This window comes from Nocardia spumae, assembly GCF_020733635.1.
GTDB classification, from domain to species: domain Bacteria; phylum Actinomycetota; class Actinomycetes; order Mycobacteriales; family Mycobacteriaceae; genus Nocardia; species Nocardia spumae.
Genome location: NZ_JAJFZL010000001.1, coordinates 5,514,832 through 5,976,204, shown reverse-complemented (window position 1 = coordinate 5,976,204; position 461,373 = coordinate 5,514,832). Strand labels below are relative to the sequence as shown.

Below are 461,373 nucleotides of genomic sequence, written 5' to 3'. Positions count from 1 at the left end.
TGGCTGCCCCAGCTGGTCTCCATCGCGGTGACGATGCTGTGGCTGTGGGTGTGGTTCTGGCGGCGCGGGCGCCGGGGTGTGGACCGCTACCTGCCGCCGGAGCCGGTCCGGATCGCCGATCGGCGCGAGCGCGCGCTGCTCTGGCTCACCGGCGCGGCCTGCCTGCTGTTCATCGCCGCGATCCCGATCGTCGGTGATCTGATCGGGTTCGCCGCCCTTGCCGCCGCGCTGCTCGCGATCGCCGCGTTCGCGGTTGTCGACCGGTCTGCGCTACGGCTGTCGTTGATTCCGTGGCGGCTGTTGATATTCGTGGTCGGCCTGTTCCTGGTCGTCCCGACGCTCGGGCGGCTGGGACTGTCGCCGCTGATGCACTCACTGATCGGCGCCGATTCCGGTGCGGCCGGGGCGTTTCGGGCCGCCGCGGCCGGAGCGGGGCTGTCGAATGTGGCCAATAATCTCCCGGCCTACACCGCCGGCGAGGCGGTGATTCCGGAGGGGAATCACCTGCAGCTGCTCGCCCTGCTGATCGGCACCAACCTGGGATCGGTCGTGACGCCCTGGGCATCGCTGGCGACGCTGTTGTGCCTGGAGTTCTGCCGCGGCCACGGCGTACGGGTCCCGATCGGCCGCTTCGTCGCCGCCGGTTGCGTGCTCGCCGCCACCGCGACCGCCGGCGCCGTCGCGGCTCTGCTCATCACGGCGTGACGGCCCGCGCCCCCCAGCACTGGGGTTGACACCCAACTAACGAGCCGCTGTTTGACGGTACATTGGATGGGTTACTTCCCCGATTCGAAGGACGTGCGCTCGTGAGTGCTGTCGCTCTTGGGCTGGTCTTCCTGTTCATCCTGGCCGCGGGCGGATTGCGATCCGTCGAGGTCGGTTGCCAGAACACGCAGAAGATCCATGTGAAGAACATCTGGTTGTGCGCGGTGGTGTCCTATGCCGTCGCGTTAGTGGGGTTTTCGATCTTTTTAGCGATCTCGTCGGTGGTCTCGGAGTCGCCGTGGCCGACGTTCGCGGACGTGCGCCAGATGCCGTGGTGGGCGCCGTTCGGCGGGCTGATCGGCGGTGTCGCGGTGGTCGGCATGATCACCGTGGCCCGGCACGTCGGTGTCGCCACCTTCAACGCCGTGGTGATCGTGAGCGAAATGCTGGTCGCGCTGGTCATGGACGATCTGGGCCTGATGGGCTTCGCGGTCCGGGAGGTGACGCCGCCGCGGCTGCTGGCCGCTGTGCTGATCACCGTCGCGGTCTACCTCATGGCCAGCGACTCGGGTGAGTCGCGGCCCGCGCCACAGCCCGTGGTCCTCACCGGAGAGGGAGTCCGATGAACGCGCCGGCCACCGCCGACGCGGCCGCCGTCCGTCCGTCCCCGCGGGGCCGGGTCATGGTTCTCATCTTCGTCTTCATGCTCATCGGCGGGGCGCTGCGGTCGGTGGAGGCCGGCTGCCAGAACTCGCTGAAACTGGCTCTGCACAACGTTTTTCTGTGCGGCGTCATCTCCTATGCGGTGGCGCTCACGGGTGTCGGGCTGATCTTCGCCGTCACGATGGCGCTGTCGAAACATCGGCAGTGGCCGTCGCGGGCCGACCTGAAGGCCATGCCGCGGTGGGCCCCGTTCGGCGGATTGACCGGTGGCGCCGCGATTTTCGCGATGATCACGGTCGCCTCCAGCGTGGGGGTCAGCACCTTCAACGCGCTGATCATCGCCGGGCAGATGCTGCTGGCGACGGTGATGGATCACTACGGGGTGATGGGTTTCCCGCGCCGCCGGATCACCGTGCAGCGCCTGGCCGGATGCGCGCTGATCATCGTCGGGTCCTATCTGATGGCGAAATACTGAGGCTCGCCGGGCGCCGCCACTCGGCGACGCCCGGGCGACAGTCGGGCAACAACTGTCCGGCGATTCGATGCACACCTCGGAAGTTTCCTGCGCGAAGCCGCGAATGCCGATAGCGTCGTTACATGACTGGACCGATGCCTTTGACTCTCGCCTCGATCCGCCAGGCCCCCAAGGCCGTGTTGCACGACCACCTCGACGGTGGCCTGCGCCCCGCGACCGTGCTCGAACTGGCCGAGGAATGCGGATACGACCAGCTACCGGCCACCGATGCCGCATCGCTGGCGCGCTGGTTCCGCGAGGCCGCCGACAGCGGATCGCTCGAGCGCTATCTCGAAACGTTCGCCCACACCGTCGCCGTGATGCAGACCCCGGAGGGGCTGCGCCGGGTGGCGCGCGAATGCGCTCTCGATCTGGCCACCGACGGTGTGGTGTATGCCGAGATCCGCTTCGCACCCGAACAGCATCTGGAGCGCGCGCTCACCCTCGACGAGGTCGTCGAGCACACGCTGGCGGGTTTCCGCGAAGGGGAACAGCTGGCCGCCGCGGCCGGTACGCCGATCCGGGTGACCTGCCTGCTCACCGCCATGCGCCATGCCGCGCGCTCGCGTGAGATCGCCGAGCTGACCGTCCGTTTCCGTGATCGCGGTGTGGGCGGATTCGATATCGCCGGGGCCGAGGCGGGCTATCCGCCGTCGCGGCATCTGGACGCGTTCGAGTACATGCGCAGCAACTGCGCGCAGTTCACCATCCACGCCGGTGAGGCCTTCGGGCTGCCCTCGATCCACGAGGCGGTGGCCTTCTGCGGATGCGATCGCCTCGGGCACGGAGTCCGGATCACCGACGACATCTTCGACAACGGCGGATCCGAGCCCACTCTCGGGTTGGTGGCGAATTATGTTCGCGACAAACGGATTCCGCTGGAGCTGTGCCCGTCGTCGAATGTGCAGACCGGTGCGGTGCCGGCACTGGACAAGCATCCGTTCGACCTGCTGGCCCGGCTGCGGTTCCGGGTTACCGTCAACACCGACAACCGGCTGATGAGCGATACCGACATGAGCCGCGAGATGCTCAAACTCGTCGAGACCTTCGGCTACGGCTGGAGCGATCTGGAGCGGTTCACCATCAACGCCATGAAATCGGCGTTCATCCCGTTCCCGGACCGGCTCCGGATCATCGACGAGGTGATCAAACCGGGCTATGCCGTGCTGATCGGATGAGCCCGGCAGCCCGGCAGGCTGATCGGATGAGCACGGCAGCCCGGCAGGCCTAGCCCTTCTGCAGGCGGCTCTCGAACGCCTGCTCCAGGGCCCGCCAGCCGTCGGCCTCCGCGGCGAACGGCGGGCTCGGGGCCATCCGGCTCGGGTCCGGTTCGAGCAGATAGGAGACGTACCAGCCCAGCGGCGTCGATTTGGCGAGCGCCTGCTCGACTCCGTCGTCGCCCACGTAATCGGCTGCGTCGGTGAACAATTCGACGGCCAGGTCGAGCTGATCGACATCGACGGACTTGGGGCCCTGCCCCAGATCGTCGGCCAGGCCCGGCAGGACGTAGATGTTCTCCTCGGTGACCTCGACCTCGAGCGAGCCGTCCACCGCGGCGGTCCGGACCTCGTCGTAGGTGCTGACCCGGGCCAGATCGTGGTCGTGATCGTCGGCCAGATAGCGGGCCAGCGCACGCTCGGAGCCGAAGACGGTGATGGTGCCCTCGCTACCGAGGAACACCGGCTCGTCGTCGAGATAGCAACGCAGCGTGAAGAATTCGCCCTCGGAGGTGACGATCTTGACCGGGTCGATGCCGACCTCGTGCCAGAACGTCTCCTCTTCGTCCTCGTCTTCCTCGTCGGCGTCTTCCTCGTCGGCGTCTTCGTCGTCGAGGTCGACCGGTTCGATATCGTCGTCGTCGGTATCGGCCACATCCTCGGCGTCGACGACGTTCTCCTCGGCCGCGAGCATTTCGGCCTCGGCGACGGCCAGCGCCTCGGCGTCGACCTCGGGCGAGACGACCACCGAATCGATGGCGTCGATGACCTGATCCCAGTCCTTGGCGATCGCGTTGCCGACCTGATCCCACAGCTGCTCGCCGTCGCGGCCGACGAAGGCCGTCACACCCGCGGGCAATGCGCCCAGCACCGGGTGGGAACCGAAGAACTTCGTCACCACCTCGAGTTCGCACACCTCGCCGATGGTGCGGACCATCTCGAGGGTCTCCTCGAGTTCGGCGATGGTCTCCGGGTCGGGTTCGCTTGCCGCGAGCTCGGGCACCCCGACCAGATCGAAGACGTGCTCCTCCAGGGGCTCCAGCTCGGCCGCGGACAACCCGACCACGACCTTCCAGGACGGATGGTCGACCAGATCGTTGTCGTCGTTGGTCCGGATGAAGGCGGCGAGCTCCGCCGGCGAGTCGAATCCGTAGAGCTCGTCCTCGTGACCGAGGAATGCCTCCCACTCGTCGTCACCGTCTCGCCAGCGCGGTGCCCACAGGGTGACAAGATCGCCGTCGGTGAGACCGAGCTCGATCGGGACGATGTCTCCAGAAGCCATGACCGGAAGCCTATCGAGCCGTAGCGTGCGACACTATTCGGCCCGCCCCGCAACGTTTCCCGATTCGGGTGCGGTGAAGGCGGAATTGAGCGTGGAGACCACCTCGGAGCGCTGTTCGCCCGCGTTCTGGGCCGCCTGCTGGCACGCCCAGATGATCAGTTGTCCCACGTCGGCGGGCGATTGGGAGGCCACGGCCTCCGACAAGGTCAGCCCCACCAGGGCGCCGTCGCTGTCGACCTCGACGCTGACCGAACCGTCCTCGGAGGTGAACCGGCCGCGCACATTCTTGAGGTTGTAGAGCGCGGCCTCGAGGGCTTCGAGTTTGTCGGTCGCCGCGGCGACGAGGGCATCCATTTCCGCGCTCACAGTGCGTCCTTTCCGGACATCGGGCTCAGTCCCCTGTTCATACCGGCCGCATCCAGCTGGTGGGGCCGGTGTCCTCGTCGTCCATGCGATCGAGTTCGTCGACGGCCGCCTGCCGGGTCGGCAGGCCGAGCTTGTCCAGGATTTCGGGTGGCATGCCGGATTCGGCGAGCAATTCGCGCCGGCGGGCCTTGGCCACGATGGCCGACCGCTTGGTCAGGCGGAGGATCTCCGCGGCCAAAGCCTGTGCGCCGTAACGGTATTCGCTGCGTTCGAATTTGATTTCCACCGGCATGCCCTGATCGGTGGCCCGGACACTGATGGTACCGGCGCGATTGGTGCTGGCGGCGACCGTGACGCTCGGGATCTGCTGTTGCTGCGGCCCGCTCATGAAGTCGGCCTGTAGAACCCGTGGAACGCCATTCCCATGTTCTCCGTTCGAATCGGGTCGATCTGGACCGGATCCCCGGCCTCGACCATCTGTCCGTTTCCGACGACCATCGCGACGTGACCGTCCCAGATGGCCAGGTCCCCCGGCATGACATCGCCGGGGCTGACCGGGGTCGCCCCGGAGCTCTGGTCACAGGCCAGGCGCGGCAGATCCACCCCGGCCTCGCCGTAGGCCCATTTGGTCAGTCCGCTGCAGTCGAGCCCGGAGCCCGGAGTGTTACCGCCCCACACATAGGGGGTGCCGCATGCGCTGACCGCGGCCTTGACCGCCGTCGCGGCCTTCTGATTGGGTGCCTCGACCTGGCTGCCGTCGGGCAGGGTGATCATGACGCCGCCGTGTTTGCCCGGTTTCTCGGCGCCGGACCGATCCGCGCCCGGGGCGGTCTTGCCCGTACCGGAACTCGACCGTGAGGTGGTCGTCGCACTCGCCGGGCTGACCATGCCGCTCATCATCGAACCGCCGGAGGAGACCAGCCCGCCCAGCAGCGAGGTGGCCTGCTGGGCGCCGGTGCTGAGCGCAGGCGCCGCGGCCGCGGCCACCGGAACACCCGCGGTGGACGGGGTGGACGGCGGCGGGGTGAGCTCGGACATCGAGGAGGTGTGGGTGTCGAGTTCGTTGCGCACCCGCCCGACCACGCCCAACGCCTGCCCGAAATGATCGATCGCGGAGTTGACCACGGTGATCAGGCCCGGGGGAGTGGTCACCGCGGGACCGAGGACCGTGACCGACTTGACGAAGGACTGCACGATCCCGTCGAGTTCCCGCTGACCGGTCTGCACCGACGCCGCGGCCTGGCTGACCACATCGGCCATATCGTTGCCGCGATCCGACATGGACGCGGCCGAGGTCTGCACCTTCAGCGCCTTGTCCATCGCGGAATCGCCACCCTGGCCGTTCCAGGCATTGGTCATCTGGTTGATGCTGGAACTGCCCGCCTGGTGGATGCCGTCGAGATGAGTGGAGACCTGGCGCAGCGCGTCGGCCGGGCCGTCGGTGGGCATGACGCCGGAGCCGAAGCTGGTGAGCAGATCGATGAGCGGTTGAGCGAGCGCGTCCAGGTCGACGACCCCCGTCATGCGAATTCGCCTTCCGTGGCGCGCAGTCCGGCCGCGTGCGTGGCGTCGGTGTCGGAGTAGGTGGCCGCGGCGCCGGTGGCGGCGGCGCTCATACTCCCCATCACAGCGGACAATTCGCCGATCCCCGCCACGTGTCCGGCATGGGCCGCGGCGTAGGCGGCGACGAAATCGCCCCCGATCAGTCCCATGATCGGCCCGAGCAGGAGTGGGTCGGCGCCGGCGGCGCCCGCCGCGGCAACCCCCATTTCACCGGCCAGGCCCGCTGCTGTGGCACCGTAGGCGGCGACGCCCTCGGTATCGACCGAGATCTTGTGCATCAACATCCCCCATCGTGCTGGTCTGGTGGCAGATTACGTCATCCGACCGGTTCGACGCATGCCCCTGCGCATCGGTTCCCACTCCGGTTGCGGAAATCTGCCGCGGGGTTCCGATGTCGAACCCCGACAGACCTTATCGTTCCTTCATGCGCACGCATATCGTGGATCACCCCCTGACGGCCACCCTGCTGACGACCATGCGCGACGCTCGCACGTCGAACGCGGGCTTCCGCGCCGCCCTGGCGGATTTGACCGGATTCCTCATCTACGAGGCGTTGCGGGACGTTCCGACCACGACTTTCGATATCGAGACCCCGGTCGCCACCACCCGCGGTGCCCGGCTGGCGCAACCACCGCTACTGGTACCGGTGCTGCGCGCCGGACTCGGCATGGTCGACGCCGCCAGTGCGCTGATCCCGGAATCCCGGGTGGGTTTCGTCGGGATGGCGCGCGACGAGCGGACCCATCGGCCGGTGCCGTACATGGAGTCGCTGCCCGCCGACCTGTCCGGGCTCCCGGTCTTCGTCCTCGACCCGATGCTGGCCACCGGCGGTTCCATGTGCCACACCCTGGAACTGCTGGTCGACCGCAACGCCACCGATATCACCGCGGTCTGCGTGGTCACCGCTCCGGAAGGTATTGCCGCACTGGAGAATTCCGGGTTCCCGGTGCGGTTGGTGGCGGCGGCGGTCGACGACCACCTCAATGCCGACGCCTTCATCGTGCCCGGGCTCGGCGACGCGGGCGATCGTCAGTTCGGGCCCCGGTAGAACCGATCGAGGCCGCCGGGCCCTTCGCTCACAGTTTCTCGCAGAATCGGCGTAGCTCCGAAAGCCGCTGCGCGGCACGATCTTTCGCGTCGGGGAGCCGATCGGGCGCCGATGCCGGTTCGACGACCTCCAGATAGCACTTGAGCTTGGGTTCGGTGCCGGACGGGCGGATCACCAGACGCTGGGACGCGCCCTCGAAGATCAGCGCGTCGGTACGCATCGGGCCGCGCACCGTCGACAGGTCGGTGCACGTCACCGCCTCACCCGCGATGTGATTCGGCGGCGTCTCGCGCAGGCGGGCAACGACGTCGGCGGCCGCCTGCGAGTCGGCCAGGCGCAGCGACACCTGATCGCCGGCGTGCAGGCCGAAGGTCACCGCGTACTCGTCGAGCCGCTCGAGCAGGCCACTGCCACCGGACCGCAACCGGGCGGTGAGGTCGGCGGCGGCCACGGCGGCGGTGATGCCGTCCTTGTCGCGCACGGTGGCCGGATCGACGCAGTGGCCGATGGCCTCCTCGTAGGCGTAGACCAGTCCCCGCCCGGCCCGGGCCAGCCATTTGAACCCGGTGAGCGTCTCGGCGTAGCGCGCGCCCCGCGCGGCCGCGAGCTTGCCGAGCAGCCGCGAGGACACCACGGTGGTCGCGACCAGAGCATCCGGAGCCGCGTGTCCGAGCACGTAATCGGCGAGCAGCACACCGGTCTCGTCCCCGCGCAGCATCCGCCATCCGCGTGGCCCGCGCACGCCGAGCGCGCAGCGGTCGGCATCGGGATCGAGCGCGATGGCGAGATCGGCGTCGACCTGTTCCGCCAGTGCCAGCAGCCGATCCGACGCCCCCGGCTCCTCGGGATTGGGAAAGGCGACCGTCGGGAAGTCGGGATCCGGCGCGAACTGCTCGGCCACCACGTGCACATCGGAGAAGCCCGCCGCCGCCAGTGCCGCCACCGCGGTCTCGCCGCCGACGCCGTGCATCGGCGTCAGGGCGATCCGCGGCCGCTCGCGACGCGACGCGATCGGATCGGCGGCCGGGCCGCCGATCACCTCGGGGATCGCGCCCGCGCGGGCCAGATAGCGGCGCACGATCTCCGCTCCGAGATCGGCGACGGCCGCGTCGGCGGGCAGCGACAGGATCGAGGGTTCCGGAGCGGTGGGCCCGGGGTCGGCACGCGGGACGGGGCCGGCGACCGCCTCGATGCACCGTTCGATCTCGTTGTCCGCGGGCGGGATCAACTGGGAGCCGCCGTCGAGGTAGAGCTTGTAGCCGTTGTCGGTGGCCGGATTGTGTGAGGCCGTGATCTGCACGCCCGCCACCGCGCCCAGCTCGCGGACCGCGAAGGCCACCACCGGTGTGGGCAGCGGCCGCGGCAGCGGCAGGACCGCGAACCCGGCGGCCGCGAAGACCTCGGCGGTGACCGTGGCGAACTCCGCCGAACCGTGCCGCGCGTCGCGGCCGACGATCACCAGCCCGCCGCCGAGGCAGCGTCCCCGGAGCCATTCGGCCACACCGGCACTCGCCCGGGCCACCGTGGTCACGTTCATACCGTCGGGTCCGTCCCGCAGCGGTCCGCGCAGGCCGGCCGTCCCGAATCGCAACATCGTCGCCGCCTAGATCCGTTCCAGGACGCCGCGCAGCAGTTTACCCAAACGCGGTGCGGCAGCACGGCCTTCGGCCAGCACCTCCTGATGTGACAGCGGTGCGCCGGTCACACCGGCCGCCAGGTTGGTGACCAGCGAGATGCCCAGCAGCCGCAGCCCCAGCGACCGGGCCGCGATGGCCTCGAGCACGGTCGACATCCCGACCAGGTCCGCGCCCATTCCGCCGAGCATGCGGATCTCGGCGGGGGTCTCGTATTGCGGGCCGTGCAGCCCGGCGTAGACACCCTCGCTCAGGGAGGGGTCGACTTCTCGTGCCAGCGAACGCAGTTCGGGATCCCAGGCGTCGACGAGATCGACGAACGTGGCGCCGGTCAGCGGCGTGCGCCCGGTCAGGTTGAGGTGATCGCTGATCAGTACCGGCTCACCGACTCGCAGACCGGCCCGGATGCCGCCGGCGGCGTTGGTCAGAACGATCGTCTCCGCCCCCGCGGCGGCCGCGGTGTGCACGGCCTGCACGACCCGTTGCGGTTCGTACCCCTCGTAGAGGTGCTGACGGCCCATCATCAGCAGCACCGGCGTCTCGCCCACCGGCACCGACACCACGATGCCCCGATGTCCCTCGGCGGTCGGCGGTTCGAATCCCGGGATCTCACCCATGGGGAGGGAGGCGTGCGGCGTTCCGATCTCGGTGGCGGCGGACTGCCAGCCCGATCCGAGGATCACCGCGACTCGGTGCTGCGGTACTCCCGTACGTGTGGCGATCGCCTCGGCGGCCTGTTCGGCAAGCATGCGCCCACGATAGTGCGCGGCGGCCCGCACGGGTGGGCCGCGCGCCGGATCCGGGCGAGGCCACCGCGCGCGGGGCCGGACCGCGGTGCAGGATGGTGCCGTGCGTGAACTCGTGGTCCTCGGCACGGCCAGTCAGGTGCCGACCCGCCGCCGCAATCACAACGGGTATCTCCTGCGCTGGGACGGCGACGGGCTGCTGTTCGATCCCGGTGAGGGTACGCAACGGCAGATGCTCTACGCGGGCGTGTCGGCGAGCGGCATCACCCGGATCTGCCTGACCCACTTCCACGGTGACCACTGTCTCGGCCTGCCGGGCGTCCTGGCCCGCCTCAATCTGGATCAGGTCACCCATCCGGTGGACATCTGCTTCCCGGGGTCGGGCGCCGAAATGCTCGCGCATCTGCGCGGGGTGGTACCCGAATTCTCCGGTCTGCGTGAGCATCCCGTCGAGGTGAGCGGTCCGGTTCCGCTACCGGACGCGCCGTTCGCCTTCGAGGCCGTGCGGCTGTCGCATCGCGTCGACACCTTCGGCTATCGGCTCACCGAGCCCGACGGCTACCGGCTGGTGCCCGAGCGGCTGGCCGAATTCGGTCTGGCGGGACCGGCGATCGGGCGATTGCAGCGCGAGGGCTCGGTCCGGGTGGCCGACGGCCGCACCGTCACCGTGGATCAGGTGTCGGTCGAGCGGCCCGGCCAGCGCTTCGCCTTCGTCATGGACACTCGAATGTGTTCGGGCGTCGAGGAATTGGCGGAGGGGGCCGACATGCTGGTCATCGAATCCACCTTCCTGGAATCCGAGGCGCAGCTGGCACACGATTTCGGACACCTCACCGCCGGACAGGCCGCGAAGGTCGCCGCCGCGGCCGGAGTGCGGACGCTGGTACTCACGCACTTCTCGCAGCGTTACGGCGATCTGACCGGACATCGCGACGAGGCGCAGCGCTATTTCGACGGCGATCTGGTCGTCGCCGAGGATCTGATGCGGGTGCCGGTGCCAACTCGCCGGTAACTTAGGTGGGGGGTGTGCTGCGGCGGTCATTCGGAGCTGCATATTCTCTGCCTATGCCGTACTTGGACCGTGACGGGGACGTATTCGTGCTCTACCTCGGCAACGAGGGACAGACCGACAGCGAGAACCGCTTCCACCCCGACTGGATCGACGAAATCCACGCCCAGCTGGATCGGGTCGAGGCCGCCGAAGGACCGGCGGCGCTGGTCACGGTGGCGACAGGCAAGTTCTTCAGCAACGGACTGGACACCGACTGGCTGTTCGGGAACATGGACCGGATGCACTGGTATCTGGACCGGGTGCATTCGATCTTCAGCCGGTTGCTGACCTTCGGTATGCCGACGGTCGCCGCGCTGAACGGCCATGCCTTCGGCGCGGGCGCGATGCTGGCCACCTCGCACGACTTCCGCGTGATGCGTGGCGATCGCGGCTACTGGTGCCTGCCGGAGGTCCATCTGGGGATGCCGTTCACAGTCGCGATGAACGCGCTGGTCACCGAGCGGCTGACCAATCAGGTCGCCCTCGAGGCCATGACCACCGGCCGGCGCTACGGTTCCGCCGACGCGATCGCCGCGGGCATCGTCGATCAGCAGGCCGACGCGGATCGGGTGCTGGCCGACGCGGTCGCGCGGGCCGCCGCGCTGGCCGGCAACCGCAAACCGAACCTGCCGGTCATCAAGCGTGCCCTGCACGGCCGCGCGCTGGCCGGGCTGCAGACCGCGACCACTCCGGAGAATCTGGCCTTCGGCGCCTGATAACCCGATGATCATCGCGCGGCGCGCAGTGCGAGACTGTGTGCCATGCCACGCAGCGCGGACGATCGCAGCGGGAAGCCGGCGGTCCGGTCGGGGGACCGGACCGCGGGCAGCGGCTGCGTGCACACCGACGGCACCGCCGTCGGGAAAGCCGGATCGGCGGTCGCCCCCGCCGATCCGGACCTGCTCGCGGCGGCCGATGCCGTGGTATCGGCCGCCGAACCGGAACTGATCGCACTCTCACACGCCATCCACGCCGAACCGGAGCTGGCCTTCGCCGAGTTCCGCAGCGTGCACGAGACACTGATCCCCCTGCGGGCGCGCGGTTTCCAGATCGAAGCCCCGGTGGCGGACCTGGACACCGCCTTCGTCGCCACCTACGGCAGCGGGGAACTGGTGGTCGGCATCTGCGCCGAATACGACGCGCTGCCCGAGATCGGGCACGCCTGCGGGCACAACATCATCGCCGCGTCGGCCGTCGGCGCCGCCCTCGCGCTGGCCGAGGTGGCCGACCGCTGCGGCATCACGGTCAAGGTGTTCGGCACGCCGGCCGAGGAGAGCGGTGGCGGCAAGGTCCTGATGCTCGAACGCGGAGTGTTCGACGGGCTCGCGATGGCCATGATGGTGCATCCGGGCCCGCTGGACATCGTCGGTGCGCGTTCGCTGGCACTGGCGGATCTCTCGGTGCGGTTCCACGGTCGCGAGGCCCATGCCAGCGCGGCGCCCGAATACGGGCGCAACGCCGGAGACGCCGCCACGGTCGCGCAGGTCGCGCTGGGGCTGCTCCGTCAGCATCTGCGGCCCGGCCAGCAACTGCACGGTATAGTCGAATCGGGCGGTGTTGCCCCGAATATCGTGCCCGGCTTTGCGGAACTGTTGTATTACCTGCGGGCAGACGATTCCGCATCCCTCGACGATCTGCTACAGCGCGCCTCGGCCTGTTTCGAGGCGGGAGCGCTGGCGACCGGATGCACTCATGAAATCCGGGCGTTGGCGCCCACATATACCGAGCTCACGCCGGATGCCGCACTACTGTGTGCTTACCGCGAGCAGATCATCGGTATGGGTCGCTTGCCGCTCGCGCCGGAACTCGAGGCAGCACGGCCGCTGGGTAGTACCGATATGGGCAATGTCACCAACGTCATTCCCGGGATTCACCCGGTGATCGGCATCGACGCGAACGGCGCGGTGACGCACCAGCGGGAGTTCGCCGCGGCGGCCGTGACGCCGTCGGCCGATCTCGCGGTGATCGACGGGGCGCGCGCACTGGCGCGTACCGCGATCCAGATCGCCGGCGACGAACTACACAGGGACAGGTTGTTGGAGCGCAGTATTCCGCGACAGGAGGATATTCGGTGAGCACGATCGGCCGGTCACCGGCGGGCCGCGAGGACGATGCCTCGGAGGGCGACTCCGGGGCCGGATCTCGCTCTCCCGCATCGGCGAGCCGCCAGGTGAGGACCACGGGCCTGCAGGGACGGCAGCCCGGTACCGCGGCGGGCCCGGAGGCGGGCACCTGTCGTCACACCGGCCTGGCGGCCGGGCGGCAGGCCGAGGTCGCGGCCGGTCAGGCGGCGATCGAGGCGTGGCTGAGTCAGCACGGTGCCGAGCTGATCGGCTGGCGCCGCCACATCCACGCCAACCCGGAACTCTCCCGGGCCGAGCACGCGACCACAGAATTCGTGGAATCGTGGCTGGTCAAGGCGGGACTCGAACCGCGCAAACTGCCCACGGGAACCGGTCTGGTCTGTGATATCGGCCCCAGCGGGCCGCGTATCGCACTGCGCGCCGATATGGACGCCCTGCCGTTGCAGGAGTACACGGGCCGCCCGTTCGCCTCGACTGTGCCCGGCGTCTCGCACGCCTGCGGCCACGACGCGCACACCTCGATCCTGCTCGGCACCGCGCTGGCGCTGTCCGAACTGGACGAGTTACCGGTCGGTGTGCGGCTGGTCTTCCAGCACGCGGAGGAGGTCATGCCCGGTGGTGCGATCGATATGGTCGCCGCCGGTGCGATGGACGATGTGTCGCGGGTCTTCGCGCTGCACTGCGATCCCCGGCTCGAGGTCGGCAAGGTAGGGGTCCGGGTCGGGGCCATCACCTCGGCGGCCGACACCGTCGAGCTGGTCCTGGATTCCCCGGGCGGTCACACCTCGCGTCCGCATCTGACCAGCGATCTGGTCTACGCCATCGGCACCGTCATCACCGGCCTGCCCGGCCTGCTCAGCCGCCGGATCGACCCGCGGACCAGCACGGTCATGGTGTGGGGCGCGGTGTCGGCCGGTAAGGCGCCCAACGCGATTCCGCAGACGGGCATGCTCACCGGCACCGTGCGCACCGGCGACCACGCCACGTGGTCGTTGCTCGAGCCGATGGTCCGCGAGATCGTCGACGGTCTGCTCGCCCCCACCGGGGTCCGGTATCAGCTGAACTACAAGCGCGGTGTGCCGCCGGTGGTCAACGACGAGTTCTCCACCCGCATGTTCGAGGACGCGATTCTCGGACTGGGCCCGGACGCGCTGTCGGACACCCCGCAGTCCGGCGGCGGCGAGGACTTCTCCTGGTACCTCGAGGAGGTGCCGGGGGCGATGGCGCGGCTGGGTGTGTGGCCGGGCGAGGGCCCGCAGCTGGACATCCACCAGCCGACCTTCGATATCGACGAACGGGCGCTGGCCGCCGGGGTGCGGGTGATGACCAACCTGGTCCTGCAGGCACGCTGACCATCCGGCCCGTCGGGTGCGATCACTCGGCGGGCCGCCTTCGGGGAACCACCTCGTCGCGGAACTACATCGAGCCGAAGGTGCCCGGCCCCACGTTGCGGCTGTTGCGGGTGCGCAGCGCGTGCACATAATCGGCTGGCGCACCGGCCTTTTCCGCGGCATCCGCGATCACGCCGATATACCGGGCCGAGGGCAGGCCACCCTCGTAGGCGTCCAGGACGTAGAGCCAGGCCAGCACCGGCTGGGTGCCGGTGCCCGAATTGGGAGACACCCGCAGGCGGATCTTCTTGTGGATACCGAAATCCGAACCCTCCCACCGATCGAGGCTCTGCTCGTCCTCGGCGGAAACGTCGTACAGCACGACGAACACCCGGGAGCCGGGATCCTCGACCACTGTCGCCAGCGGTCCCTCCCAGCCGATGTCGTCGCCCGCGAAGGTCAGCCGCCACCCTTCCAGCCAGCCCGTTCCGTAGACGGGGGAGTGCGGACAGCGCTTGAGCATCTGCTCCGGATCCATATTGGATCCGTAGGCGGCGTATATCGGCACCTGGCAAGAGTATCGAATGTACGGACCGCTTGTTTCGATCCGGCCGGGTTCGGGGTCCGGCCGTCTCCGGACCGGGCGACAGATGTCGGGCGAATTACAGGAAGGTGACACGCGCAACGTCACACCTGACGCGGTCAAAACTGGGGAGAGCAGGACCGATAACGTTGACGGCAGTGCCGGAGATCCCGGCCGCACAGCTCGATAGCGGAGGTACACATGGCCCGCATAGCAATCATCGGGGGCGGCCCCGCCGGCTACGAGGCGGCGCTGGTGGCGGCTCAGCACGGAGCCACGGTCACCGTGATCGACTCCGACGGTATCGGTGGGGCGTGCGTGCTGTGGGATTGTGTTCCGTCCAAGACATTCATCGCCTCGACCGGTGTGCGCACCGATCTGCGCCGCGCGCGTGATCTGGGTATCACCGTGCACGTGGCCCAGGCCCAGGTGCGGCTGTCGGAGGTCAATTCCCGTGTGAAGGCGCTGGCCCAGGCGCAGTCCTCCGACATCCGCTCCAAACTGCAGGCCGCCGGGGTCACCATCCTCAACGGCCGCGGTCAGCTGATCGACCAGATCGCCGGTCTGGCCACGCATTTGGTGCGCGCGACCCTGGCGGACGGCACCGAGCGGGTGATGGAGGCCGAGGTGGTGCTGATCGCCACCGGCGCCAGCCCACGGGTGCTGCAGGGCGCCGAGCCCGACGGTGAACGGATCCTCACCTGGCGCCAGCTCTACGACCTCGAGGCACTGCCGGAAACGCTGGTCGTGGTCGGTTCCGGTGTCACCGGCGCCGAATTCGTCTCCGCGTACACCGAAATGGGCGTCAAGGTGAAGCTGGTCTCCAGCCGCGACCGCATGATGCCCGGCGAGGACGCCGACGCCGCCCTGGTGCTCGAGGACGCGCTCGCCGAACGCGGGGTGGAGCTGGTCAAACAGGCCCGTGCGGACGCCGTGGAACGCACCGCGGACGGGGTTGTGGTCAAACTCTCCGACGGGCGCACCGTCACCGGATCGCATGCCCTGATGACCGTGGGTTCCACACCGAACACCGATGATCTGGGGCTCGAGCGCATCGGTATAGAACTCGATCGCGGTGGCTATCTGCGCGTCGACCGGGTGTCGCGGACCTCGGTACCCGGCATCTACGCCGCGGGCGACTGCACCGGCCTGCTGCCATTGGCCTCGGTCGCGGCCATGCAGGGCCGGATCGCGATGTATCACGCACTCGGCGAGGGGGTGCAGCCGATCCGGTTGAAGACCGTCGCCTCGGCGGTGTTCACCCGCCCCGAGATCGCGACCGTCGGCGTCAGCCAGACCTCCATCGACAACGGGGAGGTCCCGGCCCGCACGGTGATGCTGCCGCTGAACACCAACCCCCGGGCCAAGATGTCGGGTCTGCGGCGCGGTTTCGTGAAGATCTTCTGCCGTCCCGCCACCGGTGTGGTCATCGGCGGCGTGGTGGTCGCGCCGATCGCCTCCGAACTGATCCTGCCGATCGCGATCGCGGTGCAGAACAATCTGACGGTGAACGATCTCGCGCAGACGTTCTCGGTGTATCCCTCGCTGTCGGGATCGGTCACCGAGGCCGCGCGTCAGCTGATGCGCCACGACGACCTGGACTGAGAGCGCCGGAGCTGCGGCGAACGAGCCGGAGCCGTGGGAACGACGGGCGAGGACGCCGGTGTCGCGGACATCGTCGAAACGGTGCGCCCGAGTGGTTCTCCGCGCAGGGGCCGGGAACCCGCCGGAGTGAGGCGAAGGCCCACCAACCCGCCTTCCCAGGGGTGCGAAACATCCCTGTTGCCTGAAACTTGTTCGTGTGGTTCACTTCCCGCAGAGATGTCACTGGTGGGCGGCTGGTAGGTTCACGCGCGGGGGGAATCACCTTTCCCGGGCCGGGAATCCGCGGGCGGCTCCACGCCGCAGCGGGGCGCGGCCGGGGCATCGATGAGGGACGAATGGAGACGGCCTCATCGAACGGCATTCGTCGGTCGAGGACAAGGCCGGGCTTCGGGAAAGGGATTGCGGGACAGTGAAACATCGTAAGCCGAGTCGGGCGCAGCGAGCGATGGCCACCACATCGTTGCCTCTGGCCACTGCGGCCGCGGTGGCGACCATCCTGTCGTCGGGAACGGCGAGTGCCGCACCGGTGGATCAGCCGAATGTGCCGACCACTCCCGCGCAGCCGGGGGCCACCAACGAGGCGCCGGCGCAGACCGACAACAACAACGGTGCACCGACGACTCCGGGCCAGGACGCGCCGGGCGGACAGCAGAACGGCCCGTCGCAGCCGGGCGTCACCTCTCCGAACCAGCCGGGCACCACCAGTCCGAGCCAGCCGGGCGTGACGACTCCCCAGCCGGGTGTCACCACTCCGAATCAGCCGAAGCCGGACCAGAATCTGGCCTCGCCCACGCAGCCGGGTGTCACCACCCCACGCGTCGCGCCGCTGCCGGTGCCGGGTCAGGGCGGTCAGGTGCAGCCGGCCATCGTGCCGGATCAGCACAACCCGGGCGGCCAGGCCGATCAGCTCAAGCCGGGGCAGCAGGCGCCCGGCCAGGCGGTGACGCCGGAGAAGCCGCGTACGCCGGACAGCCAGATGGACACCCTGCGCGGACAGGGCGGTGACAACAGCGCCCCGCAGTCGCAGTGGACCTCGCCGAGCCTGCAGGCCGCGCCGGCCGCGCCGGTCGTGCAGATGACCGGTCCGCACACCGAGGTCGGCGCCAACGTCGACGGTGGCGGGCTGGCGCCGGGCTACATCGCCAACACCCATCACTTCAGCAACCTGGACGGGTATGTCGGCACCGTCGGTTACCGCACTCCGAACGCGGTCGGTGACGCGGGTATTTCGGTGGAGTTCGTCGAGGCCAACAAGGTCAAGATCACCTCGTACACCCATGCCACGGGTTTCGACGATCTGAAGTCCGAGAACTACGTCGACACCACCCAGCCCAATGCGGCGAAGGCGGCCGTCGAGGGCTGGATCAAGCAGCAGCCCGGTGGTGCGGCCGCGCTGGATGCCGCCGCTCAGGTTGGTAGACTCCCGCAGGGTGATTTCGCTCCGCAAACAGTGAATGTCGCTGGTGCGACCACTCAGTGGGGTGGCACGGTCCAGTACTGATTCAGACTGAATCGACGCGTGGGGCGGTCGTTCGCGACCGCCCCACGCGTGTGTCTCGGGGAAGGAACGGGTGATGGCTTCCGGCGACGAACAGGGCCGGGACGAGGGCGAGTCGGAATTCGGCCCGCCGGTCTCCGGATTCGGACCACCACTGAACGACTTCGGACCGCCGACCGGTGACTCGGGCGCTTTCGGGCCGCCCACCGGGGAATCGGGTGCTTTCGGGCCGCCCACCGGGGAATCGCGTTCTGTGGGCTGGTCGCCGGTCGGCGAGCCCGAGCGGCCGAATCTCGGCTGGCAGCCGGCCGACGCTCCCGCGCAGCCGTCGGTGCCGCCGCCGCCCGCTCAGTATCGCGCGCCGGATTCGACCCCGGCACCCGAGACCGTCCGGCATTCGGCCCCGGAGGCCTCGCGCGCTCCCGAGGCACGCCGCAACGCTGTTCCCGAACCGAAGCAGGGTGCGAATCCCGCCCGGAGCCCGGAGACGGTGCGCTATCTCGACTCCGCCGGCTCCTCGGGTTCCGACGGCGATCGTGGTTCCTGGTGGAAGGACGATTCCGGATTTCCACCGGCGCCGCCGCGGGAGAAGCCGGGGTCGCTGTGGGACGACGACGAACTGGCCAAGAAACTGGCTGTCCCGCGCGCTGGCACCGATGCCAAGGCGGGCTCGGGCTCACTGTGGGACGACGACGATCTCGCCAAGAAGCTGGCGCCGTCGCGCCCGGCCGCCGGTCCGGACCTCGACGAGACCCATCGCAATCGCGGTGTGCTGTACGGCGGTATCGGCGCCGCGGCCGTTCTGGTCGTCGCGCTGATCGTGGTGATCGTCTTCGCGACCCGCGGCGGCGACGACACCTCGAACAACGCGCAGCCGGGCGGGGCGACCGGTGCGAGCGGTAACTGTGCCGCGCGGACCGAGGGCAACATCGTCTACGGCAACGGACCGGGCGACACCTCCAGCGGGTCGAATGCCATCTTCGGCTACCAGCACGCGTACTACACCGAGCGCAATGCGGAGAAGGCGCACACCTTCATCGCGCCCGGCGCCAATGTGCAGCCGCCGCCGGACCTGCAGAAGACCATCGACGACCACATCCCGCAGGGCACGACCTATTGCCTGCGGATCGCCTCGACCGCGCCCAGCCAGTTCAACGTCGAGGTGACCGAGCACCACCCGGACGGCACCCAGTCGCTGTATCTGGAGGTGATCACCACGGTGAACCAGGGCGGCCGGAACCTCATCCAGCTGATCCAATCGTTCTAAATCTCACACTATGAGAATATAAGTTCATATCCTGGATGCCTCTGTGCGAAAGTGGAGTGACCACCCTTTCGTCCGGAGGTATCCGCATGTCGCCGCACACTCCACCCTTGTCCCATCGGCTGGACGGGCTGCAGAGTTCGGCGATTCGCGACCTGCTCAAGCTGACCGCCCGCGCGGATATCGTCAGCCTGGCCGGCGGGCTGCCCGACGAACAGTTGATGCCGCGCGATGCGATCGCCCGGTCCGCGGAATCGGCACTCGCCGACCGGGCCCGGCTGCAGTACACCGAATCGGCGGGATGGGGGCCGCTGCGCGAGGTCGTCGCCGCCCGGGAGTCGGTGCGGCTGGGTCGCCCGGTCCCGCTCGGGGACGTGTTCATCACCCACGGTTCGCAGCAGGCGCTGTCCCTGCTCGGTGAGGTGCTGATCGATCCGGGTGCGCTGGTGGTGGTGGAGGATCCCGCCTACGTCGGGGCGCTGCAGGTGTTCCGGGCGGCGGGTGCGCGCATCGTCGCGGTGCCGCTGGACGAACACGGTATGCGGGTCGACGCGCTCGAGGAGTTGCTGGCGCGCGGCGAGCGCCCCGCGCTCGTGCACACCGTCAGCAATTTCCACAATCCGCGCGGGGTGACCCTGAGCGCCGAGCGACGGCGGGCACTGGCCGCGCTCGCCGAGCGGTATGACTTCTGGGTGGTCGAGGACGATCCCTACGGTGAACTCTGGTTCGATCGCCCCGCTCCGGAACCGGTCGCGTCCTACTCGCCCAACGTGATTCGGCTGTCGAGCGCCTCGAAGATCCTCGCCCCGACGCTGCGGGTCGGCTGGATGGTCGCTCCGAACACCGTCTGCCGCGGTGTGGAGCTGCTGAAACAGGGTGCGGACCTGTGCGGTTCGGCGCTGACCCAGCAGATCGCGGCGGATCTGCTCGCCGACGAGGCCTGGCTGGGCGCACACCTGGACAAGGTGCGCGGCATCTACGGTGAGCGGGCCGGCGCGCTCGTGGGTGCGCTGCGCGATCGCTTCGGCGACCGTGTGGTGAGTACCGACGCCGCGGGCGGCATGTTCGTCTGGGTCGATTTCACCGACGGCACCGACACCGTGGACCTGCTGCCGCGGGCCCTCGACCACGGCGTGGCCTATGTTCCGGGCTCCGCCTTCGCGGTCTCGCAGAGCTACCGCGCGTCGATGCGGATGTGCTTCACCACCTCCGATGCGGCCGTTCTGACCGATGCGGTCGATCGGCTGGCACGAGCGGTCGAGGCGGGCGATCCCGCCGCGCGGTGACCTCCGGCCCTACTGCGCCCATCCGTAGGTGCGTTCCACGGCCTTGTTCCACTCGGCGTAGCGCCGATCGCGTTCCGTCGCCGGCATCACCGGCCGCCACACCTTGTCCTCGGCCCAGTTGGCACGGATATCGTCGGTGCCGGGCCAGTAGCCGACGGCCAGTCCGGCCGCGTAGGCGGCACCGAGTGCGGTGGTTTCGGTGATCACCGGCCGGACCACCGGAACGTCGAGAATATCGGCCTGGAACTGCATGAGCAGCTCGTTCGTCACCATGCCGCCGTCGACCTTCAGGGTCGTCAGTTCCACCCCGAGGTTCTCCGCTTCGGCATCCGCGCGCATGGCGTCCAGCACCTCGCGAGTCTGGAACGCGGTGGCCTCCAGCACCGCTCGGGCCAGATGTGCCTTGGTGACGAAACGGGTCAGTCCGGTGATCACACCGCGGGCATCCGGGCGCCAGCGCGGTGCGAACAGGCCCGAGAACGCCGGGACGATGTAGGTGCCGCCGTTGTCGTCGACGGTGCGGGCCAGCGGTTCGATATCCGCGGCCGATTCGACGAGGCCGAGGTTGTCGCGCAGCCACTGCACCAGCGATCCGGTGACCGCGATCGATCCCTCGAGCGCGTATACCGCGGGCTGGTCACCGAGCCGGTAGCAGACGGTGGTGAGTAGCCCGTGCTTGCTGAACACCGGGGTGGTGCCGGTGTTGAGGAGCATGAAATTGCCGGTGCCGTAGGTGTTCTTGGCCTCGCCGGGCACCAGGCAGGCCTGGCCGAACGTCGCCGCCTGCTGATCGCCGAGGATGCCGGCGACCGGAACCCCCGCCAGCGGCCCCGAGGTGATCTCGGCGTAGACCTCCGAGGAGCTGCGGATCTGCGGCAGCATCGAGACGGGGATGTCGAATTCGGCGCAGATCTGCGAATCCCATTGCAGGGTTTGCAGATTCATCAGCATCGTGCGCGACGCGTTGGTCACGTCGGTGAGGTGGCGGCCGGTCAGCTTCCATACGATCCAGCTGTCCATCGTGCCGAAGCACAACTCTCCGGCCTCCGCGCGAGTGCGGGCACCCTCGACGTTGTCGAGGATCCAGCGCAGCTTCGGACCGGAGAAGTACGTGCTGAGCGGCAGGCCGGTCCGGTCGGCGTAGCGCCCGGCGCCGACCTCGCCGCCGAGCTGTTCGCACAGGGCCGCGGTGCGGGTGTCCTGCCAGACGATGGCGTCGGCGACCGGTTCGCCGGTGGCCCGGTCCCAGACCACCGTCGTCTCCCGCTGATTGGTGACGCCGACCGCGGCGATCTCGGCCGGACTCGCGCCGGCGTTCTCCAGGGCCGCGCCGATCACGAATTCGGTATTGCGCCAGATTGTTTCGGGGTCGTGTTCGACCCAGCCCGGCTGCGGGAACAGCTGTTCGTGCTCGCGCTGGGCGAGGCCGGCGATGCGGCCGGAGTGGTCGAAGACGATGCATCGGCTCGAGGTAGTCCCCTGATCGATGGCGGCCACGAAGCGTCGCATCCGTGCAGGCTACTAAACCTCTCACGCGCCGCGCATCACATCGCCGCAGGACCGCAGGTGGACTAGGGTAGAAGCCGATTACCGACGAGTAGCGCAGGACGATCCCACCGAACAGTGCGGAGGAAGTCGAGGCGATGAACGAGAAATCACACGGTCAGCACACCGGCGAGCTGGGTCCCGAACAACGGGAGGCGAGCTGGGAGAGTCTGGGTGCCAAGCATTTCGACGTCGTCGTGATCGGTGGCGGCGTGGTCGGCGCGGGCATCGCCCTCGATGCCGCCACACGTGGTCTCGAGGTGGCCCTGGTGGAGGCGCGTGACCTGGCCTCCGGGACCTCGAGCCGATCGTCGAAGATGTTCCACGGCGGCCTGCGCTACCTGGAACAACTGGAGTTCGGGCTGGTCCGGGAGGCGTTGCGGGAACGTGAGCTGAGCCTGAAGACGCTGGCTCCGCATCTGGTGAAGCCGCTGCGCTTTCTCTACCCGCTGACCCACCGGGTCTGGGAGCGGCCCTACGTCGCCTCGGGGCTGGTGCTCTACGACTCCATGGGCGGCGCGAAATCCGTTCCGGGACAACATCATGTGACCCGTTCGGGTGCGTTGCGACTGGCGCCGGGCGTGCGCCGGGACGCGCTGATCGGCGGTGTCACCTATTACGACACCGTGGTCGACGACGCCCGCCACACCATGACCGTCGCCCGTACCGCTGCCCACTACGGCGCGGTGATCCGGACCTCCACCCAGGTCGTGGACTTCCTGCGGGAGGCCGACCGGGTGGTCGGGGTCAAGGTGCGCGACAGCGAGGACGGGCGCACGACCGAGGTTCGCGGCCACGTGGTGATCAACGCGACCGGTGTGTGGACCGATGAATTGCAGGCGTTGTCGCACGTCCGCGGCCGTTTCCATGTGCGTGCCTCCAAGGGTGTGCACATCGTGGTGCCGCGCGATCGGATCACCAGCGACGCGGCCCTGATCCTGCGCACGCAGACCTCGGTGCTGTTCGTGATCCCGTGGGGGAGCAACCACTGGATCATCGGCACTACCGATACGGACTGGAATCTGGATCTGGCGCATCCGGCCGCCACCAAGGCCGATATCGACTATCTGCTCGACCGGATCAACGAGGTCCTGGTCACCCCGCTGACTCAGGACGATATCCAGGGTGTGTACGCCGGACTGCGACCGCTACTGGCCGGGGAGAGCGACGAGACCTCGAAGTTGTCGCGTGAACACGCGGTGGCGCGGATCGCACCCGGACTGGTCGCCATCGCGGGCGGTAAGTACACCACCTACCGCGTGATGGCCTACGACGCGGTCGATGCCGCCGCCCGCGATATCCCGCAGCGGGTCTCGCCCTCGATCACCGACAAGGTGCCGCTGCTGGGCGCCGACGGCTACTTCGCGCTGCTCAACCAGACGCCGCAATTGGCCCAGACCTACGGTGTGCACCCGTATCGCATCGAGCACCTGCTCAACCGCTACGGTGCGCTGATCACCGATGTACTCGATATGGCCGAGGGCAAACCCGAACTGCTGCAACCGATTACCGACGCACCCAGTTATCTGCGGGTGGAGGCGGTCTACGCCGCGGCGGCGGAGGGGGCATTGCATCTGGACGATATCCTGGCCCGTCGCACCCGTATCTCCATCGAGTACTCCCATCGCGGGACCGAATGCGCCGACGAGGTGGCCCGGGTGGTCGCGCCGGTGCTGGGCTGGGACGCCGAACAGATCCGGCGCGAGGTGAGTACGTACGCGGCGCGGGTGGAGGCCGAGGTGCGGTCGCAGACCCAGCCCGATGACATCTCCGCCGACGCGTTGCGGGCCGCCGCGCCGGAGCCGCGACCGGAGATCCTGGAACCGGTTCCGCTCCCGCAGGGTTAGACCGAGTCTGTCGTCGTCGCGGCGGCCGCCCCGGACTCGTGGTGGCCGTCAGTGCGGCGTCGAGGTCGAGATGCGGCCGGAACTGGGCTTCTCCGTTGCCGTCGAATAGTGCAGTGCGTAGCTGAACAGCACGATGGCGGCGACGGCGATGGCGGCGATCAGCAACTGTGTGATCAGGCGCGTGCCCCGACGCACCACGGTGCTCACGTCCGTCATCTGCCCCGCTTCCCGACCTGTGGCGATGTGGTATCGCCCCTATGTCGCACGCGGGCACCGAAACGTTAGCCGCCGTAAGAATGATGGCTATCGATCGGCAAATCTGGGGAATCGGGCGGTGGCTGGCAGTGCGGGCAGAAGTAGATGCCGCGCTCGGAGGCGGAGCCGGAGGCCGTGGGTGCGCCCAGCGGCTGGACGACGACGGTGGTTCCGCAGCGCCGGCAGGGCTGCCGCTGCCGCCCGTAGACGGCGGCCCGCCAGGGCGGGTGGTGTGCGGCCCGGGTGAGGATGCGGTGCGCGGTATCGACCAGCCCGGCGAGGTCGGGCACGGTCGCGACCGGGGTGGCCGGATGGATGCGCCGCGCGAAGCAGATCTCGCTGCGGTAGATATTGCCGATGCCGGCCAGATTGGCCTGATCCAGTAACGCCAGTCCGATCGGTTCGCCGCCGTGGGCGGCCAGCCGCCCGACCGCCTCGCCGGCATCCCAGTCCGGACCCAGGAGATCCGGGCCGAGATGGTCGATCGCGGTGTGCTCGTCGGCCCGCGGCAGCACCTCGACGGTGCCGAGCGAGAATCCGACGGCCTCGGCGTCGGCGGTGGCGAGAATCAGCCGGGCGGTGAAGCCGGGTTTGGTCCAGCGTTGCCCGGGCCGGTAGATCCGCCAGCTGCCCTCCATCTTCAGATGGGTGTGGATGCTGAGCGACTCGGTGCGGACGAACAGGTGCTTCCCATAGCTGCCGACGCTGTCGACCGTCCGGTCACGCAGGTCGAGGGTGGCATATCGCGGCACCCGGAAGTCGCTGCGGATCAGTGTCTTTCCCTGCAGGGCGGTGCGCAGCCGGGCGGCAGTCAGGTAGACGGTGTCACCTTCGGGCACGGCGTCACCGCCCGCTCACGGCCGGCCCCGCAACCGGAATCCCCGCGGCGTGACGGCGAATCCGGCGTCGGTGAGAAAGGCCGCGAAGGTGTTGCCGTGCACCGATTCTCCGTCCACCCGCTCGATCACCAGCGAGTCGACCCGGCGGTCGTGGACCAGCGCCGCCAGGGCCGTCGCCGCTCGGGTGCGGACCGCCGGATCCTCGGTGAACGTGAGCAGGGTCTTGCCGCCGCGCTCCAGATACAAAGCCAGTTCCCCGTCGGCGAGCACCACCAGCGCGCCGGCCTTGCGGCCGGGCCGATGCCCGGCGCCTTCGCTCGCCGACTTGGGCCAGGGCAGGGCGGCGCCGTAGGGGTTGGCCGGATCGCAGGAGGCGAGCGCCAGGGTGTCGGCGCCGCGTTCGGAATCGAAGCCACGCAACCGATCCACCACATCGGTGGTGGAGAACTGCGCACCGCCCAGGGTGTCGACGAAGTACCCGCGGCGGCAGCGGCCGCGATCCTCGAATTCGGTGAGTACCCGGTACATCAGCGCGAATCCGCCCGGAATCTCCTCGCTCTGCACCGAGCCGCGAGTCAGCACCCCGTAGCGTTCCAGCAGGAGATCGGCGGTGGCATGTGCGCGAATCGTGTTGTCGGGCAGTCGTTGTGGCAGCAGGGACCAGCGGCCGGCGACGGCGGGGGGACCGGTCCGGGTCGGCGCCGCCGGCCGCGGCAGATACATGCGGCCACGGGGTGTGCGCCTCGGTGTGCGATGCGCGGTGGTGCTGCGGGTGGTGCCCGACAGCCGAGCGCGCACCGGAGCGAAGGTATCGCCGGAGACATAGCCCGCCCACACCAGCTCCCAGAGTGCCGCGGCCACCGCGGCGTCGTCGAGAAGTCCGGTGCCATCGGACAATTGGCGGAAAAAGTAGGCCCCGCCCGCCACCGCGAACGGCGGCGCGCCCGCCTCGCCGCTGGTGTCCGGCCGCGGCGCGGTCAGTGCCGCCGGATCGGCGCCCCAGGCGGTGAGCAGCCGGAGTTGGACGTCGGTGAAATCGATGGGCGCCGCGGGCGCCAGTGTCATCGGGGCCTGATCTGCCGGATGCAGGGCGATCCAGCCGTCCTTGGCGGTGATCGCGCCGTGGCCGGACCAGAGCACCTCACCGATGGCGGTCAACTCGTCCAGCATCGCCGGCGAGTAGTCCCGCACGCGGGCGGGCAGCACCAGCGATTCCCAGGCCGAGGCCGGAATCGGCACGCCCGCAAGCTGTTCGACCACCGTGGCCACTCCGTCGACGCCGCGCAGGGTCGAGGTCCCGAGGTGCTGCCAGGCGGGCAGGAACCGGCCGAACGCGGCTGTGGACACCGGTTCGACCTCTTTGCGCGCCGCGGCCAGCGAGCGCCGTCGCAACCGTCGCAGCACCTGGGCGTCACACCACTCCGCACCCGCCGAGCCGGGGGTGAATTCGCCTTCCACGACGCGCTTCTCGGTGCCGAGCCGATGAAGGGCGGTGGCGGCCACGGCCGGGCCGATACCGAACCGTCGTGCCAGCGCGTCCAGCGTGAACGGAGCGTGCGTGCGGGCATAGCGGCCGACGAGATCGCCGAGCGGATCGGGCACCGGCTCGATGAACGCCGCCGGTGTGCCGATCGGCAGGGGCACCCCGAGCGCGTCTCGGAGCCGTGCGGCATCCTCGACGGCCGTCCACCACCGCGCCCCGGCGAACGACACCTCCAGAACTCGTTTGGCCCGGGCGAGTTCGGCGAACCACGGCGCCGGATCCTCGGTGCAGCGGGCGGCGGCCTCGGCCGCGGTGAGCGGTCCCAGCAGCCGCAGCAGATCCGCCAGACCTTCGGCATCCCGGGCATGCCGCTCGGGGGTGAGCCGCTGGAGCTCGCGTTCGGTGTGCTCGATGACCTCGGCGTCGAGTAGTTCCCGCAGCTCCACCCGGCCCAGCAGTTCCGCGAGCAGGCTCGAGTCCAACGACAGGGCGGCCGCGCGACGTTCGGCCAGGGGGCTGTCGCCCTCGTACATGAACTGGCCGATGTAGTCGAACAGCAAGGCGTTGGCGAACGGTGAGGGCGCGGCGGTCTCCACTTCGATCAGCCGCAGTTTGCGCCGGGCGATACTCGTCAGCAGATCGCGCAGTGCGGGCAGATCGTAGACATCGCGCAGACATTCCCGCACGGTCTCCAGCAAGATCGGGAAATCCGGGAACTTCCGTGCCACATCGAGCAATTGGGCCGCACGCTGCCGCTGTTGCCACAGTGGCGCACGCCGGCCCGGATCCCGGCGCGGCAGCAGTAGCGCCCGCGCGGCGCATTCGCGGAACCGGGAGGCGAACAGCGCCGAGCCGCCGACCTGTTCGGTGACCACGTCGTCGATCTCGTCCGGCTCGAAGGCGAACAGTTCGGCGCCGGGCGGATCGTCGGTGGTGTCGGGCAGCCGTACCACGATGCCGTCATCGGACGCGGTGGGCGCGGCATCGACCCCGAACCGCTCGCGCAGCCGCGCGCCGACGGCCAGCGCCCACGGCGCGTGGACGGGCAGACCATAGGGGGAGTGCAGGATCAGTCGCCAATCCCCGAGCTCGTCGCGGAAGCGTTCGACCAGCAGGGTGCGGTCGGTGGGCAGATGGCCGGTGGCCTCCCGCTGTTCGGCCAGCAGCGACACCAGATTCGCGGTGGCGAAATCGTCGAGCCCGGCGGCGTGCACGATGTGTTCGAGTTCGACCAGCTCCCCGCCCGGTGTGGCCTGACGACCGCGTCCTCGGCGCGCGGCGGCCGGGGTGCGGCTCGCGTCGCGGGTGTCGGGATCTCGTCCGTCGCCGGCCGCGGGACCTGCCGCCTCGCGGACCAGGGTGTCGATTCGCCCGGCCGGTGCGCGCTCGACCGCCTGCCCGGCCGTGCGGACGAATTCACCCAGGGCCGCACCCAATTCGGCCGGACGCCCCAGCGAATCGCCGTGCCAGAACGGAAGCCGGCCGGGCAGTCCGAAGGCAGGCGACACCAGAACTCGATCGTGGGTGATGTCCTCGATCCGCCAGCTGGTCGCGCCGAGGGCGAACACATCGCCGACGCGCGATTCGTAGACCATCTCCTCATCGAGTTCGCCCACGCGCGAAGCCTTCTCGCCCACCATGAAGACCGGGAACAGACCGCGGTCGGGAATCGCCCCACCGGAGGTGACCGCCAGGCGCTGGGCGCCTGGCCGACCGGTGAGCGTGCCCGCGTCGCGGTCCCACACCACTCGTGGGCGCAGCTCGGCGAATTCGTCGGACGGGTAGCGCCCCGACAGCAGATCCAATACCGAATCGTAGGCCGAACGCGGCAGGCTCGCGAAACTACCTGTCCCCCTGACGGTTTCGAACCATTCGTCGACATCGATCGGCTCCAGCGCACAGGCCGCCACCGTCTGCTGAGCCAGGATGTCGAGCGGGTGGGCGGGGATCTTCAACTCCTCGATCTGCCCCGCGCTCATCCGCATCGAGGTCACCGCGCAGTGGATGACGTCGGTGCGATGTTTGGGGAAGATCACGCCGCGCGAGATCTCGCCGACCTGGTGCCCGGCCCGGCCGACCCGCTGCAGGCCGCCCGCGACCGACGGCGGCGCCTCCACCTGCACCACCAGATCCACCGCACCCATATCGATGCCCAGTTCGAGGCTGCTGGTCGCGACCACACAGCGCAACCGGCCGCTCTTGAGATCGTCCTCGATGATCGCGCGCTGTTCCTTGCTCACCGATCCGTGGTGCGCGCGGGCCAGCAGCGGCGCCGCACCGTGGTTGACCTCGGTCGGCGAACCGAGTTGGGCGGGCGGACCGTGTTCCTTGCGTCCCGGGCCGGCGTCGCGGTCGGCGGATTCGGGTTCCGCGATCCGCTCGGCGTACTCCTCGTTCAGGCGCGCGGTGAGCCGTTCGGCCAGCCGGCGTGAATTCGCGAACACGATCGAGGACCGATGTGCCAGCACCAGGTCGACGATCGCGGCGTCGACATGCGGCCAGATCGACCCGGGCTGATCGGATTCGTCCGGCTCGGTCATGTCGGCGACCGGAACCCGGACCGACAGGTCGAAGGTCTTCGGCGCCGGCGGCGCGACGATCGTGATCGGCGCCGGGCCGACCAGGAACCGGCCCACCTCCTCCGGCGGGCGCACGGTGGCCGACAGGCCGATGCGCTGGGCCCGGCGCGGGGTGAGCTGGTCCAGCCTGGCCAGCGACAGCGCCAGATGCGCACCACGCTTGGAACCGGCGATGGCGTGCACCTCGTCCACGATCACCGTGCCGACCTCCGACAGGGTCTCCCGCGCCGCCGAGGTGAGCACCAGATACAGCGATTCCGGGGTGGTGATCAGGATGTCCGGGGGCTTGCGCTGCATCGTGCGGCGATCGGCCGCGCTGGTGTCACCCGAGCGCACACCCACGGTGATCTCCGGCGCGGCCGTGCCCAGCCGCGCCGCGGTCTGGGTGATGCCGACCAGCGGCGCACGCAGATTCCGCTCCACATCGACCGCGAGTGCCTTGAGCGGCGAGATGTAGAGCACCGAGGTGCGCGGCGGCCCCTGCGGCGGTTCCCGGGTCGCGAGCCGATCGATGGCCCACAGGAACGCCGACAGCGTCTTACCGGACCCGGTGGGCGCGATGACCAGTGTGTGCTCGCCCGCGGAGATCGCCTGCCACGCCCCCAGCTGTGCGGCCGTGGGCGCGGGGAACGCGCCGTCGAACCACTCCTGGGTCGGGCGGGCGAACTGCTGCATGGGTTCAGTGTGCACCCGGGCACCGACACCGCCGGCCCATCGGCCGGTCGGACGGATCGGAGTTCGCCGAGTATCCGACCGGCGGAGGTGAACGTGGTTAGGCTGAGCGACGCCCCGGCGATCCGCCATCCGGAGATCCGACGACAGGACCGACGATGAGTGACCGTTCCGAAACGTCCACCGAGATTCCCGCCGACCCCATGCAGGCGAAGGATCCGAACAACCCACCCGTCCTGCCCGGGGCGCTGCTACTGGAGCTGGTGCCGGTTCCGGTCACCGATGTCGAACGCTCGCTCGCGTTCTACCGCGACAGGGCCGGATTCCACCTGGATGTGGACGTCGCACCGGCGCCGGGCGTGCGGATCGTGCAGCTGACCCCGCCCGGTTCCGCATGTTCGATTCTGCTGTCCGAGGGCCTGCCCGCCATGCACGCCGCACCGGGCGGACTGCACGGGCTGCATCTCGTGGTGGCCGATATCGAGGCGGCGCGGGGAAAACTGCTCGACCGGGGGATCGCGGTCGGCGAGGTCGAGGATGTGGGCGGCGGTGTCCTGATGGCCACCTTCGCCGACCCCGACGGCAACACCTGGTGCCTGCAGCACATGCCCTGGCGGTGAGGCCGGCACCGTCGCGATAACCCCCTCCGCGCGCGGGGGATCCATGTGCGACGGCTCCGGCCGATCCTCGCGAATCCGAGCGCTGAGCGCCCTCAGCCGAAGCGGATGCCCTGGGCCAGTGGGAGTTCGGCGGAGTAGTTGACGGTATTGGTGGCGCGGCGCATATAGGCCTTCCAGGAATCGGACCCCGATTCGCGTCCGCCGCCGGTCTGTTTCTCCCCGCCGAACGCGCCGCCGATCTCCGCACCCGAGGTGCCGATGTTGACGTTGGCGATACCGCAGTCGGAGCCGTCGGCGGCGAGGAAGCGTTCGGCCTCGCGCTGATCGCCGGTGAAGATCGCCGACGAGAGTCCCTGCGGCACATCGTTGTGCAGCGCGATCGCGGAGTCGAGCTCGTGGTAGGTGAGGACGTAGAGGATCGGCGCGAAGGTCTCCTCGCGCACCACCGCGGTCTGGGCGGGCATGCGGACAATCGCGGGGCGGACGTAGTAGGAATCGGGGCCGCCGACGTCGACGCGCTCACCACCGCAGATCAATTCGCCGCCATCGGCGATCGCCCGCTCGATCGCGGAGCGCATCGCGGTATGGGCCCGCCCGTCGATCAGCGGCCCCACCAGAACCGAGTCGTCGAGTGGATTGCCCACGGGCAGCTGGCGGTACGCGGCGCTCATCCGATCGAGCAGCGGACCGACGATATCCACGTGCGCGATCACCCGCCGCAAGGTGGTGCAGCGCTGTCCGGCGGTGCCCGCGGCCGCGAAAACGACAGCGCGCGTGGTGAGTTCGAGATCCGCGGACGGGGTCACGACCGCGGCGTTGTTACCGCCCAGCTCGAGCAGGCAGCGGCCGAAACGCGCCGCGACCCGCGGCGCCACGGCCTGTCCCATCCGGACCGATCCGGTGGCACTGACCAGTGCGACCCGCTCGTCGTCCACCAGTTGCTCGCCCACCTCCGCGGCGCCCTGGACGAGCTGGTGGATCTCGGGATCCGCGTCGACGTCCACGGCCGCGCGGCGCAGCAGCGCATGGCAGGCCAGAGCGGTCGCCGGTGTCGTCTGTGAGGGCTTCCACACCACGGTGTCTCCGCAGACCAGCGCGATCGCGGTATTCCACGACCACACCGCCACCGGGAAGTTGAACGCCGAGATCACCCCGACCACGCCGAGCGGATGCCAGGTCTCCATCAACCGGTGGCCCGGCCGCTCGGAGGGCATGGTGCGCCCGTAGAGCTGCCGCGACAGACCCACGGCGAATTCGCAGACGTCGATCATCTCCTGCACCTCGCCGCGCGCCTCGGCGCCGATCTTGCCCGCCTCCAGGGTGACGAGTTCGGCCAGAGCGTCGAGGTTTTCGGTGAGCAACTGCCCCAGTCGCCGCACCACCGCCGCGCGCCGGGGTGCGGGAACGGTACGCCACGACTCGAAGGCGCTGTGCGCCTTGTCGATTGCGTAGACCACCTCGAGGGCGGTACTGCTGCGCGCGTGCAGCAGTACCCCGCCGGTGATCGGCGTGCGGACGGGGAGATCGCCGGATTCGATCGGATCGACGCCCAATTCGAGCAACAACTGCGCGGTGCGGTCGCGAAGTTCGTCGGTACTGGGCAGGACGGGGGCGGACGTCATGTACGGCTCCTTTTCCGAGATCGGGTCGAGGGATACTTCGCACCGGTGGGAGATCGGTTTCGACCACGGCCGCCGCGCGCTGGGTTAGCCTTCGCTGATGGCGGATGCACCTGCGAAACCTGTTCTGGACGATATCGATCGGCTTCTGATCCGCGAGTTGATGGCCGATGGCCGCGCCACCCTGTCCAATCTCGCGGAGAAGGCCAGTCTGTCGGTGTCGGCGGTGCAGTCGCGCGTGCGCCGGCTCGAGGCGCGCGGGGTGATCCGGGGCTATACGGCGAAGGTCGATCCGGAGGCGCTGGGGCAGCTGCTGTCGGCATTTGTCGCCATCACTCCTCTCGATCCCTCGCAGCCCGATGACGCTCCGGCCCTGCTGCAGCACATCCCCGGAATCGAGGAATGCCATTCGGTGGCGGGGGAGGAGAGCTACATGCTGCTCGTCCGGGTGGCCTCCCCGCGACATCTGGAGCAGCTGCTGCAGGAGATCCGTGCCACCGCCAACGTCAGAACCCGAAGTACCATCATTCTGCAGACATTTTATGACAGATGAGACCTGATCGTAATTTATCCGATTGTTCGTAGTGAAACCGTAAATATTTACGTATCCTGCTGATGTGACCCTCGAACTGGAACGTCCCGGGACGACCGACGCAGAGGTTGCGAATACGGCGTCGGTCACTGCTTCGCGCGTACGTGACATCCTGTCGGCGCATATGCTCGCCGACGGTTTCGATCTGGTACTCGACCTGCGGAATTCGCGGGGTTGCCGGCTCGTCGACGCTCGTGACGGCACCGAGTACCTGGACATGTTCGGCTTCTTCGCCTCCTCCGCGCTGGGGATGAACCACCCCGCGCTGGCCGACGACGAGCGGTTCCGTGCCGAACTGACGACGGCCGCGCTGAACAAGCCCAGTAATTCCGATATCTATACCGTTGCGATGGCGCGCTTCGTCGATACCTTCGCCCGCGTACTCGGCGATCCGGCCCTGCCGCACCTGTTCTTCATCGACGGGGGCGCCCTCGCGGTCGAGAACGCCCTCAAGGTGGCCTTCGACTGGAAGAGCCGGCACAACGCGCGCCACGGTCGCTCGCCCGAACTCGGTACCCGGGTGCTGCATCTGTCGGGCGCGTTCCACGGCCGCACCGGTTACACCATGTCGCTGACCAACACCGATCCGATCAAGACCGCTCGGTTCCCGAAATTCGACTGGCCCCGGATCGAGACGCCGTATCTGGGTCCCGATATCGATATCGAGGCCGCCGAGGCGCACGCCCTCGGGCAGGCGCGTGCCGCCTTCGCCGAGAACCCGTACGACATCGCGTGTTTCATCGCGGAGCCGATCCAGGGCGAGGGTGGCGACCGGCATATGCGCCCGGAATTCCTGCTGCGGATGCAGCGGCTGTGCCACGACCACGACGCCCTGTTCATCCTCGACGAGGTGCAGACCGGCGTGGCGATGACCGGTACGACCTGGGCGTATCAGCAGCTCGGACTGCAGCCCGACGTGGTCGCCTTCGGTAAGAAGACGCAGGTGTGCGGGATCATGGCCGGCGGGCGCGTCGACGAGGTGCCCGGCAATGTCTTCGAGGTGAGCTCCCGGCTCAATTCCACCTGGGGCGGCAATCTCACGGATATGGTCCGGGCCCGGCGCATTCTCGAGGTGATCGAGTCGGATCGGCTGGCGGACCGGGCGGCCGAGCTCGGTGCGCGGCTGCTCGACCGGCTGCGCGATCTCGCCGAACGTCATGACGACGTCACGGATCCACGCGGGCGCGGGCTGATGTGCGCGGTGACCCTCTCCTCGGCGCCGCTGCGCGATGCCGTGCTGGCCGAGTTGCGCGAGACCGAGCGGGTCCTGCTGCTGGGCACCGGCGAACGGGGAATTCGCTTCCGGCCGGCGCTGACGGTCGATGCCGCCGAACTCGACGGCGCGGTGGCGGCCGTGGATCGGGTGCTCGCCCGGCTGCGGAATCGATGATGTTTCCGGGGGTGGATTCCGGCGCTGACAGCGCGGCTATTATGGCATTTCACCAGGGGTTTTCTGCTGGCGGGCAGTCAATAAGGGTACTCATCGGTAGCCCCCACTGGAATTCCGCGCGAGCTTGTCACTGGTTACACTCCGGGGCATGACGAGTGTCCAGCAGCAGCCTTCGCCGGATTCGGCGGAGGCCCCCGATATCCACACCACCGCCGGGAAGCTGGCTGATCTGCGCAATCGGCTGGAAGAGGCCAAGCACCCGATGGGTGAGGCCGCGGTCGACAAGGTCCACGCCAAGGGCAAGATGACTGCGCGCGAGCGCATCCTGGCCTTGCTGGACGAGGGTTCGTTCGTCGAGATGGACGCACTGGCCCGGCATCGCAGCGTCAACTTCGGCCAGGAGAACAACCGTCCGCTCGGCGACGGTGTGGTCACCGGCTACGGCACCATCGACGGTCGCGACGTCTGCATCTTCAGCCAGGACTCCACCGTCTTCGGTGGCAGCCTCGGCGAGGTCTACGGCGAGAAGATCGTCAAGGTCATGGATCTGGCCGTGAAGACCGGCAGGCCGCTGATCGGCATCAACGACGGCGCGGGCGCCCGCATCCAGGAGGGGGTGGTCTCGCTCGGCCTCTACGGTGAGATCTTCCACCGCAATGTGCAGGCCTCCGGCGTGATCCCGCAGATCTCGCTGATCATGGGCGCTGCCGCGGGTGGTCACGTCTACTCTCCGGCGCTGACCGACTTCGTCGTGATGGTCGACGAGACCAGTCAGATGTTCATCACCGGCCCGGACGTCATCAAGACCGTCACCGGTGAAGAGGTCACCATGGAGGAGCTGGGCGGCGCCCACACCCACATGGTGAAGTCCGGTACCGCGCACTACGTCGCCTCCGGCGAGCAGGACGCGCTGGACTGGGTGAAGGAGCTGCTGAGCTACCTGCCCAGCAACAACCGTGCCGAGGCTCCCCGCCTCCCGGCCAGCGACCCGATCACCGGCGCGATCGAGGATTCGCTGACCGACGAGGACATCGAGCTCGACAGCATCATCCCGGATTCGCCGAACCAGCCCTACGACATGCACGAGGTCATCCGGCGGCTGGTCGACGACGACGAGTTCTTCGAGGTGCAGGCCGAGCGGGCGATGAACGTCATCGTCGGTTTCGCCCGCATCGACGGCCGCAGCGTGGGTTTCGTGGCCAACCAGCCCACCCAGTTCGCGGGCTGCCTGGACATCGACGCCTCCGAGAAGGCCGCGCGCTTCGTGCGCACCTGCGATGCCTTCAACATTCCGATCATCACCCTGGTCGACGTGCCGGGCTTCCTGCCGGGTACGGGCCAGGAGTACAACGGCATCATCCGGCGCGGCGCCAAGCTGCTCTACGCCTACGGTGAGGCCACTGTGGGCAAAATCACGGTCATCACCCGCAAGGCCTACGGCGGCGCCTACGACGTCATGGGTTCCAAGCACATGGGCGCCGATGTGAATCTGGCGTGGCCCACCGCGCAGATCGCCGTGATGGGCGCCTCGGGCGCGGTCGGCTTCGTCTACCGCAAGAAGCTGCAGCAAGCGGCCGCCGACGGCGCCGATGTCGACGCGCTGCGCCTCGAGCTGCAGAACGAGTACGAGGACACGTTGGTCAACCCGTACGTCGCGGCGGAGCGTGGCTACGTCGACGCGGTGATCCCGCCCTCGCACACTCGCGGCCAGATCGTGTCGGCGCTGCGGCTGCTCGAGCGCAAGCTGGTCACCCTGCCGCCGAAGAAGCACGGCAACATTCCGCTCTGATCCGACGATATGTGCGGTAGCGGAGGCACACTTTTTCCGATGGATAGTGCATCCGTACCGCGCACGATTGCCTCATCCGGGTGAAGATGGTAGTAACAGGCCCTCATTCGATGAGAGCCGCAATGAGTACCGTTCGCGGCGCATGGTTCACCCCGCGCCGCGAACGCCGGGCCCCGAGGCCCGGCGCATGGACAGGAGGAGTTGGCGCTGTGACGGCTGTGGCTGACGAAGAGATATTGCGCGCCGCTGAATTGGATTTGGCGGTCGACGGTTTCGGTGACGACGAGGCGAGGCCCGCGTCCGAATCCGGTACCGCCGAGGCGGAGCCGAGTCGGGGTCCGGTGATCCAGATCCTGAAGGGTTCGCCCACCGACGCGGAACTCGCCGCGCTGATCACCGTATTCGCCGCTGCCGCGAATTCCGGTGTCGCGCCGCGGGAGCAGGGCCCGGTGGACAACTGGGGCCGGCCCACCATGATGCACCGCGGTACCTCGCCGTTCTCCCCGTACTCGTACCCCTACGTGTCGCACATCCGCGGCTGACGTGACGGGATTCGTTCTCGGTTCCGCCTCGCCGGCGCGTCTACAGGTGTTGCGTTCGGCGGGCCTGGATCCGGTGGTGCGGATCTCCGATGTCGACGAGGACGCGGTCGCCGGGGCACTGCCGCCGGACACCTCGCCCGCCGGGGTGGTGACTGCCCTCGCCGAGGCGAAGGCCAGGGTCGTGGCCGCCGGGCTGATCGCCGATGCCGCGGCCGCCGAACTCGATCCCGCCGCACCCGATGCGCACGGCATCGTTACCGCGCGCGCACCCCGGCTCATCGACGACTGTGTCGTCGTCGGTTGTGATTCCATGCTGCTGGTCGACGGTGTCCTGCAGGGCAAACCGCATACCCCCGATGTCGCCCGGGCTCGCTGGGCGGGGATGGCCGGGCGCAGCGCCGACCTGCTGACCGGCCACTGTGTCGTGCGCCTGCGCGACGGCGCGATCGTCGCGCAGGCCCGCGATTGCAGCACCACCACCGTGCATTTCGCCGAACCGGACCCGGTCGAACTGGATGCCTATATCGCCACCGGTGAGCCGCTGCGGGTCGCCGGTGCCTTCACCCTCGACGGAATGGGCGGCTGGTTCGTCGATCGGATCGACGGCGACCCGTCCAGCGTGATCGGTATCGGACTACCGCTGTTGCGTCGCCTGCTGGGCGATATCGGTGTCGGAATTGCGCAGTTGTGGGTCGGTGCGCAGTTGCGGGCCGACGCGATTGGCTGAGGGCGTCCGGATCTGCAGGCCGGGGTCCGCCGGATCGGGAATCCGCGCCGGATCCGGTACGAACGAGTTCGCGAGCGCCTCCAGCCGGATCACGCACAGATCCGGGCCGACGAACGGGTGCAGCCGCACATTCACCACATCGCGGCCGCCGTTGCGATCGAGTACCTCGCGCATCAGGCCCTGATGGACACCGCACACCACCTCGGAGTGGGTGCGGGCCAGTTCCCGTAGCGGGCAGGCCGTGAGCCGGATGTTCGCTTGCTGCTCGGTCTCCGACGCGGTATCGCGCTCGGGGGCGAAGCCGAGTTCCGAACTCACCGTGATCGCGACGTCACGCGCATCGTCGAGTGAGGCGATGGGCTGTTCGCACTGTTCGACCTTGGCGCCCCACACTCGGCCGGCGGCCACCGCCAGGTCGGAGCGGCGACGCGGATCGCTGCCGAGCTGATCGGCCAGTACCTGGGCCAGGTCCTGATAACCGACCGATCGCTGCACCGCGGAGTATCCGATGCGCGGGCGGCCGCGGCCCCGGGGCGGTTGCTGAAACTGCCGCACCAGCGATTCGCGTGTGAGAACATCCAGATGGAAACGAACGGTGGTGACGTGCTGTCCGGTGACCCGAGCCAGTTCCTGGGCATCGAGAGGCTCGCTGGCGCCGCGTAGGATCGCTAGCAGGCGCCGTCGTGGCCAAGAATCGGACATAGCTCACCCCTCCTCCCGGGTGACTTTATCGGACGAAGCTGCGACTTAATCGCTCTTGATCCGATTCGTGATGTGAAACCGCCAGTGCACATTCTTCGCGCCTACGATCGGTACCGCACAGCCGACCATCGTCTACCACGCATGAAGGATCTTCCACCGTGCCCGTCGCCCCGGACCCTCATCCATCCTTCGGCTCCCATGCATATCCACAACGATTAGTAACCACGGAGTGGCTGTCGGCAAACATCGGAACGCCCGGCCTCGTGATCGTGGAGTCCAACGAGGACATCCTGCTCTACGACATCGGACATGTTCCGGGTGCGGTCAAGATCGACTGGCGGGCCGAGCTTACCGATCCGCTGACCAGGGATGTGATCGACGGGGCCCGATTCGCGGAACTGATGCGCGCCAAGGGGATCGCCCGCGACGACACCGTCGTGGTGTACGGCGACAAGGCCAACGGAACCGCCGCCGCGACGGCGTGGGTGTTCGGCTTGTTCGGCCATCCCGATGTGCGCCTGCTCGACGGCGGCCGCGACGCCTGGATCTCCGAGGCGCGCGATACGACTTTCGAGGTCCCCGATATGGGACTGGGCGACTATCCGGTCGTCGAGCGCGACGACCGGGACGCGCGGGCTTTCCTCGAGGACATCCGGGCGCATCTGGGTCGTGCCGAGCCGGCGACCGGACTGCTCGATGTGCGCGAGGCCGTGGAATACACCGGTGAGCGCGAGCGCATCCTCGACCGCCCGGAGGAACAGTCGCTGCGCGCCGGGCACATTCCGACCGCCGTCAACATCCCGTGGACCGCGGCGGTGCACGGTGACGGCCGCTTCCGCTCCCGCGCCGAGCTGGAGCAGATCTACGCGCCGCTGCTGAACGTCGAGGACACCCTCGTCTACTGCCGCATCGGTGAGCATTCCGCGCATACCTGGTTCGTGCTGACCTCGCTGCTGGGGGTCGCGAACGTGCGCAATTACGACGGGTCCTGGACCGAGTGGAGCAATGCGGTGCGCAGCCCTATCGTCAAGGGTCGTGAACCGGGTTCGGCACCGGCCGACGTGTCGGCGGCGACACAGTCCGTCTAGGGTGTTGTTCACCTCACCGGTCGGACCTACCGTCCAGTAGCCCGGTCCACGTTCGGCGCCTGTTGGCACACTGCCTACACTCACCGAGACGTTAGTTTGTCGAAAGCACAGGAGGCTCAGTGGCCAGCCATGCCAGCGCGCAGATCACAAAGGTCCTGATCGCGAATCGGGGCGAGATCGCGGTGCGTGTGATCCGGGCCGCGAAGGATGCCGGTATCGCCAGTGTTGCCGTGTACGCGGAACCTGACGCGGAAGCGCCGTTCGTCAAGTTGGCGGACGAGGCGTTCGCCCTCGGCGGTCAGACGTCGGCGGAGTCGTACCTGGTGTTCGACAAGATTCTCGACGCGGCGCGCAAGTCCGGCGCCGACGCGATCCACCCCGGTTACGGATTCCTCTCCGAGAACGCCGACTTCGCTCAGGCCGTGCTGGACGCGGGCCTGATCTGGATCGGCCCCTCGCCGCAGTCGATCCGGGATCTGGGTGACAAGGTCACTGCCCGCCACATCGCCGAGCGCGCGCAGGCGCCGATGGCCGCGGGGACGAAGGATCCGGTCAAGGACGCCAACGAGGTCGTCGAGTTCGCGAAGCAGTACGGCGTGCCGGTGGCCATCAAGGCCGCCTTCGGTGGTGGTGGCCGCGGCATGAAGGTCGCCCACACCATCGAGGAGATTCCCGAGCTGTTCGAGTCGGCCACCCGGGAGGCGACCGCCGCGTTCGGCCGTGGCGAATGCTTCGTCGAGCAGTATCTGGACAAGGCCCGCCACGTCGAGGCGCAGGTGCTCGCCGACCAGCACGGCAACGTGATCGTCGCCGGTACCCGCGACTGCTCGCTGCAGCGCCGCTTCCAGAAGCTCGTCGAGGAGGCGCCCGCGCCGTTCCTGTCCGACGAGGTCCGGGGCAAGATCCACGAATCCGCCAAGCGGATCTGCAAGGAGGCCGGTTACTACGGCGCCGGCACCGTGGAGTACCTGGTGCAGGGCGAGACCGTGTCCTTCCTCGAGGTCAACACCCGCCTGCAGGTCGAGCACCCCGTCACCGAGGAGACCTCGGGTCTGGACCTGGTGCGCTGGCAGTTCCGCATCGCCAACGGCGAGGAACTGACCATCACCGAGGACCCGACCCCGCGCGGTCACTCGATCGAATTCCGTATCAACGGCGAGGACGCCGGCCGTGGGTTCCTGCCCGCGCCGGGCCCGGTCACCGTCTACAAGGAGCCGTCCGGCCCCGGTGTGCGCGTGGACTCCGGTGTGGTCGCGGGCAGCGTGATCGGCGGTCAGTTCGACTCGATGCTGGCCAAGCTGATCGTCACCGGTGAGAACCGCACCCAGGCACTGGAGCGCGCGGCGCGCGCGCTGGCCGAGTACGAGATCGAGGGCCTGGCGACGGTGCTGCCGTTCGATCGCCACATCGTCACCAACCCCGCGTTCGTCGGTCGTGTCACAGCAGACGGCTCCGAAACTTTCGACGTCTACACCAAGTGGATCGAGAACGAGTGGGACAACACCATCGAGCCCTACACCGGTGCTCAGCCGATCGAGGATGAGGACGAGGCGCCGCGCCAGACCGTGGTCGTCGAGGTCGGCGGCCGCCGTCTCGAGGTATCGCTGCCGGGGCAGTTCACCGTCGGTGCGGGTGCCGCCGGTGCGGCCGGCAACGGTGCGGGTGTGATCCGCAAGAAGCCGAAGCCGCGCAAGCGTGGCGGTGCCGGCGGTGCGGGCGCTTCCGGCGATGCCGTGACCGCGCCCATGCAGGGCACCGTGGTCAAGGTCGCCGTCGAGGAGGGCCAGTCCGTCGAGGCCGGCGACCTGATCGCGGTGCTCGAGGCCATGAAGATGGAGAACCCGGTCAACGCGCACAAGGCCGGTGTCGTGACCGGTCTCGCGGTCGAGGCCGGCGCCGCCATCACCCAGGGCACCGTGCTCGCCGAGATCAAGTAAGCCCCAACGGGTTTCGAGGGCCCCGCGTCGGAAACGGCGCGGGGCCCTCGTGTGTCCCGGGATGAGCGGACACCGATGCGTGCGACGGCCCGCGCGCGTGTGCTGGATCGGCCGGTGAACGCGTTGCACCGACGGAATGTGTTGTGGCGAAGAGGGTCTCAGCGCGGAGACTGCGGGAACTGGAACGGCGGCGGGATATTCGTCGGCCACGGGATGGTCCAGGCCGGCGGGATGACCGCGGTGGTGTACTGCGGTGCCGGTGTGTCCGGTGCGGTGGTGTCCGGAGCCGGCGTCGCCGAGGGGCGCGCGGTGGTGTTCGGCGCGGTCGGCGCGTAATACGTGCCGTTGCTCAGTAACACGGTACAGCCGGCGACGACCGCGAAGACGATGAGCGCCACGCCGATCAGGGCCGCCAGGCCCAGGCCCAGCGGTCGGCGGCGGGGTGCCGGCGGTGGCGCCACCGGCACTCTCCGGCTGGGCGCTGTGGGCGCGATGAGGGTGGGTCGAGGATTACCGGGCGGCGCCGGGATCGGTGGCTGCGGTCCGGCGACGATCGGGTATCCGGTGGCGGCGGGCAGCCGCGTGGCGGGCAGTTCCCGGGTGGCTCGCCCGGCGTCGCGCGGCGGCGCCGGTGGCGGGCCGGGGAAGGCCGCGGTGGAATCGGCGTCCGCCGGTTCCGACGGCAGCAGCGGGGGAGTGCGCACGGGTGCGGCCGGCATCGACACCGCTGCCCGGGCGGCGGCGGCCAGCTCACCCGCGGTGCGGTAGCGGTCGCCGGCCTGCTTGGCCATTCCGCGGGCGATGACCGCGTCCAGTGCCTCGGGAATGCGGCTGTCCGCGGCCGAGGGTCGTGGCGGCGCCTGATGCAGGTGGGCGTGCAACTGCTGGACCGCGTCGGTATCGCCGAAAGGCCGCTGCGCGGTGAGACATTCGTAGAGGACGCAGGCCAGGGAGTAGACGTCCGAGCGTGCGTCGCCGTGGCCGGTGAAACGTTCGGGCGCCATATAGGCGAGGGTGCCCACCGTGAAACCCGTTGCGGTGATGGTGGTTTGGCCGGCCGCCCGCGCGATGCCGAAATCGATGAGGTAGGCGAATCCCGTGGTGTGCACGATGATGTTCGCGGGCTTCACATCCCGATGGATCAGCCCGGCGGCGTGAGCGGCGTCGAGCGCCTCGGCGATCTGGGAGATCAGCTCGACCGCCTCGGTCGCTCCCATCACACCGGACCGGACCAGCTTCGCCAGATCGACGCCTGGGATATAGGCCATATCCAGATAGAGCCGGCCGTCGAATTCACCGAAGCGGTGGATCGGGGCGATATGCGGATTGTCCAGCCGGGCGCCGATGCGAGCCTCGCGTTCGAAGCGGCGCCGATAGTCGGCATCCTCGGCCGCGCTGCCCGACAGGATCTTCAACGCGACGGTCCGCGCCTCGGCCGGATCGTAGGCCAGCCACACCTCCCCGGCCGAACCCCGGCCGAGCCGGCGGTCCAGGCGGTACCGGCCGAATCGCCGTGAGCTCATCGGATCCACCCGAGGTGACCGGACGCTGCCGGTCGCGACGGCCACGCGGAGCAGCCGGTGCGAGCGGTGGGGAGTACCGGCGCGATATCGAGTAGGGCGACGGCGATGCCGATGCCGCGCTGGCGGAGCATATCCCGACCATAGTGCGGATTCGGGCAGTGCGGTACCCGGGCCGCTCCCGGTCCTGGCGGTGCGGAGCTCGGGTCGCCAGGACCGGCCGGCCGGGGTGGTGCGCGGTAATCTCGTGCTATGGCTGATTCTCCCGACGTCCGCATCGGTACCGCGGAGCGTGAGCAGGCGATGCAGCGATTGTCGGAGCATTTCGCGGCCGGGCGATTGTCGGTCGCGGAGTTCGACGAACGCAGCGGCGCCATCGCCGCGGCGGTGACCCGGGGGGATCTGGCTCCGGTCTTCGCCGATCTGCCGGTGGCGGTGCCCCAGGCGCCGGAACCGCCCGAGCCGTCGGCCGAGCAGCGCGGCGGTCGCCCCGAACTGACCGGGGCGATCATGGGCCTGGTGGTCATCATCGCGCTGGTGCTGTTCTTCACCACCCACACCTGGGTGTGGTTCCTGATGATTCCCGCGGCGGGCATCATCACCGGCGGAGCTCGCCGGCGCGACCGCGAGCACCGGATCCTCGGCGGCGACGCGTTCGGGGACCGGATACTCGAACGCCGGCATCGGCGGCGGAGGTACTGATGGAACCGATCGAGATCAACGCCGGGAGCTGGTACCTGCGCGCGATGCGGGCGGATGACCGCATCGACGATCGCCCGGCCTTGGCCGCGGGCGGTATCACCGATCCCGGCTACGTCGAGCGCCGCTCGCGGGAATGGGCCGAGCAGACGGGGTATTCGTGGGCGGTCTGCGAACCGACCACCGCCGAAATGGTGGCCGAGATCGTGGTCACGCCGAAAGCCGATGGCACCGCCGAGCTTTCGGGATGGTCCCGGGAGGGCTACGAGGCCGCACTGGACTCCGGCCTGACCGCGGTGAGCCGTTTCGTGGCCGGTGCGCTCGGGCTGCAACCGCTCTAGTCCACTCGAACACGCTGTGCGGCAGCACTTTCCGGCTCGCGCGAGCCGGCCGCCGCGTTAATTCGGTGGCTTCGGCACGGCTTCGCTCGCTACCGTGGAGACTCCGATCCCGGCACTGGGGAGGAGGTGCGCGATGTGGGAATGGAGTAGAACGGTGGCCCAGCGGGCCGCCGCCACGGCCTGGACGCGGCCGGTCGGTGAGCCGGTCCCGACGATCGTGGATCCGGAGGTGTGGACCGAATCGGCGCCACCGGGCATCGAGCGGACCGGCGGGGCGGAATCGGCCGATACCGGGCCGGCCGGTGCGGAGGTATCGATGGGCGATCGGGTCGGTGAGTACGCGGACTCCGGCTCGATCGTCCGACTCCGGGAGTACGGCCTGGCCGGATGATCACGCGCGGCGACGGAGCGGCGAATCGGGCGCGATGATCGGGCAGGAGTAGCGTGCTCTGCGTGCAGAGGCCACCGTTGGATGCCGAGACCCTGCGACGAACCGTCGCCGAGCAGCCCGACCTGTCGTTCTTCTCCCGTATCGATGTGGTGGAGTCGACGGGGTCGACCAATGCGGACCTGATCGCGCAGGCGGTCGATCCGGAATCCGATCATCGGGTGCTGGTCGCCGAATATCAGGACCGCGGCCGCGGCCGCCACGAGCGGTCGTGGGTGAGTCCGCCGCGCGCGCAGGTCGCGATGTCGATCCTGGTCCGGCTCGGCGGCATCGACCCGGCCCGGCTGGGCTGGTTGCCGCTGCTGACCGGTGTCGCCGTCGTGGACGCGATCCGCGCGACCGCCGGACTGGACGCGAATCTCAAGTGGCCCAACGACGTTCTCATCGGTGGACGCAAGGTGGCCGGCATCCTGGCCGAGGTGGCCTCCGGTGCCGGCGCACCGGCGGTGGTGGTCGGAGTCGGGCTCAATGTGAGCCTGACCGAGGACGAGTTGCCGGTGCCCCATGCCATTTCGCTGGATCTGGCCGGCGCCGAGAAGGTCGATCGCACCGAACTGGTGCTGTCACTGCTGCGTTCGTTCGCCGGATACTTCACCCGGTGGCGCACGGAGAACTGGGATGTCACCGAATTGGCCGCGGCCTACCGCGCACGGTGCGTCACGCTGGGCGCCGAGGTCCGTGCCGAATTGCCCGGTGGCGACGTCATCACCGGTGTGGCCACCGATGTCGACGGCTACGGCCGGTTGATCATCGGCGATCGGACCGTTTCGGCGGGAGACGTCACCCACCTGCGCCCGGCGTAGCGGCCGGGCCGGGCGCAGGTGACGCGCTCGGTACTCCCGCGGTTACACGGTGGTCAGGGCCCGGGCCCGCTCGCGGGCCAGCATCCGATCGCGCTGTTCCTCGAAGCGCACCACATCCTGTTCGAGCTTGGCGACGAAGGCGCCCAGCTCGTCGCGGGCCTGTTCACCGCGCGAACCGAAGTCGTTGCGCTCGAAGATGTTCCACTTCTTCAGCACCGGCGCGACGACCTCCTCCAGGTGCTGGCGCAGGTCGTAGATGCCGTGCTTGGCCATCAGCACGCCGTTGCGGCGGAAGTTGGGCATTCCGGCGCCGGGCATGACGAAGTTGGTGAGCACCTTGGTGATCGCCGTCATCGCCTGATCCGGCGCCAGATCCAGACCCGCTCCGCACAAACTCCGATAGAAGACCATGTGGAGGTTCTCGTCGGCGGCGATGCGCTGCAGCATGCGGTCGGCGATCGGGTCGTCGCACACCTTGCCGGTGTTGCGGTGGCTGACCCGGGTGGCCAGCTCTTGAAAGGTCACGTACGCAACGTTTTCCAGGAATCCGCCCCAATTGTCCGGGGACTGCACACCGTTGGTCATGTGGATCATGCGGGCCTGTTCGAGGGCCACCGGGTCGACCCCGCGGGTGACCACCAGGTAGTCGCGCATGACGATGCCGTGCCGGTTCTCCTCGGCCGTCCAGCGCCCCACCCAGGTGCCCCACGCGCCGTCCTGGGAGAAGTTCTCGGCGATCTCACGGTGGTAGGACGGCAGATTGTCCTCGGTGAGCAGGTTGGTGATCATCGCGACCTTGGCGACCTCGCTCAGTGACGACTGCTCCGGATCCCAGTCCACGCCTCCCATCGCCGCGAAGTTGCGGCCCCGATCCCACGGCACGTAGTCGTGCGGATGCCACTCCTTGGCCAGCGCCAGATGACGCTCGAGGTTCTGCTCGGCCACCGGCTCGAGTTCGGTGAGGATTTCCAGCTGGGTCAGATCCTTGGTCACACACGCCTCCGCTGTCGCACATCGAACATTCACAATGGGGGTCCGGATTTCCGGGGGTAACGCGATTCCGGCTGAGCACATCCGGGGAAGATCACCGGAGCCGGGGCATATCTGCCGCGGACGCCGTCCGGCCGGATACCGCGAGTCCGGTACCGTCGACCGAGGCAGCTGCTGATCGTGCAGCACAACGGCGTTCGCTGTCAGGCATTCTCGCATCATCAGGGGGTAGGGTTCGCGTATGGGTTATCCGGAGGAGCTGCTCGCGCCGGACGAGCAGCTGCTACTGCACCGTCATCCGCACTGGAAGATGTTGTTCTTGCCGGCGCTCACCTTCATCCTCGCCACGGCGCTGGCGGGATTCGCGAGCGGCCTGGCCTGGCGCAACACCGAGGGCACCGCCCGTAACGTGGTGCTCATCGCGGTGGTCGTGATCTGGGCGCTGCTGTTGCTGTGGCGCTGCCTGTCACCGGTGATTCGTTGGAAATCAACGCATTTCATCATCACCGACCGGCGGGTGCTGGTCCGGGAGGGTGTGCTCACCCACACCGGTATCGACATTCCGATGAACCGCATCTCCAGTGTGCAGTTCCGCCACGGGCTGTCGGACCGGCTCCTGGGTACCGGGACCCTCGTCATCGATGCCGCGTCCGGCGATCCACTGGAATACGACGACATTCCGAATGTGCAGAAGGTGCATTCGCTGCTGTACCACCAGGTTTTCGACAACCCACACGGTGAGCCGCGCTACGACCAATACCAGGACCCCCGCAACGGTTACCGCCAGTAGGTGCCCGGTCGGCCCGGTCGGCCCGGTTCGCCAGTAATCTTGTGCTGTGACCGCCGTACTGCTGGCCGAGGACGATGAGGCCATCGCCGCTCCGCTCTCGCGAGCGCTCGGGCGCGAAGGCTATTCGGTAACCGTCGAGAGTTTCGGGCCCGCCGTACTGCGCCGCGCTCTGGAGGGTGAGCACGATCTGCTCATTCTCGATCTGGGCCTGCCGGGAATGGACGGCCTGGAGGTGTGCCGCCAGGTGCGCGCCCGGGGCGCGGATCTGGCGGTGCTGATGTTGACGGCCCGCACCGACGAGGTCGACTTCGTGGTCGGACTCGACGCCGGCGCCGACGACTATGTCGGCAAACCGTTCCGGCTCGCCGAACTGCTCGCCCGGGTGCGAGCGTTGTTGCGGCGCAGCGGAATCGGTGACGAGGCGGTGGAGATCGGCGGCGTGCGGCTCGAGCCCGCCGCCCGCCGGGTGCTGGTCAACGGGCACGAGGTCAATCTGGCCAACAAGGAGTACGAACTGCTCAAGGTCCTCATCGACCGGGCCGGGCAGGTGGTGCCGCGCGAGACGATTCTGCGCGAGGTCTGGGGCGATGCGGATCTGCGCGGATCCAAAACTCTCGATATGCACATGTCGTGGTTGCGCCGCAAGATCGGTGACGAGGGGCCGGTCGCCGAGCGGCGCATCGTCACCGTGCGCGGTGTCGGATTCCGCTTCAACACCGATTGATCGCCGATGCGCCGCCGAATTCTGCTGTCCATGCTGGCCGCCCTGACCCTCACCACCGTGGTGCTGGGGATCCCGCTGGCGTTCACCGCCTGGCAATGGGTGGCCGATATCACCCGCAGCGATCTCCGGGCGCGCCTGGATCGCATGTCGGTGGAGATCGTGGGCCAGGAACGTGACGACGGACTGGTCCACGGCGTGCTGGATCTGCGCTCGGTACGCCCGCTGATCCCGTCCGGCGGCCGGTTGACCATCATCTATCCGACCCCCGAGGATGCCGCGCTGCGGGTGGACGCGGGTGCGCCCGAGGTGGAGAACCCGGTGGTGGAATCGCTGTCGATGGGGACATCGGGGTCGTTGCGGCTGGAGGTTCCGGCCGCGCCCATGCATTCGATGCAGCGCCAGGCCGTCGGTGCGGTGGCGCTGGTGGCGCTGGCTTCACTGGCCGCGGGTGCGGCCGTGGCGGTGGTGACCGCGCGCCGGGTCGCCGATCCGCTGCGGGATGTGGCCGCGCGTGCGGCGCGGCTCGCGAAGGGCGATTTCCGGCCCGACCCGCGCCGGCACGGCATCACCGAACTCGACCGGGTCTCCGATGTGCTCGATTCGGCGACCGTGGAGATCGCGGGCCGCCTGCAACGTGAACACGCGCTCGTCGCCGATGTCTCACATCAGCTGCGCAGCAGGCTGACCGCGGTGCGGTTGCGGCTGGACGAGTTGTCGGCGCATCCGGACCCCGCGGTGGTGCAGGAGTCGGAGGAGGCGATGGCGCAGGTCGATCGCCTCACCGAGGCGATCGACGAGCTGGTCCGGGATTCGCGGGACCAGGATGCCGCCGATCACGAGCCGGTTCCGGTGGTCGCGGAACTGCGCGGGGTGGTCGCGGAATGGCGGCACCCCTTCGCCGAGGCCGGGCGCAGACTCGTCCTGGCCGGTGATTCGGGGCTCCGCGCGCCCATCACCGGATCACGGCTGCGGGAGGCGGTGGCGGTGCTGGTCGACAACGCGCTGGTGCACGGTGGCGGCGACTGCACGGTATCGGTGCGCACCGTCTACGGCGGCCCGGATCGGGAGCCGCTGGTGGCCGTGGAGGTCGCCGACGAGGGTGAGGGCGTCAGCGATGAGCTCGCCCCGCACATCTTCGACCGGGGCTTCTCCGGTGCCGGATCCACCGGTGTGGGGTTGGCGCTGGCGCGTGCCCTGATCGAGGCCGACGGCGGCCGACTGGAGTTGCAGCGACGTCGCCCGGCACTGTTCGCGGTCTTTCTCGGAAAGCCCACCACGGGGCGTTCGGGTAACGGCGTCGTCGGCGAACCGCGCTGAGCGCGAGTGGTCGATCCGGGCGCGGCGCGGGTGGGAAATGCCTTGCCGGGCGCCGGAATTGTCGTGTTGGAAAGTCGGTGCGAAACGCCGCGATCAGCTGCTGCCGAGCGGCCTTTCCTCCTCGTACAAATCTTCGAATTCCTCGACCAGGGCATCGATTTCGTCGGGGAACACCCAGCGCTTCATCATCCAGAATCGGAACACCATCTGCAGGATGTTGCCGATGATGAAGGCGCTGACGAAGTCGGCGATGTTCTCCGCCATCAAGCTCACATCGGGGACGTGCAGGTGGAACGCGTAGCGCGAAATCCAGAGCGGCAGATTGGACAGCAGCACGCCGATGGCGCTGACCACGAAGAACAGCAGCGCCTCGTGGTGTCTCTCACGTCCGCCCCGGCCCTTGAACGACCATTCCCGATTCAGGATGTAGGACGCGATGACCGCGATTACTCCGGAAATGATCTTGGCGGTGATCGGTTTCGGCGACAAAACCGTCAATTTGAGAATGTAGAAGATGCCACTGTCGATGACGAAAGTGGTCGCTCCGACAATGGCGAACTTGATCAGCTCGTGATGACGGATTGCCAGGTCCCGGAGTGTTTTGGGCAGGATGTTGACCGCATCGTCGACAAATGACACCCGATGAGTCTACGTCCGCCCTCCGCCGGGCAATCAACCCGCACTCGTTGTGGTACCGGCGGCCATGACAACATGGTGGGCTGTGAGCGAGCGTAGTGGTCCTTCGATCGACCCCTCGAGCGGGGTGTCCGTGGTTGCCGAGGGTGAACCGGTGCCGGCGTCGCGTGGATTGGCCGGCGGTGCCATGCCGACCGTGGCGATGATCGGCGGCGGTCAGCTGGCGCGGATGACGCACCAGGCCGCGGTGGCGCTGGGACAGTGCCTGCGAGTGCTGGCCGAGCGTCCCGACGAACCGGCGGCGCAGGTCAGCCCCGAGGTGGTCCTCGGATCGCATACCGATCTGGCGGCGCTGCGCAAGGTGGCCGTGGGGACGCACGCGCTGACCTTCGACCACGAGCACGTGCCGACCGAACATCTGCGGGCACTGGTGTCGGAGGGGGTGAACGTGCAGCCGCCGCCGGCCGCGCTGATCTACGCGCAGGACAAACTGGCGATGCGCCGCAAACTCGCCGAGATGGGTGTGCCGGTACCGGCGTTCACCGCGGTCGAGTCCGTGGCCGATGCCACCGGTTTCGCGGCCGAGCACGGACCGTTCGTACTCAAGGCGGTGCGCGGCGGCTACGACGGGCGCGGGGTCTGGATGATCGAGGATGCCGCCGAGGCCGAACGCGTCGTCACCGACCAGTTGGCGCACGGTGTGACCCTGCTCGCCGAACAGCGTGTCGAGCTGAAGCGTGAGCTCTCGGCGATGGTGGCGCGGTCGCCGTTCGGGCAGGCGGCGGCCTGGCCGGTGGTGGAGACCGTGCAGCGGGAAGGGCAGTGCGCGGTGGTGATCGCGCCCGCGCCGGAGTTGTCGGACGCGGCCGCGACCGAGGCCGAATCGCTGGCGCTGCGGCTGGCCGCGGAACTGGGCGTCACCGGTGCGATGGCGGTGGAGCTCTTCGAGACCCGCGACGGCGCGCTGCTGGTCAACGAGCTGGCGATGCGGCCGCACAATTCCGGGCACTGGGGGATGGACGGCGCCGTCACCGGTCAGTTCGAACAGCATCTGCGCGCGGTGCTGGACTATCCGCTCGGTGCGACCACGGCGCTGGCGCCGGTGACGGTGATGGCCAATATCCTCGGTGCCGCCGAGGCGCCCGCAATGTCGATGGACGAGCGCCTGCATCACCTGTTCGCCCGGATTCCCGAGGCGAAGGTGCATCTCTACGGCAAGGGTGAACGCCCGAAACGCAAGATCGGGCACGTGAACATCCTCGGCGACGATGTGGCCGAGGTACGAGAGAAGGCCGAACGGGCGGCGCACTGGATGTCGCACGCGGTGTGGACCGACGGATGGGACCCCCATGAGTGATGTAGCGCAGGTCGGCCTGATCATGGGCAGCGATTCCGACTGGCCCACCATGGAGGCCGCGGCGGAGGCCCTGGCGGAGTTCGGGATTCGCTTCGAGGTGGGTGTGGTCTCGGCGCATCGCACCCCGCAGCGGATGCTCGACTACGCCCGCGACGCCGCCGGCCGGGGTGTCAAGGTCATCATCGCCGGTGCCGGCGGCGCCGCCCACCTGCCCGGAATGGTCGCCTCCGCCACCGCGCTCCCGGTGATCGGCGTCCCGGTCCCGCTGAAGTACCTCGACGGCATGGACTCACTGCTGTCGATCGTGCAGATGCCCGCGGGTGTCCCGGTCGCCACCGTCTCCATCGGCGGCGCCCGCAACGCGGGACTGCTCGCGGTCCGCATCCTCGCCGCCGCCGACCCGCGACTGCGCGCTCGCATGGAACAGTTCCAGGCCGACCTGGAAAAGCTGGTCCTGGACAAGGACGAAGCCCTGCGCACCCGCCTGCTGGGATGATGGCGGTATGCCGACCGGCCCACTGATCTCGCGAGCGCATGGGTAACTCATCGGGCGCGCCCGAACGGCGCCCCGACCCGCGGCCGCCTGCTCGAAGCGCGATTCCGCCCGCACCGCACGGCGTGAAGAAGTCCCGAGGAGGCGGTACCGCGGTCGATCACGCGTTGCGGTTGTTCGCCGAGCAGGGGTACGAGGCGACGACGGTGGACGAGATCGCGGAGGCGGCGGGGATCTCGCGGCGGACCTTCTTCCGGCAGTTCCGGTCGAAGGAGGATGTGGTGTTCGCCGATCACGAGGAGCAGCTCGCCCGGGCGCAGGCGTATCTGGCCGCGGCACAGGGCGATCCGTGGGATGCCGTGCGCGAGGCCGTGGTGGGGATCTTCGAGCGGTTCACCGAGACCAGAGAGCTGGCCGCGCGCCGCTACCGGGTCGTGCGTCAGGCCCCGGCGCTGCGGGACCGCGAGATCGTGACCGTGTTCCGCTACGAGCGGTTGTTCACCGACTATCTGCGGTCCCGGCTGCCGGAGGTGGCCGATCTGGCGTTGATCCAGTTCAGCGCCGCCGTCACCGCCACCCACAACTATCTGCTGCGCCGGATGGTGCGCGGGGAGTCGGAGGCGACCGCGGCGGATCTGCGTGCCGCGGTGCGGGCGATCGCGCCCGGTGGTCCGGCCGGGACGCCGGCGGAGATGGTGGTGGCGGTGTTCCCGCGGGACATGCCCGCGCGGCAGGCCGCCGAGCTGCTGGCCGACCGTCTCGGTAATCTGTGAGCGCGGCCACACCGCACCCCTAGTGGCACTGAGTGCCAGTCGAAATGAGGGACATCCGCTCACGTCGCCGAGCTTTCGAGGCGTATACTAGGGTGCAAATGGCACTGAGTGCCGAGGTGCTGGCAGTGCCGGAGTGCGCGGACCAGGCGAACCCGAAACCCCACGACCAGGAGTGAACCCATGGCGGGCAACCCCGATTTCGATCTCTTCAAGCTGGACGACATCCACAACGAGCTGCGCGAGGCGATTCGCGGCCTGGCCGAGAAGGAGATCGCCCCGCACGCGAAGGATGTCGACGGCAACGCCCGGTTCCCGCAGGAGGCCCTGAGCGCGCTGAACGCCGCGGGCTTCAACGCCGTGCACGTGCCCGAGACCTACGGCGGCCAGGGTGCCGACTCGGTCGCCACCTGCATCGTCATCGAGGAGGTCGCGCGGGTCTGTGGTTCGTCCTCGCTGATCCCGGCGGTGAACAAGCTCGGCACCATGGGGCTGATCCTGCAGGGCTCCGAGGAGCTCAAGCAGAAGGTGCTGCCCGACCTCGTCGACGGCAAGATGGCCTCCTACTGCCTGTCCGAGCGCGAGGCGGGTTCGGATGCCGCCTCCATGCGTACCCGCGCCAAGCGCGACGGCGACGACTGGGTGATCAACGGCTCCAAGTGCTGGATCACCAACGGCGGCCAGTCCACCTGGTACACCGTGATGGCCGTGACCGATCCGGACAAGGGTGCCAACGGCATCTCCGCGTTCATGGTCCACAAGGACGACGAGGGCTTCGTGGTCGGCCCGCTCGAGCACAAGCTGGGTATCAAGGGTTCGCCGACCGCCGAGCTGTACTTCGAGAACTGCCGCATCCCGGGTGACCGGATCATCGGCGCCGAGGGCACCGGTTTCAAGACCGCGCTGCAGACCCTCGACCACACCCGTCCCACCATCGGCGCGCAGGCCGTGGGTCTGGCCCAGGGTGCGCTGGACGCCGCGATCGCCTACACGAAGGATCGCAAGCAGTTCGGCAAGGCCATCGCCGATTTCCAGAACACTCAGTTCATGCTCGCCGATATGGCGATGAAGGTGGAGGCCGCGCGCTTGATGGTCTACACCTCGGCCGCCCGCGCCGAGCGTGGTGAGAAGAACCTGGGCTTCATCTCCGCGGCGTCCAAGTGCTTCGCCTCCGATGTCGCCATGGAGGTGACCACCAACGCGGTGCAGCTGTTCGGTGGCGCCGGCTACACCACCGACTTCCCGGTGGAGCGGATGATGCGCGATGCCAAGATCACCCAGATCTACGAGGGCACCAACCAGATTCAGCGTCTGGTGATGTCGCGGCAGCTGCTGCGGTGATCGGGGCTCGTCGGTAGTACCCGCCGGACGGCGGCCCGAGTCTCGTGCTCGGGCCGCCGTCCGCTTTCGGTTCGGCCGGTGGTCGCGGGGGCGCGATCGGCGCCCTGGTGACTGTCAGGGCTCTTACGGTATCGAATCGGTGAATTCAGTGAACTACCGGCAATTTTCGCTGGTAGAACGGTGGTGCCACGAAAAACTCTGAGAAGGTTTTTCATCTGCAAGCTCAAATGATCGCTCAGTCGCAATCGGGCGAATTCGGAATTGTCCCAACGGCTTTCGCAGCGCAATATTGATGCATGGCAGGCGTGGAGATCACCGACAGGTTCGTGCGCCGTACCCTGGACAACGGGCGAATCGAAGAGGTTACGTGGCAGGAGCTGACCGAGGTGCGCATCATCACCACCGCGGACGGCCCGTTTGCCGACGATGTGTTCTTCGTGCTGATCGGTGCGCGCGGTAACGGTTGCGTGGTTCCGCATTCCGCCGCCGACAACGAGTTCCTGATCCGCCTGCAACAGCTTGCCGGTTTCGACAACGCCAAGGTGATCCAGGCGATGGGGACGGTCGGCGACCGGCAATTCTTGGTGTGGCGCCGCAGGCCCTAGGCGACCAGATCGGCGTACTCGCGGTGGTCGCCGATGTATTGCTCGACGTACCAGCAGGTCGGCACGACGGCGAATCCGGCTGCGCGGCAATCGGTGAGCGCGTACTCGACCAGCTGTCCCGCCACCCCGCGACCGCGGAACTCCGGGAAAGTGAGCGTGTGGTTGAGATCCCGGATCCGCTTCCCGCCCTCGGCGGTCTCGGTGTAGTCCGCGTAGCCGGCGAGGGTGTCATCGATGTAGATCTCGTACCGGGTGGCGGCCGTATTGTGCTCGAGCCTGGTCGTCATACCCGATAGAACGGACGCATCCGCCCGATTTGTTCCGCGCCGCGGCGGGAACGCGACAGCCGTGCGCGTCCCGCCGCCGGCGTATGCGGGTGTTGTCAGCCGCCGCAGACTCGATTGAGTTCATCGGTGAACGGACGCAGATCGGTGACGTTGTCGTCGACCAGGGCGTTGGCGTATCCGACGATCACCGCCCTCTCCTCGCCGACGGCGATGTCGCCGACAGCGGACAACCTGTCGTGCAGGGCCTGCGCCGTTTCGGCGTCGAAGGTGCCGCCGCTCATCCCGACTCCGGCATTGACGAGATCGATGGCTCGGTCGCAGGCGGGGGATTTCGCCTGCGCTTCGGCCGCGGGAAGGGTCAGGACCAGGAGTGAGGCGGTGGTTGCGGTGCTGAGCAGGGCCGCGGAGAAAGTTCTGATCATCGTCGTCGACAAGACTTTCCGGAGGGGTCCGCTCATCGAGCGAGCGGACCGGAGAATCCGCAGCCTAATGGTTGATTGTCCGATTTGAGAATTTCTTTCGGGGAACTCGCATCGCCGATGCGTTCACAGCACCGCGCCCGGGTTGAGAATGCCGTGCGGGTCGAGCGCGTCCTTGATGCGGCGGGTCAGCTCCATCACCTCCGGGCCGACCTGATCGGGCAACCAGGCCTTCTTCAGCCGCCCGACGCCGTGTTCGCCGGTGATCGTGCCGCCCAGTGCGATTGCCAGGTCCATGATCTCGCCGAAGGCCTGATGCGCCCGCGCGGTCTCGTCCGGATCGGCGGGGTCGTGCACGATCAGCGGGTGGGTGTTGCCGTCGCCCGCGTGGGCGATCACCGAGATCAGCACCCGGCGCCGCTCGGCGATCTCGGCGATCCCGGTGACCAGATCGCCGAGCCGGGGCAGCGGCACGCCGACGTCCTCGAGCAGCAGCGGGCCCTTGCGCTCCACCGCCGGAATCGCGAATCGGCGTGCGGCGCAGAACGCTTCGCCCTCCTCGGGATCCTCGGTGCGGAATACCTCGGTGGCGCCGGCGCCCGCACACGCCTCGGCGATGAGTTCGGCTTCCCGGCTGCGGAATTCGCCGGGGGCGTCGGAGCGGGCCACCAGCATGGCGGCGGCCGCGCGATCCAGGCCCATCCGCATCTCGTCCTCGACGGCGTTGATCGCTACCGCGTCCATGAACTCCAGCATCGACGGGCGCAGGGACGCCGTGATGGTCTCGATCGCCGCGGTGGCGGCGGTGAGCGTGGAAAACGTTGCGACAACGGTGCTCTGCTGGGGCTGGGCGGGCAGCAGTCGCAGCGTGAGTTCGGTGATGATGCCGAGGGTGCCCTCGCTGCCGACGAACAGTTTGGTCAGCGACAGACCGGCGGAATCCTTCAGCCGCGGCCCGCCGAGACGCACGACAGACCCGTCCGCGAGGACCACTTCCATTCCGAGGATGTAGTCGGTGGTGACCCCGTACTTCACACAGCACAGTCCGCCGGCGTTGGTGGCCGCGTTGCCGCCGATCGAACAGATCTCGAACGATGACGGATCCGGCGGGTACCAGAGCCCGTGTTCGGCGGCGGCCCGCTTCACCTCGGCGTTCAGTAGGCCCGGTTGGGTGATGGCGGTGCGGGTCACGGGATCGACGGTGATCTCGCGCATCCGCTCGGTGCCGAGCAGTAGTGCGCCGTCCTGGGCCGTCGCCCCGCCGGACAGACCGGTTCCGGCGCCGCGCGGAACGAGCGGGACGCGATGCTCGTGCGCCCAGCCGACCACGGTGGCCACCTGGGCGGTGGTCAGCGGCCGGACCAGAGCGGCCGGGATGCCGGCCTGTGGATCCAGTGCGCGGTCGTGGCGGTACCCGGCGAGGATGTCGGGATCGGTGACGACCATGCCCTCGGGCAGCTGGGCGGCGAGCGTTGCGATATCCACAGTCCGAACCTACGTGCCCGAGCCCGGCCCGGCAGCCGATACCGCTGCCGGGCGCGGGTTCCGTCCGCAGTACACTGCCGCGGTGTCCGATGCCCAGCTCGAGATCCAGATGCTCCACGACCGGATCATGGTTCGCGTGTCCGCCGAAGAAGGCGAACGGCGCAGCAGCGGCGGCATTCTCATACCCGCCACCGCGCAGGTCGCCAAGCGGTTGAGCTGGGGTGAGGTCAGCGGTGTGGGATCGCATGTGCGCAGCGTGACCGTCGGTGACCGGGTCCTGTTCAGCGCCGAGGACCAGTTCGAGGTCGAGGTACAGGGGCAGGCGTACCTGGTGTTGCGTGAGCGCGATCTGCACGCGGTGGCCAACGAACGACCCGAACACGGCACCGGCCTCTATCTCTGACCGTCATCGGTCCTGCCGGGGCAGTGCCAGCGCGGCGCCCAGCACCACGGCCAGCACGACCAATCCGGCGATACCGGCCATCTCCATCGCGGTGACATAGTCACCGGTGCTGTGCGCCGAACCCAGCGCCGAGAAGAAGATCACGCCGAGAACCGTTGCGCCGATGGCATTTCCGAACTGCTGCGCGGTGGTCAGCACACCCGCGGCCATCCCGGCCCGGGGTGCGGGGATGCCCGACGACAGCACCGCCGAGATCACCGACGGGATGGTCAGGCCGTTGCCGGTGCCGACGACCATCATGCCCGGGATGAGCGCCCATGGCGGCACCTGCGAACCGAACCCGTAGAGCACCGCGAGGGTGATCGTCAGGCCGGCCAGGCCGGTGCAGGTCCCGGCGACCATGACACGATTGCCGAGGCGGTTCGCGACCCGCGGCGCCAGGAACAGCGAGCTGCTCGCGAAGCAGAGGCCCAGCGGTGCGAACGTGATTCCGGCCGCCAGCGGTGACAATCCGAGCCCGTCCTGCAGCATCAGCGTCAGGCACAGCATGAATCCGGCGAAGAAGGTCAGGTAGCCGCCGGCGATGACCAGGCCCAGGCGGAACCCGCGGGCGCGCACCATCGCGATGTCGACGACCGGTTCGCCGCCGCGCCGGACGAGCCGATTCTCGTAACCCACCGTCAGCGCCAGCACCGGAATCGCGGCGGCCATCGAGAGCCAGGTCCACAGCGGCCAGCCCGCCGGCCGGCCCAGTGTCAGCGGCACCAGGAACAAGGCGAGCGCGGCCGAGATACCCAGGGCGCCAACGGGGTCCAGACGTGGCCGCCGGCTGTCGGGTTCGTGGTGCGGCAACCAGCGGGCCGCCAGGAATGCCGCGGCCAGCCCGATCGGGACATTGATGTAGAAGATCGTGCGCCAGCCCCAGCCGAAGAGGTCGACATCGAGCAGGATGCCGCCGAGGACCTGTCCGGCGACCGCGCCCAGCCCGATGGTCGCCCCGAATCCGGCCATTGCCCGGGGCCGTTCGGCGAGCGGGAACATGGTGTTGATCAAGGCCAGGAGCTGCGGGACCATCAGCGCCGCGGTCGCGCCCTGCAGAATGCGGAAGGCGACCAGCGACCAGGCGTTCGGCGCGAGTCCGCACAGCAGCGAAGCGCCCGCGAAGGCGAGCATGCCGAGGACGAACAGGCGTCGATGGCCGTGGATGTCGCCGAGACGGCCGCCGGTGATCAGCGCCGAGGCGAAGGCGAATCCGTAGCCCCCGACGATCAGTTCCAGCGCCGATTCCCCGGCGTGCAGATCGGTGTGCAGCGACGACGCGGCGACATTGACCACGAACCAGTCGAACATCGCCATGAACATCGCACTCAATACCACCGGTAGCACGCGCCAGCGTGCCGGATAGGGCGTGTGCTCGAGGGGGGTCGCGGTGAGAGTTGTCGGTGCGGTGCGGGTTTCGAGAGTTGACACGTGTGTCTCCCGGAAACTGGTAGGAGTCGGGAGCGGCGCGCCGCTGCGCCGCCGGAGCGGATCGCGATCCGCGGGATGTGTAACTAACCGGTTGGTTAGAACTATTCCAGCGACCGCGGCGCCGTGTCAACCGGATAGTTGGTTAGCATCGATGCCATGCCCCCACGTGATCCCGAGGCCACCAAGGCCCGCATCTTCGAGGCGGCGACCGAGGAATTCGCGGCCTACGGGATCGCCGGCGCCCGCGTCGACCGGATCGCCCGCAACGCCAAGGCCAACAAACAGCTGATCTACGCCTACTTCGGCGATAAGCGGCAGCTGTTCGAGCAGGTGCTCGAGCAGGCGATGCTGGATGTGGCCGCGGCGGTGTCGACCGATATCGACGATATCGATGCGTGGGTGGACGCCCATATCGCCTATCACCGCGAGCATCCGGAATTCCTGCGATTGCAGATGTGGGAGGCGCTCGAGATCGCGCCCGAGCAGGTCACCGCCGGTGCGGCGCGCGCCCGGCGCTACCGGGACAAGATCGAGAAGGTCGATGCCGCCCAGGAGCGGGGTGTGCTGCGCCGCGATATGCCGGCCGGATATCTGCTGACGATGCTGACCGGGTTGATCAACTATCAGCAGGCGCTGCCGCAGTCGCGCCGGTTCGTCGTGGGCGCACCGGACGATCCCGAAGAACTGCGGCGCTGGCTGCGCGATGCCGCGCGGCGCATCGTCGCCCCCGCGCCGGGCGACGATCGCTGATCCGCATTACCCGCGCGCGGCGATCTCCGCGGCGAGCGTGTCGATATCGGTGGTGAGTGATCCGCCGGAGAAAGCCATTGCGGCATAGGATCTTTCGGCCGCCTCCGGATGTCCGGCCCCGCAGGCGTCGGTGACCGTGATCGGCAGGTATCCGAGGTCGATGGCGTGTCGTACCGTCGGCTCGATGCCGACCTCGAGGGCGATACCCGCGATCAGCACGGAATCGATACCCAGATCGCGCAGAGCGATATCCAGTGGAGTCGCCGCGAACGCCGACATCGTGATCTTGTCGAAGACCACCTCGTCCGGTCCGGGCGTCAACTCCGGGACCAACTCGTATTGCGGTGATCCCTGCGGGAACGCCGAACGGACCGCCGCCGGGTCGTCGACGCGCTGCCAGGCCATCGCGGTCCGCAGCTGCGATACCCCCGACACGGCCGGTGGCAGCGACATGTGCCGGGTGTAGAACACGCGGAAACCGCCTGCCCGCGCGATATCCCGTAGCCGCACACAGGCGTCGACGACCCGCGGTCCGTCCGCCAGCTGGCCGACGATACCGGCCTGCATGTCGTAGATCAGGACCGCGGTGCGGGCCGGATCACAGGCATCGGCCACGGTCACCGGGATGTCGAGTCCGAATCCGTATCGCATCTGTCCTTCTCACCTGGTCCGGTCGTACGGTTCGGCGGTGTCGACCGAGGGGTCCATCAGTGCCTCGAGCGGAAGCGGGGCGGTCACGGGGAGGTAGGTCCATTCCAGAAAGCCCTTCTTGGACAACGGGAAATCCTCCACGTATTGCCGCGCCTCGGCGACGCTGCCGACCTCGAACACGATCACGACGCCCGACTCGTCGGCCCGGGCGTAGTTCTCCCGCACGATCCCGGCCTTCCACAGGCGCCAGACATTGGCGACCTCTTCGGGAAGATGCGGTGTGACGGTCTCGAGGGTGACCCCCGGTTTGAACCGATCGAATGCGATGACTTTCATGCTGCCAATGGAAGCCGGATGCTTACAGTGTCACAAGAACGCACTTTTCGGTAAGTAGGTGAGCGCGGTGTCGGACAGGCGGTACTTCTGCCCGGTGGAGGTCACCGTCGATCTGATCGGCGGGAAGTGGAAGCCGGTGATTCTGGCGCACCTGAAGGAAGGGGTGCGCCGGTACGGGCAACTGCGCCGGGCGATGCCCTCGACCAGTGAGAAGATGCTGATTCAGCAGCTGCGCGAACTGGAATCCGACGGTCTGATCCGGCGCACCGAATTCGATACCGTGCCGGCCCGGGTGGAATACGACCTGACGCCGGAGGGAATGAGTTTGACCCCGGTGCTCACCGCGCTGTACGAGTGGGGCGAGCAGCGGTGCGAGCGGATGGGGATCACCACGGGCTGAGTGGGCGCGGCGGCTTTCCTCATTTCGGGCGAATGGGATCTCGGTACTGTGACCCCATGTCGGACGTCAACGGTCCCAGCCGGGTGGGTCGCCCCCGCGATCGCGGGCTGGATGTGGCCCTGCTGTCCGCTGCCGCGGAACTGATCATCGACCGCGGATACGGCGCACTCACTCTGCAGGCGGTGGCCGATGCGGCCGCGACCAGTCGTCCGGCGCTGTATCGGCGCTTCGCCGATCGCGCCGAACTGGTGCTGGCCCTGCTGGTCGATCGCTTCGGGTTGCGGCCCGGCGCCGAGGATCTGGGCGGGATCGAGGCGGAGATGTTCGCCATTCAACGCCACCAGGTGGAGTTGTTCACCGATCCCGTCCTGCGCAACGCGTTGCCCGGGCTCCTGGAGGAACTGTCGGGCAGTCCGGATCTGGCGGCTCGATTTCACGCCCAGTTCCTCGAACCTCGGCGGGTCTCGACGGCGTCGATTCTCGACCGAGCGGTGGCTCGGGGGGAGATCGAGGCGGGTACCGATCCGGAGTGGATCTGCGATCTGATCACCGGACCGATGCTGATCCGGGCGGTCGTCCCGACCCTCGGGCCGATCGATGAACAGCTGGTGCGTTGGACGGTTCGTTCGGCACTCGACGCGGTCGGCTATCGCGGCGATCGACAAATGTGTGGTTGACGTCACATCGGTGTGGCCCGTACCTTCTATTGCGTTACACGACGTAATGAAAGTGGGGCGCGAGATGCGTACCGATGTCGAATTCACCAGTCGCGGAGCGACCTTGCGTGGCTGGCTCTACCGGCCCGAGGCCTCCGGTTCCGATACCGCCCTGGTGGTCATGACGCACGGCTTCGCGGGGGTCAAGGAATGGGTACACCCCTTCGCCGAGGTGTTCACCGCCGCCGGTCTGGCATGTCTGGTCTACGACCATCGCGGTTTCGGCACGTCCGACGGTGAACCGCGTTACGAGGTCGACGCGGGCGCGCAGATCGAAGGCTATCGCGATGCCGTCACCTTCGCCCAGGGCCTGGAAGGGATCGATCCGAACCGAATCGCGGTGTGGGGCACCAGCTATGCCGGCGCGCACGTCCTGGTCGTCGCCGCCACCGATCGCCGGGTCAAGGCCGTGGTGTCCCAGGTGCCGCTGACCCATGGCTGGGAAACCTTCAGCAGGCTGGTGCCTCCGACCATGATGCCCGCCGTGCAGGAAGCGATTGCCGCCGATCGGCGGGCGCGCGCCGCGGGCACACCGCACCAGACGATCAAGGCGGCCTCCGACGATCCGGCCGAACTCGTCGCCATGCCGGGTCTCGAGGTCTACGAGTGGCTGATGGCCAACGGCCCGCAGATTCCGAGCTGGCGTAACGAGGTCACGTTGTCGAGTGTGGACAACTTCCAGTCCTATGCGCCGGAGGCCTTCCTGCGCCGGGTGTCGCCGACGCCACTGCTGATGGTGGTCGCCGAACAGGACACGCTCACACCGACGGATCTGGCGTTGACCGGATACGAGCGGGCATTGGAGCCGAAGCGCCTCGAGCTGGTGCCCGGCGGGCACTTCGCGGTGTACGGCGATCAATTCTCCCGGGCCGCCGAAGCCGCCCGAGACTTCTTGACCGAACGCCTCGCGACCGGATGAATCGACCTACTTTCGTTGCGAGGCAGGAAATCTGTGTTTGGCGGCACGCCATCCGGGTGAACCTGTCCATCGGCCCCGAAGTCACCGACACTGTTTCGGTGACCCGGCCGGAGGTGACGGGTGAATCGGCGTGGACTGGCCGTGCGAGGGAGGTGATCTCATGACCGTGCTGGCGATGGCCATCGGGAACTCGACGTTCGCGGTCGCCCCGGTGACCGTCGACCTGGGTGCGGATCAGGTTCGGCGGCTACCGGTGCCGGTACTGACCGATTGGTACAGCTGCCGCGATCTGCTGCTCGACGTCGCCGGCGACGACGAGATCACCGCGATCGGGATCGCCTGCCCGGACACCGTCTACGGGACGATGACGGCGGCCACCATGCAGCGCTGGCGACGCGGATTCACCGTGGTGGCCGCGGTGCGCCGGCTGTTTCCGGTCGCCGTCGTGGAGATGGCGACCGACCGGCTCTGTGAGACGTTGGCGTACCGCACCTTCGGCGCCGGCGACCGGGTGGATCCGGCGCTGGCCGGTGCCGGCGTGCTCGCTCTGCTCGCGGAGGACCGGGCCGACGGGCGGACCGCGCCCGACGACGGCGCCGACGCCTCCGCGCGATTTCTCGGGTCCCGGGCCGGGCGGATCGTGTCCGATCGGAATTGGTGCCGACGCCGTCCGTCGCGATAGCTAATCCGATCGGCTCAGGACCCGAGTCCGCTCACCGTCGACGACAACGGCGTCGTCGTCGGTGAGTGCCCAATGCGCGATGCCGGTCGCCCGCAGCCGGGCCGCCAGTCGATTGCCGTGACCGTCCGGATCGGTACCCGGTGAATCGATGTGGGGGACGATCGCGCGATCGACCACGCCGAGACCGTCCCAACGGGCCGCGATACCGCACGCGGCCGGTACCTCGGCGGGGTCGTCGGCCTCCTCGAGGCCGTGCAGATCCGGGGTGAGTAGGCAGGCGCCGGCGCTGTAGCCGGCATAGGCCACCGCGTCGTCGGCCAGGATCGTGCGCAGCACCCCGTCCGCACCGCTGCGGGCGCATTGGGCACGCAGCACGAAGGTGTTACCGCCGCGCACCCACAGCGCGTCGAACGCGCGGATCGCGCGTTCGAGCTCGGCCGGGCGGCCGAGATAGTCGCGCAGATCGAGGACCTCGGGGCGAAATCCCGCGCGGCGCAACGGAGTCAGGTCGCTGGTCACGGCGCCGGACCAGGCGCGGGGCCAGGCATCGCAGGCATTCGGTACCACCGCGATGCGGCCGGGGCCGCCGACCAGCTCGGCGAACCGGTCGTAGTGGGCGCCGAATCGGTAGCTGGACAAGAACAGCCGCACGAGCAGATCAGATCGTGAAGGCGAGGTTGGCGGCGATACGCGTGCCCAGTTCGCGGTCGCCGTCGATCTCGATCTCGCCGGGATGGGCATCGGCCCGGGTGCGGCCGCCGCAGAGGCGGGCGAACAGGCTCGAGCTCGTCCGGATCACCACATCGGCCGGACGATCCAGGGCCGCAACGACTTCCGCGCGACCGTCCACACGGATGTGCAGGTTGCGCGCGACCGGCCCGGTCAGCTCGACCGTGATCCGGGCGCCGTCCGGCGCGCCGCCGCGCTTGACCACCACACGCCCGAGGAAAGGTTCGATCTCGTCCACCGCGAGCTCCGCGCGCCGCCCGCCCTCGTCGGTGCCCAGCGCCTTCGGATCGCCACCGAGCGCATCGGTGATGTCGAGTTGATGCATCCAGCAGTCGAACAGCCGCACCCGCATGAACCGGCCGTAGGGGACGCGGCCGATGGGGGACTGGATCTCGGTCGCCCAGGCGGCGTCGTCGGTCGCCGCCAAGGCCGCACGGCGGCGGTCGGTCACCTCGGTGAACCGTCGCAATAGTTCCTCGCCGCGCCACGGGCGCAGCGATTCCAGCCAGACCTCGTTCATGGCGCCGGTGTCGTTGCGGACGTGGTCGAAGGCGCGAACCTCGGCATCCACCTGCGGCAGGGGCTCACCGAGCAGCATCGATTCGGTGCCGATGACGTGGGCGAGCACATCGAAGATCGACCAGCCCGGCAGCGGCGAGGGCAGTCGCCAGCGATCCTCGTCCAGCCCGCGGGTCAGTTCCGCGAGCGCATCCCACTGGTCGGAGAGGGCACTGGTCAATTCGGGGCGGTCGAGTGACGCTGTGCTCATGAACGGGTCTCCCTGTCGGTCTGGTCGAGTCGATCCGGCGCCGCGCCGAGGCGGTCGAGTCCGATGCGGATCGCGGCCGCGGTGGCCACCGGTTCGTGCAGGCGCCGCACAACGAATCCGCGCGCGAAGGTGAACAGGTCGCCGCCCCGGCGCGGCACCACGTGCAGATGGACGTGGTGCACCGTCTGAAATGCCGCCTTACCGTCGTTGAGTACGAGATTCGCGCCGTCGGCGCCGAGATCGCTGCGCCGCAACGCCTTTGCGATGCGGTGGCCCACCCGGAACAGATCCGCGCCGAGATCGGCGTCCAGGTCGTCGAGGTGGGCGGCGTGGCTTTTCGGGATCACGAGGGTGTGGCCCCGCGTGATCGGCCGGATGTCGAGGAACGCGTACACCCGCTCGTCTTCGTAGACCCGCGTCGCAGGCGCGTCGCCCGCCACGATCCGGCAGAAGATACAGCCACTCACCAATCAGACATTACGGCGTACAAGGCATGCCGCATAGCCCTCGCCTCGGCCGTGGCGAGGGGCATTCGGGAGAAGAGCCGGTGGCGTGATGTGATGTTGATCTCAGCTAATCTCACCGACCTGCCGGGTACAGTTGCGAGAATTATTTCAGAACTTACTGGAGAGTAAGTTCCGCTCGGCTAGACCGATAACAGGCGGTCCACCTGGATGACAGGGGGCCAGCCTGCCGTCACAAGTAAGGAAGTTGACCAGTGGAGACAACGCAGAGCGCCGACGCGGACGCGCAGCGCGGGACGCGTGTCGGCGTGGTTCGCGAGAGCAACGCCGATGAGCGACGTGTCGCGTTGGTGCCGAAGATCATCCCTGCCCTGTTGAAGCAGGGCGTGCAGGTTGTCGTGGAGGCCGGTGCCGGGGCGGGGGCTTTGATTCCCGATGGCGCCTATGTGGAAGCCGGTGCGGTGATCGGTGATCCGTGGCAGGCCGAGGTGGTGGTGAAGGTGGCCCCGCCCGATGATGCCGAGATCGCGAAGTTGTCGCCCGGGCAGACGCTGATCGGTTTTCTGGCGCCGCGTAACGCCGACAACAAGATCGGTGCGCTCGAGCAGGCGGGGGTGCGGGCGTTCGCGGTAGAGGCGATTCCGCGTATTTCGCGGGCGCAGGTGATGGATGCGTTGTCCTCGCAGGCGAATGTGGCCGGTTACAAGGCGGTGTTGCTGGCGGCGTCGGAGTCGACGCGGTTCTTCCCGATGTTGACCACCGCGGCCGGGACGGTGAAGCCCGCGACCGTGCTGGTACTCGGTGTGGGTGTGGCCGGTTTGCAGGCGCTGGCGACGGCGAAGCGACTGGGTGGGCGCACGACCGGTTACGACGTGCGGCCGGAGGTTGCCGATCAGGTGCGGTCGGTGGGTGCGCAGTGGCTGGATCTGGGCATCGACGCCGCCGGTGAGGGCGGGTACGCCCGCGAGCTGACCGAGGATGAGAAGGTCCAGCAGCAGCAGGCTTTGGAGGATGCGATCAAGGGTTTCGATGTGGTGGTGACCACCGCGTTGGTGCCGGGTCGTCCCGCGCCGCGGTTGGTGACCGCCGCGGCGGTGGAGGGGATGAAGCCGGGCAGTGTGATCGTGGATCTGGCCGGTGAGACCGGCGGTAACTGCGAGCTGACCGAGCCGGGTAAGACCGTGGTGAAACATGACGTGACGATTTGTTCGCCGTTGAACCTGCCGGCGACGATGCCCGAGCACGCGTCGGAGCTGTATTCGAAGAATATCGCGGCGTTGCTGGAGTTGATGCTGGTCGACGGGAAGCTCGAGCCCGATTTCGGTGACCAGGTGCTGGCTGATTCTTGTGTGGCCGGTGCGCCGGCCCGGGCCGCCGACCCCGAGGGGGAGAGCTGATGTATACCGAACTGCTGGCGAATATCGCGATTCTGGTGCTGTCCGGTTTCGTGGGTTTCGCGGTGATTTCCAAGGTGCCCAACACGTTGCATACGCCGTTGATGTCGGGCACGAACGCCATTCACGGGATCGTGGTGCTGGGCGCGCTGGTGACGTTGGGCAAGATCGAGCACCCCTCGGTGGTCACACAGATCATCTTGTTCGTGGCGGTGGTGTTCGGAACGTTGAACGTGATCGGTGGTTTCGTGGTGACGGACCGGATGCTCGGCATGTTCAAGGGTAAGAAGCCCGCCGCCGGTGCGCCGTCGGGCGAGAAGGCGGGTAAGTAACCGATGGACTATCTGGTCAATATTCTCTATATCGTCGCGTTCTCGCTGTTCATCTACGGCCTGATGGGCTTGACCGGCCCGAAGACCGCGGTGCGGGGTAACTGGATCGCCGCGGTCGGTATGGGCATCGCGGTCATCGCGACGTTCATCTCGATCCGTGACACCACGAACTGGATCATCATCATCGCGGGTCTGGTTGTGGGTGTGGCCCTGGGTGTTCCACCGGCGAAGTTCACGAAGATGACCGCGATGCCGCAGTTGGTGGCCGCGTTCAACGGTGTCGGCGGTGGCACCGTCGCGTTGATCGCGTGGTCGGAATTCTTGAACAGTCATGGCTTTTCGCAGCTGCGCGAGCAGCCGAACGTGCATATCGTGATCGGCTCGCTGTTCGCGGCGATCATCGGTTCGATCTCGTTCTGGGGTTCGCTGATCGCGTTCGGCAAGCTGCAGGAGATCCTGCCCGGCCGCCCGATCGGCCTGGGCAAACTGCAGCAGCCGCTGAACCTGCTGCTGGTGCTGGGTGCGATCGCCTCGGCCGTGGTGATCGGCATCGGCGCCACTTCCGACGGCGCGCCGTGGTGGTGGATGATCCTGCTGCTGGTGCTGGCCGCGGTCCTCGGGCTGATGGTCGTGCTGCCGATCGGTGGCGCGGATATGCCGGTCGTGATCTCGCTGCTCAACGCACTGACCGGTCTGTCCGCGGCGGCGGCCGGTCTGGCGTTGAACAACACCGCGATGATCGTGGCGGGCATGATCGTCGGCGCGTCGGGCACCATCCTCACCAATCTGATGGCCAAGGCGATGAACCGGTCGATTCCGGCGATCGTGGCCGGTGGTTTCGGTGGTGGTGGCGGTGCCGCCGCGGCCGGTGGCGGTGAGCAGAAGCAGGCTAAGGCCACCTCGGCCGCGGATGCCGCCATTCAGATGGCGTACGCGAATCAGGTGATCGTGGTGCCCGGTTACGGTATGGCCGTGGCCCAGGCCCAGCATGCGGTGAAGGAGATGGCGTCGCTGCTCGAGGCCAAGGGCGTCGAGGTCAAGTACGCGATTCATCCGGTGGCCGGTCGTATGCCCGGGCATATGAACGTGCTCTTGGCCGAGGCCGAGGTGTCCTACGACGCGCTCAAGGAGATGGACGACATCAACGGCGAGTTCTCGCGCACCGATGTGGCGTTGGTGATCGGCGCCAACGATGTCACCAACCCCGCCGCCCGCGAGGACTCCTCCAGCCCGATCTACGGGATGCCGGTGCTCAATGTCGATCAGGCCCACAGCGTGATCGTGTTGAAGCGGTCGATGAATTCCGGTTTCGCCGGTATCGACAATCCGCTGTTCTACGCCGACCACACCTCCATGTTGTTCGGCGATGCGAAGAAATCCGTCGGTGCCGTCACCGAGGAACTCAAAGCGCTCTGAGCGATCGACAACGGCCCGCGGCATCACTCGCCGCGGGCCGTTGTCGTCGGCGGGAACCTCTCGCGAGGACAATCGGGTTACGCTGGCGACAACGCCGAGCGGTTCCGAGATCGACGGCAGTACGGGGAAGGGGCGCGATGACAATTCGTGAACAGTTCGATCTACCCGCGGTCGCCGGTGACGCGGCGGTCTACGGCACGCCGTATCAGACCTCCGACGGCGTCACGGTCATCCCGGTGACGCGTCCGGCCGGCCGATTCCGGCAGTCACGACCGCTCGGGGTGTTCGTGGTCGAAGGGGGTACCGCGAGCTGGCACGCTGTCACCGACGACACCGCCATCGCCCTGCTGGGCATCTTCGTCGGCCTGGTGGCGACGACGCTCTCGCTGATCGCGGTCATCCGTAACCCGCCGTGGCCGGAGGTCACCGTGCGGGTACATCGCCTGCGCCGCGACTGACCGGCGTTCAGCGCCGCTCGAACATGTCCCCGTGTTCGGCGCCGGCGAGGAAGTCGTCGACCATGCGGTGATTCAAGGCGGCGAGCCGGCTCAGATCCTCACTCGTCCAGTCCGCCAGCGCCTCTCGCATGTAGCGGCGGCTGACGGCCCGTATCGCGTCCACTGTCGCCCGGCCCTCGCCGGTGATGCGGACCCGCTGTGCGCGGCGATCGTCGGGATCGGCGATGCGGTCGACGTACCCTGCCCGTTCCAGTCGCTGAATCTGACGGGTGACGTGCGGCGCCTCCACATCGAGGCAGGCGGCCAGCTCACCCATGCGCATCGGCCCGTCGGCATCGGCGAGCATTCGCAACAGCGGCACATTCGCCCGGTCGAGATTGACACCCGCGGCGGCCACGGTGCGGTCGTGGCGTCTGACCCGGGTGAGCAGATGGGCGATCCGAGTCAGGGCACGCTCCAGTTCCACGATGTAATCGGCGTCGACCAGTGATTCGGGACTTCCTTCGGAACGCGGCACAGCGCTATTCTACTCCTCAACTTACTTAAGTTAGGTAAGTAGGATAGGGATAACAGATGACGTCGACCGTCACCGGCCGAGCTACCGCCACCGAATCCGGTGCACCCTCCCACCTGGGCCTGACCCTGCTCGCGCTGTGCGCGGCCGGGCTGGTGGTCTCACTGCAGCAGACCGTGGTGATTCCGTTGCTGCCCAGGCTGATCGGCCAGCTGCACACCGACGTCGCGGGCGTCACCTGGTTGTTCACCGCCGCATTGCTCACCGGAGCCGTCGCCACGCCACTGCTGTCGCGCTTCGGCGATATGTACGGCAAGAAGCGGATGGTGATGTTCTGCATGGGGCTGCTCGTCATCGGATCGGTGATCTGCGCGCTGGCCGGTTCGCTGGGCGTCTACATCCTCGGACGCGCGCTGCAGGGCACCTCGTCGGCGCTGATTCCGCTGGGCATCGGCATTATTCGCGACAGTTTCCCGCGGGAGCGGCTCACCACCGCCATCGGCGTCATCAGCGGGACCATGGGTGTCGGCGGCACCATCGGCATGCTGGTGACCGGTGTCATCGCCGACAAGACCACCGATCCGCATCCGGTGTTCTGGATGACCGCGGCGCTGGCCGTCGTCGCTACCGTGCTGGTCGGGGTGAGCGCCAAGGATATGGGGCAGCGCCACGGCGGGCAGCCGGACTATCTGGGCGCGGCGCTGCTGGCCGCGCTGCTTGTCTGTCTGCTGCTGGCGATCAGCGAGGGCCCGCGCTGGGGCTGGGGTGCGGGCAGTGTGATCGGACTGTTCGTCGCGGCCGCGGTGCTGTGCGTGAGCTGGATTCTGGTCGAGTCGACGGTGGCGCAGCCGCTGGTGCGGTTACCGCTGCTGGTCGGGCCGCGCTCGCTGTCGGCGAATCTGGCCTCGGCGCTGCTGGGCTTCGCGATGTTCGGATCCTTCACGCTCATTTCGAATTTCGTGCAGACTCCCGCCGACAAGGTGGGATACGGCCTGTCCGGTTCGGTGCTGGCGGTCGGCCTCTACGGCATCCCCAGTTCGGTGCTGATGACCTTCTTCTCGTTCCGTACCGGCCGGATCGTCGCCCGCATCGGGCCCGCCTACACCCTGGCCATCGGTGCGGCTTTCGCGGGTGCCGCCACCGGATGGCTGGCGCTGTCCAATGCGCACGGCTACGACATGGTCATCTCCAACACCTTGCAGGGTATCGGCTTCGGTATCGGCTATGCCGCGCTGGGAACCCTTGCCGTCCAGCATGTTCCGATGAGCGAGAGCGGGATCGCCAGCGGGATCAACTCGCTGGTGCGCACCGCCGGCGGCAGTATCGCCGGCGCGATCACCGCATCGATCCTGAGCGCCCTCACCATCGGTCACACCGGGGTCCCGTCGCTGCACGCCTATGTGATCAGCTTCGCGGTCCTCAGTGTCGGCGCGTGGCTGGCCGCGGCCGTCGCGTTCGGTAACGGCCTGCGGCACAAGCACGAGCGCTGAGGCTCACACGGTCTTCACGGTGCCGCCGTCGATGACATGGTCGGCGCCGACGATATTGGCGGCGCGCTCGGAGACGAGGAAGGTGACCAGGGCCGCCACCTCCTCGGGTTCCGAGATCCGCCCCGACGCGATGCCGAAGCTCTCGCTGATCCCGGCCAGCAGGTCGTCGTGGGAGATCCCCTGGGCGGCGGCGAGTCTTCCGCCGAAGCGGTTCGGATCGCGCCACAGCGGGGTACCGACCACGCCGGGGGAGACGGTGTTGACGCGCACGCCGCGCGGGGCCAGTTCCTCACTGAGGCGCTTGCTCAATGCGGTGAGTGCCGCCTTGGCTTCGCTGTAGCCGATCGGGCCGGCCGCGGGCAGCTGCGAGTTGATCGAGGAGATATTCACGATCGAGCCCCGGCGCTCCAGCAGGCTGGGCAGCGCCGCGCGGGTGGCCCAGATGGGGCTGAACAGGTTGAGGTCGAACAGGGTTCGCCACTGCGCGTCGGTGACATCGAGGAATCCGCCCAGGCCGAGGCGGTCCGCATCACCGCCGCCGACATTGTTGACCAGGATGTCGATGCCACCGAGTTCGCGCAGCGCCGCGTCGATCACGGTGGACACCCCCTCGGGTCGGCTGAGATCGGCCGAAATGGCGGCGACACTTGCTTTTTCGAGTTCCGGGGTGACGGTGCGGGCCGCCCCGACGACCGCGACGCCCTCGGCGGTCAGGGCTTCGGCGACGGCCAGTCCGATGCCGCGGCTCGCGCCGGTGACGACGGCGGTCTTGCCGGTGAGTCCGAGTTCCATGAGTGATGTCCCTTCTTGAACTGCAGGTCAAAAATTAGGGTGTGAAAAAGGACCGCGGGGCGGTCCGTCGGATTCAGAGGGTGGTGAGCGCGGTATCGATGATGCGGTGCAGGATCGCCACCTCGTTGGTCTTCGCCATGATCCGCAGGCCGGCGATGGTGTTCATCAGGAACTCCGCGGCGGCCTGCGGATCGGTCTCCGCCGCGACATCGCCGTCACGCCGGCCCTGATCGATCCGCGCGGCCAGGGCGGCCGTGGTGTGTCCCTGCATGATGCGTACGGCACGGGTGATCCCGGGGTCGGTCCCGGAGAATTCCGTAGCGGTGTTGACCGCCAGGCAGCCGCGCCGAATCGGTTGTGCGACATCGGAATCCACGAGAAACCGCATGAAGTCGCCGATGCGTTCGCGGGTCGTGCCGGGGCGCGACATGAAGTCGCCGGCGAGCTCCGCGCCCATTCGGTCGTATCGGTCCAGGGCTCGTTCGAACAGCTCCCGTTTGCTGCCGAACGTGTTGTACAGACTGCCCTTTCCGATTCCCGTGGCCTCGGCCAGCTGCGCCGGGGAGGTGTTGGCGTAGCCGTGGGACCAGAACGCGTCCATCGCCCGATCCACGACGGTGTCGGTGTCGAAGTTGCGCGGTCTGCCCATATGTCGAACTCTAGGAGTTTTTGTCTTGTAGGTCAAGAATCGGTTCTCCCGCGCCGACCGTGGGAGCGAACCAGGCGCACAGGAGTACCGCGAGGAAGGGGAAGGTGAAGGCGACAGTGAGCGAGGTGAGCTGGGCCAGCCAGCCGATGACCGAGGGGCCCGCGAGAAAGCCCAGGTAGCCGAGGCCGAAGACCTTGGACATATCGGTCGCGGCGGTGCTGGTGCCGAGATTGCCCGCGGCGGTGAAAATCTGGGGAACACCACCGGCCAGGCCGAGGCCGGCGAGAATCCAGCCGGCCAGGCTCAGGGGCAGCCATGGCGAGATCATGACGACGGCGAGGCCGGCGGCGCCGAGTACCGAACCCCACCGGACGAGGGCTACCCGTCCGAACCGTCCGCTGACCCGATCCGCGCCGAAGCGTCCGATGGTCATCGCGGTGGAGAACGCGCCGAACGACAGGGCGGCCGTCGCATCGGCGACCCCGAGATGCTCGTGAGTCTGCAACGCGCTCCAGTCGTTGGCCACGCCCTCCGCCATCAGCAGCGCGAAGGCGATCGCCGCCAGCGCCAGAACGTTGCGCGGCAACCACATCCGGATCCGGTGCGCTATCGGCGCCGCGGGCACGAGGGCCGCCGCCTGGTCGGCGGCGGCCGGATCCGGCGGTGCCTCGACGCGGGAGACCGCCGGAAGGCGCGGGAGCAGATTCGGCACACTCGCCGCCATCACCACCAGGCCCAGCAGTGCGGCGATCGCGAATCCGGCCCGGATATCCACGTTCGCGTGCATGGCCGCGGCGCCGGCGAGAGAACCGGCCAGACCGCCGCAGGAGAACAGGCCGTGGAACGCCGCCATGATCGGGCGGCCGTATACCTGCTCGACCTGCACGGCCTGGGCATTCATGGAGACATCCAACGCGCCGTTGGCGCAACCGAAGAGGGCCAGGGCGACGGCCAGTTGCACCGGGCCGGTGGCGAATGCGGGCCCCAGCACGGCCAGCGACAGCCAGGTGACGGCCGCTGCCACCAACATCCGGCTGCCGAACCGATCGGCGAGCGGACCCGCCGCCTGCATCCCGATGATGCCGCTACCGGCCATCACCAGGATCAGCAACCCGAGCGTGGCGTGTGAGACCCCGGTGCGATCGGTGACGGCCGGAATGTGCGCCACCCACATCGCGGCCAGGAACCCGTTCACCGCGAACACCGCGAAGACCGCCCCGCGCGCGCGACGGGCGACCTGCCCGCGGCACGTCACCTCCACCGCCGACTCCATCGGTTCGACGGTACCGGCGGCCACCGTTCGTGGTGCGCACCCCGCGCCCGGCGGCTCGGATACCGTTGGCGGCCAAACTCTCGCCGGTGCCCGTCCGGCCGGTTCGAATCCGGAGTGGAGAGGTCGTCGAAGCGTCGTCGGTCCGACGGTGCCGGCCCCGGCCGGCGGCTCCCCGTTGTCCCGAGCGGCCACGGCATCGTCGACGTGACCGCACGAGCCCCGGATTCAACCGGTTCGAATCCGAGTGTATGACCTTCCACCGACACGTTTCGGCGGCCTTCCGGGTTCACCGCTGTGCTCGATGGCCGGCCTCGTGGGTACCCGGGCTGCCGCCGCGCGCGGCCCGCCGCGGCCGCTAGTGTCGTGCCGGTGACCACACAGCAGGACTATCCGGTGCTCTGGCCGGTGCCGACCCGATGGGCCGACAACGACCACTACGGCCACGTCAACAACGTGACCTACTACTCGTACTTCGATACCGCGGTCAATGCCTGGTTGATGGCGGCCACCGGGACCGATATCCGGGAACTGCCGGCGATCGGCGTGGTGGCGCAGACGTCCTGTCGGTACCTGGGGTCGCTGAGCTTTCCGGATCAGCTGCGGGTGGGCCTGCGCGTCAGTCGCCTCGGTCGCTCCAGCATCACCTACGAGCTGGCCATCTTCCGGGTGCTCGACGAGGACGGTGAATCGCTCGAACTGGCCGCCACCGGATCCTTCGTGCACGTCTACGTCGACAACGAGACCCGCACATCCGTCGAGATCCCGGCGGTCATCCGGACCGCCGCCGCCGCGCTGGTGACCACCGCCGAATAACGCGGTCGCGTGGCGCCCGGATCAGACCCGGCCCAGCAGGGTCAGCGGATCCTCGAGCAGTGAGGCGACCGTCGACAGGAACCGGGCGCCCAGTTCGCCGTCGATCATGCGGTGATCGAAGCTCACACCCAGGGTGGTGATCCAGCGGATGGCCGGTTCGTCGCGATATACCCACGGGCGCTTACGGATCGAGCCCAGGCACAGAATCGCGCCCTCGCCCGGATTGACCAGCGGCACTCCGGTGTCGACACCGAATACGCCGACATTGCTGATGGTGAAGGTGCCGCCGCGCAGATCGGCCGGCGTCGCCGAACCGGCCCGGGCCACATCCGCCAGCCAGCCGATCTCCCGGCACAGATCGCGCAGGCTCAGCGACTGCGCCTCCTTGATGTTGGGCACCAGTAGCCCGCGTTCGGTCGCCACCGCGATCCCGAGATTGACGTAGTGCTTGGTGACGATCTGTTTGGCGTCCTCGTCCCAGTAGGAGTTGATTCCCGGGAACTCGGCGACGGCCGCCAGCATCGCCTTCGCGACCAGTGCCAGCGGGGTCAGCGACAGTCCGGAGAAGGAATCGGTGCTGCGCAGATGGTCGAGTAGTTCCATCGACGCGGTGAAATCCGTGGTGACGAATGCGCTGGCCTGCGGAATGGTGCGCGCACTGGCGGTCATGGCCGCGGCGATGCGCTTACGGACCCCGCTGACGGGAGTGCGTGTCTCCCGTTCGCTCGGTGTGGGCCGGATGATGCCGCCGTCGGGGCGCATGGTCGGCACCGGTGGGGCCGTGGGGCGCGGTATGTCGGCGGACTCCTCCTCGCCCTTCGCGCGCCGCGGCGGCTGGGAGACCGGCACGGCATGGCGCACATCCTCGACCGTGACCGCGCCGCCCGGACCGGAGCCGGCCACGAAGGCGATGTTGATGCCGAGTTCGCGGGCCAGCTGCCGGGCGGCCGGAGTGGCGGGCGGGCGGCCGGGAAATTCCGGTGGGATCGATTCGGTCGCCCCCTCGGAATATGGCGCGCTCGTACCGTTTTTCGACGCCGGACGACGCCGTCGAGTGGGCGCCTCACCCTCGGGGCCGTATCCGACCAGAACCGATTGCCGAGTCTGCGGGGCCGACGGGGCATCGTCGACCACCGCGTCGCTACGCACCCGGATCAGCGGCGCGCCGACCGCGACCGTATCGCCCGGTTGCGCCAGGAGTTCGGCGACCTGGCCGGAGAACGGACACGGCAGTTCCACCTGGGCCTTGGCGGTCTCCACCTCGGCGATGGTCTGGTTGAGTTCGACGGAATCGCCGACGGCCACCGACCACGAGATGAGTTCGGCCTCGGTCAAACCCTCCCCCAGATCGGGGAGGCGGAACTCGAGAATGTGGTTGTTGTCGTCCACTGCGGGGTCTTCCAACGGGCACCTCTGTCTGCAATGCGGTCAGGCCGTGTACCTTCGCCTCCGGGCCACGGCTCCGTCAGGCGGCGAGCGTTCGATCGACCGCGTCGAGAATGCGGTCGGGGTCGGGCATGTGGTGCCGTTCGAGCTTAGCCGGGGGATAGGGGATGTCGAAGCCACCGACGCGCAGGACCGGCGCCTCGAGATAGTAGAAACACCGTTCCGCGATGCGGGCCGCGATCTCGGCCCCGAGTCCGGCGAAGACCGGCGCCTCGTGGGTGACGATCAGCCGCCCGGTGCGGCGCACCGACTCCTCGATGGTGTCGAAATCGATCGGGGACAGGCTGCGCAGGTCGATGACCTCGAGCGAATGTCCTTCGTCGGCGGCGATTTCCGCCGCGGTCAGGGCGGTGGCGACCATACCGCCGTAGGCGACGATCGTCGCATCGCGGCCGGTACGGCGGATACGGGCCCGATCGAGTGGGAGCGGATCGGCGTCCACAGCGGCGAAATCGAGGTCGGCCTTGTCCCAGTAGCGCCGCTTGGGCTCGAAGAAGATCACCGGATCGTCGCACGAGATCGACTGGCGCAGCAGGTGATAGGCATCCGCGGGCGTGCTGGGGGAGACCACCCGCAACCCGGCGGTATGCGCGAAATACGCCTCCGGTGATTCCGAATGATGCTCGACCGAACCGATTCCGCCGCCGAACGGGATGCGAATCGTGATGGGGGCGCGCACCCTGCCCTGGGTGCGGTAGTGGATCTTGGCGACCTGGGAGACGATCTGGTCGAACGCCGGATAGACGAAGCCGTCGAACTGGATCTCACAGACCGGCCGGAACCCACGCAGGGCCATGCCGAAAGCCGTTCCGATGATGCCCGATTCGGCCAGCGGCGTATCGATGACCCGGTTGTTGCCGAAATCCTTCTGCAGCGTGTCGGTGACGCGGAACACGCCGCCGAGCCGGCCGATGTCCTCGCCCATCAGCACGACCTTGGGATCGTCCTCGAGCGCTCGGCGCATTCCGGTGTTCAGGGCAGCCGCGAACGTGGTGATCATGGCCGGACTCCTTCCTCGAAACCCGCCAGATATCCGGCGTATTCGTCGCGCTCGGTGGCGATCAGGGGATGATCGGTGGCGTAGACGTGGTCGAACAGCTGCATCGGATCGGGATCCGGCATATCGATGGTGGCGGTGCGGACGGTGGCGCCCACGGCATCGGCGCGCTCGGCGACCCGGCGCTCGAACTCGCCGTCCCACAGCTGTTCCCGCTCCAGCAGCCGGCGCATCCGGTCGATCGGATCGCGCCGCTTCCACAATTCGGTCTCCGCGGCCGAACGGTAGCGGGTGGGATCGTCGGCGGTGGTGTGCGGACCCATGCGGTAGGTGATGGCTTCGATGAACGACGGTCCGCCCCCGGCCCGCGCGCGGGCGATCGCCTGCCGGGTCACGGCCAGCACCGCCAGCACATCGTTGCCGTCCACCTGGACGCCGGGCATGCCGTAGCCGTAGGCGCGCCGCACGATCGGGGTCTGGCTCTGCAACTGGACCGGTTCGCTGATGGCCCACTGGTTGTTCTGGCAGAAGAACACCACCGGCGCGCTCCAGGACGCCGCGAAGCCGAGTGCCTCGGCGATATCGCCCTGACTGCTCGCGCCGTCGCCGAAGTAGGTGAGCACCGCGATCTCGGCGCCCTCGAGATGCGCGGCGTAGGCGTATCCGGTGGCGTGCAGCCCCTGGGCCCCGACCACGATGGCCGGATTGGTCATGTTGATCTCGTCGGGGTCCCAGCAGGAATGCGACACCCCGCGCCACAGACGGGTGATCAGGCCGGGATCCACACCGCGGCTGTAGGCGACGCCCGCCTCGCGGTAGCTGCAGAAGACGTAATCGTCGGAGTGCAGGGCGCGGGCCGAGCCGATCTGTGCGGCTTCCTGCCCGAGCAACGGCGCCCAGAGGCCGAGTTGGCCTTGCCGCTGCAGTGCCGTCGCCTCGACGTCGATCCGCCGGACGATCACCAGATCCTCGTACAGTTCGCGTAGTTCGGCCGGGCCGATATCGGCCACCAGTGCGGCGTGGTCGCGATCGAGAACCCGACGCCCGTCGGGCTGGACCAATTGCACGGGATAGGGGGTCTTCCCGGTGTCGTGCCTGGTTGTGGTGTCTTCCACAGCCATCACCTCCTCGGTCGTCGCGCAGGACGGGGTCTCCGTGCATCGCGATCCGGTGGACTGGTGTTGCGCCAGCAGTGTGCTGTATCACACAGCATCCACGATAGAGCGAATTGCGCAAGTAGGGACACCCCAACTGTGCAGAATGCTCGATCGGGTGGGGGTCCGGGCTGTCATACTGCGTTACATGTCCAGTGCCGAATCGCCCGCGGTGATCCTCGACGCCACCGATGCCCGGCTCCTGCTGGAACTGGTTGCCAACCCTCGGGCCACCGGCGTGGAACTGGCCACCCGGCTGGGATTATCGCGCAATACCGTGCAGGCCAGACTGGCGCGCTGGGAGGCGGGCGGGGTGTTGACGGGATTCGAGCGGCGGGTGGATCCGCGCGCGCTCGGCTATCGGCTCGCGGCCTTCGTCGCCGTGGTGGTCGATCAGCACCGGCTCGCCGACGTGGTGGCCGAACTCGCCGAAATACCCGAGGTCACCGAGGTGTGCGGCACGACCGGGCCGATCGATCTCACGGTGCGCGTGGTGGCCCGCGATGCCGACGATCTGTACCGGATCACCGGCGCGATCCTGAAGATCGCGGGGGTGGAGCGCACCAATATGGCCCTGGTGATGCAACAGCTGGTCGGCCCCCGCACCGCGCCGCTGCTGAATCGGCTGGCGGGTACGAACGGTGCCGCGCCGGAGGAGCCGGACATCGACGACTGATCCGGCGTGGCCGGCCCTCTCGCCAATTCGGTCCAGTTTCGAGCGATTGGCTGCTGACCGGAAGGCCGGTGTCTCGCCAAGATGACTCGGTGACTGCTACCGCCGGATCCCGATCCTCCACACCGCCCCCCGAGACGGCCGGCGACGAGCGGCTCGGGTCGTCCGGCAGTGGCCGGGGACAGGCGGTGGGGGCGGGGATCATCGCGGCGCTCGTCGGCTTCACCAGCTCGTTCGCGGTGGTGCTCGCCGGTCTGACCGCGGTCGGGGCCACCCCGGCCCAGGCGGCCTCGGGACTGCTGGCCGTCTGCGTCACCCAGGCGCTCGGGATGTGGGTGCTGAGCCTGCGGTATCGCCTGCCCATCACCTTGGCCTGGTCCACTCCCGGCGCGGCGCTGCTCGCCGGAACCGGCGCGGTCGCCGGTGGCTGGTCCGCCGCGGTCGGCGCCTTCGTCGCGACCGGGCTGCTGATCGTGCTGACCGGGTGCTGGACCCGGCTGGGGCGGTTGATCACCGCGATCCCGGTCGAGGTCGCGCAGGCGATGCTGGCGGGGGTGCTGCTGCCGCTGTGTCTGGCACCGCTGCGCGCCCTGACCACCCCGAGCGCGGCAGTGGTGGCGCCGGTACTGGTGGTGTGGTTGATTCTGCAGCGCTGTGCGAATCGCTGGGCCGTTCCGGGTGCCTTCGTCACCGCCGTGGTCGCGGCCGCGATCGCCATGGTCGCCGGACACCGCGGCGTGCGGGCGGCGGAGCTGGTGCCGAAACTCGAATGGACTGTGCCGCACTGGAGTTGGCAAGCGATCATCGGTATCGCGGTGCCGCTGTACGTGGTCACCATGGCCGCGCAGAATCTGCCGGGCGTCGCGGTGATGAAGTCGTTCGGATACCGGGTGCCGTGGCGGGCGTCGATGACGATCACCGGACTCGGCACCATCGCCGGTGCGCCGGCCGGTGGACATGCGATCAATCTGGCCGCGATCAGCGCGGCGCTGGCGGCCGCGCCGTCGGCTCATCCCGATCCGCGCCGGCGGTGGTGGTCGACGATGGCCGCGGGTGGTTGCTACCTGGTGCTGGCGCCGGTGTCGGCCGCGCTGGTCGCGATCACCGCGGTCGCACCCGCGGGCGTGTTGGAAACCGTTGCCGGACTTGCCCTGCTCGGCACCTTCGCGGCCGCGCTGTCGGCCGCGCTCGGAGCGGCGGAGCATCGCATCGCGGCCACCGTGACCTTTCTGGTGTCGGCCTCCGGCATCGCCGTTCTCGGCATCGGTGCCGCGTTCTGGGCGGTGATCGCCGGTCTGGTGGTGCGATGGGTACTCGCGCCGAGGCCCCCGGCGACGGCCGAAGCGGGTCCGGAGGTGGCGCGGGACCAGGTGCGGGAGAGCGCCCGGGAGAATTCGGACTGATGTCGCGATGATATTCCGGTCTCGCGGTGTCCCGGCCTCGACGCGGTGGTTGTCGTAGGCTGACATCGTTCGCGTCAGGATGGGTCTCTGGTAGAGGAGCCGGGATTGGCCGCCGTATTGATTTCGCCCGAAGAACTACGGAAGGCGCTGTCCGACAGCGACTCCCGGGTGCATCTGCTGGACGTGCGCTGGGCGCTGGGCGATCCCGACGGACCGCAACACTACCTGGAAGGGCATATCCCCGGCGCCGTCTTCGTCGATCTGGAAACCGAATTGGCCGCACCGCCCTCACCGGCGCACGGCCGGCACCCGCTGCCCTCGCCCGAACATCTGCAGCGCTGTGCTCGCAGCTGGGGTCTGCGCGCCGATGAGCCGACCGTGGTCTACGACGCGACCGGGGGCATGTCGGCCGCGCGCGCCTGGTGGCTGTTGCGCTGGGCCGGAATGCGCGATGTGCGGATCCTCGACGGCGGCCTGCCGGCCTGGCAACGCGTCGGCGGCGCGCTGGCCACCGGCAGCGAACCCGATCCGGTGCCCGGCGATGTGGTCGTCACACCCGGGAACATGCCGGTGGTCCAGGCCGACGAGGTCGCCGAGTGGTCCGGTGCGCTGCTGGACGCGCGGGCCGGCGAGCGGTATCGCGGACAGGTCGAGCCGATCGATCCGCGGGCCGGCCACATCCCCGGCGCGGTGAGCGTCCCGACATCGGAGAACCTCACCGCGGAGGGCATGTTCAAATCGGCGGAGCAGCTGCGCGAGCGCTTCTCCGGACTGAGTGCGCGCCCGGTCGCGGTGTACTGCGGTTCCGGTGTGACCGCTGCCCATCAGATCGCGGCCTTATCGGTGGCCGGTGTGCCGGCGGCGCTGTACCCGGGCTCGTGGTCGCAGTGGTCCAGCGACCCGGAGCGGCCGGTCGCGACCGCGCTGGACTGACGTCAACCCACCGCGCCGGCGGCCAACGCGGCTCGCCAGCCGCCGTATTCGCTGAGATCCTTACCCGCGGCCGCCGCTTCGCCGTCGCAGCCGAAAGCGGTACACAGGCTGCCGTCGGCGAGTTCGACCGAGCCGAGCTGCATGGGCGCGGGCAGCTCCGCGAGGAAACGGCCGAGTGCGGCGGGGGAGAGCAGCCATCGCTCGCCCTCGATCGGCACCCCGCCCGCGCAGCGGGTCACCGCGGGTTTCGGCGGTGTGGTGTCCAGTGCCGCCAGCCGATAGGCCGGCGCCGTGGTGACCGGTCCAGACCAGCGCGCACCGAGAGTGTGCAGCTGATGTTCCAGCGGCTGACCGCGCAGATGTGCTCCGAAGACCACGAGCTCGCACGACGGTGCGGCGGCCAGTGGCCACGGCCGGGCGATCTCCGCATCCGCGGTCAGCAGCGCGGCGATGTCGAGGGCCACGGCATCCTCGAAGGGACGAGCGAAAACCGTGACGCCGAAAAAGGATTCGCCCGCCGTTCCGGCCGGGACGGCCACCGCGCACAGATCGAACAGATTGCAGAAATTGGTGTAGGTGCCCATCCGTGAATTGACGCCGATCGGATCCGCCGCGACCTGGGCGATCGTCGGATGCGTCGGCGCGGTCGGGGCGAGCAGCACATCGGCGTCGCCCAGCGCGGCCATCGCGCGGGCGCGCAGCCGCTCGAGTTCGGCGCGATCGGTGACCAGCCGATGGGCCGGAATCGCCGCGGCCGCCCGGATGATTCCGGCCACCGTCGGATCGGCCGCATCCGGATGCGCGTCGATGAATTCGCCAACCGCCGCGTACCGTTCGGCGACCAGCGCACCGTCGTAGAGCAGGCGGGCCGCGGCCAGGAACGGCGCCGGGTCGATCTCCACGATGGTGGCGCCGCGGGCCCGCAGCGTATCCACGCTGCGGTCGAAGGCCTCTCGCCACACCGGATCCAGTTCTGGCAGATCGGTGAAGACCGCGACGGTGGGCCGCGGTGGGGCGGCGAGCCGGATATCACCGGGCCAGGGGCGATCCGGCGCTCCCGCGGCCATCACCGCCATGGCGCGATCGGCCAGTGCGAGGTCGGCGGCGAAGATGGTCACACAGTCGTAGGAACGGCACGCCGGGACGACGCCCTCGGTGGAGATCACGCCGACCGTCGGTTTGATACCCACGATGCCCTGGAGGGCCGCCGGAATCCGGCCGGAGCCGGCGGTATCGGTGCCGATGGCGATATCGGCCGCACCGGTGGCGACGGCGACCGCGGATCCGGAACTCGAACCGCCGGAGATGAATGCGGGACGCCGGGAATCGGGAACGGCCCCATAGGGGGAGCGGGTGCCCACCAGGCCCGTCGCGAACTGATCGAGATTGGTCTTGCCCACCACCACCGCACCCGCGGCGCGCAGCGCGGCGACGGCGGGCGCATCGTGGTCCGGTACATAGGCGTAGTCGGGGCAGCCCGCGGTCGTCGGGATCCCGGCGACATCGACATTGTCCTTGACGGCCAAGCGCAGTCCGGCGAGTGTTCCCGTGGTCGCGCCGGTGTCCTCGGCGCAGCGATGAATCCAGATGCTCAACTGTTGTCCGCCCTCATACTCGTTCGGTCAGTTCGCCCGCGGCCTGCCAGGAATTCCGCTCGGCCGCGAAGGCGTCCGCCTGCCGCGCGCGGAAGTCCGCGATCGATTCGGCGTTGGCGGCCAGGAAGTCGCGGTAGCCGGCGAGCCGGAACTCACCGTCCTCGGCCCGCAATTCGCCACGGCCGTGAGCGAAGTCGTCGCGCAGGTCGAGCAGTTCCTCCGACGACACCGGATACCACCGGATGCGGTCGAAATACCGCAGCAGCCATGGATCTTCGCCACGGCCGGAGCTGCGGTGATTCCAGACCTGGGTGGTGCGGCCGACGAATTGGTATCCGCCCGGCCCTTCCATACCGTAGATGCACAGGTAGGCCCCGCCGATGCCGACCGCGTTCTCGGGCGTCCAGGTGCGGGCCGGATTGTATTTGGTGGTGACCAGCCGGTGTCGCGGATCGGTCGGGGTGGCCACCGGCGCGCCCAGGTAGACGTCGCCGAGTCCGAGCACGAGGTACTCGGCGGCGAAGACGGTGTCGAAAACATCCGCGACCGAATCCAAACCGTTCATTCTGCGGATGAACTCGATATTCCACGGACACCAGGGCGCATCGGCGCGCACCCCGTGCATATAGCGGGTGATCGCCTCGCGGGTGGCCGGATCGTCCCAGGACAGGGGCAGGTGCACGGTCCGGCTGGGCACCACCAGTTCGGTGACCGCGGGCAGCGCCGACTCCGCGTCGGCCAGCAGCCGCAGCAGTTTCGGCGTGGACAGCCGGTCCGGATCGAAACGAACCTGCAGCGAACGGATTCCGGGTGTCAGTTCGGTGACCGCCGGTTCGGCGTGTTCGAGCAGATGGCGGTGCAGGGCGTGGACTCGGGCGCGCAGGCCGAGATCCAATGTCATATCGCCGTATTCGACGAGTACCCCGTCGTCGCCGGCACGCCGATAGGTGATCGAGGTGCTGTCGTCGGCCTCGGCGCGGGCCAGGATGCCGTCGTCGCCGTCGCCACCGGCGGACAGGACGATCGGCCAGTCCGCCCGCCGGGCCGGGCCCAGGGCGCGGATCGAGGCGGCGCGGTCGGCGCGTACCGGCACGAATCGCACGGTATCGCCCGGGCACAGTTGTCCCAGCTTCCAGCGGTCCGCGGCGACAACCGTGACGGGACAGACGAATCCGCCCAGGCTGGGTCCATCGGGCCCGAGCAGGATCGGGGTATCACCGGTGAAGTCGAGGGCGCCGACGGAATAGGCGGTGTCGTGAATATTGGACGGATGCAGTCCGGCCTCGCCACCATCGCCGCGCGCCCACCGTGGCTTCGGCCCGATCAGCCGCACACCGGTGCGATCGGAGTTGAAATGCACTTCGTAGTCGGTGCCGACGATGGTGTCGATATCGTCGCGGGTGAAGAACTCCGGTGCGCCGTGCGGGCCCTCGGTAACCGCGAGCTCCCACCGATGCGACAGGACCGGCTGCTCGGCCATCGGCACCCCGGAACCGATCCGGCCCCGCTGCTCACCGAGTGGCAGGCGGTCGCCGGGGCGCAGCGCCGCGCCGGTGCCGCCGCCGAATCGTCCCAGCGTGAAGGTCGCTGTGCTGCCGAGGTATTCGGGTAGCTCGAGTCCACCCGCGACCAGGATGTAGGTACGCATACCCGGGCCGTGGATCGCGCCGACCTCCAGCACGCCGCCGGCCGGCACCTCCACGGTCCGCCATTGCCGCACCGGTGCGCCGTCGACCGTGACCGAGGCGGGCGCGCCGGTGACGCAGACCGGCGTCGCGACGGCGAATCGCAATGCGGGCCCGGCCAGCGTGCATTCGAGCCCGGCCGCGCCTTCGTCGTTGCCCAGGGCCCGGTTCCCGAGCCGGAACGACAGATCGTCCATCGGTCCCGACGGTGGGACACCGACGTGCCAGTAACCGATGCGGCCGGGCCAATCCTGCACGGTGGTCAGCATTCCGGGGCGCACGACCTCGATACCGGCGGCGGCCGGCTCGGCGGCCGGTCCGGGCGCCGGCGCCAGCTGTGCCGCGCTCATCGTGACACCACCATGCGCACCGGCGTCGGCTCGAAGCCGTTGCACGGGTTGTTGATCTGCGGGCAATTCGAAACCAGGACCAGCGTATCGATCTCGGCCCGCAGGGTCACCGACTTCCCCGGTGCGGACAGGCCGTCGACGATCCCGAGGGTGCCGTCCGACTCGACCGGAACGTTCATGAACCAGTTGATGTTCGAAACCAGATCCCGCTTCCCCAGCCCCCATTCCAGGGCGGCGGTGAGAAAGTTCTCCACGCACGCGTGCTGATGGCGGGTGTGGTGGCCGTAGCGCAGAGTATTGGACTCCTGCGAGCACGCGCCGGCGAGGGTGTCGTGATTGCCGACATCGTCGGCGACCACCGTCATCAGCGGCGTACCGGATTCGGCACGCAGGACGCTGCCCGTGGTGAGGAAGATATTGCGCTGGGCCGCGACCGTGACCTGGGCGCTGTAACGGTCGCTGTGGTCGGCGGCGGAGTAGAGCAGACAGTCGACCGCCTGATTACCGTGCAGGTCGATGATTTCCAGCTGATGGCCGGCGGGGACGACCGCCGACCACGGCGCGCAGGCGGCGACGATCTCGTCCAGGACCACGGTGCGTTCGGCGATGGTGTTCATGCGATGGCCTCCAGATCGTGTGCGGCCAGCCAGGCCGCTTCGGTGTTCTCCACGGCCCGGAGATATTCCGGATCGGTGTTGCCGGCCGGATGCGCTGACGCCGCTCGCCACGCGACGACGTCGAGCGGGGTGGTGGGATGTTCGTCGAGAGGATGGGCGCCGTTCGCGATCAGCACCGTCAGCGGCAGGTGGACCAGCAGTTCGACCACCCGTCCCGCGCCGGCGTTACCGATGGCGCCGAGGCCGCCGTCGGGGCCGACCCGGACGCCGCGGAACAGCGAGATCGTCGGACCGATATCACGCGGTGTGAGACCGTGTTTGGCACCGGCGACCCGCAATGCGGTCCGTACCTGCGGCGTCGGCCCGCACAGCGTGTCGTGGTGGCCCGAGGTATCGGTGACGATCGTCGCCAGTACCCGTCCCTGGTCCGACAACAGCGGATGTCCCGGACCCGGATACGCCTGCCAGGGCACCTTGACGGTATCGGCCACATTCAGTCGCTCCCACGGCGCTTCGGCACGCAGCAGCAGCAGATGGGCACAGGCCGCGCCTTCCGGATCGGCGAGCCGGATCCGGGTGCCGCGGCCCACCACCGCGGTGGTGTAGCCGTTGCCCGGAACCCGCTGTGCGACGGTGATATCCGCCGGATCGACGGTTTCCGGCAGGTCGGGTCCGGAGATGGTCGCCGTCGCGGCTTGCGACCTCGCGTGGGCGCGGGCTGCGGTGGTGGAGGCGGTATCGGACATGTGAACTCCTCGCGGACGGATGTGATCGCCGACGGCGGTCAGGCGGGTTGCGGGGCGGGCCGGGATTCGGCCGCGGTGGCACGCGGGGTGATCGCGCGGTGCACCGCGGCGCCTACGACGATGGTCAGGATCAGGAAAAGCGGTGCGGCCCAGAGCATCCACCAGCCGCCGCCCGCGGGGGTGTACACCTGCGCGCGCGGCCAGGCCAGATTCACCGCCATGGCGATTCCCCACAGCACGGCCAGCAGATTCACCGGAATGCCGAAGCGGCCCAGGGTGAACAGACCGGGTTCGGCGGCGGGCAGACCGCGCAGCCGCCGGATCAGCAGCGGTACGGTGACCAGCAGATAGGCGACATACAGCGTCACGATGCAGACGCTGGCCAGGGTGGCGAACAGGGCGGCGTTGCCGAGGTTGACCACCAGGAGCGCGACCGCGAGCACTCCGATGACCACCGCCGGCAGCACCGGTGTGCCGAACCGCGGGTGCACCGTGGCCAGCCGCCGGGCGAACGGGAGCCGTCCGTCACGGGCCATGGAGAAGATCAGCCGTGAACCGGCGGTCTGAATGGCCAAGGTGCACACCGTGATCGCGACCGCGACACAGCCGAGCAGGACGGTTCCGGCGGGACTGTCGAGCTTCGCGGTGATCACGTAGGCCAGACCCTCGGTGGCCAGCCGGCCGTCGCTGACGCTCGGGGCGGCCATCAGGGCACCGAGCAGTAGCAGTCCGCCACCGAGCGCCGAGGCCGACAGCGCCAGCAGAATGGTGCGCGGCGCGACCCGGCGCGGATTCTTCGTCTCCTCGGAAAGCTCACCGGCGGAGTCGAATCCGACCATCACATAGGCGGCCATGAGGCCGGATACCAGGAATGCCGCCCAGTACGGCCCGGGTGCCGCCTGATCGGTCTGCAGTACGACGCCGGCACCGCGTTCGGTGTGGGTGAAGAACAGCGCGATGACGGCGAGGACGCCCACGATCTCGACGGTGACGCCGATCGAGTTGATGCGCGCCATCAGATCGATGCCGATCACATTGATCACGGTCGTGACCACCAACAGGATGCTGCCCAGCAGAACCGCGTTGGTCGCGCCGTCGGTGGAGGTCAATGCGGTCTCGGTGCCGATCAGCTGGAATCCGCTCCAGATCGAGGGCAGGACCACCTGGAGCGCGATCGCGGCCGCGGCGGCGGTGACGATCTGCGCGATGATCATCAGCCAGCCCGCGAACCAGCCGACCAGCTCCCCGGCCAGCCGCCGTGACCACTGGTAGATGCAGCCCGAAATCGGGTAGCGCGCGGCGAGTTCGGCGAAGTTGAGGGCGACGAGGAACTGTCCGGCGAACACGATGGGCCAGGTCCAGAAGAAGGCGCCGCCGCCGAATCCGTAACCGAATCCGAAGAATTGGAAGATCGTGGTCAGAATCGAGACGAAGGAGAAGCCCGCGGCGAACGAGGCGTAACGGCCGAGCTTGCGGTGCAGTACCGGCTGATATCCGAATCGCTCGAGGTCGGCGCTGTCACCGGTATCGGGGGTGGAGTGCGGGGGTGGATCGAGGGCGATGGCCATGAGCTGTCCTCCGGCGTGGCGGCCAATATCTATCGCTTGACAGTTTTGCGGCCGAGATCGCGCTTTCGGTGACCGCTGTGTATCGCTTGCGGTAACGCGCGTAACGTCTGCGTTGCCGGTATTTCTATCGAGTGACAGATATTTCACAACCGCAGGTGGGTGTCGGTGCGGTGCGGCGGAGCCGATCGGATGCGGTGGTGCGGTGGCACGATGAGGCGGTGACACATCTCGGGCCGGGCCGCCCCCGCGCCGATCAGCGCAGCCGCCGCGGCGGCACCCCGCGTGCCGAAATCCTCGATGCGGCAGCCGAATTGTTCACCGCCCACGGGTACGGCAGCACCTCCACCCGGGGGATCGCCGATGCCGTCGGCATCCGGCAGGCTTCGCTGTATCACCACTTCGCGGCCAAGGACGACATCCTGGACGCGTTGCTCGCCGAGACCATCACCGCACCGCTGGAACTGGCCGCGCGACTGCACGGAGAACCCGAACCGGCCGCCGTGCGGCTGTATGCGCTGGCCTGGGCCGATGTGCGGCAGCTGTGCTCGGCCAAATGGAATCTCGGGGCGCTGTATCTGCTCCCGGAGCTGCGCGGTGAGCGGTTCGCCGAGTTCCGCCACCGGCGCGCCCGCCTGCGCGGCCACTACGAGGACCTGGCCGCGGCGGCCATCGAGGCGGCGGGCCCGACCGGCGTGCCCGGCGCCCAGGTGCTGCCCTTCCGAGTGGTGGAGACGGCGATCAACATCCGTTCCGATGAGGGCACGGCGCCGGACTATGTGGAGAACGCGATTCCCGACGCCGCCCTGCGGCTGCTCGGTGTGCGCACCGATCCCACGGACCTGCGTGCGGCGGCGCGGCACCTGCTGACGCGACTGACCGATACGGAATGAGCCGATCCGCCGGTGCGGCGCGACCGGAGTGCCGATGCGGTGCGCGTTCACGGGCAGCCCGCGGCGACCCGGGCCAGGACCGTTCGGTCGCCGGCGCTGATCGGCAGTCCGTACCGGATCGCCGTGGTGAGGTATTTACCCGCGTAGAAGCAGTGATAGGCACGGGCGGGCGGTAACCAATCGGCCGGGGTGCGGTCGCCCTTGTTCATATTGCTCGAGCCGTCGACGGCCAGCAGGTTGAACGCGATGTCATTGGCGAAGCGAATCCGTTGTGCCGGCGCCCACCCGGCCGCACCCATATCCCAGGCCGCGGCCAGCGGGTAGACGTGATCGATCTGTACCTCGCGCGCACGCGCGCGATCGAATCCGATGCGATGGCCGGTGTAGGGATCCGCGAGTACGCCCGCGACCACCACGCAGTCGTGCGTGCCCGGCCGGAACCGGACCTCGCGCAGCTGCCCGGCCAGCACGCTGTTGCGCGAATCGCAGCCGTCGTGCCCGCCCGGCCCGTCGTGATCATCGGACCAGGCCGGGCCGAATACACACCCGCGCCCCGAACCACAGTCCCGGTCGTACCCGCCCGGATGTGGCCTGCCGGGTACGACCCGCACCACGGCGAGCAGCTGTTCCAGCCGCAGACGAGTCGGACTGCCGGGTGCCGGCGGTGGCCCGGACAGCACCCCGCACCCGGCCGCCACCAGCACCACCCCGGCCATCCCGCCGATCACCCGGATCGCCCGCTCCCATCCCCGTCGCATGCGACCAGATCTATCCCGCAGCGCCGACAAGGGGGGATGCGAAGGCGCGGTACGGGGTGCGGCTGGTTCGAATCCCCCGGCCACGGTGTCGGTGGTGACTGATTGGATGGGGGGCATGCTGCACGGTCTGTGGTCGCCCGGGTCGGGACTGGTGCTGTGGCGCCGGCCCGGCTCGGACGACCGCCCGGCGGCCGAACTGTTCGCCGGATTGCCCGATCCGCTGGGCGAGATCGCGCGCACCGCACGCTTCCGGCACCGGGCGCGGGTGCTGCTGCCCGGCCCGGACGGCCCGGAGGTCACCGAGGTGCGCGGCCATGCGACGGCCCCGGCCGTGGCGGCGCGCGTGCTCACCCAGCCGCTGCCGGACGGGGCGGTCGCGGCGGATCTACGCTATCTCGCGCAGGTGGCGCGCGGACTGCGGCGCTGGGTACGGGCGGGCCGGATCGTGCCCGATCTCCGGCGTGCCGACGGGGAGTGGTGGGTGCGCTGGCGGCTGGTCGGGGGGCAGCGTCAGCGTGCCTGGCTGGCCGAACTCGCCGCCGCCATGCCGCCGGCGTTGCGCGTGCCCGATGCCCGCTCCGCGACCGCGGTGCTCGAGGATCTGGTCGCCGAGCTGGCCGATCCGCTGGCCCGGCTGGAGCTGGGCACCGGCGATCCCACGCATCCGCTGCTGGCCGCACTCGTCGCCGATGTGCCCCTGGACTCCGGTTCGCATCGGGTCGCGTCGGTGCTCGAACAGTGGCGTACCAGCCTCACCGTCGGCGAACCCGAACTGGTGCTGCGGCTGCTCGAACCCGCCGATGATCCCGACGACGACCCGCAGGCGATGGCCGCGCTGTGGCGGCTCGAGGTCTGTTTGCGCTCGGAAGGTGAAGCGCCGCAACCTGTTCCGATCCAGGGTGATCCCGCGCTGATCCGGCTGGCGGGGGACAAGGTGGCCGCGGCCGTACAGGCCTATCCGCGGCTGCAGCAGGTGCCGCGTGATCCCTACGGCATGGATTTCCTGCTGCCGACCCCGGTGGTGCAGGAACTGGTGGCGCACGGCGCGCACGCCCTGCGCGAGGCCGGGGTCCAGCTCATGCTGCCCCGGGCCTGGCGCATCGTCTCGCCGAGTATGCGGCTGCGGGTGCAGTCCCCGGCCGCTACCGAGACCGCGGTCGGACTGAGCGGGCTGGTGTCCTACCGCTGGGAGCTGGCACTCGGCGATACCGTGCTCACTCCCGCCGAGATGGGCCGGTTGATCCAGGCCAAATCGGATCTGGTGCGGCTGCGCGGTCAGTGGGTCCAGGCCGATCAGCGCAGTCTGTCCGCGGCCGCGGCCTATCTGGAGGGCCGCACCGACGATCGCGCCGCGACGCTGACGCAGTTGCTCGGCGAACTCGCGGCCACCCAGGTCCGCCGGGTTCCGATCGAGGAGGTGAGCGCGACCGGATGGGTCCGCGAACTGTTCGACGGTGTCCACAGCGGTGACGCGGTCGACCCTCCGGCGGGGTTGAAGGCGCAGCTGCGCCCCTATCAGCTGCGCGGGCTGTCCTGGCTGGCGACGATGAACCGCTTGGGCTGCGGTGCGATCCTCGCCGACGATATGGGGCTCGGCAAGACGGTGCAGGTGCTGGCGCTGCTGGTGCACGAAAGAGAAACCGCCACCACCGTTTCCGGGCCGGGCCCGACGCTGCTGATCTGCCCGATGTCGGTGGTCGGTAACTGGCAGCGCGAGACCGAACGTTTCGCCCCGGGGCTGCGGGTGCTGGTCCACCACGGCCCGGCGCGGCGATCCGGTCCCGAATTGGATGCGGCCGTGGCCGATTCGGATCTGGTATTGACCACCTACGCGCTGCTGGCCCGCGACGCGGAGCAGTTGAAGCGGCAGCCCTGGGAACGGGTGGTGGTCGACGAGGCACAGCACATCAAGAACGCCGCCACCCGCCAGGCCCGCGCGGCGCGGGCGATCGGCGCTCGTCATCGGCTGGCGCTGACCGGAACTCCGGTGGAGAACCGGCTCGAGGAACTGCGCTCGATCCTCGATTTCGCCGCACCGGACGTGCTGGGCAAGCCGTCGGAGTTCCACTCCCGCTTCGCGGTACCGATCGAGCGTGAGCACGACGAGAACGCCGTGAGCCGATTGCGCGCGATCACCGCGCCGTTCGTCCTGCGCCGGGTGAAAACCGATCCGTCGGTGATCTCCGACCTGCCGGAGAAGTTCGAGATGACGGTGCGCGCCAATCTGACCGTCGAGCAGGCCGCGCTGTATCAGGCGGTGGTCGACGATATGCTCGCGCAGCTGAAGGCCTCGCGGGCAACGGGTTCGACTGCGGTCAACATGGCTCGCCGCGGTGCCGTGCTGGCGGCGCTGACCAGGCTCAAGCAGGTCTGCAACCATCCCGCGCACTATCTCGGTGACGGGTCGGCGCTGATGCGGCGCGGCCGCCACCGGTCGGGCAAACTCGCCTTGGTCGAGGATGTGCTGGAATCCGTGCTGGCCGAGGGGGAGCGGGCCCTGCTGTTCACCCAGTTCCGCGAATTCGGCGACCTGATCACCCCGTATCTGGCCGAGCGGTTCGGCACCGCGGTCCCGTTCCTGCACGGTGGTGTGCCCAAGAAGCGCCGCGACGGGATGGTCGAGCGCTTCGCCGAATCAGACGGCCCGCCGATCATGGTGCTGTCGCTGAAGGCCGGTGGTACCGGCCTCAACCTGACCGCCGCCAATCATGTTGTCCACCTGGATCGCTGGTGGAACCCGGCGGTGGAGAACCAGGCGACCGATCGTGCGTTCCGCATCGGTCAGCGGCGCGACGTGCAGGTCCGGAAGCTGGTGTGCGTGGATACGATCGAGGAGCGCATCGACGATATGCTCACCGGCAAACAGGAATTGGCGAATCTGACCGTCGGCGCCGGCGAGAACTGGATCACCGAACTGTCCACCGACGAACTGCGCGATCTGTTCGCGCTCGGCGCGGAGGCGGTGGGCGAATGAGTTTCCCGCGAGATTTCAGCGAATACGGCAAACGCCGCCCGGTGCGCGGCGGCGTCGAACCCCGCAATCGTCGCGGCTCGTTCGCGCGCACCTGGTGGGGCCGGGCCTTTCTGGACTCGGTCGAGCAGGTCGCCGACGCCGGCCGGCTCGCACGCGGGCGCACCTACGCGCGGTCGGGACAGGTGGTCAGCTATCACCTGGAGCCGGGTGCGGTGGCGGCCGAGGTGCAGGGCAGTCAGCCCCGGCCGTTCACCTCGGTGCTGACCCTGCGGGTGCTACGCGACGAGCGGCTCGACGAACTGGTCGATCTGGTGCGCGGTACGCCGGGCATGCTCGCTCAGCTCGCCTCGGGGGCGCTGCCGCAGGAACTCGGCCCCCTGCTGCTCCCGAATACCGCCGCCGAACTGGACTTCTCCTGTACCTGCCCGGATGACGGGTGGCCGTGTAAACATGTGGCCGCGCTGTGCTACATCGTCGCCGAACGCCTCGACGAGTCACCGGCGATCATGCTGACCCTGCGCGGACTGGATCTCGAGACCCTGATTCGCGGCGTGCAGCAGGACCACGGCCCGACGGTCTCCGACGACCTCTACGGCGAGAACGTCGTCCTCCCGGATCTCCCGGCGCCGCGGTTCCGCGCGGCGATCGAGGACCTCGATCCGGTACCGCTGCGGCAGGCCCTGCGTATGACCAGCGAGGACGAATCGATGGCGGAGACCGGTCTGCGCGAACTCCGCGCGCTGTACCGGGCCCTGGAGAGTTCGGGGTAGTAGCGCCTCCGGCGACGTCGCGGTCCGGGACCGCCGGGGTCCGGCGCGGCACTATTCTGGCGACTATGACCGCGAACCGGATCGCCGACGATCTGGGCGCACCCGTCGTGCTGCCGACCCCGGTGCGCCGGGTGGTTTCGCTGGTCCCGTCCCTGACCGAGGCGATCGCGGTGAGCCGCCCCGAACTGCTGGTCGCCGCCACCGAATGGTGTACTCATCCACCCGGCCTGCCGGTCGAGCGGGTGCGCGGGACCAAGAATCCGAAGGTGCGCCGCATCGTGGAACTGGCGCCGGATCTGGTGGTCTGCAATCAGGAGGAGAATCGCCGCCTGGACGTCGACCGGTTGCGGGATGCCGGAATACCGGTGTGGGTGACCAGGATTCGCACGGTCGACGAGGCCTTCGATTCGATGTCGCGGCTGTTCGGGTCCGCTCTCGGCGGCGGTGTCCCCGATTGGCTCACGCGGGCACGCGAGATCTGGTCCGCACCGGCGCCGCCACCGGTCGACGCGGTGATTCCGGTATGGCGCGACCCGTGGATGGTGGTCGGTCGCGACACCTTCACCGCCGACGTCGCGCACCGGCTCGGTCTGCGGCTGGTGCACGCCGACCGGCCCGACCGCTATCCGACGATCTCGGCGTCCGAACTGATCCGCGGCGTCCGGCTGGCGGTTCTGCCCGACGAACCCTATGTCTTCACCCAATCCGATGGACCGGAGGCGTTTCCGGGCATTCCGGTGGCGCTGGTGAGCGGGCGCGACCTCACCTGGTACGGGCCCTCGCTCGTCGAGGCCCACGCCCGCCTCACCGCTCAGCTGGCCGGGGTCCGCGACAGCTGAGCGCCGGCCTTCTCGAAGGTGTAGTCGTTCAGGTCGAAATGTGTTGCCCGCCAGGCGGCCTCGATCGTACTCATCGGCTTCAACGGCACATCACCGTGTTTGTCGAAGTAGTAGCTGTGCGACACCGCGCAGCTGTCCTGCCAGAACACCTGCCCTTCGCGCCGGTCGAGCATCTGCCGGAAGTAGCGTTCGTTGGCCGCCTCGGTGACTTCGACGCGGTCGGCGTGCCGACCCCGCGCGTGCCGCAGCAGTCGCAGGATGTGCTGGGTCTGCATCTCGATCAGCGTGAAATACGATGCGCCGTTGTAGCCGTACGGGCCGATGATGGAGAAGAAGTTGGGGAACCCGGGCACGCTCACGCCCTCGTAGGCCTGCAGCCGATTCTCGTCCCACCATTTCTCCAGATCGCGCCCCCCGGCGCCGGTCATATCGAAGGTCGGCATATTGCCCGACTCCATCACCTTGAATCCGGTAGCGAGGATCAGGACATCCGCCGGATGTTCGGTGCCGGCGGTGCGCACGCCGGTCGGGGTGATCTCGGCGATCGGATCGGTCTCCAGCGTCACATTGTCGCGGTTGAATGTCGGCAGATAGTCGTTGGAGAATCCGGGCCGCTTACAGCCCAGCGCATAGCGCGGGGTGAGTTTGTCGCGGACCTCGGGGTCGCGCACCTGGCGCCGCAAATGTGCCAGGCCGCTGCGTTCGCCCAGTTTCGCCAACGGAAGCGTCGAGTAGTAGTGCGCCGACAACGGGAAGGTCAGCTCCACGAAGGCCTGGCTCGCCAGCCGCGAGATCGCCTGTCCGCCGGGCAGATACCGCAGCGCCCAGCGCGCCGGGGACGGCAGTGCGCTGTCCGGCCGCGGCAGGCACCAGATCGGGGTGCGCTGGAAGACCGTGAGATGCTCGACCTCCGGGGCGATCGACGGCACGATCTGCACCGCCGAGGCGCCCGTTCCGATGATCGCCACCCGCTTACCGCGCAGCGACTGCTCGTGATCCCAGCGCGAGGTGTGCATGGTGAGGCCCGAAAACGATTCCACACCGGGAATATCGGGGAGTTTGGGCCGGGTCAGCACCCCGGTCGCACCGACCACGTACCGCGCGGTGAGCCGGTCACCGTCGTCGGTGTGCAGGGTCCACACCGCCGCGTTCTCGTCGAATTCGGCGGCGGTGACGGTGGTGCTGAACCTGATTCGGGGGCGCAGCCCGTACTTGTCCACGCAGTGTTCGGCGTATTCCTTGAGTTCGCGGCCCGGCGCGTAGACCCGCGACCACCGCGAACTCTGCTCGAACGAAAACTGATAGCTGAACGACGGAATATCCACGGCGATACCGGGATAGGTGTTCCAATGCCAGGTGCCACCCACCCCGTCGGCATCGTCGACGATGAGAAAGTCCCGGAAACCGGCCTCCCGCAATGTGATCGCCACCCCGATGCCGGAGAATCCGGCGCCGACGATGATCACCTCGTGGTCGATGGTCATTGCTGCTCCCGTTCTCGTGGGGTGGTGGTGTGCGCGAAGATGACGCAGTCGACCCGGTGCTCGATACCGTCGACGGTGCGGATGCCCAGCGGTGCCATGGTGGCGATGGGCCAGGTCACCAGCCGGCAGTTGGGCTGCTGTAGTGCCCGGTAGTAGTGGCTGTGCCAGCGGATGCCGGACCTGTCCTCGGGAGTCAGCTGGCGGCGCACCCATCCGTCGCGAACCTGTAGCCGCAGATTGGCTCGTGCGGCGCAGCGGGCCAGCCGCGCCGGTATCCAGGCGGACAGCCCCGCCACCGGCAGTCGCGGCAACATCCATACCGAATCGTGCTGGAATACGGTGACTGTGGCGGCCTGTGCCACCACCGGTGGCAGCACCCGCGCGACCGCCGTGGCCGTTCCGACGACGGCAATCCGCCGGCCGCGCAGATCGCGCCGTCCGTCCCAGCGTGCACAGTGGATCCGCTCACCGGTGAAGGTCTGCCCGCCTCGCGGTTCGGGCACAGCGGCGGCGCCGGTCATTTCGCCACCGGCTCGTAGGTCAGTTCGCGCGACCAGGACGGTGGCGCGCCGAACAGCCGGCTGGGAATGTGCTCGATACCGGCGTTGAGCGCGTCGACGGCCAGTTGCATGGGCTGGATCCGGTGGATCGTCATGCGCGCGTGGTAACGCACCACGTGGTACAGCGGCACTCGCCGGATGGCGGGTTTGCGATCACCGGCGGATTCATAGCGCCGCACCGCATTCCACAGCTTCTGCTCGTCCAATCCCAGCGCGACGATATTGGCGGCCATCCGCGACAGCAGCGGTGCGTAGAGCAGGGCCCCGAGCGCGAAGGACGGCCGCAGCGCGAAGCCGGCGGTCTCGATCGCGAGCCGTCGCGCCGGTCCGGCGCCGAGTTGTTCCAGGACCTGGAACCCCACGGCGAGATGCCGCGATTCGTCGCTGTTGATATGCCGGAACACCTCGTGGCAGAGCGGATCTCGCACCTCGTCGAGCAGGAATTTGACCAGTGCGCCGTCCAGTGCCGTCTCGAGCGAGGGGATCACCGTGCCCAGTACCGGCAGGGACAGGTCGTCGGCGTAGCGGTCGAGCCATTCGATGACCAGGCGAATATTGTTGTTGGGCACCGGCATCCCGTCTTCGGGCAGCATGCCCCAGCGCCGCATGAGCGCGAGTTCGGCATTGGCGTGCTTCTGCTCCTCGGCGTGGAAATAGCGGTATATCTCACGCAGCGCGCCGGGCGGCGCCTTGCGGGTCAGCGCCGCGAATCCGCGCGCGCCCACGTGCTCGATCCACACCAGATCGGCCATGAAGGCCGCGAGCCGGGGCCGCTGCTGCGCGGTGATCAGTTCGGCCCCCGGTGCCTCCCAATCGATATCGGCCAGGGACCATTGCCGGTCCTGGATCGTTGCCAGCATGTCCGGATATGCGAACGCCATTGTCCGACCTCCTCGGGGCGAGCTACCGCATCAGTCGTTCCAGTAGCCCGGCGACCTGCGTATAGGGGGTGGGGAGCAGTCGCTTGGACTGCCAGATGAGCTTGGCCTCGACCTGCGGGACGACGTAGAGGCGACCGTGGTCGACGGCGTCGAGGGTGGTGCGGGCGATGGTATCGGGGGAGCGGCCGGTCCAGCGCAGCATCGCATCGCCCAGCCGGGCGGTCGTCGGGTCGGCGATCGAGGCGTCGCGCAGGATATCGGTGCGCACCGCGGTGGGGCACAGCGCGGTGACGGTCACCCCGGTGCCGGCCAGTTCCGCCGACAACGTTTCCGACAGCGCGAGCACCCCGGCCTTGCTGACGTTGTAGGCGCCCATTCTGGGCGCGGTGCCGAATGCGGCCGCCGAGGCGGTGTTGACGATCGCGCCGCGCCCGACCGCGCGCAACCGGGGGGCGAAGACGTGGCAGCCGTGGACGACGCCCCACAGGTTGACATCGAGCACCTGGTGCCACTGCTCGAGCGGGGCCTCGCCGATCACCTCGCCGCCACGTCCGATGCCGGCGTTGTTGATCACCACGGCCGGTGGTTCGCCGAACCAGTCCTCGGCGGTATCGGCGAGATCCTCGACCTGCTCCACGGCCCGGACATCGCATTCGACCTCCAGGGCGGTGCCGCCGGAGACCGTGATCTGGTGAGCGGTCTCGATGGCCCGGTCCAGGTCGATATCCGCGCAGACCACCCGGCCGCCGCGACGGGCGAGTTCGGTCGCGAACGCCCGGCCGATTCCACTGCCCGCACCGGTGACCACGGCATTCGCCCGCTCTGTCCGGCGGGGACCGCCGAAGGGATTGAGCCGCATGAGAACTCCCGGGTGCCGTCGTTGGCTGTGTGCGCTAATTGGCCGCGCCTGCCACCAATTAGGCGCGCGATAAGGCAGAATGTCAACCATGAATGCGCGACAACCGGCGCATACGTCCCGGCGATCACAATCCGGCGGCAGCGCCGCGCGCAGCGACCCGAACGACGCCACCGCGCGCACGGAGGCCGATCGTGGCGCTCCGCGCACGGAGTCCGACCGTGGCGCTCCGCGCACGGAGTCCAACCGTGGCGCTCCGCGCACGGAGTCCAACCGTGGCGCTCCGCGCACATGGGGTGGCCGCACCACTGATCAGCGCCGGGCCGAGCGGCGCTCTCGTTTACTGGGGGCCGCCCTCGAGATCTGGCTCGAGCACGGCTGGGCCGCGGTCACCATGCGCGGTGTATGTGCCCGCGCGGGTCTCAACGACCGGTACTTCTACGAGCATTTCGCCGACCGTGACGAACTGCTCGCCACCGTCTGGGACGAGGAGTGTATCGAGGTCTTCGGTGAGCTGACCGCGGTGATCGCGGAGAATATCGGCCGTCCGCCGCTGGAGATCCTGCGCATCACCATCGCCCGCGCGGTCGAATTGCAGTCCGGCCACGCCCGTATCCTGTCCGCCGATCACGCCGGCAGCGCGATACTCGAGGCCCGCCGCTCGAAGATGCTCACCGACGCCACCGACTGGCTCATGGCCGCGGCCGAACCCTATCTGCGGCCCGGGGTGGATCCGCTGTCGCTGCGGATGAGCACGCTGATGGGGATCGGCGGATTCGTGGAACTACTCGCCGCCTGGCGAGCCGGCACCCTGGACGTCGACGCCGATCGGGTGGTCGAGCACACCGGCGCGCACGCGACCCTGCTGTCGGCCCAATATCTGGAGATCACCACCTCGTGAGGTGAAATCGCCTTCGTGCTATTGCTTTTCGCCGGCCCGATAGGCCCGCAGGAACGTGTCGGTGGCGGCGTCGGCGATCGCGTCGAGTTCCGCCGCGCCGACCTCGCGGGTGCCCAGTCGAGAGCGGGCCTCCAGCGGCCCGGTCAGCAGCGCGAGGAACTGTTCGGCCGCGCGTTCGGGATCCTCGGCACGTAACCGGCCGCTCAGGCCGAGGCGGGCGAATCGGTCGGACAGCGCCTCGGCGAGCCGGATCGAGGTGCGTTCCTGCACGGTGAGGACCACGTCGGGGAAGCTGCTCGATTCGGCGTAGGCCAGCGAGCGCAAGGCGTGTGCCCGTGCTCCGGCGCAGATCCCGAGCAGCTCCCGGGCGACGGTGAGCAGCACCGGGCCCGGATCGTCCCCGCCGCGCAGCGGTTCGATCGCGTGCAGGCACTGTGTCCCGATCTCGTCCGCTGCGGCCTCGACAGTGCTGCGGAACAACGTCTCCTTGTCCTGGAGATGGTTGTAGACAGTGGGTTTCGCGACCCCGGCCTCGTCCGCGATCTCCTGGACGCAGGTCCGCTCGTAACCACGGCGGGCGAACACGGTGAAGGCCACATCCAGGATCGCCTGCCGCTTGTCGATGCGGCCGCGGGTGGTCGTCGCCTTGCTCACCGTCGCATCGTAACGCGGGAACCCCGCTCGATGAACTGAGGAGAATAGTCTTGTGGACTAACCATTACGTTCATTAGATTGAACCAGTCAGTTCAAACAGGAGGATATGATGATCGTTCACACACTGCGTTTCGCATTCCGGGACGAGGCCACCGAGGCGGACCGGGAACAGGTGCTGGCATTGATGCGCCGCACGGCCGCGGTCGAATCGGTGTCGTTCTCGACCGTCGGGCGCACTGTCGTCAGCGATCCGGAGAGTGGCTACACGCACGCCTACTGTGTCGCCATCGCCGATCTGGACGCGCTGGAGCGGTATATGTACGACCCGACCCACGTGGCCGGCGATCCCGAGATCATCCCGCACCTGGCCAAACTGCATATCGGGCCGGATGTCTCCGACGATCCGGATCCGGAACTGAGCGCCAAGATCCTCGCGATCAACGAGGGCAAGCTCGCCGCGTACCCGGAATGGGCGGAACTGATGTCCACCATTCCCGAGGTGCGCTTCGGCTGACGGGCCGCCCGGCCGCCGCGCGCAAGGTGGCGCGGGTGAATTCGTCGAGGGGATAGAACAATTCGATCGCCAGCTCGGACAGGGTCACATCGGCCGGTGCGCCGAAGGTGGCCATCGTGCTGAACATCGACAGCTCACCCGCGGGAGTGCGGATGCGCAGCGGAACCTCGAACGGGCCCGGTGCGATCTCGGCATCCGGATCCGGTTCGGGCACCGGATACGCCGCGACCTCGTCGTAGAGGGCACGCAGGCGATCGTCCCCGGTGGCTTCGGCCTGGCGAATCAGGCGTTGCAGGAACAACTCCCGGATCTGGTGGCCGTTGCGCAGCTGTGCCGACAGGCCCCGGGGGTGCAACACCAGTCGGTAGACGTTCGGATGCGGCGTGCGCAGTTCCTCGGGAATTCCGGCCATCAGCACCGCCATGGCGCGGTTGCCCAGGACCACATTCCAGAGCCGGTCGACGACCACCGCCGGATACGGCTCATGGGTGGTGAGCACCACTTCCAGGGCCGACCGGACCGCGGCCAGGGCGGTGTCGTCGAGTGCGCTCTCGCCGTACTCGGGTGCGTACCCGCCGGCGAGCAGGAGCGTATTGCGTTCGCGCAGCGGCACTTCCAACGCCTCGCACAAGCGCAGCACCATGGCTCGGCTGGGCCGGGACCGGCCGGTCTCGACATAGGAGATGTGCCGTGCGGAGATGTCGGCGTGCAGGCCGAGCTCCAGCTGACTCAACCGCCGCAGCCGCCGCCATCGGCGCAACAGGGTGCCGACCGCGGGTTTCGTCGCGAGCGTGGTCATCGCGGCAGCATATCGGCGGCCGGTGCGGCCGTTCCATAACCTCCGACGTCATTGCGACCGGTTTCCGGCGTGGGCATCGTCGACGGCGAACCTCGTGGTTCCCGACGACAGGAGTTTCAATGACCACCGAGACCGCATTCGCCCCGGGCATCGATCTGCGCACCGCTCTGCGGATCGATGGCTGGAGCACCGGTGTATTCGGCGTCGTGCTGCTCGCCGCGGCGTACCCGCTGCGCGGTCCGCTCGGCCTGCCGGCCACCTGGTCGGTCCCCTTCGGAGTGGGCATGCTGGGTGGCGCCGCGGCGCTGTTGCTGATCGCGGGATATCCGCACATCTCGCACCGCATGGCCGCCGCGGTGGTGGCTGTCAATCTGGTCTCGGCACTGGCGCTGATCGCCCTGGCCTGCGCGGACCTCCTCGCGCTGACCGGACTCGGCATCGCCTTCCTGCTGATCGGCGCGCTGGTGGTGGCGTTGTTCGCCGAGCTGGAATATCTGACCCTGCGCCGGGAGCGGGCGGCTCAGGTCAGCAGTTCGGCATCGATGCCGTAGGTGCGCTGGGCGTTGGTGCGGAAGACCTGCTCGAGTTCCTCGGCGCTCCCGCCGCGATCGGCGAGCACGTCCACCACGGCCTGGGCGCTATTGGCGATGGTCGTAATCGGTTTGTCCACCGGGTAGTTCGAGCCCCAGATCAGCCGCTGCGCGCCGAAGACGTCGAAAGCGTGGTGCAGCAGCGGGGCGGTGCGATCGAGCAGTTCGGCCACCGAGGTCGTACTGCCGCGCACCGGCACCGGATGACCCAGGATCGGCATGGCCAGGCCGCTGACCTTCGCCACGACATTGGGATGGGTTGCGAGCGTGGCGATATCGTCGCGCCACCGCACGAACAATTCCCGCCGCCGGCCCGGATTGGTGCCGGTGTCCTTGCCGACCGACCCGAAAATCCCGGCGGGCGTGCCGAGATGGTTGAGCACGATGGTCACCTCGGGATAGCGTCGCGCGAGCGCCGTGACCTCCGGGATCTGATGCGAGTACACCCACGCCTCGAACGACAGCCCGCGTTCGGCGAGCACCGCGAAACCGTCGAGGAAGGCCGGTGCCGACAGCGCCCCCTCGGCGGCGCAGAACGAGCGCACCCCCGTATCGGGATGGTGGGCGACCATGGTGCGGATACCGCGGAACAGCGGTGACGCGGATTGGTGCTTATCGATGAGTTCGGCGAAGCCGGGCAGGGCCGGATCGCCGCTGCCGATGATCGCGCCCAGCGCCGGGGTGTCGACACCGAACGGCAGGCTGGCCACCCACCGCGTCTCGTCGGCCTTGGCATCCGGCGCGCGCCCGGCCCATTCGACCTCGATGTGCACCAGCGCCTCCACCGGCACGGTGTCCACATCCGCGCGGTAGTCCGCGGGCAGATACGGCCGCAGATAGGCGTCCGGAGTGCCCACGAAATCGCGATCGCGCTTGGGCGCCAGCCGCGCGGCCTTGTCGACCGGTACCGGGACGAACCGGAACAGCTTGGCGAGCATGCTGAAATCCCGCGGGGTATTCAGCGGATCCCACTGATGGATATGTGCGTCCACAACGCTGATACCGGCGAGGTCCATAGCGCCCTTTCGTCGCGATCGATGGTCCGCTAAGCGCATTATCGCGTTCTGCCCGGGCGAATGGCCGGGATTGCTCGAGAGCGGCAGTCTATGACGTGGCCGGTGGTTCGGATGTTCACGGTGACGGTGGTTGGTCGAGCAGACGGGCGGCGCGGCGGTGGACTTTGTCGAGCGCGGTGAGCAGATCTCGGCGTTCGGCTTCGGTGAGGTCGGCGGTGACGAGGCTCTCCAGCGCGTTGCGGTCGGCCTCGATCGTCGCGCGTAGACCCCGGCCCCTGTCGGTGAGCCACAACCGGACCAGGCGGTTGTCGGCGGTGTCGCGACCTCGCGTCAGTAGTCCGGTCTCGGTCATCCGATTGGCCATTTTGACGATCGTGGGAGTCGTGACGTGCAGGGCGGCGGCTACCTCGCCCGGTGTCCGGCCGTCGCGGTCCCACAGCACGCCGAGGACCAGATCCTGGCCCGGATACAGCCCGTGCGGGCGCACGCTGCGTTCCACCAGTGCCCGGAGCAGTTTCGAGGTGCGGCTGTGCAGATCGAGGAACTCCGGCATCGAAACCTCCAGGAAGATAGGGCTTGCCGACAGGTCATTAGCCGTCTAGCGTCTTTGTTAGACGGCTAATGAATTGGAGTGATCATGCTACTTGTCACCGGAGCGACCGGGAACATCGGCCGCGAGCTCGTGCGTGAGCTGGCGAGCGCGGAGGCCGAGTTCCGCATCCTGGTCCGGGATCCGCGCCGCGCCGCCGCACTGCCGGAGCGAGCTCAGCGGGTGGTCGGCGATCTCGACGACGCGAGGACCTACATCCCGGCACTCGAGGGCGTCGACCGGCTGTTCCTGCTCGTTCCCGGCATCGGCCTCGACCACACCCGTGACATGGTCGCCGCGGCGAAAGTGGCCGGGGTCGGGCGGATCGTGTTGCTGTCGTCGTACAACGTGATGGGTGATCCGATCCCCGCGATGGGCCGCTGGCATCACCAGCGCGAGACCATCGTCCGGAACTCGGGAATTCCCGCGACGATCCTGCGGCCCGGCGGGTTGATGACCAACGCTCTCGAGTGGGCGCCGGCGATCCGGGCCGGCCGCGCGGTCGACGACCCGACCGGTCCCGGGCGCTACGCGCCGGTCGACCCCGCCGATATCGCGGCCGTGGCCGCTGCCGTCCTCACCGGTGAGGGCCACGAGGGGATGGAGTACTACCTCACCGGTGCGCAGCTGTTCACGATCGCCGAACAGGTGTCGGTCATCGCGGCCGCGATCGGCCGCGATATCGAGATCCGCGAGGCCGCCACGCCCGAGCAGGCCGTCGCGTCGCGGTATCCGAACGGCGCCCCGGCCGCGCTCGCCGCCGCCATCGTCGAAGGATTCACGCTGATGCGCCGAGACACCACCGGGTTCCGCACCGCGACGGTGGAACGCATCCTCGGACGCCGCCCGCACACCTTCGCGCAGTGGTGTGCACGCAACCTCGCGGCCTTCCGTCCCGAGGACGGGTCGTGACCGCGATATCCGGTCCGGTCACACATTGCGGCGGTATTGCCCGCCGACGGTGAAGAAGCAGTCGGTGATCTGCTGGAGGGTGCAGACGCGGGCGGCGTCCATCAGGACCTCGAAGACGTTGTCGTCACCGCGCGCGGCGGCTTCGAGCCGGGTCAGCGCCTCCTGTGCGCTGTCGCGATGTGTGGTGACGAAGTCCTCGGTGCGTCGCAGCTGGGATTGCTTCTCGGCCTCGGTACCGCGCGCCAGTTCCAGCACCTGGTGAGTCTGCCCGTGCGGATTGCGGAAGGTGTTGACCCCGATGATCGGCAGCGAGCCATCGTGTTTGCGGTGCTCGTAGCGCATCGATTCGTCCTGGATTCGGCCGCGCTGATATCCGGTCTCCATCGCCCCGAGCACCCCGCCCCGCTCACTGATGCGCTCGAATTCGACGAGCACCGCCTCCTCGACCAGGTCGGTCAGCTCGTCGATGATGAAACTGCCCTGCAGCGGGTTCTCGTTCATCGCCAGGCCCCACTCCTTGTTGATGATCAACTGGATGGCCAGAGCGCGGCGCACCGATTCCTCGGTGGGCGTCGTCACCGCCTCGTCGTAGGCATTGGTGTGCAGGCTGTTGCAGTTGTCGTAGATGGCGATCAGGGCCTGCAGGGTGGTGCGGATGTCGTTGAAGTTCATCTCCTGGGCGTGCAGCGATCGCCCGGAGGTCTGAATGTGGTACTTCAGCTTCTGTGAACGGTCGCCCGCGCCGTACTTGTCGCGCATGGTGATCGCCCAGATCCGCCGCGCCACCCGGCCGATCACCGAATACTCCGGATCCATACCGTTGGAGAAGAAGAACGACAGATTCGGCGCGAAGTCGTCGATATCCATCCCGCGCGCCAGATAGGCCTCCACATAGGTGAAGCCGTTGGCGAGTGTGAACGCCAGCTGACTGATCGGATTGGCCCCGGCCTCGGCGATGTGATAGCCGGAGATCGACACCGAGTAGAAGTTGCGAACCCGATTGCGCACGAACCATTCCTGGATATCGGCCATCATGCGCAGGCTGAACTCGGTGGAGAAGATGCAGGTGTTCTGCCCCTGATCCTCCTTGAGGATGTCGGCCTGTACCGTGCCGCGCACCGTCGACAGGGTCCGGGCGCGGATATCGGCGGCCTCGTCGGCGGCGGGCTCGCGCCCGTTGGCCTCGCGGAACCGTTGCAGCGCCTGGTCGATCGCGGTGTTGAGGAAGAACGCCAGAATCGTCGGCGCCGGTCCGTTGATCGTCATCGACACCGAGGTGGTCGGGGCGGCGAGGTCGAAGCCGTCGTAGAGCGCCTTCATATCGTCGACGGTGGCGATGGAAACCCCCGAGGTGCCGACCTTTCCGTAGATATCGGGCCGCGGCGCCGGATCGTGGCCGTAGAGGGTCACCGAGTCGAAGGCGGTCGACAGCCGCTTGGCCTCGGCGTGCTCCGAGAGCACCTTGAATCGACGGTTGGTCCGGAACGGATCGCCCTCACCGGCGAACATCCGCGCCGGATCCTCGTTGTCGCGCTTGAAGGGGAAGACGCCGCCGGTGAAGGGGAAATATCCCGGCAGATTCTCCGCGCGCAGGAATCGCAACAGCTCACCGTGATCGGTGAAGCGCGGCAGTGCCACGCGTGGAATCGAGCTGTCGGACAGCGAGATCCGGCGCAGTGTCGTGCGGATCTCCCGGTCGCGGACCCGCACGATCTGCTCGTCGCCGCGGTAGGACTCCGCCAGTTCCGGCCAATTCTTCAGGAGTGCGGCCGATTCCGCGCTCACCGCCCCGGTCGCGTCGTCGCGCAGCCGGGTCAGTTCGGCGCGTGCGGTGGAGCCCTCCGGCAGTTCGGTCAGTACCTGGTCGAAGCGCTGCACCCGCTGTGCCGCGGCCACCTGCCGGCGGGTCTCGTCGTGGTAATCGCGCACGGTCTCGGCGATCTCGGCCAGATACCGCACCCGGCTCGGCGGAATGATCTGCGCGAACCGGGTGGAGGCGCGAGTGTCGACCCGGGGCAGCACGCCCGCCGGCAGCGTCGGTCCGTGCTCGCTCAATCGCGCGGCCAGATGCTGGTAGAGCGCGGTCACCCCGTCGTCGTTGAAAGTCGCCGCGCTGGTTCCGAATACCGGCATGTCCTCGGGTGCGGAACCGAACGCCTCCCGGTTGCGCACGAGCTGGCGCGAGACATCGCGCAGCGCGTCCTCGGCGCCGCGGCGTTCGAATTTGTTGATCGCCACCATATCCGCGAAATCGAGCATGTCGATCTTCTCGAGCTGGGACGCGGCGCCGAATTCCGGTGTCATCACATACATCGAGAGGTCGACATGGTCGATGATCGCCGCATCGCCCTGACCGATACCGGGCGTTTCGAGAATCACCAGGTCGTATCCGGCCGCCTTGCACGCGAGGATCATCGCGTCGATATTGGTCGGCAGTTCGTGGGCGCCGCGGGTGGCGAGGGAGCGGAAGTAGATGTGCTCGCTGTCGAGCGAATTCATCCGGATGCGGTCACCGAGCAGTGCGCCACCGCCGCGCCGCCGGGTCGGATCGACCGCGAGGATGGCCACCCGCAGCTTGTCCTGCTGATCGCTGCGCAGCCGGCGCACGAGTTCGTCGGTGAGCGAGGACTTTCCGGAGCCGCCGGTGCCCGTGATACCCAGTACCGGGACCGTGCGACTCGCGGCGGCGGCACGCAGTTGTTCGAGCTCGGATGCCGGGAGGGCATCGGCCTGCAGACAGGTCATGGTGCGCGCCAACGCGAATCGCTCACCCGCCAGCACCGCGTCGATCGGTGCGGGATCGGTCGACAGATCCACATCGCAGGCCCGTACGAGTTGGTTGATCATCCCGGGCAGTCCGAGCTGCTGACCGTCCTCGGGGGAGAAGATGCGCACCCCGGCCGCCGCGAGCCGCTCGATCTCCTCGGCCACGATGACACCACCGCCACCGCCGAAGATCCGCACATGCCCCGCGCCCGCCTCGCGCAACGCCGACGCCAGATATTCGAAGTACTCGACATGACCGCCCTGATAGGAGCTGACCGCCACGCCCTGCACATCCTCGGTCAGCACCGCGTCGACCACCTCGTGGACCGCGCGGTTGTGCCCGAGGTGGATCACCTCCGCACCCTGTGACTGCAGAATTCGCCGCATGATGTTGATCGCCGCGTCGTGGCCGTCGAACAGCGCAGCCGAGGTGACGAAGCGTACGGGGTGGACCGGAACGTGCAGCTCGGCCATGGGAGCCTCCGACTGATCAGTTGGACGACAAAAACTAGGACGTCAAAGCACAAGTTTAGGGTGAGCCCCGTCACTGCGCCACCGATGCGTCTATCGCCGGACCGCCGGTTCGATTCCGTGATTCCGGGTGCCACCGCCACGGCGAGGGTGGTTCGAATCACATCGAGCCACCGCGTCTAGATTTACTTGGACATCCAACTATAGGATGACCGTAAACCTGGCGTGGACGCCGCAACCGTCGAATCGAGGACACTGGCATGGTTCGTGAACTGACCCACTTTGTCGCAGGCAAGAACGTGCCCGGCACCTCCGGCAAGTTCGCCGACGTCTACGACCCCAGCACCGGTCGGGTCCAGGCGCGGGTGCCGCTGGCGAGCGTCGCGGAGGTCGAGGCCGTGATCGCGAACGCCGCCGAGGCGCAGCGGACATGGGCCGCGTTCAACCCGCAGAAGCGGGCCCGGGTGCTGATGAAGTTCGTCGCGCTGGTGCAGGAGGAGATGGATTCGCTGGCCGCGCTGCTGTCCAGTGAGCACGGCAAGACCATCCCCGACGCCAAGGGCGATATTCAGCGCGGTCTCGAGGTGATCGAATTCGCGATCGGCATTCCGCATCTGCTCAAGGGGGAGTACACCGAGAGCGCGGGTGCCGGGATCGATGTGTACTCGATGCGGCAGCCGCTGGGTGTGGTCGCCGGGATCACGCCGTTCAACTTTCCGGCCATGATCCCGCTGTGGAAGGCCGGTCCGGCCCTGGCCTGTGGAAATGCCTTCGTGCTCAAGCCCTCCGAGCGCGACCCCTCGGTACCGCTGCGGCTGGCCGAGCTCTTCCTGGAGGCCGGACTGCCGGCCGGTGTGTTCAACGTGGTCAACGGCGACAAGCTGGCCGTCGACACGCTGCTGGGCGATGACCGGATCAAGGCCGTCGGCTTCGTCGGCTCCACCCCGATCGCGCAGTACATCTACGAGACCGCCACCGCGAACGGCAAGCGCGCGCAGTGCTTCGGCGGCGCCAAGAACCACGCGATCGTGATGCCGGACGCCGATCTCGACGATGTGGCCGATCAGCTGATCGGCGCGGGATACGGTTCGGCGGGCGAACGCTGCATGGCGATCTCGGTCGCGGTGCCGGTGGGTGAGCCGACCGCGGATCGGTTGCGCGCCAAGCTGATCGAGCGCATCGGCAAACTCAATGTCGGCCGCTCCGACGATCCGGGCGCGGATTTCGGCCCGCTGGTCGGGCGCGACGGGGTGGACCGGGTGAACAACTACGTGCAGATCGGTGTGGACGAGGGCGCGGAGCTCGTCGTCGACGGCCGCGGACTTCGGGTCCCCGGCGCCGAGGACGGATTCTTCGTCGGCGCGACCCTCTTCGACCGGGTGACTCCCGATATGCGGATCTACCAGGAGGAGATCTTCGGCCCGGTGGTCGCGATCGTGCGCGCCGCCGACTACGAGGAGGCGCTGCGGCTGCCGAGCGAGCACGAATTCGGTAACGGCGTAGCCATTTTCACCCGTGACGGTGATACCGCCCGGGATTTCGCCGCGCGGGTCCAGGTCGGCATGGTCGGTGTCAACGTGCCCATTCCGGTGCCGATCGCCTATCACACCTTCGGTGGCTGGAAGGCCTCCGGATTCGGCGACCTGAACCAGCACGGTCCCGATTCGATTCGCTTCTACACCAAGACCAAGACGGTGACCCAGCGCTGGCCGCAGGGACTGCGGACCGCTCCGTCCGCTGAGGCCGCCGCCGACCACTTCGTCATTCCGACGATGGACTGACCGATGTTCGTACTCGACGACGACGAGAAGGCGATCGCCGATACCGCGCGAAGTTTCGCCGACGAGTTGCTCGCCCCGAACGCGCTGGAATGGGACGAGCACAAGCACTTTCCCATCGATGTCCTGCGCAAGGCCGGATCGCTCGGCCTGGGCGGTATCTACGTCGGTGAGGATGTCGGCGGTTCCGGGCTGCGCCGTCTGGACGCGGTGCGGATCTTCGAGCAGCTGGCCACCGGCTGCCCCGCGATCGCCGCCTACATCTCGATCCACAACATGGCCTGCTGGATGATCGACAGCTACGGCACCGAGGCGCAGCGCAATCGGTGGCTGCCGGGCCTGACCTCGATGGATCTGCTGGCCAGCTACGCGCTCACCGAACCCGGTGTCGGATCGGACGCGGCGGCGCTGAACACCAGGGCCGTGCGCGACGGTGACGACTATCTGCTCACCGGCGTCAAGCAGTTCATCTCCGGCGCCGGCAGCACCGATGTGTATGTGCTGATGGCACGGACCGACGACGCCGGCGCCCGCGGCATCTCGGCATTCATCGTGCCCGCCGATACGCCCGGAATCTCCTTCGGCGCCAACGAGAAGAAGATGGGCTGGAACGCGCAGCCGACCCGCCAGGTCGTCCTCGACGAGGCCCGGGTGCCGGCGGCGAACCTGCTCGGCGGTGAGGGCAACGGTTTCCGGATCGCGATGAACGGGCTCAACGGCGGGCGGCTCAACATCGCGGCCTGCTCCCTCGGCGGCGGTCAGACCGCACTGGACCGGACCGTGGCGTATATGGCGCAGCGCACGGCATTCGGCGCCCGGCTGCTCGACAACGCGGCACTGCAGTTCGACCTCGCCGATATGCGCACCTCGCTGGAGGCGGCGCGGACCCTGCTGTGGCGGTCGGCGGCGGCACTCGACGCCGATGCCGCCGACAAGGTGGAACTGTGCGCGATGGCCAAGCGCTTCGCCACCGATGCGGGATTCGACGTGGCCAACAAGGCCCTGCAATTGCACGGCGGCTACGGCTATCTGGCCGAATACGGAATCGAGAAGATCGTGCGCGATCTGCGCGTCCACCAGATTCTCGAGGGCACCAACGAGATCATGCGGGTCGTCGTGGCCCGTTCGGTAGTCGGCGCGGCATGAGCGGCGTGAAAGGAACCACCATGACCGAAGCGGAAGTTCTGTTCGACAAGCGTGACGGCGTCGGCACGATCACGCTCAACCGGCCCAAGGCGATCAACGCGCTCAATCATCCGATGGCGCAGGCGATTCTGGCCACCCTGCGGGAGTGGGCCGTCGACGACGAGGTGCGCACGGTGGTGCTCACCGGCGCGGGTGAGCGCGGACTGTGCGCAGGCGGCGATATCGTCGCCATTCACACCGATGCGAAGAATACCGTCGCAGCCGGTGATTCGGCCTATGCGGCCGCGGCGTCGCCGAGCGGGCGGTTCTGGCGTGACGAGTACATTCTCAACGCGCTCATCGGCCGGTACCCGAAGCCGTACGTGGCGATCATGGACGGCATCGTGATGGGTGGCGGGGTCGGCCTGTCCGCGCACGGCAACCGTCGCATCGTGACCGAGCGGTCGATGGTCGGCATGCCCGAGACAGGTATCGGATTCGTCCCCGATGTCGGTGGCACCTATCTGCTGTCGCACGCGCCGGGTGAGCTCGGTACCCACGTGGCGCTGACGACCGCGCGGATGGGTGCCGGCGATGCGATCGCCGCCGGATTCGCCGACCATTTCGTTCCGGCCGAACGCATTCCGGATCTACTGGCCGAACTGCGCCGCACCGATGCCGATGCGGCGATCGCGGTTTTCGCGCAGCCCGCGCCGGTGTCCGATCTCGCGGCGCAGCGGTCCTGGATCGACACCTGCTACAGCGCCGGCACGGTCGAGGAGATCGTCGCCCGCCTGCAGGGCTACGACGCTCCGGAGGCGGCCAAGGCGGCCGGTGACGTGCTGTCGAAATCGCCGGTGGCGCTGAAGGTGACGTTGCGCTCGCTGCGCAACGCCCGTGGCGCCGCGCATCTCGAGCAGGCGCTCGACGAGGAATATCGGGTCTCGGCAGCCGCTCTGACCAGCCATGATCTGGTCGAGGGCATCCGCGCCCAGGTGATCGACAAGGACCGCAATCCGCAGTGGTCGCCCGCGACCCTCGCCGAGGTGTCCGACGCGCTGGTGGACAGCTATTTCGCCGAGCTCGGTGACCGGGAACTCGGCCTTCGTGAACCCCAGGAACAACGGTGACCGGCAATCGCGCACCGGGTCGCCGGTGCGACCGGGTGCGGGTGTCCCGCAGATGTCAGGAGCAACAGTGAGTGTGACGACCAAGGTGGCCTTCCTCGGGCTCGGCCACATGGGCGGCCCGATGGCCGCCAATCTGGTGCGGGCCGGCTACGAGGTGCTGGCCTTCGACCCCGTCCCTGCCGCCCAGGAGCAGGCCCGGGCCGACGGCGCGACCGTGGTGGACACCGCGGCCGGGGCCACGGCCGAGGCCGAGGTCGTGATCACGATGCTGCCCAACGGGCGGATCGTGCTCGACGTCTACGCCGATGTGCTCGCCGCGGCGAAGCCCGGCACCCTGTTCATCGACTGCTCCACCATCGATGTCGCCGATGCCAAGCGGGCCGCGGAACTGGCTGTGGCAGCGGGACATCGGGCGCTGGACGCTCCGGTCTCCGGCGGTGTGGGCGGCGCGACCGCGGGCACGCTGACCTTCATGGTCGGCGGCGTGGCCGAGGATTTCGCCGCGGCGCGGCCGGTGCTGGACGTCATGGGCGGCAAGGTGGTGCACTGCGGCGGCGCGGGCGTGGGCCAGGCCGCCAAGATCTGCAACAACATGATGCTCGGCATTTCCATGATCGGGCTGTCCGAGGCGATCGTGCTGGGCGAGAAGCTGGGACTGACCCACGACAAGTTCTATGACGTGGTCTCCACCGCCTCGGGCCAGTGCTGGTCGCTGACCAGTTATTGCCCGGTGCCCGGCCCGGTGCCGGCGAGCCCCGCCAACAACGACTATCAGCCCGGATTCGCCACGGCGCTGATGAACAAGGACCTCGGTCTGGCCGCCAACGCGTTGCGCGCGGGCGGTGTCGATGGCCGCTTCGGCCTGCTCGCCGCCGAGATCTACGAGCAGTTCAACCGGTCGGCGGGGGACAAGGACTTCTCCGCTATCGTCACCGATATTCGTCGCCGTTCCGGCGCGGAGCCGGGTAAGGATTCCGGCGAGGAGCCGAGAAAGGACACAGTGTGACCGACTTCGAGACCATTCTGCTGGAGCGCACCGGACGCGTCGCGGTGATCACCTTGAATCGGCCGAAGGCCCTCAATGCGTTGAATTCGCAGGTGCTCACGGATATTTCCGCCGCCCTCGACGAACTCGAAGCCGATGCGGGAATCGGGGCGGTCGTGCTGACCGGATCGGAGAAGGCGTTCGCCGCCGGTGCCGACATCAAGGAAATGCAGTCCAAGTCCTATATGGACATGTTCCTGACCGACCATTTCCAGGGCTGGGACCGGCTCGGCGCCTTCCGTAAGCCGATCGTGGCTGCGGTGGCCGGATACGCCCTGGGCGGCGGCTGCGAACTGGCGATGATGTGCGACATCCTGATCGCCGCCGATACCGCGAAATTCGGCCAGCCGGAGATCAAGCTGGGTGTGATTCCCGGTATGGGCGGATCGCAGCGGCTGACTCGCGCGGTCGGCAAGGCCAAAGCGATGGATCTGATTCTCACCGGCCGCACTATGGACGCCGAGGAGGCCGAGCGCTCCGGTCTGGTGGCGCGTGTGGTTCCGGCGGCGGAATTGCTCGCCACCGCGGTACAGGTCGCCGAGACCATCGCCGGGATGTCGCTGCCGTCGGTGATGATCGCCAAGGAGGCCGTGAACCGCTCCTACGAGACCACTCTCGCCGAGGGGTTGCGTTTCGAGCGCCGCGTATTCCACTCACTGTTCGCCACCGAGGATCAGAAAGAGGGAATGGCAGCGTTCGTGGAGAAGCGCGCTGCCGATTTCGGACACCGCTGAGGCGGGGCCGGGAGTTCACCTGCCCGGCACGCGGTCCGAGGTCGTTCCCGCTACCTCCATCGGTCCGGACGGAACGCCGTACCGTCCGGAGTTCGCCGAATCGTGGCCGGTCACCAGCAGTCCGGTGACAGTCGCGCCGAGGGTCGCGGTCACCACCAGCGCGGCCACCAGCTTGCGCCGGGATACCCGCGGCGCGCGGGGCGGTGGGGTGAAGCGGATGCTGCGCACCCACCGGGTGGCCGGTTGTTCGGTGGCCATCAGTACCGCACCGCGCACCGAGACGAAATCCGGTTCCGGATCGTAGATCAGCGGCAGATCCAGCAGCTGTTCGAGCGATTCGCGGATACTCGGACTGCGGGTGCAGCCGCCGAGCAGCGCGACCGCCCGCGGCGGCACCCCGGTCTCCTCGATCAGCTGTCGCACGTACGACACGGAATGATGTACCCCGGCGAGGACCAGTTCGTGGAAATCGCTGCGGGTCAACACGATTCGTTCACCGGTGGCGGGGTCGCCGGCGGTCAGCACCGGGGTGTGGCTCAAGCGTTCCTTGTATGCGCGGCTGGTGACGTTGTCGATGCTCACCCCGCTGTGGGCCAGCCTCCACCGCAGCAGCGCATCGTGTCCGTCACCACCGAGCAGGGTGCTGTGGGTCCCGGCCAGGATGGCCTCGGTGCGGCAGTCGGCCTCGGTGAGGGTGAGCCCCGCGCTGCCCAGGTCGTAGAGCAGGACCGCACCCTGCTCGGGGAGCTGCCCGGTGAATCGCAGATAGCGCAACTGGGCCAGGGGTTCGTCGACGACGGTCAGCCGGCTGCGACCGGCCGCGGCCCGGATCGTCTCGGCGTGCAGGGCGCATCGGGAGGTCACGGCGACACCGGTGACGAATTCGTCGCGCTCGGCGGCGCAGCGGCGCATCGTCTCGATCGCGGTGAACACCGGTTCCTCGACGCCGGCACCCGCGCGGCGCGGCACCACGCAGCGGTCGATCGGCGGCAGGTGCGGTTGATCGGAATGGGTGAGTATCGCGCGCGCGCCACCGGCACCCGCCGACACGCCCAGGACCAGCACCATGGGCTCCATGGTGAACCTTTCGGCCGCCGATGGGAAGGTAGCGTGCCGGGATGTCGCTACCGGAATGCCGGCGGCCGGGTCGTCAGGCCCACCTGGTGGGCGTGTCGCCCGTGTCGAAGTCACCGGCTTCGCGCCGGAATTCCGCCAGCAATTGCAGCAGCAGTTGTAAGCGCTGCGGTGGTAGGCCCGGTCGGGCGAAGACTTTCTCGTTCAGTTCGCGGGTCGCCGCGGCGGCGAGTTCACGGCCCGCGTCCGTGATCTCGATCAGGGTTGCCCGGCGATCGCTCGGATGTGGTACTCGTTTGACCAGTTCGGCCGCCTCGAGCCGGTCGACAGTATTGGTGACACTGGTCGGATGGACCTGCAACCGGGCACTGGCCGTCGCCATGGGCAGGGCGCCGGACTTGCTGAAACCCAGCAGCGCCAGCAGTTCATACCGGGAGAAGGTCAAACCGGATGGGCGCAGTGCCTCGTCCACGCGGGCCATCACGATCTGCTGGGCGCGCACCAGTGAGGTCACCGCCGCCATACCGTCGGCGACATCGCCCCAGCCGTGCGAGGTCCACTGGCGGTGGGCCTCCTCGATGGGGTCCAGCGGGAGCGGGCGAGGTGCTGCCATACGCCGAGTGTATTGGCCCGTCTGTCCGGATGCTGCGGTCCGCACCAGCCACCGCTGGAATCAGGCCAACCCCGAAAGGTCACCGTCGACAACATGGTTGCGATCGGCGGTGGTGCCGAGGGTGTATTCCGGCATCAGGCCGACGTATTCGGCGCGGCTGCGAGCACTCCATCTCAAGGCGTCCGCGGTGCGGGTTTTGTGGAAATTCACCATGTAGCCGCCCTCGTACAGCCGCAGCAGGGTGTAGCCGCCCGGGTACTCCTTCACCGCGCCCACTTCGAGGAATTCCACCCCGAGCGGGATATCGGGGCGGGTGCGGCGATTGCGGTGGGTGTGACCCGCATGGTGGAAGAACACCCCCGGGGTCGATTGATACAGCCGCTGCAACGTGAGCGCGTCGGAACGGTTCAGTACGAAATCGGGGCCCGCGATATTGGTCGCGCCCGATTCGGCTGTCACCGGGTGATGGCCGAAGACGACAGTGGGGCGATCCGGATCGCGCCGCAACGACTCGCGCAGCCGATCGAACTGGTCGGCGCCGATACTGCCGCCGGAGCCGTCGAGTTCGGTGGTGTCGAGTCCGATCAGCCGCAGACCGCCCAGCCGGGATTCGGTGAATTGCCCCGGGGCGAGGAAGGATTCGCCCCAGCAGTCGTGGTGATCGGCGGCCACCTCCGGACACGACGCGTAGTCGGCGCCGGTGTGCGGCCGGTCGTGATTGCCGCGCGCGGCGAACCAGTCCCGCCCCGCGGTTCCCCAGGCGTTCAGGTGTTTTCGGACCGCGCGGGATTGATCCGGGGTGGCCTCCGAGGTGAGATCACCGGCCAGGACCAGATGATCCGCGCCGCGATCGGACCGGCGCAGATCGTCGATCAGTGCGGTCAGCATCACCTCGGGATAGGGCGGCAGTCCGGGCTCCTGGCGTACTCCCGGTGGCAGTCCCGCGGCGATCAGCCCGCTGATCTCCTCGCCGAAGTGCACATCGTTGCAGAGTGCGAGGGTGCGCAGCAGGCGGCCCGGCGGCGGGGTCAGCGTGGTGAATTCGCCCGTGCACTCCGGCGCGCCCGGCAGATGGGTCACCAGATTCGCGGCCGGGGTCGCCGCGACTCCGTCCGACCATGCCTCGAAGCGGTAGCGCCGTCCGGGCTCGAGCCCGTCGACCTGCGCGTAGTGATACGGCGTCCGATCCGTGCCGCTGGTCGGCACCGGCCGGGCGGGTGCGGCGGAATCGGCGGGCGCCAGCCGGATTTCGGTGCCCGCATCCGCCGGTACCCGGGCGCCGGCGGGGTCCGGCGCGAGCGTGGTCCAGGTGACGACGGCCGAGGTGTCGGTGATCGTGACCAGCTCGAGGTCGGTCGCGACCAGCGAATTCGCCTGGGCCCGAGCCGAACCGGTGACCGGCACGATGGGGGCGGCCGCCGCGGCGGCCAGGGCGGCCAGCATCCGGCGGCGGTTCGGCCCGCAGCAGCTCATCGTCGCTCCCTCGTGCGGTGATGGTTCCGGTCCCCCGCAGACCCTACCGAGGCGATCGCCGCACCGTGTTTCGCGCCGGGAGGCCACCGGGTAGGTTGGCTAGCCGGTCGCAGCGGCGCAATCTCGATCGGAAGGACGGCCCATGGCAACGGCTCGGTGGAAGCTCGTGCTCGGCGTGGTGGTGGTGACCGCAGCGGCGATGGTCACCGCCTGTTCGGCATCGTCGGACGAGCACGAGATCGTGGTGTACAACTCCCATGATCAGCGGCTGACCCGGCAGTGGGCCGATATCTTCACCGAACAGACCGGCATCCGGGTGACGGTGCGCAACGCCACCGATACCGAACTCACCGATCAGGTTGTCGCGGAGGGAGATCGATCACCCGCCGATGTGGTACTCACCCAGAACGCGCCGGCCATGGCGAAGATCGAGCGGGCCGGTCTGCTCGCCGATCTCGATCCCGCCACCCTGGCGCAGGTAACCGCCGATTTTCGCCCCGCTTCCGGCCGATGGACCGGAATCGCCGCGCGCGCCACCGCATTCGCCTACGACCCGGTCCGGATACCGCCCGCAGAACTGCCCGCCTCCCTGCTCGATCTGCAGCAACCGCGATGGCACGACCGCTGGACCGCGGATCCGCACGGCGCCGATTTCCAGGCGATCGTCGCGGCGCTGCTGGTACTCGACGGTGAGGATGCCACCCGGGCCTGGCTGCACGGGGTGCACGACAACGCGCCCGCCGCACCGAACGCGGTCGCCGCGTTGAAGTCGGTGGGTACGGGCCGGACCGGCGGGGCGCTGCTGTTCGCCACTGATTGGTACCGCGACCGGATCGCACCGGAACCGGCCGGCGGACCGTCGTTGCCGCACTACTTCCGGGGCCGGGATCCGGGCGCCTACATTTCCCCGGCGGGCGCCGGGGTGCTGACGGCGAGCCGGCATGCCGACGACGCCCAGCGTTTCCTGCGCTTCGTCACCGGTGCCGCCGGTCAGCACCTGCTCAGTGGCGGTGCGGCTCTGGAATATCCGGTGGCTACCGGTGTTCCGGCCGATCCGGCCCTGCCCCCGCTGGACTCGCTGGACCCACCCCGGGTGGATCCGAGCGCGCCGGACCCGGACAAGGTCGTGGCGCTGATGCGGGCGGCCGGACTCCTCTAGTCCCGCGGCGAATACGCGGTCAGGTCGTAGCGATAGCGGCTGGTCGGGATGACATCGAGATCACGGTCGGCGCCGAAGGTGGCGACACTGGTCATCATGCGCCCGGCCCGCCGCTGCAGTTCCGCGTCGTCGCCGCCGCTGCCCCAGAACGAGTGCTGGTCGGTCATGGCGTCCATCGGGAACAATTCCTCGACCAGCCCGTCCACCCGCGGACCCGGGGTCACGGCGGCGACCACCGTGTTCTGGACGTAGCCGAAGGTGGCCTGGGTTTCGATCGCCACCGTGGTGTGCAGGTCCTGCCAGTTGTGCAGCCATTGCGCGCGGCTCAGCTCCGCCGGGATCCGCAGCAGCGCGATATTGGCCAGCGCGTCGTAGCGGGTCCCGTCGGGTGGGCGGGGCGTGGCGAGCGGTTCGCGCTCGTCCACGATCCAGCCGTTGACGCGCTCGGCGACGGTGCCCAGGACATCGGTGATCGGCCCGTTGTCCGCATCGCTCCACACACCGACGACCGCGGCCACCGGCTCGTCGTAGGTGCTGATGCGCAACTGCGCGGCCGCGACCTCGGCATCGCACACGTTGACCTGTAGGGCGGTGGCACCCGCGGCGGCGAGCCGCTCGTGGAATGCCGGTGAGTGCAGCGCGCCGTCCGGCGCCGGTCCCCACAGGAGGTACATCAGTTTCATTCGGAATCCTTTCGCGGGACAGCGCTGCGCCGACGGTAGTGTCGTCTACCCCCGCCCGCGGGAGATTCGGCGCGCGGTCCCGCTCATCGGGACCGTCGTGAGCGCCCACTGCGCCTACAGTTGGGGCGACCCGTTTCAGTGAGAGGAGATCAGGTGCGCCGCATACTGTTCGCGATATCGCTGTGTGCAGTCGTAGTACCGACGTTCGCCTGCGCCGCCGAGGCCGACAACGGCAAGGCCGACGGCAACGGCAACGGAGCCGGTAACGGCAATGGGACGATCGAAGTGGTGGCGACTCACGGCCCGGAGAAGTACGCCGCCGCCGGACTGGCCGCCGGAGTGACCACCTGTCAGGCCGGCTCGGTGCTGGCGACGCTGACCACGGGCCGGGACGGTCGCGCGCACCAGGACTTCGCCACCGATTGCTATCAGGTCCAGGTGACCTCGGTGCCGATGGGCTGCCGCCTGGCCTCCGACACCGCTCGAAAGGTCGATGTGGTGGCGGGGAAGACCGCGACCGCGGAGTTCGGATTGACCTGCGCCTGAGCGCATTTCACCGGTTGGCCAGTTCGGCCAGCCGGTAGGCCAGGGCGGTGCGGACGGCGGGAATACGGGCTCCGATCCCGATGACGGTATTGCGCATCGCCCGTGCCGGCCGCCGGCGCAGAGTCGCCATCCGGGTCATACGATCGGTGAACTCCACGACTCCCAGCGCCACCGGCCGCCGGGTCCGCTCGTAGTCGTCGAGCAGTGTGTCGGATTCGCCGCCCAGCACCCGGACCAGCAGGCTGCCCAGCAGCGCCGCGTCCTGGATTCCGGTGTTCATCCCTTGCCCGCCGGCCGGGCTGTGCACGTGGGCGGCATCGCCGGCCAGCAGGATGCGCCCCGCGCGGTAGTGCTCGGCCAGCCGGTGGTGGACGCGAAAGCGCGAGCTCCACAGAACTTCTCGCACCAGCGCACCGGGGCAGCGGGCGTCGAGGACCGCCTGTACCTGTGCCAGGGTGGGCTGTTCGGGTGCCTCGGGGACGGTGGCGACGATGCGGAACCGATCGCCTGCGGGGTCCGGCAGTGGCGCGACCACCGTGACGCCCTCGGGGGCGACGTGCAGCGACACCTCCTCACGCGAGGCCGGCCACCGCATCCGCACATCGGCGAGTACGAACGATTCCGGATAGGTAGCGCCGCTGAATTCGATACCGGCCGCCTCGCGCACCCGGCTGTGCATACCGTCCGCGCCGATGACGTACTGCGCCCGGATCGATCCGGAAACCCCTGCCGCATCGGTGAATTCGACGAGCACACCTTCCGCTTCCGTGGTGACCGCCGAAACCTCGTAGGGGCGCAGGACCGTGCCACCGGCTCGCTGCAACCGCTCGAGCAGGACCGCCTCGGTGACCTCCTGGCCCAGCATGAGCGTGTAGGGGTACGCGGTCGGCAGCCCGGAGAATCCGACCGTAGCCAGGCGCCGTGGGCCGTCGTACAGAACGAAGCGGGGGACCTCGAGACCCAGTTCGTGCAGTGTCGACGCGACCCCTAGTTCGTCGAGCACCTCCAGGGTCCGGGCGTGTACGACCGCCGCCCGGGAGGTGTTGGCCCCGGCGGCGAGCCGGTCGAGGACGACCACATCGGCACCGGCATCGGCGAGGGTGATGGCCGCGGTCAGCCCGGCAGGTCCGGCTCCGACGATGACGACCGCCGCGGTGGCGGGAACAGTGCTGGTCATGGCGACTCCTCATGTTTGCCAACAGACGTTGGCCAACGGATGTTGACACGAGCATAAATCGGGCCGCCGTGGCAAGTCAACAGTTGTTGGCCTACGATTGTTGGCATGACAGAGGAGACTGTGGCGCGGCGGTCTGACGCCACCCGGGCGGCGATCCTGGAAGCCGCCCGCCGTCGTTTCGCGCGCGAGGGTTTCGGCAAGGCGACCATTCGCGCGATCGCCGCCGACGCCGGAATCGATCCGTCGATGGTGATGCGCTACTACGGCAGCAAGGACGGTTTGTTCGATGCGGCGCTGACCGTGGATCTGGCGCTGCCGGATCTGACCACGGTCGAGGAGAACGCGCTCGGCGAGACGATCGTCCGGCGGTTCCTGGAGATCTGGGAGACCCCGCCCGGGAGCGAGCTGATGCTGGCGCTGCTGCGCTCCTCGGTCTCCGACGACACTGTGGCGCAACGCTTTCAACGCGTCTTCGCCGAGCAGTTGATGCCGATGGTGACGGCCGTCGGCGATCCCGCGGACGCGCCGCGCCGAGCCGGGCTGGTGGTCACGCAGATGCTGGGTCTGGCGCTGTGCCGCTACGTGCTGCGGCTGGCGCCGGTGGTGGCTATGCCGCGGGCGCAGATCGTCACGACGATCGGTGCGACGATACAGCGGTACCTGACCTCGGTGCCGGAGTGAAAAGTATCGGCTGACACCATGTTCGGGAAATAAGAATGCCCCGAGTCCGGCGGCGCGGTCTCGGGGCGGTCAGGGACGCGGTGCGGTTGTCGAGTGTCGGCGCACGGCATCTACCTCCGATCGGTCGGGATGGGCGGTTCGCGCGAGGTCAGCTGTAGAGCCGGTCGATGAACGCGCTCAGATTGGCGCGCACCCGTTCGGCCTTCTGCTCGTCGGTCAGATCCTCGCGATAGCGGTTACCCAGTGCGGGGCGGCGCTTGTTGCGCGCGTACAGCGAGCAGGCGAGATCGGTGCACATATAGATGCCGACCGAATTGCCGCGCCGCCCGGAATCACCCGCCTTGTTCGCGGTGAGCAGTGAGACGCCGCTACCGGTGTGGGTGGTCAGGCAGATCGAGCAGAGCTGGGCCCGTCCCGATCCGCCGGTCTCGTAGCGCAGCGCCACGCCGACCAGCCGATCCTCGTGCGGGGTCACCAGATAGGCGCGCCCCGGCATGGAGCGGTCGTTCCAGCCGAAGAAATCCAGATCCTCCCACGGTTGATCGTCGAGATCGCGTGGTACCGGCATGCGTTTGGCATCGCCCTTGGAACAGTTCACGAACGACGAGCGGATCTCGCGTTCGGTCAGTGACTGCATGTGTTCACTCCCTTCCGGATGGATGAATGGAAACGGAGCGAGGCTACGGCCACGGGTGGGCGCGGGCAATCGAATATCGGCCGCGCGCCGTCTACTCGCCGGTGCGAAGTCCGGCGAGTGTCACCGTGATCAGCCGATCGGCGGCCTCGGGTGAGTTGTCGCACGCGACCCCGATGCCGTGGCCCAATCGCAGCAGATCTCGCGGTTCGAGTTCGGGACGGACCAGCCCGGCCTCCTGTGCCGGCCGCATCACCGCCGTCGCGGCGTCGGTGATGAGCTTCGAGCACAGGGTGAAGGCCTCCGAGCCGCGGTCGATGGCCGCCTTCAGCGTCACCGCCAGACTCCGTTTGTCCATCACGTAATCCACCTGCGCGCGGAACCACAATTCCAGGGCCTCGAGTGGTGGGTGGGTTCGGGTCAGTTCATAGGCGAGCTCGGCCAGACCTTCGATGCTGGACCGATAGACGGCCTCGATCAGCGCATCGCGATTCGGGAAGTGGCGGTAGAGGGTGCCCGGTCCCACCCCGGCCCGGCGTGCGACGTCGTCCAGTGGGGCCTCGGGGCCGTGTTCAGCGAACGCTTCCCGCGCGCAGTCGACGATGCGCTGGTAGTTGCGCCGCGCATCCGCGCGCATGGGCCGTGGCCCATCGGCACACGCGGGTCCCGGTGTGGACGGTGCGTTCACGATTCCTCCAGTGGAAACGGACGAACTCTCCGCTTAGTCTTGCGCAAACGGAGAACTTCTCCATATGCTATCTCCATCAGAAACGGAGACTATCTCCGTTTAGTTCCGCACTCGATGGAGCGCACTTGTCCACTTCCACCATTTCCCGGTCCGCGCAGCCGCGCGCGGGGTCCGAACGCCTGCGATCCGGTGTGGTGACAGCCACACTGCTGACCTGTCAGCTGATGATCGTTCTCGATGTCACCGTGATGAATGTGGCGTTGCCACGCATCCAATCCGATCTGCATTTCAGTGCCACCGGGCTGTCCTGGGTGATGAACGCCTACACGCTGGTCTTCGGCGGGCTGCTCCTCCTGGGCGGACGGGCCGGTGATCTGTTCGGCCGGCGGCGCATGTTCATCCTCGGGGCGGTCGTGTTCACCCTCGCCTCACTCGGCGGCGGTCTGGCCCCCTCGGCCGCGTGGCTGATCGTCGCGCGCATCGCGCAGGGATTCGGTGGTGCGCTGGCCGGCCCCAATACGCTCGCACTGCTGACCACGACGTTCACCGATCCGAAAACGCGGGTGCGGGTGCTGGCACTGTTCTCGGGCATGTCCAGCGCCGGGTTCGCGATCGGGCTCATTCTGGGCGGACTGCTCACCCAATGGCTGAGCTGGCGGTCGGTGCTGTTCATCAATGTGCCGTTCGGGGTGATCGTGGCACTGCTGGCCGCGCGGTATCTGCCCGACGCGCCCCGGCGCCGTGCTCAGCTGGATCTGCCCGGTGCGGTGACCGCGACCGCCGCGGTGGCCGCGCTGGTCTACGGATTCATCAGCGCCGCCGCCGACGGCTGGGACGATTGGGGCACCGATCTGTCGCTGGCGGCGGGTGTCGTCGCGCTCGCTGCGTTCCTGGTGATCGAGACCCGGGCCGTGCAACCGCTGTTGCCGCTGCGTCTGTTCGCCGATCGCAACCGCGCGGCCGCCTACGCGAACATGTTCCTCGGCCCGATGGCCGGCACCTCCATGTTCTTCTTCCTCACCCAGTACCTGCAGGACGTGCGTGGAATGAGCGCGTTGGCAACGGGTTTCGCCTTCCTGCCGACAGCCGTGCTGATGTTCGCGATGATCCGGCTGATTCCGCGGCTGCTGCCGCGCCTGGGTCCCAAGCCGGTCACCCTGGCCGGCACCGCGGCGATGGTCGGGGGACTGGTACTGCTGACCCTGCTCGATGTCGATACCGCGTACTTCCCGCTGCTGTTCGTGGCGACGTCGTTGATGGGATGCGGTATCGGGCTGGCGTTTTCGCCGCTGAACGTGATCATCATGTCGAATATCGCGCCCGAAGAGGCCGGCGCGGCGGGTGGTGCGTTGCAGACCTTGCAGCAGACCGGTTCCGCGCTGGGGCTGGCGGTCCTGGTCACGATCTTCGGCACCGCGGCCCGCGCCGCCGCGGGCCCGGCCACACACGCTCTGGTCAGCGGGGTCACCACGGCCTTCGCCGTCGCGGCGGGAATCGGGGTGCTGACTTTCGTTGTGGCATGGACCTTCCGGAGCATTCGCACCGCGCCCTGAGCGGGCTCCTGACAGCGATGACGGCCGCCCCGTTCCGCGGGGCGGCCGCCGCGTATCGGGCAAGATCAACTTCCGGCAAATCGGACTAATCGAGAAGTGTTGCGCCCCAGGAATTTCAGGGCTCTTCCGCTCACAGCAACCTTTAAACGAAGCGTGCGAGACTCCTCGCGATGCTCACTTATTTCGAAGCGATGGTCATCGGCGCGGTGCAGGGGTTCACCGAGCTGTTCCCGGTCTCGAGTCTCGGACATTCGGTCCTGGTCGCGGCGTGGCTGGGTGGCCGCTGGGCGCGCCTGCCCGGAGACGGTGGAACCGACGCCGCCGCAACCTATCTGGCCTTCGTCGTCGCGTTGCATGTGGCCACGGCGGTGGCGCTGCTGGTCTACTACCGGCGCGACTGGTGCGCGATCATCGCCGGCTTCGTCGCGATGCTGCGCACCCGGCGGCTGGAAACGGTGCCGCAACGCCTGGCCTGGCTGATCGTCATCGCCACCGTGCCGGTCGCGGTGCTCGGACCGGCACTGGAGCATCCGCTGCACGAACTGTTCGCGGCGCCGTTGTGCGCCGCCGCATTCCTCACGCTCAACGGAGTGGTGCTGGTCATCGGGGAGGGACTGCGCCGCCGCAACGAACCATCACTGGCCGAATACGGCCGCCGCTTCGCTCTGAGCCGGGCCCATCGCGAAAGCCACACCGCCGCAACGGGGGTGCCACGCCAAACCGACCGCCGGCTGGCCGCACTGGACCTGCGCGATGCGGTCGGTATCGGATTCGCGCAGGCCGGCGCCCTGCTGACCGGATTCAGCCGGGCGGGGCTGACCATGGTCGGCGGCCTCTGGCGCGGACTCGAACACGAACATGCCGCCAAATTCGCCTTCCTGCTCGCCACCCCGGCGATCTTCGGCGCGGGCATCGTCGACCTCCCGGACCTGATCTCCCCGAAGGCCGAGGTCATCTGGGGTCCGATCCTGGTCGGCGCCGTGGTCTCGGGTGTCACTTCGTGGCTCGCGGTCCGCTACCTGGAGCACTACTTCCGCACCCGCACCCTGCTGCCCTTCGCCGCGTACTGTGTGATCGCGGGGGTGGTATCGATCGTCCACTTCGGCTGAGCCGTGTTCGAGTCCGGTTCCGACGCCACGCTCGGCGTCATCGGGGTCGTAGCGGGGGAGGGACCGGCCGGGTCGGGGAGTGGCCACAGCCGGGGCCGCGCGGCCGATGCTCCGAATTGGTCTTCTGACCAGCAGAAATGTCGAATTCATGCGCCGCTTGCTGGTAACAATGCCCGGTGCGGACTCCGATTATCCAGGTAGGGGCGAAAAGGAATCCATTTCGAAGGAGATGAGGACAATGGGTTCATTCGGAGTCGACCTCGGCGTCGGATTCACCGCCGCCGTGAAGTGGATCGAGCTGATGTTCGGTATCGACCTCGGTGTCCACTGACGACGGCCAGGTTGCCGACCGCCGGTAGAGCGTTGCCGGCGGTCAGTCTTTCGGCGGGGCTGTGACAACTCGTGACACTCAGGCCGGCCGAAGTGACAGACGAGAAAGCCCCCGACCATACGGTCAGGGGCCTTCGTGGTGCCCTCGGCAGGATTCGAACCTGCGGCCTTCTGCTCCGGAGGCAGACGCTCTATCCCCTGAGCTACGAGGGCGGGGATTGGACCCGGTCGACACCAGTGTGTACGTCGTCCGATCGGGCGGAGAAAGCGTATCGCATCACACGGCGTGCACCAAAAGACCGCCCCGAGCAGGGATTGCGCGCGGGCTACCGGACGGGTTGGCCCGGCGGCACGGGTACGCCGGGAATGCCCTCGGGAACGCCGGGCATACCGGGGAGTGCCGGGATGGCGGGGATACCCGCTGGCAGTTCGCCGTCCATCTGGCCGGTGGGGGACTGATCCGGGGCGTCCTTGTCGGCGTGGTGCCGCGATTTCGGGACGAAATAGACGATCAGCAACACGACAAGGGCGACGATCACCACCGTCGCGCCGATGAGCCACCAGGGGATGCGCCGACGGGCCGGTGGCGTGGAGGTGCCGTTGAACGCCCCGCCGGGGGCGGATTTGGCGGCGGCACGAATCGCCTTCGCTGATTTGGCGCTGGTGTTCGGCATCGGCGTTGCGCTCTCTTCGTCGTGGGCTGATGGGTTTCGCGGGGGTTCGCGGGGGTTCGGCCCGGAGCCGGGGTGCCGTAGCAGGTCCCGCTGGTAGCGCATACCCGCTCGGACCATAGGATAGAGAGTCGTGACTCCAGCTGACCTTGCAGATCTCCTTCGTGCGACCGCGGCGAAGGTGCTCGTCGAACGTGGATCCGACCCTGCGGTCCTGCCCGACGAGGTCAAAGTGGAGCGCCCCCGTAATCCGGAACACGGAGACTATGCCACGAATGTTGCTATGCAGGTGGGCAAGAAAGCGGGAATGAACCCGCGCGAACTGGCCGGTCTGCTGGCCGACGCCCTGGCGGCCACCGACGGCATCGAATCCGCGGATGTGGCGGGCCCCGGCTTCCTGAACATCCGGCTCGCGGCGGCCGCGCAGGGCGCGATCGTCGAGCAGATCCGGGCCGCGGGTGAGGCCTACGGCACCGCGCGGACGCTCGCCGGAACCACGATCAACCTGGAATTCGTCTCGGCCAACCCGACCGGCCCGGTCCACCTGGGCGGCACCCGCTGGGCATCGGTGGGTGACGCGCTCGGGCGCATCCTGGCCGCCCAGGGCGCCGATGTCACCCGCGAGTACTACTTCAACGATCACGGCGCCCAGATCGACCGGTTCGCCGAATCGCTGGTCGCCGCGGCGACGGGTGCGCCCACTCCGGAAAACGGTTACGCCGGTGCGTATATCGGCGAGATCGCCGAGAAGATCACGAGCGCGCACCCCGACGCGGTGAGCCTGCCGGCCGACCAGCGGCACGAACTGTTCCGCCACGAGGGCGTCGAGCTGATGTTCGCCCATATCAAGCAGACTCTGCACGATTTCGGCACCGACTTCGACGTGTACTTCAACGAGAGTTCGCTGTTCGCCTCCGGCGCTGTGGAGAAGGCCCTGGATCAGCTCAAGGCATCGGGCAATCTCTACTCCAAGGACGGCGCCTGGTGGATCGCCAGCACCGAATACGGTGACGACAAGGACCGTGTCGTCATCAAGAGCGACGGCAAGTCCGCCTATATCGGTGGCGATATCGCCTATTTCCAGAACAAGCGCGCCCGCGGTTTCGATCTGTGCATCTACATGCTCGGTGCCGACCACCACGGCTACATCGGCCGCCTGAAGGCCGCCGCGGCTGCCTTCGGCGACGATCCGAACACGGTCGAGGTGCTGATCGGCCAGATGGTCAATCTGGTGCGTGACGGGATCGCGGTGCGGATGAGCAAGCGGGCCGGCACCGTGGTGACCCTCGACGATCTGGTCGAGGCGATCGGCGTCGACGCGTCCCGGTACGTACTGGTGCGCAGTTCGGTGAACTCCAGTATCGATATCGACCTGGATCTGTGGACCAAGCAGAGCAGTGAGAACCCGGTCTACTACGTGCAGTACGCGCACGCTCGCACCTGCGCGGTCGCCCGCAATGCCACGGAGTTCGAATTCGCCGGTGTCACACCGGATCTGGGCCTGCTGACCGCCGACGAAGAGGGTGAGCTGATCCGCACCCTCGGTGAGTTCCCGGCCGTCGTCGCCAGTGCCGCGACGCTGCGTGAACCGCACCGCGTCGCCCGCTACCTGGAGGAACTGGCCGGCGCCTACCACCGCTTCCAAACCAACAAGACACTGCGGATCCTGCCGCAGAACGACGACCCCGTGCAGCCGGTCAACGCCGCTCGCCTGCAACTGGTCGACGCGACCCGTCAGGTGCTGTCCAACGGCCTGGCCCTGCTGGGCGTATCCGCACCGGAGCGCATGTGAACGCCGGGAACGGCAGTCGTCGATCCGGCGACCGTGTGAGGAAGGAATTATTGTGAGTGCGCATCCGGCCGGGCCTCGGCATGCCGAGATCCCCCATGCTCCGAACCTGCCGGAGCGGCCCGCCGACCCCCGCGAGATGATCGACCTGCCCGAGAAGGTGTGGCCGCGCAACGCGTCCCGCGACGCCGAGGGCGTGGTCCGCCTGGCCGGGGTGCCCGTCACCGACCTCGCCGCCGAATTCGGCACCCCGCTGTTCGTCGTGGACGAGGACGACTTCCGTTCGCGGTGCCGGGATATGATCCGCGCCTTCGGTCCCGGCGCGCGGGTTCACTACGCCTCCAAGGCATTCCTGTGCGGCGAGATCGCGCGCTGGGTGCGTGACGAGGGCCTGCACCTGGACGTGTGTTCCGGCGGCGAACTGGCCGTCGCACTGCACGGTGGTTTCCCCGCCGAGCGAATCGCGTTGCACGGCAACAACAAATCGGTGGGCGAGCTGGAGTTCGCGGTCACCGCGGGTGTCGGTCACATCGTCGTCGACTCGCTGATCGAGATCGAGCGCCTGGAAGAGGTCGCCGCGCTGGCCGGTGTGGTCCAGGACGTCCTGGTCCGGGTCACCGTCGGCGTGGAAGCCCATACCCACGAATACATTTCGACCGCCCACGAGGATCAGAAATTCGGCTTCTCGATCGCCGGCGGCGATGCGATGGAGGCGCTGGCGCGGGTGTTCGAGGCGCGCAATCTGCGCCTGGTCGGCCTGCACAGTCACATCGGCTCGCAGATCTTCGACATAGACGGTTTCGAGATCTCCGCGCGGCGCATGCTGCGGTTGCTGCACGACGCGATCGAGAAGTTCGGCGTCGAGCGCACCGAGCAGATCGCGATTCTGGATCTCGGTGGCGGACTGGGTATTTCGTACCTGCCGAGCGACGATCCGCCGCCGCTGGACGAGTTCGCGGGCAAGGTGCGCCAACTGGTCGAGGCCGAGGCCGCGCAGATCGGACTGCCCACCCCGACCATCGCGGTCGAACCGGGCCGCGCGATCGCCGGTCCCGGCACCGTGACGCTGTACGAGGTCGGCACCACCAAGGACGTCTCCCTGGATGCCGGTGCCCAGCGCCGCTACGTCAGCGTCGACGGGGGCATGAGCGACAACATCCGGCCCGCGCTGTATCAGGCCGAGTACGACTGCCGGTTGGTCTCACGATCCAGCGAGAGCGCGCCGGTGGTGGCGCGTGTAGTCGGAAAGCATTGCGAGAGTGGCGATATCGTCATCCGCGACACCTGGATGCCGGCCGATGTCGGCCCCGGTGACCTGATCGCGGTCGCGGCCACGGGCGCGTACTGCTATTCGATGGCCAGCCGCTACAACATGCTCACCCGCCCGGCCGTGGTCGCGGTGCGGGACGGGGCGGCGCGGCTGGTGCTGCGCCGGGAGACGGTGGCGGATCTGATGAGCCTGGAAGCGACGGAGGTGGGTTCATGACCGAGGCGGCCAACCAGGCCCGAGGTGGTTTCGGGGCCGAACATCCCCTCGGTGTGGCGGTGCTCGGCATGGGCAACGTCGGTACCGAGGTGGTGCGCATTCTGCGCGAGCACGCCGACGATCTGCGCTCGCGCGTGGGCGCGCCGGTGGTGCTGCGCGGTGTGGCGGTGCGCCGCATCGATGTCGACCGCGGCATCCCCGCCGATCTGCTGACCACCGATGCCGAGGCGCTGGTCGGCCGCGACGATGTCGATCTGGTCGTCGAGGTGATGGGCGGAATCGATCCGGCCCGCAAGCTGATCCTGGCCGCCCTCAACGCCGGCAAGTCGGTGGTGACGGCGAACAAGGCGCTGCTGGCCGACTACACCGGTGAGCTGGCGGCCGCGGCCGAGGGCAGCCGCGCGGACCTCTATTTCGAGGCCGCCGTCGCCGGGGCCATCCCGGTGGTGCGCCCGCTGATCCAGTCGATGTCCGGTGATCGGGTGAATCGGGTCGTCGGAATCGTCAACGGCACAACGAATTTCATTCTCTCGGCGATGGACGAGACCGGCGCCGACTATGCCGACACGCTGGCCGAGGCGACCCGGCTCGGATACGCCGAGGCGGATCCGACCGCCGATGTCGAGGGCTACGACGCCGCCGCGAAGGCCGCGATCCTGGCGTCGCTGGCCTTTCACACCCGCGTCACCGCCGCCGACGTCTACCGCGAAGGCATCTCGAAGATCACCTCTGAGGATCTCGAGACCGCCGATGCGGTCGGCTGCACGGTGAAGCTGCTCGCCCTCTGCGAGCGCATGCCAGGAAGTGAACGGCTGTCGATGGACGGCTCCGCGGTCTGCAATCCCGGCGAGGACGAGACGAGCACCGTTCGTCCCGGCGGTAAGGAGCGGGTGTCGGTGCGCGTCTACCCGGCGCTGATCCCGCGCAAGCATCCGCTGTCGTCGGTCACCGGCGCCTTCAACGCGGTGGTGGTCGAGGCCGAGAACGCGGGCCGGCTGATGTTCTACGGTCAGGGCGCCGGCGGTGCGCCGACCGCCTCGGCCGTCATGGGTGACCTGGTGATGGCGGCCCGCAACAAGTTCTACGGTGGCCGCGCACCGGGTGAATCGGTTTATGCTGAGCTGCCGATCGCGCCGATCGGCGACATCCCGACCCGCTATCACGTGAACCTGCAGGTCGCCGACCGCACCGGGGTTCTGCAGGCGGTGTCCGGCAAATTCGCCGAGCACGGTGTCAGCATCTCGACGGTCCGCCAGGAGGGACACGACGAGGGCGCACGACTGGTCGTGGTCACCCACCACGCACCGGAGTCGGCGCTGGCCGATACGGTGGCAGCACTTGCCGAGTTGGATTCCGTCACGTCCGTGACCAGCGTCTTGAGATTGGAAGGCACCGAGGAATGAGTCAGACAGGAGCGCCGCCGTCGGCCGGGGCCGTGCACACTCCGTGGCCGGGGCTGATCGCCGCGTACCGGGATCGGCTGGCGGTCGGCGCCGATTGGGAGCCGGTCACGCTGTACGAGGGCGGAACCCCGCTGGTGCCCGCGCACCACCTGTCGGAGCTCACCGGCTGTGAGGTGTATCTCAAGGTCGAGGGCCTGAATCCGACCGGATCCTTCAAGGATCGCGGGATGACGATGGCGATGACCGACGCCAAGGCCCGCGGCCAGAAGGCCGTGCTGTGCGCCTCCACCGGCAACACCTCCGCCTCCGCGGCGGCCTACGCCACCCGCGCCGGAATGCACTGCGCGGTGCTGATCCCGCAGGGCAAGATCGCGATGGGCAAGCTCGCCCAGGCGGTCATGCTCGGCGCCAAGATCATTCAGGTCGAGGGCAATTTCGACGACTGCCTCGAACTGGCACGCAAGGTCACCTCCGACTTCCCCGAGGTCGGCCTGGTGAACTCGGTGAATCCGGCCCGCATCGAGGGGCAGAAGACCGCTGCCTTCGAGATCTGCGACGCGCTGGGCAAGGCCCCCGATGTCCACGCGCTGCCGGTGGGCAACGCGGGCAACATCACCGCGTACTGGAAGGGCTACAGCGAATATCACGCCGACGGTCTGACCACGGGCCGTCCGCGGATGCTCGGTGTCCAGGCCGCCGGCGCCGCCCCGCTGGTGAACGGTGCGCCGGTGAAGGATCCCGAGACCATCGCCACCGCCATCCGGATCGGCGCCCCCGCGTCGTGGAACAGCGCGGTGGCCGCCAAGGAGCAGTCCGGCGGCGCCTTCCGGGCGGCCACCGACGACGAGATCCTGGCCGCGTATCGCCTGGTCGCGAGCACCGAGGGCGTTTTCGTGGAACCCGCCTCGGCCGCCAGCGTGGCTGGTCTGCTGGCCGCCCGCGCGGAGGGCTGGCTCGAGCCCGGTCTCACCGTGGTGTGCACCGTGACCGGTAACGGTCTCAAGGATCCCGACACCGCGCTGCTGGGTATGCCGCAGGTCCAGGCGATCTCGGTGGATCCGGTAGCGGTGGCGCGCGAGCTCGAGTTGGCCTGAGTTGAGTTCGCGCGAAGGTCAGTTGATGACGCGGACGCTCCCACCCGGTATCACCGTCACCGCGCGGGTGCCGGCCTCCAGCGCCAATCTCGGCCCCGGTTTCGACTCGCTCGGTATCGCTTTGGGGTTGTACGACGAGATCGTCGTGCGCACCACCGATTCCGGGCTTACCATCCGAGTGGAGGGCGAGGGCGCCGATGACGTCCCCTGGGGCCCTTCGCATCTGGTGGTTCGCGCGATCGAACGGGGGTTGGAAGCCGCGGGCGTCTGGGCCGATGGGCTGGATGTGGTGTGCCGCAACGTCATTCCGCATTCGAGAGGTTTGGGATCGTCCGCCTCGGCGGTGGTCGGCGGGCTGGCCGCCGCGCGCGGGCTGGCCGCCAAATTCGATCCGGCGCTGCCGGGTTCGGATGCCGAATTGGTGCAGTTGGCTTCGGAATTCGAGGGTCATCCCGACAACGCGGCCGCCAGCGTCCTCGGCGGCATCGTGGTGTCGTGGACCGAGACCGACCGCGCCGGTGAACTCGACGCGGGCGGTACCGTCGAGCACCACCAGCGCGTTTACCGCGCGGTACGGCTTGATCCGCACCCGAACCTGCGCGCCACGGTGCTGATCCCGCAGGAGCGGTCCTCGACCGCGCACACCCGCGGCCTGCTGCCGGATATGGTTCCGCACGGCGACGCCGCGTTCAACGTCAGCCGCGCGGCGCTGGCGGTGGTCGCGCTGACCGACCGTCCCGACCTGCTCCTGCCGGCGACCCAGGACCGCTTGCATCAGGGCTACCGGTCCTCGGCGCTGCCGCTGACGACCGCGTGGATCGCGCGTTTGCGGATGGCCGGGCTCGCCGCGATGGTGTCGGGCGCCGGTCCGACGATCTTGGCGCTGGGAACCGAAGAATTTCCGGACGACCTGCGTAAACTCGCAGACAGCGAGGGTCTGCGCGTGGTCGAACCGGATATTTCCGCGGGTGTACGCGTGGATTGATGGCGTGGCTGCCTTGCTGACCTGATCAGACAGAGCTATCCTGAGCACGTCCGTACATCGTGCGCGTCAGACGCCGGTGCTTCATCAGGGCAATCGCTCCAGCAGGCTCCTTGCTTCAAGCTAAGTGGCTCGGGGGCTCGAATCACTCGGGACTTCGACCTCGACGTGGGGGACAGCGACTGGAATGATCACTCCCATTCAATGAACCGGTGGCCGTGACCAGGTGGTAATTCCATCGGTCCGGCGGGGCAGGCGATACGGCATCCGAGCTCGGCACAGTGATCGGGCTTCGGGACGAACCCTCGAATATGCACACGGCAATCGAGGGAAGGAAAGGATCTCCGTGACAGATACGGACCTGCTCGCGACACCCGGGGTGGACACCACTGCTGGTCCCTCGGACGGCCGCGAAAGTGACTCCGGACAGATTTCGAAGATGAGCGAACACACCGACGTCGCACGATCGGGGCTGACTGGAATGTTGTTGCCGCAGTTGCGTGCGCTTGCCGGAGAGCTCGGTATCCGAGGCACATCCGGTATGCGCAAGGGCGATCTCATCGCCGCCATCAAGGAAAACCAGGCCTCCGCCGGCAAGCCCGCGCGCGGTGGCCGGGGCGATGCGAAATCCGCCGATGCCGACGCGACGCCCGCGTCGAATGCCGACGTAGCGACCGAATCCGGTGCGCCGTCGAAGAACGAGACTTCCAAGTCCGCCGAAACGAGCGGTAAGGATCGCGCCAAGAACGAGTCGAAGGGCGGCGGCCGCAACGGCGTCGCGCGCGGCCGGCAGCAGACGCTCGACGGCGTCGCCGACTCCGCACCGGCCGACGGCGCCCCCGCGAAGGCCGCCGCCAAGACGGATCAGTCCGCGAAGCCGGAGAAGGCGGAATCCGCTGCGCGCCCGGCGGATTCGGGTGACGAGTCCGGTCGTGAGGGTGGTCAGCGCGGTCGGGGCCGGCAGCGTCGTGGCCGCGACCAGCGCGGTGACGGTGACAACCGCGCCGAGGCCAAGACCGAATCGAAGGCCGAGACCTCGGGCGACGCCAAGCCGGACCAGGACTCGGGCGAGCGTCGTCGCGACCGCAACCAGTCCGGTGGCGGTCAGAACCAGGCCGGTCAGAACGGCCCGGCCCGCGGCAACGACGACGAGGAAGGCGGTCGCGGTCGCCGCGGTCGCCGGTTCCGGGAGCGCCGCCGTGGCGGTCGTGATCGTGAGGGCGGCGAGGGCCGCGACGTCGAGCTGCGCGACGACGATGTCCTGCAGCCGGTGGCCGGCATCCTCGATGTGCTCGACAACTACGCGTTCGTCCGGACCTCCGGCTATCTGGCCGGTCCGAACGATGTGTATGTCTCGATGAACCTGGTGCGCAAGAACGGTCTGCGCCGCGGTGACGCGATCACCGGTGCGGTCCGCGCTCCGCGCGAGGGTGAACAGGGCAATCAGCGCCAGAAGTTCGACCCGCTGGTGCGGCTGGACACGGTCAACGGCTCGGATGTCGATGCTTCCAAGCGCCGTCCGGAGTTCAACAAGCTGACTCCGCTGTACCCGAACCAGCGACTGCGCCTGGAAACCCAGCAGAACAAGCTCACCACGCGCGTGATCGACCTGATCATGCCGATCGGCAAGGGGCAGCGCGCCCTGATCGTGTCGCCGCCGAAGGCCGGTAAGACCACGATTCTGCAGGACATCGCGAATGCGATCGCCATCAACAACCCCGAGTGCTACCTCATGGTCGTGCTGGTGGACGAGCGTCCCGAAGAGGTCACCGATATGCAGCGCTCGGTGCGCGGCGAGGTGATCGCCTCGACATTCGACCGGCCGCCGAGCGATCACACCTCGGTCGCCGAGCTGGCGATCGAGCGGGCCAAGCGCCTGGTGGAGATGGGGCAGGACGTCGTCGTGCTGCTCGACTCGATCACCCGTCTGGGCCGCGCCTACAACAACTCCTCGCCGGCGTCGGGTCGCATCCTGTCCGGTGGTGTGGACTCCACCGCGCTGTACCCGCCCAAGCGATTCCTCGGCGCGGCGCGCAACATCGAGAACGGCGGCTCGCTGACCATCATCGCCACCGCGATGGTGGAGACCGGTTCCACCGGTGACACGGTCATCTTCGAGGAGTTCAAGGGCACCGGTAACGCCGAGCTCAAACTCGATCGCAAGATCGCCGAGCGTCGCGTGTTCCCGGCCGTCGACATCAACCCCTCCAGCACCCGCCACGACGAGCTGCTCATGTCGCCCGACGAGATGGCGGTCGTGCACAAGCTGCGCCGGGTGCTGTCGGGCCTGGATTCGCAGCAGGCGATCGACCTGCTCATCGACCGGTTGAAGAAGTCGAAGAACAACGTCGAATTCTTGATGACGGTCTCGAAGACCGCGCCGGGAGCCTTGGACGAGTAAGAGGTCGTGCGCACACACTGCGGCGGTTCGCGCTTTCGGGCGCGGCCGCCGCGGTGCGTTGGACGGGTCTTTCCTTCGTATCGTCGCGCCGCGGCGGCCGCGGCGCGTAGAACAGCAGGCCGACCACCGCGGCGCCGGCGATCAGCCCGATCAGGATCAGGGCGGTGGCCCCGGTGATCGTGCCGGTGTAGACCGAGTTCGCGGCGAACTGATAGGCCTTCGGCGGTGCTGCGGCGGGAGCGGCGGGTTCGGGGTCGGGCCGGCCCGGGGCGGTGATCCACCCGGCCGTCGCCATCAGCGCCAATGCGGCCAGAACCGCACCGGCGGAGATCTCTCTCGCATACGTACCCCCCGGCAGCACGCGGATTCGACGAGTATCCCGAGGACGGGCATCGAGTGCGGGGGCTCGGGATCTGCGCGCCCCCGGCACGGCGTGGAAAATCACTGGTGTCCCTCGCGTCGTCGGTTCGTCGGGCATAGGCCCCTACTCCTGCAACGAATCTACGAACAAAGGTGTTCACATTCCCGAGTAGGCGACTACTCGTTTTCACCCTCGCTCGAGCGCGCCGAAAGCGCGTGCCACCAGTTCCTGGGGCTCCGGCCCCGTTCACGCCGGACGGTGACGGGAACAAACCGGTCGTGGGGTGCGTTGTGGGTGCGTATCGGCGGTTCTGGCATACTGGATCGTCGGTGCGTCTGCGATCGGCAGACCATCCCGCCTAGTCGGTTCCGGTTCACGTCCAGTAAGGCCGCGCAGCGCTGCTGTGGGCTCGGGCGACCCGGGGCCAGATCGAGAGGACACCCATGAAGGCAGGAATCCACCCGGCATACGTGCCGACCACCGTTGTCTGCGGTTGCGGCAACACCTTCCAGACTCACAGCACCAAGGAGTCGGGCCACATCACCGTCGAGGTCTGCTCGCAGTGCCACCCGTTCTACACGGGCAAGCAGAAGATCCTCGACACCGGCGGCCGCGTCGCCCGCTTCGAGGCCCGCTACGGCAAGCGTGCCAAGAAGTCCGAGTCCTCGGAAGCCAAGTAGCTACCCCGCCAACGCCCGTCCTGCCAGCGCAGGCCGGGCGTTGGTGCGTTTCTGGTGTCCGATACTCCGAGCAGGAGGCATAACCGCCATGGCCGACAAGATCACGGCCCCATCCGCCATCGACGACATCCTCGCCGAACACGCCGGCCTGGAGACGCAGCTGTCCGATCCCGCGCTGCACAACGACCCGGCCGAGGCCCGGCGCGTCGGTAAGCGGTTCGCCGAACTGGCGCCGATCATGTCGACCTACACCAAACTCGGCACCGCCCGTGACGACCTCGCCGCGGCCCGGGAGCTGGCCGCCGACGATTCGTCGTTCGCGGCCGAGGTTCCCGGCCTCGAACAGCAGGTGGCCGAGCTCGAGAAGACGCTCACCGATCTGCTCGCCCCGCGTGATCCGCACGATGCCGACGATGTCGTGCTCGAGGTGAAATCGGGTGAAGGGGGCGAGGAGTCGGCACTGTTCGCCTCCGATCTGGCCCGGATGTATATCCGCTATGCCGAACGGCACGGCTGGAAGGTCGAGGTTCTCGACGCCAACGTCTCCGATCTGGGCGGATACAAGGAGGCCACGCTGTCGATCAAGAGCCGCGAGCCCAGCCGTGACGGCGTCTGGTCGCGGCTGAAGTTCGAGGGCGGCGTGCATCGCGTCCAGCGAGTGCCGGTGACCGAATCCCAAGGCCGCATCCATACCTCCGCGGCCGGCGTGCTGATCTATCCGGAGCCGGATGAGGTCGAACAGGTGCAGATCGACGAATCCGATCTGCGCATCGACGTCTACCGTTCCTCCGGTAAGGGCGGCCAGGGTGTCAACACCACCGACTCGGCGGTTCGCATCACCCACCTGCCCACCGGCATCGTGGTGACCTGTCAGAACGAGCGCTCCCAGCTGCAGAACAAGTTGCGTGCCATGCAGGTGCTCTCGGCGCGGTTGCAGGCGTTGGCCGAGGAACAGGCCGAGGCCGACGCTGCCGCGGGCCGCGCGTCGCAGATTCGGACGGTCGACCGTTCCGAGCGCATCCGCACCTACAACTTCCCCGAGAACCGCATCACCGATCACCGCATCGGCTTCAAGGCACACAACCTGGACTCGGTGCTCGACGGTGAGCTGGACGCTCTGCTGAACGCGCTCGGTGAGGCCGACCGCACCGCGCGGCTCGCGGCAGAGTAGGAATCGAGGGCCCACCGATGGGCGAAACTCCCGTGGCGAGCGGTCACCATCGCGTGCCGCTGCGTCCCGCGATCAACGAGGCGGTCGGGGTACTGGCCGCGGCGGGCGTACCCAGTCCGCAGATCGACGCCGAACACCTCGCAGCCCATATCCTCGAGGTCGAGCGGCCGCGGCTGGCGTTGATCCCGATGGTCACCCCCGAACAACTCGAGCGGTTCCGCAAGCTCGTGGCCCGGCGCGCCGAGCGGGTGCCGTTGCAGCATCTGACCGGAATCGCGTCGATGGGTGAGGTGGACCTCGAGGTCGGTCCGGGAGTTTTCGTTCCGCGCCCGGAAACCGAGTTGATCTTCGCCTGGGCGCTGGCGCAACTGGAGGCCGCCGGACACGACCACCCGCCGATCGTGGTCGACCTGTGCACCGGATCCGGTGCGCTGGCCCTGGCGATCGCGAACGCTCGCCCCGACGTCGAGGTGCACGCCGTCGAAATCGACCCCACCGCACGGCAATGGGCGCAGCGCAACGCCGATCGGCAAGCGGCACTGGGGGATACGCCGATCACCGTGCACGCCGGCGATGTCACCGACCCCGCGGTGCTCGCCGAACTCGACGGCCGGGTCGACGTGGTGGTCGCCAATCCGCCCTATATCCCCGCCGGTGCCCGGCTGGATCCCGAAGTGGCCGAACACGATCCGCATTCGGCGCTGTTCGCCGGCCGGGACGGTCTGGCGGTGATCGGACCGATGATCGCCACCATCGCCCGGTTGCTGCGCCCCGAGGGCGTCACCGCGGTCGAACACGACGATTCGCACGGTCCGCGGGTCGCGGCTCTGTTCGAGGCGCAGGGCGGTTTCGTCGGGATCGCCGAACATCCCGACCTGGCCGGGAAGCCACGCTTCGTCGCGGCCCGATCGCGAAACCGATGAGGGTGCCGGGCCGGTGACGTGATCTTCACACCGGCGCCCGGCATCCACGCGGGAATACCGATCGGCCGCGCGCCGGAATCAGCGCGGTGAGGCCCGGCCGAACCGGATCGACGTGACCGTGTGCCCGCTGATTGCTGTCGGCGGTCTGACGGTCACGGTCCGATCCCGGATGCGATCGACGGGACGCCGGTACGCGATATCGAGCCCGCTGTGGCCGCGTTCGCACCGCGCGGAATCGTTCGTCAACCGTCGTGGTCACACGAGTTGACGGCCGGCTACCGGAGCTGAGTTCGCCGGCCGCGTGCCAATTGCTTCCGGCGCCGTGCCGGATGCGCCGGTCGAATGTGCCCGGCGGTTTCTGGGGCGCCCTGATCGACCCCGCCGTCGGGACCGGAGTACAGGCCGCCGGGCTCAGGTCCGACGCCGGACAACGTGCCGTGAGACACATTCAATAGACTCACCGCCGTGAGTACCGTCTACGACTGCTCCGATCCCGATTCTCGTGCTGCCGGTGTGACTGCCGCGCGGACGACCCTGAAATCCGGACGGCTGGCCGTCATACCCACCGACACGGTCTATGGAATCGCCGCGGACGCGTTCGATTCCGCGGCCGTCGCCGCCCTGCTGGCGGCCAAGCGTCGCGGGCGCGATATGCCGGTGCCGGTGCTGGTGGGTTCGTGGAACACCATCGACGGACTCGTCTTCTCCGTGCAGCCGCAGGCCCGGGACCTGATCCGGGCCTTCTGGCCCGGTGGCCTGAGCCTGGTCGTGCAGCAAGCGCCCTCGCTGGCCTGGGATCTCGGTGATGCCCGCGGGACGGTGATGTTGCGCATGCCGTTGCACCCCATCGCGCTGGAACTGCTGCGGGAGGTGGGCCCGATGGCGGTGTCGAGCGCGAACGTCTCCGGGCAGCCGCCCGCGACGACGGTGGCGGAGGCCCGCGCGCAGCTGGGCGAGCAGGTCGGTGTCTATCTCGACGGCGGCCAGGCCGAGCACGGCGTGCCCTCCACGATCGTGGACCTGACCGGTGACCGGCCGCGGGTGTTGCGGGCCGGCGCGGTGACCATCGATCGGGTCGCCGAGGTCCTGGGCATGTCGCCGGACGAACTCGCCCCCGAGCCCACCCGCTGACGGCCTGGTAGATGGTTTTCAGTCAGGGCGCGGTCGTCCCGCTCCGCGAACTCCTCCTGGTCCTGCTGGTATCCGCGGTGGTGACCATGTTGTCCACCGGCGGCATCCGGGTGCTGGCCATCGGCTTCGGCGCCATCGCGGTGCCGCGAGATCGCGATGTGCACCTGGAGCCGATTCCGCGGATGGGCGGGGTCGGCATCTACATGGGCGTGCTCGCCGCCGCGCTGTTCGCCCACCAACTGCCCGCGCTGCGCCGGGGCTTCGACTATCCCCGGGATATTCCGGCGGTCCTGATCGCCGGCACCCTGATCGTGCTGGTGGGCATAGTCGACGACCGCTGGGGCCTGGACGCGCTCACCAAATTCGTCGGGCAGATCACCGCGGCCGGCGTGATGGCCGTGATGGGACTGAGCTGGGTGGCCATCTACAACCCCTTCAGCAACACCACCGTGGTGCTGGACCAGTTGCAGGGCGGGGTGGTGACAGTGGCGATCACCGTCACCATGATCAACGCGATGAATTTCGTCGACGGTCTCGACGGCCTCGCCGCCGGACTGGGATTGATCGCCGCGCTCGCGGTCTTCGTATTCACCGTCGGTTTGCTCTACGAGCAGGGCGGCGCCACCGACACCTATCCGCCGGCCCTGCTGGCCGCGGCCCTGGCGGGTGGTTGCCTGGGATTTCTGCCACATAATTTCCATCCCGCGCGAATATTCATGGGCGATTCCGGCTCTATGTTGATCGGCTTGCTGCTCGCCGCGGTTTCCACCGGCGCCTCCGGTCGAATTCCGCTCACCGGATACGGGCCGCGCGACATCGTGGGTCTGTTGTCACCGCTGTTGCTGGTGGGGGCGGTGATGTTCATTCCGGTACTCGATCTGGTACTCGCAATCGTCCGGCGCGTACGCGCGGGCGTGAGTTTCTCCACACCCGACAAAATGCATCTGCACCATCGGTTGTTGCAGATCGGCCATTCTCATCGCCGCGTCGTGTTGTTGATCTATCTGTGGGTCGGCGTCCTGGCTTTTGCGGCGGTCGGCACATCTTTGATGGATCGGACGGTAGTGGTCCTGCTGTTCGCGGCCGGTTTGGTTTTCGCTCTGGTTGTGACGGCCGTCCCATCTTTGCGCGAGCTGCCCGGGCTACGCGGTCGCCGCAAGTAAGGACCGAGTAAAGTGGCTCAACGTGAGCACGGCACCCGAATTCCATCCCGATGCCCCGCTACGAGCTGCGTTGCGCTACGGCATCGCCGGATTGTGCGTATTGGTCCTGGTTTCGGTGGTTGCCGGCTCGATCGCCGCGGGCTGGGCCGGTTTCTGGGGGGCGTTGATCGGATCCGCGATCGGTGGATTCTTCATTCTCATGACCGCGGCCCTCGTGCTGTTCAGTGCGAAATTGGATTCCGGCATTCAGGGCATGGTCATGCTGGCGAGCTGGATCGGCAAACTCCTGGTCGTGATGATCGTCGTCGCGATCTTGCACCAGTTCGATTTCTACAGCCCGGGCACGCTGTTCCTGACCGTCGTCGGGGCGTTGCTGATTGTTCTCGGAGCGGAGACGTACGGACTTCTGCGCCAACGTGTTCCGGTGATCGATCCGCCGGCCGGGTCCGCGGACCAAGATCATTCCAGCGTGTGAGCCGACCCCCTACACGTTGTCGTAGATAGCTTGGTAAACTCTTTACCGTAAGCACCGAACCCCGGGGGCGATCACATCGTTACCGGTGGCAGAGGCTATGCTTGCTGCCGTGCCGGACCTTCTGTGAGAAGTACCGGCCCTGCACCGTCGACGATGTCGCCGACGTACAGACGCCACGGCGGGACTTCCCGCGCAGCTGCTGACGAACTTCGAGCCGACCTGAGTCGACCACCTGATCGTCAATGTCCGATCGAACCGCGGGATGAAACATGTCCCGCGGCCCGAACACGGGAGAGAATGCTGAGCGTCACCACTCTGGCGGGCGAGTTCCACGCGCCTTCGCTACAAGACTTCTTCCCCGATGCACTGCTGTTCGGGGGGACACCTTTCGAGATCGACCGGTTGATGATGGTTCGCCTCATCATGGCGGCGGTGCTGATTGCGGTTATGTTGCTCGCATTCCGCAGTCCTCGTCTCGTTCCCCGTGGTCTGCAGAACATCGCGGAGATCGGCCTGTTGTTCGTTCGTGAGCAGATCTGCGATGAAGTGCTGGGCAAGAAGACCGGCCGCAGGTTTTTCCCGCTGATCGCCACGATCTTCTTCACGGTGCTGTTCCTGAACTTCTCCAGCGTCATACCGCTGTTGAACATTTCCTCGAACGCGCGCGTCGGAATGCCGATTGTGCTGGCCGCCATCGCCTACATCACGTTCAACTACGTGGGTATTCGCAAGTACGGCTTCTGGCGGTACATGCGCTCGTCGATCGTCGTGCCGAATGTTCCGATCGCGTTGCACGGGCTGCTGATTCCGATCGAGTTCGTCTCGACCTTCATCCTGCGTCCGTTCACGCTGACCGTCCGACTCATGGCCAACATGCTGTCCGGTCACATCATGCTGGTGCTGTTCTTCAGCGCCACCCAGTTCTTCCTCTTCGACGCCGCTTCGTGGATGAAGGTCTTCTCGCCGTTCTCCTTGCTCGCGGGACTCGGATTCACACTGTTCGAACTTCTGGTGATCTTCCTGCAGGCCTATGTGTTCGCGCTGTTGACGGCTGTGTACATCAGCCTCGCCGAACACGCCGACTCGCACTGACCGCTCGACCGCACAAGAACTGCCCCACACGCCGCCGGGTGGGTGGGCAACAGAAAGGGAAAGAAATCTCATGAGCCTCTCCTACGTGGCCGCCGAACTCGCCCAGACCTCGGATCGGGTCAAGGGCTACGGCGCTATCGGTTACGGTCTGGCCGCCATCGGCCCGGGTGTCGGCGTCGGCATCGTCGTCGGTAAGGCGATCGAGGGCATCGCCCGTCAGCCCGAGCTGCAGGGCACCATCCGGACCAACATGTTCCTGGGTATCGCGTTCACCGAGGCCCTGGCTCTGATCGGTCTCGTCGCCGGCTTCATTTTCTGATTCCGATGAACAGCATGTACTTGCTCGCCGAGAATGCAGAGGACAAGAACCCTCTGATTCCGGAGCCATACGACATCGTCTGGTCGGTGGTGTGCGTTGTCGTCATCGGGGTCCTGTTCTACAAGTACGTCGTTCCCCGGTTGACGAAGGTGCTCGACGAGCGCTCGGAGAAGATCGAAGGCGGCATGGCCAAGGCCGAGGTCGCGCAGGCCGAGGCTCAGGAAACCCTGCAGCAGTACCAGCAGCAGCTGGCGGAGGCCCGGCTCGAGGCGGCACGCATCCGTGAGGAAGCGCGCACCCAGGGCCAGCAGATCCTCGCCCAGCTGCGGTCGGAGGCGCAGGCCGAGGCCGATCGCATCGTCACCGCAGGCCACGCTCAGCTGGACGCGCAGCGTCAGCAGATCGTGACCGAGCTTCGGTCCGAGCTCGGCCGCACCGCGGTCGACCTGGCCGAGAAGATCATCGGGCAGTCCGTGGCGGACGAAGCCAAGCAGGCTGCGTCCATCGACCGGTTCCTGACCGAGCTGGATGAGAAGGCCAGCATCGGGGTCGGAAGGTAACCTGCGCCTGAGAGGTCTTGTTCGGTGACGCAAGTCACCGGCACGATCACACCGGGCCCCGGAATTCGAACCAGTGAAAGTGGGAAGCATGTACGCAGCGAGCCGCGAGGCGAGTTCCCGTGCGAGGGAAGCTCTTTCGGCCGCACTCACCGGGAGTGACTCCGTCGCCGCCACGACGGGCTCCGAACTGTTCGCCGTAGTCGCCGTGCTCGACGACCAGCGTTCGCTGCGTGTGGCGCTCGCGGATAAGTCGGTGTCGAGTTCGGTGCGCGCCGAACTGGCCGAGCGTGTGTTCGGCGGCAAGATCAGCGCGGCCACTCAGGCCGTGCTGACCACTGCCGTCGCGCAGGACTGGTCCCGTACCCGGGATCTGGTCGACACCCTCGTGCTGCTCGGGCAGGAGGCGTTGTTGCGCTCCGCGGCCGATCGCGGACGTATCGACGCCGTCGAGGACGAACTGTTCCGGTTGGGTCGCACCGTCGAGGACAATCCGAATCTGGAGCAGGCGCTCACCGATCACGGCAAGCCGGCAGCGGCGAAGCGGGATCTACTGGTGCGGTTGCTCACCGGCAAGGTCGAAGACGTCACCATGCAGTTGGCCGAGCAGGCGGTCGGCCGCTCGCACGGTGATGTCGGCGTCGCCTTCGACCAGTTGTCCGATCTGGCGGCGTCGCTGCGCAAGCAGATCGTCGCGCACGTTCGTTCGGCGACGGCCCTCACGCAGCAGCAGCGAGACCATCTCGCCGCATCGCTGCAGCGCATCTACGACAAGCCGGTCACGATCCACGTGCAGGTCGACCCGACCCTGCTGGCCGGCGTCGTCGTGCGCATCGGTGACGACGTCATCGACGGCAGCGCTGTCGGTCGACTGCAGCGCCTGCGCCAAGCCCTGGCCTAGGCCGGACCCCAGCCGATCGACCCGGCACCCACCCGACATTCCAGACCACAGCGAGAGCAGGAAGAACCATGGCGGAGCTGACGATCTCCCCCGATGAGATCCGTAGCGCGATCGAAAGCTACACCCAGAGCTACACCCCCGAGACCTCCATCGAGGAGATCGGTACGGTCACCGACACCAGTGACGGCATCGCGCACGTCAGTGGACTGCCGTCGGCGATGACCAACGAGATCCTCGAATTCCCCGGCGGTGTGCTGGGTGTCGCGTTGAACCTCGACCCCGACGAGATCGGTGCGGTCATCCTCGGTGAGTTCGACGGCATCGAAGAGGGCCAGCAGGTCCGCCGCACCGGTGACGTGCTCTCGGTGCCGGTCGGCGACAAGTTCCTGGGCCGCGTCATCAACCCCCTCGGCCAGCCGATCGACGGCCTGGGCGAGATCGAGGCCGACGAGCGCCGCGTGCTGGAGTTGCAGGCCGCGACCGTGCTGGAGCGCCAGCCGGTCGAGGAGCCGATGGCCACCGGCATCACCGCCATCGACGCGCTGACCGCCATCGGTCGTGGCCAGCGTCAGCTGGTCATCGGCGACCGCAAGACCGGTAAGACCGCGGTCTGCATCGACGCCATCCTGAACCAGAAGGCCAACTGGGAGTCCGGCGATCCGACGAAGCAGATGCGCTGCATCTACGTCGCGATCGGCCAGAAGGGCTCCACCATCGCCGGCGTGAAGTCCGCGCTCGAGGCGCACGGTGCGATGGAGTACACCACCATCGTCGCCGCCCCCGCGTCCGACTCCGCCGGTTTCAAGTGGCTCGCGCCCTACACCGGTTCCGCGCTCGGCCAGCACTGGATGTACCAGGGCAAGCACGTCCTGATCGTGTTCGACGACCTGTCCAAGCAGGCCGAGGCCTACCGCGCCATCTCGCTGCTGCTGCGCCGCCCGCCGGGCCGTGAGGCGTACCCCGGCGATGTCTTCTACCTGCACTCCCGTCTGCTGGAGCGTTGCGCGAAGCTGTCCGACGCGATGGGCGCGGGTTCGATGACCGGTCTGCCGATCATCGAGACCAAGGCCAACGACATCTCGGCCTTCATTCCGACCAACGTCATCTCCATCACCGACGGCCAGGTCTTCCTCGAGTCCGACCTGTTCAACAAGGGTGTGCGACCGGCTATCAACGTCGGTACCTCCGTCTCCCGTGTCGGTGGCGCCGCTCAGACCAAGGCGATGAAGACCGTCGCCGGTTCGCTGCGTCTGGAGCTGGCCTCCTATCGTGAGCTCGAGGCCTTCTCGGCCTTCGCCTCCGACCTCGACGCCGCGTCGCTGGCTCAGCTCGAGCGCGGCGCCCGCTGGGTCGAGCTGCTCAAGCAGGATCAGTACTCGCCGGTCCGGGTCGAGGACCAGATCGTGTCGATCTATCTGGTCGATGCCGGGTACTACGACTCGGTTCCGGTCGGGGACGTTCGTCGCTTCAACGCCGAGCTGCTCGAGCACCTGCACAACAAGGCGCAGAGCTCCTTCGACGCACTCGACGGTGGCGCCAAGAGGCTCGAAGGTGAGGCCGCCGACGCGCTGAAGACCGAGACCGAGCGCTTCAAGCAGGGCTTCCTGGCTTCCGACGGCAGTCGCGTGGTCAACGAGGCCGAGGCGGGCGAGCTGGATCACGAAGAGGTCGAGTCGCTGTCGGTCACCCGCAAGCACGTCGAGAAGTAAGCCGGGTCCGACGATGCCTACCGATCCGACGCGCGGCATGCGCGACCGGCGCGAAGGAGGCAGCTTGCGTAACCACGCAGCGCCCCGCGCCATGCCGCAATCAGATACAGAAGGGAGTGTGAACCGCTGATGGCGAACTTGCGTGAATTGCGCTCCCGTATTCGTGGCGTGAGCTCGATCAAGAAGATCACCAAGGCCCAGGAACTGATCGCGACCTCGCGAATCAGCAAGGCCCAGGCTCGGGTTGCGGCCGCGAAGCCGTATGCGGAAGAGATCACGAAGGTGCTCGGCGAACTGGCCGCTGCCTCGTCCAATCTCAACCATCCGCTGCTCACCGAGCGGGCGAATCCGCGCCGCGCCGCCATCCTGGTCATCTCCAGCGACAGCGGTATGTGCGGCGGTTACAACTCCAACGTGCTCAAGCGCGCCGAAGAGCTGATGACGACGCTGCGCTCCGAGGGCAAGGAGCCGGTGCTGTATGTGATGGGCAACAAGGGCCTGACGTACTACACGTTCCGTCGCCGCTCGGTGTCGGGATCGTGGACGGGCTTCTCGCAGCAGCCGCACTACACCGACGCCTCGGCCGCGTGCCGGCACCTGGTCGACATGTTCATGGCGGGTTCCGACAGCGAGGTCACCGCACCGGACGGTGCGGGCACGATCGAGGGTGTGGACGAGATCCACATCGTCTACACGCGCTTCGTGTCGATGCTGTCGCAGGTTCCCGAGGTACGCCGGCTGGCCCCCATCCAGGTCAGCTTCGTGGACGAGAACTACGAACTCGGTGAGGACATGCTGACGGACTCTCCGGACGCGCAGATCTCCTCGCTGTACGAGTTCGAGCCCGATGCGGACAAGTTGCTCGGTGCCCTGCTGCCGAAGTACATCAACACCCGCATCTACTCGTCGTTGCTCGAGGCCGCGGCCTCGGAGTCGGCCGCGCGCCGCACCGCAATGAAGGCTGCCACCGACAACGCCACCGAGCTGGTCAATACCCTGACCCGCCAGGCGAACTCGATCCGGCAGGCCAACATCACGCAGGAAATCAGTGAAATCGTCGGCGGCGCGAACGCGCTGGCGAGCTCGGACCGCGACTAAGCCCCCCGCGGTATGAGCGACGAGCCCGAAGGAGGGAGCTTGCGTAACCACGTAGGGCTCCGCAAATACCGCAATCTACTCGGAGAGAAAAGATGACCGCAGCTGTCACCCAAGAAAACACAAGCCGGGCGGGCGCTGGCACAGGCCGCGTCGTCCGGGTAGCCGGCCCCGTCGTTGACGTCGAGTTCCCGCGCGGCGCCATTCCGGAGCTGTTCAACGCTCTGCACGCCGACATCACCCTGCCGTCGGTGGCCAAGACCCTGACCCTCGAGGTCGCGCAGCATCTGGGCGACAACATCGTCCGCACCATCTCGATGCAGCCGACCGACGGCCTGGTCCGCGGCGTTCCGGTGTCCGACACCGGTAAGCCGATCTCGGTGCCGGTCGGTGACGTCACCAAGGGCCACGTCTTCAACGCCCTCGGCGACTGCCTCGACACCCCCGGTCTGGGCCGCGACGGCGAGCAGTGGGGCATCCACCGCCAGCCGCCCGCCTTCGACCAGCTCGAGGGCAAGACCGAGATCCTGGAAACGGGTATCAAGGTCATCGACCTGCTGACCCCGTACGTGAAGGGCGGCAAGATCGGTCTGTTCGGTGGTGCCGGTGTCGGCAAGACCGTTCTGATCCAGGAGATGATCACCCGTATCGCGCGTGAGTTCTCCGGTACGTCGGTGTTCGCCGGCGTCGGTGAGCGCACCCGTGAGGGCACCGACCTCCACCTGGAAATGGAAGAGATGGGCGTCCTCCAGGACACCGCCCTCGTCTTCGGCCAGATGGACGAGCCGCCGGGCACCCGTATGCGTGTCGCCCTGTCCGCGCTGACCATGGCGGAGTACTTCCGCGATGTGCAGGGTCAGGACGTGCTGCTGTTCATCGACAACATCTTCCGTTTCACCCAGGCCGGTTCCGAGGTCTCGACCCTGCTGGGTCGTATGCCCTCGGCCGTCGGTTACCAGCCGACCCTGGCGGACGAGATGGGTCAGCTGCAGGAGCGCATCACCTCGACCCGTGGTCGTTCGATCACCTCGATGCAGGCGATCTACGTCCCCGCCGACGACTACACCGACCCGGCGCCGGCGACCACCTTCGCCCACCTGGATGCGACCACCGAGCTTTCCCGCCCGATTTCGCAGAAGGGTATCTACCCGGCCGTCGACCCGCTGACCTCGACCTCTCGTATCCTCGAGGCGTCGATCGTCGGTGAGCGGCACTTCGCGGTGGCCAACGAGGTCAAGCGCATCCTGCAGAAGTACAAGGAACTGCAGGACATCATCGCGATTCTGGGTATGGACGAGCTCTCCGAAGAGGACAAGGTTCTCGTCGGCCGCGCCCGTCGTCTGGAGAAGTTCCTCGGCCAGAACTTCATCGTGGCCGAGAAGTTCACCGGTCAGCCGGGTTCGGTCGTGCCGCTGGAGCAGACCATCGACGACTTCGAGCGGGTCTGCAAGGGCGAGTTCGACCACCTGCCGGAGCAGGCGTTCAACTCCTGCGGTGGCCTGGACGACGTCGAGGCGGCCGCGAAGAAGATCGCCGGGAAGTAGTCACCATGGCGGATATGTCAGTTGATCTGGTCGCCATCGAGCGGCGGCTGTGGTCGGGCCAGGCGAGTTTCGTCAGCGCCCAGACCACGGAAGGTCAGATCGGTATTCTGCACGGTCACGAGCCCGTCCTCGGCCAGCTGGTCGAGGGTGGCATCGTGACCATCGAGAGCGCCGAGGGCGAGCGGATCGTCGCGGCCGTGCACGGTGGTTTCTTCTCCTGCACGGGTGAGGCCGTCCGGATTCTCGCCGAGTCGGCGGAATTCGCGGCCGATGTCGATATCGACGCCGCGCGTGCGGTACTGGCCGATCCGAATTCCTCGGAGCAGGAGCAGAATGCGGCGACCGCGCGCGTGCGTGCGGTCGAAGCGGCCGGAGCCTGATCCCGGACTGCCGCGCCGAGGAGATACCCACGGCGACAATCGAATAGCGTCAGACGTATGGCGGCCCGGATATCCCGGGCCGCCATACGTCGTCTCGGTGGCCCTGTGAGGTGTGTGCTTCAACGTACGGGCCTCGCGCCGCGTAACCTGATCGAGCGTGTGCCCGCCGGATTTCCGGCCCGTCCGGACGGGTCTCGAATGCCGTTGTGCGACTGTGCTTCTGATCACCTTCCTCCGTATCGGCCGATGTGCCGATATTCTCGTTTGTGGAACGGATGTACCGGCTGTGTGCCACCTCGCTCCGGTTTGTAGACTCGCTGCCGGAGCGGCCTTGTACGGGGATGGCACGGCGCTGGCGACGGCACAGGGGCGAAGCGAAGGGACGGGCCTGGATTGCGGACCGGGATGATACTTCTGATCATTCTGGTGCTGCTGCTGGTCGGCGTGGCGCTGGTTTCGCTGTATCGCCTGATCATGTTGCGCCGGGGCGGCACCGCGGCGATTCTGCGTGTACTGCCCGCACAGGGTGGTCAGGGCTGGCGGCACGGCTTGATCCGGTACGGCGAGTCCAGGCTCGTCTTCTACAAACTCACCAGCCTCAAGGTGGGGCCGGATTCGACGATCCGGCGGCTCGGTATCGAAGTGGTCGACCGGCGTTCCCCCGTAGGGGACGAGTACGACATCATGACCGACGACATCGTGGTGATCGCGGTCTCCGACGGTGACGGCAGCTATGAGCTGGCCCTGGACCGCGCCGCGCTGACGGCGTTTTTGTCCTGGGTCGAATCGCGGCCCTCCGAACGTATCCGGCGACGTCCCGGACGTTGACCGAGAAATAGGTGGTCACCAGCAATGAGTGTGCATCTGACGAAGATCTATACCCGCACCGGCGACGACGGTACGACCGGTCTGAGCGATTTCTCCCGGGTGCCCAAGACCGATCCGCGGCTGGTGGCCTACGCCGACTGCGATGAGACCAACGCCGCGCTGGGCGCCGCGCTGGCGCTGGGACACCCCGGGCCGCGCATCGCCGAGGTACTGCGCCAGGTACAGAACGACCTCTTCGATGCCGGCGCCGATCTGTCCACGCCGGTCGTGGCGGAGCCGAAATATCCGCCGCTGCGCATCACCCAGGCCTACATCGACCGTCTGGAGCGGTGGTGTGACGAGTTCAATTCCGAACTGGCGCCGCTGAATTCGTTCATTCTGCCCGGGGGTACGCCACTGGCGGCGCTGCTGCACATCGCGCGCACCGTGGCGCGCCGTGCCGAACGCTCGGCGTGGGCAGCCGTCGACGCCCATTCCGAGGATCTGGGCGTGTTGCCGGCGAAGTACCTGAATCGGCTGTCCGATCTGCTGTTCATCCTCGGGCGGGTCGCCAACCCGGACGGTGACGTGCTGTGGCGTCCGGGTGGATCGGAGACCGGCGGACCGGCCTCGACCGACCAGTCCTCCCGTTAGGCTGACCCCCGTGAGTGAACGGTTTCTGGTGACCGGGGGCAGCCGGCTGGTCGGCGAGGTCTCAGTGGGTGGCGCGAAGAACAGCGTGCTCAAGCTGATGGCCGCCGCTCTGTTGGCCGAAGGTACGACGACGATCACGAACTGCCCGGACATCCTGGATGTGCCGCTGATGGCCGAGGTCCTGCGGGGTCTGGGCTGCGATGTCACCGTCGACGGTTCGGTGGTGACCATCACGACTCCTACCGAGCCCAAGTACCACGCCGACTTCCCGGCCGTGACGCAGTTCCGCGCGTCGGTATGCGTGCTCGGACCGCTGATGGCGCGCTGCAGGCGTGCGGTGGTCGCCCTGCCCGGCGGTGACGCGATCGGCTCGCGCCCGCTGGACATGCATCAGGCCGGACTGCGATTGCTCGGCGCCACCAGCGAAATCGAACACGGCTGTCTGGTCGCGCGTGCCGACGAACTGCAGGGCGCGCGCATCCGCCTGGACTTCCCCTCGGTGGGTGCGACGGAGAACATCCTCATGGCCGCGGTCCTCGCGGAGGGGGAGACGGTCATCGACAACGCCGCCCGGGAGCCGGAGATCGTGGATCTGTGCACCATGCTCACCCGCATGGGTGCGCGGATCGACGGTGCGGGCACCTCGGTGCTGACCATCTCCGGCGTGCGCAAGCTGGCCCCCACCACCCATCAGGTGATCGGTGACCGCATCGTGGCCGCGACCTGGGGCATCGCGGCGGCGATGACCAGGGGCGATGTGCGGGTCATCGGTCTCAACCCGAAGCACCTGTCGCTGGTGCTGGACAAGCTGCGCTCGGCCGGCGCGCGAGTGTCGTTCGAACCCAACGGTTTCCGGGTCGAGCAGCCCGCGCGACCGCTCGCCGTGAATTTCTCGACGCTGCCGTTCCCGGGGTTTCCCACCGATCTCCAGCCGATGGCCATCGGTCTGGCGACGATCGCGGACGGCACCTCGATGATCACCGAGAACATCTTCGAAGCCCGCTTCCGCTTCGTCGAGGAGATGATCCGCCTGGGCGCCGACGCGCGCACCGACGGGCATCACGCGGTCGTGCGGGGGATTCCCCGGTTGTCCAGTGCTCCGGTCTGGTCGTCGGATATCCGCGCCGGCGCCGGTCTGGTGCTCGCGGGTCTGGTCGCCGACGGTGTCACCGAAGTCCACGATGTCTTCCACATCGATCGCGGCTATCCCCACTTCGTGGAGAACTTGCGATCCCTGGGCGCGCAGGTCGAGCGGGTCGGCACCGTGGCGTAGCCGGAAGGACACCCGAAAGACCTTCCTGACCAGGCGATTTGACATAGAATCCACCGCCACGTAACTTATTCCAGGTCAGAGCGACACGGACACCGACCCCGGGCCGAGAGGCAAGGGGAAACGAGGTTGTACGGAGAGCGCCGGACGATCACACTGGCTCAACCGAGACCCCGATTTGGTTCGGGGCGATGGTCAAGCTAAGCTTGAAAAGTTGCCTCACCGATCAAACAGATAGCAATCTGCGCGATGGTGTGTGCGTGTGTTCTTTGAGAACTCAATAGTGTGTCGATGAATGTCAGTGCCAAAATTTTGTTTTTGGTTCCGATCTTCACCCCCCGTGTGAGGGTCGGATATTTTTGTCAGCTAATTTTCCGGCTGGCGTTTAAGTTAGGTTTTCGGACTCTGGTTCGAGATACTTCTGATTTGCTCTTCGGAGTGAGTTGAGAGTCTTCAACGGAGAGTTTGATCCTGGCTCAGGACGAACGCTGGCGGCGTGCTTAACACATGCAAGTCGAGCGGTAAGGCCCTTCGGGGTACACGAGCGGCGAACGGGTGAGTAACACGTGGGTGATCTGCCTCGTACTCTGGGATAAGCCTGGGAAACTGGGTCTAATACCGGATATGACCACGAATCGCATGGTTTGTGGTGGAAAGATTTATCGGTGCGAGATGGGCCCGCGGCCTATCAGCTTGTTGGTGGGGTAATGGCCTACCAAGGCGACGACGGGTAGCCGACCTGAGAGGGTGACCGGCCACACTGGGACTGAGACACGGCCCAGACTCCTACGGGAGGCAGCAGTGGGGAATATTGCACAATGGGCGAAAGCCTGATGCAGCGACGCCGCGTGAGGGATGACGGCCTTCGGGTTGTAAACCTCTTTCGACAGGGACGAAGCGAAAGTGACGGTACCTGTAGAAGAAGCACCGGCCAACTACGTGCCAGCAGCCGCGGTAATACGTAGGGTGCGAGCGTTGTCCGGAATTACTGGGCGTAAAGAGCTTGTAGGCGGTTCGTCGCGTCGATTGTGAAAACTTGCAGCTCAACTGCAAGCTTGCAGTCGATACGGGCGGACTAGAGTACTGCAGGGGAGACTGGAATTCCTGGTGTAGCGGTGAAATGCGCAGATATCAGGAGGAACACCGGTGGCGAAGGCGGGTCTCTGGGCAGTAACTGACGCTGAGAAGCGAAAGCGTGGGTAGCGAACAGGATTAGATACCCTGGTAGTCCACGCCGTAAACGGTGGGTACTAGGTGTGGGTTTCCTTCCACGGGATCCGTGCCGTAGCTAACGCATTAAGTACCCCGCCTGGGGAGTACGGCCGCAAGGCTAAAACTCAAAGGAATTGACGGGGGCCCGCACAAGCGGCGGAGCATGTGGATTAATTCGATGCAACGCGAAGAACCTTACCTGGGTTTGACATACACCAGAAAGCTGCAGAGATGTAGCCCCCCTTGTGGTTGGTGTACAGGTGGTGCATGGCTGTCGTCAGCTCGTGTCGTGAGATGTTGGGTTAAGTCCCGCAACGAGCGCAACCCTTGTCCTGTGTTGCCAGCGCGTAATGGCGGGGACTCGCAGGAGACTGCCGGGGTCAACTCGGAGGAAGGTGGGGACGACGTCAAGTCATCATGCCCCTTATGTCCAGGGCTTCACACATGCTACAATGGCCGGTACAGAGGGCTGCGATACCGTGAGGTGGAGCGAATCCCTTAAAGCCGGTCTCAGTTCGGATCGGGGTCTGCAACTCGACCCCGTGAAGTTGGAGTCGCTAGTAATCGCAGATCAGCAACGCTGCGGTGAATACGTTCCCGGGCCTTGTACACACCGCCCGTCACGTCATGAAAGTCGGTAACACCCGAAGCCGGTGGCCTAACCCTTGTGGAGGGAGCCGTCGAAGGTGGGATTGGCGATTGGGACGAAGTCGTAACAAGGTAGCCGTACCGGAAGGTGCGGCTGGATCACCTCCTTTCTAAGGAGCATCTGCACTGTTCGCTCCGAAGAGTCGGACGCGAAAGTGCCAGAGCCGCTTATGTTCCCGAATGTGGAACTGCGGAGCTCATGGGTGGAACACTGACAAACTCCTCGCATGTGAGACGGTCGGACGGCCGGCTCGCGGTGGATATATCGGCACACTGTTGGGTCCTGAAAGAACAGACGTTCTTTCCAGGCAAAAAAACGATCCGTTCGGGTCTTCCTTGATACCGCGAAGGTTTCTTCGGTCCGGTCTTGTGAAATTCGATTCGATGCGGGTGTGTTGTTTGAGAACTGCACAGTGGACGCGAGCATCTTTGTTAGTAAGTGTTTAAGAGCGTACGGTGGATGCCTTGGCACCAGGAGCCGATGAAGGACGTAGGAGGCTGCGATAAGCCTCGGGGAGCTGTCAACCGAGCTGAGATCCGAGGATTTCCGAATGGGGAAACCCAGCACGAGTGATGTCGTGTTACCCGCGCCTGAATATATAGGGTGTGTGGAGGGAACGTGGGGAAGTGAAACATCTCAGTACCCACAGGAAGAGAAAACAAGAGTGATTCCGTGAGTAGTGGCGAGCGAAAGCGGATGAGGCTAAACCAGGAGCGTGTGATAGCCGGCAGGCGTTGCGTTCTTGGGGTTGTGGGACCCATCTTCTTGGTTCTGCCGAGCCAAGCAGTAGTCAGAAAAGTTCGTGTTAGCTGAATTGGTCTGGGATGGCCAACCGTAGACGGTGAGAGTCCGGTAAGCGAAAACATGTTCTCTGCTGTGATGGGCACCCGAGTAGCAGCGGGCCCGTGAAATCTGCTGTGAATCTGCCGGGACCACCCGGTAAGCCTGAATACTCCCTGGTGACCGATAGCGGACTAGTACCGTGAGGGAAAGGTGAAAAGTACCCCGGGAGGGGAGTGAAATAGTACCTGAAACCGTGCGCTTACAATCCGTCAGAGCCTTCCATCTTCGGGTGGTGGGGTGATGGCGTGCCTTTTGAAGAATGAGCCTGCGAGTCATCGGTGTGTGGCGAGGTTAACCCGTGTGGGGTAGCCGTAGCGAAAGCGAGTCCGAATAGGGCGTTTGAGTCGCATGTCATGGACCCGAAGCGGAGTGATCTACCCATGGCCAGGGTGAAGCGACGGTAAGACGTCGTGGAGGCCCGAACCCACTTAGGTTGAAAACTGAGGGGATGAGCTGTGGGTAGGGGTGAAAGGCCAATCAAACTCCGTGATAGCTGGTTCTCCCCGAAATGCATTTAGGTGCAGCGTCACGTGTTTCACACTGGAGGTAGAGCTACTGGATGGCCTAGGGGGCCCACAAGCTTACCGAAGTCAGCCAAACTCCGAATGCCGGTGTGTGAGAGCGTGGCAGTGAGACTGCGGGGGATAAGCTTCGTAGTCGAGAGGGAAACAGCCCAGATCGCCGGCTAAGGCCCCTAAGCGTGTACTAAGTGGAAAAGGATGTGGGGTCGCTGAGACAACCAGGAGGTTGGCTTAGAAGCAGCCACCCTTGAAAGAGTGCGTAATAGCTCACTGGTCAAGTGATCCTGCGCCGATAATGTAGCGGGGCTCAAGTACACCGCCGAAGCCGCGGCACTCAGTCATTAGATCGCCTTCGGGCCAGTCGACTGGGTGGGTAGGGGAGCGTCGTGTAGCCAGGGAAGCAGCGGGGTGACCTAGTTGTGGAGGCTGCGCGAGTGAGAATGCAGGCATGAGTAGCGAAAGACGAGTGAGAAACTCGTCCGCCGAATGACCAAGGGTTCCTGGGCCAGGTTAATCCGCCCAGGGTGAGTCGGGACCTAAGGCGAGGCCGACAGGCGTAGTCGATGGACAACGGGTTGATATTCCCGTACCCGTGTATCCGCGCCCAATGGCGAATCAGTTGTGCTAAGTGCCCAAAAGCGGATGGACCTCCTTCGGGAGGCCGGATGTGGCTGCGCACGACCCTGGCTGTAGTAGTCAAGCGATGGGGTGACGCAGGAAGGTAGCTGGGCCCGGTGGTGGATTACCGGGTGTAAGCCTGTAGGGCGTTGTGTAGGCAAATCCGCACAGCATGTGCCTGAGAGGTGATGCGTAGCCGTTTGAGGTGAATTCAGTGATCCTATGCTGCCGAGAAAAGCCTCTAGTGAGTTGGTACACGGCCCGTACCCCAAACCGACACAGGTGGTCAGGTAGAGAATACTAAGGCGATCGAGATAACTGTGGTGAAGGAACTCGGCAAAATACCTCCGTAACTTCGGGAGAAGGAGGGCCACGTCTGGTGACCGGTCTTGCACCGTGAGCTGGGGGTGGTCGCAGAGACCAGAGAGAAGCGACTGTTTACTAAAAACACAGGTCCGTGCGAAGTCGTAAGACGATGTATACGGACTGACGCCTGCCCGGTGCCGGAAGGTTAAGAGGACCGGTTAGCGTTTTCGGACGCGAAGCTGAGAATTTAAGCCCCGGTAAACGGCGGTGGTAACTATAACCATCCTAAGGTAGCGAAATTCCTTGTCGGGTAAGTTCCGACCTGCACGAATGGCGTAACGACTTCTCTGCTGTCTCCACCACAGACTCGGCGAAATTGCATTACGAGTAAAGATGCTCGTTACGCGCGGCAGGACGAAAAGACCCCGGGACCTTCACTATAGCTTGGTATTGGTGTTCGGTACGGTTTGTGTAGGATAGGTGGGAGACTGTGAAGCGGGCACGCCAGTGTTCGTGGAGTCGTCGTTGAAATACCACTCTGGTCGTATTGGACCTCTAACCTCGGGCCATGATCTGGTTCAGGGACAGTGCCTGGTGGGTAGTTTAACTGGGGCGGTTGCCTCCCAAAATGTAACGGAGGCGCCCAAAGGTTCCCTCAGCCTGGTTGGCAATCAGGTGTTGAGTGTAAGTGCACAAGGGAGCTTGACTGTGAGACTGACAGGTCGAGCAGGGACGAAAGTCGGGACTAGTGATCCGGCACCGGCAAGTGGAAGCGGTGTCGCTCAACGGATAAAAGGTACCCCGGGGATAACAGGCTGATCTTCCCCAAGAGTCCATATCGACGGGATGGTTTGGCACCTCGATGTCGGCTCGTCGCATCCTGGGGCTGGAGTAGGTCCCAAGGGTTGGGCTGTTCGCCCATTAAAGCGGCACGCGAGCTGGGTTTAGAACGTCGTGAGACAGTTCGGTCTCTATCCGCCGCGCGCGTTAGAAACTTGAGGAAGGCTGTCCCTAGTACGAGAGGACCGGGACGGACGAACCTCTGGTGTGCCAGTTGTCCCGCCAGGGGCACGGCTGGTTGGCCACGTTCGGAAGGGATAACCGCTGAAAGCATCTAAGCGGGAAGCCTGTTCCAAGATGAGGTTTCTCACCCCCTCGAGGGGGTAAGGCCCCCAACAGACCATTGGGTTGATAGGCCAGAACTGGAAGTGCAGTAATGCATGTAGGTGACTGGTACTAATAGGCCGAGGACTTACCAACAAAGCTGCTACGCGTCCACTGTGCGGTATCTGAAACAACACACAGATATCAGCGAGACTTGATCCGGGATCCCTGTTGAGGGGTGAAAGGGTTGTGGCTCTCTGTGTCTAGTTTCATAGAGTTACGGCGGTTATAGCGGTGGGGAAACGCCCGGTCCCATTCCGAACCCGGAAGCTAAGGCCACCTGCGCCGATGGTACTGCACTCGACAGGGTGTGGGAGAGTAGGACACCGCCGGAACATACATTCGCGAAGGCCCCCAACCTGATGGTTGGGGGCCTTCCGCATACCCGGACCATTTTCTTCGCCGATCCCTCGCGCCGGCCCTCGGTACCGAGGGACCACATATTCGGGCGAATAGGATCGATGCGGCTGGGTACTCCCGCATTCACAGCACTTTCCTAAGTAAGCCTGACACCATTCGAGACATCGATCGGGATCATGGAGAGTGTGTCCCCCCGGTGCATTGGGTGCCGGTCTGGTAACGGAAGGTGATCCGCATGGTTCTACTCCAGGAGCCGGCCGCGCCGTCAGCACTGGAGTCCGACCACGGCTCGGTCGGCCGTTCCCTGACATTGCGGGAGCGCTTCAAACTGCCGATGACCTACAGCTACGGCGCGCTGCTGATCGCGGTCACCGTACTGGTGTCGGTGCTCGGAGATTCGCAGCAGACTCGAGTCATCCAGCACGCGAGCACCAATCTCAGCAATCTGCTGGCCGGGCGCTTCGGCACTCTGCTGTCGAGTGCGTTCGTCATCGGGGACGGCACCGCGGGGGCCTTGCTCATCCCGCTGCTGGTCTGTCTGCTCATCCTGGCCGAATGGCGCTTCGGTGCGCTGTCGCTGCTACGCATCTTCATCGCCGGGCACATCGGGGCCACGCTGCTGGTGGCCGGTGGGCTGTGGATCGCGGTGAGTGTCAAATGGCTGCCCACCAGTATTTCGTTCGCCGAGGACGTCGGTGTCAGTTACGGGGCGCTGGCGGTCATCGGATCGCTGATCGTCGTGCTGCCGAGTAAATGGCGGCCCACCTGGGCCATCTCCTTGGCCGCGGTCGCCGTGGCCGGTGTGGTGATGGGGCGGACGTTCACCAATGTCGGGCATCTGCTGGCGCTGTCCATCGGCCTGCTGACCGGGTGGCTGTTGCTGCGCAGCGGACGCACCCGAGTGCCGCGGCTCAACTGGGTGGAGACCGTGCTGCTCGTGGTGGCGGCCCTTCTCGGTTACGTCCTGCTCGTAGGCTGATCGCCCCGCGCCACAAGCGATCCCGCCCAGGGCCTAAACTCGACCGGTGCGCCTTGTGATTGCTCGTTGCCAGGTCGATTACGTGGGTCGGCTCACCGCACATCTCCCGATGGCTCGTCGCCTGCTGATGATGAAGGCCGACGGCTCCGTGCTGGTGCATTCCGACGGCGGTTCCTACAAACCGCTGAATTGGATGAGCCCGCCGTGCTGGATGGAGGAGCGCGTAGCCGAACCCGACGCTGTGCCCGACGACTCCCGGCTATGGGTGGTGACCAACAAAGCCGGCGAGGAGCTGCGGATCACCGTCGAGAACATCGAACACGACTCGGAACACGAGCTCGGTGTCGATCCGGGGCTCGTCAAGGACGGTGTGGAAGCCCACCTGCAAGAACTGCTCGCCGAGCACATCGGCACCCTCGGTGACGGTTATTCGCTGATCCGGCGCGAGTACATGACCGCGATCGGGCCGGTGGATATCCTGTGCCGGGACGCCGCCGGGGCCACCGTGGCGGTCGAGATCAAACGTCGCGGTGAGATCGACGGTGTGGAACAGCTGACGCGCTATCTGGAGCTGCTGAACCGCGATCCGCTACTGGCGCCGGTAGCCGGCGTATTCGCCGCTCAGCAGATCAAACCGCAGGCGCGCACGTTGGCGACCGATCGCGGGATCCGCTGCGTCACACTCGATTACGATGCCTTGCGCGGCACCGACAGCTCCGAGTTCCGACTGTTCTGAGTCGCCGTGCCACGCCGTAAGCCCCGTCCCCGGTCGTCGTCGCGGTTCCCTCGGGAATCGCGGCCGATCGGGGACGTGTTCGGCCGCACGGAATCCGGACCCGGCGGTGCGGAAAGCTATGTGGTGCGGACGATTCCGGGTTCTCGCGCGGTGAAGACGTACCGGTGCCCGGGGTGCGATCACGAAATCCCGGCCGGTACCGCTCATATCGTCGCCTGGCCCGCCGACGGCGGCGAAGACGACCGTCGCCATTGGCATTCCGGTTGCTGGCGTGGGCGGCACACGCGGACGATCACCCGCCGCTGGTCCTGACCGCGCGGCGAGTCGTTCTCGTCGCGAGGCAGCGACCCACGATATAGGGAAGGCCGCCCCCGCGGCGCGGGAGCGGCCTCGAAACGAGTAGTGAAAAGTTGTCGCCCTGAGGGTGTGGCGTGTGTCAGCTCGAGACTTCGGCGCTTTCGCGCTCTTCGTCGACGGACTCTTCGTCTTCCGCCTTGACCTCGGGGATGGCCTTCTGCCGGCCGGAACCGGACTGCTTACCGGACAGTGAACGCTGCTCCGGTGCGCCGTCGAGCAGTTCGCTCTCGCGATTGACCGCCGCCAGCATGGCCGGAACGGAATCGAGCTGGCCGCGAATTCCCAACAGCTGGGCCAGGACTCGACCGCGCAGCACGCGCATCTCCTCGGCCAGTTCCTTCGCGTGCGCGATCTTGCGATCGGCGGACTGGGTGGCGGAGGTAACCAGACGGTTGGACTCGTCGGTGGCCTCTTTGATGCGCTGAGCGGCGTCGGCGCGGCTGGACGCCTCCAGCTCCTCCATGGCCTTGGTGAGCTTGGTGCGCTTCTCGGCCATCGTGGCCTCGAAGTCCTGCTGTGCGGACTTGCGCTTGGCCTCGGCTTCCTTGGTGATGCGGGTGGCATCGGCCTGGGCGGCCTCGACGATCTTGGCGGACTCGGTGCGCGCGTTCGAGAGGGTCTGCTCGAACTCGACCTCGAGCGCTTCGCGCTTCTCCTTGGTCTCCGACAGCAGCGACTCGTACTTGCCGCGCATCTCGGTGGCCTGCTGCTCCGCGATGGAGATCATCTCGGCGGCCTCGGCCTGCGCCTGCGCGCGGACTTCGGACGCCTCGTCGGATGCCAAACGCAGCATCCGGGAAATACGATCGCTCATGCCTTCCGCGGTGGTGGGCGGAACCGACAGGCGATCGACTTCCTTGCGAAGCTCGTCGATCTCGTCGCGGGCGTCCTCCAGCTGGGCGGCCAGGTTGCGGGCCTGAGCGGCGGCGGCATCGCGATCTGTTGCGGTGACCCTCAGCTCGGCATCGAAGCGGTCGAAGTAATTGCGTACTTCGTCACGGTCGTAGCCTTTACGGACTACCGTGAAGGGCAACGCGACGAAGCGATTGCGATCGGGCTCAGTGGACGACATGCCCCACAAACTACAGCCTGTCGACCCACCATGGTGAGTCGACTGCGAATGTCGTTACGAACTGTTTCCGTCGTCGGATTCCGGTACTAGTGAGTAGGATTCGCGGCCGGTTCGACGAGTTCGATGAGCACACCGCCAGCATCCTTCGGATGTACGAAGTTGATCCGGGAGTTCGCGGTGCCCGAGCGCGGTGCCTCGTACAGCAAACGGATGCCGCGGCCTCGCAGAAAGGTTGCCACGGCATCGATATCGGTGACGCGGTAGGCCAGTTGCTGCAATCCCGGGCCGTTGCGGTCGATGAACTTGGCGATTGTCGACTCTTCGTTGAGCGGGGCCAGCAACTGCAGAGCAGTGGCGTCGTCGCCGGCGCCGGGCAGCGACAGCATCGCCTCGTGCACACCCTGGGCCTCATTGACCTCACGGTGCGTCTCGACCATGCCGAGATTGTCGGAGTACCAGGCGACCGCGGTGTCGAGGTCGGGTACGGCGACGCCGACATGGTCGACGGCGATCACGTAGTCGGCGGGGATGAAAGCGGACGTATCGGTATTGCTCACCCTTCGAAGGTAGCGCGCACCTGTATGGAGCTACCGGGACGGCACGGGTTACCGTTGAGTACGAGAGCGGCCGCTGCGCCGTCCCCGAATTCGAGAAGCGAGGTTCATCGTGGCCACCACCTCTGTCATCGTCTCCGGTGCTCGTACGCCCGTCGGCCGGCTGCTCGGTGGGCTGTCCGGGTTCTCCGGGTCGGATCTGGGTGGATTCGCGATCAAGGCGGCGCTGGAGAAGGGCGGAGTATCGCCCGAGCTGGTCGATTACGTGATCATGGGTCAGGTGCTGACCGCGGGTGCCGGGCAGATTCCGGCTCGGCAGGCGGCGGTCGCGGGTGGTATTTCGATGGATGTGCCGGCGTTGACACTGAACAAGGTGTGTTTGTCCGGTATCAACGCTATCGCCTTGGCGGATCAGCTGATTCGTGCCGGTGAGTACGAGGTCGTGGTGGCCGGTGGGCAGGAGTCGATGAGCCAGGCCCCGCATATGCTGGAGAAGAGCCGCCAGGGTTTCAAATACGGCGATGTGACGCTGCGTGACCACATGGCCTACGACGGGCTGCACGACATCTTCACCGATCAGGCGATGGGTGCGCTGACCGAGTCGCGCAACGCCGGTGACGGTATCGGCCGCGCCGAGCAGGACGCGTTCGCGGCCGCCTCCCATCAGAAGGCCGCGGCGGCCTGGAAGAACGGTGTGTTCGCCGACGAGGTGGCGCCGGTGTCGGTGCCGCAGCGCAAGGGCGACCCGATCGTGGTCGCCGAGGACGAGGGCATCCGCGCGGATACGACCGTGGAGTCGCTGTCCAAGCTGCGTCCGGCGTTCGCGAAGGACGGCACCATCACCGCCGGTACGGCGTCACAGATCTCCGACGGCGCGGCCGCGGTGGTCGTGATGAGCAAGGAGAAGGCGCAAGCGCTGGGCCTGAGCTGGATCGCCGAGATCGGCGCCGCGGGTGTGGTGGCCGGTCCGGATTCCACACTGCAGGAGCAGCCGGCCAACGCGATCGCGAAAGCCTGTGCGAAAGAGGGTATTTCGCCTGCCGATCTGGATCTGGTGGAGATCAACGAGGCGTTCGCCGCGGTAGGCATCGCTTCGACCCGCAAGCTGGGCATCGATCCGGAGAAGGTCAACGTCAACGGTGGCGCTATCGCGATCGGCCACCCGCTCGGCATGTCGGGCGCGCGGATCCTGCTGCACCTGGCGCTGGAACTGAAGCGGCGCGGCGGCGGTGTCGGCGTCGCGGCGCTGTGCGGCGGCGGCGGTCAGGGCGACGCCCTCATCGTGCGGGTGTGACGGGCCGTCACCGGTCGCGGGCCGGGGCGTGTGGCATGACCCACACCGACTACGACACTCCGTAGTCGTTCGGCACAATGGTGCTCATGGGCGAATTCTTCGACGTGAGCACCGTGGCCAAGCGAGTGCGACTGTTCGGACTCCTGGAAGCGCCGTCGTGGGCGTTGCTGCTGATGGGGTCGGTACTCAAGCGGCTGCCCGAACCCATCACCTGGCCGGTGATGGTGTTCGGCATGCTGCACGGGCTCATCTTCGTGCTCTACGCGGTGAGCCTGCTGCTGGCCTGGCGTGAATACGAATGGCCCGGTAAGACGATTCTGCTGGGACTGGTGTCGTCGGTGGTGCCGTTCACCTCGGTGTGGTTCGAGCGGTGGGCGATCCGGACCGGACAATTGGGAGAGCTGAGCCCGACCCCGGCCACGGCATCCGCCACGTCGTGACAAACTGGATGCCGTGACTCGACCTGCCGCACGTCGTCCCTCGCCCGCCGTCGCCGCCGCCATGTCCGGCGCGGTGGATCTGTCCGCTCTCAAACAGCCGGCCGCCACGGATGTCCCGGGCGATCATGCCGTCACCGAGGCCGATTTCGAGACCAAGGTGCTGCGGCGATCGCTCGAGGTGCCGGTGGTCGTCGTCCTGTACTCCCAGCGCAGTCCGGGCAGCGTCGATTTGGTCAAGCTATTCGAGCGGCTGGTCGGCGCGGCCCAGGGCAGCTGGGAACTGGCCACCGTCGAGGCGGAACCGAATATGCGCATCGCGCAGGCCTTCGGTGTGCAGGGGATTCCGACGGTAATCGCGGTCGCCGCCGGGCAGCCGCTCGCGGACTTCCAGGGCGCGCAGCCGGAGGCGCAGGTCAAGCAGTGGCTCGACGCGGTCGTCGATGCCGTACAGGGCAAGCTGCCCGGAGCCGACGCCGAACAGGGTGAGGCCCCCGCGCCCGAGGACCCCCGTTTCGTCGCCGCCGAGGAGGCGCTCGACCAGGGCGATATCGCCGGTGCCGAAGCGGCCTACGAAGCGATTCTGGCCGCGGAACCGGCCAATGAGGAGGCCAAGGCGGCCTTGCGTCAGGTGCGGTTCTTCGCCCGCGCCCGGTCCCTGCCCGCCGACGCGATCGCGGTCGCCGACGCCGATCCCGCCGATATCGATGCCGCGTTCGTCGCCGCCGACGCCGAACTGTTCAATCAGCAGCCCGACGCCGCCTTCGATCGACTGATCGGGCTGATCAAGCGCACGGCCGGCGACGATCGGAACCGGGTGCGCTCCCGGCTGGTGGAGCTTTTCGAACTGTTCGACACCGCCGATCCGATCGTGGTGGCGGCTCGGCGCAAGCTGGCCACGGCCCTGTACTGAGTGGCGGACCACCATCGCGGCGGCACCGGCGCGGGGATGGGAGCGGAGGTCACGTGATCGCGGTGATGCGTTGTCTGGTCGGCGCGATATGCGCGGCGGCCGTGCTGGTGCCCGCGGGCAGCGCCGCCGCGGGCGACAGCACCACCAGTGTGGTCTTCACCCGTACCGAACCGGATCGCGCGCCCCGGACCGTGACCCTGACCTGCGATCCGGTCGGCGGTTCACATCCCGATCCGGCGGGTGCGTGCGCATATCTGGCCGACGCCGAACTGGTCCTGCCCGATTCGGATTCCGGTGTCCGGTGCTTCCGCTACTACCCGGTGGAACTGCGCGCGCACGGCACCGTGCGGGCTACGCCGGTCTCGGTCGAGCGCACCTACGGATGTGTCGTTCCCGATCTGCCGGCGCCCTGGAGGTTCTGAGAGTCCGAGGTCAGCCAGATCGCGCTGTTCGGTGCGAGGACCAACTCGGCGGAACAAGGCCTGCCGTGCCAGGGCATCTCGGTGGCGTCGACCCCACCGAGGTTGCCGGTGCCGCTGCCGCCGTAGGTGGTCGCGTCGGAATTGAGGATCTCCCGCCAGCGGCCCGCGACGGGCAATCCGATCCGGTACCCGCGCTGCTCGACACCGGAGAAGTTGACGGCGCACGCCACCACCGAGCCGTCACTGCCGTAGCGCAGGAAGGCCACCACGTTGTTGGTGTGGTCGTCGGCCTCGATCCAGGCGTAACCGCCGGGTGAGGTGTCCAGGGTCCACAGGGCGGGATACGTGCGGTAGACGGTGTTGAGATCGGTGACCAGCAGCCGGATGCCGGCGTGCAGCGGGTTGGCCAGTTCGTCCCAGTCCAGGCCGCGATCGTGGGACCACTCGCGGAACTGCCCGAACTCCTGGCCCATGAACAACAGCTGCTTGCCCGGATGCGCCCACATATAAGCCAGTAGCGCCCGCACACCGCAGGCCTTGGCGTAATCGTCACCCGGCATCCGCGTCCACAGCGTGCCCTTGCCGTGCACGACCTCGTCGTGGCTGATCGGCAGCAGAAAGTTCTCGCTCCAGGCGTAGACCACCGAGAAGGTGATCTCGCTGTGGTGCCAGCTGCGGTGCACCTGATCGTGGCCGAGGTAGCCGAGCGTGTCGTGCATCCAGCCCATATTCCATTTGAGCGTGAAGCCGAGGCCGCCGACATCGGTGGAGCGGGTGACGCCGGGCCAGGTGGTGGACTCCTCGGCGATGGTGACCACACCCGGATGGTGGGTGTGCACCGCGGCGTTCATCTCCCGTAGGAAGGCCACCGCCTCCAGATTCTCACGGCCGCCGTGGATATTGGGCTCCCAGCCGCCGGGCGGTCGCGAATAGTCCAGGTAGAGCATGGAGGCGACGGCGTCGACGCGCAGTCCGTCGATATGGAATTCCTCGATCCAGAACCGCGCGTTGGCGACCAGGAAGTTGCGCACCTCGTTGCGCCCGTAGTCGAAAACGTAGGTGCCCCACTCCAATTGCTCACCACGCCGGGGGTCGGCATGTTCGTAGAGCGGGGTGCCGTCGAAGCGGGCCAGTGCCCACTCGTCGCGGGGAAAGTGGCCGGGAACCCAGTCCAGGATCACGCCGATACCGCGGCTGTGCAGATGGTCGACGAAGGCCCGGAAATCGTCGGGGGATCCGAAGCGTGCGGTCGGTGCGTAGTAGGAGGTGACCTGGTAGCCCCAGGATCCGCCGAAGGGGTGCTCGGCGACGGGCAGCAGTTCGATATGCGTGAATCCCAGTGCCCGAACGTATTCCGCGAGCTCCTCCGCCGCGGCCCGGTAGTCCGTGCCGGGCCGCCACGAACCCAGATGCAACTCGTAGATACTCATCGGCGCCCGCGTGGGATCGCGCTCGGCACGCGCGGCGCACCACTGCCGATCGCGCCACTCGTAGGTGCTCTCGGTGACGACGGAGGCGGTGGCGGGCGGGACCTCGGTGGCGAAGGCCAGTGGATCTGCGTGGTCGGCGGTGCGGCCGTCGGCGCCGTGAATGCGGTATTTGTAGCGCGTACCGGGTTCGACGCCGGGGACGAAGACCTCCCACACCCCCGATGAACCGAGCCGCCGCATCGGCGTGCTCGTCCCGCCCCAGCCGTCGAAATCGCCGAAGACGGTGACACCGCGCGCATGTGGAGCCCACACCGCGAAGGCGGTGCCCGTCACCACGCCGTCGAGGGTGGTGTATCGCTGTGGATGGGCGCCGAGCACCTGCCAGAGGCGTTGATGACGTCCCTCGCCGAGCAGATGTAGATCGAGCTCACCCAGGGTCGGCAGGAAGCGGTACCCGTCGGCGGTGAGCACCGTCCGCGCGCCCGGATACGACACCACCAGGCGGTAGTCCCACAGCTCCGCGAATTCGACAACACCCTCGAAGACCCCGTGCCCGATGTGATCCAGGGGATGGTCGACGCCGCCGATGCGGGCCGCCACCGTATCGGCGTGCGGTCGCAGCGTCCTGATGACGGTGCCGCGCGGATGTGGATGGGCGCCGAGCACGGTGTGCGGATCGGTGTGGGTGCCGGCTGCCAGGAGCATCAGATCGCGCCGATTCATCGGCGCGGCCGCCGCACCGCCGTCACGCGGCCGATCATCGGAACGTCCTGCGGTAGGCCAGTTCGGTTCGCTCGGCCGCCGATACGGCCGGGAGGACGAGGATATGCGCCGGCGCCCGGACCGGATCCAGGCGCACGTAATTGGTTTGAGCCCAGTGGTATTCCTCGCCGCTGATCTCGTCGTAGACCGATGGACGATCGTGCCATTCCCGCCCGATGGCAGGCATATCCAGTGAGATCATCCCGTCCTCGGCGCCGAACGGGTTGAGGTTCACCACGACCAGGACGGCATCGCCGGAGCCGGGATCGACCTTCGAGTAGGCCAGTAGTGCCGGGTTGTCGACCTGGTGAAAGGTGATGCAGCGCAACTGCTGTAGCGCGGGGTGGGCCCGCCGGATCTCGTTGAGCCGGGTGATGAACGGTTCCAGCGATTCACCGCGGGCCGCCGCTTCGGCGAATCGCCGGGGCCGCAGCTGATATTTCTCCGAATCGAGATACTCTTCGCTGCCGGCGCCGACGGCCTGGTGTTCGAACAGTTCGAATCCGGAGTACACGCCCCAGCTCGGGCCCAGTGTCGCGGCCAGCACGGCGCGCACCGCGAACATGCCGGGCCCGCCGTGCTGCAGGCTCTCGTGCAGGATGTCCGGGGTGTTGACGAACAGGTTGGGCCGGGCCTCATCGGCCTTCGCCGCGAGCTCGCGGGCGAATTCGGCCAGTTCGTGGCCGGCGGTGCGCCAGGTGAAATAGGTATAGGACTGCGAGAATCCGCGCCGCGCGAGTCCGTAGAGCCGCGCCGGCACCGTGAACGCCTCGGACAGGAAGATCACATCCGGATCGGTGCGGCGGACCTGGGCGATCAGCCACTCCCAGAAGTCGGCGGGTTTGGTGTGCGGGTTGTCGACCCGGAAGATCTTGACGCCCAGCCCGATCCAATGCCGGACCACGCCCAGCACCGCCGCGTACAGCCCGTCGGGGTCGTTGTCGAAATCCAGGGGGTAGATGTCCTGGTACTTCTTCGGCGGATTCTCCGCGAACGCGATGGTGCCGTCGGGCAGGGTGGTGAACCATTCGGGATGGCTGTCCACCCACGGGTGGTCGGGTGCGCACTGCAGGGCCAGATCCAGCGCCACCTCGAGGCCCAGTTCGGTTGCGGCGTCCACGAAGTCGACGAAGTCCGCTTCGGTGCCCAGCAACGGGTGGATGGCGTCGTGGCCGCCTTCGGCCGATCCGATCGCCCACGGCGATCCGACATCGCCGGTTTCGCAGGTCAGAGAATTGTTGGGGCCCTTGCGATTGATCGTCCCGATGGGATGTATCGGCGGGAGGTACACGACGTCGAAGCCCATGGCGGCGATGCGTGGCAGTTCCCGGCGCGCGGTGGCGAAGGTGCCGTGGATCGCGGTGCCCTCGGCGTCCCGGCCGCCGGTGGAGCGCGGAAAGAATTCGTACCAGGACCCGACCAGTGCTCGTCGCCGCTCGACCAGGACGGTGTGGGCGGGGCCGCGGGTCACCAGGTCGCGCAGCGGTGTCGTCCGCAGGATCTCGCCGACCTCGGCGCTGAACGCGGGTGCGACGCGGGCCGGTAGTTGCGCGTCGCCACGAAGGGCGGCGGCGGCGGCGCGCAACTTCTCCCATTGGCGCTTCGGCACCGCCTGTGCGGCCCGATCGAACAGCCGTGCACCGAGTTCGAGGTCGTTGGCCAGATCGGTGGCGCTCTGCCCGACCGCCAGTTTCGCCTCCACCGCGGCACGCCAGCCGGCGATCGGATCCCCCCAGCCCTCGACCCGAAAGGTCCACAGCCCCGGCGTATTCGGGGTGAAGACGGCGTTGAACACGTCCGGCTCGTACTCCGGGGCCATGCGGATCCGCTGAGTTCGGCCGCCGCCGGGCCCGCGCACCGCGAGCGTGGCGGCGACCGGGTCGTGTCCCTCGCGCCACACCACTGCCCGGACGGGGAACACCTCACCGACCGCGGCCTTGGCCGGATATCCGCCCGCTACGGCCGGGGCGGTGTCATCGATGGCGATGCGACCGGTCACGGGACCAACCGTACCGGTAGTGCGCGGGCGATCACGAACACGCGGCGCCGTGATTGCGGGGCGGCGACCGTCGTGGCAGACTTTCCGGGGCGTTGGTTCCGTTTCGAATCCGATGTCTTTTCGACGCATACGGTGGTCGTGGACGCGTCCGTAGAGCAGAAGGGAATCTCGCATGACAGCAGTGCAGGGGCAGACCGTGGAGATCACGACACCCGACGGTGTCGCCGACGCGTACGTCACCTATCCCGCGGAGGGCGGGAAGTACCCCGGTGTGCTGCTGTATATGGACGCCTTCGGATTGCGTCCCAGCCTGCGGGCGCTGGCCGACGATTTCGCCGCGGCGGGATATACGGTGCTGGTCCCGAATGTCTTCTACCGGCACGGCCGGGCGCCCGTGATCGAGCTGCCCGAATTCATCGATCCGCAGGAGCGGCCGGACCTGTTCGGCAAGCTCGTCCCGATGCTCCGGGAGCTCACCCGTGAGGTGGCCGTCCGTGACGCGGGCGCCTATGTCGACTGGCTGACGGGCTTCGAGCACACGGCCGCCGGCCCGGTCGCGACGGCCGGATACTGCATGGGCGGCCGCCTGGCGGTCTACACCGCCGGGGCGCTCGGTGACCGGATCGCCGCCGCGGCCGGATTCCACACCGGGGGCCTGCTGGTCGACGGAGCCGACAGCCCGCACCTGTCCATCGAGAGTGCCTCGGCGGAAATGTATTTCGGCCACGCCGATCAGGATCGGTCGCTGCCGCCCGAGCAGATCGAGAGCTTCGACAAGGTGCTCGCCGCGTCCGGGCTCCGCTACCGCGCCGAGGTCTATCCCGGTGCGCACCACGGCTACACCCAAGCCGACACCGCGGCCTACGACCGGGAGGCCGACGAGCGTCACCGGCGCGAACTGCTGGACCTGCTCGACCGCACACTGCGCCGATAGGCTCGGCTGCGGCACCTTCCGCTCCAGGTCAGCGCGCTGGGACCGGCTCGGCGCCCGGCGTGCCGACCGGGGCCGGCGTGTAGGGTCTACCCGGTGAAGGCATTGCGTCGATTCACCGTCCGTGCCCATCTCCCGCAGCGGCTCGCCGCTCTCGGTGAACTGGCCGCCAATCTGCGGTGGTCGTGGCATGGACCTACGCAGGACGTGTTCGCGAGGCTGGATCCCGAACTGTGGTCGCGGGTAGGCCGTGATCCGGTGCGGATGCTGGGTGAGGTCGCCGCCGAGCGGCTCGACGAATGGGCCGGCGATCCGGACTATGTGCGGACCGTCGACGACGCCGCCGCCGATCTGCAGGACTATCTGACCCGGCCGCGGTGGTTCGGTGACCGGGCCGAGGGCGAGGCGGACGGCCCGGCGCCGAGTGGTATCGCGTACTTCTCTATGGAATTCGGTGTCACCGAGGTGCTGCCGAATTATTCCGGCGGGCTGGGGATTCTGGCCGGTGACCATCTGAAGGCCGCCTCCGATCTGGGGTTGCCGCTGATCGGGGTCGGACTGCTGTATCGGTCCGGCTATTTCCGGCAGTCGCTCACCGCCGACGGCTGGCAGGCCGAACGCTATCCCGACCTCGACCCGCAAGGGCTGCCGTTGCGGCTGCTCGCCGAGGAGGGCGCGCCGGTTCTCATTCATGTGCCGATGCCCGAGGGACGGGTGCTGCGGGCACAGGTGTGGATCGCGCAGGTCGGACGAATTCCGTTGCTGCTGCTGGATTCCGATATCGCCGACAACGATCCGGAGTTGCGGGCGGTGACGGACCGGCTCTACGGCGGCGATCAGGATCATCGCATCAAACAGGAGATTCTGGCCGGTATCGGCGGAGTGCGCGCGGTGCGCGCTTACACCCGTGCGCGCGGTGTGCCGGATCCGGATGTGTGGCATATGAACGAGGGCCACGCCGGATTCCTCGGTATCGAGCGGATTCGCGAATATATGTCGGGCGGAATGGATTTCGACTCCGCACTCACCGCCGTGCGCGCGGCGACGGTCTTCACCACCCACACTCCGGTGCCCGCCGGGATCGATCGCTTCGCCGCCGCGCTCGTGCGCCGGTATTTCGGCGGCACCCACGGTGATCGCGAATCGCCACTGCTGCCGGGTATTTCGGTGGATCGCATTCTCGCACTGGGGCGAGAGGCCGATCCGTCGGTCTTCAACATGGCGCACCTGGGTTTGCGACTCGCTCAGCGCGCCAACGGCGTATCGATATTGCACGGTGAGGTCAGCCGGGCCATGTTCGCGCCGCTGTGGCCCGGATTCGATGCCGCCGACGTCCCGATCGGGTCGGTGACCAACGGTGTGCACGCACCGACCTGGGCGGCACGTGAATGGCTCGACAAGGCGCGCGAACTGGTGGGTCCCGAACTGGTCGCCGAGGCGCGCGGCTGGGAACAACTGCGGGCGGTGGATCCGCGCCAACTGTGGTCCACCCGCGCCACCCTGCGGGCGGTGCTGGTGGCCGAGGTGCGCCGCCGGCTGCGGGAATCCTGGCTCGAACGCGGTGCCGCACCGGCCGAATTGGGCTGGGTGGACGAGGTTTTCGATCCCGATGTGCTGACCGTGGGCTTCGCGCGGCGGGTCCCCACCTACAAACGGCTCACTCTGATGCTGCGCGATCCGGACCGCTTGCGGGCGCTGCTGCTCGATCCGCAGCGGCCGGTCCAGCTGGTGGTCGCCGGTAAGAGTCATCCCGCCGACGACGGGGGGAAGGCGCTCATCCAGCAGGTCGTACGGTTCGCCGACGATCCGGCGGTGCGCCATCGCATCGTCTTCCTGCCCGATTACGACATGTCGATGGCCCGGTATCTGTACTGGGGTTGCGATGTGTGGCTGAACAATCCGCTGCGCCCGCTCGAGGCCTGCGGCACCTCGGGGATGAAGGCCGCGCTCAACGGTGGACTGAATCTGTCCATCCGCGACGGCTGGTGGGACGAGATGTACGACGGGGACAACGGCTGGGCCATTCCGACCGCCGACGGGGTGCGCGACGAACATCGCCGCGACGATCTGGAAGCGGCGGCGCTCTACGAGATGCTGCAGCGTTCGGTGCTGCCGCGATTCTACGAACGTGACGACACCGGCCTGCCGGTGCGCTGGCTGGAGATGGTCCGTCACACACTGCGCACGCTCGGACCGAAGGTGCTGGCCTCGCGGATGGTGCGGGACTACACGACCGGCTACTACATCCCGGCCGCCGCGTCGTATGCCGCGGTGGCCGAGGACGATTTCGCCGGTGCGCGCGAGCTGGCGGAGTTCCGCCGCCGCGTCGACTCGGCCTGGCCGCAGGTGAAGGTCGTGCAGGTCGACAGTTCGGGTCTGCCCGATATCCCGGTGATCGGCGCCGAACTGTCGCTACGGGCGCGGGTCGACCTCGCGGGGCTGTCCACCGCGGAGGTCGTCGTCCAGGCCGTACTGGGCCGGGTGTCCGCCGACGACGAACTGGTCGACACCGTCGTCGTCGAGATGAACCACACCGCAACGGATTCCGGTACCGAGCTGTTCGCGGTGACCACGCCGGTTCCCCGGTCGGGGGCGGTCGGATACACGGTGCGGATCCTGCCCCGGCACCGACTGCTCTCCGGCAGTGCGGAACTGGGCCTGATCGCGGCGGCGAGCCCGTAGCGTCCGGCCCCACTGGGATTTCCCAAGGCATCGGCAAGGCCGGTCCGCCACGCTCGTCGGCGTAACGCTGTGGACGGGAGGTGGTGAGATGCCGGCTGGGAACGAAGACGTCGCCCGCGATGCGGCCGCGCTCGCGGTGCTCGATATCGATCTGGTGGCGCCGCTGCGGATCGAGGCCACCGCGCTGATGGCGCTGGTACCCGAGGTCGTGGTCGACGGCAGGCTGATCGCACGCGGCTGGGGACACTGGGCGGTTCCCGTGCCCGCGGGCCGCCACGAGGTGCGGATCCATGTCAATCGGTTCGGTGCGCTGCTTCATCCGGCGCGGCTGGCGGTCGAGACCGGCCCCGGCGAGCGCACTCCCGTCTACTACCGGATGCCGATCAGCGCGTTCGCCTCGGCGCGCATCGGCACCACCCCGCAGCGAGCGGGCGGCGGGGCGGCGCTCGCCGCGGTGATCCTGCTGGCGGTGCTGGCGGTTCCGCTCGCCGTCTCGCTGCTCGCGGTGTTCGCACTGCTGCTGTTCTAGCCGTGCGCGCCGCTCCGCCGTGATTTGCCACATGTTCGCCGGTACGAATGGCACGGCGGGGGCCGGGACCGATACGGTTTTCCCCACAGTGTGAACGGTCCGGGCGAGGGTGGAGAACAACTGATGAGTATCGACGTCCTGTCGCGGTCGCGGGGTCGCCTCGATTCCTACTTCGGGGTCACGCGTCTCGGGTCGACCATGAAGCGCGAACTCATGGCAGGCACGGTGACCTTCCTCGCCATGTCGTATGTCCTGGCGGTCAATCCCGCGGTTCTCGGCGACCACGGTCAACTCGGGGATCGGGGTATCCCGACCCAGGCCGTATTCACCGCGACGGCGGTGGCGGCGGTGGTCGGCACGCTGGTGATGGGGGTGTGGGCACGCTATCCGATCGCGCTGGCGCCGGGAATGGGACTCAACGCGTTCTTCGCCTATACGGTCGTCCTCGGGATGGGGATCGATTGGCGGGTAGCGCTGTCGGGGACGTTGCTGTCGGGCATCATCTTCTTCGTCCTGGCGGTCACCAGGATCCGCGAGAAGATCATCGACGCGATCCCGCTGCAGCTCAAACTCGCCGTTGGCGCGGGTATCGGCATGTTCGTGGCGTTTCTGGGCCTCAAGAACGCCGGTGTGGTGGTCTCGGATTCGGCGACCTTCGTCCACCTCGGCGATTTCACCACGGGGACCACACTGCTGGCCCTGTTCGGGCTGGTCGTGACCGTGGTCTTCCTGGTGCTCGGCTGGCACGGCGCCGTGCTGTACGGGATCGTGTGCACCACCGTGGTCGGCATCATCAGCGGCCTGGTGCATCTGCCGGATCAGGTGGCCGCCCTGCCGCACGGACTGGATCAGACCTTCGGGCAGGCGATCATCAATCTGCCGCACGCTTTCACCGGGCAGATGGCGATCGTGGTGCTGACCATGTTGTTCGTCGACTTCTTCGACGCCTCGGGCACCCTGATCGGAATCGCCAATCAGGCCGGTCTGCTCGGTGCGGACGGCACACTGCCCCGGGCCGCCCAGGCGTTCGCGGCGGACTCGATCGGAACCGCCGCGGGCGCGGTGATCGGCACCTCGACGACCACCGCCTACGTCGAATCCACAGCGGGCGTCACCGCCGGCGGGCGGACCGGATTGACGGCGGTGTCCACGGCGGGCTGGTTCCTGATCGCGATGTTCTTCTTCCCGGTGTTCGCGGTGGTCGCCGATGTCCCCGCGGTCACCGCTCCGGCGCTGATCGTGGTGGGCGTGCTGATGTCGCGGTCGCTGGGCGATATCGACTGGGCCAAGCTGGAGTACGCGATCCCGGCCTTCATCACCGTGATCATGATGCCGCTGACCTATTCGATCGCCAACGGGATCGCGATGGGGCTGACCTTCTACCCGATCGTGATGGTCGCCCGCCGCCGCGGACGTGAGGTGCATCCGGTGATGTGGGTGCTGATGGCGGTGTTCCTCGCGTACTTCTTCTTCCTCGCCGATTAATCGCGGGCGGATATCTCGTCTACGGAATAAGCGCTGAACCGAGTCCGGTTGGTCACCGTTGTATCAATCGGACCGCGGTCCGTTTTGTTTCGCCCAACTAACGAGTGAGGACACGATCATGACCGCCGACATCGAGAACCGGACCAACCGCCCGCTCGAATTTCGGACGGCGGCCGACTCGGCCGCGATCGATATCGGGCTCCTGCTGCTGCGCCTGGTCTTCGGTGGCCTGCTGTTCGTGCACGGCACCCAGAAGCTGTTCGGCTGGTTCAACGGCTACGGACTCTCGGCGACTGCCGCCGGATTCCAGCAGATGGGCTACGACCCGGGTAAGTTCTTCGCGACTCTGGCCGGACTGTGCGAGGCGGTCGGCGGCGGACTGTTGTTCCTCGGCCTGCTGACGCCGCTGGCCGCCGCGATCGTGCTGGGCACGATGATCAACGCGATGCATGTGACCTGGCCGCACGGGCTCCAGGGGTACGAGCCGGCGTTGCTGTTCGCGGTGGCCGCGGTGGCGCTGGGCTTCACCGGGCCGGGCCGGTTCTCGGTCGATCACGGCCGGTTGTGGCAGCGTCACGGCATCGTATGGGGAGTCGGCGCGGTGGTCGTCGGTGTGGTCGCCGCGGTGGTGACCCTGCTGGTCAAATAGGTCGCGCACGGAAGGGTCCCCACGTCGCGAGCAGGGGTCGCGGCGTGGGGACCTCGGGATATCCGATGAGGGAATTGGGGGTCAACGGACATACCGCCCGCCAATTTACTTCTGAATGGAATCTCTTTCACAGCAATTGTGTCGGGTGTCACAGGAAGTTGGAATCAGGACTGCGCCGCCGCGGTCAGGCGGCGCAGCGCCTTGGTGACGATCTCGGGGTCGGAGGTCTCCCAGTAGGGCGGCAGCGACGCCCGCAGATATCCGCCGTAGCGGGCCGTGACCAGACGCGGATCCAGGATCGCGACGACACCACGGTCGTGCACACTGCGCAGCAGCCGGCCCGTTCCCTGGGCCAGCAGCAGTGCGGCGTGATTCGCGGCGATGGTGAGAAATCCGTTGCCCCCGCGCGCCTGGACGGCCTGCTGCCGGGCCACCAGCAGCGGATCGTCCGGCCGGGGGAACGGAATGCGGTCGAGGATGACCAGACTCAGCGACGGTCCGGGCACGTCGACACCCTGCCACAGCGACAGGGTGCCGAACAGCGAGGTCGCGGGGTCCTCGGCGAAGGCGCGGACCAGGGTGCCGGTGGCGTCGTCGCCCTGGCACAGGACCGGGGTGTCGAGCCGTTCGCGCAGGATCTCGGTGGCGGCCTTGGCCGCGCGCATCGAGGAGAACAGGCCCAGGGTGCGTCCGCCGGCGGCCTCGATCAACCGCTCGATCTCGTCCAGGTACGCGGGGGCCAGGCCGTCGCGTCCAGGCGCCGGAAGATGTTTGGCGACGTAGAGAATGCCCGACTTGGCGTGATCGAACGGGGAGCCGACATCGAGGGAGTTCCAGCGCATGGTGGAGCTGTCGGAGGGCGCCTCGGCGCCGTTGGCCAGATCCGGGTCGACACGGCGGAGCGTGTCGCCGGGTTCGTCGGCGCCGGTGCGATGGGAATGCGGCGGAAGTCCCCAGGTCACGGCCAGTCCGTCGAAGGACCCGCCGACCTGCAGGGTGGCGGAGGTCAGCACGACGGTCGCGGCCCCGAACAATCGGCTGCGCAACAATCCGCCGACCGACAGCGGTGCCATGTGCAGGGTGCGGCGTGCGATACCGCGCACCTCGTCGACCGCCAGCCACAGCACATCACGGCGGGCCGCGGCATCGGCTTCCTCGAAGGCGGTCAGCGCGCGGACCGCCGTATCGTGCACCTCCTCGACCGCGGCCACCGCCATGTTGCGGGCCGCGGCGGCCTCCGGATCGCCCTGCGGCGCACCGGAACCGGGTGGCGCGAGAGCGGTGCGGACGGTCCAGGCGGCATCGCGCAACAGCGCCAGGACCTGGTCGCCGCCTGCGGGCAGATCGTCCCAGCGGCCCGCGGGCAGGTCCTCGAGCAGTTCGTGCCAGGCCTCGGCGGCGCCCTCGAGCCGGTCGAGTTCGCCCTCGTCGACGAGTTTGGTACAGCGTTTGGCGGCCGCGGTGATCGTGGCGGTGGACAACTCGGCCGTCGCCACCCCGGTGACCCGATCGACGAGTTCGTGCGCCTCGTCGATGACGACCACATCGTGTTCGGGCAGCACCTGGATTCCGCTGATGGCATCGATGGCCAGCAGCGCGTGGTTGGTGACCACCACATCGGCCTGTCCGGACTCCGCGCGGGCGCGTTCGGCGAAGCAGTCGGTGCCGAACGGGCAGCGGCTCTTACCCAGACATTCCCGCGACGACACGCTGACCTGCCGCCAGGCCCGATCGGTGACCCCGGGAACCAGCTCGTCGCGATCGCCGGTCTCGGTATCGGAAGCCCATTCGTTGAGGCGCTGCACCTCGCGCCCGAGCCGCGAGATGGCGAACGCGTCGAACAGTTCGGTCTCCGGCGCTTCGTCCGGAATCGCACTGTTGATCTTGTGCAGGCACAGATAGTTGTTGCGGCCCTTGAGGATCGCGAAGCGGGCGCGCCGGCCCAGCGGCTTCTCCAGGGCCTGTGCCAGCCGGGGCAGGTCACGGTCGACCAGCTGCCGCTGCAGGGCGATGGTCGCGGTGGAGACGACCACCGTGCGCCCGCTCGCCACAGCATGACGCAGGCTCGGCACGAGGTATGCCAGTGACTTGCCGGTACCGGTTTCGGCCTGCACTGCCAGATGCTCCTTGGTGTCGATCGAATGCGCGACCGCGGCCGACATCGTTTGCTGGCCGCTGCGCGCCGTACCGCCCAGCGCTTCCACGGCGGTCGCCAACAGGGTCGGTACGGGCGGGAGTTCGGGCACGCACGAAGACTAGCGCCCCGGTCCGACAACCCGTCCGACCGGCGGTGCCCGCATGGCGTTCGTCGCCCCGACGCGGGAGCGGATCGGTAGGGTTGCCGATCGGTAGGGTTGCCGGTAGCCCGCGGGCGCGGGCACGCGAGGAGGTTCATGTGGAGCCGGACTATCGCACCTGGGTCGCCGGGGGGACGCACCTCGAACTGGGTGGTCACCGCATTTTCCATCGCCAGGACGGTCCGGTCGGCGGTCTGCCGGTCACGCTGCTGCACGGGTATCCGACTTCGTCGCACGACTGGGTGTCGGTGCTGCCCGCGCTCGTCGAATCCGGCTGCCGGGTAACGACATTGGATTTTCTCGGATTCGGCGCCAGCGACCGGCCGCGTGATCACGACTACCGGATGACCGAGCAGGCCACCCTCGTCGAACAACTCTGGGCGCGGCTGGGAATCACCGGCACCGCACTGGTGGCACACGATTACGGGGTGAGTGTCGCGCAGGAGCTGCTGGCCCGCGACAGCGCGCGCGTGCTGCGCACCGCCTGGTTGAACGGAGGTCTGTACCCGGACCTGTACCGCCCGTTGCCGATTCAGCGCCTGATGGCCTCACCGGCGGGCAAGGTGCTGGGGCCGCTCATGTCGGAACGGACCTTCCGGCCGTCCTTGCGCCGCATCCTCGGGCGTCCGGTCTCCGACGCGGACCTGCACCAGATGTGGCTCGCGCTGTCGGACAACGGCGGGCGCCGGGTGCAGTGGGCGCTCAATCGCTATCACGCGGAGCGGCGTGCCAATGCCGACCGCTGGCAGCGGGCGTTCGAATCCTATTCCGGCCCTATGCTCTTCGTCTGGGGGCCGGCCGATCCGATCAGTGGCGGGCATCTGTTGCCGCGGTTGCGTGAACGGCGGCCGCACGCCCGGTTCGAGGTTCTGGACGCCGCACCGGCCACCGGGCACTATCCCCAGGTGGAGAACCCCACGGCGGTGGCCGCCGCGCTCGCGGAATTCCTGCGGAGCGACCGGGACGGGTGAGGCCGCGGACCCGGAACGTCAGGGTCGGCGGCGGGTCATCGAGTGCCGCCCGTCGCGGGCAGTTTCCCGGACAATTCCACCCCCGCCGCGCGGAGTCCGTCCAGAGCGACATCCGCCGTGCCGGGGGAGACCGCCGCGGTGAGGTCCACCAGCACGCGGGCCGGCAGACCGGCCGCGCGCGCGTCGGCGGCGGTGGCGCGGACACAATGATCGGTGGCGATACCGCAGATATCGACGGCATCGATTCCCTTGTCGCGCAACCATTGTGCCAATGGGGTCGAGTTCTCGGCGAAGCCCTCGAATCCGGAATAAGCGGCACTGTAGGCGCCTTTGGAGAACACCTCCTCGATGGCGGAGGTGTCGAGATCCGGATGGAAATCCGCCCCGGGCGTACCGACTCGGCAGTGTGGCGGCCAGCTGTCCACATAGTCGGGCCGATCGGAGAAATGAGCGCCCGGATCGATGTGGAAGTCGCGGGTGGCGACGACGGCGACATAGTCGCCACCGCGTGCGGTCAGGTATTCGCTGATCCGTCTCGCCACCGCGGCGCCGCCGGTGACCGCGAGGGATCCGCCCTCGCAGAAGTCGTTCTGCACATCGACGACGATGAGTGCTCTACCCATCTCACGCACCTCGTTTCGCGCCGGTCGGCAATGCGTTCATTGTAGAAAGGTGGTGGGGATCGCCGGCTCGCCCGCCGACAGTTTCAGACCTTCCCACGGCAGGCTGATCAGGCCGCGCGCGACCAGTTCCCGGCTGTGGGTCAGATCCGGCGATTCGGCTACCGGTTCGCCCGCGCGGACCAGGGGAACCAGCAGGTCCCGGACCTCGTGGCCGTTGCCGGACGGGCGCGCCGCGGTGGCCGGGTAGACGATCTCCTCGACGATGGTGCCGGTGCCGCGCGACAGACGCACGGACCGTTTGGTGCCGCCGCGCGACTGTTTGTGACTGCTGCGCTTGGCGACGGGCACGCCCTCGACCTCGACGAGTTTGTAGACCATACCGGCGGTCGGCGCACCCGATCCGGTGACCAGTGAGGTGCCCACGCCGTATACGTCGACCGGTTCGGCGCGCAGTGCCGCGATCGCGTACTCGTCCAGATCGCCGGACACCACGATGCGGGTGCCGGTCGCGCCGAGCGTGTCCAGCTGTTCGCGCACCTGCCGGGCCAGGACGCCCAGATCCCCGGAGTCGATCCGGACCCCGCCCAGTTCCGGGCCGGCCACCTCGACCGCTCGGGCCACGCCGGCGGTGATGTCGAAGGTGTCCACCAGCAGCGTGGTGCCGATGCCGAGCGCGTCGATCTGGCTGCGGAAGGCGGCCGCTTCGTGTTGTCCGTCGGGGCCGCTGTGCAGGAGGGTGAAGGCATGGGCGCTGGTGCCCGCGCCCGGAATTCCGTAGCGCCGTACCGCTTCCAGATTCGAAGTCGCGTCGAAGCCCGCGAGGTAGGCGGCCCGCGCGCAGGCCGGTGCGGCCAGTTCGTGGGTGCGGCGGGACCCCATTTCGATCATCCGGCGACCGGCGCTCGCGCTGACCATCCGCGCGGCCGCGGCGGCGATCGCGCTGTCGTGGTTGAGGATCGACAGGATCAGGGTCTCCAGGACCACGCATTCGGCGAAGGTGCCGCGCACCGACAGAATCGGTGACCCCGGGAAGTAGAGATCGCCCTCGAGGTAGCCGTCGATCTCGCCGCCGAAGCGGAACTCGCGCAGCCAGGACAACGTCCGCTCGTCGAGGAATCGGGCCGCGACCGCGAGCTCCGATTCGCCGAATCGGAAGTCCCGCAAGGCGGTGAGCAACCGGTCGGTACCCGCGACGACGCCGTAGCGGCGGCCGTGTGGCAATCGGCGAGCGAATACCTCGAAGGTGCACTGCCGCTGTGCCGAACCGTCGGCCAGGGCGGCCGCGAGCATGGTGAGTTCGTACTGGTCGGTCAGTAGCGCGGTGCTCGCGGTGGCGGCGGATATGTCCACGCGGTCACTGTAGACATACCGGGCGGCCGGTGGGCGGCGTGGTGCGTGCGTGCCGAGGTGCGGCCGTCGGCGGAGCGGCTCGGCGCGGGTGTTGTTTATTCGGGGTCGAGTCGTACTCTGAAGGTTATGGGTCTGTGCATGAGAGACGCTGTCCGGATCGCCGCCGGTCCGGCCGGCGCGAACCAGGCGGTGGCACGAGCGACGGGCCCCCGGGACACGGTGTCGGCCGCGTCGCGCAGCGGCGTACGCGCCGGAGCCGGACAACTGTCGGCGCCCCAGGCGACACCGGAAACCGTCGAGGTCACCGAGATCCTCGAGGCCGAGGATCGGCCGTGGGTCACGGTGGTCTGGGACGACCCGGTGAACCTGATGCATTACGTCACCTACATCTTCCAAAAGCTTTTCGGCTACAGCAAAGCCAAGGCAACCGAGCTGATGATGCAGGTGCACAACGAGGGCAAGGCGGTGGTGTCGTCGGGGTCGCGGGACAGGATGGAGCACGACGTTCAACGTCTGCACGCCGCCGGGCTCTGGGCGACCATGCAGCGTGACCAGTGACAGCGGCGACTACGGTAGCCCCGTGCGCAAGTGGAGCAGGAAGAACTCGCTGAGCGGGCTCAAGCTGCGGTCGGAGATGGACCCCCGAGAGGCGGACGTGCTGCGTTCGCTCGTCGGGGCGGTTACCGGACTGCTCTCCGACCGGGCCAGATCCGCCCCCGAAGACGACCTGGCGGCGCTGACCGGACTTCGCACCGGTAACAGCACTCCGCCCGACGATCCCCGGCTGGCGCGGCTGCTGCCCGAATTCCATCGCAAGGAGCCCGGCTCCCCGGACGCCGATCGCGCCGATCTCAACAGCGCCCTGCGCGGCCTGCACGAACCCGACATCATCGAAGCCAAGGTCGCTGCCGGGACGGTGGTGCTGGAAACCCTGCCCGAGCGCGGCGGGAAGATCGTGCTCACCCCCGAACAGGCCGACGCCTGGCTCAACGCCCTCAACGACGTGCGGCTGGCGCTGGGCACCGCGCTGGGTATAGATGCCGAAACACCCGATCAACTGGATCCCGACGATCCCCGGGCGCCGCATCTGGACGTCTACCACTGGCTCACCTGGATGCAGGACTCCCTGCTGCACGCCCTGGCCCCCTGAACGAGGTTGCCGCCCAGCGCATCTCACCAAGCGGGGGCGCGGAAGGACAGCCACGTCGGTGGACGTCGAGTCGCGCCGAGCAACGACGTCTGCGAGATGATGCACCGAGGCGGGCCGAGAATCCCGCCGGAGCGGAGCGGAGGCAAGGAATGCGGCATGGCATCACCGATGTGGCGGGTGTGCTCGTCGGTCACCATCATCGGCTCGACCCCGACGCCACCCTCGGCTCCGGCGCGGCGACCGGCTGCACGGTCGTCCGGGTGCTGGGTGGTGCGACGGCCGCGGTCGATGTGCGCGGCGGGGGGCCGGGCACCCGGGAGACCGATCTGCTCGACCCCGGCCACACCGTGCGGCAGGTCGACGCGATTCTGCTCACCGGCGGCAGCGCCTACGGGCTGGCGGCCGCCGACGGGGTGATGCGCTGGCTCGAGGAACACGGTCAGGGCGTCCCGATGGATCCGGCCGATCCCGCGCGGGTGGTGCCCATCGTGCCGGGTGCGGTGATCTTCGATCTCCCGGTGGGGGCGTGGGATATCAGGCCGACCGCCGAATTCGGTTATCGCGCGGCGGAATCGGCGAGCGAGAGCTTCGAGCGAGGCAGTGTGGGCGCCGGGGTGGGCGCCCGGGCCGGTGCCATCAAGGGCGGAATAGGTACGGCCAGTGTGTATTTCACCGACGGACCGGCCGCCGGCCACACGGTCGGCGCGCTGGTGGTGGCCAATCCGGTCGGGTCGGTCTTCGATCCCCGGACCGGGCTGCCGTGGGGCGCGGGCACCGACGGACCGCAGCACTTCGATCTGGCGCCCGCGTCGCCCGAGGCGCTGGCCCGGGCGAATGCGCTGGCGGTGAAGGGGACGGTGCTCAACACCACGATAGGTGTCGTGGCCACCGACGCCGCGCTGGATCCGGCAGGCTGTCGTCGCCTGGCCGTGACAGCGCACGACGGGCTGGCGCGCGCGATCCGCCCAGCGCACTCCCCGCTGGACGGCGATACCTTGTTCGCGCTGGCAACCGGGACGGTCGCCACGACATCGAGTATCCCGCTGCCACCGGCCTTTCCGGCGGATCTGCTGCTGCTCGACGCGCTGTGCACGGCGGCCGCGGTGTGTGTGGAACGCGCGATCGTGGACGCGGTACTGCGGGCCGATCCGGTCGCGGGGATTCCGGCCTACCGGGATCTGTTCGGTCGCTGACTCACCGGCTGCGCGCTCCTATACCAGGGGCCGGTGGCCCGGTGGTGGGGAATAGCCGAATATCGTGGGCCGTTGACGGCAGCGGTGGTTCCCGCGGCGCCGATCGCGGCCGTGTGGTGAGTGGAAGGATTCGAACTGTGCTGGTGATCAGGGCCGATCTCGTGGATGCGATGGTCGCGCACGCTCGCGCCGACCATCCCGACGAGGCGTGCGGTGTGATCGCCGGTGCCGAGGGTTCGGACCGCCCGCAACGGTTCGTGGCGATGATCAACGCCGAGCGCTCGCCCACCTTCTATCGGTTCGACTCCGGCGAGCAGTTGCGGGTCTGGCGCGAGATGGACGATCGCGACGAGGAGCCGGTGGTGATCTACCACTCGCACACCGCCACCGAGGCCTACCCCAGCCGCACCGATATCTCGTACGCGTCCGAGCCGAACGCCCACTACGTGCTGGTGTCCACCCGCGACCCGCAGGAGCACGAGCTGCGCAGCTACCGGATTCTCGGCGGTGTGGTCACCGAGGAGCCGGTGCGGATCGTGACCGCTTACCCCCAGGACTGACCCCCGTCCCGCCGGATCTCCGGTGGCGCCGACCCGAAGAAACAGGAGTACCCATGTCGGTAACCGTGTCCATCCCGACCATCATGCGCACCCTCACCGGAGGTGAGAAGCGGGTCCAGGCGACCGGTTCCACCCTCGCCGAGGTGATCGGCGATCTGGAGACCAACTACCCCGGTCTCGAGCAGCGCCTGCTGTCCGACGGCAAGCTCAATCGCTACGTCAACATCTACGTCGACGACGAGGATGTGCGTTTCGCGGGCGGGCTGGCGGCCGAGGTTCCGGCGAACGGGTCGGTGACCATCCTTCCCGCCGTCGCGGGCGGCTCCTCGAACCGCATCGCCGCCGGCGCGCTCTACCGCTGATCGACCGTGGCACGCTACGAATCGCTGATCGAGACCCTCGGCAATACGCCGCTGGTGGGTCTGCGGACGCTGTCGCCGAAATGGGACGGCGACGACCACGTGCGGTTGTGGGCCAAACTCGAGGACCGCAATCCGACGGGATCGATCAAGGACCGCCCCGCACTGCGCATGATCGAACAGGCCGAGGCGCAGGGCCGGTTGCGACCCGGCTGCACGATTTTGGAGCCGACCAGCGGTAATACCGGGATCTCACTGGCCATGGCGGCGAAGCTCAAGGGCTATCGCCTGGTCTGCGTGATGCCGGAGAACACGTCGGTCGAGCGGCGTCAGCTCCTGACCATGTTCGGCGCCGAGATCATCGACTCCCCGGCGGCCGGCGGGTCGAATCAGGCCGTCGCGCGTGCCAAGGAGATCGCCGCCGAACATCCGGACTGGGTGATGCTGTACCAGTATGGGAATCCGGCCAACGCCGATGCCCACTATCAGGGCACCGGGCCGGAGATCTTGGCCGATCTGCCCGAGATCACCCATTTCGTCGCGGGTCTGGGCACCACCGGCACGCTGATGGGCACCGGCCGCTATCTGCGTGAACATGTCGACGGCATTCAGGTCGTGGCCGCCGAACCCCGCTACGGTGAGCTGGTCTACGGGCTGCGCAACATCGACGAGGGGTTCATCCCCGAGCTCTACGACGAGTCGGTGCTGACCTCGCGGTTCTCCGTCGGTCCCTACGACGCGGTACGCCGGACCCGGGAGCTGGTGCTGGAGGAGGGCATCTTCGCGGGCATCTCGACCGGCGCCATCCTGCACGCCGCGCTCGGGGTGGGGAACAAGGCGCTGCGCGCGGGACAGCGGGCCGATATCGCTTTCGTCGTCGCCGACGGCGGCTGGAAGTATCTGTCGACCGGGGCTTACGACGGCACCCTGGAAGAGGCCGAGGAGCGGCTCGACGGCCAGCTCTGGGCGTGAGGCGTCGGCTGGTCGCGGGTGCGGTGGCGGTACTCTCGAAGCACGAGGGGCCATACAGTCCCGCCAGGAGGTGATGGTCGTGGCCGAGCAGATGGGCGCATCCTTCGACCCCGATCGGATCGCGGCATTGCGTGCCCGGCTGGAGAAGTCGGCGCAGGCGCCGGCGGGGTCCGGCGGATCGCCGCGGCCCGTGCCGGCTCCGCAGTCCGTGCCTGCCGGATCCGCGCCGACGTCGCCCGGCCGCACCGCGGCGCTGAAGTTGTTGTGGCAGCGGGCGATTGCGCTGACCCTGGCCTTCGTCGCGGTGCTCTACGCGGTCGAGGGCGTGGACACCGTCACCGATCACGACCTCGACGGCGCGGGCGTGCGGCCGCGCTCGGCCGCGGGCCTGGAGGGCATTCTGTTCGCCCCGGTGCTGCACGCCGACTGGACGCACCTGATCGGCAATACGCTGCCGGTGATCGTGCTCGGCATGCTGACGCTGCTGACCGGTATCGGGCGCGGTCTCGCCGCGACCGCCATCATCTGGGTCGTAGGTGGAATCGGTACCTGGTTCACCGGCGGCTCCGGCTCGGTGCACATCGGCGCGTCGGTGCTGGTGTTCGGCTGGCTCACCTATCTCATCTCCCGCGGCTTGTTCACCCGCAGTCCGTGGCAGATCGTTCTGGGGGTGGTCGTCGGCCTGGTGTACGGCTCGATTCTGTGGGGTGTACTGCCCGGACAGCCCGGAATCTCTTGGCAAGGACATCTTTTCGGTGCGTTGGGTGGACTGCTGGCCGGATGGGTACTCTCATCCAATGAACGTCGTCATCGTCGCGGGGAGAGTGCCGGCCGCCTCGCATCATCGGGGTGACTGCGGAACCCGGTCGGCGATTTGGGGGATCCCCAGTTGAGTGAAACTGCAGCGTGGCAGCATGGGGGAATGCGCCTCACCGTCCTCGGGTGTTCGGGCAGTGTGTCCGGCCCGGATTCCCCTGCGTCGGGCTATTTGCTGACCGGTCCGGATATGACTCCCACTGTGATCGATTTCGGTCCGGGTGTCCTGGGCGCGCTGCAGCGCCATCTGGATCCCGGCGAGGTCGACATCTTCCTCACTCATCTGCACGCCGACCACTGTCTGGATCTGCCCGGACTGCTGGTGTGGCGGCGATATCACCCCAACCCGCCGAGTGGTAAGGCGATCGTGCGGGGCCCGTCGGATTCCGCGCTGCGGATCGGCAACGCCTCGGCCGAGATCGGCGGCGAATGTGACGACTGGTCGGACGTGATCGATATGCGGGCGTGGGAGGAGGGCCGCGAGGTGGCGTTCGGTACCGGCCACACCGTGGTCGCCCGCCGGATGTACCACCCGCCGGAGTCCTACGGCCTGCGCATCACCACCGCATCGGGCCGCGTCCTGGTCTACACCGGCGATACGGCACTGTGCGACGCTGTGTTCGAGCTGGCGGAGGGCGCCGACATCCTGCTGTCCGAGGCGTCGTGGACCCACGATCCCGCCAATCGCCCACCCGGCATTCATCTTTCGGGGACCGAGGCCGGAATGATCGCCGCGCGTGCGGGTGCCGGTGAGCTGCTGCTGACCCACATTCCGCCGTGGACCTCCCGCGAGGATGTCATCGCCGAGGCCAAGGAGCAGTTCAGCGGACCGGTGCATGCGGTATCCCCAGGTGAGGTCATCGATATCTGACACCGCACACCGCCGGGGCCGAGCCGTCTTACCCATCCCTTAGGCTGGCGTGGTGTCTAGACGAGCCGATGGCAGGGCGGACGACGAACTCCGCGAGGTAAGGATCACCCGGGGATTCACCACGCATCCGGCGGGTTCGGTACTGGTCGAATTCGGTCAGACGCGGGTGATGTGCACCGCGAGCGCGACCGAGGGCGTACCCCCGTGGCGGCGCGACTCCGGATTGGGCTGGCTGACAGCCGAATACGCGATGCTACCGGCGGCCACCCACACTCGTAGCGGACGCGAGTCGGTGAAGGGCAAGGTCGGCGGGCGGACGCAGGAGATCAGCCGTTTGATCGGCCGGTCGCTGCGCGCGTGCATCGACCTGGCCGCGATCGGTGAGAACACCATCGCCATCGACTGCGACGTGCTGCAGGCCGACGGCGGCACCCGTACCGCCGCCATCACCGGCGCGTACGTGGCGCTCTCCGATGCTGTCACCTATCTGGCCGCGGCCGGCCGGCTGGCCGATCCGCAGCCGATCTCGTGCATGATCGCCGCGGTGAGCGTGGGTGTGGTGGACGGACGGGTGCGCCTGGATCTGCCCTATGAGGAGGATTCGCGCGCCGAGGTCGATATGAACGTGGTCGCCACCGACACCGGCACACTGGTCGAGATCCAGGGCACCGGTGAGGGCGCGACCTTCCCCCGCTCGACCCTGGACAAGTTGCTGGATTCGGCGCTGGCCGGCTGTGAGCAGCTGTTCGAGGTGCAGAAGCAGGCACTGGAGTTGCCCTATCCGGGACAGCTGCCCGAACCGGGCGAGAAGAAGAAGTAATGACGCGCCGGGTGCTGGTCGCCAGCCGCAACGCCAAGAAGCTCGGCGAGCTGCGCCGCATCCTCGCTGAAGCGGGGGTGGCGGGGCTCGAGGTCGTCGGCCTGGATGAGGTGCCTCCGTTCCCGGAGGCGCCGGAGACCGGGGCGACGTTCGAGGAGAATGCCCTGGCCAAGGCCCGCGACGGTGCGGCGGCGACCGGATTGGCCTGTGTGGCAGACGATTCCGGGATTTCGGTGGACGCACTCAACGGCATGCCCGGGGTGCTGTCGGCCCGCTGGTCCGGCCGCCACGGCGACGACCCGGCCAACAATGAACTGCTGCTGGCCCAATTGGCGGATGTGCCCGACGAGCGCCGTGGCGCCCGCTTCGTCTCGGCCTGCGCATTGGTGGCCGACGGCCGCGAGGTCGTGACCCTCGGTGAATGGCCCGGTGTGATCGCGCGAAAGCCACAGGGTGAGGGTGGTTTCGGCTACGACTCGCTGTTCGTCCCCGATGGTGGCACGGTCTCCGCGGCGCAATTGTCACCGGCGGAGAAGGACGCTGCGTCCCATCGAGGCCGCGCCCTGCGCGCCCTGCTCCCGGCATTGGCCGAACTCGCCGAGTCCTGAGAGCGCCCCGACTCCCGCCGGGCGAACCGCCCGGCGGGAGTCGGGGCGGCCGAACCCGGCCTAGATACTCGGCGAGGCGGGCTGCAAGAATTCCGCCCGCACTTGGCGGGTGCGGTAGTGCTCGCAGACGAACGACAGGAACGGGATGGTGCCGGCGAGGGCGGTGATCACCAGGGTCAGCGGCTTCCAGCGCGTCTTGATGCCGAGGTCGATGGTGAACACCAGGTACAGCATGTAGAAGATGCCGTGGATCTGCCCGACGTAGAACAGCCAGTGCGGCGCCGTGCTGCTGTCGTCGAGCAGCAGGTACTTGTACACCATCTCCGCGCACAACAACAGCAGCCAGATACCGGTGATGTAGGCGAGTACCCGGTAGCGGGTCAGGGCCGAGCGGATCCGGCCGGTATCACGTGCGGCGCGGGCGGGCGCGGGTGCCGGTGTGGTGGTGGCCGGGGTGCTGGGCTGTTCGGCGCTCAACCGGCTCTCCTCTCGGTGTCGGTGCCGTCGAGTCCGACGGCGTGCATCCGCTCGCGCACATCCTGCGCGTGCAGATCGGCAAGGTATTTGTTGTATTCGGCCAGCACCGGATCGTCATCGCGCGCGGCGGTCGGCCGCTCCGGCAGGATGCCCGCCGGAATCTCGCGCGGCGCAACGGATTTGGTCTTGCGCCCGGTGGGAGCGGCAGCAGGCGGGTGTGTCCCGGCCGCGGTGTCGGCGGCCTCGGGGTGTTCGGCGGTGGTATCGCGCTCGAGCCGCACGAAGCGGAAGTAGGCGAAGACCACGAACCCGGCGAACAGCGGCCACTGCAGTGCGTAGCCCAGATTCTGCGCGGTTCCGCTCGCGGATTCGAAGCGTCCCCACTGCCACCAGCCCAGCCCCAGGCAGGCCAGTGCGGCAACGACCACCAAGATGATCAGAGCCGGGCGACGATGGGGTGCGGACACGCCTACCACGGTACCTGTCTACTACACCGGCCGTAGTGTGAGGTACCTCCGGTCGCGGCCGGCCGGAGTGGGGGAGATCCGGCAGGTCAGCCGACCGGGCGGGCGCCGGATCAGAACTTGTAGGTCACACCGGTGAGGCGTTCGGATTCCTCCCAGAGCCGCCGCTGCAGCTCCTTGTTCTTCGACAGGCCGTTCGACGGTGACGGCCGGACCGGGCCGCGGGAGCCGAACAGCAGGGTCGGGCCCCAGTAGGTGGTCGGATCGGCATCGGGCTCGGTGGCCGCGAACAGGCTCGATTCCGCCGCCTTGCGCGGCGAGTGGCCGACCAGGGCGATGAACGGCTTGGCGACCTTGTCCATCGGCGTCTCGGTGCGGGTGAACAGATCGGTCGCCGAGACGCCCGGGTGTACCGCATAGGACCGCTTGGCCGAGCCCGCCTCGGTCAGACGGCGCTGCAGTTCGCGGGCGAACATCAGATTCGAGAGTTTGGCCTGGGCGTAGGCGAGGTTGCGCTGATAGCGACGGTGTTCGTAGTTGAGATCGTCGATCCACAGTTTCGGGGTCTGCCGGTGCGCGATGCTGGCGAGGGTGACCACACGATCCCCGAGGCGATCCAGCAGTAGCCCGGTGAGCGCGAAGTGGCCGAGGTGGTTCACACCCCATTGGGTTTCGAACCCGTCCTCGGTTCGTGAGAACGGGATGTTCATCAGGCCGGCGTTGTTGACGAGAACGTCGAATTCGCCGGTGCGGTCGGCGAATTCGCGAATCGAGGCCAGATCGGCGAGGTCCAGTGCCGCTACCCGGACATCTCCGTCGATGCCGTCGGCGACCTGCTGTGCGGTCGTGGTGTTGCGGCAGGCCATGATCACGGTGGCGCCCTTGGCCGCCAGTGCCCGGGTGGTGTGTTTACCGATACCGCCGTTGGCTCCGGTGATCACGAACGTGCGTCCGTTCTGCGCCGGAATGTCGCCGGGATTCCACGCCATGGTGAGACCTCACTGTCAACCGTCGGAATAGGGAGCCTCGTCGCGTCCTCACCGCCGACCTTACTTTAGAGTAAGTTCAGGCGGTAGGGGTCGATCGCAATGCCGTCAGCCTATCGATTCCGGAGCGCTGTGGCGGCAATGGTGTGCCAGAAATTAGCGATCCCGGGAACCGAACTGGCGTATTGCCGTGTTGCACCGACCAAATCGGCGTCAGGGCACATACTGAGCTAATGTCCGGTGTTGCCGCAGTCGCCGAATCGCCCGCGCCCGTCAGCCATACCCGGGCCAACGTCGTCTTCCTCACCGTCGTATTGGGAATGTTGATGGCGGCACTGGACCAGACCATCGTGTCGACCGCGCTGCCCACGATCGTCGCCGATCTGGGTGGCGCGGGGCATATGGCGTGGGTGGTGACGGCCTATCTGCTGGCCGAGGCGGTCGCGACGGCGCTGGCCGGCAAGTTCGGCGATCTGTTCGGCCGGAAGCTGATCTTCCAGCTCAGCGGACTGATCTTCATCATCGGCTCGATGGTGGCCGGACTCGCGAACGGGATGGCACTGCTGATCGTCGCGCGCGGTATCCAGGGCGTGGGCGCGGGCGGACTGATGGTGACGGCGATGGCCTTGATCGCCGACGTCATCCCCCTGCGCGACCGCGGGAAATATCAGGGTGCGCTGGGTGCGGTCTTCGGCATCACCACGGTGGTCGGGCCGACGCTGGGCGGACTGTTCACCGATCACGCCAGCTGGCGGTGGTGCTTCTATGTGAACGTTCCGATCGCGATCGTGATGATCGTCATTGCCGCGCGGGCCATTCCGTCGATCCGCGCCGCGGTGCGGCCGGTGATCGACTATGCCGGGATCGCCCTGATCGCCATCGGTGTGAGCTGCCTGATCCTGGCCCTGGAATGGGGAGGCCAGGAATATCCGTGGGGTTCGGCCACCATCATCGGCCTGTTCGTCGCGGCAGTGGTGCTGATCGCCGCGTTCGTGGCCGTGGAGCTGCGGGCGGCGGAGCCGATGCTGCCGATGCATCTGTTCCGCAGCAATGTGTTCACGGTCTGTTCCATCCTGAGCTTCATCGTCGGCTTCGCGATGCTCGGCGCGCTGACCTATCTGCCGGCATATCTGCAATACGTCACCGGCGTGTCGGCCACCGCCTCGGGGTTGCGGACGCTGCCGATGGTGATCGGCCTGTTCACCACATCGATCATTTCCGGGCAGGTGGTCGGCCGGACGGGGCAGTACAAGTACTTCCCGATCGCCGGCACCGCGGTGATGGCGGTGGGCCTGTACCTGATGTCGACCATGGGCCGGACCACCGGATTCTGGCTGCAATCGCTGTACATGCTGATCCTGGGGCTGGGGATCGGGCTGGCGATGCAGGTGCTCACGATCGTCGTGCAGAACACGGTGCCCTATCACGATCTGGGCACCGCGACCTCGGGGGTGACCTTCTTCCGGACCCTGGGATCGACCTTCGGCACCGCCATCTTCGGCACCCTCTACAGCAATCAACTGGGGCCGAATCTGCGCGACGCCTTCGCGCAGGTGCCCGGGGTGCCGCCCGCTGTGGCTCAGAGTCCCCAACTGCTGCACAAACTTCCGTACGCCGAGGCGATTCCGATCATCGACGCCTACGCCGACACCATCGACTACGTGTTCCGGTGGGTGGTTCCGGTGGCGGTGGTGGGCTTCATCGTGTCGTGGTTCCTCAAACAGGTGCCGCTGCGCGACAGCGTGCGCGCGGAAGCGGCCGACGTCGGCGGCGGATTCTCGGTGCCGGATTCCGCGGATCGGGTAGTGCGACTGGAACATTCACTCGCCAGCGTGATGCGCAGACTTCGCGATGACGAACTGCCCGATCCACGCATTCTGGTCGCCGCGGACAGTCCGCTGAGCCGCGATCAGGCGTGGGCGATCGGACAGGTCAAGATGCTCGAGCGCGCCCGCGGCTATGCCGATCTCGCGGCGGTGGCGCGGGCGCACTGGGTGCCCGCGGAGGTCCTGGAGCCGGTGTACGACAAAGCGGCGCGATCCGGATACATCGAATTCGCCGGTGACCGAATGGCTTTGACGGCCAGTGGCGCCGCCGAATACGACCGTATCCTCGCCGCGTGGCGAAAGTGGTTGTGCCGCTATCTCGACGACTGGGATTGTGCCGACCCGCAGGATCGCGCGCTGTTCGACCAGGCGCTGGATAATATCGCGGCGAAGCTGCTGGACGAGGTGGATCGCCCGGAGGCGCTGCGGCTGACGGTGTGAGATCACCATTGCCGCAGCGCCCGCCGGCGCGGCCTCAGGCCACGGCGAGTTCGGCGCGCTCGTCGACCGGTGCGCTCCAGTCGATACGGTAGCTCTGTTCGCGCCGCATGACCTCCTCCATCTTGAACATCTTGGTCGCCAGCGGCATCACCACCGGCATCAGCCGGCGCATCAGCGGGCCCACCGTCTTGGAGTGGTTGATCTTGGCCCCGCGCGCGGCGATCTTCTCCACCCGCGGCCGCCGGATGCGCTCGTAGGCGGCGAAAGCCGTTGCCGGATCATCGAAGTCGCGCAGGCAGCGCGCGAGCTGCACCGCACTCTCGATGGCCAGTGAGGCGCCCTGTCCGGTGCTGTTCGACGGCGCGTGGACCGCGTCGCCGACCAGCACCAGACGATCGCGAGACCAGTGCGGCACCGGGGGCATGATGTGCAGGCCGCCGGTCACCACCAGATCGGCGGGCCGGGTGTTGCGGACCAGTTCGCCGCCGGGGGTGTCCTCGCCGTACACCTCCCGCAGCGTCCGCAGCCACTGCTCGGCGGGCACCTCACGCGCCTGGGTGAGGGACAGATACCGCTGCTGCGGCAGATTCGCGCCCCAGGCGACCCGGCCGTCGGGCATGGGCCAGTACAGGTAGTAGGCATTGCGCCCGTAGGCGAAGACCATCGTCTCCGCGGGCACCGGCTGCGAACATTCGGTATAGGCGCCGAAGCCGAGCATGCCGGTGTAGTTCGCGCCGGGCGCATCCGGATCGATGAGGGTGCGCACGCGCGATCTGATGCCGTCGGCGCCGATGACGATATCGGCGGTGGCGGTGCTGCCGTCCGCGAAGTGCGCGGTGACGCCGTCGGCGTGCTCGTCCACCCGGACCAGCCGTTGGGAGTATTCGATGGGCACCCCGGCGGCGACCGCGTGGTCGTGCAGCGCCCGATGCAGATCGCTGCGGTCGATCGCATGCAACGGCTCCACGCCGCTGACGGCCGGTAACTCGATTTCCCTGGCGCCCAACGCCATCACGGTATGCCGCATGGGCAGCGCCAGTGCGCGCACCGCGTCGCCGGCGCCGATGACGTCCAGTGCGGACAGTCCGTTGGGGGCGAGGCCGAGGGCGCTGCCGATGTTGTAGGCCGGTCCGGGATAGGCCTCGTGGACGGTGGCGTCGATTCCGGCCTTCCGCAGTGCGGTGGCGGCGACCGGACCGGCGACGCCGCCGCCGATGACGAGTGCGGAACTGATTGCGGACATGAGAGTTCTCCTCGAGTGGATCAACCCGATCCGATTCGCGCGAGAACTGCCCCGTTATCCTGAAGTTGCCACACTTGGACCAGGGTTCGCCTGCGCGGATGCGGTTCGAGAGGTGATGGATCGGGCTCGGCTCGGTGTTGCCGCACCGACCGGGCCCGGTTCGTGAACGGTGCCGGCGACGGGTTCAGTCGCCGGGCAGTCGTGTGAAAGCCCCTCCTTCCACCATCTCGGCGATATCGCCGGGCGGGATGTTCTCGGCATGTGCCCGGCGCCAGAAATCGACGTCGGGGAAGCTTCCGGAGGCCAGCTCGGTGCGCAGTCCGGCGACCCACTCGGCCTCCGCCTCCAACATGGCGACCCCGAATTCGGCCTCGATGAGGAACAGGCGGGGGAGCAGGGGGCGCTGCTGGTCGATTTCGCGGCGGCGTGCCTCGATCTCGTCGCTGAGCCGCCGGGCGCGTTCGTCGAGCAGGGTGACCACGTCGTCGGGCGGCAGCATGGCCACGACCGACAGACCGGCGACGAATCGGTGGTGTTCGGGCTCCGGTGTGGAGATCAGCTCGCGGATCCAGTCCTCGGCTTCGGCGCGACCGGCCTCGGTGAGCCGGTAGATGGTGCGCTCGGGGCGGGCGCCGTCACGCTCGCTACCGATGATCTCGACGAAGCCGTGCTTCTCGAGGTTCTGCACGACGGTGTAGAGCGAACCCCACTTGATGTCCATATCGCGGTCCTTACCGCGTTCGCGCAGGACCGCCGCGATCTCGTAGCGGTGCATCGGACGTTCGATCAGCGCCGCCAAGACCGCGAGGGCCAGTAGATTGCCGACTTTGCGTTTCGCGGCCATCGCTCACTCCACCTCCTTACTCGCAAACAAATATACGTCTACGAGTATTCGCCCACAAGTAAGCGTCGGGAGGCAAACGAAACCGCCCCCGGGGTTCGGCGTGCCGGCGCCGGATCCGGGGGCGGTCGGTCACGGGCGTCGCCCCTGATGCGCATGCCTCGGAGCTGATGAGGGCCGCTCCTGGCGCGCGCCGGCGTGCCGTGACGTGGGGTGGCCGCGGCGTGTGCGCGGCCGAGCTGTTCCTACGAGCTATCTACTATCTGTGTACGTAGACCGTAGGTTAATCGACGGGGAACGGTCAAGGGTGTCGAGTCCGCCATCGGGTGCCGACCGGTTATCGTGACCACCGTGCGGATCTTTGTGGCGGGCGCGACCGGAGTACTGGGCGCCGGACTGATACCCCTGCTGGTCTCGGCCGGATTCGAGGTGGCGGGGATGACCCGTTCGGCCGAGAAAGCGGCGATGCTGCGGGAATTCGGCGCCGAGCCGGTGGTGTGCGATGTCTACGATGCGGCCGGGCTCGAGCGCGCCGTGTGTGACTACGCCCCCGACCTCGTGATGCACCAGCTGACCGATCTGCCCGACGATGTCGCCGACCTGGCCGCCGGCCGGGCCGCCAACGCGCGGATACGCCGTGAGGGCACGGCCAATCTGGTCGCCGCGGCACAGGCCGCCGGCGCGAAACGCTTTCTCGCGCAGAGCGTTGCCTGGGATATGTCGGGTGAGGGGCAGGCGGCCAAGGAGTACCTCGAGGAGACGGTGCTGGGTATCGGCGGCGTCGTCCTGCGCTACGGCCAGTTCTACGGTCCCGGCACCTACTATCCCGATCCGACGGCCCTGCCCGAGCCGCCGCGGATCCATATCGCGGAGGCCACGGCGCGCACCCTCGTCGCGCTGGATCTGGCCCCCGGTATCTACGCGCTCACCGAGGACGGTCGAATGGACTTCGAACCGGTGCGGTGATTTCCGTCGTCGTGCGCGCGGGCCTCGGCGCGCCGGCGCAGCAGTTCGGCCGTCGCCTCGTCGGCGGGCAGGAACGCCTCCAGATGTAGTTCGGCCAGTGAGACGTCGGTCGCGGTGGCGAACGAGGTCAAGGTGGTGATCAGTCGCAATTCACCCGCGTCGTCGCGCAGTCGGAGCGGGACCGCGAAACCGACATAGCCCGGTCCGGGATCGATGACCGGCAGATACGTTTCGAATTCGGCGACCAGTTCCTCCGCCACCGGGTCCGGTGAGATCCGGTTGCGGGTCCGCATGGATTCGGTGACATGGCGGCCCCATTCGGCGAAATTGGCCACCCTGGGCGCCAGCCCCTTCGGATGTAATGCCAAGCGGCGAACATTGATCGGCGGGATGAGCAACTCCGGTGCGCAGTCGGCGGTGAAGAGGTCGAAGGCCGCGTTGGACTCGACCAGGTCGCCGTAGCGATCGGCGATGAGGGCCGGGTAGGGCATATGCCCGTCCAACACCGATCGCAGCGCGGCCCGGACGGGCGCCAATTGCGGTGCGTCGAAACCGGATTCGTCGAATGCGGGCGTGTAGCCGGCCGTCGCCAGCAGCGCGTTGCGTTCGCGCAGTGACAGTTGCAGTGATTCGGCCAGGCGCAGCACGATCGCCCGGCCCGGCTGGGAGCGCCCCTGTTCGAGGTAGCTGAGATAGCGCTGGGTGGTGTCGGCGCGGATGGCCAGATCGAGCTGGCTCCAGTGCCGCAGACCTCGCCAGCGGCGCAGCTCGCGCGCGAAGGGTCCCGGTTGTGCGACGGTCGTCATGGGTTCATCGTCGGCCGATACGTGCCGCCGCGCCATACCCTGCGAGGAATCGCACGGCCGCGGTGCGACGTACAGACTCGTCGTCATGAGTGACGAACCGACCGATATCGAACTGAAGGAACAACTCGACCGCTGGATCGCGCAGTGGAACGAACCCGATGAACAGCGCCGCCGCGCGCTGATCCGGCAGGTGTGGACCGAGGACGGCTACCAGGTCATGGTCAATCCACCGCAGGGCATTCGCGACACCGCGCAGCAGTACGGGGTGACCGCGCCGCCGATCGAGATCCGCGGACACGACGCGATGTTCGCCCGGGTCACCCGGGCCTATGAGATGTTCATCGCCGACGGCGAGCACGTCTTCGAGGCCGCCGGGGAACCCGTGCGCCATGCCGGTGCCGCGATCGCCCTGACCTGGGTGATGCGCTCCCGCGCCGACGGGAGTATCGCCGGATCCGGTCTGGAGGTGCTGACCTTCGACTCGGATGGGCGGGTCCGCACCGATCACGAATACGTGTCCTGATCGGGTGTCGGTGGCGATGTCTAGGGTGCAGGAATGCCCCGTGACCTCACCGATCTGCCGTATGCCGACGAACTGACCCCGCTGCGGGAACCGCTCGCCCCCGACAGTGAGTACGAGCGGATCCACCTCGACTCCGCCGCCCCGGACGAGGTGTCCGCGGCCGGGTCCTGGTTCACCCGCTCGGCGCTCACCTCGGTCGTGCTGACCGGCGGCAGTGTGGCGCACAGCCGGTTCGAGGACGTCTGGATGCGCGGAGTGCGCTGGATCGGTACCGATATCGGCGAAACCCGGTGGCTCGATGCCGAACTCATCGATTCGGCCTGGTCGGGGGTGATCGCCGTGGACGCCCAGTTGCGCCGCGTCCGGTTCGAGGGCTGCAAACTCGAATCGGTGAACTTCCGGGCGGCGAAGCTGCGACATGTGAGCTTCGTCGACTGTGTCCTGCGCGATGTCGACTTCTCCTCCGCCGCCCTGCGGCAGGTCGAGTTCCCGGGGTCGCGGCTCGACGGGGTCGCGCTGCACGGAGCCACCTTCCAGGACGTCGATCTGCGCGAGGCCGCGACCCTGGATCTCATCGCCGATATCGGCACCCTGAAGGGCGCGATCATCAACACCGGACAGCTGATGGAGATGGCGCCGGCCTTCGCGCGGGCGGCGGGAATCATCGTGCGCGACAAGTGAATTCCCGCGCCGGATGTCAGACCGGTACCGGTTCGGGCACGGAGGCCGGGCGGAAACCGGGAAGCCGGCGATCGACCAGCGGGATCAACAGCTGGATCAGCGGCCCGATGCCGACGGCGTAGACGAAGGTGCCGATCCCGACGCTGCCGCCCAGTAGCCAGCCGGTGCCCAGCACCGTCGCCTCGATCCCGGTTCGGATCGCCCAGACGGGCCGCCCGGTCCGCGCGACGAGACCGGTCATGAGGCCGTCGCGCGGGCCCGGCCCCATTCCGGCCCCGATATAGAGCACGGTGGCCACGGCGTTGAGCACGACGGCGGCGGCCATCGCGGCGATCCGCGCCGGGAGGGCGTGGAGTTCGGGCAGCAGCCACAGCCCGGTATCGACGGAGAAGGCGATGACCACGACATTGCTGACCGTGCCCAGACCGGGCCGCTGCCGCAGCGGAATCCAGGCCAGCAGCACTGCCGCCCCGGTCACCGCGGTCACGGTGCCGAAGCTCACCGGTACGTGCGCGACGACGCCCTGGTGGAACACATCCCATGGGTCGAGTCCGAGCGCCGCCCGGATCATGACGGCCATCGAGAAGCCGTACAACCACAGTCCGGCATAGAGCGCACTCAGGCGACGCAGCAACATTCGGCCAGTATGCCGACGACTGGACCTCGAACCCAGAGCCAGTTGTGGAGTAGTGGCCTGTTCTGAGATAGCTGGTTATGCGGCGGAGCTCATCCGTTCATTGCGACACTCCCGGTATCTGCCCGATGGCGTAGGTCACCGCCATGGCGAGCGCACCGCCGAGCACCACCCGTGGGACGGCACGCAGCCTGCTGCTGCCGCCGAGCCGGGCACTGAGCGATCCGGTCCCCGCCAGGGCCAGCAGCACCGCCGCGAAGGTCACCGGAATCCGCCACGTCACCGGCGGCAACAGGATCGCCAGCAGCGGGAGCAGCGCGCCGCAGGTGAACGACACCGCCGACGAGAACGCCGCCTGCCATGGATTGGTGAGTTCGTGGGGGTCCAGTTTCAGTTCCGCCTCGGCATGTGCGGCGAACGCGTCGTGGGCGGTCAGCTCCCGGGCGACCTGCTGGGCCGTCGCGGCGGACAGGCCCTTGTCCTGATAGATCTGGGCCAGTTCGGCGAGTTCGTAATCGGGATCCGCGGCCAGTTCGCGCTTCTCCTGCGAGAGCAGGGCTCGCTCGCTGTCGCGCTGCGTGCTCACCGAGACGTATTCACCGACCGCCATGGACAGCGCGCCCGCGACCAGCCCGGCCACGCCCGCAGTGAGGATCGGCGTGGATTCGGTGGTCGCGGAGGCGACGCCGACAACCAGGCCGGCGGTCGAGACGATACCGTCGTTGGCTCCCAGCACTCCGGCACGCAACCAGTTCAGTCGCGAGGCCATGCCCTCGCCATGTGGTTCGTGCGGATGTTTCCAGGTACCGGAATCGCGCACGCGGTCGGAGTCGTCCACGTGTGCAGACTATGCCGCGGGCCGGTCTCCGTGCGGGATCGGCGCACCCCGCGGCATCGGTCGCATTCTCGATGTGAACGCACTCGTCACACGTGCCATGGCCACCGCCCCGCGCAGCCGGGCAACCCGGGTGGGCCGCTGGGCGCACCGGTCACGCATCTGCTGACCGGTCCGCCCGCTAATTCCCGTCGCCGGTGGTCGCGGGTCCGGCTGTCGCCCGCGGGCGGATCGGTGGCAGCGCGACGACCTCGATATCGCGGCTCACCGCGGCGATCTCGTCCGGCACCGCGGCCAAGTCGATATCGAGCGTGAATCCCCTCGGCGCGTCCAGCGGCCGCAGGAAATCGTCGTAGTGCATCGGGACGACCGTGGCCGGGCGCAACCCGCCGAGCACCCGCCGCCAATAGTCCGGGGTGACCGATCGCCCGGCGACCCCGGCGAGGAAGAGGTCGACATCGCGATGGCGGATCGCGTCGTCGATGAGATCCGCACTGCCCTGGTGATAGATCTCGAGCCCGGCGACCGCGACGTGGATACCCCAGGTCTGTCCGCAGCCGTAGGCCAGGGGCGCCAGCCCGGCGAGGGATTCGCAGCTGGTGTCGCCGGGCGAGGGGATCCGGACTCCGAACGGAATCTTGGAATGCACGCTGGGCACGAAGGTCACCGTGAACGGCCCGAGTTCGTAGCGGCGATACGGTTCGACCACCACGCCGCGATCGGCGAGGCCGTGCAGCGTCATCAGATTGCGCACGGACTGCGAACCGTAGACCGCGCAACCGTGGCGGCGCGCGATCTCCGGAGCGTCCAAGGCGTGATCCCAATGTCCGTGTCCCACCACGATTCCCGCGACCGTGCCGAGGTCGGGGAGGTATCGGTCGATCACGGCCGGGTCGGGCAGGGCGGTGCGGCGGCGCACGATCGTCGACAACGGCACTCGGGTCAGGAACGGATCGATCAGCAGCGTCGCGCCCTCGTAGGTCATCCGGTAGCCGGCGGTGCCCAGCCATTCCAGCTTCAGCCCGGCCGGCAGGGCAAGCGGCCGGGTTTCGAGTTCGCTCAGTGCCTGAGCATCCGCGCGGTCGCGGGCGCTCTTGTGCAGCAGATACCGGGCGTATCCGGCGGTGTGGCGGAGCGGGTCGAGCACGGTGGAAAGGGCGGGCATCGGTCCATTGTGCGCGACGGGATCAATCGTGCCGGACCGGATCGTCGTAGCCGTCCTGCTCGCCGATCACCCGGTGCAGTGCGGTGGCCAGTGTTTCCAGCTCGCCGTCGGGCAGGCCGGCGAAATGCTGGTCGATGGCCGCTCGGTGAAAGGGGGTGGCGTCGTGCAGTCGCTGCCATCCGGCGGGGCTGATGGCGACATAGGCCGATCGCCCGTCTTCCGGGTTGGATTCGCGCCGGACCAGTCCCCGGCCCTCCAGTTCGCTGACCAGCCGGCTGACCCGGGTCCGGCTGAGCACCATGCGCGCACCGAGATCGCTCATCCGAAGTCGTTGCGGGCCGGACAGTTCGACGAGCATGTCGTACCAGCTGGCGGGCAGGCCGGTCGCGCGGCGCAGTTCGGAGTCCAGTTCCGGGCGCAGATCCACATAGACCCGTTGCAGCGCCCGCCAGAGCTGGACCGAGGCGGGCGCGGGACTCGCGGACTCCGGCACGCCGCCGATCCTAGCCGCCTGCCGTGAGGCCCGCCCGGGGCGCCGATGCGGATCGTGGCGCTCACCCGGCGCCTACGATGCGGAGATGGATATGGGTGCCCACGTGCGACTTCCAGCCGACTGGCGGACGCGGGTGCGTGGCGCGCTCCGCGATTCACCGCGCCCCGAGCTTGCGCGCGGATCGCTTCGCCCGCTGGGTGCGGGCATGGACAGTGTTGCGCTGCAGCTGGATTCGCCGCACGGTCGATTTGTGCTGCGCCTGCCTCGCGCAACTACTCATCCAGCCCAGCCCAGCCCAGCGTCGCGATCGAGGACCGGGAAGCCGTCATTTGGAGCCGACGACTCAGCGGCCTCACCATGGTTTCTGACGGCTACCTCCCGTTCCGCGACAACGTCGACGTCGCCGCCGAACACGGAGTCGCGGTCATCGTCGAACCGGCAGGAGCACTCCACGGCGACACAATCGCCCAGGCGTGCCGCGAACACCACATCGCACTCACCCGTACAGAACTCCGGATGTTCCATCACTGACCGAATTGCCAGAGCGAACCACCGCGCGGCCAATCTCGTGTCTCGCGAACGAACGTTCACGAGACACATTGGGGTGTCGAAGATTCCCGCAGGTCGGATGTCGCCGAATCTGTAACGGTTGCCGTGTACGCGGCAATGTCAACCTGTCGGGGGTTCGCAATACACTGTGCCGCAGGCGAATCGGCTATGGACCCGTGACGGGCCGGCCGCGGCGCGTGCCCGCGGGCCCACCGGTGGGCAGAAGCCCAAGCTCGGTCCCCGGCAGGTGGATCTGGCGCGGCAGATGTACGACGAGCTCGACGAGTGTGGCAAGCGCCGCTACACCGTCGCCCAGGTCGCGGTGACATCACCGAAATCCAGGTCTTCCACAAAAACCGGTTCCTGTGCAAAGCCGTCAGCCCCGACCACACCGGAGACACAGGTCGTCGCCGCGGTCGCCCGCATCACCGGCGGCAATTTCCGCCTCCTGCAACGACTCTTCGCCCAGATCCACCGCGTCTTGAAGATCAACGAGCCCCACACCGTCACAGCGGACGTCGTCGAGACTGCCCGCAGTACTCTCGTCATCGGCGCCAGTTGACGGTGCCGGAACATGGACGATCCTGCCGTGTTGTGCCGACTCACACTTTGTCTGGACTGACGTGTACTGGGAGAGCTCCTGTGCGCCAGACGATCCGCAAGGTCAGTTCCGAGAACCGCCAGCCCGCGATTGTCCGCACCGCATGGGCTTGGAACACCCCACCTGCCAGAAAGTGGGATTCGAGCGCGGCCGGGTCCGTGGTGCCAGATCCCCACAGGTGCATCGCGGTGACGTTGGCCTGCAACCACGCGGTGTCACCGTCGAGTTCGATTACGTGGTCGGTGGTCATGTGGTGGGTGGCTCGGAACAGAGCGGTGGCCTCGATCTGCTGAGCCGCGATGGTCTCATGGCCGACCCGGACGATACCAGTCGGACTCACCCAGCGACCGTCCGCGGTAAACGTCGCCTCGATGAGCGTGTGGTCTACCCGCTTGTCGTCCACTGCTCGGTAGTAGCGGCTGAGCAGCCCGCTGATCTCTGCTCGATCCTCTGATCCAACTGCTGTTGTCATGCAGCAAGAGTTGCCGATCGACCTTGCACCGAGCTTGCGTAGCTCATGCATCGACGTCAACACCCACTGTGCCACCTTGCAGCGCGAGAACACCGCCGATTATGGCTGCGAGTCACACACCGAGCCGGAACATCCGGGCGGAATTCCGGGACATCCCCGATGTGCCCTCGACGAACCGATGGTTTATTCGATGGAGCAGGTTGTTCGCCGATTCGTCAGGAGGATGCCGTCGTGAACGCGGCAGTGGTCGTCACGTGGGTGTGGCTGATCTTCGAGATCGGCCTGGCGATGCGGGATCGTTTGCGCAGCAAGGGATCGACCGATCGCGATCGCGGCACCCGTACTGTCATCATGATCCTGGTCGCCGTCTCGATCGGCGTCGCGAATGTGGTGTCGATCGTGCTGCCGGCCGACAGCGATCTGCGCTTCACCGGAGACGATCCGGTGATCTGGCAGCTGGCGGGTGTCGCTCTCATGGTGCTCGGTCTGGGTGTCCGGATATGGGCTATCGCGGTGCTGGGCAATGCTTTTCGTACCACTGTCGAGGTCGATCCCGATCAGGTCGTGGTCGATCGCGGGCCCTATCGCTGGGTGCGCCATCCGTCCTACAGCGGAGTTCTGTTGCTCACCACCGGATTCGGGATCGCCGCCGGGAACTGGATTTCGCTGCTGATCGCGATCATCGTGCCCACCTTGGCCTTTCTCCGACGCATCGAGGTGGAGGAACGGGCGATGATCGAAACCCTCGGCCGCGCCTACGAGGAGTATCGCGCGCGTACCAGGCGTCTCGTACCCGGGCTGTGGTAGCGGCCCGCGGCGGCGTTACATCGATCCGGAAATCGTGGGACTTCTCTCCATTACGGGCGATTTGTCCGATTTGTTCGGACAATCGCGAACATGAAGTACGCGTTGACCCGACACTGGACGACCGTTGTTCCACCCCTGGCCGCCGTGGTGTTGGCAATCGCGTGGTTCACACATCCCTCCGGACCCGCGGTGGTGATTCTGATCCTGGGTCTCGCCGGCGCGGTGCTGGCCGCGGTGCAGCACGCCGAGGTGGTGGCGCACCGAGTGGGGGAGCCGTTCGGCTCGCTACTTCTCGCGATCGCGGTGACGGTGATCGAAGTCGGATTGATCGTCACGCTGATGGCGTCGGGCGGTCACGATGCCTCGACGCTGGCCCGCGATACCGTCTTCGCGGCCGTGATGATCACGTGCAACGGGATCTTCGGGCTGTCGTTGCTGGTCGGTGCCTTGCGTCGGCGGGTGGCGGTCTTCAGTGCGGAAGGGGCCGGGGCCGCGCTGGCGACCGTCGCCACGCTGGCCACGCTGAGTCTGGTGCTGCCGACCTTCACCACTACCAAGCCGGGGCCGGAGTTCTCCGGATCGCAGCTGACCTTCGCCGCAGTCGCCTCACTGCTGTTGTACGGGCTGTTCGTGACGGTGCAGACCGTGCGTCACCGTGACGATTTCCTTCCGGTCGAGGCCGATGTTCTCGACGACCGGCGCGACGACCGCCCGAGTTCGCGCACGGCGGTGTGGTCCCTGGTGCTGATGGTGATCGCGCTGATCGGTGTGGTCGGCCTGGCCAAGATGGTGTCGCCGGCGATCGAGCGCGGGGTGGCGGCGGCGGGGCTGCCACGTTCCGCGGTGGGCGTGGTGATCGCCCTGCTGGTGCTGTTGCCCGAAACCATCGCCGCGGTGCGGGCGGCCCGGCGGGATCGGGTGCAGGTCAGCCTGAATCTGGCACTCGGGTCGGCGATGGCGAGTATCGGCCTGACCATTCCCGCGATCGCGCTCGCCTCGATCTGGCTCGACGGCCCGCTGACGCTCGGTTTGGGGGCAACGCAGATGGTGTTGCTCGCACTCACGGTGGTGGTGGGTGTGCTGACAGTTGTCCCGGGGCGCGCCACCTTGCTGCAAGGTGGCGTTCATCTGGTGTTGCTCGCCGGATTCGTCTTTCTCGCGGTGAGTCCCTGAGGTCGATCGGTGTAGGCCGGATCACGGTGACGGGGATCATAGCGATAGCCGATCGGTCCTGATAACAGGTTCTAGAACCGTGATTTACTTCGAAAAACATGCACGTGAGCTGGATTTATCGCGAGCCGCGGAAGGGTGCGGGAGCGGCGACCCTCACACCGTGATCGACTTTACTGTAACTAGTTGTAACCGATAGCTTCATGTTGGCAGTGTTGCCGATCACGGAGAGAACGATTGTGAATTTCGAGCCACACCGCCCGGACCGAGCCCGCCACCCATGGCGCCGGTGACCCGGGCCTCCTCGGGCGCGTCCGCTGTTCGTATCGTTCGCAAGAATTTCTCGGACACCGTCGTGTCCGCGCTGCGTACCTTCGGCAGAGCGGTCGATATCGCCCGGGAATCCGTGAGCGGCACAGCTTCCGATATCGCCCGGCGTGAATTCCAGTGGCGCGAAGCGATTCTGCAGGCCTGGCGACTGGTGACCGTCACCGCGATTCCCGCCGTCCTGATCGCGATCCCCTTCGGGGTCATCGTCTCGGTGCAGGTCGGCAACCTGATCCACACCCTGGGCGCGGATTCGCTGCTGGGCGCCACCGGCGGGCTCGGGGTGATCAAACAGGGTGCCCCGCTGGCCACCGGATTCCTGCTGGGCGGCGCGGGCGCGGCCGCCATCGCCGCGGACCTGGGCGCGCGCACCATCCGCGAGGAGATCGACGCCCTCGACACGATGGGCATCTCACCGATTCATCGCCTGGTGATACCGCGGCTGGTCGCGATGATCCTGGTCGCGCCGCTGCTCAACATCCTGATCATCTTCGTCGGCGTGGTCGCCGGCTACGCGGTCGCGGTCGGCGGGCAGAACGTCACGCCCGGAAGCTATTGGGCCACTTTCGGTTCCTTCACCACCGCAGCCGATGTGTGGGTCTCGCTGCTGAAAGCGGTGATGTTCGGCTTTCTCGTGGTGATCATCGCCTGCCAGCGCGGACTCGAGGCCAAGGGCGGCCCGCGCGGCGTGGCCGACGCGGTGAACGCGGCGGTGGTGCTGTCGGTGGTGTCGATCGCGGTGGTGAATCTCGGCGTGACCCAGGTGGTGGAGATGTTCCTGCCGACGAGGCTGGTCTGACGTGGCGATATCGACCTACATGCCCTCCGGGCTCAGGCGTTTCGCGCGCTTCTATCGCCGCCGTGGGCTACTGCTGGCGCGGGTCGAGGGCCTGGGCTTCGTGCTGGCCTTCATCTGGCAGGTGGTGTCGTCGATTCCGCTGACGCTCCAGCGCTATCGCGACGAGACCCTGCGCGTCATCTCGGATATGACCTGGGGGCGTGGCTCGGTGATCGTCGGCGGCGGCACCGTGCCGATGATGATCGTGCTCGGGTTGGTCATGGGCGCGTCGGTGGCCGTCGAATCGTTCACCATGCTGAATATGCTGGGGATGGGTCCGGTGACGGGCATCGTCTCGGCCTATGCCACCACCCGGGAACTCGCGCCGATCGTGGCCGCCATCGGCTTCGCCGCCCAGGCGGGCTGCCGGATGACCGCCGAGATCGGATCCATGCGGATCTCGGAGGAAATCGACGCGATCGAGGCGCTCGGCCTGCGGTCGGTGCCGTTCGTGGTCACCACCCGAGTCATCGCGGGCGCCATCTCGATCGTGCCGACCTTCCTGATCGGGCTGATCCTGTCGTATCTGGCCTGCCGCGGGCTGATCACCCTGGTGCACGGCCAGTCGGCAGGCGTCTACGACCACTACTTCTTCCAATTCGTCTCCGGATTCGACGTGATCGCCGCGGTGATCAAGGTGGCGATCTTCGCGACCGTCGTGATCCTCATCCACAGCTACTACGGCTTCTTCGCCACCGGCGGCCCCGAAGGCGTCGGCATCGCGTCGGGCCGTGCGGTGCGGGCCTCGTCGGTGGCGATCGTGGCCATCGACATGGTGCTGACGCTGATGCTGTGGGGTTTCAACGCGACGATCGATTTCACGGGGTAAGCACAGTGCCGAAGTACGGAATGCCCGGAGTGGCGGTGGACAAGCGGCGTTCACTGCTGGTCGGCGGGGTCTCGCTCGCGATGGTCGCCGCCGTGGTGATCGCCTCGATGCTGTATCGCGGGCTGCGCGTCGACGACAGCCTGCACATCGCGCTGCACACCGAACGGATCGGCGACGGCGTACTGACCGGAACCCCGGTCCGGGTAGACGGCGTGCACGTCGGCAAGGTCGACGAGATCGCGCCCGCCGACGGCGGAACCCAGCGCATCACCTTGCGGCTGGACCGATCCCAGCTGCACGGCATCGACGACAGCCTGCGGGTGGACTACGCCCCGGCGAATCTGTTCGGCATCAGCGAGATCGAGCTGCGTCCCGGTTCCGGCGGCGCGCCACTGCGCGCCGGCAGCACCATCGACCTGACCGGACGGCATGCCGCCGCGGTCTACGACGCGACCATGGGCGGGCTGCTGCGCGGGTTGTCGCAGACCGGCAATGCCCTGCTCACCCCGCAGATGGCGACCGTGATCTCCCAGGTCTGCACCGATGTCGGAGCCTTCACGCCACTGGTGCAGGCCCTGATCTCGGTGGCGCAGACCATCACCGACAACCAGAAGATGCCCAGCTCCGAATTGGTGGGACGGCTGGGACCGGCCTTCGACGGCGGCGGCCGCTTCGCGGGGGCGACCATCCAGGTGCTCGACCTGATCCGCAATATCCCGCGGCTGCAGGACAACCGGGGCGCCTACGACGCCGGCACGTCCGCGCTCACCGATTCGGTGCTCCCCGCGCTGGCGGCATTCGGCACCCGGGCCGGCAGTGAATTCTCCGGCAGCACCGATGCTGTGGCTCCGCTGCTGGCGGTGCTGGCCCGGATGGTGCCGTATCCGCAGCAGTCCGGCGCCGACCTGACCGAGTTGCTGCGCCGGTTGCGTGCCGGTGTGCACGACACCCCGGACGGCCCGGTGCTGAACGCCGAAATCGATGTGCGCGGGGTGCCCGTACTGGCCCCGCTGCTAGGAGGAATCCGATGAAGGTGGGCGCCGCCGCGTGGCGGCTGGCACTGTTCGCGGTAGTGATGGTCGTCGTGCTGTCGGTGGTGTTCACCGCCATCGAACGGCCGGTCTCCGGCGATACGCGAGCGCACCAGGCGCTGTTCACCGACGCCAACGGGCTCAAAGTGGGCGACGATGTGCGCCAGTTCGGCGTCCAGGTCGGCAAGGTCGAGGGCATTTCCCTCGACGGCGCCCTGGCGCGAGTCCGGCTGTCACTGAAGACGGATGCGCCGATCTACGACAACTCCCATCTCGCCATCCGCTATCAGAACCTCACCGGCCAGCGCTACATCGATCTGCAGCAGGACCCGAAACCCGGGACGCGGCTGCCGGGCGGGCGCACCGTCGGCATCGACCACACCCTGCCCTCGTTCGATGTGACGAGCATGTTCAACGGCCTGAAACCGGTGCTGGCCACCATCTCTCCGGAGGAGATCAACCAGTTCAGCGCCAGTATGGTGGCGCTGATCGAGGGGGACGGCACCCAGGTCGAACCCGTGATGGCCGCGATCGGCCGGCTGGCGTCCTATGTGGACAATCGCCAGCAGGTGATCGGCACCCTCATCCACAACATGTCCGACCTGTCGGACCGGGTCGGCGGCCGGGTGCATTATCTGGTCCCGTTGCTGGCCCGGCTCACCGATATCTTCCAGGCACTGCAGACCAATATCGGCGGGCTCGCGCAGTTCGCCATGGCGGCGCCGTCGGTACTCGGACCGCTGGACAGCCTGTTCGACGCGCTCGGCCTGCAATCGGGCACCGATGTCGACGCCCTCATCCGGCGGCTGTTCCCGGATCCGAAACAGGCCGTGGACGTCTTCGAGAAGCTGCCCGCACTGCTGGGCGGTCTGGACGCGGCCACCCCGGCGTCGGTGGCGGGCTGGAAACCGCAGTGTTCCAAGGGAAATGCCGAGCTGCCGCAGGTGCTGCGGATCATGGTCGCCGGAGCGCAGGTGTCGGTATGCAACGGCTGACTCCGCTCCGCGGCCGGGATCGCCGGGTCGCCGACGAGGCCGGTAAGCGAGGCCGCGAGATCCGCCTGGGCATGGTCGGCGTGGCACTGGTGGTGATCTGCGCGGCCGCCGCCGGGATTCTGTACGTGGTGCCGTTCGGGAAGCAGACCTACACCGCCGAGTTGGCCGAAGCGCAGTCGGTGAAGGTCGGCGACGACATCCGGGTGGCCGGAATCCCGGTCGGGAAGGTCGATTCGCTGGAGCTGCGTCCGGATCGGGTGCGAATGCGATTCACCGTCGACTCGAAGGTCTTCGTCGGCGACCGGTCGTCCCTGGACATCCGGATGCTCACCATCGTCGGCGGAAACTATGTCGCGCTGTTCCCCTCGGGTCGTACCCCGTTGGGTGACAAGCCGATTCCGGTGGATCGAGTGCATCTGCCCTACAGCCTGGTGCAGACCTTCCAGGACGCGGCGCAACCGCTGAACCGGATCGACGGTGACACCCTGCGCCGCACTCTGGCGGCGCTGGACACCTCGATCGATGCCGCGCCCGATGCGCTGCGCACCACCGTGGACACGCTCGGCACCTACGTCGACGCGTTGAACCGGCAGCGCACCCAGGTGACGAACGCGATCGCCGTCGCCGACGAATACGTCACCATGTACGACGGCGCCAAACACGATCTGGGCCGGTTGATGGTCAATGTCAACCAGATGGAGACCCTGCTGGTCGACAAGCGCGCCGAACTGCGCGAGGGCGTGCGGTTGCTGCGCGCGGTCATCGAGCGGGTCGCCGCGCTGGCGCCGGCCTACGACTCGGCGCTGAAACCGAAGCTGCAGCAGTTGAGCGACGCGCTGCCGCAACTCGAGAAGGTCGGCGGGCAACTCGAACCGGTCATCGGTTCGGTGCGGAGTCTGCAGTCGAAGTTCGCTCAGCTCAGCGGAACCGACGGTGCGGTCACGGTGGATCACTCGGGGCAGACCGTCAGCGCGCCCGCCGCGCGGCTGTGTATTCCGGTGCCGGGGAAGGACTGCTGATGGTGCACAAGGTACTCGGCTTGCGGGCCTTCATGTCGATCGCCGGCGCGGTGGCCGTGGTCGTGGTCGCGGTGGTCGGCTATCTCGTCGCCTTCCAGCCGATGAAGGCCACCACCGCATACTGCGCGATCATGCCCGACAGCGTCGGGCTCTATCCCGGTAATCAGGTGACCATGCGCGGCGTCACCGTGGGTACGGTGACCTCCATCGCGCCCCACGGCGATGCGGTGAAGGTGGAATTCGCCGTCGACGCCGATCATCCGGTGCTCGCCGACGCGGGCGCGACGACGCTGTCGGACAGTATCGTCGCCGCGCGTGAGCTCGCCGTGGTCTCCGGCGGTCAGGACACCGCCCGGTGGGATCACACCCGCTGTCTCACCAAAACCATGACGCCCAAGAGCATCACCGAGACGCTCGACGCGCTCGCTCAGCTGTCGGCGCAGATCCGGGGGCCCGACGCCACCCATCCCGACGCACTGGCCCGCGGGCTGACCTCGCTCGACAACGCCACCGCCGGAACCGGTCCGCAGATCAACGCGCTGATACAGAAGCTCAGTGCCGCCATGTCCGCACCGGATGCCGATATCGCCCATCTGGCAGGGATTTTCGATGCCTTCGCCTCGGTCTCCAAGGATGTCGAAGCGCACTGGGGCGAACTGAAGACCATGCTGACCCGCTTGGGGCCGGTGCTGAGCCAGGCCACCGAGGATTTGCTGCAACCGGGCGCGGCCCTGTTCGACGGCCTCGGTCGCGTGCTGCCGATGCTCAACGACATCACCACGCTGTTCGGCGATCCGATCATGCGCGCTCTCGACGATACGGTGCCGCTGGTGAAATTCCTGCGGGCGAATGTGGGCTCGCTCGCCCAGATGGTCTCGCTGACACCGGTTCTCGCCCAAGCCGTGCACACGGTCGGGGCATCCGGGATCGGCTACGCGCCACCGAAGGTGGCGATTGCGCAGGAACACGCCGACCAGGTGTGCGCCGCGATCGACGCGCTCACCCCCGGCCGCTGCACCCCCGCCGCCGGTCTGGCGCGGGTGGACCTGGCGGCCCTGGTATTCGGATTGGCAGGTGCGCGATGAGAATTCGGCGTATTGCCGCGGGACTCGCGGTCGGTGTGGTGGCGCTGTCGGCCGCCGGATGCGCGTTCGATCCGTCCGCGGTGCCGGTGCCCGGCACGACCGTTTCCGGCCCGGCCTACCACGTGCGCATCGAGTTCTCGAATGTGCTGAATCTGCCGGCGCGCGCCAAGATCATGGCCAACGGCGCCCAGGTGGGCACGGTATCCGGGGTGAAGGTGGTGAATCCGGCCGGTGACCGCGCCGGGTACGTCGTGGTCGACGCCGAGATCTCGAAGTCGGTGAAATTGCCGACCTCCACGGTCGCCGAACTGCGGCAGAACACCGTGCTGGGCGATATCCACGTCGCGCTGACCACTCCGCCGAACGGATTCGGCGCCCTGCTGCACGACGGCTCCACGATCCCGGTCGCGCAATCGAAACCTCCTGTGCAGCTGGAGGATACGATGGCGCTGGTCGCCGCGTTCACCCAAGGCGGTGCGGTCACGCAGCTGCAGGACGTGATCGCGCGGATCAATCACACGCTGCCGCGGGATCCGGCGCAGACCGCCCGCATCTCGCAGACCATGGCGGCCGACGCCGCGGACCTGGCGAACAATCTGGATCGGGTCGACGCCCTGCTCCACGGTCTGGGCGCCAATGCCCAGGTGCTGCACGATATTCAGCCCGAGCTCGACGACATTCTCAGCCCGACGTCGGTCGATCGGATGGACGGGATCACCGATTCCGTCATCGGCGTGACGAAGATCTTCGGCGGTCTCGGACCCGTCGGCTCCGCACTGACCTGGCTTGGCCCGGTGCTCCGTGGCGCCGACGGCGCGGTCCAGGCATTCTCGCCGCTGTTGCTGTCGGCCGGTCCGGTCGACCTGAGCCGCCCATCGAATCTCGCCGCGCTGGTGGAACTGCTGCGGGACAAGGTGATTCCCTTCGCCGAACACGGAGCGAAGGTGAATATCGTGGGCGTGCACTCGGATGCCGCTCCCGATATGCCGGCCGAGCAGCAGACCGATCGAATTCTGGCGACCCTGCGGATGATCGGAGTCGTGCGATGAAATGGGGGGCACTGACCTCGCTCGGCGGCATCGTCGCGATCACCGTCGCGGGTGCGAGCTATCTGACCTTCGGTGTGGTGCGGGCCGATCCGTTCGCCGACTACACCCGGACCACCATGGTGCTGACCGATTCCGGGGGACTGGGTGTCGGCTCACCGGTCCTGCTCACCGGTCTCGAGGTAGGCCGGGTGACTGCCGTGCGGCACACCGCCGCCGGGGTCGAGGTGGGAATGCGGCTGGCCGCCGACAAGCGGGTACCCACCGACAGCTCGGTGACCATCGAACATCTGTCGGCTCTGGGCGAACCCTACGTCGAATTCCGCCCGACCACCGGCAACGGTCCCTACCTGCGTGACGGGCAGCGCCTGGAGACCGCGAAAGTGCGTATGCCACTGTCGATTCCCGATGTCGCGCGGCTGGTAACCACCACCATGAACCAGCTCGATCCAGCTGTGGTGGGCTCGCTGGTCGCCACGGCCGGCACCGCGCTGAACGGAACCGACGCCGCCATCCCGAACCTCACCCGATCCGCGGATCTGCTGGCCGCGGCGATCATGAGCCGCAGCCCGCGCATCGCGGATCTGCTCAACAGCTTTCAGGCAGCGGCCGCCGACATCGACTGGGCCGGGCCCGCGACCAGCGCGGCCGCACCGGAATTCGTGCGCTTCACCCACGCGCTCAACGATCTGGTCGCCGCCGTGGGCCGGATGGTCGATGCCCGCCCGGCCGAAAGCTACACCAGCGGAGACGGTGTGGCGCCGTTCCTGGCGAAGCTGACCGACCGGCTGGCCGCGCTGGGGCCGGAGCTGACATCGCTCACCCCGGCACTGGCGCCGCTGGGCGACGCGGCCGCCACCGCGGCGCCGCAGCTGGATATCTCCAGTTTGATCGCACAGGCGCTCGAGGATGTCGGCGCCGACGGAACCGTGCGGGTGCGAATCAATGTCAAGTAGGACGACCGAGAAGGAGGACGCCATGTCGAACGACACCGGCACCGAACCGAAGCGGGCAGTCGACGCGGAGGCCGCGTCCTCCCCGCGCGCCGACACCACCGTCGCAGCACCCGAACCGGGAACGGCCGAGGTGGCGAAAGCCCCTCGCACGCTGTCGATTCGGCTGTCCACCGTGGTCGGCGCGGTCGCCGGGGTCGCGCTGATCGCGCTGGCCGTGGTCTTCGCCTCGCTGTGGTTGTCCGCACGCGGCGACCTGAGCGACCGCGACGAGCGGGCGGCGGCGCAGCAGCACGCCGAGCAGGTCGCCACCGACTACGCGGTCGGCGCCTCGAATATCGACTACAAGGACGTCGATGCCTGGGTGGGCAAGTTGAAGGCGAACACCGCGCCGCAGCTGGGCAACAAGTTCGACGCCACCGCGCCGAAGTTGCAGGAGATCCTGGTGCCGCTGAAGTGGACCTCCTCGGCGACCCCGATCACGGCGAAGCTGATGAGCACCGACAACGGGGTCTACAAGGTGGACGTCTTCCTCGACGTCAACTCCACCAGTGCCCAGAACCCGCAAGGTGCTCGGACCACGGTCACCTACACCGTCGACGTGGATCCGGGCAGCGGCTGGAAGGTGACCGATGTGGGCGGGATGGCCGGGGCGCTGCCGAAGCAGTAGCCGGCTCTAGTGGCCCGGCAGTACGCAGACCGTATCCAGCCCCAGCACGTGGTTGAGGCGGCCGAACGCCAGCCAGGATCCGATGCACATACTCAGCTCGACGATTTCGGCCTGGCTGTAGTGCGCGGTCATGCGGTCCCAGAACGCCTCGTCCAGGTTGTGGTGATCGACGGCGTAGCGCTCGGCGTATTCGGCCGCCAGCCGGGTCCGGTCGTCGAACGCGTCGGTGGTGCGCCACTCGGTCACCGCCTGATCGAATCCGATCTCCACCTTCTGCCCGTCGCGGTCGGTGCGGTAGTCCTGACAGAACAGGCAGCCGTTGATCTGGGCGATGCGCAGCCGGGCCGCCTCGAACTCGCGGAGCCCGAGGGTGGTGTCCGAATACACGGCGAGGGAGAACTTCGAGGCGGCGATTCCGATGCCGGGCACCATCTCACCCCACACGTAGGAGATCGGATCCTTGCCCTCGGGGATGTCGATATTCATGTGCGGTGTCCTTTCTGGGGATGAGCTCCAGCATGACCGCTCATCCCGGGTGTGCTCGTCACGTGTCGGTACCGAACCTGCCGGCCGCGGGAGTCAGCGGGACATCGAGCGCGTCGTAGAGTCCGGGGTCGGCGGCGACGAGCCATTCGATGGCGTTCACCAGCCGGGACACTGCGGTGGCGTTGCCGCCCGCGGCGCGATTACCGCCCTCGGTCTCGGCTTCCACGGTCACCTCGAGGTGTGGGTCGCCCTCGATGACGACCCGATGCGCGCCCGCGCCGTCCGGCGGCAGCGGCCAATCCGGCGCGCAGTCGGCATGGATCCTGGTGATGTGCTCGATGACCAGACGGGGTTCGCCGCCCACGATGCCCTGGACCTCGAAGCGCACCGCACCCTGGGTTCCGGCTTCGAATTCCCCCATCGAGGCGGTGGTGACCGTGGTGTCCAGCGCCCGGCGGTCCAAGGTCTCCCGGATGTCGTCGAGTTCCACGCCGAGTCCACGCGCCAGTAACCGCAGTTGGCCGCCCCACACCATGGTGGGAACTCCGGGCGCGGTCATCGGCGGCACATAGTCCATCGGCTGCCCCATGCCGACCAGATAGCGGACCGAATCGGGCTGGTCATAGGTGGAGTAGTCGAAGATCTCCTGGCACCGGATCGACTCGACGGTGCCGCCGAGGCCGCTGAGCAGCAGTGGCAGCACATCGTTTCCCCATCCCGGATCGATACCGGAGACGAACAGCGAGCCGCCGCCCTCGGCGATCGCGGCCGTCACCGGATCGCGGAGTTCCGCGGGGGCGTTGCGCGGGTCGTAGAGCGCGTAGAGCGCGGGCGTCACGACGACGGCTCCGGCGCGGATCGCGGTGACGATATCGCCCAGGGCGTCATCGGGCCGGATATCGCCGGAAGCCGCGTAGACCACGGCCTGCGGCTCGGTGCGCAGTAACTCGTCGATATCGGCGGTCGCCGCGACCCCCAGATCGTGATCGAGGCCGGCCAGGGAGCCCGCATCGCGGCCGACCTTGTCCGGGTTGTGAACCAGTACGCCGGCCAGCGTCAGTCCGGGATGTGCGTGTACCGCGCGGATGGCGGCCCGGCCGACATTGCCGGTGCCCCAGACGATCGTCGAGATCATCTCACAGAGGCTAGCAAGCGCTTGGTTCGCTGTGGGCGTTATAGGAGGTTTGCCCGTGGGGGATTCGGCGCGACCCGGTGGACACGACGCGCGGACACACGACCAGCGGTATCGATTCGGTACGCTGATCGTCATGGTGACGCGGATTCGTGCGATGGGACTGGTGCTGTGCGCACTGGTGCTGTCCGTGGTCGCCGTCACGGTTGTGCCTGCGGGCGAACCCAATTCGCTGCTCGCGGTCGGTGCCGCGGCCGTCTTCGCGCTGGCCGTCGTGGCCGCGTACTCGGGCCGGATGCGATTGCTGCCCATCGCGGTTCGCAGCGGACCGCCGGTGTCGGCACAGCAGCGTCGACGGGGATCATTTCTGCGACAGAGCAATCCGGATGCGGCGGGCCGGCCACGGCCCAGGGCGCCGGGACTGCCGGGCTGAACGCGTTTCGCACGCGTTCGGCGGTTCGGCTGCCCTGTTCACTCGCCCGTCTCCGCACGGGTGCCTCGCAGTGAGGTGATCTCCCATGCTCGATTTCGTGTACTACCCGGTCTCCGCCGTGCTCTGGCTCTGGCATTCCGGTTTCGCCGCGGTATTCGGTTCCGCGAGCGGTTGGTCCTGGACGCTGGCCATCGTCATGCTGGTCGCGACCTTGCGGCTGGCGTTGTACCGGCCCTTTCTGGCTCAGGTTCGCTTCTCCCGCACCATGGCCGTGCTGCAGCCCGAGATCCGCAGGCTGCGTGACGAATGCGGCGACGATCGCGAACGCCTCGCCGCGGAAACCCGGAAACTGCAGCAGCAGCACAATTTCAGTGTGCTCAGCGGTTGTCTGCCGGTACTCGCGCAGACCCTGATGTTCCTCGGGCTCTACCACGTGCTGCGCTCGTTCGACCGTACCGGTGCGGTCTCGCATGTGCCGTTTCTCGGAGGTCCGGCGGCGATGACGCCGGAACAGAACGCGGCCACCGGCAACTACGTGTTCTCCTCGGATCTGGTGCAGTCGTTCCTGCACGCCGAGGTGTTCACCGCACCGCTGTCGGCGACCCTGGCCGCCTCGCCCGGGTCGACAGCCGCGGTGGCGGTGGTCGCGGTGCCGCTGATGCTGATCGCGGCGATCGCCACCCACTGCACCGCCCGCGCGTCGATCGCCCGCCAGGCCGACACCACGGCGCAGACTCGGCTCCTCAACGCGATGACGTTGTGGTTGTTCCCGCTCGGCACCCTGGTCGCGGGGCTGGTGATGCCGATCGGAATTCTGGTGTACTTCGCCACCAGCAATACCTGGACCTTCGTACAGCAGTACGTGGTGCACCGGCGGCTGGGGCCGGTGGGAACGGTTGCGTCCCCGGTACTTCCGCCGATCTAGGTGCGGCGTCCCCGCCGCGCGGCAGATCCGGCGGCCGGGTTTCGCGGCGCCGTCGATCCAGACCGGCGGCGATCGCTGGAAAGTAACGGATGCGCCGGTGCCGGCCCCGGATCGTGGTCATCGGAGTACGGTGGGACCCGATATTTTCGGAGTGTTCCTGAGGATTTTCCGGCGATCTGTGACATAGCTGTCCGTTCGCCAGTCATTGCGACGGCGAATTCCGAGAGATGACGAGGTGTGGACATGACCGCTGCCTGGCCCAGTTCGTTCAATTCCTTCGATGATCTGTTCAACCGGTTCTTCGGACCCGGGATGGCCGCGCAACCGCCGGTGCAGCGCATCGATCTGGGCCGGCTGCTCAGCGACAACGCCAAACAGTTGATCGCCACCGCGCGTTCGGCGGCACAGGAATGGGGCAATCCGGAAGTCACCGCCGAACACCTGCTCTACGCCGCCACCCAGGTCGAGCCCTCGCGCGGCGTCATCACCCAGCTCGGTGTGGATCCGGACAAGGTCGCCGCGCAGATGCGCAGTGCCGTCGGTAGCGGTGAGGGCACCGCGACCGCGGGTGATCAGGTCGTGCTGGGGCCGGGGGCCAAACTGGCGTTACGCAACGCTCAGCGAAGTGCCGCCGAGGCCGGATCCAGCTACATCGGGCCCGAACATATTCTGCTCGGCATCGCCGAGAACTCGGAAAGTCCTGCCGCCCAGGCACTGTCGGGGGCCAAACTGCCGGTCGCCGAGGGGCAGAGACCGCCCAGCGATACTCCGACACTCGACGAGTACGGTCGCGATCTGACCGCCGAGGCACGAGCGGGAAGGGTCGATCCGGTGGTCGGCCGGGCCGAGGAGATCGAGCAGACCGTGGAGATACTGTCGCGGCGGCGCAAGAACAATCCGGTGCTGATCGGCGATCCCGGTGTCGGTAAAACGGCGATCGTGGAGGGGCTGGCGCAGCGCATCGTCAACGGCGATGTGCCCAGCACCCTGACCGATCGACGGGTGGTCGCGCTGGATGTGGGATCGCTGGTGGCCGGTAGCAAGTACCGCGGTGAATTCGAGGAGCGGCTCACCAAGATCCTCGACGAGGTCCGCGAACACTCCGACGAACTGGTGCTGTTCATCGACGAACTGCACACCATCGTCGGCGCCGGCACCGGCGGTGAGGGTTCGATGGACGCCGGCAATCTGCTCAAACCGGCTCTGGCGCGTGGCGAACTGCATGCCATCGGCGCCACCACGATCGACGAGTACCGCAAATACATCGAGAAGGACGCCGCCCTCGAGCGCCGCTTCCAACCGGTGCTGGTGCCGGAGCCCTCGGTGGCCGACACCATCGAAATCCTGCGCGGCCTCACCGATGTCTACGAAGAGCATCACCAGGTGCACTACGACGACGAGGCGCTGGTCGCCGCGGCCGAGCTCTCCGATCGCTACATCACCGATCGGTTCATGCCCGACAAGGCGATCGACCTCGTCGATCAGGCCGGTGCGCGGGTTCGCCTGCGCACTCGGATGCCCGGCCCGGATCTGCGTGCGGCACAGGAGGAATTGTCACGGCTCGAGCGGGAGAAGGACGCCGCGGTCGCGGCGGAGGAATACGGGCGCGCCGACGACCTGAAGGCCGAGATCGCCGCCGCCGAGGAGCGCGTCGGGCACATCACCGCTGACGACGCCCCCCACGTCACCCTCGACGATATCGCCGAGGTGGTGTCCAAACAGACCGGTATTCCGGTGTCGGAGTTGACCGTCGAGGAGCGGCAGCGCCTGCTGCAACTCGAGGATGTGCTGCACGCGCGGGTGATCGGACAGGACGAGGCGATCGTGGCCGTCGCCGAGGCCGTGCGCCGCGCGCGTGCCGGGATGAAGGACCCGGGCCGCCCGATCGGGTCGTTCCTGTTCCTCGGCCCGACCGGCGTCGGCAAGACCGAGCTGGCGAAAGCGTTGGCGGAGGCGGTATTCGGCGACGAGGATCGCCTGATCCGATTCGATATGAGTGAATTCCAGGAGAAGCACACCGTCTCCCGCCTCGTCGGCGCCCCGCCCGGATATGTGGGATACGACGATGCCGCGCAGCTCACGGACAAGGTACGTCGGCAACCGTATTCGGTGATCCTGTTCGACGAGGTGGAGAAGGCGCACCCGGACGTGTTCAACGTGCTGCTGCAATTGCTCGACGACGGCCGCGTCACCGATGCCAAGGGCCGCACCGTCGACTTCAAGAACACCATCGTGATCATGACCAGCAATATCGGTTCGGATCTGATCCTGAACGCCGGATCGACGGATCTGGATTCGCTCACGCCGAGGTTGATGGAGCGGCTGCAACAGCATTTCCGCCCCGAGTTCCTCAACCGCATCGACGAGACCATCGTCTTCCATCGGCTCGACAAGGAGCAGTTGCGCCGCATCGTGGATCTGGTGCTCGACGGTCCGCGCCGCCGTCTGCGCGCACAGGACATCGATCTCGACGTCACCGATGCCGCCCGGGATTGGTTGTCCGACAACGGCTATCAACCGGAGTTCGGTGCGCGCCCGCTGCGTCGCACGGTGCAGAAGCAGTTGGAGAACCAGGTGTCGCGGCTGGTGCTCGGCGATGAGGTGAACCCCGGCGACACGGTGCGCGTCGACGCCGACGACTCCGGTCTGCTGGTCTCCGCGGTGGCCGGATCCGGCGCCGAACGCTCGGTCGACACCTCCGTCGACGGCCGGAAACCCAAGGCTGAGAAGGCCGGTGGCGCCGCGGCGTCGAACGGCAAGGCCGCCGCCAAATCCGCGAAGAAGTCCGGTGCGGCGAAATCCGGGAAGAGCTGAGGCAGCCGGCGCTCAGTCCGGCATGCGTTCGGCGACCGTCAGGCGGTACCGGAACTCGCTCATCGCGCCGTCGACGACGACCACCCAGCCGTCGGCGGTGCGGTAGCGAGTGCGGTCGCGTGGGCTCATCGGATGGCGCGGCCGGTAGGTCCGCGACAAGTCCTCGGCGGAGCTCCGGTCGGCGCCCGCGGCGGCGATCGAGGTCAACTCCCACTGCCGGTATTCCTTGGAGCCGATCTGCTCCTCTATCAACACATTCCAGCGCGCGGTGCTCATCGGTACCCCCGTTGTCGAGTCCGTCTACCGGGTGGCGAGCACCCCCGCGGTGAGCTCGCGCATACATCCGACCACCAGATCCGCCGGGGTGGATCCACTCGGGGGACCGGTGCGATCGTCCGCGGCCCATTGTTCCAGGCCGACGCGAATCGCGCCCGCGGCCGCCGCGGCCAGCGTGCGCAGGCGCAGCGGCGCGGTTTCCGGCGACCATTCGGTGAGCAGTTCCAGCAGTGCGTGCTCACCGGTGAGATTGACCCGGAACCAGACCGCGCGCAGCGCCGGATCGTCGGCCATCGCGCGCAGCAGGCCGCGGGTGACGTCGAGTTCGTCGTGATCGACCACGGTCAGCGCCCGGACCGCGGCGGCTTCGAACTCCGCGATCGTAGGCAATCGATGCGGTCCGGTGGCGAGGATGTCCAGCCAGCGAGACGCACCCGCCGACAGCATCGGTTCCACGGCATCCTCTTTGGTACGGCAGTAGCGATAGAAGGTGCGCAGACCGACACCGGATTCGGCGGCGATCTGCTCGGCGGTGACCGCCGCGGTGCCACGCTCGGCGAACATCCGGGCCGCGGTATGCGCGATCTCCATCCGGGTCGCGGTCTTGCGCCGCTGCGCCAGGTTCGGGCGCGGTGGCGTCTCGGTCCCGGTGCGGACGGCCTTCGAATCGGTCATCTGTCACCTCCTGCCGCCTATTGTATGCGCGTTTTGTCACTATGGCACGACGTGCCAAGTTGGCGTATCGTGTCAATCGAATCAAGAAATCCCAGTCGAGGAGAGTTTCGCAATGGAGCGTTTCGCTGACCGTCGTGTTCTGATCACCGGTGCCGGATCCGGTATCGGCCGTGCGACCGTGCACCGCATCCTGTCCGAGGGCGGCACCGTGGTGGGTGCCGACGTCAGTGAGGCCGGTCTCGCGGAGACCGCGAAGCAGGCCGCGGACCAGGGGCATGCCGACCGGCTCACCACCGCCGTGATCGATATTTCCGACGAGGACTCGGTGCGTGCCGGGGTGGGGACCGCCCTGCAGACCCTGGGCGGACTGGACGCGCTGATCAATGCCGCCGGAATCCTGCGCTCGGCGCACACCCACGAGATGCCGCTGGCGGACTGGAACCGCATCATCACCACCAACCTCACCGGCACCTTCCTGATGATTCGCGAATCGCTGCCGGCGCTGCTCGAGAGCGGTCGCGGCGTCATCGTGAACTTCGCTTCCACCTCGACCTACTTCGCGCACCCGTACATGGCCGCGTATGCCGCGTCCAAGGGCGGGATCATGTCGATGACGCATGCGCTGGCCTCGGAATACTCCAAGCAGGGGCTGCGCGCGGTCGCGGTGGCGCCCGGTTCCATCTCCAGCGATATGACCGACGGCCGCGGTCCGGGCCTGCCCGAGGACGCGGATTACGGCCTGCTCATGAAGCTGATGCCGCTGCTGGGTCAGGGTTTCGCCTCGCCCGACACCGTCGCCGGTGTGGTGGCGATGCTGGCCTCCGACGACGGCGCCTTCATCACCGGCACCGAGGTACGTATCGACGGCGGAACCCACGCCTGATATCGGCCCTGTGGTCCCGGTGAACGGTGAAAGCCGGGACCGCGATAGAAACGTGTTCTATTGTGCTGGCGGGGTCGAAATCAGGAGGTGACCGCGATGGATCTCGTTGCGTTGGAGGAGATTCGTGCGTTGAAGTACCGCTATCTGCGCACACTGGATATGCGGGAGTGGGACGAGTTCGCCGATACGCTCACCGCCGACGCGGTCGCCGACTATGGCTCCCCGTCGGGTGGTAAGCCGCTGCAGTTCGACAGCCGCGAGGCCATCGTCGGCTATCTGAGCGGCGCGATGAGCGGCACCATGATCACCTCGCACGTCTGTAGTCACCCCGAGATCCGGGTCGACGGCGATACCGCCTCGGGCAGTTGGTGCCTGGAGGATACGGTCATCATCCCCGACCACGGCCTCATGATTCGTGGCGCCGCCTACTATCGCGATACCTATCGCCGCGAAGCCGACGGCCGCTGGCGCATCGCGAGCACCGGCTATCAGCGCAACTACGAGGCGATGATCCCGTTGTCGTCGATCCAGGGCTTCACTCTCACCTCCAGCCGCTGGGATCCGAACCTCACGCATCACTGATCAGTGCCGCGCGTGGCCGCGGCGCACCGCTGTGGGGGTGGAGTTCCACCAGCGCCGGGCGCAGCGGGTGAGCGTGGCCTGTTCGGACAGGCCGAGCATGGACGCGATCTGGCTCATCGGCAGATCGGTGGTGGTCAGATAGCGCCGGGCCTCACTGCGCCGCACATCCTCGACGATGGCGGCGAAGCTGGTGTGCTCGGCCGCCAGCCGCCGCTGCAGGGTGCGTGGATGCATCGTCAGTAGCCGCGCCACCGAGCCGATCTCGGGCGCGGCCGTGCCGAGCAGGTGCTGCACCGCGGCCCGCACCCGCGGCACCGTTTCCGCACCGGCGTCACCGGCCTGTTCGGCCAGGAATGCCACCGCCAGCCGCCGCAGGTTCTCGTCGCCGCCCGCGACGGCCCGGTCGGCGAGGCTGCTCGGCACGCGCAACATCGCCGCGGGCCGTTCGAAGCGCACCGGCGCGCCGAAGAACTCCTCGTACGCGGTGCGCGACGCCGGCGGCCGATAGGGGAGTTCTACCGAGCGCAGCCCGTACGGGCCGTCGATCAGCCGGATCAGCGTGCGATGCAGGAATCCCAGGCCGAGATCGGTGCCCTGGACCAGCGTCGGCAGCCCCGGTCGCACCCCGTAGTTCAAGGCGGTCACCGCGCGGTCGTCGTAGGGGTCGGGTTCGATACTCAGCCGCAGTGAGCGGGCGTGGACGAACAGATAGCGCGAGGTGCATTCGAGCGCGTCGGCCAGCGTCGGCGAACTGCGGATGGCCAGTGCCAGCGGCCCCAGCATGCCCAGATCCTGGCGCCTCGCGATACGCAGGCCCAGATCGGGGCAGCGTAGACGGTCTGCGGCGATTTCGAGGACCAATGCCATGGCCTGATCGGAAACCAGCAGGTCGTCGGCGTCCAACGCCGCGATCGGGAGTCCGGCGGCCGCGGCGTACTCCTCCGCGTTTCCGCCCAATTCCGCCACCGTCGCGCGAAAACCGCGCAGGCCGGCCGACCGGATCACCGACATGTCGTTCAGAATCAAATAGTTGTCGCGCAAAGTCAAGAGTGCCGGGGAAGTTGCCAGCACACTGGAACCATGACCGCAGCTGGTGAATATGTCGATGTCGTCATCGTGGGCGCGGGTCTGTCCGGAATCGGCGCCGGTTACCGGGTCCAGACCGAGCTGCCGGGCACGTCCTACGCGATCATCGAGGCGCGCGAGGCGCTGGGTGGCACCTGGGACCTGTTCCGGTACCCGGGTATCCGGTCGGATTCGGACATGTTCACCCTCGGCTATCCGTTCGAACCGTGGCGCGACGCCAAGTCGATCGCCGACGGACCCTCGATCCTGCGATACATCACGGAGACCGCGCGTCGCTACGGCATCGACGAGAACATCCGCTTCGGCACCAAAGTCGTCGCGGCGCAATGGTCGAGCGACCAGGCGCGCTGGACGCTGACGCTGAGCCAGGGCGGTGAGACCCGCACGCTGCGCTGCCGCTTCCTGTACTCGTGCTCCGGGTACTACGACTACGATCAGGGGCATTCGCCCGAATTCCCCGGTGTGGAAACGTTTTCCGGGACCATGGTGCATCCGCAGTTCTGGCCGGAGGACCTCGACTACGCCGGTAAGAAGGTCGTGGTCATCGGCAGCGGGGCCACCGCGGTGACCTTGGTCCCGGCGATGGCCGAACAGGCCGAACTCGTCACGATGCTCCAGCGCTCTCCGACGTGGATCTCCGCGGTGCCCGGACGCGACAAACAGGCCGACAAGATTCGCGAACTCCTCCCACCGGCCTTGGCGCACCGAGTGATCCGCACCAAGAACATCCTGTTCAATGTCGGCTTCTACCAGTACTGCCGCCGGCGGCCGCAGGCCGCGCGCAAATTGCTCACCGGGCTGACGACGCGGATCCTCAAGGACGAGAAACTGGTCGCCGAACACTTCACCCCGGAATACAACCCCTGGGATCAGCGACTGTGCGCGGTGCCCGACGCCGACTTCTTCAAGGCGATGCGCAAGGGGAAGGCCGAGGTGGTCACCGACCACATCGATACCTTCGTTCCGGAGGGGATCCGGTTGCGGTCGGGAACGGTGTTGCCGGCCGATATCGTGGTCTCCGCCACCGGTCTGAAACTGCTTGCCTTCGGCGGTATCTCGCTGGAGGTCGACGGTGAGCCGGTGAATCTGTCCGACCGCTTCGTCTGGCAGGGCACCATGCTCACCGGCGTTCCGAACTTCGCCGTCTGCATCGGCTACACCAACGCGTCGTGGACGTTGCGCGCCGATCTGACCTCACGGCTGGTGTGCAAGGTGATCGCGCACATGAATCGCCGCGGGCACGACGCGGTGGTGCCGCAGCCGCAGGGTGACCTCGTCGAACATCCGCTGCTCGACCTCGCGTCCGGGTATATCCAGCGGTCCATCGGGGATTTCCCGCGCCAGGGCGATCGGCATCCGTGGAAGGTGCGGCAGAACTATCTGCTGGATTCGGCCACGACCATGCGGACGAATCTGGACAAGACGCTGCGGCCGGTCCGGCGGACGTCGGTGCTGTCGAACGCCTGACCGCCGCCCCGCAGTGCACTGGGCCCGAATCAGGACGCCCAGGGTCCGATTCCGCCGATCTTGTCGATCCGGATCCGGGTCAGCACTCCCGGCGGGGCGTCCGCGGGCGGGAAGCCGAGGCCGGGCCGGGCCAGCGTGGCGGCCAGTTCGCGCAACAGTTCCGGCGCTCCGCCCTCGACGATGCGCCCGGTTCCGGTGACCGACAGATACGGCCGCATGAACTCACTCGGTTCGTCGGACACGATGGTCAGCGCAACCCGTGGGTCGCGGCGCACATTGCGCACCTTCAGATACTCGCCCAGGTGCGCGCTGACCAGCTCGTCACCCTCGGGGGTGGACCGCAATGCCACCCAGACGACGGAGATCTGCGGACTACCGTCTGCGTTGAGGGTGACCAGGGTGGCGTTCGCGCCGGCGCCGATGAACTCGCGGGCGGAATCGGGAAGTTGCATGCAGGGTCGGACGCCCTGGTGAGCTGATTCATTCCCGGCCGCGGCGAAGGCCGGGATGCGATGTCTGATTTCCGCCGGTATCGGACAACCGGCTGCGGCAGATTGGGGAGCGTACGGATCGAACGACGATGGGAGCAGCGATGACGGTCTATACGATGACGGCGAGTCCACTCGGCGAGCTGATGCTCGTCGGCGAGGTGCGGCCGACCGGTACCGCATTGCGGTCGGTCTCGATCGCGGGCGGGAAAACGGTTGCGGTACAGCCGGAATGGATCGAGAGCCACGAGGCTTTCGCGGCGGCGATCGAGCAGCTGGGCGACTACTTCGCGGGGCGGCGCACCCGGTTCGACCTCGACTGCGCGGTCGAGGGCAGCGAATTCCGCCGCCGGGTCTGGCAGGCGCTCGACGACATCCCCTACGGCCGGACGGTGTCCTACGGCGAGATCGGCGCGCGTATCGGTGCCCCGCGTGCCGCACTGCGCGCCGTCGGTGCCGCGATCGGCGCGAATCCGGTGCTGATCGTGCGGCCCTGTCATCGGGTCATCGGCGCCGACGGCCGGCTCACCGGATACGCCGGCGGGCTCGAGCGCAAGCGTCAGCTGCTGGAGCTCGAACATGCCGCCTGAGGCGGCCGTGCCGACGAGGGTCGACGAGCGAGTGGCCGGACAGGACTGGCCGGCGCTGGCGGCCGAACTCGATGCGCACGGCTGTGCGCTGACCGGTGCGCTGCTGACCCCCGCCGAATGCCGCCTCCTCGCCGAGCTCTACGACGAGGAGCGACATTTCCGGTCGACCGTCGAGATGGCGCGGCATCGGTTCGGGGCGGGTGAATACCGGTACTTCACCCATGACCTGCCACCGATCGTGACCGGGCTGCGCGCCGCGCTCTATCCGAATCTGCTCGCCGTGGCGCGCGTCTGGGCGGATCGGCTGGCCCGCCCCGGCTCCTGGCCCGATCGGCTCGAGGACTGGATCGCGATCTGTCATCGCGCCGGACAGACCCGGTCGTCGCAGATCCTGTTGCGCTACGGACCGGGGGATTGGAATGCGCTGCATCGCGATCTCTTCGGTGACATGATCTTTCCGCTGCAGGTCGTGATCGGGCTGGATACGCCCGAAACCGATTACACCGGCGGCGAATTCCTGCTGGTCGAACAGCGCCCCCGCGCGCAATCGCGCGGAACCTCGATCACCGTGCCGCGGGGACACGGGCTGATCTTCACCACCCGCGATCGCCCGGTGCCCTCGGCCCGCGGCTGGTCGGCCGCACCGATGCGGCACGGGGTCAGCGTGGTGCGCTCCGGGCGTCGCCGCACCCTCGGCCTGGTCTTCCACGAGGCGTGACAGCGATGGCCGGACAACCGGATCCGCCTGATCCCGGCCGGTATCTGTTGCTCGGACCGGACGCGGTGCCCTACCGCAGTGCGGTCGCCGGCGCCCTGGGCGGCCACCGCCGCCAGCGGATCTACGGCCGGCTGGACTGCCCGGCGGCGCTGCGGGCGCTGCGGCGTGGGAACTATGCCGCCCACCGCGTCTTCTTCGCGGACGAGGCGACCGCGGTTGCCGCCGGTTACCGCCCGTGCGCGCGTTGTCTGCCGGAGGCGTATCGGCGGTGGAAAACCGTTCGGGCCACGCCGGACACGGTGTCAGCGGTGTCGGATCAGTGGCTGTGCTGACGGCGCGCGATCGGGGGCCGCGGCGGTCCGATATGGCGGTGCACCAACTGCAGCACCCCCAGCAGCACCAGCGAGAACCCCGTGGACAGGTAATCGCCGGTCACCGCCCCGAGCATCGCCAGGCCACCGAACACCGGCAGTTCCAGCCACGAGCACCAGGCCAGTAGTCGCAGCCGCGAGGCGTGGGAATCGAGCCAGGCCAGCCCGTCGTCGACGATATCGGCGGCGGTCTCGAACGCGACCATCCCGTCGCCGACCTGAACGAACCGATGTACTGCCTGCTCACGACTGATCCGCCCCAGCCACACCTCATCGATGAGCCGCTTACCTTCGACCGCAACTTCCGTGACGACCGCGTCCATTGTGCGGAATCCCTTTCCAGTTGGTCCCGCAGATTGTAAGCACCACACCCGCCCGCCACGCCACAATCCTCGCGTGCGTCTCGGTATCGGGTGATTTTCGCCACGGGACCGGCGAATCCGGCGGCGCCGCCGGATGTCCCGCTCGGCCGCGTCGCCCGGCGCCGGCCGCCGCGCGGCCCCGGAAGCTGCCGCCGTCGGCTCGGGGCGCGGTCGGCACCGGTCGCGAAAGCGCTGTTGCCGAACGATTTTCGGTGGTTCTCCGGGAATAGATCATCGGCGTGCGCGTTTGTGGAGATGAGGTTTGGAAAACCTTCCTGTGCAATGGATTACCTAAATTCGGGAAGGCTTTCTTTGCTGGCCGGAATTGCGGGACAGAGTTATTTTTATCGAGTGCGAGCGGATATGGTGACAATCGAGAGTGCGGTCCGTACGGAAAGCCATGGGGCCGGTTTGTCCGTGCGGTTGAATTGGCTGCGCGCGGGGGTGCTGGGCGCCAATGACGGAATCGTCTCCGTGGCAGGGATTGTCATCGGCGTGGCGGCGGCCACCACCTCGACGCCGGCCATCATGACCGCGGGTGTCGCGGGTTTGGCGGCGGGGGCGGTATCGATGGCACTGGGTGAATATGTGTCGGTCAGTACACAGCGCGACAGTGAGCGCGCGGTGCTGGCGGCGGAAAGACGGGAATTGGCCACCGATCCCGACGGTGAACTCGCCGAGCTGGCCGCCATCTACGAGGCGAAGGGGCTGTCACCCGCCACCGCGGCACGAGTGGCCCGGGAGTTGACGGCCAAGGACGCGTTCGCCGCGCACGCCGAAGCCGAATTGGGTATCGATCCGACGGAATTGACCAACCCGTGGCATGCCGCCCTGTCGTCGGCCCTGTCGTTCACCGCCGGTGCGCTACTGCCGCTACTGGCGATGCTGGTGCCGGCGGCCATCCGGGTTCCGGTCACCGCGACGGCGGTGCTGCTGGCCCTGGCCGCGACCGGCGCCGTCGGCGCACGCCTCGGCCAGGCGCCGGTACGGCGTGCGGCGATTCGAGTGCTGGCGGGCGGTGCGGTCGCGATGGCGACGACCTATCTGGTCGGCCATCTGGTGGGTATGGCGATCTAGCGGCGGTGAATTCAGCGGTTTCCGAACCGGTTTCCCACGCGCAGGCGGTCCATGACCGCCCGCATCTTGGCCTGCCGGTGCGGATCACCGATCCGGAACTCGACGTGCACAACGGGATGGGTTGCGTCGATCAGCGCCACGGTTTCGTGTGCCGTGGGGTGAGCAGCGCGGGGTGAAGCGGTCATATCTCCTAGTGTGCACCCGCGGCTATTTTCTGGCAATGTGTTCTGCCGCTCTGACGCGTTCGAAACCATATCGAAATGCTCGGGGATGCAGTCGCTTACACCGCCGCGCCGCGGGCCCTCACGACGGGGAGCTCACCAGATCGCGTTTGCGGGCCTCCCGCGCCAGCGCCCGGTCGCGCTGCTCTTCGAAACGCGCGCAGTCGGTTCGCAGCTTCTCCAGGAATTCCCCGAGGGTGTTGCGTGCGCCATCACCACGTGCGGTGAAATCGTTGCGATCGAACACATTCCACTTGCGCAACACGGGCATCACCACCTCCTCGAGGTGCTGACGCAGATCGTAGACACCGTGTTTGGCCATCAGTACGCCGTTGCGCCGCCAATCCGGCATTCCGGCGCCGGGCATCTGGAAATTGCAGACGATATCGGTGATGGCCGCGATCGCCTGATCCGGTGCGAGATCCAATGCCGCGTCGCACATATTGCGGTAGAAGATCATGTGCAGGTTCTCGTCGGCCGAGATGCGCGCCAGCATGCGATCGGCGACGGGATCGTCGCAGATCTTGCCGGTATTGCGGTGTGAGACCCGGGTCGCCAGCTCTTGGAAGGTCACGTAGGCGACCGAATGCAGGAATCCGGTGTCGGCGATGTCGGACAGATCGGCCTTCTCGCTCTCCCGAACGAGTTTCATCGCGTTGTAGCCCTGGGTCATGTGGGCCATCCGGGCCTGTTCGAGCGCGACCGGGTCGACGCCGCGGGTGACCACCAGGTAGTCGCGCATGACGATGCCGTGCCGGTTCTCCTCGGCGGTCCAGCGGCCGACCCAGGTGCCCCAGGCCCCGTCGCGGGAGAAATTCTCGGCGATTTCGCGGTGGTAGGAGGGCAGATTGTCCTCGGTGAGAAGATTGGTGATCATGGCCGCGCGGGCCACCTCGCTGAGCCGCGACTGCGCGGGGTCCCAATCCTTTCCGCCCAGTGCGGCGAAGTTGCTGCCCTGGTCCCAGGGCACATAGTCGTGCGGATGCCACGTCTTGGCCATCGACAGATGCCGGTGGACGTTGCGCTCGGCGACGGGCTCGAGTTCCAGCAGCAACTCGAGCTGGGTGAGATTCCTGACCAACGGTGGTGCCCTTCCTCGTTGTGGATCGCGGTGCGACGCTCGGGAAGAAACCGGTACAGTGCAGTCACGACCGGGCTGCCGGGTGGCGCAGGGCAGCCGGTCGGGTTCGCCTCGCTAATGTAGCCGCTCCATCGCCACCGTTGTCGCTTCAGCTTGTATTCGCCGCAGTGTTGCCCCTGTTCCGCAGTGTTGCCTGTCGAAAGTGAGCCGAGAATGACGGTTTCCAGCCGTACGCGTTACCGCGACGTCGTCGTCACCAGCCTGGCCGCTACGACGTCGATCGCCGGTGACGTCGACTCCACCTGGAAAGGCCTGTTGAACGGTGAGAGCGGAATCGATGTACTCGACGACGGATTCATCGACCAGTTCGAACTGCCGGTGCGTATCGGCGGACATCTCAAGGTCGCGCCCAGCAGCGTCCTGAGCCGGGAGGAGACCCGGCGGCTGTCCTATGTCGAGCAGATGGCGCTGATGCTGGGCCGCGAGGTGTGGCGCAACGCGGGCACGCCTGAGGTCGACCGGGAGCGGCTGGGCGTATCGGTCGGTACCGGGCTCGGTGGCGCGGAAGCGCTCATCGACGTCAGGGACAAGATGGCCAACGGCGGTTATCGCCGGGTCAGCCCGCTGGCGGTGCAGATGATCATGCCCAACGGCGCGGCCGCGGTGGTGGGTACGGAATTGGGTGCCAAAGCCGGTATCGCCACGCCGGTCTCGGCGTGTTCGTCCGGATCCGAGGCCATCGCGAACGCCTGGAAGATGATCGTGATGGGTGATGCCGATGTGGTCGTCACCGGCGGGGTGGAGGGATCCATCCAGGCCGTGCCGATCGCGGCGTTCACCATGATGCGCGCCATGAGCACCCGCAACGACGAGCCGAAGCGGGCCTCGCGGCCGTTCGACACCGATCGGGACGGATTCGTCTTCGGTGAGGCCGGGGCGATGATGGTGCTCGAATCCGAGGAACACGCCCGGGCGCGCGGTGCGACCGTCCATGCCCGTCTGCTCGGTGCCGGCGTCACTTCCGACGGTTTCCACCTGGTGGCGCCCGATCCCGAAGGCAAGGGCGCCGCGCGGGCGATCACCCGCGCACTGCAGACCGCGGGCCTGTCGAAAACCGATGTGATGCATGTGAATGCCCATGCCACCGCGACGCCGATCGGCGATACGGCCGAGGCACGCGCGATCGCCGCCGCGGTCGGTGGCCACGCCTCGGTCTACGCCCCGAAATCGGCGCTCGGGCATTCCATCGGCGCGGTCGGGGCGCTCGAGTCGGTTCTCACGGTGCTGTCCATTCGCGACAGCGTCGTGCCGCCGACCTTGAATCTGGAGAATCAGGACCCGGAGGTCGATCTCGACATCGTCAAGGGTCAGGCGCGCCAAGGCCGGATCGACTATGCGGTCAACAACTCCTTCGGCTTCGGCGGCCACAACGTATCGCTGAGTTTCGGACGGTACTGAGCTCCACCGCCCCAGCCCGCCGACCCGGCGGGCTCGGGCGTCGATCGGGTATTCGGTGTCATCGCACGACATCTGTGCGTGCGAGAAAAAGGATAGGGAATGATCGGCGAGACCTTCGATGACTATCTGGACGAGCAGGGCAATATCAAGATCCTGGGCGGCGCGACGCTGATCGACTTCGTCGACAAACACAGTGCGGCGAACGGGGACGAACTGGCCTACCGCTACATCGACTATTCGCGCGAACGCGAGGGTGAATATCACGAGCTCACCTGGCGCCAGTTCGGTGCGCGATTGCGAGCGGTGGCGGCGCGGCTACAGCAGGTCACCTCGCCACGTGACCGGGTCGCGGTGCTGGCGCCGCAGGGCCTGGACTACGTGGTGGCGCTGTTCGCGGCGGTCTACGCGGGCAATATCGCGGTGCCGCTGTTCGATCCGGACGAGCCCGGCCACACCGACCGCCTGCACGCCGTGCTCGGTGACTGCCGGCCCACCGCGATTCTCACGGCCACCTCCGCGGCGGCGGGGGTGCGGGAATTCTTTCGCGCCATGCCGGCCGCGCAGCGACCGCGCATCATCGCCGTCGACGCGATTCCGGACAGTATCGGCGCGAACTGGATCGAACCGGATATCGATATCGATAGTGTCGCGTATCTGCAGTACACGTCCGGGTCCACCCGCACTCCGGCCGGTGTGGAGATCACGCACCGGTCGGTCGGCACCAATCTGCTGCAGATGATCGACGCCCTGGGCATCGACGAGAACGCCCGCGGCGTCACCTGGTTGCCGCTGTTCCACGATATGGGTCTGCTGTGTGTGATCCTGCCGGCCATCGGCGGGAAGTTCATCACCATCATGTCGCCCAGTGCTTTCGTCCGCCGGCCCGCGCGCTGGATCAGGGAGTTGGCAGCCGCCTCCGACGGCGCCGGAACCTATGCCGCCGCACCGAATTTCGCGTTCGAGCACGCGGCGGTGCGGGGCCGCCCGAAGCCGGGGGAGAGCCTGGACCTGTCGAATGTCATCGGTCTGATCAACGGCAGTGAACCGGTCTCGGTGGCGTCGATGGCGAAGTTCAACGAGGCGTTCACGCCCTACGGACTGCCGAAGACCGCGATCAAACCGTGCTACGGGATGGCCGAGGCCACGCTGTTCGTCTCGGCGACCCGGCGTGAGGATCCCGCACGGGTCGTCTACGCCGATCGCGCCCGGCTCAACGCCGGGCAACTGGTCGAGGTGGATCAGTACGCGGAAAACGCCGTGGCACAGGTGTCGTGCGGATATGTGGCGCGGTCGCAGTGGGCGGTCATCGTCGACGAGGGTGGGGCCGAGCTTCCCGACGGGCACGTCGGCGAGATCTGGTTGCACGGGGAGAACATGGGAATCGGCTACTGGGACCGGCCCGACGAGACCGAGCAGACCTTCCACAATCGCCTCGCCTCGCGTCGGCCGACCGGTAGTCACGCCGAAGGTACCGCGGCACAGGCATATTGGATGAGCACCGGCGATTACGGCGTGTACCACGACGGTGAGCTGTACATCACCGGACGGGTCAAGGATCTGGTGATTGTCGACGGCCGCAACCACTATCCGCAGGATCTGGAGATGTCGGCCCAGGAATCCTCGACGGCATTGCGGCCGGGTTTCGTGGCGGCCTTCTCGGTGCGCGGCCACGAGTTACCCCCGGACGCGGCATCCGGATCCGATTCCGAACATCTGGTGATCGTCGCCGAACGTGGCAGTGGCGCAGCCAAACTCGATTCCGGTCCGGTGGTCGAGACGGTGCGCGCGGCGATTTCCGCACGCCACGGGGTGACGGTGCGTGATCTGCTACTGGTGCCGGCGGGATCGATACCGCGAACCTCGAGTGGCAAGATCGCCCGGCGCGCATGTAAAGCCGCCTATGTGGCGGGCACATTGCGCGGTGGTCATCGGCAGCAGTCATTCCCGGACGCGCTCGACGATCAGTGAGTCGAGTTCCCGGGCTTAGGTGAGGCAATGCTCTTGTGCCCGCGTGGATGTCCTCTGGGCACACGGTTGTCCGGTACTTGTCCCTCGGCGTGGGCCGTTCGCCGAGTTACTGTTTAGCTACATCAACATGTAGAACCGGATATGGGGCATGTCATGGAGTTGTCTGTCGCTGAACTCATTGTGGTGATGGCACATTCGGCGCCGACTCGGCCACTGACGGTGGACCGTGCGCACCAGGTAATGCAGCTGCACACCGATTGCACGACCGACTGCTGCGGTATCAAGCAGGCGGCGTTCGACGCGCTGGTGACCGCCGGGCATATCGTGCCCGACAGTTGCCGGCGCCGCGGATGACGGTTGCCGGTCGGCGCTATTCGGGGACGCCGATCGGCAACCGCCGCAGCAACCTTTCCGGCAACCGCCGGATCAGCCCTCGGGATAGAAGAGGAACAGTGTGCAGCCGGCCTCGGACTGCGGCACATGGGACGATCCCGCGGGTGCGTGGATGAACGAGCCCGCCGGATAGTCCCGGAAGCCGTCGTTGAAGGTGCCGGAGACGACATAGACCTCTTCGGGACCGGGTTCGTGGACATCGATACCCGTCCACGAGCTGCCCGGATCCATCTCCAGCACAAAGGCTTTGGCCCCGTTCGCGCCGTTCCACAGCGGCCGTAGCCGGATGCCGGGGAACAGCTCTCGTACCGGGGCCTGCGCCACGTTCATCCACTCGTAGCCGGGAGATTCGGTGATCGCCATAACCGCTGCAACCGCCGATGCGGCTGACCTTATTCCATGAAAGTCCGCCCGGCGTGGCTCAGAGTCGTTCGATCACCGTGGCATTGGCGAGACCGCCCGCCTCGCACATGGTCATCAGCCCGTACCGGCCCTCGGTCTGCTCCAGATGATTGACCAGCGTGGCGAGGATGCGCACCCCGGAGGCGCCGAGCGGATGGCCCAGTGCGATGGCGCCGCCGCGCGGATTGAGTTTGGCCGGATCGGCGCCGAGTTCGTGCGCCCAGACCAGCGGGACCGGCGCGAAGGCCTCGTTCACCTCGTAGGCGTCGATATCGTCGATCGACAAACCGCCGCGGGCCAGCGCCTTTCGGGTCGCGGGCACCACCGCGGTCAGCATGAGCAGCGGATCGTCACCGGTCACGGCGAAGGAGTGGAAGCGGGCGCGCGGGCGCAGGCCGAGGGCGGCGGCCTTCTCCTCGCTCATGATCAGCGCGGCCGAGGCGCCGTCGGTCAGCGGGGAGGAATTGCCCGGGGTGATCGACCACTCGATCTCGGGGAACCGCGCCAGATACTCGTCGTCGGCGAATGCCGGCCGCAGTCCCGCCAGGCCCTCGACGGTCGTGGTGGGCCGGATGGTCTCGTCGGCTTCCAGCGTTCCGGCGGCGACGAGTTCGCGAGCGAAACCGCCCGCGGCGGCGGTCTCGGCGGCGAGCCGGTGCGAGCGGGCCGCGAACTCGTCGAGGGTGGCGCGGTCGAACTTCCAGCGGGCCGCGATGACCTCGGCGGAAATACCCTGCTGGACAAGGCCTTCGGGGTAGCGATGGGCGATCGGTCCGCGATTGGCGTCGGCGCCCTGGCCGTTGGAGAACATCGGCACCCGCGACATGGATTCCACGCCGCAGGCGATCGCGATGTCGTACGCGCCCGCGACGACGCCCTGGGCGGCGAAGTGGGCGGCCTGCTGGCTCGAGCCGCACTGGCGGTCGACGGTGGTGGCGGGAACCGATTCCGGGAATCCGGCGGCGAGCACCGCCGTACGCGCGATGTTGAACGCCTGTTCTCCACTTTGTGTGACGCAGCCGGCGATCACATCGTCGACCAGTGCGGGGTCGAGATCGTTCCGTGCGACGAGGTCCGAGAGGACGCCGGCCAGCAGGGTGGCCGGATGTACCTGCGACAGGCCGCCGCCGGTTTTTCCCTTACCGGACGGGGTCCGGACGACGTCGACGACGACTGCCGTGGTCATAGCCACTCCGATCGATCAAAGTTACTCGAGGTTCTCCTTTAAGTTAACACCGATTCGCTTGGTTTCCGACAGTGGGTCGCATGGCGAGCGGCTTCTGACCGGGTCGGGGCCGGTATCACCCCCCTCGTCGGCATGCTGTGCGCTACGCGGATGTGGCAGACTCGGCACGGCACGATGCGGCCGGTCGACGACCGTGTGTGGAAGGCGATGCGGGAGTTGTGATGGCAAGTGCGCTGAGCACGATCGAACAGCAGGTGGCCGACCACAGACGGGCTGCCGCCCAGGAGCGATCGGCGGAGTCCGAACTGCGCCTGGCGACCTCGCTGTGCGAGTTGGCCAAGGCCTGCCTGGACACCAAGAGCGCCGGTGACGATCGCGATCGGGCGCCCGCGGCCCTCGAGCCCGCCCAGGAGGCGGCGCTGATCCGGCTGCACTGGCTGACCGAGGGGCATGTGACCGCCCAATTCGCCGGGCAGGTGACCGAAGCGCTGCGGTTGTTCGAACAGGCGGCGCGCACCATCGGGCATCGCGAACTCGCCACCGCCACCATTCGTCAGGCCTGCGACGCGTACCACCAGGTGGCGCAGCGCTATCCGATGGCCGCGGGAGTCTGCGCGGACGGACTGTCCAAATGTGGAGTGTGGCTGTGCCGGCTGGATCCGGAATCGGCGGTAGCCGCCAGTGCCGAGGCGGTACGTATTCGCGCCGGATTGTTCGCGGCCAATCCGGATCAGACGGGCCGCTATCTGGCGAGCCTCAATATGTTGCTGCGCACGCTCATGATCGGCCGATCCCGTAAGCAGGCGCTGGCGATGTACCGGGAGCGGTACTCGGCCTGGACCACGCCGGCGATGACCACCCGCCTGCGCGAAACCTCCATCGACGAACTCGAGTTCACCAGCAAGACCCATGCGGCGCTGGTGAAATTGGAATGCGCGACCCTCGAGCGGGCCGGATATCTGACCCAGCAGCAGATCCTGTACCAGACCTCCGGTGACCTGACCACGATCGAGGAGATCAACTGGAAACTGGGCCTGGTCGGGTTGAAACCGCTGGCCGCCGGCGCGCTGGCCGACCCGCCCTCGAAGCCGATGGAGATAGCGACCTCGTACGGAGCGCTGAGTGTGCGGTGTGCGTCGGCGGACGCGCTGACCCGGGTGCGCGCGGCGGTCATCGAGGTCTATGCCGCCGACGGCGCCCACCCGGTCGACAGCTCCGCCTTCGCCGGTGTCGGCGAAAGCCATTGGCATATACCCGATCCCGTGCTGAACGCCGAACAGAGCCTCGGCGACGACGTGGTGCTGATCCAGCGCGCCGGCGGTAGCTGGGTGTCGGTGATGAGTCTGTTCTGGGAGCTCGCGCCTACCGGGAGAAATCCACTGGCACTGCGGCTTTCGCGGCAGTGGCCGGTGATCGCGGTGAATACCATCGAGAATCTGACGTACGAATTGTGCTGGTACGCCGACGGTGTCGCCAAGCAGTACGCGGCGCTGGGTCGTCCCGCCGGCCAGGCGCCGCTGGAAACTCCCTTGGCGCCACTGGATTTCGCTGTTCTCGCCGATTACGGCGCTGACTACGCCTCGGAGACGCAGGTGCGTTCCGCCTTCGGCAATTCCGGGATGTTCGCGAAGCTGACCAATCTGCCCGCCAGCGGAATCCGCCAGGCCGGACAGGCCCGGGCGCTGGCCGATTACGGTGATCAAATCCTGTTCTTCCGCACGTCGCAATCGTGAAGCTGGCCGTCGGCTGCGCGCAGTGGACCCACGATGCCTGGCGCGCACAGCAGCCGGACGCGCGGCGCCGCCTCGCCGGGTACGCCCGGTACTGCACGGCGGTGGAGGGCAACACCACCTTCTATGCCACACCCGCTCCGGCGACCGTGCGGTCCTGGGCGGAGCAGACGCCCGAGGACTTCCGCTTCGTGCCCAAACTGCCCAAGACCGTGACCCACGAACATCGGATGCGCGGTGGCGACACCGAATTGGCGGAATTCCTGGCGGCGATCGAACCGCTCGGACCGCGCGTCCACGCGTTGTGGGTGCAACTGCCGCCGTCGTTCGGCCCGGGTGATCTCGGCGTACTGGCCGGACTGCTGCACCGGTTGCCCCGCCGGTACCGGTACGCGGTCGAGGTGCGCCATCCGGCCTTCTTCGCCGACCCGGACAGCGCCGACCGGCTGGAGTACGTGCTGGAACGCACCGGCACCGAATGGATTCCGTTCGACACCACGACCCTGTTCGCCGCGCCGCCGGGCAGTCCGGGGGAGTTCGAGGCGGCGTCGAAGAAGCCGCGCCTGCCGCGGCGGTTGCGGGCACTGACCGACCACCCGATCGTGCGGTACCACGGCCGCGACGATGTCGAGGCGACGGTGGCGGGCTGGCGGCCCTGGCGGGAGATCGTCGTCGACTGGTTATGTGAGGGGCGCTCGCCGACGGTATTCGTGCACACCCCCGACAATGCCGGATCGCTACAGCTCGCGCGGCGGTTCTACGACGATGTGCGATCGGCCTGCCCGCAATTGCCGGCCCTGCCGGAACCAGCGCCGATAGAGCCGATGACCTTGTTCTGAGCGAAATGAACCACGGCAGAACGGCGTCTGTATAGTTGTCGCTGGCAACTAATTGTCCGCGCTGAGCAAGTCTGCAGATCTGGGAAGATGGGGACACCCTGTGACCGCTGCCGGCCTCGACCGCGCCGAAACCCGGCTGTCCGAGTCCGGCCCGGACGAACTGGAGAAACTCGCCTACGCCATGTTGTTCTGCCTGGTGCACCACGGGCCACAGCGCACCGGTAGGTTGGCGGAGCAGTCGCATGCCGAAATCTCCACTGTCAGTCGGCAGACCAGATCTCTCGTAGCGCACGGCCTGGTGGAACGCCGGGCCGATCCGATCGACGGCCGGGCCTGCGTCCTGGTGGCGACCGATGAGGGCATTCGGGTGTTCTCCGAGAATCGCCGGCAGCGCAACCGCTGGATCGCCGAGGTGATGGCCGATCGGCCCGCCACGGACCGGTCCGCCCTGATCGCTCTGCTCGACCGGCTCAACTGCGGTATCGAATCAACCCCACCATCGACGGCCGAACCGAATTAAGGCTTGAAAAATATGACCACTTCGACCACCCGGGAGCCGGCAGTGCAGCCGGACCCGGGCGCCGCGCCGGGCACGACTCTGTCGCATCGCCAGGTTCTGACCATTCTGTCCGGTTTGTTGCTGGGGATGTTCTTGGCGGCGCTGGATCAGAATATTGTGAGTGTGGCGATTGTTCGGATCGCTAATAGTTTGCATGGTTTCGATCAGCAGGCGTGGGCGACGACGGCGTATTTGATTACGGCGACGATTTCGACGCCGTTGTACGGCAAGTTGGCCGATATTTATGGTCGTAAGCCGTTTTATTTGTTGGCGATCGGTATTTTCGTGGTGGGGTCGGCGGCGTGTACGTTCGCGACGTCGATGTATGAGTTGGCGGGGTTCCGGGCGTTCCAGGGGCTGGGTGCCGGTGGCCTGATGTCGCTGGCGTTCACCATCATCGGCGATATCGTGCCCGCTCGGGAGCGAGTGCGCTATCAGGGTTACTTCATGATGGTGTTCGGCACCGCCACGGTGGCCGGCCCGGTGCTCGGCGGCTTCTTCTCCGATTACGACACGCTGTGGGGTATCGACGGCTGGCGCTGGGTGTTCCTGGTGAACGTGCCGATCGGGGTGCTGGCGCTCGCGGTCGTGGCGAAGGTGCTCAACGTTCCGCACGAACGGCAGCGCCATCGCGTGGACTGGTTCGGCGCGGTCGCGCTGGCGATCTGTGTGGTGCCGTTGCTGATCGTGGCCGAACAGGGCCGCAGCTGGGGCTGGGAGTCGCAGCGCTCGCTGATCTGCTACGGGATCGGCGCCGCCGGTCTCGTGCTGTTCGTCATCGTGGAATTCCTGATGAAGGACGCCGCGCTGATCCCGTTGCGGCTGTTCCGGAACTCGACGTTCTCCATCACCATCCTGGGCGGTTTCATCGTGGGTATCGCGATGTTCGGCGCGATCAGTATGGTGCCGCTGTATCTGCAGGTGGTGCGCGGGTATTCGCCGACGAAGGCGGGCTTGCTGATGCTGCCGCTGGTGCTGGGCATCATGATCGGCTCGCTGATCGCCGGGCAGATCACCAAACTCACCGGACGCTACAAGATCCTGCCTGTCGTCGGCACCTTCGTGATCGCTGCCGGCGCGGCACTCTACGCCCAGGTGCACTACGACAGCCCGCTGTGGCAGCCCCTGGTGTACAGCGCGGTCATCGGATTCGGCCTCGGTGGCTGTATGCAGACGTTGATCATCGCGGCGCAGAACGCGGGTCCGCGGTCGGATATGGGTGTGTCGACGGCGTCGGCGACCTTCTTCCGGCAGATGGGCGGCACGCTGGGGGTCGCGGTCTTCTTGACGATTCTGTTCAATCTGCTGCCGCACAAGATCGTCGATGCCTTCGGCGGTGTGCTGCCCGCCGGATTCGACACGAGCGAACTCGACCGGCTGCAGTCGAACACCAGCGGTCTCGCGACGTTGCCGGACCAGGTCCGGGATCCGATCCTGATCGGCTTCACCGATTCGCTGCACGGCGTGTTCTACGCGGCGTCGGGTGTGGCGCTGCTGGCCTGCCTGGTGCTGCTGTTCATGAAGGAGATTCCACTGCAGGACGATTCGACGCCGCCACAGCCCCAACCCGCGGCGCCGGACCCGGCGCGGAGCGCGGCCGTCGCGGGGCGGTCCGAGGCGGCCGCGGCCGACGCGGACCGGGATCGCGAGCACGTCGAACCCGAATCGGTGCCGGCCGGGGCGCACACGCGTCGTGCCGCACCGGAATTCGCGACCGCGGCGACGGTCACCGCATCCGCCCACGGCTTGTCCGGTGCGGAGGCCCACCTGCTGTCCGGCCGGATCCACCGCGAGGACGGCAACCCGGTATCCGATGCGGTCCTGACACTGATCGACCAACGCGGACATCAGGTTTCGCGGGCGACCACGGACGACGGCGGCGGTTACGGTATCGCGGCGCCGGATACGGGGAACTACGTGCTGATCGTCTCGGCGAACGGTCATCAGCCCGCCGCGGTCAATGTGGCGATCGGGGGCCGGCCGCAGCCGCTGGATCTGACCCTGCAGGGCGCCGGGGAGTTGTCCGGGGTGGTCACCGCCGGACGTGACGAACCGCTGGCCGGTGTGACGATCACCCTCACCGATCAGCGCGGCGAAGTCGTCGGCGCGGCGGTGACCGGCGCCGACGGCTACTACGCCTGCCACGGGGTGGTCGCAGGCACCTACACGCTGGTGGCAGTCAACGGTCATCGTCGCCCGCATGCCATCACGCTGTCCGTGCCGCAGACCGGGGTGCTGCGCCACGACATCGAGCTGGCGCGGATGTCGGCGGTGTCGGGGTATGTTCGCGCCGCCGGTGTGCCTGTCGCGAATGCCCAAGTGGCGGTGCTGGATTCGGCGGGGTCGGTGATCGCGTCGGCGCTCAGCGCGGACGACGGCCGCTACCACATCACCGACCTGCCGGAGGGGGACTACACCCTCGTCACCCGCGGCTACCCGCCTGTGAGCGATCGAGTGCTGGTGGCCGACGGCGGGGCCGCGCACGATGTGCGCCTGGGCTACGGAGGGGCGGGTTACCGCGTCGCCGCCGATTACGACGGGGTGCCCGAGAGGTCGTGATCGGCGGCTCGGGGCCGCCGCAGTGAGACCGCACCGTGATGTGCGGGTGACCCTTGCGGGCGGTCCTGCTCCGCACTGCGCTCGAGGAGCCGGACGCTGAGCCGGATGATGGCGTCCTCCACGTCGATGCCGAGTTCGGCGGCGTGCAAGCCGGCCAGGTCCAGGGCCGCCAGATCATCGACGAGGGCGGGGTCGGACAGAATCTCGTCGACAACCATGCCGCTCAGCGCCTGTTCGCGTGTCAGCAGCTCCCCGGGCAGCCAGGTCAGCATCCAGTGCCCGGAGGCGTCGGGCAGCCGGAGGGCAGATTCGGGGGAGGTATCGCTGGTGATTTCCCAGTCGGTGAGGTGAAGCGTCATGGTGTTCCCCTTCCAACCATCCGGCTGCTGCGGCATGCGTTGCCGCTCCGAGAACGGAGAGCCGAAGGCTATAGCTAAATGCTAAGGACGGCTTTCGAAGGCTGTCAACTAAGCACTACTGACTATTTGCGACACCTCTGATGCGCAATTGCTTATTCAGAATCCGAATGGCCCAGCAAATATCAACGATGATTATCGAGGGCGGGGTTCCGGTGTCGAAAGTTGGCTTCTCGGAACGGATCAGGGCTTTCGGCGGCACCCCGGGCGGCATGCCGGGCATGCAAAAGCTACCGTCGAAGTGCGGGGTGACGGCGTTGAGCACAGTAACCAAAAATTGATGTTTAGCTGATGCCACGCCGCGCCACCTATGATTAAAATTCCGCACCGTGACACATCCCGATTCCGACGGTGGTGAGCGGATCGGTGAGCTGGTGCGCCGGCTCCGCACCGAGTCCGGCCTCACCCAGGCAGCGCTGGCCAAGCAGGCGGACTGTTCGCGCAGTCTCATCCAGCAGATCGAGAACGGCACCCGGGTGCCGCCGCTGCCACTGCGCGAGCGGTTGAGTTCGGCGCTGGGGCAGGAGCTTCCGATGGGCGCCGCCGCCGGTACCGCCGATCCGGCCGGTGGCCACTACGACCTGCGGATGCGTTTCAACGTGCTGCTCGGTAAGGACCCCGAGGTCGTGGATCGGGTGCTGACCGTGGCGCAGAGCATCTTCGATGCCCGCGGAGCCCGTGAGGAGGTCGAACCGCTGCGGCTGATCGCCGCCCGCCAGCTCGAACGTGCCGAGGAGCTGCTGGCGCAGATCCCGTCACGCAGTGCCACGGTGTGGGAGTGGAATACGGTCAACGACTGGCTGACCATCCTCGAGCAAGCCCAGGAATCGGTGCGCGCCATCCATACCGCAGATCTCGGCACCATCGGTGGCGACGTCGGCGACGACTACCACGCGGCGATCGTCCGGCTCGCCGACGCGGGGCACGAACCGAGTATCGCGGTGCGGCGCATGTATGTCCTGGACAGTATCGAGGATGTCTGGCCCTACGACGACAAGCTGTGGTGGCAGGCGCGCTCGGGGGTGGAGAGTGTGCTGGTCAAACGCGAGCATGCCCGCAACGCGCAGAGCATGCTGGTCGTCGACGACCGCTATGTCTGTGTCGGTGAATACGACTACTCCCGCCAGACCCGGGTGGCGACCCGGTTCTCGGTGCTCAAACACGATGTCGCCTTCGCGGTACGGCGCTTCGAACGCCTCTACGATCTGCGGCGTATCGGGTCGGCGATCGTGGTCAACGATCTGATCGCGGAACCCCGGCTGGCCCGATTCGATCGACTGGGCGAGGGCGAGGGCCGGGATCTGTTCCGCGCCGCGCTCATTCGCGCGTGGAACGAGATTCCGACGCCCGGTCAGCCTCCGCTGGAAACCGGGCGGCAGTGACGACCGGACCGGGGCACGACGGGCGGGTCGATGCCGCCGCGGTAATACTGCGGTCCGAGCAGCGCAAGAAGGAGCTGCGTTGCCGCCTGTCGGAGACGATGCCGTACATCGGTGGTACCGGGCGGCGATACCGCGGTGTGCTGGATGCCTATCACGGCGAGACCGGATTCGATATCGACCCGGCCGCCGCCCGCGCGCTGCGCCGGGCCTGGGACGATCTGACCTCCGATCGTTCCCGCCGACACGAGCTTCCGGACTACGACAAACGGCAGCCCCTGGAACTGCGCGAGCTGGCGGCGGCGAAACTGTTCGATCGGCTGGCCGGGCCCGCCGAGTCGGTGCGCGGCGTCCGGGTGCGTCCGGACGAGGTCGTGGTGTGCCCCTATTCGAGCATGCTGTTGCTCGAGGAGGTCATCGCCACGGTGGTGCGGCCCGGTGGGGTGATCGTCTGCCCGGAGGGGTTCTACAAGAACTTCGCCACACATGTCGCGAAATTCGATGTGCGAGTGGTCGTTCCGGAAGCGACGCCCGGCGACGAGTTCCGGATCGACCCGGATGCGCTGACCCGTGCGCTCGATCGGCATGGCGATGCCGTTTGCGCGGTGCTGCTCACCCTGCCCGGCAATCCCGTCGTATCGTCCTACTCGCTCGCCGAATCGGCCGAACTGGCCCGCATTCTGGTGGCGGCCCGGGTGCCGGTGGTGTGCGATATGGCCTTCGATCGTCTCGTCCCGGGACATATTCCGCTCGCCGCCTTCGAGGTGCCGACCGCCGGTGGCCCGGTCAGGCTCTACGACCGGATGGTGACCGTCACCGGTAATTCGAAGGGCTACAACGCATTCGGTCCCTGTAAGCTCGGCGCCGCGTGCTCGGGCGATAGCGAGTGGCTGGCCCGCGTCCGCGCGCGGCTCACGATCGCCTTCCAGCGCGAGAGCACCCATCTGGTACGGGCGGTGCTGGAGCACACGCCCGAGGCCTATTTCGAGCACAATCGCAAACTCGTGCGCGAGCAGTTCGACACCGCGCTGGAGCGGATCGCCGCGCTCGATGCCGAGTTCGGTGGGAATATATTGCGGCCCTTGGGGTCCGGCGCGAGCATGTTCCTGTCGGTGGTCGCCGATCCCGGCCTGCTGTCCGCCGCCGGAGTCCGGACCAGTGCCGAATTGGAGGATCTGCTGCTCGTCGGTGCGGGCGTGGACAGTGTCGCGCTCGGGCGGACGGGTTCGGCGCGCCTCGGGGTACGCCTGAATGTGCTGGCCCCGCGTCGCGGGCCGGGTACCGAGTCGCGGGAGTTGATCGACGAATTGTTCGACCGGCTCGCCGGACTCATCGGCGAGATCCGCGGCGGGCGCACTTACCACGAGATCCTGCGCCGGCGCGGTATCGCGGAGTTCGTATCGTGATCGTCGGCGTACTGCGGGAGACCGCCGCCCGCGAGCGGCGGGTCGCCCTGACCCCCGACGGGGCGGCGCGCCTGATCGCGGCGGGCATGGTGGTCGTGGTGGAGGCCGGTGCCGGGCGGGCGGCCGGATTCGGTGACCATGCCTATCGACTGGCCGGCGCCACCCTCGCACCGGGCCCCGCCGCGGTGGTCGCCGCCTGCGATGTGCTGGCCTGGGTGAAGCCCACCACGCACGATCTGCGCCGCATGACCCGGCGGCCGAATCTGACCCTGATCGGTTTCCAGGACCCGCTGCGTCGTGCGGCGCGGATCGCCGAATTGCGCGCGCTGGGGGTGGAATCCATTGCCTTCGAACTGTTTTCCCACGAGACCGGTGAACGCGACGCGCTGTCGGCGATGAGCCGGATCGCGGGCAGCGTGGCCTATTCGGCGGGCCGGCGACTGGTGCCGCGATCGGTACGCCGCCCGATCCGCTCCCTGATCCTCGGCTGTGGTCAGGCCGGACTCGCGGCGATCGCGGCGGCGGACGCGTGCGGCGCCGAACCCCCGGTGGTCCTCGCTCGCCGAGCGGAGTTACGCGACGCGGCGGATGCCCAGGGCCCCAATATTTTCCACCACTCGGCGGAAATCGGTGCGGAACAGGTGCTGCAGCGCATCCGTGCCGACACGCCCGATCTGATCTTTTGTGCCGCGGTACGGCGCGGCCAGCCCGCTCCGCTGCTGGTCGATCGGGTCGCGCTGGATGTGCTCGGCGCGGGGGCGGTGGTGGTGGACCTGACCGCGAAGGCCGGTGGCAACTGCTCGGCGACCGTCGCCGACACGACGGTGGTACTGCGCAACGGGGTCGTGGTGACGCACCGATCGAACTATCCGGCGCGCCGCCCCGCCGCGGCCAGCCGGGCCTACAGCGCGGCGGTAGCCGCATCGATACTGCGGCTGGCGGCGGGCGGGGATCAGCGGGCCTCGAAGGACTCGGCCACGATCGGCCGCACCTGATCCATTCCCGCCCCGGGCTGTTCGCGCTGTACGGAGGTCATATCGACATCGGGCAGGCCGCAGGCCACCGCCCACTGCCAGGGCTCGAGATCGCCGTCGACATTGAGCGCGAAACCGTGGCTGGTGACACCGCGGCTGGCCCGCATGCCGATGGAGACGATCTTGCGGCCGGTCGCCGTCGTCCAGACCCCGGTGAGCAGTTCCGATCCGGACGGCGTGTCGCGGCGCTGCGCGCTGATCCCGAGCCGGTCGAGGGCGGCGACCAGCCGATGCTCGACCTCGCGGATGTAATCCACGACGCCCTCGCCCGCATCGAGTTTGACGATGAGATATCCGACCAGCTGGCCGGGACCGTGATAGGTGAGCTGGCCACCGCGGGTGGTCTCCACGACCGGGATCCCGTGCTCCGGTGCGGGGAGGTGATCGTCCGGTGTCCGCCGGCCGATCGTGTAGACCTGCGGATGGCTGAGCAGCCACAGGGTGTCGCCCCGCTCGTCGCGCTGTCGCTGTTCGACCAGTTCGACCATGCGTTCCATGGCCTTGTCGTAGTCGACGAGTTCGTCCTGGATCAATGTCAGCGGCCGCGCCCTCATGATCCGAGAATACGACGTCGCCGCGCGCTTCCCGGTGGCAGCGGGTCCCGGTTCAGCGGGCCTCGGTATTGAGCTTGTCCCGCCGCAGCGGCTCGGCGCGCAGGGTCATCCGATCCAGGTCGAATTCACCGTCGAAGGCGGGCAGGTCGACCTGCTCGCCCAGCGCCAGTTTTTCCGCCTCGGCCTCGACGGCCTCCGGGGTGGCCGGATGGCGCTTGTTGTGGACGATGCTGCTGATGTAGGCCGCGGCGATGATCCCGACGCCCAGGAGCCCGGTGACCATCTCGTCGAGGTGATAGCCGGTGGAGATGAGCAGGATCGCCGCCAGCGCGCCGATGGCCCAGTGTGCGCCGTGTTCGAGATAGATGTACTCCGACAGCGTGCCGCGCCGGACCAGGTAGACGGTGATCGATCGCACGAACATGGCGCCGATCAGACCCAGGCCCAGGGCGATGATGATCGGATCCGCGCTGATGGCGAACGCCCCGATGACACCGTCGAAGGAGAAGGACGCGTCCAGCACCTCGAGGTAGATGAAGCCGAAGAAGGCGGCCCTGCCGGTGAGCAGAGCCGCCCGTGAGGGTCCGTCGTGCTGATTCTCGTTGTCGAAATGCGCACCCAGCCCGTCGACCAGGAAGTAGGTCGCCATACCGAGCGCACCGGAGACCATCACCACATCGGCCTTGTTGTTCGGTGCCAGGAAGCCGGCGGTCAGGACCAGCGCGATGAGCGCGATGACCACGGTGAACATGGAGAAGCGGCCGATCCGGGCCAGTGGCCGTTCCAGCCAGCTGAGCCAGGTGATCGAACGCGGGGCGCTGATGTAGTTGAGGAACAACAGCAGCAGGAACATCCCGCCGAAGGTCGCGATCTTGGGATTGGCGTCGTTGAGCAGGGTTTCGTAGCTGGGGCGGCCGTCCGCGAAGAACGCCGCACCGCCCGGTGGCGGATTCATCGCCAGTTCCAGCGCGTTGAGCGGATCCAGGTGCGCGCCGATGCCGACCACCAGCAGCGGAAACACCAGGCGCATACCGAAAACCGCGATGACCATGCCCAGCGTGAGGAAGATGCGCTGCCAGAACGCGCTCATCCGTTGCAGGACACTGGCGTTCACGACCGCGTTGTCGAACGACAGCGACACTTCGAGGATTCCGAGGGCTGCGACCAGCACCACGGCCTCGGGTCCTCCGTACAACAGCGCGACAACCAGTGACGCCGCGGCGACGATGAACGACAGGGCGAAAACTCGCACGAACATGCCGATGCCTTTCGTCAATCCGACACCCGCGGGGGTTACGACTCCGCGGGTCACAGCAATCAGAGTGCTCGCAACCCTGACTTCGATTGTGACAGTTGAAGCGGCTCGACGACAATCGACAGCCTAGTACCAGTGGTGGGATTGCCAGAACGCCCATGCCCCGTCGGGACTGCCGTACCGCTCGACCATGTAGTCGTAGGTCCAGCGGATCTGGGTCACCGGGTTGAACATCCAGTCCGCGCCGTGGGAGGCCATCTTCTCCGGCGGCAGCGCCTGTCCGAGGCCGTAGGCGCCCGATTCCGGATTGATGGCGAACGGATTCCAGCTGCTCTCGTGGGTGATCACCTGGTCGAACGAGGGGAACTGCGGGGCGGGCACGATCGTGAGCGCCACGGTCCTCATCGGCAGGCCCAGCAGTAGTCCCGCGGCCGCGGAACCGGAGGATCCCGCCGAGCCCGAGGCCGAACCGGATGCCGATCCCGTGGAGGTGTCCACGCAGGCGGGGCCGCAGTCGGCGGCGTCGGCCGGGTCGGCGCCGGCCGTGGTGGCCAGCGCCAGGGTTGCGACGGCCAGCCACAGCGCGCAGATCGCGGCGAGCGCGGCCACGCGACGGCCCGCGGCCTTTGATGTCGTCTCGGTCACAATTTGGGGTGTGGTGGCGACCGGGCCGGAAAGTGGCGGCGAGGTTGCCGAGACGATCGGCGGTACCCAGGCGGCGGAAAAACGCGGTGCCGGGTCCGCTGGGTTCGCGGTCTGATTTGTCGTTTGGGTCGGAATTAGAACGGGTTCGGATGGTGCGGACATCGTCAACTCGGTCCTTCCGCGTCGACTGGCTGATCTCGCAGAGTCGGTTACGCGACAGATCGAGCAAACCACCGGTAATCCCGGGATGTCCGGATTGCGGCCGGTGTGTCCGGTCCGATGTTCTCGGCGCGAGGGCGGGGTATGTGCGGTGGGTATCGCAACGTATGTATAGTTGGCCTCAGCAACTAGTTGTAGATGCTAATCAAATGTCGCGGGGAGAAGGAAACTCGATCATGGTCGTTGGTGCCCGTGATCCCGGCGCCGGCGTGACCGAACAGGACGTGGCCGATCGACTCGGCGCACAACTGGTCCGGTTGATGCGGGCGATCGGCAGAACCAAATCGCAGATAGCCAAGTACGGTCCGGACGGCCTGGAGCGGCTGGCCTACGCGGTGCTGTTCTGCCTCGTTCACGACGGTCCGCAGCGCACGGGAAAGCTGGCGGACACCCTGCACGCGGAAACTTCGACCATCAGCAGGCAGACGAGGTCGCTGGTGGCACACGGTCTGGTGGAACGCCGGGCCGACCCCGTGGACGGGCGGGCCTGCGTGCTGGTGCCCACCGCCGAAGGGGTGCGGGTGTTCGAGGAGAACCGTCGAAACCGCAATCGCTGGCTGGCCGAGGTGATGGCGGATTGGCCCGATCAGGAACGGGCGCAATTCACCGATCTGCTCGAGCTGCTCGTCAGCGGCATCGAAAAATCCACTGCTACAGCCGATTCGAATTAGGGCCAGGTACATGACGACTTCGACCACTGAGGCTCCGGCGGCGCAGCCGGACCTTGCGGCGGCGGGTGCGAGACCCACCCTCTCGCACCGGCAGATTTTGACCATTCTGTCCGGTTTGTTGCTGGGGATGTTCTTGGCGGCGCTGGATCAGAATATTGTGAGTGTGGCGATTGTTCGGATCGCTAATAGTTTGCATGGTTTCGATCAGCAGGCGTGGGCGACGACGGCGTATTTGATTACGGCGACGATTTCGACGCCGTTGTACGGCAAGTTGGCCGATATTTATGGTCGTAAGCCGTTTTATTTGTTGGCGATCGGTATTTTCGTGGTGGGGTCGGCGGCGTGTACGTTCGCGACGTCGATGTATGAGTTGGCGGGGTTCCGGGCGTTCCAGGGGCTGGGTGCCGGTGGCCTGATGTCGCTGGCCATGACCATCGTCGGCGATATCGTCCCGCCGCGTGAACGCGCCCGCTATCAGGGCTATTTCATGATGGTGTTCGGCACCTCGACCGTGCTCGGCCCGGTGCTCGGCGGCCTGTTCTCCGATTACGACACGCTGTGGGGTATCGACGGCTGGCGCTGGGTGTTCCTGGTGAACGTGCCGATCGGGGTGATCGCGCTCGCCGTGGTCGCGAAGGTGCTCAATGTCCCGCATCAGCGGCAGCGATTGAATGTCGACTGGTGGGGTGCGGTCGCGTTGGCGATCTGTGTGGTGCCGTTGCTGATCGTGGCCGAACAGGGCCGCAGCTGGGGCTGGGGTTCCGGCGATTCGGTGATCTGCTACATCATCGGCGGACTCGGCCTGTTGCTGTTCATCGGTGTGGAATACCTGATGAAGGACTCCGCGCTGATCCCGTTGCGGCTGTTCAAGAACTCCACCTTCTCGGTGGTGATGATCGGCGGCTTCATCGTGGGTATCGCGATGTTCGGCGCGATCAGCATGGTGCCGCTGTATCTGCAGGTGGTGCGCGGATATTCGCCGACCGAGGCCGGTCTGTTGATGCTGCCGCTGGTGCTGGGCATCATGATCGGCTCGATGATCTCCGGCCAGGTCGTCAAGCGGACCGGGCGCTACAAGATTCTGCCGGTGATCGGCACGTTCCTGGTGACGGTGGGCGCGCTACTCTACGCGCAGCTGCATTTCGACAGTGCCATGTGGCAGGTGCTCGCGATCGGCTCGCTGGTCGGGCTGGGCCTGGGCTGCTGTATGCAGACGTTGATCATCGCGGCGCAGAACGCGGGTCCGCGGTCGGATATGGGTGTGTCGACGGCGTCGGCGACCTTCTTCCGGCAGGTCGGCGGCACGCTGGGGGTCGCGGTCTTCTTGACGATTCTGTTCAATCTGCTGCCGCACAAGATCACCGATGCCTTCGGTGGCCATCTGCCGCCCGGACTCGACGCGAGCAAGCTGAATCAGTTGCAGGCCAACACCGCCGGAATCGGCGCGCTGCCGCAGCAGATCAAGGATCCGATCCTGATCGGATTCACCAACTCGATGCACGGTGTCTTCTACGCCGCCGCGGGTGTGGCCTTGCTGGCCTGCGTCATCATGGCGTTCATGAAGGAGATTCCGCTCCAGGACCCCACGGCTCCCGCCCCGGCCCCGAAGGATCCGATCGAGGCCGCCGAGGCCGAATGGGCCGAGGAGCAGGTGTGGGAGGGCGCCGCGCAGGCGATCTCCGAACCCGAACCGGTGCTCGCCGCGGCCGCAGCCGGTCGGCATGCCGCGGCCAACGGTCATGAACCACATCGAATCTCGGAGGTTTCGGCAATGACCAACACCCCGGTCGTCAATTCCCACGGCAGCGGCAATGCGATCGGCGGCCAGGTGCAGCGGGCCGACGGACGCCCGGTCGCCGGCGCCGCGCTGACGCTGATCGACCAACGCGGACACCAGGTTTCGCGGGCCACCGGCGACGGTGGCGGTCGCTACTCGATCGATCCGCCGGGCACCGGTAGCTACGTGCTGATCGTCTCGGCCAACGGCCACCAGCCGGCCGCGGTCAACGTCACCGCCGACGGCCGTACCCAGCGGGTCGATCTGACCCTGCAGGGTTCGGGTGAGCTGTCGGGCACGGTGCGGACCGCCGGACAGGGCCAGCCGATCGCCGGCGCCACGGTCACCCTGACCGATCTGCGCGGTGAGGTGGTCGGCGCCGCGGTGACCACCGACAGCGGCAGCTATCTCTGCCACGGGGTGGTCTCCGGGACCTATACGCTGGTGGCGGTGGCTCAGCACATGCGGCCGAGTGCGACCGCGCTGGTCGTGCCCGACAGCGGCCTGCTCCACCACGACATCGAGCTGAGCCCGCTGGCGATGCTGACCGGAACCGTCCTCGCCGATGGGGGCGCTGTGCCCGACGCGCAGGTGACGGTGCTGGACCGATCCGGAACCCCCGTCGGTACCGCCCGCACCGACGAGCAGGGCCGGTATGTACTGACCGATCTCGCCGAGGGAGAGTACACCGTGGTCGCACGCGGATACCCGCCGGTGACGAGTGGGATCACCGTCGGCGACGGCGAGCTCGAACACGATGTGCGACTGGGCTACGAGCCCGACGAACAGGCCGGTGGGCACGGCGCGAACGGCGTCGCGACCAACGGTGAACGGAACGGGGTCCGGCACAATGGTGCCGAACCCAGTGGTGTCGATCAGAACACGGAGCTGTCATGAGCGGTCTGACCGCGCAGGTACGCAATCCCGATGGCTGGCCGGTGCCGGGCGCGCTGCTGACCGTGACCGATCTGAACGGTCGTCAGCTCGCCCGAGCGGTGGCGGACGAGAGCGGAGTGGCGACCACCGAGTCGCTGCCCGCGGGTATGCACACCGCCGTGGTGACCGCGCCGGGCTATCAGCCGGTGGCCCAGATCGCGCGGATATCCGCCGCCGGCACCGGGCAGTTGGGTGCGGTGGCGTTGCAGCCGGAGGCGAATTCCGTCGGCACGCCCGCACCCGGCCCGTGGACCATCGATCCGGTGCATTCGACGATCGTGGCCACCGCCCGCCACCTCGGCATCGCCAGTATCAAGGCGCGGTTCTCGGAGGTGAGCGGCCGCCTGGAGGTGTCCCGGAACTTCGAGCAGACAACGGGTTTCGCGGAGATCAAGGCCGCCAGCATCGATACCGGGATCGGGATGCGCGACGACCATCTGCGCTCGCCCGACTTCCTCGACGTCGAACGCTATCCGCTGATCGGTTTCACCGGATCCGGGCTGCGGCGCACCGGCGCCGACACCTGGGTGATGCCGGGTGAGCTGGAGTTGCACGGCCAGCGCCGCCACGTGGAACTGGATCTGACCTACGGCGGCTCCGGACCCGACCCGTGGGGCGGGGTCCGCGCGGCCTTCCATGCCGAAACCCAGTTGCATCGCAACGATTTCGCGATCGACTACAACGCGATGGTGCGCGCCGGTGTGGCGGCGGTCGGCACCACGGTGAAGATCGATCTGGATATCGAACTGGTGCAGGGAGATTCGCTGCCCCAGATGTGACGGGGCCGGGCGCCGCGATCAGCTCGCGTGCCGCTCCGGGATGACCCAGATCCGCTGGACCGCGGGGAACTCCATGGTGTCGGCGGTGGGGTCCACCCCGTCGAACGGGTCCGGCTCCGAATACCAACGGCTCACGCCGGCAAGGGAATTCGGTGTGTCGAAGAGGCCGAGGTGTAGTTCGGTGGTGTCCATGAACGGATCGACCACCGCTGCGGCGTGCCGTCCGGTGCGAGCCGGGGCGGTGCGCTGCGGAATCCGGAGTCGATCGATGAAGTCTTCGACGGAGGTGTATCCGGCCTCGTAGATCTCGGCCAGCAATCGTTCGGCGGGCGACGGGGCCGAATATCCGCGCATACTGTCCCTCGATCTATCGGTGTTTCACAATAGGTTCGTGTTCAGGGGCGATGGGGGCTGTCGGGGACGCAGCCCCCATCTGACCTGATGTTGCGACAGCGGGACGCTGTGGGCATGGCAACCCGCTCTGCAAGCCTCGGGCAACCGAGGCACATCGAGCGTAGGCCAACTCGGAGCAACCGCACGGCATTTCGGCCGAAACTTCACTGATTCGCAGGCGCGCCAGTCGTTGTGGTGCGACGTACCAGACGGTCGTATTGGATGGCCCACCAGATCTGCGCTCCGGTATGCGCCTGACGCAGATCGCACCCGGTCAACTCCTCGAACCGCCCGATGCGATACCGGACGGTATTGGGATGCACGATCAGCCGTTGTGCGGTGGCCTCGATCCGCATACCGGTGTCCAGATAGTCGGTGAGCGTATCGATCAGCACCGCCGCAGAGGCCCCGGTACCCAGCGGGGCCAGATAGCGACGCACGAGTTCGGCGCCGAGTTCCGGATCGGCCGCGACACCGGGCAGCAGGCCGAGTCCGTCGAACTCGCAGGTGCCGGTGTATCCGAGTGCGGCGGCGGTGGCGAGCGCGCGCCCAGCCAGCCGGAAGGAATGGGCGGCGTCGTCGAGCGGACGTGGCGGTCCGAAGGCCAGCAGCGCCGCCCCCGGAATCCGGATCGTGCGGTCGGTGAATCCGGCGTAGTCGCCGTCGATGACGGTCCGGAATGCGTAATCGGCGCCCTGTGGCCGGAGCAGCCGATCGAACTCGGCGGGTGGTGCGGAGTCCGCCCGGGCACGGAAGGCCCGGTATTCGCCGGCACCGCGCAGTCCGAAGCGCTGGATTCCGAGCGCCAGTTCGGTGGCCGAGACGGTCCCGGTCAGCACGGCGCGGGTGAAATCGGCGCGCTGGGAGCGGTCGCGGTCGGATCGGGCGCGCTCCATCTCGTGATGGGCGTCGGAGAACGAGGTCGCCGCGTCGTCGACCAATGCGAGCAGATCGCGGGTGATCTCCAGTAGCACCGCGTCGTCGGCGCCGTGGTCGGCCGCCACCGCGGTCAGTGTTTCCAGCAGCTGCCGTTCGGCCAGCCGCCAGGCGCGCAGCAGCGCCTCCATGGATACCGCCTGGGTGGCCCGGATCCGCCCGTAGTCGCTCAACTCGGCCGACGGGGCCCCGGTGCCGGCGGAGCTGCCCGCCAGCGCGGCCAGCAATCGGTCCAGGATCGCGACCGTCGTGGGCAGCAGTTCGGCGGCGGCGATGGTGCTGTAATCCGAGATCTCGGCCCGGGCCCGTGTCACGATCCGCGCCGCCAGCTCGTCCCGCTCGGCGTGCATGCGCATCAGCAATCGCCGCCGCGGGGCCGATGACACCGCCGGCTCCGCGGCCCCAACCGCCGCATCCCGGTACGGCGGTTCTGCGGTGGACGGCTCGCTCATGACAGTGCCGAGGATACGACGGCCGTTTGGAGAAACCAACAAAACCGCGATCCGAGACTTCGGCGCCTATTCCATGGTCGCCCACCCATGTGGCGTACGACACTCGATCGCATGTATCTCACCCAGGGTTTGCATCGGGCCGTACAACAGAACCCGAACGGGATCATGACGATCTGCGGCGATCGGGTCCGGACCTTCGCCGAGGGGGCCGATCGGGTGGCGCGGCTCGGGTCGGCGCTGCGGGAACTGGGCGTCGCCGCGGGCGACCGGGTCGCGATCCTGGCGCTCAACAGCGATCGCTATCTGGAATATCTGCTGGCGGTGCCGTGGGCCGGGGGTGCGGTGAATCCGGTCAACATCCGCTGGAGCCCGGCCGAGATCGCGTATTCGCTCGTCGACTCCGATACCGCGGTGCTCTTGGTCGACGATGCCTTCGCCCCGATGGTGCCCGCGCTGCGGGCGGCGGCGCCGGTCCTGCGCACCGTGATCCATTGCGGCGACGGCCCGGCGCCCGACGGCCTGCTGTCCTACGAGGATCTGATCGCCGGTGCGGAACCGGTCGATGACGTACGCCGCGGCGGTGACGCCCCGGCCGGCATCTTCTACACCGGCGGCACCACCGGCCATCCCAAGGGGGTCGTGCTCAGCCACGCCAACCTGCAGATCTCCGCCCTGGGCAGTCAGTCCACCGGCTATCTCGCCCAGCCGGGTGCGCGCTATCTGCACGCCGCGCCGATGTTCCATCTGGCGGATCTGGCCGGTTGCGTCACCCAGATCATGATGGGGGGCGCGCAGGTGATGGTTCCGGCCTTCGAACCCGTGGCGGTGATGGAAGCCGTTGCCGCGCACGGTGTTACCGACACTCTGCTGGTGCCCGTGATGATCCAGATGGTGGTCGACCACCCCCGGGTGGCGGAGTTCGACCTGTCCAGCGTGCGTGGCGTCGTCTACGGCGCCTCGCCGATCGCGCAGGCGGTCCTGGAACGTGCCATCCGGGCGTTCCCACAGGCGCGCTTCGCGCAGGCCTACGGCATGACCGAATTGTCACCGGTGGCGACGCTGCTCGGTCCCGAGGATCATCTAGCCGGCCGGTTGCGGTCGGCGGGCCGGGCGGCGCCGCATGCCGAGGTGCGGATCGCCGACGCCGACGACAACGAGGTGGCGCGCGGCACGGTGGGTGAAATCCTGGTGCGCGGCGGCCATGTGATGCTCGGCTACTGGAACAAGCCGGAGGAGACCGCCGCGGCGCTGCGGGGTGGCTGGATGCACACCGGTGACGGCGGCTATATGGACGACGAGGGCTACGTCTACATCGTCGACCGTATGAAGGACATGATCGTCAGCGGTGGGGAGAACGTGTATTCCGCCGAGGTGGAGAACGCCGTCTCCGCCCATCCCGCGGTCGCGGCCTGCGCGGTGATCGGTGTGCCGGACGAGGAGTGGGGCGAGCGCGTGCACGCGGTGATCGTCTGTCATCCGGGGGCGACGGTGACGGTCGGCGAGATCCGCGAGCACGCCAAGGAACTGATCGCCGGTTACAAGGCGCCGCGCACCATCGAACTGGTCGCGAGCCTGCCGGTCTCCGGCGCCGGCAAGATTCTCAAACGCGAACTGCGCAAACAGTATTGGGGTGAGTCCGAGCGACAGGTGCACTGACCTCGATCAGCGCAGCAGCGGTGTCAGATGGGGTAGTGCCTCGACCGGATGCGCGGCCTCGATCCCGACAACCTTCTCGCGGAAGTGCCAGCCATCCGCGGTGCGGGTGAACAGGCCGACGATCATCCCGGTGTCGCCGCTCGCGGGCAGATCGCGACCGGAGAGTTCGGTACCCGCCGCATCGAGGATCCGGCAGCGCCCGTTGTCGATATCGGCGAAAGTCTGTCCGCTGTAGCAGGTGACGATCACGGCGATCGCGGTGATCTCGGCCCGCACCCGGGTCAGGTCGAGGGTGATGATCTCGTCGTCACCGTCGTCCTCGCCGTTGACGCTGTCGCCGAGCAGTCGCACCGCGCCGTCGGTGGAGATGAGCTGCTGGTGGTAGACGACCTCCGCCGCGGTCGCGCCGCTGAGCAGGACCGCGGACGCGTTGAGGTCGACGGCCGACCGGCGGGGGCCGTACCAGTGCCGTCCGTGCGCGGGATCCCAGCTCAGCCCCACCCGGGCGAATTCCAGCGGCTCGCCGGCCGGTGCTCGTCCCTGTTCGTCGGCCATGCGCCTCCACCTCCCGCCGATGCGGCCCCGCCGGACAGGCGGCGTCGCGATGTCTCCCGGGTGTATCGGGACCGCAGCGGCGGGTGTTATCGGCGGGAAGTGCGTGTGGTTCGCGAAAGACGCTGCCGAACGGCATATTTCAGCCGATCGGGCGATCGGTCGGGAGATTGACGAAACTCGGGGCGTTCGGATCCAGTTGCAGATGTTGCGGTTTCAGTTCCGAATCGTTGAGCATCGGCCGGAACGGCATCGACTTGGGCGCGTCGGCGGCGAACAGATCGATCCGCAGCCGATGACCGATCTGCAGTCGCGCCTGGGTCGGGATCACCGCGATGTCGATCGCCGCCGGTCGACCCGGGGTCACGGGTTCGCGCGAGGCCGCGGTGAGGGGGTGGAACGGAATCGTGTAGTCGCCGTTGGCGGATCGGGCGCTGCGGGCATCGTCGACCGCGCGCATCGACACGGTCAGCTGCCCGGTGGTCAGGGTCGTGGAGGTGCCGTCGGGCGCGACGTCGTTGACGGTCGCGTTCCAGAAACCGTCGGTCGCGTCGTGCAGGACGTTGAGGTGGATGCCGATCGGCCCGGAGATCGCGGTCGGGGCGGTGACCGGCGCGCTGGTGAAGGTCAGGGCGTCGTGTTCGGCGATGCGGGAGTCCTTGGCGCAGGCGTCGAGCACCGCCCCGGATCCAGCCGATCCCTGGGCGGCGTCGCGCGAGCACAGGGTCGCCAGTCCCGGCGCCACGGTCAGGGCATCGACTCCGGCGGGCGGCTGGGCGCTCAGTGAACCGTCGTCCACGCTGGCGACCGCGGTGCCGCTGGGCGTCGCGGTCAGATAGACGCGACGGTGGACCGCACCCGGCTGCGGGTACTCCGGGATCGTCACCCAGCCGCCGCCCTGTTCCTTCAGCACGATCGGGCCGTAGTGATCGATCCCGTTGTCGATGTCCTTGAGCCACTTGTCGAACCAGGCCCGCTGTAGCACCTCGAGGCGCGGCGGCGCTCCGGGTACTCCGGTCCCCGCACCCGGGTTGGCGTGATAGGTATCGCCCACCACCAGCTGTTTGCGGCCCGGTGACAGGGGGATGGCCTGGTAGATCTTGGTTGCCCCGTCGGCGAAGATGTCGTGCCAGCCCCCGTAGACGAAGGTGGGCACGGTGACTCGCTCCGGATGACCCATGATCGCCTGGCGGAACGGGCTGTGCTCGTCGAGCGCGTCGGACAGCGCCGGTGGCATCTGGTCCAGTGACGGGGTGAACAGCGCCGCGGCCAGCAGATCGACATTGGTCGCCGGATCGGCCACGCGCGCACTGAGCCACTTCCAGTCGAAGGTGCCGGTGAACATCGCCTTCAGGTCCGGCACGAACTTGAGCTGGTTGACGGTATTCAGCCACATCGGCAGGAAGGTGGTGCCGACCCCGCCGCCGGGGGCGACCACATCGCGCATCAGATCGCTGCCGGGCACCACCGGGAAGATGGCGCGCAGGGCGGCGGGCGCGTCCTCGGCGGCGCGCAACTGGTTGATGGCGGCGTAGGAGCCGCCGCTCATCGCTACCTTGCCGTTCGAAAAGGATTGTCCCGCGGCCCAATCGATCAGCTCCCGGGTGTCGAGCTGTTCGCGGGCGCTGAGGGTCTCCCACCGGCCCTGTGACTGCCCGGTGCCTCGGACGTCGGCGACCACCAGGGTGTAGCCGCTGCGGATCAGATTGCGGTCCAGGCCGAGGACGGTCGGCACGGTGCCGCCGTCGAGTGCGTGGAGCAGATCGCCGAAGCTGCTGATCGGGGTGCCGGACAGGTTGATCTGCTCGACCATCGACATGACCAGCGGCTGCAGGGCGGGATGCTCGACCGCCTGCCCCACCAGATCGGTCATGAGTTTGGTGTAGGGCGTGAGATTGACGATCGTCGGCAGTGGCTCGGTGACCACCGCGCCGGAGTCGTCGACCGGCCGATAGATATTGGCCTCGAGCACGATGCCGTCGCTCATCCGGATCGGGACATCAGCGTCGAGATGGACATCGGGATACCGCTGGGGCCCGTCGTGGACCGCGGTCCACTGATCTTCCTGACCGGCCAGACTCGGGGTGCCGGAATGCGGGAGTCCGCCGAACAGCGCGGTGGCGGTCGCGGAAAGTCCGACTGCCGCAACAGCGATCAGGGTTCGGACGGGCACCACGGATTTACGCGATCGCAGCTGCCCGAACATTACGCCCCTTCACAGTCGACTTCTCGCGCACAACTGGCCGATCACCGACGATAGCAATCGGCTACCGGTAAAGCCGGTAGCCGAGGCCGGTGTCGCGCGCCAGACTTCGACTACTCGAGCCGGACCGGGAACTCCGCCAGATCGTTCTGGGTCAGCACGGGGAGATTGCGGATCCGATCGCCCGGCACCCCGAGCGACAACTCCGGAAAGCGCTCGAACAGCGCGGGCAGCGCGACGGCGGCCTCGAGCCGGGCCAGTGCGGCGCCCGGGCAGATGTGCGGACCGTGACCGAAGCTGATGTGCCGCTTGGCCGTCGGACGGGTGATGTCGAAGGTATCGGCGTCGGTCCCGTGCACGGTGGTGTCGCGGCCGATGGCCCGATACGACATCACCACACCCTCACCCCGCTCGATCACGGTGTCGCCGACGGTGATGTCCTCGGTCGCGAAACGCATCAGCAGGTGGGTGACCGGGCCGTCCCAGCGCAGCGCCTCCTCGATCGCGTGCTCCCAGCCGAGCTGACCGGAGCGGACCAGCTCGAACTGTTCGGGATGGGTGAGCAGGGCCCGCACGGTGGTGAGGATCAGCGAGACCGTGGTCTCGTGTCCGGCGGCGACCAGGGCTTGGAGATTGCCGACCACCTCGGCTTCGCTCAGCCGCGCACCACCGTCGGTGGCGAGGATCAGCGCACTGGTCAGATCGTCGGCGGGCGCCGCGGACTTGCGGCGCACCATCTCGGTGAAGTACTCGCCCAGCGCCTCGATGACGGCCAGGCGCTCGTCCTGCGGGGTGAGCAGGGAGAAGAACTTCTTGTACCAGTCGAGCAGCATCGGATGGTCGGCGTGATCGACACCCATCAGTTCGCTGATGACGCGCATCGGCAGTGGGTAGGCGAAGACCGATTTCAGGTCCACGGTGTCGGCACGGCCGGACGCGGTGGCCAGATCGTCGAGCAGGGCAGCGGTGGTGGCTTCGATGAACGGACGCACTTGGGTCAGCCGGCGGGCGGTCAGCGCCTGCGTGGTCTTGATCCGCAGGCGGCGGTGTTCGGGACCGTCCACGGTGAACATCGACACGCCGACGTCGATCATGCCGATCAGCGGCCACTGCCGCGTCACCACGCCGTCGCGCCACAGCGACCAGGAATTGATGTCCTTCACCAGTCGGGGGTCGATGAGCAACTGCCGGGCCAGGGTGTGTCCGGTGACGGTCCAGGCCGGGACGCCCAGCAACTCGATGCGGGTCAGATCCTCACCGTCGCGCAGCCGGGTGGTCTCCCCGCCGAGATCACCGACCAGGGGGTCGATCACCAGCGGTGCGGTATGCGGGCAAGTCGGATTCACGAGGTACCTCCCACGGTACGAACGGGTGTGAAGGTGACCGGCAGTGCTGTCATCCCGCGCAGGAACGGCGACGGCCGCCGGGTCAGTTCGGTGGCGGCGACGGCGAGATCGAGATCGGGCAGCCGATCCAACAGCACCTCGATGCCGGTGCGCGCGATGATCTCCGCGATCTGCTGAGCCGGAAACGGGCAGCGGTATTCGCCGTAGCTGAACGCGAAATGCGCGCTGTTGCCACTGTGCGCGGGCGCCAGCGAGTCGGAAAGGTCCTGGCGCACATGCGGATCGGCATTGGCACCGGCCAGGCCGAGCAGCAGCATGTCGCCGCGGCGAATGGTCTTGTCCGCCAGCCGGGTGTCCCGCGCTGCCCAGCGTCCGGCCAGGATCTGAGTGGGGGTGTCCTCCCACAGCACCTCGTTCATCGCCTGTCCGACGCTGTGCCGGCCACCGCCGAGAGCCGCGGCGAAGCGGTCGTCGGTCAGCATCAGCCGCACCGAATTTCCGATCCAGTCACTGGTCGGCAGCTGGCCCGCGGCGGTCACGGCCATCAGGTCCAGGGCGTACTCCTCATCGCTGAACCGCTCGCCCGAGCGGAGCATCCGAGAGGTCAGATCGTCACCGGGACAGGTCTTCTTCATCGCGACCAGCCGCCGCATGTGCTCGGCGAATCGGCCGTAGGCGGGCTGCGCGTCGGCGCCGCCGTCGGCGAGGGTCTTCATCGTCCAGGCCAGATCCGCGCTCTGCTCGTCGGGGAACCCGATCACCCAGCCGAGTGCCAGCACGGGGAGGGGTTCGGCGAATTCGGCGATGAGGTCGGTGTGGCCGCGCCCGCAGAATCCGTCGATCAGGCGATCCGCCAAAGCCTCACAGGCACGGCGCAATCCGAATGGGTCGACCTGGTCCAGCGCCGGCTCCACCATCGCCAGATGGCGTAGGTGCTCGGCGCCGGCGGTGAAGTAGATCGACGGCATCGGGCTGCCGACCATCGGTAGCAGTGGCCAGTCCTCGGGGATGTGCGGCCATTGATTCCAGCGCGCCACATCGCGCGGGAACAGTTCGGGATCGCTGGTGACCTGATGGACCTCGCGATATCCGATCACCAGCCAGGCCGGGATCCCGCCAATCAGCTCGACGGCGACGACCGGGCCGTGGGTACGGCGCATCTCCCGGTACAGCCGTTGTGGATCGGTGTGGAAGCGAGGGCCGCTCAACGGAACCGGATCGGCGGGCGCGACGGGACAGCCAGGGTGCGCGGGCGGGGTGGTCATCGAGTGGACTCCCGCGTGGGTGCGGCCCGCGGACCGGCGGCCCGCAGATGTTCGACCAGGGCGATGAGAACGCGTTTGCCCGAATCTCGTGAGCGGGCGTCACATTCGATCAGGGGCACATCGGCATCCAGATCCAGCGCCGCCCGCAGCCGGTCGTCGTCGTGGCGGGTGGGCCCGAAGATGTTGCACGTCACCACGAACGGTGTCTGCTGATGCTCGAGCCGGTCGATCGCATACCAGGAATCGGTGATCCGAGTCGGATCGACGAGCACGATGGCGCCGAGCGCCCCGGTGAACAGTCGATCCCACAGGAACCAGAACCTCTCCTGACCGGGCGCGCCGAACAGGTACAGCACATGTTCGGCGTCGATGGTGATGCGGCCGAAATCGAAGGCCACGGTCGTGGTCGATTTGGCCGGAACGCCGGACGGATCGTCGATCCCCAGGCCCAAGGAGGTCATGGTCGCCTCGGTGTCGAGCGGTCGGATCTCGCTCACCGCGCGAACCATGGTGGTCTTGCCGACACCGAATCCGCCGACGATCACCACCTTGAGGCCGAGCCGGGCGGTCGCGGCCAGGGGCGCCTGTGCCCGTGCGGGACGATCGCCGGCGTCGCTGCGGCGGCGGTGCTCAGAGGTTGCGGAGTCCAACGAGAACCTTCTCCAATATTGCGGTGTCGGGCAACGAGTTCCACGGCGACGAGGTGGGCGCGGCGTAGGGGTGGCGCACGGTGATCTTGCCCGCGTCGAGCAGGTCGGCGAGCAGCACCATCGTGATGCCGACCGGTAGTCGCAGCTCGGCGGCGATCTCCACCACCGCGGTCGGAGCCCGGCAGATGTCGAGGATCGCGGCCTGCTCGGATTGCATGCCCGGCGCCGGATCCGATTCGGCCACAACCAGAGTCACCAGATCGAAGGCATCGGTATGCGGATGGCTGCGGCCGCCCGTGAGGGTGTAGAGCCGGTCCGGTGTGTCGTCTCGACCCGGCCTGGTCACGGCCGCCGCCTCACGGCCGCCGCCTCACGGCCGCGGACCGCGCGGCGTGGCGGACAGATGTTCGCCCAGTTGTTCGACCAGTTCGCTCATATTGTGGCCGACCAGGCCGGCATCGGCTTCGGCGGCGGCGACCACGGCGATGTGGGCGCCCATACCGGCCTCGACGATGAACAGGATGCCGCCGTAGAACTCCGTCATCGATTGCCGGACGCCGGTGCGGCCGTCGCCGAATTCGACGGAGGCGCCGTGCGAGAGGCTCTGGATGCCGGCCGCGATCGCGGCCAGCTGATCGGCCTTGTCCACCGATAGCTCCGGGGTGTGACAGATCTTGAGGCCGTCGCTGGACAGCAGCAGGGCGTGGCGGGTGCGCGGGGTACGTGACAGCAATTGCTCGAGCAGCCAATCCAGCTGCGCCGGTATGGAAGTGGTCATCGATCGTGCTCCAGGGCGGTCGAAGGGGAGGCGGTCGAAGGGGAGGCGGTCGAAGGGGAGGCGGTCGGCGGCGCGTCGGTGTCCGGCGCCGAGAAGGCCCGCTGGAAGGCGCCCAGTGCCGCGGGGCGCGCCGGTGGGTACGCGGAGTTCTCGGTGGTCGCGCCGGGCAGCCCATCGGGGTGAACGGCGGCGAAGGTGCTGCCGCGCCGGCGCTTGGGCAGCGCCTCGGCGATCTGCCCGGCTGCCGGTGCGATCGGTGCGCCACCGTGTTCTACGGGCGCTTCGGCGACCTCGCGCCGCTCGGCGATGCCGCCCACCGGGGGGCCGAACGGGCGTGCCGCCGGCGGTGCCGCGAGTGGCGCGGCGGGTGGCAGTCGAATCGGCGCGGTCGAGCCCGGCGCACGATCCAGGCGCGTGGTGAGGTCGCGCGGAATCACCACCACCACAGCGGTTCCGCCGATCGCGGACGGCCGGTACGACACGGTCAGCGTATGTTTGCGAGCCAGATTCCCGACCACCGCGAGTCCGAGCCGGGTGCCGGTCAGTGAGGACAGATCCGCGCCCGCGCCGGCCGGGGCGCCCGATACCGCCTGTTCGGCGCGGCGCAGGGCGGAATCGCTCATCACCAGGCCGCTGTCCTCGATGGTGACGACCACTCCGGCCGGTACCTCGGCGGCGTAGACGTGTACCTCGGTGGTCGGCGGGGAGAAGTTGCACGCGTTGTCGATCAACTCGGCCAGTGTGTGCATCACACCTTCGGCGGCGTGGCCGGCGATCGCGATCTCGGCGATCGCGCGCAGCCGCACCCGCCGGTATCCGGCGACCCGGCCCATCGCCCCACGCAGAATCGATTCCATCGCAATGGGTTTGGCCCACCGGCGGCCGGACCGCGCACCGCTGAGCACCGCGACACTGTCGGCCAGCCGGCCGGCCTGGGCGGTGCGGTGATCGAGGGCCAGGAGATCGGCCAGTACCGCCGGATCGCCGTGCCGGTGTTCCATCTCGCGCAGTTCGGCCAGCATGGAAGTGGTCATCGCCTGCATGCGCCCCGCCGCCCCGGCGAACGCCGCCATCGCCGCCACCCGGCGGTTCTCGCTGCCGCTCGCTTCCCGGTTCGCCGCGGTCGCGGCATCGTGGGCGGCGGCGAAGCGGGCCTCGCTCTCGACGACGTAGTTCGCCGCGGCCCGCTCGGCGCGTTCGTGCGCCTCGCGGTAGCGAATTACCTGGTCACGCAGGTGGGTGGCAAGGCCGGTCGCCGCGGCGAGTGCCAGTGCGGCGACCGCGGCGGTGACGCAGACGACGATCCGCTCGGTGCCGGAGCAGAACCGCAGCACGGTGTAGCAGGCCGCGGCGCCCACCGTCGCGCAGAGCGCGACCGGAAGTACCCACGTCCACCTGTGCGGAGACGGCACAGTTCCCCCAACCTTCGCGGCGCACGGCTGGCTCGAATATGCGGACCGCCAGACGATTTCGAAAATTCGGGCACGAGCATAACGCCGTCCCGGAGGTCTCGCTACTCGAAAGCCGCCGTCCGATCCGAGTGCTTCATAATGCAAGATTGCATTCGCTATTTCGAATTCGTACACCGCGGCGGCAATACCTCGGACTGCTCCGAAATCGCTGGTGGACAAGGTATTCGGGCTGATCCCGGCCGCGCGGGCCGGTCAACTCTCGTTCGATCACAAACCGAAAACGATGAGGGGGCAGCGTATTTCATCGAATTCAGTGAACAGTGTTCATTTCACCCTGAGCGGCGCCTTTGTCTTATGGTCGAGTGACCGGTGAGCGGGAGTGCGCGCCGAACAGGAACGTGTATCAGTTACCGTCCGGGTATGGCCGCAGAACCGAACGAGAACATCGATCCGCATCGCTACGGGCCGTGGGCTGTCATCGCCGGTGGCTCGGAAGGAGTCGGCGCCGAATTCGCCGATCGGCTCGCCGCGGCGGGCATCGATATCGTGCTCCTGGCACGCCGCGAGGGACCGCTGGCCGAGACCGCCGAGCGGATTCGCGCGCGCGGCGCGCGGGTGCGCACCCTGGCAGTGGATCTGACCGCCTCCGATGCGGCCGAGAAGGTCGCCGCCGCCACCGCCGATATCGAGGTCGGGCTGCTGATCTTCAACGCCGGAGCCAATACCCACAGCGCCGAATTCCTCGACGGCGACCTCGACGCGTTCGCCGCCATGAACGCACTGAACGTGACCACTCCGCTGGCATTGGTCCATCACTTCGGGCGCGGTATGCGGGAGCGGCGCCGCGGCGGCATCGTCCTGGTGGGCTCGCTCACCGGATACAGCGGTTCGGCCCGGCACACCGTCTACGGCGGCTCCAAGGCGTACCTGCGCATCTTCGCCGAGAGTCTGTGGCTGGAACTACGCGACCATCAGGTCGACGTCCTGCATCTGGTCCTCGGGGTGACCCGGACTCCGGCCATGGCGCGAGCCGGGCTGAACTTCGATATTCCGGGTATGCGGGTGGCCGAACCGGCCGACGTGGCCCGGGAGGGCCTGGCGCACCTCGCCGACGGGCCGGTGTTCGTCGCCGGCGGCAACGCGGAGACGGCGGCGCGCAGCAGTGGTCCCGATCGCGCCGCGATCGTACTGGGCGGGCATCGCCGGATGCGGAAGTTGCTGGGCCTGCCCGGAGACCGTCCGTGACCGGCCCGCTGCGCCTGGCTCTGTCCTCGCCGATCGTGGTGCAGTTCCCCGGGCAGTGCGCGCCGTGGGAGGCGGCGGCCGGGATCGAGGATCTCGCGCTCATCGCCGAAACGGCGGACCGGCTGGGGTTCGATCATCTGACCTGCAGTGAACACACCGCGGTACCGGCCGCGGCGGCGGCCGTGCGCGGGGCGACCTACTGGGATCCGGTGGCGACGCTGTCGTATCTGGCCGCCCGCACCACCCGGATCCGGCTCGCCACCTCGGTGCTGGTGCTGCCGTACCACCATCCGCTCGAGATCGCCAAGCGCTACGGAACTCTGGACCGGATCAGCGGCGGGCGTGTGGTGCTCGGCGTCGGCGTCGGCTCCCTGGCCGAGGAGTTCGATCTGCTGGATGCGCCGTGGGAGGGGCGGGGGGAGCGGTCCGACGACGCGGTCGCGGCCCTGCGAGCGGCCTTCGGTGTGCGCGAACCCGCTTACACCGGAACGCATTACACGTTCTCGGGCATGGTGGTCGAGCCGTTCGGCGTGCAGCGGCACGTGCCGATCTGGGTGGGCGGTCGCACCATGCGTTCACTGCGCCGCGCGGTCCGCGCGGGCGACGGCTGGATGCCGTTCGGCCTACCTGCGGCGGAACTGAAAAAGATGCTGTCGCAGGTCGACTCGCCGCCCGAGTTCGAGGTGGTGCTGCCCAGCGGGCCACTGGACCCGATCGGCGAACCGGACCGTGTGCTGCGCCGGCTCGCGACACTGGCCGACGTGGGCGCCACCCTCGCCGGATGTACGGTCGTCGCGGACTCGGCCGCGCACTACTGCGAACAGCTCGTCGCGCTGTGGGAGCTGTCGGCGCGGTGAGTGTGGTGGACCGGCCGGATGCCGATACCGATCAGGAGGGTGATGTGACAGCCGAGGACGATATCGTGGGGATACTGAGCCGCCTGCGCCGAGTCGAGGACGAACTCGCGATCCTGCGGCTGATCGCCTCGTACGGCCCGCTGGTCGACGCCGGCGCCGCCGACGCCACCGCCGAATTGTGGTGCGCCGACGGTGAATACGAGGTCGAGGGCTGGCAGATGCGCGGCCGCGACGAGGTGCGGGCGATGGTGAACTCACCCTCGCACCAGGCGTTGATCACGACCGGATCGGCGCACTTCCAAGGGCCCGCTCGTATCGACATCGACGGTGACGGGGCGCTGGCGGTGTTCGAATCGCTGCTCGTCCACCACGAGCAGGACGGCTATCGGGTACTGCGCGCGAGCGTGCACCGCCTGGAACTGCGCCGCGAATCCGAAGGCTGGCGGATAGCGCGACGTACCGGCCGCCTGCTGGACGGCGGTTCGCACGCGCGGGAGCTGCTGGCCACCTTCGCACAGGACGCGCGCGACTGAGTCGCGGGCGGCCGCTCACCGCCCGCAGCCGAGCGGTGAGCGCGCCGGGGCGGGATCCCACCGGATCCCGGCGCCGGCGGCCGCCGCGCTACTCGTCGGCGATGAGTCCGTACTCGGCGAGGAGCTGACCGACCTCGGAACTCTCCAGTCTGCCGATGAGCTTGCGGCGCACGATATCCGGGCCCGGGATGTTCAGCGCGCCGCCGTCTCGCATATGGCTGACGGCATTGAGCAGACTGCGGATGTCGTAGGTGGAGTTGAACACCTCGGGCACACCACGCTCGATACCGAGCAGCCGGTAGGCAGCTTCCGTGGCCGACTCCCATTTCGTCTCCGGGATGTGGGCCCCGAATACATCGGGCCGCCCGAACGCGGGATCCTTCGCGGCGATGCGGCGCCACAGCTCCCGCGCCGGGGCCGGTCCCTCGTTCAGTTTCGCCGCGGTGTGGTGATCACCCTCGTCGGAGTTCTGCACCAGGGAGCCGATCGTGGTGAACACCAGATCGTCGGGGCCCAGGTCGGCGCTGCCCTCGGCGCCGCCGGACACCCAGTGGATCCGGGTGGCCCGCTTGCGTTCCGGGGTGATGTCGAAATCGATCTCGGTGACCTCGGTGTCGAACCGCACGGTCACTCCTCGGTCGAGCGGCCACCGGTACAGCGGCAGTACCAGCGCGAGGAAGATCTCGGCGATGTCCTTCTGCGCCTAGTCGTTCAGTGCGAACGGACCTACATATGGCTCCTCTTCGACGGTCGTGCGAGTACCCGGTGCACCTTCGGAATGTGCTGTGCGATAACGCTTTATGCCTGGTAGCGGTAGAATCCCTCACCGCTGGCGATACCGAGTTTGCCCTTGTCGATGTATTCCGACTTCAGCCAGGCGGCCAGTTTCCGCCCGTCCTCACCGCTGTTGACCAGGATGTTGTAGGGCGTGGTGAGGCCGACGATATCGAGGATCTGGAAGGGGCCGGCGGGTGCGCCGGTGCCGATGCGCCAGGTCTCGTCGACCGCCTTCGGTTCGGCGTAGCCGCCGGCCGCGAGTGCCATCGCCGAGTTGAGGAACGGCACCAGCAGCGAGTTCAGCACGTAACCCGCCTTCTCCTTGTGCAATTCGATCGGGACCATGCCGATGGCGCGGGCGAATTCGACGACCGCGTCGTACACCTTCGGATCGGTGTCGGCGGTACCCATCACCTCGGCGGTGTTGAAATGCCACACCTGATTCGCGAAATGCAGCGCCAGGAAGCGGTCCGGACGTCCGGTCGAATCCTTGATGTCACTGGGCAGCAGGGTGGAGGAGTTGGTGGCGAAGATGGTGTGCTCGGGCGCCGCCGCGGCGAGCTTGCGGTAGGTGTCCTGTTTGATGGACAGCACCTCCGGCACCGCCTCGATGATCAGATCGGCCTCCCGCGCGGCCGCGGCCAGATCGTCGGTGAGTGCGATACCGGCCGCGGTGGCATCGGCCTTGCCGTCGCCCGCGCCCTCGACCTGCTCGCGATAGGTGGCCGCCAGCTTGTCGAAGCGCTCACGCGCGGCGGTCAGCGCCTCGTCGTTGATGTCGTAGGAGGTGACGTCGAATCCGTGGAACGCGGTCTGGAAGGCGATCTGTGAACCGAGAACTCCGGTCCCGAGGACGGTTACCTTGCGAATGGTGGTCATATCGGCTCCGTTCTGCGGAGTGTTCTCCGCGCTGGGGTGAAATATGTTGTAGGGCAGCAAATCACGTGGTGTCGAGCACGTCCGGAGTGGCCCGGAAGCCGGCGACGAGCTGCACGATCTGGGCGTGCAGATCGGTGATCGGATCGTGGTCGGGATCGACTCCGATGGACGGACGCACCAGTGCCATGTGCAGTACCGCGAAAATGCTGCGACCGGTGACGCGCGCGGCCTCCCGCAGTGCCGGTGTGACCGGATGGGCGGCGGCGATCAGGATGTCGGCCAGTATCGCCTCGAGTCGTGCCACCAAGGCCAGGCCCTGTTCGCGGTAGGTCTCCTCGGGCGGTCCGAACAGTAATTCCCGCTGGTAGGCGATGGTGTTCTCGATATTCCGGTCGGCGGCCGACAGGATCGGACGCACCAGTGCCGCGATCGCGGCAACCGGGTCCGCGACTGTGCGTGCCTGCCGCTCGCCCGACTCCAGGGCCGCGCGGAAGTCCTCGTTGTAGACCATCAGCAACAGCTGGCCCTTGGATGAGGCATAGCGGAACAGGGTGCCCGCGGCGATATCGGCCCGATCCGAGATCTGCTGGGTGGTCACGGCATGAAATCCGCTTTCGGCAAACAGCCGGGAAGCCGCGTCGAAGATGCGAACCTGCTTATCCCGCATATTGCGAAGACGACGGTTCACCTGCTGAACATCGGATGGAGTTGTCAACCGGACACCTCCCCTCGGCATCAAAAAATGAGTAGACTCATTAATGAGCATACTCATGGTAAACGCGAGTGCAACCGCGTCCAGCATGACCGGGATCGCTGTCCGCGTCAGCCGCTCAGCACGCGACGTGCCCGGAACGTGATGCGCGGTTGCGGCGCGAGGCGACGAAGGAGGATCGGATGGGCGAGGTCACGACCGCGGAGCGGGAGATCGCCGAGCGGGTCGATCTGTGCACGCCCCGGGGACGGCTGAATCCCGACGCGGTCGGCTGGACCAGGCGGCCGCTGCACCGCGCGAATCTGCGGGGCTGGGGCCGGTGCAAGCGGTGGGAGTACTGGGGGATCGTCACCGCGGACTACATCATCGGCATCGTGCTGACATCGCTGGATTACGCTGGGCTGCAGGGGATCTACCTGCTCGATCGGCGCGACGGCACCGAAGTCGCCACCGATGTCGTCACACCGCTGGCACGGGGGGTCCGGCTGCCCGATCGCAGCGGTGTCGATACCGCCTCGGGGCAGGCCGGCGACGTGGTCATCGAATTGCGGAACGAGCTGGGCGGCACCAGTATTCACGCCACCACGCCTCGTATCGATATCGATCTGCGGGCCGTGCTGCCGGTCGGCCACGAATCGCTGGGCGTCGTCGTGCCCTGGAGTCCGACCCGGTTCCAGTACACGGTGAAGGATCTCGGGCGGCCGGTGACCGGCACCCTCACTGTCGACGGGGTCGCGCACGTGATCGACTCGGGTTTCGCCGTTCTCGACCACGGCCGCGGTAAGTGGCCCTATTCGGTGGCCTGGAACTGGGCGGCCGGATGTGGCCCCGGGGTGGCGATCCAGCTGGGCGGCAAATGGACCGACGGCACCGGATCGACCGAGAACGCGCTGTTCGTGGATGGCCGGTTGCACAAGATCGGTGACGATCTCGGCTGGGACTACGACCGCGCGGACTGGATGCGGCCGTGGCGGATCACCGGTCCGCGGGTGGAGGTCGAATTCACGCCCTTCCACGTGCGCGAGTCCCGGACGGCGCTCGGCGTGCTGGCCAACGACACCCATCAGTGCTTCGGTCATTTCACCGGCCGGGCCTGTGCCGACGACGGCCGCTGGGTCGACCTGGACGGGCTCACCGGCTGGGCGGAGGAGGCGCGCAACCGCTGGTGATCCGCGCTCGGATCTGAAACGCTACCCGCGTTGATTTGCTATTGCGTTCTTGTTCTCGGGATGTAGGGTCATCGCCAATTCGCTCCGGATGGTGACGTTTTCGATATCACGCGCGCACCACAACCGCATCTGTCGTTCAGCGTCGGCACGCATTTCTGCCTCGGGTCGGCGCCGGCCCGGCTCGAGGGCAGGATCGCGCTCGAGGAGATCTTGAAGCGGTTCCCGGAGTGGGAGGTGGGCATGTCCGCCGCGCGGCTGTCACCGACCTCGACCGTGCGCGGCTGGGAGCATCTGCCCGCTCGCATCGCCTGATCCGACTGTCGCGCGGGCCGGACACCGGCTCGGCCGCGACTCCTCGAAGTCCTTTCCGCACGGGTGACACCGGATCTCGGATGCGATGATCGGGATCGCATTCGTTTCTGATCGGAGTCGAGGAGTACAGATGAGCTATCCGCAGCGGTACGGACCGTGGGCGCTGGTGGTGGGCGCCGCGGTCGGGCTGGGAGCCGAGTTCTGCCGGCAGCTCGCCGAACGTGGCCTGAATCTGATCATGGTGGCGCTCGAACAGGACGAACTCGACACGCTCGCAACGGATGTGGCGCAGCGGTACGGCGTGCGCACCCAGGCGATCACCGGCGACATCACCTCCGCCGACGTTCTGGAATCGGTCGCGCTCCTGGTCGACGAGGTCGAACTCGGGATGATCGTGTACAACGCCGGATTGTCGGTCTGCGGTCTGTGGCTCGATACTCCACTGGAACGGCATCGCAAGGTCGTCGACATCAACGTCACCGCCATGATGACGGTCCTGCACCGCTTCGTCCCGCCGATGATCGAGCGCGGCCGCGGCGGCGTGGTGTTGCTGAGCTCGATGTCGGGTCTGCTCGGCACTCCCATGTACGGCTCCTACGCCGGGACCAAGGCCCTCACCCTGAACCTCGCCGAAACCCTGTGGGACGAATGGCGTCCGCGCGGGGTCGACGTCGTCGCGGTCATCCCCGGTCCGACCGACACGCCCGGATACCGTGCGGATGCGCCGCGGCAGATTCGCAGTTCGCCGAAGGTGATGCCGGTGGGCCCGGTGGTCGCCGCGGGTTTGGCCGCCCTCGGCAAGCGGCCGTCGGTGATTCCCGGGCGCGCCAACAGGTTCAGCGGCCTGCTGCTGTCGCGTCTGCTGCCGCGCAAGCGGGCGGTCGCCGTCATGGGATCGACGATGCGCGAGATCTACGCGGGCAGGTAGCGCCGCTCAGGTCTGCCGGACCGGGAGGTACTCCTCGGCGTCGAGGCCGAACGTCCACGCCACCCCTTCGGTCGCGGTGCGCGTGCTCGGCGGCACCCGCAACCAGTAGGTGCGGTGGGTGCCGTCGGGTTCCGGCGTGGAGTTGACGACCTCCACCATGACCACGTCCTCATCGTCGGGAAGCGGGATACGCCACAGGATTCCGGCGTCGTCGCGGTGGACGGGTTCGGCTCCGGACTCGGCCAGATACCGGTCGTAGCCGTAGTGCTCGAGCAGCACTCGGCGCAGTTCGGCATTTTCCTCGGTGCGGATGCGCTCGGCGGTGAGCGAGCCGAGCCCGGCGAAGAAGTCGGCCGGTACCGGCATACCGCGCCAGGCGTGCAGGGCGAATCCGTCGCCGAACGCCACCGCCGGACCGTCGTCGCTGTGCAGGCGGCCGGCCTCGTCGCGCCGCAATCGCACCGGGCGTTCGCTGACGACGGCGGCCCGCTCGTACGGCCACCACCAGCCCGCGCCGCGGGCCACCTCCATCAGACCGCCGAGGTTGTGGTCCCGGCCGTCGAAGGCGGCCAGCCAGGCAGCATCGTGCTGGCCGAGTACCGCGTCGAGCAGCACGCCGCGCACCTCGCGCTCGGCCGCGATCCGAGCCGGGCGGTCGGCCGGGTCCACGGTGACGAGCTGCGCGACCACGCCGTCACGGAGCCGGTCGGCCAGTGCGCGGATGATATCCCACAGCGGGGCCCCGGTGGCGCGCCAGTGCGCCGCCCAGCCGTCGGCGCCGAGTTCGTCGTGGACGCGCTCGCGCGCGGCCGCCCAGGGGGCGGTTCGGATGCGTTCGCGCACAGCGGCACCCGGATCGTCGAGTGCGCGGACCGCGCCGACCGCCGCCAGCGGGGACGGCACCCAGACGATCTGATCGGGTTCGGGCAGGCCCGCGTCGCGGTACGCCGCGCGGACCCCGGCCTCGGCCGCGGGCCGGTCGACCGGCCCGACCGCGGCGGCGATCGAACGCCAGTCCGAAAGTTGCTGCACTCCACTTCCTTTCATGGTTCAGTCCGCCACCACTCGGACGGAACCCGGAATGTACTCCCGCTGGCGCACAATGCGGAACCACCCCTTGGGCAGTGGGATGGCCGCATGCTCCTCGTGGACGACTCGCCCGCCCTCCGGCAGGTGCAGCATCGCGCCGTCACCGCCGGTGCGGATCAATCGGCCCGGCGCGATCAGCGCGTGCGTGTGCCCGGTCACCCCCCCGAGGGCCAGCACCATCCGGCCGCGCGCGTCGCGCGGTTCACCGGGTGCGTCGAGCACTGCCCGCGGTACCGACTGCTCGGCCACCGGCACGATCAGCACATCTCCCTGTCGGAACACGATTTTCCCTCCTGGACCGGCGCCTCGCGCGCCGGCCGTGCTGCCGAAGATAGCCCTCGGGTCCGACATCGCCGACGCCGCCGATCGCCGGATGCGGGCCGGGCCGCCCGATGTCGGTGCGACTTGATACAAACTGCTGACACCTGATCGACACTTTCGTCCACGGAGCCGCTGACATGACCGTTTCCGACCACCTCGAAACCTGGCACGGGCTACCGGTTGTCGCCTTTCCCGACGCCGATTCGACCGCCGAGCTGCCCGGTGCGGACGAGGTCGCGTGGCGTATCTCGGCCGATCCGTTCGGGGACTCCGACGAGACCTGGCCGCAGACCTTCGCACGCTTCCTCGACGCGGTCGATCCGTCCGCCGTGCGGGCGCTGGTGATCGGGGTGTGGGGCGAGATGTACGACGAGAGTTCGGAATTGGTGATCAACGAACTGCTCGCGGTGCGCGATCGGTTCTCGAATCTGCGGGCGCTGTTCGTCGGCGACGTCACCTTCGAGGAGAGCGAGATCTCCTGGATCAACCAGTCGGATGTGACGCCGTTGCTGAGCGCCTTCGATCAACTGCTGGAATTCGGGGTGCGCGGCGGTGAGCATCTGGCCTTTCCGCCGGCCTCGCACGCGACCCTGCGTTCCCTGGTCGTGCAGACCGGTGGTCTCGACGGTGAGGTGGTGCGTGGTATCGCCGCCAGTGACTTCCCGGCGCTCGAACATCTCGACATCTGGTTGGGTACCTCCTGGTACGGCGGCAATGCCACGGTCGCGGACCTGGAACCGCTGCTGCAGGGCACCCGGCTGCCGAAGCTGCGCTCACTCGCCCTGCGCAACAGCGAGATTCAGGACGAGATCGCCGCGGCCCTGGCCTCCGCCCCGGTGGTGCCGCGGCTGAGCACCCTGGACCTGTCCATGGGGACCCTGGGGGACGAGGGCGTCGAGGCGCTGCTCGGCGGTCAGCCGCTGACCCATCTGAAGAATCTGGATCTGCACCACCATTTCATCGGCGAGTCGATGCGCAACCGGCTGTTGGCGGCCCTGCCCGGCGTCGAGGTGGACCTGTCGGAATGTGAGAGCGATTCCGGTGAGCGCGAGGAGCGCTACACCGCCGTGGCGGAATGAGCGATCCGGCGCCGACGCGCATCGCGGTGGTCGGTATTCCCGGCAATCGGCGGGTCGGGCTGTTCCAGGAGGCGCTGCGACGGGCCGGCCTGCCCGCTGCGCGCACGGTCGGCTGGCGCGATGTCGTGTCCGGCCGTGCCGATTTCGCGCCCGGTGAACTCGTCCGCTGCGAGTCGCCCGGTGAGGACGCGGTGCTCGACCGACGGTGGCGTGCGGTGCCGGACCCGACGCGGGTGGAGGGTACGGCGCGCTGGTACGAGCGCTTCACCGCGGCCACCCGCGCGCTCGGCGCGCGAGTAACAGCCTGCGGGGCGGAACTTCTCGACGATCCCGGCGAGCTCGCGGTGCTGTTCGACAAACGTCGCTGTCATGCTGTGTTGCGCGAAGCCGGTGTGCCGGTGCCGGTTTCCCCGACCTCGGGGCGGCTCGAACCGATCGCGGGCTGGACGGGGGTCAGGGAATTGCTCGCCGCCGCGGGGCTGCGCCGCGCCTTCGTCAAACTCGCGCACGGATCCTCCGCGTCGGGTGTGCTGGCGATCCAGACGAGCGGCTCGGGCCGGATCCAGGCCACCACGTCGGTCCAGCTCGACGACGCCGGCCACCTGTACAACTCGCTGCGGGTGCGGCAGTACCGCACCGACGCGGAGGTCGGGGCCATCGTGGACGCGCTCGCTCCCGACGGCCTGCACGTGGAGCGCTGGCATCCCAAGGCATCTCAGCACGGGCGCAGCGCCGACCTGCGCGTCGTCGTGGTCGGCGGTCGCGCCACGCACGCGGTGGTGCGGACCGGCACGAGCCCGATGACGAATCTGCATCTGGGCGGAGCGCGCGGCGATCTCGACCTGGCGCGCGCGGCCACCGAATCGGCGGGCGGGCGCTGGCCGGAGGTCCTCGAACTCGCCGAGCGTGCCGCTGCCTGCTTCCCGGGATTCTCCCGGGTCGGCGTCGACGTGCTGCCCGGAGTCGGCTGGCGGCGATTCGTGGTGGGTGAGGTGAACGCGTTCGGTGACCTCCTGCCGGGCCTGCCCGCCCTGCCGGGCAGTGGGTTCGACGGTGATACCTACGATGCGCAGGTCGCCGCGATCGCGCGACGTCCGATCGGAGGTGAGCACGCTGTCCACGCGTGAACCGGCCACCGGCATCGACGATGCCGCGCCGGATATGAACGAGGTGGTCGGCCGCGACGATCTGCTGCTGGTCACTCTCGACACCCTGCGCTACGACGTCGCCGCCGACCTGGCGGCGGCGGGCCGGTTGCCGAATCTGGCTCGCCACCTGCCGGGCGGGCGATGGGAGAAGCGCCATGCTCCGGGCAGTTTCACCTATGCCTCCCACCAAGCGATCTTCGCGGGCTTCCTGCCCACTCCGGCCACTCCTGGACCGCATCCGCGGTTGTTCGCCGCGCGTTTCGAGGGGAGTGAGACCACCGCCGGGCGCACCTTCGTCTACGACAGTCCCGATCTGGTGACCGCCCTCGCACAGTGCGGATATCACACGGTCTGCATCGGTGGTGTGGGCTTCTTCAACAAGCGCGGGCCGCTGGGCGGTGTCCTGCCGGGGTTGTTCCAGGACAGTCGCTGGGAACCGGAGTTCTCCGTCGCCGCGCCCGGCTCGTTCGAGGCGCAGATCGCCTGTGCCGAGGAGGTGGTGGCAGCCGTGCCGCCCGAGCAGCGCCTGTTCCTGTTCGTCAATGTGTCGGCCCTGCATCAGCCGAACTGGTTCCATCTGCCGGGGGCGACTCGCGACGCGGGTGACACTCGCGAAACCCACGCCGCCGCACTGGAATACGTCGACCGGCACATCGGCCGCCTGTTCGCCGCGGCTCGCCGTCGTCGCCGGTGTTTCACCATCGTGTGTTCCGATCACGGCACCGCCTACGGCGACGACGGTTTCACCGGGCACCGGCTGGGCCACGAATCGGTCTGGACGGTGCCCTACGCTCAGTTCTTCCTCGAGGGTTCCCGATGACCGCTACTGTCCGCACCCGGCCCCGGCCGTATCAGAACTACGTGTACGGGTATCCGCACAAGACCGCCTATCGTCCGCTGCCCGATCGGCGGAGCCTGCGCGAGGTGTGGGCCGGCGAACCGGTCGACGCGCTGTCGCTGTACGCGCACATTCCCTTCTGCGAATTCCGGTGCGGCTTCTGTAATCTGTTCACCCGCATCGGGGCGCCCGGCGAGCTGACCACCCGATATCTCGACGCCCTCGACCGGCAGGCGGTGGCGGTCCGTGCGGCACTGGGGGACCGGCCGATCCGCTTCGCCGCCACGGCGTTCGGCGGGGGTACTCCCACCTACCTGTCCGCGGCCGAGCTGGAGCGGCTGTGCGATATCGCCGAGCGGCGCATGGGTGCGGATCTGCGGGCGACACCACTGTCGGTGGAGACGTCCCCGGGCACCGCCACCGCCGACCGGCTCGCGGTGCTCGCCGAGCGAGGTGCCACCCGGATCAGCATCGGCGTGCAGAGTTTCGTGCCGGCCGAGGCCCGATCCGCGGTCCGGCCGCAGGACCGCGCCGAGGTCGACGCCGCCCTGGGGCGGATCCGCGCGGCCGAGATCCCGATCCTCAACATCGATCTGATCTACGGCATCGAGGGCCAGACCGAACGGAGCTGGCGGTACTCCCTGGACGCGGCGCTGGCCTGGCAGCCGGAGGAGTTGTACCTGTATCCGCTGTACGTGCGACCGCTGACCGGTCTCGGCCGGTCGTCCTCCCCGCGGCCCGCCGCGGAGGCCGAGACCGCATGGGATGCGCAGCGGATGAGGTTGTACGCGTTCGGTCGCGACCATCTGCTGGCCGCCGGCTACGAGCAGGTGTCGATGCGCATGTTCCGGCGGCCGCACACCGGGCACGGTCTGCCGGGGTCGGAATTCGCCGACTACGCCTGCCAGACCGACGGCATGGTGGGCCTGGGCTGTGGTGCGCGCTCGTACACGGCGGGGCTGCACTACTCGTTCGACTACGCGGTCGATATGCGTGAAGTGCGCGGCATCATCGACACCTACACCCGAACAGCGGATTTCACCCATCCGCACGTGGGCCACCGCATCGACGGGGACGAGGCGCGCCGCCGGCATCTGCTGCAGTCGCTGCTGCGGGCCGAGGGGATGGACCTCACGGCCTACCGGGACCGCTTCGGCGCCTACCCGCGCGAGCACTTCCCCGCCGAATTCGCCGAGTTCGAGGACCTGGGCTGGCTCGATCCGGATTCCGGCCCGGAGTTGCTGCGGCTGAGCCCCGCGGGGCTGTCGTACTCCGATGCCCTGGGCCCGCGCCTGTTCTCACCGGCGGTGCGGGCGGCCATGGCCGCCTACGAGCCGCGCTGATCCGGGTAAGTCGATGGATCTGAGCATTCTGTATCGGGGCCCGCTCGCGTCGTGCGACTTCGACTGTCCCTATTGCCCATTCGCGAAACGCCGGGACAGCCGCGAGCAGTTGCGCGCCGACCGCGCCGCGCTGGAGCGGTTCGTCGACTGGGTGGGACACCAGCGGGGTGACCGGCTCTCGATCCTGTTCACACCGTGGGGTGAGGGGCTGGTGCGATCCTGGTATCGGCGCGCGCTGGTGCAGTTGTCACAGGTGCCCACGGTCGAGCGGGTCGCGATCCAGACCAATCTGAGCTGCCGCACCGACTGGCTCGCCGAGGCGGATCCGGCCGTGGTGGCACTGTGGTGCACATACCACCCGGACCAGACTCCGTACCACCGCTTCGTCGCCAAATGCGCCGACCTGTCCCACCGCGGAATCCGGTTCAGCGTCGGCGTTGTCGGATTGCCGCACCACTACGAACCCGCCCTGCGCCTGCGCGCCGATCTGCCCGACGACGTCTACCTGTGGGTGAACGCGCCCGAGGGATACGACCTGTCCGACGCGGAGGCTGCCCGCTGGACCACCCTGGACCCGCATTTCGGATTCAGTCGATATCCGCACCGCTCGGCCGGATTGCCTTGTCGCACAGGTGAATCCGTGATTTCGGTGGATGGCGACGGTACCGTCCGTCGTTGTCATTTCGTCCCCGTCGAGATCGGCAATCTGTACGACGGTTCCTACCGGGCGGCGCTGCGCCCGCGGCCGTGCCCGCTCGCCCGGTGCGATTGCCACATCGGCTACACCCACCTCGAAACCCTGCCGCTCTACGACGTATTCGCGGGCGGAATCCTCGAACGGATCCCGGCCGGGTGGTGAGCCGCTGCGGCTCGGCGCTCGGCGTTCACCGGCCGAAGCGTGCGTTCACCCAGGTCAGCGCGTCGGCGAAGGAGGCGTCGAGTACGCCGCGGTGATCGGCGCCCGGGTAGGTGCGGTATTCGATCGGCTGCTCGCCCACCCGCATCCGGGTGACCATCGCCTCGGTGGCGGCCGGCGGCACGGTGGTGTCGGCACTGCCCTGCAGGACGAGCAACGGCGAATCGACGCGCTGGACACTGGGATCGTTGTCGGCCAGTACTCGCAGGAATGCGGAGACATCGCCGACCGGGCTGAACACCGCGTCCACGGGCAGCCCACCCCAGCTTCCGGGTGCGCGTAGCGCGCCGATGCACTCGGTGTCGGCATCGGGTAGCAGCGCCAGTGATCGTGGGGTCAGAAAACGTGCCGGATCGATCGGCTCGACGGTTTGCGCACCGCGAATCAGCAACGGCAGGAAGGCGTTCGCACCCGCGAAGGCGGCGGGCAGGGCATTGCTCGCACCGACCGCGCTCGCCAGCCGGGCCGCACCCACGCCGATCGCCGTCTGCGAGGCCGGGGCCAGGGCCACCGCACCGCGCAGGTCCAGCTGCGGTGCCCAGGCGCGGGCCTGCGCATCGGTGAAGACCGCGGCCTGACCACCCTGAGAATGGCCGACGGCCGCCCACTGCTTACCGATCGAACCGTCGAGTTCGCGTGCGGCGAGGGCGATATCGGCCACGGCACGTGCCTCGGTGGTGCCGATCAGATAGCCGTGCGGACCCGGTGTGCCCAGGCCCTGGTAGTCGGTCTGCGCGACCGCGTATCCCGCTGCCAGCCAGCGTTGCTGGACCTCACGCACGAGTGCGGTGTAGTCGTGGGCCGGATAGCCCGGTCCGGTGTCGAGCGAGGGGGCACAGCTGTCGGCGACACCGGTGGTGCCGTGTGCCCAGGAGATCAGCGGCCAGCCACCCGGTGGTGGTGTCCCGTCCGGGACGGCGACGGTGCCCGAAACCGCTACCGGCTGTCCCTGCGGATCCACCGATCGATAGAGCACCAGCAGGTTGCGCGCACCCGGCAGTCCGGGGTCGCCGGTGATACTGCGGGCCCGGATCACCGAGCCGTGCGGTCCGGCGACGGCCTTTGCGGGCGCTTCGTAGAAGGCCGGCCCCTCCGGCACGGCGGGATCGGCAGTGGCGGTGACGGCCGAGGCGGTGATCGCGATCAGGGCGAGGGTCGCGGTCAGCAGCGGGCCGCGCCGCGATGCCAGATGATAGCGGGCGGTCCTGATCCGATTCGATACCCGAGCCATGGGTCCAAGATAGCCGTGTCGTCGCGAAACGGTAAACACCACCGGACTCGGTGGGGCCCAAGTTGTCTGCCTGCTGAGACCATTCGGAGACCATATCGGCTCTCGCTGGCTCGGCTGCGACGGCGTCTAATCGCTGAAAAGTAGCTATGGTGCGGGCGATGAATGGTGAGCCGGAGTGCCGGATGGTGCCACGCGGCGGGTTCATCCGAAACGAGCGATGCCGAACTGTATCCGCGCCGGTAGCCTCGACCCGGAAACCGCTGGGCGAGACGAAGGGATCCCCCATGACCGACGCATCCGCCACCGGAATCGACGACCGGCCGGATCTGCCCATCGTGGTCGCCGCCGACGGCTCCGAGATCTCCTATCAAGCGGTGGCGTGGGCCGCGGTCGATGCGGTGTTGCACGGTCGCCGGCTCGACATCATCACCTCCGCCACGTTGCCGACCGGGTTCGGTTCCGAGATCTGGGCCGGGAACGCGGAGTGGGTGCGACAAGACGGTGAGCACATCATCACCGAGGCGCGCCGGGTCGCCGGATTGGTGACCGGCCCGCTCGAGATTCGCACCGAGCTGGTGTTCGACCCGATCATTCCGACCCTGGTGGACCGCTCCGATCGTGCCTACCGGCTGGTCGTCGGTAGCCGCGGTCGCGGTGCGGTCAAGCGGGCGCTGCTGGGTTCGGTCAGTTCCGCGGTGGTGCAACGCGCGCGCTGCCCGGTCACGGTGGTTCCCGGTAACTCCGCGACCGATGTGGTGACCGCCGCCCAGCCGGTGGTCGTCGGTGTGGACGGTACCGACAACAGCGTGCCCGCGATCGGGGTGGCCTTCGACGAGGCGTCGCGGCGGCGGGTGCCGCTGATCGCCGTGCACACCTGGAGCGACATCAGCCTGCCCGAGGTGGCGGTGGCCGGATGGGACGCCCTGCGTGAATCCGAACGCGCCGCGCTCTCGGAGAGCCTGGCCGGTTGGCGTGAACAGTATCCGGATGTCGATGTGCGGCCGGTGGTCTGGGCCGACCGGCCCTCCCGCGCCCTGCTGGCCGAATCCGAACATGCCCAGCTGGTGGTGATCGGTAGTCACGGCCGCGGCGGGTTCACCGGCATGCTGCTCGGATCCACCGGTCACGCGCTGCTGCAGTCGGCCGAATGTCCGGTCATCGTGGTGCGCCGGCACTGACGGACCGCCGGGCGGCGCTAGCGGCCGCCCGGCACCCGTGGTGATCGATCAGGCGACCGATCACCACGTGCCCCCAGGCATACCCAAGCCCTTTCGGGGTTCGGCGCCCAGGTGGACACACGCGCGGTGGTGGCAAACCTGGGGCGACAACGCGGATCGGTGGAGCGATCGATAGGGCGCGCGCGAGCACGGGCCGAGCACTCGCGCCGGGTCGGTTGATCAGGAAAAGCTCACCGGGAGAACGGCTTCGGGCGCCGATCCGAGAAGTGTGGCGACCTATCGGGCGCTTCGGCGCGATCGCCGCACTCGGTCTGCAGAGGGGGCTCCGGCCCGTTTTCGGGGGGTGTGGCGGGTCGGCGGCGGCCGGGCGGAGAAATTTTTCTAGCGAAACGAAGGGTCTGGCGCGATCCAGGGCGGTCGCGCGGGCGAGGGGGCGGGTGGGGGTCGCTCCGGTGCGAAACTTCCGACCGGAAGTGAAACGTATTGCGGAGCAAGGCAACTCGAGATGTGGTCGCGGTGGTGCGTATCCGGTGCCGGTTCGGTACCGCGGCTCGACCGCCAGTTTGATAGCTGAAAGTTCGCCATTCGAGACCGTTAGCGCAGGTCATATATTTAGAGGAACTGCTTGCTTGAAAAGTGGACGCTTGATATGTTGCCTCGGTCACTGCCGATACAGGACCGTGACCTTTGACTCTCAGGCGTGATTCCGGCGGCTGAGGGGAGATTGGGACATGCTCACAAAGGAGATTCGTCAATGGGCTCATTGAGCGATTTGATCACCGCGCTGATTCCGGCCCTGGGTTCCGCCGTCGCGGGTGACGGGCTGTGGGATGTATTCCTGGGCTCGCTCGGGAACATCGTCAAGTAGCGGACGCGGAACTTCGTAAGTCGATCGGAATTTCCACCGCGGACTTTCGATTCATAAATACTTTAGGAGAAATGATATGGGATCGCTCATCGATATTCTGGGAATGGGCACCGCGAGCGCCGGATCGATCGGCACCAATGTCGTGAATGCACTCATCACCCTCAGCGGCGGCACCCCGGCCGCCGGTAAGTAATCCGGTTGGTGACCGTGGGGGCATACTCGATCGTCGAGTGTGCCCCCACAGCGGTTTTCGGAGCCGATGGTGGTGTGAGGCGAGGGTGGAGTGCAGAGGTTCAGTGAGCGACAATCGCGCAGCGGCTCGCTGTGCCGACCGGGTGCGGGTGGCCCGCGAATCTTCGGAGACAAGGTGAGCGGTGTGACACGCGTCGTCGCGTATCTCGCGTATCTGGCGGCGGCCGCCCTGGTGTGGACCGTGGTCGCGCCGACTGCCTCGGCCGCGCCGACGGCCGGGATCGTCAGCGAAACCGCGGGTCCGGGGCGGGTGGTCGATATCGGTGTGTACTCACCGTCGATGGACCGGGTGATCCCGCTGCAGGTGCTGCGAGCGCCGGACACCGGGACGCCGGCGCCGACGTTGTACCTGCTCAACGGCGCCGGAGGTGGTGAGGACGCCGCCACCTGGCTGAAGCAGACCGATGCCGTGGACTACTTCGCCGACAAGCAGGTCAACGTGGTGATCCCGATGGAAGGCGCGTTCAGCTACTACACCGATTGGGAGAAGGCCGACGACGGCCTGGCGCACAAGCTGAAGAACAACGGCAAGAACATGTGGTCGACCTTCCTCACCCGCGAACTGCCGCCGGTGATCGATGCCGCCTTCGGCACCACCGGTGCCAACGCGCTGGCGGGTATCTCCATGGCCGGCACGTCGGTATTGGATCTGGCGATCCAGGCGCCGACGCTCTATCGCAGCGTCGCCGCCTACTCCGGATGCGCGATGACCAGCGATCCGATCGGGCAGGCGTTCGTCACGCTCGTCGTCAGCCTGGGCAAGGGCGACGCGACCAATATGTGGGGCCCCAACGACGGCGCGGGCTGGAAGGAACACGATCCCTACCTGCACGCCGACCGGTTGCCGGATATCCCGATGTACATCTCGAGCGGCACCGGACTGCCCGGTCGCCACGACTCGCTCGCCGATCCGAGCATCCGCGCCGACAGCCGCATCCTGGCCAATCAGGTCCTGCTCGGCGGTGGTATCGAGTCCGCCGCCAACTACTGCACCGCCCGGCTGGCGGAGAAGACGCAGGCACTGGGGCGCACCAACATCACCTACAACTTCCATCCGGCGGGTACGCACTCGTGGGGATATTGGCAGGACGACTTGCACAAATCATGGCCGATGATGGCGGCCGCGCTCGGCGTGCGCTGAGCGCGGCCCGGGGCCCTACCGGGGCGCGGCGTGGATCGCGTCGCTCACGGTGCGGAACGACCGCAGCAGCAGCTCACCGTAGTGGCCCGGATCCGGCAGCATCGCGGTGTCGGAGCTGAACGTGATATCGAGCCGGTCGCCCTGTGAGGTGATCAGATGCCGCAGGCCGTCACCGTCCATGATCGGAAGTACCCCGAAGGCGCTGATCATCGGCGCGCCGAGGAATTCCGGACGATCGGCGACCGGCGGCACATTGCTGATCGTGGTGTTCATCAGTGGCACCGTGTCGACCTCGTCGAAAACCCGTTGCGCCCGAGCCCATCCGGCCAGCCGCAGCAACCACGCCGGTGAGGTCTGCATCCGGCCCTCGCGGGCGATCACCGCGTCGTCGGCGTAGCGCTGCTTCTCCCGCCGCGCCGAATCCCGGATCGCGCGCAGGCGATCGAGCGGATCCTCGCGGTCGGTGTGCAGATCGACCGACATCTGACACAGCTGGTTGACCGAATCCCATCGGGCGATACCCCGCATCGAGATCGGCACCATGGCGGCCAGTGAGGCGGGCGGCGTCTCGTCGCATTCGGCGAGGTAGTCGGTCAGGGCGCCGGAGATGACGGTCAGCAGCAGATCGTTGATCGTCGTGCGTTCGGTGAGCGCGTCCTTCGCCGCGCGGATGTCCGACATCGGCAAGGTAACCAGGTCGAACGTCGGCGCCGGTGTGATGCGGCGATTGAAACGCGTGGCGGGCCGCGTCGGATCCGGTTCGTGGACCAGCCCCTCGGCGATCCGGGCCCGGACGGTTTTCGCCGCCGACCGGGTGCGGGCCAGGCCGCCCACGAACCGGGCACATCTATACGGTGCCATCGCGGCGGCGCGCAGCAGCGCACCGGAGGCCGACCAGGCGCTGTCGACGGCGGGGATCGGCGGATGCGCGGTGTCGGCGCCGAACAGTCGCAGTTCGAGTTTCCGGGTGGCCACGCCATCGCCCACGCTGTGGTGGAATTTCAGTACCACGATGGTCACCGGCGCCGGAGTGCCGGGAAAGCCGGTGACGCCGTCGAAGACGTGCAGCTCCCACGGTGGGCGGGTGAGATCCATACGCGCGCCGGTGATCTCGGCCATGCGCTCGCGCACCGCCGGCCACGGCTGCGTCGCCTGCCCCTCGATCGTCACGTGATCGTCGATATCGAAGCCGGTGTCGGGCACCCAGTAGGGCAGATCGATATCGCCCGGCAGGCGTTCGAGGCGGCGGTGGAACAGCGGGGAGTAGCCCAGTCGCTCCCGCATCCAGGCCCGCACCTGCGCCCTGCTGACCGACGTGCCGGAACCGGCGAAGACATAGGCGGCGACGATATTCGACGGATGCCGTTCGAACTCGTCGTAAACGAATACCGCGTCCCGCGGTGCGAGTTGTTCCGCGGTGACGGTCAGCCCGCTGCCCGCATCGCGGACCGTTTTCGTCGTCATAGCTGCTCCTGCTCGGGCAATTTCACTCCGGCGGAGTCTACCGTCCCGGTTCGGATATGTGGTGCCCGCGGCCGGATAAAAGAATCGCACCGGAATTCGGCGCGAATCGAAAGATATTCGTCTCGCGCTATCGGCGATCGGGGTGTGGATCGCGATTGTTGTGCACGCGGCGATCGGAGAGGGAGAGGCCGTCTCGGAGCAGAGGGTTCCGATCGGTAATATCAATCGTCTATAACAATGGCGAGTCGGGCTGATCGCGGAATCGATGTCTCCGTGGTTGCCCGGGCGGGTGTGATGTGCTCTCGGGGCGGGCGGTCACGCTGGTCGCGGGCGGGGCCCGGGCACTGCGGCGAATCGAACGCAAGTCCTGTGCTCCCAATTGTGGGAGGTTTGCCGTGTTGTGCGGCGGGGCAAGTGCTGGCATCGTCATCCCGGCGGGACAGCTCCGGGCGTGAGGGATGTGATGAGCTCCGAATCCAATCGGCCACCTGGGACCCCCGGACCCCAACCGTTCGGCCCGCCATTGGGTTCCGCCGACTGGTTCGCCGCGCCCCCACCCCCGCTGCAGCGCTCGCGTGATTCGCGACCGGCCGATGCGCCGCCGCGGATCGTGCGGCGGTCGCCGGAGGCTCCGGAATGGGCGATCGATCCCGATGCCATCCAGCTGGCGCTCGGTACGCCTACCCGGACGTCGCGCCGGCCGGGCGCGCGCCGGCGCTGGATCGTCGGATCGGCGGTGGTGGCGGCACTCGCGGTGGTGGGTGCGGGTACCACGGTCGCCGTCGTGTCGGCGACGCGGGAGAAATCCGGAACTCCGGCCGCCGCACCCCTGTCGGCTGTCCCGGCGCCGGTCACCTCTTCCGTGTCCGCGACCTCGCCCGCCGCGATCGCCCCGCAGATCCCGCAGTGCCGGGCCGAGGCGCACGACGGCCGCACCGTCGGCAACGGTCCGGGCGGTACCGCCGACGGGCCCGGCGCGATTCTGGGATTCGAATACTCCTACTACACCGAGCGCAGCGGTGCCCGGGCTCAGGCCTTCATCGCCCCGGACACCGTGAACGTCGCCGCCGCGGCCGGTCTGCAGGAGGCGATCGATACCGCGATCCCGGTCGGCACCGCGTACTGCGTGCGCATCGCGGCGCGAGAAGCGGAACTGTTCGATGTGGATATCGAGGAGTACCGCCCGGGTGGCGCGACGACGGTCTATCACCAGTCCGTGCGCACGGTCGTCCGGGACGGCCGCACCCTGCTCTACGAAATTCGCGACCGGCAGGGCTGACGCGCGCGGGGCTGTACCGGTGTCGAAAGCGCCGGTACGCTGCGAGATGTCCGCCGCGTGAGAGGTTGAGCAATGAATACTCGCATTGTTTCCCGGCAGTGCACCCTGTGCGAGGCGCACTGCGGCATCCGAGTCACCGTCGAGGGCGATCAGGTCGTGCGGATCGAGGGCAATCCCGACGATGTGCTGTCGGAGGGATACATCTGTCCCAAGGCGACGGCGATGGGCGCGCTGCATCACGATCCCGACCGGCTCCGCACCCCGATGCGGCGCGTGGGCGACCGGTTCGAGCCGATCGGATGGGATGCGGCGTTCGACGAGATCGGCCGGCGGTTGCGGCGGATCCGGAATGAGCACGGCTCCAGTGCGATCGGCATGTACCTGGGAAATCCGGCGGCGCACAGCTCGTCGGTGCTGTACGGGGTGCTGCTGCGCGCGGTGCTGCTGACCCGCAACTTCTACTCGGCCTCGTCGATCGATCAGTTCCCGCAGGAGTTCGCGGCCTGGCGAATGTTCGGATCCAATGTGCTGATGCCGGTCGCCGACATCGACCGGACCGATCGGCTGGTGATCCTGGGAGCGAATCCGGCGGTCTCGAACGGCTCGGTCACGACCATGCCCAATGCCAGACAGCGGATCAAGCGGGTGCGTGAACGCGGCGGGACGGTGGTGGTGATCGATCCGCGGCGGACCGAGACCGCACGGCTGGCCGATCAGCACATCGCGGTCGTCCCCGGCGGTGACGTCTATCTATTGCTCGCCGTGCTGCACGTCATGGTCGCCGAGCAACTGTGCGACGACCGCGCGGTGCGCGACCGGTGTTCGGGCTGGGACGAACTGCGCGCGACGGTCGAGCCGTGGACGCCCGACGTCGCGGCGCCGCATGCGGGCGTGGACGCCGAGACGATTCGCGCCTTCGCCCGCGATCACGCCGCCGCGCGCTCGGCGGTTCTGTATGCCCGGATCGGGGTGTGCCAGCAGGTGACCGGCACGCTGACCCACTGGCTGGTCAACACGATCAACGCGGTGACCGGGAATCTGGATCGAGCGGGCGGGCAGATGTTCGCGACAGCGCCGGTCGACGCCGCGAGGTACGGCAAATATCTGCCGATGGCCCACGGCGCGTGGACCGACCGCTCCGGGCGCTACAAATCCTTCCGCTCCGAACTGCCCGTGGCGGCACTGGCCGACGAGATCCTCACCGAGGGGCCCGGGCGGATGCGCGCGATGATCACCTACGCGGGCAATCCGGTGCTGTCGACCCCGCAGCGCGGGCGGCTGGACGCGGCGCTGGAATCCCTGGATTTCTGTGTGTCCGTGGACATGTACATCACCGAGACCAGCCGGCATGCCGACATCATCCTGCCCCCGGTGTCCCAGCTCGAACGCGAGGACGTCAACCTGCTGTTCCCGGTGTTCAGCGTGCGCAACAATCTGCGCTACGACGCCAAGGTCTTCGAACCGCCGGCCGACGGTCTCGAGGATTGGCAGATTCTGGCCCGGATGGTGACCGAGATGGTGCCGCTGCCCGCTCGGCGATTCACCGGCCGGGCACTGAACGCGGTCTTCGAACGACTGTCGCCGATGCGATTCGCGGCGCTGGGCATCGCGGCCGGCCCGTACGGAGTACTCCGAAAAGGCCCCGCGGGGTTGACGATTCGCAAGGTGCGCGCCTCGGCCGGGGGCGTGGACCTCGGCCCGTTGCGCCCGCGCCTGCGTTCGCTGATCGGGACCCGCGATCGCAAGGTCTCGCTGGCGCCCGCGGATTTCCGGGAGGCGGTCCGGGATCTGCCCGCCGTCGCACCGGCCGAGGACGGCGGGTACGACCTGCGCTTGATCGGCCGACGTCATCTGCGCAGCAACAACTCCTGGTTGCACAACGTCCCGGCCATGGTCAAGGGACGTGATCGCTGCACGGTCCTGATGCACCCCGCCGATGCCGGAGCGCGCGGCCTGGCCGACGGCGAACCGGTCACCGTCGCTTCGGCCAGCGGTTCGATCGTGGTGACCCTCGAGGTCGGCGACGAGATCCGGCCGGGCACCGTCGCGATCCCGCACGGCTGGGGGCACCGTGAACCGGGCGTCGGCTGGCGGGTCGCGGCCGCACTGCCGGGGGCGAATGTGAATCTGCTGCACGATCCGGCCCTCGTCGATCCGTTGTCGGGCACCGCGGCGGTCAACAACACCTGGGTGAGCGTCACCGGCAACTAGCCGACGAACCCGAATGGCTGTGCGACCCTGCCGGTGGCGGTGCCGATCGAGGTCCGGCAACGGAACCGGTTCGCGCAGCGGGCATTTCCGTGCCGGCCGAGCGGTGCGCCGGCGCTATGGCATAGGTCACGCCGAGCCGGTGTCACAGGATCCGCGGTGCGGACGTCTCATGCAGGACCGATCGCGATGCCGACGATTCGGCATCGCCTCCACTCCTGCGAGGAGATGCTCGTGAACCTCACCCTCTGGATCGTCGCCGGACTGCTGGCCGTGGTCGCCCTGGCCGGTGGCATCACCAAAACCTTCGTACCCAAGGCGACGCTGGCCGCGGCGCCGGGCGGTGGCTGGACCGAACCGATCGCCCCGGGCCTGGTCAAAACCCTGGGTGTCCTCGAACTGCTGGCCGCGGCCGGTCTGATCCTGCCCGCGGCACTCGGCATCGCGCCGATCATGGTGCCGGTGACAGCGGTGTGCTGGGTGCTGTTGATGGTCGGCGCGATGATCACGCACTACCGCCACGGCGAACCGAAGCTGGTCACGGTGAATCTGGTCTACCTCGCGCTGGCGGTCCTCGTGGCCTGGGGGCGCTTCGGTTTCGAGACCTTCACCGCCTGATCGTGATCGCCGTGGCCGCGGATGTGGTTGGCTGTACCGTCAGCGGTTGTCAGGCCGAGCTAGCGGAGGGTGTCATGGCTGAGGAAGTGCTCGCGGAGATGGTGTCGACCGTCTTCCAGATCGTCGCCCAGGAGGGTGCGGCAGTGCATGAAGGCGACACCCTCGTGCTGCTGGAATCGATGAAGATGGAGATCCCCGTGGTCGCCGAGGGGGACGGCACCGTGGCCTCGATCAACGTCAAGCCCGGCGATGTGCTGCAGAAGGGCGATCTGATCGCGGTCATCTCGTAGGTCGTGATCGCCGTGGCTGTGCGCGGATACGATTCGTATCCACCCGGGGTACTTGACGTAATCTCTTATCGGCAGGCACGCCGGGAACGCCCGGAACTGATTCGGGCCGGTACCGCCGCCCCGCAACGCAGATCTCGCGGCACCTACCGGTGCGCTGAATTCCCGGAGAGGCGGAACAGTGTCGACCCTGAGTGACCTACTGGCCGAGCACACCGACCTACCCGGTGCGGCGGTGGATCATCTGCAGCGGGTGGTGGGCGATTGGCAGTTGCTGGCCGATCTGTCGTTCGCCGATCTGCAGCTGTGGGTCGGCGTCGGACCGGTGACCGACGGCGCCGACGTGGTGTGCGTCGCCCAGTGCCGGCCCACCACCGCCCCGACGGTTCAGCCCGACGATCTGGTCGGATCGCTGGCCTCGCGGCAGGAGCATCCGCAGATTTTCGAGGCTCTGGCCTCCGGTGAGATCGTCCGCGTCGAGGGCGAAGCGGAGTCGACGGGCGTGTACCACCCCAGTCCGGTGCACGTGATCCGCGAGGGCATTCCGGTGCGCTGCGGCAACGACGTCATCGCCGTACTCGGGCGCGATACCGATATGCAGCGCTCGAAGGTCCGGGGCAGTCTCGAGCACGCTTATATGAGCTGTGCCGACGATCTGTGCCAGATGATCGCAGACGGTACCTTCCCCACCCTCGAGGACCGCACCGGTTCCCATTCCAGCCCGCGCGCCGGTGACGGTTTCATCCGGCTCGACACCGACGGCCTGGTCGTCTACGCGAGCCCGAATGCCCTGTCGGCCTATCACCGCATGGGCTTGCAGAGCGAACTGGCCGGACAGGATCTGGCCCAGTCGACCCGGTCGCTGATCACCGATCCGTTCGACGCGCAGGAGGTCGTCAGCGATATCCAGGCCGCGCTGGCCGGGAAGTCGGGGCGACGCATGGAGGTCGAGGCGCGCGGCGCGACGGTGCTGCTGCGCACGCTGGTGTTGCGCCCGCACGGGGAGCTGGCCGGGGTCGCGGTCCTGGTGCGCGATGTCACCGAGGTCAAACGGCGCGATCGCGCGCTGCTGTCCAAGGACGCCACCATCCGCGAGATCCACCACCGGGTGAAGAACAACCTGCAGACCGTCGCGGCGCTGCTGCGCCTGCAGGCTCGCCGCACCGAGAACGAGGAGGCGCGGGTGGCGCTCACCGAGTCGGTGCGCCGGGTCACCTCGATCGCCTCCGTGCACGAGATGTTGTCGATGTCGGTGGACGAGGAGGTCGACCTCGACGAGGTGGTGGACCGGCTGTTGCCGATCATGGCCGATGTGGCCACCGTGCACACCGCGCGGATCAAGGTGCGTCGCGACGGTTCACTGGGAGTTTTCTCGGCCGAGCGCGCGACCCCCTTGGTGATGGTGCTGACCGAATTGGTGCAGAACGCCATCGAGCACGCATTCGATGCCGGCGAAAACGGCACCGTGACAATACGTTCCGAGCGTTCGGCGCGCTGGCTCGATGTCATCATCAGCGATGACGGCCGCGGTCTGCCGGAGGGCTTCAGTCTCGAGGGATCCGACCGGCTGGGTTTGCAGATCGTGCGCACGCTGGTCACCGCCGAACTCGGTGGTTCGATCGGTCTGCATCCGGGCGCGGATATCGGCACCGACGCGGTACTGCGGGTGCCGCTGGGCCGGCGTAACGCGCGCTGAAGACGCGCGACCGCGTAAATCGGAAAAACGGAAACAACTGCGAAAAAATAGGCGCGGAAATCAATCACCCGTTAAACAGTGAAGCCCGGCACCTTTTCGGTGCCGGGCCGAAATGCGTTACGGGCCTTGTGGCTGTGCGCTGTCGCCTGGCCGGTAACGCCGCGCCGTCTCAGACGACGGTGCGAGTGCGGGTGCGGGCGTTACGCCGCTTCAGCGCGCGTCGCTCGTCTTCGCTCATGCCACCCCACACGCCGGCATCCTGTCCGGAGGACAGGGCCCAGGACAGGCAGTCGGCGGTCACGGGGCAGCGGGCGCAGACCAGCTTGGCATCGGCAATCTGCGCGAGCGCAGGACCACTGTTACCCACCGGGAAGAACAGCTCGGGGTCCTCGTCGCGACAGATGGCCTTGTGGCGCCAGTCCATTCCTCTGCTCCTTTGCATGGGCGCCGCAAGGCGCCGCTGGTTTGTGGTCCGTTCACTTGTGCGACTCGAATGTTTCCGCACGGTTGCTTGTGAATGCTTTCACGAACACCGTAGATGTCAATAGCCTTTTGGTGCACCGTGGGGAAGCTCACGCTCTAAAGCCCTGAAAAGCCGGGCCTGCGGAGTCCTTTGTACTCGCTTGTACCGGTTTTCGCAGCACAACTGCGATGTTTCTCAGTTGTGTCGGGCGGATTCCGGCTCGGGCGCGACCACTTCGAGCACCTCGGGCACCGAGGTGAAATCCACCACGTTGCGCCGGCCGATGAAATCGCCATCGATTTGCAGTCCGACCTCGTCGGATGCCTCGATTCGCACGGACGGCACATCGTCCACGCGAAACAAATTGCGGCCCTTGGGATCTCCACTGGTGTCCAGGAGTTGCCGGGCGACCGACAGGGTGGGGATCACCCCCATGGTCCGCATCGCGAACACTCCGAGTCCCCGTTCGAACGTGGTACCGGGGTTGGTGCGTACCGGACGGTTATCCAAATAGGTCCACGGACTCGTGTTGGTCACGAATGCGTAATGCACTTCCGACACGGGTGTGTGACCGGGTACACATACCGTGATGGCGGGATCGTGACGTTTGGCCCGGAAGAACTGCCGCACCGTGGTGCGCAGATAGCGGGCGGGCGTGGCGGAGTGCCCGGCTGCGCGTGAACGGTCGATCGCCTCACAGACATCCGCGTCCAGGCCCACACCCGCACTGAACGCGCACCAGCGACCGTCGGCGACCATCAGGCCGATCCGGCGGTCCCCGGCATGCCCGGGGCCGTCACCGTCGAGCGACAGCAGATCGATGAGCTGATTGGTCGCCGCCACCGGATCCGGTTCGATACCGAGCGACCGCGCGAAGACGTTGGCGGAGCCGCCGGGAATGATCCCGAGCCGCGGCACCCGCGCCGGGGAGCGTTGTGCCGCACCCGATTCCGTGGTCGCATCGAGCTCGGGGAGCGGGAGGAAACCGTTCACGGTCTCGTTCACCGTGCCGTCGCCGCCGTGCACGACGATCAGATCCATCTCCGCCTCGGTCGCCCACTGCGCCAGTTCGGCGGCGTGACCACGATGCTGCGTGTGCGCGACGATGAGCTGGGTGCGGCTCTCCAAGGCATGGGCGAGCAGATCCCGAGTGGCCGGAGTGGTCGAAGTGGCATTCGGATTCACGATCAGCAGCGTCCGCACCCCAGCAGCCTACTGAGCCGCGGCCGCCGAAATCGCATGCGGCGGTGACCACCGGTGCGGGGCGGCTCGCGCGGTGGTGTGGTGGACTCCCACCGTCATCCGGGGCGACCTTCGCGGTGACGCAAGCCGTCGTCGCCGGGCCCGTCGCCGCCGTCGCTACGCTGGGCGGGTGGCGAAGCAGAACGCGGAGGACGACAGCACTCGCGCCGGCGGCCCCGGCGAGGCGGCCGAGACGACCCCCGGCACGGTGCGCGCGGCGGGTGCACTGGCCGCGCTCGAGGGGCTGATCGGCGTGATCATCGCGATCGTGCTGGTGGTGCAGGGGCACGACCGGTCCGCATACGGGACGGCGGCGTGGTTCGTGATCCTGGCCGGCGCGGTACTCGCGGCCGGCATCGGACTGCTGCGGGGTAAGCGCTGGGGCCGGGCCATCGTGGTCATCGCGCAGATCCTGCTGCTGCCGGCCGCCTGGTACATGCTCAGCTCACATCGACTGGAACTGGGAATTCCGGTCGGCCTGCTGGCATTGGTGACCCTGGGTCTGATCTTCTCCCCGCCGTCGGTGCGCTGGATGGCCGAGGCCTACGACGACATCGCGGACTGACGCCACATCGGCCACAGCAGTGGTCCGCCCCGGGTGACGTCGAGTTCACCGCGCAGCTCGAATCCGTAACGCTCGTAGTAGGCGATGTTGTCGAATTTGCTCGACTCCAGATAGGCCGGGACGCCGACCTCGTCACAGTGCGCCAGCCGCGGCGCGAGCAGTGCCTGCCCGTACCCCCGGCCACGTACCGCCGGATCGGTGCCGACGATCGCCAGGTACCAGTGCCGCTCGTGGGGATGCGCCGTGCTCATACGCTCCGACATCGCGCCCGCGGCCACCAGCCGCAACCCGAACGCGCGCGCCAGTGACGGCAGCATCCGCAGCGACCGGTCGCCACCGGAATCCCAGGCACCCGGAGGTGACCAGACCGCACCGCCGACGATGCGACCGGATTCGTCGAAAGCCGCGTCCACCGCTCCGTGCGGCAGATAGAGGTGGCGGATCAGGGTGGCGAACATCAGCGCCGCGCGCCGGGGCCGCCCGCGGTCGGACGGGATGCACCACCGCACGATCGGATCGTCGTCGAATGCCAGGCTCAGCACCCGCGACAGTTCGGGTATCTCCGATGCCACGATGGGACGAACGGTGACCTTCATCGGTCCAGACTATGCGTACGTCCGGCGGAAACGACGCCTGAACGCCCCGCTGCCGCACTTTCGGTCAATCGTCCAATTCTGCCAGCCGGGCGTTGAGAAAGTCGCGCTCCGCGGCGTTCTCGGTCAGCATCAGGGCCTCGGAATAGGCCAGCCGGGCCTCGTCGGCGCGCCGCTGCCGGGCCAGGAAGTGCGCCCGGGCGGCGGGCAGATAGCCGTAGCCGGCCAGCTGGGGCTCATTCGACAGCGCGTCGAGCGCTGCCGTGCCGGCCGCGTCGCCGCGTGCCATCCCCACCGCGACCGCCCGGTTCAGTGCCACCACCGGCGAGGGCCACAGCTGGATCAGCACATCGTAGAGACCCAGGATCTCCTGCCAGTCGGTGTCGTCGTAGCTGGGCGCCTCCGCGTGCACCGCGGCGATCGCGGCTTGCAGCGCGTAGCGGCCGGGCCGTCGTTCGAGGGCGGTGCGGACCAGTGCGAGCCCCTCGGTGATCTCGCCCCGATCCCAGCGCGACCGATCCTGATCGGCCAGCGCGACCATGGCGCCGTCGGCCGCGGTGCGCGCCGGACGGCGGGCATCGGTGAGCAGCAGCAGTGCGAGCAGACCCGCGATATCCGGATCGCCGGGCAGCAGGGTGTGCAGCATCCGGGCCAGATCGATGGCGCGTTCGGTGAGTTCGCGGCGGATCAGATCGGCGCCGGACGGTGCGGTGTGTCCGGTGGTGAACAGCAGATGCACCACCGCGAGGACGGCCTCGATGCGCTCGGGCAGTTCGGCCGGATCCGGTACCCGGTACGGAATGCGGGCGGCGGCGATCTTCTTCTTGGCGCGAGTGATGCGCGCGGCCATCGTGGGCTCGGCGACCAGGAAGGCGCGCGCCACCTCACCGGTGGTGAGCCCGCACACCAGGCGCAGGGTGAGCGCGATCTGGGTCTGCGGGGCCAGGGCCGGATGGCAACAGGTGCAGATCAGCCGCAGCCGGTCGTCACCGAATTCCGCGTCCGGATCGAACATCGCGAGCTCATCGATACCCGTTGTGCCGGAAGATCTCTCGTCGGCGAGGAGCAGTGGCAGGGCCCGGCGCGCGGTCGACCGGCGGCGCAGCAGGTCCAGCGCCCGGTTGCGCGCGACCGTGGTGAGCCAGGCCGCGGGCCGGCGCGGGATCCCGTCGGTGGCCCACCGCACGAGTGCCTGCGCATACGCGTCCTGCACGCATTCCTCGGCCAGATCCAGATCCCGGGTCACCCGCACGGTCGAGGCCAGGACGAAGGCCCATTCCCGGCGATGCGCGTCGGCGACGGCCGCGGCGACCGCGTCGGGGCCGGACCCGCCCACCCGGGGCAGATCCGGTCCGCGATCGGTGGCGCGATCGAACACGGTGTGTCTCAGCCGAGTTCGAGAATCGGCCGTACCTCGACACCACCGTGCGGCATCGGCACCCGGCGCGCGATCGCGATCGCGGCGTCCAGATCGGGCGCCTCGATCAGGTAGTAGCCGCCGAGTTGTTCCTTTGTTTCGGCGAACGGGCCGTCGGTGACCACGAAATCGCCGGCGCCGTCCGGGCGCACACTGGTCGCGGTGTGACCGCGATGCAGGGCGTTGCCGCCGCGCAGTGCGGCCGCGTGCTGTTCGGCGAACTCGCGGTGCTCGGTCAGCATCGGGCTGCCCGGCTCCGGCTCGGGTACCGCGTGTTCGTCCTGGTAGATCAGGATCAGATAGTTCGACATCGCTGGATCGTCCTCCGAGTGGGTGGTCCGCCTTTCGGACCATTCAACTCTTCGACGTCCGGTGTGCGGCCGAATCGACAGCCCGGCGGGGAAATATTCAGGACCCGGATTCGGCCAGCCGCGTCAGCGCGTCGCCGCTGAGCCGGAAGCCGGTCCACTCGTCCTGTGCGGCCGCGCCCAGGCGGCGATAGAACTCGATCGAGGGCGTATTCCAATCCAGCACCGACCAGTCCACCCGGGTGTAGTCGTTGGCCACCGCCTCGCGGGCCAATTCCGCCAGGAGCTCCTTGCCCAGGCCCCGGCCCCGCGCCTCCGGCCGGACGTAGAGATCTTCCAGGTAGATGCCGTGCTTACCGGTCCAGGTCGAATAGTTCAGGAACCAGATCGCGCAGCCGACCACCCGATCCGGCGAGCTGTCCGTGGCCACGTGGGCGAAGACCGCCGGCTCCGGGCCGAACAACGCGGTCTCCAGCAGCCGCGGGGTGAGCGCGCACTGCTCACGTGCCCGCTCGTATTCGGCGAGGTCGTAGACCAGCTCGACCAGGGCGGGTACGTCCTCGGGGGTCGCACGGCGGATCATCGGCCACCGTCCTGCGCGGGCACGAGATTGTGGGCCAGGATGGTGCGGGCCTGATGGTCGTGGCCGAGCACGCTGATCGCGGCGGTCGACAGGAAGAAGCGCCGCCCCTCGCGCGCCGGGAATTCGGCCCAGCGCGCGATCAGCACACGGGAGAAGTGTCCGTGGCCCACCAGGACGACATCGCGGGTACGCAGGGCCGGCTGAACCGATTCGAGGACGCGGTCGGCGCGGTCCGACACCGCCTCGAGGGATTCGCCGCCGGGCACCACACCGGTGAAAATGGTCCAGCCCGGCACGGTTTCGCGGATCTGCGGCGTGGTGCGGCCCTCGTATTCGCCGTAATCCCATTCGGCCAGGTCGTCAACGACGCGCGGATCCTGCAGCCCGGCCAGTTCGGCGGTGTGCACCGCGCGTTTGCGGGGACTGGTCAGCACCAGCGGATCGCTGAGGTCGAGTTCGGCCAGCACGGGCGCGGCGGCCCGGGCCTGCTCCTCACCGCGTGCCGTGAGCGCGATATCGGTGCGTCCGGTATGTTTGCGCGCCGCCGACCACGCGGTTTCGCCGTGCCGCAACACCACCAGTCGATAGTCCCTGTCCGATGCACTCATGATCCCGATCATGCCGCACCGGGGCCGCCGGCGGTGGAGTGGATCAGCTGATCCCGTAGAGCCGGCCGCCACGCTGTTCCAGCACCACCGGGCCGCTGATCGCCAGCGATATCGGCTCGCCGTGGTAGTCGCTGCGTCGCAGCGGAATTCGCCTCTGTTGCGCTCCGCTGCCCGGATCCAGGGCCGCGATACCGTCGGCGACCGGAATCAGGATGTGGCCGGCCATCATGGCGGGCGAGCCCAGGGCATCGGGCGCGGTCCACATCGGTTCGAATGTGGTGGCGTTCAACGCGATCACGCTGTTGCCGGTGAAGACGAAATACGCCGATCCCAGTCGGGTGACGGTGCTGTTGTCGCCGATCGGCGCGGTGAGCCGGTGCGCCGCAAGTGAATTGGCCGAAGTATCGTAGATCGCGAATTCCGGTGGTGCGGTCTCGGTTCCGGGCAGATACAGCACGATCCGATTGTCCGCGACCGCGATGACGCGGGCATCGGCGGCCGCGGCGCCCGGCTCGGTGAGCACATGTGAGCCGTACTCCTCCGGAGCGGAGGCGTCCTTGGGCGCCGGATTCAGCACGGTAAGCCGGTCGGCGGCGTCGTCGGGGCAGCGTTCGAGCACTGCCAGCCTGCTGCCGCCCGAGCCCGCCGACAGCAACCGGCAGTCGTGCCGGGGCTGGGTGTGCGGATTCACCGGCGCGTCGACATAGCCGTATTCGAGGGTGCGGACCAGATCCGAGCGCCACATCTCGAGCCGGTCGGCGCCCTGAGCCAGGACATAGGTGCCGTCGGAGCTGAGCCGGACCTCGGAGTCCATATAACTGCTGCGCGCGGTGCGCCGCCGACCGTCCTCGGCGCCGAGCATGGTGGTCTGACTGCAGCCGCGGTCGTCGCGGTAGGTGGCGATGACGGTGGCGAACTGGCTCTCCAGGCCGCACAGCGGCAGATCGCGCCGGTAGCTCCACACCTCGTGCCCGGTGGCCGGATCGAGTCCGGTGACGGTCCCGCCGTCGCCGGTGACGGCGACACCGCTCGAGGTCAGTGCCCGGCGCGCGACACCGTCGGGGGCGTGCCAGCGTTCGGTGAGGTTTTCCGGCAGCCGGTCGGCGGCCGGGGCGACCGATGCCGGATGCGCCGCGGGATCGGATTCGGTCCCGCGGGCAGCACTGTTCGCCCACACGACAACAGCCGCGATCGCCACGACGACGGCGATCGCGACTGCGGCATAGAGGTCGGCGCGCGTCCGCCGCTCGGGTGCGAGCACGTCAGCGAGACTAACCGATCAGGTGGCTAGACCGACGCGGCAGCCTGATCCGCGCCACCGGAACCGGAGTCCGATGCGTCCGCCGCGGCGGCGGTGTCACCGTTGTCCGCGGCGGGCTTGCGGCGACGACGGCGACGGCGGCGGGCCGGCTTGTCACCCTCGGGCTGATCGTCCGAAACCGGCTGGGACGCAGACGATTCGGACTTGCTCGCCGACTCGTCGGTGGGGTCGGAGTCGGTGGTGGTCTGCTCGGCACCGCCGCCCTCGACCGGCTGTCCGCCGCGGGTGCGGCGCCGGTTGCGCTTGCGCGGCGCCCGGGCTTCCCGTTCGACCACCACGGCGTCGGCGTCGCGCGCGGGAGCGCGCCGTAGCGTTCCGGTCGCGCTCTCCGGGATGCCGAGATCGGCGCGCAGGTGCTCGGAGCGGGAGTAGGTTTCCACCGGCTCCGGAATGTCAAGTCCCAGTGCGGAATTGATACTTTCCCAGCGGTGCAGTTCGTCCCAGTCGACCAGGGTCACCGCGACACCGGTGCGCCCGGCCCGGCCGGTGCGGCCGATGCGGTGCACGTAGGTCTTCTCGTCCTCCGGGCACTGGTAGTTGACGACATGGGTGACATCGTCGATATCGATACCGCGCGCGGCGACATCGGTGGCGACCAGGACGTCGATCTTGCCCTTGCGGAATTTGTCGAGCGCCTTCTCACGGGCGATCTGTCCCAGGTCGCCGTGGACCGCGCCCACCGCGAAACCGCGCTCGGCCAGATCGTCGGCGACCTTCTGGGCGGTGCGTTTGGTGCGGGTGAAGATCATGGTGGCGCCGCGGCTCTCGGCCTGCAGAATTCGCGCGATCAATTCGCTCTTGTCCAGTGCGTGCGCGCGATAGACGAATTGCGCGGTGCGATCGTGGACCGCCGAATCGTGCGGTTCCTCGGCCCGGATATGGGTCGGTTTGTGCAGGAACGTGCGAGCCAGGGTGATGATCGGTCCCGGCATGGTGGCCGAGAACAGCATGGTCTGGCGCTGATCAGGAACCATCGACAGAATGCGCTCGATATCGGGCAGGAAACCCAGATCGAGCATTTCGTCGGCCTCGTCGAGCACCAGAACGCCGACCTTGCCGAGGATCAGATGTTGCTGTTCGGCCAGATCCAGCAGACGGCCGGGCGTACCGACGACGACGTCGACACCCTCGCGCAGAGCCGCGATCTGGGCGTCGTAGGGCCGTCCGCCGTAGATCGAGGTGACGCGCAGCGGGCCCTGCTGATTGCGCAGATATTTACCGGCATTCTCCAGATCCTGGGTGACCTGAATGCACAACTCGCGGGTGGGCACGATGACCAATGCGCGGGGAGTGCCGTCCAATGCGGTGGTGCCGGAACCGGTCGAAGAAATTCGATGCAGCAGCGGTACGCCGAATCCGAAGGTCTTACCCATACCGGTGCGGGCCTGGCCGATCAGATCGTCGCCGGCCAGCGCCAGGGGCAGCGTCAGCTCCTGGATCGCGAAAGTACGTTCGATTCCGATCTCGCCGAGTGCGCGCACGATTTCCGGGCGCACTCCCAATTCGGTGAATGACGGAGCGGTGTGTGTGGGGTCCAGTTCCGCTGTGAGCAGCGTGTCCGACAACCCGGGTTCTTGTTCTACGGTGATCTTGCTCAGGGTTCGTGCCTTCCTCGTGTGAATCGCATCCAGCGCGCACGAGGGTGGATTGGGACCGGGAATTCCGGGCCACCACAAATCCGGCGTTTCCACCTGCACTCTCGCCGCCGAGGACGGTGCCCGGGTGCGGTGCAAAGGTGTCGCGGATCTGGTGCGCGCACATTTTCCGTGGGCTTCGGTTACCCCTGTCGCGCTACCCCGATCGGCCGGTCTCGATATGCCGGCCACGATATGGCAGCGCGAGCAAAATTTCCGTTGCCCACAAAGATTGTAGCGTGATACCTTTCTTCGCCTCATTTCCGCTCTCGGTCGGCGGACCGACCGAGCCGGTCTGTGCTGCGGCACACGGTAATTCGTCGTGGCCGGGAGAAAACGCCCGCGGGCGCGCTGGGCCGGAGCCGGAGTGCGGGCGTGGCCCATCCCACATATCTGAGACACTGCGTCTCACGATAAGTTGGTCGATGTGAGCTTGGCAGAGACCGTGGGCGCCGCGGCCCGCAACGCATGGGCGCTGACCTTCGGCGACGGCATCGAAGCCCCCGCGCCCACCCCGTCGACCGTACTGTGGGACGAACCGCACCGCCTGCTGCGCCGATACGACATCGACCCCGCCGGGCCGCCGCCGGCCGACGACGCCGCGGTGCTGCTGGTGCCGCCGCTGGCCGCCCCGGCGACGTGTTTCGATCTGCGACCGGATCAGAGCCTGGCCCGCTTCCTGCTCGAGATCGGGCGGCGTCCCTACCTGGTCGACTACGGCGAGATCGGCTTCGCCGACCGCCGCATGGGCTTCGAGGACTGGGTCGACGACATCCTGCCGGAGGCCGTACGGCGGGTATCGGCCGATCGCGACGGCGCACCGGTCGACCTCGTCGGCTGGTCGCTCGGCGGAGTGCTGGCGCTGCTGACCGCTGCGGCCGACGCGACGCTGCCGATTCGATCGATCACCGTGATCGGCGCACCGCTGGACTACAACCGTGTCAACGGAGTGCCACAGGTCCGCGCGCTGGCGCGGCTCGACGGCGGCCTCACCATGTCCACGCTGATCCGCGCGGCCGGCGGCGTCCCGGCTCCGCTGACCCGACTGGCCTACCGGGCCGCGGCCTGGGATCGGGAACTGCGCCGACCGCTGTTCCTGGCCAACAATCTGGCCGATGCGGCCACGCTGGCACGGATGGAGACCATCGACCGATTCCAATCGCAGTTGCCGGGCTATCCGGGGCGTTTCTACAACCAGCTGTGGAGCCGGTTCATGCTGGCCAACGACATCGGCAGGGGAGTGGTGCACATCGGGGCGCAGCCCATCGTGCTGGCCGAGATCACCGCACCGGTACTGCTGGTCGGCGGGCCTCAGGACGTCATCACGCCCGCGGCCGCGGTGGCGCACGGCCGGGACACGCTGACCGGTGCGCGCGAGGTGCGCTACGAGGACGCGCCCGGCAGTCATCTGGGCATCCTGATCGCCCGCGACACCACCTGGGGCTACCTCGAGAAATTCCTGCGGGACCAGGCATGAACGGCGCACTACGTCACATCGCGGCCCCCGCCGGACAGCGCTCCGCACCGCCGCTCCGCTGCTGCCTCCGGGCTTCGACCCATTAGGCTGGTGTTCATGGGTGCAAACACATCTGGCGCGCTGGGTGTTTCGACCGAATCCGATCATCGAATCCCCGCCGACCATCTCGGTGTCACCGATCTGTTCGCGGTGCTCGCCTACGGTGAGATCTCCGCGTTCTACCGCTTGGCGGAAGAGGCGAAATTATCGCCGACGCTGCGCGGCAAGGTCGCGGCGGCCAAGATGGCCGCCGCCGAAATGGCGCATTTCGAAACACTCGAAACCGCACTGCAGGGTCGTGGTGTCGATGTTTTCGACGCGATGGCGCCGTTCGTGCGGGCACTGGACGCCTATCACGCGTCGACCGACCCCTCGACCTGGCTCGAGTCGATGGTCAAGTTCTACGTCGGTGACGGTATCGCGGCCGATTTCTACACCGTGCTCGCCGATTCGCTCGCACCCGAGGTGGCCACGGTCGTTCACGACGTCCTGGCCGAGACCCACCATTCGGAATTCGTCGTCGAGGAGGTGCGCCGGGCGGTCACGGTGAGCCGCTCGGAGCGCGATCGGCTCACCCTGTGGGGGCGTCGGCTGCTGGGTGAGGCCATCACCCAGGCGCAGTTCGTGATGGCGCAGCGTGACGAGCTGACCGAAATCGTGCTGACCGCGACCGGTGATCTCAACGGGGTGGCGGCACTGTTCGAGCGGATGCAGAACTCACATGCCGAGCGGATGCGGGTGCTGAGCCTGGGATGACCACGGTCGGGTGTTCGCTGAGAGCACAGGCAGGCACATCGTCGCGGTCCCGTCGGCTGCACTAGCCTGAGACGACAGCATCTGGACTCTAGGAGGTTGGCCGTGGAGGTCAAGATCGGCATTTCGGATAGCCCGCGGGAACTGGTCATCGCCAGCTCGCAGACCCCCGAGGAGGTCGAAGCGCTGGTATCCGCGGCTCTGGGCGGTTCGGGTGGGGTGCTGGCGCTCGAGGACGAGAAAGGGCGCAAGTATCTGATCCAGGCAGCCAAGGTCGCCTATGTCGAAATCGGCACCTCCACCAGCGGCCGCGTCGGCTTCGCCGCGGTGTAGACCGGCGCTCGCCGCTTTCTGCATTCGGCTGAGGCTGTTGCGGCCTGAGAAACCTGAGAAATACGAAAGGGCCCGGACCCGCATCGGCGGGTCCGGGCCCTTTCGGTTATCTCAACGCTGCGACAGCGGCACGCGCGACAGCCCACCCCAACAGAGCTGGACCGTGGTGTCGACCGCCTCTTCCTTGGGGATCGGCCGGTCGGCCTCGAGCCAGTAGCGTGCGGTGATCTGGCTGGCGCCCACCAGTCCCACGGCCAGGATGCGGGCCCGGTAGGGGTCCAGGCCGGAATCGTGCGCGACGAGGTCGAACACCGCGTCCACACAGGCCTCGGTGGCTTGCTCGACGCGGCGCTGCACCTGCGGCTCGCTGGTGAGGTCGGATTCGAAGACCAGCCGGAAACCCTGGGTCTCGTGGTCGACGAAGTCGAAGTAGGCCGCGACCGCGGCGCGGACGCGTTGGCGGTTGTCCGTGGTCGAGCGCAGCGCCTGGCGGACACTGGAGACCAGGGCGTCGATATAGTTCTGCAGCACCGCCAAATAGAGTTCGAGCTTACTCGAAAAGTGCTGGTACAGAACGGGTTTGGAGACACCGGCGCATTGCGAGATCTCGTCCATGCCGGCGGCGTGATAGCCGCGTAGTACGAAAACCTCGCTGGCCGCGGCGAGCAGTTGGGCACGGCGGGCCTCGCGGGGTAGGCGGGTTCCGCGCTTGCTCGGTGCCATGGCCTCGGACGACAGTCGCGACGACGTCATCCGGTCCACGAGGTCAGTCATTTCGGTTCTCCCAGTCGATTCCCGGCGGGAACGTGGATGTGCACGGGTATCCAACGAACGATACTCGTTCGTGATCCACCGCGCTGCGGGTCGGGTGCACTTGGCTGTGAGCCGATCCCGTTCCTGCCATTGTGGTATTCGAATAACTTCCCACACCTATTGGCAACCTGTCAGTAACTGGCCGCCGTGAGAAATCTCGCACAGCGGTGAGATTTCTCGCAACCCGGGCCGGTCGGGGACGGTATGTGGTTCTGCTCGAGCAGGCTGTGAGACTCTGTTCGAGTGAGCGACCAACGGGGAAGATCCACCGGCGGGCCCGACTCGAGCCGCCCCGCAGGCGCCGTGGTCGCGCGTATGGAATCGCCCGATGACCCGCAGCGCAACCGGCAGCAACCCTCCGAACTCCCCGAAGTCTACGATCCGCTCGGCCTGTATTCCGGTGATCGTGAGTTCGCGCCCGGCGGGGACCGCTCGCATCAGCCGCTGCGCGCGAAGTGGGACCCCACCGACGCCGGCGACTCCGCGAATCGGCCACGCCCGGAACGCGATACGAAGAAGCAGAGCGCACTGGGCAGGTTCGTTTCCGCTTACGGCTGGCGTGCCTACGCACTTCCGATACTGGCGGTGATCACCGTGCTGGTGGCCGTGGACGCCGTCAAGGGGGGTACCGAATCTGCCAGCGGCCCCACCCCAGCCCTGGGAAGGCTCAGTCAGCACACCAGTAACGCGGGCATCATCGGCGCACCCCCGAAGGGGGATGGCAAATTCGGCGGCGAGCTGTCGTCGGGGGCGCTGCCGGCCGGTGGCGCCTTCACCGAGGCGGGCGCCGACTCCTGGCATCTCGTGCCCGGTACGACGCCTCAGGTCGGGGCGGCACAGGAACATCTGTTCACCTACACGGTCGAAGTCGAGAACGGGGTGGATACGTCCTCGCTGGGTGGTGACGACTCGGTCGCCAAAATGATCGAGGCGACGCTGGCAAACCCCAAGAGCTGGACCCACGATCCGCGCTTCGGCTTTCGCCGCATCGATAACGGTGAACCGGATTTCCGGATTTCGCTGACCTCGCGGCAGACCACCAAGTCCGCCTGCGGTTTCGAAATTCCGATCGACTCCTCCTGCTACAACTCGGATCTGGACCGGGTGGTGCTGTCCGAGGTGCGGTGGGTGCGCGGGGCGACCGCCTTCGAGGGGGATATCGGTTCCTATCGCCAATACCAGATCAACCACGAGGTCGGGCACGCGATCGGCTATCACGAACATCAGCCGTGCGAGAACGACGGCGGACTGGCGCCGGTGATGATGCAGCAGACCTTCGGGACCCGCAACAACGACATCGCGACCTTGGATCCACAGGGCGTGGTGCCCATGGACGGCAAGAAATGCCGGTTCAATCCCTGGCCGTATCCTCGGGGTTAGCAACGACCTGCCACCATGGCAGGCCGGGAAGAACGGCCCGATTCGCCGCGTTGCACCGATCAGCCCAATCGGCGAATTCGATTCGAGGAGTCTGCGACGTGTCATCACCACTGTCCCTGCCACCGCTGGTCGAGCCGGCCGCGGAGCTGACCAGGGATGAGGTCGCCCGCTACAGCCGGCATCTGATCATTCCGGATCTCGGTATGGACGGGCAGAAACGCTTGAAGAACGCCAAGGTCCTGGTGATCGGTGCGGGTGGTCTGGGATCACCGGCACTGCTGTATCTGGCCGCGGCCGGTGTCGGCACCCTGGGCATCGTGGAATTCGACGAGGTGGACGCGTCGAATCTGCAGCGGCAGATCATTCACGGCGAATCCGATATCGGCCGCAGCAAGGCCGACAGCGCGCGCGATTCGATTCTGGAGATCAATTCCGGCATCAGCGTGGTGCTGCACAAGATTCGGCTGGAACCGGAGAACGCGGTCGAGCTGTTCGCGCAGTACGACCTGATCGTCGACGGTACCGACAACTTCGCCACCCGCTATCTGGTCAACGATGCCGCGGTGCTCGCCGGGAAGCCCTATGTCTGGGGTTCGATCTACCGGTTCGAGGGGCAGGTCTCGGTGTTCTGGGAGGACGCCCCGGACGGTCGCGGCATCAACTACCGCGACCTGTACCCGGAGGCCCCGCCGCCGGGTATGGTCCCGTCCTGCGCCGAGGGCGGTGTGCTGGGCGTGCTGTGCGCGTCGATCGGTTCGATCATGGTGACCGAGGCGATCAAGCTGATCACCGGCATCGGGGAGACCCTGCTGGGCCGGCTGATGGTCTACGACGCACTGGATATGAACTACCGCACCATCAAGCTGCGCCGCGATCCCGAGCGGCAGCCCATCACCGAGCTCATCGATTACGAGGCGTTCTGCGGTGTGGTCTCCGAGGAGGGCCAGGCCGCGGCCGTGGGTTCCACGGTCACCGCTCGCGAGCTCAAGGACATGCTCGACGCGGGCAAGGATGTCGCGATCGTCGACGTCCGCGAGCCGGTGGAGTGGGATATCGTCCGCATCGACGGCGCGACCCTGATTCCCAAGGACCGCATCCTGTCCGGTGAGGCGCTGGCCGAACTCCCGCAGAACACCCCGATCGTGTTGCACTGCAAGACCGGTATCCGTTCCGCGGAGGCCTTGGCGGCGTTGAAGCGCGCCGGATTCTCCGACGCCACCCACCTGCAGGGCGGAATCATCGCCTGGGCCAACCAGATCGACCCGAGCCTGCCGGTGTACTAGGGCTGTGCCGCCCTCCCGGCCCGGCGCGCCGGGCCGGGCCGGGAGGAGCCGAGCGGTCGCCGAGGACGCGCCGGTATCCCGGTCGGGCTGTCGGCTGTGGGAAGCCGGAGGCGGTAGCGCGGTCCTAGGGTTCGGTGCATGACAGGACGAGGCGCACCTCTCGAGGTGACGTACGGCGAGGGCTGGGACGGGACGGCTGGGCGCGTGGCGGGCCCGATCGCGGTGGAGGAGGCGCGGTCGCGGGACGCGGCCGGTGAACCCTACGCGGTCGTGCTGACGGCGGCGGGTAGTGCGTTGCCCGTCGCGGTGTTGCATATCGCGTGGAACGACGACTACCTGGGTTTGTGGTGGTTCGATGAATTCGGGCGTCGCGACCGCGAGGTGGATCTGCGTCGTCTCGAATCCGAGCGCTTGTTCTTGCGCCATGACGAAAGATGGCGTTACCCGGATCGCGAAACCCTCGAATTCTCCGAGACCAGCTGGCACGTGACCACCGATCTGTTTCCCGATGGCAGGGGGCGTCAGGTCGTGGAGCCGAGGGGGCGTCTCGGCGGCTCCACCTACACGGTGCCGGAGTTGCCGGTCGATCGGCGATGGCTACCGCGGCCGGCATTCGGTGACTGGGCGGAGCTGCTCAACGTCCCCGTGCTGGGATCGGGGACCACATACCGGATTCGTGGGAACTCGCCGGATCCGGCCGAGCCGTCCAGCGGCGCACCGCAGCCGTTCGGCTGGCACGCGCCGGCCCCGTACTCGGAGCCGCTACTGGACACGCTGTTCACCCCGGGCGCCTCGGTCACCAACGAAGAGAGCCCCGATCCCATCGCCATCGAGGTTCGAACGATCTCCAGCTACACCGTGACCGGGTCCGCCGTGGCGTTCTGCGACCCCCAGCCGGTCCCGTCGGAGGGCACGGACGACCTCGTCATCGTCGACATTCCTTCCGGCACATACCCGTTGCAGGAATCCGTGGTCAGCTACGAGGGCGAGATGTTCGGGGAATCCTTCACCGTCCGGGAAAGCTACGCGTACCGCCTGCTGATCAGCGACGCGCCCACCGTCTCCTGGACGATGGCCATCCGGACCGGCGACGACCCGCGCCTGCTGCGCGACGGCGAGCGCTCGGGATTCCCCGTCGACACCGGTACCGGCTGCCTCGTCGATGTCACCGCGCGGTCGGCGTTGATGCGACGCTTCCGGGACGGCGAATCGTCGCCCGACGAGCAATACCCGGATTTCGACAGAGTCACGGATCCGGACGTCGGCGCCGAATTGCTGGCCTTCCCGACCGGAGGAGACGGCGACGTCACCGTCTGGATCGGTCACGACATCCAGGGGAACGTGACCGCTGTGGCGATCCCGATGCCGCTCGCGCTGATCGGAGTCGAACCCTGGACAACGGAGGCGGCGCCGACGGTCGCGTAACCCGACCGGTAGGCGGCGGCTCGGGGAGGCAGGCGACCCCCGGCGTGGTTACTCGAGTGGACAAGTTCGCGGGGTTACGGTACGGCCGTGACATCTGTCGAACCTCCGGAGCATGTGCGGGCCACCTTCGGCCTGCGCGAAGTGTCCCCGGTCGCGCTGGGCGACTGGGACGGTGGGTGGCGATGCGGGGATGTGGTGCTCAGCCCGGTAGCGGATCATGCCCGTGCGGCGTGGTCGGCGAAGGTGCGTGAGACGCTGCAGGTGGACGGGGTGCGACTGGCCCGGCCGGTCCGCGCCACCGATGGTCGCTATGTGGTCTCCGGGTGGCGGGCCGACACCTTCATGGAGGGCACGCCCGAACCGCGTCACGACGAGGTGGTGTCGGTGTCGTTGCGCCTGCACCACGCCACCGCGCGGCTGGAACGGCCGCGCTTTCTGGTACAGCAGCCCATCGCGCCCTGGGTCGATGTCGACGTCTTCGTCGCCGCCGATCGGGCAGCCTGGGAGACGGTGCCGCTGCGTAGCCTCAAGGCCGGCGGGATGCTGCCCGCGGCCTCCCTGGACGGCCGTCACAGCATCGATATGCTCGCGCAGCTGGCGACCTTGCGAAAGCCGGTGCAGACCCCGTCGCAGCTGGTGCACGGTGATCTGTTCGGCACGGTGTTGTTCGCCGGCGGGCAGGCGCCCGGGCTGACCGACATCACCCCGTACTGGCGGCCCGCGTCCTGGGCCGCCGGGGTGATCGTGGTCGACGCGCTGTCGTGGGGCGGTGCGGATCCGGGTCTGCTGGAGCGGTGGTCGGATATGCCGGAGTGGCCGCAGATGTTGTTGCGCGCGGTCATGTTCCGGCTGGCGGTGCACGCGCTGCATCCGCGGTCGACGTCGGAAGCCTTTCCCGGCCTGGCGCATACCGCCGACATGATCCGCCTGATGGTGTAGCGCGGCTCGCCGATCGCGGTGATCGGCGAGCCGCGCGTGCTCAGATGCCGGCGTGGGCCAGCGAGGGCGCCCGGCCGACCGCGAACGACGAACGCAGGTAGAACCACCAGGTGAGGCCGGCCATCGCGAGGAAGGCCACGGCATAGGCCCAGAAGGCCGGAGCCATTCCGCCGAAGTGGATATTGGATTCGCGCAGCGCCTGCTGCAGCACCCAGCCCCCGGCCGCGCCTACCGCGCCGACGACGCCGATCGCCGCGCCCGCCTGCCGTTTGGCCGCGGCCAGCGCCTGCGCCGGATCCTGACCGGCCTCGGCGGCCCGGCGCTTGGCCTCGGCGCCGAAGATGGACGGAATCATCCGGTAGGTCGATCCGTTGCCGACGCCGCTCAGGACGAACAGCAGCAGGAACGAAATCAGGTACAGCGGAAAGTTCTTCATCGACAGGGCCGTCACGATCAGCGCGGTGGCACCGGCCATACCGCCGAAGACGTAGATCGTGATCCGCGCTCCGGTGAATTTATCGGCGATCCAGCCACCGACCGGCCGGCTCAGGGAGCCGACGAACGCGCCGAGGAATGCGAGATTGCCGATGGTCGACATCCAGCCGATCTTCGCCAGCTCCGGGAATGTGGATTTGAGCAGGGTGGGGAAGGCGAAGGAGAAACCGATGAACGAGCCGAAGGTGCCGACGTAGAGCACGGCCATGATCCAGGTGTGCCGACTGGTCAGCGCGAGGCGATAGGAACTGCCGTCGGATTTCGCGCCGGTGATCGAATCCATGTAGCGCAGCGCACCGAACATCGCGATGAGAATGAACGGAATCCAGACCAGAACCGCGAGTGTGATGCCGAATCGGTAACCGCCGGGGTCCTTGGCCATCAGATGGGTGCCGAGGGTGATGATCAGCGGGACCAGCAGCTGGGTTTGCGCGACCCCCATATTGCCGCCGGCGGCGTTGATGCCCAGTGCGGCGCCCTTCTTGCCCTCGGGATAGAAGAAGTTGATATTCGCCATCGACGAGGAGAAATTGCCGCCGCCCACGCCGGCGAGCGCGGCCAGCAGCATGAACACCCAGAACGGTGTATCGGGTTGGTTGACGAAATAGACCAGGCCCAGGGTCGGCAGCAGCAACATACCCGCGCTGAATACGGTGAACGCCCGCCCGCCGAATTTCGGGATGGCGAAGGTGTACGGCACGCGCAGTGCGGCGCCGACGAGGGTGGGGGTCGAGGTGAGCAGTAGTGAATTGGCTACGGCGTCGGGGCCGCTCAGATAATGGAAACCGGCCGAGCCCATGGCGGTCACGACGCTGGCCCACAGCACCCAGATGCTGAATCCGAGATTCTCGGAGAACACCGAGAAGGTCAGATTCTTACGGGCCGTGCGCTTTCCGCCGTTGGCCCAGAAGGTTTCGTCGTCGGGTTCCCAGTGGTCGAGCCAGCGCCCGCGGGCTTGGTATCGGAAGGCCGGGGTCGAGGTACCGGCGGGTGCGACGTCGGTGGATGTCATCGGCGCGTCCTCTCGAAGGGTGCGACCGCCCTCATCGTGGTGTGGTCTCGGCCGAGATGCCGGGCCCGTGCGGTCGAATTCACGGTAGGAATCCGGGATTACGCGCGGTTCACCCGCGGTGACGTTCGTGCCAACTCTCGCTCACGCCGCCGCACACCGGATGGTGACGAGTCGTTTACCTATCGGCGGAGCGGGCCGCGGAGACAGCAGATCTCGCGCGAGCACACGGGCGAACTCACCGGGGACGTTCGGAACTCGATCGACTGTCGACCGCCGGCCCGACGCCCGCGTCGCGCGGCACCCGACGGTACGCCGGGGCTCCGAGCGGTGGATCGGCGTATTCGGCGATGAGCGAACCGAGGAAGCAATTGGCGGCCCGGGCGGCTCGCGCACCGTCCCCGTCGATCACCGCGTGCACCAGCTCGGCATGTTCGTCGTGATAATCGTCGCCGTGTCGCGTTGTGCGAGAACGGATCACATCCTCGATCGCCGGGAGCAGCGAATCGTAGAACTCCAGATAGACGGCATTGTGGCTGGCGGCCACGACGGCTCGATGCAAGGCGACGTCGGCGTCGACGGCAGCCGCGTTGTCGGTGTCCCAGGCCTTGCGGCGCCGTTCCAGTAACCGCAGCAGCTCGTCGATATCGCCGTCGTCGCGGCGCAGTGCGGCCAGCCGGGCGGCCTGTACATCGAGGGCCTGGCGCAATTCGAGCACGTCGCGTTCGACGGCGTCGGCGAAGTACTTGGTCAGGGTGCCGCCGAGATCGGAGGCGGCGATGACGTAGGTGCCCGAGCCCTGGCGGCGTTCGAGCATGCCCGCGTGCACCAGTGCCTGTACGGCTTCGCGCACCGTATTGCGTCCGGTGCCGGTCAGTTCGGTGAGTTCCGGCTCGGTCGGGATGCGGGAGCCGATAGGCCAACGACCCGAGCGGATTTCAGCGCGCAGTTGTTCGGTGACCTGGGCGATGAGGCTGGTGCGCCGGACTGGTTGCACGGCCAATAGAGTACCCCTCCTCACATTTGTTGCCTGCTTTCATCCAATCATCCTATGATTTCGCGGTGACCGTTACCCAGCAGCAGTCGAGTACCGACGTCCGGCGCCGCCGCGCCCTCGCCGAGGGCCGGATTCTGGTGCTGGTCGCGATCGTGCTGTCGGCGCTCACGCTGCGGGTCGCCGTCACGGCGTTCACGCCGCTGGCCGAACGGATCGGTGGCGATATCGGCTACTCGACCGCGGTCGTCGGCGTCTTCGGCATGATCCCGACCGCCATGTTCGCCCTCGCCGGACTGATCACCCCGATCTTCGTGCGGCGGCTGGGCCTGGAGCGGACGGCGCTGGTGGCCATGTTGATGACCGGCGCCGGACAGCTGACCCGGGCTCTGGTGCCCGACACCTGGGAACTACTGCTGCTGTCCGCGTTCGCGCTGGCCGGTATGGGTATCGGCAACGTGGTGATTCCGCCGCTGGTCAAGCGCTATTTCGCGGATCACCTGGCATTGATGAGCTCGGTGTACATCACGATGGTGCAGGTCGGCACCATGATTCCGGCGCTGATCGCGGTGCCGGTGGCCGACGCGGCCGGTTGGCGAGTGTCGCTGGGCGTGTGGGCGCTGGTCGGTTTCGCGGCCACGGTGCCCTGGCTGGGTGTGCTGCGCGGTCGGCGCGGCCGTGATCGGGTCGACGCGACCGCGCTGTCCGCGGTGCCCGGCGAACAGCCGGAGCGGCCGGGCAACATCTGGCGTTCGCCGCTGGCCTGGGGTATGGCGGCCATGTTCGGGATGACCTCGCTCAATACCTATGCCATGTTCACCTGGCTGCCCAAGATCCTGGCCGACGCCGGCGCCGACGCGAGTTTCGGCGGCACCATGGTCGCCTTCTTCTCGTTCATCGGCCTGGCGGCCGCGCTGACCGCACCCACGTTCACCGCGCGGATCCGCAATCCGTTCCCGATCGTCGTCGTGTGCGCGGTCTCGTTCTTCGCCGCCTTCGCCGGTCTGCTGATCGCCCCGATGAGCGCGCCGTGGCTGTGGGTGCTGTTGCTGGGCATCGGCCCGAGCACCTTCCCGATGGCACTGACCCTGATCAATCTGCGCACCCGGACGCAGGCCGGTTCCGCGGCGCTGTCCGGCTTCACCCAGGGCATCGGATACACGGTCGCCTGTGTCGGTCCACTGCTGTTCGGTGTACTGCACAGTGTCTCCGGGAGTTGGGCGATGCCGTTCGCACTACTGTCGGTGGCCGTGGTCGTGCTGGTGGTGGGCGCCTGGCAGGCGTGCACACCGCGCATGCTCGAGGACACCTGGCACTGACGCGCCTCGGATCGCCGATTTCACCGCTCGGGTTGCGCGGCGGTGAGCCGATGGCGATGATGTGAATCGACCCCCCGCGCAGTGTGTTCCGAACCACTCGCCGAGGTCGAGCTCACCGGCTCACTCCGTGACCGTGGGCACTTCGTGACGCACGGAAACCGTTGTGTCATATGGGCGAAACATAGCCGGAGTTCTCACCGGGAAAACGCCGGAATCGTGAGCAACCGTTGATTTACGCGTCATGTGGCGCAGCATCGCGGCAATACCCGTTTCCTACCTTGGGGCCAACCGGATTTCAGGAGGCCCTGTTGAGCACGCTGACGCGTAACCACGACATCGAGCATTGGGACGCCGAAGATGTCGCGGCCTGGGAGGCCGGCGGCAAGGACATCGCCCGTCGCAATCTGATCTGGTCGGTCGTGGCCGAGCATGTCGGATTCTCGGTGTGGTCGATCTGGTCGGTGATGGTGCTGTTCATGCCGACCGAGAAGTTCGGCATCGATGCCGCCGGGAAGTTCTTCCTGGTCGCGATGCCGACTCTGGTCGGCGGCATCCTGCGCATCCCCTACACCGTCGCCACCGCCCGTTTCGGCGGCCGCAACTGGACGATCTTCAGCGCGCTGATGCTGCTGATCCCGACGCTGCTGACGCTGTACTTCATCAACCAGCCCGGCACCTCCTACACCACATTCATGGTGGTGGCGGCGTTCGCGGGCTTCGGCGGCGGCAACTTCGCCTCCTCGATGACCAATATCAACGCCTTCTATCCGCAGCGGCTCAAGGGCTGGGCGCTGGGGATGAACGCCGGCGGCGGCAATATCGGCGTCCCGGTGATCCAGCTGATCGGTCTGCTGGTGATCGCTACTGTCGGCAATACCCACGCCTCGATCGTGTGCCTGGTGTATCTGGCCTTCATCGCGATCGCCGGTATCGGTGCGGCGCTGTACATGGACAATCTGCGCAACCAGAAGGCGGATCTGTCCTACATGCTGGAGTCGCTGAAGGTCCCGCAGTCGTGGGCGATCGCCTTCCTCTACATCGGCACCTTCGGATCGTTCATCGGATTCAGCTTCGCCTTCGGTCAGGTGCTGCAGATCAGTTTCAAGGCCGGTGGCGACTCGGCCGCCCAGGCCAGCCTGCACGCCGCGCAGATCGCGTTCATCGGACCGCTGCTCGGTTCGCTGGCCCGCCCCTACGGCGGCACGTGGGCCGACCGTATCGGCGGCAGCCGGGTGACGCTGTTCGCCTTCGGCGGCATGATGGCCGCGGCCGTCGTGGTCGCGGTCGCCAGTGTGGCCGCCGACCGTAACAACGGGGTCGCCTCCGGCGCCACCATGGCCGTCCTGGTCGCCGGATTCATCGCGCTGTTCGTGCTCTCGGGCATCGGCAACGGTTCGGTCACCAAGATCATCCCGTCGGTGTTCGACGCGAAATCCAAGAGCCTGCCGGGGAATTCGGCCGAACAGGCGGCCTGGTCGCGCAACACCTCCGGCGCCCTGATCGGCTTCGTCGGCGCGATCGGTGCCCTCGGCGGGGTGGGCATCAACCTGGTGCTGCGCTCGTCCTACGCCTCCACCAATTCCGCTACGACGGCGTTCTGGGTGTTCCTGGCCTTCTACGTCCTCTGCGCGATCGTCGTCTGGACGGTCTTCCTGCGGCGCCCCGGAACGCGTACGCCGCGAACGGAATCCGGTGTCGTCGCCGAAGCCGAGGCTCTGGTGCTCGGCGCCGAGCGGTCGCCGGAATCCGACTCCACCTCGTCCACGGCTCGCGCCTGACCATCTCGAAAGCATCGGAGGACAGTCATGTTCACGACAGTCGACCCCTCGCAGCGCAAGACCGTGGTGGTCATCGGCCACGGCATGGTCGGGCACCGATTCGTCGAGGCGTTGCGCTCTCGCGACGAGGCCGGACAGTGGCAGGTCGTGGTGCTGAGCGAGGAGAGCCTGCCCGCCTACGACCGCGTCGGCCTCTCGTCCTATGTCGGCAGCTGGGATCCCGCCGCGCTCGCCCTGCCCGGTAACGAGTACGCCGGTGACGCGCTGGTGGACCTGCACCTGGGCGTGCGGGCCGAGGAGATCGACCGCGCCGCGCGCAAGGTCACCACCTCCTCCGGCGACGTGATCGGTTACGACGCACTGGTGCTGGCGACCGGATCGTATGCGTTCGTACCGCCGGTTCCGGGCCATGATCGGCCCGAATGCTTCGTCTACCGCACCCTCGAGGATCTCGACGGCATCCGTGCCGCGGCCGACGTCGCCGGCCCGGGCGCGGTCGGTGTGGTCGTCGGCGGTGGTCTGCTGGGGCTCGAGGCCGCCAACGCGCTGCGGCTGATGGGAATGACCCCGCACGTGGTCGAATTCGCGCCGCGCCTGATGCCGGTGCAGGTCGACGAGGGTGGTGGCGCCATCCTGGAGAAGCTGGTCACCGATCTCGGCCTGCACGTGCACACCGGAGTCGGCACCTCGGCCATCGAACCGGCCGAAGACGGTGCGGGACTGCGGGTTACGCTGTCCGACGAATCGGCCATCGACGCCTCGCTGGTGGTCTTCTCCGCCGGTGTCCGCCCGCGCGATCAGATCGCCCGCGACGCCGGACTCGAGATCGGCGCGCGCGGCGGTGCGGTCACCGACCTCGGCATGGCCACCTCGGATCCCAATATCTTCGCGATCGGTGAGGTCGCGGCGGTGGAGGGCACCTGCTACGGCCTGGTGGCACCCGGTTACACCACCGCCGAGATCGTCGCGGATCGGCTGCTCGGTGGAGCGGGGGAATTCCCCGGCGCGGATCTGTCGACCAAGCTGAAACTGCTCGGGGTGGACGTGGCCAGCTTCGGCGACGCGCACGCCACCACCGAGGGTGCGCTGTCGGTGGTGCTGCACGACGCCGCCAAGGGCACCTACGCCAAACTCGTGCTCTCCGACGATGCCAAGACCCTGCTCGGCGGCATTCTGGTCGGCGACGCCTCACAGTACGCGGCGCTGCGGCCGCTGGTCGGCAGTGAACTGCCGGCCGAACCGGCCGCGCTGATCTCGCCCGCGGGTGCGGAACTCGGCGCCGACGCGCTGCCCGACGAGGCGCAGATCTGCTCCTGCAACAATGTGAGCAAGGGCGCGATCTGCGGTGCGATCGCGGACGGCGCGTGCGATATCGCCGGGGTCAAGAGCTGCACTGCCGCTGGAACCTCCTGTGGCGGTTGCGTTCCCATGATCAAGAAGCTGCTCGAGCAGTCCGGCGTCGAGATGTCGAAGGCGCTGTGCGAGCACTTCACCCAGTCGCGGTCGGAGCTGTTCGAGATCGTCCAGGCCACCGGGATCCGCACCTTCTCCGAACTGATCGCCAAGCACGGCACCGGAATCGGTTGCGATATCTGCAAGCCGACCGTCGCCTCCATCCTCGCTTCCACCTCGAGCGATCACATCCTCGACGGTGAGCAGTCGGCACTGCAGGACACCAACGACCACTTCCTGGCCAACCTGCAGAAGAACGGTACCTACTCGGTGGTGCCGCGGATGCCCGGCGGCGAGGTCACCCCCGAGCAGCTGATCGAAATCGGCCAGATCGCCAAGGATTTCGGTCTCTACGTGAAGGTCACCGGCGGTCAGCGCATCGACCTGTTCGGCGCCCGGGTCGAGCAGCTGCCGCAGATCTGGCAGCGGCTGGTGGACAAGGGGATGGAATCCGGCCACGCCTACGGCAAATCGCTGCGCACGGTGAAGAGCTGTGTGGGCTCGACCTGGTGCCGCTACGGACAGCAGGATTCGGTGGGAATGGCCGTCCTGCTGGAGAAGCGCTACCGGGGTCTGCGTTCCCCGCACAAGCTCAAGCTGGCGGTGTCGGGATGTGCCCGGGAATGCGCGGAGGCGCGCGGCAAGGATGTCGGCGTCATCGCCACCGAGAACGGGTGGAACCTCTACGTCGGCGGTAACGGCGGTCTGACGCCCAAGCACGCCGTGCTGCTGGCGGGCGACCTCGACGACGAGACGCTGATCCGCTACATCGACCGCTACCTGATGTTCTACATCCGCACCGCGGACCGGCTGCAGCGCACCGCGCCGTGGCAGGAATCACTCGAGGGCGGGATCGAACACCTCAAGCAGGTTGTCTGCGAGGACTCACTCGGCATCGCCGACGATCTGGAGGCCGCGATGGCCCGTCACGTCGCGGGTTACAAGGACGAATGGGCCGCTGTACTGGAGGATCCGCAGAAGCTGTCGCGCTTCGTGACCTTCGTCAACGCTCCCGAGGAAGCCGATCCCACGATCGCCTTCGACGACAGCGGCGCCCGCAAGGTGCCGGTATTGCTCGGTTTGCCGGATATGCCGGCAACTACCGCCACGCCCGAGAAATAGCCACGTAATCGTGTGGAAACAGGACACCGGTACCTATTAGGTAAGGCGTTCGGAGGAGATTACCGATGACCGTTATCGACACACCCGGATTCACACCGGCAACCACCGCGGGTTGGACCTCGGCATGCCGGCTCGACTATCTGATTCCCGGCCGCGGCGTGGCGGTGCTGCTGCGGGGCGGACGCCAGGCCGCCCTGTTCCTGCTGCCCGACGGCACGCTCTACGCGGTCGGCAATATCGATCCGTTCGGGCGGGCCGCGGTGATGTCGCGCGGTATCGTCGGCGACCGCGCCGGTGTCCCGGTGGTCGCCTCGCCGCTGCTCAAGCAGGCGTTCTCACTGCTCGACGGGCGCTGCCTGGACGACGAATCGGTGGCGCTGCCGGTCTACGGCGTGCGCGTGGTCGACGGCGTCGTCACGGTATCCAACGAACCGCTCTACAGCGGCGGTACGCCGTGAGCGATGCGACACCTTCGAAACCTCTGGACGGCTTCACCATCGGGGTGACTGCTGCCCGCCGGGCCGACGAATTGGCCACCCTGCTGACTCGCCGAGGCGCGAATATCGTTTCCGCCCCGGCGATCCGCATCATTCCGCTGGCCGACGACACCGAGCTGGAGCGGGTCACCCGGCAGCTGGTCGCCGATCCGCCGCAGATCACGGTCGCCACCACCGGTATCGGCTTCCGAGGCTGGATGGAAGCCGCCGAGGGCTGGGGACTGGCCGAGAATCTCCGGGCCACCATGGATTCCACGCGGGTACTGGCGCGCGGTCCCAAGGCCAAGGGCGCCATCCGCGCCGCCGAACTGCGGGAGGAGTGGTCACCGGCCTCGGAGTCCTCGGCGGAGGTGCTCGATCACCTGCTGGCCGAGGGCGTCGAGGGAGTCCGGATCGCCGTGCAGCTGCACGGCGCGACCACCGAATGGGAACCGGTGCCCGACTTCTGTGAGGTATTGCGCTGTGCCGGAGCGGATGTCGTTCCGGTGCCGGTGTATCGCTGGGTGCCGCCCGACGACCGGGCGCCGATGGACCGGCTGATCGAGGGTGTGATGACCTCCGCGCTGGACTGCGTCACCTTCACCAGCGCGCCGGCGGTGGCCTCGATGCTGATGCGGGCCAAGGAAACCGGGCTGCTCGAAGGGGTGTTGCAGGCGATGCGCGCGCGGGTGCTGCCCGCCTGCGTCGGCCCGATCACCGCCGCGCCGCTCGAGGAGCTGGGCGTGTCCTCGTCCATGCCGGGGCGTGCGCGACTGGGTGCGCTGGCACGTCACGTCGCCGAGGAACTTCCGCGGCGCGCCAATCGGATTCACGCCGCCGGGCACGAACTGAGTGTGCGCGGTGGCTGTGTGGTGGTCGACGGCTCGGTGCGCCAGCTCGCACCCGCGCCGATGGCGCTGATGCGGGCGCTGGCCCGCCAGCCCGGCCGCGTGGTGTCGCGGGAGGATCTGCTCGCGGCGCTGCCTGGCGGCGGTGACGACACTCACGCGGTGGAAACCGGAATCGCCCGGCTGCGTGCGGGTCTCGGCACGCCGAAGGCGATTCAGACCGTGGTCAAACGCGGCTACCGGCTGGCCCTGGACCCGGCCGAATGCGTCGACAACAATTCGCGTCCCCCGGTGGGATACGCGCCGTCGCTGCGCCCGCAGCGGCCCGCGCCGATGGCGGGGGTGTGGTGAGCGCCCCCGCCCTGGTGCTGGTGGCTCACGGCACCCGCAGTCCGCGCGGAGTGGAGATGATCGGCACCCTCGCCGACGCGGTGCGAGCGGAACTGGCCGGGTCCGGCGCCGAGCCGGAGGTACGAACCGCCTTCGTCGACGTGCTCGGGCCCACTCCCGCCGACGTACTTCGCGAACTGGATTGCGGCCCGGCCGTGGTGGTTCCGGCCTTCCTCGCCTCCGGATACCACGTGTACCAGGACGTCCCGCGCGAGGTCCGCGACAGCGGCCACCCGGATGTGGTGGTGACCCCGGCGATGGGCCCGGACCCGATGTTGGCCCGCGTGATGCGTAAGCGTTTGCGTGAGGCGGGTATGCGCCGGGGCGACGCCGTCGTGCTCGCGGCGGCCGGATCCTCGGATGCCCGCGCGCGCCACGATGTCCGGCGGGCCACCGCCCTGCTGGCCGAGGAGCTGGGCGGCTCCGTGCGCACCGCGTATATCGCCACCGGCGAGCCGCGGGTTCCGGAAGTTGTCGCCGCCCTGCGGGAATCCGGTCGAGATCGGGTGTTCGTCGGCTCTTATCTCCTGGCGCACGGACTGTTCCATCAACGCCTGCGCGAGGCGGGAGCCGACGGCGTCGCCGAACCCCTGGGAGCGCATCCGGGGATCGTGCGCCTGCTGACCGAACGGTATCTTTTCGGCGCAAGCGAATATCTTTCCACCGCTGCGTGATTCGAGCTCGTTCTCACCACCGATCGATTCGGGACGAGTTCGGTCGCGGCCGCGTGGACCGGCCCCGCGGTGGTGGTGGAAACGAGCGCCGGCCCCGCAATACCGTGCGGAGGCCGGCGCTCGCCCCCCCGTTATTGCACGGCGGTGAGGGGCGCTCAGCCGCTCGCGCTCGGCTGGATCCACGATATCGACCCCTTCATCTTCGGAGTCGAGTTGGCCAAGCGAATTGCCGGGAACGCCGCCACCGGCGCCGAACTCACCGTCTCGATCTACCTCAGCGGCCAGCTGATCGAGGACTTCCACGCCGACCTGGCCGTGGACAAGGTGATCGTCGGAGACATCGAATCTCTCACCCCCACACCGATTCTCGAACTCGACGGCTTCACCGAGCTGCCGCCGGCGCGCTTGATCCCCGTGCCGAGCCAGGGCGCGGACAAAATTTGCGCCATGACCGCCCACTACGGCGCTACCCGCCAACCCTCGAACCGCTGGCGCGACCTCGCCGACCTGTGCTTTATCGTCGGCAACCTCTCCTTCGACTCCTTCGACGCCACCGAAACGCTCGCCGCCCTGGACGTGCAACGCCAACGCCGCACGCTCGAACTGCCGACCGCACTGGTCTCGCCGCGGTGGGTGGCCACCGCTACCCAGCGCCCGCTGGGCAGAGACGGATTCGAACCTCCTCGCAGTGATGCGGGGAGGTTCGAATCCGGTGTGACTCACACGCGCGGTGCGATGGTGAGGTCGCCGTTGATGACCGTCTGCGTCATCTCCCGAGCCAGCATATTGTGCGGGAAACCCGGCTCGACCGCGCTGGCCGCGTTCAGCCGATCCAGCTGGGCCGCACCGAATTCCACCTCCAGCGCGCCCAGGTTGTCGGACAGCTGCGCGGGCGTGCGGGCGCCGATGATCGGCGCGGTGACCGCCGGATTCCGGAGGGTCCAGGCCAGTGCGGTCTGTGCGGGAGTGCGGCCCAGTTCGGCGGCGACTTCCTTGACGACCTCGGCGATCTCGAGCCCACGCGGGGTCAGCGATCCGTTCGCGGCGGCGACGTCGCGCCGGGTGCCCTCGGGCGATCCGGTCGCCGAGGCGTCCAGATCGGCCGCGGTGTACTTGCCGGTCAGCACGCCACTGCCCAGCGGCGACCACGGAATCACCCCGAGCCCGAGCTCGCGCGCCATCGGGAACAGATCGTGTTCCACCGTGCGCTCGATCAGGCTGTATTCGACCTGCAGCGCCACCAGGGGCGACCATCCGCGCAGATCGGCGACGGTCTGCATGCGCGCCACCTGCCAGGCGGGGGTGTCGGAGATGGCGACGTAGAGGACCTTGCCCTGCCGGACCAGATCGTCCATACCGCGCAGGACCTCCTCGACGGGGGTCGTGAAATCCCACGCGTGCAGGTACAGCAGATCGATGTAGTCGGTGTTCAGATTGCGCAGGCTGGCCTCGACCGAGGCGAACATCGACTTGCGGTTGTTGCCGCCGGAGTTCGGGTCGCCGGGCCGGCGCAGCATCGTGTACTTGGTGGCCAATACCAGGCTCTCCCGGTTGTCCCGGGTGAATTCGCCGAGCAGACGTTCGGAGCTGCCGTTGGTGTAGACGCTGGCGGTATCGATGAAGTTGCCGCCCCGCGAGACGTAATCGTCGAACAGTTTGCGCGCGTCGTCGCGGTCCGCGCCCCATCCCCAGTCGGCGCCGAAGGTCATCGTGCCCAGCGCCAGCGGGGAGACCCGCAGCCCGGACCGGCCCAGCAGCCGATAGGTGTCGAGGGTGAGCGCCATGGTGTCCTCCTGTGTGGGTGCGATCTCGACACCGAGTCTGCGCGGGCCCGGTGGGCGCGGTAAGGGAAGGATCTTCCTGGGATCGCCGGTACCAGGCTCGCCGTAGGATCGAAGGCGATGACCGGCACGGTGGAAGTGACACAGGAGCTGGGAGCGTTTCTGCGCACCCGGCGCGAAAGACTGGATCCACACGACTTCGGCCTGCCGCAGCGCCGGCAGACCCGTCGGACCCCCGGTCTGCGCCGGGAGGAGGTCGCCGAGCTGGCCGGAGTCAGTATCGACTACATCGTGCGGCTGGAGCAGGGGCGCGGCCTGCGGCCCTCGCCGGAGGTATTGGACGCGCTGGCCCGGGCGCTTCGCCTGGCCCCCGATGAGCGCATGTACCTGTTCGATCTGGCCCGGCAGCGGCCTCCGGACGACGGTAAACCCGCCACCACCGCATCGCCGGAGCTCACCCGCCTGGTGGCCGATCTGGCGCCGCTGCCGGCGATGGTGATCAATCACCGGTACGACATCCTGGCCTGGAATCAGCAGATGTCGCGGCTACTGCTGGATTTCGACACCCTGCCGCCGCGCCAGCGCAATTCCATGTGGTTGTGCCTGCTGTACCCGCAGATGTGCGATTTCTACGCCGACCGAGAACGCACCGTGCGGGAGGGGATCGCGGGCTTGCGGGCGGCCTGGGCGGCTCACCCCGACGATCGGGTGCTCGCCGATCTGATCGACGAGTTCCGTACCGGCAGTGCCGAATTCGTCGAGCTGTGGGAACGCCGCGATGTGCGGGTCCAGGGCCGCGGCCAGAAGACCATGCGGCATCCGGACGTCGGCGTGCTCACGGTGTCGTTCGAGGCTTTGATCCCGATGCAGGATCCCGATCAGCGTCTGATCATCTATCGCGCCGCTGACGAGGCGAGTCAGGCCGCGCTGGACCGGCTCCCGGAGCCGTAACCGGGCCTGCGGGTGTCTCGGCGGCTCCCGGCACGCCGACCTGCGGTGTGATCATCTTGCGCGCGGGTATTCGGATTCGGTGAGCGCATGCCGTAGGTTTGCTCGGTAACCCTTCGATGCATGCTCCTCGGAGATGACAGGAGGCCCAGTGAGTGAAAATTGCGTAGCGGCTTGCTGGGCCGACCGGGTGCGGGTGTCCCGCGGATCGCAGGAGGCCCAGTGAGTGAAAATTGCGTAGCGGCTTGCTGGGCCGACCGGGTGCGGGTGTCCCGCGGATCGCAGGAGGCCCGGTGACTCGAGTCGGAGACGCCGCGGCCCGGACGGATTTCGGTGACCTGCCCGACATCCCACTATCGGAGGCACAACTGCGCTGGTGGGTTGCTCAGCAGCTTTATCCACAGTTGCCCAATACGGTGGCCATGTACCTGGATCTGACCGGTCCGCTGCGGGTCGGGCCGTTGCGCGCGGCGGCGGCCACCGCGGCCGCGGAGCTGCAATCACCGCAGGTGCGTTTCCGGATGTGCGCGGGCAGTCCGCGGCAGTTCCTGGATCCCGATGCGTTCGAACCACTGTCGGTGGTGGATCTCGCCGCGACCGCCGATCCGGTCGGCGCGGCCCGTGCGCGGATGGCCGCCGATTACGATGCGCCGCTGGATCTGCTGAGCGATCGCCTGTCGCTGGCCACGCTGTATCGGATCGGTCCGCAACGGCATCTGTTGTATCTGCGCAGCCATCACATCGTGCTCGACGGTGTCGGCGCCGCGGCGGTGCTGCGCCGCACCGCCGAACTCTATGCCGCGGCAATCGGATCCGGGGAGCCGGCCCGGCCTGCCCGTCGGCCGCTCTCGATCGCCGAGCTGGTAGCCGACGAGCAGGCGTACCGCGATTCCGATCGAGCCCGCGCCGATGCCGATTACTGGCGTGAACAATTGGCCGATCTGCCGCCCACCACCGGATTGAGCGGTTCCTCGGCGCCCCCGTCCTCGCGGCCGCATCGAGTGGGCGGGCAGGTGCCCGAGGGCACCGCGCAACGGCTTGCGGTGGTGCGCGATCGAACGGGAGCGGGGTTCACCGAGCTCACCGTGGCCGCCTTCGCCTGCTATCTGGCGGCGATGACCGGCCGTGACGATCTCGTGGTCGCCGTCCCGATGGCGGTGCGGCCCACGGCGGCGTTGCGCAACTCCGCCGGATCGCTGTCGAATGTGGTTCCGTTGCGGCTGCGGGATATCGGGGCGGCCACGGTCACCGAGATGATCGATCGGGTCCGGGTGCGTGTGATCGGCGCGCTGCGCCATCAGCGCTATCGATATGAGGATATGCAGCGCGATCGCGGTGAGAGCCGGGTCGCGCGAGGCGGTTTCGGCCCGGTGCTGAACGTGCTCGGATTCGTGGAACCGCTGCGGCTGGGCCCGGTCACCGGTCAAGCGGTGCTGCTGGCGCTCGGACCCGTGGAGGATCTGCTGGTCAACGGATATCAGCTGGGCGCCGACGAGCGCACCGCGCGGATCGATATGCAGGCCAATCCGGCGCTGTATTCGCAGCGCACGCTGGCCTGGCATCACGAGGGGTTTCTCACCTACTTCGACGAATTCCTCCGTGCCGCACCGGATCAGCGTGTCGGCTCACTCGGATCGCGGAGTACGGTCGTGCCGGTCCAGGCCGAGGACGCCGGTGCGTCGACTGTCCGACTGCTGCCGGAGCTGCTGCGGTCCGCGGGCGATCCGGACGCGATCGCGGTCTGCGACGGCGCCCGGCGGTGGACATTCCGGGAATGGGATCGCCGGTGCGCCCAATGGGCGCGGGAACTCCTCGAATACGGTGTCGGGCCCGGTGATTCGGTCGTCGCCGCGGTGCCACGCTCCGCCGAATCGATACTGGCGCTTCGGGCGGTGGCAGCCGTCGGCGCCGCGTTCGTTCCGGTCGACCCACAGGATCCGCCCGCACGTCTGGCGGTGGTGGTCGCGAACTCCGGTGCGCGGGTGGGGCTCACGGTGTCCTCCGTGCGCGGCGGGTTGCCGGACGGGCCGCACTGGCTCACGCTCGACGATCCGGAATCGGTGGCGCGGGTGCGGCAACGTCCGGCGACGGAGGTCGGTGAGGCGGATCGTCTCCGCTCGCTGCATCCGGACCAGCACGCGTACGTCATTCACACCTCGGGGACGACCGGGCGGCCGAAAGCGGTCGCGGTGACCCATCGCGGTCTGGGCGCCCTCGCCGCGCATATCGCCGAAGCCTATGCGGTGCGGCCCGATTCACGGGTGCTGCACGCGCACGCGCCGTCGTTCGATGCGCATCTGCTCGAGCTGCTGGCCGCTTGCGCCGCCGGCGCGCGTATCGTCGTCGAGCCGCCCTCGATCGTGGCCGGTACCGAACTGAGCGATCTGCTGCGAACGCAGGCGATCACCCATTTCCTGACCACACCCGCCGTCCTGGCCACGCTGGATCCGCGACAGGTGCCGTGCCTGCGGGTCGTGGTGGTGGGTGGGGAGGCGTGTCCGGTCGAGCTCGCCCGGCGCTGGAGCTCATCGGTTCGCCTGTTCAACGGCTACGGTCCGACCGAAACGACGGTCATGACAACGCAATTCGAGGTGCCCGCGGAGCCGCCGCCGGGCGCCGTGCCGATCGGGACGATGCTGCCGGGGGTGCGTGCCGTGGTGCTCGACGAGCAGCTGCGGCCGGTTCCGCCCGGCGGGCGCGGTGAGTTGTATCTCGGCGGAGACGGTGTGGCCGCGGGATATCGCGGCGATCCGGCGGCGACCGCGGCCGCTTTCGTGGCCGATCCGGCGAGGCCGGGACAGCGCTGCTATCGCACCGGCGATCTGATCCGCCTCGACGTCGACGGGGTCGCGGAGTTCCTGGGCCGGGCCGATGTCCAACTGAGTATCCGGGGGCGCCGGATCGAGCCGGGCGAGATCGAATCGGCGCTGACCGAGCTGCCGGAGATCGCTCAGGCCGCGGTGGCCGTCGATCGAGCATCGCGGGGGGAGCGGTTGATCGGCTACATCGTCGCCGCGCGGACGACGCACACCGTTGCCGGACAAGCTGATCGGATCGATCTCCACCGGGTGATCCGCCGATTGCGCGAACGGCTGCCCGCGGCGCTGGTCCCGGCCCAGCTGGTCGAATTGCCCGCGTTGCCGGTCACACCGCACGGCAAGGTCGATCGCGCGGCCCTGCCGGCGCCGCATCCGGTGGCGCATCGATACCGGCAGCCGGAATCCGAGGCGCAGCGGGTGGTCGCGGCGCTTTTCGCGAGGGCCACCGGAGCCGATCGGGTCGGTATCGACGACGACTTCTTCGAACTCGGGGGAAATTCCCTGCTCGGTGTGACGGTGGCGGCCGAACTCGCGAGTGCCACCGGGCAACCCGTGACCGTGCGCTGGCTGTACGCCGCGTCCTCGGTCGCCGAACTCGCCGAACGGCTCGAGGCCCCCGTGGCCGCGCCCGGCGAGGACGGTCTGGGCCCACTGCTCACGCTGCGCCGCAACGGATTACAGGCGCCGCTGTTCTGCGTGCATTCCGCGGTGCCGCTGGCGTGGTGTTACGCCGGCCTGGCCGGACACATCCGGGATCGGCCGGTATACGGTCTGCAGTCACCGCTGCTGGCCGTCCAGGACGACGACGGGCGCGACACCGACCGCGGTGCGACCGATATCGGCGAACTGGCCGGGCGCTATGTCGAGCAGATCCGGCGTATCCGGCCCACGGGTCCCTACCATCTGCTGGGCTGGTCACTGGGCGGGCAGATCGCCCACGCCATCGCGGTGCGGTTGCGTGATGAGGGCGCGGAGGTCGCCACCCTGGCCATGCTGGACAGTCTCGTGTTCAGCGACGAGATACCGCCGCCGCCGATACCGCGCATGCGGGATCTGCTGACCCATCTGCTCGGGGACGAACCCGAGGACGCCGACCAGCTCGACGACCTCACCGCCGCACAGGCCGCCGCCGAATTGGCCGCCGCCGGCCCCTCGTTCGGCACCGGTCTCTCGGCCGCGCAATTGACCCGACTGCACCGCGGATATGTCGACGGTGTCCGGATGTCGCATCGCTATCGCCCCGGCGTCTTCGACGGTGATCTGCTCTACTTCTCGGCCACCCGAGGTCCGACCGAGCTGTTCGACGCGGAGCTGTGGCGGCCCTACGTCCGCGGTGCCCTCGTCGAACATCCCGTCGCGGCCGCCCATGCCCAGCTCACCAACGGCGCTGTGGTCGCGGAGATCGGTCCGCTCCTCGCCGACTACCTGCGGGCGAGGGATTGACATGGTGGAGTCGGGTGCGCGGACCGGGACACGGTGGTGGGATGTGTACGGCGACCGGGACGGATGGCACGGATGTCACGCCGCCGCCGGCACTCTCACCGACTGGGTGGCCCGGCATCTGATGGCGCCGCATCCCGATCTGGGGCGTGACGGTCCGGTCTGCCCGTTCGTGCAGCACAGCGCGGCCCGGCACACGCTGTGGGCGGCCATGGTGCCCGGCGGTGACGAGGTGACCGTCGAACGAATGCACGCGGTCGTCGACGACGCGATCGAGGCCTACGGCAAGCTGGTGGCGGGCGGCGATCGGCCGCCGCACTCCACCGCGTTGGTGACCGTCTTCCCCGAGCTCACCGACTGCGCGCGCATCGATGCCGTGCACGGGGAGCGCAAGACCGAGGTGGTGCGGCGCGGCTGGATGCTCGGCCAGTTCTATCCCGGCTGTACCGTTCCGGGCCTGTGGAATCGGGACTTCCACCCGCTGGACGCGCCGCTGCCGATGCTGGTGCTGCGTCCGATGATGAGTACCGACTATCCCTTCCTGGTCGGGCGCAGTGAGTGGCTGTACGCCTATTTCACCCATCTGGCGCCGAATCTGCCCCGCCGCTTGCGCTGGGAAATAGCCGAACGGATGCGAGTAGCCGGGCCCGCCGCCGGTGAGATCACCGCGTTGCGGGCGCATGCGCCCGGTGAACACGCCCGCTGACTACGCTGCGGCGACCGTGACAGGGTGCGATACTCCACGCATGCACCGGCTCCCACGCTGTTTTGCTGTCCTGTTCGCCGCCTTCGCCATGATTGCCGCGGTGGTGCCTGTGGTCGCTTCGGCCGATCCCGGTGGTCCGGCGATCGTCGGCGTCCATCCACTCGGTGGCCGGCAGTATTCGGTCGATGTGTACTCCCCGGCGATGAACAGGCAGATCAATGTCTGGGTGTCGCATCCGGACTTCGCCGCTCCCGCACTGTATCTGCTCAACGCGGTCGACGGCGGTGAGGACGGCGGCCCGTGGATGAACCGGACCGACGTGGCGCAGTTCTTCGCCGACAAGCCGGTCAACGTGATCGTGCCGATGGGCGGTCGCGCCAGCTACTACACCGACTGGAAATCCGATGATCCGGTGCTGGGCCGCAACGAGTGGTCGACCTTCCTGACCCGCGAGCTGCCGCCGCTGCTGGACTCCGAATTCCGGATGACCGGCCGCAATGCCGTCGCGGGCACGTCGATGTCGGCTACGTCGGCGCTGGATCTGGCGATCCAGACACCTGGTCTGTACCAGGCGGTCGGCGCCTACAGCGGCTGCCCGGTGACCAGCGGCGGGGTGCCCCAGGCGTACGTGTACTCGCAACTGGGCGTTTTCGGCGCCAATGCCGGGAACATGTGGGGCGGTCCGGGCGATCCGGCCTGGGCGGCCCACGATCCGGTGATCAACGCCGACCGGCTGCGCGGTACCGCGCTCTACATCTCCTCCGGCAACGGTGTACCCGGGGTGCACGACACTCTCGGCGATCCGTCGATCTCCGGTGATCTGGGCAAGCTGATCAATCGGGTCGCGGTCGGCGGTGTGATGGAGGGCGTGGTCAACGCGTGCACCCGCCAGCTCACCGGCCGCCTCGGCGCCCTGGGCATTCCGGCCACGGTGGTCAGCCGTCCGGGCACCCACGCCTGGACCTACTGGCAGGACGATCTGCACGACTCCTGGGCGGTGTTCGCCCCGGCGCTGGGCGTGTAGCCCGGCGATCAGTTCGACTGCCGCGCACCGTGCGCGGCGATGACCGTGTCTCCGTATCGGGTGATCGCCTCGAGTTTCTCGTCCAGCGAGCGGGTATCGGGGCCGGCGTCGTAGGCGCTGCGGAATCCGACGATCACATCGGTGACGCCGGCCCCCGCCAGCCCGGCGACGCCGTCGACGGTGAAGGCATCGGGGGAGACGACGTGGATTTCGAACGGCCGGTCCGTCCGCTGTCCGGGGTGCTGTGCGCGCAGGGCGGCGAGGCGGTGCAGGAGTCCGGTCAGTTCCCGGGGGTCGCCGCCCGCGTGCATCCAGCCGTCGCCCCGGCGGGCCGCCCGGCGCAGGGCCGCCTCGCTGTGCCCGCCGACGAGGATCGGGATCGGCTGGGCCGGAACGGGTTCGATCTGTATCGCCGGTAGTTCATAGAGTTGTCCGTGGTAGTCGAACATGCCACCCGCGCACAGCCCGCGCACGATGTCGATGGCCTCGTCCAGGCGGGCCCCGCGTCGTTCGAACAGCACTCCCATCGCGGTGAAATCCTGTGGCCAGGGACTGATACCGACGCCCAGCGACAGCCGATGCCCGCTCAGCACCGCCAGTGAGGCAGCCTGTTTCGCCACCAGCAGCGGCGGCCGGACCGGCAGTTTGAGCACGAACGGCGTCGCTCGCAGAGTTGTGGTGGCGGTCAGTATCGCGGTGCAGGCGATCATCGGCTCCACGAAGGGCTTGCCGCGCAGGAACTCGCGCTGCCCCGAGTCGGTATAGGGGTAGCGGGCGTCGCTGTCACGCGGAAAGGCCAGGCTGTCGGCGACACAGATTCCGGTGAACCCGGCCGCCTCCACCGCGCGCGCCAGCGGAATCCAGTGATCCGGGGCGGTGGCCGCCTCGGCGAAATGGAAGCGCATGGCCGCCATCCTGGTCGCCGCCGGTACCGGGCACTACCGAGTGATCCGGTCAGTGGTAGCGCCGTCCGGCTGACCGGACCCCTCGGTTGACGTGGGTCATCCGGAACCCGCGCAGCGTCACGGCCGCTGCCGCGCCGGGTGCGGCAGACGGTCGGCGGCGTTCATCAGCAGTTCGTAGGATTCGTGCCGGTCCTCCGGGTCGTAAACGTCGGTCTTCACCAGTAGCTCGTCGGCATCGGCGGCGTCGGCGAGCGCGGCCAATGCCGGTAGCACGGTCGTCGTCGTCCCGACGATCAGGCCGGGCGGCTCGTCGCCGGGATGCCGAGGGGTCGCGAACCCGCGGTCGGCGGCGACGTCGGGGGCCGGCAGCCGCATCGGTTCGCCCTGTCGCCGGCGCGCGGTCTTCATCCGCAGCGATCCGGCGAGCCAGTGCGCGCGTTCCGCATTCGTCGCGACGATCACCGAGACACTGATCGAGATCCGCGGTGTGGGGCAGATCGCGGATGGACGGAAGCAGTCGAGATAGCGGCCGGTGGCTTCCACCGTGTTCATCGGCGTCAAATGATGGGCGGCCGCGAAGGGCAGTCCGAGGTCCCCGGCGATCCGGGCGGTGTGGTCGCTGCTGCCGAGCAGCCAGATCTCGGGTCGGTTGCCTGCGGCCGGGACCGCTGCCGGTCGGTCGCCGTCGGCATCGAAAAGCGCGATCAATTCGGCTATTCGGTCCGCGAAGGGCGTGGCTGCGCGTTCGTGTGGACCGCGCACGCGGTCGGCGACGTCGCGCGGTCCGCCGAGCGCGCGGCCCAGCCCGAGATCGATGCGTCCCGGGTGGAAGCACTCCAGGGTGCCGAACTCCTCCGCGACGACGACGGGGGAATGGTTGGGCAGCATCACGCCGCCCGCACCCACCCGTATCCGGTGGGTCGCCGAGGCGATCCGGGCCGCGACGACCGCCGGTGCGGTACTGGCCACGCCGCGCATCCCGTGGTGCTCGGGCAGCCAATACCGATGGTACCCAAGGGCATCGGCACGTTTCGCGAGTTCGACGCTGTTGTGCAGCGCCGTCCTCGCGTCCGATCCCGCCGCGATGGGAGCGGTGTCGAGAACCGAGAGGCGAACCCGGCGAGAGCGATTCGTCATGGCGACCATCTTGGCGCAGGGCGGCCGGCCCTGCCCGTGGACGGCCGAGAGCTCAGCGACCCACTCGGCGGCGGTAGGTGACCTTGTCGAACTCGCGGCCGTATTCGTCCACCGCGACCACGTCCATCTCGCTGGCGAAGAAGCCGGGGCGCACATCGACCCGGACGAACGAGTAGTTCCGGAAGCGGACCCGTGACCACGGTGCGGCCTCGTCCTGTTTGCTCCCGGCCGGTGTCCACACGTAGCTGTTGGGTACCGCGGTATCGGCGACCTCGTGGCCGCGGTAGGTCTCGGGGGAGCCGGGCTGGAAGCCGTAGCGCGGGCGGCCGCCGCCGCCCACCGTGTAGTAGACGGTGCCGTCGGCATCCGGGTAGACGATCGAATTGTCACCGGCGGTTGTGGTGGGACGGCCGCCGCGAATCGGATCGGTGCGTTCGAAGATGTGGTTGTGGCCCTGCAGCACCAGGTCGACCTGATAGCGGTCGAACAGTCCGCACCAGGCGTCGCGCAGACCGCCGTCACTGGCGTGCGAGTCGGTGGTGGAGTACGCGCAGTGATGGAAGAAGCAGACGATGAAGTCGATATTCGGATTCGATCGATAGTTCGCGAGAGTGCGCTCCACCCAACCGGTTTGGCCGCCGCCCGAGTATCCGGTGTTGGCCTTGATCTCGTAGGAGACGTCGTTGGCGTCCAGGGAGAGCACCGCCACATTGCCGTAGGTGAACGAGTACGCCGACGGACATCCGGCGGGACCGTTGCCCGGAAAATCCAGGCGCGCAAGGTGTCCGCCGTAGCCGTGGGTGTCGTAGGCGGCCTCCATGTCGTGGTTGCCGGTGGCGAACATCCACGGTGTCGTCGAGGCGCTGGCCTCGATCGTGCCGAGATACACGTCCCACACGAAGGGGTTGAACTTGTCGAAGCCGCTCGGCACGGAACCCCCGGCGGCGACGTACTCGGGCTTCTTACCCGCGCCCGACGGGTCGGCGTAGGCGATATCGCCCGCGAGTACGTGGAAATCCGGCTTGCACGCCACGATCTGATTGAGCACATTGTCCGCGTGCGGGACCGCCGGATCGTTGTCGGCCTTGTAGTACTTGTCGTCGTAGTCGCCGGGCGCGACACCCGCGGGCTGTGCGGGAGTGGCGTCGGTGCCCTGATCGCCCATCATGGTGAATCGGAAGGGCACCACGGCATTTCGCGCACTCGGCATCGCGGTGGCGGCCGCGCGGATGTCGCCGGTGAAGCCGTCGGAGGTGCGCCAGCGGTAGAAGTGCGGAATGCGCCCGGGCAGACCGTCGACCGGCGCGTGCGCGTAGAACTGCTCGGCGGCGAGGACCCCGCCGTCGCCGGTGGGGATCTGGGTCACCAGATTGCGGACCTCGGCCTCGAGCGTCCCGCCGAGTGCGGGGGTGGGGCCATGATCCAGAAAGACCTTGGTGCCGGCGGGATTACGCGACAACTGAGCGCCGAAGCGGAGCTGACTGGCGGCGTCGGCACCGAAGCCGACATGGCGCCCGCCCACCGCGAGCTGGGCCTGATCGGCGTAGGCGCGGGCGCCGAACGGTGTGGTCCCCACCGCTGCCACGGCCGCCGCGGCCGCCGAACCGCGCAGGAAGTTGCGTCGCGAAACCGACCGCGACCGCAGGTACCCTCGATGCCACTCGTGCTGTTCGGCCATCGTCATGGTGGCGGCCAGCGCCTCGGGAATTCCGGTATCGGGAATATCACCGGCAGGATTCAAGCGATTCCGCATGAGCTTGGATGCTGGTCCAACCTCGTGCCCGGAGCAACCACCGCGGGTTCCCATCGGTGCAAATTCCCGGTGAATTCTTCTCCCACCGCGCCGGCCCGAATCTGTCGGTGCCCGGAGGGACAATGCCGTATGGCCTATGACGAGGTATTGGCCGATCGGATCCGGGACCTGCTCGGGCCCGCGGTGACCGAGACGGTCGAGAAGCGCATGTTCGGCGGGCTGGCCTTCCTGGTCGGCGGCAATATGGCGGTGGCGGCCAGTGGGAAGGGCGGGCTGCTGGTGCGGGTCGACCCGGCCGAGGCCGCGGAATTGATCGACGGGGTGGCGGTGGCGCCCATGGTGATGGGCGGTCGTGAGATGCGGAACTGGCTGCACGTCACCGCCGACCACCTCGATGCCGACGACGTGCTGGGCGGGTGGATCGAACGCGGTATGGACTACGCCCGCTCACTACCGCCCAAGTAGTGTTCAGCTCTGCGGTGCCTGCAGGGCCGGATACCAGATATCGGTGAGCACCTCCGCGGCGTCGGCCGCGTCCACTTCGATGGTGCCCTGCATCGCCCAGCGGGTGAAGAACCGTTCGAGCTGGGCCACCAGCAGTTCGATCCGCAGCCGCGCCTCGTGCTGCCGGGCGCGCGGCCAGCGGGACAGGTATTCCGGCATGCTGTCGGCGAGTTGCATGATGCCCTCGCGTGCGATGTCGCGGAACTCGGGCTCGAGCACGGTCGCTTCGTCCCAGGCCGGCAGCAGATCCTTGTTGGCGACGAACCATTCGATCGCCTGCCGGATCCAGACCGCGAACTCCTCGCGCGAATTGCTGCTCAGCACCCGGTCCAGGTCGCGGTAGTAGAACTGGACGCTGGCCAGCGTCCCCTCCCGGGCGATAGCGCGCAGTACCTCGGGCTTGCCGGTGAAATGCAGATAGAAGGTGGCTCGGCTGCAGCCCACCGCCGCCGCGATGTCGTCCACCCGGACGCCGGTATAGCCCTCCTTGGTGAACAACCGCCGTGCTTCCTCCACGATTCGCATACGCGTGGCCCGCTTCTGCTCATCGCGCAGCGAGCCGCGCCGGGCGGTCGATTCCGAAGGCATACCCTCGATGATAGACGCATGATTACTCACTAGACGCCGTGTCCAGTGAGTGCTAGCGTGTGTGCCACGTCACGTCCGGCCGTGCGCCGAACAGGAGATCGACTTGGATACACGCGAACTGCCCCGGGTGTGCGTCATCGGCGCCGGTCCCTCGGGCATCACGGCCGCCAAACGGCTCGCCGAATATGGCATCCCCTTCGATTGCTACGAGGCCTCCGACGAGGTCGGGGGCAATTGGTATTACAAGAATCCGAACGGGATGTCGGCCTGCTACCAGAGTCTGCACATCGATACCTCGAAGTATCGGCTGCAGTTCGAGGACTTCCCGGCGCCGGAGCACTGGCCCGACTTTCCCCATCATTCCCAGCTGTTCGAATACTTCAAGGATTACGTCGAACACTTCGGGCTGCGCGATCACATCCGCTTCAACGCGAAAGTGGTCGGTGCGCAGCGGGATGCCGACGGACTGTGGACGATCACCACCGAATCGGGCGAGACCGAGACCTACGACGCGCTGATCGTCTGCAACGGCCACCACTGGAATCCGCGCTTCCCCGACTATCCGGGTGAATTCGACGGCGTGCTCATGCACAGCCACGCCTACAACGATCCGTTCGACCCAGTGGATATGCGGGGCAAGCGGGTCGTGGTCGTCGGCATGGGCAATTCGGGACTGGATATCGCCTCGGAACTGTCACAGCGTTTCCTGGCCGAGAAGCTGTTCGTCTCGGCCCGCCGCGGGGTGTGGGTGCTGCCGAAGTATGTGAACGGCGTGGCCGCCGACCGGCGCACCACCCCGGCCTGGATGCCGCCGAAGCTCGCCCTGAAGGTGCGGCAACGCTCCATCCGCAAGTTCCTCGGCGCGATGTCGGGGTACGGGCTGCCCGATCCGGATCATCTGCCGCTCGAAGCGCATCCGTCGGCGAGTGAGGAATTCCTGCACCGGGCCGGCTGCGGCGATATCACCGCGAAGCCGGCGATCACCCGCCTGGACGGATCGCGGGTGCATTTCGCCGACGGCACCGTCGAAGAGATCGACGTGGTGCTGTGCGCCACCGGCTATCACATCAGCTTCCCGTTCTTCTCCGATCCGGCGCTGCTGCCCGATGCGGCGAATCGGATGTCGCTGTACCAACTGATGATGAAACCCGGGATCGACAATCTGTTCTATCTGGGTCTGGCGCAGCCCCTGCCGACGCTGGTGAACTTCGCCGAACAGCAGTCGAAATTCGTCGCCGAATATCTCAGCGGCCGCTACCACCTGCCGACGGCGCCGGAAATGGAAACCGCGATGGCCGAGCGGGAAGCCCGGCGCGCGGCGCGCTACTACGATTCGCCGCGGCACACGATCCAGATCGAATTCGTGCCCTACGTGCGGGAACTGACCAAGGAAATGGAACTCGGCGCCAAGCGGGCGGCGGCCGCCGGCCACACGCTGCCGGTACGGCCCCGAGCCGCGGAGGGCGCACGATGAGCAGCGCGGGCCTGTGTCATGACGAATTCGCCGATGTGCGGGCGGTATTCGACGAGCGGCTCGACAACGGCGCGGAACTGGGCGCATCGCTGTGTGTCGTCCGTGACGGCGAGCCGGTGGTGGATCTGTGGGGCGGATATACCGACTCCGGGCGCGACACGCGCTGGGGCGCCGACACCCTGGTCAACGTCTTCTCCATCACCAAGACCATGACCGCGCTGTGTGCCCTGCTGCTGATCGATCGGGGAGAACTCGATCCGTACCGGCCGGTGGCCCACTACTGGCCGGAATTCGCCGCGGAAGGTAAGGGCGGCATCGAGATTCGGCATCTGCTCTCCCATACCTCGGGTGTGTCGGGCTGGAATCGGCCCATCGAGCTGGCCGATATCTACGATGTGGAAGCCGCGGCCGATCGCCTCGCCGCGCAGGCGCCGTGGTGGGAACCGGGCACCGCGTCCGGCTATCACGCGGTCTCCTACGGGCACCTGATCGACGCGGTGATCCGCCGGATCACGGGTCGTTCGCTCGGTCGATTCTTCGCCGACGAACTGGCCGGGCCGCTGGCGGCCGACTTCCATATCGGCACCGGCCCCGAATATTTCGACCGCATCGCGACACTGGTGCCGCCGCCCAGACGGGCGGTGGACCGCTCGACACTCGATCCGGACAGCATCGCGATCCGGACCCTGACCACCCCGGCCCTCGATATCGCCGAGATCGCCTCGCCGAGGTGGCGCCAGGCCGAGCTGGGCGCGGTCAACGGACACGGCAACGCCCGCTCGATCGCGCGGGTGCAGTCGCTGATCTCCTGCGGCGGCGAACTGAACGGCCGGCGTCTGCTGTCCGAGCGAACCGTCGCGCTGATCTTCGAACAGCAATCCGACGGTATCGATCTCGCGCTGGGAGTGCCGGTGCGCTTCGGCATCGGATACGGACTGGCGCATCCGCGAACCACGCCGTCGATGCCGTCCGGCCGGGTGTGCTGGTGGGCCGGTTACGGGGGAGCGCTGGTGGTCAACGATCTGGAACGCCGAATCACAGTGGGATACAGCATGAATCGAATGGGGCCATCGTTGCTGATCGACGAGCGCGCCGATACCTACCTGCGAGCGGTCTTCGCCGCGGCCGGGGCGTCCGCATGATGCGCGCACTGCAGCTGACCGGACCCGGCACGCTGGAACTCCGTGAGGTCGCCATTCCGGAGATCGGCCCCGCGGATCTGCTGCTGAAGGTCGGCGCCGCCGGCATCTGCCACTCCGACTCGTTCGTGCTGAGCCTGCCGTTCGCGCTGCGCGAGGATCCACTGACCATGGGCCACGAGATCGCGGGCACCGTAGAGCGCGTGGGCAGCCAGGTCGAGGGCAGATCCGAGGGCGAACGTGGATTGGTGTATCTGTGCTGGTCGTGTGGGGTGTGCCGGGAGTGTGTGAGCGGGAACGAGAACGTCTGCCTGGCGGCCGGGCGCACCGCGATGCCGCCGTGCCCCGGGCTGGGGCCCGACGGCGGAATGGCGGAATACGTTCGGATTCCCGCGAATTCGTTCGTACCGATCGGTGATCTGGACTTCGCCGCGGCGGCCCCGCTCGCCGACGCGGCGCTGACCCCCTATCACGCGATTCGCGGCGCGGCCGACCAGCTGCGGCCGGGAGCGACCGCCGTCGCGATCGGCATCGGCGGGCTCGGACATGTGGCGGTGCAGATCCTGAAGGCGGTCACCGCCTGCCGGATCATCGCCGTCGATATCTCCGCCGAGAAACTGGACCTCGCCACGAAGTGTGGTGCCGACCTCACGCTCGAGGCCGGCGCGACCACCGCCGCCCAGATCCTCGAGTGCACCGGCGGCCGAGGCGCGGAGGCGGTATTCGACTTCGTCGGCAACGACGCCACCGCGAAACTGGCCGTCGAATCCGTCGCCCCCAACGGGGCCTATCGCATGGTCGGCCTCGACGGCGGTATTCCGGGCATCGACGCCGGCCCCGCCGGTGGCCCGGGGCTGCCGTGGGGAGCCACCGTCCGGAAATCCTACGGCGGCACCAGAAGTGACCTGTACGCCTCGGTCGCACTGGCTCAGCGCGGCGCCATCGACGTCTCGGTGGAGCGTTTCGATCTCGCCGCGGGGCTCACCGCATTCGAACGTCTCGACCAGGGGTTGATCCGCGGTCGAGCCGTGCTCATCCCGTAATCGCAGAAAGTGAACGATATGACTCGAGCCGCCGACCCACAGGCCATCGCCGCCCGGATCACCGCCGAGCTCACCGGGCCCGGTGGACCGTTCGAGATGCAGGTCGAACAGGTTCTGGGCGCGCCGATCCCGGTCATGCGCAACCGGCGGCGCAGTATGGCCGAGCTGTTCCACGCGGGGACGGCCTGGGGTGCGCAGGACTATCTGGTGACCGCGGAGCGGTCCATCACCTTCGCCGAGCACGGCGCCGCCGTCACGGCTCTGGCGCGGGCCCTGGCCGACCGCTACGGCGTCGCGAAGGGCGACCGGGTCGGCATTCTCGCCGCGAACACCCCGGAATGGGTGATGACGTTCTGGGCGGCGCAGCTGCTGGGTGCGATCCCGGTGGGATACAACGCCTGGTGGGCACCGCGGGAAGTCGCCTACGGGCTCGAACACACCCGGCCCACCGTGGTGGTCGCCGACGCCAAACGCGCCGCGCTGCTGGCGGATACCGCGAGCGATGTTGCGGTCCTCACCATGGAGGCCGATCTGCCGGAGCTGATCGCCGCCTACCCCGGTCCGGCTCCCGAGACGCCGATCGCGGAGGACGATCCCGCCGTCATCCTGTACACCAGCGGCACCAGCGGGCGCCCGAAGGGCGTGGTGCACACCCATCGAAATCTGCTGGCGGTCTGCGACTATCACCGGTTCACCGATGCCATGATGGCCGCGTTCCGTGGTCAGCAGCCCGGCCCCGGCCCCAGTGAACGGCGGTTCCTGCTCACCTCACCGCTGTTCCATATCGCGAGCCTGCACAACCTGATCATCCCGCGGCTGGCCACCGGGGCGACCGTGGTCATGCACACCGGCAGCTTCGATCCGCACCGGGTGCTGACCCTCATGGAGCGGCAGCGGGTCACCAACTGGGGTGCGGTGCCGACCATGGTCAGCCGCATGCTCGAACACGATCTGTCGCGCTACGACCTGTCGAATCTGGTGGCGTTCTCGCTCAACGCCGCACCGTCCTCACCGGCGTTCCACCAGCGGCTGCGCCGCGAACTGCCGATGGCCGAGGTGGCGCTCACCACCAGCTACGGACTCACCGAGAGTGGTACCGCGGCGACGGTTGCCACCCCGCCGGTGCTGGCCGCGTTCCCGGATACCGTCGGCATGCCGATCATCGGAGTGAGCGTCGAGATCCGCGATCCCGGCAACCGGCCGCTGCCCGACGGGGAGGAAGGCGAGATCTGCGTGCGCAGCCCGTACGTGATGCTCGGTTACTGGAACGATCCGGGCGCGACCGCGAACGCCATCGACGGCGAACGCTGGTTGCACACCGGTGATTTCGGTGTCCTGGAGCAGGGCAGGCTGCGTCTGTCGGGCCGGCGCTCGGACCTGATCCTGCGCGGCGGCGAGAACGTCTACCCGACCGAGATCGAGAACGCGCTCGACGAGCATCCCCAGGTCGTGGAGTCGGCGGTACTCGGTGTGCCGCACGAGGATCTGGGACAGGAGGTGGCGGCCGTGGTGGTCGTCGCCGATCCGGCGGCCGTCACCGAGGACGAACTGCGGGCGTTCACCGCCGAGCGGCTCGCCTATTTCAAGGTGCCGGCGCGCTGGGTGATCACCGCACAACCGCTGCCGCGCAACGCGACCGGCAAGGTCGTGCGGCGCGAGATAGAGATCTGACCGCGCCCCAGCCCGGGGCCGGTGGGTGAAAGAGGAACTGCCATGTACGACAGCATCATCAGAGGCGGTACCTGGTTCGACGGTACGGGCGCACCGTCGGCGGTGCGTGATGTGGGCATCCGCGACGGCCGGGTCGCCGCGGTGTCCGCCGAACCCCTGGACGAATCCGGCTGCGACACCGTGATCGACGCGACCGGAAAATGGGTCATCCCCGGAATGCTCGATATCCACACCCATTACGACGTCGAGGTCCTGCTGGATCCGTCGCTGTCGGAATCGGTGCGCCACGGCGTCACCACCGTCCTGCTCGGATCCTGTTCCCTGTCGACCGTCCACGTCGACGCCGAGACCGCCGGAGACCTCTTCGGACGAGTCGAGGCCATTCCGCGCGGCCACGTCATCGACGCGGTCGCCGGGGTGAAGACCTGGCGGGGAGCCCAGGACTACGCGGCGGCGTTGGACGCCATGCCGCTGGGACCGAATGTGGCCGCGTTTCTGGGACATTCGGATATCCGGGCGGCCGAGATGGGATTGGACCGGGCCACCCGCACCGAGGTGAAACCGACCATCGGCGAACTGACCGCCATGCGGCGGCACCTGGAAGAGGCGCTGGACGCCGGGTTCGTCGGAATGTCGTCCCAGCAGCTGATGTTCGACAAACTCGACGGTGACACCTGTCGCTCGCGTACGCTGCCGTCGACCTACGCGCCGATGCGGGAACGCCACCAGCTGAACGCGATCCTGCGGCAACGGCGGCGGGCGCTACAGGGCGGCCCGGATGTGGCGCGGCCGCAGAGTCTGGTGGCGATGGCGCTGTCCAGTCTCGGCGTGGGGCAGCCGGCGTTGAAGGTGAGCCTGCTGTCGGCGGCCGACATCAAGGCGATTCCGCTGGTGGCGCATGTCTTTCCGGCGATGGCGCGGGTGATCAACGCCCTCGGCGGGGACTTCCGATTCCAGCATCTGCCGGTGCCGTTCGAGGTGTACGCCGACGGGATCGATCTGGTGGTGTTCGAGGAATTCGGCTCCGGCGCAGCGGCATTGCACCTGTCGAATCAGCTCGACGAGCGGCACCGCATGCTGCGGAGCGAGAGTTATCGGCGTCAGTTCCGCAAGGACTACGATCGGAAATTCGGTCCGCGCGTCTGGCATCGGGACTTCTTCGACGCCGAGATCGTCGAATGCCCGGACACCTCGGTGATCGGCAAGACCTTCGGGCAGGTCGGCGTGGAGCGCGGCGGAGTCCATCCGGTCGACGCGTTCCTGGATCTGGTGGTGGAGTACGGCCCGAAGGTGCGCTGGCGGACCACGATCTCCAATCACCGGCCGCGCGTCCTGGACCGTTTCGCCGCCGATCCCGGTGTGCAGCTGGGGTTCTCGGATGCCGGAGCGCACCTGCGCAATATGGCCTTCTACAACTTCGGGCTGCGGCTGCTGCGCCGGGTGCGCGACGCCGAGCTGGCCGGCCGTCCGTTCATGTCGATCGAACACGCGGTGCATCGGCTCACCGGGGAACTGGCCGACTGGTACGGGCTCGACGCCGGGCGCCTGCGGGTCGGCGATCGCGCCGACGCGGTGGTGATCGATCCGAGCGCGCTGGATTCGCGCCTCGAACGCTATGGCGAGGCCCCGATGCCCTGTTTCGGCAACCTGTCGCGGATGGTCAACCGCAACGACGAGGCGGTGAACGCGGTATTCGTGGGCGGCCGTTACGTTTTCGGTGCCGGTGTGGCGGCGCCCGAATTCGGTTCGCAACGTTTCGGGAGGTTCCTCGCCGCCGGCTGAGTTCAGGGCAGCTGGTCGAGTTTGCGACGCAGTACCGAGCGTTCACCCTCGTTGCCGCACAACTCGAGCGCGCGCTCCCACTCCGCACGCGCCTCGCCCGCCCGGCCCATGCGGGCGAGCAGTTCGCCCCGAACCGTGGGCAGCAGTTGGGAATTCGGCAAGGCGCCCCCGGCCCGCAGGCGGTCCACGATCTCGAGGCCCGCCGCGGGTCCGCGGGCCATCGCGACCGCCACGGCCCGGTTGAGCTCGACCACGGGCGAGGGCGCGAGCCGGTTCAGCGCCTCGTAGAGGTCGACCACCCGCGGCCAGTCGGTGTCGTTCACCGACGGCGCGACGGCATGGCATTCGGCGATCGCCGCCTGCAAACCGTAGGCCCCGAGGCCGCGGCCCACCCCGGTGGCGTGGGCCAGCGCCGCCCGGCCGCGCCGGATCGCCGAGCGGTCCCAGCGGCGGCGATCCTGATCCTCCAGCAGGATCGGCTCACCATCGGGACCGGTGCGCGCCGGAAACCGGGCCGCCGTCAGCTCCAGGAGCGCGAGCAGTCCGTGCACCTCGGGTTCGTCGGGCACGAGCCGTGCCAGTACCCGCGCCAGCCGCTGGGCCTCCCCGGCCAGATCGAAGCGGATCACGTCCGAGCCCGAACTGGCCGAGGACCCCTCGGTGAAGATCAGATAGATCACGCTGAGCACCGACCCCAGCCGCTGTGCCCGAGCGTCGGCCGGCGGCACCGCGAACGGAACATTCTCCGCGGCGAGGGTTTTCTTCGCCCGCGTGATCCGCGCCTGTACGGTGGCCGCCGGAACGAGGAAGGCCCTGGCGATCTCGTCACTGGTGAGACCGCCCACCACTCGCAATGTCAGCGCCACCCGGGCCTCCCGGGAGAGGATGGGGTGGCAGGCGGTGAACATCAGAGCCAGCACATCGTCGTCGATATGGTCGGGATCCCACAGCGGTTCGCTGCCCGCGGCCGCCGGATCGGAGCCCGGGCCGCCGGTGACGATGCCGCCCTCACCCAGTCCGTGGGCGAGGGCGGCATACCGTTCGTCGAGGGCGCTGCGCCGGCGGAAGGTGTCGATGGCGCGGCGCCGGCCCACCGTCAGCAGCCAGCCGGCCGGATTGCGCGGCGTCCCCTCGCGCGGCCAGGTCACCAGAGCCTCGGCCAGCGCCTCCTGGGCGAGGTCCTCCGCGAGCGCGAAGTCGCCGGTATAGCGGGCGAGAGCACCGACGATATGTGCCGACTCGATGCGCCAGACCGCGGCGACGGCTTCGCGACCGTTCAGAGCTGGCCGTTGGCCTCGCGCCAGGCCCGCTCCTTCTGCACCCACACGTTGTCCTGCGGGAACTCGTCGATCGTCGGGACCCGCCGGACCTCGGTCTTGAACCCCTTCCCGATCACCGGCATCCGCTTGGCCCATTCGACCGCCTCCTCCTTCGAGGCCACATCGAGAATGTAGAACCCGCCGAACAACTCCTTGGTCTCACCGTACGGACCATCGGTGGCTACCGGGGTCTCGGAGTCGTAGTCGACGACCACTCCCTGCGCGGCGTCCTCGAGCCCCTCGGCCGCGAGCAGGACACCGGCCCGGATCAACTCGTCGTTGAACTTGCCCATCGTCTCGAGCATGGTGTCGAAATCGATCTCGCCCATGCTCGCGTAGGCCTCGTCGGTGGCGCGCATGATCAGCATGTACTTCATGGTGTGTCTCCTTCGGTTCACGGATCCGTCCGGACCCTCTCACGCATAGGTCGAACGGGACCCGCTGTGGATCGACACGGCGGCCGAAGTTTTTCGAAAGAAATTTCCGACGCGATTATCGCAGGGTGAGGTCGCGGCACAACTCGTCGATCACGGGCGTGCCACGCCGGGGCCACGGCCGGCCCGCTGCGGCATCCGGCGAGGGTGGCGTCGGATTTCGGCGATGAACTCGTCCAGCGGTGCGGACGCGCCGGGTGCCGGTATCGGGTTCGCGCCGATCCGATAGCGCTCGGCTTGGAAGGTCGTCATCCGAATGCGACCGGCAGGGTGGCGTATCCGTGCAGGAAATTGGAATACAGCGGCCGGGGCGGTGCGGTCGCGACGATGTTTCGTGTCGTGCGGCGTAGTTCGTCGAGCACGATAGCGATCTCCAAACGGGCCAGTGGCGCGCCGATGCAGAAATGCGGGCCGTAGCCGAAGGCGAGATGGGGGTTGGGGCGGCGGTCGAAGAGCACGGTGTCCGGATCCGGGAATCGTCGCTCGTCGCGATTGGCGGAGATGTTCCACATCGTGACGATGTCCCCCGCCTCGATGCGCACCCCGTCGATATCGACGTCGACATTCGCGATGCGGCCGAAATGCATGGTGGGAGCGAAACATCGGATGATCTCTTCGACCGCGGTGCCGAGATCGTCCACCGCGCCGAATCGCCGCCACAGCTCCGGATCTGCCGCGAACGCGTGCACGGCGTTGATCATGGTCAGCCGGGCCGTCTCGTCACCACCCAGAATGATGCTGTAGCAGTTCGTGACGATCTGGTCGTCGGTCAGCGGCGCACCCTCGAACTCGGCGTCGATCAAACCGGCGATGAGCCCCTCGGCCGGATGCTGTCGCTGCGCCTGTACCTGGTCGAGCAGGCAGAGCAGGATCTCCTGGCGCGCGGCCAGTGCCGAAGTGGCCGACTGCGCGGCATCGTCGGAGCTCAGCGCCTGTTTGGTCAGCGAGACCAGCAGTTCGTGCTCGCTGTCGGGAATGCCCAGCAGATCGCAGATGGTCCAGATGGGAATGCGGGAGACGATCTCGTCGGCGAAGTCGAATTCCCCCGAACCCGCCCACTGGGCGAGCAACCGCGCGGTGCGTTCGCGAATCCGACATGTCAATGCCCGCACCGCTTCCCGGGTCAGGGCGGGAGTCATCAGGCGCCGTAGCAGATTGTGCCGCGGCGGATCGGTGACGGCCAGCATCTTTCCCGCGGCGTTGTCGCGACCGGCCAGCAGCGTGAGTAGGACGTTGCCGCGCTGCGAGGTGAACCGGGTGGCGTCACGGTAGATCCGCATCGCCGGTTCGTGGGTGCAGACGACCCAGAACCCGGGGCGGTGTGCGGTGGCCTCGTGCCGGAAGATCGGCTGCCGCTGCCGGCGCGTACGCCAGAACTCCGCCATCTCCGGCCGCAGATGGGTCGCCGGCTCGGTCAGATCCGGGGATCGTGTCTCGTCGTGGCTCGTCGCCGGAAGCGTGATGGTCATCCGCCGCTGACCAGATCCGGTTCCGGAATCGACAGCAGTGTCGCCAATTGCGCGGGCGACGGTGCGTCGAGCAGCATCCGCATCGTCATCTCGACTCCGATTCTCCGGCGGATACTCCGGGTGAGCCGTGCGGCCTCCATGGATTCGCCGCCGAGATCGAAAAAGCTGTCCGTCGGATGAAATTCGGGCAGATTCAGGATTTCGGCGAAGAGCTCACAGAGCACTCGTTCGGCCGCGGTCATCGACTCCGGGGCCGGCCGGCTCGGACCGGGGGTGTGCACCAGATCGGCCACGGCGGCGAAATCGGTCTTCCCATGGGGTGTCCGCGGCATGTCGGCGATAATTTCCACCCGGTCCGGCAGCAGATAGCCGGGCAGTTGATCGGCGAGAAATCGGCGGATCCGATCCGCGTCGGCGCCGTCGTCGGCGACTACACAGCACACCAGTTGGGTCGCGGTCGCCACGACCGCCGATTGACGCACACCCGCGCAGCGCAGGGCGACGGATTCGATATCGGCCGGCTCGATGCGGCGGCCGCGCAATTTGAGGCGCCGATCCATGCGTCCGAGGAATTCGAGCCCGCCGTCGGGTAATTGCCGGACCAGATCGCCGGAGCGGTAGAACCTGTCTCCGGTCACCGGGTCGTCGAGGAACGCTCGGGCGGTCTCGGCCGGCATGCCGAGATAGCCGCGGGCCACCCCGAGTCCGCCGATCCACAGTTCGCCGGCCGTACCGGGTTCCACCGCGGCGCCGTCCTCGCCGACGATCCGCAGGGTGGTGCCCGCGATGGGATGTCCGATCGTGATGGGTCGTGCGGAGCCGGCCAGGGGGGCGCTGATGGTGGCGCAGACGGTGGTTTCGGTGGGCCCGTAGGAATTGACGATGCGGTGCCGGACCGTCCACTCGTCGACCACGGCCGGATTGGCCGCTTCACCGGCGATGATCATGCTCAACCCGGCGGGAACCCGCTGCTGGGGAATCGCGGCGAGGATCGACGGCACCATGATCGCGTGCGTGATTCGCTGCGCGACAATCGTTTCGGCGATGGCCATCCCGTCCGACAGCTGTTCGTGCCCGGCGAAGACCGCCGTCGCGCCGGCGCCGAGTGCCGAGGTGATCTCCGCGATGGATGCGTCGAAGGAGGCCGGCGCGAATTGCAGCATGCGGGAGCCGGGGCGCAGTTCGAGGGCCTCGGCGGTGGCCTCGGCCATGGCGAGGATGCCTCGATGCGGTACCGCCACGCCCTTCGGTGTGCCGGACGAACCGGAGGTGAAGATCACGTAGGCGAGGCTGTCCGACTCGACGACCGGATAGTCCGGTGGCGCCACCGGGCCGCCGGTCGAAGGCACGACGACAGACGCGATCTCTTGGGGCAGTGCGGGTTTCGTGGCATCGGGGTCGAGCAGGGCCAGCCGGATCGAACAGGCCGCCACGATCTGCGCGGTGCGTTCTCGCGGCTGATCCGCCGCCACCGGTACATACACCGCGCCCAGCCGCCAGACGGCGAGCATGGCCGCGATCGTGTGTGGTGTGCGTCGTGGGGGTGCCACCACCGCGATCGAATCGGAGGCGCGGACACCGGCTTCGATCAATGTCAGACATATCCGATCCACCCACTGATCGAGTTCTCGATATGTCGATGTCAATCGGCTATCTGTCAGCGCAACGTCGTGCGCGACCTCGGTAATTCGTTCTTCCAACCGCTGCAACCAGGTCCGATTCGGCGGTTGGAGCGGCACCTCATCGGGCGTACGCACGCCGGTGACTGTAATTGAGGTATTCGACCGTGGTGTTACGTGATCGCCAACAATGGGAACAGGTCGGGAATGTCGATCGTGGTTGTTTCACCGGCCGGAAAGGAAGTCGATCAACACCCTGTCGACCTCCTCCGGACGCTCCAGATAACCCAGGTGACCGCAGCCGTCCAATTCGACGTACCGGGCGCCGGGAATGGCCGCCGCAACTTCGCGGCAATACGTCGGTGGTGCCAGTTGGTCATCGGCGAAACCGATTATCAAGCTGGGGTTGCTGATTCGTGCGTAATCGGCGAGTCGATTGCGGGAATGGTCGATGCCGAGTTGCGCTCGGACCCCGGGGGTCGTCGGCGTGGATGCCGCGAATTCGAATGTGTCGAGCCACTGTTCGGCCGCGTCGGGGTCGGCCAGGGTGCGCGGCGACAGATACAGTGCCGCTTCCACGGCCGCCTGATATCCGGCCGGAAGCCGAATATCGTTGTCGTGCAGCGCGGCCCGACCGGCTTCGAGCGCGAGCAGCATCGGATGCGCTCGGCCCGCGGTGGCCAGCATCACCGCGCGATCGACGAGCTCCGGATGCGTGAGAGCCAGCTCCTGGGTCACCACCGCGCCCAGTGAGGTGCCCACGACATGCGCGGGTGCGCCGAGATACTCGATCAGCGCGGCCGTATCGGCCACCAAATCCTCGAGGGTGATCCCGTCGGCGCTCTCCTCGGACGGTGCGATTCCCCTGTTGTCGAAGGTGACGACGCGGAATCCGGCCCCCACCAGCGCGGGCACCTGATAGGTGCGCCACACCCGTCCGGGGCTGCCGCTGCCCGAGATCAGCAGTACCAACGGTCCGGTACCGGACTCCTGATAACTCAACCGGATACCGTTGACGAGCGCGATCGACATGGTGTTCAGGTTCCCGCCGACCGCTCTCGCGGTATTCCCGGGGGTGGGAGGTCTGCGGCGGGTCGCCGTTTTCCTGACCGCCGACCATGCCACCACTCGGAGTCACGATCAGGTCAACGAAGCGGTCAGGGATGTCCGGGAGGACGGCGAGTGATCGTTCTGGCGGCTCTCCCGGACGGTGCTGCCGGGAGGTTTCACCCCCTGCTCGAGACGCGCAGGGCCCAGGCGAGGACACCGAGGGCTGCGGTGTTGAACAGGGCTCGCACGATGTTGAGGATTACCCACGATCCCTCGAACTGCTCACGCAGGGCGGTGAAATCGCCCGAGGACGTGTCGGCCAAGGCGTTGTTGAGCGGTACGTTGCCGCCCGAGGTGATGAGGAAGCTGATCACATTCAGGGCCAGCGCGATCAGCACCCACCAGAGCACGGTGCGCTGATCGGTGCGCCAATACAGCACGGCGGCGAGGCCGGTGAGTGCGACCGAGCCGAGGAAGCTGAGCATGAAGATCGGATTGACGATGACGGTGTTGATCCGGTTCATCACATCGACGAAGGTGCGGTCGTCGAGCTGGCGCAGGGCGAGCATGACCGAACTGGCGTAGGCGTAGAAGACGCCGGCCAGCAGGCCGGTGGTGACGGTCGCCCCGATCAGGGAGCCGGTGGCGAACCCGGAGGCGGTCGAGGTGGTGGCGGAGGCGGTGGTCGCTGTCATGCATTCAGTACACCGGGATCCGATGAGTGTTCCCATGGTTGTGACGCTCGTGCGCATACGCGAGCGTCCACGAAGCCGGACAGCGTGCGACACACTCACCGGACACCGTGGGTATCGATCAGTCCACGCCGGGCGCGGTGGTCCGGTCGTGGGGGCGGGGCAGCCGGAAGAGGTTCTTCAGCCGGCCCAATGCCTTTCGGTCACCGGAGGCCGATGCCGCGCCGGTCGTGATCGCGTCGGCGAATGTTCTGCCCTGGCTGGTCACCTCGAGGAATGCCTCCTCGCTGATCGTGATGGTCGCGTCGGGGTGCTGGGCAGGTCCGTGCAGCGCCTCGATCGCTCCGTCCTCGATCCGGGCATGGAAGACCTCGTCGTCGATGCGGAACTCGTACACCGCGGACAGCCCCCGCGCGGCCTCGGCATCGAAACAGGCCCGCAGGCCGAGCACCGCCCAGCCCGGATGAAACGTCTCGCTCTCGAGCCGTTCGCCCATCGCCCACTTCAGACCCCATCGGGCCAGTCCCAGGATCGGCGGTCCCAATTCCTGGCCGGCCTCGGTGAGGGCGTACGCGGGGGTACGGGCGGGCGGCGGGAGCGTGATCTTCTGTGCGAGGCCCTCTCGTTCCAGATGTTTCAGGCGCGCGGCCAGCAGTCCGGTGCCGAGGCCGCGCAGACTGGCCTGTAGATCGCCGAACCGTTTCGGCCCGGTCAGCAGTTCGCGGATCAACAGCAGCGTCCAGCGCTCGCCGACGAGGTCGAGAGTGCGCGCGGTCGCGCAGTACTGGTTGTAGGTTCGCTGGTCCACTTCCTCACTCTAGACTTCGTACTTCTCAATTTTGAACAAGTCCCAGGAGGGTTCGGGCGAGGGGTTCGGGATCGGTGAGCATCACGTCGTGCGGGCCGTCCACCGCGCAGGTGCGGTAGCCGAGGGCCGCACCGAATCGGTCGAACGGATAGGTCTGTGGTCTGCAGTAGAGCGCGGTGCCGGGAATCCGGTCGACGGCCCCGCCGAGACGGGTGGGTTCGGTGAATGTGCGCAACGGCTGTGGCAGCAGGCGCGCGGCCAGCCGGTCCGCGTCGGCGGTGCCGGTGATGCCGAATGCCGCCGGAGCCGGGGCCGGGATCCACCGGCCGGCCCCGCGGGCTTCGGTGGCCGCACGGATGGTCCGCGCGAACGCCTCGGGGGCCAGGCTGAACATGCTGGCGCCGTCGGCTCCTGCCCAGCCGTCCACGAGGACGATGTGGGCGACGGCATCGGGTCGGGTGTCGGCTGCCTCCCGGACGACCAGGCCGGAGTAACTGTGCCCGACCAGTATCAGCTCCTCGTCCGGTGCGGTGTCCAGCGCGGCGGCGACGATGGCGGCGTGGTCGTGCAGCCCGCAGTCTCCGACGGCGCTGAGATCCGGGACGACGGTGCGTGCCCCCGCGGCGTGCAACAACGGGACGACTCGCTCCCACGCCCATGGGCCGTGCCAGGCGCCGTGGACGAGAACGAAGGTGGTCACAGCGAATTCTCCTTGCGCAGTAGCGGCAGCACCCGGTCGGCGAGTTCCGTCAGTCCGTGGTCGTGGTCCTCGGTGGCCAGGCGGATGACGATGTGGCGAGCACCGGCATCGGCATAGCCGGACAACCAGTCCGCGGCTCCCCGCGCGGTCCCGGCGAACAGCGCCTGGACCGATGCGATGTACTCGAGGGGCGCGTTGTAGTAGCGCTCGACGCTGATCCGCAGACGTTCACGTGCCCTGTCCGGGTCCTCGTCCAGGCAGAGCGTCGCGTACAGCGCGGGGGTGATCGGGCGCCCGGCCCGCTGCTCGATGATCGCCCGTTCGGTCGCGTATATCCGCGCTTCGGTCGGATAGGGGAGCCAGCCGTCGGCGAGGTCCGCCACGCGCCGCAGTGCCGGCCCGCCGCTGCCTGCCAGCCAGATCGCCGGGCCTCGCGGGCGCACCGGTGTAGGTGCGATCCGCACGTCTTCGAAGGTGAAGTGCTCGCCCTCGTAGGAGACGGTCTTCCCGGACCAGAGTCGCCGCATGATCTCGATCGACTCCCGCATGCGGCCGATCCGCCGACCGAAATCGATTCCGAGCGCGGCGAATTGGGCCTCGGTGTTCCGGCTGGGGAATCCGCCGCCCATGCCCGTGATCAACCGCCCGTTCGACAGCCGGTCGAGAGTGGCGAGTTGGTGTGCCAGCAGAATCGGATGGCGCAGCGCCGGGAGCAGTACCGCCGTGCCCAGCCCGACGCGTTCGGTGGCTTGGGCCACCGCGGCCAACAGCAGTGTCGGATCCGCGCGCGGCCTGGTCACCGGACTCTCTCCCGCCCACACCGAGTCCAGCCCGAGCTCCTCGGCTCGCCGCGCTTGCGCCACAAGGGGTTCCGGATCGTCGTCGCCTCGGACAGTCCGGTCCCGGGTCGGCAGTAGATAGCCGATCGCCAGCTGTGCCATGTCACCTCCTGATCGTCGTGCGGACCTGAGCGTAGCTATTGACTTCTTATTTTTGAAGTGCCAAGTTCATAATCAGGTATCAACGAATGGGAGACTCTCGATGACGAAGGTGCTCTACCAGGCACAGGCTCGTGTGACCGGAGGACGGAATGGCCACGGCCGCACGTCCGACGGACAACTGAATCTGGACCTACGCCAACCCAGGGAGTTGGGCGGTGACGGCGCGGGCGCGAATCCGGAGCAGCTCTTCGCGATCGGATATGCCGCCTGCTTCGGGACCACGCTCGCCCTGATCGGGCAGCGCGGCAAGCTGCGCGCCGACGACGCGGTCATCGACTCGTCGGTCGGCTTGATACCGATCGACGGTGGCCGGTTCGAACTCGGTGTGGAGCTACGGATCTCGCTGCCGTCGGTCACCGACGAGCAAGCGGTCGAGCTGGTCGAGACGGCGCATCAGGTCTGCCCCTACTCCAACGCCACACGCGACAACATCGCGGTGGCGTTGGAGGTCAACGGTATCCGGCTGTGACCCCGCGCGGGCTGCTAGAGATACCCGCCGCTGCCCGGAGCGGGAGCCGCGGGTGCGGCCTGAATACGAGATCTGTTGTCGCGCACTTCGATCAGCTCGGCCAAGGTCATACCGTCGGGGCCGACCGGATGCGCCGGCGCGCCGGGTAGTTCGCGGGCCAGCCATGCGGCCGCCTCGGCGGCGGACAGGCGACCGACCTCGAGCTGGGCCAGGCATCGGCCGGGGCGGACCACCGCGGGGTGCAGGCGGGACAGGTTCTCGTTGGTCGTGATGGCAACCAGCACATCGCGGCCCTGGCCGAGCATCCCGTCGGTGAGGTTCAGCAGTCGGGAAAGACCTTGTCCGGTCGTCTCTTTCGCCGAGCCGCGGATGAGCTCATCACAGTCCTCGAGCACCAGCAGCCGCCACCGGCGTTTGGACTCGTCGTAGGTGTCGACGCCGATCGCCACCTCCATGAGATAGCCGGGGTTGGCGAACAACGCCTCGGGATCGAGGACGCAGTCGACCTGACACCAGTCCGACCATTCCCGTGCCAGCGCCCGCAGCGCGGAGGTCTTACCGGTGCCCGGCGGACCGTGCAGCAGCACCAACCGGCCGCGCACATCGTCGGCGCGCACGTCCATCAACCGCTGGATCGCCGCGCTCACCTCGGCGCCGTAGTTGCCGGTGATCTCCGGCCACGACGCCGCCGAGATCGTGCGCAGCCGCCGGTTCGGCCCGTGGGAGCCGTGGTGCCAGAACCCCATCGACACCTGGGTGTCATCGGCTTCCGGCTCCGCCGTGGCATCGGCGGAGCAGGTTTCGATGACCTCGCGGGCCAGTTCCTCGGTAGTGGCGGTGACGTTGAGTTCGGCGCTGCCGTTACCGCGCCGCACCACGCGCAGGGTCCAGCCCGGACCTGTCGCCAGCTGCGCGCGGGTGCCGTCGTCGTCGACGGTGCGCAGGATGCGGGCTTCACCCGGGCACAGCGGCGCGTCGGGTTTCACATGTTCCAATTCCGCTGTCACCGCGTGTGGTTGGGTGCCGTCGAGATACGGCGTGAGTGCCAGGGCGTCGATCACATCGCGCGGGGTGTCCGCATCGTCGACGTTCATCACCCACGAGAGTGCCCCCGCCGCGGCGGCCGGGGACTCCTCGCGTCCGATCAGCCTGAGGCGTTCCGAGCTCGTGGTCATTGCGTCGATGATCCGGAAATCCGGGTCTTCCATCCACTCATTTTCCCTGTCGCGCCGATGATCACGCAGACCGGGGTTTTCCAGGCATTGTGCGACAACGGATCTGGAGGGATCAGTCGATGGCCCCGAGGGTCGGCGCGATCAATTCGTCGGCAATCCAGCGTGCGACCCCGTCGGGGAAGGGCGCCGGGGGATTCAGCACCAGATGAGTGAATCCGGCATCGATGAGCTCCAGGAGGACATCGCGGGTGCGCGCGGGCTCGGCGTAGGTGATCGGGAGCTGCACCGAGCGGGTGATCAGTGCGGGATCACGGCCGATCGCCGCGCACTGCTCATCGAGCGCCCGGCTGTGTTCGGTCAGTCGCGCGACCGGGGCCAAGGGCGGTCCGATCACATTCCACAGGTCGGCGTACTCGGCCACGAGCGGCAGCGTCGACGCACCCGATCCGGCCATCAGGATCGGTGGATGCGGCCGCTGCTGCGGTGCCGGATCGCAGTGGGCGCCGGTGAGCCGGTAGTACTCGCCCGCGAAATCGAACACCTCCCCGGACCACATTCGCCGCACGATCGCGAGCGCCTCGCCGAATGCGCCCACCGCGTCGCCCCAGGCGCCGATCGGAATCCCGTACGCCTCGTATTCGGGCGCGACCATCACGTCGAAACGTGGATCCCGGCGCGGAAATCCGCCCACCCCGATGCCGAAGTCCAGGCGCCCGCCCGAGATCACGTCGACAGTGGCCGCCATCTTCGCCAGCAGCGCCGGATGCCGGATTCGGTTGTTGGTCACCAGCAGGCCCAGCCGCAATCGCCGGGTCCGGGCCGCGAGCGCCGCCAGCAGCGTCCACCCCTCGAAGACCGGGCCGGCGGTACCGGGCCCGGCGGCGGCCGGCTGGCCGACGCGCTCGGGATCGCGGGCGGACAGCTCGACCGCCGCCCGCGGCATCAGATGGTCGTACAACCACGCGTGCTCGATCTCGGGGATCTCGTCGGCTTCCCGCCACACCCGCAGAATGTCGGCGTAGCCCACATGCGCTGGCGTCGTCTTGATCCCGAAACTCGGCGCGCTCCGGCCCCTGTCGCTCATACCGCCGACGCTAGATCGTGGAGCGCACTCCAGGTCAAGGGTCCGCGGGAAACGTCTTCCACCACCGATGCCGCGGCTTCGGCGTCAGCTACCCGCATCGGCGATGAGAGTGTCGGGTGTCCGCCACATCCGCGAATGCGCGACCCTCTGGCATCACCGCGGTGACCACTCGGCCGGTGTCAACGGCTCGGCGGCAGGACCGGTGATTGCCAGGCGCGCGCGTACTTGCGCTTGTTGGTGGTGTCCACCGGTTTGCTTCGGTAGACGACGTAGGGACGGACGAGATAACCGACGGGTGCGCTGAACATGTGCACCAGGCGGGTGTAGGGCCAGACGGCGATCAGGGTGAGCACGATCAGGCCGTGCGCCTGGAAGGTCCACGGGGTGCCGACCATCAGATCGGGCTGGGGATGTGCGGTGAAAATGCTGCGGAACCACGGGGAAACGGTCTCGCGGTAGTTGTAGGTGCCCCAGAGCAGATTGCTGCCGACCGTGTTGAGCAGGCCGGTGATCAGCGCGGCGGCCAGCAGCGCGTACATGAATGTGTCGTTGGTGGTGGTGGCCCGGCGGACGGCGGGCACGCTCAGCCGCCGATAGGCGAGGATCGCGATTCCGGCAACGACGGCGATGCCGGCCACCGTGCCCGCCGACACCGCGACCAGGTGATAGAGGTGTTCGGAGATGCCGATCGCATCGGTCCACGACTGCGGAATCAACACCCCGAGCACGTGTCCGCCGATCACACCCAGCATGCCGAAGTGGAACAGCGGACTGCCCAGCCGCAGCAACCGGGACTCGTAGATCTGCGACGACCTCGTGGTCCAGCCGAACTGGTCGTTGCGGTAGCGCCACAGGTGCCCCAGCACGAACGAGGTGAACGCGATATAGGGCAGCGTCGCCCATACGGTGGAGGTCATCGTCGGTCTCCGGTTCCGGCGAAAAGCCCTGCGGTCGCGGAATTCTCGGCAGCGGGTGGCGAATACAGGGCGGGGTTCATCGCGGGGTGCATCGTGTCGCCGCCCATCGAATACGTTTCCAGGCCGACGTCCTCATCCGGCGGGCCCTGTGCGGCCAGCTCCGCGATCCGGCGCCGGTCGGCCGTCGTCGGCGGCGGAAGGGTGCACAGCACGGCCGCCAGCGCGGCAGCGTAGGGCGATGCGCTGTCGGTCAGCGACAGCCGAAGCATCTCGAGCACCGGCACATGTTCGCCCAGCAGGCGTTCGCCGCCGATCGGATCGACGGTGGCGGCGAATTCGAGCAGTACCGGCAGATGGTCGGGCAGTTCGTGATCGGACAGTTCCGCACCCGCGTGCCGGTAGGCGTGTTTGAAACGCAGCAGCGCCATGCCACGCTTGCGGGTATCGCCGTAGGCGTAATAGGTCAGGTGCAGACTGGCTCGACGGCGCAGATCGAAGGTTTCGACATAGTCGCGCGCCGAGGTCAGCGGTGGAGTGTCGCGGAGATGGGTGAGCAGCGCGGTGAGGTGGTCACGCACCGGATCGGGCAGCGTCGTGACCGCAGCGGACAACTCACCCGCCATCGCCAGCGTATCGGGGCTCGGGTAGTCGAGCAGGAGTGCGGAGATCCGCCACACCAGGCGGCGGTCGCGTTCGGATATCGCGATGGCGGGGGCAGGGCGTTTGCGCGGGGTCAGCAATCCCATGAGACAGCTCCTCGACCGGTGTGGCGTCGCCGGGCCGCGCCCGCGCCGTGAGCGCGGCGAGGGCGGTCGCCGGACCGCGGTAGCGGCGCACGCGCGAAACCGGCTTTCCGGCAACGGAATTCGATCATCGGGGAGCCCCCGTGGGCTCCGGGGCGGTGGCCTGTTCGCCGGGTCGCGAGGGCATCAGCCCGTCGGTCGATCCGCCGTTCCAGTTCAGCAGGTTGATCCGGCCCGATTTCTGTTCCGGCGCAGCGGTATTGGCGTCGACAAGCGCGAACTTCTCCGATGTCACATCGAATGCGGTCATCCCCGGGCCGCCGTCACCGTCGAGGCTGCAGCCGGTGGCGAGGGAATCCAGTTCGTGCGCCCGCGAGGTCGCGCCCGACGGAATCACGTATCGGTGTTCGTATTTGGCGATGGCCAGCAACCGGTACATGGCCTCGATCTCCTCGGGTTCCAGGCCCAGCGCGCCGGGGAGCTCGAGATCCGGCTCCTGACCGAGATTGATCGAGCGCATGAACGAGCGCATTCCCGCCAGTCGCTGCAGGGCCGCGCGCACCGGCGCGACGTCACCGGCGGTGAACAGTTCGGCCAGGTACTCCACCGGAATCCGCAGTGCGTCGATAGCGCCGAACAGATTGCCGGCGTCCTCACCGTCGTGCCCGGTCTCCGACAGCACATCCACCATCGGCGACAGCGGCGGCACGTACCAGACCATCGGCATGGTCCGGTATTCCGGATGCAGCGGCAGGGCGATCTTGTAGTCGACGATCAGCTTGTAGACCGGCGAATCCTGGGCGGCCGCAATCCATTCCGGCGAGATGCCGGCGCGCTCGGCCTCGGTGATCACCCGCGGATCGTGCGGATTGAGGAAGACGCCGAGCTGGGACGGATAGAGTTGGGTCTCATCGGTGACCGATGCGGCCTCGAGCACCGCGTCGGCGTCGTAGAGCAGCACCCCGATATAGCGCAGCCGCCCCACACAGGTCTCCGAGCACACGGTCGGGATGCCGACCTCCACTCGCGGGTAGCAGAACGTGCACTTCTCGGCCTTGCCGGTCTTGTGGTTGAAGTAGATCTTCTTGTAGGGGCAGCCGGTGATGCACTGCCGCCAGCCGCGGCATTTGTCCTGGTCGACGAGCACGATGCCGTCCTCGGCGCGCTTGTAGATCGCGCCGGACGGGCAGGACGCGCCACAGGACGGATTCAGGCAGTGCTCGCAGATGCGCGGCAGATAGAACATGAAGGTTTGCTCGAACTCGAGTTTGACCTGCTCCGACAGCCGCGACAGCAGCGGATCCCGGCCCACCTGATCCGGGCCCGACCCGAGATCGTCATCCCAGTTCGCGCCCCAGGTGACCTTCGTATCCTCGCCGGTGATCAGCGATTTCGGCCGTGCCACCGGGGTGGTGTCCATGGCCGGCGCCGACAGCAGATTGTCGTAGTCGTAGCTCCACGGGTCGTAGTAGTCCGAGACCGTGGGCAGGTCGGGATTGGCGAAGATGTTGAGCAGACGCTTCATTCGCGAGCCGGACTTCAGGGTGAGCCGTCCGCGGCGGTCGAGCTTCCAGCCGCCCTTCCACTTCTCCTGATCCTGGTAGCCACGTGGATAGCCCTGTCCCGGACGGGTTTCCACATTGTTGAACCAGACGTATTCGGTGCCGCCGCGATTGGTCCAGGCCTGTTTGCAGGTGACGCTGCAGGTGTGGCATCCGATGCACTTGTCCAGGTTCATCACCATGGCCAGCTGTGCCATGACACGCATCAGTACCGCACCTCCTGTGAGCGCAATCGGATACAGCGTGGTGACCTCGTCATGTCAGTACGCCACTTCCTGTGAACGTTTGCGGATCGTGGTGACCTCGTCACGCTGATTTCCGGTGGGCCCGTGGTAGTTGAGGGCGAACGACTGCTGGGCGTAGCCACCGATCAGGTGAGTGGGCTTGATCATGATTCGGGTGAGCGCGTTGTGGATACCGCCGCGTTTGCCCCTGCCCGCCCGCAGTTGTGGCGTGCCCTCGATCCGCGGCACATCCACCGCGCGGTCCTGCGCGTGGTACATGAACACCGTGCCCTCCGGCATCCGGTGGCTGACGATCGCCCGCGCCACCACGACGCCGTTGCGGTTGACCGCCTCGATCCAGTCATTGTCCGCCACACCGATTTTCGCGGCGTCGCGATCGGACATCCAGATGGCCTGCCCGCCCCGGGAGAGGGTGAGCATATGCAGGTTGTCCTGATAGGCCGAGTGGATGGACCACTTGGAATGCGGGGTCAGGTAGCGGACGGTGACACCCCTCTCACCGATCGCGCCGTCTCCCACGGTGCCGATCTCGGGCTCCCGGAACAGTGCCGACATGTCCAGCGGCGGCCGGAAGATGGGAAGTTGCTCGCCCAGTTCGATCATCCAGTCGTGATCGAGATAGAAGTGCTGACGACCGGTGAGGGTGTGCCAGGGCTTGAGTCGTTCGGTGTTGATGGTGAACGGGGAGTACCGGCGCCCGCCGGTCTCGGATCCGGACCACTCCGGTGAGGTGATCACCGGTACGGGCCGGGCCTGGGTGTCCGCGAAACTGATGCGCTTGCCCTCGTGTTCGGCGGCCAGATCGGCCAGCCGGGTTCCGGTGCGCTGCTCGAGCACGTGGAATCCCTCCACCGCGAGCCGGCCGTTGGTGGTGCCGGACAGGGCCAGAATGGCCTCCGCCGCGTGCGTGTCCCTGGCCAGCGACGGGCGACCCTGTGCGGCACCGGAAACCACGGCGCCGTTGACACCGCGTAGATATTCGACCTCGGCGTCGGGAATCGTGGTGACGCCTTTCGTGGTGACACCGAGTGTTTCGATCAGCGGGCCCAGGGCCGCCATCTTCTCCGCGAGTTTCGGGTAATCCCGTTCCACCACTACGAGTTTCGGCATGGTACGCCCCGGAACCGGCTCGCATTCACCGGCTTTCCAGTCCAGCACCCGCCCGCGCGCCTGTGCCAGCGCATCGGCCGAATCGTGCTGCAGCGGCACCGCGACCAGATCCTTGCGCACACCGAGATGTTTCTCGGCCAGCCAGGAGAATCCGCGCGCGATCCGATGGAAGGCGTCGAAATCGGTCTTCGCCTCCCACGGCGGGGAGATGGCGGGGGAGAAGGCGTGCACGAACGGATGCATATCCGTGGAGGACAGATCGTGTTTCTCGTACCAGGTCGCGGCCGGGAAAACGATGTCGGAGAACAGCGTCGTGGAGGTCATCCGGAAATCCATCGACATCAGCAGATCCAGCTTGCCGGTCGGGGCCTGCTCGCGCCAGCGCACCTCGGTGGGGCGCACGCCGGTGGAATCATCGGCCTGCAGATTCGAATCGGCGCCCAGCAGATGCCGGTGGAAGTACTCGTTGCCCTTACCGGAGGATCCCAGCAGATTCGCCCGCCAGACGGTCAGTACCCGGGGGAAGTTCTCCGGGGCGTCGGGATCCTCGCAGGCGAAGTTCAGCTCACCCGATTTCAGGCCGTCGACGACATACTCCTGTGGCGACATGCCCGCGGCCGCCGCGTCGTCGACCAGATCCAGGGGATTGCGGTCGAAGGTGGGGTAGCTCGGCATCCAGCCCAGCCGGGAGGCGAGCGCGATGTTGTCGGCCGCCGTGCGACCGGCGAATGCTCCCGAACCCAGTGGGGACGCGAAGGATTCGGAGGTGAACGGGTCGTAGCGCCACTGGTCGTTGGTCAGATACCAGAACACCGTGCCCTGCATCTGCCGCGGCGGGCGCTGCCAGTCCAGACCGAACGCCAGGGTGGACCAGCCGGTCACCGGACGGCACTTCTCCTGGCCGACGTAATGGGCCCAGCCGCCGCCGTTCACCCCCTGACAGCCGGTGAGCAGTGTGAGGGTGAAGAACGCGCGATAGATCTGATCGGAATGGAACCAGTGGTTGGTGCCCGCGCCCATCACAATCATCGACCGGCCGCCGGAACGGTCGGCATTGTCGGCGAATTCGCGCGCGATCCGGATCGACTGGGCGGCGGGCACTCCCGTGATCGCTTCCTGCCAGGCGGGGGTGTAGGGCGCGGATGCGTCGTCGTAGCCGGTGGCCCAGTCGCCGGACAGGCCGGGCCGGCCCACGCCGTACTGGGCCAGCAGTAGATCGAAGACGGTCGTGACGCGGCGTCCGGCCACCGTCATCGTCGGCACCGAGCGCGTGACGGCGGCGGAGGCGGCGTCGAAACGGGGGAACTGTACGGCCGCAGCATCGTCGGTGCGGCCGTACAGCGTCAGCAGGGGATCGACCTCCCCTAGATCCAGGTTCCATCGTCCGGCGCCCGAATCGCCGAAGCGGTCACCCAGGGTTCCGTTGGGGACCACGGGATTTCCGTCGCCGTCCAGCAGCACCGTCTTGTGGTCGGCGTTGTCCACATCGAAGTCGGCGTCACCCGCCGCGGCGAGATCGGCCGCGGTGAGGAACTTTCCGGGCAGCCAGGTGTGGCCCTGGTATTCACCGTTGTCGTTCCAGCCGCCCTCGCGCTCGTCGAGGGTGATCAGGAACGGCAGATCGGTGTAGCGCTTGATGTAGTCGTCGAATCGGGGTGTCGAGCGTTCCACGAAGAATTCGCGGAGTACGACGTGACCCATCGCCATCGCCAGCGCGGCATCGGTGCCCGGTCGGGCGGGGAGCCATTCATCGGCGAACTTGGTGTTGTCGGCGTAATCGGGGGAGACCACGACGACCTTCTGGCCGCGATAGCGGGCCTCGGTCATGTAGTGCGCGTCCGGTGTTCGCGTCACCGGGACGTTCGACCCCCACATGATCAGGTAGCCGGCGTCGAACCAGTCCGCGGATTCCGGCACATCGGTCTGGTCCCCGAAGACCTGCGGTGAGGCCACCGGCAGATCGGCGTACCAGTCGTAGAACGACAGCATGGATCCACCGAGCAGCGAGATGAACCGCGCGCCGACCGCGTGCGAGACCATCGACATCGCCGGAATCGGGGAGAAGCCCGCGATGCGGTCGGGACCGTACTGTTTGATCGTGTGAACATGTGCGGCGGCGGCGATTTCGGCCGCCTCCCACCACTCGGCCCGCACGAATCCGCCCTTGCCGCGCGCGGATTTGTAGGTCTTCGCCCGCTCGGCGTCTTCGACGATGTCGGCCCAGGCCAGCACCGGATCCTTCACGCGGGCCTTGGCATCTCGATACATCTCGAGCAGCGCCCCGCGTACATACGGGTAGCGGACTCTGGCCGGGCTGTAGGTGTACCAGGAGAACGACGCTCCGCGGGGACAGCCGCGTGGCTCGTATTCCGGCTTGTCGGCGCCCACCGACGGATAGTCGGTCTGCTGGGACTCCCAGGTGATCACACCGTCGGAGACGTAGATCTTCCACGAACACGATCCGGTGCAGTTCACGCCGTGCGTCGACCGCACCACCTTGTCGTGGGCCCATCGATCGCGATAGAACTCGTCGGCCTCGCGCCCACCGACCTTGTGCACCGTGCGCAGATCGTCGGACACTTCACCGCGTTGGAAGTAGCGGCCCAATGTCAGGAGCGCGTCGGACGGTGAGACCGTGCTCGCCGTCGCGTGCTCGCCGTTCGATTCCGCGGCTACGCCGTTCGACGCTGACGAGGGGGTCGAACCCTTCTGGTGTGAAATGACCACAGCGCCCCCATCGAGACAAGTGAAATCGGGCTGACGCAACCGAGAGTAGGGACGCCGGCGACGGCGGCAAAACAATGTGCTCACACCCCGTTCAGGGGGATGGTGAGCTGTGAGGTGCGGGAAACCTGACGGTCACTGGGCAATTGCGGATCGGCCCGGTGGATTCCGGTCCGACCTGGGCGGATATCGGTTTGCGTCACCTCGCCGTCCGGTCGGAGCGGGGTTACGCGGCCGCGCGGTGAAGCTTTGGAAACGGGCGCTTCTCGGGTGTTTTACATTTGTTAACACATTCGGCGCCGCCGAATCGGGTCGAGAGGACAGCGGTTCACCGGCGAAAGTGACGCCGGTTACCACGGCCGCGACATTGTTTGCGGAACGGTCGCCGCCGGAGCGGACTCCGGCGGCTAGCATCCCGGTATGGAACGCTTCCAGGCGCGAATCGAATCCGCTCGCGGCGGCGGTGCGTACGTCGCGGTGCCGGTGGAGGTGGTCACCGCACTGGGCGGCGGTGGCCGGATTCCGGTGCGGGCGACCTTCGACGGCGTCGACTACATCGGCTCCGTCGTCTCCATGGGCGACGGCCCGTGCCTGGGCGTGCTCGGGGCCATTCGCGCCGAACTCGGCAAGCAGCGGGGTGACACCGTCGAGGTGACCGTCGAGCGCGATACCGCCGAACGGGTCGTCGCCGTCCCCGACGATCTGGCCGCAGCCCTGGCCGAGGCCGGGCTCCGCGCCGCCTTCGACGGGCTGTCCTACAGCCGCAGGCGCGAGCAGGTCGGGTCGATCACCTCCGCCAAGCGCCCCGAGACCCGCGCTCGCCGCGTGGCCGTGACGGTCGAGGCGCTGGCGAACTGATCGAGCGCGAGCTGTCGCCCTGTCGGCCGGGCCCGCGCGACGGCCTGACATTCGGGACGGCTGTGTCGTCGGAAGGGTGTGACACTTTCAGCGACACAGGAGTTCCGGATATGACCAGAATCGGCATCATCCTCGGTAGTACCCGGCCCAACCGCAACGGCGCCCAGATCGCCCGGTGGGTGCTGGACACGGCATCGCGGCGGGACGACGCCGAGTTCGAACTGGTCGACCTGCGTGACCACCCACTTCCCCATCTCGACGAGCCGGTGCCGCCGATGTTCGGCCCGTCGGCCCACGAACACACCCGTGCCTGGGCCGAACGGATCGCCCCATTCGACGCCTTCGTGATCGTGACGCCGGAGTACAACGGCGGCGCTCCCGGCGTACTCAAGAACGCCTTGGACCACCTGTTCGCGGAGTGGACGAACAAGGCGCTCGGATTCGTTTCCTACGGGGTGAACGGCGGCGCCCGGGCCGTGGTGCAACTGCGCACGGTCTGCAGCACACTGGGCATGGCCGACGTCGGCTACCAGGTCTCGATCTCGGTGCTCACCGATTTCGAGAACAACACCACATTCATCCCGCGCGACCACCATGCCGACGCCTTGACCAAGACACTGGACCAGATCATCGCGTGGAGCACCGCGCTGGCGCCGCTGCGCCGGCCCGCCGCCGACACCTCGAACAGCACCCCGGAAGGAGCCGATCATGACGACGCCGAACGACTTTCGGTCACCCGCTGACCGCGCCGCGCAGGACGAGGCCGAGATTCGCGGGCGATTCGCCGAGTTGGTGGAGGGACTGCGGACCAAGGATCTCCAAGCCCTGAAGCAGGGCTACACGCCCGACGTGGTGTCCTTCGATGTCGAGCCGCCGCTGCAGCATGCGGGGGTTGCGGCGAAGCTGGAGAACTGGGCGAAGGTGTTCCGGTTCTTCGCGGAGGTGGACTACGAGTTCCGCGATCTGACGTTCGTCGTGGGCGATGACGTGGCGTACGGGCACGGCTTCGGGCGTCTGCGCGGCACGCTGAACGACGGCACGGCCGCCCCGGGGACGTGGGTCAGAGCCACCTTCGGTCTGCGGAAGATCGACGGCACCTGGCTGATCGCGCACGATCAGGTCTCGGTGCCACTCGATATCGCCAGCGGCACAGGGGTTGTCGACCTCGAGCCCTGACCCGGGCGGGAGTGCGGTCGAGAGCCCGTGTCGTGCGGGCTCTTCTCCCGGGTCGTGGATCGGCCTGTGCCTCGGTCGTCGTAGTGTCCGCCTACGCACACGATGGCGACTTCGCTGTCGGTGACGTAGTAGATCAGGCGGTGTTCTCTGGTGATTCGTCGCGACCAGTTCCCGGCAAGCTGGTATTTGAGCGGCTCGGGCTTCCCGATGCCGGTGAACGGGTCGGCGAGCACCGCGGTGATCAACTTGTTCGCTGCTTTCAGGACCGTTCGATCTCGTGCCGGCCAGGACGTGTAGGTTTCCCAGCCGTCCAATCGGACTCGGAGACGAGGACCGCGTTCTCGCCACTCTTGGTTACGACGGTGACCGTGTCGTGGTCGTCGTTGACCTGCTGCACCAGCGAGATCCTGTTGTGCGGGTGAATTATTCGCTGTGGAATCGGTCATCGGATACGCTCCCTAACGGGCCGCGGCGGGCGGAAACGGGCTGCATGCGCCCCATGAACTTTCGTGTGAAGTGACGCAATGCGCCAGGACGGATTACAGAATTCGCCAAGCACCGTTTCAACTCGAAACGACAACAGCCAGGGGGCATGTGATGGTCGAAACAGGGGAAGCGCTCTCGCTGCCGAAGCGCCAGCTCGGTTATTACCTGCGGCTGGCTCGGCAGGAGGCGGGATGAGTCCGGCCGAGGCCGCCGATCACATCGGCCGCTCGGCCCCTACCTTGACGCGGATCGAGAAGGGCCTCACCCGGAAGCTGTTCCATCGATCGAGAGAAGATCGAGGCTATGAAAGAAATTGCACAGCAAGCCAATACAAAGAAGTAGTGGCATGAGTACGACGACTTGATACCCGCCGACTTCGACATCTACGCCGGGTTGGAGACCGCTGCACAGGAGATTGCGACCTACCAGCCCGAATTGGTTGCTGGGAGAAGCCCTGGGCCCCTTCGTCATGCTGCGTTTCGGCGATGAAGCGCACAGCGTCGTCTACGCGGAAACCTTCACGGGCGATTTGTATTTGGAGAACCGCACATCCCCGGTGAAGGCATCCCCACTCACCGGGGGTGAAAACGAGCGCAGGCCCACGGGGATTCTTCGAATCACGAACCCGACCCAGCCCGCAGGATGGCGTGTTCGGGCGACCATCCGCGTAGTCGACACGAGCCGCATCGGAGCGTCATCGCACCCCGCGTTCGGTATTCGTCTTGCCTCTCACACAGTGGAATCCCGCCGTCGAGCATCATCGGTGGCTGCACGAAATCAGCTACGCGGCAATCGGTTCGGTCGTGACATGAGCGGATGGAGGCCGATCGCCGGTGCTGATCTTCCGTAACGGCTACAGCCGCGGCTGGGCGCGACTATGGTTGTCGGCTAAGTGTTGTCCGGAAGCGATCGAGCAGAGGTGAACCGTTCCATGGCTCCGACCTTCGAGGATGTCTACCGCGCGAGGTATCTGCTGCTGACCACCTTCACCAAGGACGGCAGGCCCAAGCCGACCCCGGTCTGGGGCGTGCCCGAGGGCGACAAGCTCCTGATCATCACCGACGACGGATCCTGGAAGACCAAGCGGATCGGGAACACCCCGCGGGTCACCATCCAGAAGTGCGGAGTGCTGGGCAAGGTGAAAGGCGAGCCGGTCGAAGCGGTGGCGCGCATGCTGCCCGAGACCGAGACACGGCGCGTATTCGACAAGATCGTCAAGCGGTACTGGAACCATGCCTTCTACTTCGTCCCGCTGGCGATCCTGCGAGGCGGCATCGACAAGGTGCACGCCGCCATCGAAGTTCAGGCAGTGCGTCCCTCTGCCGAAGCCTAGGAAGCTATTCCGCGACGAGCTCCGCTTCGGATTCCACCGCCCGCACCACCGGCTCCGGCACTCGCAGCGGGCCCGCCATTCCGACGAGTTGCACCTGCTCGGGCAGGGTCGCGACGGAGGCGCCGTCGAGGGGCGATGCGAAATCCCAGAGCGCAGTCGTGGGCGTACGGTCGCGGCCAGGACGATCTCCCGGGTGCCGGCGGCGATCGGCGCGGAGACTTCGGCATAGCGTCCGAATGCGTTGAATCCGAACGTGATTCGACCGTCTTCGATATAGATCAGGTACCCGCCCCGGGAATCGCCGTGCGCGACCCGCCGAGGTGTCCGGTGGGCAGCGACAGCGGGTGGTGCTGGCGCGGGCCCTGGCGCTGGCGCCACGCCTGGTGGTCGCCGACGAACCCACCAGTGCGCTGGATGTGTCGGTACAGGCGCAGGTACTGGAACTGTGCGCCGATCTGCGTGAGGACTACGGCTTCGCCGGCCTGTTCATCAGCCATGATCTGGCGGTGGTGCACGGTGTCCCGATCGGGTGGTGGTGCTGCGCGGCGGCCGGGTGGTCGAAACCGGTTCGACGGCCGCGGTTTTCGGCAGACCGGGTGACCCGTATACCCGGCGGCCGCTCGCGGCGGTGCCGATCCCGGACCCGGCCCACCGCGATCGCGTGCCCGCCGGGACGGTCAGCCCTGCTGGGCGGCCATCGCCGTGAAGGGCGCCATGTCGAAGTAGTCGCGCCAGGCCACGATTTTGCCGTCGCGGACCTCGAAGCTGCCCATCACCGGCAACTCGACCTTGTTCTCGCCGACGGTGAAGCGATCGGTGCGCTCGTTGAGCACCATGGCGCCGACCTCGGCCTGATGGTGGATATCGAAGTCGATATGTCCGAAGTTGCCGATGAAACCCCGGAGGAAGTCGAGGATCGCGGCCTTCCCACGCAGCGGCTCCATCGGAATGTTGTGGTAGACGGCGTCGTCGCTGAAGAACTCCACGATCGACTCGGGGGTGCCGGTGCGCCATTCGGCGCAGAAGGTGGTGACGAGCTCGCTCGAGGTGGACATGCACGGCCTCCTAGATTTCTAGAACGCGTTACAGAATGCGCGCGGGTGGGTGCCGGCGCAACCCTCGGCCGCACAGCGGGCACGGTTCATCCCGGTAGTGGCAGGTATTCGACCGGTGCGCCGTCGGCGGCCCCGGCGGGGACGAGGACCAGTGCTTCGCGATCGAGCAGTCCGGCCAGATGGGCGGTGCGAATATGCGCATCGCCCAGCCAGCCGCCCGCGGCAGCCGCGCGCGCGGGCACGATCCGTGGGACCGGTCCGGAGATCTCACCCGCGTTGAGCAGGGGAGCGGTCCGAATCCGTGCCGGGGGGCGTCCGGTGAGACCGGACACGACGGCCGGAGCCAACGCCGACAGCGTGGCCACCGCCGCGAACGGATTTCCCGGCAGGCCGAGAACCACGGGGCCGCCGGACAATTCGGCGACCACGGTGGAACCGCCGGGACGCATCCGCAAGCGGTGCACCAGAATGCGCGCCCCGGCCCGATCCAGGGCACTGCGCAGCTGATCCGCGGCGCCGCCGCCCGTCGCCCCGACGATCACCAGGAGATCGTCATCGGACGGGGCGGTCAGCACTTCGTCGAATCCGTTCGGCGTATCCCGCAGATGGACGCGGTCCGACGGTGCGATTCCGTGCCAGGACAACAGATTCGGCAGTACCGGGCCGATCGAGTCGCGGGTCTGGCCGCTGTGCAGCGGTCCCTCGCTGCGAATCTCGTCGCCGGTCATGATGATTCGCGCCCGGACCGGTCCACGGACCCGGACGGTGGCCACCTCGGCCGCCGCCGCCACCGAGATCAGCGCGGCGGTCACCGGGGTGCCCGCGGCGGCGACGGTATCGCCGACGGCCCAATCCTCGCCGCGGCGGCGGATGTCGTCGCGGATCGGCGCGTCGGGCAGTCGTCGCAGGACACCGTCGTCGAGCCGGATGTACTCGTCGCGGATCACCGCGTCCGTGCCCTCGGGGATATGTGCCCCGGTCGCGATCCGCACCGCCTCACCGGCGAGCAGACCGACCGGGCGCTCACCGCCGGCGAAGCCGACATCGTGGCGCAGCCGCCACGGTGGCGAGCCCGCCACCGCGTACCCGTCCATCGCCGAGACATCGAACCGGGGTAGCGCCTCGGCCGCGGTCAGCGGCGCGGCCAGGGCCGCACCGGGAACCGAGGCCGGGCGGGCTTCGCGGACCGGCAGCCGGGTGAGGCCGGTCGCCAGGATCTCGCGCGCCCGCTCCAACGGCAGCGGCGGCGCCGCGGCCTGGGCGGCGCGTACCTGCTCGGGGGTGTCGCAGTCGGCGATCCCGGACAGCGGCACCATGACGGTATCGACCGGAACGAGAGCCTTCATCGGTTGATTGGCGACCGAATCCAACTGCTGCAGCGCCGCCAGCAGCGCCGCGTGCCGCCAGACGCCCACCAGATACTGCGGGCGCCCGGACTCGTCGGTCGCGAAGACCGCATCGGCCGCGGAAGTCGTTGCGTGCTCGATCAATTCGTCGACCGCCGGGGCGGTCAGGAACGGCAGATCGGCGGCCAGGACCACCACCAGATCCGCCGGAAAATCGCATTCCTGCAGTGCGCGCATCCCGCAGGCCAGGGCGGCGACCGGTCCGGACCCGGCCGGAACCTCTTGCACCTGCCGGATGCCGGGGCCGAGCTCCGGCCGCTGCGGGCCGACGACCACGGTGCGAGCACAGGCCGCGACCGCTTCCACCGCGACACCCAGCATCGCCCGCCCGCCCACGGCGATCGCGGGTTTGTCCACGCCACCCATCCGGGTGGCGCGCCCACCGGCCAGCACGATCGCGTCGACTGTCGTCACAGCGGCCCACCCGGCAGGTTGATCATGGACCGATCGTAGTGTGCGGGCGGGTAGGCGCCGAGGGTGTGCGCCCGGTCAATCACTCGGCGCGAGCAGCAACCGGAAGCGGTTGGTCTCCGGATCGGCCAGTTCCGCCTGTGCGGGCGGATGCGGGGTGCCGTCGCACGCGACGGCGCCGGCGGCCGTGAGCCGCGCGACCTCCGAGGCGGGATCACCGGTGGGGGTGGCGACGATATCGAGGCGCAGGCGATCGCATTCGCGATCCGCGACCCCGGTGCGCAGGAATTCCAGCCACGGACCCAGCCCGGTCGCCGAGCGGATACCGGCCACCTCCGATTCGTCGTGGGTGAGCGGCCAGCCCGCGGCGGCCGACCAGAACCGCGCCAGCTGTCCGGGATGCGGGGTATCGACCACGATCGCGGCGACCGCACCGGTGTCGACATATTCCTCCCGCGGTTCCAGCACACAGAACTCGTTGCCCTCCGGATCCGACAGCACCGACCACGGCACCGCGCCCTGCCCGATATCGGCCGGTCGCGCACCCAGCGCCAGCGCCCGATCCACTTGGACGCGTTGATGATCCAGTGAATGTCCGACCAGATCGAGGTGGATCCGGTTCTTCCCGGATTTCGGTCTGGTCGTCGGCAGGAACATCAGAGCCACATCGGCGGCGTCGGGATCGGGGGCCGCCACCTCGACCGCCTCCGGACGATCCACGGTGACCTGCCAGCCGAGCAACTCCGCCCAGAACCGGGCCACGGTCCGGGGCCGGATCGCATCGAACACCACGCACGCCAGACGGGTGGACATAACTCCACGGTAGACGCCGTCCGGCGGGTACGGGCGGATTCGGACATCGTGGGTCGGCGCCGGATCGGCCGGGCCGGATCAGGACTCGAAGCGAAACCGGGCCGCGGCCAGGTCCACCCGGTCACCGCGGGTCGGGCAGCCCTCCTCGGTCAGCAGGCGCAGCTGCCGATGCGCCAGGTGGGCGGCCGGGGTGCCGTCGGCACGCAGCACCCGATGCCACGGCAGATCCGCCGAGTCGGTGCGCATGATCCAGCCGACGGTGCGCGGGGTCGACAGCCCGGCCGCGGCCGCGATGTCGCCGTAGGTCGCGACCCGTCCGGGCGGTATCGCGGCCACCAGTTCGCGCACTCGTTCGATCTCGGCATCGGAGGTGGCCATCACAACACCGACCGCACGATATCGGCGGTTTCGGCGGGGCGCGCCTGGGCCACCATGTGATCGCAGTCGAATTCGTGCAGGGTGAACCGCGGCAGGGTGGCGAACGCCGCCCGGGTGGCGGGCGTGACGAAGGGCGCTTTCCCGGCCTGGACCAGCACTGTCGGGATCTGCGGTGGCGGCAGTACCAGCTCGCGCGCCAGCTGTCCCCAGTACGAGGTGATGGCCGGCAGGCTCATCCGCCACGTCATCCGGCCCTCGGGTGTCGCGACCAGATGTTGGGCGAGTTCCGCCTCGAGCAGACCGGGGTCCACATCGGCCCAGGCGGTGGCGAGCTTGTCCTGGCGCGCCTCGGCGATATCGGCATAGTCCGGCCGGGCGAGCCCGGCCTCGGCGATGTCGTGGACCAGCTGCGGATCCAGCCCGATCGCCGGATCGAGCAGGACCAGCGCCCGCACCAGATCCGGCCGGTGGCGGGCGAGATGGACGGCCACCGCGGCGCCGAACGAATGGGCCAGCACGATCGCCGGTTCGGTGTGTTCGACGAGATCGGCCGCGAGCAACTCGACGAGATCGTCGACGATCTGCTCGTAGGTCCACGGCGGCAGCGCACCGGCCCGGCCGTGCCCGCGCAGGTCGGGTGCCAGCACGCGGGCCTCGGGCAGATGGCGCTCGGCCAGGTCGGCCCAGCGCAGACCGTGTCCGGTCAGCCCGTGCAGGGCGAGGACGAGGTGACCGTCGGCGGGGCCGAAGCGATGAACATGGGCGTCGTGCACACCGCTCATTGTGCCGTCGCCCGCCCGGCGGCGCGCAGCGTGGCGGTGGGGCCCGGCGCAAAGGTGTTGGCGCGCAGCGCGAATGTCGTGCCGGATTCGCCGTCGGCGATTGCCGGAGGCTGTCCGTTTCGGTGAACGGCCGGGGAACGGGTGCGGCCGCGCGATTTCCGGTCCGATATTCGCGGCGGCCGGATCCCGGTGCCGCGGACTGCCGCCGGGGAGGCCCTCACCAGGCACTTGTTCACTCCAGCGTGGTGTGTCCGGGAATTCGGCGAATACCGGTCGGTGGCGGGTGGCGCCGATCACAGGTCGGACACAGCGCGGTGCCGGGGTGCGTTTGCTGTCACGGAATTCAATTCTGTCGGGGGTGTCTGTTGAAATAGCCGCTGTGATGCGATCGGATAGCTCGGTGCGACTGGTGCACCGCAGTGAGACCGCACCCCGGCAACGCGAATGGGGTGCCGACGTCCGAACGCTGTTCGCGGGTGGGTTCGGCGCGGATCCCGGCTGGCGTCCCTGGCAGGTACTCGGCGGTCCGGGAACCGGGAAGACCGCCCTGCTGACCGATCTGGCCGTCGACCGGATCACCGCGGGCGCCGATCCGGAATCGGTGGTGATCCTCACCCATTCCAAACAGGCCGCACTGCGGGTCCGCAGCGCACTCACCCGGCAGCTGAACGCGGTCGCGCCCGAACTCGGTGGCGTACCCGGCGCCAGCCGGGAGCCGATGGTGCGCACCGTGCACTCGTACGCCTTCGCGATCCTGCGCACCCACGCGGCTGCTCGCGGCAACCCGCCGCCGCGATTGCTCACCGGCGCCGAACAGGATGTCGCCCTCCGCGAGATGCTGCGTGGCGAGCTGGCCGACGCCGCCGCCGGAGGTGAGGTGCTATGGCCGCAGCGCCTGCACGCCGCGCTGGGCACCGACGGATTCGCCGAACAGCTGCGCGATCTGATGTTGCGCGCCACCGAACGGGATCTGGGACCCGAGGACCTGGTCGAGCTGGGCCGGCTGCACGATCGCGCGGAGTGGGAGGCGGCCGGCGCGTTCGCGCAGCGGTACGAGTACGCGATGCTGCTGCGCTGGTCGGTCGGGGTGCAGGCGCCCGAGGCCAGTGCGCCCGCGCTCGACGCCGCCGAACTCGTCGGTGCGGCACTCGATGTCCTGATCTCCGACGCCGATCTGCTCGCCGCCGAACGCGACCGCGTCCGCACCCTGCTGGTCGACGACACCCAACATGTGGATCCGCTCGCCGTGCAACTGATTCGCGCGATCGGGTCGGGCCCGGCGACCACCGTGGTGGCGGGCGACCCGGATCAGGCGGTCTTCAGTTTCCGTGGCGCGGACACCCGATTCGTCACCGAACCCGATGCTCCGCCCGAACGCCGGATCATCCTGCACGACGATCATCGTTGCGCACCGGCGGTGCATGCGGCGGTCGCGCGGATCGCCGGGCGCATGCCGGGACGGACGGCCCACCGGTTCGGGGTACGCACCGGTGGGCCGCCGCCGCTCGGTGACCCCGCCGTGGACGGACAGGTCCTGGTGCGGGTCCTCACCACACCGGCCAAGGAAGCGGCCGTCATCGCCGACCATCTGCGCCGCGCCCACCTCACCGCCGAGATGCCGTGGTCGCGGATGGCGGTCGTGGTGCGCTCGGTGCCGCTGTCGCTGGGGCCGCTGCGGCGGGCACTCACCGCCGCGGGAGTGCCCGTGCTGCAACCGAAACCGACGACACCGCTGGCGCGGCGACGCGGCGCGGCCTGGATGTTGCAGGCACTGCGGGCGCTGCTGGTCGCCGAACGCGGCCGGTCGGAGCTGTTCACCGATGACGACGCCCTCGACCTGCTGCTGGGCCCGCTCGGCGGTGCGGACCAGATCAGCCTGCGCCGCTTGCGCCGGGGTATTCGCCGGGCCCTCATCGAACGCGGCCACTCGCGCACGGATCTCGATGCGGATTCGCCCACCGAGGACGCCGCGACCGGAACCGCCGGCGCCGAGGACTCCTCGGAAGCGCTCGCTCCCTACTCCGAACTGGATCGGTCCTCGGCGCTGGTACTGCGGGATCTGATCACCGGCGTCGGCGATCGCGGCCTGATCCAGCAGCTCACCGAGGTCGAGGTGGCACCGCTGATCCGAGTGCTCAAGGCGGTCGACCGCGCCCGCCGGGCGCTGCGGCGCGGGGCCGGCGTCGAGGATGTGCTGTGGGTGCTGTGGACGGCATCGCGACTCGAGAAGCGCTGGGTGGCGCAATCCGAGCGCGGCGGGTCCGGTGCCGTGCAGGCCGATCGCGATCTGGACGCGGCGGTCGGACTGTTCGACGCCGCGGCCGCCTATGTCGACCGCCTGCCCGGTGCGTCCGTCGACGGGTTCGTGGAATATCTGGAAATGCAGGAGATCAACCAGGATTCGGCGCCGCTCACCGAACCGGGTGACGCGGTCGCGATCGTCAGCGCGCACGCGGCGGCGGGCCGGGAATGGGATGTGGTGGCCGTCGCCGGTGTGCAGGAGGGGATCTGGCCCAATCTGCGCCCGCGCGGCACCCTGCTCGGCGTGGAGGAACTGGTCGATCTGGTGGGTGGGGTGGCCGATCCCGGGGAGCAGATCAGCCGCGCTGCCCCGATTCTGGCCGAGGAACGCCGGCTGCTGTTGGTGGCCTGCAGCCGGGCTCGCTACAGCCTGCTGGTCACCGCCGTCGAATCCGTCACCGGTGACCGCGATCTGGTGCCCTCCCGCTTCCTGGCCGAACTCGATCCCGAGGCCGAACCCGGTGAGCCGGGCCGCATTCCGGCGCCGGTCGACCCGGGGCGCGCACTGATCGCCCAGGCGCTGATCGCCGAATTGCGTGGTGTGGTCTGCGATGAGGCCGCCGATCCGGCGCGCCGCGATCGCGCGGCCGCCCAGTTGGCGCGGCTGGCCCGGGCCGGGGTGCGGGGTGCGCATCCCGACGAGTGGTACGGCATCGCGGACCCGAGTTCCGAACTGGCGCTGTGGGACGATGGTGACGGCCCGGTGGCGCTGTCGCCGTCGACGGTGGAACTGCTGAAGACGTGTCCGCTGCGCTGGGCGCTGGAACGCCACGGTGGGGGTGACGGTGACAATCCCCATGCGGTCAAGGGCAATCTGGTGCACACGCTGGTGCAGGCGCTCGCCGGCCGGGTGACCGAGGACCAGGTCAAGGCCGCGCTGGTCAAGGCGTGGAGGGCGGTCGATCCGAGTTCCGGCGCCGACGGTCCGCACAGCTGGCACTCCCGGCTGGAACTACGGCGCACCGAATCGATGGTCGACACCTTCCTGGCGTGGTTGCGCAACACCCGTGCCGAATTGTCCGAGGTCGGCGTCGAGGTGCCGGTGGACTGTGTCCTGCCGGCCCGCGATCCGGACGAGGTGCCGGTGCGAATTCGCGGACGGGTCGACCGCGTGGAGCGAGATGCGCTGGGCCGCTTCGTGATCGTCGATGTCAAGACCGGGAAGAATCCGGTCTCCAAACAGGCCGCCGAAGAGCACGCGCAGCTGGCCACCTATCAGGTGGCCGCGGGGGTCGGCGGTTTCGCCGCGGAGGTGGACGGCCGGCACGTCGATCCCGGTGGCGCCCGGCTGGTCTACGTGGCCAAGCCCAGCCGCGACGGCGCCACCGAACGTCTGCAGGCCGCACTGGATTCCGACGGTATCGCCCAGTGGCGCACGACTATTCATGCCGCCGCCGCTGCCACTCGCGGACCGGGCTTTCTGGCCATGCGCAACGACGGCTGCCGGCACTGCCGGGTGGCCGGTAGCTGTCCGGTGCAGGACGCGGGCCGGCAGGTGACGGATCGATGACGATCACGCCGGGGGAGTTGGCGCAGACCCTCGGTCTGCCGCCACCCACCGACGAACAGGCCGCCGTGATCGCCGCACCGCTCGGCCCCACCCTCGTGGTGGCGGGGGCCGGCGCCGGCAAGACCGAGACCATGGCCGCGCGCGTGGTGTGGATGGTCGCCAACCGGCTGGTGGCCCCGGACGCGGTTCTCGGCTTGACCTTCACTCGAAAAGCCGCGCAGCAGTTGACGACTCGTATCCGCACCCGCCTGGCCCGGCTGGCCGGGTCGCCGTTGCTGCGGGAGATCGACAGCACCGGGCGATTGCGTGCCACGCTGGCCGGATCGGAACCGGAGATCAGCACCTATCACTCCTACGCGGGGCGGCTGCTGTCCGAACACGGCCTGCTGCTGCCGGTGGAACCCTCCGCGACGCTGCTCACCGAAACCCAGCTGTGGCAGCTCGCGCACCGTGTGGTCACCGGCTGGGACGGTGATCTCGATACCGAGCGCACCCCGGTGTCGGTCACCGAGGCGGTGCTGGCGCTGTCCGGTCAGCTCGCCGAACACCTGGTCGAGCCCGAACAACTCGTGACCGCGCACCACGAGCTGGAGCGGCTGGTGGACACGCTGCCCGCCGGGCCGCGCCAGCGCGGCGGTCCGAAGCAGGAATTGCGCGCGATCGTCAAAGCCCAGCAGGACCGGGTGGCGTTGCTGCCGCTGGTGGCGCGCCTGGGCGAGGAGTTACGCCGCAGGGGCGCTTTGGATTTCGGCTCCCAGATGTCACTGGCGGCCCGGCTGGCCGTGACGCATTCCGAGGTGGGGGCCGCCGAGTGCGAGCGGTTCCGGCTGGTGCTGCTCGACGAATACCAGGACACCGGCCACGCGCAGCGCATCCTGCTCGCCGCCCTGTTCGGTGAGCGCGGTGCGGTCGGTGGCGAGGTGGCGGTCCCGGCGTCGGGACCGGATTTCGCCGCCCGGCCGGCGGTGACCGCGGTCGGCGATCCGATGCAGTCCATCTACGGCTGGCGCGGCGCCTCGGCGGCCAATCTGCCCCGCTTCACCACCGACTTTCCGGCGGCACCCGATACCCCCGCCCCGGTGCTGCCGCTGCTCACCAGCTGGCGGAATCCGCCCGAGGCGCTGGATCTGGCGAATCTGATCGCCGAACCGCTGCGCGACGCCGAGGGGGCCGTATCGGTGGACGCGCTGCGCCCGCGCCCGCAGGCGAGCGCCGGAACCGTCGCCCTCGCGCTCACCGACACCGTTGCCGACGAACGGGATTGGGTCGCCGAGCGGATCGCCGCCGAGTGGGCGCGCCACTCCGGCGCCGGGCAGCCGCCACCCACCTCCGCGGTTCTGGTGCGACGCAATGCCGATGCGGCGCCACTGGCCGAGGCGCTGCGGGCGCGGGGGCTGCCCGTGGAGATCGTCGGTCTCGGCGGGCTCCTGGCCACCCCGGAGGTCGCCGATATCGTCGCCACCCTGCGGCTGATCGCCGACCCCGCCGCTGGTAGCGCCGCCATGCGGATTCTCACCGGCGCCCGCTGGCGGCTGGGTGTGCGCGATCTGGCGGCCTTGTCGGCGCGGGCGCGGGATCTGTCGATCGTCGGGCAGCAGGGCCGCTCCGAGCCCATCACCGATACCGAGGCGCTGTCGGCCGCCCTGCGCGCGGTGGCGCCGGAGCCCGCCGAGCAGGCGGGAATCGCCGACGCGATAGCCGATCCCGGTCCGCCGCATCGTTATTCGGAGTCCGGATATGCGCGGATCGTCGCACTGGCCCGGGAACTCGCGGGCCTGCGTGAACGCGGCGGACAGTCGCTGCCGGAGCTGGTTGCCGATGTGGAACGCACCATCGGGGTGGGCGTGGAGAGTCAGACCCGCCGCGCGGCCGTCGGCGCCGGTGCCGGGCGCGAACATCTGGACGCCTTCGCCGATGTGGTCGCCGGATACGCCGGAGATCATCGCGCCACCCTGCCCGGCCTCCTGAGTTTCCTCGCCGCCGCCGAGGAGGTCGAAAACGGTTTGGAGCCGGGCGAAGTGGAGGTCGCCCACGATCGGGTGCAGGTCCTGACCGTCCATGCCGCCAAGGGGCTGGAATGGGAGGTGGTGGCGGTACCGCACGTGGTCCGCGGACTGTTCCCCTCCGGGACCGCGGCGGGTACCTGGCTGGGCGCGCTCGCCGAACTTCCCACCGCGTTGCGCGGGGACCGGCAACGCGAACCCGGCTCGGACACCACCGATTCCGCCGCCGGGCGCGACGGCGTCCCGGTTCTCGACCTCGGCGAACTCTACGACCGCAGCGATCTCGAACAGGCGATCAAGCAGCACAAGGACGCGCTCGCCCGCCGCCGCGTCGACGAGGAGCGTCGCCTGTTCTACGTCGCGCTCACCAGAACCGAACGGGCACTGTTCGTTTCGGCCCATCACTGGGCCGAGACCGGATCCGCTCCCAAGGGGCCCTCGGATTTCCTGCTCGAGCTGAAGCGGTGGACCGAACATCCGGAGTCACCTGGTCACGGCACGGTCGGCATCGATGTGTGGGCCGAGGCGCCCGCGGGCGATGCGGGCAATCCGTTCACCGACAATCCCGCGGTCGCCGGTTGGCCACGGGATCCGCTGGGAGCGCGCCGCCCCGCGGTGGAAGCGGGCGCGGCACTCGTCCGCGCGGCCATGTCGAGCCTGCCGCCCGAGGCGGAACTCTCACCGGCCGGCCGCGGGACCGCCGTCGGTGCGAGCCGGGCCGAGACGGCCGCGGTGCCGTCGAGATCCGCCGAACCGGCGCGCCAGCTGGATCTGTTCGACGATATGGCGGCCGAATCCGAGACGGCCACCACGACGTCCGCCGAGAACGGGGCATCCGCCGAGGCCGATCCCGAGGGGTGGGCGGCCGATGTGGATGCCCTGCTGGCCGAGCATTTCGCGACGGCGGACGGGATCCACGAGGTGGAGCTGCCCGCACAACTGCCCGCGACGGCGCTGGTCGATATGCGTGCCGATCCGGCCAAGCTGGCGGCCCGGCTGCGTCGGCCGCTGCCGTATCCGCCGAGCCCGCTCGCGCGGCGCGGCACCGCATTCCACGCCTGGCTGCAGCGCTGGTTCGGCGCGGTGGGCCTGCTGGATTTCGACGAGCTGCCCGGTGCGGCCGACAGCGGCGGCACCGACGGCGATCTGGTCCGGCTGCAGGAGGCGTTCCTGGCCTCACCGTGGGCCGACCGCAATCCCATTGATGTCGAAGTGGGATTCGAGACCAGTATCGGCGGCACCCTGATCCGCGGCCGGATGGACGCGGTATTCGGTGAGCCCGGTGGCCGGTGGCTGGTCGTGGACTGGAAGACCGGCGCCGAACCGACCCGCGCGCAGGAACGGTCGGTGGCGATGCAGCTGGCGGTCTACCGGGTGGCGTGGGCGCGGATGATCGCCGCGCGCATCGGCGAACCCGAAGATCGGGTACTCGAAAAGGTCGGCGCCGCATTTCATTACGTGCGCAGCGGTCGCACCGTCGCACCCGCCGAACTGCCGGGCCCCGCCGAGCTGGCCGGCCTCATCGCCGATGCGGCGCCGTCCTGGGCGCCCGCCGACCTCCCGCCCGAGCCGGACTTCGGTGACGACCCGGAGCCGGCTCCGGAATCGGAGTCCGCCGTCGCGTCCGGATTCGACGCCGAGCCCGCGCCCGACCCGGAGTTGGTCTCCGAGGCCGATTTCGCGCCCGAGGCCGGCTATCCGCCGGACACCGCTCTGGACTGACGCGGACCCGCCCGGCGGCGTGCGCACCGACCTCAGGCGGCTTCGCGGCTGATGCGCAGTGCCTGGGAGATCATCGGGGCCTGCAGCGGCAACCGCAGTACCGACACCCACTTCACCGGTGCGCCGGCCTTCGGATTGCGCACCGAATCGGCGGCGAACTGGACGTTGGCGGGGAAGACGGCGATGAACAGCAGCGCGGCCAGCCGGCCGCCGAGGCGCCTGGTGCGTGGCACCGCCAGCGCCACCGCGACACCGAGTTCGGCGACTCCGGAGGCGTAGGTGTAGGTGCGGGCCCGGCCGGGCAGGGCGGGCGGCACGATCGAGTCGAACGGCTTCGGTACGAGGAAATGCAGGGTGCCCATGCCGAACAGTGCCGTACTCATCAGAACCACGCGCCGGTGCGAGGCTCGGCCGACATCACTCATGCTGTATCCCTTCAGGAGTACGCGGGCGAGTGTGTAGTGACGCACGCCCCACATATGTCACTGTTCCACTCGTGTGCCCGGTCCGTCGAGTCGGCGTCAGGCCGGTACGCTGCCGAGCTGTGGCACAGGTGAGCAACGACATTTCCGGGGGGCGCCGTGTTCGGTGACAGCTCACGAGGTCTGGGCCGTTTGACCGAACGCCCCGACTACGCGCTGGTCGGCATTCTGCGTATTCCCGAACTCCGCACCAGCCCGTGGGTTTCGCTGACTCGTCGGGTCCTGTTCGCGGTGCTGCTGCTGGTGGCCGCGACGCTGGTGGTGTACTTCGGACGCGGCGGCTATCACGACAATCGCGGCGAGGAACTGACCCTGCTCGACGCCGCCTACTACTCGACGGTGTCGCTGTCGACGACCGGCTACGGCGATATCACCCCGATCACCGAACAGGCGCGGCTGATCAACACGATCGTGATCACCCCGCTGCGCGTGCTCTTCCTGATCGTCCTGGTCGGTACCACCCTGCAGGTGCTCACCGAGCGGTCACGTCAGGCGTTCAAGATTCAGCGATGGAGGCAGAAGGTGCGTAATCACACCGTGGTCGTGGGATACGGGACCAAGGGCCGGACCGCGGTCGACGCGATGCTCGGCGACGGAGTCCAGCCGGCGGAGATCGTGGTCGTCGACACCGACGCGGGGGTCCTCGAGGCGGCCGCCAACGCCGGTCTGGTGACGGTGCACGGTTCGGCGACTCGATCGGATGTGCTGCGGCTGGCCGGAGTTCAGCACGCCTCGTCGCTGGTGGTGGCCGCCAATCGCGACGACACCGCGGTCCTGGTCACCCTCACCGCGCGCGAGCTCAATGCCAAGGCCAAGATCGTCGCCTCGATCCGGGAGGCGGAGAACACCCATCTGCTGCGGCAGTCCGGCGCCGATTCGGTCGTGGTGTCCTCGGAGACGGCGGGGCGGCTGCTCGGCATCGCGACCACCACGCCCAGCGTCGTCGACATGATCGAGGATCTGCTCACCCCGGAGGCGGGTTTCGCGATCGCCGAACGTGACGTCGAATCCGACGAGGTGGGCGGTTCGCCACGGCATCTGCGCGATATCGTGCTCGGCGTCGTGCGGGAGGGCACGTTGATCCGGGTGGACGAACCGGAGGTGGACGCCCTCGAAACCGGCGACAAACTCCTCTACATCCGCCGCGTGCACAAATAGCGCGGACAGATAGTCTCGATACCGTGTCGGTATTCGAACTGAATGGTGTCCCGTTGTTGTCGCGCACGGCCCTCGATCGCGCCGAAACGGCGCGTTCGGACGAGCAAGCACTGAAACAGGGCTGGCCCGACGCCAAACTCCTGCGCATGAACCGGCGGGGCCAGGTTCGTATCGACGGTGATCGGGTCGTCCTGGAACCTGCGGTGACCTATGCGGCCGAGCCCACCCCGGACACGGTGCTGCTGGGCGTGGTCGACGGCGCGCACATCTGGGCGATCCGCGACGACGAGCTCGACGGTCAGCTGATGGATCTGCGGGTGGTCGGCAGCGCGTTGCAGCTCGACGATGTGACCCTCGGCATCCTGTCCACCGCGCTGGCCCTGCTGAACTGGCACGACCGCGCCCGGTTCAGCGCGGTCGACGGCAGCCCGACCACGGTCTCCAACGCCGGCTGGTCGCGCGTCAACGCTTCGGGACACGAGGAGTTCCCGCGCATCGACCCGGCCGTGATCTGCCTGGTCCACGACGGCGCCGACCGGGTACTGCTCGGCCGTCAGCACACGTGGCCGGAGCGGATGTTCTCCCTGCTCGCGGGTTTCGTGGAGGCGGGGGAGTCTCTGGAGCGCTGTGTCGCGCGTGAGATCCGTGAGGAAGTGGGGGTCGAGGTCAGCGATATCCGCTATCTCGGCAGCCAGCCCTGGCCGCTGCCGCGATCGCTGATGCTGGGATTCGCCGCGGTCGCCGACCCGGCCGCGCCGCTGTTCTTCTCCGACGGTGAGATCGCCGAGGCCCACTGGTTCACCCGCGACGAGGTGCGTACCGCCCTGGCCGCGGGTGCGTGGGGTTCGGTCACCGGTGAGACCTCGGAGGCCGAGCAGCAGCGTCTGTTGCTGCCGGGTTCGATCTCCATCGCCCGCACCATCGTCGAATCCTGGGCTGTCGCGGGCTGATCCGCGCCACTCAGCCGATGGCGGCGAGGGCCTGCTTCACCTGCGCGAGGCTGGGATTGGTCGCGGTCGAGCCGTCGGCGTATTTGACGGTCGGCACCACATGGTTGCCGCCGTTGACGCTGCCGACGAAGTCGGCGGCGGTCGGATCCTGCTCGATATCGACCTTGGTGTAGGTGATGCCGGCCTCCTGGAGTTGCTTCTCCAGGCGACGGCAATAGCCGCACCAGGTCGTCGAGTACATGGTCAGGTCAGTAGCAGTCACGCCTGATTGAACATCGAACGGGATATTCGTGTTCCCACCGGGGTTGTGATTCAAGTAGTAAGCGCGCATACTAAGTTCATGACACAGATCGCCACCGCGCACGCCGTCTCGACCGCCGCACCCGCCGACTTCTTCGCCGTCTGGGCAGATATGGCGGCCTGGCCGGAGTGGAATACCGATACCGAGTGGGTCCGGCTGGACGGTCCGTTCGTCGAGGGGGCCACGGGCACGCTCAAGCCCAAGGGTGGACCGAAGGTGCCGTTCGTGGTCGAACGGCTGACCGATGAGGAGTTCGTCGACGTCTCCCGGCTGCTCGGCGCGCGGCTCGTGTTCGCGCATCGCGTGGTCGAGACCGAGGCGGGCTGCGAGGTGTCGGTGACCATCACCATGACCGGCCCGCTGCGCCGGCTGTGGTCGGCGCTGATGGGCCGCGGCCTGGCCGGGTCGGTCCAGCGGGATCTGGACGCGCTGGTGACCACCGCCCAGGCGCGTCGCGTCGCACAGCACGGCCGCGGCTGACCGCATCGACATGTCAGGAGGAGATATGACCAGGTATTGGCTCGCCGTCGTCTCGCGCGATCACGTCCGCCGGGGCGTGGCGCTCGGTATCGCACAGGCCAATCACGGCAAACGGGCGCCGGTCGAACGGATGCGGCCCGGCGACGGACTCGTCCACTACTCGCCGAGGACCGGCATGCGTGAAGGGGAGCCGGTGAAGTCGTTCACCGCCGTCGGCACCATCGACGACCGGCCGGTGTGGCAGGCCGAGGATCAGAGCGGCTGCTTCCGGCCGTGGCGTCGAGCGGTGAGCTATCGGCACGAGGCCCGTGACATCCCGATCGACACCCTGCGCGGTGAACTCGAACTGACCAGCGTGCCCCACTGGGGCGTGGTACTGCGGCGTGGGCTGGTGGAACTGAGCGCCCACGATTTCGCGGTGATCTCGCGGGCGATGCTCACGCCGGCGGCCGCCCGGTGAGTGACGAAACCCGTTCGCTGCGATCGGAATTCAGCTCGGCCGATGACAGTCCCGGACTGCTGCTCTGGCAGGTCACCAACCGCTGGCAGGCCGCTGTCCGGGCCGCGCTGGACCCGTTCGGCCTCACCCATGTGCAATTCGTCCTGCTGGCGGCGCTGACCTGGTTCGCCGGCGCGAATGCCGATACCCCGGTGATGCAGCGCGATCTCGCCGTCCACGCCTCCACCGACCCGATGATGACCTCGCAGGTGTTGCGTGCCCTGGAAGGGAAGGGGCTGATCGAGCGCCGCGACCACCCGCACGATCGCCGGGCGAAATCACTGGTGCCCACGGCAGCCGGGGTGGCGCTGGTGAACCGGGCGATCGTCGCGGTGGAGGACTGCGACCGGATGTTCTTCGGGCCGCTCGCCTCCGGTACACCGGATTTCACCGCGGCACTGCGGGTGCTGCGCGACCGCTAGCTTGTCTCGGGGACGCGGCGGCCGCGCACCGTCGGGTCTTCGATGCGCGGCGACCCACTCCCGGGCCAGGGCCCACAGAATCAGGACCGCGATGCCCGCCACCAGCCAGACCGCGCCGATATGCGGGTCGAGACCGCCGAACAGCAGGGGCCAGGGCGGTCGCGGGCACCGCCGCGGCCATCACGCCGAGGCCGAGCATCGCCGCCACCGTCAACGGGGTGCGGGTGGCCTCGTGAGCGATATCGCTGGAGCGGGTGACCGTCGCCCACACCATCCGGAACGCCAGGTACAGCACCAGGTAGAGGCCGAGATCGGCCGGGGCGGAGCCGTGGTGCAGGACATGGGTGAGCTGGCCGATTCCGGCGACCGCGACCAGGTCGACGAACAACGCGGTCCAGGTGGCGTGCCGGTCGTGTGGTGCACCGGTCGGTGTGTCGGTGGTCACTCGGGCACATTAACCAGCGCCGCGGCAGGGAGCGAGGCAACCGGGATCCGGCGTCGCGGTGTGTTCGTGACCGGGAGATCGGACGGGTCCGCGGATGTCGGTGCCCCCTGTCATGATGGAGCGCGTGCCTGTCCCGACTCCACCGACCAGCCTGCGGCTCGACGGGCTCGACCCGGAGCAGGCCGCGGCGGTGCGGGCACCCCGCGGACCGGTCTGCGTGATCGCGGGTGCGGGCACCGGCAAAACGCGCACCATCACCCATCGCATCGCCCATCTGGTGTCGGCCGGACACGTCCGGGCCGATCAGGTGCTGGCGGTGACCTTCACCGCGCGGGCTGCGGGTGAGCTGCGGGCGCGGCTGCGCGGCCTGGGCCTGGGCGGCGACGCGAACACGGTGCAGGCGCGCACCTTCCACGCCGCGGCGCTGCGCCAGTTGAAGTACTTCTGGCCCCAGGTCGTCGGTGATGTGCCCTGGAAGCTGATCGATTCCAAATTCACGATCGTCGCGCAGGCCGCCAATCGGGTCGGTCTGCCCACCGCCGGCGACAGCGTGCGCGACCTGGCGAGCGAGATCGAGTGGGCGAAGGCCTCGCTCGTCGCCCCGGAGGATTACGCCCACGCCGCGCACCGCCACCATCGCGATATCCCGTATCAGGCGGACAAGATCGCGGCCGTCTACACCGGCTACGAGACCCTGAAGAACACCCCGGACGGCCTGCTGCTGGATTTCGACGACCTGCTGTTGCACACCGCCGCCGCCCTCGAGGATTACCCGGCGGTCGCCGAGGAGTTCCGGGGCCGCTACCGCTGCTTCGTGGTCGACGAATATCAGGACGTCACCCCGTTGCAGCAGCGGGTGCTCGATGCGTGGCTCGGCGATCGCGACGATCTGACCGTGGTCGGCGACGCCAATCAGACGATCTATTCCTTCACCGGCGCGAGCCCGTCCTATCTGCTGGATTTCTCCCGCCGCTTCCCGGAGGCGACCGTGGTCCGGCTCGAACGCGACTATCGCTCCACCCCCGAGGTGGTGTCGCTGGCCAACCGGGTGATCGGCGCGGCGCGCGGCCGCATCGCCGGTACACGGCTGCAGCTGGTCGGGCAGCGCGCCGAGGGCCCGGAACCGGAGTTCGTCGAATACGAGGACGAGACGGCCGAGGCCACCGCCGTCGCCCAACGGATCGCCGCGCTCATCGGCCAGGGCGTGCCCGCCGCCGAGATCGCGGTGCTGTACCGCATCAACGCCCAATCCGAGGTGTACGAGCACGCACTGACCGAGGCCGGCATCCCCTATCAGATCCGCGGTGGTGAGGGCTTCTTCCAGCGGGCGGACGTCCGGCAGGCGGTGCAGGCGCTGCGGCAGGCCGCCGCCCGCGACGATCTGCCGGATGCGCGCGGCGCCGAGGTGGTGACGCTGGTTCGCGCGGTGCTCGCCCGCTTGGGGCTGACCGCCACCGAACCCGCGGGCGCGCAGGCCCGCGAACGCTGGGCGGCGCTGGTGGCGCTGGTGCAGCTCGCCGAGGAACTCGCCGCCCATGATGCCGACCTCGAATTCGGCGGGCTGCTGCGGGAATTGGCGGTCCGGGCCGAGGCCCGTCATCCACCGACGGTGCAAGGGGTGACACTGGCCTCGCTGCACGCGGCCAAGGGCCTGGAGTGGGATGCGGTCTTCCTGGTGGGGCTCACCGACGGCACCCTGCCCATCGGTCATGTGCTCGGCGACGGGGGTGCGGTGGCCGACGAGGCCGGTCTGGAGGAGGAGCGGCGGCTGCTCTATGTGGGCGTCACCCGGGCACGGGAACATCTGCGGCTGTCGTGGGCGCTGGCCCGGGCCGACGGCAGGCGTCGCAACCGGCGCCGGAGCCGATTCCTCACCGGCCTGGTGCCCGAGGATTCACCGGCGTCGACGATCGCCCGCAATGCCGGTGTGCGTGGCGGTCGGGGCCGCCGGCTTCCGGTGTGCCGGGTGTGCGGCCTGTCGCTGTTGAATTCCACCGACACCCTGCTCGGCCGGTGCTCGAGCTGCCCGGCGGAGGTGGATACCGAACTGCTCGGCGCCCTGCAGGAGTGGCGCCGGCAACGGGCCGAGGAATTGCGGATCAAACCGTTCGCGGTGGTCAGCATCAAAACCCTGACCGCGATCGCGGAGCAGGTGCCGATCGATGAGGACGCGCTGGCGGCGATCCCCGGTATCGGACAGCAGAAGTCGCAGCAGTACGGCCTGGAACTGTTGGCGATCGTGCGATCCCGGCTGCGCGACCGCTGATCCGACGGATGTGTTGGAACCCGCAAAACCGCAGGTGAAAAATAGGTTGTGCGGTTGTGTATCGCCCCCGTAGGGTGGTGATCACGCACCGGGAGGGCATTCCGGCGCGCACAGTGATCAGTCGGATTACGAGTAGGAGGGAGGTAGACAAAATGAACAACATCGTGACTCTCGCTTCGAGAAGCGTTGTGGCACCGGTGGTTCCATGCGTGTCCACCTCCCGGGGGGTCCTCGCCTTGCAGGGGACCGGTCTGTCCGTCGCAAGCATTTTCGGTGCCGTTTCGAAAGCACCGTCGTATGCAATCGGCACTGACAAGTCCGAGTGGAGCTGGCATCAGGCACACGTCGGTTTCCACACCGACGCAGCCCGCGCCTTCGCAGCAGAAGCCGATCGTATGACGGCCGATCTGCGGGCAGCCCGCCTCCGCAATGCACACCCAGCGACCGTGATCAGTAGTCGACACCGAAGTCGACTCAGGTAGCACCCGCTACCACAGCCTCCTGGCCACGGATCGCCGAAGCGAAACCGTGGCCATAGTTTTATCCGGCCTCCAGCCACCGGCACCGGTTTCGCGGAAGACAACGAAACGACTGCTGTACGAGCTGAAGGAGCAAGACGTGTCCACCGCGACCGTTTCTCGCGTGACATGCCGATCGACCCAGGCCGCGAGGCCGACCCGCGCCCGCGGCGTCGTGCTCGCACTGCCCTGCCGAGTCGGCGACCCGGACCTGTGGTTCGCTGAAAGCCCCACTCAACTGGAGGAGGCCAAGACGCTGTGTGCCTCCTGCCCGATCCGCAAGGGCTGCCTCGCGGCCGCTCTGGATCGCGGTGAGCCCTGGGGGGTCTGGGGTGGCGAAATCTTCGAACAGGGCGTCGTGATCGCCCGCAAGCGGCCGCGTGGTCGCCCGCGCAAGGTCGCACTGGCGTGATCAGCGCCGGTCCGGGCCGTCGGCGGGTCCGCCTCGGCCATCCATGGGAACGCGAACGAGCCCCGCATCCGATGACTGGTGCGGGGCTCGACCCGTATTCGCGGTGAGCGCGCTCACCGCTCGATAATCAACTGGCGCTGCGGTATTCGGCGTAACCCGGCACCCAGTCGTGCATCAGTTTCATGAACGGCACTTCGGCGTCGAGTTGTGCGCAGATGCCGATCGAACCCATCAGCACCCGGAACACCATGATGTGCTCGGCCGGAAGTTGCAGTGACATACCGGTTTTCATCTCCGGGCGGCTCACATCGGTGGCCCGCCCCGCCACCCGCTGCATCCACTTGCGGGTGAAGTGGAACGAGTCCTCTCGGATAGGGTCGGTGAAGGGGCGCAGATAGTCCGCGATTTCGGCATGGGTGACCCTGCGGCCCGGAATGACCCAGCCGTTGGTGTACATCAGCTCGGTCAGTTCCTCGAAGCGATCCTCGACCGCCAGGGCGACCATCTGACCCAGCACCGGAGGGAATCCGTCCGGCAGGGGGGCGCAGGCGCCGAAGTCCAGAACCGCCAGGCGACCGTCCTCGAGCATCATGAAATTGCCCGGATGCGGGTCCGCGTGCAGCAGCCCGGCCAGGGCGGGGGAGGAGAAGTGGAATTCCCCCATCAGCGTCGCCACGTGATTGCGCAGGTCGACGGTGCCGGCCGGATCGTCTTGTCCGCGCCTGATGATGCCCGAGACCGCGGTGCCGTCGAGCCACTCGGTGACGATCACCTTCGGCGCACCGGCGACCACCTTCGGCACCAGGAAACGCGGATGGCCGTCGAAGGCCTTGGCGAACCGGCGTTGATTGGCGGCCTCGGTGCGGTAGTCGAGCTCTTCTTCGGTGCGCTCGGTGATCTCGGCGAGGATGGGTTTGACGTCCGCGCCCGGCACGACCGCGCCGATCATGCCGGCCATCCGGTTGAGGGTCTTCAGGTCCGCCCGCAGGGCCTCGTCGGCGCCGGGATACTGCACCTTCACCGCGACCGCGCGGCCGTCGGACCATTCGGCCTTGTGCACCTGCCCGATGCTGGCCGAGGCGGTGGGCTCGTCGTCGAAGGAACGGAAGCGCTTGCGCCAGGCCGTGCCCAGCTGCTGGTCGAGGACCCGGTGCACGGCGGGGGCCGGTAGCGGTGGAGCGGCGGCCTGTAGTTTGGTCAGCGCCTCGCGGTAGTGCTCGCCGAACTCCTCGGGTACCGCGGCCTCCATCACCGACAGCGCCTGCCCGAATTTCATTGCGCCGCCCTTGAGTTCACCGAGGACGGAGAAGATCTGCTCGGCTGCCCGCTGATTCAGCTCGGCGTTGATCTCGCCCTTGTCGCCGCCGGCGAGCTTGCGACCGAACCCCACGGCGGCCCGTCCCGCGATACCGAGCGGAATTTTGGCCAGCTTGGCGTTTCGGGATGAGCTACGGCGCACAATCTCAGACACATACCCATCATGGCTGACCCACCGTGCCGCGTGCCATGTGAATCGGGTGATCTCTCCCCCTGCAACGGGACGTGTCATCGGTCACAGTATGGCCGGTCCGGGTGGGAAACGTGCCGGGTGAGCGTGGTTCGCCGACGATCTTCGAGGAGGTCGGCGATGTTTTAGTCGTACTAACAAAAATTTGGTCGAAGCTCTGGCCCCGATGGTTTTAGTCAGTTAGACTAAAACAATGACGACGACGCGAGACGCGATAGCGGCCCTCCGGGAGGTGGGGCGTCCGGAGGAGCTGTTCGAGGCCGGGGTCGCCGGTTCCATCGCCCGCCGGCACGCGCATCGGACCTATCTGCGGCTGGCCGCCGCACTCCATCCGGACCGGGCATCCACCGCCGAGGCCACTGCCGCGTTCCTGCGCCTGGGTGAGCTGTATCGCGACTGGCTGGCCATCGGCGCCGACACGGTCGAGGTGATCGGTGGGCACGGAAGCTACCGCCTCGCGGCGATGCACGCGCGCGGGTCGGTGGCCGATCTGTATCGCGCCGCACCCGATGTGATCGTGAAGATCGCGCGCCGGCCCGCCGCGAACCCGCTACTGGCGAACGAGCGGAATGCGCTGGCCGATCTCGCCGCGCTGAGCGCGGATCATCGATGGCTCGCGCCGTACTTCCCGCGACCGGTCGACACCGTCGACCACGCCGGCACCGCGAACGGTGAGGTACGCGCGGTGAATGTCCTCGGCGCGCTGACCGAGGAGTTCGTGACGCTGGCACGGGTCCGCGCCGCCTACCCGCGAGGGCTCGATCCGCGCGACTACGCGTGGATACATCGGCGGCTGCTGCGCTGTCTGGCCGGTGCCGCGACCGCGCAGTGGGTCCACACCGCGCTGCACCCCGACAACGTGCTGATCCATCCGCGTCTGCACGGTGTGGTGCTGGTGGGCTGGTCGTTCGCGACCCGGCCGGGACGCCCCGCGGCCGCCACGCTCGCCACGATCGACTACCCGCCCGAGATCGGCGAGGCGGTGGACCCGCGCACCGATGTGTATCAGGCCCACAGGCTCCTGCTCACCATGCTCGGCGAGCGCACGCCCGCGCCGATGCGTGCCTTCGCCCGGGGATGTCTGCAGCCGGCCCCGCGACTGCGGCCCGACGCGCACACCCTGCTCGGCGAATTCGACGACCTTCTCGATCGACTGTGCGGCCGCCGCCGTTTCCGGCCGTTGGAACTACCGAAAGGGCAGTGATCACCATGGGTTACGGACAGTGGGACGACAGCGCCTACGACGCCGCCCGCACCTTCCGCGCCGCCCGCGGACTCGACGATTTCGGCTACACCGCCGATATGCGAGCACAACCGTTGTCCGCCTGGGTTGCCCATCCGCAGCTCGATCCGTTCGGGGTGGGCGCGCGCGAATCGAGAGATTCCGCGGAGCACGGGGCGTCCCTGCCGATCGCGGTGCTCTTCGATGTCACCGGATCGATGGGCGTGGTGCCGCGCGTCATGCAGGAGAAGCTGGCGACCCTGCACGGCCTGTTGCAGCGCAAGGGCTACGCCGAGGATCCGCAGATCCTGTTCGGCGGAATCGGCGACGCCGATTGCGATCGGGTGCCGCTGCAGGTCGGGCAGTTCGAATCGGACAATCGCATGGACGAGCAGCTGCGCCTCATCCTGCTCGAGGGTGGCGGTGGCGGACAGAAGTCCGAAAGCTACGAGCTGGCAGCGTATTTCATGGCCCGGCACACCGCCACCGATGCCTGGGACAAGCGAGGACGCAAGGGGTACCTGTTCATCGTCGGTGACGAGCTGAACAAGTCGCGGCTCGCGGCCGCGCACATCCGCCGGGTCATCGGAGACGAGGTCACACAGGATGTCTCGGTGTCCTCGATCTACCGGGAGCTGAGCGACCGATGGCAGGTGTACTACATCCTGCCCAACCGATCGCACTACTACAACGACCCGGATATCACCGAGCACTGGCGGGGAGTGCTGGGGGAAAGGGTGCTGCGCCTGGAGGATCCGGCCGCGGTCTGCGAACTCATCGCGCTGACCATCGGCATCGGTGAGGACCGCGTCGATCTGGGCGTCGGTCTCGCCGACCTGCGCGATATCGGTTCCGATGCCGCCGACGCGGTCGGCCGGGCACTGGCCTCGATCGAGGGGCGCGGTCGCGGTCATGGCGCGGGCGCCCTGCCGGCCGCATCCGCCGGTGACGACGAGGTCCGGTTCGGATAGCGAAGGAGCGATGCGATGTTCGGCGACCGTCACGTGATCGTGGTCGATCTGGGATTCGGCGACGCAGGTAAGGGTGCCACCGTGGACTGGCTGTGCTCGCCGCGGGCCGGGCTGGACGTGTCGGCGGTGGTGCGTTTCAACGGGGGTGCGCAGGCCGCGCACACCGTGGTCTCGGGTCCGCGGCGGCACACCTTCCGGCAGTTCGGGTCCGGCACGCTGTCCGGGGTGCCGACGCTGCTGGCGCGGCATGTGCTGGTGGATCCGATCGCCCTCGCCGCCGAGGCCCGGGCGCTGACCGCGCTCGGTGTGCGCGATCCACTGGAGCTGCTGTTCGTGGACGAGCGGGCCTTGCTCACCACCCCGATCCACGGGGCCGCCAACCGTTGCCGGGAGGATGCGCGGGGTGCCGCCCGGCACGGTTCGTGCGGAATGGGCATCGGGGAGACCGCGAGCTATGCCCTCGACCACGACGCACCGCGGATCCGGGACTGCCGACGTCCGGATGTACTGCGCCGCAAGCTCATCGCACTCGAGCAGCACTACGCGCCACTGCTGGCCACCGGCCGCCATCGCTACGATCCGGTCGACGATCTCGTCGCCGCCTACACCGAATTCGCGCGGGTGGTGGCGGTGGTTCCGGGTGACCGGCTCGCCGCGTTCGCGGCGGCTGGCCGGCTGGTCTTCGAAGGTGCGCAGGGCGTACTGCTCGACGAGTGGCGAGGCCTGCACCCGTACACCACCTGGTCGACGGTGGAGCCGCGCCGGGCCCGTGCCCTGCTGGCCGGGATCGGCGAATCCGGTGCGGTACTGGGGGTGACGCGCGCCTACCAGACTCGGCACGGTGCGGGCCCCTTCCCGACCGAGGAGGTGACGCTGTCGATGCCGGAACCGGACAACGCGACCGGGCGATATCAGGGCGCCTTCCGGGTGGGGCATCTCGATCCGATACTGCTGCGCTATGCGGTGGACGCCTGCGCCGGAGTGGACGCACTGGCCGTCAACCATCTCGACATCATCGCCGGACGCGGCGATATCCGGACCGCCGCCGGCTACTTCACCGCGGACGGGTACCTGCGCCGGCTGGATTGCGGACCTTGGCGAGATCTGGAATATCAGCGCCGACTCACCGGCCTGGTCGCGCACAGCACACCCGATCTGGTGCCCATGCCCGCGGATGTGCCGGATTTCCTGGAACAGCGGTTGTCCGCACCGGTGGTGCTGACCGGCCACGGACCCGACCGTGCCGATCGGCTGGTCCGGGTCCCGGCTGCGGCATGATGGTTCGCCGTGGAGCAGCAATCGGCCGTATCGCTCGATGTCGTCGCACTCCGATTCGGCGTCGACGACCCGACCGTCACCTTCGGAGTGGCGCCCCGGCGATGGGATCCGTTCGCCGGGGCGCTCGCCCTGCCCGGTGTGCTCCTCGGTCGCGGCGAGCGCCTCGCCGAGGCGGCCAGGCGGGCCGTGCACGACAAGCTGGGGGTCGCGCACGAGCGCATCCCGGCGGTGGGCCAGCTGGTGACCTTCGATGAGCCGCATCGCGATCCGCGCGGCCCGACACTGTCGATCGCGATGTGGGCGGTACTGGGCGATCCGGCCGCGAGCGAAGCGGCCGGTGCGGGCGAATTATCCGGCCGGGCAACCGATCCGGGCACCGAATGGGTCACCTTCGATGAGGTCCCGCCCCTGGCCTTCGATCACAATATGATCGTCGGGGTCGCCCGGACTCGGCTGGCCGACCTGCTCTGGAAGGACCTGACCTTCACCCGGGCCCTGATCGGCGAACATTTTCCCGCCACCCGCGCGGTAGCGCTGAGCACGGCCCTGACCGGAACCCGCCCCGATCCCGGCAATCTCAACCGCACCCTCGCCGCCATCCCGGGCCTGACCCGCACCGGCGAACGCGCGCGGGTGAAGGCCACCGGCCGTCCCGCCGCCGTGTGGGCGTTCGACGGTTAGCCACCGGCGGCGGCATGCAGGGCCGCGAGATATCCGAACACGATGGCGGGGCCGATGGTGGCGCCCGGTCCGGCGTAGGTGTGGCCCATGACCGGGGCGCCGGCATTGCCGGCGGCGTAGAGACCCTCGATGACGGTGCCGTCACCACGTTGGACCCGGCCGTCACTATCGGTGACCAGACCGCCCTTGGTGCCCAGGTCGCCGGGGACCAGCCGGGCGGCGTAGAACGGGGCCTCGACCAGTGCGCCGAGATTGGGATTCGGCCGCTGGCGTGGATCGCCGTAATAGCGGTCGTAGGCACTCTCGCCACGACCGAAGTCCTCGTCGACGCCGTTGTGCGCGAAGGAGTTGAAGCGGTCGACGGTTCCGGTGAGCTGGTCGGCCGGAACGCCGATGGCCTCGGCGAGCTCGCCGATCGACGCCGCCCGGGTCAGCGCGCCACTGTCGAACCACCGCCGCGGTAACGGTTGCCGCGGCGGCAGACCCGCGAACAGATAGCGGTTGCGATACCGCTGATCGAAGATCAACCACGCTGGGAGATTCACTCCGGGGCCCTCGCCCTGCCCGTTGTCCCCGCCGTACATGCGGTGGGTGGCTTCGACGTACGGCAGTGATTCGTTCATGAATCGCGTCCCGTCCGCGTTGACGATCAAGCTGCCGGGCAGATTGCGTTCGGCCAGGCAGAACCACGGGGTGCGGGGCAGCGGGATCGACGGGCCCCACCACGCGTCGGCCATGAAGGCCGTTGCCGCGCCGATGTTCTCACCCGCCCGGATGCCGTCACCGGTGTTGTCGGCGGCGCCGACGGTCCACTCGGTGCCGATCGGCTGGCGCTGATACTGCTTGCGCATCGTCTCGTTGTGCTCGAATCCACCGGATGCGATGACGACGCCGCGCCGGGCGGTGATGGTCCGCTCCCGGCCGTCGTGCCGCACGACGACTCCGGTGACCCGGCCGTTCGCGGTGCACAGTTCGACCAGTGCGGTGTCCAGCAGCAGCGGTACCCCGGCGGAGAGCATGCCGTGGCGCAGCATCGCGCTCAGTGCCTGCCCGCGCGCCAGCAGATGGCGGCCCCGGATAGTGGCGGTCAGCCAGCGCGCGCCGATCCGCATGGCGCGCAGCGGGGTTCGCGGGTTCCGCAGGCCCAGGTGGATCTGGCGGAAGTCGGCCTGGGTGAGCACGAAGTTGCGCGGCGCCTTCGAATAGTCGGGCTCCAGCGTCGCCAATTCCGCACCGAGTGCCGTGGCGTCGTAGGGTTTCGGCTCGACCGAGCGGCCGTGGGCTCGTCCGCCCGGTGCCTCCGGGTAGTAATCGCTGTAGCCGGGAACCCAGCTCATCCGCAGTGGTGTGTGCGCGGCCAGGAACTCGAAAGCCTCGGGGCCGCGGTCGATGTAGGTGTCGATCCTCTCGGCGGCGACGGCCGGTCCGATGATGCTGGTGAGATATGCGCGGGCGGAGGCGATGTCGTCGTCCGGCGCTTCACGGCGCAGTACCGAGTTGCCCGGGATCCACACCCCGCCGCCGGAGCGGGCCGTCGAGCCACCCCATCGACCGGCCTTCTCCACCACGACCGCCGAGAGGCCGTGGCGGGCGGCGGTGATCGCGGCGGTCATCCCGGCCGCGCCGGAGCCGACGACGACCACATCGACCACATCGAACGCGTCGCTTGCGCTGTTGCTCGTCATGAGAGTTGTTCCTGTTCGGTCGAAATGGTCGCGGACCTCATCGCGCGGTACGCCAGCGGTCGCCGAGTACCGCGTCGAGCGCGGCTTCGACGCACACCGGCAGGGAGGCCGCCGGGTTGTCGGTATTGCGTAGCCATTGCAGATAGCCGAACTCGGCCGCCGCGAGCATCAGATGCACCAGCAGCCCCGGGCCGCTGTCGGATCCGGGATCGGTCCCCATCCGATCAGCGGCCAGTTCCACCAGTCGCACTCGATGATCCGGAGGAATCAGGGCGACCCGATCGAGCAGGTGCGGGGCGGTCGCGAAGGCCGCGCGCCACTGCTCGAGTTCCTCCGATCCCAGTGCGGCCGAGCGGCTGAGGATCGCGGCCGCCAGAGCGACGTCGGCGGGCTCGGTGCCGGGGCGGGCTTCCAGGAGTGCGGCGATTCCGGCGCCGCCCTCGCGGACCGGATCCAGTAGCAGATCCTCCTTGCTGCGCACATGCCGGAAGTACGTGCTCGGTGAGACGCCCGCCGCCGCCGCGATCTGGTCGGTGGTCACCTCGTCGAATCCCGATCGCACGAACAGGGCGAATGCCGCCCGCTGGATTTCTTGCCGAATCTGCCGCCGTTGCCGCTCACGCAAGGACATCCCGAACCTCCACTGTCACGCCGTTGATCCCCCGAGGATCCGACACTGAAAGTATCTAGCTGTATGACAGTAGCTGTCAACTAGGTTTTGTCTGTCGATTGTTGAGGTGGTCGATGCCGTGGCCGCCGGTTCGGTGCGGATGAGTACGACGGTCCACCCGTCGCCACCCCCGCGCCGGCCCGGGAGTCGGGCGGCACCGGCGCGGCGATCCGGCGGCAGGCGCAGGAGGCATGCGGCGCCCAGGTGCGGGTGCCGATGCGACGGGTCGCCGGATCCAGCTCCAGGGTGGTGTCCAGAGTGCGGGGAGGATCATCGGTGCTGCCGCCCACGATCGATTCGACCTCGCGCAGGGCCAGTGCGGCGGTGGCGGCAATGGTCGCCGGAGAGGCATAGCCGGTACGGCCCAGCAGCTGGGCCGCCACATGGGGCCATTCGGCGTCGAAGTCGGCGCGAGTCAGATCCGCGCAGCGCAGACAGCTGGTACCGCCGGGCAGCACCAGCGGGCCGATGACACCGTGGCCGTCGCGGATCCGCACCTGCAGATGCGGGATCCGGTGGATCAGTAACGCGCTGACCAGTTCCGGAGCCGGTACGAGCGCGTCGGTGAGCAGCACCAGATCGGTCGACCGCAGGGGATCGGTCGACCGCAGGGGATCGGTATCGGCGCAACGGTATTCGTGCGAACGGGTGGGAGTGATACCCAGCCGGCGGATCTCCGCGCTCAACGCGTCCGCCAGTGGCCCCCGGCCGTGCACGTGCACGGCGCGCACGCGGGTACGCCCGGGCCGCGGCCACACCAGCAGCCCGGCGGCATCGATATCGCGTAACAGGCCCAGCGCCGCGGCGCCGCCGATACCCGATCTGCCCGCCTCCCACAGGATCTGGGGATGGCTGTGTAATCCGTCGAGCAACCGGACGAAGGTCAGTACCGCGTCGGCGGGAACTCCGGGTGGTTGCAGGACCACCGCGTGTTCCGGATCCCACCCCAACTGCACCACGCCCGAGGGGCGGCGCAGTACGGCAACCCGCGGATGGAGCATCGGTCCCCGTGCGTGCGACAGCGTCATGGGCCGAGTATGACCGGCGGCCGGGTGTGCTCCGCTCGTAGAACCGCTGGTTATCCACAGGTTCGGCGTTCTCCACAGGGGCGGCGGCTCGCCGCCGCGGCGGCCGCGGTGTGCGCGCGGTTTCACAAAATCCCCCGCCGACTCGCCGTGAATTCTCCAGACCGGAGCCGGGAGTGCTAACGGCCGATGCCCTTCGGCCGACAATCGTGGCGATTCGTGTCGTTCGAAGGAGCAATATGGTCAGTGCGTCGCCCGAGGTGCCGGTGGCGCCCCTGCACGGCGAACATCGGTTTCGTTCCCGCAGTGAATACGCGATCGTCGCGGACGTGATGCGCGACTACGCCCGGGCGGTCGGCGCCGACGACCCCATCCACTGTGATGAACGCGCCGCGGCCGCACGCGGTTTCGCGGCACTGGTGGCGCCGCCGACCTTCGCCACGACGATCTGGATGCGGGCCGAGGAGCGGATCCTCGACGCACTGGTCCCGGGCTTTCACAGCGGCCGGGTCGTGCACGCCGACCGCACCCTCGAGATCGCGCGGCCGCTGCTGGCCGGTGACCGGATCGGATGTGAAGTCGACTTCGAATCCTTCCGTCACTACCGCGATTACGACGTCGTCTCGGTGACCACCGTGCTGCGTGATCACGACGGCCAGGTGACCACCACCGGATCCTCGACGCTGCTCGTGCACACCCGGCCGGTCGGCTGCGGGCAACCGGGCCTGCCCCGGCAACCGCAGGATCTCGAGCGCGTGCCGGTCCGGCGCCGGCTGCGCACCGACCGGCGCGATCGGATCACCTCGGCCCTGCCGCGACCGATCGTCGACCTCGGGCCGCTCGCCGTCGGCGCCGACCTGCCGGACGCCACCGTCACGATCGCGGCCGCCGATGTCATGCGCCACGCCGGTGCCGTCGATTCGAGCGCGGGCGCGCCCGGACATGCGACGGCGGTCCCGGGAATGCTCACGTTCGGCCTGATCTCCGGATATCTCGGCCGCTGGCTCGGCGATCCGACCGCGCTGACCAAGCTGCGGGTGCAGTACGCGCCGAGGATGCACTACCTTCCGGTCGGCCCCGATGCCCCGGCGCCGATCCGATTCGGCGGCCAGGTCGGGTGGCTGAGCTCACGCCGGCGGATGGTGACCGTGGTCGTGGACGCGCTGTCCAAGGGCCGCAAGCTGTTCGGCTACGCGACCGCGGAGGCACGGCTGGGCTGACTCCGCCCGCTACCCGGGCGTGCCGCCGCTACTTGCCGCTCTCGCCCGGTTCGTCGGTATCGGAATCCTCGGGGGCGGTGGCGGCATCGGTGTCCGTGCCCGCTGAATCCCCGGCCCCGCCGCCCGGCCGCTCCTGCTGCGCGGCGGCGCCTTCGCGACGCTCGCGTGCCTCGGTCTCGGCCAGCTGTGCCAGCGGATCGTCGAATACGTTCGCACCCCCGCCGATCACGCCGTCGATGAACCGGCCCGGGTTGTCGAGGTCGTCGGAACCGGGCAGCAGATCGGGATGTGCCCACACCGCGTCGCGTGCCGACATCCCGGCCCCGGTGGTCAGCCGCTGCCACAGCGTGGCCGCCTCACGCAGTTTGCGCGGGCGCAGTTCCAGGCCGACGAGCGTGGCGAAGGTCTGCTCGGCGGGTCCGCCGGTGGCGCGCCGGCGCCGCAGCGTCTCCGCGAGCGCGCCCGCGCCGGGCAGTCGGTCGCCCACCGCATCGGCCACGACGACCTGCACCCAGCCCTCGATGAGCGCGAGCAGGGTCTCGAGCCGTTCCAGTGCGGCCTTCTGTTCGGGGGTGGTCTGCGGTTCGAAGGTGCCCTGGGACAGCAACTCCTCGAGTTTCGACGGATCGGTCAGCGACATCGGGTCGATGTTCTGCGCCGCCTCCTCGATCGCCGAGAAGTCCATCCGGATGCCCCGGGCGTAATCCTCGACCGCGCCCAGCACCTGCTGGCGCAGCCACGGCACATGCCCGAACAACCGCTGATGGGCGGCCTCGCGGGCGGCCAGATAGACCATGATCTCGCTCTCGGGGAGCTCGAGTCCCTTGCTGAACTCGCTGATCGCGCTGGGCAGCAGCGCCGCGGTGCCGGCCGGCCCCAGCGGCAGGCCGATATCGGTGGAGGTCAGCACCTCCTGCGCGAGCTGCCCCAGAGCCTGGCCCAGCTGCGAACCGAATGCCAATCCGCCCATCTGGCCCAACATGCCGAGCATCGGGCCCGCGAACTGCTTGGCCTCCTCCGGCAGCGTCGAACTCCACATCCCCGAGACCTGCTCGGCCACCGGATCACAGAGCCGCTTCCAGGTCGGCAGGGTCTGCTCGATCCAGTCGTTGGGTGTCCACGCCACCGTCTTGGTCGCGCCCGCGGGCAGGGTGGTCGCCGCGTCCAGCCACAACTCGGCGAGATGGGCGGCATCGCTGACCGCGCGCTGGGCGCCGTCGGTGATCGGGGAGACCGTGGCACCGAGCTGCTGGCGGGCCAATCGCTTGGCGACGTCGTAGTTGACCGGGCTGGACTGGGTGCCGGGCTGGCCCATGGTCGAGAACATCTGACCCAGCGAGGTCAGCATCTGTCCGAATGCGCTGGGATCGAATCCGCCCGCACCCGCGGATCCCATGCCGAAGGCGAAGGGGTTGTTCGCTCCGGAACCGGACTGATCATCACGCTTGTCGCGGTCGGGATCGTCGTCGCGGTTCGAGAATCCGAAGGGCACGTCGCTCATGCCCCCAAGGCTACGCGGATGGAGATCACGGAGCCGCTACTGTGGGCCGGGTGAATCGTCGGATCATCACCTTGATAGCGGCCTTGGTGCCAGTGCTCGTCCTCGGTGTGGTGGGCAGCGCGGTGACGGTGCCGTTCGTCGCTCTCGGCCCTGGTCCCACCTTCAATACCCTCGGTGAGGTCGAAGGAAAAGCGGTCGTCGCGGTGCAGGGCGCACAGCTGGATCCGACCTCGGGACATCTGAACATGACGACCGTGTCCGTTCGCGACGGGCTGAATATCTTCGAGGCGCTGGGCCTGTGGGTGGACGGCCGCTACGGCCTGGTGCCGCGGGCGGAGGTCTACCCGCCGGGCGTGCCGCGCGAGAAGGTCGACGAGTCGAACCAGGCCGATTTCAAGGAGTCCGAGGACAACGCCGAACTCGCGGCGCTGAACTTCCTGAAGTACCCGACCAAGGTGCAGGTGCGCACGGTCGCCGACAACGGTCCCGCCAAAGAGGCGCTGCGCAAGGGCGACGAACTGATGAGCGTGAACGGCAAGCCGATCACCACGTCCAAGGACGTCGTCGAGGCGGTGCAGGGCGCCGCACCGGGGACCACCGTCGCGCTGGTGATCCGCCGCGAGGGCGCGGAGCAGACCGTCGAGGTGAAACTCGCCGCGCGACCGGATGATTCGAGTAAGGGCTATCTCGGCATCACCCCGGAGGAAGTTCCGGCCGGGCCGCTGCAGGTCGACTTCAACCTCGCCGACATCGGTGGCCCGTCCGCCGGTCTGATGTTCAGTCTGGCCCTGGTCGACAAGCTCAGCCCCGGTGAACTCAACGGCGGGCGCTTCGTCGCCGGCACCGGCACCATCGATCCCCAGGGCAAGGTCGGTCCGATCGGCGGCATCCAGTACAAGATGATCGCCGCCCGCGATGCCGGTGCGGAGACCTTCCTGGTCCCCGCCGACAACTGCAACGAGGCCCGCCAGCGCACCCCGGACGGGCTGAAGCTGGTCAAGGTCGACACCCTGGCCGGCGCTGTCCAGTCACTCGACGACGTCAACGCCGGCCGGCCGGCACCGAGCTGCGGCTAGTCCGGCTCGTTCTCGAGGGTGTGGCGCAGCGCCTCGACCAGGTTGGGGGCCAGGTTGGGCGCGGTGCGCAGATCCAGATCCGGGAACGCGTCGTCCTCCTCGGGCCGTAACTGCAACAGGCACAACGAGACTCCCTCGCGCAGCACACCGGCATACAGCCGCGCGTCGCGCCGCTCGGGATGGGTCTGCGCGGCGTCGCGCCCGGCCTGGTCGGCGGCATCGCGATCGGCCAGCAGCGGGGCGATCGCCTCGTCGAGGGTCTGCTCGGCGGTGGGCGGCAGCACCACGATCTGCTGGACCAGCACCACGCCGTGGACCGCGGGCGGCCAGCTCGTGGTGGCGAGGAACTCGTCGAGCGCCATCGAATCGCCGGTCAGATCGTCGGGAAGCGCCTCCTGGGCAATGGGAGTCAACGCCGCCCCGTCGTCGAGCTGTTCCTCGAGGGTCGGCTCGGCGGCCACCAGATCGGCGGTGGGCACCAGCGCGAACAACTGCGGCGGCTGATCCCAGCCCTCGGAGTCGGCGTACTCGGCCACGTCGCGGATACAGCGATAGAGGGCGGAGGAGGGGTTGTCCAGGGTCACGGCCGACACTGTACGTCGCCACCGCGATACCGCGGCGCCGGTGCGCCGGGCGCGGCATACCGGAACCATCGCGATCCAATCCGACCCGTTTTACGTAGAGTGGGGCGCGAGAGACGGTCCGCAGGGACCATACGCATCATCGGACTGCGGCGTACCGGTCGATATTCGCTTCGGTACGCCGCCGGACCTGGGAGAGTGGCATCGTGGGCATGCGCCCCCCGACAGGCTTACCTTCGCTGTCTCGACGCAGCCGGATATTGCTGATCACCGCGCTCGTCATTGCGGCGTTACTGCTGGTCGGCCCGCGGTTGACCGACGCGTACACCAATTGGCTGTGGTTCGGCGAGGTCGGATTCCGTCAAGTGTTCACCACGGTGCTGGTCACCCGCCTGCTGTTGTTCCTGGTGGTGGCGGTCGTGGTCGGCCTGGTCATCTGGCTCGCACTGCTCGCCGCCTACCGCACCCGGCCGGTCTTCGTTCCGGTCTCGGGACCCAGCGATCCGATCGCGCGGTATCGCACCACGGTGATGGGCCGGCTGCGATTGTTCGGCATCGGGATTCCGGTGCTGGTCGGTCTGCTGTCGGGTCTGGTCGCGCAGTCGAGCTGGGTGACGGTGCAGCTGTTCCTGCACGGTGGATCGTTCGGGATCAAGGATCCGCAGTTCCACATCGACGTGGGTTTCTACGCCTTCGATCTGCCGTTCTACAAGCTGCTGCTGAACTGGCTGTTCGTGGCGGTGGTGATCGCGTTCTTCGCGAACCTGGTGACCCACTACATCTTCGGCGGGTTGCGGCTGTCCGGGCGCGAGGGCACCCTGACCCGCCCGGCCCGCATCCAGCTGGCCGTCATCGCGGGTACCTTCGTGGTGCTCAAGGCGATCGCCTACTGGTTCGACCGGTACTCGTTGCTGTCGAGCACTCGCAAGGAGCCCACCTTCACCGGTGGCTCCTACACCGATATCAACGCGGTGCTGCCGGCCAAGCTGATCCTGATGTCGATCGCGATCATCTGCGCCGTCGCCTTCTTCGCCGGTGTGGTGCTGCGTGATCTGCGGGTGCCGGCGATGGCGGCCGCGCTGCTGCTGCTGTCGTCGATTCTGGTGGGTGCGGTGTGGCCGCTGGTGGTCGAGCAGTTCGAGGTGCGCCCGAACGCGGCGACCAAGGAAGCGACCTATATCCAGCGCAATATCGCCGCGACCCGGCAGGCGTACGGGCTCACCGACGACAAGGTGTCCTATGTCGACTACAAGGGTTCGCAGACCAAGGACCCGGGTTCGATCCCGGCCGATCAGCAGACCATCGGCAATATCCGCCTGCTCGATCCGAATCTGCTGACCCAGACGTTCATCCAGCGTCAGCAGCTGCAGAACTTCTACGGCTTCCCGGATCCTCTGGACATCGACCGCTACACCATCAACGGCGAGAAGCAGGACTACATCGTCGCCGCGCGAGAACTGGTGCCGCAGAACCTGTCCGGTAACCAGACCGACTGGATCAACAAACACACCGTCTACACCCACGGCGACGGCTTCGTCGCCTCGCCGGCCAACCGCGTGAACGTGGCGCCGCCGAAGGAGACCCAGCAGGCCGCCACCGGGGCAGGGACGAGCAGTTCCAGCGGCGGTTACGGATATCCGGTGTTCAACGTCGGCGACAAGTCGACGGTCAGCGATCTGTTCACGCCCAAGGACAAGCAGGCCATCCCGGTCGATCAGCCGCGTATCTACTACGGCGAGATGATCTCCAAATCCGATGCCGACTACGCGATCGTGGGCGGTAACAACCAGCCGCCGCGTGAATACGACACCGGCACCGAGCAGTACACCTATACCGGCCAGGGTGGTGTCCCGATCGGCAACTGGTTCAACCGGCTCGCCTTCGCCGCCAAGTACGCCGAGCGCAACATCCTGTTCTCCGGCGCTATCGGCTCGGACTCCAAGATCATCTACAACCGCGATCCCCGCAGCCGTGTGCAGCAGGTGGCGCCGTGGCTGACCACCGACGGCGACGTGTATCCGGCAGTGGTCAACGGCCGCATCCAGTGGATCGTCGACGCCTACACCACGCTGGACAACTTCCCCTACGCGCAGCGCACCTCGCTGGAGGGCGTGGTCGAGGACAGCATCGACCAGAACACCGGTCGTACGCTGCCCCGCAAGGAAGTCAGCTACATCCGCAATTCGGTGAAGGCGACCGTCGACGCCTACGACGGCACGGTCAACCTCTACGACGTGGATCCGACCGATCCGGTGCTCAACGCCTGGCGCGGGGTGTTCCCGAATTCGGTGAAACCGCAGAGCGAGATCTCACCGGAGTTGCGGGCACACTTCCGGTATCCGGAGGACCTGTTCAAGGTGCAGCGCGAGATGCTGGCGCGGTACCACGTCAACGATCCGCGGGAGTTCTTCACCAACAACGCGTTCTGGTCGGTGCCCAACGATCCGACGTCGGACACCCCGACCAACGCGCATCAGCCGCCGTACTACGTGCTGATCGGTGATCCGAAAACCGGTAAGCCGCAATTCAATCTGACCAGTGCGATGGTCGGCTTCAAGCGGCAGTTCCTGGCCGCATACATCCAGGTGGCCGCCGATCCGGAGAACTACGGCAAGTTCACGGTGCTGAAGTTGCCGACGGATTCGCAGACACCGGGTCCGCAACAGGTCCAGACGTCGATGACCACCGATGCCCGAGTCTCCAATGACCGGACATTGCTGACAGGTGGGAATACCAACAAGATCAAATACGGAAATCTGCTGACCCTGCCGATAGGTGAAGGCGGGATCCTGTATGTCGAACCCTGGTATCTGGAACGCAACAGCGGTCCGACCACGGCATCGTTCCCGCAATTGGTGAAGGTGCTCGCGTCCTACGGCGACAAGGTCGGCTATCAATCCACGCTGGGTGACGCGCTCAACGATGTGCAGGACGGATTGGGCGCGGCGACGACACAGCAGCCGGGCCAGGCGGCGATCAACCCACCCGGCCAGCAGAGCAGTACATCGCCACCGCCGTCGAATACGGGCACCGCACCGCCGTCGACCCCGCCCCCGGCAACCGGTTCGGCCGGTAAGGACGCGGCGGTCAAGGAGCTCAACGATGCGTTGAAGAGTGTCGAGGACGCGCAGAAGTCCGGCGATCTCGGCCAGCTGGGCAAGTCGCTCGAGGGTCTGCAGAAGGCCATCGACGACTACAACAAGGCCGGCGGATAGCGGTGATGGTCCGGGTATCCGGCCGGCTGCCCGGACCACCGCCGCGGTAACGGACACCCTGCCGTAGAACGAGATTCGGCGCCGCCATCCGATCGGATGGCGGCGCCGAATCTCGTTCGAGTCGCAGTGGTTCGCGTGGACCTGCCGGCCGGCGGCGAAGCGCTACTGCCGGGCTCAGCGACCCAGGGTGTCGATCAGGCCGCTGTTCTGGTCGAGGACCTGCTGGAACTGCGGGCCATAGCCGAACTGCTGGGCAGCCTGCTTGCCGGCCTCGGTGGCCTTGCTGACCAGCTCCTGGCGGTCGGTCGGCAGCTGGGCGGGGGCGGCCGGCTCGGGCTGCGGCGCGGGCGCCGGCTGAGCCTCCTCGGCCGGCGCGTAGCGCAGGTACTGGCCGCAGACCGGCCAGGCGCCGGGGCCCTGGGTGTCCAGCACGTTCTCCGCGACGCGGATCTGCTCGTCCTTGCTGGCGTTCTGCGGCGAGCCGCTGCCACCGTTGGCGTTCCAGGTCGACTGCGTGAACTGCAGGCCGCCGTAGTAGCCGTTGCCGGTGTTGATGTTCCAGTTGCCGCCGCTCTCGCACTGCGCGACACCGTCCCAGTCGTGGGCGGGCGCAGCGGAAGCGGTGCTGGACGCTGCGAACGGGACGGCAACAAGGGCGCCGGCTACGGCGGCGAAGCCGAGGGCGCGACTGCTGATCTTCCGGTTCTTGTTCATGGTGGTGTCCCTCCCTGCGCCCGCCGGCCCGGCGATGTTCTGCCGCGTCCCTGCCCCCAGGAGGTCGGGGATCCCCGGACCGCGGGGCAGGGTTGCCGGTGTGCAGCGGTTCGGGTCGGAGCCCATCACGAGGTCGATCCGGGCCGCAGCCGACCATAACGAAATAATTTCGACAGATCACGTCTTGATAACAGCGATAATTGCATGAAGCGAATAACCCGATTCCACCCATTGATGCAGGTTGGCTATGCACTATTTGCTTATTCGGCGACCCCGTTATGCGGTCGTTATGTGTGGTGAATCACGCGCAAATAGTGGTACGGGTCACGTTTTTCCGGGCGTGGTTTTGGAAACGCGCGCGTTTCCCATGGTGGTGCATCCATTCGGACCGGTGCTTCGTATCGAATCATCGGGTCGGTGTCGCGGATCCGGTCTCGGTGCGGCGGGATGTCCGTTGGGTTGCCCGCAGCGGCGCCGACGGGCTCGTCAAGATCACCGGGTCGAACCGGAAAATGCACTCTGACCACACGATTTGCGGGGATCTCCTACTCGTGTGTAATGTTATGTTCACCGACGCGGGGTGGAGCAGCTCGGTAGCTCGCTGGGCTCATAACCCAGAGGTCGCAGGTTCAAATCCTGTCCCCGCTACTAGGGAGTGTGGCCCGGAACCATCAGGTTCCGGGCCACACTTCTTTCCCGTCTGTTCGACATGACCGTCCGGGCCGTCTGCCTCGGCCGCATCGCTCCAACGCGAGTACACCGGCTGCCGAAATCCCGAGATCCGCGAGCTGCGGCCGTACCGAGATATCGGACACCGTGCGCTGGAAGATCTTCGCAGGGCGAGCAGGTGACGAGTGTGCGGGTGACCCCGCCGTCACGACCGGGCGACGGCGAGGCCGTGGTGACCGCGCGCGACCTGTCAGCTGATGTAGGTGAGATATGACTTGTACAGCCTGAACACAAGTCTCTCGGGCACCCCGAAGCGCAAGCCCGAGTAGGAAAGCAGGTTGTAGTAGGCGTTCTTCCAAGGTGCCCCGTGCAGCACGCTCGCTGTCCCGTGCCGAGCGCTGTCCACGGTGTGCCAGTCGATATTGAACGACATCGCGATACTCAGGTTCGTAACGTGATGCAGAGTGCCCGCCGGCATGAAGAGCACATCGCCGGGTTCCAAGTCGACAACGAGCGGCGTGGCTTGCCGTGCCAGCGGAAATTCGTCGAAGTCCGGTGCCGTCGGATCGAAGCGCGTCCATCGCCAGTCCCGCGGATAGCACAGGTGTCTCTGGTTCGCCGGGACGAGGATGAACCGCTTACGTCCATACAGGTGAAAGAACAGGTTGTTGGTCAGCAACGTGTCGAAGTGCAACGGGGTGATACTGCCCGTCGGTCCGATGAAGTGCTGGGTGTAGTCGTGCCACCGCGATCGGTAGAAGCCGGGCAGCAGATGCACGGGGAAGGGGGTGATATCGGCGATCAAGCTGGGCATGAGCCGAAACAGTGGGATGTCGTGCAGATAACCGGGCCTGGCCACCGACTCTCCGGCGCCGACGCGCGTCTCATGGGCTTCGAGCTCATCGACATAGTCGGATAGCAGCACACTTTCCTGTCGCCCGTCGGCGACGTCGCCCTGCTTGATCGGGAGCCGGGTGGACTGTCCGATTGCGCGGAAGTAGTCGGGGCTCCAGGACAGGGCTCGCCAATCCGCCGTCAGATTCTCGATGACCACCGGCTTTCCCGGTGTCACGAAGTCACGGTAGAAGGTCTCGCTGTCCAGGTCTTTCACTCGCTCTACGGGCTGTTCCGTGGTGGTCAATGAAGAACCTTTTCGTTTGCGTGAGGTGGCGGCGCTACTCGGCTTCACCGAGCAGGGCACGCATCTCGTTGTCGGGCATGGTGTCGATGGCGGCCAGTGCGTCGGCCAGATCAGCGGCGCGCTGGTCGGCTACCTGCGGTTCCAGGTGCTGGGCGAGACTGCCGACTGTCGAATGTTCGAACAACGTCCGCACTGTGATCGGCACGTTCAGGAGTTCGTCGATCATCGCCGTGACCCGGGCCGCGAGCAGTGAATGCCCGCCGAGTCCGAAGAAGTCGGCAGACGTATCGGTCACATCGGTGCGCAGTACCTCGCTCCAGATCGCCACGAGCACCCGTTCGATCGGCGTCGACGCGATGGTGGGAAGCCTCGGCACGGATTCCCGGACGGATGCCGGTGCAGCCTGACGCTGACGCGGTGGCCGCTGTGCGTATCGCCTCGCAGGCAGGTGTTCGACCGGAGTCCCCGGAGCGGCGACGGCAGCTAGCAACAGGGTGCCCCAGTCCTGCGCCATGTAGTCGATCGTCGAGTTGTCGAAAAGGTCGGTGCTGTACCGCAGCGTGCATACGAGTCCGCTGTCGGTCTTGGTCGCCTCCATACTCAGATCCGATTGAGATGTCCCCGTAACGACCGGCATCGCGACCGCATCGATTCCAGGCAGAGTGAGGGTCTCCTCGTCGTTGCTCTGCAAGGTGAACATGACCTGGACCACCGGTTGGTACGCCGGATCGCGGGCGGGGTTCAACTCCTCGACGAGCCGTTCGAACGGTAGTTCCTGATGGGCGTACCCGTACAGTGCCGCCTCGCGGACGCGGCCGGCCGCCACCGCGAACGTCGGGTTGTCGGACAGATCGAGCCGAAGTGGCAGTGTGTTCACGAAGAACCCGATCAGATTCTGAGTGGCGGCCTGGGTGCGGTTGGCGATGGTCGTACCGACGACCACGTCGTCCTGTTCGCAGTACCGGGCCAGTAACACCTGAAAGGCCGTCAGCAAGGTCATGAAAAGTGTGACGCCGTGTTGTCGGCCGAATCTCTCAACGGCTGTCAGGTCCGCAGGGGACAAGGTGAAATCGAGACAGCGGCCACGCTTGCTCGGTCTGACCGGCCGCGGCCGGTCCAGCGGCAGGTCGAGTAGCTCGGGTGCACCCGCCAGGTGCGCGCGCCATTGTTCGAGGAGCCGCCGGACCACCGTGTCGTCGAGCCGGTCTCGTTGCCACACAGCGAAATCCGCGTACTGGACGGGCAGAGCCGGCAGGGCTGCTCCGAGGCCGGCGGTGTAGTACTCGGCGAGTTCGGCCAGGAATATGGGCATCGACCAGCCATCGGTCACGATGTGGTGCATGGTGAAGGCCACCAGATGCTCATCGTGGGCCGTGCGGACGACAGCCAGCCGTACCAACGGTCCTTCGGCCAGGTCGAATGTCCGCACACGTTCTTGCTCGACGATGCGGTCAGCTTCGGTACGTCCGTCGGCCGCCTCGGATACGTCTTCGAATCGCATGTCGGGCTCGCTGGATGGCAGCACTACCTGCCGGGGGGTACCAGCGCTCACCCGGAACACGGACCGGAGAACCTCGTGCCGGTTCATTACCGCAGCACACGCGCGGTGCAATGCGGCCACGTCCAGCCTGCCGCGCAACTCGAACACCGACTGCATGTGGTAGGCGGCGGTGCCCGGATCGTACTGTTCGACGAACCACAGCCGCTGCTGACCGAACGACAGCGGCGCTCCGTCCTCCGGCCGCGGCCGGGCGGTCACGGTCGGTGCGGCCTGAGTGTCGCCGTCCCGGCCCACGAGGTGTTTCGCCAATTCTTCGATGGTGGGGTGCTCGAAGATCTGCATAACGGGTAGTTCGACGCCCAGAGCCTCGCGTACCCGCGCCACGACCCGCATCGCGACCAACGAGTGGCCACCCAATTCGAAGAAGTCGTCGGAGATGCCGACATGGGGAACATCGAGGACCTCCTCCCAGATCGTGGCCAGGATCTCCTCTTCCGGGGTGGTCGGTGGTACGTGAGCCGTCGCCTCCGATCCCGGGTCGTCCCACATCGCGGGCGGCAGCGCGGCCCGGTCGAGCTTGCCGTTGGCGTTCACCGGCATCCGCGGCAGCACGCTGAAGGCGGACGGCACCATATATCTCGGCAGACATGTGCGCAGGTGGTTCCGGACGTCGGCGAGGTCTACGTCGATCCCGGCGGCGGGTGTGACGAACGCGGCCAGCGCCCGGTCACCCGAAGCGCGCTCCCTGACCACCACGGCGCCTTCGCCGACCTGGGCGTGGGTGCGCAGTACCGACTCGACCTCGCCGAGTTCGATTCGATAGCCGCGAACCTTCACCTGGCTGTCGGCCCGGCCGATGATTTCGATCGTCCCGTCGGCTCGGTACCGGGTGAGATCGCCGGTGCGATAGAGCCGGGCGCCCTGTTCCGGGCCGAATGGATCGGCGACATAACGCACGGCGGTCAGGCCCGGCCTTCCCGCATAACCGCGGCCGACACCGCGGCCCCCGATGTACAGCTCGCCGATGACGCCTACCGGCACCACCCGCAGGTTCCGGTCGAGGATGTAGACACGAGTGCCCGGGAGTGGACGGCCGATCGGTACCGCGTCGATCGTCACGGACGGCAGATCACCGGTGAAGGTGACGTTATCGATACCGGTCTCGGTCGTGCCGCAGGTGTCGACCAGTCTGGTATCCGGACCGCAGAGCCGTTGGGTGCGTTCGTAGTCGGCCGCGTACCAGATATCACCGCCCGCAGCTATCACATCCATGAAGGCCATCGTCCGGCCGGTCTGCTCGAGATGATCCAGCAGCAGTCGCAGCACCGAGGGGGCGAACTCGGCCATGTTCGCGCCGCTGCGGACCATCAGGGCGTAGAGGTCCGGTGGGGACAGCAGCACCTCCTTGGGGCACACCACGAGTTGGGCGCCGACGAACAGCGCTCGCATGGTGTCGGCAACGAAGATGTCGAACGAGAAGGCCGCCATCTGAATGATTCCGCGGATCCTGCCGCGCAAGTCGTACTGCCGGTCGAAGGCATGGAAGTAGTTGGTGAAGTTGCCGTGGGAGACCATCGCGCATTTCGGCGCGCCCGTCGACCCGGAGGTGTAGATCATCGCCGCCAGGTTGTCCGGAGAAACATCGGACGGGGGTGGGCCGGGCGGCAGGGCCGACCATGTTGTCCGGTCGCGGTCGAGCAGCAATCGGGGTGGACCGGAGCGAGGCAGTACTTCATCCATGTCGGTCACCGTGATCAGCGCGGAGGCACCGGCGTCGCCGATCATGAACCCCAGCCGCGCGGGCGGAAGATCCGGGTCGAGTGGGATGAACGCGCCGCCCGCCTTGAGTACACCCAGCATCGAGACGACCAAGTCGGCCGATCTGGGCAGGCAGATACCCACAGTGGATTCCGGGCCGACACCCGCGCCGCGTAAGGCGTGCGCGAGCCGGTTCGCCTCGCGGTCCAGTTGGGAGTAGCTGAGCTGATCGTCGCCGTACACGACGGCCACCGACTCCGGTGTTCGAGCGGCTTGGGCTTCGAAAAGCTCGTGCATGCACCGCGGATCCGAATCGCCGGCGCCGGTGTCGTTCCAACTGACCAGGGCCCGCTCGCGTTCGGCTTCGGTCAGCATGTCGATGGTCGATACCCGTTGATCGAGATCGGCGACGAAGGCACGCAGTACCTGTCGCCAATGTTCGATCATCCGCCGGACCATGGCTTCGTCGAAGAGGTCGGTGCTGTATTCGACGTTGCAGCGCACGCCATCCGGTGTGAGGGCCGCGTCCACGTCGAGGTCGAACTTGCTCGTGGTAGTCGCCACGTCGAGCCGCTCAACCCTCAGGCCCTGCAGCGCCGGCTCCGCCACATGTCGTTCATCGAGGGCGCTGAACCGAACCTGGGTCAGTGATGTGCGGTTGCCCACCCGCTTCGGCGCGACGGCCCGGACCACGTCGTCGAAGGGAGTGTCCGCATGATCCAGGGCATCGAACACGACCTCGTCGACTCGCTCGAGGAGTTCCCGAACTGTCGCGTTCGGCGATACCCGAACTCGCAGGGCCAATGTGTTGAGGAAGTATCCGATGGTCCGGCTCAACTCCGCCCGGTCCCGGGTGGACACCGATGTGCCCACTACGACGTCCGGGCTGTCGGTATACCGCGAGAGCACGGTGTCGAACGCCGCGAGCAGAATGACGAACGGTGTCGTTTCCCTTTCCTCGGCGAGATCGGTCAGCTGCGCACTCAGGTCGGTGCCGAGGTCGAATCGAAAGCTTGCCCCGCGTTCGTCGCGCACCGCGGGCGGCTGCCGGTCCGAGGGCAAGGACATCAGCGGCACCTCGTGCAGGTGTTCCTGCCAGAACCGCAGATCCACATCGGACGATCGGCGGTCTTGTTGCGCGGCGTGTTCGGTGTACTGCGTGCCCGGGGGCGGCAATTCCGCGCCGCGCCCCGCATAGAACTCGTTCAGCTCGCGGAAGAACACGCCCGCCGAGACCGCGTCGAAAGCGATGTGGTGCACAGTCAGCAGCAGCGCATGATCGTCCTCGGCCATGCGGACGACGGTGGACCGCAGGGGAGGACCGGCGGTCAGATCGAAAGGGCGGCCCGCCTCCCGAGTCGCGAGGTCTCGGAGGGTTCGAGTCCGCTCCGGTTCCGGATGCCCGCTCACATCGACAACCAGCAGTTCCGGGCCATCGGGTTCATCGACGAACTGCACCGGTATGCCGTCCTCGTCGACATAACGGGTGCGCAGAACATCGTGGCGACGAACCACCTCGGTCAGCGCCTCCCGCAGGGCGTCTACCCGCAGCGGTCCGCCGATGCGCAGCGCAAACGGCATGATGTACGCGGCGCTGTCCGGCTGGAGCCGTTGCAGCAGCCACAATTGGCGCTGCGCGGCGCTCAGTGGGTACGCCGTCGTGCCTCGATGCATTGTTCCCCCCAGTGATGTGAATGTGTGCAGGTGCAGATCCGGCAGGTCATAGTCCGGCGTCGGAAGCCGAGTGCGCCGCGACGAAGGCCGTCATCGCCGCGATCGTCGGCTTGCGAATGAAGTCCTTGAGTTTCATCTGCACGCCGGTCGCGGTGTGGACCTTCTTCACCACGCGGGTGCCCATGAGCGAGTGACCGCCCAGTTCGAAGAAGTTGTCGTCGGGTCCGATGTCGGTCAATCCCAGAACTTCGCGCCAGACCTCGGTGATCGCCGCCTCGACGGGGCCCGCGGATCGGCCCCGGCCCTCCCCCCGAACGAACCGGACAGGATTGCGCGCGGCCAGAGCCCGTCGATCGATCTTTCCGCTGATCGTCGTGGGCAGGGTGTCCAGGAAATCCCAGCGCTGCGGGACCATGTACTCGGGCAGCCGGCGCGCAACCAGCGCCCGCAGCTCGGCTCCGTCCGGTCGACCGGATCGACCGGCAACGCAATACGCGACGAGCAATTTGTCGTCGCCGTCACCGTGGGTGACGACAACGCACTGCGCGATACCTTCGTGCGCGAGAACGGTCGCCTCGATCTCGCCGGGCTCGATCCGGAAGCCACGGACCTTCACTTGGTTGTCCTGCCGGTGCAGGAACTGTAGGTTCCCGTCCGGTAGCCAGCGGACGATATCCCCGGTGCGGTAGAGACGTGCGGACGGATCGTCGGCAAAGGGGTCCGGACCGAACTTCTCCCGGTTCAGCTCGGGTGCGTTGAGGTATCCGCGCGCGACGCCGACACCGCCGATCCACAGCTCGCCGGGGACTCCTTCCGGCACCGGCTGGCCGTGCGGGTCCACGACATACACCCTGGTGTTGTGGATAGGGCGTCCGATCGGCATCGTGTGGCCCGCCGGGGTGGCGTGATCGACCGGATAGCTTGTCGAGATCACCGTGGTCTCCGTGGGGCCGTACCAGTGCACAAGGCGCTTCGGGGCGTGCGGACCGGACATCAGGTCGTCCATCACGGATCGGTCCACGACCTCGCCTCCGTAGCAGACGGTATCGAGGCCGGCGAGCAGATCGGGCTCGGTGCGCAGGTGGCCGACGAGCAGTGATGCCGGCAGCCGAAGTACGGAAAGCCGATTGCCGATGATCGCGTGCCGCAGGGTGTCCGGAGACAACAGATCTTCGCGCCGAATGACAACCAGTGTCGCGCCGGCGGTCAGCGGAGCCCAGCATTCGAAGGTGAAGATATCGAACGCGGCGGTGGATTCCTGGCCGACGGTGTCCTGCGGCCCGATCCCGAGGCGGTCACGGGCGAAGGCCAGAAAGTTCACTACCCCCCGGTGCTCGATCTGCACCCCTTTGGGCGTACCGGTGGAGCCGGAGGTGTAGATGATGTAGGCGAGGTCGTGCGGACCCGCCGCCGATGCCGGATCCGTGGACGGCATGTTCTCGAGTGCCGGCCAGTCGGCGTCGAGGTCGAATACGGCGCAGTCCTCGCCGGGTTGCACGCGCGAGAGAAGATGTGTCCGGGTGAGGAGCACGGACGCGCCGCAATCGGAGTGCATCAGTGCCAGCCGGTCCTCCGGGAGGCCGGGATCCAGTGGTACGTATGCGCCCCCCGCCTTGAGAACCGCCAGGAGCGCGATGATCAGCCGTGGTCCGCGCTCGGCGCACACCACAACGGATGTATCGGTTCGCACACCGAGTTCGCGCAGGCGGTGTGCGAGACGATTGGCCTGCTCGTCGAGGTCACGGTACGTCAGCGACCCGCCCTCCGAGACGATGGCGACGTGATCGGGAGTTCGGTGGGCCTGCTGGGCCACGAGCTGGTGAACGCACAGGTCCGGTGGCGGGTCGGCGGCGGTGTCGTTCGTGTCGATCAGCAAGCGCCGGCGTTCGTCTTCGTCGAGAAGACACAGCTCGCTCAGCCGCGCCGCCGGGTTCGCGCCGATCGTCGCCAGCAACGCGGCGAACCCGTGGGCCATACGCTCGATCGACGCTTCGTCGAAGAGATCGTGGTCGTAGTCGATGCTGATACGCACGCCACCGTCCGATTGTTCGGCGAAAGACGGTGCGATATCGGGAAAGCGGCCGAGCGGAACATCGAGTCCGCCTCTTGCCTCATGGATTTCGGTCGTCGCGCGGTCCAGCAGTGCCGCGAAGGCCGGATCACCGGTCGTATCGGCTCGGAGGAACAGCAGGCCCGCCGGATCGAGTGAGCAGGCGGTGATGTCGCTGTACCGGCTGTACTTACCCAATACCACCGCGAATACCGTCAGCAGCACCTCGTGCAGTGGACGACCGTGCTGTCGCGCGATGCCACGCAGGCCTTCGGCCACTCGCGCGGAGATCTCGCGCGTATGCTGCAGCCTTGCGCCCGAGCTCTCGGCGGGCCGCGGCCTGTCGGTGGGCAGCTCCGGATGTTCGGCGTCGGCGAACATTGCCCGCCGATATCTCGAAACACGTTGTGAGCCATGGTGTTCCGTCATGGTTGTTTCCTCCCCCGTTGTGGTGCTCCTCAGCGTGGACATTCCTCGGTCGCACTGCTCCGCCGCGCGCGCAACCCGGGACCGGAACCCGGAACCCCGGCATGGCTGCCCGGTGTCTGCACCCGTCCGCCCCTCATGACGATGACGTGGTCGGCTCGGTCGAGCACGGCCTGCCGGTGCGACACCACCAGGCAGGTCCGACCCGGCTGTTGCATCAGCCGGTCCCACAGCTCGCGTTCGGTGTCGGTATCCAGCGCGCTGGAAATGTCGTCGAAGATCAGCAGATCCGGGGCTCGGACGAACATCCTGGCCGCGGCTACGCGTTGAATCTGACCGCCCGACAGCCGCATCCCGCGGGGGCCGATCTCGGTTTGCAATCCGTCGATGAGACTGTCGAGGTCCCGCTCGAGAACGGCGGACCGGACCGCTTCCCGCACCCGCTCGTGATCGATCCGCAGGCCCATGCGGATGTTCTCTTCGATCGAATCGCTGAACAGCCTCGGGACCTGGGGTACGTAGGCGCTGCGCGGCGGCACGAAGAACGCTGCTGGGTCGGTGACCTCCGTGCCGTTCCACCGTATGGTCCCGGACTGCTTGGGCAGTAGCCCCGTCAAGGTTCTGAGCAGGGTCGTCTTCCCCGCGCCCACTTGACCGGTCACCACGACCAGCGAGCCTGCGCGCACCGTCAGATCGATGCCGTGGATGCCGTTCCCGCCGGGATGGGCGAAAGTCAGGCCCTCGACCTCGAGACACGCCAGCGGCTCGATGGGCGATCGGTTGTCCGCGGGCACGATTCGCGGCTCCTCGACGACCAGTTCGGAAACTCCGCGCTCACCCGGCGTGATTTCCGCGAGTCGGCCCACCGCGATACCCGCTTGCCGATACAGCGCGAAATTCTGGCTGAAGAGTGCGGTGAAGTCGGATATCCACCCCAGGTACGCGACGAAAAGAGCCAAGGCGCCGACGCTGAATGTACCGCCCTCGACGCCCGCGGCCGCGAGCAGCAAGACGATCCCGATAGCTACGTTGGCGGCGTTGCCCCAGACCGAACGCAGGAATACATCTGTGAACAGTTTGCTCTGCAGGGTCTGGCCACGGCGAGTGTCGTTGAGCCACTGAAACCTGTCGAGCACCCGCTGCTGCGCACCGCCCAGCTGCACCGCTTGGATCGAACCGAAGACCTCGCCCAGGAAGGCGCTGACCTCACCGTCGGCCTGACGGTTGCGCTGGTGCAGATGTTTGATCCGCTGGCTGGCCAGGTTGATCAGCACGCCCGTGGCTGCCAGCGGGCCGAACACCACGAGAGTGATCTCGGCGTCGATCGAGAGCATTATTCCGACAGCCAGGAGCGCTTGGACTCCGGAGCCGATCACCATGAGAGTAAAGGTGAGCAGGTTCGACACGGCTTCCGTGTCCGCACCGAGTCGGCTCAGTACGTCACCGGTCGACCGGCTCAACGGTTCGGCGCCCGGTTTGGTGAGAATCGCGTCGAAGGCGTTGCGCATCAGCAGTGAGCTGGTTCTGCTCGTGACTCGGGCGTCGACGGCTACGCATGAGAGCAGAGCGGTTACCCTGGCCAGCGCCAAACCGACCAGCACCGCGAACAAGAGCAACATATTCGGTGACAGCCCCGGAGCGCGCACCAGGGAGTCGAGGATTCGGGCGACCACGATCCCGGGCAGCAGCGGAATCGTACTGCGCAGCAGTTGCAGGACGACATCGAATGCGAACAGGCCCGGATAATTTCGGACGAGCGCGCGCAGCGCCCTGCCCGTACTCATGCGATCGCTCCGGTCAGCAGCTTGGCGAAATGTGAATCCGCGTCGTGAACCAAATCGGCGCGTGACCCCTGCTCGAGAATTCGTCCCTGGTCGAGAACCATGATCTGGTCCATGTAATCGAGCGTCGACAGGCGGTGCGCGATAACGATCGCGGTTCTGCCGTCCAGTAACCGGGACATCGCCCGATCGAGAAGTTTCTCGGTCGCCGGGTCGAGTAGCGATGACGCCTCGTCGAGGATCACGATATCGGGCTGCCGCAACAGGACTCGTGTGAATGCCAGCAGCTGCGCTTCACCCGCGGACAGTGTGTGCCCGCTGCGGATCACGGTGTCGAGACCATCCTCGAGTCCGCGATACCAGCCGGTGAGGCCGAGTTCGTCGATCCCCTCCTCGATGCGGCGTGCGGGGACGTCCGGGTCGAACAATGTGAGGTTGTCCCGGACGGTAGCGTGGAAGAGTTGCACGTCCTGGGTCACGACACCGACGCGCGCGCGTAGGTCGTCGAGCCCGAGTAGCCGAACATCCTGGCCGCCTATGCGAACTCGGCCTGTTCCGGCATCCACCCCGCGAAAGACCAGGCGGCCGATCGTCGTTTTGCCGCTGCCGGTCCGGCCCACGAGGCCGAGGGTCTGCCCCGCGTCGAGGGAGAACGAAACCTGCTGGAGGGTTGGCCGATCCGGCGTGTAACTGAAGCCGACCTCGTCGAACTCGATGGACAGCGACCCGGGCGCCAATCGACCGCCCCGTCCGTCCTGGATCGTTCGCTCGGTGTCGAACAGTTCAGCGATGCGATTGACTCCCGCCGAGGCCGACTGGAACTGATTCAGTTGGCGGGTGATCATCGACAGCGAGACCGCCAGGAGGTTCATATAACTGAAACCGAGGTAGACCTGCCCGAACGTGATCGAATGGTGCCGCAGCAGAACGGCGCCCAACAGCAACGTCGACGCACCCGCCACAGCTACGGTCACTTCGAGCGCGCTCGAATAGTAGCGACCACTCACGCTGCTCTTGACGGTCTCGTCGGAGAACTTGTCGAGAAGCACGCCGAGCTTCGAACGCGCGTGCCCGCGGGCTCCGTTGGCGCGAATGTCCTCGGTGGCGTTGATGTTTTCCTCGAAGAAGGCCGAGAGGTCCGCACTCACCACTCGAAGTGCCCTGAAGTGTGGAACCGCGATACCGCGCAGCCGGCGCAGGGCGAGGACGCTCACGACGCCGAAGGCTCCGAGCAATGCGCCGATGCGCCAGTCGACGAGGAAAGTCAGTACGAGTATCCCCGCCACCAGTGCCAGTCGCCCGGTCAGCTCGAATACGAAATAGGCGAAGAACTGGGCCAGCATCGACACATCACCATCGATTCGCTCGATGAGCTCGCCGGGCGCGTGCGTCTTGTGGAAGGACATGTCCAGCCCGAGACAGTGCTCGACCAGGTCCATCCGAAGGGTGTTGGTCGCCCGCCAGCCGATATCCTGGCTCAGGTAACCGGCGATCGATACGACGAACTGACGACAGACGGTGACGGCGACGAATTCGATCGCGGTCTGCTGCAATGCAGCCAGGCCGGCGCCTGTCACAGCCTCGTCGATGAAGCGCGAAAGCAGTAGCGGCGGCACAAGTTCCAGTCCGATATTCAGCAGGACCAGACTGAGCATGAGAATTGCTCTGGGCCATAACGGTTTCAGGTATCGCCAGAGCAGGGCGCTGTTCCGCCTCATGAATTTTCCCGGTATATCGAGCTTGATATCAGAGCCGAACCGGTATCCCTTACTCCCCGTGTGCTATACGCGACAAACCCACCACTTATGACGTCCATAATGACGCAATGCCCCCTCGGTCTCGGCGTAATAACCATACCCAAGATTTCTGCAAGCTACAGTCGGGCTGTTGTGCTGTCAAGTGGGTTCGGGCCTGTCCCTGCTCGACAACGAGTGTCGCGGACACGAGGTGCGCCAAGCGCTTCCGGTGTCTCGTCGCGTCGCGTCGCGGCCTGCGCCGAGCACTCCTGCTCGCGGGCGGCGTCTTCGGCGCACTGCGGGTTTCGAATCCGACTGATCGCACCCGAATCCTGTTGTTGTGCTGATGGATTCGCGGCAGTACGCGGGGCGAGAGGGGGGCGATCGGGGGTTGCGTCATCCCGTAGCTCGCGCTAACGTTACCTCCTGCCGAGGTCTCTTGCGGCAGTCTTATCGGGGGTCGAATTCATTCGGGGGTAGTCGGTTGAGCAGTCTTCGCTGCATTTCATAATTTGTGAGATTCCGCTCGACGCATAACTCGTCCGGGATGGGGATCATTGTCGTCGGTACGGCAATGAGGATACGAACGCGAGCAGTTTTGCGAGAGCTGTAAAACTATGAGTATCGGGGGATCGAATGGTCGTGGGCGATGGGGTCGATAGTGAGAAGCTACGCCGAGCGGTTCTGCTGACGACACTTGCTCGGACCCGGCGCGGTTCGTCGGAGACGGGGGCCGAGGCCGGTGAACCCACCGGGGACCGGCTGATTCCCGCAACGATGGGCCAGCGCGGATTGTGGCTCATCGACCAGGTCGAGGGCACGTCGGCCAAGTACTCCATGCCCTTCGCGTACCGTTTCCACGGCAAACTCTCGCACGAAGCGCTCGCCCACGCCGTGAACGGTGTTATCGCACGGCACGCCGCATTGCGGGTGACCTTCGTCGACCGTGATGGCGAACCATGGCAGCGGGTGCGACCGGCATTGGTTCTCGACCTGCCCGTCGAGAACATCTCGTCCGTCGATCGGTCCGCGACCGAGCGTGCACTGACGACGCGTATTGCCGAGGAGTGCGAGCGGCCGTTCGATCTCACGGCAGGTCCCCTGATCAGAGTGCTGCTGTTCGGCCTGGCGGAGGACGAGCATGTGCTGCTGCTGAACGTGCACCACGCGATTTTCGACGGATGGTCGCTGGGCATCGTGCTCGATGAGTTGCGTGAGTTCTACCGGTCGGCGGTCGCTGGGCACAGCGCAGTACTGGCGCCGGTCGCTCTGCAGTACCCCGAATACGCTCTCACCGAATTGCAGTGGCTGGATACCGCTGACGCCCGGGGACAACTGGATCACTGGCGCCGGCGGCTCGCCGATACCAGGCCGGTCGATCCCTTCCCCGGTGGCCGGAGACAACGGCCGGCGTTGCCCGGTTCGGACGCGGTGCGTTTCACCGTCGCCGAGGGAATCACCGATATCGGCGAGTCGCTGGCCGACGAGCGAACCACCACATTCATGACCCTGCTCGCCGTCTACCACCTGGTGCTCGCCCGGGCCACCGGTCGGCGCGACATTCCGGTGGGCACCGTCGCGGCCAACCGTGATGCGTCGTCGACCCGCCTGCTCGTGGGCTATCTTGCGAACATCGTTGTCGTGCGGGTCGATTCGGCCGACGATCTGACCTTTCGTGACCTGCTACGACAGGTTCGTGACCGCACCCTCGACGCATACGACAATCAGCGCCTGCCGTTCGCCCGGCTCACCTCCGAACTCGATCGTGACCGCGGGGCCCTGGTCGACAGCATGTTCGTTGTGGACGAGGCGGGCGAGGAACTCGGTGGATGGCCGGGTCTCGAGATATCGCCCGAACCGCTACCCGAGTCGGAAGCCAAATTCGACCTGACCCTGTCGATACGCGCGGAACGTTCCGCGATGTCGGGGGAGTTCGCCTTCCGGGCGGCTGCGATCGCCGGTGCGATTGTCACCCGGATGGCGTCGGACTTCACCCGGGTCCTGAAACAGGTACTGGCGGACCCGGATACACCGATCCGTTCGCTGCTGGACCCGATTACAGCTGCGCGACCGGCTGTTCCACCCGCGAGGACTCTGCCGGCGCTGTTCGAAGATGCGGTGGACCGGGATCCCGACGCGACGGCGATCGCTTGGGGGACAACGGTATCGACATTTCGTGAGCTCGATGCGCGCGCCAACCGGCTGGCTCGGTTCCTGGTGAGTCGTGGAGTCGGTCCGGAGCGCTATGTCGGCCTTGCCATGCGCAGGAGCCCCGACCTGGTCATCGCCATGCTCGCCGTCTCCAAGGCAGGCGGAGCATTCGTGACGGTCGACGCCACATACCCGCCCGAGCGCGTGTCCTACCTGCTCGCCGACGCGCGGCCGACGCTGGTCGTCACCGACAGCTCGACTCGTGCCCTGCTCCCGGCATTCGATGCCGAAACCATCACCATCGATGAGCCCGAATGGGCGCAAGCGGTGGCCGGACAGCCTGGCAGTGCATTGTCGGACGTCGATCGCCTCGCTCCGCTGGCGCCGGCACACCCCGCGTACATCATCTATACGTCGGGTTCTACCGGCCGCCCCAAGGGGGTGATCGTCCAGCACACCGGTCTGGCGGCGTTGGCGGCGAGCCAGCGCGACATCGTGGGAATCGACCACGACAGCAGAGTTCTTCAGTTCGCGTCGCCGTCGTTCGACGTGGTCGTATGGGAACTTCTCGCCTTGACCCAAGGAGCCACCGTCGTCATGGCTCCGCTCGACAGCTCGACGGTGGGGCCGGCGCTGGTCGAGCTGATCAACCGCAGCCGAATCACCCATGCCCTCCTTCCCCCCGCGGTGCTCGATGCGCTCGACCCCGGTGCGGAAAAGACGGTCGTGTCACTGACGAACCTGATCACCGGTGGTGACACCTGCCCGCCGTCGGTCGTGGACAGATGGTCGGAAGGGCGACGGTTCCACAACGCCTACGGACCCACCGAGGCGACGGTGGCGGCCACCATCTCCACCCCACTGGCCGCGGGCGGACCGGTACCGATCGGCGGACCGATAGTCGGCAGCGTCGTCCATGTGCTCGACACCGAGCTGAAGCCGGTGGCCGTGGGGGTCACGGGGGAGCTCTACATCGCCGGAGCCGGTCTCGCCCGCGGCTACCTCAACCGCCCGGGGTTGACGTCGCAGCGGTTCGTCGCCTGTCCGTTCGGCGAACCCGGCGGCCGGATGTACCGCACCGGCGATCTCGTGCGCTGGAACACCGATGGCGAGCTCGAGTTCGTCGGCCGGGCGGACGACCAGGTCAAGGTGCGTGGGTTCCGAATCGAACTCGGTGAACTCGAGGCCGCGCTGGCGGACGTGCCGTCGGTGGTCCGGGCCTGTGCGATGGTGCGTGAGGACCGCCCCGGCGACCGGAGGCTCGTAGGATATGTCGTGCCCGCGGCGGGAATGCCGCGCGAGGGGCTTGCCATCGCCGCTCGCGACGCGATCCGGCGCCGGCTGCCCCGGTATCTGGTGCCTTCGGCCGTGGTGGTGGTCGACAGCTTGCCGCTGAACACCAACGGGAAGCTGGATCGCCGGGCGCTACCCGCACCGGAGCTCGCCCCGCTGCCGCGAGGACGCGCCGCGCGCACGCCCGAGGAGGCACAGCTGTGCGCACTGTTCGCCGATGTGCTGGGCATCGCCGACGTCGGCATCGATGACGATTTCTTCGACATGGGCGGGCATTCCCTGCTGGCCACCCGCTTGATCAGCCGGATTTCCTCGAATCTGGGTGTGCAGCTGCCATACCGGACGCTCTTCGACACACCGACTGTGGCGCAGCTGGCCGAACGAATCGGCGATCGAGGGCTCGGTGATCACGAGACCACAGCCGCCGGGCCCACGCGAGGAGCGGCGCGGGCGGGTCGTGCGCCGATGTCGTATCAGCAACGGCGCCTGTGGTTCATCAGTGAACTCGACGGGGGTGTGGCGTACAACGTGCCGACCGCTCTGCGACTGTCGGGAACCGTGCGGCCGGATGTGCTGGAGGTGGCGCTCACCGATGTGATCTCCCGCCACGGGGCGCTGCGCACGGTGTTCTCGGCCGAGGGCGGCGAGCTGTGGCAGCAGGTTCTGACCGGGCCGAGAGCACAGATCCCGCTCGGTATTCGGCTCGTCGAGCGGAGCGCGCTGCGAGGTGAGTTGGATGCCGAAGCGCACCGGCCGTTCGACCTGGCCACGGATCTGCCGGTACGGGCAACGCTGTTCCGTCTCGACGAGCAGAGTCACGTCCTGCTGTTGGTCGTGCACCACATCGCGTGTGACGGTTGGTCGCTGAAGTTGTTGCTGGACGATCTGACCGAGGCGTACGGGGCACGACTGCGGTCCGTGCCACCGGCGTGGGCCGACGAGCCCGTGCAATATGCGGACTACACGCTCTGGCAACGCGAGCAGCTCGGCCGTGATGACGACCCGGGTAGTCCGCTGGCTCGCCAACGGGCCTACTGGCGGGAATCGCTCACCGGCTCACCACATCGGACACCCTTGCCGGTGGATCATCCGCGCACTGCGGGGACCGGTCGAAGGGCAGGGCTCGTCACGTTCGAGATCGGGTCGGGCACGCACGTCGCGCTGGTCGGGCTCGCTCGTGCGGCAGGTTGCACATTGTTCATGGCGCTGCAGGCCGCCGTGGCCACCGCGCTGGCGGGGCTGGGCGCGGGCACCGACATCCCGCTGGGTACGGCGGTACTCGGCCGTCCCCACGAATCTCTCGAGACCGTGGTGGGCCTTTTCGTCAAGACACTGGTCCTGCGCACCGATCTGTCCGGTGATCCTTCGTTCACGGAGCTGCTTCGCCGGGTACGGGAGACGACCGTGCACGCGTTCGCCAACCAGGACGTGCCCTTCGAGATGATCGTCGAGGACCTCAACCCGCCCCGCGTGGCCGGTGCGAACCCCCTGTTCCAGGTCAGCGTGTCGATGGACTCGACCGGCGAGCAGGCACTGCGGATGCCGGGGCTCGTGGTCGAATCCGAGCCGATGGAGGCCGGTATGGCCCCATTCGACCTGTCGTTCGTTTTCGACGACCCGGGCCATACCGGCGACCCGATGCCGGTCGGCGGTTCCATCCGATACAACGCCGATCTCTTCGAGCGAACAACAGTGGAGGGCATCGCTACCGGCATCATCCGGCTGTTGCAGACCGCGGTCGCCGATCCCTCGGTCCGCGTCCGCGATCTCGCTCCGACCGTGGTGGACCTGTTCGCTGCTCGAGTCGCGCGGACACCGGAAGCGGTGGCGGTGGAGTCCGGCGACCACGCGCTCACATACGCCGAACTCGCACAGGCTGCGAGCGGCGTGGCGCTGGATCTGGCGGCCCGCGGCATCGGCGTCGGCCAGGTTGTGGCTCTGGTGCTTCCGCGATCCGAACAGATGGTGGTCGCGGCGCTCGGGGTGCTCCGCTCGGGCGCGGCCTATCTCCCGATCGATCCGGACTATCCGGCGGAACGGATCGCGCTGATGCTCGAGGACGCCGCTCCCGCCTGTGTGCTGACCACCCGCGCACTGGCCGCAGCGGTACCGGCGGTCGGTGTGCCGAGCGTCGTGCTCGATGACGACCGCGGGGCGCCGAGGGCCGGCGGGCACGCAGGCCCGCTTCGGCCGGTCGTGGCCGGCGACCCCGCGTATGTCATCTACACCTCCGGATCCACCGGACGGCCGAAGGGCGTCGTGGTAGACCACGTCGGCATTCCGCATGTCGTCCTGGCGCAAGCTCGCGAGCTGGAGGTCACCCGTGAATCTCGGGTGCTGCAATTCGCGTCCTTCGGATTCGATGCTGCGGTGTCGGAGATGTGGATGGCTCTGCTCACCGGTGCCTGTCTGGTGGTCGCGGCACGGGAGGACCGGACGGCAGGCCCCGCTCTGGTGGATCTCGTCCGGGCCCGGCGCATCACGCACCTCACGCTGCCCCCGTCGGTGTTGCTCGAAACGGAATTCGGAACCGAAGCCGCCGACGTGGCGTTGATCAGCGCGGGCGAGCCGTGCACGCCGGAGGTCGTCGAAGCCGTTCGTGGCTTTCGTCAGGTGTTCAACGCTTATGGGCCGACCGAGGCCACGGTATGCGCGACCATGCACCGGCTGACCTTCGACGAGTCCGTCGTGCCGGTGGGGCAGCCGCTGGCCGGCAGCGCGGTGTATGTGCTGGATTCCGAGCTGTCGCCGGTGCCTCCGGGCGAGCTCGGTGAGGTCTACCTCGCCGGAGTGGGTTTGGCCCGTGGGTACCTGAATCGCCCCGGTCCGACCGCGGCGAGGTTCGTGGCCAACCCATTCGGTACCACGGGCAACCGGATGTATCGGACCGGCGACCTGGCTCGCTGGTCCGACGGCACTCTGGTGTTCGCCGGCCGCGTCGACGACCAGGTGAAGCTCCGCGGCTTCCGGATCGAGCCGGGTGAAATCGAGACGATATTGGGACAGCACCCCGATATCGGACGTGCGGTGGTGGTGCCACGTACCGATCCGCCCGGGGAACCACGCTTGATCGCGTACGTGGTGCCAGCGGAGGCCGGACATGCGCTCGACGTCGCAGCTCTGCGTGGCTTCGCGATCGACCGTCTGCCGAGCTACATGGTGCCGTCCGCATTCGTCGTGCTGGGCGCATTCCCGGTGACGGCGCACGGCAAGCTCGACCGATCGGCGCTGCCCGCACCGCATTCGCCCGTGGCGGTTACCGCCGGCGGCGCGCCCGATACTCGAACGGATGTGGTGCGCAGACTGTTCGCCCAGGTATTGGGACTGCCCGACGTCGGCCCGAACGACTCGTTCTTCGATCTCGGTGGTCATTCGCTGCTCGCGGTCCGGCTGATCACTCGAATCGGCGCGCTGCTCTCCGCCGAGATCAGCGTGACGACACTGTTCGAGGCGCCCACCGCGGCGGCGCTCGCCGCCCGGATAGACGAGGCTCCGAGTGACCCCTATGCCAACGTCGTCACACTGCGGCCCGGTGGCGGGGGCGGGCCAGCGGTCTTCTGCATTCATCCAGCGGGTGGGCTGGCCTGGTGCTACGCGGCTCTCCTGCCGTACATCGGCGATGACAGGGCGGTCTACGGTATCCAGGCCACCGAGAGTCACGGGCGATTCCGGCCCGTGGCATCCCTGGACGAGTTGGTGAGCCGCTACACCGAACTCATCAGGTCGACCGATCCCGGCGGCCCCTATGTGATCGTCGGATGGTCACTCGGTGGAGTGCTCGCTCACGAGGTCGCGCACCGGCTGGCCCAGGAGGGCGCGCCGGTGGATCTCCTCGTCCTGTTCGATACACGGCCCTACCGGCAGGCGGGTGCGCCGGCGGAGTCCGATATCGATCTGGTGGCCGCACGGGGGTCGGATGCCGAGATCGATGAGCGCCAGACCATGGCACTGGTCGATGCGGCAAAGGCGATCACGTCGGTGGCCGGAGCGCCGACATTCCGCGACTATCCCGGTCGGGCGCTGTGTATTTCGGCGTCGGAGTCGGTGCGGGATCTGGGATCCGCCGAGGAGGTTTGGCGGCCTTATCTCCAGGAGGTCGAGCATCACACGGTGCAGGCTCATCACGACGAGATGATGTCCGCGCGGGTGATGGAACAGGCCGGCCCGATCGTCCGACGTTTCCTGTCCGGCTCGACTGCTTGTGGCGAGCAGCAGCGGCAACCGAATATTCCCGACCCCGACCAGCCCCGGCCCCTGGGCGATGACCGTTGCGTGTTCATCCGCCCGACATTGAGTACGACCAGCAGGGTTACCGCCGGCGCGTACTCGTACTACGACGCCTCCGAGGACGCGGCCGGGTTCGAGCAGTCGCGGGTCCGCTACGCCTCCGGCGGTGAGCGCCTGACGATCGGCCGGTACTGCTCGATCGCGGCGGGGGTGCAGTTCATCATGGCCGGCGCCAACCATGTGTTCAGCGGGCCGACGGCGTATCCGTTCGCGATGTTCGCCGGGGACTGGCAGGACGGCCTGCTGGATCCGCTCGGCGCGCTTGTACGCGATCGCCGGAAGGACACGACCATCGGTCACGATGTGTGGATCGGCCGGGACGCGATGATCATGCCGGGGGTCACCATCGGCGACGGTGCGATCATCGCCGCTCGCGCCGTTGTGACCGCCGATGTGGGTGCCTATCGAGTTGTCGCGGGCAATCCGGCCCGGGTCGTCCGTTCGCGCTACACACCCGACGAGGTGGAGACGCTGCTCGCGGTTCGCTGGTGGGACTGGCCGGTCGACGTGGTGTCCCGGCATGTGCGGGCGCTCGTACTCGGCAGCCCGGACGAGTTGCTGAAGATCGCTGTCGCCGAGGGCCTGGCCGCGGATTGCTGTTCGGAAAACCGAGATACCTAGGAATATCGACGATGTCTTCGATTGCTCCCGTGTCCGTCGACGCGATAGATCTCGGCGATCCCACGCTGTACGCGTCCGAGGCTCCCGAGCGGTTGTGGGCGGCGTTGCGTGCGCAGCGCCCGGTCCACTGGAACGTCAGGCCGGACGGAAGCGGTTTCTGGGCCATCACCCGGTTCCGGGACTCCATTCGAATAATGAAGGACGCGAAGGTTTTTCGATCCGAGCGCGGTATGCGCCTGGACGGTACTCCCGCCGCCACCGCCGCGGCCGCGGGCAAGCTACTGGTCGTGTCCGACGGTGCTCGGCATGCCAACATCCGGCGGGTCATCAGTGGGGCGTTCACGCCGCGTACGGTCGCGCGCCTGGAACACAACATGCGGGCCACTGTGCGGCAGGCGCTGGCGCCCGCCCTGTCCGGTGAACCGTGCGACTTCACCGACATTGCGGCGATGCTGCCGGTGGCGGTGGTCTGTGACCTGCTCGGTGTGCCGCAACAGGATTGGGGTTTCATGGCGGAGCGCACCCGCATCGCCTTCGGTGAGTCCAGTGCGACCGCGATGGAGCGCCTGGCCGCGCACGCGGACATCTTCGAGTACTACGAGGATCTCGTCGCGCGCCGTAGGCGAGAGCCGCAGGACGACGTGATCAGTTCGATGGTCGGTTGCCTGGTGGACGGCCGGCCGCTCTCCGACGAGGAGATATTCCTCAACTGTGACGGTTTGATCTCCGGTGGCAACGAGACGACGAGACACGCCGCGGTCGGTGGCGTGCTCGCCCTCGTCCAGGATCCGAGCCGGTGGGCGACGTGGCGCCGAGCCCAACCGGACCTCCTGGTCAATGAGATCCTCCGCTGGACCAGTCCGGCGTTACACGTGCTTCGGACCCCGGTCGAGGACGTGGAGATCGGCGGGCAGCGGATCCGTTCCGGTGAGCCTGTCACTGTCTGGATGCCGTCGGCCAACCGCGACGAGAGCGCCTTCGAGGATGCCACGCGATTCGATCCGAACCGGTCCCCGAACCCGCACATCGCGCTCGGCATAGGGCCGCACTATTGCCTGGGCGGTGCTCTCGCGCGTACGGAGCTGCGGGTGCTCTTCGAAGAACTGCTGGCCGGTGCGGCCGCGGTGGAATCGGCAGGGCCCATCCGTCGCCTGGTGTCGAACCTGATGTGGGGCTACGAATCGCTGCCGGTGGTATTCCGCGGCTGAAGGAGGAAAAAATGGAGAATCCCTTCGATCGTGAGGACGGCGAATTCCTCGTCCTCGTCAATACGGAGAACCAGCATTCGTTGTGGCCCACGACGAACGCCGTCCCGGCGGGCTGGGCCGTAGCTCACGGACCGGACGCCCGTGGACGGTGCCTCGACTATGTCGAGTCCCACTGGACCGACATGCGCCCGGCCGGTCTGTCTGCCTCCGGGGGTGCTTAGCATTGCCGAGGAGTGCGAGTCTCAGCATCGTCCCGGACGCCGGGCGCGGCGCGATCCTCATGCTGTCGTCGGAGGAGGGCTGGCGCCTACCATCGCACCCGAGCACAGTCGTGAACGAGGTCAACCAACGGATTCTGGAAGGCTGCGGCGTCGAAGTGACGGTGGCGGCCCGCTTCGGCGAAGTGCTGTACGACGACGGGCCGACATATGTTTTCCTGCACCACAACAACGGTTCGCGGGATACGCTGCCGAGCGGTGTCGGATGGGTGAGCCGGACGATGACCAACTCACTGACCTTCGCCGATGCCCGGCACGAGACGATTGTCGGGGAGTGGTTTCGGTGCGCCGGCGACGGCCTGGGCACTGTGTCCACCTGTGATTGGGTCCGGCCGGACTGGTTCGGCGAGGTGTCGGAATGGATTACCGCGGCGGCCGGCCGGCACGGCTACCAGCCCAGTGGTCCTATCGAGCAGATAGTCAGCTCGCCGCACTCCACCGTGCTTCGCACACCCACGAGTGGCGGTGATCTCTACTTCAAAGCAACCCCCGCGGTTTTCGCCCATGAGCCACGACTGTTGGAGTCGTTGGCCCGGCTCTTTCCCGAACGTCTGCCGGACGTGGTCGCGATCGACTCCGAGCGCGGCTGGAGTTTGACCAAGGATGTCGGGTCGTTCGTTCACCTCGAGCCCACGCTGGCGGACGTACCGCGGTATGAGGAGGTTGTCCGTGGTTACGCCGCTATGCAGAAGGAACTCGCGGGTGATGTGAACGCGCTGCTCGCGCTGGGGGTTCCGGATCGCAGGCCCGCGGCGTTGCTCGCGCTGCTGGACGAGATTCTGGAGGATGTGGACAGCCTGGTCTTCGATGGTGAGGAGTCGCTGACTCGGGAAGAGTACGACCGGATCGTGTCCTTCCGGCCGCGTTTCGCCGAACTGTGCGAGCGCATGGCGGAGTTCGGAACACCGAACACGTTGGTGGACATGGACTTCTGGCGTGGGAATATCGCGCTCACCCCCGGCCGGTGGGTGCTGCTCGACTGGGCCGAGGCTGTGGTGGGCAGCCCGATGCAGTCGATGGTGACGGTGCTGAACGAGTTCCGGGTCACGCAGGTGGCGAACAGGGACGAGCTGCATCGGAGATTACTCGGTGCGTACCTGGCCGAGTGGGCCGATTACGAATCGCCAGAACGGATTCGGGAAGCCTACGAGATCGCCCGGCCTGCCGCAGTGCTGTGCCGGACACAGTCTTGGCGCGCCGGCATCGCATCGCTGGCAACGCCGTATCGGCACCAGTACCTGCGCCGTGCGGTCGCGGTGAATTTGCGGAAATTGATCGAGTTCACCTCGACCACGCCGTAGCGCGGGTATAGCGGGAATTCTTCCCGACGACGGGGAGGCGCGTGGCTGTTCGGGGGCGCAGTCGAATTCGCGATTTCACGATCGGGATCGGGCCACCGGCCGAGGGATTCCCGCTGATCATAGTTTTTCAATGGGCCGACATTCATCGTCGCCACCGGGAACGGCCGCCGCTCCACACGTCATTCATGAGCTCGAGGAGAATCCGATGATTCCGTTGTCGTTCGCACAGCGCAGGTTGTGGTTTATGCACCAGTTCGGGGGTGCTTCGACGGCATACGTCATTCCCTTGGCGATCGAATTGTCGGGGACTTTGGATGCGGACGCGTTGCGGTGCGCGGTGAAAGATGTTGTGAATCGGCACGAAACGTTGCGGACCGTGATCGTGCAGGATGAGCATGGCGACGCCTTTCAACGGGTGCTGATGCCGGCCGAGGTATCGCTGGAGCTGCCCGTAGTGGACGTGCCCGCCGATGGCGTGGTCGCCGCACTGGCGGAACTGTGCGGACGCCGGTTCGATCTGAGTGCCGAGCCCGCACTGCGGGCATCGCTGCTGCGGTGTTCGGAGACCGAGCACGTGCTGATTATGGCGCTGCACCACATCGCCGCAGACGGATGGTCGATCCGGCCGCTGACCCATGATCTGTCCGAGGCCTACGCCGCGCGGTGTTCGCGGCGGGAGCCCCGATGGGATCCGCTGCCGGTGCAGTACTCGGATTACACCCTGTGGCAGCGGGAGTTGCTGGGCGATGACAGCGACCCGGACAGTGTGATTTCGACGCAGCTCGACTATTGGCGCGGCGAGCTTGCCGAGTTGTCACAGCCGACCCAATTGGCCACGGATCGGCCACGTCCGGCGGTGGCCGGTCGACAGGGAGCGGTGGTGCCGTTCTCGATCGACGGGCAGTTGCTCGGTGCCGTCGAGGAACTGGCGCGGAACCAGAACGTCACGGTCTCGATGGTGATGCAGACGGCGCTGGTGGTGCTCCTGTCGCGTCTGGGCGGCGGCGCAGATATCGCCGTGGGGTCGCCGATCGCGGGGCGAACCGACGAGGCGTTGACGGATCTCGTGGGATTCTTCGTCAATACCTGGGTGCTGCGAGTCGCACTCTCCGAGACGACCACATTCGCCGCACTGCTACAGCAGGTCCGGGGTAAGGCATTGGCCGCCTACGACAATCAGGATGCTCCATTCGAAAGGCTGGTGGAGCTACTGAATCCGGATCGGTCCGCGGCATACCATCCGCTTTTCCAGGTGGTCTTCGCATGGCAGAACTACCAACCGCCGGTCCTGGAACTTCCGGGACTGCGGGGAAGTGTCACACTCGGTGAGACCGGGACCGCGAAGTTCGATCTGGACTTCAGTCTGGTCGAAGTCGCGCAGTTGCCGGGGACATCGCAGCGCGGGGTCGAGGCCAAAATCGAGTATGCGACCGATCTTTTCGATCGCAGTACGGTCGAGGCGATGGCCGCCCGGTATCTGGGCATCCTGCGGGAAGTCGTCGCGGATCCGGCGATCCTCGTCGGTCGTACGAACGTTCTGCTGCCGGGCGAGTGGGAGCGGCTCGCCGAATGCGGGCGGGCGGAGACGCCGCCGCTGAATCAGGGTTCAGCGACATTGGATCGGTTGTTCGCCGAGCAAGTGGCGCTGTGTCCGGATGCAGTTGCGGTCGTGTGCGGTGACACGGCGTTGACGTATCGGGAGTTGGATGCGCGTTCATCGCGACTGGCAAGGGTTCTGGTGCGGTCCGGGGTGGCAGTCGATGATGTGGTGGCCGTCGCGTTGCCCCGAACGGCGGATCTGGTGACGGCGCTGGTAGCCGTAGTGAAAGCCGGCGCCGCGTACCTCCCGGTCGACACGAACTACGTGAGTGCGCGCGTGGAATCCATTCTGGCCGAGGCCGGGCCGATCCTGGTGGTGACCGACCACACGGTGCGTGGGTCGCTGCCGTTGTCCGGCCCCTCGTGCCTATCGCTCGATGAACTGGACTTGTCCGAGGACTCCGAGGAGGAGCCGGAAGCATTCGAGGCGGCCGCGGTCCGCCCGGACGGTCTCGCGTACGTGATCTACACCTCGGGCTCGACCGGCGTGCCGAAGGGCGTCGCTGTCACCCATGCCAATGCCGTGGCGCTGTTCGATGGGGTCGACCTGCGTCATCGGTACCGCGGCGACGATGTCTGGGCACTGTGTCACTCGGTGGCGTTCGATTTCTCGGTCTGGGAGATCTGGGGTCCGTTGCTGTCCGGCGGCAGGCTCGTAGTTGTTCCATGGGAAGCGGTCCTCGATCCGGTCGAATTGTGGAAACTAGTGGTCGATGCGCGGGTGACCGTTCTCAGCCAGACACCGTCCGCCTGCTACGAACTGGTGCGATGCGTGGACGGGGAGGACATCGCCCAGTCCGCGATCAGAGAAGTGCTCTTCGGTGGCGAGCCCCTCGACCCGGCCCGGTTGGGAGTGTGGACGAGCGGCTCGGATATCCGCCTGATCAACGGATACGGACCGACCGAAACGACGGTCTTCGCGACGTGGCACCCGCTCGCCGGCGACGAAGGTGCTTCGTCGGCGCCGATCGGTGTGCCGCTCGGTAATGAGCGGGCTTATGTGCTGAGCCCGGGGTTGTTGCCGGTACCGGTCGGTGTGGTGGGCGAGTTGTATATCGGCGGGCCGGGACTCGCGCGCGGGTATCGGGCGCGACGCGGTTTGACGGCGTCGCGGTTTGTGGCGGATCCGTTCGGTGTGTCGGGGGGTCGGTTGTATCGGACGGGTGATTTGGTGCGGTGGGGTGTTGATGGGGAGTTGCGGTTTGTGGGGCGTGTTGATGATCAGGTGAAGGTTCGGGGTTTTCGTATCGAGCCGGGTGAGGTGGAGGCGGCTTTGTTGTCTCATCCGTCGGTGTCGCAGGCGGTGGTGGTGGCTCGTGATGCGGCGGGGGTCGGCGCGCAGCTTGTTGCGTATGTGGTTGCCGGAGAAGACTGTTCGCCCCTGGATTCGGGGGTGTTGCGTCGTTTTGTGGGTGGGCGGTTGCCGGGGTTCATGGTGCCGTCGGTGGTGGTGGTGTTGGAGGAGTTTCCGTTGACGGTGAGTGGGAAGTTGGATCGGGGGGCGTTGCCGGATCCGGTGTTTGTGTCGGGGGTGGGGTTTCGGGCTCCGGGTGATGAGTTGGAGCGGGTGTTGGTGGGGTTGTTCGGTGAGGTGTTGGGGGTGTCGGGGGTTGGGGTGGATGACAGTTTTTTCGATTTGGGTGGGCAGTCGTTGTTGGTGACGCGGTTGGTGGGTCGGATTCGGTCGGTGTTGGGGGTGGAGGTTCCGATTGTTGTGGTGTTCGAGGCTCCGACGGTGGCGGAGTTGAAGGGCCGGTTGGATCGTGGTGTGCGTGTTCGTGGGGGTTTGACGGCGCGGCGGCGGCCGGATTGTGTTCCGTTGTCGTTTGCGCAGCGGCGGTTGTGGTTTCTGGATCGGTTGGATGTGCCTGCGGCGGTTTACAACATTCCGGTGGCTGTGGGTGTGTCGGGTGTGTTGGATGTGGTGGCGTTGCGGGCTGCGGTGGGTGATGTTGTCGATCGGCATGAGGCGTTGCGGACGGTGTTCCCGGAGGTTGATGGGGTGCCGGTGCAGCGGGTTGTTGCTGTGGGTGAGGTCGAGGTGCCGGTGTCGGTGGTTGAGGTGGCTGCCGGTGAGGTCGATGTGGTGTTGGCGGGGTTGGTGGATTATCGGTTCGATTTGGCGTCGGAGATTCCGGTGCGGCTGGATGTGTTGCGGTGTGGGCCGGCGGAGTGGGTGGTGGTGCTTCTGCTTCATCACATTGCGGGGGATGGTTGGTCGTTGGTGCCGTTGTTGCGGGATTTGTCGGTGGCGTATTCGGCGCGGCTGGTTGGTGATGCTGTGCGATGGTCGCCGTTGCCGGTGCAGTATGCGGATTACAGTTTGTGGCAGCAGGAGTTGCTGGGGGATCCGGGGGATCGGGATTCGTTGATTGCGCGGCAGTTCGATTATTGGCGGGCTGAGCTTTCGGGTCTGCCGGAGTTGTTGCGGTTGCCTGTGGATCGTCCTCGTCCGGCGGTGGCTTCTTATCGTGGTGATGTTGTGTCGTTCGAGATCGATGTGGAGACTCGGAGGCTGCTGGAGCGGTTGGCTCGCCGTGAGGATGTCACGGTGTCGATGGTGTTGCAGTCGGTGTTGGTGGTGTTGTTGCATCGGTTGGGTGCGGGGGAGGATATTCCGGTCGGTTCGCCGATTGCTGGTCGTACTGATGAGGCGTTGGCTGATCTGGTCGGGTTCTTCGTCAATACTTGGGTGTTGCGGGTTGCGGTGGATTCGGCGATGTCGTTTTCCGAGGTTCTGGCTCAGGTGAAGCGGAAGGCGTTGGCTGCTTATGTGAATCAGGATGCGCCGTTCGAGTTGTTGGTCGAGTTGCTCAATCCGGTGCGGTCGCCGGCGCATCATCCTTTGTTTCAGGTGATGTTGGCTTATCAGAATACGGTGATGCCGGATCTGGATTTCGATGGTTTGCGGGCGCGGTGGGTCGATACTCCGATTGCGACGTCGCGTTTCGATTTGTTTTTCAATATTGTCGAGCCGGGTGATCCGGCGGGGCCGGTTGCCGGGTTGGTCGAGTATGCGACGGATCTGTTCGATCGGGAAACGGTGCAGATGTTGGTGGCCCGGTTCTTGCGGGTGCTGGGGCATGTCGTGGCTGATCCGGGTGTTGTGGTGGGCCGGGTGGCTGTGCTCGATGAGGTCGAGCGGGAATTGGTGTTGTCCGGGTGGAACGACACGGCGATGGTGTTGGCGGACAAGACGATTCCGGAGTTGTTCGCCGAGCGGGTGCGGTCGGCGCCGGACGCGGTGGCGGTGGTGTGTGGCGAGGTATCACTCACCTACCAGCAACTCGATATCCGTTCGGATCGGCTTGCTCATGCGTTGGTGACGCATGGTATCGGTGCGGATTGTGTTGTGGCGGTGGCATTGCCACGGTCGGCCGCTTTCATCGTGGCGTTGCTGGCGGTGTCGAAAGCCGGCGGAGCGTATCTGCCGGTCGACCCGGGCTATCCGCGGGATCGACTGGAATTCATCCTCGACGACGCCGCGCCGGCGCTGGTGATCACCGACCGCGCGATCGCGAAGACGTTGCCCAGCACAGCTGTTCAGCAGGTGCTCATCGAAGAATGTCAGGGCATCGCTGCCCGCGACGACGTCGGTTCCGGGCTCGATGGGGCTGTTGCGTTGCATCCGGACAATGTGGCGTACGTGATCTACACCTCCGGCTCCACCGGAATCCCCAAGGGAGTCGCCGTCACCCACCGCAACGTGGTGTCGTTGGTCGAAGGCTCCGATCAATGGGCGAGCTTCGGCCGGGACGACGTGTGGGCATGGTGTCATTCACAGGCCTTCGACTTCTCGACCTGGGAGATCTGGTGTGCGCTGCTGCACGCGAGCAAGCTGATAGTCGTCCCTCGCGAAGTTGTCCGTTCACCCGATGAGCTCTGGCAGTTGGTGGTGGCCGAGAAGATAACAGTGCTCAACCAAACCCCCGCTGCCTTCTACGCGTTGACCGAAACGGTGACGGAGGCCGCCACCGACGAATCCGCGCTGCGAACGGTGATATTCGGCGGTGAAAGGCTGGACCCGGCCAGGCTGAGCAGTTGGCTCTCGGCTGCGCGGAGCGACGGACCCACATTGGTGAACATGTTCGGGATCACCGAGATCACGGTCCACGCAACACAACGTGAACTTGTCGCAGGCGATTGTGAAGTCGACGAGAGCCCGATCGGATCCCCGCTGGCGAACATGCGGTTGTATGTGTTGGGTGTGGGGTTGGAGCCGGTGGCTGTGGGGGTTGTGGGTGAGTTGTATGTGGCGGGTGTGCAGTTGGCTCGGGGGTATTGGGGTCGGGCTGGTTTGACGGCGTCGCGGTTTGTGGCGGATCCGTTCGGTGTGTCGGGGGGTCGGTTGTATCGGACGGGTGATTTGGTGCGGTGGGGTGTTGATGGGGAGTTGCGGTTTGTGGGGCGTGTTGATGATCAGGTGAAGGTTCGGGGTTTTCGTATCGAGCCGGGTGAGGTGGAGGCGGCTTTGTTGTCTCATCCGTCGGTGTCGCAGGCGGTGGTGGTGGCTCGTGATGCGGCGGGGGTCGGCGCGCAGCTTGTTGCGTATGTGGTTGCCGGAGAAGACTGTTCGCCCCTGGATTCGGGGGTGCTGCGTCGTTTTGTGGGTGGGCGGTTGCCGGAGTTCATGGTGCCGTCAGCGGTGGTCGTGCTGGAGGAGCTCCCGCTGACCGCGAATGGGAAGGTGGATCGCCGTGCGCTTCCTGAGCCGTGTCGGCCCGGAGCGGGCGAGGGCCACACCGCACCACGCACGGAGTTGGAGAGTGCCCTGTGTGCCCTGGTGACGGACGTTCTCGGCGCGAGCCGGGTGGGAATCGACGACAGCTTCTTCGACCTCGGCGGGCATTCGTTGTCTGCGGTCAGGCTGATCGGCCGGGTGCGCGATACGTTGGGTGTCGAACTCGGCGTCGGTGCGCTGTTCGACTCACCTACGGTTCGCGATCTCGCGCAGCGCGTGGATGATGCGCGGCGGACGGCGGGTTTTCGACCCCAGGACGGGCCGATCCCTGTCCGAGACGGTGTGGCGACGGCACTGTCGTTTGCGCAGCAGCGTTTATGGTACGTGGATCAGCTGGATCCGGGCGGGCCCGACTACGTGATGCCCTTCGCGCTCCGTATCCGCGGCACACTCGACCCGAAGGCATTCTCGGCCGCGTGTACGAAACTGGTGGAGCGGCACCAGACCCTACGCGCCAGGTTCGTGGTGGACGAGGACGGTGACCCCGTCCAGGTCGTCGATCCGGTATGGCAGGTCGATGTGCCGGTTGTCGACCTCAGCGACCGTGCCGATCCGGAAGAGCGTGAGCGTATGGCGCACGAGTGGTCGCGCCACGAGGCTGGACGAGGCTTCGACCTGGAGGCCGGGCGGCTGTTCCGGGTCACCATGCTCCGGATGGGCGAGGACGACCACCTCGTGGTTCTGTCGATGCACCACATCGCCGGTGACGGGTGGTCCATCGGAGTGCTGACGCGAGACCTGCGAGCGTGCTATGAAGCCGAGCTGACCGGTGGGCCCTCTGGACTACCCGAGCTGCCGGTTCGATATTCCGATTTCGCTGTGTGGCAACAGGAATCGATGACCGGTGCGGTGCTGGACGGCCTCGTGACCTACTGGCGTGAGCAGTTGGCCGGACTGACCGTGATGGAGCTGCCGACGGACAGGCCGCGGCTCGCGGAACGGACGGGGGCCGGTGACGCGGTGAGTTTCACCCTGGAGGCCGGCCTTGTCGAGCAACTGGGGACGGTGGCCGCGTCGGCGAACGCGACACTGTTCATGGTGTGCCTGGCCGCGCTGCAAACGGTGCTGTCGCAGTGGTCGGGTCACGACGATGTAGCCGTCGGTACACCGGTGGCCGGGCGTGATCGTCCCGAACTCGACGGTGTCGTCGGATGTTTCGTGAACATGCTGGTGCTGCGCACCGATATGACCGGGCAACCGACGTTCGAGGAATTGTTGTCGCGGGTTCGCCACTGTGCCGTGGACGCCTACGCCCATCAGATCCTGCCGTTCGAAGTACTGGTGCGGGAACTGGCGCCGACGCGGGTCCCCGGTCGTAACCCGCTGTTCGACGTGACGTTCGCGTGGCAGGACGCCGAGTGGGTCCGTGGAGACCTGCCGGGATTATCGGTCGAACCCGCCGACTTGGACACCGCAACCGTGAAATTCGACCTGTCGGTGCGTATGGCCGACCATGCCGACGGATCGGTGAGCGGCGAGATCGCCTACGCCACCGATCTTTTCGACGAATCCACCGTGTATCGGCTGGCGACCGCTCTGGTGCGGGCCCTGCGGTCGGCAGCGGCATTCCCCGAGCGGCCGGTCGGGCTGGTGACCGCGGACGGGCCGTAGGCCCGGGAGAAGTCGGAGGGGAACCGAGGCACAGAGGGGGAGTCGATGGAATCCGATACGAAAACGCGTGCGGTCGAGGACTCGACGCTGCACGAGCTGGTGCGGCGCAGAGCCGCTGCCGCCGCGGAATCCGAGGCGGTGGTCTGCGATGGTCGCCGGCTGACATATGCGGAGCTCGAGTCGCGGGCAAATCAGCTGGCGCACCATCTGATCGGGATGGGGGTGGGGCCGAATACGGTGGTCGGCGTCTGCCTGGGGCGCGGAGTGGACCTGATCGTGGCGCTCCTGGGTGTGCTCAAAGCCGGGGGTGCGTATGTGCCGATGGACCCGGATTACCCACAGCAGCGGCTGGCTTTCGTCGTAGGGGATGCGCGGGCGCCCGTGGTGGTCACCGACTCCGCGTCGGCGGCGCCATTGGCGGGAATCGATACCGTCCTGGTGCTGATGGACGGGGACCGGACGCTCATCGCGTCCGGCCCGCGGCACGACCCCGGCCTCCGCTGCGGAACGCGTGATCTTGCCTATGTCCTGTACACCTCCGGTTCCACCGGGGTGCCGAAGGGGGTGGCTGTCGAGCACCGTTCGGTCAGCGGCCGCATGCGGGACATGTGCGACCAGTACCGGCTGACAGCCGATGATGTGGTGTTGCAGTTCGCCTCCGTGGTCTTCGATGCCTCGGTGGAGCAGATCTTCACGTCGTTGACAGCCGGTGCGCGGTTGGTCATGCGGGGCACTGCCTGGAGTCCGGCATCCCTGGTCGACCTGATCCGAGACCAGCGGATCACCGTGGCGAATCTGACGCCGTCGGTCTGGGAGGAACTTCTCGGATGGCATGACCGCTCGGGCGGAACGGGCGCACAGCTGCGACTCATGATCCTCGGTGGTGAAGCCGTCTCGCCGCCATCGGCGACGCAGTGGAGCGACAGGGTCGGTGTACCGCTGTGCAATGCGTACGGGCCGACCGAAACGACCGTGACCGCAACGATGTTCGACATCGAAGGTCGCTGGGACGGTGGGGCGCTACCCATCGGACGTCCACTGGCGAATACCCGGGTGTACGTCGTGGACGGTGCCGGGAGTTTGGCGGCAGCGGGCACGGCGGGTGAGTTGTGGATCGGAGGTGGCGGTCTCGCGCGCGGGTATTGGCGTCGGCCGCGGTTGACCGCCGAGCGATTCGTGGCGGACCCGTTTTCCGGCGAGCCGGGAGCCAGGCTGTACCGGACCGGGGATCGGGCACGGTGGCGTTCCGATGGACACCTCGAGTTCCTGGGGCGGCTGGACGACCAGGTGAAGGTGCGTGGTCTGCGTATCGAACTCGGGGAGATCGAGGCGACGTTGGTCGCGCATAACGCCGTGACCTCGGCGGTGGTGGCGGTGCGCACCGGCGCACCGGGCGACCCGCGGCTGGTGGCCTACTGCGTCGCGGGACCGGGCCGCGAAGTAGGCCCGGATCAGCTGCGGGAGTGGTGCGCCGATCGTTTACCCGGCCACCACGTACCGAGTTGGTTCGTCCTGCTGGACTCGTTGCCTTTGACCCCGAGCGGAAAAGTTGATCGTCGGGCGCTGCCGGCGCCGCCGCACGAGCGCCGGGAGCCGGCTCACGCCGGCCCGAACACCTTGAATGCCCTACGCGCGGTGCTGAATACCCGCCGTCCGCGACCGTGACCCCTACAGGAAGGGACAACCTGATCATGTCGACCCGCTCGATATACGACGTCGCCGATTCGCGGCCCACCAATGCGATCGTGCCGCAGTCGGTTCACTCTCGGATCTCGAAACATCAACTGGCAGACGGATTTCCGATTGTGCTGGATGTGCGCAACAGTCACGGCAGCTGGTTGGTGGACTCCGTTACCGGAGACGAATACCTGGATCTGTACACCTTCTTCGCCTCCAGCCCGCTCGGTTTCAATCCGCCGGGATTGGCCGACGATCCAGCGTTTCGTGATCATCTCGCCGAAGTCGCGATCAGCAAGCCCGCCAACGGTGACTGCTACACCACTCATCTGGTCGAATTCATCGAAACGTTCGCACGGGTGCTGGGCGATCCGCAGCTACCGCACCTCTTCTTCGTCGAGGGTGGGGCACTCGCCGTGGAGAACGCGCTCAAATGCGCATTCGATTGGAAGAGCAGGCACAACCAGTTACAGGGCCGTGACCCCGGTCTGGGCACCAAGGTGCTGCACCTGACCTCGGCATTCCACGGGCGCAGTGGCTACACGATGTCACTGACCAACACCGACCCGGGCAAGACCGAACGTTTCCCCCGCTTCGATTGGCCACGAATCGACACCCCCGTGGTTCGCTTCCCGCTCGCCGCGCATCTCGTTGCCGTCGAATCAGCGGAACGTCGGGCATTGGCCCAGGCGGAGGCAGCCTTTCGGCGGCACGAGCACGACATCGCATGTTTCGTCGCCGAGCCGATCCAGGGAGAAGGGGGTGACAATCATATGCGCGCGGAGTTCCTGCAGGCCATGGAGCAGCTCTGCCGTGACAACGACGCGTTGTTCGTCTTGGACGAGGTCCAGACCGGCGGCGGTGTCACCGGCACCGCGTGGGCCTATCAGCAGTTGGGGTTGCAACCGGATATCGTCGCCTTCTCCAAGAAGGTTCAGCTCGGTGGAATCATGGCCGGGCGACGAGTCGACGAAGTGGCCGACAATGTCTTCAATGTCAGCGGCCGGATCAGCTCCACCTGGGGCGGCGGCCTGGTCGACATGGTCCGCTCCACGCGATTGCTCGACATCATCGACAGCAGGGGATTGATTCCCCGCGCTCGGCAGCTCGGTACCCATGCGCTCGATGCGCTCGATGCACTCGCCGCGAGCTATCCGAACTTGGTCAGCAATGTCCGGGGACGTGGGCTGATGTGCGCCTTCGATTTGCCGGGCACGGCCGTTCGAGACGATATGATCCGGCAACTGCTGGTGCAGGAGAAAGTCATCGCGCTGCCGAGCGGCACGAACTCTGTGCGTATCCGGCCCGCGCTGTCGGTCACCGAGGACGAACTCGCCCTCGCCGTCGCGGCGTTCGGTCGTGTGCTGAATCGAATAAGCCGGTCCGGCCACGAATGAATCGTTTGTCGGCGATGGCGATGATAGATTCGATCGAGCTGCCATATCGATGCGGCCGCTCCGGGGAGGAAGTGAAACCAATGGGGGGTATTGTGGTAACCAATCCATTCGATAACGAGGACGGACAGTTCTTCGTCCTTTCGAACGACGAAGAACAGTACTCGTTGTGGCCGTCTTTCGCGGTCGTCCCGGCCGGCTGGCGCATTGTCCTGGGCGCCAGTACACGGGCCGAATGCCTGGCCTTCGTCGAAGAAAACTGGGTCGATATGCGGCCCAGGAGTCTTCGAATTGCAATGTCACCGTCGGATTAGCTGATCGGCGCTGTTGATTGTCGGCGCGAATGCACGATCTCTCGTTGTTCTCGTCGATGGCGGTCGCCATCGAATTGCATTTCGATGCCTACCTCCACTACTGGTCTATTAATCCGTCTTGTGAACAGAGGCAAAAATGAGCTCATCCGATGATCGAATTGTCAGTCTCCAGCCGAATACCGCTCGGTCCGAAGGGGTGGTAGGCGCGCCACTCGAGCCGGTGGGGCTCTCGTCGGGCAGCGCCGAGGGGCCGGTGGCCCTGCTCGACGATGCTGACCGGCAGCGGGTGCTGGTCGACTGGAACGACACGGCGATGGTGGTGGCGGACAAGACGATTCCGGAGTTGTTCGCCGAGCGGGTGCGGTCGGCGCCGGACGCGGTGGCGGTGGTGTGTGGCGAGGTATCACTCACCTACCAGCAACTCGATATCCGTTCGGATCGGCTTGCTCATGCGTTGGTGGCGCATGGTATCGGTGCGGATTGTGTTGTGGCGGTGGCATTGCCACGGTCGGCCGATTTCATCGTGGCATTGCTGGCGGTGGTGAAGGCGGGTGGGGCGTATCTGCCCATGGACCCGGGTTATCCGCTGGACAGATCGAAACTCATCCTCGACGACGCCGCGCCCGCGGTGGTGATCACCGACGCCACGATCGAGTCCGCTCTGCCCCGCCCGGACATCCCTCGTTTGCTCGTCGGTGACAGCGGTATCGATAGCGCCGAGGCGATCGATGTGTTCGCGCCGGCCGCGCGGGTGCGGCCGGACAACCTGGCTTATGTGATCTATACCTCCGGCTCCACCGGGATGCCGAAGGGTGTGGCCATTACGCACCGCAATGTGGCGAATCTGGTGGGGCAGGCGTGGACGATCGGGTCCGAGGATCGTGTGCTGGCCCATTCGTCGGTGGCCTTCGACGCTTCCACATATGAAATCTGGCCGGCCCTCGCCGGGGGCGGTGCCGTCGTGTGCGCCCGGCAACAGCGTTCCGACGTCACCGAGATGGCGCACCTGATCGAGACGCATCGGATCACGAGGATGTTCGCGACGCCGGCACTGCTGTCGGCCTTCGTGGAGTTCGTCGAATCACTGCCCGGCAACCCCGTCGAAAGCCTGGAGTGGATAGGAACCGGGGCCGACGTCCTGCCACCCGCTGTCGCCGCCCGTCTCGACGCCGCGCTCCCGGACGTGCGACTCCACAACATGTACGGGCCGACGGAGGCGACGGTGTTTTGTGCGGCGGCGGTGTTGGGTGTGGGGGGTGGTGTTGGTGGTGTGCCTATTGGTGGTCCGGTGGGGAATGTGCGGTTGTATGTGTTGGGTGTGGGGTTGGAGCCGGTGGCTGTGGGGGTTGTGGGTGAGTTGTATGTGGCGGGTGTGCAGTTGGCTCGGGGGTATTGGGGTCGGGCTGGTTTGACGGCGTCGCGGTTTGTGGCGGATCCGTTCGGTGTGTCGGGGGGTCGGTTGTATCGGACGGGTGATTTGGTGCGGTGGGGTGTTGATGGGGAGTTGCGGTTTGTGGGGCGTGTTGATGATCAGGTGAAGGTTCGGGGTTTTCGGGTGGAGCCGGGTGAGGTGGAGGGGGTGTTGTTGTCTCATCCGTTGGTGTCGCAGGCGGTGGTGGTGGCGCGGGGTGGTGGTCGGTTGGTGGGGTATGTGGTGCCTGACCACACCACCGAAGCCGTCGGCTCCGATGACGCCGTGGCGGGCGCGGGGCAACTGGTCGAGCAATGGCACCGCATCTATGACGATCTGTACTCCGGTGCGGAATTCTCCGACGACAAGCAAGCACTGGGCTTCGGTGCGGATTTCAGTGGTTGGAACAGCAGGTACTCGGGTGCCGCGATTCCCGTCGAGCAGATGCGCGAATGGCAATCGACGACGGTGGATCGGATCCGCGGTGTGGGCCCGGGGCGTGTGCTCGAGATCGGCGTGGGATCGGGATTGCTGATGTCGCAATTGGCCCCGGAGTGTGCGGAGTACTGGGCCACCGACTTCTCGGCTGTGACGATCGAGCGGCTCGGGCGCGGGCTGCGAGAGTTGGACGCCGACTGGGCTGACCGGATTCATCTGCATGTCCGGGCGGCCGACGACATGTCCGGACTACCCGAAGGCCATTTCGACACCGTGGTCGTGAATTCCGTTGTCCAATACTTCCCGGGCGAAAGCTATCTTCGGAAGGTTGTCGCGCAAGCGTTGCGCCTGCTGGTTCCCGGTGGTGCCCTGTTCATCGGCGACGTCCGGAATCTGACCTCGATCGAGGAGTTCGCGACCGAGGTGGCGATCGCCCAGGGCGGCGGAGACGATCCCCGGGCCGTACGAGAACGGGTGCGCCGCAGTGTTTCCGCCGAACAGGAGCTGCTGGTGGCTCCGGAGTACTTCCCGGCACTGGCCAGGGTGCTCGATGAGATCGCAGCGGTGGACATCGCCGTCAAACGTGGTGTGTCGGTGAACGAGCTGACTCGGTATCGCTACGACGTCGTGCTGCGCAAAGGTCCGGTGCGGGTGCTGTCGTTGGGTGAGGTGCCCCGGACGCGGTTCGAAGACCGCGCCCACCTCGAGTCCTCACTGCGGAGCCGACGGGGCGGGTGCTTGCGCGTCACCGGGATTCCGCACGCCGGCCTGGTCGACGCGGTTTCGGCGGCACAACGTATCCGTGCTGGTCAGCCGGTAGACGGCAGCGAGTCACTGGGTAAGGAAGTCATGCTGCCCGAGGCCGCGGAACGCTTGTCCGGACTCTTGCCCGAAGATCTACACGCTCTGGGGCGCCGACTGGGTTTCACCACCGCGGTCACCTGGTCGGCGCAACGGGGCTGTGTCGAAGCGGTATTCGTGGATTCCGCGGTGGCCGAGGGAAAGCATCTGACCGATGTCTACACCACAGCGGCGCCGCCCGACGACCTCACGCGATACACCAACAACCCGCAGGCCGGTCTGCTGGCCGCCGCGGTCCGTCGTTTTGTGGGTGGGCGGTTGCCGGGGTTCATGGTGCCGTCGGTGGTGGTGGTGTTGGAGGAGTTTCCGTTGACGGTGAGTGGGAAGTTGGATCGGGGGGCGTTGCCGGATCCGGTGTTTGTGTCGGGGGTGGGGTTTCGGGCTCCGGGTGATGAGTTGGAGCGGGTGTTGGTGGGGTTGTTCGGTGAGGTGTTGGGGGTGTCGGGGGTTGGGGTGGATGACAGTTTTTTCGATTTGGGTGGGCAGTCGTTGTTGGTGACGCGGTTGGTGGGTCGGATTCGGTCGGTGTTGGGGGTGGAGGTTCCGATTGTTGTGGTGTTCGAGGCTCCGACGGTGGCGGAGTTGAAAGGCCGGTGGGCGGAATTCGCTCGATCACGCCGACCGGCACTACGCACGATGAACCGTACTGCGGCCCATCATTGATTCACGGTCGGCCCGGTCCCGAGCGGGGCGTCCTCGCTGCCTTCAGCGGTGTCCCCCGGGCCGAGATCCGCGGTGTTCTGCTGCGCTTCACGGTCGACCCGTTCGATTCGGTATCGAATTTCTCGAATACTGTCCGCGTGCTCATTTCCGATCATCTCGATCTTCTGAGCCCAGTTCATCTCTCCCCCTGGTTTCCGGTTCTTCGGGTTCGTCCTCCGCCGCTGGTTCGGTTCTCTCGGCGGGGGTGTAGCGGATTTTCGGGCGATGCTCCCCGTCCTGCTCTCCACGAGTAGTAGAGCCGGGCGCTCCGAAGAAGCCACCGGACGGTGTGGCAGGTGCCCCGTGTGATGGTGCTTCGCTCACGGCCGCCGAGGCGCCTGTGATGGTCGCGCTCGGCGCGCCGCCGGACACCGGAGCGTGGTTCGCCGACACGGCGACGCCACGCTGTTGCGGCGCATCGGAATCGGAAAGGGCGGCTTTCGCGGGTTGTGCGGTGGGAGGACCGGCCGTACCGGTACCCGTACCCGCGGGATGATCGTTGTCCGGAACGCCCGCGGGATCGGTGTGATGCTCGACGAGTTTGTCGATGTGCTCCGCAGCGTCGACACCTTCCTTGACCAGGCCGGTGATCCCATCGCCGCCGACGACGTCCTTGAACGCCTCCCCGAAGTCCTTCACTGTCTCGCCGACAGCCTGCAACGGCGAGCCCAGCTTATCGAGGAGGTCCGGAATGCTGCCGGTGATCCGGCTTACCGCGGTGACCATGTTGGCGATATCACCCGGCCGCCATTCGCCGACCTTGCCCATGTCGGTGACGGCCGGTTGATCTTTCGAGTCCTTGTCTTCGGCGTCCTTGTCCTCCGAGTTCTTCTGCCCTTTCTTTTCGCCCGCGTCCGTCTTCTTCGTCTTTTCGTCCTTTTTCGTTTTCGTGCCATCGGCATCTGTGGACGAGGAGATCGGCCTCGCGGTGGCCGCGGCCACCACGACCGAATGGGCCGGGCCGGCACTGCCCGTCGAGTCGTCGGCGGTCCCGCCGCCAGAGGTGGTGACCGGACTCGGTTGAGACGCAGGTTGTGTCGTGTTCGTGGTGAGCGCCGAAGCGACGGTGCTCACCGCATCGGAAGTCGGCGCCGGGCCGCTGAACAGGGCCAGTGCTCCTGCGGTCGGCGGCTGTGTAGTGCCCAGATCGGTAGTGGGCGATGGGTGACCGCCGGGCGAGTTGTACTGCGGCCGGTCCGCACTTTCGAGGGCCTCGGCCAATTGCCCGTACAGTCCGTCGACAGCAGTGTGCGTGGCGTCGGACAGCGCGGTGAATGCGGCTACCCGACCGTCCATCGCGGGGACGAATACATTGTCGAGCCACCGGGTGGCGTATTCAGCCGGGTCGTCGTCGGTGCCGATCTCGGTGAGAATGTCACGTACCTTCGCCCGCTGCTCATCACGATCGGCACAGCCATCGAAATCACCGCGGGCGTAGGAAATGAGCCGATCGATGTCGTCGCAGGTCTTGGATGCGACGAGATCGGTGGAGAAATCGATGCGGACGGCGTCGGCCTTCGTGCGCACAATGTTTTCCAGCTGATCGGCAGCTGTCGAGATCGTCCGTGCGATGTCGGACAGACTCCCGTGCTCTCGGCCGACCTGCTCGCTGATTCGCTGCACCAACTGAGCCGCGTTGTCAGCGCCGGACGAACCGGACCACCGCACGGGCAGATCATCGAGCCGAGCCTGCTGAATCTCGATATGGCTGCCGAGGTCTCCCACCAGCTCCTGATCGATTGCCGTGGCAACGGCGCGGAGGGCGCTCACATCCATACCGCGCTGCTGGTTGTACCTGCCGGCCAGCGCGTCCGGATCGCCATCCGACGGCACAGCCCCGGTCCACGACTTGTATCTCGGAGTGAAGGACGCGAAGAAATTCAAACCCTCCAGGCCGGTATCCAGTATTCGGTCGATATCGGTAGCGGCGGAATCGCTGTGCCTCATGCGATCACGCCCTGTGTCGACCCGAATCCGGTCGCGGATTCGTCATCTACCCGGCCGTGCACAGTTGCCGCTACCTCGAGAGCCGAACCCGTATCGTTCACGCAATTGGCCCACATGAACATCCGGGAGCTTATCCCCGCCAACCCGGCTGCGATCCGATCGCCGTGGGTGCCGTAGTCGCGACCCGCGCTGGCCCGGTCGAAGCCGCCGGTCGCGGTCGCGACCCTGTGAGCGGCATCGTTCACTCGATTCGCCGACCATCGCAGGTCGCCTGAAATGGCCTGCACCGCAGGCACATCCATCTCCACAGAGTCCCCCTACTCCTGGTTTGTTCGGCCACCATCGGAATCCACCCCCCAGTGGCCACACCGGCCGAAGGCTACCGCCGCGGCCGTGAAACGACAAGACCTATAGGGCTTTTCGCACAGGCAGGAGTCGGTGTGTGCTCAGTTGTCCCACTGGACCCAGCGGCGCTGTGCCGTGAACACGACCGATGTCGAGTGGTGGTAGCCCACCGCGGTCAGACTCCGCTGGATCTCGGCGCGCACGGCATCGAAGGAGCCGACATCACGGTGCGGAGTATCGGGGCCCAGGACGAAGGCGAATTCGAGGTCGAGCCGACTGCCGACGGTGCCGGCGCGCACCAGCGATTCGTCGAATCCGTACTCCGCCCGGATGTCCTCGCAGATCCGCTGCACCTGCGAGAGCACCGGGGCCGGAGCGGCCATGGTGAGGATCTCCCGAAACGCGCCGCGGAACAGCCGGACCGGGATCCAGAGGTAGATCATCGACACGATGATCACCAGTGCCGGGTCCACATAGCGCGCCGCCACCTCGTTGCCGGCTCGGACCAGTGCGACGGCCACGGCGAACCCGGCCAGTGTCACCAGGCTCAACGCCGCGTCCCCGGCCCATTCGGCGGCTTCGGCCCGCACCAGCCCCGACCCGGATCGGGAGGCGCGGAGCAGGACCAGCGCGACCACGACACTCAGGAGCGATGCCGTGATCGCGTACACCAGCGCCGACACGGCCGATACCGCCCGGCCGCCGTGCAGAATCTCGCGGACGGCGTTCACCGATCCGTAGACGCACAGTCCGCCGAGGGCGGTCGCCTTCACCACGATCGCGACCGGCTCCCATGTCTCCCGGCCCCACGGATACGACGCGTCGGGCCCCTTGGCCACGATCCGATGCGCGGCCACCGATATCGCCGAGAGGCCGACGCTGACGAGTGAATACAGGCCGTCGAAGACGATCATCTGCGATCCGGCGGCCAGGCCCCAGACCAGGGCCATCACCACGAACACCACCGAGGCCCACAGGGAGAAAGCCAGAGCGCGCATAACCGGTCACGCTACGACGCGGCCACCCCGGGCGGGCGTGGATTCGATCAGCCACGCCGACGCCGGGCACCCCGTGGCGGCGGGGGACGTCGCGAGCTCGCTGCGATCGATGTGCGGGATCGGCACGGTGAGAGCGAGATTCTCATACAATCACAGACGTGTTGTCGTGATCGGTGCCGACGGTGCTCCCGACGGCCGAGTCCGGAACGCGCGTTGCGGTTCGATGACGCGACAGCGGGCTCGAAGGGATGGGCACATGCGGATTCGGCGAAACGGAATGTCCGCGTTGGTGATACCACTGGCGGTGCTCGCCGCGAGCATGCCCGCCGTGTTCCCGGTCGCCGCGGCCGAGGGGGCGGGCCGGTCGGAGACGGTCTACTCGACGTCGTCCGCGGTGGCCTCGGTCGTCTCCTCGGTGGTAACCCTCACGGTACCGCTGCCACCGGACGGCCCGCCCCATCCCGCGGCCTGCGACACGCTGTCCTATCTGCGCTGGCGCTCCGCGGACGGGCCGATTGCCTCGGGTGATGCCGACCGCGTCCTGGTCGCGCAGCCCGGCATCTTCGAAGGGGCCGGCGCGTTCGACAGCGTTGCGCGCAACACGGTGTCACAGGCCGCCGAACGGGGTGAGCACATCGAGTTCTGGGCGCTCGATCGGCGGTCGAACTGTCTCGAGGATCACACCGGGGTGCGGGCGGCGCTGCGGACCGGGTCGTTCGACACCGCGACGGACTACTACTTCCACGGCGCGCAGATCGACGGCCGGCGATTCCCGGGCTATGCCGAGGGGCAGGCGACGGAGTGGTTGCGGGCGCAAGGCCTGGCCCGCACACTGCGCGACGAATACGAGGTCCTGCGAATCGAATTCCCGGATCAGCGCGTGCGCAAGCAGAAGGTGCTCTGTGGCGGGCACTCGCTGGGCGGGTTCATCACCGGCTACTTCGCGGAGTGGGATTTCGACGGTGATCCGGCCACCACCGATGACGCCGGATACAACCAGTGTTCCGGCTATTTCGCGCTCGACACCACCGTCGCGGCCGGGCTGAGCCTGCGTGGGATCCAGGTCCCGGACCTGCCCGCGCCCTTTGCCGGACCGGTGGAAGACGGTGCGCTGCAGCTGGATACCGCGTTGCCGGTGCTGCGGCTACCCGCGGTGATCAATCCGGAGACCACCGGTCTGCTGGCGCTGGCAGGTCTGGCGGCGCGGTTACGGCCCGACGGTGTGAACGATCTGGTCGATCGGCTGCCGGACAATCCGAATATCACCTGGACGCTACGGACGTTGCTGGCGCAGAACCCCGCGATGTTCGCGACCGGAATCCCGGATGTGCGGCGGCTGTACGCGACCAACGAGGCGGTCCTCGGCGCACTGTTGGACGACAATTCGCAGCCGCTGGGATTCCTGCAGGCCAGTGTCGGATTCGTCACCGGTGGGCCGGTGGGGCCCAAGACATTTCCGGTGCCGGACGCGATCGCGCACAGCCCGCTGGCGATGAACATGTTCGGCGACGCGCCGAAAGTCTCGCCCGCCGTGTACGACCCGGATACGGTCTATCGGTGGGCGGACTACGACGACATCGGGGCGCTGTCGGCGCCCGAAGCCGCCCCCTATACCGCGCCCGGTAACGAGGTGACCGCCATCGGCGAGCTCGCGAGCAGCCTGTGTGAAGCGCCGCTCGATTTCACCGAATGGTATTTCCCGAGCCGGCTCGCGCTCGATCTGCAACAGGGTACGGCGCCGTCGTTCGCGCACAACCACATTCACCTCGACGGGGTGAACCGCAATCCGATCCGCACCTTCCGCGGCAGCGGCGGCATCGCCGTCGCCGACTCGGGAAATCCGCTCGACCGGGTGACCGAACTACCCGGTTACAACCACATCGACGTGCTCACCGCCGCCGCCCGCCAGAACTACGGGCAACCCGAACAGGTTTCGGCCGGGCTCGCCGATTTCGCCGCCGGCCGCTGAACGCCGGCTCCGAGCACGGCAGGCGCCCACGGGTCCTCACCGCGACGGTAATCCCCGCCGGTGCAACTGTTCTCGAAGTGTGTGGCGGCCCCTCAGGCTGTCGCGATCGCGGAGGCGGCCGAGGACGACGCTGATCCAGCCCGACGACCGGCCGTGCTCGCGGTTGTATTCGACGAGGCGGGAGTCGTATTCGCCGATCGCGTCGTCGCCGGCGGGGTCGTAGACCTCCCGATGCAGGACGGTGCGCTGCGGCAAACGCGGCTTCACCCCGGCCGATTCGTCCGAGGTCGGCCAGCCACACCAGCAGCAGCAGCGCACGGCGAATGAAGTCCTGATCACCGGCGAGGGTGGCCAGCCGGACGCGCCGGGCCGGTTCGCGCACCGCCACGACGCTCCACGCCTGCAGATTCGACGAGGTCGACGCGGACTGGGCGGCGGCGACGATCGCGGTCAATTCCTCGTCGCCGACCGGTGCGTCGAGAAAGGCGCGCACGGAACGATGTGCCAGCTGCAGTTCGATCACCGCATTGGTTCGTGACAGCGAGGTCAGGGCGGGATCGCGATAGCGCTCGCGCATTGGATGGACGTTCGTAAGGGTCAGCGGGCCAGTCTCGCGCGCTGCCGTGGGTACGGCCATCGTTGCGATCATCATGAGCCGACGACGTCGCGTTTTGGTTTTTTCGGGGTCGTTGCGTAGTGTTGTGTCTACCGACGCGGGGTGGAGCAGCTCGGTAGCTCGCTGGGCTCATAACCCAGAGGTCGCAGGTTCAAATCCTGTCCCCGCTACTACGAAAGCGGCTCCGGAATCACAGATTCCGGAGCCGCTTTTTCCATTTGTCCGAATTTATCGGAAAATTCAGATTTTCATAGTTTCGAACGGACTGGATCGAGGCGGTCATACAACCCTGACGTGGGGTTGTTAACTCACTCTTCCCATTGTTGACAAGTCTGAGATCGGCCAAATACTGTGCGGTAACAACGGCTTGTGTGCTGTCATACGAAAATCGGAAAGGGATCATTGTGTCAACCCACATCGCACTGTCGTAGGTGTTACGTACGCTCCGCGTTCGGGCAGTACCTTCTGTCGCGCGCGTCTCAGCATCGTCATATGTCTTGTAGCACTTCCGTCTTCGGCGGCTCGCAATCACCCGCTCTGCCGAGGTCATTACTTTCGCGCCGTGGCGACAACGCCGAATCGAGGCCGCGCGGTCCTCGGGCCAGTCCCCGGCATCGACGGAAAATACGGAGTTTCGTGACCGTCCGGCGGGGGTAGAAGATCGGAACTCGCCGTCCACGTACATATTCCACATTCGGTGTGGTGAGGTCGCGAGTTAGTGCATGACGAAGGGTAGTCAGTGGTGACCGGATCGGCATTTGCCGTTGCTGTTGTCGGTATGTCCTGCAGAATGCCGGGCGCCGCCGATCTGGACAGTTTCTGGCAGTTGCTCCGGGACGGGCGTGCCGCGATCTCGCCCGCGCCCGCGGGGCGGGAGAACATCACCGAGCGGGCGGGATTCATCGACTCGCCGGACGATCTCGACGCGGAGTTCTTCGGTATCCCACCGGGCGAGGCGCGCGCGGATCGACCCGCGACAGCTGCTCGCACTGGAGCTGAGCTGGCACGCCCTCGAGAATGCGGGCCTGGCCACCGCCGCGCGCGAAGCCCGGCGGTGTGGTGTGTTCTTCAGCGGCGCCGGAACGGATTCCGCCGCGCATCGCGTCTCGAACTACTTCGGTTTCACCGGACCGAGCATCCCGGTCGGTGGGTCCCGGGTGTCGTCGCTGGCCGCGGTACATCTGGCGTGTGCGAGCCTGCGCGATGGTGACAGTGAGCTGGCGCTGGCCGGCGGCCTGAACCTGATTCTGTCGCCCACCGGCAGCGAGCCCGGGCTCGTGCGCGGCGAAGGCGGCGGCGTGGTGGTGCTGAAACCACTGGAACGTGCGGTCGAGGACGGGGATCGCATACACGCGGTGATCCGCGGCAGTGCGGTCGACGCCGGCCACGAGCTCGACGGGCCCAGCGCGCGGGCGGCGGTGATCCGCGCGGCGCTGACCGCGGCGGGTGTCGAGCCGTACTCGGTGCAGTATGTCGAATCGCCCGGCGCCGGAACGCCTGCCGATGATCCGGTCGGCGCGGCCGCGCTCGGTGAGGGCTACGGCCCGGATCGCGCGCAGGACGCGCCGTTGGCGGTCGGATCGGTGGCGTGGAATATCGGGCATCTGGAAGACGCGTCGGGCATCGCGGGTCTCATCAAGACCGTGCTGTGCCTGGCCCGTGCCGAATTGGCGCCCGGACCGAACCTCGAGTCGCCGACTCCGCTCGTCGATCGGGGTGGTTTACGCGCTGTCACCGAGGGCGGGACCTGGCCCGCCGCCGACATTCGCAGGGCAGGTGTGTCGTCGTTCGGAACGGACGGATCGGCTGTCCATGTGATCGTGGAGCAGCCGCCTGCCCCCGTATCCGCCGCGGTCACCGGCGCGACCGGTCCGGTGGCGTGGGTGCTGTCGGCCCGCAGCGAGGAGGGCGTGCGCGCGCAGGCGGCCCGGCTGCGGGAGTGGCTGCTGCGGCATCCGGAGCATGCGGTGGGCGACGTGGCGCACGCACTGCTGACCACCCGAGCTCAGCTCGAATGGCGTGGCGGTGTCGCCGGGCGGGATCGAGAGGAGTTGCTGGCCGGTCTGGCCGCCCTCGCCGACCCGGTCGCCCCCGCGGTGGCGATCGAGCCGGTCCTCGGGCGGGCCGGGCAGCGGCGGGTCGCGTTCGTCTTCCCGGGCAACGGCACCCAGTGGGAAGGAATGGCCCTCGGGCTACTGGATTCGGGCGGGGTGTTCGCGGAGTCGATCGCGGACTGTCAAGTCGCGCTGGCGCCCTATGTGGACTGGTCACTGACGGCGGTGCTGCGCCGCGAATCGGGTGCGCCCGCGCTGGATCGCGTGGATGTGGTGCAGCCGGCGCTGTTCGCGGTGATGGTTTCCCTGGCCCGGATGTGGCAAGCGGCCGGTGTGGAGCCGGACGTGGTGATCGGCCACTCCCACGGCGAGATCGCCGCCGCCCACATCGCCGGTGGGCTGTCGCTGCCGGATGCGGCGCGGGTGGTGGCGCTGCGGTCGCGGGCGCTGGCCGATGAGCTGGCGGGACACGGGGGTATGGCCGCGATCGGACTCGGGGCGGATGCGGTCCGGGAACGGCTGCGGGTCCACGGGGATCGGCTGACGCTGGCCGCGGTGAACGGACCGGCGCAGTGTGTGGTGTCCGGTGCGGTGGCCGCGCTGGCGGAATTCCTCGCGGAGTGCTCCCGCGACGGCGTGTGGACCCGAAGGGTCCCGATCGATTACGCCTCCCATTCTCCGGCGATCGAGCGGATCCGTGACCGGCTGCTCGCTGAACTGGCGCCGATCCGGCCACGATCCGGGGCGGTGCCGTTCATGTCGACGGTCGTCGCCGGGCGACTGGATACGGCGGAACTGGGCGCCGAGTACTGGTATCGCGGCGAGCGCGAACCGATTCGGTTCGCCGAGGCGGTCGCGGCGCTGATCGCGGACGACATCAGCGGATTCATCGAGGTCAGCCCGCATCCGGTGCTCGGGATGGGGATCGAGTCCGCCGCGGTGGCCGAGGATGTGGCCGTGGTCGGATCGCTGCGACGCGACCAGGGCGGGCCGCAACGGTTCCTGGCATCGCTGGCACAGGCCTACTGCGCCGGTGTGCGGGTGGATCCGGGTGCGTTGAGCGCCGGCGGCGCACGGGTCGACCTGCCGCCGTACGCCTTCGAGCGCCGCGACTCTCGCGCCGGTGCACCGGCCGTCGCCGACCGCCTCGACGGGACCGAGGACGGCGGGCGGGCCGACGGGCCGCTGGCCCGGACACTGCTGACCTACCCCGAATACCTGCGTGCGACAGTGGTTCTCGACCTGGTCCGGGAGCACGCCGCCGCGGTACTGGGCCACGATTCGCCCCGATCGATCGACCCCGATCTGCCGTTCACCGCGCTCGGCATCGATTCGGCCGGTGGCGTGGAGTTGCGGAACCGGCTGCTCCAGGCCACCGGTCTGCCGTTGCCGGCCTCGCTCGTCTTCGACCATCCGACCGCGAACGCGGTCGCGGCACTGGTGCGCGCGCGGGTCACCGGTGCGCATCGAACCGCGCGTCGAGTGTCGCGGCGGGCGAGCACCGAGGACCCCATCGCCATCGTCGGCATCGGCGCGCGATTCCCGGGAGGGGTGCGCTCCGCCGAGGACCTGTGGGAGCTGATGCACGCGGGCCGGGACGTGATCGGCGAGTTCCCCGCCGACCGCGGCTGGGATCTGGACCGGCTGTTCGACGAGGACCCCGGCAAACCCGGCACAGTCTACACGCGACACGGTGGATTTCTCGACGGTGCCGGCGATTTCGATCCCGGCTTCTTCGGCATCAGTCCTCGCGAAGCGCTCGCGATGGATCCACAGCAGCGGCTGCTGCTGGAGACCTCCTGGGAGGCACTGGAAGACGCGGGGATCGATCCGATGTCGTTGCGGGGCAGCGACACCGGCGTATTCACCGGCGCCTGCGCCTCGGGCTACTCCGACCGGGTCACCGGCGACCTCGAGGGCTACCGGCTGACCGGTACCTCGCACAGTGTCGTCTCGGGCCGCATCGCGTACGTGTTCGGGCTGGAAGGCCCGGCGGTGACGGTGGATACGGCGTGCTCCTCGTCACTGGTCGCGGTACACCTCGCGTGCCGGGCGCTGCAACACGGTGACAGCTCGCTGGTACTGGCCGGTGGCGTGACCATCGCGGCCGGTCCGGAGCTGTTCGTGGACTTCGCCCGGCAGCGCGGCCTGGCGCCGGATGGCCGCTGTAAGGCGTTCTCCGCCGCCGCCGACGGGGTGGCGTGGTCGGAGGGCTCGGGTGTGCTCGTGCTCGAGCGGCTCTCGGACGCGCGGCGGCTCGGCCACGACGTTCTGGCCGTGATTCGCGGTAGCGCGGTGAATCAGGACGGGGCGAGTAACGGCCTGAGCGCGCCGAACGGTCCGTCGCAGGAACGGGTGATCGCGCAGGCCCTCGCCGACGCGGGGATCACGGCCGCCGATGTGGATGCCGTGGAGGCGCACGGGACCGGCACGGCACTGGGCGATCCGATCGAGGCGCAGGCTTTGATCGGGGCCTACGGACAGGATCGCGGCGACCGGGAACCGCTGCGGATCGGTTCGCTGAAGTCGAATATCGGCCATACCGTGGCCGCTGCCGGGGTAGCGGGTGTGATCAAGATGGTGCAGGCCATGCGGCATCAGCGGTTGCCGCGGACGCTGCACGCCGAAACACCGTCGCCGCATGTGGATTGGGCCGCGGGCGCGGTGCGTCTGCTGACCGAAGCGGAGCCGTGGCGGGCCGGGGATCGGGTGCGCCGGGCGGGTGTGTCGTCCTTCGGAATCAGTGGCACCAATGCGCATGTGATCCTCGAAGAAGCGCCGATCGCACCGACAGCGGATCTCGAAGACGCTGCGGGACAGTCGAATACGGCCGTCGTACCACTGGTGGTATCGGGCCGGGGCGAGGCGGGCCTGCGGGCACAGGCCGCCCGGCTGCGGGAGTGGCTGTACCAGCGGCCGGAGATCGATGTCGTGGATGCGGCCCATGCGCTGGCGACGTCGCGGGCGCAACTGGATTCGCGCGGTGTGGTGTTCGGCCGCGATCGGGACGACGTGCTCGCGCGGCTGGCGCTGCTCGCGGCCGGGGGAACCGATCCCGATGTGATCGAAGGTGTCGCCGCGTCGGGGCAGACGGCCTTCCTGTTCACCGGTCAGGGCGCCCAGCGGGCCGGGATGGGCGCCGGACTGTACGTGGCGTTCCCGGTATTCGCCGAGGCGCTGGACGCGGTGTGCGACCGGTTGGATTCGGAGCTGCGGCACGCTGATCCGGTGGCCGGCGGGCCCTCGTCCGCGCCGTCCCTGCGGGAGGTGATGTTCGACGGCGCCGGCGTGCTGGATCGGACGGAGTTCACCCAGCCCGCGTTGTTCGCCTTCGAGGTGGCGCTGTATCGCCTGCTGGAGTCGTTCGGCGTCACCCCGGATGTGCTGATCGGTCACTCGATCGGCGAGGTCGCGGCGGCGTACGTCGCGGGTCTGTGGTCGCTGCGCGACGCGTGCCGGCTGGTGGCAGCGCGAGGCCGTCTCATGGGCGCGCTGCCCGAGGGCGGCGCGATGCTGGCCGTCGGAGCGTCCGAGACCGAGGTGCGCGCGGTTGTCGACCGGTTACCGGGACGGGTGTCGGTCGCCGCGGTGAATGCGCCCGCGGCCCTGGTGGTCTCGGGGGACGAGGACGCGGTGGCCGAGGTCGAGGCGCGGTTCGCCGAGCGTGGCGCGAAGACGTCACGGTTGCGGGTCAGCCACGCCTTCCACTCGCATCGAATGGCGCCGATGCTGGCCGAATTCGAAACCGTCGCACGGGATGTGACCTACCACCGGCTTCGGCTGCCGGTGGTATCCACCATCTCCGGTCGGCTCGGCGGGGACGAGATGGCCGACCCCGCCTACTGGGTTCGGCAGGTCCGGGCCGCGGTGCGGTTCGCACCCGGGATCGAGACGCTGGTCGCCTCGGGAGTGCGGCGGTTCCTCGAGGTGGGGCCCGACGCGGTGCTGGCGGCGATGACCCGGCAGACGCTTCCGCCGGAGGTGGCCGCGGACGCGGTGGTGACCGCGGCCGGGCGCCGGGATCACGATGAGCTTCGGCAGTTCTCGTCCGCACTGGCGCGCGCCCACGCCTCGGGGGTGCGAGTGGACTGGGCACCTCTGATCGGGCGCCGGGCGATGCGGCGAGTCCCGTTGCCCACCTACGCGTTCCGGCGCCAACGCTTCTGGCTGCCGCCGCGTCCCGAAGGCGCCGCCGCCGGACATCCGTTGCTCACCGGTGTGGTGCCGGTGGCCGGTACCGACGAGTTCGTGTTCACCGGCCGGTTCTCGCTGTCGACCGAACCGTGGGTCGCCGACCACCGGACCTACGGCACGGTGGTGCTGCCGAGCGCGGCCCTGGTCGAATTCCTGCTCGCCGCGGGGGCCCGCATCGATTGCGGCGTCGTCGAGGAGCTGACGCTGGAGGCTCCGGTGGCGCCGTCGGAGGGCGACGAGGTCGATCTCCAGGTGTCGGTGGGGGAGCCGGATCCGGCCGGGCGGCGACAGTTCGGCTTCCACTTCCGTCGGGCGGGCGAGTGGGTGCGCAACGCCAGTGGTGTCCTGGCGCCCTCGTGGGACGGCGACGACGCGCTGCTGGACCGGCTGCGCGAGGAAGCCTGGCCGCCGCGCGACGCCGAAAACCTGGACCCCGCGGAGATTCCCGAGCGGATCGCGCGCGTATCCGGACTCGAATACGGACCCGCGCTGATCGGTGTCGACGCGGCCTGGCGGCGGGGCGATACGGTCTTCGCCGAGATCACCCTGGATACCTCGGCCGCGCCCGAACCGGAGCGGTACGACCTGCATCCGGCCCTGCTCGACCAGGTACTGCACGCCGGGCTGGCCGAACTGCTCTGGCGTGATCAGGACCCCGATCCGGACTTCGGCAGACTGCTGTTCCGCTGGGGCGGCGCTCGACTGTACCGGCCGCCTGCCCGGGCCGCGACGACCCTGCGAGTCATCGCCACCCGGAGTGGGCCGGAGACGATCTCCGTGGCGGCCGTGGTCGGTTCGGGTGATCCCGTGGTGTCCGTCGACGCGGTCGTGATGCGGCCCTACGACGTGACGCGGTTGCGCCGCACGCCGGCCCAGGATGCCGCGGACCTCTACGAGGTGCGCTGGACGCCGGTGCAGGCGCCGAGTGCGCCCGCACTCGCGATGTCGGTCCTCGGCTCGGAGCCGATCGCCGGGATCGATGCCCACGGTGCGAATCCTGCCGAACTCGCTGCGGCACAGCGGATTCCGGATGCGGTGATCTGGCGGCCGGAGATCGGTGCCGGAGATCCGGTGGTCGTGCGTGGTCTGCTGGAAACGGCTCTGGCGACGGTGCGGGCGTGGCTGGCCGAGGATCGCCTCGCCGACAGCCGGCTGGTCGTGATGACCGCGAACGGCGCCGCGCTCCCGGACGAGACGCCGGATCTCGCCGCGGCGGCCGTCCGGGGCCTGCTGCGCAGCGCGCAATCCGAATATCCGGACCGGTTCGTGCTCGTCGACACCGATCCCGCCGTCGGTGGGCACGAGGATGTTCCGGCGCTGGCCGGCGCGGTGATCGCGACGGGTGAATCGCAGGCGGCGGCGCGCGCCGGAGCATTGCTCGTGCCGCGGCTGGTGAAGTCCCGCGCCGACGGTTCGTCTCGCCCGTCCGGCACGCCGGGCCGATCCTTCGGCGCGGGCACCGTCCTGATAACCGGTGGAACCGGCGGCCTCGGCGCGCTGGTGGCCCGGCATCTGGTCACCGCGCACGGCGTTCGTCATCTGCTGCTGGTGTCGCGGCGTGGCGAAGCCGCCGAGGGCGCGGCCGAACTGGTGTCGGAACTGTCGGAATCCGGTGCTGTGGTGCGGGTGTCGGCCTGCGATGTCGGCGATCGGGAAGCGCTGCGCGGGCTGCTCGAATCGATACCGGCCGATCGTCCGCTGACCGGTATCGTCCACGCGGCGGGTGTGCTCGACGACAGCACGATCGCGGGCCTCACCGCCGGGCAACTGCGGCGCGTGTTCGGTGCGAAGGCGGAGGCCGCGGGCCATCTGCACGAACTCACCCGTGATCGTGAGCTGTCGGCCTTCGTACTGTTCTCGTCGGTCGCGGCGACGATCGGATCGGCGGGACAGGGTAACTACGCGGCCGCCAACGCGTTCCTCGACGCTCTCGCGCAACGCCGCCGGGCCGACGGACTGCCCGCGACCTCGGTGGCGTGGGGGCCTTGGAGCTCGGCGAGCGGTATGACCGGTGGCCTGGATCGCAGCGCCGTCGCCCGCTGGGAAAGGCTCGGCCTGTACTCCCTGGGGCACGACGACGGTCTGCGACTGTTCGATGCGGCGCTCGATCACGGCGCGGCGCACTCGGCGGCCCTGCGCTTCGATCCGGCCGAGTTGCGCCGCCAGGCGAGCAACGGCTCGGTACCCGCGATACTGCGCGATTTCCTGCCCCGCGTCGCGAACCGCGCCGCGGCACCGTCGAATTCGCTGAGCGTCCGGCTGAGCCGAGTGCCGGAGGCCCGGCGCGCCGAGGTGGTGCTCGACCTGGTCCGGGAGCACGCGGCAGCGGTGCTCGGACACGGCTCCGCCGCGGACATCGGCCCCGGCGAGCGCTTCGACGCACTGGGATTCGACTCGCTCGGCGGGGTCGAATTCCGCAACCGGCTGTCGCAGGCCACCGGTGTGCGGCTGCCGTCCACCCTGGTCTTCGACCATCCCACCGCCACCGCTGTCGCCACCCTGCTGCGGGCCACCATCGAGGGCGCGAATTCCGCTACCGGGCCGGCGCGGGTGCCGCACCGCACCCACGTGGACGAACCCATCGCGATCGTCGGTATGGCCTGCCGGTATCCCGGCGGCGTCGAATCACCGGATGCGCTGTGGGATCTGGTCGCTTCCGGTGGGGACGCGACCGGCGATTTCCCGTCGGATCGTGGCTGGAATCTGCGGCGGCTGTTCGATCCGGATCCGGATAGGCCGGGCACCGTCTACACCCGGCGTGGCGGATTCCTCTACGACGCGGGGGATTTCGATCCCGCCTTCTTCGGGATCGGTCCACGCGAGGCGGCGGCGATGGACCCGCAGCAGCGGTTGCTGCTGGAGGTGTCGTGGGAAGCGCTCGAGCGCACCGGAATCGATCCGACATCCCTGCGCGGGACCGACACCGGCGTCTACACGGGTGTCATGTATCAGGACTACGAGGCGGTGACGGGTAAGGCCGGGCCCGAGGTCGAAGGGTATGTCCTCACCGGTGGCCTGGGCAGTGTGGCATCCGGTCGGGTGGCCTACGCGCTGGGTCTGGAAGGACCCGCGATGACCGTGGACACCGCGTGTTCGTCGTCGCTGGTGGCGCTGCATCTGGCCTGCCAGGCGCTGCGCCGGGGGGAGAGCTCGCTGGCGCTCGTCGGTGGTGCGACGGTGATGGCGACCCCGATGGTGTTCCAGGAGTTTTCGCGCCAGCGCGGCCTGGCCCGCGACGGCCGGTGCAAATCGTTCTCGGCCGCGGCCGACGGCGTCGCCTGGTCCGAGGGCGCCGCGGTGCTGGTGGTGGAACGGCTGTCGGACGCGCGCCGCCTCGGGCACGACGTGCTGGCGGTGGTGCGTGGCACCGCCGTCAATTCCGACGGCGCCAGCAATGGCCTGACGGCGCCGAACGGACCCGCACAACAGCGGGTGATCGAGTCGGCGCTGACGAATGCCGGTGTGCGACCGGAGGATGTGGACGCGGTCGAGGCGCACGGAACGGGAACGGCCTTGGGCGACCCGATCGAGGCGCAGGCGCTGATCGCCACCTACGGGCGCGACCGCGCGGGTGAACCGCTACAGCTCGGTTCGCTCAAGTCGAACATCGGTCATACGCAGGCGGCCGCGGGTGTCGGCGGTGTGATCAAGATGGTGCAGGCGCTGCGGCACGAGACGCTGCCGTCGACCCTGCACGTGGAATCCTTGTCGCCGCACGTGGATTGGTCGGCGGGCTCGGTGCGGGTGCTGACCGAAGCGCGGGCGTGGCCGGTCGGCGACCGGCCACGCCGGGCCGGTGTGTCGGCGTTCGGGATCAGCGGCACCAATGCGCACGTGATCCTCGAAGAGGCTCCCGCCCACCCGGTTTCGGTGCCGGAACCGGGGCCGACCGGGCGGGATGCCGACGTGGCCGCCGTGCCGTGGACGGTATCGGCCCGGTCGGCAGAGGGCCTGCGGGCCCAGGCGGAGCGGTTGCGGGCGTGGGTGGCCGACCACCCGGAGGCCGACATCTGGTCGGTGGCACGGTCGCTGACGGATACGCGCGCACTGCTCGACCGCCGGGCCGTCGTCGTCGGCCGGGATCGGGACGAATTGCTCGCGGGTCTGGCAGAGGTGGCCGCGGGTGCGCCGGGCACCATCGAGGGGACGGCGGGGCAGGGGAAGACGGCGTTCCTGTTCACCGGTCAGGGCGCGCAGCGGGCGGGGATGGGTGCGGGCCTGTACGCGGCGTTCCCGGTGTTCGCCGCGGCGCTGGACGAGGTGTGCGCGGAGCTCGATCCGCTGTTGGAGACCCATTACTCCACGGCGAGCTCGAAGGAGCTGATGTTCGCCGGCGCCGACGGCGTGCTGGATCGGACCGAGTTCACCCAACCGGCGTTGTTCGCGTTCGAGGTGGCGCTGTTCCGTTTGCTCGAATCGTTCGGTGTCACACCGGATCTGCTGATCGGGCATTCGATCGGCGAGCTCGCGGCGGCGTATCTGGCCGGGGTGTGGTCGCTGCCGGACGCGTGCGCGCTGGTAGCGGCCCGCGGCCGGCTGATGGGCGCGCTGCCCGAAGGGGGCGCGATGCTCGCGGCCGCGATACCCGAGGCCGAGGCGGTGCGGGTGCTCGGCGACTACGGCGACCGGGTGTCGCTGGCGGCGGTGAACGGGCCCTCGTCGGTGGTGCTGTCCGGACTCGCGTCCGCGCTGGACGAGATCGGTGACCGGCTCGCCGGACAGGCGGTGCGGACCTCCCGGCTGCGGGTCAGTCACGCCTTCCACTCGGTGCTGATGGAGCCCATGCTCGACGAGTTCCGCGCTGTCGCACAGGGGGTGACGTATCGGGAACCGCTGTTGCCGATCGTGTCGAACCTGTCGGCGGCTCCGGTCGCGGCCGAGATGACCGATCCGGAGTACTGGGTCCGGCAGGTGCGGGGATGCGTCCGGTTCGCGCCGGGCATCGAGACCCTGATCGAATCGGGCGCGCGGCGATTCGTGGAGATCGGGCCGGATGCGGTGCTGGCCGCCACGACTCGGCAATGTCTGGCCGAGACCCCGGCCGTGGAAGCCAAGTCGATCGTGATCGCGACCGCGCGGCGCTCGGGTGACGAATCGGCACAGTTCGTATCCGCGCTGGCACAGGCCGCTGTCGTCGGTATCGGGGTGGATTGGTCGCCGCTGTACGCGGGCCGCTCCACTCATCGAACGACGTTGCCCACCTACGCCTTCCAACATCGCCGCTATTGGGCGCGGCCGGTCGGCACGCCGGATCTGTGGGAGTCGGGCCTCGACGATGCGGGCCATCCGCTGTTGAGCGCGATGGTGCGGCTCCCGGATTCCGAGGAAGTGGTGTTCACCGGCCGGCTGTCGCGGGCCGCGCAGCCCTGGCTGGCCGACCATGCCGTCACCGGCGTGGTGCTGCTCCCCGGAGCCGCTCTCGTGGAGCTGGCCCTGCACGTGGGAGTCATGGTGGACTGCCCACGACTGGCGGAACTGGTGATCGAGGCCCCGCTGCCGCTGCCGGATACCGGGTCCGTCGATGTGCGGGTGGTCGCCGGGGGACCGGATGCCGCCGGCGCCCGAACGATAGCGGTGTACTCGCGGCCCGTCGGCGAGACCGCCGACCCGGCGAGCGGCGACGCGGCACAGTGGATTCGACACGCGAACGCGACGGTGACGGCCGAACCGGACACGGCTCCGGGAGATTCCGGCCCGCTGAGCCCGCCGCCCGCGGACGCGACGGCGATTGCGATCGAGCACGCCTACGCCGAACTGGCCGAGCGGGGCTACGAGTACGGACCGGCGTTCCGCGGGCTCACCGCCCTGTGGGCACGCGACGGTGAGGTGTTCGCCGAGGTCGCGCTGCCGGAGCAGACCCGGTCGGAGGCCGCGAAATTCGGTGTGCACCCGGCACTGCTGGATGCCGCGCTGCACGCGATTCTGGTCGGCGGGCTGGTCCCCGCCGATGCGGTCGCGGTCCCGTTCTCCTGGGAGAACATCGCGCTGTACGCGACCGGCGCGACAACGGTGCGTGTCCGTGCCGCCGTCACCGGCTCCGGCCCGGGTGGGGTGCGGGTCACCGTGCGCCTCGCCGATTCGGCGGGCACTGCGGTGGCCGATATCGAGGCACTGACGTTGCGGCCCCTGCCGCCCGGCGCGCTGCGCTCGGCGCCCCGGCGCGGAGACGGCATCGGCTACGAGCTGAACTGGATCGCACTGCCCGAGCCTGCCGGGCACGCGGACGAAAGCACGCGACAGGGACAGGGCACAGCTCTCGCGCACGATTTCGGCGGTAGTCACGCCGGTCATCGCGACCTGCCCGCGTCCGGGTTCCCCGACGGCGAGGAGACCGTGACCGTCGCGGGGCGGGACGCGACGGTGGTGCGGATCGACGCCCGGCTGTGGGATGAGCTGTCGCGCACCGGCTCCGAGGTGGTCGACGGCGATCTCCCCTCGGTGGCGACGGACGTGCTCGCCGCACTCGTGGCACGACTGCGGCTGCTGGTGTCCGAGGACCGGCTCCTCGTCGTGGTGACGCGGCGCGCGGTCGCGGTGCATCCGCACGAACCCGTGGATCTGCGCACCGCGGCGGTGTGGGGTCTGCTGCGTACCGCGCAGAGCGAGAATCCGGACCGGATCATCCTCCTCGACGTCGAGGACTGGGCAGACTATCGGCCCGTCCTCCGAGCGCTGGTGACAAGCGATGAGCCGCAGCTGGCCGTGCGGCACGGGCAGGCCTGGGTGCCGCGCCTGAACAGTGCTGATTCGAACGCCCTCACGCTGACCTCCCGCGATACCGTGGGGTGGGCGCTGACGCTGCGCGGCAAGGGCACACTGACCGCGGACAACTTCGCCCTCGAAGCGGACCCGGATGCCTCGCAACCCCTGGCGCCGGGCCAGGTCCGGGTGAGTATGCGGGCGGTCGGCCTGAATTTCCGGGATGTGCTGATGGCGCTGGGCACCTACCCCGACGCGCGGGCCCGGCCCGGCGGTGAGGGAGCCGGCGTCGTCCTGGAGGTCGCACCGGATGTGACCGAATTCGCCTGTGGTCAAAGGGTTTTCGGGTTGATACCGGGTGTCGGATCGATCGCGGTGGTGGATCGGCGACTGCTCGCGCCGATGCCGGACGGCTGGTCGTTCACCCAGGCCGCGGCGATTCCGATCGTCTACGCGACCGCCTATTACGGCCTGGTCGATCTGGCCGCGGCGCGGCCCGGCGAGACGCTGCTGCTGCACGCGGCGACCGGTGGTGTCGGTCTCGCGGCCGTGCAGCTCGCGCGGCACCTGGGCCTGCGATCGCTGGTCACCGCCAGCGAGCCGAAGTGGCCTGTGCTGCGCGAGCTGGGCTTCACCGACACCGAGATCGGCGACTCGCGCACGCTGGATTTCGAGCGGAAGTTCCTCGACGTCACCGGCGGTCGCGGGGTGGACATCGTCCTGGATTCGCTGGCCGGCGAATTCGTGGACGCGTCGTTGCGACTGCTGCCGCGCGGCGGACGGTTCGTCGAGATGGGCATGCTGGACCGGCGTGACCCGCACGAGGTGGCCGCCGCGCATCCGGGTGTGGATTACCGCAGCTTCATGCTGATGGAGGCGGGCCCGGATCGGCTGCACCAGATCCTGACCGCGCTGGTCGAGCTCTTCGAGGCCGGAGCCCTGTCGCCGTATCCGGTCACCGCGTGGGATCTGCGTCAGGCGCCGGACGCCTACCGGTACCTGAGCCAGGCCCGGCACATCGGTAAGAACGTGCTCACCCTGCCGGCGCCGCCTCGGCCCGAGGGCACCGTCCTGATCACCGGCGGCACCGGTGGATTGGGCGCGGTGGCCGCACGGCACCTGATCACCGCGCACGGTGTGCGCAGACTGGTGCTGGCCGGTAGGCGGGGCCCGGACGCGCCCGGCGCGGCCGAGCTCGCCGCCGAGCTGACCGCGCTCGGTGCGCAGGTGCGGGTGGTCGCGTGCGACGCCGCCGACCGGGCCGCGCTGGACGCCGTGCTGGCGGCGATACCGGCCGGGCATCCGCTGACCGCCGTCGTCCACGCGGCGGGTGTGCTGTCGGATGGGCTGCTCGCCACCATGACACCGGAGCAGTTCGAGACGGTGTTGCGGCCCAAGGTGCACGCGGCCTGGAACCTGCACGAGGCGACGAAGGACCTGGAGCTGTCGGCGTTCGTGCTGTACTCCTCGATCTCGGGCGTGATCGGCAATCCGGGCCAAGCGAACTACGCGGCCGCCAACGCCTTCCTCGACGCGCTGGCACAACACCGGCGACTCGGCGGCCTGCCCGCGACCTCGGTGGTGTGGGGCCCCTGGGAACAGAGCGGTGGCATGACCAGCGCGCTCGGCGCGGCCGATCTCGCCCGCCTGCGGCGTGCGGGGCTGCTGCCGCTCGGCGACGAACACGGGATGGAACTGTTCGACGCGGCACTGGCCGGCGGGCGTGCGACGTTCGTGGCGGCCCGGATCGACCGCGCCGCGCTCGGCGAGGGGCACCCCGATGCGGTGCGGCCGGTCATGCGCGACCTGTCGCGACCACCGGGCCGGCGGGTGATCACCGTGACGAACGAGTCGGCGGCGAGCGAACAGACCTCGTCGCTGGCTGCCCGGCTGCTCGATCGCCCGGCCGAGGAACAGGAACGCGTGCTCCTCGGCGTGATCCGGGCCGAGGCCGCGGCCGTGCTGGGACACAGCAGTGCGGCGGCGACCCCTCCGGACAAGCCGTTCAGTGACATCGGATTCGACTCGCTCGGCGTGATGGAGTTCCGCAACCGGCTGAAATCGGCTGCCGGCGTGCAGTTGTCCGCCACCGCGATGTTCGACCATCCCACCCCGGAAGCGCTCGCCGCTCACCTGCGCCGCGAGCTCGTCCCCGCCGATGATCCGGCGGAACGTATTGCGGCCGAGCTCGATTCGCTGGCACGCGAGTGTGCCGCGGCCGAGCTGTCGGCCGGGGAGCGGGCGGATATCGCCGGGAGGCTGACCGCGCTGTTGCGTGAACTCGAAGGCGGCGACACCGCCGCCTCCGGTTCGAAGGCCCCGCCCGGCCCGGGGCGCGACGGTGGCGCCGACGATCTCGACACCGCGGACGACAGGGAGCTGTTCGACTTCATCGACAACATCAGCTGAAGCACCTCCTGTTACCACCTCAGCTTGCGAAATACGATCTGGAGTTCCACCGATGGCCGACAACGACGAGCTACGCCGGTATCTGAAGAAGACCGCGAAGGAGCTGTACGACACCAAACAGCAACTGCGCGAGCTCACCGACCGCTCGCGGGAACCGATCGCGATCGTCGGAATGGCGTGCCGGTATCCCGGCGGGGTGCGCTCACCCGAACAACTCTGGCGCCTGACGGCCGACGGTGTGGACGCCATCGGGGACTACCCCGTCGATCGTGGGTGGGACCTGGAACGGCTGTTCGATCCGGATCCCGACGTGCCGGGTGGTATCTACACCCGCAACGGCGGATTCCTGGACGCCGTCGGCGATTTCGACGCGGCCTTCTTCGGCATCGGCCCGCGCGAGGCCGCGGCGATGGACCCGCAGCAGCGCCTCATGCTGGAGGCGTCCTGGCATGCGCTCGAGGACGCGGGAATCGACCCGATCGCGTTGCGCGGCAGCGATACCGGTGTCTTCGCCGGGGTCATCCATCAGAACTACGGTCCCCGCATCGGCTCGCCGAATCTGTCCGCCGAGACCGAAGGTCATGCCTACCTCGGCGTGTCGAATGCCGTCCTGTCCGGCCGGATCGCGTACACCTTCGGCTTTCAGGGCCCGGCCATATCGGTCGATACCGCCTGCTCGTCGTCGCTGGTGGCACTGCATCTGGCGTGTCACGCGCTGCGCCAGGGTGATACCTCGCTGGCGCTGGCCGGCGGGGTGACGATCATGTCGGATCCGTCCTTGCTGATCGCGTTCGCGCGCCAGCGTGCGCTGTCGCCGGACGCGCGCTGCAAGGCCTTCGCGGCGGCCGCGGACGGGACCGGTTTCACCGAGGGGCTCGGTGTGCTGGTGCTCGAGCGGTTGTCGGACGCACAGCGGCTCGGGCACACCGTGCTGGCCGTGGTGCGCGGCAGTGCGGTCAATCAGGACGGTGCGAGTAACGGCTTGACCGCGCCGAACGGCCCGTCGCAGGAACGAGTGATCGCGGCGGCGCTGGCGAACGCCGGCCTGGCCCCGTCGGATATCGACGCGGTGGAGGCGCACGGCACCGGCACCAGGCTCGGGGATCCGATCGAGGCGCGAGCACTGATCAGGGCGTACGGCGCGCGGCACGAGAGCGGGGCGCTGCGCCTGGGATCACTGAAGTCGAATATCGGTCACACGTCGGCGGCGGCCGGTGTGGGCGGTGTGATCAAGATGGTGCAGGCCATGCGGCACGGCGTACTGCCGAAGACTTTGCACGTGGATGCGCCCACACCGCACGTGGATTGGTCCTCCGGTGCGGTGCGACTGCTGCGGGACAACGAGCCGTGGCCGGAGGGGGAGCGGATCCGGCGCGCCGGAGTGTCGTCGTTCGGAGCCAGCGGCACCAACGCCCACCTCATCCTCGAGGAAGCTCCCGCGCGGCCGGTCGTCGCCGAGCCGGAGCCGGGGCCGGATGCGAAACCCGTTGCGGCCGAATTCGTTCCGCTGGTGCTGTCGGCCAGGTCGGAGGAGGCGTTGCGCGCTCAGGCGGATCGACTGCGACAGTGGCTGATCGACCATCCCGATGCCGACGTGTGGGATGTGGCCTATTCCGCGGCGACGTCGCGGGCCCAGCTGGAACGGCGCGGCGCGGTCGTGGGGCGCGACCGGGACGAGCTGCTGGCCGGTCTGGCCGAGGTGGCCGCGGGTGCGCACGGCACCATCGAAGGGCGTGCCGGATCCGATCGGACGGCGTTCCTGTTCACCGGACAGGGGGCGCAGCGAGCCGGGATGGGACAGGGCCTGTATCGGGCGTTCCCGGTGTTCGCGCAGGCATTGGACGAGGTGTGCGCCGAATTCGACACGCTGCTGGGTGGTTCGCTGCGGCAGCTGATGTTCACCGGTGAGCCGGCCGGCGGTGGTGGCGGCCGATCCGGGACCGGCGCGGATCGGGCGCCCGGTGCGCTGGATCGCACCGAATTCACGCAGCCGGCGTTGTTCGCGTACGAGGTGGCGATGTTCCGCCTGCTCGAATCGTTCGGCGTCACACCGGATCTGCTGATCGGTCATTCGATCGGCGAGCTGGCGGCGGCCTACGTCGCGGGGGTGTGGTCGCTACCGGATGCCTGCACCCTGGTGGCGGCCCGGGGACGGTTGATGGGCGCCCTGCCCGCCGGCGGCGCGATGCTCGCGGTGGCGATCGATGAGCAGCGCGCGGTCGATATCGTCACCGGCTTCGGCGAGGGCGTGTCGATCGCCGCGGCGAACGGTCCGGCGGCGACGGTGTTGTCCGGTGACGCCGATGCCATCGACGAGATCGAGCGGGTGCTGTCCGCCGAGGGGGTGCGGACGAATCGGTTGCGGGTCAGCCACGCGTTCCATTCGGCGCGCATGGATCCGATGCTGGCCGAGTTCCGCGCGGTGGCCGCGGGCGTCGAATATCGTTCGCCGCGTCGGCCGATCGTGTCGAACGTGACCGGTGAGCTCGCCGGGGACGCGGTGACCGATCCGGAGTACTGGGTGCGGCAGCTGCGGGGCGGCGTGCGATTCGCGCCGGGGGTGGACACCCTGGTCGCCGAGGATGTGCGACGGTTCGTCGAGGTGGGCCCCGATGCGGTGCTGGCGGCGATGACTCGCGGTTGCCTGGCCGAGTCCCCGGAACTCGAGTCGGCGTCGTCGGTGGTGGCGGCGGCGCGGCGATCGGCCGACGAGGTGGAGCAGTTCGTCACCGCATTGGCGCGGGTGCATGTCGCGGGCGCCCGGGTCGACTGGCAGACGTGGTTCACGGGACGCGCGGTGCGCCGAATCGCCTTGCCTTCCTATGCTTTCCAGCATCGCCGCTTCTGGCTGTCGAGCACTGCCGACGCCTCGCCCGCCGCGGCCGATCACCCGATCCTGACGGGTGTGGTCGGGCTGGCCGGTTCCGATGAGTGGCTGCTGACCGGCCGGTTCTCGTTGCGCACCCATCCGTGGATCGCCGATCACATGACCTACGGCGCGGTGGTGGTGCCGAGCGCGACGTTCATCGAATTCCTGCTCGTCGCGGGGCGCCGGATCGGTTGCGCGGTGGTGGAGGAGCTCACCCTCCAGGCACCGGTTCTGCCGGACCCCGACGGTGAGGTCGAGGTACAGGTGCTGGTGCAGGCGGCGGACCGGTCCGGGCGCCGGCCGTTCGAGTTCTACGTCCGCACGTCCGCCGATGCCGAATGGGTCCACAACGCCACCGGTGCGCTCGGGGGCGAGCGCGACCGCGCGGAGCTCGATGAGGATTCGGCGTTGCTGTCGCGGTTGCGGGCCGAGCAGTGGCCGCCGGTGGATGCCGAGGTCGTGGACAGTGAGGGACTCGCCGGACGGATCGGGAAGCTCGCCGGGCTCGAGTACGGGCCCGCGTTCGTCGGTGTGCGTGGCGTATGGCACCGCGCCGGCACGGCTTTCTCCGAGATCGTGCTGGACACCGCGGCGGCGCCGGAACCCGGTCGCCACGATCTGCACCCCGCGCTGCTGGATATGGTCATGCACGCCGGATTCGCCGGATTGCTGTGGCGCGATGAGGATGTCGACCCCGATACCGGCCGGCTGCTGTTCCGGTGGGGTGGGGCCCGATTCCACACCGACAGCGGGCAGTGGCCGGCCGAAGTGACAGCGCTGCGGGTCATCGCGGTCGCGGCCGGGCCCGAGACCCTCTCGGTCGCGGCCGTCGATCCCGGCGGCAATCCGATCGTGTCGGTGGATGCGGTCGTGATGCGTTCCTACGACGTGCGGGAGTTCCGGCGTGGCGTCGCCGGTGACGAGGCGGGGCTGTACGAGGTGCGCTGGGAGCCCGCCGCGCCGTCGACGGGAGCCGACCGCACCGCCGTCTCGATGGCCGTGTTCGGGGACACGACGGTCGCGGGGATCGGCGCCGAGTACGCGTCGATCGCCGAAATCGGTGCGGCCGAGGATGTTCCGAATGTGATCGTGTGGCGGTCAACGGGCTCCGCGGCGGATTCCGTCGACGGTCCCGAAGCGGTGCGGGCCGGCGTCCACGACGCCTTGGCGACGGTGCGGTCGCTACTCGCCGAGCACCGTCTGTCCGAGGCCCGGCTGGTCGTGGTGACGACCGGTGCGGCCGGGTTGCCCGATGAGGCTGCGGATCCGGCCGCCGCGGCGGTGTGGGGATTGGTCCGCAGTGCGCAGTCGGAACATCCGCACCGGTTCGTGCTCGTCGACGAGGATCCGGGCCGGCCGCTCGACGCGAACCGGATCGCGGGGGTCGTGCGGTCGGGCGAACCGCAGGCGGCGGTCCGCGGTGACCGGATCCTGGTACCACGACTGACACGCGCCGCCGAGAACCCGAGTGCGCGTTCCTCGTTCGGGGACGGGACCGTGCTGATCACCGGCGGCACCGGCGGACTCGGTGCGCTGTTCGCCCGCCACCTCGTCGCCGAGCACGGGGTGCGCCATCTGGTGCTCGCCTCGCGGCGTGGAGCCGACGCGCCCGGCGCGGCGGAACTGGTCGCCGAGCTGGCCGGGGCCGGGGCCGAGACACGAGTCGTCGCATGCGATGTCGCCGACCGCGATGCGGTGCGCGACCTGCTGGACACGATGGCTCCTCGGCCGACCGCGATCGTGCACACCGCGGGAATTCTGGACGACGGCACCGTCGCGTCGCTGACCGCGGACCAGGTGGATCGGGTGCTGGCGCCGAAGGTCGACGGGGCCTGGAACCTGGACGCGCTGACCCGCGACCTGAATCTGTCCGCGTTCGTGCTCTTCTCGTCGATCGCGACGGCGCTGGGATCGTCCGGGCAGGGCGGTTACGCGGCGGCGAACGGTTTCCTGGACGCGCTGGCACGGCGACGGCGCGGTGCGGGGCTGGCCGCCACCTCGCTGGCATGGGGGCCGTGGAATCGACGCAGCGGTATGACCGGTGGCTCGGACCGCGCGGCCCTGGCGCGGTGGGAACGTCTGGGGCTGAGCCCGCTCGACACTGCCGAAGGGATACGGCTTTTCGACGAGTCGCTCGGACACCGGCAGGCGTGTCCGGCCCCGATCCGGTTCGACGCCGGCGCCTTGCGTCGCGAGACCGACGCGGACGCGGTTCCGGCGGTGCTCCGCGGATTCGTGCGGCGTTCGACGCGCCCGGCGCAACCGGCGGCCACTGCGGGCGCACTGGCCTCCCGGCTGGCGGAGGCGCCGCGGGCGCGGCGCGGCGAGGTGGTGCTGGAGGTCGTGCTGACCGAGGCGGCGGCGGTACTGGGACATGATTCGGCCGCCGATATCGTGCCCGGCCGGCGCTTCGACGAGATCGGTTTCGATTCACTCGGCGGCGTGGAGTTCCGCAACCGGCTCGGCAAGGCCACCGGCCTGCAACTGCCGTCGACACTGGTGTTCGATCATCCGACTCCGGCGGCGGTGGCGAAGCTGGTGCACTCTCGTATCGAGCCGACCGTGTCCGGCCCCGGTACGAAGGCCGCGCGCCGCGTCCGGGCGGACGAGCCGATCGCGATCGTGGGTATGGCCTGCAAATTCCCCGGCGGTGTCGAATCAGCGGATCAGCTCTGGGATCTCGTCGCTTCCGGAACCGACGCGACGGGTGAGTTTCCGACCGATCGTGGCTGGGATCTGGAGCGGTTGTTCGACACCGATCCCGACAAGCCCGGAACCGTCTACACCCGGCGCGGTGGATTCCTCTACGACGCGGGAGATTTCGACCCCGGATTCTTCGGGATCGCACCACGTGAGGCCGCCGCGATGGATCCGCAGCAGCGGCTGCTGCTGGAGGTGTCCTGGGAGGCGCTGGAGAACGCGGGCATCGACCCGAACTCGTTGCGGGGCAGCGATACCGGCGTCTACGTCGGAGCGGGCTACTCGGGCTACGTGGAACGGGTGGGCGGCGACCTGGAGGGCTACCGGCTCACCGGCACCACGAGCAGTGTGATGTCGGGACGCGTGGCCTACGTGCTGGGTCTGGAAGGCCCGGCGGTCACCGTGGACACCGCGTGTTCGTCGTCGCTGGTCTCCCTGCACCTGGCCTGTCAGGCGCTGCGCCAGGGGGAGAGCTCGCTGGCGCTGGCGAGCGGTGTGACGGTCGCGGCCAGCCCGTACCTCTACGTCGATTTCGCGCGGCAGCGCGGACTGTCGCCCGACGGACGGTGCAAGGCGTTCTCGGCCTCCGCCGACGGTGTCGCCTTCGCCGAAGGGGTGGGTGTGCTGGCGCTCGAGCGGCTCTCCGATGCCCGGCGGCACGGACACGAGGTACTGGCGCTGGTGCGCGGAACCGCGGTGAACTCCGACGGCGCGAGCAACGGCCTGACCGCGCCGAACGGTCCCTCGCAGGAGCGGGTGATCGCGGCGGCGCTGGCGAATGCCGGACTCGGGCCGTCGGATATCGACGCGGTGGAGGCGCACGGCACCGGCACCACACTGGGCGATCCGATCGAGGCCCAGGCGCTGATGGCGGTGTACGGGCAGAATCGCGCGGAACGGCCACTGCGCGTCGGATCGATCAAATCGAATATCGGCCACACGGTCGCCGCGGCGGGCGTCGGCGGCGTGATCAAGATGGTGCAGGCGCTGCGGCACGAAACCCTGCCGCGGACACTGCATGCGGAGGAACCGAGCCCGCACGTGGACTGGTCCGCGGGCGATGTGGAGCTGCTGACCGAGGCGCAGCCGTGGCCGGCCGGGGGGCGAGTGCGACGCGCGGGCGTGTCGTCGTTCGGCGTCAGCGGCACCAACGCACACGCGATCCTCGAGGAAGCTCCCGCGTCGGAAACGCGGGCCGGGACGACGGCGGGAACCGCCGGCGACCGTGTCCGCGCCGTGGCGCCGTGGCTGCTGTCGGCCAAGAACGAGACCGCCCTCCGGGCGCAGGCGGCGAAACTCCGGCACTGGGTGATCGATCACCCCGGCGCGGATCCGGCCGAGGTGGCGTATGCGCTCGCGACGACGCGGGCGCAGCACGAATCACGGGCGGTGGTCCTGGGCGGTGATCGTGACGAGCTCCTGGCGCGGCTGGCGCAGCTGGCCGCCGGATCCGATGCTGCCGCAGTGATTTCCGGCACCGTCGGCTCGGGAAAGACCGCCTATCTGTTCACCGGCCAGGGTGCGCAGCGTATCGGTATGGGCGCGGGGCTGTACGCCGCGTTCGGAGTGTTCGCCGCGGCGCTGGACGAGATCTGCGAGCAGTTCGATCCACTACTGGGTGGTTCGCTGAAGCAGGCGATGCTGACCGGTGAGGCGGCCGGTCCTGC

The 461,373-nt window shown here is 67.8% G+C and carries 392 protein-coding genes, 3 tRNA genes, 3 rRNA genes and 7 pseudogenes (2 of these 405 cut by a window edge); 238 read left to right on the top strand and 167 right to left on the bottom strand.

Features of this window, described 5'->3' with window-relative positions; all coding sequences use genetic code 11:
- The 4 genes from LKD76_RS26640 to LKD76_RS26625 form a co-directional block, all read left to right on the top strand.
- Positions 1-705, top strand: the 3' portion of a protein-coding gene (locus tag LKD76_RS26640) for an ArsB/NhaD family transporter (RefSeq protein ID WP_227984154.1). The gene continues 540 nt to the left of window position 1, outside the view; 705 of the gene's 1,245 nt are visible here — the last part of the coding sequence; its start codon lies off the left edge, out of view; the stop codon is at positions 703-705.
- Between the two features lie 101 nt (positions 706-806).
- Positions 807-1,331 (top strand): DMT family transporter, encoded by a 525-nt coding sequence (locus tag LKD76_RS26635; protein WP_227984153.1) that lies wholly within the window; start codon positions 807-809, stop codon positions 1,329-1,331.
- Positions 1,328-1,843 carry a DMT family transporter gene (locus tag LKD76_RS26630; RefSeq protein ID WP_227984152.1) on the top strand — a complete coding sequence of 172 codons (516 nt, stop codon included), beginning with the start codon at positions 1,328-1,330 and terminating at the stop codon, positions 1,841-1,843. The genes LKD76_RS26635 and LKD76_RS26630 overlap by 4 nt, the downstream gene beginning before the upstream one ends.
- A gap of 122 nt (positions 1,844-1,965) precedes the next feature.
- A complete protein-coding gene (locus LKD76_RS26625; protein WP_227984151.1) occupies positions 1,966-3,060 on the top strand; it encodes an adenosine deaminase in 1,095 nt (364 codons plus the stop codon).
- A 49-nt stretch (positions 3,061-3,109) separates the two neighbouring features.
- Here LKD76_RS26625 and LKD76_RS26620 read toward each other — a convergent pair whose 3' ends face one another.
- The 5 genes from LKD76_RS26620 to LKD76_RS26600 are packed head-to-tail and all read right to left on the bottom strand — an operon-like array spanning position 3,110 to position 6,594.
- Positions 3,110-4,381, bottom strand: a complete 1,272-nt coding sequence (locus LKD76_RS26620; protein ID WP_227984150.1) for a SatS C-terminal domain-containing protein — start codon at positions 4,379-4,381, stop codon at positions 3,110-3,112.
- A gap of 33 nt (positions 4,382-4,414) precedes the next feature.
- Positions 4,415-4,747, bottom strand: coding sequence for a YbaB/EbfC family nucleoid-associated protein (locus LKD76_RS26615; protein WP_227984149.1), 333 nt, complete (start codon positions 4,745-4,747; stop codon positions 4,415-4,417).
- 37 nt (positions 4,748-4,784) lie between these two features.
- On the bottom strand, positions 4,785-5,135 hold the full coding sequence (locus LKD76_RS26610; RefSeq protein WP_227984148.1) for a hypothetical protein: 351 nt from the start codon (positions 5,133-5,135) through the stop codon (positions 4,785-4,787).
- Positions 5,132-6,271, bottom strand: coding sequence for an NlpC/P60 family protein (locus tag LKD76_RS26605; protein WP_227984147.1), 1,140 nt, complete (start codon positions 6,269-6,271; stop codon positions 5,132-5,134). Before LKD76_RS26605 ends, LKD76_RS26610 begins: the two co-directional genes overlap by 4 nt.
- On the bottom strand, positions 6,268-6,594 hold the full coding sequence (locus LKD76_RS26600; protein ID WP_443678162.1) for a type VII secretion target: 327 nt from the start codon (positions 6,592-6,594) through the stop codon (positions 6,268-6,270). The genes LKD76_RS26605 and LKD76_RS26600 overlap by 4 nt, the downstream gene beginning before the upstream one ends.
- A gap of 140 nt (positions 6,595-6,734) precedes the next feature.
- Between LKD76_RS26600 and upp the strand changes: the two genes are divergently transcribed.
- On the top strand, positions 6,735-7,358 hold the full coding sequence (gene upp / locus LKD76_RS26595) for a uracil phosphoribosyltransferase (protein WP_227984146.1): 624 nt from the start codon (positions 6,735-6,737) through the stop codon (positions 7,356-7,358).
- Positions 7,359-7,386: 28 nt separating this feature from the next.
- Here the strand turns inward: upp and LKD76_RS26590 are convergent, their stop codons facing one another.
- Positions 7,387-8,952: a phospho-sugar mutase gene (locus tag LKD76_RS26590; RefSeq protein WP_227984145.1), complete on the bottom strand. Its 1,566-nt coding sequence runs from the start codon at positions 8,950-8,952 to the stop codon at positions 7,387-7,389.
- A 9-nt stretch (positions 8,953-8,961) separates the two neighbouring features.
- Positions 8,962-9,741, bottom strand: coding sequence for a purine-nucleoside phosphorylase (locus tag LKD76_RS26585; RefSeq protein WP_227984144.1), 780 nt, complete (start codon positions 9,739-9,741; stop codon positions 8,962-8,964).
- A gap of 100 nt (positions 9,742-9,841) precedes the next feature.
- Here LKD76_RS26585 and LKD76_RS26580 point away from each other — a divergent pair, with 100 nt between their 5' ends.
- The 4 genes from LKD76_RS26580 to LKD76_RS26565 all read left to right on the top strand — a co-directional run bounded on the left by LKD76_RS26580 (position 9,842) and on the right by LKD76_RS26565 (position 14,225).
- Entirely contained in the window at positions 9,842-10,750 is a 909-nt protein-coding gene (locus LKD76_RS26580; RefSeq protein WP_227984143.1) for a ribonuclease Z, read from the top strand.
- 53 nt (positions 10,751-10,803) lie between these two features.
- On the top strand, positions 10,804-11,505 hold the full coding sequence (locus LKD76_RS26575; RefSeq protein ID WP_227984142.1) for an enoyl-CoA hydratase-related protein: 702 nt from the start codon (positions 10,804-10,806) through the stop codon (positions 11,503-11,505).
- Between the two features lie 45 nt (positions 11,506-11,550).
- Positions 11,551-12,864: a M20 family metallopeptidase gene (locus LKD76_RS26570; protein ID WP_372465933.1), complete on the top strand. Its 1,314-nt coding sequence runs from the start codon at positions 11,551-11,553 to the stop codon at positions 12,862-12,864.
- Positions 12,865-13,082: 218 nt separating this feature from the next.
- Positions 13,083-14,225, top strand: coding sequence for a M20 family metallopeptidase (locus tag LKD76_RS26565; protein WP_227985412.1), 1,143 nt, complete (start codon positions 13,083-13,085; stop codon positions 14,223-14,225).
- 64 nt (positions 14,226-14,289) lie between these two features.
- On the opposite strand, the gene LKD76_RS26560 is transcribed toward LKD76_RS26565, so the two are convergent.
- Positions 14,290-14,772 carry a gamma-glutamylcyclotransferase family protein gene (locus LKD76_RS26560; RefSeq protein WP_039776727.1) on the bottom strand — a complete coding sequence of 161 codons (483 nt, stop codon included), beginning with the start codon at positions 14,770-14,772 and terminating at the stop codon, positions 14,290-14,292.
- A 201-nt stretch (positions 14,773-14,973) separates the two neighbouring features.
- Here LKD76_RS26560 and LKD76_RS26555 point away from each other — a divergent pair, with 201 nt between their 5' ends.
- The 4 genes from LKD76_RS26555 to LKD76_RS26540 all read left to right on the top strand — a co-directional run bounded on the left by LKD76_RS26555 (position 14,974) and on the right by LKD76_RS26540 (position 20,440).
- The gene (locus LKD76_RS26555) at positions 14,974-16,392 is read left to right on the top strand and encodes an NAD(P)H-quinone dehydrogenase (protein WP_227985411.1); all 1,419 of its coding nucleotides are present in this window, start codon (positions 14,974-14,976) and stop codon (positions 16,390-16,392) included.
- 445 nt (positions 16,393-16,837) lie between these two features.
- Positions 16,838-17,893: a hypothetical protein gene (locus LKD76_RS26550; protein ID WP_227984141.1), complete on the top strand. Its 1,056-nt coding sequence runs from the start codon at positions 16,838-16,840 to the stop codon at positions 17,891-17,893.
- 73 nt (positions 17,894-17,966) lie between these two features.
- A complete protein-coding gene (locus LKD76_RS26545) occupies positions 17,967-19,157 on the top strand; it encodes a DUF8176 domain-containing protein (RefSeq protein WP_227984140.1) in 1,191 nt (396 codons plus the stop codon).
- 86 nt (positions 19,158-19,243) lie between these two features.
- Positions 19,244-20,440 carry an aminotransferase-like domain-containing protein gene (locus tag LKD76_RS26540; protein ID WP_227984139.1) on the top strand — a complete coding sequence of 399 codons (1,197 nt, stop codon included), beginning with the start codon at positions 19,244-19,246 and terminating at the stop codon, positions 20,438-20,440.
- Between the two features lie 9 nt (positions 20,441-20,449).
- On the opposite strand, the gene glpK is transcribed toward LKD76_RS26540, so the two are convergent.
- Positions 20,450-21,949, bottom strand: a complete 1,500-nt coding sequence (gene glpK / locus LKD76_RS26535) for a glycerol kinase GlpK (RefSeq protein ID WP_227984138.1) — start codon at positions 21,947-21,949, stop codon at positions 20,450-20,452.
- 134 nt (positions 21,950-22,083) lie between these two features.
- Here glpK and glpD point away from each other — a divergent pair, with 134 nt between their 5' ends.
- The gene (gene glpD / locus LKD76_RS26530) at positions 22,084-23,832 is read left to right on the top strand and encodes a glycerol-3-phosphate dehydrogenase (protein ID WP_227984137.1); all 1,749 of its coding nucleotides are present in this window, start codon (positions 22,084-22,086) and stop codon (positions 23,830-23,832) included.
- 48 nt (positions 23,833-23,880) lie between these two features.
- Here the strand turns inward: glpD and LKD76_RS26525 are convergent, their stop codons facing one another.
- The 3 genes from LKD76_RS26525 to LKD76_RS26515 form a co-directional block, all read right to left on the bottom strand.
- Positions 23,881-24,048, bottom strand: a complete 168-nt coding sequence (locus LKD76_RS26525) for a hypothetical protein (RefSeq protein WP_227984136.1) — start codon at positions 24,046-24,048, stop codon at positions 23,881-23,883.
- 65 nt (positions 24,049-24,113) lie between these two features.
- The gene (locus tag LKD76_RS26520) at positions 24,114-24,926 is read right to left on the bottom strand and encodes an Fpg/Nei family DNA glycosylase (RefSeq protein ID WP_227984135.1); all 813 of its coding nucleotides are present in this window, start codon (positions 24,924-24,926) and stop codon (positions 24,114-24,116) included.
- A gap of 15 nt (positions 24,927-24,941) precedes the next feature.
- Positions 24,942-29,663, bottom strand: coding sequence for an ATP-dependent helicase (locus LKD76_RS26515; protein WP_227984134.1), 4,722 nt, complete (start codon positions 29,661-29,663; stop codon positions 24,942-24,944).
- A gap of 200 nt (positions 29,664-29,863) precedes the next feature.
- Here LKD76_RS26515 and LKD76_RS26510 point away from each other — a divergent pair, with 200 nt between their 5' ends.
- A complete protein-coding gene (locus tag LKD76_RS26510) occupies positions 29,864-30,280 on the top strand; it encodes a VOC family protein (protein ID WP_227985410.1) in 417 nt (138 codons plus the stop codon).
- A gap of 92 nt (positions 30,281-30,372) precedes the next feature.
- Here LKD76_RS26510 and amaB read toward each other — a convergent pair whose 3' ends face one another.
- A complete protein-coding gene (gene amaB, locus LKD76_RS26505) occupies positions 30,373-31,902 on the bottom strand; it encodes an L-piperidine-6-carboxylate dehydrogenase (RefSeq protein WP_227984133.1) in 1,530 nt (509 codons plus the stop codon).
- Between the two features lie 97 nt (positions 31,903-31,999).
- On the opposite strand from amaB, the gene LKD76_RS26500 reads away from it, so the two are divergent.
- From LKD76_RS26500 to LKD76_RS26480, 5 genes are all read left to right on the top strand, one after another.
- Positions 32,000-32,452, top strand: a complete 453-nt coding sequence (locus tag LKD76_RS26500; protein WP_227984132.1) for an Lrp/AsnC family transcriptional regulator — start codon at positions 32,000-32,002, stop codon at positions 32,450-32,452.
- A gap of 76 nt (positions 32,453-32,528) precedes the next feature.
- Positions 32,529-33,881 (top strand): L-lysine 6-transaminase, encoded by a 1,353-nt coding sequence (gene lat, locus LKD76_RS26495; protein ID WP_255662100.1) that lies wholly within the window; start codon positions 32,529-32,531, stop codon positions 33,879-33,881.
- A gap of 148 nt (positions 33,882-34,029) precedes the next feature.
- Positions 34,030-35,670, top strand: coding sequence for an acyl-CoA carboxylase subunit beta (locus LKD76_RS26490; protein ID WP_227984130.1), 1,641 nt, complete (start codon positions 34,030-34,032; stop codon positions 35,668-35,670).
- A 209-nt stretch (positions 35,671-35,879) separates the two neighbouring features.
- The gene (locus tag LKD76_RS26485; RefSeq protein WP_227984129.1) at positions 35,880-36,212 is read left to right on the top strand and encodes an acyl-CoA carboxylase subunit epsilon; all 333 of its coding nucleotides are present in this window, start codon (positions 35,880-35,882) and stop codon (positions 36,210-36,212) included.
- 1 nt (position 36,213) lies between these two features.
- Positions 36,214-36,939 (top strand): nucleoside triphosphate pyrophosphatase, encoded by a 726-nt coding sequence (locus LKD76_RS26480; protein WP_227984128.1) that lies wholly within the window; start codon positions 36,214-36,216, stop codon positions 36,937-36,939.
- Here LKD76_RS26480 and LKD76_RS26475 read toward each other — a convergent pair.
- Positions 36,847-37,641 carry a helix-turn-helix transcriptional regulator gene (locus tag LKD76_RS26475; RefSeq protein WP_227984127.1) on the bottom strand — a complete coding sequence of 265 codons (795 nt, stop codon included), beginning with the start codon at positions 37,639-37,641 and terminating at the stop codon, positions 36,847-36,849. The genes LKD76_RS26480 and LKD76_RS26475 overlap by 93 nt on opposite strands.
- Positions 37,642-37,799: 158 nt before the next feature.
- Here LKD76_RS26475 and LKD76_RS26470 point away from each other — a divergent pair, with 158 nt between their 5' ends.
- A complete protein-coding gene (locus LKD76_RS26470; RefSeq protein WP_227984126.1) occupies positions 37,800-38,729 on the top strand; it encodes a sulfurtransferase in 930 nt (309 codons plus the stop codon).
- 119 nt (positions 38,730-38,848) lie between these two features.
- The gene (locus LKD76_RS26465; RefSeq protein WP_227984125.1) at positions 38,849-40,666 is read left to right on the top strand and encodes an acetyl-CoA carboxylase biotin carboxylase subunit; all 1,818 of its coding nucleotides are present in this window, start codon (positions 38,849-38,851) and stop codon (positions 40,664-40,666) included.
- 158 nt (positions 40,667-40,824) lie between these two features.
- On the opposite strand, the gene LKD76_RS26460 is transcribed toward LKD76_RS26465, so the two are convergent.
- Positions 40,825-42,189 carry a serine/threonine-protein kinase gene (locus tag LKD76_RS26460; RefSeq protein ID WP_227984124.1) on the bottom strand — a complete coding sequence of 455 codons (1,365 nt, stop codon included), beginning with the start codon at positions 42,187-42,189 and terminating at the stop codon, positions 40,825-40,827.
- A 249-nt stretch (positions 42,190-42,438) separates the two neighbouring features.
- Between LKD76_RS26460 and LKD76_RS26455 the strand changes: the two genes are divergently transcribed.
- The 4 genes from LKD76_RS26455 to LKD76_RS26440 all read left to right on the top strand — a co-directional run bounded on the left by LKD76_RS26455 (position 42,439) and on the right by LKD76_RS26440 (position 44,477).
- A complete protein-coding gene (locus tag LKD76_RS26455; protein WP_227984123.1) occupies positions 42,439-42,888 on the top strand; it encodes a DUF1707 SHOCT-like domain-containing protein in 450 nt (149 codons plus the stop codon).
- The gene (locus LKD76_RS26450; RefSeq protein ID WP_227984122.1) at positions 42,888-43,226 is read left to right on the top strand and encodes a hypothetical protein; all 339 of its coding nucleotides are present in this window, start codon (positions 42,888-42,890) and stop codon (positions 43,224-43,226) included. Before LKD76_RS26455 ends, LKD76_RS26450 begins: the two co-directional genes overlap by 1 nt.
- A gap of 133 nt (positions 43,227-43,359) precedes the next feature.
- On the top strand, positions 43,360-43,617 hold the full coding sequence (locus LKD76_RS26445) for a hypothetical protein (protein WP_227984121.1): 258 nt from the start codon (positions 43,360-43,362) through the stop codon (positions 43,615-43,617).
- Positions 43,618-43,679: 62 nt separating this feature from the next.
- Positions 43,680-44,477: a biotin--[acetyl-CoA-carboxylase] ligase gene (locus tag LKD76_RS26440; RefSeq protein WP_227984120.1), complete on the top strand. Its 798-nt coding sequence runs from the start codon at positions 43,680-43,682 to the stop codon at positions 44,475-44,477.
- 42 nt (positions 44,478-44,519) lie between these two features.
- Here the strand turns inward: LKD76_RS26440 and LKD76_RS26435 are convergent, their stop codons facing one another.
- Positions 44,520-45,470 carry an acyl-ACP desaturase gene (locus tag LKD76_RS26435; protein ID WP_227984119.1) on the bottom strand — a complete coding sequence of 317 codons (951 nt, stop codon included), beginning with the start codon at positions 45,468-45,470 and terminating at the stop codon, positions 44,520-44,522.
- A 238-nt stretch (positions 45,471-45,708) separates the two neighbouring features.
- Here LKD76_RS26435 and LKD76_RS26430 point away from each other — a divergent pair, with 238 nt between their 5' ends.
- Genes LKD76_RS26430 through LKD76_RS26420 form a run of 3 tightly spaced genes read left to right on the top strand, consistent with a single transcriptional unit; the run spans position 45,709 to position 48,298 of the window.
- Entirely contained in the window at positions 45,709-46,257 is a 549-nt protein-coding gene (locus tag LKD76_RS26430) for a PH domain-containing protein (protein ID WP_227984118.1), read from the top strand.
- A 46-nt stretch (positions 46,258-46,303) separates the two neighbouring features.
- Entirely contained in the window at positions 46,304-46,981 is a 678-nt protein-coding gene (locus LKD76_RS26425) for a response regulator transcription factor (RefSeq protein ID WP_030513615.1), read from the top strand.
- Positions 46,982-46,987: 6 nt separating this feature from the next.
- The gene (locus LKD76_RS26420; RefSeq protein WP_227984117.1) at positions 46,988-48,298 is read left to right on the top strand and encodes a sensor histidine kinase; all 1,311 of its coding nucleotides are present in this window, start codon (positions 46,988-46,990) and stop codon (positions 48,296-48,298) included.
- Positions 48,299-48,391: 93 nt separating this feature from the next.
- On the opposite strand, the gene LKD76_RS26415 is transcribed toward LKD76_RS26420, so the two are convergent.
- Positions 48,392-48,937 (bottom strand): GtrA family protein, encoded by a 546-nt coding sequence (locus LKD76_RS26415; protein WP_372465932.1) that lies wholly within the window; start codon positions 48,935-48,937, stop codon positions 48,392-48,394.
- A 184-nt stretch (positions 48,938-49,121) separates the two neighbouring features.
- On the opposite strand from LKD76_RS26415, the gene LKD76_RS26410 reads away from it, so the two are divergent.
- The 5 genes from LKD76_RS26410 (at position 49,122) to LKD76_RS26390 (ending at position 53,500) form a co-directional block, all read left to right on the top strand.
- Positions 49,122-50,291, top strand: a complete 1,170-nt coding sequence (locus LKD76_RS26410) for a 5-(carboxyamino)imidazole ribonucleotide synthase (RefSeq protein WP_227985409.1) — start codon at positions 49,122-49,124, stop codon at positions 50,289-50,291.
- The gene (gene purE / locus LKD76_RS26405) at positions 50,284-50,787 is read left to right on the top strand and encodes a 5-(carboxyamino)imidazole ribonucleotide mutase (RefSeq protein ID WP_227984116.1); all 504 of its coding nucleotides are present in this window, start codon (positions 50,284-50,286) and stop codon (positions 50,785-50,787) included. The genes LKD76_RS26410 and purE overlap by 8 nt, the downstream gene beginning before the upstream one ends.
- A 122-nt stretch (positions 50,788-50,909) precedes the next feature.
- Positions 50,910-51,557: a TetR family transcriptional regulator gene (locus tag LKD76_RS26400; protein ID WP_227984115.1), complete on the top strand. Its 648-nt coding sequence runs from the start codon at positions 50,910-50,912 to the stop codon at positions 51,555-51,557.
- Between the two features lie 180 nt (positions 51,558-51,737).
- Entirely contained in the window at positions 51,738-52,895 is a 1,158-nt protein-coding gene (locus LKD76_RS26395) for an acyl-CoA dehydrogenase (RefSeq protein ID WP_227984114.1), read from the top strand.
- Positions 52,896-53,191: 296 nt separating this feature from the next.
- Positions 53,192-53,500, top strand: a complete 309-nt coding sequence (locus LKD76_RS26390; RefSeq protein WP_227984113.1) for a hypothetical protein — start codon at positions 53,192-53,194, stop codon at positions 53,498-53,500.
- On the opposite strand, the gene LKD76_RS26385 is transcribed toward LKD76_RS26390, so the two are convergent.
- The 3 genes from LKD76_RS26385 to LKD76_RS26375 form a co-directional block, all read right to left on the bottom strand.
- On the bottom strand, positions 53,497-53,787 hold the full coding sequence (locus LKD76_RS26385; RefSeq protein WP_227984112.1) for a GNAT family N-acetyltransferase: 291 nt from the start codon (positions 53,785-53,787) through the stop codon (positions 53,497-53,499). The genes LKD76_RS26390 and LKD76_RS26385 overlap by 4 nt on opposite strands.
- A 95-nt stretch (positions 53,788-53,882) precedes the next feature.
- On the bottom strand, positions 53,883-54,209 hold the full coding sequence (locus LKD76_RS26380) for a hypothetical protein (protein ID WP_227984111.1): 327 nt from the start codon (positions 54,207-54,209) through the stop codon (positions 53,883-53,885).
- 123 nt (positions 54,210-54,332) lie between these two features.
- Positions 54,333-55,652: an FAD-binding oxidoreductase gene (locus tag LKD76_RS26375; protein WP_227985408.1), complete on the bottom strand. Its 1,320-nt coding sequence runs from the start codon at positions 55,650-55,652 to the stop codon at positions 54,333-54,335.
- Between the two features lie 121 nt (positions 55,653-55,773).
- On the opposite strand from LKD76_RS26375, the gene LKD76_RS26370 reads away from it, so the two are divergent.
- Complete coding sequence (locus tag LKD76_RS26370) at positions 55,774-56,094, top strand: GroES family chaperonin (protein ID WP_227984110.1); 321 nt, start codon at positions 55,774-55,776, stop codon at positions 56,092-56,094.
- Positions 56,095-56,097: 3 nt separating this feature from the next.
- Here LKD76_RS26370 and LKD76_RS26365 read toward each other — a convergent pair whose 3' ends face one another.
- Positions 56,098-57,564 carry an MFS transporter gene (locus LKD76_RS26365; RefSeq protein ID WP_227984109.1) on the bottom strand — a complete coding sequence of 489 codons (1,467 nt, stop codon included), beginning with the start codon at positions 57,562-57,564 and terminating at the stop codon, positions 56,098-56,100.
- 156 nt (positions 57,565-57,720) lie between these two features.
- On the opposite strand from LKD76_RS26365, the gene LKD76_RS26360 reads away from it, so the two are divergent.
- A complete protein-coding gene (locus LKD76_RS26360) occupies positions 57,721-58,314 on the top strand; it encodes a TetR/AcrR family transcriptional regulator (RefSeq protein ID WP_227984108.1) in 594 nt (197 codons plus the stop codon).
- Between the two features lie 6 nt (positions 58,315-58,320).
- Here the strand turns inward: LKD76_RS26360 and LKD76_RS26355 are convergent, their stop codons facing one another.
- Positions 58,321-58,965, bottom strand: coding sequence for a cysteine hydrolase family protein (locus tag LKD76_RS26355; RefSeq protein ID WP_227984107.1), 645 nt, complete (start codon positions 58,963-58,965; stop codon positions 58,321-58,323).
- A gap of 9 nt (positions 58,966-58,974) precedes the next feature.
- Positions 58,975-59,301 carry a YciI family protein gene (locus LKD76_RS26350; RefSeq protein WP_227984106.1) on the bottom strand — a complete coding sequence of 109 codons (327 nt, stop codon included), beginning with the start codon at positions 59,299-59,301 and terminating at the stop codon, positions 58,975-58,977.
- A 67-nt stretch (positions 59,302-59,368) separates the two neighbouring features.
- Here LKD76_RS26350 and LKD76_RS26345 point away from each other — a divergent pair, with 67 nt between their 5' ends.
- From LKD76_RS26345 to LKD76_RS26330, 4 genes are all read left to right on the top strand, one after another.
- Positions 59,369-59,701, top strand: a complete 333-nt coding sequence (locus tag LKD76_RS26345; protein ID WP_227984105.1) for a winged helix-turn-helix transcriptional regulator — start codon at positions 59,369-59,371, stop codon at positions 59,699-59,701.
- Between the two features lie 56 nt (positions 59,702-59,757).
- Positions 59,758-60,378 carry a TetR/AcrR family transcriptional regulator gene (locus LKD76_RS26340; protein ID WP_227984104.1) on the top strand — a complete coding sequence of 207 codons (621 nt, stop codon included), beginning with the start codon at positions 59,758-59,760 and terminating at the stop codon, positions 60,376-60,378.
- 64 nt (positions 60,379-60,442) lie between these two features.
- On the top strand, positions 60,443-61,336 hold the full coding sequence (locus LKD76_RS26335; RefSeq protein WP_227984103.1) for an alpha/beta hydrolase: 894 nt from the start codon (positions 60,443-60,445) through the stop codon (positions 61,334-61,336).
- Positions 61,337-61,496: 160 nt separating this feature from the next.
- Positions 61,497-62,018: a hypothetical protein gene (locus LKD76_RS26330; RefSeq protein WP_227984102.1), complete on the top strand. Its 522-nt coding sequence runs from the start codon at positions 61,497-61,499 to the stop codon at positions 62,016-62,018.
- Here LKD76_RS26330 and LKD76_RS26325 read toward each other — a convergent pair whose 3' ends face one another.
- Genes LKD76_RS26325 through LKD76_RS26315 form a run of 3 tightly spaced genes read right to left on the bottom strand, consistent with a single transcriptional unit; the run spans position 62,019 to position 63,983 of the window.
- A complete protein-coding gene (locus LKD76_RS26325; protein WP_227984101.1) occupies positions 62,019-62,669 on the bottom strand; it encodes a Type 1 glutamine amidotransferase-like domain-containing protein in 651 nt (216 codons plus the stop codon).
- A gap of 7 nt (positions 62,670-62,676) precedes the next feature.
- Positions 62,677-63,516: a maleylpyruvate isomerase family mycothiol-dependent enzyme gene (locus LKD76_RS26320; protein ID WP_227984100.1), complete on the bottom strand. Its 840-nt coding sequence runs from the start codon at positions 63,514-63,516 to the stop codon at positions 62,677-62,679.
- Complete coding sequence (locus tag LKD76_RS26315) at positions 63,513-63,983, bottom strand: HIT domain-containing protein (protein ID WP_227984099.1); 471 nt, start codon at positions 63,981-63,983, stop codon at positions 63,513-63,515. The genes LKD76_RS26320 and LKD76_RS26315 overlap by 4 nt, the downstream gene beginning before the upstream one ends.
- A 251-nt stretch (positions 63,984-64,234) precedes the next feature.
- Here LKD76_RS26315 and LKD76_RS26310 point away from each other — a divergent pair, with 251 nt between their 5' ends.
- The 4 genes from LKD76_RS26310 to LKD76_RS26295 all read left to right on the top strand — a co-directional run bounded on the left by LKD76_RS26310 (position 64,235) and on the right by LKD76_RS26295 (position 67,580).
- On the top strand, positions 64,235-65,377 hold the full coding sequence (locus LKD76_RS26310) for a Re/Si-specific NAD(P)(+) transhydrogenase subunit alpha (protein WP_227984098.1): 1,143 nt from the start codon (positions 64,235-64,237) through the stop codon (positions 65,375-65,377).
- Entirely contained in the window at positions 65,377-65,706 is a 330-nt protein-coding gene (locus tag LKD76_RS26305) for an NAD(P) transhydrogenase subunit alpha part 2 (RefSeq protein ID WP_227984097.1), read from the top strand. Before LKD76_RS26310 ends, LKD76_RS26305 begins: the two co-directional genes overlap by 1 nt.
- Before the next feature lie 3 nt (positions 65,707-65,709).
- Entirely contained in the window at positions 65,710-67,122 is a 1,413-nt protein-coding gene (locus LKD76_RS26300; RefSeq protein WP_227984096.1) for an NAD(P)(+) transhydrogenase (Re/Si-specific) subunit beta, read from the top strand.
- A 137-nt stretch (positions 67,123-67,259) separates the two neighbouring features.
- On the top strand, positions 67,260-67,580 hold the full coding sequence (locus LKD76_RS26295) for a hypothetical protein (protein ID WP_227984095.1): 321 nt from the start codon (positions 67,260-67,262) through the stop codon (positions 67,578-67,580).
- Positions 67,581-67,587: 7 nt separating this feature from the next.
- Here the strand turns inward: LKD76_RS26295 and LKD76_RS26290 are convergent, their stop codons facing one another.
- Complete coding sequence (locus LKD76_RS26290; protein ID WP_227984094.1) at positions 67,588-68,097, bottom strand: MarR family winged helix-turn-helix transcriptional regulator; 510 nt, start codon at positions 68,095-68,097, stop codon at positions 67,588-67,590.
- A gap of 56 nt (positions 68,098-68,153) precedes the next feature.
- Here LKD76_RS26290 and LKD76_RS26285 point away from each other — a divergent pair, with 56 nt between their 5' ends.
- Entirely contained in the window at positions 68,154-69,584 is a 1,431-nt protein-coding gene (locus LKD76_RS26285) for an MFS transporter (RefSeq protein ID WP_227984093.1), read from the top strand.
- 3 nt (positions 69,585-69,587) lie between these two features.
- On the opposite strand, the gene LKD76_RS26280 is transcribed toward LKD76_RS26285, so the two are convergent.
- The 3 genes from LKD76_RS26280 to LKD76_RS26270 form a co-directional block, all read right to left on the bottom strand.
- Positions 69,588-70,376, bottom strand: coding sequence for an oxidoreductase (locus tag LKD76_RS26280; RefSeq protein ID WP_227984092.1), 789 nt, complete (start codon positions 70,374-70,376; stop codon positions 69,588-69,590).
- A gap of 73 nt (positions 70,377-70,449) precedes the next feature.
- The gene (locus LKD76_RS26275; protein ID WP_227984091.1) at positions 70,450-71,025 is read right to left on the bottom strand and encodes a TetR/AcrR family transcriptional regulator; all 576 of its coding nucleotides are present in this window, start codon (positions 71,023-71,025) and stop codon (positions 70,450-70,452) included.
- Positions 71,026-71,035: 10 nt separating this feature from the next.
- Positions 71,036-72,298, bottom strand: coding sequence for an MFS transporter (locus tag LKD76_RS26270; protein WP_227984090.1), 1,263 nt, complete (start codon positions 72,296-72,298; stop codon positions 71,036-71,038).
- A 369-nt stretch (positions 72,299-72,667) separates the two neighbouring features.
- Between LKD76_RS26270 and LKD76_RS26265 the strand changes: the two genes are divergently transcribed.
- A complete protein-coding gene (locus LKD76_RS26265; RefSeq protein WP_227984089.1) occupies positions 72,668-73,111 on the top strand; it encodes an acyl-CoA thioesterase in 444 nt (147 codons plus the stop codon).
- 21 nt (positions 73,112-73,132) lie between these two features.
- On the opposite strand, the gene LKD76_RS26260 is transcribed toward LKD76_RS26265, so the two are convergent.
- From LKD76_RS26260 to pdhA, 3 genes are all read right to left on the bottom strand, one after another.
- Positions 73,133-74,515 (bottom strand): dihydrolipoamide acetyltransferase family protein, encoded by a 1,383-nt coding sequence (locus tag LKD76_RS26260; RefSeq protein WP_227984088.1) that lies wholly within the window; start codon positions 74,513-74,515, stop codon positions 73,133-73,135.
- Between the two features lie 61 nt (positions 74,516-74,576).
- Positions 74,577-75,557: an alpha-ketoacid dehydrogenase subunit beta gene (locus LKD76_RS26255; RefSeq protein ID WP_227984087.1), complete on the bottom strand. Its 981-nt coding sequence runs from the start codon at positions 75,555-75,557 to the stop codon at positions 74,577-74,579.
- Positions 75,554-76,669, bottom strand: a complete 1,116-nt coding sequence (pdhA, locus tag LKD76_RS26250; RefSeq protein WP_227984086.1) for a pyruvate dehydrogenase (acetyl-transferring) E1 component subunit alpha — start codon at positions 76,667-76,669, stop codon at positions 75,554-75,556. The genes LKD76_RS26255 and pdhA overlap by 4 nt, the downstream gene beginning before the upstream one ends.
- 187 nt (positions 76,670-76,856) lie before the next feature.
- Here pdhA and LKD76_RS26245 point away from each other — a divergent pair, with 187 nt between their 5' ends.
- The 3 genes from LKD76_RS26245 to LKD76_RS26235 all read left to right on the top strand — a co-directional run bounded on the left by LKD76_RS26245 (position 76,857) and on the right by LKD76_RS26235 (position 79,717).
- Positions 76,857-77,384 carry an Lrp/AsnC family transcriptional regulator gene (locus LKD76_RS26245; RefSeq protein WP_227984085.1) on the top strand — a complete coding sequence of 176 codons (528 nt, stop codon included), beginning with the start codon at positions 76,857-76,859 and terminating at the stop codon, positions 77,382-77,384.
- A 185-nt stretch (positions 77,385-77,569) separates the two neighbouring features.
- The gene (locus LKD76_RS26240) at positions 77,570-78,784 is read left to right on the top strand and encodes a benzoate/H(+) symporter BenE family transporter (RefSeq protein WP_227985407.1); all 1,215 of its coding nucleotides are present in this window, start codon (positions 77,570-77,572) and stop codon (positions 78,782-78,784) included.
- 117 nt (positions 78,785-78,901) lie between these two features.
- Positions 78,902-79,717, top strand: a complete 816-nt coding sequence (locus LKD76_RS26235) for a sulfurtransferase (RefSeq protein ID WP_227985406.1) — start codon at positions 78,902-78,904, stop codon at positions 79,715-79,717.
- A 2-nt stretch (positions 79,718-79,719) separates the two neighbouring features.
- On the opposite strand, the gene atzF is transcribed toward LKD76_RS26235, so the two are convergent.
- The 5 genes from atzF to LKD76_RS26210 are packed head-to-tail and all read right to left on the bottom strand — an operon-like array spanning position 79,720 to position 86,278.
- A complete protein-coding gene (gene atzF, locus LKD76_RS26230; RefSeq protein ID WP_227984084.1) occupies positions 79,720-81,312 on the bottom strand; it encodes an allophanate hydrolase in 1,593 nt (530 codons plus the stop codon).
- Positions 81,313-81,325: 13 nt separating this feature from the next.
- Positions 81,326-83,347 (bottom strand): 5-oxoprolinase/urea amidolyase family protein, encoded by a 2,022-nt coding sequence (locus LKD76_RS26225; RefSeq protein ID WP_227984083.1) that lies wholly within the window; start codon positions 83,345-83,347, stop codon positions 81,326-81,328.
- A complete protein-coding gene (locus LKD76_RS26220) occupies positions 83,344-83,964 on the bottom strand; it encodes an urea amidolyase associated protein UAAP2 (protein WP_227984082.1) in 621 nt (206 codons plus the stop codon). The genes LKD76_RS26225 and LKD76_RS26220 overlap by 4 nt, the downstream gene beginning before the upstream one ends.
- Positions 83,961-84,710, bottom strand: a complete 750-nt coding sequence (locus LKD76_RS26215; protein WP_227984081.1) for a DUF1989 domain-containing protein — start codon at positions 84,708-84,710, stop codon at positions 83,961-83,963. The genes LKD76_RS26220 and LKD76_RS26215 overlap by 4 nt, the downstream gene beginning before the upstream one ends.
- Positions 84,711-84,748: 38 nt before the next feature.
- Positions 84,749-86,278 (bottom strand): amino acid permease, encoded by a 1,530-nt coding sequence (locus LKD76_RS26210; protein WP_227984080.1) that lies wholly within the window; start codon positions 86,276-86,278, stop codon positions 84,749-84,751.
- A 218-nt stretch (positions 86,279-86,496) separates the two neighbouring features.
- Between LKD76_RS26210 and LKD76_RS26205 the strand changes: the two genes are divergently transcribed.
- Positions 86,497-87,168, top strand: coding sequence for a TetR/AcrR family transcriptional regulator (locus tag LKD76_RS26205; protein ID WP_227984079.1), 672 nt, complete (start codon positions 86,497-86,499; stop codon positions 87,166-87,168).
- 47 nt (positions 87,169-87,215) lie between these two features.
- Here LKD76_RS26205 and LKD76_RS26200 read toward each other — a convergent pair whose 3' ends face one another.
- Entirely contained in the window at positions 87,216-87,926 is a 711-nt protein-coding gene (locus LKD76_RS26200; protein ID WP_372465931.1) for an HNH endonuclease family protein, read from the bottom strand.
- Between the two features lie 115 nt (positions 87,927-88,041).
- On the opposite strand from LKD76_RS26200, the gene LKD76_RS26195 reads away from it, so the two are divergent.
- The 3 genes from LKD76_RS26195 to LKD76_RS26185 all read left to right on the top strand — a co-directional run bounded on the left by LKD76_RS26195 (position 88,042) and on the right by LKD76_RS26185 (position 92,509).
- Positions 88,042-90,900, top strand: coding sequence for a DEAD/DEAH box helicase (locus tag LKD76_RS26195; RefSeq protein WP_227985404.1), 2,859 nt, complete (start codon positions 88,042-88,044; stop codon positions 90,898-90,900).
- Entirely contained in the window at positions 90,897-91,670 is a 774-nt protein-coding gene (locus LKD76_RS26190) for an SWIM zinc finger family protein (protein WP_227984078.1), read from the top strand. The genes LKD76_RS26195 and LKD76_RS26190 overlap by 4 nt, the downstream gene beginning before the upstream one ends.
- A 65-nt stretch (positions 91,671-91,735) precedes the next feature.
- A complete protein-coding gene (locus tag LKD76_RS26185; RefSeq protein ID WP_227984077.1) occupies positions 91,736-92,509 on the top strand; it encodes a helical backbone metal receptor in 774 nt (257 codons plus the stop codon).
- Here LKD76_RS26185 and LKD76_RS26180 read toward each other — a convergent pair.
- From LKD76_RS26180 to LKD76_RS26165, 4 genes are read right to left on the bottom strand one after another with little or no spacing between them, the layout of a single operon-like run.
- On the bottom strand, positions 92,482-93,993 hold the full coding sequence (locus LKD76_RS26180; protein ID WP_227984076.1) for a flavin-containing monooxygenase: 1,512 nt from the start codon (positions 93,991-93,993) through the stop codon (positions 92,482-92,484). The genes LKD76_RS26185 and LKD76_RS26180 overlap by 28 nt on opposite strands.
- The gene (locus LKD76_RS26175) at positions 93,990-94,514 is read right to left on the bottom strand and encodes an NAD(P)/FAD-dependent oxidoreductase (RefSeq protein ID WP_227984075.1); all 525 of its coding nucleotides are present in this window, start codon (positions 94,512-94,514) and stop codon (positions 93,990-93,992) included. Before LKD76_RS26175 ends, LKD76_RS26180 begins: the two co-directional genes overlap by 4 nt.
- Positions 94,511-95,434 carry a ferritin-like domain-containing protein gene (locus LKD76_RS26170; protein ID WP_227984074.1) on the bottom strand — a complete coding sequence of 308 codons (924 nt, stop codon included), beginning with the start codon at positions 95,432-95,434 and terminating at the stop codon, positions 94,511-94,513. The genes LKD76_RS26175 and LKD76_RS26170 overlap by 4 nt, the downstream gene beginning before the upstream one ends.
- A gap of 22 nt (positions 95,435-95,456) precedes the next feature.
- The gene (locus LKD76_RS26165; RefSeq protein WP_227984073.1) at positions 95,457-96,293 is read right to left on the bottom strand and encodes an SDR family NAD(P)-dependent oxidoreductase; all 837 of its coding nucleotides are present in this window, start codon (positions 96,291-96,293) and stop codon (positions 95,457-95,459) included.
- 277 nt (positions 96,294-96,570) lie between these two features.
- Here LKD76_RS26165 and LKD76_RS26160 point away from each other — a divergent pair.
- A pseudogene (locus LKD76_RS26160) lies at positions 96,571-97,191 on the top strand (TetR/AcrR family transcriptional regulator); the annotation flags it as partial.
- An 18-nt stretch (positions 97,192-97,209) separates the two neighbouring features.
- Here the strand turns inward: LKD76_RS26160 and LKD76_RS26155 are convergent.
- Positions 97,210-97,845 carry a TetR/AcrR family transcriptional regulator gene (locus LKD76_RS26155; protein ID WP_227984071.1) on the bottom strand — a complete coding sequence of 212 codons (636 nt, stop codon included), beginning with the start codon at positions 97,843-97,845 and terminating at the stop codon, positions 97,210-97,212.
- A gap of 106 nt (positions 97,846-97,951) precedes the next feature.
- Here LKD76_RS26155 and LKD76_RS26150 point away from each other — a divergent pair, with 106 nt between their 5' ends.
- Positions 97,952-98,359: a Dabb family protein gene (locus tag LKD76_RS26150; protein ID WP_227984070.1), complete on the top strand. Its 408-nt coding sequence runs from the start codon at positions 97,952-97,954 to the stop codon at positions 98,357-98,359.
- Here the strand turns inward: LKD76_RS26150 and LKD76_RS26145 are convergent.
- A complete protein-coding gene (locus tag LKD76_RS26145) occupies positions 98,283-99,158 on the bottom strand; it encodes an MmyB family transcriptional regulator (RefSeq protein WP_227984069.1) in 876 nt (291 codons plus the stop codon). The two genes, LKD76_RS26150 and LKD76_RS26145, sit on opposite strands and share 77 nt — an antisense overlap.
- Positions 99,159-99,277: 119 nt before the next feature.
- Between LKD76_RS26145 and LKD76_RS26140 the strand changes: the two genes are divergently transcribed.
- Positions 99,278-99,709, top strand: a complete 432-nt coding sequence (locus LKD76_RS26140) for a hypothetical protein (RefSeq protein ID WP_227984068.1) — start codon at positions 99,278-99,280, stop codon at positions 99,707-99,709.
- Here LKD76_RS26140 and LKD76_RS26135 read toward each other — a convergent pair.
- Both LKD76_RS26135 and LKD76_RS26130 read right to left on the bottom strand, forming a co-directional pair.
- Entirely contained in the window at positions 99,679-100,764 is a 1,086-nt protein-coding gene (locus tag LKD76_RS26135) for an amidohydrolase family protein (protein WP_227984067.1), read from the bottom strand. The genes LKD76_RS26140 and LKD76_RS26135 overlap by 31 nt on opposite strands.
- 115 nt (positions 100,765-100,879) lie before the next feature.
- Positions 100,880-101,317 (bottom strand): MarR family winged helix-turn-helix transcriptional regulator, encoded by a 438-nt coding sequence (locus LKD76_RS26130; RefSeq protein ID WP_227984066.1) that lies wholly within the window; start codon positions 101,315-101,317, stop codon positions 100,880-100,882.
- 84 nt (positions 101,318-101,401) lie between these two features.
- Here LKD76_RS26130 and LKD76_RS26125 point away from each other — a divergent pair, with 84 nt between their 5' ends.
- Complete coding sequence (locus LKD76_RS26125) at positions 101,402-102,265, top strand: NAD(P)H-binding protein (protein WP_227984065.1); 864 nt, start codon at positions 101,402-101,404, stop codon at positions 102,263-102,265.
- An 18-nt stretch (positions 102,266-102,283) separates the two neighbouring features.
- Here LKD76_RS26125 and icmF read toward each other — a convergent pair whose 3' ends face one another.
- Positions 102,284-105,505 (bottom strand): fused isobutyryl-CoA mutase/GTPase IcmF, encoded by a 3,222-nt coding sequence (gene icmF, locus LKD76_RS26120; protein ID WP_227984064.1) that lies wholly within the window; start codon positions 105,503-105,505, stop codon positions 102,284-102,286.
- 257 nt (positions 105,506-105,762) lie between these two features.
- Here icmF and LKD76_RS26115 point away from each other — a divergent pair, with 257 nt between their 5' ends.
- The 5 genes from LKD76_RS26115 (at position 105,763) to LKD76_RS26095 (ending at position 111,314) form a co-directional block, all read left to right on the top strand.
- Positions 105,763-107,283, top strand: a complete 1,521-nt coding sequence (locus LKD76_RS26115) for a CoA-acylating methylmalonate-semialdehyde dehydrogenase (RefSeq protein ID WP_227984063.1) — start codon at positions 105,763-105,765, stop codon at positions 107,281-107,283.
- Positions 107,284-107,286: 3 nt separating this feature from the next.
- The gene (locus LKD76_RS26110; protein ID WP_227984062.1) at positions 107,287-108,426 is read left to right on the top strand and encodes an acyl-CoA dehydrogenase family protein; all 1,140 of its coding nucleotides are present in this window, start codon (positions 107,287-107,289) and stop codon (positions 108,424-108,426) included.
- Positions 108,427-108,446: 20 nt separating this feature from the next.
- Complete coding sequence (locus LKD76_RS26105; protein ID WP_227984061.1) at positions 108,447-109,535, top strand: enoyl-CoA hydratase/isomerase family protein; 1,089 nt, start codon at positions 108,447-108,449, stop codon at positions 109,533-109,535.
- A 67-nt stretch (positions 109,536-109,602) separates the two neighbouring features.
- The gene (gene mmsB / locus LKD76_RS26100) at positions 109,603-110,541 is read left to right on the top strand and encodes a 3-hydroxyisobutyrate dehydrogenase (RefSeq protein ID WP_372465930.1); all 939 of its coding nucleotides are present in this window, start codon (positions 109,603-109,605) and stop codon (positions 110,539-110,541) included.
- Positions 110,538-111,314: an enoyl-CoA hydratase gene (locus LKD76_RS26095; RefSeq protein WP_227984059.1), complete on the top strand. Its 777-nt coding sequence runs from the start codon at positions 110,538-110,540 to the stop codon at positions 111,312-111,314. Before mmsB ends, LKD76_RS26095 begins: the two co-directional genes overlap by 4 nt.
- Before the next feature lie 15 nt (positions 111,315-111,329).
- On the opposite strand, the gene LKD76_RS26090 is transcribed toward LKD76_RS26095, so the two are convergent.
- The 3 genes from LKD76_RS26090 to LKD76_RS26080 form a co-directional block, all read right to left on the bottom strand.
- Positions 111,330-112,391 (bottom strand): Hsp70 family protein, encoded by a 1,062-nt coding sequence (locus tag LKD76_RS26090; RefSeq protein WP_227984058.1) that lies wholly within the window; start codon positions 112,389-112,391, stop codon positions 111,330-111,332.
- 73 nt (positions 112,392-112,464) lie between these two features.
- On the bottom strand, positions 112,465-113,001 hold the full coding sequence (locus tag LKD76_RS26085; protein WP_227984057.1) for a MarR family winged helix-turn-helix transcriptional regulator: 537 nt from the start codon (positions 112,999-113,001) through the stop codon (positions 112,465-112,467).
- A gap of 60 nt (positions 113,002-113,061) precedes the next feature.
- A complete protein-coding gene (locus tag LKD76_RS26080) occupies positions 113,062-114,474 on the bottom strand; it encodes a metallophosphoesterase (RefSeq protein WP_227984056.1) in 1,413 nt (470 codons plus the stop codon).
- 142 nt (positions 114,475-114,616) lie between these two features.
- Here LKD76_RS26080 and LKD76_RS26075 point away from each other — a divergent pair, with 142 nt between their 5' ends.
- Positions 114,617-115,633: an extracellular solute-binding protein gene (locus tag LKD76_RS26075; protein ID WP_227984055.1), complete on the top strand. Its 1,017-nt coding sequence runs from the start codon at positions 114,617-114,619 to the stop codon at positions 115,631-115,633.
- On the opposite strand, the gene LKD76_RS26070 is transcribed toward LKD76_RS26075, so the two are convergent.
- On the bottom strand, positions 115,630-116,316 hold the full coding sequence (locus tag LKD76_RS26070) for a hypothetical protein (RefSeq protein WP_227984054.1): 687 nt from the start codon (positions 116,314-116,316) through the stop codon (positions 115,630-115,632). The two genes, LKD76_RS26075 and LKD76_RS26070, sit on opposite strands and share 4 nt — an antisense overlap.
- Positions 116,317-116,469: 153 nt before the next feature.
- On the opposite strand from LKD76_RS26070, the gene LKD76_RS26065 reads away from it, so the two are divergent.
- Positions 116,470-116,862: a hypothetical protein gene (locus LKD76_RS26065; protein ID WP_227984053.1), complete on the top strand. Its 393-nt coding sequence runs from the start codon at positions 116,470-116,472 to the stop codon at positions 116,860-116,862.
- A gap of 7 nt (positions 116,863-116,869) precedes the next feature.
- Here the strand turns inward: LKD76_RS26065 and LKD76_RS26060 are convergent, their stop codons facing one another.
- Complete coding sequence (locus LKD76_RS26060; protein ID WP_227984052.1) at positions 116,870-118,039, bottom strand: FAD-dependent oxidoreductase; 1,170 nt, start codon at positions 118,037-118,039, stop codon at positions 116,870-116,872.
- 105 nt (positions 118,040-118,144) lie between these two features.
- On the opposite strand from LKD76_RS26060, the gene LKD76_RS26055 reads away from it, so the two are divergent.
- Positions 118,145-118,720: a TetR/AcrR family transcriptional regulator gene (locus LKD76_RS26055; RefSeq protein WP_227984051.1), complete on the top strand. Its 576-nt coding sequence runs from the start codon at positions 118,145-118,147 to the stop codon at positions 118,718-118,720.
- A gap of 148 nt (positions 118,721-118,868) precedes the next feature.
- Here the strand turns inward: LKD76_RS26055 and LKD76_RS26050 are convergent, their stop codons facing one another.
- Both LKD76_RS26050 and LKD76_RS26045 read right to left on the bottom strand, forming a co-directional pair.
- Positions 118,869-119,357 carry an FBP domain-containing protein gene (locus LKD76_RS26050; RefSeq protein ID WP_227984050.1) on the bottom strand — a complete coding sequence of 163 codons (489 nt, stop codon included), beginning with the start codon at positions 119,355-119,357 and terminating at the stop codon, positions 118,869-118,871.
- Positions 119,358-119,448: 91 nt separating this feature from the next.
- Positions 119,449-120,042, bottom strand: a complete 594-nt coding sequence (locus LKD76_RS26045; protein WP_227984049.1) for a TetR/AcrR family transcriptional regulator — start codon at positions 120,040-120,042, stop codon at positions 119,449-119,451.
- 125 nt (positions 120,043-120,167) lie between these two features.
- Here LKD76_RS26045 and LKD76_RS26040 point away from each other — a divergent pair, with 125 nt between their 5' ends.
- Positions 120,168-121,595, top strand: a complete 1,428-nt coding sequence (locus LKD76_RS26040; RefSeq protein WP_227984048.1) for an MFS transporter — start codon at positions 120,168-120,170, stop codon at positions 121,593-121,595.
- 170 nt (positions 121,596-121,765) lie between these two features.
- Positions 121,766-122,704, top strand: a complete 939-nt coding sequence (locus LKD76_RS26035; protein ID WP_227984047.1) for an undecaprenyl-diphosphate phosphatase — start codon at positions 121,766-121,768, stop codon at positions 122,702-122,704.
- A gap of 467 nt (positions 122,705-123,171) precedes the next feature.
- Here LKD76_RS26035 and LKD76_RS26030 read toward each other — a convergent pair.
- Both LKD76_RS26030 and LKD76_RS26025 read right to left on the bottom strand, forming a co-directional pair.
- Positions 123,172-123,247: transfer RNA gene (locus LKD76_RS26030), tRNA-Arg, on the bottom strand.
- Positions 123,248-123,360: 113 nt separating this feature from the next.
- Entirely contained in the window at positions 123,361-123,708 is a 348-nt protein-coding gene (locus LKD76_RS26025) for a hypothetical protein (protein ID WP_227984046.1), read from the bottom strand.
- Positions 123,709-123,838: 130 nt separating this feature from the next.
- Here LKD76_RS26025 and argS point away from each other — a divergent pair, with 130 nt between their 5' ends.
- From argS to LKD76_RS25880, 29 genes are all read left to right on the top strand, one after another.
- The gene (argS, locus tag LKD76_RS26020) at positions 123,839-125,497 is read left to right on the top strand and encodes an arginine--tRNA ligase (RefSeq protein ID WP_227984045.1); all 1,659 of its coding nucleotides are present in this window, start codon (positions 123,839-123,841) and stop codon (positions 125,495-125,497) included.
- A 52-nt stretch (positions 125,498-125,549) separates the two neighbouring features.
- On the top strand, positions 125,550-126,980 hold the full coding sequence (gene lysA / locus LKD76_RS26015) for a diaminopimelate decarboxylase (RefSeq protein ID WP_227984044.1): 1,431 nt from the start codon (positions 125,550-125,552) through the stop codon (positions 126,978-126,980).
- A complete protein-coding gene (locus LKD76_RS26010; RefSeq protein ID WP_227984043.1) occupies positions 126,977-128,383 on the top strand; it encodes a homoserine dehydrogenase in 1,407 nt (468 codons plus the stop codon). Before lysA ends, LKD76_RS26010 begins: the two co-directional genes overlap by 4 nt.
- Positions 128,380-129,477: a threonine synthase gene (gene thrC / locus LKD76_RS26005; RefSeq protein ID WP_227984042.1), complete on the top strand. Its 1,098-nt coding sequence runs from the start codon at positions 128,380-128,382 to the stop codon at positions 129,475-129,477. The genes LKD76_RS26010 and thrC overlap by 4 nt, the downstream gene beginning before the upstream one ends.
- A gap of 25 nt (positions 129,478-129,502) precedes the next feature.
- Positions 129,503-130,462, top strand: a complete 960-nt coding sequence (gene thrB, locus LKD76_RS26000; RefSeq protein WP_227984041.1) for a homoserine kinase — start codon at positions 129,503-129,505, stop codon at positions 130,460-130,462.
- A 343-nt stretch (positions 130,463-130,805) separates the two neighbouring features.
- Positions 130,806-132,860: a transcription termination factor Rho gene (rho, locus tag LKD76_RS25995; protein ID WP_308188587.1), complete on the top strand. Its 2,055-nt coding sequence runs from the start codon at positions 130,806-130,808 to the stop codon at positions 132,858-132,860.
- 804 nt (positions 132,861-133,664) lie between these two features.
- Positions 133,665-133,901: a 50S ribosomal protein L31 gene (gene rpmE / locus LKD76_RS25990; RefSeq protein ID WP_227984040.1), complete on the top strand. Its 237-nt coding sequence runs from the start codon at positions 133,665-133,667 to the stop codon at positions 133,899-133,901.
- An 88-nt stretch (positions 133,902-133,989) separates the two neighbouring features.
- On the top strand, positions 133,990-135,072 hold the full coding sequence (gene prfA / locus LKD76_RS25985) for a peptide chain release factor 1 (protein ID WP_227984039.1): 1,083 nt from the start codon (positions 133,990-133,992) through the stop codon (positions 135,070-135,072).
- A gap of 17 nt (positions 135,073-135,089) precedes the next feature.
- Positions 135,090-135,995, top strand: coding sequence for a peptide chain release factor N(5)-glutamine methyltransferase (prmC, locus tag LKD76_RS25980; protein ID WP_227984038.1), 906 nt, complete (start codon positions 135,090-135,092; stop codon positions 135,993-135,995).
- Between the two features lie 465 nt (positions 135,996-136,460).
- Entirely contained in the window at positions 136,461-137,126 is a 666-nt protein-coding gene (locus LKD76_RS25975) for an L-threonylcarbamoyladenylate synthase (protein WP_227984037.1), read from the top strand.
- An 11-nt stretch (positions 137,127-137,137) separates the two neighbouring features.
- Positions 137,138-138,289: an MraY family glycosyltransferase gene (locus LKD76_RS25970; RefSeq protein ID WP_227984036.1), complete on the top strand. Its 1,152-nt coding sequence runs from the start codon at positions 137,138-137,140 to the stop codon at positions 138,287-138,289.
- Positions 138,290-138,311: 22 nt separating this feature from the next.
- Complete coding sequence (locus tag LKD76_RS25965; RefSeq protein WP_227984035.1) at positions 138,312-138,764, top strand: Cg1360 family ATP-synthase-associated protein; 453 nt, start codon at positions 138,312-138,314, stop codon at positions 138,762-138,764.
- Positions 138,765-139,061: 297 nt separating this feature from the next.
- The gene (atpB, locus tag LKD76_RS25960) at positions 139,062-139,856 is read left to right on the top strand and encodes a F0F1 ATP synthase subunit A (protein WP_227984034.1); all 795 of its coding nucleotides are present in this window, start codon (positions 139,062-139,064) and stop codon (positions 139,854-139,856) included.
- A gap of 70 nt (positions 139,857-139,926) precedes the next feature.
- Complete coding sequence (locus LKD76_RS25955) at positions 139,927-140,175, top strand: ATP synthase F0 subunit C (RefSeq protein WP_025347580.1); 249 nt, start codon at positions 139,927-139,929, stop codon at positions 140,173-140,175.
- A 5-nt stretch (positions 140,176-140,180) separates the two neighbouring features.
- Entirely contained in the window at positions 140,181-140,735 is a 555-nt protein-coding gene (locus LKD76_RS25950; RefSeq protein WP_227984033.1) for a F0F1 ATP synthase subunit B, read from the top strand.
- Between the two features lie 88 nt (positions 140,736-140,823).
- Positions 140,824-141,633, top strand: a complete 810-nt coding sequence (locus LKD76_RS25945) for a F0F1 ATP synthase subunit delta (protein WP_227984032.1) — start codon at positions 140,824-140,826, stop codon at positions 141,631-141,633.
- Positions 141,634-141,701: 68 nt separating this feature from the next.
- Positions 141,702-143,342 (top strand): F0F1 ATP synthase subunit alpha, encoded by a 1,641-nt coding sequence (gene atpA, locus LKD76_RS25940; RefSeq protein WP_227984031.1) that lies wholly within the window; start codon positions 141,702-141,704, stop codon positions 143,340-143,342.
- A 129-nt stretch (positions 143,343-143,471) separates the two neighbouring features.
- Entirely contained in the window at positions 143,472-144,440 is a 969-nt protein-coding gene (locus tag LKD76_RS25935) for a F0F1 ATP synthase subunit gamma (RefSeq protein WP_227984030.1), read from the top strand.
- A gap of 92 nt (positions 144,441-144,532) precedes the next feature.
- The gene (gene atpD, locus LKD76_RS25930) at positions 144,533-145,981 is read left to right on the top strand and encodes a F0F1 ATP synthase subunit beta (RefSeq protein WP_227984029.1); all 1,449 of its coding nucleotides are present in this window, start codon (positions 144,533-144,535) and stop codon (positions 145,979-145,981) included.
- Between the two features lie 5 nt (positions 145,982-145,986).
- Entirely contained in the window at positions 145,987-146,361 is a 375-nt protein-coding gene (locus LKD76_RS25925; protein ID WP_227984028.1) for a F0F1 ATP synthase subunit epsilon, read from the top strand.
- A 405-nt stretch (positions 146,362-146,766) separates the two neighbouring features.
- Complete coding sequence (locus tag LKD76_RS25920; protein ID WP_227984027.1) at positions 146,767-147,189, top strand: DUF2550 domain-containing protein; 423 nt, start codon at positions 146,767-146,769, stop codon at positions 147,187-147,189.
- Between the two features lie 24 nt (positions 147,190-147,213).
- Entirely contained in the window at positions 147,214-147,822 is a 609-nt protein-coding gene (locus tag LKD76_RS25915; RefSeq protein ID WP_227984026.1) for a cob(I)yrinic acid a,c-diamide adenosyltransferase, read from the top strand.
- 10 nt (positions 147,823-147,832) lie between these two features.
- Positions 147,833-149,095 carry a UDP-N-acetylglucosamine 1-carboxyvinyltransferase gene (gene murA / locus LKD76_RS25910; RefSeq protein ID WP_227984025.1) on the top strand — a complete coding sequence of 421 codons (1,263 nt, stop codon included), beginning with the start codon at positions 147,833-147,835 and terminating at the stop codon, positions 149,093-149,095.
- Positions 149,096-149,545: 450 nt separating this feature from the next.
- Positions 149,546-151,062: ribosomal RNA gene (locus LKD76_RS25905) — 16S ribosomal RNA — on the top strand.
- A gap of 323 nt (positions 151,063-151,385) precedes the next feature.
- A 23S ribosomal RNA gene (locus tag LKD76_RS25900) occupies positions 151,386-154,501 on the top strand.
- A gap of 122 nt (positions 154,502-154,623) precedes the next feature.
- Positions 154,624-154,740: ribosomal RNA gene (gene rrf, locus LKD76_RS25895) — 5S ribosomal RNA — on the top strand.
- Together the 16S, 23S and 5S rRNA genes form the textbook arrangement of a ribosomal RNA operon.
- Positions 154,741-155,000: 260 nt before the next feature.
- Complete coding sequence (locus LKD76_RS25890; RefSeq protein ID WP_227984024.1) at positions 155,001-155,744, top strand: rhomboid-like protein; 744 nt, start codon at positions 155,001-155,003, stop codon at positions 155,742-155,744.
- A 46-nt stretch (positions 155,745-155,790) separates the two neighbouring features.
- A complete protein-coding gene (gene nucS / locus LKD76_RS25885) occupies positions 155,791-156,480 on the top strand; it encodes an endonuclease NucS (RefSeq protein WP_227984023.1) in 690 nt (229 codons plus the stop codon).
- Between the two features lie 6 nt (positions 156,481-156,486).
- Positions 156,487-156,792 (top strand): Rv1322 family protein, encoded by a 306-nt coding sequence (locus LKD76_RS25880; protein WP_227984022.1) that lies wholly within the window; start codon positions 156,487-156,489, stop codon positions 156,790-156,792.
- A 124-nt stretch (positions 156,793-156,916) separates the two neighbouring features.
- Here the strand turns inward: LKD76_RS25880 and LKD76_RS25875 are convergent, their stop codons facing one another.
- Positions 156,917-157,909, bottom strand: coding sequence for a coiled-coil domain-containing protein (locus LKD76_RS25875; RefSeq protein ID WP_227985402.1), 993 nt, complete (start codon positions 157,907-157,909; stop codon positions 156,917-156,919).
- An 86-nt stretch (positions 157,910-157,995) separates the two neighbouring features.
- Positions 157,996-158,466, bottom strand: coding sequence for a methylmalonyl-CoA epimerase (gene mce / locus LKD76_RS25870; RefSeq protein WP_227984021.1), 471 nt, complete (start codon positions 158,464-158,466; stop codon positions 157,996-157,998).
- Positions 158,467-158,575: 109 nt separating this feature from the next.
- Here mce and LKD76_RS25865 point away from each other — a divergent pair, with 109 nt between their 5' ends.
- From LKD76_RS25865 to LKD76_RS25850, 4 genes are all read left to right on the top strand, one after another.
- Positions 158,576-159,757, top strand: a complete 1,182-nt coding sequence (locus LKD76_RS25865; protein ID WP_227984020.1) for an acetyl-CoA C-acetyltransferase — start codon at positions 158,576-158,578, stop codon at positions 159,755-159,757.
- A gap of 86 nt (positions 159,758-159,843) precedes the next feature.
- Positions 159,844-160,197 (top strand): DUF3817 domain-containing protein, encoded by a 354-nt coding sequence (locus LKD76_RS25860; RefSeq protein WP_227984019.1) that lies wholly within the window; start codon positions 159,844-159,846, stop codon positions 160,195-160,197.
- A 61-nt stretch (positions 160,198-160,258) separates the two neighbouring features.
- The gene (locus tag LKD76_RS25855; protein WP_227985401.1) at positions 160,259-161,107 is read left to right on the top strand and encodes a tetratricopeptide repeat protein; all 849 of its coding nucleotides are present in this window, start codon (positions 160,259-160,261) and stop codon (positions 161,105-161,107) included.
- A gap of 53 nt (positions 161,108-161,160) precedes the next feature.
- Entirely contained in the window at positions 161,161-161,529 is a 369-nt protein-coding gene (locus tag LKD76_RS25850; protein WP_227984018.1) for an SSI family serine proteinase inhibitor, read from the top strand.
- On the opposite strand, the gene glgB is transcribed toward LKD76_RS25850, so the two are convergent.
- Together glgB and LKD76_RS25840 are read right to left on the bottom strand one after the other, a co-directional pair.
- Positions 161,484-163,682, bottom strand: a complete 2,199-nt coding sequence (gene glgB / locus LKD76_RS25845; RefSeq protein ID WP_227984017.1) for a 1,4-alpha-glucan branching protein GlgB — start codon at positions 163,680-163,682, stop codon at positions 161,484-161,486. The genes LKD76_RS25850 and glgB overlap by 46 nt on opposite strands.
- Before the next feature lie 34 nt (positions 163,683-163,716).
- Positions 163,717-165,720 carry an alpha-1,4-glucan--maltose-1-phosphate maltosyltransferase gene (locus LKD76_RS25840; protein ID WP_227984016.1) on the bottom strand — a complete coding sequence of 668 codons (2,004 nt, stop codon included), beginning with the start codon at positions 165,718-165,720 and terminating at the stop codon, positions 163,717-163,719.
- 172 nt (positions 165,721-165,892) lie between these two features.
- Here LKD76_RS25840 and LKD76_RS25835 point away from each other — a divergent pair, with 172 nt between their 5' ends.
- From LKD76_RS25835 to LKD76_RS25815, 5 genes are all read left to right on the top strand, one after another.
- Entirely contained in the window at positions 165,893-166,654 is a 762-nt protein-coding gene (locus tag LKD76_RS25835) for a dienelactone hydrolase family protein (RefSeq protein ID WP_227984015.1), read from the top strand.
- A gap of 93 nt (positions 166,655-166,747) precedes the next feature.
- Positions 166,748-169,333: an alpha-glucan family phosphorylase gene (glgP, locus tag LKD76_RS25830; RefSeq protein WP_227984014.1), complete on the top strand. Its 2,586-nt coding sequence runs from the start codon at positions 166,748-166,750 to the stop codon at positions 169,331-169,333.
- An 88-nt stretch (positions 169,334-169,421) separates the two neighbouring features.
- Positions 169,422-169,862 (top strand): hypothetical protein, encoded by a 441-nt coding sequence (locus tag LKD76_RS25825; RefSeq protein ID WP_227984013.1) that lies wholly within the window; start codon positions 169,422-169,424, stop codon positions 169,860-169,862.
- 123 nt (positions 169,863-169,985) lie between these two features.
- Entirely contained in the window at positions 169,986-171,347 is a 1,362-nt protein-coding gene (locus LKD76_RS25820; RefSeq protein ID WP_305082771.1) for an NCS2 family permease, read from the top strand.
- Positions 171,348-171,465: 118 nt separating this feature from the next.
- Positions 171,466-171,996, top strand: coding sequence for a DoxX family protein (locus LKD76_RS25815; RefSeq protein ID WP_227984012.1), 531 nt, complete (start codon positions 171,466-171,468; stop codon positions 171,994-171,996).
- A 164-nt stretch (positions 171,997-172,160) separates the two neighbouring features.
- Here the strand turns inward: LKD76_RS25815 and LKD76_RS25810 are convergent, their stop codons facing one another.
- Positions 172,161-174,242: an ATP-dependent DNA helicase gene (locus LKD76_RS25810; protein WP_227984011.1), complete on the bottom strand. Its 2,082-nt coding sequence runs from the start codon at positions 174,240-174,242 to the stop codon at positions 172,161-172,163.
- Positions 174,243-174,391: 149 nt separating this feature from the next.
- Here LKD76_RS25810 and LKD76_RS25805 point away from each other — a divergent pair, with 149 nt between their 5' ends.
- Positions 174,392-175,264 (top strand): alpha/beta fold hydrolase, encoded by an 873-nt coding sequence (locus LKD76_RS25805; RefSeq protein ID WP_227984010.1) that lies wholly within the window; start codon positions 174,392-174,394, stop codon positions 175,262-175,264.
- A gap of 35 nt (positions 175,265-175,299) precedes the next feature.
- Here LKD76_RS25805 and pncA read toward each other — a convergent pair whose 3' ends face one another.
- Together pncA and LKD76_RS25795 are read right to left on the bottom strand one after the other, a co-directional pair.
- Positions 175,300-175,887 carry a pyrazinamidase PncA gene (pncA, locus tag LKD76_RS25800; RefSeq protein WP_227984009.1) on the bottom strand — a complete coding sequence of 196 codons (588 nt, stop codon included), beginning with the start codon at positions 175,885-175,887 and terminating at the stop codon, positions 175,300-175,302.
- A gap of 36 nt (positions 175,888-175,923) precedes the next feature.
- On the bottom strand, positions 175,924-177,237 hold the full coding sequence (locus LKD76_RS25795; RefSeq protein WP_227984008.1) for a nicotinate phosphoribosyltransferase: 1,314 nt from the start codon (positions 177,235-177,237) through the stop codon (positions 175,924-175,926).
- 219 nt (positions 177,238-177,456) lie between these two features.
- Between LKD76_RS25795 and clpS the strand changes: the two genes are divergently transcribed.
- From clpS to LKD76_RS25745, 10 genes are all read left to right on the top strand, one after another.
- Complete coding sequence (clpS, locus tag LKD76_RS25790; RefSeq protein WP_372466010.1) at positions 177,457-177,795, top strand: ATP-dependent Clp protease adapter ClpS; 339 nt, start codon at positions 177,457-177,459, stop codon at positions 177,793-177,795.
- Between the two features lie 22 nt (positions 177,796-177,817).
- Complete coding sequence (gene aosR, locus LKD76_RS25785; protein WP_227984007.1) at positions 177,818-178,387, top strand: oxidative stress transcriptional regulator AosR; 570 nt, start codon at positions 177,818-177,820, stop codon at positions 178,385-178,387.
- Between the two features lie 149 nt (positions 178,388-178,536).
- Positions 178,537-179,580 carry a P1 family peptidase gene (locus tag LKD76_RS25780; protein ID WP_227984006.1) on the top strand — a complete coding sequence of 348 codons (1,044 nt, stop codon included), beginning with the start codon at positions 178,537-178,539 and terminating at the stop codon, positions 179,578-179,580.
- A 137-nt stretch (positions 179,581-179,717) separates the two neighbouring features.
- A complete protein-coding gene (locus LKD76_RS25775; protein WP_227984005.1) occupies positions 179,718-180,140 on the top strand; it encodes a M67 family metallopeptidase in 423 nt (140 codons plus the stop codon).
- Positions 180,141-180,193: 53 nt separating this feature from the next.
- Positions 180,194-180,502: a MoaD/ThiS family protein gene (locus LKD76_RS25770; RefSeq protein WP_227984004.1), complete on the top strand. Its 309-nt coding sequence runs from the start codon at positions 180,194-180,196 to the stop codon at positions 180,500-180,502.
- Between the two features lie 6 nt (positions 180,503-180,508).
- Positions 180,509-181,471 (top strand): PLP-dependent cysteine synthase family protein, encoded by a 963-nt coding sequence (locus LKD76_RS25765; RefSeq protein ID WP_227984003.1) that lies wholly within the window; start codon positions 180,509-180,511, stop codon positions 181,469-181,471.
- A gap of 79 nt (positions 181,472-181,550) precedes the next feature.
- Complete coding sequence (locus LKD76_RS25760; RefSeq protein ID WP_227984002.1) at positions 181,551-182,324, top strand: rhomboid family intramembrane serine protease; 774 nt, start codon at positions 181,551-181,553, stop codon at positions 182,322-182,324.
- A 69-nt stretch (positions 182,325-182,393) separates the two neighbouring features.
- A complete protein-coding gene (locus LKD76_RS25755) occupies positions 182,394-183,158 on the top strand; it encodes a cyclic nucleotide-degrading phosphodiesterase (protein WP_227984001.1) in 765 nt (254 codons plus the stop codon).
- Between the two features lie 52 nt (positions 183,159-183,210).
- A complete protein-coding gene (gene rph / locus LKD76_RS25750; RefSeq protein ID WP_227984000.1) occupies positions 183,211-183,978 on the top strand; it encodes a ribonuclease PH in 768 nt (255 codons plus the stop codon).
- Entirely contained in the window at positions 183,978-184,586 is a 609-nt protein-coding gene (locus LKD76_RS25745; protein ID WP_227983999.1) for a non-canonical purine NTP pyrophosphatase, read from the top strand. Before rph ends, LKD76_RS25745 begins: the two co-directional genes overlap by 1 nt.
- Positions 184,587-184,646: 60 nt before the next feature.
- Here the strand turns inward: LKD76_RS25745 and LKD76_RS25740 are convergent, their stop codons facing one another.
- The 3 genes from LKD76_RS25740 to LKD76_RS25730 all read right to left on the bottom strand — a co-directional run bounded on the left by LKD76_RS25740 (position 184,647) and on the right by LKD76_RS25730 (position 186,516).
- Positions 184,647-185,063 carry a DUF3817 domain-containing protein gene (locus LKD76_RS25740; RefSeq protein WP_372465929.1) on the bottom strand — a complete coding sequence of 139 codons (417 nt, stop codon included), beginning with the start codon at positions 185,061-185,063 and terminating at the stop codon, positions 184,647-184,649.
- Positions 185,060-185,530, bottom strand: coding sequence for a transcriptional regulator (locus LKD76_RS25735; protein ID WP_227983998.1), 471 nt, complete (start codon positions 185,528-185,530; stop codon positions 185,060-185,062). The genes LKD76_RS25740 and LKD76_RS25735 overlap by 4 nt, the downstream gene beginning before the upstream one ends.
- 110 nt (positions 185,531-185,640) lie before the next feature.
- Positions 185,641-186,516, bottom strand: coding sequence for an oxidoreductase (locus LKD76_RS25730; protein WP_227983997.1), 876 nt, complete (start codon positions 186,514-186,516; stop codon positions 185,641-185,643).
- A gap of 230 nt (positions 186,517-186,746) precedes the next feature.
- Between LKD76_RS25730 and LKD76_RS25725 the strand changes: the two genes are divergently transcribed.
- A complete protein-coding gene (locus LKD76_RS25725; RefSeq protein WP_227983996.1) occupies positions 186,747-188,780 on the top strand; it encodes an MDR family MFS transporter in 2,034 nt (677 codons plus the stop codon).
- 34 nt (positions 188,781-188,814) lie between these two features.
- On the opposite strand, the gene LKD76_RS25720 is transcribed toward LKD76_RS25725, so the two are convergent.
- Together LKD76_RS25720 and LKD76_RS25715 are read right to left on the bottom strand one after the other, a co-directional pair.
- Complete coding sequence (locus tag LKD76_RS25720; protein WP_227983995.1) at positions 188,815-190,023, bottom strand: FAD-dependent monooxygenase; 1,209 nt, start codon at positions 190,021-190,023, stop codon at positions 188,815-188,817.
- Positions 190,024-190,207: 184 nt separating this feature from the next.
- The gene (locus tag LKD76_RS25715; protein ID WP_227983994.1) at positions 190,208-190,867 is read right to left on the bottom strand and encodes a PadR family transcriptional regulator; all 660 of its coding nucleotides are present in this window, start codon (positions 190,865-190,867) and stop codon (positions 190,208-190,210) included.
- Positions 190,868-191,215: 348 nt separating this feature from the next.
- On the opposite strand from LKD76_RS25715, the gene LKD76_RS25710 reads away from it, so the two are divergent.
- Complete coding sequence (locus LKD76_RS25710) at positions 191,216-191,830, top strand: NAD-dependent epimerase/dehydratase family protein (protein WP_227983993.1); 615 nt, start codon at positions 191,216-191,218, stop codon at positions 191,828-191,830.
- On the opposite strand, the gene LKD76_RS25705 is transcribed toward LKD76_RS25710, so the two are convergent.
- Positions 191,782-192,636 (bottom strand): helix-turn-helix domain-containing protein, encoded by an 855-nt coding sequence (locus LKD76_RS25705; RefSeq protein WP_227983992.1) that lies wholly within the window; start codon positions 192,634-192,636, stop codon positions 191,782-191,784. The two genes, LKD76_RS25710 and LKD76_RS25705, sit on opposite strands and share 49 nt — an antisense overlap.
- An 85-nt stretch (positions 192,637-192,721) precedes the next feature.
- Between LKD76_RS25705 and LKD76_RS25700 the strand changes: the two genes are divergently transcribed.
- Positions 192,722-193,159 carry a hypothetical protein gene (locus LKD76_RS25700; protein ID WP_227983991.1) on the top strand — a complete coding sequence of 146 codons (438 nt, stop codon included), beginning with the start codon at positions 192,722-192,724 and terminating at the stop codon, positions 193,157-193,159.
- A 33-nt stretch (positions 193,160-193,192) separates the two neighbouring features.
- Positions 193,193-193,840, top strand: a complete 648-nt coding sequence (locus tag LKD76_RS25695; RefSeq protein WP_227983990.1) for a pentapeptide repeat-containing protein — start codon at positions 193,193-193,195, stop codon at positions 193,838-193,840.
- Positions 193,841-193,856: 16 nt separating this feature from the next.
- Here the strand turns inward: LKD76_RS25695 and yczE are convergent, their stop codons facing one another.
- From yczE to LKD76_RS25675, 4 genes are all read right to left on the bottom strand, one after another.
- On the bottom strand, positions 193,857-194,477 hold the full coding sequence (yczE, locus tag LKD76_RS25690) for a membrane protein YczE (protein ID WP_227983989.1): 621 nt from the start codon (positions 194,475-194,477) through the stop codon (positions 193,857-193,859).
- Between the two features lie 97 nt (positions 194,478-194,574).
- The gene (locus LKD76_RS25685) at positions 194,575-195,243 is read right to left on the bottom strand and encodes a VIT1/CCC1 transporter family protein (RefSeq protein WP_227985397.1); all 669 of its coding nucleotides are present in this window, start codon (positions 195,241-195,243) and stop codon (positions 194,575-194,577) included.
- A gap of 247 nt (positions 195,244-195,490) precedes the next feature.
- Positions 195,491-196,474 carry an MBL fold metallo-hydrolase gene (locus tag LKD76_RS25680; protein ID WP_227983988.1) on the bottom strand — a complete coding sequence of 328 codons (984 nt, stop codon included), beginning with the start codon at positions 196,472-196,474 and terminating at the stop codon, positions 195,491-195,493.
- A 22-nt stretch (positions 196,475-196,496) separates the two neighbouring features.
- Entirely contained in the window at positions 196,497-196,967 is a 471-nt protein-coding gene (locus tag LKD76_RS25675) for a MarR family winged helix-turn-helix transcriptional regulator (protein ID WP_227983987.1), read from the bottom strand.
- Between the two features lie 796 nt (positions 196,968-197,763).
- On the opposite strand from LKD76_RS25675, the gene LKD76_RS32430 reads away from it, so the two are divergent.
- Positions 197,764-198,078 (top strand): TniB family NTP-binding protein, encoded by a 315-nt coding sequence (locus LKD76_RS32430; protein ID WP_227983986.1) that lies wholly within the window; start codon positions 197,764-197,766, stop codon positions 198,076-198,078.
- Between the two features lie 40 nt (positions 198,079-198,118).
- Here LKD76_RS32430 and LKD76_RS25665 read toward each other — a convergent pair whose 3' ends face one another.
- Entirely contained in the window at positions 198,119-198,652 is a 534-nt protein-coding gene (locus LKD76_RS25665; RefSeq protein WP_227983985.1) for a nuclear transport factor 2 family protein, read from the bottom strand.
- Between the two features lie 168 nt (positions 198,653-198,820).
- Between LKD76_RS25665 and LKD76_RS25660 the strand changes: the two genes are divergently transcribed.
- The 11 genes from LKD76_RS25660 to LKD76_RS25610 all read left to right on the top strand — a co-directional run bounded on the left by LKD76_RS25660 (position 198,821) and on the right by LKD76_RS25610 (position 209,359).
- Positions 198,821-199,396 (top strand): methyltransferase family protein, encoded by a 576-nt coding sequence (locus LKD76_RS25660; protein ID WP_227983984.1) that lies wholly within the window; start codon positions 198,821-198,823, stop codon positions 199,394-199,396.
- 90 nt (positions 199,397-199,486) lie between these two features.
- Positions 199,487-200,569, top strand: coding sequence for a calcium:cation antiporter (locus LKD76_RS25655; RefSeq protein WP_227983983.1), 1,083 nt, complete (start codon positions 199,487-199,489; stop codon positions 200,567-200,569).
- Positions 200,570-200,846: 277 nt separating this feature from the next.
- Positions 200,847-201,692 (top strand): ABC transporter permease, encoded by an 846-nt coding sequence (locus LKD76_RS25650; protein ID WP_227983982.1) that lies wholly within the window; start codon positions 200,847-200,849, stop codon positions 201,690-201,692.
- 1 nt (position 201,693) lies between these two features.
- The gene (locus LKD76_RS25645; RefSeq protein WP_227983981.1) at positions 201,694-202,560 is read left to right on the top strand and encodes an ABC transporter permease; all 867 of its coding nucleotides are present in this window, start codon (positions 201,694-201,696) and stop codon (positions 202,558-202,560) included.
- Positions 202,561-202,565: 5 nt separating this feature from the next.
- On the top strand, positions 202,566-203,591 hold the full coding sequence (locus LKD76_RS25640; RefSeq protein ID WP_227983980.1) for an MlaD family protein: 1,026 nt from the start codon (positions 202,566-202,568) through the stop codon (positions 203,589-203,591).
- Positions 203,588-204,586 (top strand): MlaD family protein, encoded by a 999-nt coding sequence (locus LKD76_RS25635; RefSeq protein WP_227983979.1) that lies wholly within the window; start codon positions 203,588-203,590, stop codon positions 204,584-204,586. Before LKD76_RS25640 ends, LKD76_RS25635 begins: the two co-directional genes overlap by 4 nt.
- On the top strand, positions 204,574-205,605 hold the full coding sequence (locus LKD76_RS25630; RefSeq protein WP_227983978.1) for an MCE family protein: 1,032 nt from the start codon (positions 204,574-204,576) through the stop codon (positions 205,603-205,605). Before LKD76_RS25635 ends, LKD76_RS25630 begins: the two co-directional genes overlap by 13 nt.
- Positions 205,605-206,690 carry an MlaD family protein gene (locus tag LKD76_RS25625; protein WP_227983977.1) on the top strand — a complete coding sequence of 362 codons (1,086 nt, stop codon included), beginning with the start codon at positions 205,605-205,607 and terminating at the stop codon, positions 206,688-206,690. Before LKD76_RS25630 ends, LKD76_RS25625 begins: the two co-directional genes overlap by 1 nt.
- Positions 206,687-207,739, top strand: a complete 1,053-nt coding sequence (locus tag LKD76_RS25620; protein WP_227983976.1) for an MlaD family protein — start codon at positions 206,687-206,689, stop codon at positions 207,737-207,739. Before LKD76_RS25625 ends, LKD76_RS25620 begins: the two co-directional genes overlap by 4 nt.
- Positions 207,736-208,692 (top strand): MlaD family protein, encoded by a 957-nt coding sequence (locus LKD76_RS25615; protein WP_227983975.1) that lies wholly within the window; start codon positions 207,736-207,738, stop codon positions 208,690-208,692. The genes LKD76_RS25620 and LKD76_RS25615 overlap by 4 nt, the downstream gene beginning before the upstream one ends.
- A gap of 22 nt (positions 208,693-208,714) precedes the next feature.
- Positions 208,715-209,359 (top strand): hypothetical protein, encoded by a 645-nt coding sequence (locus LKD76_RS25610; protein WP_227983974.1) that lies wholly within the window; start codon positions 208,715-208,717, stop codon positions 209,357-209,359.
- Positions 209,360-209,365: 6 nt separating this feature from the next.
- Here the strand turns inward: LKD76_RS25610 and LKD76_RS25605 are convergent, their stop codons facing one another.
- Together LKD76_RS25605 and LKD76_RS25600 are read right to left on the bottom strand one after the other, a co-directional pair.
- Entirely contained in the window at positions 209,366-209,845 is a 480-nt protein-coding gene (locus LKD76_RS25605) for a carboxymuconolactone decarboxylase family protein (protein ID WP_227983973.1), read from the bottom strand.
- A gap of 58 nt (positions 209,846-209,903) precedes the next feature.
- Complete coding sequence (locus tag LKD76_RS25600; RefSeq protein ID WP_227983972.1) at positions 209,904-210,980, bottom strand: NAD(P)H-dependent amine dehydrogenase family protein; 1,077 nt, start codon at positions 210,978-210,980, stop codon at positions 209,904-209,906.
- Positions 210,981-211,113: 133 nt separating this feature from the next.
- On the opposite strand from LKD76_RS25600, the gene LKD76_RS25595 reads away from it, so the two are divergent.
- The 3 genes from LKD76_RS25595 to LKD76_RS25585 all read left to right on the top strand — a co-directional run bounded on the left by LKD76_RS25595 (position 211,114) and on the right by LKD76_RS25585 (position 215,149).
- A complete protein-coding gene (locus tag LKD76_RS25595; RefSeq protein ID WP_227983971.1) occupies positions 211,114-211,410 on the top strand; it encodes a DUF6412 domain-containing protein in 297 nt (98 codons plus the stop codon).
- Positions 211,411-211,495: 85 nt separating this feature from the next.
- Positions 211,496-212,335, top strand: a complete 840-nt coding sequence (gene yidC, locus LKD76_RS25590) for a membrane protein insertase YidC (protein ID WP_227983970.1) — start codon at positions 211,496-211,498, stop codon at positions 212,333-212,335.
- 243 nt (positions 212,336-212,578) lie between these two features.
- Entirely contained in the window at positions 212,579-215,149 is a 2,571-nt protein-coding gene (locus tag LKD76_RS25585) for an ATP-dependent Clp protease ATP-binding subunit (RefSeq protein ID WP_305082770.1), read from the top strand.
- Positions 215,150-215,161: 12 nt separating this feature from the next.
- Here the strand turns inward: LKD76_RS25585 and LKD76_RS25580 are convergent, their stop codons facing one another.
- Both LKD76_RS25580 and LKD76_RS25575 read right to left on the bottom strand, forming a co-directional pair.
- Entirely contained in the window at positions 215,162-215,425 is a 264-nt protein-coding gene (locus tag LKD76_RS25580; protein ID WP_227983969.1) for a hypothetical protein, read from the bottom strand.
- Between the two features lie 24 nt (positions 215,426-215,449).
- Positions 215,450-216,100, bottom strand: coding sequence for a TetR/AcrR family transcriptional regulator (locus LKD76_RS25575; RefSeq protein WP_227983968.1), 651 nt, complete (start codon positions 216,098-216,100; stop codon positions 215,450-215,452).
- Positions 216,101-216,212: 112 nt separating this feature from the next.
- Here LKD76_RS25575 and LKD76_RS25570 point away from each other — a divergent pair, with 112 nt between their 5' ends.
- On the top strand, positions 216,213-216,983 hold the full coding sequence (locus LKD76_RS25570) for an SDR family NAD(P)-dependent oxidoreductase (RefSeq protein WP_227983967.1): 771 nt from the start codon (positions 216,213-216,215) through the stop codon (positions 216,981-216,983).
- 96 nt (positions 216,984-217,079) lie between these two features.
- The gene (locus LKD76_RS25565; RefSeq protein ID WP_227983966.1) at positions 217,080-217,565 is read left to right on the top strand and encodes a nuclear transport factor 2 family protein; all 486 of its coding nucleotides are present in this window, start codon (positions 217,080-217,082) and stop codon (positions 217,563-217,565) included.
- On the opposite strand, the gene LKD76_RS25560 is transcribed toward LKD76_RS25565, so the two are convergent.
- On the bottom strand, positions 217,566-218,636 hold the full coding sequence (locus LKD76_RS25560) for an AraC family transcriptional regulator (RefSeq protein ID WP_227983965.1): 1,071 nt from the start codon (positions 218,634-218,636) through the stop codon (positions 217,566-217,568).
- 9 nt (positions 218,637-218,645) lie between these two features.
- Between LKD76_RS25560 and LKD76_RS25555 the strand changes: the two genes are divergently transcribed.
- Positions 218,646-220,118 (top strand): flavin-containing monooxygenase, encoded by a 1,473-nt coding sequence (locus tag LKD76_RS25555; RefSeq protein WP_227983964.1) that lies wholly within the window; start codon positions 218,646-218,648, stop codon positions 220,116-220,118.
- A 29-nt stretch (positions 220,119-220,147) separates the two neighbouring features.
- On the opposite strand, the gene LKD76_RS25550 is transcribed toward LKD76_RS25555, so the two are convergent.
- Positions 220,148-220,570: a PPOX class F420-dependent oxidoreductase gene (locus LKD76_RS25550; RefSeq protein WP_227983963.1), complete on the bottom strand. Its 423-nt coding sequence runs from the start codon at positions 220,568-220,570 to the stop codon at positions 220,148-220,150.
- 140 nt (positions 220,571-220,710) lie between these two features.
- Here LKD76_RS25550 and LKD76_RS25545 point away from each other — a divergent pair, with 140 nt between their 5' ends.
- The 3 genes from LKD76_RS25545 to LKD76_RS25535 are packed head-to-tail and all read left to right on the top strand — an operon-like array spanning position 220,711 to position 222,246.
- Positions 220,711-221,196: a methylated-DNA--[protein]-cysteine S-methyltransferase gene (locus LKD76_RS25545; RefSeq protein ID WP_227983962.1), complete on the top strand. Its 486-nt coding sequence runs from the start codon at positions 220,711-220,713 to the stop codon at positions 221,194-221,196.
- A complete protein-coding gene (locus tag LKD76_RS25540) occupies positions 221,186-221,914 on the top strand; it encodes a 2OG-Fe(II) oxygenase (protein WP_227983961.1) in 729 nt (242 codons plus the stop codon). The genes LKD76_RS25545 and LKD76_RS25540 overlap by 11 nt, the downstream gene beginning before the upstream one ends.
- A 5-nt stretch (positions 221,915-221,919) precedes the next feature.
- Positions 221,920-222,246, top strand: coding sequence for an Ada metal-binding domain-containing protein (locus tag LKD76_RS25535; RefSeq protein WP_227983960.1), 327 nt, complete (start codon positions 221,920-221,922; stop codon positions 222,244-222,246).
- Here the strand turns inward: LKD76_RS25535 and LKD76_RS25530 are convergent.
- On the bottom strand, positions 222,231-222,608 hold the full coding sequence (locus LKD76_RS25530) for a hypothetical protein (protein WP_227983959.1): 378 nt from the start codon (positions 222,606-222,608) through the stop codon (positions 222,231-222,233). The genes LKD76_RS25535 and LKD76_RS25530 overlap by 16 nt on opposite strands.
- 402 nt (positions 222,609-223,010) lie before the next feature.
- Here LKD76_RS25530 and LKD76_RS25525 point away from each other — a divergent pair, with 402 nt between their 5' ends.
- Positions 223,011-223,724 carry a VIT1/CCC1 transporter family protein gene (locus tag LKD76_RS25525; protein ID WP_227983958.1) on the top strand — a complete coding sequence of 238 codons (714 nt, stop codon included), beginning with the start codon at positions 223,011-223,013 and terminating at the stop codon, positions 223,722-223,724.
- A gap of 11 nt (positions 223,725-223,735) precedes the next feature.
- Here LKD76_RS25525 and LKD76_RS25520 read toward each other — a convergent pair whose 3' ends face one another.
- Entirely contained in the window at positions 223,736-223,909 is a 174-nt protein-coding gene (locus LKD76_RS25520; protein WP_227983957.1) for a hypothetical protein, read from the bottom strand.
- Positions 223,910-224,027: 118 nt separating this feature from the next.
- Positions 224,028-225,026 carry an acyl-ACP desaturase gene (locus LKD76_RS25515; RefSeq protein WP_227983956.1) on the bottom strand — a complete coding sequence of 333 codons (999 nt, stop codon included), beginning with the start codon at positions 225,024-225,026 and terminating at the stop codon, positions 224,028-224,030.
- 213 nt (positions 225,027-225,239) lie between these two features.
- Between LKD76_RS25515 and LKD76_RS25510 the strand changes: the two genes are divergently transcribed.
- The 3 genes from LKD76_RS25510 to LKD76_RS25500 all read left to right on the top strand — a co-directional run bounded on the left by LKD76_RS25510 (position 225,240) and on the right by LKD76_RS25500 (position 228,806).
- On the top strand, positions 225,240-226,484 hold the full coding sequence (locus tag LKD76_RS25510) for a KasA/KasB family beta-ketoacyl-ACP synthase (protein WP_227983955.1): 1,245 nt from the start codon (positions 225,240-225,242) through the stop codon (positions 226,482-226,484).
- A 102-nt stretch (positions 226,485-226,586) separates the two neighbouring features.
- Positions 226,587-228,452, top strand: coding sequence for a long-chain-fatty-acid--AMP ligase FadD32 (gene fadD32, locus LKD76_RS25505; protein WP_308188739.1), 1,866 nt, complete (start codon positions 226,587-226,589; stop codon positions 228,450-228,452).
- A 153-nt stretch (positions 228,453-228,605) separates the two neighbouring features.
- Positions 228,606-228,806: a hypothetical protein gene (locus LKD76_RS25500; RefSeq protein WP_227983953.1), complete on the top strand. Its 201-nt coding sequence runs from the start codon at positions 228,606-228,608 to the stop codon at positions 228,804-228,806.
- Between the two features lie 72 nt (positions 228,807-228,878).
- Here LKD76_RS25500 and LKD76_RS25495 read toward each other — a convergent pair whose 3' ends face one another.
- Both LKD76_RS25495 and LKD76_RS25490 read right to left on the bottom strand, forming a co-directional pair.
- Positions 228,879-229,208 carry a cupin domain-containing protein gene (locus tag LKD76_RS25495; RefSeq protein ID WP_227983952.1) on the bottom strand — a complete coding sequence of 110 codons (330 nt, stop codon included), beginning with the start codon at positions 229,206-229,208 and terminating at the stop codon, positions 228,879-228,881.
- Positions 229,209-229,266: 58 nt separating this feature from the next.
- Positions 229,267-230,433: a thiolase family protein gene (locus LKD76_RS25490; protein ID WP_227983951.1), complete on the bottom strand. Its 1,167-nt coding sequence runs from the start codon at positions 230,431-230,433 to the stop codon at positions 229,267-229,269.
- A 221-nt stretch (positions 230,434-230,654) separates the two neighbouring features.
- On the opposite strand from LKD76_RS25490, the gene LKD76_RS25485 reads away from it, so the two are divergent.
- From LKD76_RS25485 to LKD76_RS25470, 4 genes are all read left to right on the top strand, one after another.
- A complete protein-coding gene (locus LKD76_RS25485) occupies positions 230,655-232,166 on the top strand; it encodes a hypothetical protein (RefSeq protein WP_227983950.1) in 1,512 nt (503 codons plus the stop codon).
- The gene (locus tag LKD76_RS25480; RefSeq protein WP_227983949.1) at positions 232,163-233,002 is read left to right on the top strand and encodes a DUF72 domain-containing protein; all 840 of its coding nucleotides are present in this window, start codon (positions 232,163-232,165) and stop codon (positions 233,000-233,002) included. The genes LKD76_RS25485 and LKD76_RS25480 overlap by 4 nt, the downstream gene beginning before the upstream one ends.
- Before the next feature lie 100 nt (positions 233,003-233,102).
- A complete protein-coding gene (locus LKD76_RS25475) occupies positions 233,103-233,522 on the top strand; it encodes a MarR family winged helix-turn-helix transcriptional regulator (RefSeq protein ID WP_227983948.1) in 420 nt (139 codons plus the stop codon).
- 12 nt (positions 233,523-233,534) lie between these two features.
- The gene (locus LKD76_RS25470) at positions 233,535-236,120 is read left to right on the top strand and encodes an MFS transporter (RefSeq protein WP_227983947.1); all 2,586 of its coding nucleotides are present in this window, start codon (positions 233,535-233,537) and stop codon (positions 236,118-236,120) included.
- Here LKD76_RS25470 and LKD76_RS25465 read toward each other — a convergent pair.
- A complete protein-coding gene (locus LKD76_RS25465; protein ID WP_227983946.1) occupies positions 236,093-236,479 on the bottom strand; it encodes a hypothetical protein in 387 nt (128 codons plus the stop codon). The genes LKD76_RS25470 and LKD76_RS25465 overlap by 28 nt on opposite strands.
- Positions 236,480-236,594: 115 nt before the next feature.
- Positions 236,595-236,834: a hypothetical protein gene (locus LKD76_RS25460; protein WP_227983945.1), complete on the bottom strand. Its 240-nt coding sequence runs from the start codon at positions 236,832-236,834 to the stop codon at positions 236,595-236,597.
- A 31-nt stretch (positions 236,835-236,865) separates the two neighbouring features.
- Between LKD76_RS25460 and LKD76_RS25455 the strand changes: the two genes are divergently transcribed.
- Genes LKD76_RS25455 through LKD76_RS25445 form a run of 3 tightly spaced genes read left to right on the top strand, consistent with a single transcriptional unit; the run spans position 236,866 to position 240,316 of the window.
- Positions 236,866-237,918: a helix-turn-helix domain-containing protein gene (locus LKD76_RS25455; RefSeq protein WP_227983944.1), complete on the top strand. Its 1,053-nt coding sequence runs from the start codon at positions 236,866-236,868 to the stop codon at positions 237,916-237,918.
- Positions 237,915-239,321, top strand: coding sequence for a pyridoxal phosphate-dependent aminotransferase (locus tag LKD76_RS25450; RefSeq protein WP_227983943.1), 1,407 nt, complete (start codon positions 237,915-237,917; stop codon positions 239,319-239,321). The genes LKD76_RS25455 and LKD76_RS25450 overlap by 4 nt, the downstream gene beginning before the upstream one ends.
- On the top strand, positions 239,318-240,316 hold the full coding sequence (locus LKD76_RS25445; protein ID WP_227983942.1) for a Rossmann-fold NAD(P)-binding domain-containing protein: 999 nt from the start codon (positions 239,318-239,320) through the stop codon (positions 240,314-240,316). The genes LKD76_RS25450 and LKD76_RS25445 overlap by 4 nt, the downstream gene beginning before the upstream one ends.
- On the opposite strand, the gene lipB is transcribed toward LKD76_RS25445, so the two are convergent.
- From lipB to LKD76_RS32225, 3 genes are all read right to left on the bottom strand, one after another.
- On the bottom strand, positions 240,274-240,909 hold the full coding sequence (gene lipB, locus LKD76_RS25440; protein ID WP_227983941.1) for a lipoyl(octanoyl) transferase LipB: 636 nt from the start codon (positions 240,907-240,909) through the stop codon (positions 240,274-240,276). The two genes, LKD76_RS25445 and lipB, sit on opposite strands and share 43 nt — an antisense overlap.
- Positions 240,910-240,961: 52 nt before the next feature.
- The gene (locus LKD76_RS25435) at positions 240,962-242,167 is read right to left on the bottom strand and encodes a DUF475 domain-containing protein (protein WP_227985395.1); all 1,206 of its coding nucleotides are present in this window, start codon (positions 242,165-242,167) and stop codon (positions 240,962-240,964) included.
- 123 nt (positions 242,168-242,290) lie between these two features.
- On the bottom strand, positions 242,291-242,809 hold the full coding sequence (locus tag LKD76_RS32225; RefSeq protein ID WP_227983940.1) for an aggregation-promoting factor C-terminal-like domain-containing protein: 519 nt from the start codon (positions 242,807-242,809) through the stop codon (positions 242,291-242,293).
- Between the two features lie 395 nt (positions 242,810-243,204).
- On the opposite strand from LKD76_RS32225, the gene LKD76_RS25425 reads away from it, so the two are divergent.
- The 3 genes from LKD76_RS25425 to LKD76_RS25415 are packed head-to-tail and all read left to right on the top strand — an operon-like array spanning position 243,205 to position 247,191.
- Positions 243,205-243,699, top strand: coding sequence for a MarR family winged helix-turn-helix transcriptional regulator (locus tag LKD76_RS25425; protein WP_227983939.1), 495 nt, complete (start codon positions 243,205-243,207; stop codon positions 243,697-243,699).
- Between the two features lie 10 nt (positions 243,700-243,709).
- Positions 243,710-246,373, top strand: a complete 2,664-nt coding sequence (locus LKD76_RS25420; RefSeq protein WP_227983938.1) for an MFS transporter — start codon at positions 243,710-243,712, stop codon at positions 246,371-246,373.
- Positions 246,370-247,191, top strand: a complete 822-nt coding sequence (locus tag LKD76_RS25415; RefSeq protein WP_227983937.1) for a YceI family protein — start codon at positions 246,370-246,372, stop codon at positions 247,189-247,191. Before LKD76_RS25420 ends, LKD76_RS25415 begins: the two co-directional genes overlap by 4 nt.
- Before the next feature lie 18 nt (positions 247,192-247,209).
- Here the strand turns inward: LKD76_RS25415 and LKD76_RS25410 are convergent, their stop codons facing one another.
- The gene (locus LKD76_RS25410) at positions 247,210-247,545 is read right to left on the bottom strand and encodes a hypothetical protein (protein WP_227983936.1); all 336 of its coding nucleotides are present in this window, start codon (positions 247,543-247,545) and stop codon (positions 247,210-247,212) included.
- A 203-nt stretch (positions 247,546-247,748) separates the two neighbouring features.
- Positions 247,749-248,972, bottom strand: a complete 1,224-nt coding sequence (locus LKD76_RS25405; RefSeq protein WP_227983935.1) for an RsbRD N-terminal domain-containing protein — start codon at positions 248,970-248,972, stop codon at positions 247,749-247,751.
- Between the two features lie 111 nt (positions 248,973-249,083).
- Between LKD76_RS25405 and LKD76_RS25400 the strand changes: the two genes are divergently transcribed.
- Positions 249,084-250,628, top strand: coding sequence for a long-chain-fatty-acid--CoA ligase (locus tag LKD76_RS25400; protein WP_227983934.1), 1,545 nt, complete (start codon positions 249,084-249,086; stop codon positions 250,626-250,628).
- A 6-nt stretch (positions 250,629-250,634) separates the two neighbouring features.
- Here the strand turns inward: LKD76_RS25400 and LKD76_RS25395 are convergent, their stop codons facing one another.
- From LKD76_RS25395 to LKD76_RS25360, 8 genes are all read right to left on the bottom strand, one after another.
- A complete protein-coding gene (locus LKD76_RS25395) occupies positions 250,635-251,183 on the bottom strand; it encodes a TerD family protein (RefSeq protein ID WP_227983933.1) in 549 nt (182 codons plus the stop codon).
- A 139-nt stretch (positions 251,184-251,322) separates the two neighbouring features.
- Positions 251,323-253,386: a CocE/NonD family hydrolase gene (locus LKD76_RS25390; protein ID WP_227983932.1), complete on the bottom strand. Its 2,064-nt coding sequence runs from the start codon at positions 253,384-253,386 to the stop codon at positions 251,323-251,325.
- Between the two features lie 110 nt (positions 253,387-253,496).
- On the bottom strand, positions 253,497-254,729 hold the full coding sequence (locus LKD76_RS25385) for a cytochrome P450 family protein (RefSeq protein ID WP_227983931.1): 1,233 nt from the start codon (positions 254,727-254,729) through the stop codon (positions 253,497-253,499).
- Positions 254,726-255,994, bottom strand: a complete 1,269-nt coding sequence (locus tag LKD76_RS25380; protein WP_227983930.1) for a cytochrome P450 — start codon at positions 255,992-255,994, stop codon at positions 254,726-254,728. The genes LKD76_RS25385 and LKD76_RS25380 overlap by 4 nt, the downstream gene beginning before the upstream one ends.
- A complete protein-coding gene (locus tag LKD76_RS25375) occupies positions 255,991-256,572 on the bottom strand; it encodes a GTP-binding protein (RefSeq protein ID WP_255662057.1) in 582 nt (193 codons plus the stop codon). The genes LKD76_RS25380 and LKD76_RS25375 overlap by 4 nt, the downstream gene beginning before the upstream one ends.
- Before the next feature lie 52 nt (positions 256,573-256,624).
- Positions 256,625-256,990: a DUF742 domain-containing protein gene (locus tag LKD76_RS25370; RefSeq protein ID WP_227983928.1), complete on the bottom strand. Its 366-nt coding sequence runs from the start codon at positions 256,988-256,990 to the stop codon at positions 256,625-256,627.
- A 24-nt stretch (positions 256,991-257,014) separates the two neighbouring features.
- Positions 257,015-257,422: a roadblock/LC7 domain-containing protein gene (locus tag LKD76_RS25365; protein WP_227983927.1), complete on the bottom strand. Its 408-nt coding sequence runs from the start codon at positions 257,420-257,422 to the stop codon at positions 257,015-257,017.
- Complete coding sequence (locus tag LKD76_RS25360; protein WP_227983926.1) at positions 257,419-258,834, bottom strand: sensor histidine kinase; 1,416 nt, start codon at positions 258,832-258,834, stop codon at positions 257,419-257,421. The genes LKD76_RS25365 and LKD76_RS25360 overlap by 4 nt, the downstream gene beginning before the upstream one ends.
- Before the next feature lie 420 nt (positions 258,835-259,254).
- Here LKD76_RS25360 and LKD76_RS25355 point away from each other — a divergent pair, with 420 nt between their 5' ends.
- Genes LKD76_RS25355 through LKD76_RS25345 form a run of 3 tightly spaced genes read left to right on the top strand, consistent with a single transcriptional unit; the run spans position 259,255 to position 261,469 of the window.
- A complete protein-coding gene (locus LKD76_RS25355) occupies positions 259,255-260,079 on the top strand; it encodes an SDR family NAD(P)-dependent oxidoreductase (RefSeq protein WP_227983925.1) in 825 nt (274 codons plus the stop codon).
- An 8-nt stretch (positions 260,080-260,087) separates the two neighbouring features.
- A complete protein-coding gene (locus LKD76_RS25350; protein ID WP_227985394.1) occupies positions 260,088-260,936 on the top strand; it encodes a TIGR03619 family F420-dependent LLM class oxidoreductase in 849 nt (282 codons plus the stop codon).
- Between the two features lie 44 nt (positions 260,937-260,980).
- On the top strand, positions 260,981-261,469 hold the full coding sequence (locus LKD76_RS25345) for a nuclear transport factor 2 family protein (RefSeq protein ID WP_372466009.1): 489 nt from the start codon (positions 260,981-260,983) through the stop codon (positions 261,467-261,469).
- Between the two features lie 88 nt (positions 261,470-261,557).
- Here LKD76_RS25345 and LKD76_RS25340 read toward each other — a convergent pair.
- The 3 genes and pseudogenes from LKD76_RS25340 to LKD76_RS25330 all read right to left on the bottom strand — a co-directional run.
- A pseudogene (locus LKD76_RS25340) lies at positions 261,558-262,142 on the bottom strand (oleate hydratase); the annotation flags it as partial.
- A gap of 125 nt (positions 262,143-262,267) precedes the next feature.
- Positions 262,268-263,125, bottom strand: coding sequence for a 3-hydroxyacyl-CoA dehydrogenase (locus tag LKD76_RS25335; protein WP_227983923.1), 858 nt, complete (start codon positions 263,123-263,125; stop codon positions 262,268-262,270).
- Positions 263,126-263,186: 61 nt separating this feature from the next.
- A complete protein-coding gene (locus LKD76_RS25330) occupies positions 263,187-263,840 on the bottom strand; it encodes a TetR/AcrR family transcriptional regulator (RefSeq protein ID WP_308188578.1) in 654 nt (217 codons plus the stop codon).
- A gap of 179 nt (positions 263,841-264,019) precedes the next feature.
- On the opposite strand from LKD76_RS25330, the gene LKD76_RS25325 reads away from it, so the two are divergent.
- The 3 genes and pseudogenes from LKD76_RS25325 to LKD76_RS25315 all read left to right on the top strand — a co-directional run bounded on the left by LKD76_RS25325 (position 264,020) and on the right by LKD76_RS25315 (position 266,246).
- Positions 264,020-265,006, top strand: a complete 987-nt coding sequence (locus tag LKD76_RS25325; protein ID WP_227983922.1) for a DUF2804 domain-containing protein — start codon at positions 264,020-264,022, stop codon at positions 265,004-265,006.
- A gap of 69 nt (positions 265,007-265,075) precedes the next feature.
- Positions 265,076-265,318, top strand: a pseudogene (locus tag LKD76_RS25320) (cytochrome P450); the annotation flags it as partial.
- A 130-nt stretch (positions 265,319-265,448) separates the two neighbouring features.
- Positions 265,449-266,246, top strand: a complete 798-nt coding sequence (locus tag LKD76_RS25315) for an SDR family NAD(P)-dependent oxidoreductase (protein ID WP_227983921.1) — start codon at positions 265,449-265,451, stop codon at positions 266,244-266,246.
- Between the two features lie 6 nt (positions 266,247-266,252).
- On the opposite strand, the gene LKD76_RS25310 is transcribed toward LKD76_RS25315, so the two are convergent.
- Positions 266,253-267,278 (bottom strand): DUF6745 domain-containing protein, encoded by a 1,026-nt coding sequence (locus LKD76_RS25310; RefSeq protein ID WP_227983920.1) that lies wholly within the window; start codon positions 267,276-267,278, stop codon positions 266,253-266,255.
- 18 nt (positions 267,279-267,296) lie between these two features.
- Positions 267,297-267,617 (bottom strand): DUF8820 family protein, encoded by a 321-nt coding sequence (locus tag LKD76_RS25305; protein WP_227983919.1) that lies wholly within the window; start codon positions 267,615-267,617, stop codon positions 267,297-267,299.
- A gap of 176 nt (positions 267,618-267,793) precedes the next feature.
- Here LKD76_RS25305 and LKD76_RS25300 point away from each other — a divergent pair, with 176 nt between their 5' ends.
- Genes LKD76_RS25300 through LKD76_RS25280 form a run of 5 tightly spaced genes read left to right on the top strand, consistent with a single transcriptional unit; the run spans position 267,794 to position 272,923 of the window.
- Complete coding sequence (locus LKD76_RS25300; protein ID WP_227983918.1) at positions 267,794-268,735, top strand: STM4015 family protein; 942 nt, start codon at positions 267,794-267,796, stop codon at positions 268,733-268,735.
- Entirely contained in the window at positions 268,732-269,862 is a 1,131-nt protein-coding gene (locus LKD76_RS25295; RefSeq protein ID WP_227983917.1) for an STM4014 family protein, read from the top strand. The genes LKD76_RS25300 and LKD76_RS25295 overlap by 4 nt, the downstream gene beginning before the upstream one ends.
- Positions 269,840-270,703 carry an STM4013/SEN3800 family hydrolase gene (locus LKD76_RS25290; RefSeq protein WP_227983916.1) on the top strand — a complete coding sequence of 288 codons (864 nt, stop codon included), beginning with the start codon at positions 269,840-269,842 and terminating at the stop codon, positions 270,701-270,703. The genes LKD76_RS25295 and LKD76_RS25290 overlap by 23 nt, the downstream gene beginning before the upstream one ends.
- Positions 270,700-272,064 (top strand): STM4012 family radical SAM protein, encoded by a 1,365-nt coding sequence (locus LKD76_RS25285; protein WP_227983915.1) that lies wholly within the window; start codon positions 270,700-270,702, stop codon positions 272,062-272,064. The genes LKD76_RS25290 and LKD76_RS25285 overlap by 4 nt, the downstream gene beginning before the upstream one ends.
- Before the next feature lie 13 nt (positions 272,065-272,077).
- Entirely contained in the window at positions 272,078-272,923 is an 846-nt protein-coding gene (locus tag LKD76_RS25280) for an STM4011 family radical SAM protein (protein ID WP_227983914.1), read from the top strand.
- Between the two features lie 25 nt (positions 272,924-272,948).
- Here the strand turns inward: LKD76_RS25280 and LKD76_RS25275 are convergent, their stop codons facing one another.
- Complete coding sequence (locus LKD76_RS25275) at positions 272,949-274,211, bottom strand: alpha/beta hydrolase family protein (RefSeq protein WP_227983913.1); 1,263 nt, start codon at positions 274,209-274,211, stop codon at positions 272,949-272,951.
- A gap of 284 nt (positions 274,212-274,495) precedes the next feature.
- Here LKD76_RS25275 and LKD76_RS25270 point away from each other — a divergent pair, with 284 nt between their 5' ends.
- Positions 274,496-275,389 (top strand): universal stress protein, encoded by an 894-nt coding sequence (locus tag LKD76_RS25270; protein WP_227983912.1) that lies wholly within the window; start codon positions 274,496-274,498, stop codon positions 275,387-275,389.
- Positions 275,390-276,633: 1,244 nt separating this feature from the next.
- Entirely contained in the window at positions 276,634-277,650 is a 1,017-nt protein-coding gene (locus LKD76_RS25265) for an alpha/beta hydrolase (RefSeq protein WP_372465928.1), read from the top strand.
- A 15-nt stretch (positions 277,651-277,665) separates the two neighbouring features.
- Here LKD76_RS25265 and LKD76_RS25260 read toward each other — a convergent pair whose 3' ends face one another.
- Positions 277,666-279,114, bottom strand: a complete 1,449-nt coding sequence (locus LKD76_RS25260; protein WP_227983911.1) for a wax ester/triacylglycerol synthase family O-acyltransferase — start codon at positions 279,112-279,114, stop codon at positions 277,666-277,668.
- Positions 279,115-279,577: 463 nt separating this feature from the next.
- Here LKD76_RS25260 and LKD76_RS25255 point away from each other — a divergent pair, with 463 nt between their 5' ends.
- From LKD76_RS25255 to LKD76_RS25235, 5 genes are all read left to right on the top strand, one after another.
- On the top strand, positions 279,578-280,393 hold the full coding sequence (locus LKD76_RS25255; protein WP_227983910.1) for a DUF8176 domain-containing protein: 816 nt from the start codon (positions 279,578-279,580) through the stop codon (positions 280,391-280,393).
- A 72-nt stretch (positions 280,394-280,465) separates the two neighbouring features.
- Entirely contained in the window at positions 280,466-282,604 is a 2,139-nt protein-coding gene (locus LKD76_RS25250; RefSeq protein WP_227983909.1) for a molybdopterin oxidoreductase family protein, read from the top strand.
- Positions 282,605-282,835: 231 nt separating this feature from the next.
- Positions 282,836-283,219, top strand: a complete 384-nt coding sequence (locus tag LKD76_RS25245; protein WP_372465927.1) for a DoxX family protein — start codon at positions 282,836-282,838, stop codon at positions 283,217-283,219.
- A gap of 74 nt (positions 283,220-283,293) precedes the next feature.
- The gene (locus tag LKD76_RS25240) at positions 283,294-283,509 is read left to right on the top strand and encodes a biotin/lipoyl-binding carrier protein (RefSeq protein WP_227983908.1); all 216 of its coding nucleotides are present in this window, start codon (positions 283,294-283,296) and stop codon (positions 283,507-283,509) included.
- 178 nt (positions 283,510-283,687) lie between these two features.
- Positions 283,688-285,202 carry a sensor histidine kinase gene (locus LKD76_RS25235; RefSeq protein WP_227983907.1) on the top strand — a complete coding sequence of 505 codons (1,515 nt, stop codon included), beginning with the start codon at positions 283,688-283,690 and terminating at the stop codon, positions 285,200-285,202.
- A 169-nt stretch (positions 285,203-285,371) separates the two neighbouring features.
- Here the strand turns inward: LKD76_RS25235 and LKD76_RS25230 are convergent, their stop codons facing one another.
- Both LKD76_RS25230 and LKD76_RS25225 read right to left on the bottom strand, forming a co-directional pair.
- Positions 285,372-285,626, bottom strand: coding sequence for a WhiB family transcriptional regulator (locus LKD76_RS25230; RefSeq protein WP_025347717.1), 255 nt, complete (start codon positions 285,624-285,626; stop codon positions 285,372-285,374).
- A gap of 234 nt (positions 285,627-285,860) precedes the next feature.
- A complete protein-coding gene (locus LKD76_RS25225; RefSeq protein ID WP_227983906.1) occupies positions 285,861-286,868 on the bottom strand; it encodes a diacylglycerol/lipid kinase family protein in 1,008 nt (335 codons plus the stop codon).
- 169 nt (positions 286,869-287,037) lie between these two features.
- Between LKD76_RS25225 and LKD76_RS25220 the strand changes: the two genes are divergently transcribed.
- A complete protein-coding gene (locus tag LKD76_RS25220; protein WP_227983905.1) occupies positions 287,038-287,472 on the top strand; it encodes a hypothetical protein in 435 nt (144 codons plus the stop codon).
- Here the strand turns inward: LKD76_RS25220 and LKD76_RS25215 are convergent.
- The 7 genes from LKD76_RS25215 to LKD76_RS25185 all read right to left on the bottom strand — a co-directional run bounded on the left by LKD76_RS25215 (position 287,451) and on the right by LKD76_RS25185 (position 293,867).
- Positions 287,451-288,068, bottom strand: coding sequence for a GNAT family N-acetyltransferase (locus tag LKD76_RS25215; protein ID WP_227983904.1), 618 nt, complete (start codon positions 288,066-288,068; stop codon positions 287,451-287,453). The two genes, LKD76_RS25220 and LKD76_RS25215, sit on opposite strands and share 22 nt — an antisense overlap.
- Positions 288,069-288,132: 64 nt before the next feature.
- On the bottom strand, positions 288,133-289,401 hold the full coding sequence (locus LKD76_RS25210) for an RNA polymerase sigma factor (protein ID WP_372466008.1): 1,269 nt from the start codon (positions 289,399-289,401) through the stop codon (positions 288,133-288,135).
- 50 nt (positions 289,402-289,451) lie between these two features.
- Positions 289,452-289,793 carry a YciI family protein gene (locus tag LKD76_RS25205; RefSeq protein ID WP_227983902.1) on the bottom strand — a complete coding sequence of 114 codons (342 nt, stop codon included), beginning with the start codon at positions 289,791-289,793 and terminating at the stop codon, positions 289,452-289,454.
- A gap of 97 nt (positions 289,794-289,890) precedes the next feature.
- Entirely contained in the window at positions 289,891-290,373 is a 483-nt protein-coding gene (locus LKD76_RS25200) for a GNAT family N-acetyltransferase (protein WP_227983901.1), read from the bottom strand.
- Positions 290,370-290,981 carry an acid phosphatase gene (locus LKD76_RS25195; RefSeq protein WP_227983900.1) on the bottom strand — a complete coding sequence of 204 codons (612 nt, stop codon included), beginning with the start codon at positions 290,979-290,981 and terminating at the stop codon, positions 290,370-290,372. The genes LKD76_RS25200 and LKD76_RS25195 overlap by 4 nt, the downstream gene beginning before the upstream one ends.
- 43 nt (positions 290,982-291,024) lie before the next feature.
- Positions 291,025-292,242, bottom strand: a complete 1,218-nt coding sequence (locus tag LKD76_RS25190; protein WP_227983899.1) for an Rv3212 family protein — start codon at positions 292,240-292,242, stop codon at positions 291,025-291,027.
- A 26-nt stretch (positions 292,243-292,268) separates the two neighbouring features.
- Entirely contained in the window at positions 292,269-293,867 is a 1,599-nt protein-coding gene (locus tag LKD76_RS25185) for a DEAD/DEAH box helicase (protein WP_227983898.1), read from the bottom strand.
- Positions 293,868-294,363: 496 nt separating this feature from the next.
- On the opposite strand from LKD76_RS25185, the gene LKD76_RS25180 reads away from it, so the two are divergent.
- From LKD76_RS25180 to LKD76_RS25170, 3 genes are all read left to right on the top strand, one after another.
- Complete coding sequence (locus LKD76_RS25180) at positions 294,364-295,413, top strand: alpha/beta fold hydrolase (RefSeq protein WP_227983897.1); 1,050 nt, start codon at positions 294,364-294,366, stop codon at positions 295,411-295,413.
- 96 nt (positions 295,414-295,509) lie between these two features.
- Positions 295,510-296,208 (top strand): ferritin-like fold-containing protein, encoded by a 699-nt coding sequence (locus LKD76_RS25175; RefSeq protein WP_227983896.1) that lies wholly within the window; start codon positions 295,510-295,512, stop codon positions 296,206-296,208.
- Positions 296,209-296,310: 102 nt separating this feature from the next.
- A complete protein-coding gene (locus LKD76_RS25170) occupies positions 296,311-296,538 on the top strand; it encodes a DUF3107 domain-containing protein (RefSeq protein WP_227983895.1) in 228 nt (75 codons plus the stop codon).
- A 111-nt stretch (positions 296,539-296,649) separates the two neighbouring features.
- On the opposite strand, the gene fasR is transcribed toward LKD76_RS25170, so the two are convergent.
- Positions 296,650-297,312 (bottom strand): HTH-type transcriptional activator FasR, encoded by a 663-nt coding sequence (gene fasR, locus LKD76_RS25165; protein WP_030515992.1) that lies wholly within the window; start codon positions 297,310-297,312, stop codon positions 296,650-296,652.
- A 354-nt stretch (positions 297,313-297,666) separates the two neighbouring features.
- Between fasR and LKD76_RS25160 the strand changes: the two genes are divergently transcribed.
- The 4 genes from LKD76_RS25160 (at position 297,667) to LKD76_RS25145 (ending at position 302,378) form a co-directional block, all read left to right on the top strand.
- The gene (locus LKD76_RS25160; protein ID WP_227983894.1) at positions 297,667-298,731 is read left to right on the top strand and encodes a DUF3152 domain-containing protein; all 1,065 of its coding nucleotides are present in this window, start codon (positions 297,667-297,669) and stop codon (positions 298,729-298,731) included.
- Between the two features lie 98 nt (positions 298,732-298,829).
- Positions 298,830-300,014, top strand: coding sequence for an adenylyltransferase/sulfurtransferase MoeZ (gene moeZ, locus LKD76_RS25155; RefSeq protein ID WP_227983893.1), 1,185 nt, complete (start codon positions 298,830-298,832; stop codon positions 300,012-300,014).
- A gap of 138 nt (positions 300,015-300,152) precedes the next feature.
- Positions 300,153-301,439: a DUF4241 domain-containing protein gene (locus LKD76_RS25150; RefSeq protein ID WP_227983892.1), complete on the top strand. Its 1,287-nt coding sequence runs from the start codon at positions 300,153-300,155 to the stop codon at positions 301,437-301,439.
- Positions 301,440-301,526: 87 nt separating this feature from the next.
- A complete protein-coding gene (locus LKD76_RS25145) occupies positions 301,527-302,378 on the top strand; it encodes a TIGR02569 family protein (RefSeq protein WP_227983891.1) in 852 nt (283 codons plus the stop codon).
- Positions 302,379-302,418: 40 nt separating this feature from the next.
- Here LKD76_RS25145 and LKD76_RS25140 read toward each other — a convergent pair whose 3' ends face one another.
- The gene (locus tag LKD76_RS25140) at positions 302,419-303,885 is read right to left on the bottom strand and encodes an MFS transporter (protein WP_227983890.1); all 1,467 of its coding nucleotides are present in this window, start codon (positions 303,883-303,885) and stop codon (positions 302,419-302,421) included.
- Positions 303,886-304,120: 235 nt separating this feature from the next.
- Positions 304,121-304,879, bottom strand: a complete 759-nt coding sequence (locus LKD76_RS25135; protein WP_227983889.1) for a FadR/GntR family transcriptional regulator — start codon at positions 304,877-304,879, stop codon at positions 304,121-304,123.
- A gap of 65 nt (positions 304,880-304,944) precedes the next feature.
- Here LKD76_RS25135 and LKD76_RS25130 point away from each other — a divergent pair, with 65 nt between their 5' ends.
- From LKD76_RS25130 to LKD76_RS32390, 7 genes and pseudogenes are all read left to right on the top strand, one after another.
- On the top strand, positions 304,945-306,195 hold the full coding sequence (locus tag LKD76_RS25130; RefSeq protein ID WP_227983888.1) for an MFS transporter: 1,251 nt from the start codon (positions 304,945-304,947) through the stop codon (positions 306,193-306,195).
- A gap of 308 nt (positions 306,196-306,503) precedes the next feature.
- The gene (locus tag LKD76_RS25125; protein WP_227983887.1) at positions 306,504-307,973 is read left to right on the top strand and encodes a nitrate/nitrite transporter; all 1,470 of its coding nucleotides are present in this window, start codon (positions 306,504-306,506) and stop codon (positions 307,971-307,973) included.
- Between the two features lie 27 nt (positions 307,974-308,000).
- Positions 308,001-310,547, top strand: a complete 2,547-nt coding sequence (nirB, locus tag LKD76_RS25120; RefSeq protein ID WP_227983886.1) for a nitrite reductase large subunit NirB — start codon at positions 308,001-308,003, stop codon at positions 310,545-310,547.
- A gap of 65 nt (positions 310,548-310,612) precedes the next feature.
- The gene (gene nirD / locus LKD76_RS25115) at positions 310,613-311,005 is read left to right on the top strand and encodes a nitrite reductase small subunit NirD (protein WP_227983885.1); all 393 of its coding nucleotides are present in this window, start codon (positions 310,613-310,615) and stop codon (positions 311,003-311,005) included.
- Positions 311,002-312,222: a uroporphyrinogen-III synthase gene (locus tag LKD76_RS25110; protein WP_227983884.1), complete on the top strand. Its 1,221-nt coding sequence runs from the start codon at positions 311,002-311,004 to the stop codon at positions 312,220-312,222. Before nirD ends, LKD76_RS25110 begins: the two co-directional genes overlap by 4 nt.
- Positions 312,219-312,935 carry a sirohydrochlorin chelatase gene (locus LKD76_RS25105; protein WP_227983883.1) on the top strand — a complete coding sequence of 239 codons (717 nt, stop codon included), beginning with the start codon at positions 312,219-312,221 and terminating at the stop codon, positions 312,933-312,935. The genes LKD76_RS25110 and LKD76_RS25105 overlap by 4 nt, the downstream gene beginning before the upstream one ends.
- Before the next feature lie 69 nt (positions 312,936-313,004).
- A pseudogene (locus tag LKD76_RS32390) lies at positions 313,005-313,541 on the top strand (nucleotidyl transferase AbiEii/AbiGii toxin family protein); the annotation flags it as partial.
- A 113-nt stretch (positions 313,542-313,654) separates the two neighbouring features.
- On the opposite strand, the gene LKD76_RS25100 reads toward LKD76_RS32390, so the two are convergent.
- Complete coding sequence (locus LKD76_RS25100) at positions 313,655-314,719, bottom strand: aldo/keto reductase (protein WP_227983882.1); 1,065 nt, start codon at positions 314,717-314,719, stop codon at positions 313,655-313,657.
- A gap of 117 nt (positions 314,720-314,836) precedes the next feature.
- Here LKD76_RS25100 and LKD76_RS25095 point away from each other — a divergent pair, with 117 nt between their 5' ends.
- The 4 genes from LKD76_RS25095 to LKD76_RS25080 all read left to right on the top strand — a co-directional run bounded on the left by LKD76_RS25095 (position 314,837) and on the right by LKD76_RS25080 (position 321,653).
- A complete protein-coding gene (locus tag LKD76_RS25095) occupies positions 314,837-315,667 on the top strand; it encodes a helix-turn-helix transcriptional regulator (protein WP_227983881.1) in 831 nt (276 codons plus the stop codon).
- A gap of 290 nt (positions 315,668-315,957) precedes the next feature.
- Positions 315,958-319,926 carry a non-ribosomal peptide synthetase gene (locus LKD76_RS25090; RefSeq protein WP_227983880.1) on the top strand — a complete coding sequence of 1,323 codons (3,969 nt, stop codon included), beginning with the start codon at positions 315,958-315,960 and terminating at the stop codon, positions 319,924-319,926.
- Position 319,927: 1 nt separating this feature from the next.
- Positions 319,928-320,629: a DUF6875 domain-containing protein gene (locus LKD76_RS25085; RefSeq protein WP_227983879.1), complete on the top strand. Its 702-nt coding sequence runs from the start codon at positions 319,928-319,930 to the stop codon at positions 320,627-320,629.
- Positions 320,630-320,669: 40 nt separating this feature from the next.
- Positions 320,670-321,653, top strand: coding sequence for an alpha/beta hydrolase (locus LKD76_RS25080; protein WP_227983878.1), 984 nt, complete (start codon positions 320,670-320,672; stop codon positions 321,651-321,653).
- A gap of 8 nt (positions 321,654-321,661) precedes the next feature.
- Here the strand turns inward: LKD76_RS25080 and LKD76_RS25075 are convergent, their stop codons facing one another.
- The 3 genes from LKD76_RS25075 to LKD76_RS25065 form a co-directional block, all read right to left on the bottom strand.
- Complete coding sequence (locus tag LKD76_RS25075; RefSeq protein ID WP_227983877.1) at positions 321,662-322,558, bottom strand: TIGR03619 family F420-dependent LLM class oxidoreductase; 897 nt, start codon at positions 322,556-322,558, stop codon at positions 321,662-321,664.
- A 117-nt stretch (positions 322,559-322,675) separates the two neighbouring features.
- On the bottom strand, positions 322,676-323,695 hold the full coding sequence (locus LKD76_RS25070; protein ID WP_227983876.1) for an MsnO8 family LLM class oxidoreductase: 1,020 nt from the start codon (positions 323,693-323,695) through the stop codon (positions 322,676-322,678).
- A gap of 52 nt (positions 323,696-323,747) precedes the next feature.
- Positions 323,748-325,448 (bottom strand): metallophosphoesterase family protein, encoded by a 1,701-nt coding sequence (locus LKD76_RS25065; protein WP_227983875.1) that lies wholly within the window; start codon positions 325,446-325,448, stop codon positions 323,748-323,750.
- Positions 325,449-325,577: 129 nt separating this feature from the next.
- Here LKD76_RS25065 and LKD76_RS25060 point away from each other — a divergent pair, with 129 nt between their 5' ends.
- Positions 325,578-325,913 carry a TfoX/Sxy family protein gene (locus LKD76_RS25060; RefSeq protein WP_227983874.1) on the top strand — a complete coding sequence of 112 codons (336 nt, stop codon included), beginning with the start codon at positions 325,578-325,580 and terminating at the stop codon, positions 325,911-325,913.
- Positions 325,914-325,916: 3 nt separating this feature from the next.
- On the opposite strand, the gene LKD76_RS25055 is transcribed toward LKD76_RS25060, so the two are convergent.
- Positions 325,917-326,540 carry a TetR/AcrR family transcriptional regulator gene (locus LKD76_RS25055; protein WP_227983873.1) on the bottom strand — a complete coding sequence of 208 codons (624 nt, stop codon included), beginning with the start codon at positions 326,538-326,540 and terminating at the stop codon, positions 325,917-325,919.
- Between the two features lie 103 nt (positions 326,541-326,643).
- Between LKD76_RS25055 and LKD76_RS25050 the strand changes: the two genes are divergently transcribed.
- Genes LKD76_RS25050 through LKD76_RS25030 form a run of 5 tightly spaced genes read left to right on the top strand, consistent with a single transcriptional unit; the run spans position 326,644 to position 333,649 of the window.
- Positions 326,644-328,014: a flavin-containing monooxygenase gene (locus tag LKD76_RS25050; protein WP_227983872.1), complete on the top strand. Its 1,371-nt coding sequence runs from the start codon at positions 326,644-326,646 to the stop codon at positions 328,012-328,014.
- On the top strand, positions 328,011-329,156 hold the full coding sequence (locus LKD76_RS25045) for a serine hydrolase domain-containing protein (RefSeq protein WP_227983871.1): 1,146 nt from the start codon (positions 328,011-328,013) through the stop codon (positions 329,154-329,156). Before LKD76_RS25050 ends, LKD76_RS25045 begins: the two co-directional genes overlap by 4 nt.
- Positions 329,156-330,196, top strand: a complete 1,041-nt coding sequence (locus LKD76_RS25040) for an NAD(P)-dependent alcohol dehydrogenase (protein ID WP_227985390.1) — start codon at positions 329,156-329,158, stop codon at positions 330,194-330,196. Before LKD76_RS25045 ends, LKD76_RS25040 begins: the two co-directional genes overlap by 1 nt.
- A gap of 18 nt (positions 330,197-330,214) precedes the next feature.
- Positions 330,215-331,867: a steroid-24-oyl-CoA synthetase gene (casG, locus tag LKD76_RS25035; RefSeq protein ID WP_227983870.1), complete on the top strand. Its 1,653-nt coding sequence runs from the start codon at positions 330,215-330,217 to the stop codon at positions 331,865-331,867.
- A 42-nt stretch (positions 331,868-331,909) separates the two neighbouring features.
- A complete protein-coding gene (locus tag LKD76_RS25030; protein ID WP_227983869.1) occupies positions 331,910-333,649 on the top strand; it encodes an N-acyl-D-amino-acid deacylase family protein in 1,740 nt (579 codons plus the stop codon).
- Between the two features lie 2 nt (positions 333,650-333,651).
- On the opposite strand, the gene LKD76_RS25025 is transcribed toward LKD76_RS25030, so the two are convergent.
- The 6 genes from LKD76_RS25025 to LKD76_RS25000 form a co-directional block, all read right to left on the bottom strand.
- A complete protein-coding gene (locus tag LKD76_RS25025; protein ID WP_255662041.1) occupies positions 333,652-334,953 on the bottom strand; it encodes an RNA polymerase sigma factor in 1,302 nt (433 codons plus the stop codon).
- Positions 334,926-335,345 (bottom strand): YciI family protein, encoded by a 420-nt coding sequence (locus LKD76_RS25020; protein WP_227983867.1) that lies wholly within the window; start codon positions 335,343-335,345, stop codon positions 334,926-334,928. The genes LKD76_RS25025 and LKD76_RS25020 overlap by 28 nt, the downstream gene beginning before the upstream one ends.
- 150 nt (positions 335,346-335,495) lie before the next feature.
- A complete protein-coding gene (locus LKD76_RS25015; protein ID WP_227983866.1) occupies positions 335,496-335,654 on the bottom strand; it encodes a hypothetical protein in 159 nt (52 codons plus the stop codon).
- Positions 335,651-336,871, bottom strand: coding sequence for a cytochrome P450 (locus LKD76_RS25010; protein ID WP_227983865.1), 1,221 nt, complete (start codon positions 336,869-336,871; stop codon positions 335,651-335,653). The genes LKD76_RS25015 and LKD76_RS25010 overlap by 4 nt, the downstream gene beginning before the upstream one ends.
- Positions 336,868-338,628, bottom strand: coding sequence for a non-ribosomal peptide synthetase (locus LKD76_RS25005; protein ID WP_227983864.1), 1,761 nt, complete (start codon positions 338,626-338,628; stop codon positions 336,868-336,870). The genes LKD76_RS25010 and LKD76_RS25005 overlap by 4 nt, the downstream gene beginning before the upstream one ends.
- An 87-nt stretch (positions 338,629-338,715) precedes the next feature.
- Positions 338,716-339,522, bottom strand: coding sequence for an alpha/beta fold hydrolase (locus LKD76_RS25000; protein WP_227983863.1), 807 nt, complete (start codon positions 339,520-339,522; stop codon positions 338,716-338,718).
- Here LKD76_RS25000 and LKD76_RS24995 point away from each other — a divergent pair.
- Positions 339,521-339,676 (top strand): hypothetical protein, encoded by a 156-nt coding sequence (locus LKD76_RS24995; RefSeq protein WP_227983862.1) that lies wholly within the window; start codon positions 339,521-339,523, stop codon positions 339,674-339,676. The genes LKD76_RS25000 and LKD76_RS24995 overlap by 2 nt on opposite strands.
- Before the next feature lie 40 nt (positions 339,677-339,716).
- Here the strand turns inward: LKD76_RS24995 and LKD76_RS24990 are convergent, their stop codons facing one another.
- From LKD76_RS24990 to LKD76_RS24975, 4 genes are all read right to left on the bottom strand, one after another.
- The gene (locus LKD76_RS24990; RefSeq protein ID WP_227983861.1) at positions 339,717-340,235 is read right to left on the bottom strand and encodes an anthrone oxygenase family protein; all 519 of its coding nucleotides are present in this window, start codon (positions 340,233-340,235) and stop codon (positions 339,717-339,719) included.
- 118 nt (positions 340,236-340,353) lie between these two features.
- The gene (locus tag LKD76_RS32220; protein WP_227983860.1) at positions 340,354-341,040 is read right to left on the bottom strand and encodes a winged helix-turn-helix transcriptional regulator; all 687 of its coding nucleotides are present in this window, start codon (positions 341,038-341,040) and stop codon (positions 340,354-340,356) included.
- A gap of 25 nt (positions 341,041-341,065) precedes the next feature.
- Positions 341,066-341,740, bottom strand: a complete 675-nt coding sequence (locus LKD76_RS24980) for an alpha/beta fold hydrolase (protein ID WP_227983859.1) — start codon at positions 341,738-341,740, stop codon at positions 341,066-341,068.
- A complete protein-coding gene (locus LKD76_RS24975) occupies positions 341,737-342,681 on the bottom strand; it encodes an LLM class flavin-dependent oxidoreductase (protein WP_227983858.1) in 945 nt (314 codons plus the stop codon). The genes LKD76_RS24980 and LKD76_RS24975 overlap by 4 nt, the downstream gene beginning before the upstream one ends.
- A gap of 100 nt (positions 342,682-342,781) precedes the next feature.
- Between LKD76_RS24975 and LKD76_RS24970 the strand changes: the two genes are divergently transcribed.
- On the top strand, positions 342,782-343,210 hold the full coding sequence (locus LKD76_RS24970; RefSeq protein ID WP_227983857.1) for an organic hydroperoxide resistance protein: 429 nt from the start codon (positions 342,782-342,784) through the stop codon (positions 343,208-343,210).
- Positions 343,211-343,224: 14 nt separating this feature from the next.
- Here the strand turns inward: LKD76_RS24970 and LKD76_RS24965 are convergent, their stop codons facing one another.
- From LKD76_RS24965 to LKD76_RS24940, 6 genes are all read right to left on the bottom strand, one after another.
- Complete coding sequence (locus LKD76_RS24965) at positions 343,225-344,385, bottom strand: DUF5925 domain-containing protein (protein ID WP_227983856.1); 1,161 nt, start codon at positions 344,383-344,385, stop codon at positions 343,225-343,227.
- 112 nt (positions 344,386-344,497) lie between these two features.
- Complete coding sequence (locus tag LKD76_RS24960; RefSeq protein ID WP_227983855.1) at positions 344,498-345,469, bottom strand: LLM class flavin-dependent oxidoreductase; 972 nt, start codon at positions 345,467-345,469, stop codon at positions 344,498-344,500.
- A gap of 179 nt (positions 345,470-345,648) precedes the next feature.
- Positions 345,649-346,386, bottom strand: coding sequence for a respiratory nitrate reductase subunit gamma (gene narI, locus LKD76_RS24955; protein ID WP_227983854.1), 738 nt, complete (start codon positions 346,384-346,386; stop codon positions 345,649-345,651).
- On the bottom strand, positions 346,383-347,132 hold the full coding sequence (narJ, locus tag LKD76_RS24950; RefSeq protein WP_227983853.1) for a nitrate reductase molybdenum cofactor assembly chaperone: 750 nt from the start codon (positions 347,130-347,132) through the stop codon (positions 346,383-346,385). The genes narI and narJ overlap by 4 nt, the downstream gene beginning before the upstream one ends.
- A 124-nt stretch (positions 347,133-347,256) precedes the next feature.
- On the bottom strand, positions 347,257-348,888 hold the full coding sequence (narH, locus tag LKD76_RS24945; protein WP_227985389.1) for a nitrate reductase subunit beta: 1,632 nt from the start codon (positions 348,886-348,888) through the stop codon (positions 347,257-347,259).
- A gap of 63 nt (positions 348,889-348,951) precedes the next feature.
- Complete coding sequence (locus tag LKD76_RS24940) at positions 348,952-352,659, bottom strand: nitrate reductase subunit alpha (protein WP_227985388.1); 3,708 nt, start codon at positions 352,657-352,659, stop codon at positions 348,952-348,954.
- Between the two features lie 531 nt (positions 352,660-353,190).
- Here LKD76_RS24940 and LKD76_RS24935 point away from each other — a divergent pair.
- The 3 genes from LKD76_RS24935 (at position 353,191) to LKD76_RS24925 (ending at position 354,804) form a co-directional block, all read left to right on the top strand.
- The gene (locus LKD76_RS24935) at positions 353,191-353,628 is read left to right on the top strand and encodes a YdeI/OmpD-associated family protein (protein ID WP_227983852.1); all 438 of its coding nucleotides are present in this window, start codon (positions 353,191-353,193) and stop codon (positions 353,626-353,628) included.
- Between the two features lie 110 nt (positions 353,629-353,738).
- Positions 353,739-354,371 carry an NADPH-dependent FMN reductase gene (locus LKD76_RS24930; protein WP_227983851.1) on the top strand — a complete coding sequence of 211 codons (633 nt, stop codon included), beginning with the start codon at positions 353,739-353,741 and terminating at the stop codon, positions 354,369-354,371.
- Positions 354,337-354,804 (top strand): YybH family protein, encoded by a 468-nt coding sequence (locus LKD76_RS24925; protein ID WP_227983850.1) that lies wholly within the window; start codon positions 354,337-354,339, stop codon positions 354,802-354,804. The genes LKD76_RS24930 and LKD76_RS24925 overlap by 35 nt, the downstream gene beginning before the upstream one ends.
- On the opposite strand, the gene LKD76_RS32385 is transcribed toward LKD76_RS24925, so the two are convergent.
- Both LKD76_RS32385 and LKD76_RS24915 read right to left on the bottom strand, forming a co-directional pair.
- Positions 354,744-355,250, bottom strand: a complete 507-nt coding sequence (locus LKD76_RS32385) for a Txe/YoeB family addiction module toxin (RefSeq protein WP_372465926.1) — start codon at positions 355,248-355,250, stop codon at positions 354,744-354,746. The genes LKD76_RS24925 and LKD76_RS32385 overlap by 61 nt on opposite strands.
- A 341-nt stretch (positions 355,251-355,591) precedes the next feature.
- Positions 355,592-355,924, bottom strand: coding sequence for a DUF397 domain-containing protein (locus tag LKD76_RS24915; protein ID WP_227985387.1), 333 nt, complete (start codon positions 355,922-355,924; stop codon positions 355,592-355,594).
- A 297-nt stretch (positions 355,925-356,221) separates the two neighbouring features.
- On the opposite strand from LKD76_RS24915, the gene LKD76_RS24910 reads away from it, so the two are divergent.
- Both LKD76_RS24910 and LKD76_RS24905 read left to right on the top strand, forming a co-directional pair.
- Entirely contained in the window at positions 356,222-356,623 is a 402-nt protein-coding gene (locus LKD76_RS24910) for a PPOX class F420-dependent oxidoreductase (RefSeq protein ID WP_227983849.1), read from the top strand.
- A gap of 308 nt (positions 356,624-356,931) precedes the next feature.
- A pseudogene (locus tag LKD76_RS24905) lies at positions 356,932-357,329 on the top strand (ATP-binding cassette domain-containing protein); the annotation flags it as partial.
- On the opposite strand, the gene LKD76_RS24900 reads toward LKD76_RS24905, so the two are convergent.
- From LKD76_RS24900 to LKD76_RS24880, 5 genes are all read right to left on the bottom strand, one after another.
- Positions 357,301-357,678, bottom strand: a complete 378-nt coding sequence (locus LKD76_RS24900) for a limonene-1,2-epoxide hydrolase family protein (RefSeq protein ID WP_227983848.1) — start codon at positions 357,676-357,678, stop codon at positions 357,301-357,303. The pseudogene LKD76_RS24905 and the gene LKD76_RS24900 overlap by 29 nt on opposite strands.
- Before the next feature lie 86 nt (positions 357,679-357,764).
- Positions 357,765-359,498, bottom strand: coding sequence for an NTP transferase domain-containing protein (locus tag LKD76_RS24895; protein WP_227983847.1), 1,734 nt, complete (start codon positions 359,496-359,498; stop codon positions 357,765-357,767).
- Between the two features lie 75 nt (positions 359,499-359,573).
- The gene (locus LKD76_RS24890) at positions 359,574-360,308 is read right to left on the bottom strand and encodes a VOC family protein (protein ID WP_227983846.1); all 735 of its coding nucleotides are present in this window, start codon (positions 360,306-360,308) and stop codon (positions 359,574-359,576) included.
- A 78-nt stretch (positions 360,309-360,386) separates the two neighbouring features.
- Positions 360,387-360,686: an MGMT family protein gene (locus LKD76_RS24885; protein ID WP_227983845.1), complete on the bottom strand. Its 300-nt coding sequence runs from the start codon at positions 360,684-360,686 to the stop codon at positions 360,387-360,389.
- Positions 360,686-361,468 (bottom strand): alpha/beta fold hydrolase, encoded by a 783-nt coding sequence (locus LKD76_RS24880; protein ID WP_227983844.1) that lies wholly within the window; start codon positions 361,466-361,468, stop codon positions 360,686-360,688. Before LKD76_RS24880 ends, LKD76_RS24885 begins: the two co-directional genes overlap by 1 nt.
- Positions 361,469-361,850: 382 nt before the next feature.
- Here LKD76_RS24880 and LKD76_RS24875 point away from each other — a divergent pair, with 382 nt between their 5' ends.
- Both LKD76_RS24875 and LKD76_RS24870 read left to right on the top strand, forming a co-directional pair.
- Positions 361,851-365,279, top strand: a complete 3,429-nt coding sequence (locus LKD76_RS24875; RefSeq protein WP_227985386.1) for an ATP-dependent helicase — start codon at positions 361,851-361,853, stop codon at positions 365,277-365,279.
- A complete protein-coding gene (locus tag LKD76_RS24870) occupies positions 365,276-369,004 on the top strand; it encodes an ATP-dependent helicase (protein ID WP_305082769.1) in 3,729 nt (1,242 codons plus the stop codon). Before LKD76_RS24875 ends, LKD76_RS24870 begins: the two co-directional genes overlap by 4 nt.
- A 32-nt stretch (positions 369,005-369,036) precedes the next feature.
- Here the strand turns inward: LKD76_RS24870 and LKD76_RS24865 are convergent, their stop codons facing one another.
- On the bottom strand, positions 369,037-369,429 hold the full coding sequence (locus LKD76_RS24865; protein ID WP_227983843.1) for a DoxX family protein: 393 nt from the start codon (positions 369,427-369,429) through the stop codon (positions 369,037-369,039).
- Positions 369,430-369,585: 156 nt separating this feature from the next.
- On the opposite strand from LKD76_RS24865, the gene LKD76_RS24860 reads away from it, so the two are divergent.
- Together LKD76_RS24860 and nudC are read left to right on the top strand one after the other, a co-directional pair.
- A complete protein-coding gene (locus LKD76_RS24860; RefSeq protein WP_372465925.1) occupies positions 369,586-370,644 on the top strand; it encodes a potassium channel family protein in 1,059 nt (352 codons plus the stop codon).
- A 23-nt stretch (positions 370,645-370,667) separates the two neighbouring features.
- On the top strand, positions 370,668-371,594 hold the full coding sequence (nudC, locus tag LKD76_RS24855; protein WP_227983841.1) for an NAD(+) diphosphatase: 927 nt from the start codon (positions 370,668-370,670) through the stop codon (positions 371,592-371,594).
- Positions 371,595-371,604: 10 nt separating this feature from the next.
- On the opposite strand, the gene LKD76_RS24850 is transcribed toward nudC, so the two are convergent.
- Positions 371,605-371,856, bottom strand: coding sequence for a mycoredoxin (locus LKD76_RS24850; protein ID WP_443678161.1), 252 nt, complete (start codon positions 371,854-371,856; stop codon positions 371,605-371,607).
- A 78-nt stretch (positions 371,857-371,934) separates the two neighbouring features.
- Here LKD76_RS24850 and LKD76_RS24845 point away from each other — a divergent pair, with 78 nt between their 5' ends.
- From LKD76_RS24845 to LKD76_RS24835, 3 genes are read left to right on the top strand one after another with little or no spacing between them, the layout of a single operon-like run.
- A complete protein-coding gene (locus LKD76_RS24845; RefSeq protein WP_227983840.1) occupies positions 371,935-372,375 on the top strand; it encodes an SRPBCC family protein in 441 nt (146 codons plus the stop codon).
- A 25-nt stretch (positions 372,376-372,400) separates the two neighbouring features.
- Positions 372,401-372,835 (top strand): EVE domain-containing protein, encoded by a 435-nt coding sequence (locus tag LKD76_RS24840; RefSeq protein WP_227983839.1) that lies wholly within the window; start codon positions 372,401-372,403, stop codon positions 372,833-372,835.
- A complete protein-coding gene (locus tag LKD76_RS24835) occupies positions 372,832-373,296 on the top strand; it encodes a MarR family winged helix-turn-helix transcriptional regulator (protein ID WP_227983838.1) in 465 nt (154 codons plus the stop codon). Before LKD76_RS24840 ends, LKD76_RS24835 begins: the two co-directional genes overlap by 4 nt.
- Here the strand turns inward: LKD76_RS24835 and LKD76_RS24830 are convergent.
- On the bottom strand, positions 373,262-373,741 hold the full coding sequence (locus LKD76_RS24830; protein ID WP_227983837.1) for a low temperature requirement protein A: 480 nt from the start codon (positions 373,739-373,741) through the stop codon (positions 373,262-373,264). The two genes, LKD76_RS24835 and LKD76_RS24830, sit on opposite strands and share 35 nt — an antisense overlap.
- Before the next feature lie 115 nt (positions 373,742-373,856).
- Between LKD76_RS24830 and LKD76_RS24825 the strand changes: the two genes are divergently transcribed.
- Together LKD76_RS24825 and LKD76_RS24820 are read left to right on the top strand one after the other, a co-directional pair.
- Complete coding sequence (locus LKD76_RS24825; protein ID WP_227985384.1) at positions 373,857-376,007, top strand: ATP-dependent DNA helicase UvrD2; 2,151 nt, start codon at positions 373,857-373,859, stop codon at positions 376,005-376,007.
- Between the two features lie 642 nt (positions 376,008-376,649).
- The gene (locus LKD76_RS24820; protein ID WP_227983836.1) at positions 376,650-376,937 is read left to right on the top strand and encodes a WhiB family transcriptional regulator; all 288 of its coding nucleotides are present in this window, start codon (positions 376,650-376,652) and stop codon (positions 376,935-376,937) included.
- A 127-nt stretch (positions 376,938-377,064) separates the two neighbouring features.
- Here the strand turns inward: LKD76_RS24820 and LKD76_RS24815 are convergent, their stop codons facing one another.
- On the bottom strand, positions 377,065-378,408 hold the full coding sequence (locus LKD76_RS24815) for an ABC1 kinase family protein (RefSeq protein ID WP_227983835.1): 1,344 nt from the start codon (positions 378,406-378,408) through the stop codon (positions 377,065-377,067).
- A gap of 229 nt (positions 378,409-378,637) precedes the next feature.
- Here LKD76_RS24815 and LKD76_RS24810 point away from each other — a divergent pair, with 229 nt between their 5' ends.
- The 4 genes from LKD76_RS24810 to LKD76_RS24795 are packed head-to-tail and all read left to right on the top strand — an operon-like array spanning position 378,638 to position 382,596.
- Positions 378,638-379,648, top strand: coding sequence for a hypothetical protein (locus tag LKD76_RS24810; protein ID WP_227983834.1), 1,011 nt, complete (start codon positions 378,638-378,640; stop codon positions 379,646-379,648).
- 5 nt (positions 379,649-379,653) lie between these two features.
- Entirely contained in the window at positions 379,654-380,637 is a 984-nt protein-coding gene (locus LKD76_RS24805) for a hypothetical protein (RefSeq protein ID WP_227985383.1), read from the top strand.
- A 15-nt stretch (positions 380,638-380,652) separates the two neighbouring features.
- On the top strand, positions 380,653-381,915 hold the full coding sequence (locus LKD76_RS24800; RefSeq protein WP_227983833.1) for an adenylosuccinate synthetase: 1,263 nt from the start codon (positions 380,653-380,655) through the stop codon (positions 381,913-381,915).
- Between the two features lie 9 nt (positions 381,916-381,924).
- A complete protein-coding gene (locus LKD76_RS24795) occupies positions 381,925-382,596 on the top strand; it encodes an NUDIX domain-containing protein (RefSeq protein WP_227983832.1) in 672 nt (223 codons plus the stop codon).
- Here LKD76_RS24795 and kstD read toward each other — a convergent pair.
- The 3 genes from kstD to LKD76_RS24780 all read right to left on the bottom strand — a co-directional run bounded on the left by kstD (position 382,593) and on the right by LKD76_RS24780 (position 385,979).
- A complete protein-coding gene (kstD, locus tag LKD76_RS24790; RefSeq protein ID WP_227983831.1) occupies positions 382,593-384,281 on the bottom strand; it encodes a 3-oxosteroid 1-dehydrogenase in 1,689 nt (562 codons plus the stop codon). The two genes, LKD76_RS24795 and kstD, sit on opposite strands and share 4 nt — an antisense overlap.
- 37 nt (positions 384,282-384,318) lie before the next feature.
- Positions 384,319-384,912 (bottom strand): TetR/AcrR family transcriptional regulator, encoded by a 594-nt coding sequence (locus tag LKD76_RS24785; RefSeq protein WP_227983830.1) that lies wholly within the window; start codon positions 384,910-384,912, stop codon positions 384,319-384,321.
- Positions 384,913-384,992: 80 nt separating this feature from the next.
- On the bottom strand, positions 384,993-385,979 hold the full coding sequence (locus LKD76_RS24780) for a TOMM precursor leader peptide-binding protein (protein WP_227983829.1): 987 nt from the start codon (positions 385,977-385,979) through the stop codon (positions 384,993-384,995).
- Positions 385,980-386,215: 236 nt separating this feature from the next.
- Between LKD76_RS24780 and LKD76_RS24775 the strand changes: the two genes are divergently transcribed.
- Positions 386,216-387,196: an FAS1-like dehydratase domain-containing protein gene (locus tag LKD76_RS24775; protein ID WP_227983828.1), complete on the top strand. Its 981-nt coding sequence runs from the start codon at positions 386,216-386,218 to the stop codon at positions 387,194-387,196.
- A gap of 28 nt (positions 387,197-387,224) precedes the next feature.
- Here LKD76_RS24775 and LKD76_RS24770 read toward each other — a convergent pair whose 3' ends face one another.
- Positions 387,225-388,697 carry a zinc-dependent metalloprotease gene (locus tag LKD76_RS24770; RefSeq protein ID WP_227983823.1) on the bottom strand — a complete coding sequence of 491 codons (1,473 nt, stop codon included), beginning with the start codon at positions 388,695-388,697 and terminating at the stop codon, positions 387,225-387,227.
- A 50-nt stretch (positions 388,698-388,747) separates the two neighbouring features.
- Between LKD76_RS24770 and LKD76_RS24765 the strand changes: the two genes are divergently transcribed.
- Entirely contained in the window at positions 388,748-389,773 is a 1,026-nt protein-coding gene (locus LKD76_RS24765; protein ID WP_227983822.1) for a YlbL family protein, read from the top strand.
- Here LKD76_RS24765 and LKD76_RS24760 read toward each other — a convergent pair.
- The gene (locus tag LKD76_RS24760; RefSeq protein WP_227983821.1) at positions 389,770-390,366 is read right to left on the bottom strand and encodes a PPA1309 family protein; all 597 of its coding nucleotides are present in this window, start codon (positions 390,364-390,366) and stop codon (positions 389,770-389,772) included. The two genes, LKD76_RS24765 and LKD76_RS24760, sit on opposite strands and share 4 nt — an antisense overlap.
- 194 nt (positions 390,367-390,560) lie before the next feature.
- Between LKD76_RS24760 and LKD76_RS24755 the strand changes: the two genes are divergently transcribed.
- The gene (locus LKD76_RS24755; protein WP_227983820.1) at positions 390,561-393,569 is read left to right on the top strand and encodes a UPF0182 family protein; all 3,009 of its coding nucleotides are present in this window, start codon (positions 390,561-390,563) and stop codon (positions 393,567-393,569) included.
- Between the two features lie 174 nt (positions 393,570-393,743).
- Here the strand turns inward: LKD76_RS24755 and LKD76_RS24750 are convergent, their stop codons facing one another.
- Complete coding sequence (locus tag LKD76_RS24750; protein ID WP_227983819.1) at positions 393,744-394,283, bottom strand: transglycosylase family protein; 540 nt, start codon at positions 394,281-394,283, stop codon at positions 393,744-393,746.
- Between the two features lie 574 nt (positions 394,284-394,857).
- Between LKD76_RS24750 and LKD76_RS24745 the strand changes: the two genes are divergently transcribed.
- Positions 394,858-394,931, top strand: a tRNA-Met gene (locus LKD76_RS24745).
- A 271-nt stretch (positions 394,932-395,202) separates the two neighbouring features.
- On the opposite strand, the gene LKD76_RS24740 is transcribed toward LKD76_RS24745, so the two are convergent.
- From LKD76_RS24740 to LKD76_RS24720, 5 genes are read right to left on the bottom strand one after another with little or no spacing between them, the layout of a single operon-like run.
- Complete coding sequence (locus tag LKD76_RS24740) at positions 395,203-396,093, bottom strand: cupin-like domain-containing protein (protein ID WP_227983817.1); 891 nt, start codon at positions 396,091-396,093, stop codon at positions 395,203-395,205.
- Positions 396,094-396,127: 34 nt separating this feature from the next.
- A complete protein-coding gene (locus LKD76_RS24735; protein WP_227983816.1) occupies positions 396,128-401,026 on the bottom strand; it encodes a non-ribosomal peptide synthetase in 4,899 nt (1,632 codons plus the stop codon).
- A gap of 46 nt (positions 401,027-401,072) precedes the next feature.
- Positions 401,073-403,505 carry a non-ribosomal peptide synthetase gene (locus tag LKD76_RS24730; RefSeq protein ID WP_227983815.1) on the bottom strand — a complete coding sequence of 811 codons (2,433 nt, stop codon included), beginning with the start codon at positions 403,503-403,505 and terminating at the stop codon, positions 401,073-401,075.
- A 29-nt stretch (positions 403,506-403,534) separates the two neighbouring features.
- On the bottom strand, positions 403,535-405,286 hold the full coding sequence (locus tag LKD76_RS24725; RefSeq protein ID WP_227983814.1) for an ABC transporter ATP-binding protein: 1,752 nt from the start codon (positions 405,284-405,286) through the stop codon (positions 403,535-403,537).
- The gene (locus LKD76_RS24720; protein WP_227983813.1) at positions 405,283-406,938 is read right to left on the bottom strand and encodes an ABC transporter ATP-binding protein; all 1,656 of its coding nucleotides are present in this window, start codon (positions 406,936-406,938) and stop codon (positions 405,283-405,285) included. The genes LKD76_RS24725 and LKD76_RS24720 overlap by 4 nt, the downstream gene beginning before the upstream one ends.
- A gap of 723 nt (positions 406,939-407,661) precedes the next feature.
- On the opposite strand from LKD76_RS24720, the gene LKD76_RS24715 reads away from it, so the two are divergent.
- The 9 genes from LKD76_RS24715 to LKD76_RS24675 all read left to right on the top strand — a co-directional run bounded on the left by LKD76_RS24715 (position 407,662) and on the right by LKD76_RS24675 (position 432,867).
- Positions 407,662-415,371, top strand: coding sequence for a non-ribosomal peptide synthetase (locus tag LKD76_RS24715; RefSeq protein ID WP_227983812.1), 7,710 nt, complete (start codon positions 407,662-407,664; stop codon positions 415,369-415,371).
- An 11-nt stretch (positions 415,372-415,382) separates the two neighbouring features.
- A complete protein-coding gene (locus LKD76_RS24710) occupies positions 415,383-416,579 on the top strand; it encodes a cytochrome P450 (protein ID WP_227983811.1) in 1,197 nt (398 codons plus the stop codon).
- An 11-nt stretch (positions 416,580-416,590) separates the two neighbouring features.
- Positions 416,591-416,800 carry an MbtH family protein gene (locus LKD76_RS24705; RefSeq protein WP_227983810.1) on the top strand — a complete coding sequence of 70 codons (210 nt, stop codon included), beginning with the start codon at positions 416,591-416,593 and terminating at the stop codon, positions 416,798-416,800.
- Positions 416,801-416,910: 110 nt separating this feature from the next.
- Positions 416,911-418,158: an aminoglycoside phosphotransferase family protein gene (locus LKD76_RS24700; protein ID WP_227983809.1), complete on the top strand. Its 1,248-nt coding sequence runs from the start codon at positions 416,911-416,913 to the stop codon at positions 418,156-418,158.
- Between the two features lie 130 nt (positions 418,159-418,288).
- On the top strand, positions 418,289-426,109 hold the full coding sequence (locus tag LKD76_RS24695) for a non-ribosomal peptide synthetase (RefSeq protein ID WP_308188574.1): 7,821 nt from the start codon (positions 418,289-418,291) through the stop codon (positions 426,107-426,109).
- A gap of 45 nt (positions 426,110-426,154) precedes the next feature.
- Entirely contained in the window at positions 426,155-427,774 is a 1,620-nt protein-coding gene (locus LKD76_RS24690; protein ID WP_227983807.1) for a non-ribosomal peptide synthetase, read from the top strand.
- 26 nt (positions 427,775-427,800) lie between these two features.
- Positions 427,801-429,183 (top strand): L-lysine 6-transaminase, encoded by a 1,383-nt coding sequence (lat, locus tag LKD76_RS24685; protein WP_227983806.1) that lies wholly within the window; start codon positions 427,801-427,803, stop codon positions 429,181-429,183.
- Positions 429,184-429,275: 92 nt separating this feature from the next.
- On the top strand, positions 429,276-429,494 hold the full coding sequence (locus LKD76_RS24680; protein WP_227985382.1) for an MbtH family protein: 219 nt from the start codon (positions 429,276-429,278) through the stop codon (positions 429,492-429,494).
- Positions 429,495-429,714: 220 nt separating this feature from the next.
- Positions 429,715-432,867 carry a non-ribosomal peptide synthetase gene (locus tag LKD76_RS24675; RefSeq protein ID WP_227983805.1) on the top strand — a complete coding sequence of 1,051 codons (3,153 nt, stop codon included), beginning with the start codon at positions 429,715-429,717 and terminating at the stop codon, positions 432,865-432,867.
- Between the two features lie 141 nt (positions 432,868-433,008).
- Here the strand turns inward: LKD76_RS24675 and LKD76_RS24670 are convergent, their stop codons facing one another.
- Positions 433,009-434,127: a hypothetical protein gene (locus LKD76_RS24670; protein WP_227983804.1), complete on the bottom strand. Its 1,119-nt coding sequence runs from the start codon at positions 434,125-434,127 to the stop codon at positions 433,009-433,011.
- A gap of 27 nt (positions 434,128-434,154) precedes the next feature.
- Between LKD76_RS24670 and LKD76_RS24665 the strand changes: the two genes are divergently transcribed.
- The gene (locus LKD76_RS24665; RefSeq protein ID WP_227983803.1) at positions 434,155-435,030 is read left to right on the top strand and encodes a hypothetical protein; all 876 of its coding nucleotides are present in this window, start codon (positions 434,155-434,157) and stop codon (positions 435,028-435,030) included.
- Between the two features lie 269 nt (positions 435,031-435,299).
- Here the strand turns inward: LKD76_RS24665 and LKD76_RS24660 are convergent, their stop codons facing one another.
- Positions 435,300-436,196 (bottom strand): cation diffusion facilitator family transporter, encoded by an 897-nt coding sequence (locus LKD76_RS24660; RefSeq protein WP_227983802.1) that lies wholly within the window; start codon positions 436,194-436,196, stop codon positions 435,300-435,302.
- 256 nt (positions 436,197-436,452) lie between these two features.
- Between LKD76_RS24660 and LKD76_RS24655 the strand changes: the two genes are divergently transcribed.
- Positions 436,453-438,165, top strand: coding sequence for a hypothetical protein (locus LKD76_RS24655; RefSeq protein ID WP_227983801.1), 1,713 nt, complete (start codon positions 436,453-436,455; stop codon positions 438,163-438,165).
- 36 nt (positions 438,166-438,201) lie between these two features.
- On the opposite strand, the gene LKD76_RS32215 is transcribed toward LKD76_RS24655, so the two are convergent.
- The gene (locus tag LKD76_RS32215; protein ID WP_308188804.1) at positions 438,202-438,420 is read right to left on the bottom strand and encodes a hypothetical protein; all 219 of its coding nucleotides are present in this window, start codon (positions 438,418-438,420) and stop codon (positions 438,202-438,204) included.
- Between the two features lie 142 nt (positions 438,421-438,562).
- Positions 438,563-438,742, bottom strand: a pseudogene (locus LKD76_RS32210) (nitroreductase family protein); the annotation flags it as partial.
- A 135-nt stretch (positions 438,743-438,877) separates the two neighbouring features.
- Between LKD76_RS32210 and LKD76_RS24645 the strand changes: the two are divergent.
- The 4 genes and pseudogenes from LKD76_RS24645 to LKD76_RS24630 all read left to right on the top strand — a co-directional run.
- Positions 438,878-438,951, top strand: a tRNA-Met gene (locus tag LKD76_RS24645).
- A 569-nt stretch (positions 438,952-439,520) separates the two neighbouring features.
- Positions 439,521-439,733: pseudogene (locus LKD76_RS32425) on the top strand (beta-ketoacyl synthase N-terminal-like domain-containing protein); the annotation flags it as partial.
- A gap of 109 nt (positions 439,734-439,842) precedes the next feature.
- On the top strand, positions 439,843-454,137 hold the full coding sequence (locus tag LKD76_RS24635; protein ID WP_227983800.1) for a type I polyketide synthase: 14,295 nt from the start codon (positions 439,843-439,845) through the stop codon (positions 454,135-454,137).
- A gap of 52 nt (positions 454,138-454,189) precedes the next feature.
- A protein-coding gene (locus LKD76_RS24630; protein WP_227983799.1) for a type I polyketide synthase crosses the window boundary here: on the top strand, positions 454,190-461,373 show its 5' portion. The gene runs 3,769 nt beyond the window's last position; only the first 7,184 of its 10,953 coding nucleotides appear in the window; its start codon is at positions 454,190-454,192; the stop codon falls past the right edge of the window.

Excerpts from the sequence above, each read along its gene's own strand:
- LKD76_RS26630 (WP_227984152.1), top strand. The coding sequence starts at position 1,328 with ATGAACGCGCCGGCCACCGCCGACGCGGCCGCCGTCCGTCCGTCCCCG.
- LKD76_RS26625 (WP_227984151.1), top strand. The coding sequence starts at position 1,966 with ATGACTGGACCGATGCCTTTGACTCTCGCCTCGATCCGCCAGGCCCCC.
- LKD76_RS26620 (WP_227984150.1), bottom strand. The coding sequence starts at position 4,381 with ATGGCTTCTGGAGACATCGTCCCGATCGAGCTCGGTCTCACCGACGGC.
- LKD76_RS26610 (WP_227984148.1), bottom strand. The coding sequence starts at position 5,135 with ATGAGCGGGCCGCAGCAACAGCAGATCCCGAGCGTCACGGTCGCCGCC.
- LKD76_RS26605 (WP_227984147.1), bottom strand. The coding sequence starts at position 6,271 with ATGACGGGGGTCGTCGACCTGGACGCGCTCGCTCAACCGCTCATCGAT.
- LKD76_RS26600 (WP_443678162.1), bottom strand. The coding sequence starts at position 6,594 with ATGTTGATGCACAAGATCTCGGTCGATACCGAGGGCGTCGCCGCCTAC.
- upp (WP_227984146.1), top strand. The coding sequence starts at position 6,735 with ATGCGCACGCATATCGTGGATCACCCCCTGACGGCCACCCTGCTGACG.
- LKD76_RS26590 (WP_227984145.1), bottom strand. The coding sequence starts at position 8,952 with ATGTTGCGATTCGGGACGGCCGGCCTGCGCGGACCGCTGCGGGACGGA.
- LKD76_RS26585 (WP_227984144.1), bottom strand. The coding sequence starts at position 9,741 with ATGCTTGCCGAACAGGCCGCCGAGGCGATCGCCACACGTACGGGAGTA.
- LKD76_RS26575 (WP_227984142.1), top strand. The coding sequence starts at position 10,804 with ATGCCGTACTTGGACCGTGACGGGGACGTATTCGTGCTCTACCTCGGC.
- LKD76_RS26570 (WP_372465933.1), top strand. The coding sequence starts at position 11,551 with ATGCCACGCAGCGCGGACGATCGCAGCGGGAAGCCGGCGGTCCGGTCG.
- LKD76_RS26550 (WP_227984141.1), top strand. The coding sequence starts at position 16,838 with ATGGCCACCACATCGTTGCCTCTGGCCACTGCGGCCGCGGTGGCGACC.
- LKD76_RS26545 (WP_227984140.1), top strand. The coding sequence starts at position 17,967 with ATGGCTTCCGGCGACGAACAGGGCCGGGACGAGGGCGAGTCGGAATTC.
- LKD76_RS26540 (WP_227984139.1), top strand. The coding sequence starts at position 19,244 with ATGTCGCCGCACACTCCACCCTTGTCCCATCGGCTGGACGGGCTGCAG.
- glpK (WP_227984138.1), bottom strand. The coding sequence starts at position 21,949 with ATGCGACGCTTCGTGGCCGCCATCGATCAGGGGACTACCTCGAGCCGA.
- glpD (WP_227984137.1), top strand. The coding sequence starts at position 22,084 with ATGAACGAGAAATCACACGGTCAGCACACCGGCGAGCTGGGTCCCGAA.
- LKD76_RS26525 (WP_227984136.1), bottom strand. The coding sequence starts at position 24,048 with ATGACGGACGTGAGCACCGTGGTGCGTCGGGGCACGCGCCTGATCACA.
- LKD76_RS26515 (WP_227984134.1), bottom strand. The coding sequence starts at position 29,663 with ATGCAGCAGTTCGCCCGCCCGACCCAGGAGTGGTTCGACGGCGCGTTC.
- LKD76_RS26510 (WP_227985410.1), top strand. The coding sequence starts at position 29,864 with ATGCAGGCGAAGGATCCGAACAACCCACCCGTCCTGCCCGGGGCGCTG.
- amaB (WP_227984133.1), bottom strand. The coding sequence starts at position 31,902 with ATGACGTCCGCCCCCGTCCTGCCCAGTACCGACGAACTTCGCGACCGC.
- LKD76_RS26500 (WP_227984132.1), top strand. The coding sequence starts at position 32,000 with ATGGCGGATGCACCTGCGAAACCTGTTCTGGACGATATCGATCGGCTT.
- LKD76_RS26490 (WP_227984130.1), top strand. The coding sequence starts at position 34,030 with ATGACGAGTGTCCAGCAGCAGCCTTCGCCGGATTCGGCGGAGGCCCCC.
- LKD76_RS26475 (WP_227984127.1), bottom strand. The coding sequence starts at position 37,641 with ATGTCCGATTCTTGGCCACGACGGCGCCTGCTAGCGATCCTACGCGGC.
- LKD76_RS26460 (WP_227984124.1), bottom strand. The coding sequence starts at position 42,189 with ATGAGCTCACGGCGATTCGGCCGGTACCGCCTGGACCGCCGGCTCGGC.
- LKD76_RS26455 (WP_227984123.1), top strand. The coding sequence starts at position 42,439 with ATGGCTGATTCTCCCGACGTCCGCATCGGTACCGCGGAGCGTGAGCAG.
- LKD76_RS26450 (WP_227984122.1), top strand. The coding sequence starts at position 42,888 with ATGGAACCGATCGAGATCAACGCCGGGAGCTGGTACCTGCGCGCGATG.
- LKD76_RS26445 (WP_227984121.1), top strand. The coding sequence starts at position 43,360 with ATGTGGGAATGGAGTAGAACGGTGGCCCAGCGGGCCGCCGCCACGGCC.
- LKD76_RS26430 (WP_227984118.1), top strand. The coding sequence starts at position 45,709 with ATGGGTTATCCGGAGGAGCTGCTCGCGCCGGACGAGCAGCTGCTACTG.
- LKD76_RS26420 (WP_227984117.1), top strand. The coding sequence starts at position 46,988 with ATGCGCCGCCGAATTCTGCTGTCCATGCTGGCCGCCCTGACCCTCACC.
- LKD76_RS26410 (WP_227985409.1), top strand. The coding sequence starts at position 49,122 with ATGCCGACCGTGGCGATGATCGGCGGCGGTCAGCTGGCGCGGATGACG.
- purE (WP_227984116.1), top strand. The coding sequence starts at position 50,284 with ATGAGTGATGTAGCGCAGGTCGGCCTGATCATGGGCAGCGATTCCGAC.
- LKD76_RS26395 (WP_227984114.1), top strand. The coding sequence starts at position 51,738 with ATGGCGGGCAACCCCGATTTCGATCTCTTCAAGCTGGACGACATCCAC.
- LKD76_RS26390 (WP_227984113.1), top strand. The coding sequence starts at position 53,192 with ATGGCAGGCGTGGAGATCACCGACAGGTTCGTGCGCCGTACCCTGGAC.
- LKD76_RS26385 (WP_227984112.1), bottom strand. The coding sequence starts at position 53,787 with ATGACGACCAGGCTCGAGCACAATACGGCCGCCACCCGGTACGAGATC.
- LKD76_RS26380 (WP_227984111.1), bottom strand. The coding sequence starts at position 54,209 with ATGATCAGAACTTTCTCCGCGGCCCTGCTCAGCACCGCAACCACCGCC.
- LKD76_RS26375 (WP_227985408.1), bottom strand. The coding sequence starts at position 55,652 with ATGGTCGTCACCGATCCCGACATCCTCGCCGGGTACCGCCACGACCGC.
- LKD76_RS26360 (WP_227984108.1), top strand. The coding sequence starts at position 57,721 with ATGCCCCCACGTGATCCCGAGGCCACCAAGGCCCGCATCTTCGAGGCG.
- LKD76_RS26355 (WP_227984107.1), bottom strand. The coding sequence starts at position 58,965 with ATGCGATACGGATTCGGACTCGACATCCCGGTGACCGTGGCCGATGCC.
- LKD76_RS26350 (WP_227984106.1), bottom strand. The coding sequence starts at position 59,301 with ATGAAAGTCATCGCATTCGATCGGTTCAAACCGGGGGTCACCCTCGAG.
- LKD76_RS26340 (WP_227984104.1), top strand. The coding sequence starts at position 59,758 with ATGTCGGACGTCAACGGTCCCAGCCGGGTGGGTCGCCCCCGCGATCGC.
- LKD76_RS26335 (WP_227984103.1), top strand. The coding sequence starts at position 60,443 with ATGCGTACCGATGTCGAATTCACCAGTCGCGGAGCGACCTTGCGTGGC.
- LKD76_RS26330 (WP_227984102.1), top strand. The coding sequence starts at position 61,497 with ATGACCGTGCTGGCGATGGCCATCGGGAACTCGACGTTCGCGGTCGCC.
- LKD76_RS26320 (WP_227984100.1), bottom strand. The coding sequence starts at position 63,516 with ATGAGCACAGCGTCACTCGACCGCCCCGAATTGACCAGTGCCCTCTCC.
- LKD76_RS26305 (WP_227984097.1), top strand. The coding sequence starts at position 65,377 with ATGTATACCGAACTGCTGGCGAATATCGCGATTCTGGTGCTGTCCGGT.
- LKD76_RS26300 (WP_227984096.1), top strand. The coding sequence starts at position 65,710 with ATGGACTATCTGGTCAATATTCTCTATATCGTCGCGTTCTCGCTGTTC.
- LKD76_RS26295 (WP_227984095.1), top strand. The coding sequence starts at position 67,260 with ATGACAATTCGTGAACAGTTCGATCTACCCGCGGTCGCCGGTGACGCG.
- LKD76_RS26285 (WP_227984093.1), top strand. The coding sequence starts at position 68,154 with ATGACGTCGACCGTCACCGGCCGAGCTACCGCCACCGAATCCGGTGCA.
- LKD76_RS26280 (WP_227984092.1), bottom strand. The coding sequence starts at position 70,376 with ATGGAACTCGGACTCACCGGCAAGACCGCCGTCGTCACCGGCGCGAGC.
- LKD76_RS26275 (WP_227984091.1), bottom strand. The coding sequence starts at position 71,025 with ATGGGCAGACCGCGCAACTTCGACACCGACACCGTCGTGGATCGGGCG.
- LKD76_RS26270 (WP_227984090.1), bottom strand. The coding sequence starts at position 72,298 with ATGGAGTCGGCGGTGGAGGTGACGTGCCGCGGGCAGGTCGCCCGTCGC.
- LKD76_RS26255 (WP_227984087.1), bottom strand. The coding sequence starts at position 75,557 with ATGATCACCACGTTCGCGGCTGCCCTGAACACCGGAATGCGCCGAGCG.
- LKD76_RS26245 (WP_227984085.1), top strand. The coding sequence starts at position 76,857 with ATGTCCAGTGCCGAATCGCCCGCGGTGATCCTCGACGCCACCGATGCC.
- LKD76_RS26225 (WP_227984083.1), bottom strand. The coding sequence starts at position 83,347 with ATGAGCGCGGCACAGCTGGCGCCGGCGCCCGGACCGGCCGCCGAGCCG.
- LKD76_RS26220 (WP_227984082.1), bottom strand. The coding sequence starts at position 83,964 with ATGAACACCATCGCCGAACGCACCGTGGTCCTGGACGAGATCGTCGCC.
- LKD76_RS26215 (WP_227984081.1), bottom strand. The coding sequence starts at position 84,710 with ATGTCCGATACCGCCTCCACCACCGCAGCCCGCGCCCACGCGAGGTCG.
- LKD76_RS26210 (WP_227984080.1), bottom strand. The coding sequence starts at position 86,278 with ATGGCCATCGCCCTCGATCCACCCCCGCACTCCACCCCCGATACCGGT.
- LKD76_RS26200 (WP_372465931.1), bottom strand. The coding sequence starts at position 87,926 with ATGCGACGGGGATGGGAGCGGGCGATCCGGGTGATCGGCGGGATGGCC.
- LKD76_RS26195 (WP_227985404.1), top strand. The coding sequence starts at position 88,042 with ATGCTGCACGGTCTGTGGTCGCCCGGGTCGGGACTGGTGCTGTGGCGC.
- LKD76_RS26190 (WP_227984078.1), top strand. The coding sequence starts at position 90,897 with ATGAGTTTCCCGCGAGATTTCAGCGAATACGGCAAACGCCGCCCGGTG.
- LKD76_RS26185 (WP_227984077.1), top strand. The coding sequence starts at position 91,736 with ATGACCGCGAACCGGATCGCCGACGATCTGGGCGCACCCGTCGTGCTG.
- LKD76_RS26180 (WP_227984076.1), bottom strand. The coding sequence starts at position 93,993 with ATGACCATCGACCACGAGGTGATCATCGTCGGCGCCGGATTCTCCGGC.
- LKD76_RS26175 (WP_227984075.1), bottom strand. The coding sequence starts at position 94,514 with ATGACCGGCGCCGCCGCTGTGCCCGAACCGCGAGGCGGGCAGACCTTC.
- LKD76_RS26170 (WP_227984074.1), bottom strand. The coding sequence starts at position 95,434 with ATGGCGTTCGCATATCCGGACATGCTGGCAACGATCCAGGACCGGCAA.
- LKD76_RS26165 (WP_227984073.1), bottom strand. The coding sequence starts at position 96,293 with ATGCGGCTCAATCCCTTCGGCGGTCCCCGCCGGACAGAGCGGGCGAAT.
- LKD76_RS26150 (WP_227984070.1), top strand. The coding sequence starts at position 97,952 with ATGATGATCGTTCACACACTGCGTTTCGCATTCCGGGACGAGGCCACC.
- LKD76_RS26145 (WP_227984069.1), bottom strand. The coding sequence starts at position 99,158 with ATGACCACGCTCGCGACGAAACCCGCGGTCGGCACCCTGTTGCGCCGA.
- LKD76_RS26140 (WP_227984068.1), top strand. The coding sequence starts at position 99,278 with ATGACCACCGAGACCGCATTCGCCCCGGGCATCGATCTGCGCACCGCT.
- LKD76_RS26135 (WP_227984067.1), bottom strand. The coding sequence starts at position 100,764 with ATGGACCTCGCCGGTATCAGCGTTGTGGACGCACATATCCATCAGTGG.
- LKD76_RS26130 (WP_227984066.1), bottom strand. The coding sequence starts at position 101,317 with ATGCCGGAGTTCCTCGATCTGCACAGCCGCACCTCGAAACTGCTCCGG.
- LKD76_RS26125 (WP_227984065.1), top strand. The coding sequence starts at position 101,402 with ATGCTACTTGTCACCGGAGCGACCGGGAACATCGGCCGCGAGCTCGTG.
- icmF (WP_227984064.1), bottom strand. The coding sequence starts at position 105,505 with ATGGCCGAGCTGCACGTTCCGGTCCACCCCGTACGCTTCGTCACCTCG.
- LKD76_RS26115 (WP_227984063.1), top strand. The coding sequence starts at position 105,763 with ATGGTTCGTGAACTGACCCACTTTGTCGCAGGCAAGAACGTGCCCGGC.
- LKD76_RS26110 (WP_227984062.1), top strand. The coding sequence starts at position 107,287 with ATGTTCGTACTCGACGACGACGAGAAGGCGATCGCCGATACCGCGCGA.
- LKD76_RS26105 (WP_227984061.1), top strand. The coding sequence starts at position 108,447 with ATGACCGAAGCGGAAGTTCTGTTCGACAAGCGTGACGGCGTCGGCACG.
- LKD76_RS26090 (WP_227984058.1), bottom strand. The coding sequence starts at position 112,391 with ATGGAGCCCATGGTGCTGGTCCTGGGCGTGTCGGCGGGTGCCGGTGGC.
- LKD76_RS26085 (WP_227984057.1), bottom strand. The coding sequence starts at position 113,001 with ATGGCAGCACCTCGCCCGCTCCCGCTGGACCCCATCGAGGAGGCCCAC.
- LKD76_RS26080 (WP_227984056.1), bottom strand. The coding sequence starts at position 114,474 with ATGAGCTGCTGCGGGCCGAACCGCCGCCGGATGCTGGCCGCCCTGGCC.
- LKD76_RS26075 (WP_227984055.1), top strand. The coding sequence starts at position 114,617 with ATGGCAACGGCTCGGTGGAAGCTCGTGCTCGGCGTGGTGGTGGTGACC.
- LKD76_RS26070 (WP_227984054.1), bottom strand. The coding sequence starts at position 116,316 with ATGAAACTGATGTACCTCCTGTGGGGACCGGCGCCGGACGGCGCGCTG.
- LKD76_RS26060 (WP_227984052.1), bottom strand. The coding sequence starts at position 118,039 with ATGACCAGCACTGTTCCCGCCACCGCGGCGGTCGTCATCGTCGGAGCC.
- LKD76_RS26055 (WP_227984051.1), top strand. The coding sequence starts at position 118,145 with ATGACAGAGGAGACTGTGGCGCGGCGGTCTGACGCCACCCGGGCGGCG.
- LKD76_RS26050 (WP_227984050.1), bottom strand. The coding sequence starts at position 119,357 with ATGCAGTCACTGACCGAACGCGAGATCCGCTCGTCGTTCGTGAACTGT.
- LKD76_RS26035 (WP_227984047.1), top strand. The coding sequence starts at position 121,766 with ATGCTCACTTATTTCGAAGCGATGGTCATCGGCGCGGTGCAGGGGTTC.
- LKD76_RS26025 (WP_227984046.1), bottom strand. The coding sequence starts at position 123,708 with ATGCCGAACACCAGCGCCAAATCAGCGAAGGCGATTCGTGCCGCCGCC.
- LKD76_RS26010 (WP_227984043.1), top strand. The coding sequence starts at position 126,977 with ATGACCGAGGCGGCCAACCAGGCCCGAGGTGGTTTCGGGGCCGAACAT.
- thrC (WP_227984042.1), top strand. The coding sequence starts at position 128,380 with ATGAGTCAGACAGGAGCGCCGCCGTCGGCCGGGGCCGTGCACACTCCG.
- thrB (WP_227984041.1), top strand. The coding sequence starts at position 129,503 with ATGACGCGGACGCTCCCACCCGGTATCACCGTCACCGCGCGGGTGCCG.
- rpmE (WP_227984040.1), top strand. The coding sequence starts at position 133,665 with ATGAAGGCAGGAATCCACCCGGCATACGTGCCGACCACCGTTGTCTGC.
- prfA (WP_227984039.1), top strand. The coding sequence starts at position 133,990 with ATGGCCGACAAGATCACGGCCCCATCCGCCATCGACGACATCCTCGCC.
- prmC (WP_227984038.1), top strand. The coding sequence starts at position 135,090 with ATGGGCGAAACTCCCGTGGCGAGCGGTCACCATCGCGTGCCGCTGCGT.
- LKD76_RS25970 (WP_227984036.1), top strand. The coding sequence starts at position 137,138 with ATGGTTTTCAGTCAGGGCGCGGTCGTCCCGCTCCGCGAACTCCTCCTG.
- atpB (WP_227984034.1), top strand. The coding sequence starts at position 139,062 with ATGCTGAGCGTCACCACTCTGGCGGGCGAGTTCCACGCGCCTTCGCTA.
- LKD76_RS25955 (WP_025347580.1), top strand. The coding sequence starts at position 139,927 with ATGAGCCTCTCCTACGTGGCCGCCGAACTCGCCCAGACCTCGGATCGG.
- LKD76_RS25950 (WP_227984033.1), top strand. The coding sequence starts at position 140,181 with ATGAACAGCATGTACTTGCTCGCCGAGAATGCAGAGGACAAGAACCCT.
- LKD76_RS25945 (WP_227984032.1), top strand. The coding sequence starts at position 140,824 with ATGTACGCAGCGAGCCGCGAGGCGAGTTCCCGTGCGAGGGAAGCTCTT.
- atpA (WP_227984031.1), top strand. The coding sequence starts at position 141,702 with ATGGCGGAGCTGACGATCTCCCCCGATGAGATCCGTAGCGCGATCGAA.
- LKD76_RS25935 (WP_227984030.1), top strand. The coding sequence starts at position 143,472 with ATGGCGAACTTGCGTGAATTGCGCTCCCGTATTCGTGGCGTGAGCTCG.
- atpD (WP_227984029.1), top strand. The coding sequence starts at position 144,533 with ATGACCGCAGCTGTCACCCAAGAAAACACAAGCCGGGCGGGCGCTGGC.
- LKD76_RS25925 (WP_227984028.1), top strand. The coding sequence starts at position 145,987 with ATGGCGGATATGTCAGTTGATCTGGTCGCCATCGAGCGGCGGCTGTGG.
- LKD76_RS25920 (WP_227984027.1), top strand. The coding sequence starts at position 146,767 with ATGATACTTCTGATCATTCTGGTGCTGCTGCTGGTCGGCGTGGCGCTG.
- LKD76_RS25915 (WP_227984026.1), top strand. The coding sequence starts at position 147,214 with ATGAGTGTGCATCTGACGAAGATCTATACCCGCACCGGCGACGACGGT.
- LKD76_RS25890 (WP_227984024.1), top strand. The coding sequence starts at position 155,001 with ATGGTTCTACTCCAGGAGCCGGCCGCGCCGTCAGCACTGGAGTCCGAC.
- LKD76_RS25875 (WP_227985402.1), bottom strand. The coding sequence starts at position 157,909 with ATGTCGTCCACTGAGCCCGATCGCAATCGCTTCGTCGCGTTGCCCTTC.
- LKD76_RS25860 (WP_227984019.1), top strand. The coding sequence starts at position 159,844 with ATGGGCGAATTCTTCGACGTGAGCACCGTGGCCAAGCGAGTGCGACTG.
- LKD76_RS25855 (WP_227985401.1), top strand. The coding sequence starts at position 160,259 with ATGTCCGGCGCGGTGGATCTGTCCGCTCTCAAACAGCCGGCCGCCACG.
- glgB (WP_227984017.1), bottom strand. The coding sequence starts at position 163,682 with ATGAATCGGCGCGATCTGATGCTCCTGGCAGCCGGCACCCACACCGAT.
- LKD76_RS25835 (WP_227984015.1), top strand. The coding sequence starts at position 165,893 with ATGACAGCAGTGCAGGGGCAGACCGTGGAGATCACGACACCCGACGGT.
- LKD76_RS25825 (WP_227984013.1), top strand. The coding sequence starts at position 169,422 with ATGCCGGCTGGGAACGAAGACGTCGCCCGCGATGCGGCCGCGCTCGCG.
- LKD76_RS25820 (WP_305082771.1), top strand. The coding sequence starts at position 169,986 with ATGAGTATCGACGTCCTGTCGCGGTCGCGGGGTCGCCTCGATTCCTAC.
- LKD76_RS25815 (WP_227984012.1), top strand. The coding sequence starts at position 171,466 with ATGACCGCCGACATCGAGAACCGGACCAACCGCCCGCTCGAATTTCGG.
- pncA (WP_227984009.1), bottom strand. The coding sequence starts at position 175,887 with ATGGGTAGAGCACTCATCGTCGTCGATGTGCAGAACGACTTCTGCGAG.
- LKD76_RS25780 (WP_227984006.1), top strand. The coding sequence starts at position 178,537 with ATGCGGCATGGCATCACCGATGTGGCGGGTGTGCTCGTCGGTCACCAT.
- LKD76_RS25770 (WP_227984004.1), top strand. The coding sequence starts at position 180,194 with ATGTCGGTAACCGTGTCCATCCCGACCATCATGCGCACCCTCACCGGA.
- LKD76_RS25755 (WP_227984001.1), top strand. The coding sequence starts at position 182,394 with ATGCGCCTCACCGTCCTCGGGTGTTCGGGCAGTGTGTCCGGCCCGGAT.
- LKD76_RS25745 (WP_227983999.1), top strand. The coding sequence starts at position 183,978 with ATGACGCGCCGGGTGCTGGTCGCCAGCCGCAACGCCAAGAAGCTCGGC.
- LKD76_RS25730 (WP_227983997.1), bottom strand. The coding sequence starts at position 186,516 with ATGGCGTGGAATCCCGGCGACATTCCGGCGCAGAACGGACGCACGTTC.
- LKD76_RS25725 (WP_227983996.1), top strand. The coding sequence starts at position 186,747 with ATGTCCGGTGTTGCCGCAGTCGCCGAATCGCCCGCGCCCGTCAGCCAT.
- LKD76_RS25720 (WP_227983995.1), bottom strand. The coding sequence starts at position 190,023 with ATGTCCGCAATCAGTTCCGCACTCGTCATCGGCGGCGGCGTCGCCGGT.
- LKD76_RS25715 (WP_227983994.1), bottom strand. The coding sequence starts at position 190,867 with ATGGCCGCGAAACGCAAAGTCGGCAATCTACTGGCCCTCGCGGTCTTG.
- LKD76_RS25705 (WP_227983992.1), bottom strand. The coding sequence starts at position 192,636 with ATGACGACCGTCGCACAACCGGGACCCTTCGCGCGCGAGCTGCGCCGC.
- LKD76_RS25700 (WP_227983991.1), top strand. The coding sequence starts at position 192,722 with ATGAGTGACGAACCGACCGATATCGAACTGAAGGAACAACTCGACCGC.
- LKD76_RS25695 (WP_227983990.1), top strand. The coding sequence starts at position 193,193 with ATGCCCCGTGACCTCACCGATCTGCCGTATGCCGACGAACTGACCCCG.
- yczE (WP_227983989.1), bottom strand. The coding sequence starts at position 194,477 with ATGTTGCTGCGTCGCCTGAGTGCGCTCTATGCCGGACTGTGGTTGTAC.
- LKD76_RS25685 (WP_227985397.1), bottom strand. The coding sequence starts at position 195,243 with ATGGCCTCGCGACTGAACTGGTTGCGTGCCGGAGTGCTGGGAGCCAAC.
- LKD76_RS25680 (WP_227983988.1), bottom strand. The coding sequence starts at position 196,474 with ATGCCCGCCCTTTCCACCGTGCTCGACCCGCTCCGCCACACCGCCGGA.
- LKD76_RS25655 (WP_227983983.1), top strand. The coding sequence starts at position 199,487 with ATGAAGTACGCGTTGACCCGACACTGGACGACCGTTGTTCCACCCCTG.
- LKD76_RS25650 (WP_227983982.1), top strand. The coding sequence starts at position 200,847 with ATGGCGCCGGTGACCCGGGCCTCCTCGGGCGCGTCCGCTGTTCGTATC.
- LKD76_RS25635 (WP_227983979.1), top strand. The coding sequence starts at position 203,588 with ATGAAGGTGGGCGCCGCCGCGTGGCGGCTGGCACTGTTCGCGGTAGTG.
- LKD76_RS25630 (WP_227983978.1), top strand. The coding sequence starts at position 204,574 with ATGCAACGGCTGACTCCGCTCCGCGGCCGGGATCGCCGGGTCGCCGAC.
- LKD76_RS25625 (WP_227983977.1), top strand. The coding sequence starts at position 205,605 with ATGGTGCACAAGGTACTCGGCTTGCGGGCCTTCATGTCGATCGCCGGC.
- LKD76_RS25620 (WP_227983976.1), top strand. The coding sequence starts at position 206,687 with ATGAGAATTCGGCGTATTGCCGCGGGACTCGCGGTCGGTGTGGTGGCG.
- LKD76_RS25615 (WP_227983975.1), top strand. The coding sequence starts at position 207,736 with ATGAAATGGGGGGCACTGACCTCGCTCGGCGGCATCGTCGCGATCACC.
- LKD76_RS25610 (WP_227983974.1), top strand. The coding sequence starts at position 208,715 with ATGTCGAACGACACCGGCACCGAACCGAAGCGGGCAGTCGACGCGGAG.
- LKD76_RS25605 (WP_227983973.1), bottom strand. The coding sequence starts at position 209,845 with ATGAATATCGACATCCCCGAGGGCAAGGATCCGATCTCCTACGTGTGG.
- LKD76_RS25600 (WP_227983972.1), bottom strand. The coding sequence starts at position 210,980 with ATGATCTCGACGATCGTCTGGGGCACCGGCAATGTCGGCCGGGCCGCC.
- LKD76_RS25595 (WP_227983971.1), top strand. The coding sequence starts at position 211,114 with ATGGTGACGCGGATTCGTGCGATGGGACTGGTGCTGTGCGCACTGGTG.
- yidC (WP_227983970.1), top strand. The coding sequence starts at position 211,496 with ATGCTCGATTTCGTGTACTACCCGGTCTCCGCCGTGCTCTGGCTCTGG.
- LKD76_RS25585 (WP_305082770.1), top strand. The coding sequence starts at position 212,579 with ATGACCGCTGCCTGGCCCAGTTCGTTCAATTCCTTCGATGATCTGTTC.
- LKD76_RS25580 (WP_227983969.1), bottom strand. The coding sequence starts at position 215,425 with ATGAGCACCGCGCGCTGGAATGTGTTGATAGAGGAGCAGATCGGCTCC.
- LKD76_RS25575 (WP_227983968.1), bottom strand. The coding sequence starts at position 216,100 with ATGACCGATTCGAAGGCCGTCCGCACCGGGACCGAGACGCCACCGCGC.
- LKD76_RS25570 (WP_227983967.1), top strand. The coding sequence starts at position 216,213 with ATGGAGCGTTTCGCTGACCGTCGTGTTCTGATCACCGGTGCCGGATCC.
- LKD76_RS25565 (WP_227983966.1), top strand. The coding sequence starts at position 217,080 with ATGGATCTCGTTGCGTTGGAGGAGATTCGTGCGTTGAAGTACCGCTAT.
- LKD76_RS25555 (WP_227983964.1), top strand. The coding sequence starts at position 218,646 with ATGACCGCAGCTGGTGAATATGTCGATGTCGTCATCGTGGGCGCGGGT.
- LKD76_RS25550 (WP_227983963.1), bottom strand. The coding sequence starts at position 220,570 with ATGCAACTTCCCGATTCCGCCCGCGAGTTCATCGGCGCCGGCGCGAAC.
- LKD76_RS25545 (WP_227983962.1), top strand. The coding sequence starts at position 220,711 with ATGACGGTCTATACGATGACGGCGAGTCCACTCGGCGAGCTGATGCTC.
- LKD76_RS25540 (WP_227983961.1), top strand. The coding sequence starts at position 221,186 with ATGCCGCCTGAGGCGGCCGTGCCGACGAGGGTCGACGAGCGAGTGGCC.
- LKD76_RS25535 (WP_227983960.1), top strand. The coding sequence starts at position 221,920 with ATGGCCGGACAACCGGATCCGCCTGATCCCGGCCGGTATCTGTTGCTC.
- LKD76_RS25530 (WP_227983959.1), bottom strand. The coding sequence starts at position 222,608 with ATGGACGCGGTCGTCACGGAAGTTGCGGTCGAAGGTAAGCGGCTCATC.
- LKD76_RS25525 (WP_227983958.1), top strand. The coding sequence starts at position 223,011 with ATGGTGACAATCGAGAGTGCGGTCCGTACGGAAAGCCATGGGGCCGGT.
- LKD76_RS25520 (WP_227983957.1), bottom strand. The coding sequence starts at position 223,909 with ATGACCGCTTCACCCCGCGCTGCTCACCCCACGGCACACGAAACCGTG.
- LKD76_RS25510 (WP_227983955.1), top strand. The coding sequence starts at position 225,240 with ATGACGGTTTCCAGCCGTACGCGTTACCGCGACGTCGTCGTCACCAGC.
- LKD76_RS25500 (WP_227983953.1), top strand. The coding sequence starts at position 228,606 with ATGGAGTTGTCTGTCGCTGAACTCATTGTGGTGATGGCACATTCGGCG.
- LKD76_RS25495 (WP_227983952.1), bottom strand. The coding sequence starts at position 229,208 with ATGGCGATCACCGAATCTCCCGGCTACGAGTGGATGAACGTGGCGCAG.
- LKD76_RS25490 (WP_227983951.1), bottom strand. The coding sequence starts at position 230,433 with ATGACCACGGCAGTCGTCGTCGACGTCGTCCGGACCCCGTCCGGTAAG.
- LKD76_RS25485 (WP_227983950.1), top strand. The coding sequence starts at position 230,655 with ATGGCAAGTGCGCTGAGCACGATCGAACAGCAGGTGGCCGACCACAGA.
- LKD76_RS25470 (WP_227983947.1), top strand. The coding sequence starts at position 233,535 with ATGACCACTTCGACCACCCGGGAGCCGGCAGTGCAGCCGGACCCGGGC.
- LKD76_RS25465 (WP_227983946.1), bottom strand. The coding sequence starts at position 236,479 with ATGACGCTTCACCTCACCGACTGGGAAATCACCAGCGATACCTCCCCC.
- lipB (WP_227983941.1), bottom strand. The coding sequence starts at position 240,909 with ATGAGGGCGCGGCCGCTGACATTGATCCAGGACGAACTCGTCGACTAC.
- LKD76_RS25435 (WP_227985395.1), bottom strand. The coding sequence starts at position 242,167 with ATGTTCGTGCGAGTTTTCGCCCTGTCGTTCATCGTCGCCGCGGCGTCA.
- LKD76_RS25425 (WP_227983939.1), top strand. The coding sequence starts at position 243,205 with ATGGTCGTTGGTGCCCGTGATCCCGGCGCCGGCGTGACCGAACAGGAC.
- LKD76_RS25420 (WP_227983938.1), top strand. The coding sequence starts at position 243,710 with ATGACGACTTCGACCACTGAGGCTCCGGCGGCGCAGCCGGACCTTGCG.
- LKD76_RS25415 (WP_227983937.1), top strand. The coding sequence starts at position 246,370 with ATGAGCGGTCTGACCGCGCAGGTACGCAATCCCGATGGCTGGCCGGTG.
- LKD76_RS25410 (WP_227983936.1), bottom strand. The coding sequence starts at position 247,545 with ATGCGCGGATATTCGGCCCCGTCGCCCGCCGAACGATTGCTGGCCGAG.
- LKD76_RS25405 (WP_227983935.1), bottom strand. The coding sequence starts at position 248,972 with ATGAGCGAGCCGTCCACCGCAGAACCGCCGTACCGGGATGCGGCGGTT.
- LKD76_RS25400 (WP_227983934.1), top strand. The coding sequence starts at position 249,084 with ATGTATCTCACCCAGGGTTTGCATCGGGCCGTACAACAGAACCCGAAC.
- LKD76_RS25395 (WP_227983933.1), bottom strand. The coding sequence starts at position 251,183 with ATGGCCGACGAACAGGGACGAGCACCGGCCGGCGAGCCGCTGGAATTC.
- LKD76_RS25390 (WP_227983932.1), bottom strand. The coding sequence starts at position 253,386 with ATGTTCGGGCAGCTGCGATCGCGTAAATCCGTGGTGCCCGTCCGAACC.
- LKD76_RS25380 (WP_227983930.1), bottom strand. The coding sequence starts at position 255,994 with ATGACCACCCCGCCCGCGCACCCTGGCTGTCCCGTCGCGCCCGCCGAT.
- LKD76_RS25365 (WP_227983927.1), bottom strand. The coding sequence starts at position 257,422 with ATGACCACTTCCATACCGGCGCAGCTGGATTGGCTGCTCGAGCAATTG.
- LKD76_RS25355 (WP_227983925.1), top strand. The coding sequence starts at position 259,255 with ATGGCCGCAGAACCGAACGAGAACATCGATCCGCATCGCTACGGGCCG.
- LKD76_RS25335 (WP_227983923.1), bottom strand. The coding sequence starts at position 263,125 with ATGACCACCATTCGCAAGGTAACCGTCCTCGGGACCGGAGTTCTCGGT.
- LKD76_RS25325 (WP_227983922.1), top strand. The coding sequence starts at position 264,020 with ATGGGCGAGGTCACGACCGCGGAGCGGGAGATCGCCGAGCGGGTCGAT.
- LKD76_RS25315 (WP_227983921.1), top strand. The coding sequence starts at position 265,449 with ATGAGCTATCCGCAGCGGTACGGACCGTGGGCGCTGGTGGTGGGCGCC.
- LKD76_RS25300 (WP_227983918.1), top strand. The coding sequence starts at position 267,794 with ATGACCGTTTCCGACCACCTCGAAACCTGGCACGGGCTACCGGTTGTC.
- LKD76_RS25295 (WP_227983917.1), top strand. The coding sequence starts at position 268,732 with ATGAGCGATCCGGCGCCGACGCGCATCGCGGTGGTCGGTATTCCCGGC.
- LKD76_RS25285 (WP_227983915.1), top strand. The coding sequence starts at position 270,700 with ATGACCGCTACTGTCCGCACCCGGCCCCGGCCGTATCAGAACTACGTG.
- LKD76_RS25280 (WP_227983914.1), top strand. The coding sequence starts at position 272,078 with ATGGATCTGAGCATTCTGTATCGGGGCCCGCTCGCGTCGTGCGACTTC.
- LKD76_RS25275 (WP_227983913.1), bottom strand. The coding sequence starts at position 274,211 with ATGGCTCGGGTATCGAATCGGATCAGGACCGCCCGCTATCATCTGGCA.
- LKD76_RS25270 (WP_227983912.1), top strand. The coding sequence starts at position 274,496 with ATGACCGACGCATCCGCCACCGGAATCGACGACCGGCCGGATCTGCCC.
- LKD76_RS25260 (WP_227983911.1), bottom strand. The coding sequence starts at position 279,114 with ATGACGACGAAAACGGTCCGCGATGCGGGCAGCGGGCTGACCGTCACC.
- LKD76_RS25255 (WP_227983910.1), top strand. The coding sequence starts at position 279,578 with ATGAGCTCCGAATCCAATCGGCCACCTGGGACCCCCGGACCCCAACCG.
- LKD76_RS25250 (WP_227983909.1), top strand. The coding sequence starts at position 280,466 with ATGAATACTCGCATTGTTTCCCGGCAGTGCACCCTGTGCGAGGCGCAC.
- LKD76_RS25240 (WP_227983908.1), top strand. The coding sequence starts at position 283,294 with ATGGCTGAGGAAGTGCTCGCGGAGATGGTGTCGACCGTCTTCCAGATC.
- LKD76_RS25230 (WP_025347717.1), bottom strand. The coding sequence starts at position 285,626 with ATGGACTGGCGCCACAAGGCCATCTGTCGCGACGAGGACCCCGAGCTG.
- LKD76_RS25215 (WP_227983904.1), bottom strand. The coding sequence starts at position 288,068 with ATGAAGGTCACCGTTCGTCCCATCGTGGCATCGGAGATACCCGAACTG.
- LKD76_RS25205 (WP_227983902.1), bottom strand. The coding sequence starts at position 289,793 with ATGTCGAACTATCTGATCCTGATCTACCAGGACGAACACGCGGTACCC.
- LKD76_RS25200 (WP_227983901.1), bottom strand. The coding sequence starts at position 290,373 with ATGATCCGCCGTGCGACCCCCGAGGACGTACCCGCCCTGGTCGAGCTG.
- LKD76_RS25195 (WP_227983900.1), bottom strand. The coding sequence starts at position 290,981 with ATGAGTGCATCGGACAGGGACTATCGACTGGTGGTGTTGCGGCACGGC.
- LKD76_RS25175 (WP_227983896.1), top strand. The coding sequence starts at position 295,510 with ATGGGTGCAAACACATCTGGCGCGCTGGGTGTTTCGACCGAATCCGAT.
- fasR (WP_030515992.1), bottom strand. The coding sequence starts at position 297,312 with ATGACTGACCTCGTGGACCGGATGACGTCGTCGCGACTGTCGTCCGAG.
- LKD76_RS25160 (WP_227983894.1), top strand. The coding sequence starts at position 297,667 with ATGGAATCGCCCGATGACCCGCAGCGCAACCGGCAGCAACCCTCCGAA.
- LKD76_RS25150 (WP_227983892.1), top strand. The coding sequence starts at position 300,153 with ATGACAGGACGAGGCGCACCTCTCGAGGTGACGTACGGCGAGGGCTGG.
- LKD76_RS25140 (WP_227983890.1), bottom strand. The coding sequence starts at position 303,885 with ATGACATCCACCGACGTCGCACCCGCCGGTACCTCGACCCCGGCCTTC.
- nirB (WP_227983886.1), top strand. The coding sequence starts at position 308,001 with ATGTTCACGACAGTCGACCCCTCGCAGCGCAAGACCGTGGTGGTCATC.
- nirD (WP_227983885.1), top strand. The coding sequence starts at position 310,613 with ATGACCGTTATCGACACACCCGGATTCACACCGGCAACCACCGCGGGT.
- LKD76_RS25100 (WP_227983882.1), bottom strand. The coding sequence starts at position 314,719 with ATGGCGCTCACCCTCGACACCTATCGGCTGCTGGGCCGGTCCGGGCTG.
- LKD76_RS25095 (WP_227983881.1), top strand. The coding sequence starts at position 314,837 with ATGACCGGCACGGTGGAAGTGACACAGGAGCTGGGAGCGTTTCTGCGC.
- LKD76_RS25085 (WP_227983879.1), top strand. The coding sequence starts at position 319,928 with ATGGTGGAGTCGGGTGCGCGGACCGGGACACGGTGGTGGGATGTGTAC.
- LKD76_RS25080 (WP_227983878.1), top strand. The coding sequence starts at position 320,670 with ATGCACCGGCTCCCACGCTGTTTTGCTGTCCTGTTCGCCGCCTTCGCC.
- LKD76_RS25075 (WP_227983877.1), bottom strand. The coding sequence starts at position 322,558 with ATGCGCTTCCATTTCGCCGAGGCGGCCACCGCCCCGGATCACTGGATT.
- LKD76_RS25070 (WP_227983876.1), bottom strand. The coding sequence starts at position 323,695 with ATGACGAATCGCTCTCGCCGGGTTCGCCTCTCGGTTCTCGACACCGCT.
- LKD76_RS25065 (WP_227983875.1), bottom strand. The coding sequence starts at position 325,448 with ATGCGGAATCGCTTGAATCCTGCCGGTGATATTCCCGATACCGGAATT.
- LKD76_RS25060 (WP_227983874.1), top strand. The coding sequence starts at position 325,578 with ATGGCCTATGACGAGGTATTGGCCGATCGGATCCGGGACCTGCTCGGG.
- LKD76_RS25055 (WP_227983873.1), bottom strand. The coding sequence starts at position 326,540 with ATGCCTTCGGAATCGACCGCCCGGCGCGGCTCGCTGCGCGATGAGCAG.
- LKD76_RS25045 (WP_227983871.1), top strand. The coding sequence starts at position 328,011 with ATGAGCAGCGCGGGCCTGTGTCATGACGAATTCGCCGATGTGCGGGCG.
- LKD76_RS25040 (WP_227985390.1), top strand. The coding sequence starts at position 329,156 with ATGCGCGCACTGCAGCTGACCGGACCCGGCACGCTGGAACTCCGTGAG.
- casG (WP_227983870.1), top strand. The coding sequence starts at position 330,215 with ATGACTCGAGCCGCCGACCCACAGGCCATCGCCGCCCGGATCACCGCC.
- LKD76_RS25030 (WP_227983869.1), top strand. The coding sequence starts at position 331,910 with ATGTACGACAGCATCATCAGAGGCGGTACCTGGTTCGACGGTACGGGC.
- LKD76_RS25020 (WP_227983867.1), bottom strand. The coding sequence starts at position 335,345 with ATGAAGTACATGCTGATCATGCGCGCCACCGACGAGGCCTACGCGAGC.
- LKD76_RS25015 (WP_227983866.1), bottom strand. The coding sequence starts at position 335,654 with ATGACGACCTTCCAAGCCGAGCGCTATCGGATCGGCGCGAACCCGATA.
- LKD76_RS25010 (WP_227983865.1), bottom strand. The coding sequence starts at position 336,871 with ATGACCATCACGCTTCCGGCGACGAGCCACGACGAGACACGATCCCCG.
- LKD76_RS24995 (WP_227983862.1), top strand. The coding sequence starts at position 339,521 with ATGGTGTTCAGGTTCCCGCCGACCGCTCTCGCGGTATTCCCGGGGGTG.
- LKD76_RS25000 (WP_227983863.1), bottom strand. The coding sequence starts at position 339,522 with ATGTCGATCGCGCTCGTCAACGGTATCCGGTTGAGTTATCAGGAGTCC.
- LKD76_RS24990 (WP_227983861.1), bottom strand. The coding sequence starts at position 340,235 with ATGACAGCGACCACCGCCTCCGCCACCACCTCGACCGCCTCCGGGTTC.
- LKD76_RS24975 (WP_227983858.1), bottom strand. The coding sequence starts at position 342,681 with ATGGCACAGCTGGCGATCGGCTATCTACTGCCGACCCGGGACCGGACT.
- LKD76_RS24970 (WP_227983857.1), top strand. The coding sequence starts at position 342,782 with ATGACGAAGGTGCTCTACCAGGCACAGGCTCGTGTGACCGGAGGACGG.
- LKD76_RS24965 (WP_227983856.1), bottom strand. The coding sequence starts at position 344,385 with ATGACCACGAGCTCGGAACGCCTCAGGCTGATCGGACGCGAGGAGTCC.
- LKD76_RS24960 (WP_227983855.1), bottom strand. The coding sequence starts at position 345,469 with ATGAGCGACAGGGGCCGGAGCGCGCCGAGTTTCGGGATCAAGACGACG.
- narI (WP_227983854.1), bottom strand. The coding sequence starts at position 346,386 with ATGACCTCCACCGTATGGGCGACGCTGCCCTATATCGCGTTCACCTCG.
- narJ (WP_227983853.1), bottom strand. The coding sequence starts at position 347,132 with ATGGGATTGCTGACCCCGCGCAAACGCCCTGCCCCCGCCATCGCGATA.
- narH (WP_227985389.1), bottom strand. The coding sequence starts at position 348,888 with ATGGCACAGCTGGCCATGGTGATGAACCTGGACAAGTGCATCGGATGC.
- LKD76_RS24935 (WP_227983852.1), top strand. The coding sequence starts at position 353,191 with ATGGAACGCTTCCAGGCGCGAATCGAATCCGCTCGCGGCGGCGGTGCG.
- LKD76_RS24930 (WP_227983851.1), top strand. The coding sequence starts at position 353,739 with ATGACCAGAATCGGCATCATCCTCGGTAGTACCCGGCCCAACCGCAAC.
- LKD76_RS24925 (WP_227983850.1), top strand. The coding sequence starts at position 354,337 with ATGACGACGCCGAACGACTTTCGGTCACCCGCTGACCGCGCCGCGCAG.
- LKD76_RS32385 (WP_372465926.1), bottom strand. The coding sequence starts at position 355,250 with ATGACCGATTCCACAGCGAATAATTCACCCGCACAACAGGATCTCGCT.
- LKD76_RS24910 (WP_227983849.1), top strand. The coding sequence starts at position 356,222 with ATGGCTCCGACCTTCGAGGATGTCTACCGCGCGAGGTATCTGCTGCTG.
- LKD76_RS24900 (WP_227983848.1), bottom strand. The coding sequence starts at position 357,678 with ATGTCCACCTCGAGCGAGCTCGTCACCACCTTCTGCGCCGAATGGCGC.
- LKD76_RS24890 (WP_227983846.1), bottom strand. The coding sequence starts at position 360,308 with ATGTCCACCCGTCTGGCGTGCGTGGTGTTCGATGCGATCCGGCCCCGG.
- LKD76_RS24885 (WP_227983845.1), bottom strand. The coding sequence starts at position 360,686 with ATGGCCACCTCCGATGCCGAGATCGAACGAGTGCGCGAACTGGTGGCC.
- LKD76_RS24880 (WP_227983844.1), bottom strand. The coding sequence starts at position 361,468 with ATGAGCGGTGTGCACGACGCCCATGTTCATCGCTTCGGCCCCGCCGAC.
- LKD76_RS24875 (WP_227985386.1), top strand. The coding sequence starts at position 361,851 with ATGCGATCGGATAGCTCGGTGCGACTGGTGCACCGCAGTGAGACCGCA.
- LKD76_RS24870 (WP_305082769.1), top strand. The coding sequence starts at position 365,276 with ATGACGATCACGCCGGGGGAGTTGGCGCAGACCCTCGGTCTGCCGCCA.
- LKD76_RS24865 (WP_227983843.1), bottom strand. The coding sequence starts at position 369,429 with ATGAGTGATGTCGGCCGAGCCTCGCACCGGCGCGTGGTTCTGATGAGT.
- LKD76_RS24845 (WP_227983840.1), top strand. The coding sequence starts at position 371,935 with ATGACACAGATCGCCACCGCGCACGCCGTCTCGACCGCCGCACCCGCC.
- LKD76_RS24840 (WP_227983839.1), top strand. The coding sequence starts at position 372,401 with ATGACCAGGTATTGGCTCGCCGTCGTCTCGCGCGATCACGTCCGCCGG.
- LKD76_RS24825 (WP_227985384.1), top strand. The coding sequence starts at position 373,857 with ATGGAGCGCGTGCCTGTCCCGACTCCACCGACCAGCCTGCGGCTCGAC.
- LKD76_RS24810 (WP_227983834.1), top strand. The coding sequence starts at position 378,638 with ATGACGACGACGCGAGACGCGATAGCGGCCCTCCGGGAGGTGGGGCGT.
- LKD76_RS24805 (WP_227985383.1), top strand. The coding sequence starts at position 379,654 with ATGGGTTACGGACAGTGGGACGACAGCGCCTACGACGCCGCCCGCACC.
- LKD76_RS24800 (WP_227983833.1), top strand. The coding sequence starts at position 380,653 with ATGTTCGGCGACCGTCACGTGATCGTGGTCGATCTGGGATTCGGCGAC.
- kstD (WP_227983831.1), bottom strand. The coding sequence starts at position 384,281 with ATGACGAGCAACAGCGCAAGCGACGCGTTCGATGTGGTCGATGTGGTC.
- LKD76_RS24785 (WP_227983830.1), bottom strand. The coding sequence starts at position 384,912 with ATGTCCTTGCGTGAGCGGCAACGGCGGCAGATTCGGCAAGAAATCCAG.
- LKD76_RS24780 (WP_227983829.1), bottom strand. The coding sequence starts at position 385,979 with ATGACGCTGTCGCACGCACGGGGACCGATGCTCCATCCGCGGGTTGCC.
- LKD76_RS24775 (WP_227983828.1), top strand. The coding sequence starts at position 386,216 with ATGGTCAGTGCGTCGCCCGAGGTGCCGGTGGCGCCCCTGCACGGCGAA.
- LKD76_RS24770 (WP_227983823.1), bottom strand. The coding sequence starts at position 388,697 with ATGAGCGACGTGCCCTTCGGATTCTCGAACCGCGACGACGATCCCGAC.
- LKD76_RS24750 (WP_227983819.1), bottom strand. The coding sequence starts at position 394,283 with ATGAACAAGAACCGGAAGATCAGCAGTCGCGCCCTCGGCTTCGCCGCC.
- LKD76_RS24735 (WP_227983816.1), bottom strand. The coding sequence starts at position 401,026 with ATGCATCGAGGCACGACGGCGTACCCACTGAGCGCCGCGCAGCGCCAA.
- LKD76_RS24730 (WP_227983815.1), bottom strand. The coding sequence starts at position 403,505 with ATGACGGAACACCATGGCTCACAACGTGTTTCGAGATATCGGCGGGCA.
- LKD76_RS24725 (WP_227983814.1), bottom strand. The coding sequence starts at position 405,286 with ATGAGTACGGGCAGGGCGCTGCGCGCGCTCGTCCGAAATTATCCGGGC.
- LKD76_RS24720 (WP_227983813.1), bottom strand. The coding sequence starts at position 406,938 with ATGCTCAGTCTGGTCCTGCTGAATATCGGACTGGAACTTGTGCCGCCG.
- LKD76_RS24710 (WP_227983811.1), top strand. The coding sequence starts at position 415,383 with ATGTCTTCGATTGCTCCCGTGTCCGTCGACGCGATAGATCTCGGCGAT.
- LKD76_RS24705 (WP_227983810.1), top strand. The coding sequence starts at position 416,591 with ATGGAGAATCCCTTCGATCGTGAGGACGGCGAATTCCTCGTCCTCGTC.
- LKD76_RS24695 (WP_308188574.1), top strand. The coding sequence starts at position 418,289 with ATGGGCCGACATTCATCGTCGCCACCGGGAACGGCCGCCGCTCCACAC.
- LKD76_RS24690 (WP_227983807.1), top strand. The coding sequence starts at position 426,155 with ATGGAATCCGATACGAAAACGCGTGCGGTCGAGGACTCGACGCTGCAC.
- lat (WP_227983806.1), top strand. The coding sequence starts at position 427,801 with ATGTCGACCCGCTCGATATACGACGTCGCCGATTCGCGGCCCACCAAT.
- LKD76_RS24660 (WP_227983802.1), bottom strand. The coding sequence starts at position 436,196 with ATGCGCGCTCTGGCTTTCTCCCTGTGGGCCTCGGTGGTGTTCGTGGTG.
- LKD76_RS24655 (WP_227983801.1), top strand. The coding sequence starts at position 436,453 with ATGCGGATTCGGCGAAACGGAATGTCCGCGTTGGTGATACCACTGGCG.